The following is a 454,035-nucleotide window of genomic DNA, read 5'->3' on the forward strand; positions in this document are numbered from 1 at the left end:
GCCAGCGTGATCGTGATCGCGGCCGTCAGCGTCGTCTTGCCATGGTCAACGTGACCAATGGTGCCGATGTTGCAGTGCGGCTTAGTGCGTTCGAACTTTTCCTTGGCCATCTTCTTAGCTCCAGGACCCCAGAGGGGCCTTCATCAAAAACAGGTTGGACTTCTGGGGTTTGGCGAAAGGGGCTCCTTTGAACCCCTTTCAATCCTGCGTCTAGGCTTTTCCCGAAGGAGCGGCTTAGGCGTACTTCTTGATCACTTCGTCGGCGACGTGTTGCGGCACCGGATCGTAGTGGTCGTAGACCATGCTGAACTGGGCGCGGCCTTGCGACATGCCCCGCAGGGTGTTCACGTAGCCGAACATGTTGGCCAGCGGCACGAAGGCGTTCACGACCGTCGCGTTACCGCGCATGTCTTGACCCTGGATCATGCCGCGACGGCTGTTCAGGTCGCCGATGACCGAACCCAGATACTCTTCCGGGGTCACGACCTCGACCTTCATGATCGGCTCGAGCAGCTTCGGAGCGCCCTTTTCGCGCAGCTCCTTGAAGGCGGCGCGCGAGGCGATTTCGAAGGCCAGGACCGAGGAGTCGACGTCGTGGTACTTGCCGTCCGTCAGGGTCGCCTTGAAGTCGATCAGCGGGAAGCCGGCCAGCAGGCCGTTGTCCTTGACCGATTCCAGACCCTTCTGGACGCCGGGGATGTATTCCTTCGGCACGGCGCCGCCGACGATGGCGTTCTCGAAGATGAAGCCCGAACCCGGCTCGCCCGGTTCGAAGGTCAGCATGACGCGGGCGAACTGGCCCGTACCACCGGTCTGCTTCTTGTGGGTGTAGTCGATGTCGACCTTGCGGCCCAGCGATTCACGATAGGCAACCTGCGGCGCGCCGATGTTGGCTTCGACCTTGTAGGTCCGCTTCAGGATGTCGATCTTGATGTCCAGGTGCAGCTCGCCCATGCCCTTCAGGATCGTCTGGCCCGACTCGAAGTCGGTCGAGACGGTGAAGGACGGATCTTCGGCGGCCAGCTTCTGCAGGGCGACGCCCAGCTTCTCCTGGTCGGCCTTCGACTTGGGTTCGACGGCGATTTCGATAACCGGAGCCGGGAATTCCATGCGCTCCAGGATGACCGGCGACTTCAGCGGATCGCACAGGGTGTCGCCCGTGCGGGTTTCCTTCAGGCCAGCCAGAGCGACGATGTCGCCGGCATAGGCTTCCTTGATGTCTTCGCGGTTGTTCGAGTGCATGAGCAGCATGCGGCCGACGCGCTCGCGCTTGTCGCGCGTCGAGTTCAGCAGCGACATGCCGGTTTCCATCTTGCCCGAATAGATGCGGCAGAAGGTCAGCGAACCGACGAAGGGGTCGTCCATGATCTTGAACGCCAGAACCGACAGGGGCTCTTCGTCCGAGGCCTTGCGGGTGGTTTCTTCTTCGGTCTTGAAGTCGATGCCCTTGGTGGCCGGAATGTCGGTCGGCGACGGCAGGTAGTCGACGACGGCGTCCAGCAGGGGCTGCACGCCCTTGTTCTTGAAGGCCGAGCCGCAGAGGATCGGATAGAAGGCGCCGGTCAGCACGGCCTTACGGATGCACTTCTTGATGACCTCTTCCGAGGGCTCTTCGCCGCCCAGATAGGCTTCCATGGCGTCGTCGTCGAGTTCGACGGCGTTCTCGACCAGGTAGGCGCGGGCTTCCACGGCCTTGTCCAGCAGGTCGGCGGGGATTTCTTCGTCGCGGAACGACGCGCCCAGGCCGTCATTGTCCCAGACCACGGCCTTCATGCGGACCAGGTCGACCAGGCCCTTCAGGGCGCTTTCCGAACCGATCGGGAATTGGATCGGCACGGCCTTGGCGCCCAGACGGTCGCGGATCGACTCGACCGACTTGTCGAAGTCGGCGCCAATCTTGTCCATCTTGTTGACGAACACGATCCGCGGCACGCGATACTTGTCGGCCTGGCGCCAGACCGTCTCGGTCTGCGGCTCGACGCCGGCGTTGCCGTCCAGCACCGTCACGGCGCCGTCGAGGACGCGCAGCGAGCGTTCGACTTCGATGGTGAAGTCGACGTGCCCGGGGGTGTCGATGATGTTCAGGCGCTTGTCGTTCCAGAACGCGGTCGTCGCGGCCGACGTGATGGTGATGCCGCGCTCTTGCTCCTGCTCCATCCAGTCCATGGTCGCGGCGCCGTCGTGGACTTCGCCGATCTTGTGCGACTTACCGGTGTAATACAGGATCCGCTCGGTCGTCGTCGTCTTGCCCGCGTCGATGTGGGCCATGATGCCGAAGTTGCGGTAGTCTTCGATTTTATGCGTACGGGCCATAGCGAGAGCTCTGCAAGGCGGGCGTATCCTGACGGACGCGACCTGATTTAAACGTGCGGCGCGGGCGGTTTATCGCAAACCGCCCGCGCCTGAAAGAGTGCTGGTAAGAAAGCTTACCAGCGGTAGTGCGAGAACGCCCGGTTGGCTTCAGCCATCTTGTGGGTGTCTTCGCGCTTCTTCACCGCGGTGCCGCGGTTGTTCGAAGCGTCGAGCAGCTCACCGGCCAGCTTTTCGGTCATGGTGTTCTCACCGCGCTTGCGCGCAGCGGTCACCAGCCAGCGGATGGCCAGGGCGCGGCGACGGTCCGGACGGACTTCGACGGGCACCTGATAGGTGGCGCCGCCGACGCGGCGCGAACGGACTTCGATCGCCGGAGCGACGTTGTCCAGAGCGGAGTGGAAGGTTTCAAGCGGACCTTGGTCCTTACGCTTGGCTTCCAGGATGTCGAAAGCACCATAGATGATGTTTTCGGCGACGGCTTTTTTGCCCTCGTACATCACGTAGTTCATGAACTTCGTGACAATCAGGTCCCCAAACTTGGGGTCCGGCAGGACTTGGCGTTTCTCGGCGCGACGGCGGCGGGACATCTTCTTCTATTCCTTACTTCGGACGCTTCGCGCCGTAGAGCGAACGACGTTGCTTACGATCCTTGACACCTTGGGTGTCGAGGACGCCGCGCAGGATGTGGTAACGGACGCCGGGCAAATCCTTGACGCGGCCGCCGCGGATGAGCACCACCGAGTGCTCCTGCAGGTTGTGACCTTCGCCCGGGATGTAGCACACGGCTTCGATGCCGGTGGTCAGACGGACCTTGGCGACCTTACGGAGAGCCGAGTTCGGCTTCTTCGGGGTCGTGGTGTAGACGCGCGTGCAAACGCCGCGACGTTGGGGGCAGCCCTTCAGGGCCGGCACCTTGTTCCGCACCGGCTTCGGAGAGCGCGGCTTACGGATGAGCTGGTTAATGGTAGGCATTAAGTCTCTGCTCTGATGGAAGCGTGTGCCTTTCGGCCGGGGCGCTTCAGGTCCTTGTATTTTTTGTTCTTGGTTCAAGGCTCCGCTTGGAGACCCGATAAACACGAAACTCGCCGGGGCGCGGGAAGCACACCAGCGGGTTTTTCCTCCCGAAGGAAGAAAGCTCATCAGAACGCACGCGAACGCACGCCTCGAAAAAGAGCGCGGTATGTACTCGCGAAGCCGACAACAGTCAATCGCCTGTTCCTGCGTCGGTTAACGGGGGCTTAAGGCCCCTGAGGCGACAGGGCGCGGTCAAGTTTTCGCCACCGGAAGCTGTGCAGCTTTCGCCCACGGGAGCGTGTCTTGTCTATGCCGCCGGCCTCGCCATGTGGGAGACCGGCGCACCGTAGGCAAGTCGGCGCGGGAGGATGGGTGAGCGGCAGCGTGAGGATCGGCGGGCGTGATCGGCGGAAGGCGGCGATTCTCGTCGGCTCCCTGCTGCTGCACGTGGCCCTGCTGGCCTGGCTGGCCCTGCCGACCGTTCAACGCAACCTGATCGCCGACGAGCTGCCGACCATGATCGTCGAGCTGGACAGGCCCGAGCCGACGGAGCCGACGCCCACGCGTTCGGCCGCTTCCGCCGCGACGGCTGCGCCCTCCCCCGCCTTGCCCTTCCAGGTCCGTCCGCCGGCTCGCCCTGCGCCCGCCGGCGTGCCGACGCTGCAGGTGCCCGCCGCCGGGATCGCCCGCCCAGGCACGGCGATCCGTCCCGCGCCCCTGCCCGGTGAAGGCGCCGGCGATCTGCGCACGGCGCTGCGCGGCAGCTACGCCGGCTGCGTCAGCGCCGACGCCGTGGGCCTGAACCGTCGCGAGCGCGAGAAGTGCGACGAGCGCTTCGGCGCGGCCAAGGCCAAGGGCGATCCGCTGTCGGGCATGACCGCCCAGAAGCGCCAGGCCCTGGAAGCGCAGGGCGCGGCCCAACGGGCCTACAAGGACTATCTCGACGCGCCGATGGGCCCCGGCGTCGACCACCGCAGCAAAGACCAGCCCGGCACGATGAAGGAGATCCCCTTCGTCCTGGGCGCCCAGCAGGACGGCCTGGGCCGCGAGCGCAAGTCGGTCACCGACCAGATCCGCCGCGAGAAGGACTCGGCCGAACGCGCCCAGCGCTTCCTCGAACTGCAGAAGAAGGCCGGACAGCGCTGACCTTGCGGTTCGGGCGCCGCCGCCCCTAACCTCGCCCCAGGATGGCGCGCTTGCTCAAGGCGCGCTCGGGTAAGGAGGGAACACCCATGCGTTTTTCTGGCATGCGGTTTACGGCTGGCCTGTGTACGGCCCTGACCCTGGCGACGGCCGTGTCGTCGGTTCAGGCCCAGGACTATTCGCAATATTCCGACGCCGCGCTGGAGCGCGAGCTGGCCGAGAAGGCCGATGTCGACATGTACCAGATGGCCCCGATGCGCGACGGCGTGCGGCTGGCCACCAACGTCTACCGGCCCAAGGGCGCCAAGGGTCCGCTGCCGACCATCCTGATCAAGACCCCGTACAACGAACTGGCCTACAAGCCGCGCGCCGCCCGTGACGCCCTGAACGCCATCAAGCACGGCTACGCCCTGGTGCTGCAGAACGAGCGCGGCCGCTTCCACTCCGAGGGCGAGTGGGAGATCCTGGGCAAGCCCCAGACCGACGGCTACGACACCCTGACCTGGATCGCCAAGCAGACCTGGTCGAACGGCAAGGTCGGCACGCTGGGCTGCTCGTCCTCGGCGGAGTGGCAGCTGGCCCTGGCCGCCCAGAACCACCCGGCCCACGCGGCGATGATCCCGATGGCCTCGGGCGCGGGCATCGGCAAGGTCGGCGAGTTCGAGGAACAGGGCAACTGGTACACCGGCGGCGTGCCGCGCACGCTGTTCTTCATCTGGCTGTACGGCGTCGACAACCCGCTGCGCCCGCAGCTGCCCAAGAACCTCGACGCCAAGACCATCGCCCGCCTGGCCAAGTATGACGACCTGGCCCCTAAGAAGCCCGACGTGAACTGGACCAGCCAGGTCCGCAAGCTGCCGGTCGCCAACCTGCTGCAGGACCTGGGCGAGCCCAAGGGCACGTTCGAAGAGCTGATCAGCCGCAATGGCCCGGCCGATCCGGCCTGGCGCAAGGGTGGGCTCTATCACGACGACAAGGGCTGGGGCGTCCCGGCCCTGTGGTTCAACTCGTGGTACGACGTGTCGATCGGCCCGAACATGGCGCTGTTCAACCACGCCCGCACGGCGAACTCCGACAAGGAGGCCAGCGCCAATCAGTACGCCGTGGTCACGCCCGGGACCCACTGCACGTTCAACGCCAAGACCCTGCAGGCGCCCTACACCTCGGGCGACCGGTCGATGGGCACGGTCGATTTCGACGCCGACAAGGAGGTCTACGCCTTCTTCGACCGCTGGGTGAAGGGCGACAAGGCCGCCTTCCCCGCCAGCACCCCGCCGGTGCGCTACTACGCCATGGGCGAGAACGCCTGGAAGCAGTCGGCCCAGTGGCCGCCGGAAAGCGCCAAGCCGATGCGGCTCTATCTCCGCTCGGGCGGCAAGGCCAACAGCGCCGCCGGCGATGGTCGCCTGCTGACCGCGGCCCCGGCCGCCGGCGAACAGCCCGACCGCTACGCCTATGACCCCGCCAATCCGGTGCAGACCATCGGCGGCGGCGACTGCTGCAACGGCGGCCTGGTCACGGCCGGCGCCTTCGACCAGCGGGTGATCGAGGCCCGCGACGACGTCCTCGTCTACACCAGCGACCCGCTGACCGCGCCGCTGGACGTCAGCGGCTTCGTGCGCGCGGTGCTGAAGGTGTCGTCCGACGCCAAGGACACCGACTTCGCCGTCAAGCTGGTCGACGTCGCGCCGGACGGCACGGCCTACATCCTGGGCGACACCATCCTGCGGGCCCGTTATCGCGACGGCTTCGACAAGCCCAGGATGCTGACCGCGGGCGAGGTGGCGACTCTCAAGCCGACCCCGATCACCACCAGCAACACCTTCCTGCCGGGTCACCGCATCCGGGTGGAGGTCACCTCGTCGAACTTCCCGAAGTTCACCCGCAACCTGAACACCGGCGGCGACAACGAGAAGGACACGGCCTTCGTCACGGCCCGCAATGCGGTCCATCACGCCGCCGGCGAGGAATCGTACATCGAGCTGCCGGTGGTGGAGAAATAGCCATTTCTGATGCGACCGCCGCCCTTTTGCGCCAAGGGCGGCGGGACGCTGTTCGGCGAACGGAAAATCGGGTCACACTAATGCAGGCCTCAGGTTTTCTGGCGCCGCGACAAACCCCATTGCAACGATAGGGGATCGCGAAATTCCTGGGCGACGGCGATCGCCGCGAGGAGATCCCTATGTCCAAGTTCCCCGTCCTGACCCTGGTCCAGACCTGCGCGATCGCGGCGCTGGCCGGGCTGGGCCATCCGGCCGCCGCCCAGACCCCGCGCCAGACGCGTGAGGCCGTGCTGCCGCCCTCGGTCCTGACCTCCGACGATCCCCAGCGGATCCCGCGCCGCCCGGTCGCCGCGCGCCAGACCCAGACGGTGCTGAAGGGCGGACGGGTCTTCGATTCTCTCGGCGAGAAGGCCTATCCGGCGACCGTGGTCATCGAGGGCCGCACGATCAAGGCGGTGCTGCCGCCTGAGTCCACGGACTGGGCCGCCGACGCCCAGGTCATCGACGTGACCGGCAAGACGGTGATGCCGGGCCTGATCGACCTCCACGTCCACATGACCTATCCCGACCCCGACACCCCGATCGACGAGCAGGCGACGGAAGGGTCGGGCGTCCTGCGGGGCGCGCGCAATCTGCGTTACTTCCTGGAGTCGGGCTTCACCTCGGTGCGCGACCTGGGCGGGGTGCTGAACGCCCCGTTCCAGCTGGCCCAGTGGAGCGCCGCCGGCCAGATCCCCGCACCGCGCGTCTTCGCCGCCGGCCACATCATCACCGGCACCGGCGGCCACGCCACCGAGCGGCCGATCACCCCCAACCACGGCCCGGCCTATCAGTGGGAGCGCGACGGCGCCGACGCCTGGCGCGGCGCGGTGCGCGAGGCCTTCAAGCAGGGCGCCGCCGTCATCAAGATCGCCAGCCACTTCTCGGCCGACGAGGTCGCCGCCGCCGTCGACGAGGCCCACACCCTGGGCCTGCCGGTCACCTGCGACTGCGAGACTCTCTATATCGACCGCGCGGTCGCCGCCGGCGTCGACATCATCGAGCATCCCCTGCCCCGCACCGACGCGGTCATCACCGCCATGGGCCGCAAGAAGACGGCCTCGGTGCCGACGCTGCAGGTCTATCAGAACGTGCTGGACACCTCGGGCGGCTTCTACGGCTCGACCTCGCGCCGCTTCACCATGACCAGCCAGTCCAATTTCGACGTCTTCAAGAAGCTGAAGGCCGCCGGCGTGGTCATGGGCGTGGGCACCGACACCATCGGCCGCGTCAACACCATGACGCCCAACCCGTACATCGCCGAGCTGAAGTGGTTCGTCAAAGGCGGCTACACCGTCCCGCAGGCGCTGGTCGCCGCCACGCGCACCAACGCCCAGATCCTGGCCATGGACGACAAGCTGGGCGTGCTGCAGGCCGGCAAGCTGGCCGACGTCATCGTCGTCGACGGCCGCCCCGATGAAAACCTCGACGACCTGGCCCGCATCGACCGGGTGTTCAAGGACGGCCGCCCCTGGGTCCAGGACGGACAGGTCGTCATCCCCCGCCACGTCTCGGCGCCCCTGGCCAAGCCCTCGCCGCCCGCCGAGACGCGCTGACCTTCCTTTTTAGAATGCTTCGTTCAGAGATAGAGATGTCCAAAACCACCTTGCTGCTCTTCGCCAGCCTGGCGACCCTCGCCTCCGCCGCCCCCGCGCTCGCTCAAGAGACCAGCGACGTCTCCGAGGTCGTGGTCACCGGCAACCGCGGCCAAGCCCGCACCGTCGTCTCCAGCGTCGCGCCGATCGACGTGATCAGCGGCGAGCAGCTGGTGAAGATGGGCGGCGCGGCCCCGCTGCGCGACGCCCTGACCCAGCTGATCCCGTCGTTCCAGGCCCAGACCGTCGGTTCGTCGTCGTGGGACAGCCTGGCGCGTCCGGCCGGCCTGCGCGGCCTGGGCGGCGTCCACGTGCTGGTGCTGGTCGACGGCAAGCGCCGCCACAACAGCTCGCTGACCAACCTCAACACCGGCAACCTGTCGAACGGCGGCAACCCGGTCGACCTGGACCTGATCCCGACCAGCGCCATCGCCCGCATCGAGGTGCTGCGCGACGGCGCCGCGGCCCAGTACGGCTCGGACGCCATCGCCGGGGTGATCAACATCATCCTCAAGAAGAACACCGACGGCGGCCGCCTAAACGTCAACGCCGGCGAGCGCTACAGCTATAACGGCGTGTCGGACGGCGAGACCGTCCAGGCCGACCTGTGGCACGGCTTCAAGCTGGGCGAGGACGGCTATCTGACCGTAGCCCTAGACGCCAAGACCCAGAACGACGCCCTGCGCGGCAGCAACACGACCGGCCAGCTCTACTTCCCGCTGGCCAATGGCGCGGCCGACCCGCGCGAGCTGACCGCCAACCGCTACCAGCTCTATCGCGGCGGCCTGCCCAAGACCAAGTCGGCCAGCCTGTCGGCCAATGCCGGCCAGAGCTTCGGCGAGGTCGACGTCTATAGCGCCGCGACCCTGAGCTTCCGCGACGCCGTCGTCGGCCAGGGCTTCCGCCGTCCCAACAGCAACCAGAACCTGCTGCAGATCTATCCGGACGGCTTTGCGCCCAACTACACCCTGGACGAGGTCGACTATCAGACGACCGCCGGCGCCAAGTGGGTCGCTGCGGGCTGGAACCTCGACCTGTCGACCACCTACGGCCGCAACCGCGTCGAGCACGGCTCCAGCAACACGCTGAACGCCTCGCTGGGCCCGGCAAGCCCGACCAGCTTCCACACCTTCACCTCCAGCTTCGAGCAGTGGACCTCCAACCTGGACGTCAGCCGCCAGTTCCAGGTGCTGGGCGGCCGCGACCTGACCGTGGCGGCCGGCGGCGAATATCGCTGGGAGCGCTATCGCACCCGCGTCGGCGATATCGACGCCTACCGGGCGGGCGGCTATGTCTATCCGGCGGGTTACGGCAACCTGGCCGGCCGCGCCGCGACCGTCGGCGCGCAAGGGGCCGTGGTGCTGGATCCCTCGGACGAGGCCAACATCTCGCGCGCCAACTATGCGGCCTATCTCGATCTGAGCCTGGACGTGACCGACAAGTTCTTCGTGGCCGCCGCCGGCCGCTACGAGGACTATGACGACGCCGCCGGCGACGTGTGGAGCGGCAAGCTGTCGGCCCGCTACGAGTTCAGCGACGCGGTGGCCCTGCGCGCCACGGTCAGCAACGGCTTCCGCGCCCCGTCGCTGTCGCAGCAGGGCTACGCCCAGACCTCCAATCAGGCCAATATCGTCAACGGCGCCTTCACGTTCGTGGAGTCCAAGACGGTGCGGCCGGAGTCGGCCGTCGGCCAGGCCCTGGGCGCCAAGCCGCTGACGCCGGAAACCTCGACCAACTACAGCATCGGCCTGGCCCTGACGCCGCTGCCCGGCCTGTCGGTCACCCTGGACGGCTACCGCATCGAGCTGCGCGACCGCATCGCCCTGACCGGCCTGCTGTCGGGCACGGGCGTCAGCCAGATCCTGACCCGCAACGGCCTGCCGTCGAACCTGTCGGTGCGCTACTTCGCCAACGCCATCGACACCAACACCACCGGCATCGATCTGGTCAGCGCCTATGCGCGGGACCTGGGCGAGCTGGGCCGCGCCCGCTTCACCCTGGGCTTCAACTGGAACAAGACGCGGATCGCCGGCATCGCCGCCAATCCGACCCAGCTGGCGGGCCTGGGCCTGACCCTGTTCGACCGCCAGCAGCGCGGTTCGGTGACGGTGTCCACGCCGCGCACCAAACTCTTGCTCGGCGCGGAATGGACCAAGGACCGCTGGCGCGTGAACCTGCGCGAGAGCCGCTACGGCGCCTTCGACAGCCAGAACAACGTCGTCACCTCCGACCAGCACTATGGCGCCAAGTGGCTGACGGACCTGGAAGTCGGCTACACGGTCAACGACCGCGTCACCCTGGCGATCGGGGCCAACAACCTGTTCGACGTCTATCCGGACCGCAACACCGTCCCCGACACCAACGGCTTCGCCCCGTTCGGCGGCAACTCGCCGTTCGGCGTCTATGGCGGCTACTACTACGGCCGGGTCTCGGTCGACTTCTAAGGCGAGCCGACGCGGCGCCCCGACGGGCGCCGCGTCACCCTTGCAGAATGATCGCCGGGATCCGCGCCAGCGCCCGGCCGAACACCGCCGCGTCGCCCATGCCGCGGGCCACGACCAGCGCGCCCTGCAGTTCCACCAGCACCTGTTCGGCCCTTAGCCGCGCCTGAGCCTCATCGGCCCCGGCGTCGCGGGCGACCTGGCTCAGGGCGTCCAGCAGCCGCTGGAAGGTCGTGCTGATCGCCTCGCCGCAAGCCGTGGCCTCGCCCCGAGGCGGCAGCAGCATGTTCAGCAGGCACGACTGCCGCCCCCCGGCGTAGAAGCCGTCCATCACCGCGACGAACGCGCCGATCCGGCTGGCGGGCGAGGCGTCCGCGGCCAATTGCGGGAACACTTCGGCGTCCAGCACCCGGGCGGTCTGCGCCATCACCTCCTGGGCCATCTGCGCCTTCCCCTCCGGGAAGCGATGGTACAGGCTGGACTTCTTCAAGCCCGTGGCGTCCGACAGCGCCGCCAGCGACGCGCCCTCGTAGCCGACGTCCTTGAACGTCTGCGTCAGCTTCTCCAGCAGGACGTCGTCCCCGATCTTGCGCACTTGCGGCATGGCGGAACTCCTTCCCGCTCATTTATCCCGAACGATCGGTATATTTCAAGCTTGACGCCCGCGCCGACCTCATGGCCATATCGAATTGTACCGATCGTTCGGTATATTTCAAAAGCGAAGGAGCCCTCCGATGGCCCGTCTCAACGTCGTCACGCCAGAAACCGCCACCCCCGCCCAGCGCGAGATCCTCGACCAGACCGCCGGCAAGTTCGGCAAGCACCCCATCCTGCTGTCGGTGCTGACCAACTCGACCGCCGCCATGAACAGCTATCTGGCGCTGTTCCAGAACCTGACCGACGGCCGCTTCAGCAAGCCGTTGGCCCGCAAGATCGGCCTGGCCATCGGCGAGGAGAACGGCTGCGAGTACTGCATCTCGCTGCTGGCCGCGATCGCCAGGCTGCAGAAGCTGACCGACGCGGACATCGACCTGGCCCGCCGCGGCCGCTCGACCGATCCCAAGGAGCAGGCCTTGCTGGACTTCGTGCTGTTGCTGGTGCGCCACAAGGGCGACCTGACCGACGCCGAGGTCCAGGCCGTCAAGGACGCCGGCTGGGCCGACGAGGACGTGGTCGAGGTGTTCGGCCACCTCGTTCTCAACTTCATGACCAACTATCTCTGGAAGGTGTCGCGCAACGACGTCGACTTCCCGATCCTGCGCCTGTTCGACCAGAGCAAGATCGCCCGCGGCGGCCATCCGTTCGCGCAGGTGGCGTGATCCAGAGCATCTTTCGAGCGAAGCAGATCCGGTTCGCGTGAAGAAAAATGCGTCAAAACAGAAAACTAGAGCTCACGGACTGACGCAGTCAGTTCGGGAGCGGCTCTAGCTGGCGGCGCGCGCGGCTTCGATCACCGCATCCACCCGGTTGTCGAAGCGGTGGGCGGCCACGACCTTGCCCTGGGCGGACGCGCCCAGGCGCCAGGCGGCTTCGGCGTCCTCGGCCAGGGCGGCCAGGCGCGCAACGCCGGCGTCCAGGTCGGCCCAGCGATAGGACAGGAAGTCCTCGTCCTCGACGAAGCGGGCCCGCCACCAGCCGCCGTCGGTGGCGACGGCGGTCCCGGCCAGCATGGCGTTCAGCGGCCGCTCGTGGGAGCCGTAGCCGAAGTTGGCGTTGGCGTTCAGCACCACCCGCGACCGGCGCATCAGGGCCACGGCGTCGGCCAGGCCCATCGGCGGCCCCAGGCGGAAGCTCTTGTGGCGCTCGATCCAGCCCTCATAGCCCGAGCCTATGCAGAACACCGGCAAGCCGGCGCGCCCCGCGGCGTCCAGCAAGCCCTGCCGGCGCTTCTGGCGCACCTGCTCGTGCACCCACGAGGCGTACTGGCGCAGGCGGACATAGCGCGGATCGGCAGGGTTCTCGCCGAAGCTGCGCAGCGCCTGGTCCAGCGCCTCCAGGGCCGGTACGAACTCGGCGGCCAGGGCGATCTCCAGGGCTCGGTCGAAGACGGTGCGGATCCCCGCCCCCTCCTCGGCCCAGGGCGCGGGCTGCTCGCCATAGAACGAGCCGGCGAACAGAATCGGCACCGGCCGCTCGGCGGCATAGGCGTCCGGGTCGGCGTCCAGCGCCGCCGCCTCGCCCACCGCCGCGTGCGGACAGAAGGCCACGTGGGCGAACCGGTTCGCGCCCAGGGCCGAGTCCACCGCTTCGACATGGGTCGGGTCGACCGTCAGGATCGCGGTGTCGGCCGGCGTCGCCTCCAGCTGGGCCAGGTGGCTCAACGGATAGTCGACATGGTGCAGCACATGCGGCGCGCCGAAGATCTCGCGCAGGGACCGGCCGATCAGGGCCTTGGCGTCGCCCAGGCAGAAATAGGTGTGCACCAGGTCGGCCTGGCCCTCGGCCCCCACGCGGTCCAGGGCCGCGCCCAGGTCGTCATAAGCCAGGGCGTCGACCACGACCGCCTCATGCCCCCGCCGAGCGAAGGCAGCCGCCATCTCGTCAGAAAACAGACGGGTCGCGTCGTACTGCGACGGCCCCTTAATGAACACGGCGCGCATCGGTTTCTCCCGCTGGCTGCTGGCCGGGACCGTGGGCGAACGTGGTTAACGAAAGCCTTAGGGGGTGAGCGGAAATCCGATAAGCCGTGCGTCCTTCGAGGCCCGCTGCGCGGGCGCCTCAGGATGAGGACCGTTTGCTGAATCCCTCATCCTGAGGTGCGCGGCGCAGCCGGGCCTCGAAGGACGCACAGCCTCCGTCAGCGTCGCCTCTACGCCGCCCGACGCATTCCCGCGCCCTGCCCCACCTTGAAGCGCTGGATCAGCTGGGCCAGGCCGGTGGCCTCGTCGCGCAGGGACTGGCTGGAGGCGGCCGAGCGGCTGGCCATGGCGGTGTTGTGCTGGGTGGCCTGGTCCATCTGGTTGACGGCGATATTGACCTGCGACAGGCCCGCCGACTGCTCCTGGGCCGAGGCGGCGATCTCGGTGATCACCGAGCTGATGGCCCCGACCTGGCCGGCGATGCGCTGCAGGGTCTCGCCGGCCGCGCCGACCAGGGACACGCCCGAGCTGACCTGGCGCTCGGAGTCGCCGATATGGATCTTGATCTCCTTGGCGGCCTCGGCCGAGCGCTGGGCCAGGCCCCGCACTTCCTGGGCGACGACCGCGAAGCCGCGACCGGCCTCGCCCGCGCGGGCCGCCTCGACGCCGGCGTTCAGCGCCAGCAGGTTGGTCTGGAAGGCGATCTCGTCGATGACGCCGATGATCTGGGCGACCTGGCGAGACGAGGCTTCGATGCCGCCGATGGCCTCGACGGCCGCGGCGACCACCTCGCGCGAGCGACCGGCCTCGGCCTGGGCGTCGCTGACCGCGCGGTGGGCTTCCTTGGCGCCGTCGGCCGTCCTCCGGACCGTCGCGGTGATCTCGTCGAGAGCGGCAGCGGTCTCTTCCAGGCTGGCGGCCTGCTGCTCGCTGCGGCGCGACAGGTCGTCGGCAGCGGTGGCGATGCCGCCGGCCCCGGCGTTCAGGCCCGACACGGCCGAGATCACGGCGGCCATGGCCCCTTCCAGACGCTCGACGGCCTGGTTGAAGTCGGCGCGCAGGCCTTCGTAGTCCTGAGCGAACGGCTCGGACAGGCGCACGGTCAGATCGCCGGCCGATAGGCGGTCAAGACCCAGGGCCAGGCCCTGGACGACCTTGGCCTGTTCGGCGGCGCGGCGGGCGCCGGCGGCGCTGGCGGCGTCGCGCTCGGCCTCGGTGGCCTCACGATGCGCGGCGGCGTCGGCGGCGATGCGGTTCTTCTCCAGCGCCTCATCGCGGAAGCGGTGCACGGCGTCGGCCATCAGGCCGATGTCGTCGGCGCGGCCGGCGAACGGCAGGGCCACGGTCAGGTCGCCGCCCATCAGGCGGCCCATGGCGTTGCGCAGGGTCCCCAGCGGCGACAGCTGGCGACGGGTCATCAGCACCGAGGCGCCGCCGCCCGCCAGACCGACCAGCACGCAGGCGAGGCCCAGCAGCGCCAGCTGGTGATAGACGGGCTGGAAATAGTCGGCCTGCGGCACGCCCACATACATCACGCCGATCACCTCGCCGGCGGCGTTCTTGATCGGGTCGTAGGCGACGAAGAACGGCTTGCCCAGGATCTTGGCCTCGCCGCGATAGGGCTCGCCCCGACCCAGGACGGCGTCATAGACCGGGCCCTTGGCCAGAGGCGTGCCGACAGCGCGCGAGCCGTCCTCCTTGGTGACGTTGGTGGTCACCCGGGTGTCGCCCATGAACACGGTGGCGGTGCCGCCGACCAGGGTCTTGACCAGGTCGACGGCCTTGAAGTCGTCGTTCACCACGTGCTCGCCGACCATCAGCTTGTCGCCCTCGATCCGGAACGCCTGGCCGCGCTGGCCAATCACGTCCCAGGCCACCCGCATGCTGGATTCCTGCGCCGCCGTCGCCTGCTGGCGGGCGAAGTCGAGGGAGCTCTTGGCCACGATGCCCAGGACCGCGACGGTCAGGACCACGAAGGCGGCGGCGATGGTCAGGCAGACCTTGGTGGAGATGCTGGCGCGCATAGGTTTCCGCTTTTGATCTGGATCAAAAGTTTCCCTAACGGCACATAGTTAAAGCGCTGATTAATAACGCTGTTTTAAATGCGTATTTGTGGATAAGTTTTGCACGCGGAGCGATAGTCAATACTCAGAGTGGGCATTTACCACGGTTTTTGAAAGTCACTCGCGACTGCTGCCAACAGATTATCGATCCCATCTTGCGGATATTCACCGCCTGAAGATCGATTCCTCAGGATCATGATCAGCTCTTCCCGCGACGTTAGCGGCTATCGTCAAATAGCGGACTGGCGGTGCGGCGAGGCGAAAGTCGCCTCAACACTTCGTTCTCACCTTGAGGCTTAGTCACGGCGATAGAGGGAGACGCGTGTGAGCGACAACAACACCCCGAACGCGCGCGTCCTGACGCCCCTGGCGGTCGGTGTGGTCATGCTGGCCCTGATCCTGTTCGCGCCCCCGGTCCTGAACGACGGCGACAGCTATTGGCACCTGGCCACTGGCCAGTGGATCCTGGCCCACGGCCGCGTCCCGACCCACGATCCGTTCTCGTTCACCATCCCCGGCGCACCGTGGGTGGCGCATGAATGGCTGTCGGAACTGCTGATGGCGCTGGGCTACAGCCTGGCTGGCTGGAGCGGAACCCTCGCCCTGTTCGCCCTCGCCGTCGGGGCCGCCGCCTGGATGCTGGTGCGGCGGCTGTCGCTGGATCTGACCGGCCTGACCCTGGTCGCTGCGACGGCCATGGCCCTGGCCTGCATGAGCGAGAGCCTGCTGGCCCGCCCGCAGCTGTTCATGCTGCCGCTGATGACCGCCTGGACCGTCGAGATGCTGGCCGCCCGCGACGCCGACCGGCCGCCGCGCCTGGCCTTCGCCCTGCTGATGACCGCCTGGGCCAATCTGCACGGCAGCTATGTCCTGGCCTTCGTGGTCGCCGGCGCCTTCGGGCTGGAAGCCCTGACCGCCCCGGGAGCGGACCGGCTGAAGGTCATCCGCGGCTGGGGCCTGTTCGGCCTGGCCAGCATCGTCTGCGCCATGATCACCCCGCTGGGCCCGGCCGGGATCATCCACCCGTTCAGCCTGATGGGCATGAAGATCCTGCCGCATATCGTCGAGTGGCGGTCCGAGGACTTCTCGCAGCTGTCCGCCTTCGCCATCGCCCTGCTGGCGACGCTGTATGTCTGTCTGAGCCGCGGGGTGCGCGTACCGCCGGTGCGGCTGCTGCTGCTGCTGGCGATGTTCTACATGTCGCTGCAGCACGTGCGCCATCAGCTGGTGCTGGCGGTGCTGGCGCCTTTGATCCTAGCCGCCCCGGTCGGCCAGGCCCTGGGCCACGCCCGCGAGGCCGCCCGTCCCTCACGCGCCCTCCTGGCCGGGTTCGCCGTCGCCTGCGTCCTGCTGCTGGGCCTGCGCCTCGCCTTGCCGATCCAGCGCGTCGACGGCCCCACCAGCCCGGTCACCGCCCTCGCCCACGTGCCGGCGGACCTCGCTGCGCAGCCGGTGCTGAACGGCTACGGCCTGGGCGGCTATCTGATCGCCAAGGGCGTGCGCCCCTATATCGACGGCCGCGCCGACATGTACGGCGACGCCTTCACCGAGGCCTATTTCCAGGCGGTGGAGCCCGATCCCGCAAAGCTGAAGGCGCTGCTCGAGACGCATCGCATCGCCTGGACGATCTTCGGCCCCGAGGAAGGCGGCGTGAAACTGCTGGACGCCGATCCGAAGTGGCGGCGGATCTATGCGGACCGCTACGCCATCGTCCACCAGCGGGTGACGCAGGCCCCCTAGAGCTTTTCACGACCTGACTGTGTCAGGCCGCGAGCTCTAGTCTTTTTGTTTGGCGCATTTTTCTTCACGCGAACCGGAACCACTTCGCTCGAAAAATTGCTTTAGGCCCGCGCCGCCATGAACGCCTCGATCTCGTCGGTCGTGCGCGGCACCCCGACCGACAGCCGCTCGGCCCCGGTCTCGGTGGCCAGATAGAGATCCTCGATGCGGATGCCGTAATTGGCCGACTGCAGATAGATGCCCGGCTCCATGGTGATCACCGAGCCGGCCGGGATCGGCAGGGTGGTGTCGCCCGGATCATGGACGTCCAGCCCGACATAGTGTCCCAGGCCATGGGTGAACTCGTCGATGCGGCCGGCCTTGCGGAACACCGCCTTGGCCGCCTCGCTGAGATCTTCCAGATAGGCCCCGGCCTTGAGCTTGGACACGGCGGCCGTCTGGGCTTCCAGCACCAGATCGTAGAGGACCTTCTGCTCGGGCGTGAAGCGGCCCGACGCCGGGAAGGTGCGGGTGACGTCGCAGGCGTAGCCGCCGACCGAGGCGCCGGCGTCCAGCAGGACCAGCTCGCCGCCGTGCACCGTTCCAGTGGCCGAGGCGTAGTGCAGCGAGGCGGCGTTGCGGCCCGAGCCGACGATGCTGTCATAGGCCAGACCCGTGCCGCCAGCGGCCCGGAAGGCGCTCTCGACGATAAACCGCAGCTCGTTTTCCGGCATGCCGGGGCGCGCCTGGCGCATGGCCGCCAGATGGCCGGCGCGAGTGGCGTCCATCGCCTTGCGCATCAAAACGAGCTCGCGCGGCTCCTTCACGCAACGCAGGCGCGGCAGGACGGCGGTGTCGTCGCGCAGGGCGCAGCCGGGCACGCGCTGGGCGACCTTGCCATACAGCTCCAGCACCGGCGGGACCGGCGCATTGGCCGAGGCGATCGGGCCCAGGAACCGCAGCTCCTTCGACCGCGAGGCCAGGCTGGAGACCAACCCGCCCAGGGCCGAGGTGCGCATGACCCGCTGCACGCCCGTGCGCTGCTCGATCATCGACCCCAGCGGCACGCGCTCCTGGTTCCAGCGCTCGTTCTCGATGTCGCGCGAGGGCAGCAGCAGCCACTCCTTTACGGTCCGCTCGGTGGGGGCCAGGACCAGGATGGCGCCCGGCTCGTCGACGATGCCGGTCAGCCAGGCGAAGTCGCCGTTCTGGTAGAAGAGCGGCGAGACCGGCGCGCTGCTATCGACGGCATTGGCCCCGTAGATCACCGCCACGCCGGTCTTCAGCTGCTCCATCAGCCTGGCGCGGCGGGCGCGATAGACGTCGGGCGTGAACGGACTGGTCCCGGCCGGCGTGGCGTAGCCCGCGGGCGGCAGGACCTGGGCGCCGGCGGCGACGGCCAGGCCGCCGATCGCCACGGTGGCGCCGGCGCCCATGAACAGGCTGCGTCGATCGATCCGCATGCTTGCCTCCCCCTCTTTCACTGAAGGTTGGCACAGGCCCGCCCAACGAAAAAGGCCCGGGATTGCTCCCGGGCCTTTCCGTTAGTCACTCAGACCTGAACGCCTATTCGGCGTCCGCCACGGGCGTCCTGCGGACGCCCGCGTTTCCGAGAGTCTCGGACGCCTATTCGGCGTCCGCCACGGGCGTCCTGCGGACGCCCGCGTTTCCGAGAGTCTCGGACGCCTATTCGGCGTCCGAGAGCGCGATCTCGGCCGGCAGCGGCTCCATCGCTTCTTCGCGCTGCTGGGCCAGCTGCTCGTCGCGCTTGGCGGCGACGCGCTGCAGGCTGCGCAGGTAGGAACCCGTACCGGCGGGGATCAGGCGACCCACGATGACGTTTTCCTTCAGGCCTTCCAGGGTGTCGGTCTTGCCGTGCACCGAGGCTTCGGTCAGGACGCGCGTCGTCTCTTGGAACGATGCGGCCGAGATGAAGCTCTTGGTCTGCAGCGAGGCCTTGGTGATGCCCAGCAGGACCGGTTGGGTCACAGCCGGACGACCGCCACGGGCGACAGCCTTGTCCTGTTCCTTGTCGAAGTCCGGCTTATCAAGGTGGTCGCCCTTGATCAGGCCGGTGTCGCCGGGCTCGAGGATCTCGACCTTCTGCAGCATCTGACGAACGATCGTCTCGATGTGCTTGTCGTTGATCGGCACGCCCTGCAGACGATAGACCTCCTGGATCTCGTCGACGAGGAAGTTGGCCAGGGCCTCGACGCCCAGGATGCGCAGGATGTCGTGCGGATCCGGGTTGCCGTCGATGATGTACTCGCCCTTCGAGATGAAGTCCCCGTCGTGAACGGCAATGTGCTTGCCCTTCGGGATCAGGAACTCGACCGCTTCGGCCTGATTGCCATCGGCGTCGACGTCCGGCGTGATCTTGATCCGGCGCTTGTTCTTGTAATCCTTGCCGAATTCGACGCGGCCGTCCATTTCCGCGATGACCGCGCAGTCCTTCGGACGGCGGGCTTCGAAGAGTTCGGCGACGCGCGGCAGACCACCGGTGATGTCCCGGGTCTTGGCGCCTTCGGTCGGGATACGCGCGATCACTTCACCCGGCTTCACTTCGTCGCCATCGGCGACGGAGAGAATGGCGCCGGCCGACAGCAGATAGCGAGCCTCGCCGCCGTTCGACAGGCGCTTGTACGAGCCGTCGTCGGCCAGCACGCCCATGGCCGGACGCAGGTCCGAACCGCGGGCCGAGGTGCGCCAGTCGGCGATGACGCGCTGGGCGATACCCGTCGCTTCGTCGACTTCCTCGCGGATGGACAGGCCATCCACCAGGTCTTCGGCGCGGATCTTGCCGGCCACTTCGGTGATGATCGGGGTGGTGTAGGGGTCCCAATCGCCGAGGCGTTGGCCGCGCTTGACCAGGTCGCCGTCCTTGACCCGCAGGCGGGCGCCGTACGGCGGCTTGTAGGTCTCGCGCTCCTTGCCGTCGACCAGCACGCTGACCGAGGTGTTGCGGCTCATGATCACCAGAGCGCCGTCGGCGCCGATGACCGTCGGGCCGATGACCCGGACCGTACCCTCGTTCGAGGCTTCGAAGAACGACTGCTCGGCCACCTGGGCGGTGCCGCCGATGTGGAACGTACGCATGGTCAGCTGCGTGCCGGGCTCACCGATCGACTGGGCGGCGATGACGCCGACCGCTTCGCCGATGTTCACCGGGGTGCCGCGAGCCAGGTCGCGGCCGTAGCAGGCGCCGCAGACGCCGATCTTGGCTTCGCAGGTCAGGACCGAACGGACCTTCACCGACTGGACGACCGCCGCCTCGATGGCGTCGGCGATGTTCTCGTCGACATAGGTGTCGGCCGGAACGACCAGCTCGCCGGTGCTCGGGTTCTTGACGTCCTCGGCCGTGAAGCGGCCCAGGACGCGCAGGCCCAGCGAGACCAGCACGTCGCCGCCCTCGACGACGGCGCGCAGGGTGATGCCCTTCGTGGTGCCGCAGTCTTCCTCGACGATGATGCAGTCCTGCGCGACGTCGACCAGACGACGGGTCAGGTAACCCGAGTTGGCCGTCTTCAGCGCGGTGTCGGCCAGACCCTTACGGGCGCCGTGGGTGGAGTTGAAGTACTCCTGAACGGTCAGGCCTTCCTTGAAGTTCGAGACGATCGGGGTCTCGATGATCTCGCCCGAAGGCTTGGCCATCAGACCGCGCATGCCGCCCAGCTGCTTCATCTGGGCTTGCGAACCACGGGCGCCGGAGTGGGCCATCATGTAGATGGCGTTGATCTCGCGCTCGCGGCCGTTCTCGTCCTTATGCTTCATCTGAAGCTCGGCCATCATCTCGTCGGCGACGCGATCGGTAGCCTTGGCCCAGGCGTCGACGACCTTGTTGTACTTCTCACCCTTGGTGATCAGACCGTCGGCGTACTGTTGCTCGTACTCTTCGGCCAGCGAGCGGGTTTCGGCCACGATGGCCTCCTTCCGCTTCGGGATGATGATGTCGTCCTTGCCGAAGGAGATGCCGGCCTTGGCGGCCTCCTTGAAGCCCAGACCCATGACCTTGTCGGCGAAGATGACCGTCGCCTTCTGACCGCAGTGGCGGTAGACGATGTCGATCAGATTGCCGATTTCCTTCTTGGTCAGCGCCTTTTCGATCAGGCGGTGGCCAATCTGCGGGTGGTGCGGCAGCAGGGCGGCGATCTTCATCCGGCCCGGCGTGGTGTCGATCACCTTGCGCAGCAGAACGCCTTCCGGAGTCATCTCGGTGTGGCGCGCCTTGATCTTGGCGTGCAGCGAGATGACGCCCGCGTCCATGGCGGCTTCGATTTCACCCAGGTCGGCGAAGATCTTGCCTTCGCCCGGCTCACCCTCGCGGGCGACCGACAGGTAGTACAGGCCCAGGACGATGTCCTGCGACGGCACGATGATCGGGCGACCGTTGGCGGGCGACAGGATGTTGTTGGTCGACATCATCAGGACGCGCGCTTCCAGCTGAGCTTCCAGGCTCAGCGGGACGTGCACGGCCATCTGGTCGCCGTCGAAGTCGGCGTTGAACGCGGCGCAGACCAGCGGGTGCAGCTGGATGGCCTTGCCCTCGATCAGCTTCGGCTCGAACGCCTGGATGCCCAGACGGTGAAGCGTCGGCGCGCGGTTCAGCATGACCGGGTGTTCGCGGATCACCTCTTCGAGGATGTCCCACACCTGCGGCTGCTCGCGCTCGACCATGCGCTTGGACTGCTTGACGGTGCCCGACAGGCCCTTGGCGTCCAGGCGCGCATAGATGAACGGCTTGAACAGCTCCAGAGCCATCTTCTTGGGCAGGCCGCACTCGTGCAGCTTCAGCTCGGGACCGACCACGATGACCGAACGGCCCGAATAGTCGACGCGCTTGCCCAGCAGGTTCTGACGGAAGCGACCTTGCTTACCCTTCAGCATGTCGGCCAGCGACTTCAGCGGACGCTTGTTGGCGCCCGTGATGACGCGACCGCGACGGCCGTTGTCGAACAGGGCGTCGACCGACTCCTGCAGCATCCGCTTTTCGTTGCGGATGATGATGTCGGGCGCGCGCAGTTCGATCAGGCGCTTGAGGCGGTTGTTACGGTTGATGACCCGGCGATACAGGTCGTTCAGGTCCGAGGTCGCGAAGCGGCCGCCGTCCAGCGGCACCAGCGGACGCAGTTCCGGCGGGATGACCGGAACGACCGTCAGCACCATCCACTCGGGACGGTTGCCCGACTCCTGGAAGGCTTCCAGGATCTTCAGGCGCTTCGAATACTTCTTCTGCTTCATGTCCGACACGGTGCCGGCCAGTTCCTCGCGCAGACGCTCGGCCTCTTTCTCGAGGTCGATGGCCTTCAGCAGGTTCTGCACGGCCTCGGCGCCGATCTCGGCGGTGAAGCTGTCGTCGCCATACTCTTCCTGGGCGCGCATGTAGTCGTCTTCCGACAGCAGCTGGTGCTGCTTCAGCGGGGTCAGGCCCGGCTCGGTGACGATGTAGTATTCGAAGTACAGGACGCGCTCGATGTCCTTCAGCGGCATGTCGAGCATCATGGCGATACGCGACGGCAGCGACTTCAGGAACCAGATGTGGGCGACCGGCGAGGCCAGCTCGATGTGACCCATGCGCTCGCGACGGACGCGGGCCAGGGTGACTTCAACGCCGCACTTCTCGCAGATGATGCCCTTGTACTTCATGCGCTTGTACTTGCCGCACAGGCATTCGTAGTCCTTGGTCGGGCCAAAGATACGGGCGCAGAACAGGCCGTCACGCTCGGGCTTGAACGTGCGGTAGTTGATGGTTTCCGGCTTCTTGATCTCGCCGAACGACCACGAGCGGATCTTTTCCGGCGAGGCCAGCGAGATGCGGATCTGGTCGAAGGTCGGAGCGGCCTGGACCGGATTGAAGATGTTCAGGACTTCCTGGTTCATCTTGGTTCCTTCTGCGGGACTGCCCGCGAAAATTCAAAGTTGGAGAGCGGCAATCAGGGCCGCTCCCGCCATCAGGCGGGAGCGGTGATCCGGATCAGCTGTTCTCCAGCTCGACGTTCAGGCCGAGCGAGCGCATTTCCTTGACCAGCACGTTGAAGCTTTCCGGGATACCGGCTTCGAACGTGTCGTCGCCGCGGACGATCGACTCGTAGACCTTGGTCCGGCCGGCCACGTCGTCGGACTTCACCGTCAGCATTTCCTGCAGGGTGTAGGCCGCGCCGTAGGCTTCCAGAGCCCACACTTCCATTTCCCCGAAGCGCTGACCGCCGAACTGGGCCTTACCACCCAGCGGCTGTTGCGTGACGAGCGAGTACGGACCGATCGAACGGGCGTGGATCTTGTCGTCGACCAGGTGGTGCAGCTTCAGCATGTAGATGTAGCCGACCGTGACCGGACGCTTGAACTGCTCGCCGGTCAGACCGTCGAACAGGATCGACTGACCCGACTTGTTGACGCCGGCCATTTCGAGGTGACCCTCGATGTCGTCCATGCGCGCGCCGTCGAACACCGGGGTGGCGATCGGAACGCCCTTGCCCAGGTTCTTGGCCAGTTCGACCAGACCCTCTTCGGTGTCCGGCAGTTCTTCGTCCGGGCCGTAGATCTCTTGCAGGCGCTCGACGAGAGCCTGCTTCTGACCGCCGTGCTGCCAGTCTTCCAGCAGGTTGGTGATCTGCTTGCCGAGATTGGCGCAGGCCCAGCCCAGGTGGGTTTCGAAGATCTGACCGACGTTCATGCGCGAGGGCACGCCCAGCGGGTTCAGAACGACGTCGACGTGCGTCCCGTCGGCGAGGAACGGCATGTCCTCGATCGGCAGGATGCGCGAGATGACGCCCTTGTTGCCGTGACGGCCGGCCATCTTGTCGCCCGGCTGAAGCTTGCGCTTCACGGCCACGAAGACCTTGACCATCTTCATGACGCCCGGGGGCAGTTCGTCGCCGCGCTGCAGCTTGTCGACCTTGTCTTCGAAACGACGGTCGAGGCGCTTGCGGTTCTCGTCGAACAGGCGGCGCAGGCTTTCCAGTTCGCCCATCGCCTTCTCGTCTTCGAGGGCGATCTGCCACCACAGGCCCGAAGCGACCTGAGCCAGGCCTTCCGAGGTGATCTCGCCGCGCGACAGGCCCTTGGGACCCGACAGAGCGACCTTGCCGACCAGCAGTTCACGCAGGCGGCCCGAGATGTTGCGGTTCAGGATCGCGAACTCGTCGTCGCGGTCCTTGCCCAGACGGTCGATTTCCGAGCGTTCGATGGCCAGGGCGCGTTCGTCCTTGTCGACGCCGTGACGGTTGAACACGCGCACGTCGACGATCGTGCCGGCGACGCCCGGGGGCAGGCGCAGGCTGGTGTCGCGGACGTCCGAGGCCTTTTCACCGAAGATGGCGCGCAGGAGCTTTTCTTCCGGCGTCATCGGGCTTTCGCCCTTCGGGGTGACCTTGCCGACCAGGATGTCGCCCGGCTGGACTTCGGCGCCGATCGCCACGATGCCGGCTTCGTCGAGGTTGCGCAGGGCTTCCTCGCCGACGTTCGGGATGTCGCGGGTGATTTCTTCCGGGCCGAGCTTCGTGTCGCGGGCCATGACTTCGAATTCCTCGATGTGGATCGAGGTGAAGACGTCGTCGCGGACGATGCGTTCGGAGATCAGGATGGAGTCTTCGAAGTTGTAGCCGTTCCAGGGCATGAACGCGACGAGCGCGTTGCGGCCCAGGGCCAGTTCGCCCAGCTCGGTCGAGGGACCGTCGGCGATGATGTCGCCAGTGTTGATCCGGTCGCCCACCTTCACCAGCGGACGCTGGTTGATGCAGGTCGACTGGTTCGAACGCTGGAACTTCGACATCCGGTAGATGTCGACGCCCGAGCGGGCCGCGTCGGTTTCTTCGGTGGCGCGGATAACGATACGCGTACCGTCGATCTGCTCGACCACGCCCGTGCGCTTGGCGATGACGACTGCGCCCGAGTCACGGGCGACGACGGCTTCCATGCCGGTGCCGACCAGGGGGGCGTCCGACTGCACCAGCGGCACGGCCTGACGTTGCATGTTCGAACCCATGAGCGCGCGATTGGCGTCATCGTTTTCGAGGAACGGGATCAGGGCGGCCGCCACCGACACGACTTGGCGCGGCGACACGTCCATCAGGTCGACCGTCTCCTTTTGCAGGAGGGTCGGTTCGCCGTTGATGCGGCCCGGGACCAGGTCGTCGACGATCTCGCCTTCGGACACCGCGATGTTCGACTGGGCGATGACGTGCTTGGATTCCTCCATCGCCGACATGTAGACGACTTCGTCCTGCGGCTTGCCGTCCTTCACGCGACGGTACGGGCTCTCGATGAAGCCGTACTTGTTGACGCGCGCGTGGGTGGCCAGCGAGTTGATCAGACCGATGTTCGGGCCTTCCGGCGTTTCAATCGGGCAGATCCGGCCGTAGTGGGTCGGGTGAACGTCGCGAACTTCGAAGCCGGCGCGCTCACGGGTCAGACCGCCCGGGCCGAGGGCCGAGAGACGACGCTTATGGGTGATTTCCGACAGCGGGTTCGTCTGGTCCATGAACTGCGACAGCTGCGAGGAGCCGAAGAATTCGCGGACGGCGGCGGCGGCCGGCTTGGCGTTGATCAGGTCGTGCGGCATCACGGTGTCGATGTCGACGGACGACATGCGTTCCTTGATGGCGCGTTCCATGCGCAGCAGGCCGACGCGGTACTGGTTTTCCAGCAGCTCACCGACCGAGCGAACGCGACGGTTGCCCAGGTTGTCGATGTCGTCGATTTCGCCGCGACCGTCGCGCAGGCCCACCAGGACCTTCAGCACGGCCAGGACGTCTTCCTTGCGCAGGATGCGGACTTCGTCCGACACGTCCTGCTCCAGGCGCATGTTCATCTTCACGCGGCCCACCGACGACAGGTCGTAGCGCTCGGCGTCGAAGAACAACGACTTGAACATCGCCTCGGCCGCTTCCACGGTCGGCGGCTCGCCCGGACGCATGACGCGATAGATGTCGAACAGCGCGTCTTCACGGACGGCGTTCTTGTCCACGCGCAGGGTGTTGCGCATGTAGGCGCCGACCGTGACGTGGTCGATGTCCAGCACGTCGATGGTGTCGAAGCCTTGGTCGGCCAGGGCCTGGATCGCCGGAACGTCCAGCTCGTCGCCGGCTTCCGAATAGATCTCGCCGGTCTCGAAGTTGACGGCGTCGCGGGCCAGGTAGCGACCGGTCAGGGCTTCCGGGGCCAGCAGCAGGGTCTTCAGGCCGCCGTCGGCGAACTTCTTGGCCTGGCGGGCGGTGATCTTGGTGCCGGCCGGAGCGACTTCCTCACCCGTGTCGGCGTCGACCAGGGGGAACTCCGGCTTCACGCCGCGCCAGCGCTCGGGCTTGTACGGGGTGGCCCAGCCGCCCGCGCGCTTCTCGAACGGGACGACGTCGTAGAACGTGGTCAGGATCTCTTCGCCGTCCATGCCCAGGGCATAGAGGAAGGTCGTGGCCGGCAGCTTGCGGCGACGGTCGATGCGGACGTAGACGATGTCCTTGGCGTCGAACTCGAAGTCCAGCCACGAGCCGCGATACGGGATCACGCGGGCGGCGAACAGCAGCTTGCCCGAGGCGTGGGTCTTGCCCTTGTCGTGGTCGAAGAACACGCCCGGCGAGCGGTGCATCTGCGAAACGATGACGCGCTCGGTGCCGTTGACGATGAAGGTGCCCTTGTCCGTCATGAGCGGGATATCGCCCATGTAGACGTCCTGCTCCTTGATGTCCTTGACCGAGCGGGCGCCGGTTTCTTCTTCCGTTTCGAACACGATCAGGCGCAGCTTGACTTTCAGCGGCGCGGCGAAGGTCATGTCGCGCTGAATGCATTCTTCAACATCGTACTTGGGCTCTTCGAATTCGTACGAGACGTATTCGAGCACGGCGCGCTCGTTGAAGTCCTTGATCGGGAACACCGACTTGAAGACCGCTTCCACGCCCTCGTCGCGGCGCTGGCCCGGACGGACCTCGCGCTGCAGGAACTGTTCGTAGGAGGAGCGCTGAACCTCGATGAGGTTCGGCATCTGCACAGCCTCGGGGATGCGTCCGAACGACTTCCGGATACGCTTCTTGCCGGTGAAGGATTGCGCCATGTTTTTTCCCTGCGGCGCGGACGGAATCCGCGCGTGAATTCGAATGTCCGTAGCGTCCACCCTCGCCGCTCGCCTGCTAGAGGGAGCTGCGGACGCTGGAATTCCCCTGTCAGGCGACCGGGACCGGAAGCCTGAGGGCGCCCCTTCGCGCGATCGGAGGGCTATTGATCGCGCCTCGGGGCGTAATACGGACGCGCCAAAGCGCTCCGCCGAATATCTTCGTGAACGCGGGGATATAGGGGATGTGGATAAGGATGGGAAGAGGCAATTTGACGAAAGCCTAACGCGGGCCCGTCAGCCCCGTCGCCGCATAGAAGCGTTTCAGCGCGCCGGGATCGGGCAGCAACACCTTCGGCAGCTCCACCTTGTCGAACAGCGCCCGGTAGCGCTGGCGGCTGGGCGGGGTGGCCACAGTGATGTGGCGGATCATCGCCCATTTGACGCTGTCGCGCCCGCCCTCCAGCGCTCCATGGCGCTGTCGCTCGAACAGCGAGCGCCGCACGTAGCGCAGCAGGCTGGTCGCGGTCGAAGCGTCCAGCAGGATCAACCCCGTCGCCCGCGCCAGTCGCTGGGGGACGCAGCGCGAATAGTTGCCCTCCATCACCCAGCGGGGCCCCGCGATCGCCGCATCATGCAGGGCGATGAACTCGGCCTCCGGGCGCGGCCGCCAGTTGGTGTCGGGCAGATGATGCAGCTGGTCCAGATGCACGACGGGCAGGTCGCGCGCGCGCCCAATGGCGGCCGCCAGGGTCGACTTGCCGCTGCTCGACGGCCCCATGATGCAGATGCGTGGTCCGAGGGCGTTCAGGTCCATGCCCGAAACCCACCATCCCGCGCGGCAGACCGCAAGGGCTGCGGCGGCGCTAGGTCTTCTTGACCATCTTGACCACCAGGGAGACCCCGAAGGCGATCAGACAGACGAAGAACGCGACCTTGGTCAGCGCCCCGGCGACGTCGACGACGAAGCCAAGGACCCCGAACAGGATCATCAGGACGAGCAGGACACCAGCGAGCTTGAGCATGCGGGGGAAACGTAGCTTGAGCGGAAGGGTTCCAGTTCGCGGCTGCCTAAAAGAGAGGAGCTCGGAACGTCAGCTAAGGATGGAAAGCAGACGGCGCTCGTTCTAGCATCGGTTGTGATCGACGCATCCTCCGCCTTCATTGAATTGGAAACCTTCGAAGACGCGGAGTTTGCGACGCATGGGTACACTCCACGCTGGGTCTCGGCCTTTGATCACTGGCTTACTGAGGATGAAGCCAGCTCGTCGAAATTGATGTTCTACGACTTGGCGAAAGAGTCAGGTTCGATCGCGAGCTATCTCGAACAAGAGGAGCGTTTCGTGCGTTTCTACGCCGACTTGCTCACAGGCGAAGATTGGCTAGACGCCAGCAGTCCAGAGCTCTTGCGAAGCGGGTTGGACGAGCGCGCGCTTGAGCAGGTCGTTCGCCCTAGCATCCGGGAACAGAAGCTGATGGACATCTACGTCTGTGATCGCCGTTTGCGGATCATCGGTGGTTATGACCGAACAGACCTCCTGCTATTTCAGGATGATGCGATGATTGCCAACGCCAATGACATCGCGCGTAAGCGCGGGCTGTTCTTGCTCGCCTAGCGCCGCGCTTCCAAGCATCACCGAGCAGACGTCGCCAACTTCTCAGATGGGTCGCGAAGGGCCCTCAGCATCGCGCTGACAAACGGACCTTCAGATCGCCGCCGCGAGCTCAGGCGTCACGCCTTCCACAACCCGATCGTTCCGCCCGGACCGCACAGCACGCCCGCGCCCTTGCCCGTCAGCCGCACGCTGTTCATCGGCGCGGTCGAGACCTGCTGGAACGGCGCGCCCTTGTGGCTGACGATCGTGCCGGCCAGGCCCGTGGCCATGACGGTGCCGCCATGGATGTCCAGGCCTGAGAGATAACCGGCCGGCGCGGGCACGGCCTCGAAGGTGATCTGGCCCGGCGCCAGCCGCGCCAGGTTCACGCCTTCGGCAGTCGGGTTCTTGTAGTCGCCGCCGCAGACCCACAGCGTCCCGTCCTTGGCGAAGGCGCAGGCGAACGCGCCCTTGGACGGCGCATCGGCCAGGATCGGCGTGTCCAGCGCCACGAACACCCCGCCGCCGCCGCGCGACAGATAGACCCGCGCCTTGCCCGCGCCGCCGGTGCAGAACGCTGCTTGGCCATGCCGGCCGATGGCGAAGCAGCCGTTGCTGGCGGCGAAGGCGCCCTCCCCGTCGTCGGCCGGCGGCACGCCCTCGGGCTTCAGCCGGCTCCAGGTCTCGCCGCCGTCGGCGGCGTAGAGCACCGTGAACCGCCCCTGGGTCGGATCGCCCAGGATGAAGCCGCGCCGGCTGTCGACGAAGGCGATCGAGTCCCAGAAGCCTTCGGGATCCTGGTTGGTCGTCACCTGAACCCACGTCTTGCCGCCGTCGCGGGTGCGCCACAGCTGCGAGGCGTCGCCGGGCCCGGCGCTCATGGCCAGCACGTGGCTGTCGCTGAAGGCATGCAGGCCGCGGAAGTCCAGCGCTTCGGCCCCGACGATGCGCATGGCGTCCTGGCGCTCGCCCTTGCCCCGCACCAGCCAGCCCTTGGAGCCCGACGCCCAGTAGTCCTTGCCGCCGGTCGGCGACAGCCCCCGCAGTTCGCTGTCGCAGGCCGAGGCCGGGATGCGGATCCCGCCCAGGCCGTCGGCCGCCCCCTTCCCAAGCGCCAGGCTGGGCGTGGCGGTCAGCACGGCGGCGCCGGCGATGAAGGCTCTGCGGTTCAAGATGGGGCTCCGGCGAAACAGGGCCATGAGGCCGGCAAATCGCCGCCGGCGCAAGCGACCTGGCTATGTCGCAAACCCGCCATTTCAGGAGAAATTAACACTTGTCCTCGAAAGTCATCTCTACCCTGGGGCGAGGGAAAATCGAATGTCGGCGTATGACAGCCTCTATGCTGCAACGGCGCCGCGGGCGTCGACGCCGGCCTTCGACGGCGGGCGGCGTCCGATCGACATTCCGTTCTGGGCCTGCGTCTTTGCGACCCTGGCCTTCAGCCAGTTCTACGTCATGCTGGTCATGGGTCCCGGCAATGGCGGGGCCGAACCCTCGTCCAGCGCAGCCAACCCGATGTCGGCCGCGCTGCGCCTGGTGTTCTTTCCGGTCTATCTCGCGGTGTTCGCGGTCATCTGCATGCGCCCCTGGCGCTTCGCCAAGACCCTGGCCCGTTCCTGGCTGCTGGTCGCCCTGCTGACCGTGGCCGTGTGCTCGATCGTCTGGAGCCTGCAGCCGGGCGTCACCCAGCGCCGCCTGGTCGCGATCATCTTCACGACCCTGGCGGGCGTGCTGCTGGCCGAGCGGTTCGAATGGCCCAAGACGCTGGAGGTCGTGGCGACCTGCTATGCGGTCGTGGTGGCGATGTCCTTCATCTTCGGCGTGCTGATGCCGTCCTATGGGGTCATGTCGCAGGACTTCGTCGGCGCCTGGCGCGGGGTCTATGGCCAGAAGAACCAGCTGGGCGCGGCCATGTCGCTGGCCACCCCGACGTTCCTGGCCTGCGCCCTCGCCAATCCTGTGCGCCGCAAGCTGTGGCTGGGCTTCGCCGCCGCCGCCTTCGCCCTGCTGCTGCTGTCGACCTCGAAGACCGCCCTGCTGTCGTGCATGGCCGGCCTGTGCTTCGTTCCCATCATCGCCCTGTGCCGCCACAACGCCGCCCTGGGCACGCTGGCGGTGTTCGCCGCGGTGAGCTTCGTCACCCTGCTGGGCGCCGTCCTGGTGCTGGCCCCGGAGCTGGTGTTCAAGCTGATCGGACGCGACGCCACCCTGACCGGCCGCACGGTAATCTGGGAGGCCGTCCAGCGGCAGATCGACCTGAAACCCTGGACGGGCTACGGCTACGGCGCCGTCTGGGACGATCAGTCGGGACGCGGCCCCGTCGCCTGGATCTCCAAGGAGCAGGGCTTCACGATCTTTTCCGCCCACAACACGGTTCTGGGCCTCTGGATCGAGCTCGGCTATTTCGGCGTCGCCGCCTGGCTGGCGCTTCTGGGCGGATCCTGGCTCAAGGGGCTGATCAGGCTTTCGACGGCCCCGGCCTTCTTCTTCATGCCGTTTCTGACGGTCTTCACGCTGCACAGCCTGTCGGAGGCGGACGCGCTGCTCCAGAACGACCTGGGCTGGGTGATCTTCTCGATGACGGCGACCAAGCTGGCCATGCCCTGGCGGCCAGAGCGCCAAGCCAGCGACCCGCAAGCCTGAAACTCCCGCGCCGCGCGCGAGACCCCCAAAAGGAAAGCGGCCCCGGAGGTTTCCCTCCGAGGCCGCTCGGCAGTTCCAAAAGGAACCTGATCCCAGCTGACGCTGGGGCCAGATTACTTGATTTGGATCTTGGCGCCGGCTTCCGTGAGCTTCTTCGCGACTTCGTCGGCTTGGGCCTTCGAGACGTTTTCGACGACGTTCTGCGGAGCGCCTTCGACCAGGTCCTTGGCTTCCTTCAGGCCGAGGTCCGGACGGACGCCGCGAACTTCCTTGATCACGTTGATCTTCTTGTCGCCGCCGTCGACCAGGACAACGGTGAACTCGGTTTGCTCTTCAGCAGCTTCAGCCGGGGCGGCAGCGCCACCAGCAGCGGCGACGGCGACCGGAGCGGCGGCCGAAACGCCCCACTTTTCTTCCAGCAGCTTCGACAGTTCAGCGGCTTCCAGCACCGACAGGGTGGACAGTTCTTCGACCAGCTTTTCGAGCTTCGACATGTGTCAGTTCCTTAGAGAGATTGGGATAGATATGCGGGGATGACCGTTACGCGGCGTCTTTGGTCGCGTAGGCGTTGAAAACGCGAGCCAGCTGGGCAGCCGGGGCCTGCAGGACGCCAGCGATCTTGGTCGCCGGAGCCTGGATGAGGCCGATAAGCTTGCCACGCAGTTCGTCCAGCGACGGCAGCGTCGCCAGAGCACGCACGCCGGCTTCGTCGAGCACGTCAACGCGATCCAGGATGCCACCGACAATCTTGAGCTTGTCGTTTTCTTTGGCGAACTGAACCGCGATCTTCGCGGCCGAGACGGCGTCCGGGCCGTAGGCGATGGCGACAGGGCCAGTGAACAGGGCAGAACCCGGTTCACCAAGCGAGCCGTCCAGAGCCTTGAGGGCCAGGGTGTTCTTCACAACCTTGATCGCGGCGCCTTCCTTGCGGAGGCGAAGACGAAGGTCGGTCATTTCCGCAACGGTCAGACCCATGTAGTGGGTCACGACGACAGCGCCGGCATCGGCAAAGACGCTTTTCAGCGACTCGATCGATTCCTGCTTTTGAGCGCGGTCCATTGCGGTCTCCTACTCAATTACAGCGGCCGGACCATTCCGGCAGCCAAATGCGGTCCACACGCGGGATCGCTCCCGCAAGCGAGCTGCATCAGCCTGTTCCAAGGAAAGTCGGCCGCGTGTCTGTCCCGGACCAAGGGTCCTGGGGCAGGAGAGCGTCGGCGTCTCTATCCCTGTCTCCCGACGGCAAGGAAGGGCTCTTCCTCGATTATGGCGTTGGTGACCCCACGCCCCGTAGTTCTCAAACAGGTTCTCTGATGAACCAGAGTTCATCGGAGAAGGCGCGCCGTATAGACGATGTGGGGGAGGATATCAACAGGGCGCGAGATCAGCCGCTTTATGAAATAGCGCTATTTCCCCTGAGGGCGCTTTCTGGATCTATCGGCGGCGACATGGAACGGGGACGCCTCATGACTCGCAAGTTCATCGCCGGGGCCTGCGCCCTCGTTCTGGCCGCTCTCGCCGGTCCCGCCCTCGCCGAGCCCAAGGTCGCGCCGACGCCGCGCGCCGTGGTCGCCGACAACCCACGCGACAAGGACCATCCGGCCGACATGGCGGCCTTCCAGGTCGACATCCAGGGCTCGAAGGTCAACGCCATCCTCTACACGGCGGCGGGCGCGGGGCCGCATCCGACGCTGCTGTTCCTGCACGGCTTCCCGGGCAACGAGACCAATATCGACCTGCTGCAGGCCGTGCGCCGGGCGGGCTGGAACGCCATGCGGATCAACTATCGCGGCTCGTGGGGCAGCCAGGGCAAGTTCTCGTACGGAAACGCCCGCGTCGACGCCGCAGCGGCCGTGGCCTGGCTGGCCGACCCGGCCAACGCCGCCAAGTATCGCGTGGATGCGTCGCGCATCGTCGTCGCCGGGCACAGCCTGGGCGGCTTCATGACCGCCAGCGCCGCCGCCGCCGATCCGCGCGTGGCGGGGGCGGTGCTGATCGACGCCGCCGACATCGGCGCCCGCAAGGCGACCATCGTCGACGCCGCCAGCCGCCAGGCCGCCATCGACCGCCTGCGCCCCGACACCCCGCCGCTGGTCGCCACGCCTGAGGGCCTGGTCGCCGAGCTCGAGCGCGACGGCGACCAGCTGCGTCTGGCGCCGCTGCTGGCGAAACTGGGCCAGCGCCCCGCCCTGGTGATCGGCGCCGAACTGGCGCTGGGCCCGGCGAACCGCAAGGTCGTCGAGGCCGCCCGCGCCGCCGGGGCCAGCGCCGTCACCGAGACCTACCTGCCCACCGACCACAGCTTCTCGGACGCCCGCATCGCGCTGGAGAGCGAAGTGATCCGCTGGCTCGGCCAGTTCGATCCCAAGAGCGCGCCGCGCCCTCCCCTGCCGCTGACCGCCGCCTATGACCCGAGCAACATCTTCGCCAGGATCATTCGCGGCGAGGCGCCGGCCTACAAGGTCTACGAGGACAAGGACGTGCTGGCCTTCATGGACCGCGCCCCGATGGAGCCCGGCCACGTGCTGGTGATCTCCAAGACCTCCAAGGCCCGCAACATCCTGGACATAGACCCCGCCGACCTCGCCAAGGTCATGGCCGTGGTCCAGAAGGTCGGCCGCGCCGAGGTCCAGGCTCTCGGGCTGGAGGGCTTCATGGTCCTGCAGAACAATGGCGTCGGCCAGAGCGTGCCGCACCTGCACATGCACGTGATCCCCCGCGTGGCGGGCAAGCCGGCCTATCTGGCGGAGAACGCTGCGGCCGATCCGAAGGACCTGGAGGCGACGGCGGCGAAGATCCGGGCGGCGATGAAGTAGGCGCAGCTGAGCGCCCCCTCCGTCACGCGGCTACGCCGCGCGCCACCTCCCCCGTTTCACGGGTGAGGAATAGCTTCTCCTCCCCTGCGAAGCGGGGGAGGTGGATCGGCGCCGATAGGCGACGAGACGGAGGGGGCGCTAAGCCAACCGCCCCAGCGCCGCCTTCCCCGCCGCCACGCCCGTCGCGAAACAGGCCTGCAGCAGGTAGCCCCCGGTCGGGGCCTCCCAGTCCAGCATTTCGCCAGCCAGGATCACGTCCGGACGCGATTTCAGCGCCAGCCCGTCCAGCCCTTCGAACCGCACGCCGCCGGCTGCCGAGATCGCGCGCTCCAGCGGCTGGACGGCGGTCAGCGCGATCGGCGCGGCCTTGATCGCCGCCGCCAGGGCCGCCGGCTCGGTCGGCAGCTCCAGGCCGTGGGCCTCGCGAAGGATGTTCACCTCGACCGGCGACAGCTTGACGGCCTTGCGCAGGAAGTTGGCCAGGCTCTGCCCCCCGCGCGGCGACAGCAGGCGCCGCTCCAGGGTCTCGACCGGAATGTCGGGGCGCAGGTCGATCTCCACTACCGCCCGGCCCTCGGCCTCAATCGCGTCGCGCAGGGAGGCCGCCAGCGCATAGACCGCCCCGCCCTCCAGGCCGTAGCCGGCCACCATGGCGTCACCGCGCGCGATCGCCTCGCCATGCTTGAGGGCCACGTTCTTCAGCGGCTCCCCGGCGAACCGCTCGCGGAACAGATCGCTCCAGGCGACGTCGAAACCGCAGTTGGCGGCGCGGAACGGGGCGACCTCAGCGCCCTGCCCTTCCAGTGCCGGGATCCACGCGGCATCCGAGCCCAGCTTGGCCCAGGACGCGCCCCCCAGGGCCAGGATCACCGTCTTGGCCCGCACGACTTCATCGCCGTTGATCAGCACGCCGCCGTCGGGCGTCCAGCCGGTCCATTCGGCCCGGGTGCGCAAGGAGACGCCCAGCCCCTCCAGCCGCGCCAGCCAGGCCCGCAGCAGCGGCGAGGCCTTCATCGCCTTTGGGAACACCCGGCCGCTGGCGCCGACGAAGGTCGGCTGGCCCAGCCCCTCGGCCCAGGCGACCAGATCGGCCGGTGTGAACGCCTCCAGCAGCGGCCGCAGGGTTTGCGCCCGCGCGCCATAACGCTGCACGAACCGCTCGAAGTCTTCGGAATGGGTGAGGTTCAGCCCGCCGCGCCCAGCCATCAGGAACTTGCGCCCGAAGGTCGGCATCTTCTCGAACACGGCGACGCTCTTGCCAGCCGCGGCTGCCGTCTCGGCCGCCATCAACCCGGCCGGCCCGCCGCCGATCACGGCGACGTCCACGTTCTGCTCGATCACGTCAGGCGGCCTCGATATCGGTCAGGGCGAAGTCCTCGCCCTTGTACAACAAAGGGACGCCATGAGCCTTCGCGCAGGCATAGGCGAAACAGTCGCCCATGTTGAGCTTGGCGGGATGAACGCCCTTGCCGAAGCGGTGATGCGCCTCGACGGCGAATTGCCCTTCCAGAACACCGATCGAAACGACCCGCGCACCGGCGCTGGCCAGAAGCGCCGTCAGGCGCGCGCTCACAACCTCGACCGGATCCTTGGTCTCGCGCGTCACCGCCCGAACCGTCTCCCAGATCGCCATGGGCGACGTCAGGATGACTGACGCATCGGCCAGAGAGATACGAAACTGCTCGCGCTCCGGCTCTCGAAGGATGATGGCCACCCAGGCCGAGGCGTCGACGAACATCAGTCGCCGTTGATCATGTCCATGAAGGCCTTGTCGGCCTTCAAACCAGTACGCGGCGATTTATCGAACTCGGCGAGGATCGCATCGATCCGCGCCAACTTCTCTGCCCGCGCCTGCTCGCGTGTCGCCAGGGCCTCTGCAGCGGCCAGCTTCACCGCCTCGGTGATGCCGAGCTTGGTTTTGTCGGCCAGCTCTCGCACCAGGGCGTCGGTCTCGGGATCGCGGACGTGGAAGGCCATGGATCATCTCCGTCTAGCCAAAAGGTAACATCGTCTAGCCGAACCGCCAAACCACCAGCCCCAAACGCAAGACGGGCGCTGGATCGCTCCAGCGCCCGTCCAGGTAACTTGCTTCGAAAGGCGATTAGCCGACCGAGGCGACGTCCACCTTGAAGCCCGGACCCATCGTCGACGACAGGCCGATACGCTTCACGTAGATGCCCTTGGCGCCCGAAGGCTTCGAGCGGTTCAGAGCTTCGACCAGCGCCTTGACGTTGATGATCAGAGCTTCGTCGGTGAACGAGGCCTTGCCGATGCCGGCGTGGACGATACCCGCCTTCTCGACGCGGAACTCGACGGCGCCGCCCTTGGCGTCCTTGACGGCCTGACCGACGTTCGGCGTCACGGTGCCGACCTTCGGGTTCGGCATCAGGCCGCGCGGGCCCAGCACCTTACCGAGGCGACCGACCAGAGCCATCATGTCCGGCGACGCGATGACGCGATCGAAGTCCATGAAGCCGCCGGCGATCTTTTCGTACAGGTCTTCGGCGCCGACGTGTTCAGCGCCAGCCGCGGTCGCTTCGGCCGCCTTGGCGTCCTTGGCGAAGACGGCGACGCGGACGTCACGGCCGGTGCCCGAGGGCAGGTTCACGACGCCACGGACCTGTTGGTCGGCGTGACGCGGGTCGACGCCCAGGTTGACCGAGATTTCGATCGATTCGTCGAACTTGGCCTTGGCGTTGGCCTTCACCAGGGCGATGGCGGCTTCGACCGTGTGGGTCGCGTCGCGGTCGCCGGTCCAGGCTTGAATGCGCTTGGGTTGCTTAGCCATGTGATTAGGCCTCCACGATCTTCAGGCCCATGGCCTTGGCGGAGCCTTCGATGATCTTGGCCGCGGCCTCGATGTCGTTGGCGTTCAGGTCCTTCATCTTCTTTTCGGCGATCTCGCGCAGTTGCGTGCGCGTGACTTCACCGACGGTCTCGCGACCGGTCAGCTTCGCGCCCGACTTCAGGCCGGTGGCCTGCTTCAGGTAGTGCGTCGCCGGCGGCGTCTTGGTGATGAAGGTGAACGACTTGTCTTGGTAGACAGTGATCACGGTCGGCAGGGGCGTGCCCTTTTCGACGTTCTCGGTGCGCGCGTTGAACTCCTTACAGAAGCCCATGATGTTCACGCCGCGCTGACCCAGCGCCGGACCGATCGGGGGCGAAGGCGTGGCCGAGCCAGCCTTCACCTGGAGCTTGATGTAGCCCAGGATCTTCTTAGCCATAGTATCCTCACTTGTGAGCCGTGGTCCGGGCTTGGCGGCCCTCCCACGGATTTGACTTCGTCGCGTAACGACGAACGCGCCCCAGAACCGAGATCCTGGAGCGAGGCGCGGCGTGTAGCAGCCGCGTCCTGGAGAGTCAAAGGCTCTACGCCGCGTTCAGGCTCATCGCGCCGCCGATCCACTCGACCTGCGACTTGGCGCTGGCCTCTTGCGCCGCGGCCGCATTGCCCAGGGCCGCCTCGGCCCTGGACAGCACATAGTAGCTGTAGGGATCGCTGGGCCAGTCCTTCAGCAGGGCCTCGATCTTGGCCTTGGCCCCGGCGGCGTCGCCCGAGGCCAGCATGGCGGCGGCCAGGCTGCGGCGGGTGGGGTACCAGATCATCGGCGGATCGCCGCCTTCCGGATGCTTGGCCTGGATCGTCGCCGCCTCGCCATAGGCGACGCGGGCCGCGGCGAAGTCGCCGTCCAGCATGGCCGCCCGGCCTTCCAGCACCTTCTGGAACAGGTTGGCCACGTCCTTCTGGCGCGACAGCATCTCGCCGGAGAAGCGGTTCTCGGCGACCAGGGCGGCGATGGCCTTGGCTTCGGCGCGCACGGCGGCCGCGTCGCCCCGGCGAGCGGCCTCCTCGCCCCGGGCATAGCGCCAGCCCATCCGCATCAGCGGCCGGCCGGCATCGGGCTCGGCCAGGCCCGCCACCTGGGCGGTCGAGCCGAAGCGGCCGTACAGGGCGTAGGCGTCGGCGGCCATCACCTGGCGATAGACGATCATCTTGTCGTCGTCGCTTCCGGGCGCGCCGGCCAGGTGGGGATAGGTCTGCATGTACCAGTCGGCCAGGGCCAGGCCGTCCTTGGCCCCGCCGGCCATCAGCGCCCCGCCCATGCCGAAGTGGATGTTGTGGGCGTGCAGGCGCATGGCCTTGACGCCCCCCGGCGGCTCGGCCAGGCGCTCGTAGCGGCGATCCAGCGCCACGGCCTCGACATTGGACAGCATGGCGTCGCGATAGCGCCCCACCCGGTAGAAGGTGTGCGAGGGCATGTGCACCAGGTGGCTGGCGCCCGGGGCCAGCTTGGCCAGCCGCTCGCCATAGGCCAGGGCGCGGTGCGGGTCGTCCGACCATTCGGTCAGGTGGATATAGAGGTGGATGGCGCCGGGGTCGTCGCGCTGGACGGTCAGGGCGTGCTCCAGCAGGTCCATGGCCCGGGTCACGCCGGGGTCGGCGGCCTTGCCGTCTTTCCACCACTCGCCCTTGGTCTGCAGCATCCAGGCGTCGGCGGTGATGTTGGCCACGCCCACGTCGTCGGGATGGGCCACGGCGATGCGGTCCATGGCCTGGGCGAAGCGTTTGCCGCGGGTCTTCTCGGTTCCGGAATAGCGCTGGATCAAGGCGTCGATCAGCTGACGCTGCACCGGGGCGGCGTCGGCAGCCAGGACCTTGGCCTCTCGCGCCACGCGCAGGCCGGTGGCGACGGAGGCGGCGTCCTTGCCGCCGCCGTTCAGGTTCGGTCCGATCGCCCAGGCCTCGCCCCAGGCGCACATGCCGCACTGCGGATCCAGCTGCCGCGCCTTGCGGAAGGCCCGCACGGATTCGGAGTGCTCGAACGCCCAGCGCAGGCGCACGCCGTGGTCGAACCAGGCCTGGGCCTCGGGGTTAGCCGTATCGACCTTGAAGCCGCCGGTCCCAAACCCGTCGACCATCACCATGTTGGCGGTGGGCTGCACGTCGCCGACGGCGTCGACCCGACCGCAGATCTGCAGGGCGCTGAGCATCGCCATCGGCGTGGTGGCGTCGGCGACCGCGATCGGGGCAAGCAACGCCAGGGCCGTCGTCGCGGCCAGCATCCGTCCACGCATGGCGTCCATCCCCCCCTCGCCTGTTCGTGGCGCCAACTATCGCCCAGGCCGGGACGAGCGTCGACCTCCAGTCAGCGTCGTCCCAACTTCCGCAGCGCCGCGCGCATGGCGACCGCCTGGGCGGCGGCCGGCCTGGCGTCAGGCTCAGAAGCCTTGGTCGCCTTGTCCAGGCGGCCAACGACGCCCTCGATGACGTCCAGCGGCTGTTGAGATTTCGCCGCCTTGGGGGCGGGGACCATCGTCGCCACCTTGCGGACCGTGGCGGCTATCTGCCCGCAGGCCTTGGCTTTCTCGCGGGCCAGGGCGATCACGGCGGGATCGCTGCTGTTCTCGGCCAGGTCCCAGGCCGCGTCGAGGACGGCCATGATCTTGGCTTGCATCTCGGCGCACCATTGAACGGCGCAGCGGGCGGCGGGGGCTTGGGTCTGGCTCATGAGTAAAAGCATGAGGCCGCCCGGAGGCGCGGGGATAAGAAACGTGCGTTTTCTTGTAAGTAATTGATTTCGCTTAATCAAATCCAGAAAAGAGCGAGAATAACGCCCACCCTGTGGATAACTTTCTACCGCTTGCGACGCAGACCCAGCAAGACCAGCAACACCAAAGCCGCCGCCCCGCTCGCCAGCCCGCCCCAGCGCTCCTGCCACAGCACGCGACGCTCGACCTGGTAGACGCCCGGACGCCCCTCGAAGGTGATCAGCGGGCCGTGTGACGGGATCTCCTGGCCATCGCGAGTGACCCGCCAGATCGGAAAGGCCGCGCGGCCCAGGGTGACCGGCCCTGCGGCGTGGATCTCGATGCGCGCGCTCCGAGGCAGACGGTCGTAGGCCGAGACGTCCGCCGTGCGCTGCGTCCCCGATACTCCGGCCGCCGGCAGGCCGTGCGGCAGGTATTCCGGCGCCTCGCTGCGGATCGCCAGGACCGTGACGGCGTCGGGCTGGGCGCGCAGCGCCACGGCGGCCTGGGCGATCATCATGGCGACCGGCACGACCAGCACGATGCGTCCCGCCGACAGCGCCAGCCCTCTGGGCGGATGGGCCATGACGGCGGTGATGGCGGCGAACTCGACCACCACCAGCAGCCGCCAGGGAAACTGCGCCTTGGCCAGCAGCGGCAGGTCCCACAGGAACGGGATCAGCCCCAGGGCCGCCAGGGCCGCGACCAGCGTGACCCAAGACCAGAAGCTCCGCGACGGGACGGCCAGCAGCGTCCAGCCCAGGGCCGCCCCGGCGAACAGCGCCAGGTTCAGCAGCGACAGCCGCCACACGAACCAGCTGGCCGGCTGATAGTACGGGCTCCACAGCAGGTCGGTGGAGATGTGACCCTGCAAGGTCATGGCCGGCAGCCAGTAGATCGCGCTGAGCCCTGCGCCCAGCGCGGCGGCCGCGATCCCCGGCGCGACGATGGCCGGGGCCTTCGCCGCCCGCCAGATCGCCAACGGCAGGATAAGAAAGACGCAGGCCAGCAGCGCCGTGGGCAGGTGCGACAGGATCAGGCCGGCAAAGGCCATCGCCAGCAGCACGACGCCCTTGCGGCGCGGCAGCAGCTCGATCCCCAGGGCGATCAGCGGCAGCCAGATGAACCCCGCCGCCTCAGCCAGCGCGCCGCGCACATAGAGGTCGGCCAGGTGATAGGGCGCGGCCATGTAGAGGATGGCGCCCAGCAGCGGCAGGGTCCGCCGGAACCGCAGCCAGGCGTACATCGCCAGGCCCGAGCCCAGCAGCAGGCCGAACGACAGCAGTTGCACGGCGCGCTGGGTCGACAGGCCCAGAAACTCCAGCCCGCCGGCGATCCAGTGGGCGAACGGCGCATAGAAATAGAAGGTGGGACTGCCCAGCCCCGAGAAGCTTTCCGGGAACCAGCGCGGATAGAGCTCGCCGCGGCAAAAGCCCTCGGCGACCTGGTGGGTCCAGAGGATGTTGTAGATCCACGAATGCGACTCGCCCGGCCCCCACAGGAAGCCCGGCGCGCACAGGATCACCGCCGCCAGGACCAGAAGCCCCAGCTCACGACGCGTTCCGATCGGCTGTGTCCATCCCGGCAAGGAACCGCCCTTTTCGCCACCCGTCCGCAACTTGCGGCGACGACCTTAAGAATTCCCGCCCGACGGCGATCAGGGCGCCGAGGCGGCCACCCGCCGCTGGAGATCCGCCACGATGCGCACGCTCTCCTGCGACATCGCCTCGAGGTGCTGGATGTCCTGGGAGAAGACGGCCAGATCCTGGCTGGAGGCGAACCTGTACTGCCCGTTGCGCTCCTCCCAGTCGACGACGGCCAGCCGGGCCACGCACCGTTCGATCGTGTCGAAGGTGTCCAGCGAGAGGGCGTGAAGCCGCCGGCGCTGGGGCCCCAGCTCGGTCAGCAGCGTCTCGAGCGCCGTCCGGTAGTGCGCCTTCAGCGGCGGCGTGAGACTGCTCCTGGCGATCAGATCGAACATCGCCGCATCGTGCTGGCTGCGCAGACGCAGGCCGCGATCGGCCAGGGCGCGCGCACTGGCCAGGCGGCTTCGGGTCAGGGCGCCGTCCGCGTCACGCTTGCGAAACACCGGCGAGACCAGCTCAGGAAGGTTCAGCGCGGCCAGGTCTCGCGAGATGGCGGCCTCGGCGGCGTTGTTGACGGCCACCATGCGCTGCATCTGCTGCGCGACCTCGCCCACCTGGCGCTGCTGCGCCGGCGTCAGGTTCGAGAAATAGAGGTCGGACGCCGTCGGCTGCTGCGCCGGAACGGCGAAGGCCACAGCTGGCCAGGCCAGCAGACACAGCACGATCGCCTTGGCCGTCTTCACCATCGTCTCCCCCGAGCCCACGGCAGCGCTTCTAGCATCGGCGGCGGCGCCGTCCCAGCGGATCGGCTGAAGAGGCAAAGCAAAAGCCCCGCGCCTTGCGGGCGCGGGGCTTTCGAACTTCGATCGATCGAAAGACCGGTTAGGAGATCTTTTCGACCTGGGCGTATTCCAGCTCGACCGGCGTGGCGCGGCCGAAGATCGAGACGGTGACGCGCAGGCGGGCCTTCTCTTCGTCGACCTGCTCGACCGAGCCGTTGAAGCTGGCGAACGGGCCGTCGATGACGCGGACGTTCTCGCCGACTTCGTACAGGACGACGGTCTTGGGCTTCTCGACGCCTTCTTCGATGGCGCCGACGATGCGCTGGACTTCCTTTTCGGAGACCGGCATCGGCTTGGAGCCGCTACCCAGGAAGCCCGTGACCTTCGGGGTGTTCTTGATGAGGTGGTAGGCCTCGTCCGAGAGATTCATCTTCACCAGCACGTAGCCCGGGAAGAACTTGCGCTCGGCGTTGATCTTACGGCCGCGGCGGATCTCGACGACGTCTTCCGTCGGCACCAGGATCTCGGAGAAGTTCTCCTCCAGGCCCTGGTTCTTGGCCTGCTCGCGGATGCTCTCGGCCACCTTCTTCTCGAAGTTCGAGTAGGCGTGGACGATGTACCACTTGTGGTTCGGGTTGGACGCGGTTTCGGTGCTCATCGTCTCTATCTTATCCCGCGGTGGCCAGCTTCAGAAGCTGGTTGACGGCAAAGCCCAGGCCGCCGTCGACGGCCATGAAGAACACAGACGCGACGACCACCATGATGAAGACCATCACCGAGGTGATCCAGGTCTCCTTGCGGGTGGTCCAGGTGATCTTGCGGGCTTCAGCGCGGACTTCACGGAAGAACTGGACCGGGTTGGTCTTCTTCTTCGGGGCGGCGGGAGCGGCGGTCGTCGTCGCGCCGGCGCCCGCGGGCGCCATCGCCGCTGCCGTCTTCGCGGCGCGGTTCTTGATCGCGGACGGGCTGGATCCCGGTTTCCTGGCCATGCTCTTGAGGCTCACGACTTCCAAAAACGCGGGCCGGAGCGACCCGTTGGCAAAAACGCGGGCCGGAGCGACCCGTCGGAAACTTATATAGTGGCAGGAGTGGGGGGACTCGAACCCACGACTTTCGGTTTTGGAGACCGACGCTCTACCAGCTGAGCTACACTCCTGCAGACCGGCCGCCCTTTCGGGCCGACGGACATCCGGTGACAGCAAGAGCGCCGATAGGCCGTGAAGCCTCGGCGCGCCATGTCCTGTCGCCAGAGCCGCGCCATTTAGCAGGGTCGAATGCAGCGAGCAAGCGGCGTGCGATGGTTTGCGGGATTTGGTTGTGGAAGCGCCGTCGCAGCCTCGCCCAGCGCCCCCTCCGTCACGACGCGTATCCGCGCCGCGCCACCTCCCCCGTTGCACGGGTGAGGAGGAAGCCGCTCATCCTCCCTCGCATAGCGGGGGAGGTGGATCGCTGCGAATACGCAGCGAGACGGAGGGGACGCTCAGGCCCCTGTCACCCCGCCGGATCGGAACACCCAGCCGGCGCGTTATCGTGTCATGCCCACGACACCTTCGCCCACGCCAAGCTCCGCCCGCCCCTCGAATCGAGAGGTCGAGCACGAGAATCAGAAACCAGCGCCCAAGGACGGCCAGCCACCGCGCCCTGCGACCGAGCCGGCTGGCGCGGACGACAGCACCCGCTCGCCGAAAACCCGGACAGATCCGGGCTCCGGCGAGGGCTGAGGCGCAGTTCCTGAAGGCCGGCCTAGCCGGCCTTCTTGGCGTCCTTGCTGTCGGCCGAGGCGGAAGCCGCCGGCGGCGCGCCACACTGGATGCCCAGATAAGACCACTTCACGTCCGTCAGCTGGCGGCCGCATTCGGTGTTCTTGCCCATGTCCTTGCCGCGCAGCGAGACCGCCACGCCCTTGCTCAGATCCGGGGCCGGACTGGCCGTGCTGATGTCATAATATCCACCGCCCCGTCCCTTCATGACGAGGCATGAGGTGTTCTCGACGGGCCTTACACACCCAGACGCCGTGACCGGCGTCCCTTCGACAACAACCTGATTGGCCTGCGCGACTTTCGTCTTCGCGCCGCCGTCACTGCAACCAGCCAAACCAAACGCTAACAGACCGGCCGCCGCGGCGGCCCCTATGAACCTTACCCGCATACGTTCCTCCGTATCGTTGGCTCCGCGAACGAAGCAAGGGAACTCTGCGCCTGGATTCAGGGGCCGGCAATCACATTTTTGACAGATTCGAAAAACCCCTTCGCAAATTTTGACGAAGTCGGAAAAAACTTCTGCTTGGCCGCAGAACCGCAACAAAAATCGTCGACATCCCAAGAGCTGAGCGCCGGATGACAATCGGGGCGGCAGCGGCGAAGTCTCTCAGTTTTCCGCGCCTCGCTTTTAGACAACCGGCGTTGACTCGACGGGACCCAACTCGCATGAGACGCGCGTCGCCCCAGGGCCGCGGCGGCGACCGCCCTCCCCGCGCCACGCGCGCCAGATATCAAGAGTTCAGATGACGGCCACCGCCACCGCCGCTCCGGCTCCCGTCAAGGAAGCCCCGTACTTCACCGAGAAGGTGCTGTGGGTGAAGCACTGGACGGACCGCCTGTTCAGCTTCGCCATCACCCGCCCGGCCAGCTTCCGCTTCCGCTCGGGCGAGTTCGTGATGATCGGCCTGCCCCCGCGCGAAGAGCTGGGCGAGAAGAAGCCCGTCCTGCGCGCCTATTCGATCGGCTCGCCGCACTTCGCCGAAGAGCTGGAGTTCTTCTCGATCAAGGTTCCCGACGGTCCGCTGACCTCGCGCCTGCAACAGATCCAGGAAGGCGACGACATCCTCCTGGGCAAGAAGCCGACCGGCACCCTGGTGCTGGACGCGGTGCGCCCGGGCAAGCGCCTGTTCCTGTTCGGCACCGGCACCGGCCTGGCGCCCTGGCTTTCGGTCGCCCGCGACCCCGACGCCTATGCCCGCTTCGAGCAGGTGATCGTCGCCCATGGCGTGCGCGAGGTGCAGGAATTGGCCTATCGCGACCTGTTCACGTCCGAGATCCACGACGACCCGCTGGTCGGCGACGAGGCCAAGGCCCAGCTCGTCTACTATCCGACCGTGACCCGCGAGGCGTTCGAACGCCAGGGCCGCTTCACCGACCTGATCGAGAGCGGCAAGCTGTTCGCGGATCTGGGCCTGGAGCAGGTGAAGTTCGATCCCGAGCACGACCGCGCCATGCTGTGCGGCTCAATGGCTATGATCAAGGACACCGCCCACCTCCTGGAGGCCCACGGCCTGAAGGAAGGCTCCAACGCCGAACCCGGCGACTTCGTCATCGAGCGGGCGTTCGTGGGCTAACCTGGTGACCGAGCCCGCGCGCCTCCTCAAGAACCTCACGGTCGAAGAGGCGCGCGGCCGGATCCTGCAAGGCGCACAGCGCCTCGGCGTCGAGCGCATCGCCCTGGCCGACGCCATCGGCCGCACGCTCGCCGCCCCCATCGTCGCCAGCCGCGCCCAGCCGCCGTTCGACGCCTCGGCCATGGACGGCTGGGCGATCCGGCGGGCGGACTATGCGCCAGGCAAGGCCTTCGCGGTCGCCGGCGAGAGCGCCGCGGGCAAGGCCTATCCGCAGGCGATCCAGGCTGACCAGGCCATCCGCATCTTCACCGGCGCGCCCGTTCCGGCCGGCGCCGATCTCGTCATCCTGCAGGAAGAGGCCGTCCGCGAGGGCGACACGGTGCGGTTCGAGGCGGGCGACAACCCGCGCGCCAACATCCGCGCCGCCGGCGGCGACTTCCAGGCTGGCGACCTTCTGCTCGAGGCCGGCGTCGTCGATCCCTGGCGTCTGACCCTGGCCGCCTCGGCGGGCCTGGCCGAGGTTCCCGTGGCCCGCCGCCCCCGCGTGGCGATCCTGGCCACGGGCGACGAGCTTGTGCCCCCCGGCGGCGCGCCCCGTCCCGACCAGATCTTCGAGAGCGGCTCGTTCGCCCTGGCCGCCCTGATCCAGGCCTGGGGCGGCGAGGCCTTCCGCCTGACCGCCGCGGCCGATGACGCCGCCGCCATCGCCGCGACCGTGGCCCCGGCGGACGCCGACCTGATCGTCACCATCGGCGGGGCCTCGGTCGGCGACCACGACCTGGTCAAGCCGGCTCTGAAGACCCTGGGCCTGGACCTGACCGTCGAGACCGTCGCCGTGCGCCCGGGCAAGCCGACCTGGTTCGGAACCCTGGCCGACGGTCGGCGCGTGCTGGGCCTGCCCGGCAACCCGGCCTCGGCCCTGGTCTGCGCCGAACTCTTCCTGCGGCCGCTGCTGGCGGCGCTGTCGGGCGGCGATCGCGAGGTTCGGCTGGTCCCGGCGGTCCTGGCCCATCCCCTACCCGCCGGCGGCCCGCGCGAACACTGGATGCGCGCGGCCCTGAGCGTCGATCTCCAGGGGCGAACCGTCGCCACGCCTTTCCCCGATCAGGATTCTTCGCTGGTCGGCGTCTTCGCCCGGGCGGATGCTCTGCTCCGGCGCCGCCTGGAGACGCCTGCGACCGGGGCCGGAGAGGTCGTGGAGGTCCTGCCGCTACGTCGCGTGTGAGCTTTTCTGGCCTTTTGAAACTTCGACGGCGACGGATTGCCGTGCTAGGTACAGTTTTGACTCTACTCGGCCCCCGGACTTTCCCGGGGTCTGGCCCGACCCACAGGCGCAAGAGGTTCCCTTGATCGGACATGTCGGCAAGATCGCGACGCACGTCCTCCTGGCCATGCTGGCCCTGCTGGCCGGACGTTATCTCGTCATCGACATGCCGTTCACGCCCGACAGCCTGCTGCAGGCCGGGATGTACGCCTTCTCGGCCCTGGTCGTCGAACTGCTGTTCCGGGTCGAGCGCAGCCCCTGGCGCTTCGTGTCGGCCAGCGACCACCTGCGCCTGTTCCGCTCGGCGGTGCTGACGGCGGCGACCTTCATGGTGCTGACCCGCTTCCTGCACCCTGGCATCGACGGCGGCCTGCGGACCGTGGCCGGCGCGGCCCTGATCCAGGCCACCCTGCTGTCGGCCCTGCGCATCTTCCGTCGCAGCGTGCACGAGCGGATGCTGTTGGACTCGGTGCTGCGCCTGGGCCCGGCCTCGATGCTGCCGACCCTGCCGCGACTGCTGATCGTCGGCTCGACCAACGAGGCCGAGGCCTTCCTGCGCGCCCCGGCGGGCCTGGGCGAGCGCTATTCGCCCATCGGCGTCGTCTCGCCTGACGACCGCGAGACCGGCGACGAGCTGCGCGGCGTCTGCGTGCTGGGAGCCATCGCCCAGTTCGACACCGTGCTGGGCCGGCTGCGTGACAGCGGCCTGTCGCCGTCCGCCATCCTGTTCCTGACCGACAGCGCCATGAGCACGTTCGGCGCCGAGCGCCTGGGTCGCCTGAAGGCCGAGGGCGTGCGCCTGCTGCGCCGTCACGGCGTGGTCGAGATGGGCGCTGCGGCGGCTGCTCCCACCCTGCGCGAGATCAGCATCGAGGAGTTGCTGAGCCGTCCGCCCGTGCGCCTGGATCCCGAGCCCGTCCGCGCCCTGGTCGCGGGCCGCCGCGTGCTGGTCACCGGCGCCGGCGGCAGCATCGGCTCGGAGCTGTGCCGCCAGATCGCCGCCAGCGGCTGCTCGCACCTGACCATGGTCGACGCCTCGGAGTTCAACCTCTTCCACATCGAGCGCGAGATCGCCGAGCGCCACCCCGCCCTGCCGCGCCGCGAGATCCTGTGCGACGTCCGCGACGCGCCGCGCGTCACCCGCGTCTTCGCCGAGCTCAAGCCCGACATCATCTTCCACGCCGCGGCTCTGAAGCACGTCACCCTGGTGGAAAACCACCCCTGCGAGGGCGTGCGCACCAATGTCACCGGCACCCGCAACGTCGCCATGGCCGCCAAGGCCTGCGGCGCGGCGCACCTGGCCTTGATCTCGACCGACAAGGCCGTGGCCCCGACCAGCGTGATGGGCGCGGCCAAGCGCGTCGCCGAGGCCGTGGCCCGGCAGTATGGCGGCGGCGGCGACATGCGCGTCAGCATCGTGCGCTTCGGCAATGTGCTGGGCTCGGCTGGCTCGGTCGTGCCGATCTTCCAGCAGCAGATCGCCCGCGGCGGCCCGGTCACCCTGACCGACGCCGACGTCGAGCGCTACTTCATGACCATCCCCGAAGCCGTGCAGCTGGTGCTGCGCGCCGTGGCCCTGTCGATGATCGCCACCGACGCCGACGAGGCCGGGGTCCTGACCCTGGAGATGGGCGAGCCGGTCAAGATCATCGACCTGGCCAAGCGGATGATCGAGCTGCAGGGCCTGACCCCCGGCCGCGACATCGAGATCAAGATCACCGGCCTGCGTCCCGGCGAGAAGCTGACCGAGACCCTGGTCGACGTGAACGAGGTGGTCCGCGCCAAGGCGCCCGGCATCATGGAGGCCGTGCGCATGTCGCCCGCCCCGACCATCGCCGACGCCCGCCTGGAGACCCTGGACGCCCTGGCCGGCGACGGCGACGAGGCCGCCGTCCGCGCCGCCCTGTTCGACCTGGTCGAGGACCTGCGCCAGACCGGCCCGTCCAAGGTCGTGAAGATCCGGGCGTCCTGAAGATGACCATCGAGAACGAAGACCAGCTGGAGAAGCTGCGCACCGTCGGCAACCTGGTGGCGCGCACGCTGGAAGCCATGGGCAAGGCCCTGGAGCCGGGCATGACCACCCGCGAGCTGGACGACATCGGCCGCGCGATGCTGGAAGCCGAAGGCGCGCGCTCGGCGCCCGAGCTGACCTACAACTTCCCGGGCGCGACCTGCATCTCGGTCGGCCCTGACTGCGCGCACGGCATTCCGGGCGACACGGTGGTCAAGGCCGGCGACCTGATCAATATCGACGTCTCGGCCGAGCTGGACGGCTATTTCGGCGACACCGGCGCCAGCTTCTCGGTTCCGCCGACGACCAAGCGCATCGAGAAACTGTGCCGCGACGGCCGGCGGGCGATGTGGTCCGGCATCCGCGCGGTGCGCCCGGGCGGCAAGCTGAACGAGGTCGGCCGCTCGATCGAGCGCTTCGCCGACCAGCACGGCTACAGCCTGGTCCGCAACCTGGCCAGCCACGGCGTCGGCCTGTCGCTGCACGACGAGCCGCGCGAGATCCCCACCTGGCACGAACCCCGCGACCGCCGCACCATTCCCGAAGGCCTAGTCTTCACCATCGAGCCCTTCCTGTCGCTGGGCGCGAACCACGTCGAGGAACTGAACGACGGCTGGACCCTGCGCCCGCCAGGCAAGCAGCCGACGGTGCAGTACGAGCATACGCTGGTGGCCACGCGGAACGGGCCGTTGGTGCTGACGCTGGTTTAGGGCAAGCGCCCCCCCTCCGTCACGTCGCCTATCGGCGCCGCGCCACCTCCCCCGCAAGCGGGGCAGGAAAAGAGCGGCTTCCTCCTCACCCGTGAAACGGGGGAGGTGACGCGCGAAGCGCGACGGAGGGGGCGCTATCCATCCACCAACCTCAACAACCCCTGCAACGTCGGCGCGTCATCGTCCCGCCGCCAGGCCAAGCCGGTCTCCAGCACCGGCGCGTCCTCGAGATCCACATAGGCCACTCCCGCCCGCGCCAGGTTGCGCAGGGACGCGGGCACCAGCGCCACGCCCAGACCGGCCGAGACCAGGCTGATGATGGTCTGCATCTGGATCGCCTCCTGGACGATCCGCGCCGGTCGCCCCCGCGCCTCGAAATAGCCGGTCACAAGGTCGTGGAAGGCGGGCGCCACAGTGCGCGGGAACAGCACCAGCGGCGCGTCCAGCAAGGCCTCAGGCGCCAGCACGCCATCGCGCAACGACAGCCGGCCATCGGCGATCCAGGCGGCCGGAGCCGCTGCGACCAGGGGCTCGGCCACTAGCCGGCGATAGACCAGCGGCGGCGGAAGCTGGCGGTCGGGCGGCGGGATGACGATGCCGGCGTGGCGCTCGCCCGCGACCAGGGCCGGGATCTGCAGGTCGCTGGTGGCCTCGACCAGGCGGATTTCCACCCCGGGAAAGGCCTCGGCATAGCGGCGCACCAGGTCGGGCAGCACGCTGTAGTCGGCGGTGCTGACGAACGACAGGGTCAGGTAGCCGGTCTGGCCGTCGCGTAGCCGCCGGGCCGTCTCAGGCAGGGCGTCGAGCTGCGCCAGCGCCTCCAGCACGTGCGGCAGCCACTGCTCGCCCAGCGGGGTCAGGCGCACGCTGCGCTTGGTGCGGACGAACAGGGGCGCCCCCAGTTCCTTCTCCAGCGCCTGGATCGACTGGCTGAGCGGCGGCTGGGTCATGCGCAGCCGCTCGGCGGCCCGGCCGAAATGCAGGGTCTGGGCGACGGCGGCGAAATGGCGGAACTGGCGAACGTCCATTCTGTCGTTCTACGACCTAATCGGCGCGCACTAATATATTTTTCGATCGATAGCGCCTGGCGTAAAAGACCCCACAGCCGACATTGAGATTGACCGACATGCCTCCCTATCGCTCGCGCACCTCCACCCACGGCCGCAACATGGCCGGCGCCCGCGGCCTCTGGCGCGCCACCGGCATGAAGGACGAGGACTTCGGCAAGCCGATCATCGCCGTGGCCAACAGCTTCACCCAGTTCGTCCCGGGCCACGTGCACCTGAAGGACCTGGGCCAGTTGGTCGCCCGCGAGATCGAGGCCGCCGGCGGCGTCGCCAAGGAGTTCAACACCATCGCGGTCGACGACGGCATCGCCATGGGCCACGGCGGCATGCTGTACTCCTTGCCCAGCCGCGAGCTGATCGCCGACAGCGTCGAGTACATGGTCAACGCGCACTGCGCCGACGCCATCGTCTGCATCTCCAACTGCGACAAGATCACCCCCGGCATGCTGATGGCCGCCATGCGCCTGAACATCCCGGTCGTCTTCGTCTCGGGCGGGCCGATGGAGGCCGGCAAGGTGCAGATCAAGGGCGCGATCCGCTCGCTGGACCTGGTCGACGCCATGGTCGTGGCCGCCGACGACAAGTACACCGACGAGGAGGTCACCGCGATCGAGAAGGCCGCCTGCCCGACCTGCGGCTCGTGCTCGGGCATGTTCACCGCCAACTCCATGAACTGCCTGACCGAAGCCCTGGGCCTGTCTCTGCCCGGCAACGGCTCGGTGCTGGCCACCCACGCCGACCGCGAAGCCCTGTTCAAGGAAGCCGGCCGCCTGGTCGTTGATCTGTGCCAGCGCTGGTACGAGCAAGAAGACCCCACCGCCCTGCCGCGCGGCATCGCCACCCGGGCCGCGTTCGAGAACGCCATGAGCCTGGACATCGCCATGGGCGGCTCGACCAACACCGTGCTGCACCTGCTGGCCGCTGCCAGCGAGGGCGGGGTCGACTTCGGCATGGCCGACATCGACCGCCTGTCGCGGAAGGTCCCGTGCCTGTCCAAGGTCGCACCGGCCAAGGCTGACGTGCACATGGAGGACGTCCACCGCGCCGGCGGCGTCATGGCCATCCTGGGCGAGCTGGAACGCGGCGGCCTGATCGACGCTACGCAGCCCACCGTCCACGCCACGACCATGGCCGAAGCTCTGGCCCGCTGGGACATCGGCCGCACCAACAGCCAGACCGCCCGCGAGCTGTTCAGCGCCGCGCCAGGCGGCAAGCCGACCCAGATCGCCTTCAGCCAGGCCGCCCGCTGGGAAGAGCTGGACCTGGATCGCGAGAAGGGCGTCATCCGCTCGGTCGAGCACCCTTTCTCCAAGGACGGCGGCCTGGCCGTGCTGTTCGGCAACCTCGCTCCCGAGGGCTGCATCGTGAAGACGGCTGGGGTCGACGAGTCGATCCTGACCTTCAAGGGGAGCGCCCGCGTCTATGAGAGCCAGGAGACCGCCGTCAGCGGCATCCTGGGCGGCCAGGTCAAGGCCGGCGAGGTCGTGGTCATCCGCTACGAAGGCCCCAAGGGCGGCCCGGGCATGCAGGAGATGCTGTACCCGACCACCTATCTGAAATCGAAGGGCCTGGGCGCGGCCTGCGCCCTGATCACCGACGGCCGCTTCTCGGGCGGCACTTCGGGCCTGTCGATCGGCCACGTCTCGCCCGAAGCCGGCGAAGGCGGCCTGATCGCCCTGGTGGAGACCGGCGACTCGATCCTGATCGACATCCCCAACCGCGGCATCACGCTGGAAGTCTCCGACGCCGTCCTGGCCGAGCGCCGGGCCGCGCAAGAGGCTCGCGGCGCCGACGCCTGGAAGCCCCTGGACCGCAAGCGCGAGGTGTCGCCGGCCCTGCGCGCCTACGCCGCCATGACCACCAACGCCGCCAAGGGCGCGGTGCGGGACGTCAGCCAGGTGGAGCGCAAGTAGGCTCACCTCAAACTCCGGGCAGCGGCCCGCCGAACCGGGCCAGGCAATGCCAGGCCTGTTTCAGGGTCTGAAAGTCCAGCCCCGCCCCGCGCACCGCGCCCAGGTCGCGTGGGGTCAGGGGCTGGTCGCCCGGCAGCGCCGCCAGAAGTCCCGCCGCGTGTTCGCCCCTATAGGCCGCGCAGCGGGGCAGCTCGGAGCGGGGAAGCCGGAAACCCTCGTGCCATTCGACCCGGCAGGGCAGGCGCGCGGTGGCGGCTTCGACGCGGGTCCCGGCATGGCTGGGATCCAGCACGATGGCCTCGACATCCTCCTCGATCCGGATCGCGCCGTGCACATGGGCCTCGATATAGTCGTCGAGTATGTCCAGGCCGGCGGCGTTGCGTTCGGCCAGCGCGATCAACGCCATGCGGTCGCCGACCCCGAAATCCTCCGGCTCCAGATGGCTGTCGGGATAGCAGAAGGTGACGCGCGCCAACGCCGCCGGGCGCAGGCGGATATGGGCTGAGCCGAACCTCGGAGACCCGCCGACGTCCCAGCCGCGATAGTTCAACGCCCCGTACTTGGGACGCATCGCCGGCGGCTGCTGGTCATAGACGCCGCCGAAGATCCGGCTTTCCCAGCGCCAGCGATCGCCGCCGGCATGGGCCGTCAGTCCGCCGTTGCTGGACGCCGTCTCGAACTGCGAGCGATAGACGCCGTCGCGCGCCAGCGCGTCGATCATCAGCCCAGCCCCATGCGGAGCGTCCGGATGGAAGTTCAGCGTGACCGAACAGCCCTGGGGCGCGGGCGCGCCCAACGACCGGTCGGCGACGTGGCGAACGGCGAGCGTCCAGCAAGGTTCAACCATGGCCTCCCCCTTCGAGCGCCCGGCCTAAGGCGCCGGCTTTCGATCTGCCCGGACCTTGGCGCCGTGCCCCGTCAAGGTCAGCCCTCGCGTGTCGAAGGCGACGTCGAGATCGGCCGAGTAGGCGTAGAAACGGTTCGCGCCGTTCGGCATCAGATAGACTGACGGTTGGTCGTCAATCTGCGCCGCCAGCCAGTTTTCGAACCCCGGCTTGATCGTCAGGATGCGGCCATCAGGCAGGGCATAGACGCCGACATGACGGGCCAGATCGCCGGCCGACAATGGCGCGTACGGCAGGTCGACCGGCACGGTGGGCGGCAGCACGAAGCGGAAGCCGTCCAGCATCATGGCCGGATAGAACGAAAGATGGTTCTCGCCCGGATACGACCGGGCCTGCAGCGTCACGCCGGGGCCCGCTCTGAACGCAGCGGCCAGGGCGGCAAAGCCCTGTCCCATGTCGTGCTTCTCCGCGGTCGTGACATCCTCGGCCCCGCCCACGGCGAGAAAGACCCGCCGCCCCTGCGCCCCAACGGCGGCCTTGGCCACCCGGTCCGCCAGGCCGGGATCTCTCAAGGGCGGTACGCTGCCGATTATGTAGCCGGCGAAGGCGCCCGGATCGCCGGCGAAGATATTGGCGGCAAGCACCCCGCCCAGCGAATGGCCGAAGAGCACCGAGCCGGCGGGATCGGCCGGATACCGCGCCTCGATGAAGGGCTTCAGGTCCTGGCGCAGGAACGCCTCGAAGGCCGCCCCGCCGCCGCCGCGCGTGGCGCCGTCCACCGTGAAGGGATGGTGCGTGAAGTCCTGGTCCCGGGACGACGGCTGGCCGCGGATAAAGCCGATGCTGACGACGATCGCCGGCGCCATCATCGCGCGTCCGCCCAGGAAGACGCTGTTGGGCCCGGCCAGGCCGTAGCCGCCGTCCAGCGCATAGATCGTCGCCAGCTTCTGACCGGGCAGGACGACCTTGGCGCCGGGGAGCTGGACGGTGACCTCGTAGTCGCGGCCCAGGCGATCGGAGCGGACGACGAACCGCGTCGCGTTCTGCTGGGTGACGGAAGCTTCCGACACCACCGTCAGGGGATCGGCGATCGCCGGAGACCCCGACGACGTCATGAGCCCGATCGCCAGACATGCCGCTATAATCCGGTGCATAGCCCCTCCCGCATCCTCAGGTTAAGCTGGAGGGCGCAGATGTCCAAAAGGTGGCGCGGGAGAGGCGACGATGGGCGTGATGGCGATGACGATCACCTGGCTTCTGCTGGCGGTCGGAGCGGCTGCGCCGCCGCATGCCAAGCGGCAGATCATCCCCACGCCGCAGGTCGCGGTTCGAGCCTGCGTGGACCTCCTCGGGCTGAAGGCCGAATGCGGCGCTCGGTTTCCCGATCAGTCCTTCTGCTACGCGGCCGACGCGTTCGGCCGTTGCGATGGCGATCCAAGCTGTTTCGACCCGGACGGGACCCAGGTGCGCTGCGCCTTGCCGGTCCGGCAGATCGATCCATGCCCCGGGCGCCCCATCATCGCGCTGAACGACAAGGGCCTGGTGATCAGGATCGCGTCGCACATAACCCAGATGCGGCTCTGCCCGGCCGAGAAGACCCTGCCTTTCTAGGGCGTCCTCAGTGGAAGTCCCGGCTTCTCAACAGCCGTCCCGATACCTTCTGGCGGACGCGCGGAGCCGGCGCGCCGGGCTCGTCCCTTAGCGTCGAGAGGTGAGCCGACAGGTCAGTGAAGCCCTCGGCCACCACATGGATGACGCCCTCGGCCTTCTGCACCCGGCCGTGCACGACCAGGAACGAGGCGGTCATCACCACGCTGCGATCGGCCTCGAAACGGTCCTTCCAGACCACGGCGTTGGCCACGCCCGTCTCGTCCTCCAGGGTCACGAACACCACGCCCTTGGCCGTGCCCGGCCGCTGGCGGATCAGCACCAGGCCCGCCACCGACACCTTGCGGCCGTCCTTCACCTGCGTCAGCTGGTCGGCGGTAATCACCCCGCGCCGGGTCAGCATCGACCGGTAGAAGCCGACGGGATGAGCCTTCAAGGAGAGGCTGGTGGTGCGATAGTCCTCGGCCACCTGCTGCGGCGCGCCCATGGCCGGCAGGGCGACCTTGTCCTCGAACAGGGGTAGGCCTGCCAGCAACGGCGCCTGCACTGGCGCCTTGTGCTCCCCCTTCAGCCCCTTGACCGCCCACAGCGCCTCGCGGCGGGTGAGGCCGACGGAGGCGAAGGCGTCGGCCTCGGCCAACAGTTCGAGGGCGCGCTGCGGCACTCCGCCCTGTGCGAACTCGGCGGGGGTGCGGGCGCCTTCCTCCCTGGCCCGAAGCAATGGGGGGATGTCGCCTTTCTCCTTCAGGCCCTTGATCTGGCGGAAGCCCAGGCGGACGGCTTTCCAGTGAGGGCGGGTCTCCTGGCAGGCGATCTTGTCCTCGCGGTTTCTCGGCGCGCGGAAGCCGACCGTCATCGGCTCCAGGGTGCAATCCCAGTCGCTGGTCATGATGTCGGGCGGCAAGACCTCGACCCCATGCTCGCGCGCGTCCCGCACCAGCTGGGCCGGCTGGTAGAAGCCCATCGGCTGGGAGTTGATCAGCGCCGCGCAGAAGACGTTCGGCCAGGCCCATTTGATCCAGGCCGAGATGTAGACCAGCTTGGCGAACGACGCCGCGTGGCTCTCCGGGAAACCGTAGTGGCCGAAGCCCTCGATCTGCTTGAAGCACCGCTCGGCGAAGCCCCGATCGTAGCCGCGCCCCGCCATGCCCTCGACGAACTTGTCCCGGTACTCGGCCGGCGTGCCCAGGTTACGGAAGGTAGCCATCGCCTTGCGCAGGCCGTCGGCCTCGTCCGGCGTGAACTTGGCCGCCTCGATGGCCAGGCTCATGGCCTGCTCCTGGAACAGCGGCACGCCGAAGGTCTTGCCCAGGATGCCTTTCAGCTCGTCTTTGGGGCCGTGCTCCGGCGCCGGCGCCGGCCAGTCCACCGGCTCGATCCCGTTCTTCCGCTTCAGATAGGGGTGGACCATGTCGCCCTGGATCGGCCCCGGGCGAACGATCGCCACCTCGATGACCAGGTCGTAGAACTCCCGGGGCTTCAGGCGCGGCAGCATCGACATCTGCGCCCGGCTCTCGACCTGGAAGACCCCGATGCTGTCGGCCTTGCACAGCATGTCATAGACGCCGGGTAGCTCCTTGGGGACGTCGGCCAGGTCGACGATCGGCTGGCCGTGATCGTTGCGCAGCATGCCGAAGGCCCGCTGGATCGCCGTCAACATGCCCAGCGCCAGCACGTCGACCTTCATCAGCTTGAGGCTGTCGATGTCGTCCTTGTCCCACTCGATGAAGGTGCGGTCGTTCATGGCCGCATTGCCGATCGGGACGGTCTCGTCCAGCCGCCGCTTGGTCAGGACGAAGCCGCCGACATGCTGCGACAGGTGGCGCGGGAAGCCCATCAGCTCGGTGGCCAGCGCCACCGCGCGGGCGATCTCCGGCGCCGTCGGATCCAGGCCCGCATTGCGCAGGTGCTCCTCGGGCAGGCCGTCGCCCCAGCTGCCCCAGACGGTGTTGGCCAGCAGGCTGGTGACATCCTCGGTCAGCCCCAGGGCCTTGCCGACGTCGCGGATGGCGCTGCGCGGGCGGTAGTGGATCACCGTTCCGCAGATGGCCGCGTACTCCCGGCCGTAGCGCTCATAGACGTATTGCATCACCTCCTCGCGCCGCTCGTGCTCGAAGTCGACATCGATATCGGGCGGCTCGCCGCGGTTCTCGGAGATGAAGCGGGTGAACAGCAGGCGGTGCTCGGTCGGGTCGATCGCCGTCACGCCCAGGCAGTAGCAGACCGAGGAATTGGCGGCCGAGCCGCGCCCCTGGCACAGGATGCCCATCTCCCGCGCCTTCTGGACGATGTCGTGCACGGTGATGAAGTAGTTGGGGTAGTCCATCTTAGCGATCAGCCGCAGCTCTTCCTTGAGCTGGGCGACGACCTTGGGATCCACCCCGCCCGGATAGCGCCAGGCCGCGCCCTGCCAGGTCAGGTCGGTCAGGTGCTGCATCGCCGTCTTGCCGGGCGGGACCGGCTCGTCGGGATATTGCTCGTCGAGCTGCCCCAGGTCGAAGTCGATCCGCGCCACGATCTCCCCGGTCCGCTCGACCGCCCGCGGCCAGCGGTCGAACAGCCGGGCCATCTCGCCCGGGGCCTTGATATGGCGCTCGGCATTGGCCTCCAGATGGAAGCCGGCCTCCTGGATCGTGCAGTGCTGGCGAACGCAGGTGATGACGTCCTGCAGCGGCCGCCGCTCGGGGCCGTGATAGAGCACGTCGTTGGTCGCCACGATCGGCGCGCCGGCCGCGCGGCCCAGGTCGTCCAGCCGTGACAGGCGCTGGAGATCGCGCGCGGCGTAGCCTCGGCTGGCCGCCAGCCAGCTGCGGCCGCGCAGATCGCCGGCCATCCGGGCCAGGTCCCGCTCGAAGGTCTCGTCCAGCGTCGTGGGCGGCACGATCAGCCCCAGCTGGCCGTCGGAATGGTCCAGGAAATCCTGCCAGGACAGATGACACTCGCCCTTCTTCCCACGCCGCTGGCCCAAGGTCAGCAGTCGGGTCAGGCGGCCGAAGGCCTCCCGGTTGGTCGGGTAGCAGAGCAGGCTGGGCGCCCCTTCCATGAAGTCCAGACGGCAGCCGGTCAGCACCCGGACGTTGCGCGTCTTGGCCGCCGTCCAGCCACGCACGACGCCGGCCAGGGTGTTGCGATCGGTGATCCCGATGGCCGCGATCCCCAGAGCTTCGGCGGCGATCGCCAGCTCCTCCGCGTGCGACGCCCCGCGCAGGAAGGAGAAGTTGGTCGTGGTCTGGAGCTCGGCATAGGCGGTCATCCAAACAGCCCATGGATCCACCACTTCGGCGCTTCCTCGCCGTCATAGAAGCCCTGGCGATAGATCCAGAACCGGCCGCCGGCGTCGTCCTCCACGCGGTAATAGTCGCGGATCTTGCCGGGGCCGGTGTCAGTCTCGCCGACGCCGGCGCGCCACCATTCCTGGCCGATGCGTTCAGGGCCCTCGGCCCGACGGACGCGGTGCGGGCGGCCGCGCCAGGTGAACAGGCGCGGCGGGTAGTCGGGCAGTTCCGCGGCGATGGCGACGATCGCCTCGGGACGCCGGAACAGCCGCACCGGACGCGGGCGGTCGGGGTCCCACCGGACCGCGGCCGGCGGATCCAGCGGGGCGTTGCGGATGACCGAGCGCTCGGGGACGTGGCTCTCATAGGGATCGGCGCGCCAGACGCGGTTCTCGCCCAGGCGGTTGACCAGGCGATCCACCAGCGGGGCCAGGGTCTCGTCGAGGCTGGTCCCGGTTTCCGCATCCAGCCGGTCCTGGGCGGCGGCCAGGGGCTCGACGGCGTAGGCGTGGACGGTGACCACCTCGACGCCGAAACCGGGATCAACCTTGTCCAGCTTGGGGACGATCAGCTTGGTCAGCCGCCTGGCGTCGCGGCCAATACGGGCCAGGCCCGCGCGCACCGCATAGGCCTTGCCGTCCAGGCGGTGGAACACGACCTCGAAGCGCTTGGCCCCGCGGCCCTCGGCCTCCAGGCGCTGGCAGATCAGGGCCAGGGCGTCGCCAGCGACGCGGGCCAGATCCTCGGGCGCGCTGATCGGCTCGAAGAAGGCGATCCGGTCGGACCAGGGATTGGCCGGACGGCGGAACGTCAGGGCCTCGGCGGCCAGGCCCAGAGCCTGGTCCAGACGCAGGGTCGCCGCCAGGCCGAAGCGCTTGGCCAGCTGGGCGCGCGGCAGGGCGAAGAGCTGGCCGACATGGTGCAGCCCCAGGCGCGGCAGCTGGGCCTCGGCGGCGTCCTCCAGGCGCAGGGCCGCGACCGGCAGGGCCTCGATCGCCGCGCGCTGCTGGCCCGGCGGGGCGATGGCCAGGTCGTCGCCGTAGCGGGCCAGGGCCCAGGCCGCGCCTGCGGTGTCGGCGATCGCGGCCCGCGCCGGCACGCCCCAGCGCGCCAGCCGCGCGGCCAGGTCGACCAGCATCTCGCCCTCCCCGCCCCACAGGTGGTCGGTCCCGGTGATGTCCAGGAACAGGCCATCGGTCCCGTCGACCGCCACGGCCGGCGAGAAGCGGACCAGCCAGTCACTGAGCGCCTCCAGCGCGGCGCGGTCGGCGGCCGGATCGTGGTCGAAGGTGACCAGGGTCGGGACCAGGGCCAGGGCGTCGGCGGCCTTCTGGTCGGGATGAAGGCCCAGGGCGCGGGCGGTCTCGTCGACGGCGGCTAGGCGGCGGGTTCCGGCTTCGGTGGCCAGGAGGGCGAAGGGAGGGTCTGACTTGCCCCCTCCGGATGCTGCGCATCCTCCTCCCCCGGAGGGGGAAGACGGGGTACGGCGGTCGTCTTTCCCCTCCGGGGGAGGAGCGTCGAAGACGCGGAGGGGGCCCGTGTCAGCCGACCTGCCGCAGCCTGGGTTCCGCCGCCGCCACGTCGTGATCGGCCAGTTGGGACACCAGACGGAAAGGATGCGGGCCATGGCCGGCCTCCTGTTGTTCCAAGATCCAGGCGCCGGGACGTCCGCCCCGGCAGCGTTCGAGTTCGACCCGCCAGCGCGGCGGACCCAGGCCGATGTCGTCGGCGGGCGGCGGCGCGGGCGACGGGCCGATCCGCCAGCGGCTGAACGACGCCGAGCCCGAGGTCGTCCGCGCCTTGCCGCCGCCATACGGTCTTCGGTGCAGCACCACTCCGAAACTGCCCCGCCGCTCGCTGGCCAGCTGCAGGCGGCGACCGGCGGTCAGGTCGGGAGCCTCAGCCTCGCCGACCGCAGCGGCGACACCCTGAGTGGACAAGGCGTCCTCCAGCACCGACAGGGTCTCGGCCTCGTCACGAGTGCGGACCTGGATCAGCCGCTCGGCCGGAAAGCCGAGACCCGCCAGGCCGGGCGCGAACAGGTCGCTGCGCCGAGCCACCCAGACGATCGCGCCGGTCGTCACCAGCGGCCGCAGCAAGAGGCCGACGAAGGCCGCGGGCGCCGCGCTGGTCTCGTCCTCCAGCCCCGCCCCGGTCACCTCGTGCCAGCCGCCCAGCGGCAGGCCGCCGCCCGGGAAGCAGCCGTCGATAGCTGGATCGCCGAACGGCAGGACCGGAGTCGGAGTCCAAGTCCCCGCTTCGATCGCGGCGATCCGGCCTCTCAGGGCCGCAAGACGCGCCTCGCGCGATCCGGCCATTCCCAACTCCATTGTTCCTATTTTGTTCTGATCCTGCGCGCCGGGAGAGTCAAGGCCGGGGAATCGCGCCGCCCCGCGTGCGCTGGCGAGCTGAGCCAGTTGTGCGAGACTGCCGCACGCCCTGATTCTCCGGGCCCTGCATCGAGGAAGCCATGAACCCCGACGTCCTAGAAGGCTTGCGCTTCCAGGGTTATTCGCCCCGCACCCTGCTCGATGTCGGCGTCGATGCGGGCGCCTCCACCCAAGGCTTGCTGCAGACCTTTCCGGACTGCGTTCCTACCCTGATCGCGCCCGATCAGGCGGCTGGCCTGGACGACGCCTTCGCCGGTCATCGCTTCGACTTCGTCCGGATCGACGCTCAGGGCTCGGCGCTGGGCGTGCTGAATGGCGGCCAGGCCTTACTGCGCCAGGCCGACTATATCCTCATCCAGATCCCGCTGGCCGATACCGCCCAGGCCGAGCCGGTGCTGGCCCAACTGGCGGCGATGGGTTTCCGCACCGCGCAGGTCATCGACGTCCAGCGTCAGGACTTCCTGTTCGAGCGCGCCGTCCGCCGTCCGACCCAGAACTATCGCTACGGCCCGCTGCACGGCCATGGCCCGCTGATGGACTATCTGCGCGACCAGAAGGCCAAGTGTCCGGACTTCAGCGTCATCGATGTCGGGGCCGCCGCCAATCCGTGGTCGGGCGAGGTGCTGAACGCCACCTTCGACATGGGCGACTGCGCCGTGGCGCCCCTGCATTTCCGCGGCAATTTCAACGACAGCCGCAGCTGGGACGAGGTGCTGCGCCACGTGGCCAAGCACGGCCGCTTCTCCTACGCGATCTGCTCGCACACCCTGGAAGACCTGGCCTATCCGGCCATGGCGCTGGAGATGCTGCCGCGCATCGCCGACGCCGGCTATGTCTGCGTGCCGTCCCGCTACCTGGAATCCCTGCGCCCCGAGAGCCCCTATCGCGGCTTCATCCATCACCGCTGGGTGCTGGACAATGTCGGCCCTGACCTGATCCTGGCCCCGAAGATTCCGCTGGTCGAGTTCCTGACCATGGAGGCCGAGGCGGACTGGGGCGCTCAGACCGACCGCTTCGAATTCCAGATGCACTGGCGCGGGGCCATCGCCTTCAATCCGATGAACGGCGACTATCTGGGCCCGACCCGCGATGCGGTGATCGGCATGTACGGCCAGTTCTTCAACCGTCCCTGATCGGGCGCCCCTGATCCGGGCGCTTACGCCTCGTCCGCGTTCATCCAGCGGGTGACGATGATGGGGCCGAAGAAGAAGCCAATGCCCAGCACGTCGGCGACCACGTCGAAGACGTCGCAGTCGCGGCCCACGATCGGCAGGCCCTGGATGATCTCGATGGCGACACCGAAGGCCAGCAGCACCGCGCCGATCTTCCAGGGGCGGCTCTTGGGCAGGGCCATCGTCGCCAGGAAGGTCAGGCCGTAGAAGACGATGAAGTGCTTGGCCTTGTCCCACGGGATCAGGCCGGCGGTGTCATCGCCCGGCGCGACCGCCGCATAGAGCGTGAAGATCGTGGCGGCGACGAAGACCAGCAGGCCTGGCCAGCGGACCTTGCGAGGAATGAGCAGGGACATGGGATCCTGATACGAGAAGGGGGAGCTCCACTGGAGCTCCCCCTTTAAAGACATCGGATGACGGCGTCTTCCAGGCGAAGACGACGCTTTCCTTAGAAGGTCAGCGCGCGCGCTTCTTTCACGTGCGGCAGGGCCTGGATCTTGGCCAGCAGGTCGGCGGCCGGAGCCTGATCGACGCCGACCAGGGCGATCGCATCTTCATCCGCGGAGAGACGGCCCAGGTTGAAGGTGGCGATGTTGACGCCCGCCTCGCCCAGCAGCATGCCCAGCGCGCCGATGAAGCCCGGCTTGTCCAGGTTGTTGATGTACAGCATGGCCGGCGAGAAGCCCGCGTCCAGCTCCATGCCCTTGACCTCGACGATGCGCGGCGCGCCGGCGATCACCGTGCCGGCGAAGGCGCGCTTGCCCTTCTCGGTGGTGATGGTCACGCGCATCAGGCTGTCATAGGTGGGGCTGACTTCCTGGCGGCTTTCCGAGACGGTGATGCCGCGATCCTTGGCGACGGCCGGGGCCGAAACCATGTTGATCTCGGCCAGCATCGGCTTCAGCACGCCGGCCAGGGCGGCCGAGGTCATCGGCTTGACGTTCAGCTTCGAGGCTTCGCCCTCGAAGGCGATGTCGATGGCCTTGATGCCGAAGTCGACCATCTGGCCGGCCAGGGCGCCGATCTTCTCGGCCAGGGCCACGAACGGCTTCAGCTTGGGGGCTTCTTCGGCGGTGATCGACGGGCTGTTGAGGGCGTTGGTGACGGCGCCGGTCAGCAGGTAGTCGCTGACTTGCTCGGCGACCTGCAGGGCGACGTTCTCCTGCGCTTCCGACGTCGAGGCGCCCAGGTGCGGGGTGGCCACGACCTTGTCCGAACCGAACAGCGGGTTTTCCTTGGCCGGCTCGGTGACGAACACGTCGAAGGCCGCGCCGCCGACATGGCCGTCGTCCAGCAGCTTGCGCAGAGCGGCTTCGTCCACGAGACCGCCGCGGGCGCAGTTGACGATCAGCACGCCCTTCTTGGTCTTGGCCAGGTTCTCGGCCGACAGGATGTTGCGGGTCTTGTCGGTCAGCGGGGTGTGCAGGGTGATGACGTCGGCGCGGGCCAGCAGCTCTTCCAGCTCGACCTTCTCGACGCCGATTTCCACCGCGCGTTCCGGCGACAGGAAGGGGTCGTAAGCGACGACCTTCATCTTCAGGCCCAGGGCGCGGTCGGCGACGATGCCGCCGATGTTGCCGGCGCCGATCAGGCCCAGGGTCTTGGCGTACAGCTCAACACCCATGAAGCGGTTCTTCTCCCACTTGCCGGCCTGGGTGGAGGCGTCGGCGGCGGGCAGCTGGCGAGCCAGGGCGAACATCATGGCGATGGCGTGCTCGGCCGTGGTGATAGAGTTGCCGAAGGGCGTGTTCATCACGACGATGCCCTTGGCCGTGGCGGCCGGGATATCGACATTGTCAACGCCGATGCCGGCGCGAGCGATGACCTGCAGCTTGTTGGCGGCGGCGATCACGTCCTTGTCGAGCTTGGCGCCCGAGCGGATGGCGATGCCGTCATAGTCGCCGATCACGGCGATCAGTTCGTCTTTCGACAGGCCGACCTTGATGTCGAAGTCGACGCCGCGGTTCTTGAAGATGTCGACGGCGGCGGGGCTGAGCTTGTCGGCGATGAGGACGCGGGGAGCGGTCATGGGCGGGATTTCCTTGCGGAGAATGTCTGTGAAGGCCCCCTCCACCGCCATTCGGCGGTCCCCCTCCCCCAAGAGGGGGAGGAAAGTTCCACTCCGCCCCCGTCTGGGGGCGGACAGACCTGCGTCAGCAGGTCAGGTGGGGGCTAGTGCTGACTTTTAAGCGGCGGCCAGTTCGGCCGAGACGGTGGCGAAGGCCCAGTCGAGCCAGGGCGTCAGGGCTTCGAGATCCGAAGCCTCGACCGTGGCGCCGCACCAGATGCGCAGGCCGGCCGGGGCGTCGCGATAGCCGCCGATGTCGAGGGCTGCGCCCTCCTTCTCGAGCAGGCTGGCCAGCTTCTTAGCGAAGTCGGCCTGAGCGTCGTCCGGCAGGGCGGCGATCGTCGGATCGACGACCTTCAGGCACACCGAGGTGTTGGAGCGGATGTCCGGCGTCGCGGCCAGGAAGTCGACCCACTCGGTCTTGGCGACCCAGTCGGCCAGCACGGCCAGGTTCTGGTCGGCGCGGGCCTGCATGCCCTGCAGACCGCCGATCGAGGCGCCCCACTTCAGGGCGTCCAGGGCGTCTTCGACACAGAGCATCGACGGGGTGTTGATCGTCGCGCCTTCGAAGATGTCGGCGGCGATCTTACCGTTCTTGGTCATGCGGAACAGCTTCGGCATCGGCCAGGCCGGCGTGTAGCTTTCCAGGCGGGCCACGGCGCGCGGCGACAGGATCAGGATCCCGTGCGCGCCCTCGCCGCCCAGGGCCTTCTGCCAGGAGAAGGTCACGACATCGAGCTTGGCCCAGTCCAGGTCCTGGGCGAAGGCGGCGCTGGTGGCGTCGCAGATCACGATGCCTTCGCGGTCGGCCGAGATGAAGTCGGCGTTCGGGACGCGCACGCCCGAGGTCGTGCCGTTCCAGGTGAAGACCAGGTCCTTGGCCGGATCGACCTTGGTCGTGTCGGGCAGCTGGCCGTACGGGGCGCTCAGCACCTCGACGTCGGGCAGCTTCAGTTGCTTGGTGACGTCCGTGACCCAGTCCTTGCCGAAGGACTCGAAGGCCATCAGTTGCACGGGGCGGGCGCCGAGCATCGACCACAGGGCCATCTCGACGGCGCCGGTGTCCGAACCGGCGACGATGCCGATCAGGAAGTCGGCCGGCACTTCCAGCACTTCGCGCGTCTGGTCGATGGCGGCCTTCAGGCGCGACTTGCCCGGCTTGCTGCGGTGCGAGCGGCCGAGGACGGCGTTGTTCAGATTTTCGGGGGTCCAGCCGGGCCGTTTGGCGCAGGGGCCAGAAGAGAACTCGGGGCGCGCCGGGCGGATCGCCGGCTTGGCGAGGGTCGTAGTCATAGCGATGTCTCCCATCCTTACAGATGGACTGCACCCCGTTGGGGGGGTGTGGCCCGCCGGCGAAGAACCGCGTTTCGGCGACGATTGCAAGGAGAGATTTGTCGCGGCGAGCGCTCAAACCCTCCCCTCGCGGCAAAGGCTTGCCGAAAATGGGGATTTGCAAGTCGATCAAGGCATAGATCAGTCTTCGCCCGGCAAGCGAATTTCGCCGCGAAGTATTTCACAGGTTGCGGCCAATACGCTCACACACGTCTGGCGCGCAATATTAAATTTGCGACATAAGCGCGCACAAACCCGTTTCCGGTAGAGACAGTTTTTAACCATCTGTTAAGGTTAATGCGTTGTTAACCGGTCGGGGATGAGACCCATGGAAAACGTGTTTTTGGCTTCTGCCGCTCAAACCAAGCTGCACCGCCTGGAAGCGGCTCTCGAAGACGTGAAACTGCTGGCTGGCAGCCTTGAAGGCGACCTGGTCCAGCTGCGTCGCGAGCTGAACATCTCGGCCACGGTGGCCCAGAGCGTGATGAACCACATCCACGGCGCGCAAGCCGCCATGGGCGCGGCGCAAAAGGACATCGCCGCCAGCCACGTGAAGCTGGACGCCCTGCGCGACCGCTTCGCGATTCCGGTCACCGACACCGGCGTCTGGAAGGAAGACGACCTCAGCGCGCCCACGGGCAGCGCCGAAGTGGTCCCGATGACTCAAGTTGGCTGATTACTTGGGATTTACCATCGGCGCCCTATGAGGGCGTCGATGGGAGTTCCTGCCAACATTATCGCTCTGCTGCTGCTGCCGCTGACGGTGATCGTCGGCGGCGCAGCGATCTGGCAGGGGCGCACCGCCGAGCGCATGGCCGGCCTCGCCCTGCTGGGCACCCTCGTTCTCCAGATCATCGTCATGCTCGTTTCGCGCCGCCTGGGCGCGACGGTGCAGCAGGTCGCGCCCGTGCTGGACGTGGCGATCAGCCTGATCCTGGGCCTGGTGTTCCTGTGGGCCGCGCTCAAGCACAACAGCCGCTGGCTGGGCTTCGCCTTCTTCGTCCAGGGCGCCGAACTGACGATCTCGGCCTACTTCCTGGGCCCTGACGCCGCGCTGGCGCCGGGCGTCTATTATCGCCTGCTCAACATCATGACCCTGGCGACCGTCATCCTGCTGGCCATCGCCACGGGCCAGGCGATTCTCAACCGCCGCCGCGAACGTCCCCAAGAGCAGGCCTAGGTTCCAGGCGCGGCGCTATGCTGCAACCGCTGGAAGCAAAACGTTAGGAACATGGCGCTAGTCTAACGAAGACTTTTCTTCGGGCGCGTCCCTGTACGCGCTTCTGGACGCCATGACTCACAGTCGAAACCAGGCCGCGCCAACGCACGCGCCGCTCCAGGGGCGGATCGCGCAGGTCGCCCTGCTGACGACGGTCGTCGCCCTGGTCGCCGCCTGCATGTGCTTCATGTTGCAGCAATGGAGCGTGGCCCGTCAGGAAGCCCGCTCCAATCACGAGATCCTGGTCGAGATGGTCGCCTCCAGCGCCGTCGCGCCTCTGGCCGATCACAATCCGGTCGCCCTCTACCGCACCCTGGAATCCGCCGCCAAGGCCCGCGACGTCCGCGCCGTGCGCATCACCGACCAGCGCGGCCACGTGGTCGCCGCCCTGGGCGATGACCATGTCGACAAGGGCGGCGTCCTGACCCGGCCGATCAAGCTGGGCGCCGAGACGATCGGCCACCTGACGATCACCACCGCCCCGCCGGCGATCAGCCAGATCCTGGCCCGCGATCTTGCCTTGACCGGCGCTTTGTTCTTCGGCTCGGCGGGCCTGGCCATCCTGCTGGCCAACAGCCTGGCCCGTCGCATGGCCCGCCCGATGGAGCGCCTGTCGGCCGCCATGCACGAGACCGCCGTGGGCGGCCGCTTCCAGCCCGTGGAAGAGGCCAAGGGCGACGACGACGTCTTCCACAGCCTGACCGAAAGCTTCAACCACCTGGTGGGCCGCCTCGAGACCAACGACCAGGACCTGCGCGGCGCCATGGCCGAACTGGTCAAGGCCCGCGACGAGGCCAATGCCGCCAACGTCCTGAAGTCGCACTTCCTGGCCAATATGAGCCACGAGATCCGCACGCCCCTGAACGGCGTGCTGGCCATGGCCGAGGTCATGGCCATGGACGACCTGTCCTCGCCCCAGCGCGAGCGGCTGGCGGTGATCCGCGAGTCGGGCGCCATGCTGCTGGGCGTGCTGAACGACGTGCTGGACCTGTCCAAGATCGAGGCCGGCCGCCTGGAGATCCAGGATCGTCCGTTCGACATCGCCCAGCTGGCCCAGACCATCCGCGACACCTATGGCCCGCAAGCCCGCGACAAGGGTCTGGCCTTCGAGGTGACGGTCGTGTCCGAGGCCCAAGGCCTGTGGCGCGGCGACGTCGACCGCCTGCGCCAGATCCTGGGTAACCTGATCTCCAACGCCCTGAAGTTCACGCTGGAAGGCGCCGTCGCGGTTCGCTTCGCCTCGGCCGAGGACGGTTCTGGCCTGCGCATCGACGTGGCCGACACCGGCATCGGCATTCCGGCCGACATCCTGCCCAGCCTGTTCGACAAGTTCGTCCAGGCCGACAGCTCGACCACTCGCCGCTTCGGCGGCTCGGGTCTGGGTCTGTCGATCTGCCGCGAGGTGGCGGCGCTGATGAACGGCTCGATCAAGGTCCAGAGCCGCGAAGGCCGCGGCTCGACCTTCACCGTGCTGGTCGGCCTACCGCGCGAGGAAACGCCGGGCGAGGTTCACTATATCGACGACACCCAGGCGCCGCCCCCGCGCCCGCTGCCGGACCTGCCTGGACACACCCCCCGCCTGCGGGTGCTGGCCGCCGACGACAATCCGACCAACCAGAAGGTCATCGAGGCCGTGCTGGCCCCGCTGGACGCGGAGCTGGTGCTGGTCGGCGACGGCGAGGCCTGCGTCACGGCCTGGAAGGCGGCGACGTTCGACATCGTGCTGATGGATATCCACATGCCCGGCATGGACGGCGTCGAGGCCGCCCGCGCCATCCGCGCCCTGGAAGCCGAGACCGGCCGCCCCCGCACGCCGATCGTCGCGGTCACCGCCAACGCCCTGGCCCACCAGATCGAGGACTATCTGGCGGCGGGCATGGACGGCCACGTCGCCAAGCCCGTCGAGGTCACCAAGCTCTATTCGGCCATCGAAACCGCCATGGCCGCGGCCCGACTCGCGCACGCCGCCTGAGGGATCAGCAAGCAGGTCTCTGGCCCGCTGGACCGCTCCGAGATCACCGTGAAGATCCATCGCCGCGCCGCGACGCGGACGATCGGCGGCAGAACGCGCCGTTCCGTCCAATAACCCGCGTCCGGAACCCGGCAAGCTCCCGTCATCGCCAGACCGGAGCGGATCATGTCGGACCACCGTCTCACCCATGCCAGCGGCGCGCCCGTCGTCGACAACGTCAACATCCAGACGGCCGGCCTGCGCGGTCCCGCCCTGCTGCAGGACGTCTGGCTGATCGAGAAGCTGGCCCACTTCGACCGCGAGGTGATCCCCGAGCGGCGCATGCACGCCAAGGGCTCGGGCGCCTACGGGACCTTCATGGTGACCGGCGACATCAGCCGCCACACCCGCGCGGCGCTGTTCGCGCAGATCGGCAAGCAGACGCCGGTCTTCGTGCGCTTCTCGACCGTGGCCGGCGAGCGCGGCGCGGCCGACGCCGAGCGCGACATCCGTGGCTTCGCGATCAAGTTCTACACCGAAGAGGGCAACTGGGACCTGGTGGGCAACAACACCCCGGTGTTCTTCTTCCGCGATCCGCTGCGCTTCCCCGACCTGAACCACGCGGTCAAGCGCGACCCCCGCACCGGCATGCGCAGCGCCCAGAACAACTGGGACTTCTGGACCCTGCTGCCCGAAGCCCTGCACCAGGTGACCATCGTGATGAGCGACCGCGGCCTGCCGCGCGGCTATCGCCACATGCACGGCTTCGGCAGCCACACCTTCAGCTTCGTCAGCGCGCTGGGCGAGCGGAGCTGGGTCAAGTTCCACCTGCGCACCCACCAGGGCGTGGAAAACCTGACCGATGCGGAGGCCCAGGACCTGGTCGGCCAGGATCGCGAGAGCAGCCAGCGCGACCTGTTCGAGGCCATCGAGCAGGGCGACTATCCACGCTGGACGCTGTCGGTTCAGGTGATGACCGAGCTGGAGGCCCAGGCCTTCCCGTTCAATCCGTTCGACCTAACCAAGGTCTGGCCCAAGGGCGACTTCCCGTTGATCGAGGTGGGCGTCCTGGAGCTGAATCGTAATCCCGACAACGTCTTCGCCGAGGTCGAGCAGGCCGCCTTCACCCCGGCCAATGTCGTGCCGGGCGTCGGCTTCTCGCCCGACCGGATGCTGCAGGCGCGATTGTTCTCGTACGGCGACGCCCAGCGCTATCGGCTGGGGGTCAACTTCAATCACATCCCGGTCAACGCTCCGCGCTGCCCGGTCCATGCCTACCACCGCGACGGCGCCATGCGCACCGACGGCAATCTGGGGGCCACGCCGACCTACTGGCCCAACAGCCGCGGCGAATGGATCGACCGGCCCGAGCTGGCGGAGCCGCCTCTGGCCCTGGACGGCGCAACCGCCCACTGGGACCACCGCCTGGACGACGACCACTACCAGCAGCCGGGCGACCTCTTCCGGCTGATGAACCCGGCCCAGAGACAGGCCCTGTTCGACAACACCGCCCGTGCGATCGCCGGCGCCTCTCCTGAGGTCCAGCAACGCCACGTCGCCAACTGCGCCAAGGCCGATCCGGCCTATGGCGCGGGCGTGGCCGAAGCGATCACGCGCTTTTTCCCGCAACCCTGAAGGAGGCCGCCATGCCCCTGTCCGACATCGCCATCGGCCGACGCTGCGCCATGGGCGCCTTGCTGACCGCCACCCTCGCGCCCGCCCTGGCCAAAGCCGCAACCTCGAGCGGCCAATCCGTGAACGCCCCCACCCGCCATGCTGAGATCGGAGGCCGGCGACTAGCCTATCGCTCGATCGGGACCGGCCGCCCCATGGTGCTGTGCACCCGCTTTCGCGGCACGATCGACGACTGGGACCCCCTGTTCCTCGACAGCCTGGTCGCCCAAGGCTTCCGGGTCATCACCTTCGACTATTCGGGCCTGGGCCTGTCGACCGGCGAGAAATCCCTGAACCCGTTCGCCTGGGCCAAGGACGCCGACGACCTGATCACCGCCCTGAACCTGACTTCGGTGGTGCTCCTGGGCTGGTCGCTGGGCGGGATCGCCGCCCAGGCGGCGTTGGCGATCTTCCCGAACAAGATCAGCCATCTCGTCCTGATCGGCACGACGCCGCCAGGACCGGCCGCCAAGCTGGCCGAGCCGCTGTTCTACGAAGCCGCCGCCCGCCAGAACGACTTCGAGGACGAGGTGATCCTGTTCTTCGAGCCCCGTTCGCCGGCCAGCCGCGCGGCGGCCAAGGCCTCGCACGATCGCATCGCCGCCCGCACGGCCGAGCGCGCCCCGCCCGTCCCCTACCAATGGGCGGCGGCCAATCTCGGCGACGGGCCCAAGGCCGAGCCGTTTCCAGCCCCGCCGATCCTGGCGATCCTCAAGTCGACCACATCCCGATCCTGCACATCGGCGGCGATCACGACCTGATCTGCCCGATCGAGAACTGGTACGCGCTGAACGACCAGCTGCCGACCCTGCAGCTGCTGACCTACCCCAATGCCGGCCACGGTCCCCAGCACCAGCACCCCGTCTCCAGCGCCGCCCACATCGGGACCTTCGTCAAGGTCGCCGACTGATCTCCCTCGCCACTAGGAGTCCATCCATGCGTCGCCTCTCAACGCCGCTGATCCTGACCCTGAGCATCGCCGCCGCGCCCGCCTTGGCCCCGGCTCTCGCCCAGGAGATCACCTCGCCCAAGTCGCCCAAGGTCATGGCCGCCTTCGACATCGTCCGCACCTCGGTGAAGAGCGTCGGGCCCGAGATCGTCTTCCAGGTCCAGGTGGCCGGCAAGGCGGGCGAGCTGAAGCCCAAGGCCGTCGGCCAGTTCGCCGGCAGCGCGGTCTACAGCTATGTCTGGCCGACCTCGCTGGACAGCGGCGCGGTGGGCTTCGAGACCGCGCAAGGCATTCTCGCCCTGGCCGTGACCTTCCACCCCGACTTCGACGACGGCGCCGGCGGCGCGGTCAACCGTCACGTCTGGCACCCGCACTGGGTGGTGCTGGTCAAGGACGAAGCCTGCGGCGCCGGCGCCTTGAAAGTCCGCGACATTCCCGAGGGGACCAAGCCCAAGGTGCCGGCCACCTGGCCCGGCGTGCCGCTGCTGATCGACAGCCCGACCTACCCGACCGCGCTGGCCGCCGACACCGTCGAGGTCAAGGTCCCGGCCGAGGTCATCGGCGCGGTCGAGGGCGTGAAGTTCGACGGCGTCACCTCGGCCCTGAAGGTCAACGCCAACCTGCATGCGCCGCTGCTGTGCATCTCGGACGTCTTCGACGTGGCGTCCGGCGATCTCAGCCTGCCCGGCAAGGTGACCCGCTGATGGACGCCTTTCCGCCGATCACCGATGGCGCCTCGCGCCGCGGCGTCCTCACCAGCGGTTTCGGCATGGCCGTGCTGGCGATGACCTCCGCCTCCCCCGCCCAGGCCGCCGTCGCGGCGCAGACCTCCACAGGAGCCAAGACCATGAGCAGCGGTTTCGTCACCACCCAGGACGGCGTGCAGATCTTCTACAAGGACTGGGGTCCCAAGACCGCCCAGCCGATCGTGTTCCACCACGGCTGGCCGCTGTCGGCAGACGACTGGGACAACCAGATGCTGTTCTTCTACGCCCAGGGCTTCCGGGTGATCGCCCACGACCGCCGCGGCCATGGGCGCTCGACCCAGACCGACACCGGCAACGAGATGGACACCTACGCCGCCGACGTCGCGGCCCTGACCGACCATCTGGATCTCAAGAACGCTGTCCATATCGGCCACTCGACCGGCGGCGGCGAGGTCGCGCGCTATGTCGCCCGCGCCAAGCCCGGCCGCGTGGCCAAGGCCGTGCTGATCGGCGCGGTGCCGCCCATCATGGTCAAGTCCGCCCAGAACCCCGGCGGCCTGCCCATCGAAGTGTTCGACAGCTTCCGCGCCGCGCTCGTCGCCAACCGCGCCCAGTTCTACCACGACGTCCCCGCCGGCCCGTTCTACGGCTTCAACCGGCCGGGCGCGAAGGCCGACCAGGGCGTGATCTGGAATTGGTGGCGCCAGGGCATGATGGGCGGGGCCAAGGCCCATTACGACTGCATCAAGGCCTTCTCGGAAACCGACTTCACCGAGGATCTCAAGAAGATCGCCGTCCCGACCCTGGTCCTGCACGGCGACGACGACCAGATCGTGCCCTATGCCGACAGCGCCCCGCTCTCAGTCAAGCTGCTCAGGCACGGTCAGCTCAAGACCTACAAGGGCCTGGGCCACGGCGTCTGTACGATCAATCCGGACGTCGTGAACCCCGACCTGCTGGCCTTCATCAAGGCCTGAGCCATCCGGCCGCCTTCTGGGGGGCGCGGACCATTGCGCCCCCTCTCCTCCTCGTTCGATCCCGGAGCGGGCCATGACCCTGATGCCGAAACTCACCCTGGCCGAGGACACGGTCACCCACCCCGACGGACAGCAGATCTTCTTCCGGGCCTGGCGGCCGGTCTCGCCGCCCAAGGCCCAGGTGGTGATCTGCCACGGCCTCAATTCCCACAGCGGCCAGTATCGCTGGGTCGCCGAGCAGTTCGTCGCTCAAGGCCTGGCGGTCTATGCTGCGGATCTTCGCGGGCGCGGCCGTTCGGCCGGCGAGCGTTTCTATGTGGAGGCGGTCGAGGACTACGTCGCCGACCTGGCCATGATCATCGACCTCGCCAGGGCGCGCGACCCGCATCTGCCGACGTTCCTTCTAGGCCATAGCGTCGGCGGCGTGGTCGCCTGCACCTACGCGCTGGACCATCCGGGCGTGCTCGCGGGCCTGATCTGCGAGAGCTTCGCGCATCAGGCGCCGGTTCCCGACCTGGCCTTGACCCTGATCCGCGGCCTCAGCCACATCCTGCCGCGCCTGCCGGTGCTCAAGCTCAAGAACAGCGACTTCACACGTGATCCGGCTCTGCTCGCGGCGCTGGACGCCGATCCCTTGATCAAGGACGAGACACAGCCGGCCCGAACCGTCGCGGCTCTGGCGCGCGCGAACATCCGCCTCAAGCGCGACTTCCAAAAGATCACCCTGCCGGTGCTGATCCTGCACGGGACGGCCGATCGGGCGACCCTGGCCAGCGGCAGCCGGCTGTTCTTCGAGCGATCGCGGTCGTCCGACAAGACGCTCAAGCTCTATGAGGGACATGTCCACGACTTACTCGCCGACCTCGACAGGGCCGCGGTGATGGCCGACGTGAACGCCTGGATCGGCGCGCGCGCCTGAGCCGAAAAACATTGCTCTGCGAAATGAGCCCGTAGCCTACGGATTTCGCCCAAGCCCTGCGTGTTCACTGTCGAGGCCCTCGCCTCGGGGAGAACACCATGTCGGGAATGCTCGTCGAAACCTGCGCCACGCGGCGCGACACCGTCAGTTCACAGATCACTCTGGCCGGCAGCCAGGATCGCGACCGTCCGCCCCCTTCCCGAGCCCGGGCGATCGAGCGCTCCATCGAGGACAACATCAGCCTGCCGCTGACCGTCGCGCGGATCGCGGCCTTGTCGGGCATGGGCCCGCGGGACCTGGGCCGGGCCTGCAGAGAGATTTTCGGTCTGGGCCCCCGCGCGCTGATCGTCCACATGCGGCTGGCCCACGCCAAGCGCCTGATGGCCACCACGGAGGATCCTCTGAGCCAGATCGCCCTGGCCTGCGGCTTCGCCGATCAGCCCCACTTCCAGAACCGCTTCCGCCACGTGACGGGCCTCACGCCTAGCGCTTGGCGCCGGGCCCATCGGGCGAACTGAGGCTCCGGCCGCTCCGGACGCCCACCAGCTTCAGCCGCGCGGGGCCGTCGGGAACCGCGCGCAAGGGATAGAGCCGCACCAGGCCACGGGCGAACCGGGCATTGTCGCCGACGCGAAACTGCCCGGTGATCCGCAAGGCCGCGACCTGCGGATCGTCGATCACCAACTGCAGGACCGCATAGCGGTTCATCTCGACGATGACCTCGCTCAGAGGCTTGTCGTCGAACACCACACGCGTCTCGCGCCAGCGCTCGGTGGCCGCCTCGTCCGCCTGGCGGACCTGGGTCCGTCCCTGCGCGACGACCAGCGCCTGGCCTGGCCGCAGCACTACAGGATCGCCGCCGGACGCGGTCACCCGCACGCTGCCCTCCAGCAAGGTCACGCTCAGACCCTCGGCGTCGCTCGCCACGTCGAAACGCGTGCCCAGGACCGTGATCAGCCGGCCTCCGGCTTCGACCACGAACGGTCTGGATCCGTCATGCGCCACGTCGAAATAGGCGCGGCCGTGCGCCAGGCGCGCGCGCCGCTCGTTGCCCCCATAAGCCAGGTCGAGCGCGCCGCCCGCTCCCAGCACCGCCTTGCTGCCGTCGGGCAAGTCGAGCAGGCGCTGCTGGCCTGCAGCCTCATAGACGACGCGCTGGACCGCCGCCGGCGCCTCGGTCGCGCGTCGCCAGGGCGTCAGGACGAGTCCCAAGGCCAGCGCCGCGGCCACGCAGGCCGCCGCCGCCATCCACGGAACGGACGAGCGCCCGGCCCTCAACGCCCTGGCCCGCCGGCGCGGCAGGTCCAGAGGGCGATGGGCGTCAGCCGCGTCGAAACTGGCCCAGACATCCTGAGCGTCCAGCCAGGCTTGGCGGTGGGCCGGATCCTGGTCCAGCCACGCATCGAGGCGCGCGGCCTGGACCGGATCGGCCTCGTCCGTCTCCAGCAGCAGGCGAGCGGCCGCCTGTTCGGGCGTCAGTCCATCGAGGTCGCCGGGCATGCGGTCGCTCATCGCCAGGCCCTCGTCTGCGTCAGTATGTGTTCGAGCGCTCGAACCATGTGCTTCTCCACCGCGCTCGTCGAAAGCCCCAGCCTGGCGGCGACCTCGCGCACGGCCAGACCCTCGATGCGCCTCAGAATGAAGATCGCGCGCGTGCGCTCGGGCAGGTCGGCCAGCGCCAGCGTCGCCGCCCGCAAGGTTTCCCGCGCGTCCAGTTGCCGGACCAGGTCACGGTCGGCCGTGTCGTGCCGGTCGGGGTCGAACGAGACATGCTGATCGGCCTGGCGCGCCTGGCGGCGGCGATGCCGGTCGATCCAGACGCTGGCCGCCACCCGAAAGACGTAGGCCCGGGCGTGCTCTTCCTCGGCCAGGTTCAGTTGGTCGGCGGTGCGCAGAAAGACGTCCTGGACCAAATCCTCGATCTCGGCCTCGTTGCCGGGACCCAGGCGTCGCCGGAAGAACGCCGCGAGCGGCTTGGCCAGCAACGCCGCCATCGCGCCGCCGCGCGCGCTGGCGTGGCGGTTCTCACCGTCAGCCGACACGTCGACCGGTTCCCCCATGCGCTGTTCATGGGCCAATAGCATCGCAAACTCCAGCGCGGGCCTTCTAGGAAACACGCAGCCGGTAGGAAAATCCGCACCATCCCAGCCCGACGCGGCAACCGATGCTTGCCCACAGAACGACGTTCGTTCTATGGGCCTGCTTGCTCTTCCATGATCGGCGCAATGGGCGGACGACGTTCACTTTTAGGTTCCAGGGCAGGCGCCCCCTTGCGGCCCGCGGTCTTACGCGGCCGGCTGGCAGCCGCGGCGTGCGCCTGCTTGCTGGCGGCGCCGGCCTGGGCGGCCGAACGCGCCGTGGCCATCGCCCTGCCGGCCCTGCCGCTGGACGACGCGCTGGTGGAACTGAGCCGGCAGGCCGGCGTCGACATCCTGCTTTCGTCGGCAAGCGTCGGGGACCGGCGTGCGCCATCCCTTCGCGGTCGCTACACGCCCGGCCAGGCGTTGCAGCTGCTGCTCGCGGACTCGGGCCTGGAGTTCGAAAGCCTCGAGGGCCAGGGCTATGTCGTGCGGGCGCGACGCGCCGCCAGGATCGAGGCGCCGCCCGATCCCGTCGCCCTGCCCGAACTCCTGATCGTGGGCGTGCGCACCCAGAACGTCGACCAGAGACGCGATCCCGATGGCATACAGCCCTACCGCGTGTTCGAGCGCGCGACCCTGAGGGCCGCCCAGGGCCTTTCGGCCGATGACTTTCTGCAGACCTGGCTGACCAGCAACAGCGACACCCATGAGATCGTGCCCAGCCGCGGACGCGGCCTGCCGCCGTCACGATCCAACTTCAGCTTTCGCGATCCTTCGGCCTTGTCCAGCACCTTGGTGCTCGTGGACGGCCGACGCATGCCGGCGGTGCCGAGCCTGGCGCAGCTGGCTCAGGCCGATGTCGGCCCCATTCCCCTGGCGGCGATCGGGCGTATCGAAACCCTCGGAGCCAGCAGCGGCGCGCTCTATGGCCTGGGCGCGGTCAATGGCGTGGTCAATCTGGTGATCGATCGCGACTATCGCGGGGCCGAGGTCGCCGCCACGGTCGGCAGCGGCAAGCGCGGCGACGGCGGCTACGGCCGGCTGGACGCCCGGCTGGGCTACAGCGCCGCGGACGGCGCGACGGCCCTGATGGTGCGCTACGGTCAGAAGCGGTTCAACGGCGTCACCTTCGGCGATCGCAGCCAGGCGGCCGCGCCTCTGGACGGCGCGCTGCTGAGGCCGGGCCAGGCCTTCAACCGGCCAGCCGGAAACGGCGTCACCCTGTTTGGCGTCAATGGCCCCTTCACGGTCGGCGGCGTCGAGATGCTGAAGACCTACATCCCGGCCGACTACGACGGTTCGATACCGATCGAGACGGTGCTGATCGCCAATGCCGGCCGGTCTGCGCCCGGCCTGGCGCCGGCGCACCGAGACCGGCTGCTGACCACCGACAGCCGCACCGACGCGGTGCTGTTCAACCTCCGCCAGCGCCTGTGGCGCGGCGCCGAGGCCTATTTCGACCATATCTACCTGTCGAGTCACGACGCCGCCCCCCTCGCCTATGGCGCCCTCTCCACCCAGCTCACGCCGGGCCAGGGGATCGCGACGATTCTCTCGGGAAGCAGTCCGATCGAACTGGTCGCGCCCCTGCCCTATGTGTTCGGAACGTCCGACAGCCGATTGATCTCGCGCCGCACGACCGTCGGGCTGGTGTTCGATCTCCCGGCCCGTTGGCGCGGCGGCCTGGACTACGCGGTCGGCGACGCCCGCTTTCGCCAGGACACCCAGGAGGTTGGCTTCGACGAGCAGGCGCGTCCCAGCATCGCCAGCGGCGTCGCGCCCGCGGACGGGCGACGCGCGCCAGACCCCTTCGGCGACCAGGCCCGGTTTCTGGCGGACCTGGGTCGTTACCATGCCAACTGGTCGCCGCCCGCCCCCTACGGTTCCTCGCGCCTGGAAGACATTTCGCTGCGCGCTTCTGGCCCCCTGGCTCGGATCAAGGGCCGTGACGTGACGCTCTCGCTCACCGCGCAGCAGCTGTGGGAAAGCCTGCCCAACTTCGCAGGCGAGCCGAGAAACCACGTGTCGGTGCGCTCGCGCTCGTTGTTTGGCGAGCTGCGCGCGCCGCTGGAAGGGCTGACGGGGGTTCCAGGCCTGGAGCTGCAGGCCGCCGCGCGGCGGCAGGTCGGCCGCATCCGCATCTTCTACGGCGGTCCCGCCGGTCCGGTCGAGAAGACCGCCGACCTCTATCTGCTAGGCGCCAAGGCCGAGCCCATGCCGGGCGTCATCCTGCGCATGGCCTATGCATCGGGCGCGCAGCTTCCCGAGCCGGTCATGTTCCAGAGTGCGGTGGGCGCGGGCATCAGCAGCCTGATCGATCCCAAACGCAGCCTCAACCAGCCGATCTCGGCGGAGGGCTGGTTCCGCTATGCCTGGGGCGGCTCCCCCGATCTTCGGCCCGACCAGACGCGGACCTATTCGGCCGGGGCGGTGCTGACGTCGCGGCGGCTTCCCCGCTCCCGCCTGTCGGTCGACTATACCCGCATCGAAGGCCGCAACCTGCTGGTCGAGGTCTATCGCGGCTACGACTTCTACCTCCAGAACGAGGCTCGCTTTCCCGGAGCCGTCATTCGCGCGCCGCTCACCGAGGCCGACCGCGCGAAGGGCTACACGGCCGGCCGCATCCTGGAGGTGCGCGACCTCAACGAGAACAAGGGTTCGAGCCTGATCGAGGCGGTCGACCTGGCCGCGGATCACGATCTGGACCTGGGCGGCGGCCGGCTGGCGTTCAGCGCCGCCCTGACCTGGCAGCCGACCCTGCGCCGGCGCGCTCCGGCCGACAACATTCTGTCGAAACGCACGCCGGATGACGCGACCCCGGAATGGCGCGGCGCGCTCGGTGCGCGATGGTCGAACGACCGGCTCGCGGCGTCGGCGACGGTGCGCTACGTCGACGCCTACGCCGTGACATCCCTGCCGGCGCGCACGACCGTGGACCTCTCGTTCGCCTGGAAACTGCCCGCCCCTCTCGAGACTCCGCAGACCGAGCTTCGCCTGGGCGTGCGCAACCTGTTCGACCGATGGTCGCTCGAGGACCCGCTGCAGCGACGCCTGGAAGCGACGCTGATCGCGCGGTTCTAGACGTGGAGCAGGACCCCGCGACGGATCGAAAGGCGCGTCAGCCCTTCTTCGCCGCCTCGGCCACGAAAGCGACGGCTCGGACGATGTGGTCAGCGAAGCGGCGGCCGATCAGCAGGGTGTGGGTGGCGGCCTCGACATGGTCGACCAGGCCGTGCCGCGACGCCTTCGCCGGCGCGGCCTGCATGGCCTTGCGATCCTCACGGCCCGCCACCGGACCGGCAGTGACCACGGCCACCGGCCATTTCGGATCGAACTGCGGCTGCTTGGCGGCCTGGTCCGACGCCTGCGCCCATAGTCCCACCTCCTCGGCGGCGGTGCGATTGTGGCGGCCGTTGGCGAAGGCCCAGCGCTTCTCGGCCTTGGCGGCCGGCGGCAGGTCGATCTTGTCGCCCAGGCGCGTGTAGATCAGCGGCTTGTAGAGACCCAGCGAGGCCCCGCGCGCAGCCCACTTGGAGATGGACGCGAACTTGGTGACGAAGCCGCGCATCCGCGGATCCAGGGCGGCTTCCGGGGTGGCGGCGTCGACCAGCACCAGGCCCAGGATCTTGTCGGGATGGCGACCGGCATATTCGCGCATGCGCAGGCCGGCCATCGAGTGGCCCACCAGGATGAAGGGCCCCGGCTCGCCCGACAGGTCGACCAGCTTCTCGAAGTCCTCGACGATGGCTACGCCGTCTCGCGGGCTTGGCCCCTTGGGCGAGAAGCCCATGCCGGCGCGGTCATAGGCGCACGAGCGCCAGCCGGCGGCGGTCAGGGCTTCCTGCGTGCCGCCCCAGTCGGCGGCGAAGCCGAAGGCGCCGGCCTCCAGCCAGACTGTCGGGCGATCGCTCTTGGGCCCTTCGCAGACCAGCCGCAGAGACCGCCCCGGCTCGATCTCGACCATCTGGCCGCGCGGATGCGGCGCGCCGAACGCACTGACCACCCCGCCCACGGCGATATACGACACAAGAAGAAGCGCGAGGCCCGCGACGCCGCGACCGAGAAACTGGATCATGGCGTTCAATGTAGTGTCGCTTCGTGACGCGTCGAGACGGGAAGCGAGACGATCTCAAGCTTTATCCGACGACGACCGGAATCTGCGCACGGACGCGTCCCGACTTCGTGCGGGTGATCTTGACGCCGTCGGCGCCGGCCAGGCCTTTCGCGGCCCCTCCCTTCGCCATCTGGGCCTTGACCACGCTGTCGGGCCAGCGCGAGACGGTGGCGACGTGGACCTTGCGCGACACCTTGCCTGCGGCCTTCAGCGGCAGGTCGTCGGCGTCCGCAAAGCTGCGGCCCAGGAACAGGGTCGGGTTCAGGGCCTTGTCGCCCTTGCGCAGCTCGAAATGCAGGTGCGAACCGGTCGAGCGGCCTGAGTTGCCGACATAGGCCACCGTGGTCCCGCGCTTGAGATAGGCGCCGCGCTTGACGCCGGCCGCCGAGGCCTTGAGGTGGGCGTAGGTGGTGGTCAGCCCGCCCTTGTGCATGACCTCGACGAAGCGGCCGTACGAGCCGCTGACGCCCACAGCCTTGACCACGCCGTCGGCGGCGACCTTGACCGCGGCCCCGCCGGGGGCGGCGATGTCGACACCCTCGTGCAGGCGGCCATTCTCTTCCCAGGGCATCTGGCGCAGGCCGAACGGCGAGTTGATCACACGGCCGGGCAGAGGCGCGTCGAACTGGTAGGCGGGCGGCGGCGGCGGTTCAGCGACCTCGACCTTTGGCGCAGGCGGCGCGGCGGGCGGGGCAGCCGTCGTGGTTTCGGCGACCCAACTTCCCAGCGCCATCGCGCCGTTCAGGGCTCCGGCCATGGCCGCCACGCCCAGCATGGCGAAAAAGGCGACGCGCAAGTGCGGAGACTGAACAGCCAGGCTCTTGGAGATCAAAACCGCTTCCTCTCGGACTTCGGTCAATCAGGACCGGCCCCGCGCGGAGCCGCCTATCCCATGCTTGACCTTACGGGACGGTGAATGGCCCCGAAATGAAGGGCTGGCTCTATGACGCTGCTATGGGGCGGAAGAGGGGCAGCTTAACCATTCGCTAACCATGACGATCCGGCGACAAGAACATGAAGTATTGGACAGACATTACAGGACGTTCATTTAATGAACTCCAGGACATTCTCTAAATTACACGTCATGACTGAGACGTAACGGGACTTCGAGAACTCTGGGAAGTACACAGTATTCATCGGCGCACAACAAGAAGCGCCACACCAGAGGGACACTTCAAATGCGCAAGATCATCAGCAACATCGCCGCCGTCGCCACCCTGAGCCTGGCCATCGTGCCGGTCCTGGGCCTGACCCAAGCCGCCAACGCCGCCGAGCGCCAGACCTCGGCCACGGTCTCCTTCGCCGACCTCGACCTGAACAACCCCGCCCAGGCCGCGATCTTCAAGGCCCGCGTCGAGACCGCCGGCGAAACCCTGTGCCGCGCCAAGCTGCGCCAAGGCGACCTGCAAATGCCGCTGCGCCTGTGCGTCGCCGAAGCCCACCGCCAGGCCGACCGCCAACTGCCGGCCGCCCAGCGCAACGCCCTGGCCTACGCCTCGCACGTCAAGGCGGTGGAAATGGCCGCGAAGTGATCGCCAGCCCCGCTTCCCGATACCCCGCACCCCGCGACAGAGGCTCCAGGTAACCCTGGGGCCTTTGTTTCGTTCAGGCCCTGGCCATTTGCGGCGGGCTGGCGAGCGCGCCAAACTCGCGCGCCTTCCGGATCATCAGGTCTGCGAGGCCGTCGATCTGCGCGTCCGAATGCGCCGCCGAGATCGCGCAGCGCAGCAGGCTCTCGCCCGACGGCGTGGCGGGCGGCAGGCCGACATTGACGTAATAGCCGGCCTCGAGCAGCGCGCGCCACATCGCCAGGGTCAACGCCTCCGAGGGCAGGCAGGCCGCGACGATCGGGCTGGGCGTCGCGCCCAGCTGGAAGCCCGCCGCATCGAGAGCGCCGTACAGCCGATGGACATTGCTCCAGAGCTTGGCCCGAAGCTGCGGACGTTCGCGCACCGCCGCCAAAGCGGCCCGCACCGAGGCCACGGTCGCCGGCGGCAGCGAGGCGGTGAACATGTAGGGACGGCACGCCACGCGCAGGATGTCGAACTCGTCGTGGTTGGAGACGCAGTAGCCGCCGACCGCACCCAGGCTCTTGGAGAAGGTGCCGACGATGAAGTCGACCTGATCCAGCACCCCTTCCTGCTCGGCCAGGCCGCAGCCGCACTCGCCCAGCACGCCCATGGAGTGGGCCTCATCCACCAGGATGTAGGCGCCGTGGCGCTTGGCGACCTCGACCATCGCCTTCAGCGGGGCCATGTCGCCCAGCATCGAATAAATGCCCTCGACCACCACCAGCTTGTTGCCCGCCTCGCCCTTGAGGCGGCGCAAGCGCTTGTCCAGATCGGCGGGATCGTTGTGCTTGAAGCGGATGGCGCTGGCCTGGGTCTGCTTGCAGGCGTCGTAGATCGAGGCGTGGCTGTCGGCGTCCAGCAGCAGGAAGTCGCCCGCCCCCACCAGGGTCGAGATGATTCCGAGATTGGCCTGGTAGCCGGTCGAGAACACCATGGCGTGGCGCAGGCCGTGGAAGTCGGCCAGCTCGCGCTCCAGGGCCACATGGTCGGCGAACGAGCCGTTGGCGATCCGCGAGCCGCAGGTTCCGGTGCCGTCCGTACGCAGCGCGGCCGCCGCGGCCTCGATACAGACTTCGTCGAAGGCCAGGCCCAGATAGTTGTGCGTGCCGACCGTCACCGTCCGGCGGCCGTTGATGATGGCTTCGCTGGCCGACAACAGCCGGTCCATGACCACGCTGGTCGGCATCTGGCCAAGAGCGCGGGCGGCGTCGTAACGCGCCGCCAGGGCGGAGTGCGAGCTGAAGAGACCCAAGTGCGTGTTCCGAGTCGGCCTATAAAGGCGCGACTATCATCGCGCTTGAATTTGGAATACAATCTAAAAATAGATCTCACAATGAAAATGGAACCAAATCCAGCACCGGCGGACTCCCTGCGCGCACGCGGCAAGGCGCGGCGCTATGCCGACATCGTCGCGGCTGCGTCGGGCCTGTGGCGCGAGCATCGGTTCGAAAGCGTCTCGCTGAACCAGATCGCCGCGGCGGCGCAGGTGGCGCCCCAGACGATCTACAATCTGATCGGCGGGCTGGACGCGGTGGGCCTGGCGGTCATCAACGTCGCCCTGAACCGGGTGGAAGCCGCGCTGGCCGAGACGACCGCGACCGGCGTCGACCTGGCGCTGGAGGCCGCCCGCGTCTCGGCCCAGCTCTATATCGACGACGCGGGGCTTTATCGGCAGGTGCTGGTGCGGATTCCCCGCGTGCTGTTCGACGGCACCCATATCGGCCGCGACGCCGCCGACCCCGCCGTCCGCGCCATGATCCAGGCCCAGGCTGCCGGCCAGATCGCGCCGGCCGTCGATCCCGACCGGCTGGGCCGAGCGATCTATTCCAACTATCTGGGCGCGATCTACGACTGGGCCTGCGGCGACGCCAGCGACGCCGACTTCCTGCGGATCAGCGAGATCGGGGTTCTGGCCCCGGTGGTCGCCTGCGCGACGGCGACAACCCACGCGGCGCTTTCACCGCGCCTGATCGCCCTGCTGAGCTAGACGCAAGAAAAAGGCCCCGACATCACTGCCAGGGCCTTCGTCGTCTTCGGTGATGGAAAGCCCTAGAGCCCCTTCACGATGCCTTCGACCATCTTCTTGGCGTCGCCGAACAGCATCATCGTGTTGTCGCGGAAGAACAGTTCGTTCTCGACGCCGGCATAGCCCGAGGCCATGCCGCGCTTGATGAAGAGAACGGTGCGAGCCTTTTCGACGTCCAGGATCGGCATGCCGTAGATGGCGCTGGTCGGGTCGGTCTTGGCGGCCGGGTTGGTGACGTCGTTGGCGCCGATCACGAAGGCCACGTCGGCCGTCGAGAACTCGCTGTTGATGTCTTCCAGCTCGAACACCTCGTCATAGGGGACGTTGGCCTCGGCCAGCAGCACGTTCATGTGGCCCGGCATCCGGCCCGCGACGGGGTGGATGGCGTACTTCACCTCGACGCCCTCTTCCTTCAGCTTGTCGCACATCTCGCGAAGGATGTGCTGGGCCTGGGAGACGGCCATGCCGTAGCCGGGGACGATGATGACCTTGGACGCGTTCTTCATGATGAAGGCCGCGTCGTCGGCCGAGCCTTGCTTGACCGGACGGCTCTCGACCTTGCCGCCAGGGCCGGCGGCCGCAGCCGCGTCAGCGCCGAAGCCGCCCAGGATCACCGAGACGAACGAGCGGTTCATGCCCTTGCACATGATGTAGGACAGGATCGCGCCCGACGAACCGACCAGAGCGCCGGTGATGATCAGGGTGGTGTTTTCCAGCGTGAAGCCCAGGGCCGCCGCCGCCCAGCCGGAATAGCTGTTCAGCATCGACACCACGACGGGCATGTCCGCGCCGCCGATCGGGATGATCAGGGTTACGCCGATCAGCAGGCTCAGGGCGAAGATGCCCCAGAAGGCCCACTTGGCTTCGCCGCCCGAGATCACCAGCACCACGACCAGGGCCACGATGGCCAGGGCGATCAGGATGTTCAGCAGGTGACGGGCCGGCAGCAGGATCGGCGCGCCGCCCATGTTGCCGTTCAGCTTGGCGAAGGCGATGACCGAACCGGTGAAGGTGATCGCGCCGATGGCCAGACCCAAGGAAAGCTCGATCAGGCTGTTGAGATGCACCGCGCCGTCCTCGCCCACGATGCCATAGGCGGCGGGCGTGTAGATGGCGGCGACGGCGACCAGACAGGCGGCCATGCCGACCAGGCTGTGGAAGGCGGCGACCAGCTGCGGCATCGAGGTCATGGCGACCTTGCGGGCGATGATCGCGCCCACCGCGCCCCCGACGGCGACGCCGCCCAGGATCAGGCCCAGGGTGACGACGTCCAGCGCGCCCTGGCTCCACAGGGTGGCCAGGGTGGTGCCGACGGCGATGGCCATGCCGATCATGCCATTACGGTTGCCCGTCTGGCTGGTCACGGGGCTGGACAAGCCCCGCAGCGCGAGGATGAACAGCACCCCCGAAACGATGTAGAGAATGGCGGCGAGATTGGCGTTCATTGTTCTATTTCCCCCAGCTCTCGCGGCTTACTTCGACTTCTTCTTGTACATCGCCAGCATGCGCTGGGTGACAAGGAAGCCCCCGAAGATGTTGACCGCCGCGAAGGCCGCGGCGATCGCGCCGGCCCCCTTGGAGATCCAGGTCGAACCAGCGACGGCGCCGCCGGCCAGGTCGCTGTCGGCGCCATGCGCGGCGGCGGCCAGCAGGGCGCCGACGATGATCACCGACGAGATGGCGTTGGTCACGGCCATCAGCGGCGTGTGCAGCGCGGGCGTCACGCTCCAGACGACGTAGTAGCCGACGAAAATGGCGAGCACGAAGATCGCCAGACGGAACACGGTGGGGTCCACGGCTTCCATGGGAGCCTCCCTTTCAATGCTGGTGTTAGGCGGTCTTCAGGTTCGGATGCACGATCGCGCCGCCACGGGTGACGACAGCGGCCTGCAGGATCTCGTCCTCGAAGTTCGGCTCGAACGCGCCTTCCTTCGTGACGAACAGGGTCGCCAGGGCCACCAGGTTACGCGAGTAGAGCGCGCTGGCGTCGGCGGCGATGCGGCCCGGCAGGTTGGCGTGACCGAGGATCTTGGCGCCGTTGGCGGTGACCACGGTCTCGTTCAGCTTGGCGCCCTCGACATTGCCGCCCTGCTCGATGGCCAGGTCGACCAGGATCGAGCCCGGCTTCATCGACGCCACCTGGGCGGCGCTGACCAGCTTCGGAGCCGCGCGGCCCGGGATCAGGGCCGTGGTGATGACGATGTCCTGCTTGGCGATGTGCGCGGAAACCAGTTCGGCCTGCTTGGCCTGGTATTCCTTGGACATTTCCTTGGCGTAGCCGCCGGCGGTCTGGGCGTTCTTGAACTCTTCGTCCTCGACGGCCAGGAACTTGGCGCCCAGCGACTCGACCTGCTCCTTGGTGGCCGGACGCACGTCGGTGGCGGTGACCACCGCGCCCAGGCGGCGAGCGGTCGCGATGGCCTGCAGGCCAGCGACGCCCACGCCCATGATGAACACCTTAGCCGCGGCGACGGTGCCGGCGGCGGTCATCATCATCGGCAGGGCCTTGCCATAGGCCTCAGCGCCTTCGATCACCGAGCGATAGCCGGCGAGGTTGGCCTGCGAGGACAGCATGTCCATCACCTGCGCTCGCGTGATGCGCGGGATGAATTCCATGGCGATCGCGGTCGCGCCGGCCTTGGCCAGGGCGTCCAGCGTCTCTTTGTCCTGGTGCGGATTGAGGGCGGCGGCAACGATCGCGCCGCTCTTCAGGGCCGCGATCTCGGCGGCCTCAGGGCTGCGCACCTTGAACAGCACGTCGGCGTCCTTGAGGGCGTCCTTCGCGGTCTTCGCGATCTTCGCGCCAGCCGCCTCATAGTCGGCGTCGAGATAGGACGCGGCCGTCCCAGCCCCCGCCTGCACCACCACCGAGAAGCCGGCCGCGCCGAGCTTCTTGACGGTTTCAGGCGTGGCCGCGACCCGCGTTTCGTTCGCGCGGGTCTCTTTCGTGACGGCGATAACGGCCATCGGCATACCCCTCCCCAGAGCACTGTTCCCTCAACAGGATGAGGCGCTCTGTAGGGGATAGTCTTGCCTCTTGTCGAGGCAAGATCTCTGGATCAGAGAAAAATTATGCCGATGTCCACCGGTGTCAGTGGGCCGGAGCGGGCTTTTCGCGAAGGAAGAAGATCCCACCGGCCAGCAGCACCACGGCAGCGATAGCGCTACCAATGAAACTCGCCGGCGTGCAGAACAGCAGGGTGATGAACAGCAGGCCGACCGCAACGGCCAGCGAGCCCCACTTGGTCATCTTGCCGAACGCCACGTAGGTCGCGGTCTGCTCGTGAATGTCCATCTCACCGCGGTGATAGTCGCCGGCCATGTGTCGTCCTTGATGGATGATAAGAAAGGTCAGTCCGCCCGATACAACGCGGGGCGCGAAGGCTCAAGGGCGCGTATCGCCCCAGCCCTCCGCCAGGTAGCGCCCGCGCACGGCGTCGACGGCCTGATCGACCGTGATGTCGGCGATTCGCCCCGCCCCGCCGTCAAGGCGCGAGAGCCAGCGCGAATAGGCCGGTAGGGGCGCGGTGCCCATCAGCCCCACGCACGGCGTCCTCACCGCGGCGGCGACGTTCAGCGCGCCCGAGTCGTTGCCCAGGAAGCCCGCGCACAGCGAGATCAGCGCCGCCGACTGGTCCAGCGGCAGGTCGCAGGCCACGACATTGCCCGGCCGATCGCCGATCGCGGCCGTGGCGGCTGCGGCCTCGTGCGGACCACCAACCCAGAACACCGTCCCGAAGAGATCGGAGACGCGCTCCGCGACCTGCGCGAAACGTTCGGCCGGCCAGGTGCGGGCCGGCTCGCTGGCGCCGATTCCCAGAGCCAGCCAGGGACCGGGCGCGTCGGCGTAGCGGGCCTTCACCGCGCCCAGCGCCTGGGGATCCAGCTTCAGGTCCGGCTCGCGACTGGCCACGACCAGGCCATGGGCCTTCTCGAAGGCTTCCAGCTTGTCGATCCGGTGCGCGGGCCGCATGGCCTTGGGCAGGTAGGGTCCCGCGGTCAGGAAGGCCTCCTGGCCATGCCCCAGACCGAACCCGCGCCGGTCGGGGACGCCGGCCAGGAAGGCGGCGATGGCGGGCCGGTCGATCTTTTCCAGGATCCACACGGCGCGGGGCTTCTCCGCCTTGCACAGACGGTGGAAGTCCAGGGTCTCGCGCACGCCCTTCAGCTTGCCCTTGTAATGCGGGGCATACAGCACCCGCGCCACGGCGGGCTCGACGGCCAGCACCTCGGCCGCTCGGCTCGAGGGGCGCGCCACCAGCACCACCTGCTGTTCGAGCGTCGCCGCCGCGATCGCCCGGATCGTCGGCAGATGCCACATCAGATCCCCGATGCCGCGATCGGGGGCATAGACAAGGACGGGGCCGGGAGCAGTGGGCAAGATGGAGGTCACGCCAGCGGCTTAGCGGCTGCGCTGCCCGTTGTCATCGGGGCGCATCTTTGGCTTCAGCCCCACCCCGCCAACAATCCCCGCAGCCCCGCCACAAACGCCAGCGGCTGGTCGATCATGACGTGGTGGTCGGCGTCCGGCAGGGGCAGCAGCAGCACCTCGTCCGGCATCTGCTCCAGCATGTAGTCCAGCGTTTCCGGCCCCATCAGCCCCGAGCGCTCGCCCCACAGCATCGCCGCCGGGCAGGCGATCTGCGGCAACATCAGCCCCAGGTCCGGCATCCGGAAATTGTGCCACAGGTCGGGATCGAACTTCCACGTCCAGCCGCCCTCGACCTCCTTCAGCGACCGCCGGGCGATATAGTCGGCGATGTAGAGGTTCTCGCAGGGCTGCGGCGGGGCCAGGCGGAAGCGGGTCAGGGCCTCCTCCGGCGTCGCGTAGACTCGGTTGCCCTGGCCCGACCGTGGCGGCGGCCCCTTCCAGCGCTTGTGCGGCGGCTGGATGCTGGTGTCGGCCAGAACCACCCCGCGCAGGCGCTCGGGATGCCGCGCGGCGCAGTAGAGCGTGGGGAAACCGCCGAACGAGTGGCCGACCACGATCGGCTTCACGCCGCCGGCTTCCAGCTGGGCGGCGTCGACGGCGGCGAAGATCTCCTTCGCGAACAGTTCGGCGCTGTAGGCCTCGCGCCAGTCGCTGCCGCCCATGCCCGACCACGAGATCGCCGCCACGCGCCAGTCTTTCGCGAAGAACGGCGCGATGAAGCTCCACCAGTCTGCGTGGGCCCCGTTGCCGTGCAGGAACAGCAGGCCCGGCTTGCCGACCTCGCCCCAGGTCAGGAGCTCGATCTTCGCCCCCTCGACCGCGATGGTCGAGCGTTCGGGCTCCTGGGCGATGGTTGCGGCGAACCAGGCCGGCGCGGGCGGCGGCTGCCCCTCGAACGGCGCCAGAAGCGAAGCGGGTTGGGACTGATCGTCGGCCATGCTCAGCCCTCGTCCTTGTAGGCCAGCTCGCCGGGACGCGGCTTGCGGGGGCTCAGCGCCTTGAAGACGCCGGTGCCGGTGATCAGGGTGCGATCGCCGGCCCAGATACGGCCGCGCACGGTGAACAGCAGGTCCTCGTCGCCAATCAGCTCGCCCTCGCCTTCCACCCAGTCGCCCAGCTTGGCGCCCGACAGGAAGTCGCACATCAGCCGCACCGTGACCCAGCTGTAGGACTTCTGCAGCGAAATGATCCGGCCCCAGGCCATGTCGGCGAAGCTCATCAGCATGCCGCCGTGGCAATTGCCGAGCCCGTTGGTGTGGTGCTCCTCGACCCGGAAGGCTAGGCGCGCCTGACCGGGACCTTCGCGGTGCTCGAACAGGGGGCCGATCTGGCGGCCGAAGCCGCGCGACCAGTTCAGCTGGGAGAAACCCTCGGGGATGGCGGCGGTCTGGGCGTCGGTCAAATCGTCGGACATGCAACCAGACTAACAAGCGTTTGAAAAAAGCAAAGCCTTCCGTAAGGACGATGTCCCGGCCGGCATCTACCCTTTCGAACAGAGGGGGATCCATGCGCCGCATCGAGGACGACTTCGCCGACTGGCTGGAGCCGCATCTGCCGATGCTGCACCGGACGGCGCGGGCGTTCGCGGCCCCTGCCGATCAGCACGACCTGCTGCAGGAGCTGACCCTGGCGCTGTGGAAGGCGCGGCCAAGGGTCGGCGCAGCGCGGGTCGAGGCCGCCTTCGCCTACCGGGTGGCTCACAACGCGGCCCTGACCTGGCGGCGCGGCGAGACCCGTCGCCGACGCAGGGGCGTGGCGGTCGCGGCAGAGCTGGTCATCCGCGACGCTGGGAGCGATCCGCAGGAGGCGTTGCTGGAGCGGCTGTACGCGGCGATCCGCCGGCTGGCGCCGGTCGAGCGGTCGCTGATCCTGCTGTCGCTGGACGGCGTGTCCTACGGCGAGATCGCCCGGCTGCACGGCCTTTCCGAAACCAATGTCGGGGCGCGGCTGACGCGAATCCGCCAGCGCCTGACCCGCCTCATGGAGGGCGACCATGGACTTTGACCAGTTCCAAACCGCCTGGCGCTCGCCGGCCAACACCCCGGGCGACCGTGTCCGGGCTGCCCTGATGGAGGATGTCATGAACACCCTGAAGACCCGCCGCCGCCACGAGATCGCGCTCTTCGCCATGCCGACGGCGGCGATGGCGCTGTTCACCGCCATCGTGGTCCAGGCCATCGCCAATGGACGCATGGAGCCGGGCCGCGAGTGGGGCTCCCTGGCCATGCTGGGCGTCTGCTGGCTGATGTTGGCGGCGGTGCTGTTGGTCGGCTTCCGCCTGCGCCACCGCGGACGGGACAGCGATACGCCCATGCGCGACTCGATCGCCGCCCTGCTGGCCAGCAACCGCCGGGCTCGGGCCAATGTGGCGATCTTCTGGATGATGCTGCCGGTGTTCCTGGTCCCGATGCTGGTCGGCGTCGGCCAGCTGTGGGAGGTCGGCAAGGCGACTGAACGCAATACGTGGCAGATGCTGCTGGTGTTCGGCGTGGCGCTGACGGCCAGTGCGGGCTGGAACACGGCGCGGTACTTCTGGGTGATGAAGCCTGAGCAGCGGAAACTGGAAGGGTTGCTGGCGGAGTATGAGGAGTGAGCGCCGCAAGCGCCCCCTCCGGCCCTTCGGGCCACCTCCCCCGCTTCGCAGGGGAGGAGAAAGATCCTCCTCACCCCTGAACGGGGGAGGTGGCGCGATGCGGATACGCATCGTGACGGAGGGGGCGCTTACAGCCCCACCGCCCCCAGCGCCGCCTTCTGCCGCTCGGCCACCGCCTCTTCCGAGAACCCTTCCAGCGAGGCCTCGAACATCCGCCGCCAGTTGTGCCGCGCCCCCAGGTGCAGGAAGGCCGCTCCCAACCCGATCGCCGCCCGGTCCATGAACACGAACTCGCGCGGGATGGTCACGCCGCCGACCGCCTTCAGCGCCTGGCGCACCTTGAACGCCTCGCGCCGGCCGTACTCGCCCGGCGGAACGTCGTCGGCGACGGTGCGCTCGCGGTCGTCCAGCAGCGGGCCGTAGATGAAGCGGGCCCAGACGTTCAGCGCGTCGACCAACTCATCGGTCAGGCCGGTGAAACCCCAGGTCCGATAGGCCTCGATCTGGCCTTCGCGGTCGTCGCTGGACAGCGCCCGATAGAGCCGCACCACGCCCGCCACGAACTTGGGCGGGAACACCCGGATACAGCCGAAGTCCAGTAGGTTCAGGTGCGCCGCGCCCTCGCCGGCGAAGCTGTAGTTTCCCAGATGGGGGTCGCCGTGGATGACGCCCAGCGTCGTCATCGGGCTCCACCAGGCCTCGAACAGCAGGGCGGCGATGCGGTCGCGGACCTCTTGCGGGGCGCTCTTGAACGCCAGCAACCCCTGCCCGTCCAGCCAGGTCATCGACAGCAGGCGCCCCGTGGACAGCTCCGGAACCGGCGTCGGGGTGCGGATGTCCTCGCGGCCGGCGAAGAAGTTTCCATAGACCCGCATCAGCTGGGCCTCGCGGCCGTAATCCAGCTCCTCGCGCAGGCGGTCGCCGATCTCGACGATCATCTCCGACGGATCGATCGAGCCATCCATCCGCTTGAAAAGGCCGATCAGGGCGCGCAGCTGGCCAAGATCGCTTTCGACCGCGCTCTGCATGTCCGGATATTGCAGCTTCACGGCCAGGGCGCGGCCGTCGTGGGTCGTAGCGCGGTGGACCTGGCCCAGCGAGGCGGCCGCGGCAGCCTCGTGCTCGAAGCTGGCGAACTTGGATTGCCAGTCCGGACCTAGCTCGGCGGCCATGCGCCGGCGCACGAACGGCCAGCCCATGGCGGGCGCATTGGTCTGCAGCTCGCCAAGCTCCTTGGCGAACTCGGGCGGCAAGAGGTCCGGCACCGTGGCGAACATCTGGGCCGCCTTCATCAGCGGCCCTTTGAGCCCGCCCAGCGCCGCCTTCAGCGCCTTGGCGTTGCGCGCGTCGGCGTCGTCGCCGCCCCGGATACGGTTGGCGCCGTAGGACACCGCCGCGCCCGACAGGCCCGCCCCCACTTTGGCGAAGCGGGAGAGGCGGCCCGAGAGCCGGTCGCGCTCCGGGTCTTTGGCCGGGTCATTGCGATCGTCAGCCAACCAAAGCCTCGAACTCGTCCACCAGCCGCTCCAGCTGCGCGCAGCCGGCGGCCCAGAACGCCTTGTCCCTCGGGTTCAGGCCGAAGGGCTTCAAGGCCTCGACATAGGTGCGGGTGCCGCCAGCCGCCAGCAGGTCCTCGTACAGCGGCGCGAAGGCGGCCGGATCCTCGCGGCGCTTCTCCATCAGCCCGCGCACCAGCAGGTCGCCGAACGCGTAGGCGTAGACGTAGAACGGCGCGTGGCAGAAGTGGCTGACATAGGCCCAGTAGTGCTCGTAGCCGTCGTTAAGCCGCACGGCCGGGCCCAGGCTCTCGGCCATCACCTCCAGCCACAGGCCGCCGATCTGTTCGGCGGACAGCTCGCCTTCCTGACGGGCTTCGTGGAAGCGGCGCTCGAAGCGGTGGAAGGCGATCTGGCGGACCACGGTGTTGAGGCCGTCCTCGATCTTGCCGGCCAGCAGCCCCTTGCGGTCTTCGGGCGTGGCCTCGGCCAGCAGGCGGTCGAACACCAGGCCCTCGCCGAAGATCGAGGCCGTCTCGGCCAGGGTCAGGGGGGTGTCGGCCAGCAAGGTGCCCAGCGGCTGGCACAGGGTCTGGTGTACGGCGTGGCCCAGCTCGTGGGCCAGGGTCAGCACGTCGCGGCGCTCGCCCATATAGTTCATGAACACGAACGGGTGGCGGTCGGCGGTGACCGGGTGGGCGAAGGCGCCCGACTGCTTGCCGGCCCGCGGCGCGGCGTCGATCCACGGCTGGTCGAAGAACACCTGGGCGGTCTCGGCGAACTTGGGCGCCAGGTCCTGGAAGCTCTCCAGCACCATGCCCCGCGCCTCGGTCCAGGCGTAGGACTTGGGCGCGGCGGCGGTCAGCGGCGCGTTGCGGTCCCAGTAGTCGAGGGCCTCCAGACCCATGATCCTGGCCTTCAGCGCATAGTAGCGGTGCGACAGGCGCGGATAGGCCTCGACCACCGCCTGCTCCAGCGCGTCGACCGCGTCGGCGTCGACCTCGTTGGCCAGATGGCGCGACTGGGCCGGATGGTCGTAGCGGCGCCAGCGGTCCTCGACCTGCTTCTCGAAGGCCAGGGTGTTGAGCACCAGGGCCTGGGTGGAGCTGCGCTCCTCCAGCGCCTGGGCCAGGCCGTCGGCGGCGGCCTTGCGGCGCGCCGTGCTGGGGTCCGACAGGCGGTTGAGCGCCTCGGGCAGGGTCAGGGTCTCGTCGCCGACCTTCGCCGTCAGTTTAGCCAGGGTCTCGTCATAGAGCCGCACCCAGTTGGCGACGGCCGGGGCCTTGTCGACGATGAAGCGCTCCAGGTCCGGCGACAGCTCGTGCGGCCGCGACAGGCGCACCCGGCGCAACCACGGCGACCAGCGGGCGGCTTCGGGATGGGCCTTCAAGGCCGCCGCGATCTCGGTGTCTTCCAGCTGGTTCAGCTCCAGCGTGAAATAGAGGCTCTCGGCGGCGATCTGCGAGGAGCGGGCCCGCAGGTCGCCCTCGAACTTAGCCCAGGCCGGATCGTCGCGCGCCACCGACGCCGCCAGACCCGCATAGGCGCCCACGCCCCACAGGCCGTTGGTCGCCTGCTCGTACAGCGTGATCCCGCGATCCAGCAGCACGCCCAGGCGCTGCGGCTCCTTGCGGGCCTCCAGGAACATGCCCTCCAGCGAGGCCAGCTCGTCATTGGCGGCCTTGGCGGCGGCCAGATCGGTCTCGATCCTGGGATCGTCGCGACCGACATACAGGTCGGCCAGGTTCCATTGCGGCGGGGTGTCAGGTTTGAAGGGCGCGTTCATGGGTCAGCAGATAGGGGGTTGGGTCATCGCAACGCAATGCGCGAGACGCGTAAACCGCTCCCCCACCACTGCTCGCCGCCGCTTTCGCAAGGACAAGCGATTGCGCGGTGGCCGGATCGACGACCCAGCACCAACCCTCTGTTAACTATAAACTTTAATCTTCGCGACACGTCTGCGAAAGCCGATGTTTACCCACCACCTGTATCACTCTGAACCAACAAGAGCCTGCTCCATGTCGAGCAAGGCCGGTTCTGGTGGATGTGCCCTATGACCAAAACGGTCCTAGTCGTCGATGACGACCCGACACAACGTCGGCTGATCCAGGCGGTGCTCGAGCGCGACGGCTTCGCCGTGGCCCACGCCGAAGGCGGTGACGCGGCCATCGCGCACCTGACGTCCGGCGCGGTCGCCGACGTCATCCTGCTCGACCTGGTCATGCCCGGCCTGAACGGTCACGACACCCTGAAGGAAATGCGCGCCCGCGGCTTTACTCAGCCGGTGATCGTGCTGACCGCCAGCGGCGGCGTCGACACCGTGGTCAAGGCCATGCAGGCCGGAGCCAGCGACTTCTTCATCAAGCCGGCCAGCCCGGAACGCATCACCGTCTCGATCCGCAACGTCCTGTCGATGGGCGACCTGAAGGGCGAGGTCGAGCGCCTGACCAAGCGGGCCGGCGGCAAAACCACCTTCGCCGACCTGATCGGCGATTCGCCCGCCATGACTCTCGTCAAGCGCATCGGCGAGCGGGCGGCCAAGAGCGCCATCCCCGTGCTGATCACCGGCGAAAGCGGCGTCGGCAAGGAGCTGATCGCCCGCGCCGTGCACGGCTCGTCCGACCGCGCCGGCAAGCCGTTCGTGGCCGTCAACTGCGGCGCCATCCCCGAGAACCTCGTCGAGTCGATCCTGTTCGGCCACGAGAAGGGCTCGTTCACCGGCGCCTCGGACAAGCATCTGGGCAAGTTCAAGGAAGCCGACGGCGGCACCCTGTTCCTCGACGAGGTCGGGGAACTGCCGCTGGACGTCCAGGTCAAGCTGCTGCGCGCCCTGCAAGAGGGCGAGATCGACCCGATCGGCGCCAAGCGCTCGGTCAAGGTCGACGTCCGCATAGTCTCGGCCACCAATCGCGACCTGCAGCAGGCCGTCGCCGGCGGCGTGTTCCGCGAGGACCTCTATTATCGCCTGAACGTCTTCCCGGTTGAAGCTCCGTCCCTGCGCCAGCGTCGTCAGGACGTGCCGGCCCTGGTCGAGGCCTTTATCCGCCGCTTCAACGTGGAAGAAGGCAAGCGCGTCATCGGCGCCTCGCCCGAGACCCTGCAGCTGCTGACCAGCTTCGACTGGCCGGGCAATGTCCGCCAGCTGGAGAACACGGTCTATCGCGCCATCGTACTGGCCGACGCCCCGTACCTGCAGCCCTACGACTTCCCGGCCATCTCGGGCCTGGCCGCGCCGATCGAGGCGGTCTCGACCCCACCGGCCCCGCCGCCGGCCGCCCTTCTGCAGGCCGCCCACGCCGCCATGGCCGCCCCGAGCGTGGCCGAGGCGCCCGTGCGCATCCTCGACGACCGCGGCCACCTGCGGACGCTGGAGGAGATCGAGAAGGACCTGATCCAGCACGCCATCGACGTCTATGCCGGCCACATGAGCGAGGTGGCCCGCCGCCTCGGCATCGGCCGCTCGACCCTGTACCGCAAGGTGCGCGAGCAAGGCATCGACGTGGACCTGAAGGACGTGGGCTAGGGCTTTCCAGCACCGCCGCCTGCAACCCAACGGGTCATCCGTCCCTTATCGCTTCGCATTCCACGCAGCGAACCAGGGCGTTCGACCATGCAGCAGCAGATTTCGGTGATCACCCTGGGCGTGGCGGATATCGCGCGCTCCAGGCGGTTCTATGTCGAGGGCTTCGGCTGGGCGCCGGTGTTCGAGAACGACGAGATCGTCTTCTACCAGATGAACGGCCTGATGCTGGGGACCTGGCTGACGGGCGGGCTTGAGGACGACATGCAGCGTCCCGGCCTGGTGCGTCCCGGCGCCTTCGCCCTGGCCCATAACGTGCCCGAGCAGGCCGACGTACAGCCGGTGCTGGACCGGCTGGCCGCGCACGGCGGGCGCATTCTCCGTCAAGGCGACGCGCCCGTGCATGGCGGCTTTCGGGGCTATGTCGCCGATCCCGACGACCACGCCTGGGAGATCGCCTGGAACCCGGCCTGGAAGATCGACGAGCGTGGCCTCGTCACCTTTGGGCTGTAGCTACGGACCGCAGGTCCACAGGCCGGTATAGACCCGGCTAGCGCCGTCCGCCCGCTGATAGGTCAGGGTGGCCGGACGCGGCGGGCTCTCGCCGCCGCCGATCGCCGGACCGGTCAGGGCGATGACGATGGTCTTGCCTTGGCCGCTGAAGGTCCCGCCCTTGGTGAGGGCGTTGAACCCGCCCGGCTGGGCGATCCGCTCGACATAGTCGCCGACCTTTACGAGGCCGAAGGCCGCATCCTTGGTCCCGACATCGCCCTTGGCCAACAGCAGCGGCGGGGTCGCGCCGGCGCCGCCGAAGCTGCAGCCCAGCTCGCCCTGCACCGGATTGGCCTCGACATCGGCCGCGCTCAACGTGTTCAGCGTGATCTGTGAGCCGTCGCCGCCGACCGTCTCACCGCCCGAGGCCGGCACGGCGGGCGCCGGTTCCGGCGGCGGGGCGGCGGCCTCCGCGCCGGCCACGGCGCGGGTCTCGGCCGGAGCGGCAGGCTCGGCGGGCTTCTGCTCGGAGCAGGCGGCCGCGCCCAGGAGGGCGGCGAAGGCGGCGCTCAGCGCAAGATGGCGTGCTGCCATGGTCGAGGTCCTTCTCGTTGACGCAGAGGACTAAGCCCCGCGCCCGCCGGGGGTTCCAAGCCCTTTTTCTGAGCGACCTTAGGGAAGCTTCATTGATCTTGCGCAGCTTGGTCCCCTAGTCTGTACGCCAAGTTCTAGAGTTCGGAGGCGTTTTGGACACTGTCGTCACGATCCTGTTTCTTCTGTTCGCGGTTATTGTCAGCGGATCCCTGGCGCGGTTTTCGAGACTGCCCCTCCCTCTCGTCCAGATCGCCCTGGGCGCCCTGATCGCGATCTCCATCGTGCCGACGGTCGAGCTGAAGCCCGACCTGTTCTTCCTGCTCTTCCTGCCGCCGCTGCTGTTCCTGGACGGCTGGCGCATCCCGCGCGAAGACCTGCTGCGCGACCGCGCCATCGTGCTGGAGATGGCGCTGGGCCTGGTGGTGCTGACCGTGCTGGGCGTGGGCTGGCTGATCCACGTGATGATCCCGGCCATGCCGCTGCCGGTCGCCTTCGCCCTGGCCGCGATCGTCTCGCCGACCGACCCGATCGCGGTGTCGGCCATCGCCGCCCGCGCGCCGATCCCCAAGCGGATGATGCACATCCTCGAGGGCGAGAGCCTGCTGAACGACGCCTCGGGCCTGGTGTGCATGCGCTTTGCGGTGGCCGCCATGCTGACCGGCGTGTTCTCGATCCAGTCGGCGCTCTTGACCTTCGTATGGGTGGCGGTCGGGGGCCTTGTGATCGGCGTCGGCGTCACCTGGGCCGTGACCTGGGCCAAGCAGCAGGTCGGCCGCAAGCTGGGCGAGGACACCGGCTCGCAGATCCTGACCAGCCTGCTGATCCCGTTCGGCGCCTATCTGGTGGCCGAACACTTCCACTGCTCGGGCATCCTGGCCGCCGTCGCGGCGGGCGTGACCATGGGCTTCGTCGAGGGCTCGGGTAAGGCCCTGGCCGTCACCCGCGTGCGCCGCGCCGCCGTGTGGGACACCGTGCAATACGCCGCCAACGGCGTGATCTTCGTGCTGCTGGGCGAGCAGATGCCCGGCATCCTGAACGGCGCGGCCAACACCGTCCGCATGACCGGCCATCACGAAGTCTGGTGGCTGGCGATCTATGTCCTGGCGATCAGCGCGGCCCTGGGCCTGATGCGCTTTGCCTGGGTGTGGACCTCGCTGCGCCTGACCCTGTTCAAGGCCCGCCGCCGCGGCGAGCCGGCGCGCAAGGTCGACTGGCGGCTGGTGGCGGCCATGTCGTTCGCCGGCGTGCGCGGCGCCATCACCCTGGCCGGCGTGCTGACCCTGCCCCTGACCCTGACCGACGGCACGGCCTTCCCGGCCCGGGATCTCGCCATCTTCCTGGCCGCCGGGGTGATCGTGGTGTCCTTGATCGTCGCCAGCGTCGGCCTGCCGCGCGTGCTGCGGAACCTGGAGCTGCCGCCCGAGCCCTCGCACCAGGCCGAGATCGACCAGGCCCGCGTCACAGCCGCCCAGGCCGCCATCCAGGCGATCGAGACCGCCCAGCACGCTCTGGGCGAAGGCCGCGAGGACGCCGACCTTTATGTCGAGGCCTCGACCCGGGTCATGGAGCTGTACCGCGAGCGCATCGACGGTCGCCTGCACACGCCCGACGAGGCGGCGGTCAATCGCAAGCTCCAGGCGATCGAGCTGCAGCTGCGCGTGGTCGGCCTGACCGCCGAGCGCGACGCGATCTTCAAGCTGTCGCGCGAACGCACGCTGAGCAGCGAGTCGGCGCGCAAGATCGTGCGGGATATCGACCTGCTGGAAGCGCGGTATCGGGCCTGACGTAACGTCGGCTTGCCAACCGTCGCACCCCACCGCACAGTCCTCCCCAACAAGCGTTCGCCAAAGGAACGCTTAGGGGGAGGCGTAAGATGGGTGTCGTGGGTAAGGTCGCGCTGACGGCCGTGGGTCTGGTGCTGGTCGTCGCGGGCGTTGTCGCCGTGCGGACCGCCACGTTCAAGGCCCCGGCAGCGGTCGATCCCAAGGCGGCGAATCTGGCTTCGGCCCGTCCCGTCGACGTCGCCCGCGCCGCCGCCCGCCTGGGCGAGGCCGTCCGCTTCCAGACCATCAGCCACCAGGACCCCGCCGAGGACCAGCCGGCCGAGTGGGACAAGCTGCACGCCTGGCTGCAGAGCACCTATCCCGAGGCCCACAAGGTCATGACCCGCGAGGTCGTGGCCGGCCACACGCTGGTCTACACTTGGACTGGCTCGAACCCCGCCCTGCCGCCGATCGTGCTGATGGCCCACCAGGACGTGGTGCCGGTGACGCCAGGCAGCGAAGGCTCATGGACCCATCCGCCCTTCGACGGCGTGGTCGCCGGCGGTTCGGTCTGGGGCCGCGGGGCGATCGACGACAAGGGCTCGCTGGTCACCCTGTTCGAGGCGCTGGACGGCGTCGCCGCCAGCGGCTTCAAGCCCACGCGCACCGTCATCGTGGTCAGCGGCCACGACGAGGAGGTGCGCGGCGTCGGGGCCCGCGCCGCCGCGGCCCTGCTGAAGTCGCGCAACATCAAGGCCCAGTTCGTGCTGGACGAGGGCATGGTGGTGGTCGCCGACCACCCCGTCACCGGCCAGGCCGCCGCCATCATCGGCACGGCCGAGAAGGGCTACGCGACGATGAAAGTCGTGGCCCCGGCCGTCGGCGGCCACTCCTCGGCGCCGCCGAAGGACACCGGCGTCGCGACCCTGGCGCGGGCGATCCTGGCCATCACCGACAAGTCGTTCCCGATGAAGTTCCAGGGCCCGGGCGCGGACATGCTCAAGGCCATCGCCCCGCACGCCAAGCCGGTGGTCAAGGTGTTCGCAGCCAACACCTGGCTGTTCTCGCCGCTGCTGGTCGACGTCACCGCCAAGACCCCGGCCGGGGCGGCCATGCTGCACACCACCATCGCGCCGACCATGCTGAAGGGCTCGCCCAAGGAGAACGTCCTGCCGCAGGACGCCACGGCCTGGATCAACTACCGCATCGCGCCCGGCGACACCTCGGCCACGGTCATGGCGCGGGCCAAGGACGCGGTCGGCGATCTGCCCGTTCAGCTGTCCTGGACCAAGACCCCGGACGAGCCCTCGGCCGTGTCGTCCACCGAGTCCGACGCCTGGAAGACCATCGCCGGCCTCGCCGCCGACGAGAGCCGCGCCCCGGTCGTTCCGGGCCTGGTCACCGCCGGCACCGACAGCCGCTACATGGGCGGGGTCGCGACCGACGTCTATCGCTTCCAGCCGCTGGTGCTGAAGGTCGAGGACACCAAGATGATCCACGGCACCGACGAGCATGTCAGTCTGGCCAATGTGGAACGGATGGTGCGCTTTTATCAGCGCCTGGTTGAGACCGCCGCCTCGCGGTGACGTCTAAAGCTTGAGCAAGCCGCGAGTTCATGCGCGCTGGGGGCTTGCGAGACTGTCGCAATGTTCTGCGACATGAGACTCGAGTGACGGCGTTTTCCTCCAATCTCCATCCGAGCTCCCTCCACATGCCGCCCGCCGACGACGCCGCCGCGCTGATCAAACCTCGCCCGGCCCAAATCCGCTCAGGCAAGGCCCTGCCCGACAAGTTCGGCGAGGGTTTCTGCTGGGACGCCTGGTACGTGGCCTGCCTGTCGCCCGACCTGAAACCCGGCAAGGCCGAGAAACGCGAATATCTGGGCGAGCCCGTGCTGCTGGGCCGCACGCGGACCGGCCAGGTCTATGCGCTGCGCGACATCTGCCCCCACCGCGCCGCAGCCCTTTCGGCCGGCAAGGTCCACCGCGAGGCCGACGGGACCGACAGCGTCGAGTGCCCCTATCACGGCTGGCGTTTCGGGCCGGACGGGGCGTGCAAGTCGATCCCGTCCCTGACCGCCGACAGCGACTTCGACATCTCCAAGGTGCGGGTGCGCCGCTATCCGACGATCGAGAGCCAGGGCCTGGTGTGGATCTGGATGGCGTCCGATCCGCGCTTCGACGGCCAGCCGCCCGAGCCGCCGCCGACCATTCCCGGCGTGACCGGAACGCCCAAGCTGGTCGACCACCTGGACTACGACATCCATATCGACCACGCGGTGCTGGGCCTTATCGACCCCGCCCACGGCCCGTTCGTGCATCAGCAGTGGTGGTGGCGCACCAAGACCAGCCAGCACGAGAAGAAGAAGAGCTTCTGTCCGTCCGAAGCCGGCTTCACCATGGTGCGGCACGAGCCGTCCAAGAACTCCAAGGCCTACGCCATCCTCGGCGGCGAGCCGCTGACCGAGATCACCTTCCGCCTGCCGGGCCTGCGCTGGGAGCACGTCGTCGTCGGCGACAGGCAGGTGCTGGCCCTGTCGGCGATGACGCCGATCAACGCGGGCAAGACCCGCATGAACCAGATCATGTGGTCCGACCACTGGGCCTTCACCGCGTTCCACCCGGTGATCCGCGTGGCGGCGCGGGCGTTCCTGCGCCAGGACGGCAAGATCGTGCAGGCCCAGACCCCAGGGCTGCAGTGCAATCCCCCGCTGATGTGGGTGGGCGACGCCGACCAGCAGGCCCGCTGGTACCACCAGTGCAAGCGCGAATGGAACGCCAGCCGGCGCGAGGGCCGCGCGTTCGTCAATCCGGTGCGGGACCAGACCCTGCGGTGGCGGACTTAAACCACCGTCATCCCGCGCTTTATGCGCGGGACCCATTTGTCCGCCGCAGGTGCGGAGCCGAATGGCTCGCTCCCGTGTAAACTGACCCATGGGTCCCGCGCATAAAGCGCGGGATGACGATTGGGGGTAAGGCGCTGAGCTTGAAGATCTACGGCGAACGCCTCCTCACCAGCCTCACCACCCTGCCCACCCCGCGCGGCTGGGCGCTCTGCCTCGCCGTCTCGGCCGTCACCCTCGCGACCATGGCTGCCATCGGTTTCGGCACGGGCCTGTATCATCTGACGCCGACCCAGCCCGGCCTCCCCCTGCGGCTGCTGACCGTCATCCTCATCCCCGCCCTCGGCGAGGAGATCCCCTTTCGCGGCCTGCTGGTCCCCGGACCCGGCGAGAGCCGACGGCCCTGGCTGGCGATCGCCGCCTCCACGACGCTCTACACCCTGTGGCACGTGGTCGAGGCCCTGACCTTCCTGCCCGCCGCTGCGGCCACCTTCCTGCGCCTCGACTTCCTGACCTGCTGCGCGGTGCTGGGCCTGGGCTGCGCGGTCATGCGGCTGAAGACCGGCTCGCTGTGGCCGGCCGTCGGCCTGCACTGGCTGCTGGTCGTGGTCTGGCAGACCTGGCTGGGCGGCGTGAGCGCGCTGACCTGAGGCGCATGAAAAAGCCCGCCCGGTGGGGACCGGACGGGCTCTCTTCGAGGACACGGCCTGAGGGACGGATCGGCCGCGTCCCAAAGGTCAGGGCTTAGGCCCGGTAGACGTAGGCGCTCGAGACGTAACCGACGCCGACGCCGTCCTGGCCGACCAGGATCCACTTGCCGTCACCGGTGCGGCCCAGGGCCTGGAAGGTCGTGCCCGACTGCACCGAACCCAGGCGTTGGCCATAGGTCGAGGCGTCAGCCCGCAGGTTGACGGTCGAGCGGGTCACGTACTTGCCCTTGGTCTCGACCAGCGGCGCAGCGCGGACCGTCTGGGCGTAGCGGTAGCCGCCCGACTTGTAGATGCCGCCGACCTCCTTGGCCGCCTCGGTCTTCTGCATGCCGCAGCCGACCGCCGAACCGGCGCCGGCGCCGATCACCGCGCCAATGGCCGTGCCCGTACCGCGATCGCCCTTGCCGGCGATCTTGTTGCCGGCCAGGCCGCCCAGCAGGCCGCCCAGGACCGCGCCGACTTCCTGCTTGGAGCCCGAGGCCTTGCAGCCGACGACGCCGGCGTTGGCTTGGGGCGCAGCGGCCATGCTCAGAGCCGCAGCAGCAGCGCCGATGGTCAGGGTGATGGTCTTGATCTTCGTGGTGATGGTCATGGTCTTGTTCCTTCGTCCCTTGAATGTCTCCGGGGTCAGCAACCCCGTGAGACAGACCATGACAGGGCCAAGCTGAACGGCTGCGCGAACCGCTTCAGCAGGTTTCGTTCATGTCGAAAAAAGTTTGGCGCTAGGCCCCGAGCGCATACGGCCCGCTCTTGTCCAGCGCCGTCTTCCAGGCCGGACGGGCGTGCATGCGTTCGATCCAGGCGGCCATGTGCGGGTAGTCGGGCAGCTTGCCCATCGCCTTGGCGACCTCGGGCACGAAGCTCATCTGGATGTCGGCGCCGGTCAGCGCTTCGCCGACAAAGAAGTCGCGCCCAGCCAGGTGAGCGTCGACGAACGACAGGTGGTTGGCGATCTCGCCCTGGATGCGCGGGTGCAGCGGCGCACCGGCCTCGCCCAGGCGGCCGACATACATGTTGAGCATCAGCGGCAGCATGGCCGAGCCCTCGGCATAGTGCAGCCACTGCTGGTAGCGGTCGTAGTCGGCGTTGGCCGCCTCAGGGGCCAAACGACCCTCGCCGTGGCGGCGAATGACGTAGTCGATGATCGCGCCGGACTCGATGACGGTGAGGTCGCCATCAACAATCACCGGCGACTTGCCCAGCGGGTGGATCGCCAGCAGCGACGGCGGGGCCAGGCGGGTCTTGGGATCGCGGGTGTGCTGGACGATCTCGTAGGGAACGCCCAACTCCTCCAGCAGCCACAGGATCCGCTGCGAACGCGACTCGTTCAGGTGATGGACGGTTAGCATGTCTCTTCCCCTTTTGTGATTTTGCGCTGCACTGCGGCATTGCTCGCAGATGCGGAAAGCGCCAGGGTGAAAGAAAACAACCGTTCGGCTTAGGGGAGCAAGCATGACGCATACGGCAAGCCCGTCCGAGACCTTGATCCTGCCCGGTCTGATCGGCCTGCTGCGGGAAGCCGCCGACTCCGCCAGCCTGTTCGTCGCCGAGGCCAAGCCGCAGGTGCTGGCCCACATCTCCGGTGAGAATGGCAAGATCGACCGCAAGCTGGCCGACGCCCACCAGATGCGCGTCCACGGCTATGGCTGGTACGCAGCCTATGCCGAGCTGATGAACCAGGTCGCCGGCTGGGCCGAGCGGCTGCAGGGCGAGGGCCAGTTCGGCGAGATCGAGGCCCTGCTGGCCCAGCTGCTGTTTGCCGAATACGCCGCCCAGCTGATCGGCGGCGTGCCGATGAACCAGGGCGAGATCGTCCGCCCCGCACACCTCGTCGAGGACCGCGCGGTGATGAATCGCCTGTTCTCCAACGGCATCATGAAGCTGATGGTCGAGGGCGGCACGCAAGCGGTGAAAACCCGCATCGCTCAGCACCTGGCCGACGCGCGAGGCCGGCCGACGCTGGAACGGACGGGTCTGGACGAGACCTTCGAGATGATCCGCGACCAGTTCCACGCCTTCGCCGAGGAAAAGGTCACGCCCTTCGCCCACGACTGGCACCTGAAGGACCAGCTGATCCCGATCGAACTGGTCGAGGAACTGGGCGCCTTGGGCGTGTTCGGCCTGACCATCCCCGAGGAGTATGGCGGCAGCGGCATGGGCAAGACCGCCATGTGCGTGGTGTCGGAAGAGCTGTCGCGGGCCTGGATCGGCGTCGGCTCGCTGGCCACGCGCTCGGAGATCGCCGGCGAGTTGATCCTGACTGGCGGCACCGACGCCCAGAAGCAATACTGGCTGCCCAAGATCGCCAGCGCCGAGATCCTGCCGACCGCCGTCTTCACCGAGCCCAACACCGGCAGCGACCTGGGCGCGCTTCGCACCCGCGCCGCGCTGGAGGGCGACCACTACGTGGTGACCGGGAACAAGACCTGGATCACCCACGCCGCCCGCGCCGACGTGATGACCCTGCTGGTCCGCACCGACCCGGCCACCACCGACTATCGCGGCCTGTCCATGCTGCTGGCCCCCAAGCCGCGCGGCGTCGAGGGCGACGACTTCCCCGCCGACGGCATGAGCGGCGGCGAGATCGGGGTGATCGGCTATCGCGGCATGAAGGAGTACGAGCTCGCCTTCGACGGCTTTGCCGTGCCGGCCGAGAACCTGCTGGGCGGCGTGCCCGGCCAGGGCTTCAAGCAGCTGATGGCCACCTTCGAGAGCGCCCGCATCCAGACCGCCGCCCGCGCGGTCGGCGTGGCCCAGGCGGCGCTGGAGACCGGCCTGGCCTACGCCCTGGACCGCCAGCAATTCGGCCAGGCGATCTTCCACTTCCCGCGCGTGGCCAACAAGCTGGCCATGATGGCCGCCGAGATCATGGGCGTGCGCCAGCTGACCTATTACGCGGCCCGCCAGAAGGACGAGGGCAAGCGCTGCGACCTCGAGGCCGGCATGGCCAAGCTGATCGCCGCCCGCGTCGCTTGGGCCGCCGCCGACAACGCGCTGCAGATCCACGGCGGCAACGGCTTTGCGATGGAATACGCCGCCAGCCGCCTGCTGGCCGATGCGCGAATCCTCAACATCTTCGAGGGCGCCGGCGAGATCCAGGCGCAGGTCATCGCGCGGAGGCTGTTGGACGAAGGCAACTAGGCGACTCCGCCCTTGTCCGGCCACGGACGCTCGGCATAGCGTGCGACCTTAACTGTAAGGATCGCCCATGCTCGCCACCACTCGCCGCACCGCCCTTGTCTCGGCTCTCGCGACCACGGGTCTGGCGGCGTTCGGCGACCGGGCTTTCGCGCAAGACACCGGCTCGGTCGCCGGCGCGATCGACCAGTTCGCCCAGGAGGTCATGGCCGCCTTCCCCGGCCAGCCCGGCCTGGGGATCACCGTGGTCGAGCGCGGCAAGGTCACGCTGGCCAAGGGTTATGGCGTCAAGCGACTGGGGGGCCAGGAGCGCTGCGACGAGAACACCGTCTTCGGCATCGCCTCCAACACCAAGGCCATGACCGCCGCGTTGCTGGCCATGCTGGTCGAGGAGGGCAAGGTCGAGTGGGACGCGCCGGTCACCCGCTACCTGCCCGCCTTCCAGATGAGCGATCCGGTGATCACCAGGCTGATGACCGTGCGCGATCTGCTGGTCCATCGCAGCGGACTGACCCTGGGCGCGGGCGACCTGATGATCTGGCCGGCCCCGACCCACACCCGCGCCGACATCGTCGCGGGCCTGAAATACCTGCCGATCGGCGGCCAGTTCCGCGGCGGCTACGCCTATGACAACGTGCTCTATGTCGCCGCCGGGGCGGTGATCGAGGCCGTGACCGGCCAGACCTGGGAAGCGGTGATCAAGGCGCGAATCTTCGATCCGCTGGGCATGAGCAGCACCGTCTCCAGTCCGGCCCTGGTCGATCGCGCTCGCCGCGCCGAACCGCATGCGCGCCTGGGTCCGCCGATCCGCGGCATGGGTCCGCAGACCGTGCTGCCGTTCGACGCCAGCTTCGACGCGGCGGGCCCCGCCGGCGGCGTCAATTCCACGCCCAAGGACATCGCCCAGTGGATGCTGGTGCAACTGGGCCTGGGCATGCTGCCCAACGCCAAGCGCCTGTGGAGCGAGCCCTCCGCCCGCGAGATGTGGAAGCCGCAGACCCTCACCAGCTGGTCCGACGGCCCGACCGACGAGAACCCCGCCCGCCCGTCAATGCAGGCCTATGGCCTGGGCTGGTTCGTCCAGGACCACCGCGGCGAGCGCATGCTGTGGCACACCGGGGGCCTGGCCGGCTTCATCTCGTACACGGCGCTGCTGCCCGGCCGGAAATCGGGCGTGATGATCATGACCAACGCCGAAGAGACGCCCGTGCTGCGCTCGCTGCGCTACGGCGGCCCCGACCGGCTGCAGGGCCGCAACGACTTCGACTGGATCGCCTCAAGCCGTCGGGTGCAGGCCGAGAGCGAGGCCCAGGCGCTGAAGGACCATGCCGCCATGACCACGCCGACCAGCGGCGGCGCCAAGCCCAGCTTGCCGCCGGCCGCCTATGTCGGGGTCTATAGCGATCCCTGGTACGGCACGGTCACCGTCAGTCTCGACGGCCGCAAGAAGCAGGGCCTGAAGATCTCGTTCGACAAGACCCCCGCCCTGCGCGGCCGGCTGGACGCGTTCGACGGCGACACCTTCAAGACCTATTTCGACGACCGCACCCAAGAAGACGCCTTCATCACCTTCGACATCAAGGACGGCAAGGTCGTCTCGGCGGTGGCCAAGGCCGTCTCGCCGATGGCCGACTTCAGCTACGACTATCAGGACCTGCGGCTGACGCGGCGGCCCTGACGGCCCCCTCCTCTCTGGATCAGGCCTCCTGGATCAGGGCGCGGTGGGCGGCGACGCCCGCCATGACCCCGTCGGCCGAGGCGAAGGTGGCGTTGTGCATGCTGCGCGTGGCGTCGCCGGCCGCGAACACCCCCGGCGCGGTCGTGGCCTTCATCTCGTCGACGCGGATGACCGGGCCCAGCATGCCCTCGTCGATCGCGCAGCCCAGCTGAGCCGCCAGCGGGCTGGCCAGGGTCGTGCGCGGCGCGACGAACAGAGCCTGCGCCATCACGACCCGGCCGTCGGCCAGACGCACGGCGTCCATGACAGGGGCCGCGCCCAGCACCTCGACGATCGGCTGGCGTTCGACAGCCACGCCGCGCCGGGCCAGCACGGCAAGGGTCTCGGCGTCAGGCTCGAACTGGCCCTGGGTGTAGTAGGTGGTCGGCCCCCAGTCGGGCAGCATCTGCGCCTGATGCGGCGCCATCGGATGGTTGGCCAGCACGCCCAGCGCCCGGTCGCGCACCTCGTAGCCGTGGCAATAGGGGCAGTGCAGCACGGTCGCGCCCCAGCGCTCCTTCAGCCCCGGGATCTTAGGCAGATGGTCGACGATCCCGCCGGCCAGCACCAACTTGCGCGCCCGTTCCGTCCGGCCGTCGGCCAGAGCCACGATGAAGCCGTCGCCATCCTGGGCGGCGCTGGCCGCCTCGCCGTGGATAAACGCGACGGTGGGATAGGCCGCGACCTGGCGGGCGGCCTCGCGGAAGATCTCGGCCGGCGCCTTGCCGTCCTGGCCGAAGAAGCCGTGCGAGGCGTCGGCGAAGCGGTTGCGCGGCAGGCCAGCGTCGATGACCAGCACCCGCCGGCGGGCGCGGCCCAGTTGCATGGCGGCCGACAGACCAGCGAAACCGCCGCCCACGATGATGACGTCATGGCTCATGAGGATGCTCTCCTTTGGCGCGCGGGTCCGCCGCCCACAGGACGGCGACGTCCTTGGCGAGGTCGGCCAGCGACAGGCGTGACAGGCGTTCGTGCAGCAGGCGCTCGGCCTCGCGCATCGCCTCGTCCAGGGCGGCGTTGACCGCTCGCTCGACCAGACAGCCGGGGGTGTCTTCGATCAGGGCGTGGGTCAGCAGCCGCTCGTTCAGGGCCGCCTGGATGTCGCCCAGGCTGATGTCCGCGGGCGCACGGGCCAGCCGCCAGCCGCCGCCATGGCCCTTGGTCGAGGCGACGATCCCCGCCTCGCGCAAGCCGGCGAAGGTGCGACGGATGACCACCGGATTGGTGTCGGCCCATTCGGCCAGGCGCTCGGAGACGATCGGATCGTCCGGGCGCTCGGCCATGTGCAGCAGCAGGTGCAGGGCGACGGAAAGGCGACCGCTTCTTTTCATGTAATTCTATTTGTTACATGATGAGGCGCATTTCAAGGGGCCTTTCCGGCCTTTGCTCGGCTAGCGGGGCTTCCAGCCCTCGGCGATGATCGAGATCTGGCGATCCATGGCCGCCGACATCTGGGCGGCTTCCAGGTCGCCGCCTGCCGCCGCGGTCATGCGGTAGTTCCAGGCATAGGCGGCCTTGAGGGTGTCGACCACCAGCGGCAGGTCCAGGTCGCTGCGCACGTCGCCCTTGCGTACGCCCTCTTCCAGGACGTCCAGCAGCATCTGGTTCAGGCGCGGGTTGCGGCCGTAGGGCGTGACGCCCGGGTCGTTGGCCGGATTGTACGAGGCGGCGATGTGAGCCAGGAACAGCTTCACCCGCCGACATTCGAACTCGTAATGGATCGCGAAGATCGAACACAGCTTGTCGGCCGTGCTGCCGCGCAGGAACGGCGTGACCCGGTCCAGCTCCGCATACAGCGCCGTCAGGCGATGCGACATGACGTGGCTCAGCACCTCCGCCTTGGAGGCGAAGGTGGTGAACACGCTCCCGACGGAAACCCCCGCCCGCTCCGCGATGGCGCGGATGGTGGTTTCCTCGTAGCCGACCTCGTTGAAGAGGTCGCGAGCCGCCTCGAGAACCTTCTCCCGGGTGGCGGCCTTCTGATCAGTTCTTACGCCCACGCACGTCCCCCTCGAACACGCTAGCGTCGCTGTTCCAAAGGCGCTCCATTCCCCCTGAACGGAACACCCAAGTTAATTCGTCAGGCGCGAGCGCCTGCGAAGATGACCTTCAGTTGATCCGAAAGCCGCGCCAGCAGAGCATCGACCGACCAACCGTCGTAGACGGCGCGGCGATAGTTGGCGACATACACGTCCCAGCTGATTTCAGCCAAGAGCTTAGCGTCGACATCTTTCTTCAACTGGCCCTGGTCGACACCGCGCTGCAGCGCTTCGGCGATCAGGCGGAAGATGTGCTTGAGATCGTTGCGGGCGCGACGCTCGGCGGCTTCCGAACGGGTCCACGAAACAGCGATGCTGGCGCGCAGCAGCGGCAGTTGCTCGACGTGGAAGCCGTAGGCCACGGCGAACAGGCCCAGCAGGGCTTCGTCGATGGTCTTGGCGGTGCGCGAGGCCTGGGTCATCTGAGCATAGATGACTTCGTAGTCGGCGGTCAGGATCTCTTCGAACAGCTCCGACTTGTCGGCGAAGCTGGCGAACACGGCGCCGGTCGACATGCCGGCGGCCTGCGCGATGTCACGGATCGTGGCGCCTTCGTAGCCACGCTCGGTGAACAGGCGGCGGGCGGCGGCCAGGACGCGTTCACGAGTGCGCTGCTTGGCCAGCGCGCGACGGGTCAGCTTGACCGGCGTTTCGGCGCCGGACTCCATATTGACGGACACGAAGCTCATGCGGCGGCCTCCAGGCGGGCGAGAGCGGCTTCCGCGCGCTTCTCGAATTCAATGCAGTACTCGTCGACGACGTTCTGAAGGACGTCGGCGTAGCGGCGAGCCAGCTGGCGACCGTCCTGAGCGGCGTCGCGCAGGTCGGTGATCAGTTGACGGACTTCGGCCAGGGCTTCTTCGCGATCGTTCGCGATAGGGCCTGCGGCATTCGAGGCGTGAGCGCTCGAGGCCATGCGGTTATCTCCTACCCCCGCTGGGGTGAGTGAAAGCGTCGAACCGATCCGCGGTGGGGGAGGTTGATCATGTTCAACGAACGCGCACTGTAAAAATCGAAGCGGGGCCTCTAACGCCAAAAAAGCACCTTTGCAACCGCTAAACCGAACAAAAATCACTGAACAATGCGCGGATTGGGTAGATATGACACCGGTATCCAAGCGTCACTGCGACAAAACAGCTCATTGAACACATTCGGCGAACTCGATCGTCGGACGATGGTCGATGAGGATACCCGCTCACCGAGCGTCGCTATGGCGCGACCGCGCGCGAGGCCCTATTCTCAGCCCATGTCCCAAGTGTTCGATTTTCTCGTCCCCGTCGCGCTGCTGGCTGTCCTGCTGGCCCTGGCCGCCGGCCTCTACGCCCTGTTCCGCGGCGGCGACTTCGGTCGCTCCTATTCGAACAAGCTGATGCGCCTGCGCGTCGTGCTGCAGTTCGTGGCGATCATCGTGCTGGTCGGCGCGGCGTTCTGGTGGCGCAAGGGCTGACGGAGGCCTGCCTGTGGTCACGCTGAACAAGATCTACACTCGCACCGGCGACGCCGGCTCCACGCGCCTAGCCACAGGCGCGCCGGTCAGCAAGGCCTCCCTGCGAGTCGAGGCCTATGGCGGAGTCGACGAAACCAACGCCGCGATCGGCCAGGCGCGCCAGCACACCGCGGCCGACGCCGCGCTGGACGCCATGCTGGAGCGGATCCAGAACGACCTCTTCGACCTGGGCGCGGATCTCGCCACGCCCGAGCAGCACAGCAAGCCCGAATGGGAGCCGCTGCGGATCCTGGAAAATCAGGTGACGCGCCTGGAGCAGGAGATCGACCTGCTGAACGCCGAAATGCAGCCCCTGACCTCGTTCGTGCTCCCCGCCGGGTCGCCGGCAGCGGCGGCGCTGCACGTAGCGCGCACCGTCTGCCGTCGCGCCGAACGAACCTGCGTGGCCCTGGCCGCGACCGAGGGCGAGATCGTCGGCGCCCCGGCGATCAAGTATCTGAACCGCCTGTCGGACCTGTTGTTCGTCGCCGCTCGCTGGAGCAATGACAAGGGCGCGGCCGACGTGCTGTGGAAGCCCGGCGCGACGCGGAGCTGAAGCGCCTTAGGGGTTTTCTTCTGCGGCCGCCGGCGCAGCCTTGGTCGGCGCGGTGGCTGTCGGGCCATCGGCCTTCTGATTGTTGAGCGCCGGCGTGCCGGCCGGACGGCGCGTCCAGGTCTCGATCGGATAGACCGCGGCGCACTTCAGCCACTTGCCCGCCCAGGCCCCGCCATTGGCCTCGCAGCGATCCTTCGGCCACACCCAGGCTGCATGATACGCCAGGACGCTGGCGCTGCTGAGCAGGAACAGGCCCAGGAAGATGTACTTCAGGCGGGTGAGGGTCTTGGTCATGATCGCTCCCTAGCGAATTTCCGATCTCAAGGGAATTGGCCAAGCCGACGCGGCCTCGCGAACAAAAGTTCGGAAATCGTACAATTGTTTGAACCTGTACCCGCCGAATGCATTACGCTTACGCAAAGGGAAACTTGCATTGCGCCTGCGAAGCGCTAATTCGGTTGGCCAGCAGGAGAAAACGTAGCCTGGAGGCGATACGTCCCATGAAGGTCTTAGTCCCGGTCAAACGGGTGATCGATTATAACGTCAAGGCCCGCGTCAAAGCGGACCAGACCGGTGTCGACCTCGCCAACGTCAAGATGTCGATGAACCCCTTCTGCGAGATCGCGGTGGAAGAAGCCGTGCGCCTCAAGGAAAAGGGCGTGGCGACCGAAGTCGTCATCGTCAGCATCGGCCCGGCGCAAGCCCAGGAAACGATCCGCACGGCCCTGGCCATGGGCGGCGATCGCGGCGTGCTGATCACCACCGACGCCGATCCCGAGCCGCTGGCTGTCGCCAAGCTGCTGGCCGCCGTCGTGGCCGAAGAAAACCCCAACCTGGTCCTGATGGGCAAGCAGGCGATCGACGGCGACAACAACGCTGTCGGCCAGATGCTGTCGGCCCTGCTGGACTGGCCGCAAGCCACCTACGCCTCGGCCCTCGAGGTTTCGGGCGCGACCGCCAAGGTCACCCGCGAAGTCGACGGCGGTCTGCAGACCCTGGACGTCGACCTGCCGGCCATCGTCACCGCCGACCTGCGCCTGAACGAGCCGCGCTATGCGTCTCTGCCCAACATCATGAAGGCCAAGAAGAAGGAGATCGCCAGCAAGGCGGTCGCCGACTACGGCGTCGACATCGCGCCGCGCCTGAAGGTGATCAAGGTCACCGAGCCGGCCAAGCGCTCGGCCGGTATCAAGGTCGAAACCGCCGCTGATCTGGTTTCCAAGCTCAACACCGCGGGGGTGCTGTAATGGCTGTTCTCGTCGTCGCCGATAACGACAACGCGCACCTGCGCGACGGCACTCACAAGGTCGTCACCGCCGCCCTGAAGATCTCGGGCGACGTGGACGTTCTGGTCCTGGGCAAGGGCGCCAAGGGCGTCGCCGACCAAGCCGCCAAGATCGCCGGCGTCCGCAAGGTGCTGCTGGCAGAAAGCGACTCGCTGGGGCATGGCGTCGCCGAAGCCCAGGCTGACGCCGTGCTGGCGCTGGCCGGCAATTACGACGCGATCCTGGTCCCGGCCACGGCCGGCGGCAAGAACTTCGCCCCGCGCGTCGCCGCCAAGCTGGACGTCGCCCCGATCAGCGAGATCGTCGAGGTCGTCTCGGCCGACACATTCACGCGCCCGATCTATGCCGGCAACGCGCTGGAGACCGTCCAGTCGTCGGACGCCAAGAAGGTGATCACCGTCCGCCCCACCGCTTTCGCGGCGGCGGGTGAAGGCGGCTCGGCCTCGGTGGAAACCGTGGGCGGCGCCGACGCGGCCAAGACCCGCTTCGTCAGCGAAGAGATGGTCAAGTCGGACCGTCCGGAACTGGCTGCGGCCAAGATCGTCGTCTCGGGCGGTCGCGCCATGGGCTCGGCCGAAGAGTTCCAGCGCGTGATCGAACCGCTGGCCGACAAGCTGGGCGCCGCCGTCGGCGCCTCGCGCGCGGCCGTCGACGCCGGCTACGCCCCGAACGACTACCAGGTCGGTCAAACAGGCAAGGTCGTGGCGCCGTCGCTGTACGTCGCCATCGGCATCTCGGGCGCCATCCAACACCTGGCCGGCATGAAGGACTCCAAGGTGATCGTCGCGATCAACAAGGACGCCGACGCGCCGATCTTCCAGGTGGCCGACTTCGGTCTGGTCGCTGATTACAAGACGGCCGTCCCGGAACTGATGGACGCCCTGACGGCGGCGGGGAAGTAGTCCCTCACCGCTCTGTGAAATCGCGAAAGGCCCGGAGGCGACTCCGGGCCTTTTTGCTTACGCATCAGGCGAAGCGTTTGGCGCCGGCGACGCAAAGGACGATCACGACCGTCACGGCGATCATGCCGGGGGCTACGGGCTCGCGCAGCAGCAGGCCCGCCAGCGCCAGACCGAAGAACGGCTGGAAGAGCTGCAGCTGACCGATTTTGGCGATGCCGCCCAGCGCCAGGCCCCGATACCAGAACACAAAGCCCACCAGCATGCTGAAGACCGAGACATAGGCCAGGCCAAGCCACGCCGGCGCGCCGACGCCGCTCCAGGTCGCCGGCAGGGTGGCCAGCGCGATGACCGCCATGACAGGCAGCGCCAGGACCAGCGCCCAGCAGATTACCTGCCAGCCGCCCAACCGCCGCGACAGCACCGCCCCCTCCGCATAGCCCAGGCCGCAGACCACGATCGCCGCCACCATCAGCAGATCGCCCGTCAGCGATCCCCCTGCCCCGCGCAGGACGGCGAAACCGACGACGGACAGACTGCCCATCGTCGAGAAGATCCAGAACGCGGGCCTGGGCCGCTCGCCGCCCCGCAGGACGCCGAAGATCGCGGTCGCTAGCGGCAGCAAGCCGACGAAGACGATGGAGTGCGCCGAGGTGACATGCTGCAGCGCCAGCGCGGTCAGCAGCGGAAAGCCGATGACGACGCCCAGGGCCACGACCACCAACGGACCGATGTCGGCCAAGGCGGGCCGCTTCTGCTTCAGCACCAGCAGCAGGACCACGCCCAGAGCGGCCGCGATCACGGCCCGGGCGGAGGTGAGAAAGGCCGGTTCGAATGCTCCAACCGCAACCCGCGTGGCCGGCAACGAACCACTGAAGATGACCACGCCCACGAGGCCGCTGCCCCACCCCTTTGATGACCGTTCCATCCGCCCTCACCCGACACGAGGCGGCAGCTAGCAGGCGTTGCGCCCCGCGCCCCAGGTACAGCCGATGCGATTTCGATCGAACTGTATGTTATCGAAGGCAATACAGTTGGAGCAACGCCATGGGCAGGACAGCCAGTCGGACCGGCGAGGTTATGGACGCGATCCGCGACAGGATCGCCGGGCGTACGCTGACGCAAGGGGATCGGCTGCCCTCGATCCGCGCCATGGCCGGAATGCTGGGCGTGTCGCCGTCGACGGTGGTCGAGGCCTATGATCGCTTGGTAGCGCAGGGCGCCATCCTCTCGCGCCCAGGCTCGGGCTTCTATGTCTCGGCCGGCGTCGCCACCCCGCAGGTAAACGACCTGAGCCCCCAGGCGGACCGCGACATCGATCCGCTGTGGGTGTCGCGCCAGTCGCTGGACGCCGCCCTGGAGACCCTGAAACCCGGTTGCGGCTGGCTGCCGCCGGAGTGGATGCCCAATGCGATCCTGCGCCGCGCGATACGAGGCCTGGCGCGCGCCGACGACGCCGTGCTGGCCGACTACGGCAATTCGCGCGGCCTGCGAGACCTGCGCCAGCTTCTGGCGCGACGGTGCACCGGCGAGGGCCTGGACGTCGCGCCCGAGCAGGTGCTGCTGACCACGTCGGGCACCCAGGCGATCGACCTGATCTGCCGCTTTCTGCTCAAGCCCGGCGACACGGTGCTGGTCGACGATCCCTGCTACTTCAACTTCCGAGCCTTGCTGCGCGCCCATCAGGTCAGGACGGTTGGCGTGCCCTACACGCCGACAGGGCCGGATCTGGCGCGTTTCGGCGAGGCGCTCAGCCAGGAGCGGCCGCGCCTCTACATCACCAATTCGGCGATCCACAATCCGACGGGCGCGACCCTGTCGGCGCAGACCGCGCACAAGCTGCTGACGCTCGCCTCGGCGCACGGCCTGATCATCGTGGAAGACGACATCTTCGCCGAGTTTGAGCCGGAACTGTCGCCGCGCCTGGCGATTCTCGACGGCCTGGTCAACGTGATCCGGATCGGCAGCTTCTCAAAGACGCTCTCCGCATCCGTTCGCTGCGGCTATATCGCCGCCCGACCCGACTGGATCGAGGCGATGGTCGACCTGCAGGTCGCCACCCACTTCGGCGGCGCCAGCCCCGTGGCCGGACGGCTGGTCTTCGACAGCCTGATGGACAGCGGATACCGGCGACATGTCGAAGCGCTGAGGCGTCGACTGTCTGACGCCCGCCGCGACGCCGGCGCCAGGCTGGCCGACCTCGGCGTGCAGACCTGGGTGACGCCGCGAGGCGGCTTCTATCTCTGGACTCAGCTGCCGGACGATAGGGACGCCTCGGACGTCGCGAAGCGCGCGCTCGCCGAAGGCATGATCCTGGCGCCGGGCAACGTCTTCAGCGTCGCGCAGAAGGCCTCGAGTTTCATGCGCTTCAATGTCGGCCAGATGCGCGATCCCCGCACCTACGCGGTGCTGGCGCGCGCCTTGACCGCACGCTGACAAGCCAGCGGTCGGCCCTTCCAGGCCAGAAGCCAAAAAAAAGCCCGGCGAAACCGCCGGGCCAGTTCATTAGGGAGGAAACGCCCAGGAAGGGCAGAGGCGGCAGCGCCGCCTCACAGGAATGTTTATAGGGTGCGGCGCAAAATTGGGCAAGTGAAAAATTGGGCGGCAATGTCGATTTTTCTGAAGGGGATTGAAGCAACCCTTTGCACCACAAGGATTACGTAACGGCGCTATTTATAAATGCACAAATATTATGCATGCTGCACTGCACAATTTGTTGCGCTTGAAACGGTCTCGCTTGAGAACACCCCGCAAAGCCAATCTGCATAAGGCTTTGCGCATGACACCGGTTACCGTCGCTCAGTGTTTCGATAGGGTGGGGGTGGATAAATGCAGCGCAGTCGCGTAAAAGCCGCGCGCCTGACGCGTAAGCGTCATCCCCTATTCCTCCCGAAAGTCCGTCCGCTCCCATGTCCATGCGAAATATCGCCATCATCGCGCACGTCGATCATGGCAAGACCACTCTCGTCGATCAGCTGCTGGCCCAGTCGGGCGTCTTCCGCGCCAACGAGGCGACGACCGAACGCGCCATGGACTCCAACGACCAGGAGCGCGAACGCGGCATCACCATTCTGGCCAAGTGCACCAGCGTTCTGTGGAACGGTGAAGCCGGCGAGACCCGCATCAACATCATCGACACCCCCGGCCACGCCGACTTCGGCGGTGAAGTCGAGCGGATCCTGGGCATGGTGGACGGCTGCGTCCTGCTGATCGACGCCGAAGAAGGCGTCATGCCGCAGACCAAGTTCGTGCTGACCAAGGCGCTGAAGATGGGCATGCGCCCGATCCTCTGCATCAACAAGGTCGACCGCGCCCACGCCGATCCGGACCGCGTCCACAACGCCGCCTTCGACCTGTTCGCCGCCATCGGCGCCACGGACGAGCAGCTGGACTTCCCGCACATCTACGCTTCGGGCCGTTCGGGCTGGGCGACGCTGGACATGAACGTGCCGAGCGACAACCTCGCCCCGCTGTTCGACCTGATCGTCCGCCACGTGCCGGAACCCAAGCAGATCGCCAAGGTCGACCAGCCGTTCCAGATCCTGAACGTGCTGATCGAAAGCGACCCGTTCCTGGGCCGCCTGCTGACGGGCCGCATCGAGAGCGGCCGCGCCGTCCCCGGCATGGCCATCCACGCCCTGGACCGCGACGGCAAGGAAATCGAGCGCGGCCGCATCACCAAGGTGCTGGCCTTCCGCGGCCTGAAGCGTCAGCCGGTCGACGAGGGCGCCGAAGCGGGTGACATCGTCGCCATCGCCGGCATGTCCAAGGCGACCGTGGCCGACACCCTGTGCGCCCTGGAAGTCACCGACGCCCTGCCCTCGCAGCCGATCGACCCGCCGACCATCTCGATGACCGTCTCGGTCAACGACAGTCCGCTGGCCGGCCGTGAAGGCGACAAGGTCCAGTCGCGCGTCATCCGTGACCGCCTGCTGAAGGAAGCCGAATCGAACGTCGCCATCAAGGTGACCGAGACCAGCGAAGGCGACGCCTACGAAGTCTCGGGCCGCGGCGAACTGCAGCTGGGCGTCCTGATCGAAAACATGCGCCGCGAAGGCTTCGAGGTCTCGATCTCGCGTCCGCGCGTCGTGTTCCAGAACGATCCGGAAACCGGCAAGCGCCTTGAGCCGATGGAAGACGTCATGATCGACGTCGACGACGAGTTCTCGGGCATCGTCATCGAGAAGCTGTCGCTGCGTAAGGCCGAGCTGAAGGACATGGGTCCGTCGGGCGCCGGCAAGACCCGCATCCAGCTGACCGCTCCGTCGCGTTCGCTGATCGGCTATCAGGGCGAGTTCCTGACCGACACGCGCGGTTCGGGCGTGCTGAACCGCGTGTTCAGCCACTACGAGCCCTACAAGGGCGCGATCGACCAACAGCGCAAGGGCGTGCTGATCTCGAACTCGGACGGTGAGACCGCGGCCTACGCGCTGTGGAACCTGGAAGAGCGCGGCGTGATGTTCGTCGGCGCCGGCGAGAAGACCTATCTGGGCATGATCATCGGCGAGAACGCCCGTTCGGACGATCTCGACGTCAACCCGATGAAGGCCAAGCAGCTGACCAACGTCCGCGCCTCTGGCAAGGACGAGTCGATCCGCCTGACCCCGCCGCGCAAGATGACCCTCGAACAGGCCATCGCCTATATCGAGGAAGACGAGCTGGTCGAGGTGACGCCGAAGAACATCCGTCTGCGCAAGCAGGTTCTGAACCCGTCGTTCCGCAAGCGCCGCGTCAAGGAAGAGTAGACCCCTTCCGACTTACCTAAAGTCAATTGAAAGCCGCGGCTCGCAAGGGCCGCGGCTTTTTCCTTAAGGGCTGGGCTTAACTGAGAAACCACGCGACTTAACCGTGGGTTTACCGGCCAGGGCCATGGTTTCTACCGGGGATTTCACTCCGCTAGATCATGGAGATCGCGCCTTGAACGGTCGCGAATTGGGGCGTCGCATCTGGAGCGCCCTGGCTGATGGGTTGGCGATGGGGCCGAGCGCTCTCGTCGCCCGCTTCTCCCCGGCCGTCCCCGAAGCCATGGCGGGTCGCGTTCGCATGGAGCAGGTGCAGGCGATCCTGCGCCTGACGCCCGTGATGATGGGCGCCAACATCCTGATCGCATCCCTCGTCAGCTTGACCAGTATCGGCTCGGCCAACGCCCTGCCGCTGTCGGTCTGGGCGATGATCGTCAACGGCTACGCCCTGCTGGGCCTCTACGGCTGGTTCTCGGCCCGCCGCCGCAAGACCGGCAAGGCCAGCGTCTCGGCGCGCGGCGTCAATCGCCTGGTGCTGCAGGCTGGCCTGCTGGGCGTGATGTGGGGCGTGCTGCCGGCCCTGACCTTCCGCGAGAGCGGCAACGCCAACCCGATGCTGGTCGCCTCCGTCATCGCCGGCATGATCGGCTGCGGCGGCTTCGCCATGCTGACCCTGCCCGCGGCCGTGATCGCCTATTCGACCCCGATGGTCGTGGGCTCGCTGATCATGCTGGTCACCAGCCACGACCCCATTCTCCAGGCCCTGGCCGGCCTGCTGGTCTTCTGCCACCTGGTGGTCAGCGCCTCGTGCTTGTCCCACGCCCATATCTTCGTCGAACGCCTGGTGGCCTCGGACGAGCTGGAGAAGCAGAAGCAGGTAGTCAGCCTGCTGCTGTCGGACTTCGAGGAAGGCGCCAGCGACTGGCTGTGGGAAGTCGACGCCCATGGCGCCCTGACCTACGTCTCCGACCGCATGGCGGCCGCGGCGGGCGTCGACAAGGAGCTGCTGATCGGCCGGCCGATGTCGTCGCTGTGCGGGGCGGCCGAGGGCGGCCCCTCCGGCGCGGTCGCCGCCCTGTCAGCCCTGTTCGGCGAGCAGAAGACCTTCCGCGACATCGTGGTCTCCGTCCCGGTCGCGGGCGAGACCCACTGGTGGTCGCTGGCGGCCAAGCCGGTGCTGGACCTGGACGGCCATTTCATCGGCTTCCGCGGCGTCGGGGCCGACATCACTCGCGCCCGCGAGGACCAGGCCCGCATCTCGCGCCTGGCCCACTACGACGTGCTGACCCAGCTGCCCAATCGCCTGTCGTTCCTGCAGGCCCTGGGGCGCGCCTGGACCGAGCATGGCCAACCCAAGCCTGAAGGGGCGGGCGGCAAGGGCTGCGCCGTGCTGTGCCTGGACCTCGACCACTTCAAGGGCGTCAACGACAGCCTGGGCCACCCCATCGGCGATGAGCTGCTGATCCAGGCCTCAGCCCGCCTGAAGGCCTGCGTCGGCGAGGCCGGCCTGGTCTCGCGCCTGGGCGGCGACGAATTCGCCGTGGTGGTCGCCCCCTCGCCCGGCCATGCGGCCCTGGGAGAGCTCGCCCAGTCGATCGTCGCCACCCTGTCGCGGCCCTATGACGTCCGCGGCCACAACGTGCTGATCGGAGCCAGCATCGGCATCGCGGTGGCGCCGCTGCACGCCGATGATCCGGACGGCCTGCTGAAGAACGCCGACCTGGCGCTCTACGGCGCCAAGGGCGACGGCCGCGGGGCCTATCGCTTCTTCGAGACCGCTATGGACGTCTGGGCCCAGGAGCGCCGCGCCCTGGAAATGGACCTGCGCGACGCCTTGGCCAAGGACGAGTTGAAGCTGTTCTTCCAGCCGCTGATCGGCGCCAGCGAGAACGAGATCACCGGCTTCGAGGCCCTGCTACGCTGGCAGCATCCGCGCCGCGGCCTGGTCGCTCCGGCCGACTTCGTCGAGCATGCCGAGCAGTGGGGCCTGATCGGCAAGATCGGCGAGTGGGTGCTGATGGAGGCTTGCCGCACGGCCGCCACCTGGCCCGCCCACATGACCGTGGCCGTCAATCTGTCGCCCAACCAGTTCGCCTCGGGCCATCTGGTGGCTCAGGTGCGCAAGGCGCTGAAGTCCTCGGGCCTGGCGCCCGAGCGCCTGGAGCTGGAGATCACCGAGGGCCTGCTGCTGCACGACAGCGCCCGTACGCTGAAGCAACTGGCCGATCTGAAGGCCCTGGGCGTGAAGATCGCCATGGACGACTTCGGCACCGGCTATTCCAGCCTGGCCTATCTGTGGCGGTTCCCGTTCGACAAGATCAAGATCGACCGCTCGTTCGTGGCCGAGATGCAGGACAATGCGGCCATCGCCGACATCCTGCGCACCATCACCCTGCTGGGCCAGACCCTGAACCTCAAGGTCACCGCCGAGGGCGTGGAGACGCCATCGCAGGCCCGCCTGCTGGCCGACATGCGCTGCGACACCTTCCAGGGCTTCCTGTACGGGCGTCCGATGCCGGTCGGCGACATCCCCAGCTTCCTGATGTCGGACCTGGCCCGCCGCATGCGCCGCGTCGAGAGCGACGATGCGACGGCCGAGGCCGTGACAGGCGGCTAGCGCTTCATCAGGCCCAGCAGCCAGAGCAGCAGGATCGCGCCCAGGGTCGAGATGATCAGGCTGCCGAACCAGCCGAAGAAGTGAATGCCCAGCATGCTGGCCAGAAACGCGCCGATCAGCGCGCCGACCAGGCCGACGACCAGGTTGGTCAGCAGGCCGTGGTCCCGTTTCATGATCTTCTCGGCTAGCCAGCCGGCGAAGATGCCGATGATGATCGCTCCGATAAAGCCGACGCCGTTCATGCCCCATACTCCTCAAGCTGTTGAAGCTGCGCCGTAGAAATGCGCGAGGCCGCACCGGGTTTCAGGAAACCTGACCCGTGCTACTCAGAACCATGGTTCATCCCGTCTTCGACAACCTGCCCACCACGATCTTCGAGCGCATGAGCGGACTGGCCCGCCAGCACGGCGCGATCAATCTGGGCCAGGGCTTTCCCGACGACCAGGGCCCTCTGCCCGTCCGCGAAGCCGCGGCCCGGGCGCTGATCGAGGGGCTAAACCAGTATCCGCCGATGCGCGGCTTGCCGCAGCTGCGGGCCGCCGTCGCCGGTCACTACGCGCGGACCCAGGACCTTCAGCTCGATCCCGACAGCGAGATCGTCGTCACCTCCGGCGCGACTGAAGCCCTGGCGGCGGCGTTCACGGCGCTGATCTCGCCGGGCGACGAGGTCGTGCTGTTCCAGCCGCTGTACGACGCCTATCTGCCGCTGGTGCGCCGCGCGGGCGGGGTTCCTAAGCTCGTCACCCTCAAGCCCCCGCACTGGCGCTTCGATCGGGCGATGCTGGAAGAGGTCTTTTCCGACAACACCCGGATGGTGGTGCTGAACAGCCCGCTGAACCCAGCCGGGATCGTGACGCGCGACGAGGATCTGGCCCTGCTGGCCGAGTTCTGCGTGAAGCACGACGTCCTCGCCGTCTGCGACGAGGTCTGGGAGGCCGTGGTCTTCGACGGTCGCCGCCACCGCCCGCTGATGACCTTCCCTGGCATGCGCGCGCGGACGGTGAAGATCGGCTCGGCCGGCAAGCTGTTTGGCATGACCGGCTGGAAGGTCGGCTTCCTGATGGCCGCCCCGCCGCTGGCCAAGGCCCTGGCGGCCGCCCACCAGTTCCTGACCTTCACCACCCCGCCCAACCTGCAGGTCGGCGTCGCGTGGGGCCTCGACAACCACCGCGCCTGGTTCGACGAGATGCCGAAGGACCTGCAGCGCTCGCGCGACCGTTTGACCGCCGGCCTGCGCGCCGCCGACTATGTCGTGCTGGAAAGCCAGGGGACCTATTTCCTGAACGTCGACCTCGCCGCTTCGGGAATCGGCCTCGACGACGTGACCTTCTGCGAGCGCTGCGTGACCGAGCACGGCGTCGCGGCGATCCCGGTCTCGGCCTTCTATGCGCAAAGCCCGGTCACCACCGTGGTCCGCCTGTGCTTCGCCAAGGCCGACGCAACGCTGGACGAAGCGATCAAACGCCTGACGGCCGCGCGTGAGGCGATGGCCTAGCCGTCCTGCAGGACGGGCGTCGGCCGCATCATCGCTACGGACGGCGACGCACCGAGCCCCGCCACGAGGTCGCGGGCGTTGGCGCGGGCCATGCAGCGGTCCATGACCGACAGCAGGTTGCGCAGGTCGATCGGCTTGGCCACGTGGGCGTCGCAACCGGCGTCCAGGCAGGTCTTGATCTGGGCCGACATCACGTCGGCGGTCAGGGCGATGACCGGCAGGCGCGCCAGGCGCGGATCCTGGCGCAGCCGGCGCGTGGCCTCCAGACCGTCCATCACCGGCATGTTGACGTCCATCAGCACGATGTCGATCGGCTGCTGGTCAAGAACCTCCAGCGCGCGCTGGCCGTTCTCGGCCTCGACCAGCTCGCATTCGAACGGCTCGAGGAACAGACGGATGACCCGGCGATTGACCGGATGGTCGTCGACCACCAGCACCCGGCGTCCCGTCAGGGCGATGAAGCCCGTCTCGGCCTCGCCGGCCTCGTCCAGTTCGGGCGGCAGCTCGAGCGGCTCGGCGGTGTCGACCACCATCTCGATGGTGAAGACCGAGCCCACACCCTCGTTGCTTTCGACGGTGATCTCGCCGCGCATCATCTTGACCAGACGACGGGTGATGTTCAGCCCCAGCCCCGTGCCGCCGAAGTTGCGGGTGGTCGAGGCGTCGGCCTGGGTGAAGGCCCGGAACAGCTTGGCGATCGTCGCCTCGTTCATGCCGATGCCGGTGTCGGACACCCGCAGGCGCACCCGCACGCGGCCCCCCTCTTCGGTATTGGCGTCTTCAGGGTAACAGGCCAGCCCCACCTCGACCTTGCCGTGGGTGGTGAACTTCAGGGCGTTGGAGACGAGGTTGGTCAGGCACTGACGCACCCGAACACCGTCGAACATCAACGGGCCGGGCGCGGCGCTTTCAAGCCGGAAGGTCAGGTCGACGCCCTTCTCCAGCGCTGTCGGCTGATAGCCGCCGACCAGACGCGCGCAGGTCTGGACAAGATCGCCGGCCGTCGGAGCGATCTCCAGCTTGCCGGCCTCGATCTTGGAGAGGTCGAGAATGTCGTTCAGCAGGACCAGCAGGGTGTCGCCGCTGTCCAGGATCAGGTCGACCTGTTCGCGCTGCTCGTCGGTCAACTGGCCGCTGCGCAGCGCCTGGGCCAGACCCAGCATGCCGTTCAAGGGGGTGCGCAGTTCGTGGCTCATCACCGCCAGGAACGCGGACTTGGCCTGGCTGGCGGCTTCGGCGCGGGTCTGGGCGCCCTTCAGATTCCGCGACGTCCGGCGCTGGTGCAGCGCCCAGGCGACCCCGCCCGCCACCAGCACGCCCAGCAGCAAGGCGATGACCACCGAGGCCCGCGCCAGGCTGCGGGACAGGCGCACTTCCTGAGTCAGGCGGCGGCTTTCGTCGCGCTTGGCCTGCAGCTCGGCCTCGAGAGCCGATGACATCTCCGAGACGCTGCGGGCGTGTTCGCGATTGGTCTGCACGGTGTCGGTCTTGCGCCAGGCGTCCAGCTTGGCGAAGGCTTCCTGGCTGCGCCCTTCGGCCTGGTCGATATAGGCCTCGATCAAGCGTTCGACCTGCGGATCGCGGGGGCTGAGCACGGTCGACACGCCCCGCAGCCGCGCCAGATCCTGCCGCGCGCCGTCGGCCTGGCCCAGTTGCCCCAAGGCGGTCGCCCGCATGCCCAGCATGATGACCTGCAGCCGGCGGGTGGGCTTGTCGACGATCGCCTGAGCCGGCGCCAGGCACGCCAGCAGCTCGCGCGGCTGGTTGGAGAGTTGGGCGATCCGCGCGCACAGGAAGCGGTCCCAGGTCCCGTCCGATCCGCCGCCGTTGCGGGTCATCTGATGGTGCAAGGTCGCAAAGCGTCGGGCCGTGTCCAGGTCGCCCAGTTCGGCGGCGGTGAAGCCGATGTCGTAGATGCGCTCGACCTTGCGCAGATAGAAGGCGTCGCGCTCGTCCAGCGCCGCCGCCCGGGTCATGTGGTCCAGCGCCCCTTCCTTGTCGCCCATGTCCGACAGGGTGTAGCTGTGCACCTGGTGCAGCTCGGCCAGCAGCGGCTGGGCGATGTCGCCGCGACGCTCCAGGTCGGTCTTCAAGTCGGCGGCCAGGCGCGCAGCCTCGGCCCAGCGCCCCACCTGGCCCAGATGGCGAACCCGCTCGATGCTGGCCATCAGGCGGATGTCCGCCCCGGACTTGTCCAGGAACCGCTGCCAGTCGGCCTCGGTGAAGGCGCGATAGCCGTGGGTCTCGTGGCGATAGGCCAGGGTCTCCAGATCGACCAGCGCCAGCAGGGCGGTGTCATGATCGCGGCGGGCCGCCTCGCGCACCCGGGCCGCCCAGGCCCCGAACGGCGCGCCGACCTGACTGCTCTTGTAGGCGTACAGCACCCGCCACAGGCCGTAGAGTCGGGCCTCGCCCCGCGTCTCGATCGCCTTCTCGCCCGCCCGCTCGATATCCTCGTTGTCGCGCGGCGGTCGGCGCGCCTCCTGAGCGCCGATATCACGGCTCAACTGCTCCAGACGCTGGGCGAGCGGCGCATCGGCTCCAGGCGCATCGACTTGCGCGGCGACGGGCCCCGCCGCCAAGACGCAGATCAGGACAAGGAAGGTGAGAAGGCGCCGCAAGTCCGCTTTCCTGAGGTTCGCGGCCAGCCTTCAGGGCAACAGATGTAAGACCAGTTAAGCTTACCAGGGGTCAAGCGACTGATGTTCGCAGATCAACAGCTGCTTTTCAGGTCTAGATCGTGGCGCCGCCGTCGACCACCAGCGCTTGACCGGTCATGAAGCTGCCGGCCTTCGACGCCAGATAGACCGCCGCCCCGGCCAGCTCGTCGGGCTCGCCGATCCGGCGCAGCGGCACGCCCTTGGTCGAGCGCTCCAGGGTCTCGGGATTGTCCCAGAGCGCCTTGGCGAAGTCGGTCTTGATCAGGCCCGGCGCGATGCAGTTGACCCGCACGTTGTCGGGACCGAACTCGTGGGCCAAGTTGCGGGCCAGCTGGAAGTCGGCCGCCTTGGAGATGTTGTAAGCCCCGATGATGGCGTTGCCGCGCAGGCCGCCGATCGAGCTGACGATGATGATCGCCCCGTCCTTCCGCTCGCGCATTTCCGGCGCGACCATGCCGATCAGCCAGTGATTGCTGATGATGTTGTTGTCCAGGATCTTGCGGAACTGGTCGTCGGCGATGCCCGACAGTGGGCCGTAATAGGGATTGCTGGCAGCGTTGCAGACGCAGATGTCGACCTTGCCAAAGGCCTTTCGGGTCTCGTCGACCAGGTTTTGCAGGTCTTCCTTGGAGGCGATGTTGGCCGGAACCGCGATGGCCGTCCCCGCGCCGTGCTTGTCGTTGAGCGCCGCCGCCACCTCGTCGCAGGGCCCGGCCTTGCGTGAGGAGATCACCACCTTGGCGCCGTGCTCGGCCATCCGCTCGGCGATCGCCTTGCCGATCCCGCGCGAGGATCCGGTGATGATCGCCACCTTGCCGGACAGGTCGAAGAGGCTCATGGCGGGCTCCCTAAACATTTGTTTGAATTGCCGTCACACTGAAGCCGCTGGCGAGCGGGGTCAAGCATGGGAAAAATTTCGCGGAGAAATGTCGGGACGGTTGTTTCCGTCGCGTCCTTGCGGCGAGAGTTCAGACAAAGGAGACGCCCCGATGCTCAACGCCGACTTCCCCGCCGACCGCGAACTGGTCCTGGAACGCCTCATCGATGTGCCGGCCGAGAAGCTGTTCAAGCTGTGGACCATGCCCGAGCGCATGGGCGAGTGGTTCTGCCCCAAGCCCTGGCGCGTGACCGAGGCCCGCATGGACGTGCGCGCCGGCGGCGACAGCTACATCGTCATGGAAGGCCCCGAGGGCGAGGTCATGCCCAACCCCGGCGTCTATCTGGAAGTGATCCCGAACCAGAAGCTGGTCTTCACCGACGCCTTCACCAAGGCCTGGGAGCCGTCGGCAAAGCCGTTCATGGTCGGCATCATCACCTTCGAAGACTTGGGCGACGGCAAGACCCGCTACCGCGCCGTGGCCCGCCACTGGACCGTCGAGGACCGCCAGGCCCACGAGGCCATGGGCTTCCACGAAGGCTGGGGGATTGTCGCGGACCAGATGGCCGAGGTGGCGGCGATGTTGTAGAGCGCCCCCTCCGGCCCTCCGGGCCACCTCCCCCGCGAAGCGGGGGAGGAGAAACACCCTCCTCACCCGTGCAACGGGGGAGGTGGCGCGATGCGAAGCATCGTGACGGAGGGGGCGCTAGCCGGCCCTCACGCGCACTTGCTTCCCCCGCTCATGTCCAGGTGGAAGTGATCCCTGTGCTCGGCGTTGTAGTCGGGCCCAAGCGTCGTCAGGAAAACCCGGCAGGCCCCGTCCCGCACCCGGCGCAGGAACTGCCCGCGCGGGCCGGGGTCGGTCCAGTCGCTGGCGACGCTGATCGTCTGGCCGTCGGCCAGCTTGAAGCCGGCGATGTCGATGGCGTCGGCGCTGGCGTGCTCGCTGACCGGCCCGTCCGGCTGGCCGTACATGCGCCGACAGGCATAGCTGCCATAGTGCTGAAGGGAGGCGACATGCTGGCCCAGCAGTTCGTCGGCGGCCGGCTGCACGACCTGGCGCTCCCAGATCACCAGGGCCAGAGCTTCCTTGCAGACCATCGGCGCATCGACCGGCTCCAGCCGCGCCAGACCCGCCTCCAGCCGCACGGCGTCGCGCAACTGGCAGAACGCGCCCTCGGTGCGCTCGGGCACATCCACATAGGCCACGCCCGCCCGGCTCATGATGCCACGGCAGACCTTGGGATCCGCCCCTGCGCGCGCCGCCTTGACCCGGGTGGCCAGGCCCACCGGATCGACGACGCTGAGCGGCTTCCACGGCAGGTGCTGGTCGGCGATCTTCCGCCCGGCGATGAAGGCCATCAGGAGCACGATCAGCCATAGGATCACCAGCGCCGCATAGCGGGCCAGACGACTTCTATGGCGCACCTCGTGGTCGACGTGCGGATGTCGCGGAACGCGATAGCCGGCCATGCGGGAGAGAACGCCTTAATGAAGGTTAACGCCGCACCCAAGCACGACCATGACGACGGCTTCAACCGTGCTCAGCGGCAAAGGCTGTAGGGCGCCGGATTCAGATGCAGATGGTCCGCGTGGGCGGCGTTATAGTCGGGACCCAGCACCACGCCGAACACCCGACAGGCCCCGTCGCGCACCGTCCTCAGGAACCGCGCCTCGTCATCGTCGCCGCGGAAGTCCTTGAGCACCGTGATCCGACGCCCGTCGGCGAGGCGGAAGCCGGCGATGTCGAGCGCGTTAGCCTTGGCGTGCTCGCTGGGCCGGCCGCCCTTCGCGCCGCCAATGGTGCGGCAGGCATAGGTCCCCAGGTGTTCGACCCGGGTCACCGGCGAGGCCAGCATCCGACGCGCGGCCGGTTCGATCACCTGCCGCTCCCACAGGGCGTAGCCGAGAGCCACCGGACAGGTCATGACCGGCGCGGCCGGCGACAGGCGGCTCCTGGCCCGCACTGTGTCGCGGGTCGAGCAGAAGCCCGCCTCGCGAACCGGCTGGTCGACGGGGTCGACGCCACCCTCACGCAAGGCCGCGCGGCAAGCGGCCGGGTCGCCGCTGATCCGGGCCAGCTTGCCGGCCGTGGCCAGGCCGATCGGCTGGTCCAGCGAGAACGGCTTCCACAGCAGGTCCTGAGGCGGCGCCAGGCGGTCGACCAGCAGGAAGACCAGCATCCCCGCCAGGGCCAGGTCCAGCAGGACCGACCAGAGGGCCGCCAAATGGGCGGCGAGGGCGCGGGTCGAGGGGTTCACCAGGGTCACCCGGTTTCAACGCCATTGACCCCGCATCGGTCCCGGTCCAGGGGATCGACCATGACTTCCCCCGGTGACGCTCGCCTATTCGACAAGGCCCTGGCCCCTCGCTTCGCCCTGCTGTGCCTGGGCATCTGGCTGAACGCCGCCGACACCCTGGTAACAGCGACCATCATGCCCAGCGTCGCCCGCGACATCGGCGGCCACCAGTATTTCGGCTGGTCGGTCGCGGCCTATCTGACCGGCTCGATCGTCGCTGGGGCCTGCTCGGGCAAGCTGTCGATGGCGCTGGGCCTGCGCGCCGCGACGGCCCTTTCGGGAGCCATCTACGCCATCGGCTGCGCCATGGGTGCGCTGGCGCCGGAGTTCGTCACCTTCATCGTCGGTCGCCTGGTCCAGGGCCTGGGGGCTGGCGCCGTCGTCGCCCTCTGCTACGTCGCCATCACCGCCCTCTTCCCCGAGCGCCTGTGGCCGCGCGTCTATGGCGCCGTGGCCGGGGTCTGGGGCGCGGCGACGCTGCTAGGTCCGACGCTGGGCGGCGTGTTCGCCGCCGCCGGCTTCTGGCGCGGGACCTTCTGGCTGTTCGTGGTCCAGGCGATCATCTTCATCGGCGCAGTGATGGTCATGCTGCCGGCCGGCGGCGCCGACGCCGCTCGCAGCCGCATCCCCAGCCGCCAGCTGATCCTGCTGGTCCTGGGCGTCAGCCTGATCGGCGCGGCGGGAATCGTCGCCTCCCCCGTCCTCGCCGCCGCCTTGGCCATAGCGGGGATCGCCGGCATGATCGCCATGCTGGCCGTCAATCGCCGCACCGACGATCGCCTGCTGCCGGCCTCGGCCAGCGACCTGCGCACCGCCACGGGCCTGGGCCTGCTGACCGTCTTCGCCTGCGAGGCCGCCGTGATCGGCTTCACCGTCTATGGCCCCGCCTTCATCCAGGCCCGCCATGCCGCCTCGCCGCTTCTGGCCGGCTACGTCACCGGGGCCATCGCCGCCGGCTGGACCCTGTGCGCCCTGCTGGTCGGTCACGTCTCGGCCCAGAAGGACGGCTCCCTGGTCCGCCTCGGCGCCGGGATCATCGTGCTGGGCGCGGCCGCCAGCGCCTGGACCGTGGCAAGGGCCGACATGACCTGGACCGCCGCCGCTTTCGCCCTGCTGGGCGCGGGTTTCGGCCTCAGCCACGCCTTCATCGCCCGCCGCACCATCGCCGGCGCCCCGGCCGCCGAGCAAGCCATGGCCTCATCGGCGGTCCCAACCTCGCAGCTGATCGGCGGCGCCGTCGGCGCGGCGGGCGCCGGGGCCATGGCCAATGTCCTGGGCTTCAGCGAGGGCATCGACACCGCCCTGGCCCCCACCCACGGCCTGCTGTTGTTCGGCGCGTTCCTGCCGCTAGCCGTGGTGGGCTTCGCGGCGGCGTGGCGGCTGGGGCGGCGCGAGATCGCCGCGCTCTAGGCCTGCTCCAGCGCCGTCGCCTCGACCAGCCGCACCACGTCGCCCATGATCTCGGTGATGCGGAAGTCCTTCGGCGTATAGATCCGCGCCACGCCCATCTGCTTCAGCACCAAGGCGTCGGCTTCGGGGATGATGCCGCCGGCGACGATGGGGATGTGGCCCAGGCCCTCGGCGCGCATGATGCGGACAACCTCCTGCACCAGGTCGAGGTGCGAGCCCGACAGGATCGACAGACCCACCACGTGGGCGCGGCTTTCCTTGGCGCGACGGACGATCTCCTCGGGCGTCGAGCGGATGCCGTCATAGACCACCTCCATGCCGCAGGCGCGAGCGCGGGTGGCGATCTGCTCGGCGCCGTTGGAATGGCCGTCCAGGCCCGGCTTGCCCACGAGGTAGGTCAAGGCGCGCCCCAGCATCTGCGAGACCCGCTCGACCTCGCGCTTCACCGCCTCGACGTCCTCGGCTTCGCCGCTGGAGACGACCACCGCCACGCCCGTCGGGCCGCGATATTCGCCGAACACTTCCCGCAGGGCGCCGGCCCACTCGCCGGTCGTGACCCCGGCCTTGGCGGCGGCGATCGAAGGCTCCATGACGTTGCGCCCGTCGCGAGCCGCGGCTTGCAGGTCGGCCAGGGCGGCCTCGGCGGCGACCGGGTCACGGGCCTCGCGCCAGGCCTTGATGCGGGCGACGACGTCGGCCTCGAGCCTGGGATCGACCGTCTCGATCGCACCCTCGCCCGCCGACAGCGGCGAGGCTTCGGTGTCGGTCCAGCGGTTGACCCCGACGACAGTCATCTCGCCGGTCTCGACCGAGCGGACCCGCTTGGCGTTGGACGCGACCAGTTGCGCCTTCATGTAGTCGATGGCGCTGGACGCCCCGCCCATCTCGTCGATGAGGGCCAACTGCTCCAGCGCGCCCTTCGACAGCTCGGCGACCTTGGCCTCGACCACATGAGAGCCGTCGAACAGGTCCTCGTACTCCAGGAGGTCGGTCTCGTAGGCCAGGACCTGCTGCAGCCGCAGAGACCACTGCTGGTCCCACGGCCGCGGCAGGCCCAGGGCCTCGTTCCAGGCCGGCAGTTGCAGGGCCCGGCAGCGGGCGTCCTTGCTGAGCGTGACCGCCAAGGCCTCGATCAGGATGCGGTAGACGTTGTTCTCGGGCTGCGGCTCGGTCAGCCCCAGCGAGTTGACCTGCACCCCGTAGCGGAAACGCCGCGCCTTCTTGTCCTGCACGCCGTAGCGCTCCAGCAGGATCTGGTCCCACAGCTTGGTGAAGCTGCGCATCTTGCACAGCTCGGTCACGAACCGCACGCCGGCGTTGACGAAGAAGCTGATCCGCGAGGCGACGATCTCGAAGTCCTCGTCGGGGACCTGGCCGCCGGCCTTGACGGTGTCCAGCACCGAGATGGCGGTGGCCAGGGCGAAGGCCAGCTCCTGCTCCGGCGTCGCCCCGGCCTCCTGCAGGTGGTAGCTGCAGACGTTCATCGGGTTCCACTTCGGAACCTCGCGATAGCACCAGGCGATCATGTCGCCGATCAGGCGCAGGCTCGGCTCCGGCGGGAAGATGTAGGTGCCGCGCGACAGGTATTCCTTGATCAGGTCGTTCTGGGTGGTGCCTTGCAGCAAGCGCCGGTCCGCCCCCTGCTCGTCGGCCAGCGCCACGTACATCGCCAGCAGCCAGGCGGCCGGAGCGTTGATGGTCATGGAGGTGTTCATCTTCTCCAGCGGGATCTCGCTGAAGAGGGCGCGCATGTCGCCCAGATGGCTGACCGGCACCCCGACCTTGCCGACCTCGCCGCGCGCCAGGATGTGGTCGGGGTCGTAGCCGGTCTGGGTGGGCAGATCGAAGGCCACCGACAGGCCGGTCTGCCCCTTGGCCAGGTTGGCGCGATAGAGGGCGTTGGATTTCTCCGCCGTCGAGTGACCGGCATAGGTGCGGAAGATCCACGGCGGATCGGGCGCGTGCTGGTACGGCGTCGACGACATGGCGGGCTCCCGGGGCGGCTCTATCGGCCTTGCTTACCGCCGATCATGAGCCGGGATTTGCTGCGACGCAATATGAGGCTCGCGGGTGCGAGACTTCAGCCTTTCAGCCAGACCTTCACCCACCAGCCGGCGGAATGGTCGTGGAGGGCCGAGGTCGTCCAGGCCAGCACATCAGGGTGGGTCACCCAGAAGCCGAGCGGCGGCGCGTGGCCGGTGTTCTCGAAGCTGAGGTCGGCCTCGCGATCTTCGGGCGCCCCGCTGTTGGGCATGACCCACTGCTCTTCCGAAGGCACGCCGGCGTCGTCGCGAAAATGCAGGGCGGCCTCGATCAGCCCCGCCCTCGGCGTCGTCGTCACCTCGCGCGTGGCCGGATGACGTTCGAGAAAGGCGACACCCAGGGCGTCCGTCAGGACGATGGGTTTGAACGATGAAGGCGGGGGTGTGGTCATGGCGGGAAGCTAGGCGCCCTTTACCGCCCCGTAAACACCGCCGATCGCTTGGCGACGAAAGCCGCTCGCGCTTCGGCATGATCGGCCGTCGCGGCGAGGTCCGGGATTTCCGCTCCGGTCGCAGACACGCCCGACGCCACGCGCTTGGTCGCCTCTATGGCCAAGGGCGCGCGAGAGGCGATGGTCGCCGCCATGGTTAGGGCGGCGTCGAGCAGACCCTCGGCCGGATGCGCCTCCGCCACGATGCCGTCCGCCAGCGCCCGCGCGGCGTCGAAAGGCGCCCCGGTCAGGAGGTGCGGCTTGGCGCGGCTTTCACCGACCAGCCGGGTCAGGCGGTCGGCCGAGGCGGTCAGGCCCATCCGCACCGCCGAGCAGGCGAAGCTGGCGCGGTCGCTGGCCAGGCGGATGTCGGCGGCGAGGGCCAGTTCCAGGCCGCCGCCGATGCACCAGCCGTCGATGGCGGCGATGACCGGGACGCGGCAAGCGGCGATCCGATCGCACATGGCTAGGAAATGCAGGATCGCCGCGTTCTGGCTCGGCACGTCGCGCGACAGGGCCTCGGCCAGGTCGTCGCCGGTGCAGAAGGCGCCGTTGCGGCCCGTCAGGATCGCGACACGCACCGCTCTGTCAGCTTCGATCGTCGTGAAGGCCTCCAGCAGCCGGTCCCGTTCGGCCATGGCCAGGACGTTGGCCGGGGCGGTGTCCAGCTCGACGAGAGCGATGGCGGGCTGTGGGTGCGACAGATGGATCATGGCTCACCGTGGCCCGCGTCACCGAGGCGGGCAAGCTTCCGCGACGCCATGTTGCGGCGCACAAGATTCCCCTTGCCAGTTTCAAACACTTGTCTCAGCCTCCCCATCAAGGACCCGGCGAAGACCGGGCGCGGCAGGAGACGGGCAGACCGATGACCAGCACCAGCGCCACCGCCCCCAAGGACCTCTATGAGATCGGCGAGATCCCGCCGGCCTTCCACGTCCCCAAGACCATGTACGCCTGGAGCATCCGCAAGGAGCGCCACGGCAAGCCGTCGACGGCCATGCAGGTCGAGGTGGTTCCGACCTGGGAGATCGGCGAGGACGAGGTTCTGGTCCTCGTGATGGCTGCAGGGGTCAATTACAACGGCGTCTGGGCGGCCCTGGGCGAGCCGATCAGCCCGCTGGATGGCCACAAGCAGCCGTTCCACATCGCCGGCAGCGACGCCTCGGGCATCGTCTGGGCGGTCGGCAGCAAGGTGAAGCGCTGGAAGCTGGGCGACGAGGTCGTCATCCACTGCAATCAGGACGACGGCGACGACGAGGAGTGCAACGGCGGCGACCCGATGTACTCGTCCAGCCAGCGGATCTGGGGCTATGAGACCCCGGACGGCAGCTTCGCCCAGTTCTGCCGGGTGCAGTCGCGCCAGCTGCTGCCGCGCCCCCGGCACCTGACCTGGGAAGAAGCCGCCTGCTACACCCTGACCCTGGCCACCGCCTACCGCATGTTGTTCGGCCACAAGCCGCATGAGCTGAAACCCGGCCAGAACGTACTGGTCTGGGGCGCCTCAGGCGGTCTGGGGGTCTTCGCCGTACAGCTGGCCGCCGTCGCGGGGGCCAATGCGATCGGGGTTGTCAGCGACGACGACAAGCGCGAGTTCGTGCTGTCGATGGGCGCCAAGGCCGTGCTGAACCGCAAGGAATTCGACTGCTGGGGCCAGCTGCCCAAGGTCAACGGCCCTGAGTTCACCGACTACATGAAGGAGAGCCGCAAGTTCGGCAAAGCCATCTGGCAGATCACCGGCAACCGCGATGTGGATTTGGTCTTCGAGCACCCTGGCGAGTCGACGTTCCCCGTGTCGGTGTTCGTGGTCAAGCGTGGCGGCATGGTGGCCATCTGCGCGGGCACCAGCGGCTTCAACCTGACCATGGACGCCCGCTTCCTGTGGATGCGCCAGAAGCGGGTCCAGGGGTCGCACTTCGCCAACCTGATGCAGGCCTCGGCGGCCAACCAGCTGGTGGTCGATCGCCGCGTCGATCCGTGCCTTTCGGAAGTCTTCCCGTGGAAGGACATTCCGGCCGCGCATGAGAAGATGCTGGCCAACCAGCACTTGCCCGGCAACATGGCCGTGCTGGTCTGCGCTCAGCGGCCCGGCCTGCGCACCTTCGAAGAGGTGCAAGAGCTGGGCGGGGCCGCTTGAGGCTCTAGTGACCCGGGAGGGCCACGCTGAAGCTGGGATGCTCTTCGATCACCTCGGCCTGTTCGTCGAGGCGAATCCAGCCGGGGCCGGAACGCTTGGCCAGGCCTTCGACCTCCAGGGCCTCCAGCTCGCGTCCCACCTGAACGGGGGTCACGGGTCGGCTCCAGCGATGGTCCAGCTGACGGGCGATTTCCGCCTCGTTCAGGCCCGGGCCTTGCGCCAGAGTCATCAGGATCATGTCACGCGTCGAACGCCCGCGTCGGCCGCGCTTGCCCGGCGTGGGCGGCGCGAAGGGCGCCGGCTCGACGGCCGACAGCCGCTCGGCCAGACCCGCCTGTTTGAGCGCGTCCAGCGCCAGGATGATTGCGCGCAGTTCGCCTTCGAACGGAGCTTGCGCCCGTCTTTGCGCTTCGATCATGCGCGTTTCCAGCTCCGTCTTTCGACGCAGCAGGAGTTGATAGGTCGTCGCCATTTCCTTGGTCCCACACAACCGGAAGGTTCACCCGACGTCGATCCGGGTCTTGAGCCCGCGTACGTCAGTTCTGGGCCGCGGTGAGCAGCACGACCCAGGAACCCCACCACCAATTGACATTAACTTATTACATTTTTTCACATTTTCTCGCCGGAGCGTTACCAAGACCTTAACAGCAATGAGCGAACGTCAGTTTTTGGTAAGCCTTTGAGACAAAATCAGAAGTCGTAAGGCGCAAACATTCACTCCACCAAAAGGCGAGCTTGACTGTAAGGTCCAGCGCAGACGCGGACCGGCAAGAAGGTGATGTGAGCAGGCCGATGGAGCTTGAGAACAACGGCAGGATGATGGCGCCGCCCGGACACGCTTCGGCAGAGCGTCAGTCCTCGTCCGGCTCGGCTTCCGCCTCGGGACGGCCGCGCCGTTGGAAGCCCTTGCCGCGCTTCATCGGCTTGGCTTCGCCCTTCGCCTTGCGGGCGATCTCTTTCAGCTTGATGGCCTGGTTGCCCGACAGGGCCTGGCCCCGCGCGCCCTTTTCCGGGTCGGCGAAGGCCCGACCATAGGTCTCGACGCGCTGGGCGACGCTGGTCAGGAACTCGCCCTCCCAGTCGGAGAGCTCGACGCCCGACTTCTCGGCCGCGCGCTTGGCCCGCTTCAGGGCGTTCAGCGCGGCCTTCTTGGCCTGTTCCTTGGGGTCGGGCGGCTTGGCGCGCATCGTGCGAGGATTATCCCCGACCGCGCGCGCCAGAACACTATCTAAAAGATAGGCGCCCGTAAAAACTTAGATCTCGCCGATGGCCGAGAGGTAGAGGTCCAGGATCGCGTCTTCTTCCTGGCGCTTGGCGCGGTCCTGCTTGCGCAGGCGAACGACCTTCTTCAGCACCTTGACGTCGAAGCCGTTACCCTTGGCTTCGTTATAGACTTCCTTGATCTGCTCCATGATCTCGGCCTTCTCGACCTCGAGCCGCTCGACGCGGTCGACGATCGACTTCAGTTGGCCCTGAGCGGTGCTGTTCAGAACGTCGGCGTGGGGAACGGCGTCGTCGGCCATGCGGAAATCTCGCGAGAAGGCTGGAATTGGGAGGCGCGGAACCTAGTTCGAAGCCGCGCCCCTGGGAAGCGGGATTCAGCGCCCTTCCACACGTCCTCTAGCCACTTCGGCCAAAGCGGCCAGGTCGAGGTTCTTGTCGTCGCCGCCCAGCAGCGATTCCAGGCTGGCCTCGGCCAGGTCGGCCAGCGGCATCGACAGACCCTTCGCCTCGGCGGCGTCCAGAACCAGGCGCACGTCCTTCAGGCCCAGTTCGGCCGCGAAACCGGGCGGGCTGTAGCGACGCTCGGCGATCATGCCGCCATAGATCTTGTAGATCGGCGCCGAGAACAGGGTGCTCGACAGCATGTCCAGGAGTTCGGGAGCCTCGACGCCATAGGCTTCGCCGAGGGCCACCGCCTCGCCCATGCTCTCGATGGCCGAGACGATCATGAAATTGCCGGCCAGTTTCAGCGCGTTGGCGCGGACCGGGTCGTCGCCCAGCGGCCAGACCTTGGCGGCCAGCAGGTCCAGCACCGGCTGGGCCTTGGCGATCGCATCGGGCGCGCCTGCGGCCAGGACATTGAGCGCCCCGGCCTGGGCCACGGGCGGACGACCGAAGACCGGCGAGGCCACATAGCCCAGGCCCAGCTCGGCGTGCAGGGCCGAAAGCTCGGCGGCGAAGGCGGTGGAAATGGTGGCCAGGTTGACGTGGACCAGCCCCTTGGGCGCCTTGGACAACGCCGGCAGCAGCACGTCGCGGATCGCCTGGTCATGAGCCAGGATCGACAGCACCACGTCGGCCCCGAACACGTCTTCCAGATTGGCGGCGGGGGTCGCGCCTTCGGCGGCCAGTTCGTCGACGATGGCGCGCGAGCGGTTCCAGACCGTCACCGCCACGCCCTTGGCCAGCAGGTTGCGCACCATGGCCGCGCCCATCGCGCCCAGGCCGATGAAACCGACGTTCATGCGAGATCTCCCTGAAGGGAACTAGAGCAGGCCGTGCCGCTCGACGGCGGCGCGCAGGTGCGCCGGATCCGTGAAATGGTGGGCGTGGAAGCCCATGTCCATGGCCGCTTCGATATTGGCGATCGAGTCGTCGATGAACAGCAGGTCCGACGCCTGCAGGCCGGTGCGCTCCAGCACGATCTCGTAGATGCGGCGGTCCGGCTTGATGACCTTCTCGTCGCCCGAGACGATGGCGTCGCGGAAATGCGCGAAGTGGCCGGGCGAGATCGCCTGCACCGCCGGCCACTTGCTCTGAGGCATATTGGTCAGGGCGAATTGCGGGACGTCGCGCTCAGCCAGGGCGTCGATCACCGCCGCGGTTTCGGGAATCGGTCCCGACAGCATCTCGTGGAAACGCTCGTCCCAGGCGCGGATCTGGGCGGCATGCTCGGGGAAGCGTGCGATCAACGGCGCAGCGTTCTCCGCGAAGCCGACGCCCTTGTCGTGCTCGACGTGCCAGGGGATGGTGCAGACGTGCGAAAGGAACCAGTCGAGATCGGCTGGTTCCTTGAAGAGCTTCGCATACGGTGCGCGGGGATCCCAGCGCACGATGACGTTGCCGACATCCCAGAGAACGGCTCTGGGACGAGCAGCCGTCATTAGCCTTGCTTGGCTTTGAAGCGCGGGTCGGTCTTGTTGATGATGTAGATGACGCCCTTGCGGCGAACCATCTTGCAGTCGCGGTGGCGACCCTTCAGCGACTTCAGCGAGCTGCGAACCTTCATGACCGTCTCTGTACTTCAGCGGAGAGGTTCGGGCTCGCATAAGGCGGCCGGAACATCCGGGGTGTCTTGGAGGCGGTGCGTATAAGCAGGACGCGGGCTTGAGTCAATGTGCTGACGCCCTTATCCGCACGGCTTTCACGGATATATGCCGGCGCGGAACTTCACCGTCCTGTCGGGCTTGTGATTGAAGCTTTTACACGAACCCCGGTAGCTTGCCCGTATGGCCATGGATCGTCGCGTCTTTCTCGTCCTTCTTCTCGCCGGCTGCGCGGACACCTCTCCGCAGGGCCCGCTGACGGCGATCACCCCGCCCAGCCCCGCGCCGCGCCCGCAGGCGCCCGCCGCGCCAGCGCCTTCACCGACCACGCCCGTGCCCGCGGGCGAGCTGGCCTTCGACACCTGGCTGGCCGATTTCCGCGTCCGCGCCCAGGCCCAGGGCCTGTCGCCGCAGTTGCTGGACCGCGAACTGGCCGGCGTCACGCCCGATCCCAAGGTCATCAGCCTGGACGGCCGCCAGCCGGAATTCTCCAAGCCCGTCGGCGACTATATCAAGGGCGTGATCAGCGAGGACCGCGTCGCCGTGGGCCGCCGCAAGCGCGACGAGCTGGCCTTCCTGCCACAGCTGGAAAGCCGCTACGGCGTGCCGCGCGACATCCTGCTGGCCGTCTGGGCCATGGAATCGGCGTTCGGTCAGCTACAGGGCAATTTCGACGTCGTCCGCTCGATGGTCAGCCTGGCCGCCGATGGCCGCCGCCGCGCCTGGGCCGAGGGCGAACTGATCGCCGCCCTTCGCATCATCGATTCGGGCGAGGTCTCCCGCGCTCAGCTGAAGGGTTCGTGGGCCGGGGCCATGGGCCAGACCCAGTTCATCCCCACCAGCTATCGCAGCATGGCTGTGGACTTCGACGGCGACGGCCGTCGCGACATCTGGGGCTCGAACGCCGACGCCCTGGCCTCGGCCGCCAACCTCCTCGTGAAGGGCGGCTGGAAGCCCGGCGTGGGCTGGGCCAAGGAAGTGATCCTGCCGGCCGGCTTCGACTATTCGCTGGCCGAAGGTCCGCGCGAAGTTCCGTCGTGGTGGGAAGCCCGGGGCGTGCGTCGCGCCGACGGCCTGCCCTGGACCGCGGCCGACGCCGCTGCGCCGGCCGGCCTGATCTTGCCCGCGGGGGCGGCCGGTCCGGCCTTCCTGGCCCTGCCCAACCACTATGCGATCCGCAAGTACAACAACTCGACGTCCTACGCCCTGGGCATCGGTCTGTTGGCCGACCGCTTCGGCGGCGGCGAGCCGCCGATCACGGCCTGGCCCGTGGAGACGCCGCTGTCGCTGTCGGACCGCATGGCCGCCCAGATCGCCCTGGCGCGCCTGGGCTTCAACCCGGGTCCAGCCGACGGCGTCGTCGGCGCCGGCACCCGCAAGGCCCTGCGCGAATGGCAGCAGAGCCGCCAGCTGCCGGCCGACGGCTACATGTCCAGCGACATGGTCGCGAGGCTGAAGGCCCAAGCGGGGCTGCAGTAGCCCCTTACGCCGACCGCACGTCCATCCAGATGCTCCGGCTCTCGCCGGGCTGGAGCGTCGTCATGCCCGTCTCACCCTCGCCAAAGGGATTGGGACGGCTGGCGCAGGGTTCGACGCAATAGAAGTCCTGACCCGGCGGGATGTAGACGTGCAGCCAGCGGCTCTCGGCCGAGGCGGTGATCACCGTGTCCGGCGCGCCTGACGCGGCCAGCACGGCGCGCTGGTCCCAGCCGGTGAAGCAGTGGTCGATCAGGCCTCGCCCCTCGACCACCGCCCCGGCGGCCAGATCGACCTCCCAAGGCCCCGCATGGCGGACGGTCGGCAGCACGTCGGCGTCGATCATCCAGACCCCGTCATTGCCCGCCGTCAGCGTCTCGCCCGCCCGGCGCGGGAAATAGGGGTGGAAGCCCAGGCCCGCCGGCATGGCCGTCTCGCTGGTGTTGGTCACCGACAGCGTGACGCGGAAGCCGGTCTCGTCGACGGTGAAGATCTGCTCGGCGCGATAGGACCACGGCCAGGCGTCGGCGGCGTGGACATAGGACAGCACCGCGGTGTCGCCCTCGGCGCGCTCCACCGTCCAGACGCCGCGCCAGCCCTGACCGTGGATGGCGTGCGGATGGTCGCCGAGGTTCGGCGGCAACACGATCTCGCGGCCCGCGAAGGCGAAGCGTCCGTTCGGGATGCGATTGCAGAACGGAACGAGTGGAAAGCTGGCGGTGTCCAGGGCGTCGGTCGCCCCGGCTGGCGTAGGGCGCATGACCTCGCGGCCGGCGATCGTGAAGCCGGCGACCGCGCCGCCGGCCTCGGGGGCCAGGGTCAGGCGGGCCAAGCCCTTTTCGATGACGGTCATGCGGCGGTTTCCCTGATGTTAGCGCTCTCCCTGCCTTGCACGGAGGAGCGAGGCAAGCTCAACTCCCCGCATGGTCGAGACCCTTTCCGCCGTTGAGGCGCGGCACATCGCGCTGGCGGCGCAAGGCTTCGGCCGGGCCCGTCCGGCCAAGCCCGGCAAGCGCCACCTGCTGTCGACGATCGAGAACCTGGGCGTCGTGCAGATCGACTCGGTCAATGTCGTCTCGCGCTCGCACTACCTGCCGCTGTTCTCGCGTCTTGGGCCCTATGACCGTCAGCAGCTAGAGCAGCTGGCCTGGGGCCAGACGCCGGCCCTGGCCGAGTACTGGGCGCACGAGGCCTCGCTGACGCCGCTCTCGACCCACCCGCTGCTGCGCTGGCGGATGCAGGACGCGGCCGAGGGCGTCGGGGTCTGGAAGAACGTCTCGGGCTTCCTGCGCAGCCACGCCGAGTTCATCGACCAGGCGCTGGACGCGGTGCGCACGCGCGGTCCTCTGGCGGCCTCGGAGCTGGACCTGGGCGCCAAGGGCGAAGGCGGCTGGTGGGGCTGGAGCGAGGGCAAGCGGGCCATGGAGTGCCTGTTCTGGACCGGCCGCCTGACCACCGCCACGCGGCGCGGCAGTTTCGAGCGGGTCTATGACCTGCCCGAGCGCGTGCTGCCGCCGCGGATCCACGACGCCCCAACGCCCGGCCGCGCCGACGCCTGCCGCCAGCTGCTGACCATCGCCGCCCGCGCCATGGGCGTGGCCACCGAGCGCGACCTGCGCGACTATTTCCGTCTCGGGGTCGCCGATGCGCGCCAGGGCGTGGCCGACCTGGTCGAAGCCGGCGTCCTCGCGCCCGTCACCGTGAAGGGCTGGGACCAACCGGCCTATCTGTGGCCCGACGCGCGCCGGCCTCGTTCGGTGAAGGGGTCCGCCCTGCTCTCCCCGTTCGACAACCTGATCTGGTTTCGCGAGCGCACCGAGCGGATGTTCGGCGTCCGCGTGCGGTTGGAGATCTACACCCCGGCTCACAAGCGCACCCACGGCTACTATGTCCTGCCGTTCCTGCAGGACGAGGCGATCACCGCCCGCGTCGACCTCAAGGCCGATCGCAAGGCCGGCAAACTGCTGGTTCTGGCCGCCCACGCCGAGCCCGGCGCGAACGATCAGACACCGCACGCCCTGGTGGAGGAGCTGGAGGCCATGGCAAGATGGCTCGGCCTGGACGCAGTGGAGGTGCGACCGGTGGGAGACCTGCCCCCCAAACTGAGTCCATCCATCGGCGCCGCGACTTGATCCAGGTCACAAACGAGACTGTAAAGCATTGTAAAAACACCGTTCGAAGTCGAGCGAACCTGAGCCGGGCGATATAGACATGAAGAGCTGGTCGCCTGCTCGTCGCCCCACCGACAGCGAGCTTCCCGCGGCGCATCCCGCTCCCCCGCGGGATGCGCCACCTCCCCAGCATAAGTGAACGCATGAAAGTCGCCCTGCTCGACGACGATCAAAGCCACAACGCGCTTGTGGCCTCGGTGCTCGAACCGGCGGGCTTTACGTGTACGAGCTTTACCCAGCCGACGCGCCTGCTGGCGGAACTGCGCAAGCAGACCTTTGACCTGATCATCCTGGACTGGAACATGCCCGAGCTGTCGGGGGTCCAGACCCTCAAGCTTTTGCGCGAGGATCCGTCCACCGCGCCGCCCGTGCTGCTGCTGACCAGCCGCTCGGTCGAGGCCGACCTGGTCGAGGGGCTGAACGCCGGCGCCGACGACTACATCGTCAAGCCGCTGCAGCCGCAGGTGCTGCTGGCCCGGGTCAACGCCGTTGTGCGCCGCATCCATCGCGCGCCGATGTCGCCGCAGGTCGAGCACTACGGCCCCTACCGCCTGGACCCCGGCGCCCAGACCGCCAGCTGGGCTGGCCAGGTCGAAGCCTTGACGCCAAAGGAATTCCAGCTGGCGTCCCTGCTGTTCAACAATCTGTCGCGCCCGCTGTCGCGCGAGTATCTGCTGCGCCGCATCTGGGGCCAGCGCCCGGACCTGGAGACGCGCACCCTGGACGCGCACATCTCGCGCCTGCGAGCCAAGCTGCACCTGCGTCCCACCAACGGTTTCCGACTCAGCACCGTCTACGGTTTCGGGTATCGTCTGGAAGCCTGCGATCCCGAGACCGCGGGCGCGAGTAGCGGAGACTAGGCATGACCAAGGCTGCGGGGGCGAGCCTTCTGTTCCTTCTGGCGATGACCGGCCAGGCCCACGCTCAAGCCGGGGCCGAGCCGCCGGTGGCCTATGTGGTCAAGCCGGGCGACACGCTGATCGGCCTGGGCCGCGCTTACCTGAACCGTCCCGACGACTATCGGACGGTGCAGAAGACCAACCGCGTCAGCAAGCCCACGCGCCTCCAGCCTGGCTCGCGGCTGCACATCGACCCCAACCTGCTGAAGTCGGCCCCGATCGCCGCCAGCATCTCGGCTTTCAGCGGCCCGGTGCAGGTCGAGGCCAATGGCCAGCGCATCCCCGCCCGCGTCGGCATGCCCCTGGCCGAGGGCCAGGTGGTGATCACCGGCCCCGGCGCCTTCGCCACCTTCGAGATGGAAGACGGCTCGCGCGTCACCCTGCCGTCCAACACCCGTGTGCGGATCAACCGCCTGCGCCAGGTGCTGATCAACAACGCCCCCCAGCGGGTGTTTCAGCTGGACCAGGGTCGCGGCACGATCTCGGCGACCCCGGCGACCACGCCCGACGCCCGCTTCGAGGTCCGCACCCCCGTCTCGGTCTCGGCCGTGCGCGGCACCGAATTCCGGGTCGGCGCCGACGGCGACAAAGCCCAAACAGAAGTGCTGAAGGGCGCAGTCGGCGTCGATCTCGGCGCCCTGCCGAAGGGGTCCGCGCCAGTTCAGGCCGGCTTCGGCGTCAGCGCCACGCCCGGCGGCGTCGGCGGCCCGGTGGCCCTGCTCCCCGCCCCGAAGATGGGTCCTGGCGGCCAGACCCAGAGCGACGCGATCGTCCGATTCACCCTGCAGCCGGTGGAAGGCGCGCGCGCCTATCGCCTGCAGCTGGCCCGCGACGCCGGCTTCATCGACATCTTCTCCGAGGTGATGACCGACGCCACCAGCTTCGCCCCGACGGCGGACTTCGGCCAGGTCGCCAACGGCACCTATTTCGTTCGCCTGACCGCGCTGGACCAGGGAGGGCTGGAAGGCTTCCCGGCCGACTACAGCTTCGATCGCGACCTCAACACCCTGACCGCCGGCGCGCCCAGCGACACGCGCGAGGGCAAGCACCGCAAGTTCCTGTTCCGCTGGAGCGCGGCGGGCGAAGGCGTGCGCAACTATCGCTTCCAGATGTTCTCCGACGCCAACGACCAGGTGCCGGTGGTGGACCAGCCGGGCCTGACCGAGCCGCAGGTGACCGTGACCGACCTGCCGGCAGGCGCCTACCAGTGGCGGGTGATCGCCACGCGCTTCAAGGACGGCATCGTCAGCGAAAAGGCAGGCTCGCTGCAACCGCTGCAGATCGGTCAGCCGAAACAGACCGGCCCCTCCAAGCCATCGCGTAAGTGACGAAGATCGCCTCCCGAACCCGCACCAATCCGCCGCCCTCCGGCCGGCTTCTGTCGTGGCTGCTGCTGGCGACCCTGGCCAGCCTGGTCATGGCCGTGTTCGCCATCGCCCCTCCCAAGCGGGTGGACGACGTCCTGTACGACGTCTTGATCCGCGCCGATGGTCGCCCCGCCGATCCTTCGATCCTGATCATCGACATCGACGACCGCAGCCTGGCCCAGCTGGGCGCCTGGCCGTGGTCGCGCACGGTCCATGCCGACATGATCGATCAGCTGGACCAAGCCGGCGCCAAGGCCATCGTCTACGACATCCTGTTCAACCAGCCCGCCGCCGATCCGGCCCAGGACCAGGCGCTGGGCGCGGCTGTCGCCCGCTCAGGCAAGGTCTATCTGCCGCAGTTCCTGGCGGAGGGCGAAGGCGAGGCTCCCTCCCGCGTCATCGGCCCCGTCCCCAGCGTCGCCGCCGGCGCGGCCGGCGTCGGCCTGGCCCACGTCCGGTTCGACGACGACGGCGTGGTTCGCCGCATGGCGCCGTTCGAAGCCCATGGACCTGCGCTGAGCCCCGATCTCGTCACCGTCGTCCACCGCGCCACCCGGCCGCAGGACGGTCCCGATCCGACCCGCGGCGCCGAACAAACCCTGCTGGTGCCGTTCGCCGGACCGCCGTCGATCTACCGCCATGTCAGCTTCTCCAGCGTGCTGCAGGGCGAAGTGCCGGCCGAACTGATCGCCGGCCGCACGGTCTTCATCGGCATGACCGCGCCGGGCCTGGGCCCCGCCTTCCCCACCCCGGTGACCCCCGACGCGGCCAGCATGACCGGCGTGCAGCTGCAAGCCAGCGTCCTGGATGGCCTGCGCAGCGGCCAGATGATCACCCCGGTCGGTCCGTTCGGCCGGGTGGTCTTCACCTTGACCCTGCTATGGCTGCTGATGGCCGGCCTGCTGGTGCTGCCGCCGCGCGCCAACCTGGTGCTGACCATCGGCCTGTGCCTGGTGGGCCTGGCCTATTCGGCGGCGATGTTCTGGCTGGGCCGCATCTGGCTGTCGCCGATCGCCACCGTCATCGGCCTCAAGATCGTCGCCCTGGTCTGGGGCTGGACTCAGTTGGGCCGGGTCAACGATCTGCTCAGCCACGAACTGGCCCGCATCCGCACCATTGCTCGTGGCCGCAAGCCCGCCGCCCCGGTCGGCTTCGAGGGCGACGTCGTGGCCCGCCAGGCCTCCAGCCTGGGCGAGGCCATCAGCCATATCGACGACCTGCGCCGGTTCTCGGCCGACGCCCTGTTCAGCCTGCCCGACGCCACCCTGGTGGCCAACATCCGTGGCCGGGTGATCGCCGCCAACGCCGCCGCCGAGGCGCTGTTCAAGTCGTTGCCGCCGCAGGGCGCCTCACTGGCCGACCTGATCAACACCCTGGAGCCGCTGGGCCACCGCTTCGAGCTGGATTGGCCGCAGGCGACGGAGCGCCACGCCCCGATCGACCTGCACCTGGCCGACGGCCGGGCCTTCCACCTGCAGACCGTGTTCCGCCGCGACGCCCAAGGCGCGCCGGCCGGCTGGATCGTGCGGCTGGCCGACATCTCGATCCTCACCGCCGCCATGCGCCAGCGCGAACAGGCGCTGCAGCTGCTGACCCACGACATGCGCTCGCCGCAGACCTCGATCCTGGCCCTGCTGGCCACGACCCCGGACGTGCCGCCGGAGCTGGCCGAGCGGATCTCGGCCTATGCCCGCCGCACGCTGGCGCTGGCGGACGGCTTCGTGCAGCTGGCGCGCGCCGAGGTCACGCCGGTGTTCCTGGAGCCCGTCGACCTTTCCGACGTCGCCGTCGAGGCCATCGACGAGGTCTGGCCGCAGTCGGCTCAGCGCAAGATCCGCATCGAACAGGTCGGCGGCGACGCGCCGCTTATGGTTCTGGGCGATCGCAGCGTCCTGGCCCGCACCCTGGTCAATCTGCTGGGCAACGCCGTGAAGTACGGCCCCGAGGGCTCGGCCATCACCGTCGCCCTGTCCGAGCGCCCTTCCGACAGCGGCCCGACGGTCGAGGTGTCGGTCGCCGACCAGGGCCCGGGCTTCTCACGCGAAGAGGCCGCCACCGCCTTCCGCCCGTTCCAGCGCTTCGAGCGTCCGGGATCGGAGGCCGCCGGCGGCGCTGGCCTGGGCCTGGCCTTCGTGCACGCGGCCATCGCCCGCCATGGCGGGGAGGTCTCGTGCCGCAGCGAACCCGGCGTCGGCTCGGAATTCACCGTCAGCTTGCCCCGCCACGGAGTGGGCTAGGCGGCCTTCGCTGTCAGCCGCAGCGCCTTGACCAGCAAATCGGCGACGACGGCGGGCGTTTCCTTGCGTGCGCGCACCGAGGACCAGGCCAATGTCTTGCCCGTCTTGGCGTCCAGCACCGCCAGGGTGACGGCGCGGACGGGGCCCTTGCGATTCCAAGGCCGTATCGGCGGGATCGGGCTGCGCCAGGTGGGCGAGGCGTTCTCAGCCGCGGCCGTCGATACCCCCATCGTGCTGGGAGCCAGCGACACGCCGACCTGAATCAGGAAATCGGGCCTAGCGCCGACCTGCGCGCCCAGGCGGCTGATCGCCTCGGCCTGGACCGCCTGAGCGAAGGCGTCTTCCGCAGGGCTGGCCGGGGCGCCGACGGTCGCCCCCTGCAGGACGGTGACGTCGCCCTCGCCGATAGCGCGCGGCGAGGCGCAGGCGCTCAGGGCCAGCAAGCCGGCCGCAACCAGCATAGGCGTCCAGGTCCGCATGATCGGCCTCCCCAAAAGTTCCGACATGTGAACGATAACCCCAGCGCCTCGTCAGGTCACGCCAGCCACGCGCCCACGGTCACGCCGCCGAACACGATCAGCGCCCAGGCTGCGGCGGCGGCCAGGATCGCGAGAACGATCGGAGCATAGCGGCGACGTCTGCGCTGCGGCGGGCGCTGTGACACCGTCTGATGTCGCACGCCGCGGCGGATCTGGATGTCGATCGGGCTCATTCCGGGCCCTCCCTTAGCCGCAACCGTGGGAGGTTAACGACGCCCACGCCATTACGACCAGTCACGAGCCTGCTGTTTTTACAATGGATTACATTGCCGGCTTGCACAGCCTGCGGACGAATTAGACCGCACTCCGACCGAAGTCGTCAAAACATCCAGGCGGATAAAGACGTTATCGCCCCACGCAAGCCGCCGCGACATTTCGCCACATAAAGCCAAGTCCAGGCGCCCCCCTTCTCGACTCAGGGTTGGTGAAATCATGAGCTGGACAACAGAAACCGGGACATTCTCGTCAAAGGCCTTCGAATTGTCTGGTCAATGTCCTGAATGGTCCTCGACTGTCGCTCGAACTAACGATCGTCTTTCGATCAAAAAGATGGATAGTGCGGCGCCATTAGGGGCGGGCATCGGTGGATACGGGAGATTCTTTGAGCGTCACGGACTCGGACAAGGCCTTGCTGCTTGGCCTGTACGAGCAGAAGCGCGCCAATCTGGCGCGTTTCTACGCGGCGCGTCTGGGCTCCCGCGCCGAGGCTGAGGACCTGGTGCAGGATCTCTACATCCGCATCAGCGGCATGGAGCATGTCGGGCCGATCGACAATCCATCCGCCCTGCTGCACCGCATCGCCTCGAACCTGATGCTGGACCGGCTGCGCAGCCAGAAGCGCTCAGGCGCGCGCGACGCCGACTGGCGCGCGGTCAACACCGTCGCCATGGCCGGTCACGATGTCGCCGATGAGCCGACCGCCGAGGCCGTCGTCGAGAGCCGTCAGCGCCTGAAGGCCCTGGTCGACGCCGTCGAGGACCTGCCGGGCAAGACCAAGCAGGCCTTTCAACTGCACAAGCTGGAGGGCTTCAGCCACGCCGAAACCGCCCGTCGCATGGGCATCAGTATCAGCACCGTGGAAAAGCACATAAGCTCTGCCTTGAAGACCCTGACGAGGCGGCTCCGTTGATTTATGACATGTCGCATGGGGGATGGCGCAGAACGGCGACGTCTATGGGCCAGGGGATGATGGATCCTCGTGGGAGCACCACCGGATGAGCCGGTCAGCGCAACATCTGCAGGAGGCGGCCGATTGGCTGACCAGGCTGCAGCGGCCGGAGGTCGATGAGACCGACTGGCTGGCGTTCGACGCCTGGCTTTCCGAGCCCGGCGCGCAGGAGGCGTATGACGCCATCCAGGCCGTGGACGAAGAGATCTTCCACCGGGGTCCAGCCATGCGCTCAGCCCTGACCAAGCCCCGCACCGCGACCGCCAGGCAGCCGTTCGCTGTCGACTGGCGCTGGCTGGGCGGCCTGGGCGCGACCGCCGCCGCCCTCGCCGTCGCTGTGACGGTGGCCCCGTGGGGCGAGCTGTTGCCGCAACCCGACACCCTGTACACGACCGCCAAGGGCGAAAGTCGCGCGGTGCAGCTGGCCGACGGCAGCCACATCGACCTGAACACCGACTCGCACCTGTCCGTGCGCCTGGAGAAGGACGCCCGCCGCGTCACCGTCCACGATGGCCAGGCCCTGTTCGACGTAGCGCACGACGCCCATCGTCCCTTCCTGATCACGGCCGGCGACGAGACCGTGCGCGTGGTCGGCACCAAGTTCGACGTCCGCCGCCGCGACGGCCAGCTCAGCATCACCGTGCTGCGCGGCCTGGTCGAGGTCTCGACCGACGGTCAGGATGAGCCGGTGCGCCTGCGTCCCGGCCAGATGCTGGAGCACACCGAAGGCGCGGCCAGCATCACGGTCAGCAAGGTCGCCGCTGAGGACCAGGTCGGCTGGAAGTCGGGCCGACTGATCTATCGCGACCAGCCGCTGGGCCGTATCGTCAGCGACATCAACCGCTATTTCGACCGACCGCTTCGCCTCGAAGGCGAAAACACCGCAGACCTTCGGTTTACCGGCGTATTGATCGTGGATGGCCAGGATGCGATGGTCCGCCGCCTTTCTAGCTTGATGCCGATTTCGGCGACGCCGACCGATGATGCGATTGTCCTGCGCGGAAGGCCGTCCGCTTCACATTAGCGCTCCTGAGCGGGTCCGGCCCTGAGCCGGGCCTGCATCTTCTTGGCCGCCGCCATCCTGGCGACGAGCGGCCGCGCGGCGATCGCCGCGGACCAGCGCGTGCGCCTGGACATCCGAAAGCCCACCGCCGCCGAAACCCTGATCGAGCTGGGAATCCGCATGGGCGTCAGCCTGGGCGGCGTCGAAGCCTGCAAGGGCCCCGGCGTTCCCCTCATTGGCCCCTATACGCTGAAAGAGGCTCTGGACCGGCTGACCTCCGAGGGCGGGGGCTGCCGCTACGCGTTCATCGACGCGCGCACGGTGCGTTTCTGGCTGCCGCCCCCGCCAGCGCCGGCGCGGTTCAGGCCCCTTCCCCAGCCAGCGCTCGCACAGCCTGAAACGATCGCCCCCCTGGCCCCGCTGGTGATCAGCGCCGGCAAGCGCCCCGCGCGCCTGGGCAGTTTGCCCGGCGGGGTCAGCGTCATCGGCGCATCGCAGTTGCAGGACACCGGCGTCGGCGAAACGGCTTCGGTCTCCCGCCAGACCGCCGGCTTCATCACCACCAATCTGGGCGCGGCACGGAACAAGATCCTGCTGCGCGGCCTGTCAGACGGCACCTTCACGGGTCGCACCCAGTCGACGGTCGGGACCTATCTCGACGACCTGCCGGTCAACTACAACGCGCCCGATCCGGACCTGCGGCTGATCGATGTCGACCGGGTCGAGGTGATGCGTGGCCCGCAAGGCGCCCTGTACGGCGGCGGGTCCCTGAGCGGGGTCTACCGCATCGTCACCCGCACCCCGGAGCTGGGCGCCTGGTCAGCCTCGCTCGGCGCGACCACGGCCAGCACCCAATCCGGTTCGGACAGCTACCGCCTGGAAGGCGTCGTCAATGCGCCGACCAGCCAGAACTCGGCGCTGCGGGCAGCGGCCTACTACGATCTTGACGGCGGCTATCTGGACGACGTCGCCCTGCGCCTGTCCAACGTCGACAGCACAACTCGCCGAGGCGGCCGGGCGGTCTGGCGCGCCGATCTCGGCGACTGGCAGGTGCGATTGAGCGCGGCCGGCCAGACCATCTCGTCCAAGGACACCCAGTACGTCACTCTGGCCCCGACGGGTCCGCGCCGCGCCAACCAGGTACGCGAGACCCACCAGAATCGCCTGGGCCTGGCCTCGATGAAGATCACCGGGTCCGGCGACTGGGGCCGGCTTGAGGCCGTGACCGGCTATGTCACCCATCGCTTCGCCAGCCGCTACGACGCCACCCTGTCGCTCAGCCAGTTCTCCGAGCAGGCCATCGAGCTGGGCGTCTATGACGAGCGCTCCAAGGTGCGGATGGCCGTGCAGGACGTGCTCTACACCGGCCCAGAGCGCGGCCGGCTGCGCTGGCTGATCGGGGCCTTCACCGCCACCAGCATCGAGGAAAGCGACGCCGACCTGCGCGCCCGCACCGCCGCCATGACCCGCAGCGTCTATGACGAGGACCGCAAGGATCGACTGAACGAATACGCCCTCTATGGCGAGGCCAGCTATGACCTGGGCGGCGGCTGGCGGATCGCGGCCGGCGGCCGCAAGTTCAGGACCACCGTCCACACCCGCTCCTACGTCACCGCCCCAGCGCCGGGGCAGTCGCGCGACCTGGACCGCAAGGCCGGCTTCGAGGGCTTCTCGCCCAAGCTGTCCCTCCAGCGCGAGCTGCCGCACGGCGGCCTGATCTATCTGCTGACCTCGGAGGGCTATCGCGCTGGCGGGTTCAACTCCGGAGGCCTGGTCACGCCCAGCGAGACCCGCCGCGTCTTCCGCCCCGACCACCTGCGCAACTACGAAGCGGGGATGACGCTGAATCCCTGGAACGGGCGGATCAGCCTGCGTACGGCGGTGTTCTATGACGACTGGCGCAACATCCAGACCGACCAGTATTTCGCCTCGGGCCTGTCCTACACCGCCAACATCGGCGACGGCCGCAACCGCGGGGTCGAGGTCGAGACCGCCTGGCGCGCCACGCCGCGCCTGACCCTGTCGGCCAACGCCCTGTTCAACGATCCCCAGCTGACCCGCATCGCGCCCGGCTATGGCGTCACCGACAGCGCCCGCCTGCCCGGCGTGCCCGACGTCTCGTTCGGCAGCTTGGTGACCTATCATCGCCCCGTCACGACGCGCACCACGCTGATGCTGACCGCCGAAACCGGCTACATCGGCGAATCGCGGCTGACCTTCGACCCGCGCTATTCGCCGACCATGGGCGGCTACTACACCGGCAAGCTGTCGGCCCAGCTGCTGACCGACCGCTGGCGCGCGGCCCTGTTCGTCAGCAATCCCTGGAACAGCTCCAGCGACACCTTCGCCTACGGCAATCCGTTCAGCTTCGGCCAGGTGCGCCAGGTGACGCCGCAGCGCCCGCGGACCTGGAGCCTGGCGCTGAGCGCCAACTTCTAGGCGCATCCCCTTCGCAAACCCGTTGCACGGTCGCAACATTTCTCCGGCCGGGAGCGGGGGGCGGCCCGAACCGGCGACGTCATCACATCGAAGCGGTTGCGGGGGCGGCCGCTCACCGAGGATGTGAGTATGACCAAGCTTTCAGCCCTGATCTGCGTGCACAACGAGGAACAGCGCCTGCACGGCTGCCTGTCGGCGCTGTCGTTCTGCGACGAGATCGTGGTGGTGGCCGATCGCTGCAGCGACGGAACCGAGGCCATCGCCCGCCAGTACGGCGCCGTGGTCGTGTCCGGCATCTTCCCGGTCGAAGGCCCGCGCAAGCATGCCGGCATCGCTCGCTGCACCGGCGACTGGATTCTGGAGCTGGACGCCGACGAAGGCGTCACGCCCGCGTTCGGCGAGGAGATCCGCGCGACCATCGAGGGCGCGAACCCCGCCGACTGGTACCAGATCCCGGTCGACAACTACGTGGGCGACCAGCTGGTGCGTCACGGCTGGGGCGGCTCGTTCGGCACCTCGTCGGCCGCCCGCCTGTTCCGCCGCGGTCACAAGTCGTGGAAGAACGAGCGCGTCCACCCCGGCGCAAAGCTGCAAGGGACCTTTGGCGGCCGTCTCACCCAGCCGCTGAACCACATGGTCGACGAGGACATCGCCGACATGTTCGCGCGCCTTGGCCGCTACACCGCCCTGAAGGGCCAGGATCTGGCCGATAACGGCAAGATCAAGAGCCTGGCCGACGACGCTTTCCGCGGCGTGCGGCGGTTCTTCAAGTGCTACGTCTCGCGCAAGGGCTACAAGGAAGGCGATCTCGGCTTCCTGATCTCGCTGATGGCGGCCCTGTATCCGATCCTGTCGAACCTGCGGGCTCGCGAGATCATCCGCAACCGTGCCTGCGAAGCCAAGCCCGCCTACGCCGCGCCAGCCGCCGTGCCGCTGCGCCTGGCCGAGGCCGCCGGCCAGTAAGCCGGATGGCGCGTCTGTCCCTCGTCTTCCGGCTGGCGCTGGGCTCGGAGCTGAAACTCTGGGCCAAGGCCGGCCGTACGCCCGTACTGTGGTGGCGAGACGACGACGCGCGCTCGCCGACCGGAGCGCTGGAGCAGCTCCTGGCGCTGTCCCATCGCCATGACGCCCCCCTGACCCTCGCCTCGATCGCCGGTCCCAGCTTGCCGGCTCTGGTTCGCCGCCTGGAGGCCGAGCCGGGCATCGAGATCGCCGTTCATGGCTTCCGCCACATCAACCGCCAGCCCGACGGCCGCGGCTTTGGCGAGATCGTGGCGGAGGACGATGTCGACTGGGTTCGCGGCCAGCTGCTCACGGCGGTGACGACCTTTCACCGCGCCGGCGCCGCGCCGACCCTGTTCGTGCCGCCGTGGAACAACCTGGCGCCGCAGCTGCTGGCGGCCCTGCCCGACTCGTCGATCCTGGCGGTGTCGGGCTTCGACCAGCCCAATGCGGCAGGCCGCCTGGATACGCACCTGGACGTGCTGCGCTGGAAAGATGGCGCACGCTTCCGCGGCGCCTGGAAGTTCCTGTCGCGGATGCGGCGGCTACTGGCTCAGCGTCGCAGGGCCGCCCAGTGGGACGAGCCGATCGGCCTCCTGACCCATCACCTGGATCACGACCGCGACACTTGGCTGTTCCTGGAGCGGTTCCTGGCCGTCTTCCCGATCCGCGCGCGGCGGGAAATCATGGCTGAAACGGCGGGCGCGCCCCTGACCGAGGCGCTGTCCGCCTAGATCCGCTCTAGGCGGGTTCGCGGTTGTCGCGCAGGCACTCGCCGATGGCGCGAGCGCAGCCCGGCAGGCCCAGAGCGCCGACGAACGACATCGCCACGGCGCAAACCAGCATGATCGGTTGGAAGATACGCATGGGTCGGCTCCGCGCGGTTCTGTTCGCTGGCACTGTGCCGCAACTGTAAGACGGAACCTTGACGGTTGTTCCGGGCGCGAACAAAAAAATTCAGAACGCGGCTTTTTTGTTGTCCAGCTGGCCCAGCCCATAGGCTCGGCGCGCCTCCTCGATCCGGCCCAGCTTGGCATGCAGCGCCGCCCAGTCATCCTCGACGGCGATCGGCGCCCACAGCGATTCGACCTCCTCGATCAGCAGCTCTTCCGGCTCCGGACGCTGGAACACCGCTTCGTCCAGGCGCTCGGGCCGCTCCGGCGCATAGTCGCCCAGCAGACTGCGGAAAGCCCGGAACGTCTCGGCGCCGTAGAGCCCCGCACGCGGACCGGCCAGCGCCCGAGCCTCGGACGCCTCGCCACCGAACCAGTCGAAGAAGAACGGCTCCCAGCGCAGGGCGTCGCCGCCCTCGGCCAGGGCCCGGAAGGCGGCATTGACCAGCTCGACATCGTGGTCGGCATCACGCGCCTGCACGCCCAGCCGATCCAGCATCGCTGCGCGAAGGGCCAGGCGATAGGCGTCGGAAAAGCCATTCAGCGCCGCCAGCAACCCGGCCTGGTCGCCGACCAGGGTCAGGCACGCAGCCAGCTGCTGCAGGTTCCAGAACACCGCCTCGGGCTGACGTCCGAAGCTGTAGAGCCCCTGATGGTCGAAATAGGCGGCCACGAAGTTGGGATCGTTGCGGGGCAGGAACCGCCAGGGGCCATAATCGAAGCTCTCGCCCGTCACGACCATGTTGTCGGTGTTGAGCACGCCATGCACGAAGCCCGCCGCCATCCAGCGCGCCAGGAGACGAGCCGTGGCGGCGATCACCGCCTCCAGCAGCGCCGCCGGCCGGTCGGCCGCATCGGCCAGATGCGGATAGTAGGTCTCGACCACGTGGTCGACCAGGACGCCGATCTGGGCGCGCTGGTCGAAATAGGCCAGGCGCTGGAAGGTGCCGAAACGGATGTGGCTGTGCGACAGACGGGTCAGCACCGCCGAGCGCGTCGGGCTGGGCTCGTCGCCGCGGGTCAGGGCCTCGCCCGTCTCGACCAGCGAAAAGGCTCGCGAGGTCGGCACGCCCAGGGCTTCCAGCTGGCTGGCGGCCAGGATCTCGCGCACGCCGCCCTTCAGGGTCAGGCGACCGTCGCCCGACCGCGACCACGGCGTCTGGCCCGAGCCCTTGGTGGCCAGGTCCAGCAGGCGCCCCTTCTTATTGAGGGCCGTCCCCGTCTCGCGCAACTGGGCGAACAGGAAGCCGCGTCCATCGCCGAGGTCGGGATTGTAGCTGCGGAACTGATGGCCGTGATAGCGCATGGCCAGCGGCTGGACCTGATTGTCCGGCAGCGGATCAAAGCGCCCAAAGCGCCGAACCCACTCGGCGTCGTCCAAAGTCTCCAGCCCGACCGTCGCAGCGGCGCGGTCATTGCGGAACCGCAGGATCGTCTCGGGAAAGTCGGCCGGCGCCACCGGATCGGAAAACTCGCCCCCCAGGGCCTGGAAGCGCGGATCGGGACGGTAGGCGGGCGAGTACGGCATCGTCGCCAGATGAGGTCCGCGCGCGACGGCCGCAAGCCCTCATCGAATTTCCGTATTCGAATGTCGATGACGCTCGCCGAACGCTGTCGCTTCCGAGCAACAGCCGACGCAATCACCTTTAGATCACAGGGATTTTAGCTTGCCGAGACGGTAGGCGGCGCCTAACCCTTGGCTATTCATTCGAACAGTCGTTCGAGCGAACCAACGAAAAACAGGCTGGGGGCGGGCAAGCGCGCTTGGCTACAACAAACCGAGGTAGGAAATGCGCTTCAACCAGGTGCTTTGCGGCACTGCGTCCGCTGTTGTCCTGGCCGGCCTTGGCGCTACGAGCGCCGTCCAGGCTCAGGAAATCCAAACCGTCGACAGCATCGTCGTCACCGCTCAGAAGCGGGAACAGAACCTTCAGGACGTGCCGGTCGTGGTGACCGCCGTCGGCGCCAAGCTGCTGCAGGACACCGGCGTCCGCGACATCAAGGACCTGACGATCCTGACTCCCGGTCTGACCGTGACCTCGACCACGTCGGAAGCCTCGACCACCGCCCGCGTCCGCGGCATCGGCACCGTCGGCGACAATCCCGGCCTGGAAAGCTCGGTCGGCATCGTGATCGACGGCGTCTATCGCCCCCGCAACGGCGTCTCGTTCGGCGACCTGGGCGAGATGGACCGCATCGAAGTGCTGAAGGGCCCGCAAGGCACCCTGTTCGGCAAGAACACCTCGGCCGGCGTCATCAACATCGTGACCAAGGAGCCGTCCTTCGAGTTCGGCGGCGAGGCCGAGCTGGTCTATGGCAACTATGACGCCAAGGGCGCATCGCTGTCGGTGACCGGCCCGATCGCCGGCGACAAGATGGCTGGTCGTATCTATTTCGCCGCCCGCGAGCGCGACGGCTTCAACAAGGTCATCACGGGCAAGGGTCCCAGCGATCGCGACCAAGACGGCGATCAGGGCTTCTACACCGTGCGCGGCCAGCTGCTGTTCATTCCGGACGACCGCGCCACCTTCAAGATCATCGCCGACTACACCAAGCGCGACGAGAACTGCTGCGGCGCCGTGCAGATCCGCACCGGTCCGACCGCGGCCATCCTGAACCTGCTCAACGGCGGCCCGGCCCTGGCGACCACCGCCGATCCCTATGCCCGCGTGGCCTATTCGAACCGCGGCGCGCCGTCGTCGGTCGAGGACAAGGGTGTCTCGCTGGAAGGCAATATCGACTTCGACTGGGGCACCCTGACCTCGATCTCGGCCATTCGCGACTGGCGCACCGACAACGGCCAGGACGCCGACTTCTCGACCGCCGACATCACCTATCGCAACAAGGACGGCACGAACTATTCGAAGTTCCGGACCTACACCCAGGAGCTGCGCCTAGCGGGCAAGGCCGGCAAGCTGGATTGGCTGGTCGGCACCTTCCTGGCCGACGAACGCCTGGAGACCCGCGCCAACTTCCTGTTCGGCCGCGACTACGAACAGTATCTGGGCCGCCTGCTGTCGCGCTCGGCGACCAACCCGGCCGGCATCGCCAACTTCGTGTCGCTGCTGACCGGCCGCGCCCCGAACACGACCTTCACCCCGGGCCAGGGCCTGTACGACCGTTACAGCCAGCGTTCGACCACGATCTCGTTCTTCACCAACAACACCTACCAGTTCACCGAAGCCTTCGGCATCACGGCGGGCCTGCGCTACGGCGAAGAGAAGAAGGACCTCTTCACCTACCAGACCAACTCGGACGGCGGCATCGGCTGCGGCACGGCCCTGTCGCCGGCCGGCCAGGCCCGCATCGCCGGCATCGTCGGCGCGGCGGCCACCCCGACCGTCATCGGCAATCTGTGCCTGCCCTGGGCCAACCCGCTGTTCAACGGCCGCGGCACCGAGCAGACGCGCACGGACAAGGAATGGTCGGGCACGATCAAGGCCGCCTACCGCTTCTCGCCGGAAGTGATGACCTACGCCTCGTTCGCCCGCGGCTACAAGGGCGGCGGCTTCAACCTGGACCGCACCCAGTCGTCGAACGGCCTGCCCTCGGGCGGCAACGGCGTGACGCCGATCTACGACACCTCGTTCCCGGCCGAGTTCGTCGACAGCTATGAAATCGGCCTGAAGAACACCCTGTTCAATCGCACGGTGCTCTTCAACGTCACCGGCTTCTATCAGAAGTTCACCGACTTCCAGCTGAACACCTTCCTGGGCACCTCGTTCGCGGTCCGCTCGATCCCGGAAGTGACCTCGAAGGGTATCGACGCCGACTTCCTGTGGTTCACCCCGGTGCGTGGCCTGACCGTCCAGAGCGGCTTCACCTACGCCAAGACCGAGTATGGCAGCGACAAGGTGCCCAACGACCCGACCAACGCCCTGGCCCTGCTGCCCGGCAGCCGGATGTCGCTGGCCCCGCTGTATTCGGCCTCGGGTTCGGTGACCTACGAAACGCAGGTCGGCACGGGCATGAAGGCCCGCTTCAACCTGGGCGCCAAGTACTCGTCCAGCTACAACACCGGCTCGGACCTGTTCCCGCCCAAGATCCAGAAGGGCTTCACGGTCGTGAACGGCCGCGTGGGCCTGGGCGCCGACGACGACAAGTGGATGCTGGAGCTGTGGGCCCAGAACCTGCTCAACGAGAAGTACATGCAGGTGGGCTTCAACGGCCCGCTGCAAGGCTCCTCGGGCCTCAGCGCCACGCAGACGACCTACGTTCCCGCCAACGACACCAACACCTACGACGCGTTCCTGGGCGCGCCGCGGACCTACGGCGTCACCCTGCGCTCGAAGTTCTAGTCAAACCGGGAGGGGGAACCGGAGGCCCTTCGAGGTCCGCCGGCTTTCGGAAGAGGGAAAGGGGCGATCCGGGCGACCGGGTCGCCCCTTTTCTTTTGTCCCGCTTCATCCCCGCTTTTCTCCGGGTTCGGGGCTTTCGGATCGGGCCGCATCACCTCAGCATGGGCGTGGGGGACTTTCTCGACGTCGGAGACCGCGGCCCATGAAGACGATCCGCTTCCTCGGATTCTGGATCTGCCTCGTGATCGGCCTGGCGCTGGGCGCCTGGAGCCAGAGGCCGCCCGCCCCCGTCGCCGCCAATGCGCCGCCCACGGACTTCTCGGCGATGCGCGCCATGGCCGACGTCACCGCCATCGCCAGCGCCCCGCACCCCACTGGCTCGGCGCAGATCGCCAAGGTCCGCGACCATCTCCTGAGCCGCATGACCGAGCTGGGGCTGGAGGTTTCCGTCCGGGTCGGCGAAGGCTTCCTGCCCAATCCCAGCAACGACCGCGTCCTGAACGTGGCGGCGGTGCAGAACCTGATCGGCGTGCTGCCGGGCCAGGACCGCGCCCTGCCGGCCATCCTGGTGATGAGCCACTATGACTCGGTCCACAATTCGCCCGGGGCCGCCGACGATGCGGCCGGCGCGGCTGCAGCCCTGGAAATCGCCCGGGCGCTGAAGGCCGGCGCCCCGCCGGTGCGCGATGTCATCTTCCTGTTCACCGACGCCGAGGAAGCCGGCCTGCTGGGCGCCGACGCCTTCTTCAACCGTGACCCGACGCTGGAGCGGGTGGGGCTGGTCGTGAACATGGAGGCCCGCGGCGACGCCGGCCGCGCGGCCATGTTCCAGACCGGCCCGCAGAACGGCGGCCTGATACGCGTCTTCGCCCGGACGGCCAAGGGTCCGTCGGCCAACTCCATGGCCTCGACCGTCTACGAGAAGATGCCCAACGACACCGACTTCACCCACGCGGTGAAGCGTGGGCTGCCAGGGCTGAACCTGGCCTTCATCGACAATCAGCTGGCCTATCACACGCCGCTGGCCCGTCCCGACCACCTGGACAAGGGCAGCCTGCAGCACATGGGCGACCAGACCCTGCCGACCGTGCGCGCCCTGGCCGACGCCCGCGAGCTGCCGGCCAAGGCGCCGAACGCCATCTATTCCGACGTGCTGGGCCTGTTCCTGGTCAGCTATCCGCCGGTCGTCGGCTGGGGGCTGCTGATCCTCGCCGCCGGCCTGATCGGCTTCACCGCCTGGCGGGCGCTGGCCGGACGCGGCGCCAGCGGCTGGGAGATCGCTCGCGGCATGGCCGGCCTGCTGCTGATCGCGACCAGCGCGGCCCTGGTCCTGCACCTGGCGGGGCGGATGCTGATGGTCACCGACGTCCAGCGCTATTACGGCCTGCTGACCCGCTTCGATCAGTTGCTATGGGGCGCAGCGCTCACCGCGGTCGCCGCCGGCCTGGCCGTCGCCACCGCCCAGGCGCGAGGCGCGGCCCGGATGATCCCGACGATCATCGCCCTGGCCCTGGGCGGCGCGTGCAGCCTGGCTGGCGGCTTCGACCCGATCGGCCTCGGCCTTGGCGTCGCCACCGCCGTGCTGGTGGTCGCCGCCCTGGGCTTCCGGACCTATGTGCTGGGCGCCTGGATCGGCGGGATGATAACGCTGCTGATCCTCAGCGTCGTCGCCCAGGCCCTCGCCCCCGGTGCGACCGTGATGCTGACCTGGCCGCTGCTGATCGCCGCCCTGGGCGCGGCCCTGGTCATCGGCGTGGGCGGCACGCGCGACAAGCGGGTCGCCCTGGCCCTGACCTTCGCCGTTGGAGCGTTGGCAGTCCTCTCGACCGCCCAGCTCAGCGCCTGGGGCGCGTGGACCTTCGCCGGCCTCGGGCTGACCATGCCAGCGATCATGGCCGCCTTCGCCATGCTGGCCGCCCCGGCCCTGTCGCCCCTGGCTCACGACTTCGCCGCCACCCGCTGGGCCTGGCGCGCCGCCGGCGTCCTGGCCGTCGCCGGCCTGGCCCTGATCGCCAACGCCGCCCGCCTGGGCGGCGACGCCGAGCGGCCGGGCATCACCCAGGCCCTGCACCTGGCCGACCTGTCGACCGGCAAGGCCTGGCGTATCGCCGGCCAGCCGCGCCTGGACGCCTGGACCAAGGCGACCCTGCCCGACGACGGCGGCTCCAAGCCCGCCCAGCAGACCCTGGCCCCGTTCTGGAACAAGCCGGTCTGGATGTCCGAGACCCGCCCGGCCCCGGTCGAGGCGCCGCATCTGACCGTCGACCGCCTTGAAAACCGCCTGCTGGTCCGCCTGATCCCAACTGCCGGCGCCGAGCTGGTCAGCATCCGCCTGCGCCCCAGCAGCGCGCTGACCTCGCCGCGCCTGAACGGCCGCCCGATCACGCTGAAGACGGAAGGCGGTCAATGGTCGAGCCTGACCTACCACGCGCCTGATCCGAACGGCGTGACCCTCAGCTTCACCATCGAAGGCGAAGGCTCGGGGAAGGTCGAGATCGCCGCCCTCGAATATCACGAGGGCTGGCCCGACGAGGCCAAGGCCCCGCCTGCCAAGCCGCCCGAGCTGATGGCCTTCGACATGTCCGACAAGACCGCAGTGCTCGTGCGGAGCGGGATGAAGTGGTGACCCTCAGAGCCCGGGTCAGACCCCGAACACCCCCTCGCCCGGGTGCTTGGCGTGCAGCGCCTCGACCCGGTCAGCCCGCCGCTCCAGCGTCGCGCGCTGGTTGACGTAGCCCTTGTCGGTGATCTCGCCGGCGTCGATCGAGGGTGGTTCGGTCAGGATCGTGAACCGCCCCACCCGGCGCGACGAGCCGCCAGCCGCGGCATTGAAGGCCCCGAGCCGTTCGCGGACGATGGCCACCAGCTTCTCCAGGGGCGTCCCCGGGCCGTCATCGGCGACCAGCGCCGCCAGCCCGGCCGGCGAAGGCCACAGCATCGCGCCGATGAAGCCCTTGTCCTGGCCGGTGATCACCGCGTCGTGGATGTAAGGACTGCAGGCGGCGACGATGTCGGGCCGCAGCACGCCCACGCTGACCCAGGTGCCGCTGTCCAGCTTGAAGTCCTCGGTCACCCGGCCGTCGAACACCAGGCCCTTGGCCGGATCCTCCGGATCGACGAACCGCGCCGCGTCGCCCAGCTTGTAGAAGCCCTCCTCGTCGAAGGCGGCCGCGGTCTTCTCTGGATCCTTGTGATAGCCGGCCGCCACCGTCGGCCCTTTCACCCGCACCTCGTACTTCGAGCCGTTGGGGGCCAGCTTCAGCTGAATGCCCGGCAGCGGCAGGCCCACCAGCCCGACCCGCTCGGTGATCCAGTGGGTGACGGTGATGCCTTGGGTCTCGGTCGCGCCATACATGGTGGTCAGCGGGATGCGATGGCCGGTCTCGGCCACGGCCAAGGCCTGCAGTCGCTCATAGACGTCGTTGGACAGGGTCGCCCCGCCATAGCCCATGTAGCGCAGGTTCTTGAAGAACGAGGCGCGCAGGGTCGGGTCGTTCTCCATCGCCTCGGCCAGCATCGAGAAGGCGATCGGGGCCGAGCCGAACACGATCGGCGAGACCTCGTAGAGGTTCTTGATCGTGGTCTCGAACATGCCAGGCAGCGGCTTGCCCTCGTCGATATGCAGAGTGCCGCCGGCCCACAGCGTGCCGTTGAAGCTGATATTGCCGGCCGAGATATGGCTCCAGGGCATCCATTCCAGGCTCTGGGGGATCTCGCCGGTTTCGGGCTCGTCCAGCTTGAGGCCGTCCTGGCCGGCGATCACGCCCGCCATCATGCCGTGGGTCTGGGGCACGGCCTTGGGCATGCCCGTCGAGCCGGAAGTGAAGAGGTACTTGGCCACCGTCGCCGGGCCGACCGCCTCACGAGAGACCCCCACGGCCGCCGTCGGCTCGGTGTTGGCGATCTCAGAGAATGGAACGGCCCCCTCCCCGGTCCCGTCCACCGTGATCACCGCGATCGTCGGGTCGATGGCCTTCAGCGTCGCCAGGGCCTTGTCGAACAGCATACCGCTCTGGGCGAAGACGACGCGCGGCGCCACGCGCTCGAAGCAGTGCCTGAGCTTGGCGTGGTCGGTGGAGATCAGACTGTAGGCCGGACTGATCGGCGCGGCCGGGACGCCAGCGGTGTAGGCGCCCAGGGTCATCAGGGCGTGCTCGATCGAGTTGCCTGACAGGATCATCACGCTGTCATTGGCTTTCAGGCCGCGGTCCAGCAGCCATTGGGCCACGCCCTCGACCGCCCGCAGGGCCTCGCCGTAGCTGACGCCGCGCCAGGGGCCGTGGCCCGGTTCGCGCTGCTTGAGATAGGGCCGCTCCCCGTGCTCGCCGGCCTTCTGCGCCAGCAGATGGGCGATCGAGCGTGGCCCTTCGCCCGGCGGATGGTTGGACGTGATGACGATGGTCCCGTCGGCGCGCCGCTCGACGGTGACGTCCGGCCCCTTCATCGGCAGCGGCTTGAATGGGATGTTGGCGGTCGTTGAAGCAGCGTCGCGCGAGGGCGACGCGCCATCCGGCGGCGTCATGGTCTCACTCCCTCAGATTATCGTTGTTCTGTTGGAAGTGACGGTAGCGGAAACCTGACGCCCGGCAAGGTTGCCGTTCGGGGACCCTGACCTTTGGCGGCCTTGGCTTACGGCCCCTTGCGCTTACGCCGCGCCGCCTTGGCGGAGGCCTCGGCCGCGGTGACCTGGGCGCTGAAAGCCTCCAGATCGACGCCCGACCGTTCGCCACAGGCCGGGCAGTCGATCACCGGCAGCATGCGCACGGCCTCGATCGTCGCCCGCGCTCCCGCACCACATCGCGGGCAGGCAAACTCCAGCTCAACCTCGCCAACGTCCACGCTCGCCATCTGCGCCGCTCCACGTCTCCGACTCGCAAGAGACTATGCAAACGATGACAGACGCGACCGCGCGCGAAAATGACGGCGCGGTCTCAGCGCTTCTTGCCGAGCTCCGCGGCGATGTCCTTGGTCATCCGGCCGACCTTGCGGTGGGCGGCGGTGATCTGGTCGCGGGTGACGCCCCAGCGCTTCATCCAGTACTCGACAGCCTGACGCTCGGAGAGATCCAGACGATCCTTGTCGATGAAGCCGCGCTTGTCCTTGAGGCCGGCCATCAGCGGCTACCCCACGGACGCGAGTCGCCCGAGGCGGCGCGGTTGGCCTGCTGCCGCTGGAACTTGCCGCCGCGGGGGGCCTTGGGACGGGCATCCAGCGACGCCTGCTTCAGGCGCAGGGCTTTCTGCATGGGGGTCTCGGCGGGAGGCGTGTCGGCAGTCATGAATGACCTCATAGCACATCCTCTCCAGCCGTCAGATGCGGATGCGCGGGGACGAGCGCTAGCCCGAGATCTTCGCTTCCAGCTCGCTGATCCGCGCCCGCGTCGCGACGAGGTCCGGGCCGAAGCGGGCCGGGTCCGCGGCGGCGAGACGGCCGGCGATGTCGTAGCTTTCGCGATAGAGGTCCAGGGCCCGCATACGATGGCCCCGATCCTCGCGCAGGTCGGCCAGGCGCTCCAGATTCACCGACAGGGCGCGCTGGGCGCCCGGATCGCCGACTTCGCGGCCGCCGCGCGTGCGGCGCAGGGCCAAGGCTTCTTCGAAGGCCGACAGGGCCGCGTCCAGACGGCCTTCGGCCTCTGCCACATCGCCGACGCCGCACAGCGCGCCGGCCAGCAGTTCGATCGTGTCGTCGGTGGGCCGATCATGGCGCACCTGACGGGCGAAGGAGACCGCGTTCTCATAGGCGTCGGCGGCGTCGTCCATCCGCCCCTGGCCATGGGCGAAGTCACCCAAATCGCGATGGAACAGGGCCCGCTCCTCGTCGGTGGCGGCGGCGCTCTTCATCGCCATCAGAACGCGCGCGCCCTCGGCCCAGGCCTCGGTGCGAGCGGCCGTGACCAGGCGGGCGCGCAGTTCGGCGAAAGTCGGCGGCTTGGGCGGAGGTGGCGGCGCAGGCGCGGCGACCGGTGTCGCCGGGGGCGGAACAGGGGTGGGCGTGACGATGACTTGCGGCTCGGGCTGAGGCGGAATCGGCGGCTCTGCCGGCGGAACCGGCTGGCCATAGGGGATCCAACGTACTTCCGGCGCCTCGCCCAGCGCCAGAGGCTTTGAACGCGCTTTGCGCCTGGCCGGAAGCAGGGCGGCGATCACGAGCCCTCCGCCCGCGATCGCCGCCACTATCCCGACGATCGGGCGATGCGGCTCGAACGGTCCGAGATCGAGAGACGTGGCCCAGTTCCCCAGCGAGCCCCAGCCCGCCACCACGTATCCCGACGTCGCCAGGATCCCCCCCAAGACGATCCCAACCAATCGCGCCAACATCACGTCCCCCCAGACGTTGTCCCGAGTAAAAGAAAGACCCTCCCCAGGGCTCTCCTTCGCCAGGCCGCGCAGATCAGCGCACGGTCTGGTTTGCGTCGAGCCGTCTCAACCCGCAGGGGAAGGTCGCCGCGCCATTGACGCCTGTCTGGGCGCCTCGCGCGGCGATTGCCTCTAAATCAGCCAGGCGCGCGGGCGGGGATAGGCCTCGCCGCGCACCAGATACACGATGCCCATGATGCAGCGGACCACGAACCAGAGGCTGACCGCACCCATGATCAGGCCGCCGATCGCGATCATCGGGATGCCGATGGCCAGCACGATCAGCGGAATGCCGAAGGCCAGCAGGACGGCGCCGATCAGGAACCAGGCGATGGAAAGCCAGAAGGTGCGGATCGCGAAGGTGTAGTGGCTCTGGTTGATCGGTCCGGCGCTGTCGCGGTTCACATAGGCCACGATCAGGCCGATGACGAACGTAAGCCCATTGGTGAAGCCCAGCAGATAGAGACCGTAGACGACGGCCGGCAGGACCTTGTCCTCTTCGGCGCGCAGGTCGGTCGGCGGGGTGATGGCGGTATCGGTCATGGTCAGAGCATCCAGTTCTTCGGGGTTGGATAGGGCTGGCCCTTGAGAAGGTTCGAGAGGCCGACAACGCAGCGCACCACGACCCAGATCCCAACGGCCGGCAGCAGCACGACGCCGATGCCGACCGGGGTCAGCAGCAGAGCGACGACGCCAAACAGCAGAGCCAGCCAGAACGTGCGGATCTGGAACTCGTAGTGGCTGGCCAGCCATTCGGCGGCGTCCTTGCGGCTGACATAGGCGATAATCGCGCCGATCAGCGTAGTGAGGCCTCCAGTGACCAGTCCGGCGATGTGCAGACCATAGACGACGCCCGGCAGGGTCTTGTCGTCCTGCAGGCGCGGCGGCACGGCGGGGTCTAGGGTCGGGTCGGTCAAGTCGGGTCCTCTGTGGAACGGCGTTTGACCAATGCTCGCGCGGTTGGGCGCGGGATGCAAATGAAGGTGTTGTAATCGATTATCGATGAAGGATCGGTAATGCTCCGCCCATGCGTTGGGGGTCTACGGCAGCAGGTCGCCGGGCGGGTCATGCGGGTCGAAGTGGGCGCCGCGGCCCAGCCACGGCAGAGCGGCGACCATCAAGAGCAGGACGAAGCTCATCCGTGCGGCCATGTCGAGACCGACCCCCGCCATGCCGGCGGTCAGGGAAAACAGCAGCATCGCGACAGCGCCGAGCCCCAGCAGCCCCATGACCCAGGTCAGCGCGGTGCGGGCCTGCAGCCGTGCGACTCCGAAACTGGCGCGCGGCGACAGATCCGCGCCCACGGCGGCGATGGCGCGAGCCAGGGTCGAAAAGCCCGCCAGGCGGTCCTCGTAACGGCCAGGACCGGCATAGCTCTGCGAGGTCATCACCACCTTGGCGCGGCCGAAGATCAAGGTCAGGACGCGACGGTTGCCGCCGTCCTTTGCAGCTGCCAGTCGATAGCGGCTCAAGGCAGACAGCGGAAAGCGGCGGGTGATCTTGCCGCGGGTCTCGGTCAGCGCCCCGGCGTCCAGCGTCCAGACCGTCTCGGGCTGGAAGGGGGCGATCCGGGCGCTGTGCGAGACTTGCATGGCTAGGACCGGACGGCGGTGATCTCGACGCCGGCGGCGGCCGCGTGCGGGGCCAGGGCGGAGGGCTTTTCCACCCGCACCCGGGCGCGGGTGACGCGCGGGTCGAAGAAGCAGGCCTGGGCCAGGCGTTCGGCGAAGGTCTCGACCAGGCCGACATGGCCCTCGGCGGCGATGGCGCGGGCGGCCTCGCCGACCTTCTCGTAGTTGACCGTGTCGCTCAGGCGCTCGAAATGGCTGGCGGCCAGGTCCAGCTCGACATCGACGATCAACGACTGGAAGCGGCCATACTCGTGGTCGTAGACCCCGATCTCGGCGTCGACCTTCAGGCCGCGGACGAAGACCTTGGCCACGATGACCTTGGCGAGGCTTTGCGGCGCCAGGTCCTGGGGCTGGGTGTCGGCGAGGGGCGAAGCGGCCAAGGCGCGGCCTTTCTTACGGAGCAACGATATCGGGCGTCCGCCAGCCCAGGTGCTGGCCGCCGTCCACGGCGATCATCTGGCCCGTGACCGACCTTGCGTCAATCAGATAGCGCAGGGCCGCGGCGACCTCGTCGGGCGTGGCGCGGCGCCGCAACAGCACCCCCGCCGCCTCGGCTTCGAACTCGCCGGGGGCCTGATGCACCGAAGGGAGCGTAGGCCCCGGCCCGATGGCGTTGACCCGCACGCGCGGCGCCAGGGCCTGGGCCAGGGTCTGCGTCGCCCACCACAGGCCGGCCTTGGCCAGGGTGTAGCTGAAGAACTGAGGATTGGGCCGCCAGACGCGCTGGTCGACGATATTGACCACCAGACCCTCGCCCCCCTCCGGCAAGGCCATTGCAAAGGTCTCGGCCAGCACGATCGGCGCGCGCAGATTGGTTTCGAGGTGGAGGTCCCAGGTCTCGCGGGCGAGAGCGCCGACGCGGTCGTCCTGGAAGGCCGAGGCGCAATTGACCAGCAGGGTCACCGGACCGAGCGCGGCCGTCGCGGCGGGGATCAACGCCCGGACGGCGTCCTCGTCGGCAAGGTCGGCGGCGACCACGGCCGCGCGGCGGCCCAGCGCCTGGACCGCGTCTGCCGTCTCGTGCGCCTCGTCATGCGAGCCGCGAACGTGGACGGCGATGTCGTAGCCGGCGCGCGCGGCCTCCAGGGCCAGGGCCTGGCCGATCCGACGCCCCGCGCCGGTGACCAGGGCCGCGCCGCGCGCCGGGCTGGTCATTAGTCGATGCGGCCGAACTCGACGAGGTTCAGGGTCAGGATGACGCCCAGGAAAATGACGATGACACCGATGGCCAGCATGGCGCGGCTCCGAAGAGAGAGAACAGGTGTTGCGGCTTTAGCGTCCGTGGCCGCTGACCGCAAGCGCGAGGCGCGCTAGAACGGGCCATGCTCTGGCGCCGTCGCATCGAACCGTTCACTCGCCCGCTGGTCTATGCCTTCTTCCGCATGACGCGAGGGCTGACCCTGGGCGTGCGGGCGGTGGTCACCGACCAGGAGGGCAAGGTCCTTCTGATCCAGCACACCTACATCAAGGGCTGGTACCTGCCCGGCGGCGGGGTCGAGCGCGGCGAAACGGCCGAGACCGCCGTGGTTCGCGAACTGGCCGAGGAGGCCGGGGTCCGCGCGCTTTCAAGGCCAAGGTTGCTTTCGGCCCACAGCAACGAGGTGCTGCACCCCGGCGACCACGTGCTGGTCTACCGCATCGAAGCCTGGGAGCCGTGCCCCTCGGACGCGGCGGGCGAGATCCACGCGGTCGGCTGGTTCGACCCGGCGGACCTCCCCGAAGAGACCACCCCCGCCACCCGCCGTCGCATCGCCGAAGCCCTGGGCGGGACCGAACCCGATGCGATGTGGTGAACGAGCCCCCTAGCCACCTGAACGCCGATCACATTAAATGGCTGTTTGAAACCGCCCGCCATCTCTCCCAGTTTCATGGGGCCAACTAGAGCGGGTCCATCCATCCAAGGGCAGGAGCAGGTCATGCGCGAGTACACCAAGTTCTACATCGACGGCGCCTGGGTCGATCCCGCCCAGCCCAAGACTCTGGACGTCATCAACCCGGCCACCGAAGCCGTCGCCGGCGTGATCTCGCTGGGCTCGGAGGCCGACGTCGACAAGGCCGTCCGCGCCGCCCGCAAGGCGTTCGCCACCTTCAGCCAGACCAGCCGCGAAGAGCGTATCGACATCCTCGAGCGCATCATCGCCGAGTACCAGAAGCGCTTCGAGGACATGGCCAAGGCCATCACCGAAGAGATGGGCGCCCCCGCCTGGCTGGCCCAGCGCGCCCAGGCGGCCATGGGCATCGGCCACGTTCAAACCGCCGTCCAGGTGCTGAAGGACTACAAGTTCGAGGAAGACCGCGGCACGACCCGCATCGTCAAGGAGCCGATCGGCGTCTGCGGCTTCATCACGCCGTGGAACTGGCCGGTCAACCAGATCGCCTGCAAGGTCGGTCCCGCCATCGCCACCGGCTGCACCATGGTGCTGAAGCCCTCGGAAGTCGCGCCGTTCTCGGGGTATATCTGGACCGAGATCCTGCACGCCGCCGGCGTCCCGGCCGGGGTCTATAACCTGGTCAACGGTGACGGCCCGACGGTCGGCGCGGCCCTGTCCAGCCATCCGGAAGTCGACATGGTGTCGTTCACCGGCTCGACCCGCGCCGGCATCGAGGTGGCCAAGAACGCCGCCCCGACCGTCAAGCGCGTGCACCAGGAGCTGGGCGGCAAGAGCCCCAACATCATCCTCGACGACGCCGACTTCCAGCGCGCCGTCGGCGGCGGCGTGGCCTCGGTGATGATGAACTCGGGCCAGTCGTGCAACGCCCCGACCCGCATGCTGGTCCCCGGCCAGCGCATGGACGAGGTGATCGCCATCGCCAAGGCCGCCGCCGAGAGCCACACGGTCGGCGACCCGAACGGCAACCACAAGATGGGTCCGGTGGTCTCCGAGACGCAGTGGAACAAGATCCAGGGCCTGATCCAGGCCGGCATCGACGAGGGCGCCACCCTGGTCACCGGCGGCGTCGGCCGTCCCGAAGGTCTGGACAAGGGCTACTACGTCAAGCCGACCATCTTCGCCAACGTCACCAACGAGATGACCATCGCCAAGGAAGAGATCTTCGGCCCGGTCGTCTCGATCCTCGGCTACGACACGGTGGACGAGGCCGTCACCGTCGGCAACGACACCGAGTACGGCCTAGCGGCCTACATCTCGGGCGGCGATCAGGACAACGTCCGCAAGGTGGCCAGCCGCCTGCGCGCCGGCCAGGTCAACCTCAACGGCGCCAGCACCGACCTGATGGCTCCGTTCGGCGGCTACAAGATGAGCGGCAACGGTCGCGAGTGGGGCGATCACGCCTTCGGCGAGTTCCTCGAGACGAAGGCGATCCTGGGCTACGCCGCGAAGGAAGCTGCGGAATAGGCTCTAAGCCCGCCAACGCGGAGGCGGAGCCGAAAGGCTCCGCCGATCCCCTGACACGTTGCGATTGACTTCGATTATTACGATCGTAAACTTCATGACTTGAGCCACTGAGCCAGGCCATGTCATGCACCGTCGCCACTTGCTGCATCTGACGGCCAGCGCCTTGGCCGCCGCCCTGCCCCAAGCGGCCCTGGCCGGTGAACTCCAGATCCTGTCGCGACCATCGACCGTCCAGGATCTCACCCAGGCGCTGCTGGTCCGTTCGCCCCAACTGCAGCGCGACTTCCTTGTCCAGGTGACGACGCCGCCCGCCATCGCGCCCGGCGGCAAGGTTCCCGCTCTCTACGCTCTGGACGGCGGGCTGGGCGTCGTCGGCCCGATCGGTGGTTTTTTGGCCGCGAGCGGCGCCACATCGCCAATGATCGTCGTCTCGATCGGCTATCAGCCCAAGGACTATCGCTTCCGGAACGGCGACGTCCTGCACAAGCCCGTCAACCGGCGCGGCAATCTGGTCGGCGGCGGCGGCGCGGCGCTGGAAGCCTTCCTGAAAAACGATCTGCGCCCCTATATCGAGGCGAACTTCCCGGTCGATCCGACCCGGTCCTATCTGTTCGGTCACTCCTATGCGGGAGCCTTCGCCGCGAATGTGCTGGCTCATCAGCCCACGGCCTTCGCCGGCTTTCTGATCGCCAGCCCCAATCTTCCGGAAGATCCCGAACTGGCCGAAACCCTCGCTCACCTGGCTGGAAGCGGCCAGTCGATCCTGCTCGCCCGCGGTGAACACGACATCGCCGGGGTCGAGCCCAGCTTTCTGGCGCTGAAAGGCTGGCTCGCAAGATCGGGGTTTGCTGTGCGCGATCATGTCTACCCCGGCGCCAATCACGCCTCCTATCTTCCCGCCATGCTGCTCGACGCCCTCCCGCGCATCGCCCCGCTGAAATAGCTCGATTGAGAAGTTCCACATATTGGGACTCTATTTCATTATTTGATTGAAAGTGGTCTGACCAATCTGTAGGGTTCCGACATGAGCGCTTAAGCGCCGGCTTGGGAGGTTATGGATGATCCGCAATTCAATGCGCCTGCTGGCGGTGCTCGCAGCCTTGTCTGGCCCCGCCGCCGCGCTCGCCGAGGCGCCGCCTGCGCCACTCAACATGCGCGACGCGGCCAAGAACGCCGCCGCCGACGCCAGCTTCGACCGCCAGGACACCGAGCGCTTCACCCAGGAAGCCGGCCAGTTGCGCGAGCTGGGCGCGACCCAGATGAACATCACCAAGGGCCTGCCGATCGCCCGGTTCGAGATGGACCGCGACGACCCCTATCCCGGCTGGTTCACCCACCACATCGCCCTGTTCAAGGTGTTCCCGCCGGCTGCGCTGCAGCCCTACATGGACATGAACTACGCCAAGCGGCTGCAGAAGCTGATCGGCGCTCGCTGCCAGGCGATCGCCGGGAATGGCCTGACCGCCACCTGGACCGCCAACGAGCCGACCGTCCTGCCCGAGGACTTCTTCGTCGCCCATCCGGAGTATCGCGGGCCGCGCATCGACCAGATCACCCGTTCGCGGAAGATCTATTTCGCGCCGAACGTCGACCATCCCGACGTGCTGGCCATGTATCGCGAGGCGACCGGCAAGCTGCTGGACCTGTGTCCGCAGATCGACACCTTCATCTGGGTGACCACCGACGCCGGCTCGGGCTTCGCCTGGAACCCGGGCCTCTATCCCGGCGCCAACGGCAATTCGGACGGCTTCAAGAAGCCCCTGGCCGATCGCGTCGTCAGCTTCATGACCAACATCCAGCAAGCCGCCGCCGCCAAGGGCAAGTCGGTGCGGATCAACATCAACCAGATTGAACCGCGCCGTTGGATGATCCCGACCTTCGGTCCCGACACCGAGGCCAATATCGTTCGGCAACTGCCGCCCGGCCTGGCGGTCAACGGCAAGGAAGGCCCCGACGGCAAGCGCTTCGACACCGGCGTGCAGCGGCCCGGGGACGGTCCGTTCAGCCCGATCGCCGGCCTGGTCGTGCCCAGCTTCGCTCCGGTGAAGCCCAGCACGAGCCCTCGCAAGGGCTTCGACCTGGGCTCGCCGGAGGCCGCCGCCTTCAACTATCGCCTGGCCAGGTCGACCAAGGACCAGCCGATGGATGATCGCCTCAAGCGCCTGACCGCTCTGCACCGCTTCGCCGTCAGCGAAGTCGGCGAGGCCCAGGCCGGAAACCTGCTGGAAGCCTGGGAAGCGCTGGACCAGGTGGCCCTGCTGATGCAGCCCCTCGACTTCGGCGGCATGCTGAAGTTCGGCCACGTGCTGAACCGTTGGCTGGAGCGGCCGATGGTGCCCTACCCCGCCGAGCTGACCGAGGCCGAGACGGCGGCCTGGAAGCCCTACCTCTTCCAGGCGCGCGGCGAGAGCCAGGCGACCAACCTGGCCGACATCCAGGCCATGCGCATGTACGAGGGCTGGGGCGCGCGCCTGCTGTTCCAGCAAACCATCGACGTCGCCATCCCGCAGGCCGAGAAGGCCAAGGCGATCTTCGACGGCATCGCCGCCAGCCGCCCCGACGCCACCTCGCGCGCCGAGTGGGATCTGACCGCCAAGCGGACCCAGGCCCTGATCTATCTGCTGCGCTCGGCCGACAACATGGTCGAGTACCAGGCCCAGCTGGACCGGGTGACCGCCCTCGGCGCCAAGCCGGAAGACAACCCCGTGCTGGGCGTACAGGCCGACTGGGCCCGCGCCGACCTGATGAACCTGGCCCGCAGCGAGATCGACACCGCCGTGGCCATGGAGAAGCTCTTGGCCAGCACCGACGGCAAGATCCTGGAAGCCTCGCCGACCACGACCGAGGAATACGCCCTGCGCCTGGGCCCCAACGTGCGCGAAAACCTGCGACAGAAGATCAAGACCATGAACGCCCACTGGCGCGACTACGACCGGATGTTCACCATTCCCAACCCGTAACCACTCTACCGTCGGCGCCCCATTTGTTGCTACTCGCCGTCGACTTCATCTTGTTTGATTGCCGGGCGCTGCCGTTCCCCTCCTCGCGGGAACGGCAGCTGGAAATGCGTTGTTCCTCGGACAATCCTGACCATGGCGCCGTCGTCCGAACCCGGCCGATCGCGGACCTCAAGAGTCGGGGCCTACAGGGACATCACTCATGACTCATGCATTCAAGGCCGGGCTTCTGGCCAAAAGCCTTCTGGTGGGAAGCCTCCTTGCCGGCGCCATCGGCGGTGCGGCCCAGGCCCAGACCACCGACTGGAGCGGCCCCTATGTCGGCGCGGTGTTCGGCTACGCCAAGACCGACGCGACCAAGGGCGAGCAGTTCAAGTTCGACAAGAATCTGGACGGCCAGTTCAACGACACCGTCAACACCGCGACCGGCGCCAACGCCTTCTCGCCGGGCTTCTGCGACGGTTCGGCCCGGACCTCGCTGCCCAGCGACGGCTGCGTCGGCGATAACGACGAGAACTGGGAGCTGGGCGCCCGCGCCGGCTACGATATGCAGTTCGGCGCGTTCGTGGTCGGGGCCGTCGCAGAGCTGGAACGCGTGAGGATCCAGGATCGCGTCAGCGCCTTCTCGACCACGCCGGCCTTCTACACCCTGGACCGCAAGTTGAAGGCCATGGGCGCCGTGCGCCTGCGCGCCGGCTACGCCATGGGTCCCTATCTCGGCTACGTCACCGGCGGCGTCGCGCGCGGCCAGATCAAGCACGCCTTCACCACCAGCAACACCGCCAACACCTTCGTGCGCCGCGACAGCGACAACGCCAACGGGACTCAGTTTGGCCTGGGCGTCGAGCGGCAGTTGGACGGCCGCGTGCGACTGGGCCTGGAATATCTGCAGACCCGCCTCGACGACGACGGCTACACGGTCCGGGTCCAGGGCCCCGCGCCGGCCACCAATCCCTTCATCTTGACCAACGCCGCCGGCACCGACCTGCGCCGCACCGAGGATGAGATGAAGATCCACAGCGTGCGCCTGACCGCCAGCTATCGGTTCTGATCGAAGGCCTCCTCTCCCCTCAGGGGGAGGAGGCGACTTCGTCCGGCTCCGGCGCTATAGTTTCAATCTATTCCGTCCAGAAGATTTATCAATTTGCTCGATTGACCACCGCCCCTTAGAAGGGCGCATCCTTTCCAAACGGAGCGCTCCATGTCGCTGGTCAACACCGAGATCAAACCCTTTACCGCCGAAGCCTTCAAGGACGGCAAGTTCATCACGGTCACCGAGAGCGACGTGAAGGGCAAGTGGGGCATCTTCTTCTTCTACCCCGCCGACTTCACCTTCGTCTGCCCGACGGAACTGGAAGACCTGGCCGACAACTACGACACGTTCCAGAAGCTGGGCGTCGAAGTGTACTCGGTCTCGACCGACACCCACTTCTCGCACAAGGCTTGGCATGACTCGTCGCCGGCCATTGGCAAGATCAAGTACACGATGCTGGGCGACCCGTCGGGTCAGGTGACCAACAACTTCGAGATCATGCGTCCGGGCGTCGGCCTGGCCGATCGCGGCACCTTCCTGGTCGACCCGCAAGGCGTCATCCAGTTCACCGAAGTGACCGCCGAAGGCATCGGCCGTAACGCCGCCGAGCTGCTGCGCAAGGTCAAGGCCGCCCAATACGTGGCCTCGCACCCGGGCGAAGTCTGCCCGGCCAAGTGGGAAGAGGGTGAAAAGACCCTGGCCCCCTCGCTCGACCTCGTCGGCAAGATCTAAGCTTAAGCGTACCCGCGCCGCCGCCCGCCCCCGGAGCTTTCTTCCGGGCGCGGAACGGGCGGCGGCGCACCTCCGTTGAAATTTCCAAGCTCGCCACGCCCGGCCCTCGCCGGCGTTCGCCTTCTCACGCCTATTGGAGCCCCCATGTTGGACGCCGGCCTGAAGACCCAGCTGACCCAGTATCTGCAGAACCTGCGCCAACCGATCGAACTCGTCGCCTCGCTGGACGACAGCAAGGGTTCGACCGAGATGAAGGCCCTGCTGGAAGACATCGTCTCGACCTCGGACAAGGTCAGCGTCAATTTCGCCGGGACCGACGCGCGCAGGCCGTCGTTCACGGTCGAGCGCGCCGCGAAAGACGCCTCGGTGCGCTTCGCCGGCCTGCCGCTGGGCCACGAGTTCACCTCGCTGGTGCTGGCCCTGCTGCACGTGGGCGGCCACCCGCCGCGCCTGGACGCCGAGGTCATCGAGCGCATCAAGGGCCTGGAGGGCGACTACCGCTTCGAGACCTATTTCTCGCAGTCCTGCCAGAACTGCCCGGACGTGGTGCAGGCGCTGAACACCATGAGCGCCCTGAACCCGCGCATCAGCCACGTCGCCATCGACGGCGCGCTGTTCAAGGATGAGGTCGAAGCCCGCCAGGTGATGGCCGTGCCGACCATCCTGCTGAACGGCCAGCCGTTCGGCCAGGGCCGCATGGAGGTCGAGCAGATCCTGGCCAAGCTGGACACCGGCGCCGCCGACCGCATGGCCGAGAAGATCAAGAGCAAGGACGCCTTCGACGTTCTCGTTATCGGCGGGGGCCCCGCTGGGGCCGCCGCGGCGATCTACGCCGCCCGTAAGGGCATCCGCACGGGCGTCGCGGCCGAGCGCTTCGGCGGCCAGGTGCTGGACACCATGGCCATCGAGAACTTCATCTCGGTCACCCACACCGAAGGTCCCAAGCTGGCCACGGCGCTGGAGCAGCACGTCAAGGAATACGAAGTCGACGTGATGAACCTGCAGAAGGCGGCCGGCCTGGTCCCGGCCAAGACGGTCGGCGGCCTGCATGAGGTCAAGCTGGAGAACGGCGCGTCGCTGAAGGCTCGCACGGTCATCCTGTCGACCGGCGCGCGCTGGCGGAACGTCAATGTGCCCGGCGAGGCCGAGTACAAGAACAAGGGCGTGGCCTATTGCCCGCACTGCGACGGCCCGCTGTTCAAGGGCAAGCGCGTGGCGGTGATCGGCGGCGGCAACAGCGGCGTCGAGGCGGCCATCGACCTGGCCGGCATCGTGGCTCACGTGACCTTGATCGAGTTCGACAGCCAACTGCGCGCCGACGCGGTGCTGCAGCGCAAGTTGGCCAGCCTGCCGAACGTCAAGATCGTCACCTCGGCCATGACCACCGAGATCCACGGCGACGGCGGCAAGGTGTCGGGCCTGAGCTACAAGGACCGCAACAGCGACGCGACCCACCGCGTCGACCTGGAAGGCGTGTTCGTGCAGATCGGCCTGGTGCCCAACACCGAGTGGCTAAAGGACAGCGGCGTGGCGCTCAGCAACCGCGGCGAGATCGAAGTCGACTATCGCGGCGAGACCTCGATCCCCGGGGTCTTCGGCGCCGGCGACGCGACCACCACGCCGTACAAGCAGATCATCATCGCCATGGGCGAAGGCTCCAAGGCATCGCTCTCGGCGTTTGACTACCTGATCCGTCTGCCGGCGGAGGAGGCGGTGGCCGCCTAGCGCCCCCTCCGGCCCTTCGGGCCACCTCCCCCGTTTCACGGGGGAGGAAGGGGTCGTTCTCCTCCCCCGCATGCGGGGGAGGTGGCGCGGCGCTAGCGCCGTGACGGAGGGGGCGCTTCCTCCCCTTGACGTCAAACCTTCACACGGCGGAGCTAGCACCACCTCCTGTTTCCGGAGGTCCCCATGCTGCCCCTGTTCGCCGCCCTCGCCGTCGCCTCGACCTGCCCCGCCGGCGACGAGAGCGCGCCCTGCCTGCGCCAGCGGATGGACGCCCTGGCGATGACCGACATGCTGGTCGTCGGCACCCACAATTCCTACAAGCTGCCGATTCCGCCCGAGGAGATGGCCGCCATGGTCGCCGCCAAGGGCCAGGCTGCGCTCGGCGTCGACTATGGCCATCGCGTGCTGACCGAGCAGTTGGACGCCGGCGCCCGCCAGCTGGAGCTGGACGTCCTGTACGACCCCAAGGGCGGCCTCTACGCCAAGCCGACCACCGCCCTGGGCCAGGGAACGGTGCTGTCGCCGGCCACAGCGGCGGCGATGGCCAAGCCGGGCTTCAAGACCCTGCACATGCCTGATGTCGACTTCCGCAGCACCTGCGTGACCTTCGTGGCGTGCTTGAACATCGTGAAGGCCTGGTCGGACACCCATCCCGACCACGTGCCGCTGCTGATCATGCTGAACGCCAAGGAGGGCGCGTCCTTCCCCGGCGGCGTGGTCCCACCCAACTTCGACGAGGCCGCCTTTGACGCCCTGGACGCCGAGATCCGCTCGGTGTTCGGCCCGGACAAGCTGATCGACCCGGACCTGGTGCGCGGCAAGGCCAAGACCCTGCGCGAGGGCGTGCTCGCGGGCGGTTGGCCGAAGCTGGGCGCGGCGCGCGGCAAGGTCTTCTTCGCCCTCGACGAGGGCCCGGCCAAGGTCGCGATCTATCGCGGCAAGCGCGTCTCGCTGGAAGGCCGGGCGATGTTCGTCAACACCGACGAGACCTCGCCGGCCGCCGCCTACCTGACCCTGAACGATCCCGTCGCCCAGAAGGCCCGCATCGCCGCCGCCGTGAAGGCCGGCTTCATCGTGCGCACCCGCGCCGACGCCGACACCTGGGCGGCGCGCAAGAACGACGTGACCCAGCGCACCGCCGCCCTGACCAGCGGCGCCCAGTACGTCTCGACCGACTACATGTGGGCCGACCCGCGCTTCCCCGGGAACTACACGGTGCGCCTGGCCGGTGGCGAGGCGGCGACCTGCAATCCCGTCCGGGCCGCCAAGGCTTGCGACGGCCTGCCGATCGAGATGGCGTCCGGCGCGCCCGTGCGCGGCTATCTGGCGCCCGCCGACCGCCCGGACCTGACCAAGGTTCTGGCCGCCCCGCCCCAGCCGGGCTCGCCCCGGGCCCTGGCCGACGCGGCGATCTTCGACCAGTCACGCAGCCTGAAGGACACGCCGCGCTGGGCCCTGGCGACCGATGACGTCAACGGCTCGTTCTATCATCACTATGCGCAGGCTCTGGGCGTGGAGCTGACGCCTGAGCAGGCCCCGATCCTGACGGCGCTGCTGGAGCGCTCGGGCGCCGACCGCTCGGTCGTGGGCGTGGCCAAGACCCACTGGGGCACGCAGCGTCCTTACGTAGGCAAGGATTCGGCTCCGGTCTGCGAGGTGAAGCGCCCCGATCTGACGGCCAATCCCGACTATCCGTCAGGCCACTCGGCCCATGGCGAGCATGTGGCGATGATCCTGGCCGAGGTCGCCCCTTCGCGCGCCGACGCCCTCTACGCGCGCGGTCGTCAGTATGCGGAAAGTCGCTGGATCTGCGGCAGCCACACCGTCAGCGCCACCGAGGCCGGCCTGCAGGCCGGGGCGGTGATCTACGCCGCCGAGCATGCCTCGGAAGCCTTCCGCCGCGACATGGACATGGCCCGGGCGGAGGTCGCTGCGGCGCTGAAGGCTGCGGGGAAGTAGCCAACACCATCGTCATCCCGCGCCTTGTGCGTGGGACCCATGGTTCAGCTTTTGCGTGAGAGTTTAAGTCCACACTTCAACGCGGCGGACAGAGGGGTCCCGCGCACAAGGCGCGGGATGACGTTTAGGGTTCAACCGGCGCGAAGCTCGCCGGGTCCAGGCCTTCGGGGATGCCCTTCACATAGAGGCCGTCGGCATGGTGGTGGAAATCCTCCACTTCGTAGACCTGGCCGGAGAAGACGCCCAGGTGAGGCAGGTCGACGCCGGTGCGGAGAAGCATGTCGCCCTGGCGGAAAGTACGTTCGGTCATAGTCGGCCTCCTGCAATGCGGGGGACCCTGCGTCGGCGAGCCGCTCAAGTCCAACTCACGAATCCGTCAGCTCACGTTGCGGAACACCGGTCGCTCTACCGACGTTTGTCGATTGGGGCAGCAGGATCTGATCCATGACCGGGGTTCGCCACAAGACCATCGCCTTGGCCACGACGCTCGTGGCGCTGATCGCGGCGCATGGCGCGACCGCCTGCATGGCGTCGACGCGCGACGCGGTGGCGGGACCCGTCCTCGACGTGCCGTCCGATGGGGTGATCTGCGTGGCCCTGGGGCCGCGTCCCGAGCAGTGGGTCCGCGTGCGTCTGGCCGGGACCGAGGCGCTGGACCGCAAGCGCCTGATGGCGGCGGCCTTCTCCAAGCGCGTTGACTGCGCCCGCGACGCCCGCCACGGCTGGACCTGCCGGATGGGCGCGGACGACCTGGCCGCGGTGGCCGGATCGCCCGCTATCGGTTTGGCGTCCGCGAGCTGGAACTAGGCGGGCTGTAGAGCCTCGTTGCGCACCAGCGCCGCGTAGGTGTCCATCAGGTCCAGCGACAGCTTGGCCGGCGTGAACTTGAATTCGCCGATTTCTGACACCGGGGTGACCTCGGCGGCGGTGCCGACGATGAAGCACTCGGTGAAGCCAGCCAGCTCTTCCTTCTGGATATGGCGCTCGACGACCTCGATGCCCTTGTCCTTGGCCAGGCCGATCACCGTGCGGCGGGTGATGCCGTCCAGGAAACAGTCGGGCTTGGGCGTGTGCAGCACGCCGTCCTTGACGAAGAACACATTGGCGCCGGTCGCCTCGGCGACATAGCCGCGGTAGTCCAGCATCATCGCGTCGGCATAACCGTCCTTCTCGGCGGCGTGCTTGGAGATGGTGCAGATCATGTAGAGGCCGGCGGCCTTGGCCGCGACAGGGGCGGTCTTGGGATCCGGACGCTGGTACTTGGCCCAGGTCAGACGGATGCCCTTGGCCTTGGTCGCGGGGTCGAAATAGCTGGGCCAGTCCCACACGGCGATGGCCACGTGGATCTTGGTCTGCTGCGCCGAAACGCCGATCATTTCGCTGCCGCGCCAGGCGATGGGGCGAACGTAGCAATCTGTGAGGCCGTTCTTGGCCGCGGTCGCCTTGCAGGCCTCGTCGATCTCGGCCACCGTATAGGGGATCTCGAAATCGAGGATCTCTGCAGACTTGAACAGGCGCTCGGTGTGCTCGGTCAGCTTGAAAATCTCGCCGCCGTACATGCGCTCGCCCTCGAAGACCGACGACGCGTAGTGCAGGCCGTGGGTCAATACGTGGACCTTCGCTTCGCGCCAGGGAACGAACTGGCCGTCCAGCCAGATCCAACCATCACGATCGTCGAAGGGAACCAGAGACATCGGCCCGAGACCTCCTTATTGAGAACCCGGCCCTTAGACGCCCCGAGGGCGAACGCGTCAAATAAAATGGACTCCCCGCAATGATCGCCCCGTTTCAGCCCGGCTCGGACGACCCTCGTCTGATCCTCCGCGAGGAGGAGCTGGACGGCGGCCTGGAGTTGATCCTGCTGGCGGAAGCTTCGCTGTGGGCCACGGTCGATGCCGTGCTGGAGGCTGAAACCCTGGGCCTGGGCCGCTCGCACTGGCGCGCGGCCTTCCTGTTGCGTCGCCGGCCGGGCCTAGGCGTGCAGGACCTTTCCAAGCTGACCAGCCTGTCGAAACAGGCCGCCAGCCGCACCCTGGCCGACCTGCAGAAGGCCGGCCTGATCGAGCGCGGCTCGGGCGATCTGGACGGTCGCCGCCGTCCCGCAACCCTGACCCCCGAAGGCGTGGCCTTCGAACAGCGCACGGCCGAGCGCCTGCGCGCGCTGCTGGCCCGGGCCTATCGCACCGGCGGGCTGGACGGCGTGGCCGGCACGCGGCGTATCCTGGCGGCCCTGGCGGGGTCTCGCCAAGGCGCAGGTCGACGGAGCCCGACATGACGCCGGACGAACGCCGCGAGCGCCACATCCTGGTCGTCGACGACGACGACCGCCTGCGCAAGCTGATCAAGGAATTCCTCAGCCGGGCCGGCTTCCGGGTCACGGCCTCGTCCAGCGCCGCCGCCGCCGACCGCCTGTTCGAAGCCCTGGACTTCGACCTGATGGTGCTGGACGTGATGATGCCCGGCGAGGACGGCTACAGCTTCACCAAGCGCCTGCGGGCCAGGGGCGGCGAGGCCGGCCGCACTCCGATCCTGATGCTGACCGCCCGCGACCAGACGGCCGACCGTATCGAGGGCCTGTCCAGCGGCGTCGACGACTATCTGGGCAAGCCGTTCGAGCCGCAGGAACTCCTGCTGCGCATCGAGGCCATCCTGCGCCGCTCATCTGCCCGTCCGGCCGCGACCAAGGCTCTGAGCCTGGGGCTCTGCAGTTTCGAGTCCGATCGCGGCGAGCTGACCTGCGACGGCGAAGTGGTGCGGCTGACCGAGGCCGAGGTCACCTTGCTCCGCCGCCTGGCCCGCTCGGTCCACGAGCCGGTCGACCGCCTGGAACTGGCCCGCGACACCGCCGACGCGACCGGCCGCGCTGTCGACGTCCAGGTCACCCGCCTGCGCCGCAAGATCGAGCCGGACCCGAAGAACCCGCGCTATCTGCAGACCGTGCGAGGGGTGGGTTATCGGCTGGCGCCGGACTGATTGATGCGCCTGCGCACCCGGCTCTACATCCCTCGCCTGTTCAAGCGGCTGCTGCCGACCTCGCTGTTCGGGCGCAGTCTGCTGATCATCGTGCTGCCGATCGGGCTGATGCAGATCGCCGTCACCTGGGCCTTCTTCGACGCCCACTGGCAGTCGGTGACCAGCAAGCTGTCCGAGGGCCTGGCCGGCGACATCGCCTGGGCGGTGCAGTCCTATGAGGACGACCCCAGCCCCGCCGCCGTCGAGAAACTGGCCCAGCGGGCCGAAGACTCGATGTCGCTGTCGATCGCCTTCCAGAAGGGCCGCAAGCTGCCGACCAGCCACCGCCCCTCGCTGTTCGCGGCCCTGGACCGCTCGCTGCAGAAGGCGCTGGAGGACCGGCTGGACAACCCGGTCTGGTTCGACACCACCCGCTACACCGCCTATATCGACATCCGCGTGCAGGTGCCCGGCGGGGTGCTGCAGATCTACGCCCTGCGCGATCGGGCCTACGCCACGCAAGGCCACATCTTCATCCTGTGGATGGTGGTCGCGACCATGCTGCTGACCGGGGTAGCGATCCTGTTCATCCGCAATCAGGTCCGCGCCATCGAGCGCCTGGCCGACGCCGCCGACGCCTTCGGCCGCGGCGAGGATCACGACTTCAAGCCGCACGGGGCGCGCGAGGTGCGCCAGGCGGCGGCGGCCTTCATGGCCATGAAGGCCCGCATCGTCCGCCACATCGAGCAGCGCACGGCCCTGCTGGCCAGCGTCAGTCACGACCTGCGCACGCCCCTGACTCGGCTGAAGCTGGAAATGGCCATGTCCGAGCCCAGCGAACAGCTGGAGGCGATGAAGGGCGATCTGCGCGAAATGGAGCACATGATCGACGAGTACCTGGCCTTCGCCCGCGGCGAGGGCGGCGAGGCGGCGCAGGTGGTCGATCTGTCGGAGCTGGTCGAGAGCGTGATCGCCGACGCCGAGCGCGGCGGCGCCATGGTCGAGACCGAAATCGCCGCCGGGCTGGAGGCGCACCTGCGGCCGCTGGCTTTCCGCCGGGCCCTGACCAACCTGATCGACAACGGCGTGGCCCATGCGGATCGGGTGAAGGTCACCGTCGCCGAACGCCTCACCGGCGGGGTCGAGGTGGCGGTGGACGACGACGGCCCCGGCATTCCGGAAGACCGCTACGAGGAAGCCTTCAAGCCGTTCTCGCGCCTCGACGAGAGCCGGAACCAGAACGAAAAGGGCGTCGGCCTGGGCCTGGCCATCGCGCGGGACATGGCCCGCGGCCTGGGCGGGGATCTGGTGCTGTCGCGCTCGACGATGGGGGGCTTGAGAGCCTCGATCAAGCTGCCGGGCTAGAAGCCCGCGCCGAGCTTCGTCAGCCGTTCCGCCATCTGCTTCAGGCGCTTGTCCAGCTCGGCCATGGTGCGGTTCAGCACGCCTTCGTCGTCGCGCCAGACCTGGACCACGCGGGCCCAGACAGCGGTCATGGCCACCAGGCGCGGCGGGGTGGCAGGGACGCCAGCGGCCTCAAGAATGGCGCGGGCGATGCGCGGGAAGCGGGCGACCGAGACCAGCGGACCTTCGGACTTGGCGATCGCCAGCAGGGCGGCGCGGTGGGGCTCCATCGCCTCCAGCCGAGCCATGGCGGCGTCGAACAGGCGATCGTGGGCTTCGGAGCTCTCCGGATAGTCGACGGCGAGCGCGGCCTGGTCGAAGCGGGCCGACAGATGGGACAGCAGCGCGCGCTTGCTGTCGGCGCGGACGTAGAGCTCGCCGAACGGGACCTCGGCGCGCACGGCGATGTCGCGCAGGGAGACGGCCGGCCACGGCCGGTCAGCGGCGAGGGCCAGGGCGGCGTCGGCGGCGCGGTCGAGGATGTCGTCGGTCATGGGAGGAGAGATGGGGGTAGGACGGCCAGCTCAGCAAGCCCCCACCTGACCTGCTTCGCAGGTCGTCCGCCCCCAGAGGGGGCAGACGGAAGCGCCCCGTCTTCCCCCTCCGGGGGAGGAGCGCCGCAGGCGCGGAGGGGGCCAGTGTTAGCCGCCTAACTCCTCCGACCGCTTCACGCACGCCGCCAGCGCCTTCGGCAGCAGGTCCCCGAACCCGCCCTCGCCCATCAGCACGCCCAGCGCCGCCGCGGTCGTGCCGCCCGGCGAGGTCACCTGCTTGCGCAGTTCGGCGGGCTCCTCACCGCTCTGTTCCATGAGGGCGGCGGCGCCGATGATCGTGGCGCGGGCCAAGCGGGCGCTGTCTGCCGCATCCAGACCCTGGGCGGCGCCGGCGGCCTCCAGCGCCTCGACGAAGGCGTAGAGATAGGCCGGGGCCGAACCCGAGACGGCGGTGGCCGCGTGCATCAGGTCTTCGCTGGCCAGTTCGGCGACGGCGGCGACCGGCGCGAATAGGGCCTTGGCGCGAGCCAGGGCTTCGGGGTCCTCGGCATGGATCGAGGCGGCGCCGCGGCCGATCGAGACGGCCGTGGTCGGCATCACCCGGGCCACGCGCCGGCCGCAGAAGGCTTCGGAGATATCGGCGGCGCGCACGCCGGCGGCGATCGAGACGATGACGGCGTCGGGCGCCAGGTGCGGGACGACGTCCTTGACCGCCTCGCGCCAGATCTGCGGCTTCACCGCCAGCAACACGGTCTTGGCCGCGCCCAGCGCCTCCAGCGGCGGATTGATCCGCGCGCCCGCGAAGGCGGCCGGGTCGATGTGGGGATCTCGGATGATCAGGTCGGCGGCCGAGAAGGCGCCGGCGTCGCGCCAGCCTTGCGCCAAGGCCCCGCCCATGCGCCCAGCGCCGAGAAGAAGGATGGGGGTCATGCGACAGCTCCGACGATTGCGATCGTCGTCGGCTTAAGCCCCCAAGGAACCTTGGCCAAGAGCCAAGGTGGGGATCAGGCCTGGCCCACCGTCTCGAACATGCAGGCGGCCATCGCCTCGTCCGGGGTCTTGGCGCCTTGGATCAGGAATTCGAAGGCCGGGAAGAAGCGGTCGGCCGCCTCCACTGCCGCGTCGATCATCGAGGCGGCCTGGGCCATGGTCGGGCGCTCGCCGGCCGGCAGGGCCAGGGCGTGACGGAACACGACCTCGCCATCCTCGGTCCAGACCTCGAAATGACCCAGCCAGACGCGTTGGTTGATCAGGGCCAGCAGCTCGTAGGCCGACAGGCGCTTGGACTTCGGGGCGCGCAGGTCCAGCGACAGGCACAGCTGCAGGCAGTCGGCCTCGGGCCGCCACGCGAACCACAGCTCGTAGTCCTTCCAATCGCCCTTCAGAGCGAAGGCGAGGTCACCGTCCTCGGTGCGATCGAAGGTGAGATTCTCGGCCGACAGCACATGCTCGACCACCTCGAGAGGATCGAGGGCGAGCAGGACGTCGTCGTCTTCCGGTTGGGTGTCCATGAAAACCTATGTCCCCGCCGGCGAAGGCGGGGGTAAGCCCCGCCATGAATCGCTCACGTACTGGGGACACTAATCTGCTTCGTTGCGTTCGTCTCAACCCGCTTCACGTCGGAAGCGAGCGACGATTCGCCTATTCGGTAGCCGAGGCGGCCTTCTTGGCAGGAGCCTTTTTGGCTCCCTTCAGGGCCGCAACCTCTTCGCGCAGCGCTGCAACCTCGGCTTTCAGGGCCTCGAAATCGTCGCGACGGATCAGGTCGAACTCGGCGGCCAGACGGTCGGCCTGGCTCCGCATCGCGGTCTTCGCCTCCTCGCCGGCCGTCTGGGCGATGCCCATGGCCGCCTGGGTCAGTTTGGCGAATTCGTCGAGGAAGGGGTTCTGGCTGTGCATCGCGGTTCCGAACGGCCCGAAAATGGGCGACCGCTCTTATATGGGAAACAGGGGATGAAAGCGAACCCCGAACCCTATACAGGTGCGACGATCTGTCCTCAGCGGAGCTTTGCGGCGTGATATTTCCCGATATCGACCCGATCGTTCACATCGGTCCGTGGGCGCTGCAGTGGGGCCCGCTGGCTCTGCGCTGGTACGCGCTGGCCTATGTCGCCGGCATCCTGCTGGGCTGGCGCTTCGCCATCCGCATGACCCGCACCGAGAGCCTGTGGGGCGGCCGCAAGCCCACCGCCACGGCGCTGCAGATCGACGACCTGGTGCTCTGGATCACCCTCGGCATCATCGTCGGCGGCCGCCTGGGCTACATTCTCTTCTACATGCTGATGAACGACGACCAGCGCGCCTGGCTGCTGTCCCATCCGCTGGACCTGTTCAAGATCTGGGAAGGCGGCATGTCCTTCCATGGCGGCTTCCTGGGCGTGTGCGCGGCCATCGTGTTCTTCGCCCGCAAGAACGCCATCGACATTCTGAAGCTGGGCGATCTGGTGGCGCCGGTGGCCCCGATCGGCATCTTCTTCGGCCGCATCGCCAACTTCATCAACGCCGAGCTGTGGGGCCGCCAGACCGACCACCCGTGGGGCGTCATCTTCTGCAACGACACGATCAAGGCCGCTCACCCGCAGCACATCTGCCCGGCCGGTCCGTTCCCGCGCCATCCCAGCCAGCTCTATGAAGCCGGCCTGGAAGGCGTGCTGCTGTTCGCGATCCTGGCCTTCGCCGTCTACCGCCTGAAGTGGCTGCAACGCCGCGGCGCCATCGTGGCTACGTTCCTGCTGGCCTATGGCCTGTTCCGGCTGTCGCTGGAGAACGTGCGCAATCCCGACGTCGGCATGCCCGAGTTCCCGTTCGGCCTGACCATGGGGATGATGCTGTCGGTCCCGATGATCCTGGTCGGCGGCTGGCTGCTGTGGAAATCGCTGCGCGAGCCTGTCCAGATCGATGAGCCTGCTTGATCGTCTGAAGGCGCAGATCGCCCAGGACGGGCCGATCGGCGTCCCGGAGTTCTTCACCCGCTGCCTGCACGACCCGCGCGACGGCTACTACGCCATGCGTCCGGATCTGGGGGCCGGCGGCGACTTCGTCACCGCGCCGCTGGTCAGCCAGATGTTCGGCGAGCTGATCGGCCTGTGGGCGATCGAGACCTGGACCCGCCTGGGCCGCCCTGCGCCGTTCCGCCTGGTCGAAATGGGCCCGGGCGACGGGACGCTGATGAGCGACCTGCTGCGGGCGGGGAAGCTGGATCCGGAATTCCTGGCCGCCGCGCAGGTGTTGCTGGTCGAGGTGTCGGGCCCCTTGCGCGCCCGCCAGGCCGCGCGGCTGGGCGAAGGCCCCCGCTGGGTCGGCCGGCTGGACGAGGTCCCCGCCGGCGCGCCGATGATCCTGGTCGCCAACGAACTGCTGGACTGCCTGCCCGCCCGCCAGTTCGTGCGAACGGAAGACGGCTGGGCCGAGCGCGTGATCGGCCTGGGCGAGGACGGAGATCTGGCGTTCGGGCTGCGCAGCCTCGGCCAATCGCCAATCGACGCCGAGGCGCAAGCCGGGAGCTTGTGGGAATCCTCCCCCGCCCAGGCCGCTCTGGCCTCCGACATCGCCCATCGCCTGGTCGCCGACGGCGGCGCGGCGCTCTTGATCGACTATGGCCGCGCCCAGCCCGAGGCCGGCGACACGCTGCAGGCCCTGCAAGCCCACAAGAAGGTCGATCCGCTGAAGACTGCCGGCCAGGCCGACCTGACCGTCTGGGCCGACTTCCCGGCCGTAGTCGCCGCGGCGCGCGAAACCGGGGCCAAGGCCGGGCCGATCCTCACCCAGGCCGAGTTCCTGGTCGCGCTGGGCATTGAGCAGCGGGCTCAGGCCTTGGCGGCGGCGCGGCCCGATCGCGCCGAGCAACTGGCAAGACAGCTTGATCGCCTGGTCAACGCGGCGCAGATGGGAGATCTGTTCAAGGTCGCTTGCCTTTGCGCGCCCGACCTTTCGCCCCCCCTCTTCGAGGACGCGACCTGATGACCAAGACTCCAATGACCAAGACTCCAGGCCTGCCCACCATCCAGTCGCCGCTGCTGGCCAGCCTACCGGGCGTGCGCCACGCGTTCTTCACCCGCCAGGGCGGAGTTTCGCGCGGCATCTATGACAGCCTCAACGTCGGACGCGGCAGCAAGGACGAGCCGGCCGACGTGATCGAAAACCGCGCCCGGGCCGCGGCCTGGTTCGGCGGCGCGCCGGAAGACCTCAACACCTGCTTCCAGATCCACTCGACCATCGCCATCACCGCCGACGGCTCGTGGGGCGACGTCCGGCCCGAGGGCGATGCGGTCGTGACCAAGACCCCAGGCGTGATCTGCGGCGCCCTGGCGGCCGACTGCGCCCCAGTGCTGCTGGTCGATCCGGAGGCTCGCGTCGCCGCCGCCGCCCACGCCGGCTGGCGCGGCGCGCTGGACGGGATCGTGCAGGCCGCCGTCGATCGCATGGTCACGCTGGGCGCCAACCCCGAAAACATCACCGGGGTGGTCGGTCCCTGCATCGGGCCCCAGTCCTACGAGGTGGGCCTGGAGTTCCTGCACCGCTTCGAGGCCGACTGCCCCGGCTCGGGCCGGTTTTTCAAGCCGGGCGCGAGCGACGACAAGCGCTTCTTCGACCTGCCGTCGTTCGTGCTGGACCGCCTGGAAACCGCCGGCGTCGAGCGCCGCGAATGGGTTGGCCGCGACACGCGAGCGGAGGAGGAATGGTTCTTCTCCAACCGCCGCGCCTTCCTCAAGGGCGAGGGCGACTACGGGCGGCTGCTGTCGGCGATCACCCTCGAAGCGTGAGGCTTCTGGATCACGCGGGCGATCCTCCGCGTACGGAAGCGAAAAAGTGTGGCCGTTAACGCTTGTGCCTGGGGCGATCACTGCTAGAAGGCCCCGCATCGGCCGACCCCCACACCCGAGATCATCATGAAGCTGCTGTCCGGCAACTCGAACCGTCCGCTGTCGCAAGCGATCGCGGAATACCTCGACATGCCGCTGACCCGCGCCCAGGTGCGCCGGTTCGCTGACCTCGAAGTGTTCGTCACCATCGACGAGAACGTGCGGGGCGAGGACGTCTTCGTCATCCAGTCGACCAGCTACCCGGCCAACGACAACCTGATGGAGCTGCTGATCTGCATCGACGCCCTGAAGCGCGCGTCGGGCAAGCGGATCACCGCTGTGCTCCCCTACTTCGGCTACGCCCGCCAGGACCGCAAGACCGGCGGCCGCACGCCGATCTCGGCCAAGCTGGTCGCCAATCTGATCACCCGCTCGGGCGCCGACCGCGTCCTGACGATGGATCTGCACGCCGGCCAGATCCAGGGCTTCTTCGACATCCCGACCGACAACCTGCTGCCCTCGCGCCTGCTGGCCGACGACATCATCCGCAACTACTCGCTGGGCCCGGACCTGATGGTCGTGTCGCCCGACGTCGGCGGCGTGGTGCGCGCCCGCGCCCTGGCCAAGCGCCTGGACGACGCCGATCTGGCCATCGTCGACAAGCGCCGCTCGGGCCCGGGCCAGTCGGAAGTCATGAACATCATCGGCGATGTCTCTGGCCGCCGCTGCATCCTGTTCGACGACATCGCCGACTCGGCCGGCACGCTGTGCAACGCCGCCCAGGCTCTGATCAATCACGGCGCGACCTCGGTCAGCGCCTACGTGACCCACGGCGTCCTGTCGGGCGCGGCGGCCGACCGCGTCGCCAATTCGGTGCTGACCGAACTGGTGGTCACCGACTCGATCGAAGCCTCGGACCAGGCCAAGGCCTGCCCGAAGATCCGCTACGTCTCGTGCGCCCCGCTGATCGGTGAAGCCATCCGCCGCATCGCCAACGAGGAGTCGGTGTCGAAGCTGTTCGACTGACCGACGTTAAACATATCTCCGATCGCCGAAGACCCGGATCGGGCATGAGGCCAGGCCGTCTCCCGACGGTTTGGCGGCTGCGATCTTGTTGATTTTTCTGAATTAAGCGCGTTCTCTACCGCGTCGAGACACTCGGCTGGCGGGGGTATTGTCATATCCCTACTCGCCTCTCGCACGGCCCCGCTTGTAAAAGCTTGGTTAACGAGACGACAGTCACAATCTCGCCGACCCGGGCTGCTATCGGCGCCGCCAAGATCTGATGGGGAAGTTCCTACAATGCGCTCTTTTTCGCGTACGCGCGCCGTACTGACGACGACCGCCGTCGCGCTGGCCGCGCTCGTCGCCGCCTGTAGCGCGCCGGCGCCCCCGCCTGCGCCCGTCGTGCAGGCCCCGCCGCCGCCGCCGCCGATCACCCTGTCGGCCAGCGTCGTCGAACGCGCCAGCGCGTTCCGCGGCTACATGGCCCGCGCCGGCGCCGTCTCGCCGGCCTTCCAGAACGGCGAGCAGATCCAGGCTGCGCTGAAGCTGGGCGCGTCCTACGAATCCAAGTCGTTCATGAACGGCGCCGTGGCCTACGCCGCCGTCCTGGCCTTGCAGGATCCGACCTTCGTCGCCTCGGTGCGCGAAGTCGCGGCCAACCCGACCTCGCGCCAGGAGATGGTCAACAACATCTTCTCCAACCCGTCGTACGCCGCGGTGTTCAAGGGCAGCGACAGCGCCGCCGGCCTGATCATCGACCAGATCGGCGCCGATGGCCTGAAGGTCTACATGGCCGGCAAGGCCGTGAAGCAGGCCGCCTACGACGTCCAGAAGGCCTCGTGGTCCAAGAGCTCGGTGGTTGATCGCGACGGTCGCCTGGCCTCTGCCAAGAGCCTGTCGGCCACCCCGGCCCTGGCCGAGAGCGCCGACGTGGCCGTGCTGCAGAACGCTTCGACCGGCGGTCAGTCGCTGGGCTTCACCCCGCGCGCCGCTGTGGCGCCCTATCAGCCCGTGGTGATCCGCGGCTTGGCCGTGGCCGCTCTGGCCGCTCTGGGCGCGGCCGGCGACAACAACCTGACCTCGATCGACGCTCTCAGCGTCGACCCCGGCACCAACAGCTGCCTGAACATGGCCAAGCTGAACCTCTACCAATGCCTGGCCGTGGCCAAGCCGCACTACGAAGACATCTTCTGCCTGGGCCAGCACATCCTGATGGACACCGGCGCCTGCATCGCCAAGGCCTCGGGCGCGGCCCTGCCGCCCGAACCGCCCCCGCCGCCGAAGGCCACGCCGGTCTCGACCAAGAAGACCGTGGCCAAGAAGGCGCCCGCCAAGAAGCCGGTCGCCAAAAAGAGCTGATCCTTCTTCGAAATCCGACCGAAAGGGCCGGGCGTTGCGTCGCCCGGCCCTTTTGTGTATGTAGCGCGACCCCAAAACGACCGGGCGAGCGTGGCGATATGGCCATAGGCGCTGGGTCACAGCAGAGAGCATCCGGCTCTCCAGAAAGACACGACCATGGCTGAGATCATTCTGAACGTTGAAGTCCGTGACGGCGCCGGCACCGGCGCGGCCCGCGCCGTGCGTCGCGAAGGCAATGTCCCGGGCACCCTGTATGGCGGCGGCAAGGCTCCGGTGAACATCGCCGTGAAGATGAACGAATTCCGCAAGTCGCTGTACACCGGCAAGCTGCTGGGCCACCTGGTGACGCTGCAACACGGCGACGAAAAGCAATCGGTCATCGCCAAGTCGATCCAGTTCCACCCGGTCACCGACGAGCCGATCCACTTCGACCTGTTCCGCGTCTCGGAACACCAGCTGATTAAGATCGAAGTTCCGGTTCACTTCAAGAACCAGGAAACCTCGGTCGGCATGAAGAAGGGCGGCTCGCTGGAAGTGATCCGTCACACCGTCGAACTGGCCTGCCCGGCTGACAAGATCCCGGAAGAGCTGGTCATCGACCTGGCCAACCACGACATCGGCGACACCATCCGCATCTCGGAAGTGAAGCTGCCGGAAGGCGTGAAGACCGCCGTCGAGCGCGACTTCGTGATCGCGACCCTGAAGGCCTCGTCGGCCGCTCAGTCGGACGCCGGCGACACCACCGTCGAAGGCTAATCGACACTCGGCCTTCGGGTCGAACCGATTTAAGAGACGGGCGGGCCTTCGGGTCCGCCCGTTTTCGTTTGAGGCCGTGCGTCCTTCGAGGCGCGCTTGAAAGCGCGCACCTCAGGATGAGGGGTCAGTAGCAGCGTTCCTCATCCTGAGGCGCCCGCGCAGCGGGCCTCGAAGGACGCAGGGAGGCTCCACAAGGAACCAGACATGCTGATCCTAGCCGGCCTGGGCAATCCCGAGCCCAAGTACGAGAAGAACCGCCACAATGTCGGCTTCCTGGCTGTCGACGCCCTGGCGCGGAAATGGGGCACGGCTCCGTGGCGCGCGCGCTTCCAGGGCCTGGCCTGCGAGGGGCAGGTCTCGACGCCCGATGGCCCAGTCAAGCTGCTGCTGCTCAAGCCCAAGACCTATTACAACGAGAGCGGCCGCGCCGTCGGCGAGGCGATGAAGTTCTTCAAGCTGACCCCGGCCGACGTCATCGTCTTCCACGACGAGATCGACATGGCCCCGGGTCGCTTCCGCATGAAGGCCGGCGGCGGCGCGGCGGGCAACAACGGCATCCGCTCGGTGACCAGCCAGGTCGGCGACGCCTTCCGCCGGGGCCGCATTGGGGTGGGCCATCCGGGCCACAAGGATGCAGTGATGCACTACGTGCTGGGCGACTTCCACAAGATCGAACACCAGTGGCTGGATCCGATGCTGGACGCCCTGGCCGACGCCCTGCCCTTCGCCGCAGTCGGCGACGACGAGCGTTACCAAGCCGAGGTCATGCGCCTGGCCCCCGCGCCCAAGGCCGATCCCAGGAAGCCCACTTAGAGCAAGCCTACTTAGAGCAAGCCCGCCTAGAGCTGCGACGCCAAATTCGGTAGAGGTTCAGGCATGTCAGCCCTGTTCTCGCTTCCCCTGCCCCTGCTGGGCCTGTCGCTGCTGTTCTCGATCGCCCTGTGCGTGCACGTCGTGCGGACGCACCGCGAGATGTTCTGGCTGTGGATCATCCTGATCTTCCAGCCGCTGGGCGGAGTGGTCTATCTGGCCGCCGTGATCCTGCCCGAACTGCTGGGCGGCAAGACGGCCCGCACCGTCGGCAACGCCGCCCGCCAGGCCCTTGACCCGCAGCGTGAATATCGCGAAGCCGCCCGCGCGCTCGACGACGCCCCGACGGTGGCCAACCGCGTGCGCATGGCTGTGGCCGCCACGGAACTTGGCAAGCATGCCGAGGCCGAGACGCTCTACGCCGACAGCCTGACGGGCATGTACGCCGACGACGCCCAGCTGCTGCTGGGCCGGGCGAACGCTCTGCTCGAGCTGAACCGTCCGGCCGAAGCCCTGCCGCTGCTGGAGAAGCTGGGCGAGCAGCCCAACGCCGGCCGCACGCCCCACACCATGCTGGCTCTGGGCCGCGCCTATCAGGCTCTGGGCCGTGACGAGCAGGCCGACACGGCGCTCAGTTGGGCCGCCGACCATTATCCGGGCTTCGAGGGCATCGCCCGCTACACGGTGTTCCTGGTCCGCCAGGGCCGCAAGGACGAGGCCCGCGCCAAGCTGGCCGAGATCGATAAGCGCCTGTCCAAGACCCACAGCCACTTCCGCAAGGAAGCCAAGCGCTGGCGGGATTTCGCGGCGTCGGCGATCACGCTCTAGTCGAAGGGATCGTCGCCTCGACGCCAGGCGCGAAGCGCCAAGCCGAGGACCCATAGCGCCGCCAGGATCGCCGAGACGACCAGCGCGGCGTTAAAGCCGCGCTCCATCATCAGACGCGAGTCCACCGCCTTGATGGCGGGCAGGACTGGGCAGTCTCCGTCCTTGACCCTCGCTGGCGTCGGACGCCGGAGCGCCTCGCGGTAGGCTAGGCGCTCACTGGTGGCGGTGATTTCCACGCAGCGCGCCCAGTCGCCGCTCGGGCTGATGACGTAGAGCTTCAGCGGCGGATCGCGCAGGAGATCGACCACCGAGAAACCGATGGCGCCCACATACGCCGCCGCGCACAGCGCGATGAGACGGTTTCGGCTGATCACTCTAGGCCACGAGCACGGGGGCGAGCTCGACCGCCGTCGCGCGCTCGTTGGCGACCGCCTGAGCCCGCAGGCAGGCTTCCAGGATGTCGAGGATTTCCGCATCGACCTCGGCGTCGAACTTGCGCGCGAAGAGATTCGGGCTCGACGTCAGCGCATCCGCGTCGGCTGCCGTGTACGTGCGGGGACGCAGCTTGATGTCGCCGTCGGGCACCCAGTCGATCATCCGCTTGTCGTCGTTGATGACCTCGCCGTGCGCGGCGGTGTTCATCATCACGGTCTGGAAGAAGCCCTCATCGGCGATGAAGGTGTTGCGGTAGAAAGCCTTGTAGCGATCGACCGACGGGTCGTGGCAGACGAAGTCGCAGAACCGGCGGCTGACGATTTTCCACTGGTTGCCGATATAGGGCGTGGCGTCCTTCAGGAAGAGCCGCGTGACCAGGCTGTCGACAATGCGACCGCCCTGTTCGACCACGTGCTGCAGGACCCGGCCCATGGTCTCGGGCCGGATGCTGGCCTGGTCGAGGACCCGGATAAACTCCCGGCCTCGGTTGGCGCCCAGGAAGCCCCGGATTTGTTCCTGCGTCGTCAGGGGGAAGTCCTGGCCGCTGAGGTTGATGAAGTAGTCCCAGTGGGCGTCCATCTCGAGCAGCTTGGCCATGCCGCGCAGCTCGGCGTCGACCAGGCTGTAGCCGCCCCACAGGGCGCGCTTGCTCTCCAGGACGGCGGCGTTGGGATAGGCGGCGAGAAACCCGCGAAGGTCGCTCTCCAGTTCCGGGCCGGCGTTCTTGTCGACGTGGACGAGGTAGTGGTTGGCCGGGTCGTGGATCGCCTTGAACAGCCGCTTGAACTGTTCGGGATAGCGATGGACCAGGATCAGATAGGCGATGGTCGGCGGAGTCTGGCTCAAGACTTGGTGCCTCGCAGGGCGTTCGGGTCGATCGGCCGGGGCCGGGTGGGCTGGCTGCCCATCGAACGGGGATCGTTCAGGCTCTTGGGGCCCGAGGGACGGGTTCCGGGATAGGTCTTGATGGCGTGGCCTTTCGTCGAGCGCGCCGATCCGCGGCGCTCGGTCTGCTTGGAGCCGGTCGCTACTTCTTGCGCGGCGCCAGGGTCTGCGACAGCGCCGACGGCGCGGCGGCGATCACCTTGGGCTTTACCGCCTTGGGTTTTCGGACTTCACGATTGCCTTTGGACAAGGGGCGTTCCTTTCAGGGGAAGACGCGGACGGCGGCCATGGGCGTGCTCGGGCCAAGCCCGACCGCGGCGGTCGACCATGATGTTGCGGATGTCTCTAGAGACGTCTCTGGGCGCCCCGGCTTCGGGACCTTGGGACCGTCCGCTAAGGGGGACCGATCCGGATGGCGTGACTGCGCGCCTCGAGAAGACCCTAGCACGCGCACCCGCGCGGCGGGGAAATGATTACGTCGTGGGGAGCCATCCCCTTCGGATCGCGCTATCATCTCCGCGCCACGGATTACCTCGCGCCATGCGAGGCTCGTTGGCCTGAAAGGACGTCATGTCCGCCCCCTCGAACACTTCAGCCCCTGCGGCGCTTCGATGACCCCGTGGAGCGCCCTGCTGGCCGGCTTCAGCGCGCGCCAGGTTTCGGCTCGGGAGGTGCAAGCCGAAGCCTTCTTCCTAGGCAACCGCCACAAGGGCGAGATCCGGGAAGGCGCGGAAAGGGAACTGCTGGCGCCTGGCCTCAGTCCCAATCGCGCGGCCCTGCTGCGCGCGGTCATCCGCATGACGCCTCGGACGACCAGCCGAGGCGCGCGCTCATGACCGACGAAGACGCCCAGGCGATGCGCCGCGAGAACGCCTACCTCAAGAGCCGGAACGCCCAGCTGCAGGGCGACGTCACCAGCCTCAGCGGCCAGGTCGTACGCATGCAGCAGGAGCTGGAACGCCTGAGCGGCCGCCCTTTGGGCCGCTCACCCGATCCTCTCTTGACCGGCCAGTCATAAAGCCGGTCAGAACCGTCCGCGCTGGAAGTCCTCGAACGCCTGCACGATCTCCTCGCGGGAGTTCATCACGAACGGGCCGTGCCAGAACACCGGCTCTTGGATCGGACGGCCTGCCAGCAGCAGGACGCGGGCGTCGGTGACGGCTTCGACGCGGACGGTGTCGCCGGCTCCTAGGAACACGCCCGAGAGCGCGTCGATCGTCTTGTCGGCCACGCGGACCTGCCCCTCATAGACGGCCAGCATGGCGTTGCGGTCGTCGCCGACCGGCTCTTCAAACACCGTCCCGGCCGGCAGCACGACGTCGAAATAGAGCGCGTCCACGGCCCCGCCACCGATCGGGCCGGGCGTGCCGGCATCGGTCGCGCCGGAGATCACCTTGACCGTGACGCCGCCTTCGCGGGCCTCGACCGGAATGCTGTCGGCCTCGAACTCCTGGTAGCCCGGCGCGGTCATCTTCAACTTGGCGGGCAGGTTGACCCACAGCTGGAAGCCCCGCATCCGGCCTTCGTTCTGCTCGGGCATTTCGGAATGGACGATCCCCTTGCCGGCCCGCATCCACTGGATGCCGCCCGGTCCGATCACGCCCTCGCGGCCGGTATTGTCGCGGTGGCGCATCCGGCCTTCGAGCATGTAGGTCACGGTCTCGAAGCCGCGATGCGGGTGGTCGGGGAAGCCGCCCATGTAGTCGGACGCCTGGTCGTTATCGAAACAGTCCAGCATCAGGAACGGATCGAACATCTGAGCTTCGGGCGTGCCCAGCATGCGGGTCAGCCGCACGCCGTCGCCGTCCGAGGCGGGCATGCCCTTGACGATCTTCAGGACGGGTCGAACGCTCATGGGAAGCTCCTTTCGGCCATTGATATCAGAACTGGTTGCAGTTCATGCAAGGGGCGTGCGGTTCGCCTTTCGCGGTCATCCGTGGTAATCGCCCGCCCAACGAAATCCACGAGAGTTCCATGGCCCTTAAAGTCGCCATCGTCGGCCTGCCCAACGTCGGCAAGTCCACCCTGTTCAACGCCCTGACCCAGACGGCGTCGGCCCAGGCCGCCAACTATCCGTTCTGCACGATCGAGCCGAACACCGGCGAGGTCGCTGTGCCCGAGCCGCGCCTGGACGCCCTGGCCAAGATCGCCGGCTCCAAGGAAATCATCCCGGCCCGCATCACCTTCGTCGACATCGCCGGCCTGGTGCGCGGCGCGTCAAAGGGCGAAGGCCTGGGCAACCAGTTCCTGGCCAACATCCGCGACTGCGACGCCGTGGCCTTCGTGGCCCGCTGCTTCGAAGACGGCGACATCGTCCACGTCGAAGGCCGCATCGACCCGATCAGCGATCTCGAGATCATCGAGATGGAGCTGATGCTGGCCGACCTGGAAAGCCTGGAAAAGCGCGTTCCGGCCCTTGAGAAGCGCGCCAAGACCGGCGGCGATAAGGAAAGCGCCAACACTCTGCGCCTGGCCAACATCGCCCTGGCCCTGCTGCGCGAAGGCCGCCCGGCCCGCGCCGCCAAGATCGACGCCGACGACGAGAAGGCGTGGTACATGCTGCAGCTGCTGACGTCGCTGCCGGCGCTCTATGTCTGCAACGTCGACGAAGGCTCGGCGGACAAAGGCAACAAGTACAGCGACCTGGTCGCCGAACGCGCCGCCAAGGACAACGCCAAGAGCGTGGTCATCTCGGCCCAGATCGAGAGCGAGATCGCCCTGCTGGACTCTGAGGAGCGCACCGAGTTCCTCGAGACTCTGGGCCTGGAAGAGCCGGGCCTGAACCGCCTGATCCGCGAGGCCTACACCCTGCTGGACCTGCAGACCTACTTCACGGTCGGCCCCAAGGAAGCCCGCGCCTGGACCATTCACGTCGGCGACACCGGCCCGCAGGCGGCCGGCGTCATCCACACCGACTTCGAGAAGGGCTATATCCGCGCCGAGACCATCGCCTTCGAGGACTTCATCAAGCTGGGCGGCGAAGGCCCGGCCAAGGAAGCCGGCAAGATGCGCGCCGAAGGCAAGGAGTACGTCGTCAAGGACGGCGACGTGATGCACTTCCGCTTCAACGTCTGAGGCGCCACAGTATCGAACGGCCGGAGCGGAGACGCCCCGGCCGTTTTGCTTTGAGGATATCGCCATGGCCGAGACCATCACCCTGACCGCCACCCATGACGGCTTTGGCTTCACCGCCCTGCACGCCCAGCCCGAAGGCGTGCGCAAAGGCGGGGTGATCGTGATCCAGGAGATCTTCGGCCTGGATCGTTACGTCCAGGAGGACGTCGCCCGGTGGGCCGCGCGAGGCTTCGAGGTGATCGCGCCGTCGATGTTCGATCGCGGCGAGATGGGCTTTACCGCCTTTCACGACGAGGCCGGCTTCGCGCGCGGCCGCGAGTTGGCGGTAGCCAACGGGCCCGACAACGCCATGGGCGACATCCAGGCCTGCATCGACGCCCTGAAGGACCGCGGGCCGGTGTTCGTGGTCGGTTACTGCTACGGCGGAACCATGGCCTGGCTGGCGGCCGCGCGGCTGGAGGGCCTGTCGGCGGCGTCCAGCTACTATGGCGGTCAAGTCGCCGGCATGGCCAAGTTCGATCTCCAGGCCCCCGTCATTGTCCACCTGGGGGCCCAGGACCCGCACATCCCCGCCGAAGAAACAAAAGCCGCCATCTGGACCGCCCATCCGGAAGTTCCGGTCCATGTCTACGCAAACAGCGGCCATGGATTCAACAACGACGGTCGCCCCGACAGCGACCTCGCCGACGCGGAATTGGCGCGTGAACGGACGGTCGCTTTCTTCCTGGAAGCCCTCTGAACGCCTCCCTGCTGATCGCTCGACATGCGTTCCAGAGGTTGTAAGCTCCTCTGCAGGGAAAAGGGGAGCTACCATGAAAATCATTCTATCGACGCTGTTGATGGTCGGAGCGCTGGCCGCTGCCGGCGGCGCCCTGGCTCAGAAAGCCCCGGGCGCGCCGCTCAGTGAAACGTCGCTCACCATCGATCCGAACTTCGGTCAGAAGATCCTCAATGCCGAGTCCGCGGGCATCGGTTATCGCGAATCCGGCAATCCGCTGGTCGTCACCAAGGCGGGCCAATTGCTCGCCGAGACGGGCGTGACCTGCGACGTCAAGGATGCGGCGCTGATCACCGACTCCCGGAAGGGGACCACCTACGAGGTCGCCTGCCGCGACGACTTCGGCTGGATGGTCAACAAGACCCCCGCCGGACTGACCGCCTATGACTGCATCGCCATCCAGGCCTCGGCCAAGGGCGCACCCAAGGGCCTTGGCAAGGGCACCATGGCCACGTGCCGTCTGCGCGCCAATGTCGGCAACATGGCCGGCCCCCAGGCGTTGGTGAAGAAGGTCGGCGCCAAGTGCACGGTCTCGGACGCCACCTATCTGGGCGGCGGCGGGGCCCCGCCGATCGCTCGCTATGAGGTGGCCTGCAAGGAAGGTGGCGGCTTCGTCATCGACAAGCCGCAGCCCAAGTCGCAAGCGCGATTGCTGGCGGCGGCCTGCTCGGCCGATCCCAACAGCCGCCTGCCCTGCACCCTTCACGACAAGAAATCCTAGGAGATGACTTGACCGCCGACGCCAGCTTTTCGAGCCAAAGGATCACCCTGGCCTGCCGCGAGAACGGCGCTCCGTTCTCGGCCTGGCATGCTCCGGCGCGAGAAGCCCGGCGCGGCGGCATTGTCATGCTGCACGCCATCTGGGGCGTCACCCCGCACATCCGCGCCCTCTCGGACAGCCTGGCCGACCAGGGCTACGAGGTCATGGCCCCGGCCCTGCTGGACGCGGCCGACGCCGACTTCCCGATCGAAGACACCACGCCGGCGATCCTCGACGCGCGCATGGCCCTGGGCAAGGCGACCGGTTGGGGCGTCTCCACCCTGCCCCGCGTCCAGGCCTGCATCGAGGCGATGGAGGGCCCGGTCTTCGTGATGGGCTTCTGCTTCGGCGGCACCACGGCTTGGTTGGCGGCCTGCCGCTGCGACGGCGTGCGGGCCGTGTCGGCCTTCTATGGCGGCGACATCGTCGCCTACAAGGATGAGACGCCCAAGGTCCCGACCATCCTGCATTTCGGCAAGACCGACCCGATGATCCCCCTGGCCGACGTCGAGGCGATCCGGGACACGCATCCGGAACTGCCGATCCATCTCTACGAGGCCGGCCACGCCTTCGTGGCCCCCAGCGGCCACCACCCTGACAGCGCCAGGCTTTCCCTCCTGAGGACCCTGCAGCTGTTTCAGCGCTCGGGCGGCGGCAAGGCCGAAGCCTGATGGCCGGCCACCGCATCTACACGACCAGCCTCGCCAGCGTGTATCCGCTCTACGTGGCCAAGGCGGAAAAGAAGGGCCGGACCAAGGCCGAGGTCGACCAGATCCTGCTTTGGCTGACCGGTTTCAGCCAGGCCGAGCTGGACGACCAGATCGCGGCCAAGACCGACTTCGAGACTTTCTTCGCCCGGGCCCCGAAGCTCAATCCCGCCCGGGCCGAGATCAAGGGCCTGGTCTGCGGCGTGCGCGTGGAAGAGGTCGCCGAACCGCTGATGCGCGAGATCCGCTACCTGGACAAGCTGATCGACGAGTTGGCCAAGGGCAAGGCGATGGACAAGATCCTTCGGGGCTGAAGGCCTATTTCGGCCCCACTTCGCCCGCCGTGGGCCAGGCGCTGTCGCCCACGCGCTTGAGATTCATCTCGAAGAACTGCACCGGCGCCTGGCCGGGCGCGATCCGTTCTCCAATCTCGCGCCAAGCGCCGTCCTTCATCACGGCGGTGTAGCGAATGGTCATTGGCCCGGCCGGGATCTCCCAGATGTAGCCGTCGGCAGTCAGCCCCAGCTTGAAGTCGCCGGCCTGGCCCATGGCGTAGGAACGCATGCTGTACACGCCGGTCGCAGGCTCGAAGGAGATCACGCCCAGGGCGTTGAAGCCCGTCGAGCCGTCGGGATTGTAGCCGCGCCCCTCGACGACCTTGACCGAACCGCCCAGCAGCGGGCCGATCCGCTCGGCCTGGGTGATGTCGCGACGGCCGGCGGGCCCGATGTTCCAGGCTGGGCCGCGCCACGTCCCGTCCATCCACGAGAGCTTCTTCATCGCCTCGGCCTGGGCGGCGATGCGCGGACCGGGATCCGGCGGCATCTGAGCCTGGGCGGCGCCCGCGAAGGCGGCGACAGCAAGAGCGACAGGCAGCAGGCGACGCATGATGTTCCCTCAGAACAAGTTCAGAGAACTTTGTTACGCGGACTTCGACGCGTCAACGGGCCGGCGATGGAACAGCCATGCGCGCAGGCCGATCGCCGCGGGAATGAGCCAGTAGGCAAAGCCAGGCAGCCACGGAACCCTGGCGAAGGGGCCCAGGGTCAGAGCGGCCGACAGCAGGCCGGAGGCGGCGACGATCAGCCAGATCTCGTGGCTGGCCTGGATGTCGGCCCGACGCTCGAACGGCACCTCCAGCCGATCGGCGTGGCGCCGAGCATGGGCGTAGAGCGTCACGAACAGCCCCGCCAGGATGGCGAAGCCGACGCCATAGATACGGAAGAGATCTCGCAGATCGCCCAGCGTGCGGATGATCTCATTGCCCGGCAGCCAGCCGCGCGTGAACCAGTGGAAGCCCGACTCGACCAGCATCCGCAGCGGGAAGACATAGACCAGCACCGTGAAGACGATGGCCAGGGCGTTCAGCGTCGACAGGGTGTCGCGGCGCGGGACCAGACGGCCATACTCGCGATAGGCCATCCAGAACATGGCGATCAGGGTGAAGGCGACCAGCGAGGCCGGGATCTTGCCCAAGGCCCGCCATAGCGCCTCGAGGCTGGCCGTCGGCTCGGCGCCGGCGATGATCAGCAGGGTGATCGCAAAGGCGAATGCCGCGTCGACAAAGGCGTCCAGCCGTTTGCCGGTCTCCCGTTCCGGATCGTGCGCCATGGTCCCCCCCTTGCCCCAGGGACGGCAGCATGATGACGAAGAACGCCGTTTGTCGAGCGTCGCCATCGCGCGGGCTGCCTGGCTGCGCTAGGCTGCGCTGATGCGTCGTCGCACTGCCCCCATCGCCCTGGCGCTGTCCCTCTCCCTGACGGGCGCAGCCTGGGCCGGCGAGACCGCCTGCTGGTTCGAGAACGGCGCGGTCGTGGCGCCGGCAGTGATCGGCGACATGGCCGGCGACTATGTCATCGACCTTTCCGCGCCCCGCACCCTGCTACACGAGACCAAGGCCCAGATGGCCGGCATCGTCGAACCCGAGCTGACCCTGCCTGTCGAGGTGGCAGGCCTGAAGGCGCCGGCGGTCTCGGTGGCCGTCGCCGACCTCGATGCGCGCGGCGCCGGCTTTGTCACTCCGATCGCCGGGGTCATCGGCATGGACGTGCTGGCCGGCCACAGCATCGAGATCGACTTCTCCGCCTGCAAGGTGCGGATCGACCGGCCCTGGCGGGTGACGCGCCAGGCCGTGCTGCCGGTCGAGGTCGTCGACGGCCTGCCCACCGTCATCGCCAGCGTCAGCGACGGTCCCCGCGTGCTGCACGGAGCCTTCGCCATCGACACCGCCTCCAAGGCCATGGTGCGCCTGGCCAGCCGCGACGCAGCCGTCGCCGGCAAGCTGGACCCCAACGCCCGTCACAAGGCCCCTGCCCGCCTGCGGGCGTTGTCGCTGGGCGGGGTTCTGGCCGAGAACGTGCCCGCCACCCTGGCCGAGGAACTCCCCGAGGGCGTGACCGGGACCCTGGGCGTGGGTCTGTGGGCCCATCACCGCCTGCATCTGGCCGCCGACGCCCGCACCCTGTCGGTCGCCCCCTGATGCTGATCGAAGCAACCGCCGAACATTTCGCCGCCCTGCTGCGCGACGAGGCTCCTGGGGATCTAGCTCTGTGCGACAGCGCGCCGGCCCCAGCTGCCGTACTGGCCATGCTCGCCGAGCTGGCCGACAGGATCCGCCCGCTGTTCGCGCCGGCCGCCTGGATGATCGTCGAGGATGGCGAGGTCGTGGGCCTGCTGTCCCCCACCCGGCCGCTGGACGCCCGCGACCGCAGCCTGCACATCGGCTATGGCGTCGCACCGACCCGGCAGGGACGCGGCGTCGCCACCCGCGCAGTCGCGGACCTCGTCGCCTGGGCGCGCGAGGATGACCGCGTCCTGGCCCTGACCGCCGAGACCGCCGTCGACAACCCCGCCTCTCAGGCCGTGCTCTCGCGCAACGGCTTCAAGGTTGTGGGCGAGCGGGTCGACGACGAGGACGGACCGGTGATCGGCTGGCGACTGGACCTGTAGCGCCCAACGAAAAAGGCCCGGTGTCTCCACCGGGCCTTTCCGTAATTCTGTGTCTCAGACCTTAGTGCGACTCGTTGCGCCACACGGTCTTGTAGCTGGCGTAGAGCAGACCCGAGAGAATGATCAGGTACAGCAGGACGGCGAAGCCGGTCTGCTTGCGCTCTTCCAGCTTGGGCTCAGCGGCCCACATCAGGAACGCCGCGACGTCCTTGCCTTGCTGGTCGACGGTCGACTTGGTGCCGTCGTCGAAGGTGACCAGATCGGCTTTCAGCGGCGGGGCCATGGCGATGAAGCCACCGGCCGGGACGCTCTTGTGATCGCCGTGCCAGGCCGAGCTCAGGTCGCCCGGGAAGTACGGGTTGTAGTGACCGCCGGTCGGGACCGTCAGGCCCTTGGGAGCGTCCACATAGCCGGTCACCACCGAGTAGATGTGCGCCGGGCCTTCTTCGCGGGCCTTGGCCAGCAGCGACATGTCCGGCGGCAGGGCGCCGCCGTTCGAGGCGCGAGCCGCGGCTTCGTTGGCGAAGGGCGACGGGAAGTGATCGGCGCTGGTGGCCGGACGCTTGATGGCGTCGCCGGTCTCGCTGTCGATGTCGTTGACCTCGTAGTCCTTGGCGATCGCCTTGACCCACGGGTTGTCGTTCGAGTTCGGGTACTTCTCGCTGTAGAACGGACCACCGCGGTCGCCGAAGTTCCGGAACGAGACCAGCTTCAGCGAGTGGCAGGCGGCGCAGACTTCGCGATAGACCTTGAAGCCACGCTGCAGCTGAGCCTGGTCGTACGAGCCGAACGGGCCTTCGAAGGACCAGTGGACCTCCTTGGCCTTCAGCGCGCCGCCGTTGGCGAGGGCCGGGCCGGCGGCGCCGGCCACGAGGATGCCGACGGCCGCCGCGATAACGGAGAGTTTGCGGAGCATCGGGATCAACCCTTCTTGGCGTCGGCCGACAGGGCCGGCGAGGCGATCGAGTCCGGAACCGGCAGGGTCTTTTCGACGAGACCCAGGACGGGAAGAACGACCAGGAAGAAAGCGAAGTAGTAGAGCGAGGCCACGCGGCTGAGCCAGACGAAGCTGTTCAGGTCCGAGCCCATCAGCTGGAACGTGGTCAGGTGCGGGATCACCGGGTCGTCAGGCAGCTTGGCGCCGCAGAAGCCCAGGATGATGCAGACCACCAGGAAGAACACGAAGTAGATCTTCGCGGTCGGGCGGTAGCGCATCGAACGCACCTTCGAGGTGTCCAGCCACGGCAGGGCGAACAAGCAGGCGATGGCGCCGAACATGGCCAGCACGCCCATCAGCTTGTCCGGAACGGCGCGCAGGATCGCGTAGAACGGCAGGAAGTACCATTCCGGAACGATGTGCGACGGCGTCACCAGCGGGTTGGCCTCGACGTAGTTGTCGGCGTGGCCCAGAGCGTTGGGCATGTAGAAGACGAAGAAGGCGAAGAGGATCAGGAAGACGCTCATCGCAAAGCCGTCCTTCACCGTCGCGTACGGCGTGAAGGGGACCGTGTCGGCCTTCGACTTGGGGTCGACGCCGGTCGGGTTGTTCTGGCCAACCACGTGCAGCGCCCAGATGTGCAGGATCACGACGCCCGCGATCATGAAGGGCAGCAGGTAGTGCAGCGAGAAGAAGCGGTTCAGGGTCGGGTTGTCGACCGCGAAGCCGCCCCACAGCCAGGTGGTGATGCTTTCGCCCACCAGCGGCAGCGCGCCGAACAGGTTGGTGATGACGACGGCGCCGTGGAACGACATCTGGCCCCAGGGGAGGACGTAGCCCATGAAGGCGGTGGCCATCATCAGCAGATAGATGACGCAGCCCAGCAGCCACAGCACTTCGCGGGGCGCCTTGTAGGAGCCGTAGTACAGGCCGCGCAGCATGTGGATGTAGACGGCGATGAAGAACATCGACGCGCCGTTGGCGTGCATGTAGCGGATCAGCCAGCCGTAGTTCACGTCGCGCATGATGTGCTCGACGGAAGCGAAGGCGCCCTGAGCGCTCGGATTGTAGTGCATCACCAGGATGATGCCGGTGATCAGCTGGGAGGCCAGGCACAGCGACAGGATGCCGCCGAAAGTCCACCAGTAGTTCAGGTTGCGCGGCGTGGGGTAGTCGACGAACGAGTCATAGCCCAGGCGCACGATCGGCAGACGGGCGTCGAGCCAGCGCTCGATACCGGTCTTCGGTTGATAGGTCGAATGTCCGCTCATATCGCTTAGCCGATCTTGACCTTGGTGTCGGTGAGGAAGGCGTAATCCGGAACCACCAGGTTCGTGGGCGCGGGGCCCTTACGGATACGACCCGAGGTGTCATAGACCGAGCCGTGGCACGGGCAGAACCAGCCGCCATACTCGCCACCGCCGAACGTCGGCACGCAGCCCAGGTGGGTGCAGTTGCCACCGACGATCAGCCAGTTGTCCTTGCCCGGCTTCACGCGCGAGGCGTCCGTCGCCGGATCCTTCATCGCTGCGCTGTCGTCGGCCACGGCCTTGGCGATCTCGGCCTTCGTGCGGTTACGCACGAAGAGCGGCTTGCCCCGCCACTTGATCGTCACCTGCTGACCCTCGGCGACCTTGGTCAGGTCGAACTCGGTCGAGGCCAGGGCCCGCGTATCCGCGGACGGGTTCATCTGGTCGATGAACGGCCACACCAGGGCCGCACCGCCGCCAGCGGCGGCTGCGACGGCAGCGATGTGAATGAAGTCGCGCCGGGAGGGATCGCCCCCATGTTCCGGCTCGGTCGTTGCGCCCACGGCGGTGTCGGCCACCCAAGTCACCCTTCAATTCAGCCGGCCCGCGAACGGCCCCGCTAGGAGGAGCGTCTTGCGACGCTACATAATTGCTCGACCCGCAAGCGGATCTCCACCACAAGGCAGCGGTTGGCTCGACCTATCGGACGCGCGGACGAAGTCCGCAAGCCCTTTCGATTCGTGGCAAAGCCCCTGCTGCCTTTGTGGTTGGATCGCTTATTATGCGCATCGCACTTTTTCAACCAGGCATTCCCCAAAACGTCGGGGCCGCCATCCGTCTGTCGGCCTGTTTCGGGGTCGGGCTGGATGTGATCGAGCCCTGCAGTTTCCCGTTGGACGACAAAAGCTTGAAGCGCGCGGCCCTCGATTATGGGCCGCTTGCGCATCTTCAACGGCATGACAACTGGGAGACATTCCTTAAGGCGCCGGAACGGACCGAGGGCCGCCTGCTGCTGTTCACCACCCGCGGGGCCACGCCCTTCCACCGGTTTGAGTTTCAGGCGGGCGACACCCTGCTGTTCGGCAACGAGAGCCGCGGCGCGCCTGAGGAAGTGCATGAGGCCGTCCAGGGCCGGATCGTCATCCCGATCCGGGCCGACACGCGCTCGATGAACCTGGCGACCACGGCGGCCATGGCTCTGGGCGAGGCGCTGCGTCAGACGGGCGGGTTTCCGGAGTAGTCAGCAAGCGCCCCCTCCGGCCCTTCGGGCCACCTCCCCAGCTTCGCAGGGGAGGAGAGGTTTTCATCCTCCCCGTGCAACGGGGGAGGTGGATCGGCGCGGATACGCGACGAGACGGAGGGGGCGCTAAACCGTCCTCAGTGATCCCCGAAATCCACGTCCCGACGCGCGGCGACGATGGTCACGATGAAGCCGGCCAGGACGTCCAGCAGCACCATCAGGGTGACCAAGAAGAAGGTCGAGGTGGCGAAGGCCGGCAGCAGCAGGAATTCCACCAGGCAGATGATGAACAGCACCATCGACAGCGAGTGGTTGATGATGGCGATGCGGCGGCTGGTGGTCGATTTCAGCAACTCGACGAACAGCACCACCAGCGAGGCGGCCAGCAGCAAGTCGCCCAGGCTGACGGCCCATTCGGCCCGCGAGGTCATGTGGATGGTGAACAGCGTGTCGCCCATCCGCAGGCCCGCGTCGGCGGCCTTGAAGCCGCCCGCCAGCGTCAGGACGATCAGGTTGTAGATCAGCACCGGCAAGGCCAGCAGCGGAACCGCGGCGAACATCGAGCTTCCCCCTTGGCATGGCGCGAGACCTTCATGCCATGGTTAAGCCGTAGCGGGTATTTTCGTTGCGGTGAAGTCTGCTCGCGTGGCGCGCGCTACGCCTCGTCCACGCCCTGGGGATTGCGGGCCCGGGTCTGCAGCCACATCACGCCCATCAGGTCCGACACCGAGGCCTTCAGGCGGCCGAAGTTGGTGTATTTCGACACCCCGGTCTCGCGGTGGCGATGGTTCACCGGCTGGAAGGCCACGTCGTAGCCCTCGCGCAGCATCAGGGCCGGGATGTAGCGGTGGATGTGATCGAAGTACGGCAGGCGCAGGAACGCCTCGCGCTTGAAGGCCTTCAGCCCGCAGCCCGTGTCGTTGGCGGTGTCCTTCAGGAGACGCTTGCGCACGCCGTTGCCGAACTTGGACGCGAAGCGCTTGGCGTTGCTATCCTGGCGCTTGACCCGTTCGCCACCGACCAGGGCGAGGTTTTCGGGACCGGCCTGCAGAGCTTTCGCCAGGCGGGGCGCGTCGGCCGGGTCGTTCTGGCCGTCGCCGTCCAGGGTGACGACGATCGGCGCGCGGGCGGCCAGCACGCCGCTGCGTACGGCCCGGCTCTGGCCCGAGTTCTTGCGGTGGCCCAGCACGCGCAGCTGCGGGATCTCGGCCTTCAGCGCCACCAGCAGGGCCTTGGTGTCGTCGCGGCTGGCGTCGTCGATGAAGATCATCTCGTAGTTCTCGCCCGCGAAGGCGGTGGCGATCTCGCGCGCCAGGCTGGGCGCGGCGCCGCCTTCGTCGAAGACGGGCACGACGACGGAAAAATCGGGGGTGGCGGTCATCGCCCTCTCATAGCTGAAAAATCCCCACAAGAAAGGATCGTGCTAAAGCTGCCCTTATGACGCTTGAATCTCGCCTGGATGACTGGAGCCGCGGGTGGCGCGGCCCCCTGTTCGCCGCCTTGGTCGCCCTGATCGCCGGTTTGCCCGGCCTGATCGCCATGCCGCCGCTGGACCGCGACGAGTCCCGCTTCGCCCAAGCCACCTCGCAAATGCTGGAAACCGGCGACTACGTCGTCATCAAGTTCCAGGACCAGCCGCGCTTCAAGAAGCCGGTCGGCATCCACTGGATGCAGGCGGTGACGGTCAAGGCGTTCTCCGACGAGGAGGATCGGCGGATCTGGGCCTATCGCCTGCCCTCCCTGCTGGGCGCGATGCTGGCGGCCGCAGCGCTGGCCTGGGGCGCGGCGGCGCTGCTGGACCCGCGCACCGGGCTGATCGCCGGGTCGATCCTCGGCGCGACCTTCCTGCTGTCGACCGAAGCGCTGATCGCCAAGACCGACGCCATGCTGTGCGGCACGACCACCCTCGCCATGGCCGCCTTGGCGCGGGTCTATGCGGCCCAGCTGAAGGGCGAAGTCACCGGGAAATGGACCACGTTCGCCTTCTGGATCGGTCTGTCGCTGGCGGCGCTGATCAAGGGTCCGGTCGGCCTGCTGGTGGCGATCTTCGCGATGATCGCCCTGGCCGTCTGGGACCGCAAGGCGCGCTGGATGAAGGACCTGGGGTGGACCTGGGGCCTGATCCTGTTCGCGGCGATCACCCTGCCCTGGGCCATGATGATCACCGTGGCCACCGACGGCGCCTTCTGGGGCGCGGCGGTCGGCGCCGACCTGGCTCCAAAACTGGCCGGCGGCCAGGAGGGCCACTCGGGGCCGTTCGGCTATCACGCCCTGCTCTCGCCGCTGCTGTCGTTCCCGGCCACCCTGCTGCTGCCCGCCGCTCTGGTGCTGGGCTGGACCAAACGCCACGAGCCCGGCGTGCGCTTCGCCCTCTGCTGGCTGATCCCGACCTGGCTGATGTTCGAGATCCTGCCGACCAAGCTCGTGCACTACGCCCTGCCCGGTTACGGCGGTCTGGCGATGTTGATGGCGGCGGCCGTGCGTGAGCCGCTGGGTCCGCGCGTGCGCTGGATCGGGGCCGTCCTATCGGCCTTCATCGGCGCCCTGCTGGCCGCCGTCGCCGTCTACGGCCAAGTGAAGTTCGGTACGGGCGGCGACCTGATCTGGACCGTGCTGGCCGCCCTGCTGGCCCTGGCCGCGGGCGTTGCGGGCGCCGTGCTGCTGCTGAAGAAGGGCTCTGTCCGCGCCTTGGTCACCGCCGCCGCCTTAGGGATCGCCGCCCACATCGCCCTGACCGCCGGGCTGATCCCACACCTGGAACCGCTGTTCCTGTCCAAGGATATCACCCAGGCCCTGGACCAGACCCGCCTGTCGCCGCGGTCAGGCGCCGCCGGCCCCGTGGCGGTCACCGGCTATGCCGAGCCCAGCCTGATCTTCCAGCTGGGCACGGCCACCGAACTGACCACCGGCGAAGGCGCCGCCGACGCCGTTGCCGAGGGCCGCCCCGCCGTGGTCGAGGCCCGCGAGGACAAGCCGTTCCGCGACGCCCTGGCCGAGCTTGGCCTGACCCCGCGTCCGGTCGCCACCGTCGAAGGCCTGAACTATTCCGACGGCGACGAGGAAAAGCTGACCATCTATCGCGGCGAGCCCCACGCCTTGCCGCCCGAAGAGGCTGCTGAAGAAGAGGTCAACCGATGAGCCGCTTCATCGAGATCGTCGAGGTCGGGCCGCGCGACGGCCTGCAGAACGAAAGGGCCGTCCTGTCGGTCGACGAGAAGCTGGACCTGATCCGCAAGCTGGAAGCCGCCGGCGCCCGTCGCACCGAGGTCGTCTCGTTCGTCAATCCGGCCCGCGTGCCGCAGATGGCCGGGGCCGAGGACATCATGGCCGCCCTGCCACAGGACCCGCTGCGCTCGCGTATCGGCCTCGTCCTGAACATGCGCGGCTGGGACCGCTGCATCTCGACCGGCTGCGACGAGGCCAATGTCGTGGTCTGCGCCTCGGACGGCTTCGGCGTGAGGAACCAGGGCGCCACGGTGAGCCAGCAACTCGATACGCTGACCGCCATCGCCGAACGCCGCGCCGTGGAAGGCGGACCGCCGATCACCGCCACGATCTCGGTCGCGTTCGGCTGTCCGTTCAATGGCGAAGTGTCGGAAGACCAGGTCGTGGCCATCGTTCGCGAGGCCGCCGCCGTGGGCGTGGCCGAGATCGCCATCGCCGACACCATCGGGGTCGCCGATCCCTGGACGGTCCGCAAGCGCATCGAGGCCGCCAAGGCCGCCGCGCCGGGCGCCAAGCTGCGCATGCATTTCCACGACACCCGCAACACGGGCCTGGCCAACGCCTATGCCAGCGTCGAGGCGGGGATCGACGTGCTGGACGCCTCGGTCGGCGGCCTGGGCGGCTGTCCGTTCGCGCCCAACGCCACCGGCAACATCGGCACCGAGGATCTGGTCTACATGCTGGAACGGGCCGGCTTCGAGACCGGTTACGATCTGGCGGCCCTGATCGCCATCGGCCGCGAGATCAGCGACCGCCTGGGCAAGGCCCCCGCCTCGTCCCTGGCCCGCGCCGGAGCTTTCCCCGCATGATCCGTATCGCCGCCACGCTCCTGGTCCTGAGCCTCGCCGCCTGCGCGGCTGCGCCCGCCCCGGCGCCGGCGGGTTGCGACGTCACCATCAAGTTCGGCAGCTACGGCATGGGCATCGACCGCGACCTCGCCGATCGCGTGGCCACTGCTGTGAAAGACGACCGGGATGTGGCCCGCTCGGAACGCAGGCCCTGGGGCCGCGAGGGCGAGTACGATCTCTGCCTGTCCGCCAAGCCCGGCCGTGGCGCGGCGGTCTACGACCGCTACCGCGCGATGCTCCCGGTCCAGAGCCTGAAGGCCCCGACCTCGATCGAGGGACCGGATGGGCTGAGGTTCGAGTCGATCGGACCTATGTAGCGCCCCCTCCGTCCCTTCGGGCCACCTCCCCCGCTTCGCAGGGGAGGAGAGACGCGCTTCATCCTCCCCCGTGCAACGGGGGAGGTGGATCGACGCGCAGCGGCGAGACGGAGGGGGCGCTAAGCCCTAGATCGGCCGCCCGGTCAGCTTCCACAGCAGCGGGCGCGAGATCGACATCAGCACGATGGCCGGGGCCAGTAGGACCGCGGCGGCGAACAGCTGCAGGCTGTCGGCGCGCTTGATGAAGTAGCGGGTCAGGCCCACGCCCTTGTGGAACTCGACCTTCATCGGGTGCTCCAGGCTGGTGTGGCCCAGATGGATGACCTCGGCCTGCGGCTGGAACAGCACCTGCCCACCGGCCCGGCGGGCGCGCCAGCACAGGTCGATGTCCTCGACATGCAGGAAATAGCCCTCGTCGAAGCCCTGCAAGGCGTCGAAGTCGTCGCGGCGCATGGCGAAGCAGGCGCCGGAGATGGTCGGCATCGGCGCGGGACCGGCCGGCAGCGGCTCGTTCTCGCGATGAATCTCAAAGCCGGCCAGCTTGGGATAACGGCGGGTCAGTTGGCCAAAGCTCAGAACGGTGGTGACCGGGGTCACCTCGCCGCGTCGGCCGCCGCGCTGCTCGCTGCCGTCGACGTTCATCACCCGCGCGCCGACGATGGTCGGCGTCGGCTGGCCCTTGAAGGCCGTGACCAGCGCCGCCACGCAGCCGGGCTGCAGGTTGGCGTCGGGATTGAGGAAGACGATGTGCTCGCCGCCGGCCGTGATGGCGCCCAGGTTGGCCCCGCGGGCGAAACCGACATTGCCGTGGCCCTGGCGCAGCACCACGCGCGGCTCGGTCAGGGCCAGGGACCGCAGCATGTCGGCGTCTTCGGCTGAGGAGCCGTTGTCGACGATGACGAACTCATCGACCAGCGGCTCGTCCAGCACGTGCCGGATGCTCTGCGCCAGCGCTTCTCCCGTCCAGTAGACGACCATGACCACGGACACGTTCGGACGCGCCGGACGCGCCCCGGCGGTGAAGGTCGTCATGGACGGGAGAATGCTGTTCATCAGGCGCTCGCGGCCTCCGCCAGGTCCTCGGCGCGGGCGCGCTTGACGTCCGGCGGGGTGGCGTCGTCGGCGAGCACGCGCAGGGCGTCTTCCAGCGACAACACGCTCTGGCCTTCGCCACCCAGGCGACGCAGGGCCAGATGCCCCGTTTCAGCTTCCTTGCGTCCGATCACCGCGATCACAGGCACCTTGGCGAGGCTGTGCTCGCGAATCTTGTAGTTGATCTTCTCATTACGCAGATCAAGCTCCGCGCGCATACCCAACTTAGTCAACTTCTCGACGACTCCACGGGCATAATCGTCGGCGTCGGACGTGATGGTGGCCACGACCACCTGGGTCGGCGCCAGCCACACGGGCAGCGCGCCCGCGAAGTTTTCCAACAGGATGCCGATGAAACGCTCGAAGGACCCCAAGATCGCCCGGTGAAGCATCACAGGACGCTTCTTGGAACCGTCTTCCGAAACGTACTCGGCGTCCAGTCGTTCCGGCAGAACGAAATCAAGCTGCAGCGTGCCGCACTGCCAGACCCGGCCGATGGCGTCCTTCAGCGAAAACTCCAGCTTCGGACCGTAGAAGGCGCCCTCGCCCTCCTGCAGCACCAGGGTCTCGCCGGCGGCTTCGGCGGCGGCCGACAGCGCCTGCTCGGCCTTGTCCCAGACCTCGTCCGTGCCGGCCCGCAGGTCCGGGCGCGTCGAGAACTTGGTGTCGGCCAGCTGCATGCCCAGGTCGTCATAGACGCTGCGCAGCAGCTCGATGAAACGGGCCGACTCTTCGGTCACCTGCTCTTCGCGGCAGAAGATGTGGGCGTCGTCCTGGGTGAAGGCCCGCACGCGCATGATGCCGTGCATGGCGCCTGACGGCTCGTAGCGGTGGCAGGCGCCGAACTCGGCCATGCGCAGCGGCAGCTCACGATAGCTCTTCTGGCCGACATTGAAGATCTGGATGTGGCCCGGGCAGTTCATCGGCTTGACCGCCAGGATCTCGCCCTCGGCGCTTTCGCACATGAACATCGCGTGGCCGAACTTCTCGGCATGGCCCGACTTCTCCCACAGGCTGCGATCCAGGATCTGCGGGGTCTTCACTTCCTTGTAGCCGGCCGCGTCCAGGCGACGGCGCATGTAGTCCTCGAGTACGCGATACAGGGCCCAGCCCTTGGCGTGCCAGAACACCATGCCCTTGCCCTCTTCCTGGATGTGGAAGAGGTCCATCGAGCGACCCAGCTTGCGGTGATCGCGCTTCTCGGCTTCCTCGATGCGCTTCAGGTGCGCTTCCAGGTCGGCTTCCGAAGCCCAGCTCGTGCCGTAGATGCGCTGCAGCTGGGCGTTGTTCTGGTCGCCGCGCCAGTAGGCGCCGGCCAGCTTGGTCAGCTTGAAGGCCTTGCCGACGTGCTTGGTCGACGGCAGGTGCGGCCCACGGCACAGATCCTTCCAGTTGCCCTGGCGATAGACCGTGATGGTGTCCGTGCCCGGCAGGTCGCGGATGATCTGGGCCTTGTACTGCTCGCCGATGCCGTCGAAGTGGGCGATGGCCTCTTCGCGGTCCCAGACCTCGCGCGTGATCTTCTCGTCGCGGTCGACGATCTCCTTCATGCGCTTTTCGATCTTTTCTAGGTCGTCCAGGCTGAACGGCTCGTCGCGGGCGAAGTCGTAATAGAAGCCGTCCTCGACGTTCGGGCCGATCGTCACCTGGGTGCCGGGGAACAGCTCCTGCACGGCCTCGGCCAGCACGTGGGCCGTGTCGTGGCGGATGGTCTCGAGCGCCTCGGGGGCGTCGCGCGTCAGGATCTCGAACTTGCGCTCGCCGGCCAGCAGGTCAGGCGTCAGGGCGCGGTCCAGGTCCAGCACCTGGCCGTCCAGCTTGATCAGCAGGGCCTTCTTTTCCAGCGACTTGGAGATGGCCGCGGCGACATCGCGTCCCGTCGAGCCGTCCGGATACTGGCGGGCGGAGCCGTCGGGGAAAACCAGATCGATCATTCTTCACATATCCACTTACGTGGCGAGCTTCGCGGCGGTGGGGGGTCGTAGCCCGAACCACCAAACGGATTGCATCGGCAGATCCGTCGCAAAGCCAACCAGGAACCCTTGAGCGGGCCATGATCCTTGAGGGCGGCCGCCGCGTACTCCGAACAGCTCGGCGCGAAGCGGCACTGACGCCCGATGAGAGGCGAGAGCGTCGTCTTGTAGGCCCGAAGGCCCAGGTCGACGGTGCGTTCGTAGAGAGTCATGCCGGCGCGCGACTGTTTGTTGCAGTGCGGTTACACCACCCCGGAGGGGGCAGGATCAAGCCGCGCCGGCGGTGCTAGTTCGCGTTTGGGGCGCCGCTGTGGCCTTCCGGACAGCCTCCACCGTCGCTTCGAACGCCAGCAGCGTCGAGGCGTGACGAGCGGGATAGTCCTTGACCGGCTCCAGCACGGCGAGCTCCGCAAACCGGCCCGCGGGAGGCGAACCGTTCGACTTCAGCATAGCGGCAAGCGAGTCGCGCGCCAACTCGATGTCGGAAAGACCTGCGCCGATGACGTTGGCGCCCAGTACGGCGGCGGCCGCCTGGCCCAAGGCGCAGGCTGCAACATCCTGGGCGAAGTCGGCGACCTTGCCCTCGGAGTCCAACATCACATCCACGACGATCGTGCTGCCGCACAGCTTGGCGGTCTTCTCGGCGCTGGCGTCAGGCGCAGCCAGGCGCCCGGCCCGCGGCATGTTGGCCACGAGCGTCAGGATCTTGGCGCTGTAGAGGTCGTCGATCATCGCAAATCTAAGATGGGGTGCTCTGGCGCTCGGTCCAGAGCGCCTCGGCCCGGTCGCGCACGGCCTCGCCCATCTCCGTGAAGGCGGCCCTCAGCTTGCGGCGATCGTCGCGACTGACGAAACGTAGCAAGAGGCCCATGAACAGCTCGCCGTTCGAGAAGGTCGAGTTGGTCGGCCCCATGTTCTCGATCTCGAGATAGCGGATCGCGGTCACAAACCCGCCCAGCCGCTTGGAGCGCCAATGCAGCTGTTCGTAGGGCACCCAGTCCTGGACGATCGGCGCGATGACGATCGGCGTCTCGCCGGGCAGATGCTGCTCCAGCGTCAACGCCGTGCCGATCTTCAACTGCCCCTCGGCCTTCTTGTAGAGCGGGTTCCACTGGTGCCAGGTCTCGAAGTCCGAGACGATCTCCCAGACGATCTCGGCGGGAGCCTGGACCCCGATACGATGTTCGACGGCGCGTTGCATGACTCGTACTTAGTCTCTCACCAGCCCGCCATCCACCACCAGGTTCTGACCCGTCACCGCCCGGCTCCAGGGCGAGGCGAAGAACAGGACGGCGTCGGCGAATTCGGCAGGGGTGGTGACCTGGCGCAGGGGCGTGCTCTGGGCGATCAGGTCGAAGATGGCGTCCGGCGTCGCGGCACTGGCGTCGGTGACGCGCAGCAGGCCGCCCGAGACCATGTTCACCGTGACGCCGTTGGGACCCAGGTCGGCGGCGGCCGTCCGGGTCAGCGACAGCAGCGCGGCCTTGGCGGCGGTGTAGTCGTGATACGGCACCACCGGGTTCTGGAAAAGATTGGTGCCGACATTGACGATGCGGCCATAGCCGGCCGCTTCCATGGCGGGCGCGGCGGCCTGGATCAGGTTCAGCGCCCCACGCAGGGCCACGTCGATCTGGCCGGCGAAGTCGTCCCAGCCGATCGTCTGGATTTTCTCGCGCGCGTCGCCGTTGAAGCTGAAGTCGCCGATGGCGTTATTGATCACCGTGGTGACGTGGTGGCCGAAGTGCTCGGCCGCCGCATTGACCAGCCGGCGGGCCTGGATCGGGTCGGCGACGTCGGCCTGGATGGCCACGGCGCGCTGGCCCAGTTCCTCGACCAGCGCTTTCGCCTTCTCCTCGCTGCGACGGTAGTTGACCACCACCTGGGCGCCGTTCTCGACGAAGGCCCGGGCGATCGCCGCGCCCAGGCCCCGGCCCGCGCCGGAGACCAGGACGACCTGCTGTTCGAACGTCATGGCGATCAGTCCTTCATGCGCCAAGTGGCGCCGGCGGGACCGTCCATGACGACCACGCCCAGAGCGTCCAGTTCGGCGCGGATGCCGTCGGCGGCGCCCCAGTCCTTGGCGGCGCGGGCGGCGACACGGCGGGCCAGCAGATCCTCGACCTGGGCCTTCAGCTCGTCGGAGGCGTCGCCCTCGAACCAGGCGTCCGGATCGGCCTGCAGGAAGCCCAGCAGGGCGCCGGCCTCGATCAGGCGGGCCTTGTTGGCGGCGATGGCGGCCGTGTCACCCGCGGTGACGGCCTTTTCGATCAGGCTCGACACCTCGAACAGGGTCGAGGTCGCCAGCGGCGTGTTGAGGTCGTCCATCAGGGCCGCGATCGTGTCGGCCGGAGCCTCCATCGCCTGGTCCATCGGCACGTCCTTGGCGCGACGCAAGGCGCCGTACAGGCGGTCCAGCGACTTGCGACTCTGCTCGATCAGCTCAGGCGTCCAGTCCAGCGGCTGGCGATAGTGGGCCGACAGCAGCGCCCAGCGGATCACCTCGCCCGGCGTGGTCTTCAAGAGCTCGTGCGGGATGATGACGTTGCCCAGGCTCTTGGACATCTTCTCCCCGCCCATGTCGAGGAAGCCGTTGTGCAGCCAGTAGTTCGCGAGCACCGGCGCATCGTGGGCGCAGCGGCTCTGGGCCACTTCATTCTCGTGGTGCGGGAAGGTCAGGTCGATGCCGCCGGCGTGGATGTCGATGGTCTGGCCCAGGGTCTTGTCGATCATGGCCGAGCACTCGATGTGCCAGCCCGGACGGCCCGCGCCCCAGGGGCTTTGCCACTCGGGCTCGTTTTCCTTCGACGGCTTCCACAGCACGAAGTCGGCCGGGTGGCGCTTGTAGGGCGCGACCTCGACGCGGGCCCCGGCGATCATCTCGTCCAGGTCGCGGCCCGACAGCTGGCCGTAATCGGCGAAGCTCTGGGTGTCGAACAGCACGTGGCCCTCGGCGGCATAGGCCTTGCCGTTGTCGACCAGCTTGCCGATCATCTCGACGATGGCGTCGATGTGATCCGTGGCCTTGGGCTCGAGATCGGGACGCAAAGCGCCCAGCGCATCGGCGTCCTCGTGATAGGCGGCCAGGTAGCGGTCGGTGATGACCTTGATGTCGACGCCCTCGTCGGCCGCCTTCTTGTTGATCTTGTCGTCGACGTCGGTGACGTTGCGGGCATAGACCACCGCGTCCTCGCCATAGAGGTGGCGCAGCACGCGATACAGGACGTCGAACGCCACGACCGGCCGGAAATTGCCGATATGGGCGTAGTTGTAGACCGTGGGTCCGCAGACATACATCGTCACGCGATCGCGGTCGGCGGGGACGAAGTCGCGCTTCTCGCGCGCCATGGTGTCGTGGAGCTTCAGGGTCATTGGGTCGCGGCAACCTGACGTAGGGTAGTGGTTGCTCCGGATGGAGCACGGCCCCATATATCTAGGACGCGCCCGGACGACCACTTGTTTGGTCTCAAGGTGGCGCGACGGGTGGCACGCGTCATTCCGGAGCGACAGGCGCTCCGGCGCAACTCAGCCCGGGAAGACCCCCTCAAAACATGGACGCACTGACCCGCGAGCGAACCCTGATCGGTACTGAGAACCAGACCGGTCTTGATCTTGAACCCGCCCAGCGCCCCACCAAGGACGAGGCCATGGCCGCGGTGCGGACCCTGCTGGCCTGGGCCGGCGACAATCCCGACCGCGAAGGCCTGCTGGACACCCCCGAGCGCGTCGTCGAGGCCTATGGCGAGTGGTTCGCCGGCTATCACGGCGATCCGGCCAAGGAGCTCTCGCGCACCTTCGAGGACGTGCAGGGCTATGACGACATGGTCATGCTGCGCGGCATCGACGTGCAGAGCCACTGCGAACACCACATGGCGCCGTTCCTGGGCAAGGCCTGGATCGCGTACATGCCGACCGGCAAGGTCGTCGGCCTGTCGAAGCTGGCCCGCCTGGTCGAGATCTACGCCAAGCGTCTCCAGACCCAGGAGACCATGACCATGCAGATCGCCGACGCCATCGAGGACCACCTCTCGGCCGCCGGCGTGGCCGTGCTGATCGACGCCGAGCACCAGTGCATGAGCACCCGCGGCGTGAAGCATCACGACGTCTCGACGATCACCACCCAGTTCCGCGGCGTGTTCAAGACCGACAAGGTCCTGCAGCAGCGGTTCATGGATCTGGTGCGGAAGTAGGCCGCACAGGCCCCCACCTGACCCGCTCCGCGGGTCTGTCCGCCCCCAGCCGGGGGCGGATAAATCTCTCCTCTCCCTTTTAGGGGAGGGGGACCGGCGAAGCCGGTGGAGGGGCCAGCGCCGACCTAAGCCGCCCGCCAGATCCCCTCGCGCAGCCGCGCCACGCACGCATCCACCGGCCGGTGCACCAGCGTCACCAGCACGAAGCTGATCAGCATCAGCAAGTACCAGGCGCCCATCTTCTCGAACGGCACCATGTGCCAGCCATCCGTCTGGCTGGGATAGATCCAGGCCCCGGCGAAGGTGCCCAGGTTCTCGGCGAACCAGATGAACAGCGACACCAGCACCATGCCCATCAGCATCGGCATCCGCCGGGCCGTCTGATCGGGGGTGAACACGAACCAGCTGCGCCCGAACAGCACCGCCGAGAGGGCGAACAGACCCACCCGGATGTCGATCATGTAGTGGTGGGTGAAGAAGTTGGCGTAGATCAGCACCGCCAGGATGTGGGTGCTCCAGAATGGCGGATAGCGGATGAAGGTGATGTCGAACAACCGCCAGATCCGCGCGATATAGCTGCCGACGCAGGCGTACATGAAACCGGTGAACAGCGGCACGTCGCCGATCCGCAGGATGCTCTCTTCCGGATAGATCCATGAGCCGTGAGCGGTCTTGAACAGCTCCATCACCGTACCGACCACGTGGAAGATGAAGATCACCAGCGCCTCGTCCCAGCGCTCCAGCTTCAGCGCCAGCAGGGACGCCTGGATCGCGATCGCGGCGACGACCAGGAAGTCGTAACGCGCCAGCGGCGCGTTCTCCGGCCAGAACAGATGCGTGCCGACCAGCAGGGCCAGCATCAGGCCGCCGAACAGGCAGGCCCAGGCCTGTTTCAGCCCGAACAGCAGGAACTCATAGGCATAGCCGTTCCAGCGCGACTGGCGCGCCCAGGGCCGCGCCCAGACGTCCAGCGCCGCCACGGCGCCCTTGATGCGATCTTTAAGGTTCATCTCTTCCCCGCGCAGCGCGCGAGCGCGCTCCGGCTTCCCCCAAAGACAAGGCCTGCTAATGCAGGCCTTGAAGTGGCGGGAACCTAGCGCAAGACCCCCCTCCTGCGCCATATGTGGCCCATGAGCACCGCCCTGTTCCCCAAAGCCCACGACAAGCACGACCTGGAGCGCGGCAGCGTTCTATCGCCGCGCTTCAACGCCGACGGCCTAGTCGTGGCCATCGCCCAGCACGCCGACAGCGGCGAAATCCTGATGCTGGCCTGGATGAACGCCGAAGCCCTGAAGCTGACGGTCGAGACGAAGATCGCCCACTATTTCAGCCGCTCGCGGAACGAGCTCTGGAAGAAGGGCGACACCAGCGGCCAACTGCAGGACGTGATCGAGCTGCGGGTCGACTGCGACCAGGACGCGGTGCTGATCAAGGTGCGCCCGCGCGGCGATGGCGGGGCCTGCCACGTCGGGTTCCGCTCATGCTTCTATCGCGTTCTCGAAGACGGCAAGCTCGTCGAACAGGAAGCGCCGATCCATCATGACCACGCCTGAAGCCCTGATCGCCTTCACCTTGGCCGCCGGCCTCCTGACCCTGACGCCCGGCCTGGACACCGCCCTGGTGATCCGCACCGCCGCGGCCGAGGGCCCGCGCAGGGCTGCAGGCGCGGCGATCGGCATCGGCCTGGGCTGCTTCATCTGGGGCGCGGCCGCCGCCTTCGGGGTCGGGGCGCTGCTGACCGCCTCGGAGATGGCCTACACGGTGCTAAAGTGGACCGGCGCGCTGTTCCTGGCCTGGACCGGGATCCGAATGATCCTGAAGCCCCGCGACCAGTTCGAGCCCGGCGAGATGAAGGCCATCGACGCCGGACCGGTCGCGGCCCTTCGCCGGGGCCTCTTGACCAATCTGCTCAATCCCAAGGTCGGGATCTTCTACGTCTCGTTCCTGCCCCAGTTCATGCCGGCGGGCGTGGATCCCGCCCGCTTCGGCCTTTTGCTGGCGGGGATCCACGTCTTGCTGGGCCTGACCTGGTTCGCCGCCCTGATCGCCGCCACAGTGCCCATCGCCGGCCTGCTGCGCGTGCCGGTCGTGGTGCAGTGGCTGGACCGCGTGACGGGGTGCGTGTTCGTGGCGTTCGGGCTGAAGCTCGCGCTGGAGCGGCGCTGAACTAGACCTCCTTCAGCGCCTCGACCCCGCCGTCCGTCGCGGGCGTCACCACGAAGCGCTTGAGCACGCTGGTCGTGTAGGTCGGCTCGTAGATTGTCGAGACGGCCATCATCTCGCCCGTGGCCTTGCCGTGCTCGAGCGTCAGCAACAGGAAGCCCTTGGCGCTGGCGTGGGCGTATTTCACTTCCTTGTTGCGCTGGATCAGCGCCTCGGCGACCGGCACGCCTGGCAGGGCGTCGCCATAGCCGGGCGAGGTGATCGAGGTGGCGCCGAATTCGGCCGCCACGCGGGTCTTGCCGGCGTCGTCCCACAGCTCGTTGGCCCAGAACATGTGGCTGTCGCCGGCCAGCACGATCGGCCGCGCCTTGGCGGCGGTGAAGATGTCGTAGACCCGCTGACGATCGGCCGGATAACCGTCCCAGGCGTCCAGGTTCGAGGGGACATCGTAGGCCGAGATGGCGACGGCCTGCAGCACGGCCTTGCGGGCGTAGTCGTTCAGCTTGCTCAGCAGGACGTTGAAATTGGCCTCGCCCATCGTGGCCTTCAGGTTCGGCGCAGCGACGCGGGCCATGACCACCTGGTTACCCAGCACCTGCCAGGCGGTGTTGTTCTTGACCGAAGCGCCGATCTGGCTGGCCAGCCACTTCTGCTGATCCTGGCCCATCATCCGCTGATCGGGCGACTTCCACTTGGCCACGAAGCCCGCGACGTCCGGTTTGCCATCCACGATCGCCAGGTCGGCGTCATAGGTCAGCTCCTGGGTGCGGCCCGACAGGCGCGTCTCGACCATCAGCAGGCTGGCCACGTCGCCGAACTGGAAATCGCGCCAGGCGGCTTCCGGCAGGCTGCCGTGCGCGTCGCGGATCGGCATCCACTCGTAATAGGCCTTCAGAGCGGCGGCCTTGCGCACGGCCCAGTCGCCTTCGGTCTTGGGGTCGTGGTTCTCGGCCCCGCCGACCCAGCTGTCGTTGGCGGTCTCGTGGTCGTCCCAGACCACGATCCACGGCGCGCGGGCGTGGGCGGCCTGCAGACCGGGGTCGGACTTGTACTGGGCGTGGCGGCGGCGATAGTCGTCCAGCGACAGGATTTCGGTCGCCGGCTGGGGCGCGCGCGCCTTCGAGGTCGGCGAGCTCATGCCGTAGTCGTCGGCCGCGCCGCCGTACTCGTAGATGTAGTCGCCCAGGTGCAGCACCGCGTCGACGCGCGGCAGCTTGGCGATGGCGTCGTAGGCGTTGAAGTAGCCGTTCGGATACAGGGCGCACGAGGCGACCGCCAGGACGACGTCCTTGGTCTTGCCGACCGGCAGGGTGCGGGTGCGGCCGACCGGCGAGATCACGCCATTGGCCTTGAAGCGGTACCAGTAGTCGGTGGCGGGCTTGAGGCCGTCACCGTCGATGTCGTGCTTGACCGTCCAGTCGCGGCTGGCCCGCGCGCGCAGGCCGGAGGTCTTGGTGACCAGGGTCTTGAAGTCGGGATCGGCGGCGATCTCCAGCTCGACGGCGATCTCGCCGGTCGCAGCGTCCTTGGGGGTCACGCGGGTCCAGAAGATCGCGGCCGTCGGCGAGGGATCACCGCTGGCGACGCCGTGCTCGAAGGCCACCGGGCCCTTGTAATAGCTGGTCGCCTGAGCGGCCGCCTCGCCGGCGGCGACGCTGGTGAGACCCAGCAGGCCGAGCACCTTACGTCGATCAATGGCCATTGTTCGTTCCCCTGCATGGCGCCGCTTCGGCGTCCTGTGCGTTAGCGCTTCGACACAACAGGAAGATGACGCTTCCAGGAGCCGAGATGTCGAGCGAAGAACTGCACGTCCCCCGCGAAAAGCTGAGCAAGCGCACACTGAATCAGCACTACGCCATCACCTCGCTGATCGAGGAGATGGAAGCTGTCGATTGGTATCGTCAGCGTGCGGATGACTGCGACGATCCGGAGCTGAAGAAGATCCTGCTGCACAACGCCCGCGAGGAGCTGGAGCACGCCGCCATGGTGCTGGAGTGGCTGCGCCGCAGCGATCCCGAGACCGACGAACAGCTGCGGGAATACCTGTTCAAGGAAGGGTCGATCACCGGCCACGAGGAAGAGGCGACCAAGTAAATCCGATCTTCCCGGCGAAAGCCGGGACCCAGATCTCGGAGCGCCCGGGCTGACGGGAGGAGCGCTGAGTGCGTAGAACCCGCCTCAGCGCTCCTCCATCTGGGCCCCGGCTTTCGCCGGGGAAACGGAACTAAGGCCTACCGGCGGACCGTGAAGCCGATGCCCATGAAGCGCGGCTTGCCGGCGATGAAGGTCGGGATGCCGAAGCTGTCACCGGTGTTGCCCGCGTCCTTCAGGTAGCTGACGTCGCCCACGTTCTCGACGAAGGCTTCGATGCGCCAGCGATCGTCCACCGCACCAAAGCCCAGACGGACGTTGAGCAGGCCGTAGCCATTCTGGAACTCGTCGACCTTGGTGTCGGGGAACAGGCCCGACGACTGCAGGTCCGAGCGGTCGTTGTCGTCGTCGAAGAACATCTTCGAACGCCAGGTGTAGGTCGGCGTGAAGCTGACCTTGCCGCCGAGGGCCTCGCGGCTAAAGGCGGCGCCGACCGAGACGGCGTGGTCGGGCGACAGACGGAAGCTGTTGCCGTCGCGCAGGCCGGTGCTCAGGCGGGCGTGGTTGTAGGCGTAGGTCGAGAACAGGGTCCAGTACTCGCCGGCCTGCAGGCGGGCCTCGCCTTCAAAGCCGTAGGCCTTGGCCTTGCCGGCGTTCAGGGTCACGACCTGGGCGCCCTGGCGGAAGCTGGTGGCGAAGTTGTCGTAGTCGTACCGGAACACTGCGCCGGCCAGGAACAGGCGGCCATCAAACAGCTTGCCCTTGGCGCCGGCTTCGTAGCTGTCGACCGTTTCGGCGTCGACGACGTTCAGGCGCGCTGCGCCCAGCGGCGCGGCCGGGCCGCTGGCCGAGATCACGTCCGGGCGACGACCGCGGGCGTACGAGGCGTAGAACGACAGGTTGTCGGCGGCGGCGTAGCGGCCGACCAGGCGCCAGGTGAGGCCGTTGTCCTTGATCTCGCGACCGAAGGTCTGACCGTTACCGGTGGTCGGCTGGGCGATCAGACCCACCGACGGCAGCAGCGGGTTGTTCACCGCGTTCGGCTGCGAGGCCAAGAAGATGTTCGTCGCGGTCGGCGCAGCCAGCAGCAGGCCCAGGATCGAACGGCCGTTGTCAACGTGCGAGCTGTACCCCGCCCAGCGCTCTTCGCTGGTGTAGCGGATGCCGGCCGTGATCTCGAACTTGTCCGTCAGCTTCAGCGTACCGTCGGCATAGACGTCGTAGGCCGTATTCTCGCTGGAGTTGGCGAAGGTCTCGCGGTGCACCGGCTTGAGGTTGGCGGCCAGGCCCGGCGCCAGGGCGGCGGGGACGCCGAAGCCCAGGTTCAGCACTTGGGCCAGGTAGGCCGGGTTGGTCAGATAGGCCAGCGGCTGCGGGTTCGGACGGCTGATGCCCAGCGGCGACGTGCCGGCCAGCAGGGCCAGGACCAGACGCTCGTCGAACTGGCCCGGGATGCGCCACGAGCCGGTCTCATGGAAGTAGTTGGCGCCGACGAAGCCGGTGAAGCGGCCGCCGTTATCGTAGTTCAGGCGCAGTTCCTGGCTCTGCTGACGACCTTGCGCGTCCTCGGCGAAGGTCAGGATCGGCAGGCTCGTGCCATCCGGGTCGAACACTTCCACCGAGTGGAAGCGGCGGCCGGCGGTGATCGACGACAGGGTCAGGCTGTCGCTGAGCTTGAACTCGGCCAGGGCGGTGACGCCGTAGACCTTACGCTCCAGGCCCAGCGGCGCGCCGCCTTCGAAGCCGGCGCCGGCCGACAAGGTGGCGCCCGACGACACGCCGGTGTCGCCCAGCACCGCGCCGGTGATGGGGTTGGTCGGGTTGAAGGTGTGGCTCTTGAACGAGGTGCCGGTGGTGCTGTCTTCCTGATAGTTGCCGATCAGGTCCAGCTTGAAGCGTTCGCCCAGCTCGATGTGGTAGGCGGCGCGGAAGGCTTCGGTGTCGGTCGAGTTGAAGGGGTCGCCGCCGGCGAGGTCCTTGACGTAGCCGTCGTTCTGACGAACGCGGACCGCCAGGCGCAGGGCGCTGGTGTCGCTCATGGCGAAGTTCACCATGCCTTCGCCGACCGTGTAGCCGCGCGTGCCGAGCTCGGCCTTCAGCATCCAGTCGTTGCCGACCGGGTCAGCCTTGTTCTGCACCAGGTTCACGGCGCCGATCAGCGCGCCGCGGCCGAACAGGGTCGACTGCGGCCCCTTGGCGACTTCGACGCGCTCCATGTCGAACAGCTCGACATAAGAGCCGCGCGAGCGCGAGATCGGCACGCCGTCCTGATAGATCGAGACGCGGGTTTCATCCGTGGCCGAACCGGAGTCCGAGGTGATGCCGCGCATCACGAAGCCGGAGTTGTTGTTCGACTGGTTCTGCACCAGGAAGCCGGGGGTGAAGGCCGACAGCTCGTCGAACGCCTTGACGCCGATGGCTTCCAGGAACTCGCCCGAATAGGCGGTCACCGAGATCGGCACGTCGACCGGATCCTGGGCGCGCTTCTGGGCGGTGATGACCAGCTCGCCCAGGGTGGCGGCGCCGGTGTTGCCGGCCCCTACGTTACCGGCTTGGGGCTCGTCGGCCGCCATGGCCGGAGCCGCAGCGACCAGGGCCAGAAGGCTGGCGGTCAACAGCGTGGTGGTGCGGAAAGCGCGCATGGACTATCCCCTCAGACAAATACTCGACCTGCGCCGTAGGCATGGCCCGTGTCGATGACGCGACGAGTGTGTGACGGAGCAGTGAAACCCCCAGTGGATGGCGTGGAAGACACAGTGGATGGTTTGGGGGATGATGACGCCCTGGACACCGGCGCCTCCCGCGAGGGCGACGGCGAGACCCTGACCGCCGATCTACCGGACAGCCTCGCCGGCCAACGGCTGGACAAGGTGCTGGCGCCGCTGTTTCCCGACCTTTCCCGCGCCCGCCTGCAGGCCCTGATCGGCGAGGGCCGCCTGTCCCTCGACGGCCAACTGATCACCGACGCCTCGCGCAAGGCCAAGACCGGGACCTACGCCCTACAGGTGCCTCCGCCAGCCCCGGCCGAGCCCGAACCCCAGGCCCTGCCGCTCTCCATCCTCTACGAGGACGAGCACCTGATCGTGGTCGACAAGGCCGCCGGCATGGCCGTTCACCCTGCTCCCGGCACGCCCGACGGCACCCTGGTCAACGCCCTGCTGCACCACTGCGGCGACAGCCTGTCGGGCGTGGGCGGCGTGGCCCGCCCCGGCATCGTCCACCGACTGGACAAGGACACTTCGGGCGTCATGGTCGCGGCCAAGAGCGATGTGGCGCACCAGGGCCTGTCCAAGCTGTTCGCCACGCACGATATCGACCGCCTGTACGTGGCCCTGGTCCGCGGCGCGCCCAGCCCTCTGTCCGGTACGATCGAAACCCAGCTCGGCCGCTCCGCCAGCGACCGCAAGAAGATGGCCGTGCTGAAGTCCGGCGGCCGGACGGCGATCACGCATTATAAGGTGGAGGCGACGTTCGGCCCCCAAGATCGCCCTGTGGCCGCGCGCGTGGCCTGCCGACTCGAGACTGGCCGCACGCATCAGATCCGCGTCCACATGGCCAGCAAGGGCTCGCCCTGCCTGGCCGACGCCGTCTACGGCGCCAGCCAGCCGGCCCAGGCGGTGCGCGAGCGGATCGCGGCGGCGGGCCTGACGCGCCAGGCGCTGCATGCGGCAGTGCTGGGCTTCGCCCACCCCGTGACCGGCGAGACGCTGCGCTTCGAGACCCCCCTGCCCGCCGACATGGCGGCGCTGGAAGCCGGCCTGGCGACGCTCTGACTCCCGCCAGTCGGCCAAGCTTGCGCGGCCGCAACAAAAGCGCCCTAATTGCGCTGGCCTGACGGTCTACTATCTCCGTCTGGTCACCCTGGAGCGTATCATGCGGCCCTCTCTCGCGATCCTCGCCCTCGGCGCCGCTACCGTTCTGGCCACGCCCGTTCTGGCGATGCCCCTGCTGACGATGAACGCTGACGACGAGGCCATCAGCACCGCCCAGGCAAAGTCCAGCGTCCAGGCCCTGACCGCCACCGCTCCTGCGACGCCCGTCGTCACGACACCGTCGGCGCCGATGACCACCCAGGAACAGATCGACGCCTTTCTGGGCCCTGCGCGAGCCGCCGATGCGCAACGGCGCGGCCTGCTGCCGCCCAATCATGATTTCGACGCTTACGGTCCGGGCGCCTATGCCTCGGACGACCGCGACGCCGACGGCAAGCGCAAGATCCACGGCGAGATGAGCGTGTCGGTCGGCACCGGCGGCTATCGCAGCGCCTCGGCCTCGGCCCTGATCCCGGTGGGCGAAAGCACTACGGTCGGCATCGCCGTCTCCAAGACCGACTTTGGCCGCAACGGGGCCTGGGCCTATGGCGACGGGTACGGATATGGCGGCGCCTATGGTTATGGCGGCTACCCCAGACGCATGCGCGGCGGCGAAAGCCAGTCGCTGGCCGTGTCGGTGATGAGCGGCGTCGGCCGCCGCGGCAGCGCCGTGCCCGAGGGCTGCGCGCCCGGCTTCCGTGACGGCGGCCGCTATGTCGAACCGGTGTGGGTCGGCGAGATGCGCGACGGCGCCCACCCGTGTTCGGCCGCGGATCGCTAAAACTCACATTGAGTTCAACCTGGAAGTTGCGCTGGATCCAAGCGCCGCTGTTCGCCGATGTTTAACGGCTTGCGCTCATGGTGCCCCGCATCGGGGACTGAGGCAGATTGATGCAGCCGGAAATCATCGCGTACCGCCATCCGTCGACCGGAACGATCACCTATCTGATTGTCGACCCCGCCACCTTCCTGTGCGCGATCGTTGACCCCGTCCTGGATTTCGATCCGGTCACCGAGGCCGTCGACACCAGCTTCATGAACCGCATCATCGCCGAGATCCGCGCCCGCGACCTCGGCCCCACCTGGATCCTCGAGACCGGCCTGCACACCGGCCACATCTCGGCCGCCGGCCATGTGAAATACGAGACCGGCGCCTCGGTCTGCATCGGCGCAGGCGTGGTCGAGAGCCTCAAGCGCCTGGCCCCCGTGCTGGGCGAGGACGGCGTCGACCTGGACGGCTGGGACTTCGACAAGCTGGCCCAGGACGGCGAGGCTCTGCCCATGGGCGGCCTCGAGATCACCGCCATCGCCCTTGAGGGCCGCCTGCCGGGCGCCCTGGCCTACCAGCTGGGCGACGCGGTGTTCACCGGCGACCTCGTGCTGAGCCCGGCCGAGGGCGCAGGCCGCTGCGACGTGCCCGGCGCCGACGCCGGCAAGGCCTGGGACGACGCCCGCAAGCTCTTGGGCCTGCCGCCCCAGACCAGGGTGCTGCCCGGCTCGTGCGCCGGCGAGCCCTGCGAGTCGACCATCGCCGACGAGCAGACCTCCAATATCCAGCTAAAGGCCGACATCGACCGCGACGGCTTCATCGCCCTGCGCGCCGCCGCCGACGCCTCGCTGCCAGAACCGACCCTGGCGCCGGCCGCCCTGCGCGTCGCCATCCGCGCCGGCAAGCTGCCGCCGGAAGTCGAGGCCGGCCGCCGCTTCGCCCCGGTCGACCTGCGCGCCCTCACTTAATTTCTTTTCGAAACGCACTTGCCCGTCTCAGGGCTCGCCCCTTATGGTTCGCACGCGAAACATAGGGAGTAAGCCTGCATGGCCGAGGATTTCAGCGCCGCCCTCACCGCCGGCCAGGCCGGGTCCCTGCCCGATCTCCTGGGCCTGCAATGGACCCACGCCGAGCCCGGTCTGGTGCGCGGCCGCTTCGACGTCGACAAGCGCCACATGGCCCCCAACGGCTTCCTGCACGCCGCCAGCGTCATCGCTCTGGCCGACTCCGCCGCCGGCTATGGCTGCGTCATCTCCCTGCCCGAGGGCGGGACCGGCTTCACCACCATCGAGTTGAAGTCCAACTTCCTGGGCACGGCCCGCGAAGGCGGCGTGGCGGTAGAGGCCAAGCTGACCCATGGCGGCGGCAGCACCCAGGTCTGGGACGCCGTGGTGACCAACGAAACCACCGGCAAGACCATCGCGCTTTTCCGCTGCACGCAGATGATTTTGCGCCCCAGGGCCTGACCGAAAAGAAAGCTGAAGAGAGGGCTTGCGTCCCGGCGGCGACGCCGCTAGTTATCCCGCCCTCGACCTCGGGGGCCCAAAAAGCCTTCGGAAAAACACCTGTGGAGAGGTGGCAGAGTGGTCGAATGTACCGCACTCGAAATGCGGCGTGCCTGGAAGGGCACCGTGGGTTCGAATCCCACCCTCTCCGCCACCACCCCATCCCAGTCAGTGCCAGACCGCCCCCGGGCGTCCCGCAAATCCCTGAACCATAAGGGATAATCGCGAAAACGTGTTTCGACACGTCTCACGCGATCCAACACGCTCCGAGTCTCATTTGTGGGACGAAGTGTGGGACAAAATGGCCCGACTTTGGGAACGCCTCACGGCGCTGCAGGTCAAAAGGACGACGCGACCGGGAATGCACCCGGACGGCGGCGGTCTCTACCTGATGGTCCAGAAGGGCGGCGGTAAGTCCTGGGTCTATCGCTACATGCTCCAGGGCCGCGCCCGTGAGATGGGGCTAGGCCCGGCCCATACGATCAGCTTGTCGGAAGCGCGCGCGATGGCGCGAGACGCCCGCCGCCTCAAGTTCGACGGCATCGACCCGATCGAGCAACGGCAACTGGCTCGCACACGCACCACGCTGGAGGCCGCCAAGGGCTTCACGTTCAAGCAGGCGTCGTCCGCGTATATCCGCGCGAACAAGGCTGGCTGGCGCAATGAAAAGCACGCCCAGCAATGGGAGAGCACGCTGACAACCTACGCTGACCCGATCTTCGGAAGTCGCGGCGTCTCGGATATCGACACCGGAATGATCCTGGCCGTCCTGGAGCCGATCTGGTCCACCAAGCCCGAGACCGCCAGCCGCGTGCGAGGGCGCGTTGAGGCGGTGCTCGATTGGGCGACCGCCAGAGGGCTGCGCGAAGGCGAGAACCCGGCTCGCTGGAAGGGGCACCTTGAAAAGCTGCTGCCGGCGAAGTCGCGCGTCCATAAGGTCGAGCATCACGCCGCCCTGCCCTACGCCGAGTTGAGCGCATTTATGGCTGCGCTGAAGGACCAACCAGGCGCCGGGGCGCGGGCTCTTGAGTTCACAATCCTCACAGCCGCCCGCACCGGAGAGGTCATCGGCGCCGAATGGAACGAGATTGATCTCGCCGGCCGCGTCTGGATTATCCCGGCCGACCGAATGAAGGGGCGCAAGGAACACCGCGTTCCACTCACGGCGCCCTTGATAGATATCCTTGAAGGGCGGAAGGCGGACTACGCCGCCGTGATCCGGCGCGTTCTCGAATCCAAAAGGCAGCCCATTCCAGACGATATACCACCCGTCGGCCCCCTCTTCTGGGGCACGCTGTTTGGCAAGAAGCTGAGCAACATGGCGATGCTGGCGGTGCTGAAGCGAATGAAGCGCGAAGACCTTACCGCCCATGGCTTTCGCAGCACGTTCCGCGATTGGGCGGCCGAGACCACGGAGTATCGAAGCGAGATTGTCGAGATGGCCCTCGCCCACACGATCGGGAATAAGGTCGAAGCCGCTTACCGGCGCGGCGACCTATTCGAAAAGCGTAAGCTGCTCATGGAGGACTGGGCAGTCGCCGCAGGTGTCGCGGAGCGGGCAACAACGCCTGCTGCATAGATCGGGCTGGACCCCAACCGGCTTTCGTTCGTTTCGTTTATTGCGTTTAATTCGATTAAGGCGTACAACCCGCCCTCAACCGGGAGCATCAAAATGACCATGCCTGCATTCGCCAAGGAGCTTGGCGATAGGCTTCCGTCTGCCGATGAGCGCGCCGCAGCCAACCAACTTCGCAAGATCCTGGCTGCGCAAGCGACCGGCGAAGCCGAATCCAAGCTACGTCTTCTCCAAGAAGACAAGACGACCTCTGAGGTCGTGCTCACTCCGGCGCTTTCGCGTCTTCTGATGGAGGTGCTTCGTCACGTCGGGCGTGGCGATGCGGTGACGCTCGTGCCCGTCAGCCAGATGCTGACGACGCAACAGGCCGCTGACATCTTGAATGTGTCGCGCCCCTACCTTGTCAGCCTTTTAGACAAGGGCGAGATCGCCCATTCCCTCGTTGGACGGCATCGCCGGATCAAGGCCGAGCATCTCTTCGATTACAAGCAAGGGCGCGACGGAAAACGAGCTGCGGCGCTGTCGGAGTTGGCTGCTCTGGATGCGGAGCTTCTGTAGTCCGTGTTTGCCAACCGCTTCACCGCACTTGTCGACGCATGCTGTTTGGCAGGCACGCTAAAGCGGAATCTCTTACTCACTCTTGCCGAATCGGACTTCTTCCGGCTGCGCTGGTCGCAAGCCATTCTCGACGAAACGGAAAGAGCGATCGAGCGCATTCTCGTCGGTCGGGGCGTGGTGGACGCGGCGGGGCGCGCGCGCCGTGCTCGCGACGCGATGGAAACCGCATTCGAGGAAGCCGACGTCGGTGACTACCAGAGCATGCTCTGCGCTTGCGATACCCTACCGGACCCAGGCGACGCCCACGTTCTTGCCGCCGCGCTCAAGACGCGCGCGGCGATCATCGTCACCGATAACCTGAAAGACTTTCCGGCCGACATTCTGGCGCCATTGAATCTTGAGGCGCGCTCAGCCGACGATTTTATCGCCGATACGATCGCGCTTGATCCCGGTCGTGCTGTGGCCGCAGTGCGTAAGATGCGCGAGCGCTTCAAGCGACCGGAGAAGACCGCCGAGGTCTTGCTCCTGGACATGGAGGCCGAGGGCCCGACCGAAACCGTCGATGTACTTCGACCCCATGCCGCCTCGCTTTAACGGCGTGGCCGGGCCGCGCCATTGCCCGTCAACCGGATCAGGATTTTCGCGCGCGCCGCGTGCAGGCGCCGCCCGCCTTGAGCCGCCGGATCGCCCAGCGCATGGTGTGCGCGCCTAGCGGTTCCCTCTCGGCGCGACGGCAGGCTTTGGCGACGATCCGAACGAGCGATGCGATGACGCGCGAAGAACTTCATCAGAAGGTCTGGACCGAGCCGATGAGGACCCTGGCCAAGTCCATGGGCATATCCGACGTTGCATTGGCTAAACGCTGCCGCATCGCGGACATACCGGTTCCGCCGAGAGGCTGGTGGGCTCGAAAGGAAGCCGGCAAAGCGGTGAAGATCACGCCCTTGCCCAAGCCGCGAGCGACCTTCGCCAACTATTTCCCGGCCCGAGAACCCGACAACGCGTCCGAGTCTAAAGACGGCGATCCTATGCCGCCCCGGTTTCGCGACCTAGCCGCAGTCCAGGACGAGATCCGGGCGATGGTGAAGACGATCAAGGTTCCGTCGACCCTGGAAAGCCCGCACCCGACCGTCGCGCGCCTTCTGAAGCAGGACGCCGAACGAAAGCCGACCGCTTCGCCCAGCCGCTTTCTTCCCGACCGCAACGGACCCAAGTTCGCCACAGCGATTCAGCAGCGGCGCCTGCGCATCCTATCGGCCATCCTCACCGAGCTTGTCCGCCTAGGCTGCAAGATCGACGGCCACACCCACGCCGGAGAGCGCTTCAACGTCCAGGTCGGCGGGTACTGGACCTACATCTTCTTCGGCGTCGAGGGCGGCGCGTGGCCCAGCTACTTCAACAATGACGGCCGACGCTATAAGGCCCCGGACCGCCCGCAGCTGCGCTTCGACATCACCGAACATGGTGAGCGCTCCCCGCCCAAGCGCACCTGGCGGGAAGACGACGGGCCGCTCGAAAAGCAGGCGGCCGAGATCGTGCGCGGACTTCTTCTTCAAGCCGAGGAAGACACGCGGGAGCTGGCGCTCATGCACTTCAAGTGGACCCGTGAAGACAACGAGCGCAGGGCCAGGGAAGCCAAGCGTGCCGCTGAACAGGCCGAGGCCAATCGGATCGCCCGGGAAAAGGCGCAAGCGGCAGCCCGCATCGACTCCTTGCTCGGCGGCGCCGACGCGCTGGAACGCGCCGTCCGGATCAGGCGGTATGTGGCCGCAGTCCGCGCCGCCCGGCTCGACGGCGCGACTCCGGTCCCACGCGAGGCCGTCGAAGAATGGGCGCTATGGGCCCTGGCGCAGGCCGATGCCATCGACCCGGTGCTATCGGGACAATTCGCGTCGAGCCTGGACATCTAACGTGCCCGAGTCGGGACGCGGCGAGAGGAGAGCTTAGCTGGCCTCATGTCGATATCCAGCCGGGTCAGAGATCCAACGATTGATCGACGACTCCCGCCAACCCGCGCCGTGCGCGCTGATCGGGACCTGTTTCGGGAACGAACCTTCGCTGATCTTTCGATAGAGGGTAGATCGGCTCAGGCCCGTGCGCGCGAGCACGGTCTTGAGGCGGACTATCCGGTCGAGGTTGGCCATCGTTGCAAGCTCCACAGACTGGGATCTCAAGGCATTCGATGAGCCAGAATTGGATTGCCAGCCGCCAGCGGCAAGGCCTCGCAGGGCCAGATCGTACTATGGGAAACAAAGACAGGCTCCCGGCGTCAAAAGAGTAGGCTGGCGCGCCAGGCAGCGGCGGCAGCGTGCCTTGATGGGCTTGCCTGCGGTTGGTTGCGGCGCGAGCTACTTCTTCAGACGGACGCCTGGCCCGCCGATGTCGTCAGCCGACAGAAACATTACGCCAGCGTTCTCCAACGACTGTCGAACAGCATCGACATTTGAGGCAGAGCTTCGGCCAGGTCCGACCGAACTTTCCATACGCACGATGGTCGGCAACGAGACGCCTGAGGCCGCAACCAGTTGCGGCTGGCTCCAGCCCAAAAGAGCGCGAGCGGCCTTGATCTGCTCCGCCGTAATCATTGGGCGATAATTTTATTATCGTACATGATCATTTTATAATTGACCTCTCGCCGGTGACGGGTGATAATAAAATCGTCACTCATGATTATAGAGCAGAGGCCATGGAGTCACGTCGAAAGGCGGGGCGCGCGCCTGCGCGCGTGGATGAACCGTCCAGGCGAGCAATGATGGTTGGCGGCACCGTCACCTGTGGGGTTGCGGCTATGCCCGCGCCCCAGGTCGTAGCGGACCCGTCTGTCGCCACCTGCCGCCGCTGGCTCACCATCGACGCCGAACAACGGCGGCTCCAGCTTGAGTGGGGGACGCTCGAAGGCCGGCTGATGACCAAGCACAACTGGTATCAGCTGTCACAGGACCAGCAGGCCGCGATCCCCGAAGGCGCCAGGCTTGCCGAGATCGACGCCAGGCTCGATGTGCTGGAGGTCGAGGGGCACGCCCTCCTGAAAGCCATGCGGCCGAAGCCGGCGAAGAGCATCGAGGCGGTCGTCGCCAACCTGTCGGTGGCGGCCCGCCTGATCTTCGTGGAAGACCACCCCGAAGCTCACGGCCTGAGCACCCGTGCGGTCCGCGACCTCGCCGCATTCTCCGGTGGAAAGTGACCAGCCGGGTTGCTCGGCGACGCGACGGCGCCGACCGCCCGCTGGCGGCGACGTTCCGCCGTAACGCGGCCGGCTTCTACGAAGCGGCCGAGGCGGCGCTACCGCAACATCCCGAGGCCACCCGCTATTTCCTCGCCATCGCGATCGAACTGGCGCTGAAGGCGCACCTCCTGCACCGAGGGATCAGCGACGACTGGAACCGTGTCTATCTCCGACACGATCTCAGCAAGGCCCTGAGGTTCGCGCGGCGCGCCGGGTTCAACGGCGCTCCAGCAGCCCTTCCCGAACTGGCCGCGCTCCTTGGCCCCTACTATCAAGTCCATGCCATCTCGCGGATGCCGCCAAAGGCCGTCGCATCGGTCTGTTGGTCGCAGGCCTGCATGACGGTTCGGGATCTGATCGACGCCGTCGTCGAGGCGGCCGCGCGCGAGGCTTCCGATCATGAAGGCGTCGCGTGATGACGGGCTTGCGCAGGCCTTGGCCGCTTGTGGCCAGCCAGCGGTGGCGCTGGCGGCATCCCCGGCTCTGGCGCGGGCGTGTCTTCGATCCGCACGACACTCAGCAGGTCATGTCCTACGCCGTGCTCCGCCTTCGGCGGGAGACGCGGGACGTGTTGGTGCTCAACCAGATTGAAGCGCTCGATTACGCGCTGATCGCTCGCCACCTGAGGCTTTCCATCGCCGAGGTCCAGGCGCGCCTGGCCGATGCGCTTTGCGAGCTTTCCCGCACGGTCGATCTGATCGAGCGCGTCCGCCCCAAGCCCATCAACCTTTCCAACGCGGAGCATCCCGATGTCTGACGAGAAGGAGCCCTTCGCCGTTTCCCGACGCGTCGTCATTGGCGCCGCCAGCGCGGCGCCAGTTATTGCCGGGGCCGGTGGCGCCACAGTCCCGGACGCGGCCGTTGCCCGCTGCGCTGAGTGGTTGGCGCTCGACGCGGAGATCGACCGTCTGGGTCTGCGCTGGTCGGATCTGGAGACCATCCTCGTGCGCCAGAAGCGATGGGAGCGCATGACGCCAGAGGAGCGTGGGGAATTGTTGCCCTCCGAAGAGATGGACGCCATCGACGAGCAGTTGAAGCCGCTGTTCGACCAACGGGAGGCATGGCTCGAAGCCCTGCCCAAGGTTCGCGCGCGCGACCTGCACGGTGTCGTCGCCAAGCTGGAAGTGGCGCTACAGGTCATGGTCCATCAGCAGGGCGACGGGTACGACCTCTTCAACGCGACGATGGAGGAGCTGCGCACCGCGCGCTGTCCGAACTGCGGCGCGCCCGTTTGCAAGCGCTAGACGCGCCGCCCACAGCAACCGCCTTGCCTATCCCAACCTGCGGGAGCCAGGACCGGAACGGTCGGTGCCCGCCCTGGAGCGCTTGGAGAGCCTCTGCCGGGCGGGATGGTGCGGGTCAAGGGCGGCTTCGCCGTCGCTCCGCGATGCGCCCGCAGGGCGCACCCTTGACGCGCGCCAGCCCGTCCGGCCCTTGTTCCACCAAGCGATCCAGGGCGTCTTGTCTCCGAGCGAAGGTCGGCGGCGGCTGTCTGCTTTCGCAATGACGACAATCCGTTTTGAATTTTGGCGCCGTTTCCGAACCTCAGTCACCAGCCGAAAGGCGACCCTCAAATGTTTGCTCAGATCCGAGGGCGGGCCGCTTTCTCCAATCGTCAGCTAGGGTCCAGCCGCCCTTCTCCTGAATGTGCCAGTCATTCCAGCCATTACGGTTCGTCTCGGTAACTGCTCGAGAGGCGGCAGAGAAGGAGTTGAATCGACCTTCGATCCCATCGATCACAAGCGCGCCGCCCTCGATCCGCCCAGCATAGGACTTACCAAAATAGGTAAACCGGCAGGCGGTGCTATCGGCGGGCAAACCTGAACGCTGAGCGGCTATGTCGGCCCACGCTGGAGATATTGGATTGATGCCATCCTGTCGGTCGGGAGCCTGCCAAATCTCACGGGCGGTCTTAAAGAGCGCGGAGCCCCTCGCGGCGATTTGTTCCTCATTCCATGCCTCATACCCGTTTAGCTCCCGGTTGAGCGCCAAGCTGGAATGCGAACGAACGGCGGGCATCTTGACCGAATAAGGTCCGTTGGAGACCGAAGAGTTGAGCGCCCCGGTGAGGAGGGTGAGGTTGCCAAGCTTATTGATCGCCCCCGTTCGCTCCATGTCGCGAGCAAGGCGTTCGGGATCCAGATCATCCAGATGATCGAGCCCAACTACGGGCCACGAGCTATGCCAGCCCTGCGGCATGATGTGTTCAACCGTTAGCGCCGACTTGATTTCGATGTCCTCATTTAGAGCTGAGCGCTTCGCCTGCTCTATCGCTTGGAACAAGAAACGCAGCCTTGGCTGGCGAGCCCCCTTGTACTGATCCCGCCCAAGCCAACCTTGACGCCATTCCGCGTCATCCGGCCATCGATCCGTGTCAGAGTGTCGACTGGAAAGATAGGCGATGAGGGCATCAACCCGATTGCCTTCCGCCGCCCGAAGTCGGTCGATAATTCCGATGAAAAGACGGTTATAGTTCTTCGTCGTCAAACCACAGATGTCACGCCGGAGGATGTAGCTTTCCAGCACGGCAAGCGCGCGTGAAAGTTCGCCGGCGCTCTCCGCGCTTGTCGCGAGATAGACGACAAGCGGCATCGCGGTAGAGACGTCGAACGCGTCAGCGAACCGGCCGAAATCGCCAAGAGGATCACCTCTGACCTGTTCGAATAGGCGCTTCTCTACCGCCGCCGTTGCGGTGATGGATTCGAGTTCCGAAATGACCGTCGGAAACGGCGTCTCGTTCAGGATCCATCGCCGGTAGCCTTCAAACAGCGTTTCCACTGACACCAGGTTGCCTATGTGCATCGACAGGTGATCGGTCAGCATCCAATCGAGGCGCTGGCGGGATTGCCGGCCCCGGGAATCCACTTGGCTCCAAAACGCGCGATCCAGCGGCAACCAGTGCTTTTCGTACAGCTTGTCGACCACCAGCGATCCCTCGCTTTGTCCCATGCCTTTCGCGCGCTGAAAGATGAAGTTGCGCATGAGGTCGCCGGGGGTCAATTCGACGCCGCGACTGTTGAGTGTCTCGAAGATTGTCTGGGGATCGTCACCACGCTCAAGCTCGATCGAGACGATGGCTAGGCCCTCTTTCAACGCCTCAAACAACGTCTCTAGGCGGTGCTCCTCGAACACACCCTCAACCTGAACGTGACCCTCAATCTGCGCTTTGAAGTATGCGTGGGCGGCGACAGCGCGCCGGACAAATCCATCTTCGTCAGCCGGCCTTGGCGTTATTGCATCCAGATCGGTGGTGGGGTCCACCAGCCCAACGAAAGCGCGACGATCCGTCAGCGATGGCCAAAGCTTGAAACGCTCAGCTTCGGCGTTCTCCATCACACCGTCGTTGAGCAAATACTTTTGAAGCTCGTCGGCATATTTCGATCCGTTCGCCGCTGCTACGTCACGTATCGCCGACAGCAGAAGCTGAAAGGTGGTGAGGCGTTGCTGGCCATCGATGATTTCGAAGGCCTGGACCTGCTTTCCAAAAGTCTTCATCTGCGCAATCACAATCGCGCCCATGAAATGCGGGGTGAGCGAGGCACGATCGGTGTTCACTCGATTAACCGCCCGCTCGATATCTTCCCAAAGCAGTTCGAGTTGCGGCTCGACCTTCCAAGCGTATTGCCGCTGATACAGAGGAATAAGGTAGCGCTTTTTTCCGTCGAACAGCTCGATGATCGATCGCGTATACGGCTTCATGCGCCTCCCCCAAATTCAGACTTCAGGCGGAGATTATTCGCTAGGTCGCTAGTCACAACCATTTTCGGTTGAGCCGCGTGGCGGCCTTGATCCATCAACATCAAACTGGCGAGCGGGCGCAGGCAACCTTCCCTGAGCAACGGTAACGCATGGTTCCCGCTGCTTCGTCGATGGACAGTATTCAAAATGACTCTGCTTCAGTTTTGATGGAGCGACCCGTTGAGGTCTCCGCCTCGAACGCCCGCTTCCCACCCCGCCGCCAGAGGGCCAGGGTGTATTCGCGGTCCTCGCCCTGGAGCATCATCGCCAGCGTCAGGAGCGCGCCATAGAGCGCGGCGCGATCGTCACCGGTCAGGTCGACGAGCCCGGCCTTCTGCACCAGGCCGCCCAGTTCGATCATGTGATGGGTTCGCTCCCGCCGCTGCATCACCCAGGCCCGCGTGTCTGTCCTGGCCCGCCGCGCCTCAAGCCGATGTCGCGCCACCGTGGTTCGCCGGATCGCATCATTGGTCGCTGTCAGCAGCGCGCAGAGATTCTGCCTTCCCGCTGCGAAAGAACCCCGCGCCGCGTTTGCGCCACTCCGCCTTGCGGGTCGCGTCCTTCGTCTCGACCAGACCCAGCAGTCCGCCCGCCAAGGTCTCGACGTCCAGAGCGTCGGCCCCGGTGGCGATCACCAGTTCGCCGAGCTGTTTGATCTTCCGATCCTTCAGCGTCCTGGCCTTGTCTTCCAGCGTCTTCAGTTCAGCGTCAAAGTCCCTGGGTTTACGCATCGTAGTCTCCATGATGGCGAGATGCGACCAGGATAAAACAATGGCGACCGGAAGGCTGTAAGGTCGGCGGAACACACTGGGACAGTCCGGTCCCTCCCGAGATTTTAATCTTGGAGGGCGCGCTTATACGTCGTGCCGACGTGCACTCAGAGTAGTAGGTGGTCTGTCGCCATGGCGATCTACCACTTCTCCGTCAAAGTCATCAGCCGCGCCACCGGGGCCAGCGCCGTGGCCTCGGCCGCCTATCGCTCGGCCTCGCGGCTGCACGACGAGCGGCTGGATCGCGACCACGACTTCACGGGCAAGAGCGGCGTCGTCCATTCCGAAGTGCTGCTGCCGGACGGCACGCCCGAGCACTTGGCCGATCGCGCGACGCTGTGGAACACCGTCGAGGGCGGCGAGAAGCGCAAGGACGCCCAGGTTTCCCGCGAGGTCGAGTTCGCCATCCCCCGCGAGATGGACCAGGCCCAAGGCATCGAGCTGGCCCGCGACTTCGTCCAGCGCGAAATGGTCGATCGCGGCATGGTCGCCGATCTCAATGTGCATTGGGATATCGGCGCCGACGGCCTGGCCAAGCCCCACGCCCACATCATGTTGTCGATGCGCGAGGTTGGCGAGGACGGGTTCGGCGCCAAGGTCCGGGACTGGAACCGCACCGAGCTGGTCGAGCATTGGCGCGAGGCTTGGGCCGACCACGTCAATGAACGGCTGGCGCAGCTCGACATCGACGCGCGGATCGATCACCGAAGCCTGGAAGACCAAGGCATCGACCTGGAGCCGCAGAACAAGATCGGCCCCGCCGCCGGCCGCAGAGCCGACGAGGGCTTGGAGGCCGATCGGCTCGACGAACACCATGAGATCGCGCGAGCCAATGGCGAGCGGATCATCGCCGATCCGCGCATCGCTTTGGACGCCATCACCAAGCAGCAGGCGACCTTCACTCGCCACGATCTGGCGATGTTCATTCACCGCCATTCGGATGGGAAGAAGCAGTTCGACCGCGCCATGGGCGCGGTGCAGGCTTCGCCCGAACTCGTCGCCTTGGGCCAGGATGGGCGCGGCCAGGACCGGTTCACCAGCCGCGAGATGATCGCTGTCGAAGATCGCCTGCACCGGGCCAGCGAACCGATGGCGCAGCGCCGGGCGCACCGGGTCAGTGAACTCGATCAGCGCCGCGCCCTGGCGCGCGCCGAGCAGCGAGGTCTTGTCCTGTCCGGCGAGCAGAAGGCGGCGTTCCAGCACGTCACCGCGACGCGGGATCTGGGCGTAGTGGTCGGCTATGCGGGCACGGGCAAGTCGGCGCTGCTAGGTGTGGCGCGGGAGGCCTGGGAGGACGCCGGCTATCGCGTCCAGGGCTTGGCGCTGTCGGGCATCGCCGCCGAGAACCTGGAGGGCGGTTCGGGCATCGCCTCGCGCACGATCGCCAGTCTGGAGCACCAGTGGAGCCAGGGCCGCGAGCTGCTGGACGCCCGCGACGTGCTGGTCATCGACGAGGCCGGTATGATCGGCTCGCGGCAGATGGAGCGCTTGCTGTCGGCCGCCGAAAAGGCCGGGACCAAGGTGGTGCTGGTTGGCGATCCCGAACAGCTCCAGGCGATCGAGGCCGGGGCGGCGTTTCGGTCGATCGCCGAGCGTCATAACCACGTCGAGATCACTCAGGTTCGCCGGCAGCATGAGGACTGGCAGCGCGACGCTACCCGGCAGTTGGCTACGGGGCGAACGGGTGAGGCCCTGGCGTCCTACGAGGCGCGCGGGATGGTCCACGCGGCCGAGACCCGCGACCAGGCGCGCGAGGATCTGGTCGAGCGCTGGGATCGGGATCGAATCGCTGAGCCGGGCAAGAGCCGGATCATCCTGACCCACACCAATGACGAGGTGCGCGATCTCAATCTGACGGCGCGGGATCGGCTGCGCGGGGGCGGCGCCTTGGGCGACGACGTGACGGTCAAGGCCGAGCGCGGCGAACGCGCCTTCGCGGCCGGCGATCGGCTGATGTTCCTGAAGAACGATCGCGGGCTGGGGGTGAAGAACGGCATGCTCGGCGAGATCGAGCAGGTCTCGCCGACCCGGATGACCGTGCGGCTCGACGCCGGGCGTCTCGACGCGGGGCGATCGGTCGCCTTCGACCTGAAGGACTACGCCCAGGTCGATCACGGCTATGCGGCCACCATCCATAAGAGCCAGGGCGTCACCGTGGATCGAACCCATGTGCTGGCGACGCCGGGCATGGACCGCCACGGCGCCTATGTCGCCCTGTCGCGACACCGTGACAGCGTGCAGCTCCATTACGGCCGTGACGAGTTCGAGGATCTCGGCAAGCTGACGCGCGTGCTGTCGCGCGAGCGGGCCAAGGACATGGCCAGCGACTTTGCCGAACGACGCGACATTCATGTGCCGGCGTCGATGCGGCCCAAGGAGCCGCGATCGCGCGAGCGCGGGATGTTCGCCGGGTTCCGGCCGGCCAGTCCCGCGCATCAGCCGGCGGTGCCGGCGCGTGATGATGACCAGCTCGCTCGACGCGCCGCGATCGAGCGCCACGCCCGCGCCGCGGCCGACGTCATGCGCATGAACGACCGCGGTTTGCCGGTGCTCGCCCATCAGCGCCGGGCGCTGGAGGAGGCGCGCGAGGCCGTGGGGAAGATCGGTCCGCACGCCGCCAAGGATCTGGAGCGGGCCTATGTGCGCGATCCAGCCTTGGCCGGCGAGACGGCCTCGGGTCGCACCCAGCGGGCGATCCGCGTCCTTCAGCTTGAGGCCGAGGTCAGGGCCGATCCACGTCTGCGCGCCGATCGGTTCGTCGAGCGCTGGCAGGGTCTGGACCGTCAACGTTCGGCCCTGCAACGCGCGGGCGACATGACCGGCGCCGGCCAGGTCAAGGATCGCATGGGCGCGATGGCCAAGAGCCTGGAGCGCGATCCGCAAGTGGAGTCGCTGCTTCGCGTCCGCCGGCCCGAGCTTGGGCTTTCCGCCGAGTTGGGGCGCAGCGTCGGGCAGGGCCTTTCTGACTATCTCGGCATCGGTCGTGGTCGGGGACTTGGCTTGTAGGAGGATGGGATGGATCAAGACATCGGATCAGAGACGCCTGGCGATCCGGCGGCGGCGGCGTTCGAGGCGTTGCGGCGGGAAGTCGCGTTGCTGAACGTCGCCGTCGCCGGGCTGGCCGCCGAACGGGCGTCGGGTCCTGACTATAGCGAGACCCTGGGTGAGATCGCCCAAGGTGTAAGGGGCGCGGTTGGGCGGCTAGGGAAGCTGGCGACGAGTCCGGCGTTGGCGGCTACGCCCGCTGAGATCGCGCAGCAGATCACGGCGGCCGGTGATGAGGCCCGGCGGCAGGACCGCGCGACGTTGCATCAGGCCCAGGAGATGCTTCAACGGGCGGCCGGCGATCTTCGCGGCTGGGTCGATACGGCGCGTTTGGCCAGCGCGCAGAACTGGCGGCTTTTGCAAGCGGCGTTGGCCGGTATGGTCGGCGGGGCGGTTCTCGGTGCGAGCTTTCCGGTCATCGTTGCGCAGGCGGCTCCAGAACAGTGGGCTTGGCCCGAGAGGAGGGCGGCACGGGTGCTTCACCTCGATATGTGGCCGGCCGGTGAGCGACTGCTGGCTGTTGCTGACCCGCAGCGTTGGCGGGAGATGCAGACCGCGCGGCGGATCTTCGAGCAAAGCCGCGATGTGTTGGCTCGGTGCGTAACGGCAGCTCAGAAGGCCAAGGGCGCAAAGCGCTGCTAACTCATATCAGGCTCTAGAGCACCCGTTCGTGAGGCGGCGTTTCAAATTACTTCGGCTGGATGGGCACAGCCGTGACAAGTTTGGGCGGCTTTCCGTCGAGGTGGTCGTTCCACACAGACCGGATGCAGTAGGGCGTCCCTGCCGGTGTCTCCATGAAGCACTCAACTATTGTCTTCACGCCATATGGATGCTCGACGATCTGAACAATCTTGTTATTCGCCGCATGGTGGCGGAAGGCTTCGACCATCTCATCGGTCGCTTCCTCCGAAAAGCCCACCGCTCTGAAGAACTTCGCCTTCCCGTGCCCCTCTGCATGGTCGAGATTTAGAAGGTAGTCAGTGATCTTGCTTAACTCGACCCGGAGCATATGCGGGTCGGGCATCCACGTCTCCGCTCGCGTCGGTTCAAGGGCGCTCATTCACTGCCTCCAGAGCTTCCCGTTCCGTCGTGATGACCAACCCAGGCTCTATCGAGAACTCGATCTCGTAAGCACTGCCATCGCCATAAACATCAACCACCGTTCCGAGCGAGCCGGCGGGAACTACCGCATTCCCTTGGCGAAGCGGCGAGCGCGCCCGCACCAGTTGGTGCTCCGTGAACACGGAAGGGGTCGCAACGGCCGCTTCCTTTATCGCCACCACAGTGTCGTAGCCCCCCACCCGCTCAAGGTCAGGGTGGCTGTCGATCCCGGTGTAGCTGAGTGAGGCGTTCTCGTAGCGGCGGAACGCGAAGACCGCTTCATTCATTCGCTCAGTGTTGAAGACGCGTAGGTCTACCAGCATCTGGAAGTCTGCGACGGTCAGGCCGGTCACCGTTTGGAACAGGCCTGGCTCGATCAGTGTGATGACCTCTTTCAGGTTGTTCTCGCGAAAGTCGGTCAAATACATGAAGGCAGGGATGCGGGTCGCGAACTTGATCAGCTTCTCCTGAACTTTCCTTCGCAGCGACTTGTATTCCTTTTCCTCGGCGGTCAGCTCCCGCTTTTCCTTGTCCGACAGCTCGCCGTCACGCGCCTTTTTCTTGAGGTCTTTGATCGCTTCCGATTTGGCAATAATAGTCTCGATGATGTGGTCGCCCAAGTTGCGCCAGCCCTCAATGCGCTCGACCGCCGCCATGGCCTCCTCGCTATCGAGAACTCGGCGCAGGGTGTCATTGTCGACATTGACCAGCAGCGCCGACTCCCACTTGCGGGCCAACAGCGTGCCGGTGGTCCCCGCCATGGCGATGTCGAGAATCTCGCCGGCATCCACGGGCTTCATTACCGCGCCGTCAAAGGCCAGCACCGGCAGGAAAGAGATCAGGTCCGCGACCGCTTTTTCCGGGTTTGCTTCACCCGGCGACAGGCCGATGCCGTAGGAAGACAGCTGGCGCAGCGCCCGCGTCGGCGCGAAATCAAAGACGAAGCACACCGGCTTGACGACCTGTTCGCGATTGGGGTCGTCGCCCTCCGGGTTCTTGATTGACCATGGCGACTGCACGCGGAACGCGGCCTGAAAATAAGTCTCGGGCGATTTGAGGTTCCGCAGCATCAGGATCGACGACCATTGGGGAATGGTGACGCCGGTCGTCAGCTTGCCGCACGACAGCGTGATGGTCTGGGTCTTGAAGCCCTCGCCAATGGCCGCGCGCACGGGTGGCACGGCATCCAGCCCGAGGCCCGCGCGTGGCCCCGCAGCAACGATGATTTTGTAGTTCTGCCAGAACCGGTTCTGAGGTTCGTCCAACAGGTTCCGCATCGCCTCGCAGGCGGCGACGTTGGGAAGGAACCAGAAGGCGTGGTTCAACCAGGGCAACAGCTGGCTGTCAGCATAGGGCCAGGGCGGTCGCGATCCGGCCTTCAGGGATTCGCCGGGCGCATGCTCGCCGCGAATGACCTGTAGCCACTTCTGCACGTCGCCTTTGTGGATAAAGGTCGCAGCCTCGCCGGCTCCCGTGGCGGCGAAGAAGGCGTTCAGATCGAACTCGTCGAACTCTCCCCCGCTGGCGATGGCCAGCAACTCGGCCGGCATCTGATAGGTCAGCAGCCGCATCTCGGGCAGAGCAGCATAAGGATTGCGAGTCCCCGGGTGCGCCACGTCATACTCGGCCTTGGCGCGCTGTTCGTCGGTGTATGTCCAGTTGAAGATTTGTTCCTCGATGAACTCGCCGTTTGCCAGGGCCTTGAACGGCGTGCCCGACAGATAGAGGAACGCGCGGGCGTTGATAGGCAGGAACTCCGCCTCGTTCTCCAGCGGCTGCTGCAAGTCCGCGACCCGTTCGGCGAGCGCCTCGGCGGCAGCTTTTGTTTCATCCGCCTTCTTCAGGAACGTTTCTTTTCGGGCGACGGCCTCTTCGTCGTCCTCGAACAGCTCGCGCGCGGATTCGCGCCAGGCGCCGAAATGGTATTCGTCGAGAACGACCAGATCCCAGGTTTCGTCATGTAGCCAGGCGTTTTCCGGCTTGATGCGAATGGTGCCCGTCGCGCTGTCGCGGCGAAGTAAATCCTGGAATGACCCGAAATAGACGATGGGCTGGTCGGCCGCGATCTGGGTCGGGTCACGGTCCGAGTTGCGCGACATATAGCGCCAGCCCTCGAAATCCACATGGCTTTCGAGATCGGTCTGCCAGGCGTCCTCGACGGCCGGTTTGAAGGTGACGACCAGAACGCGCTTGGCACCCATCCGCTTGGCCAGCTGATAGGTGGTGAAGGTCTTTCCGAACCGCATCTTGGCGTTCCACAGAAAGCGCGGGGCGGCGTTGGGCCGGTCAGTTCGGTAGGACTGGAAGTAGGCGTGGGTGCGCTCCACTGCTGTGAGTTGTTCAGCGCGGGGCGGAAACTTCTGGTCGCGGACACCATCGATAGTCCGGCCCATGCGAAGCGCGTTCAGGGCCGCGCGCACATCTGCGACGGTGCAGCGCATCCACTCCAGCTGGACTCGTTCATGCCCCTTGGCCTTCAACGCGTCGCGTAAGGCATGGTCCGAAATGATCGATCCGTCGTCGCGTGTGGCTGGTTCGTCCAACTCGATGCGGGGGGTGATACCTGCCGTCTTGGTCTGTTCGGCGATCCGCTGCTTCACATCACGCGTGGTTTGGCCGATCTTCAGCAGACCCTCGTGCGAGGGCGCGTCGATGGCGTAGGCGTAGAGGCGCGGATTGACCTCTGGCCTTGCCGGCAGGATGTCGTCGAGGGAGCGGCTCAACCGGCCGACTCCATCGGGCGGATCATGCTCTCGATGTACGCCTGTTCTTCAGCCGTGATACCGTATTTTTCGTATAGCGCAGCGTCGGTCCAGATGCGGTCCCAAGGCTGTTGGGGAACCCACTGGTAGACGCCTCTCATGGCATCTTGACTAATCTTCCGAAGCGACACGATGAAGCGCAGAAGGCGTGTCTGGAGATAGCTGACTACGCTATTTGCGGCCTCTTCGGATTCGAGCGGCCCCACGACAATCCAAGTCTGCGTGCATACCGTGTTCGGTTCGGCCGTACTCGGCTTGCTGAGCACGATATCCGGAATGACATGGCCGCCGCTGCTTCCCGGCCCGGCTTTGGGCGCGAGGACCTTCCAGCTGTCGATGAGGTGCGTGTTCTTCGTTATTGCAGAGCGCAGCATCGAGCCGCTTCGGCGGCCGGTGTTGGAACTCGCATAGACCTTGACCTCGCCATTCTCGGGTTCACCCTTGCGGAAGCCAGAGAAGTTGGTGGCGAGCCCAAAGGGCGTGTCACCGGTCAGCAGGTCCGCGAAACTCGGCTCACTACGAGCAAGCACCTTTTTCAAGATCGCCGCAGCACGCTCGTCCCGGATGAACACGTCATGTTCGTCGAGCCTCCGGTTGGTCGGCCCGATGACCTCGTCCCGAATGAGTGTGACGGAACAGTCGCCCTCATAATCCCGGCCGCGCAAGAAGAAGCAAACACCGCTCTTGAGATCCACGCCTGGAAAGACCTGACCTGAGTTCGGGTAGTCGACCAGGTGGCTGATGTGACGGTCCGCTAGCATCGTCCGGCGAAAATCCTCCATACCGCGTCCGCCGGCCATCCAACGCGAGGGAATGACCATACTGAGGAAGCGTGGCTCAAGCTTGACCGCCTGTTCGACGAACAGGTGGTAAATCGCGGAGTCGTTGGTTCCGCCGCCGCCGCCCGCCATCTGATACGGCGGATTGCCGATGATCACGTCGAACTGCATTTCGGCTCCGAACATTTCGGCTAGACGAACCTCGGGGTCGTCGGTGTGGATAAAGGGGTAGGCGTAGGATTCACGATGATCGCCACGATCCAGCGAGGTTTTCGGCGCGCCACAAAACCGGCATTTGTTGCCCTGCCAATCGTGCTCTATTCGCTCGAACCAGATGTGACCGGACTCGTCGTCGAAGCCGCGCGCCACTGAGTGCGCGCCATTGGCCCACTTGGAGCAATACAGGCTGCGGCGGGCCAGCAGCGCGGTCAGGCTGGAGGTGCCGATACCGAACAGCTGCCGGGTCAGGATGTGATCGACGCGGGCCCGCAGGTCGGGGATTTCGTTCAGAAGCCCGTCGATCAGCCGCTTGGCGATCTCGCGGAGGAAGACCCCCGACTTGGCGCAAGGGTCCAGGAAAGTGACCGAACTGTCGGCCCAAAGGTTCGCGCCGCCGTTGGCCGCCGCCCACCCTTCGGCCAAGGTGTCCAGCATCCGCGCGGCAAACTCGGGCGGCGTGAAGACCTCGTCGTTCGACAGATTGGCGATACAGGTCAGGACGTCGGGGTTGCGCTTTAAAAGGGCGAACGGCATGGCGTCGGTCATGCAGCAGCGCCCTCGGGCGTTTGACTCAGTGCCGCCAGATCGCGCACCGTCATCGGTGGCCAGGTCTTCACCGGCTGGAAGACCTCATGCTTGCCGAGATGCTGGAACAGCATGCCCTCCTCCCGCAGACCGGCAGATTGGGTCATGCGGTCGAGGCGGAAGTCGCGGCGTTGAAACTTGCCGTTGCCGATATAACCCCATTCCACGAAGGTGATCGGCCCGCCGTCGGCGGCCAGCATCGAAAGGGCATCGCCGTGGATCAGGTTCAGGGACAGGATGTTTGAGGCCGCATGCAACACCTCATCCTCAAGTGTAACCGACATGTACTCGCTGAATAGCGCCAACATATTGGCGCGGCATTCGGCGATGTTGTCGGCCAGAAGTTCGATACCGTAGCAGGATGCCACCGCCACGAGGCTGTAGATGTGTTTATCGAACTTCGAGCGGCCGTACTTCAGCTCAACCGTGTCGAGCTTGCGCGCCAAGATGCGAACCAGGAAGTTGCCGCTGCCGCAGGCCGGTTCCAAAAACCGCGAGTCGATCCGCTCGCTTTCGCCCTTCACCAGATCGAGCATGCGCTCGACCAACCATGGCGGGGTAAAGACCTCTCCGTGATCGGCGACCCGTTTCTTTGACTTGATAAGACTCATTGGGGCGCCAGCCTGCTATCGGGAAGGTGACTTTAGCCCGTTCTTGTGGAGCAATGCCATCGCTGAGGTCCTGTGATCAAGCGACGACGCTTGTGCGGGAGCGGGGTAATTGAAGGTCCGGTTGCCGACGGGAGGGTGAGTTCCGCTCCTCGGCGCACAGTGGACTGTTCCCTGCCCTAAAGTGAGCGGCCCCTAAGGGCGGCCATCCCGTCATGGTGCCTCCCTGAACTCTGGCCTCTCGGTTCACTTTCACCAGAATCATCGATTCAACGCGCACTGAAAACGGCACATTCGGTGAAACTTCTATTCGAGGCGCTACCCTCCATTTTTATGAGGATTGCTCATATTTTCGCAGTTTGCGGATCGATTTGTGGGACAGAATCCCATCAAAAATCAGATAACACTTTGTAAAATTGAAGAACTTTTGAAAGTTGAATGTCCACCCTCTCCGCCACTCCCCTCGTTCATCGCCATCTAGAGACGCTCGCCAACAACCGGCGAAGACGTTGATTGGTAATGGGAAATTCGAGAAAGATTGCAGATCTCTGTCGTTGATGAACGGCTGATGCGCAGCCGGCTGCGCTGTCGTTGGATATCCGACACGATCCGAAATCCAAAGAAGAGCGCTCCCGTTTCAGGCGGCGAGGGCAGACCCTCTCGATGACCGCCCCACTAGGCCAATCAGAAATCCATCAAGCCACGGGAACTCTCGCAGTTGCGACGCGTTTGTGACTGCGCGCGCGGGGGTGTGCGTGTGGGGCGGCGCTTATGGTCACGGGTATCTGGATTCCTCCGCTCAGCGGTGAGCCGGCGAAGCTCGGTTGCGACAGGCCAGGCCCGCAGCGCCTCTCTCCTATCTCTTCTTTGAGGGCCTAGGCTTTCAAGGCAAAGCTCCTGTCGTCATCGTTCGCTTCCGAGCCGCCGCCGGCGTTCTCGACATTGAGTTGTCCATGTCCCAGACCAAATCCGCCAACTCGACCTTCAATCGGCCGGGAGCCGAACTGTGGACGGCGCTGGGCCTGGGGCTGACCCTGGCCTTCTTCCTGGCCAGCGGGATCGTTGCGTATCGCAACATCGAAGCGCTGCGGGCCAACAACCAGAAGATCCTGCATTCGACCAACGTGCTGATCTCGCTCGACGAGCTGCTGACGACGGCGCAGGACGCCGAAACCGGTCAACGCGGCTATCTGCTGACCGGCAACGATCGCTATCTGGAGCCCTATCAAACCGCGGTCGCGGCCGTCGGCTCGCGCCTGGAGACGACTGCGGCCCTGACACGGGACAACCCGAACCAGCAAACCAACATCGGCCTGCTGCGCAAGCATATCGACGCCAAGCTGGGCGAACTGGAAGAGACCATCACCATTCGCCGCGGCCAGGGCGCTCAGGCGGCGCTGTCGGTGGTGACCACCGACCGCGGCAAGGTCGAGATGGACGAGATCCGCAAGCAGCTCGACGTCATGCGACAGGAGGAGCATCGCCTCCGCCAGATCCGCCTGACGGAAATGGAGGCCGCCTACAGGACCGCCACGGTCAGCGGCGTCCTGTCGGGCATTCTCGGCGCAGCGCTGACCCTGGCGATCTTCGCGCTGATCCGGCGGGCTTCGCGCGCCAGGGCGAGGGAAGAATGGCTGCAAGCCGGCCAGGTCGGCCTGGCCAACGTGATGATGGGCGACAAGTCAGTCACCGAGCTCGCCGACGACATCCTGTCGTTCCTGGCCGGCTATCTCGGCTTCCAGGCCGGGGCGCTCTTCAAGGGCGAGGCAGGACACTTCTACCGCGCCGCGGCCCTGGGCATCCCGGCCGACGCCAAGACGCCCATGAGCTTCAACCTCAAGGAAGGCCTTCTGGGCAAGGTCGCGGCCGACGGCGCGCCGACTCTCATCCGCGACGTTCCCGAAGGCTATATGACCATCGGCTCGGCGCTGGGCCAGGACAAGCCGCGGCACCTGATGCTGGTGCCGACCCATGCCGACGAGACGGTGAACGCCGTCATCGAACTTGGCTTCCTGCATCCGGTCCACGACCAGGCGGTGGAGCTGCTGACCCAGGCCTCGACCTCGATCGGCATCGCCCTGCGCTCGGCCCGCTACCGTTCGGCCTTGCAAAGCGCCTTGGAGGAAACCCAGCGCCAAGCCGAGGAGCTTCAGGTCCAGAGCGAGGAACTGCGGGTCTCCAACGAAGAGCTCGAAGAACAAGGCCGCGCCCTCAAGGAATCCCAGACCCGCCTGGAGCAGCAGCAGGTCGAGCTGGAGCAGACCAACAGCCAGCTGGAAGAGCAGGCCCAGACCCTGGAGACCCAGCGCGACGAGCTGGAGCGCAGCACGGTCGCGGTGACCCTCAAGGCCCGCGAACTGGAACAGGCCAGCCAGTATAAGTCCGACTTCCTGGCCAACATGTCCCACGAACTGCGCACGCCGCTCAACTCGCTGCTGATCCTGTCCAAGCTGCTCAGCGACAATCCGAGCGACAACCTGACGGCCGAGCAAGTCCGTTTCGCCCAGACCATCGAAGCCTCGGGCAACGACCTGCTGACCTTGATCAACGACATCCTGGACCTGTCGAAGATCGAGGCTGGTCATATCGAGGTCCGTCCCGAGACGCTTGCGCTCAAGCGCATGACCGACGATCTGCGCCGACTGTTCCAGCCCGTCGCCGACGACCGCAAGCTGGGCTTCGAGGTCAAGGTCGCCAAGGATCTTCCGGCGCTGATCGAGACCGACCGCCAGCGCCTGGAGCAGATCCTCAAGAACCTGCTGTCCAACGCCTTCAAGTTCACCGAACAGGGCAAGGTCAAGCTGAGCATCGCGCGGTCGGGCGCCAGCGATATCGCCTTCTCGGTCACCGATACCGGCATCGGCGTGCCCCTGGACCAGCAGCAGAGCATCTTCGAGGCCTTCCGTCAGGCCGACGGCACCATCAGCCGCCGCTACGGCGGCACCGGCCTTGGCCTGTCGATCTCGCGTGAGCTCTCGCGCCTGCTTGGCGGTTCGATCGTCCTGGAGAGCCAGGCCGGCGAAGGCAGCACCTTCACCGTCACCATCCCGATTGCCTACGACGCGGCTCGGATCGCGCCCCGCGAACAGACTGCTTCCACCGAGCCGGCAAAAGCGCCCGCGTCCGAAGCGCGCGCCCCCCGCGCGCTGTTGGCGCTCCGCACCGTCGAGGACGACCGTGAAAACATCGCCGGCGCGCGCCGCGTCCTGCTGATCATCGAGGACGACGACCGCTTCGCCGCCATCGTCCGCGATCTGTCCCGCGAGATGGGCTTCCAGTGTCTGGTGGCCGCCACAGCCGAGGAAGCCCTGAAGCTGGCGCGCCAGTTCAAGCCCAGCGCCGTGGTTCTGGACGTCGGCCTGCCCGACGAGTCCGGCCTGATGGTCCTGGACCGCCTCAAGCGCGACGACACCACCCGGCACATACCGATCCACGTGATCTCGGCCAACGACCATAGCCAGACCGCCCTGTCGCTGGGCGCGATCGGCTACATGGTCAAGCCCGTCAAACGCGAGGTCCTGGCCGACGTGCTCAAGACCCTGGAAGCGAAGTTGACCAGCAGCGTGCGCCGCGTCCTGATCGTCGAGGACGACCCCGTCCAACGCGAGGCGGTCGGCAGGCTGCTGTCGTCGGGCGACGTCGAGACAGTCGGCGTCGGCACGGCGGCCGAGTGCCTGGCCATGCTCAAGCAGCAAACCTTCGACTGCATGGTGCTGGATCTGTCGCTGCCCGACGCCTCGGGCTTTACGCTGCTGGAAACGCTGAGCCAGGACGGCGACCATCCGTTCCCGCCGGTGATCGTCTATACCGGGCACGATCTCTCGGCCGACGACGAGCAGCGACTGCGCCGCTACTCCAGTTCGATCATCATCAAGGGCGCCAAATCGCCCGAGCGCCTGCTGGACGAGGTCTCGCTGTTCCTGCACCAGGTGGTCGCCGAGCTGCCGCCCGAGCAGCAGAAGATGATCCAGAAGGCGCGCAACCGCGATGCCGTGCTGGAAGGCCGCCGGGTGCTGATCGTCGAGGACGATATCCGCAACGTCTACTCGCTGACCAACGTCCTGGAGCCGCGCGGCGCCGTGGTCGACATCGCCCGCAACGGCCAGGAGGCGATCGACGCCCTGAACCGCTCGGCCGAGGATCCCGCCAAGGCCATCGATCTGGTGCTGATGGACGTGATGATGCCGGTGATGGACGGCCTGACCGCGGCCCGCAAGATCCGCGACGACGCCCGCTGGGGCAAGCTGCCGATCCTGATGCTGACCGCCAAGGCGATGCCTGATGACCAGGAGCGCTGCATCGAGGCCGGCGCCAACGACTACATGGCCAAGCCCATCGATGTGGACAAGCTGCTGTCGCTGGTCCGCGTCTGGATGCCGAGGTAGGCGTGGCCGAAGCGGTCGAAGACCTGGAGATCCAGCTGCTGCTGGAAGCGCTGTTTCAGCGCTATCACTATGACTTCCGCCACTACGCGCGGGCGTCGATCAAGCGGCGGCTGATCCAGGCCCGCATCCAACTGGGCTTTTCGACGATCTCGTCGATGCAGGACCGCGTGTTGCACGATCCGGCCATGCTGCCGCGCCTGCTCGACTATCTGACGGTCCAGGTCAGCGAGATGTTCCGAGACCCGTCCTATTTCCGGGCGCTGCGCGAGAAGGTCCTGCCACATCTGAGCACCTATCCGTCGCTCAAGGTCTGGATCGCCGGCAGCAGCACAGGCGAAGAGGTCTATTCCCTGGCCATCCTGTTCAAGGAGGAGGGCCTCTACGACCGGACGATCTTCTACGCGACCGATATCAATCCCGAGGCGCTGGCGGCTGCGCAGGCTGGCGTCTATGCGCTGGACCGGATCCGCAAGTTCACCGAGAACCACCAGAAGTCCGGCGGCCGGTCCTCGCTCTCAGACTACTACACCGCCGCCTATGGCCGGGCGGTGTTCGACAAGAGCCTGAAGGAGAATGTGGTCTTCTCCGACCACAGCCTGGTGACCGACGCCGTCTTCGCCGAGATGCACCTGATCTCGTGCCGCAACGTGATGATCTATTTCGACCGCCCGCTGCAGGATCGCGCCATCGGCCTCTTCCGCGACTCCTTGGCCCGCAAGGGGTTCCTGGGCCTGGGATCCAAGGAAAGCCTGCGCTTTTCCAGTCACGCAAAGGGCTTCTCCGAGTTCGTCGGCGGCGAGAAGATCTACCAGAGGCGCGAGGCATGACCGCGCCGTCTCCCTCAAGACCCCATACGGCCGTGGTGATTGGAGCTTCGGCGGGCGCCGTCCAGGCGCTGCTCGCCACCCTGCCCGCCCTTCCGGCCGACTTCAGCCTGCCGATCCTGGTGGTCGTCCACGTGCCGCCTGACCGCGACAACGCCCTAGCCTCTCTGCTGCAGGCCAAGTGCGCGCTGACCGTGAAGGAGGCCGAGGACAAGGAGCCTATCGCCGCGGGGACCATCTACTTCGCGCCAGCGGACTATCACCTGCTGGTCGAGGCCGGAGGCACCTTGGCGCTGTCCACCGATGAGCCGGTCAACTACTCGCGACCGTCGATCGACGTCTTGCTGGAAAGCGCCGCCGACGCCTACGGCGACGGACTGGTCGGTCTCGTCCTGACCGGCGCCAATCATGACGGCGCGGCAGGCTTGAAAGCTATCCACGACGCCGGCGGGATCGCCATTGTTCAGGACCCGACGGACGCCTACGCCGCCGTCATGCCACAAGCCGCGCTGGATGCATGCCCCGCCGCCACAACCATGAATCTCGATGCCATCGCATCGTACCTGTCGAGTTTGGGAAGCGCATGACGCCCGCGGACAAGCCGATCAACTTCCTCCTGGTCGACGATCTCGAGGAGAACCTGCTGGCCCTGGAAGCGCTGCTCCAGCGCGACGGCCTGACCTGCCTGAAGGCCCGGTCCGGCGAAGAAGCCCTGGAACTCTTGCTGGTGCACGAGGTGGCCCTGGCGCTGCTGGACGTCCAGATGCCGGGCATGGACGGCTTTGAACTGGCCGAGTTCATGCGGGGCAGCGAGCGCGCGCGCCACATCCCGATCATTTTCGTGACCGCTGGCGCAGCCAGCCCGCAGCGGCGTTTCCGCGGCTATGAGGCCGGCGCGGTCGACTTCATCCAGAAACCGATCGAGACCCATATCCTGCGCAGCAAGGCCAATGTGTTCTTCGATCTCTATCAGCAGCGCCAGCAGATCGAGACCCAGCGCGACGACCTGGAGGCGGCCGCCCACGCGCTGCGTCTAGCGGACCGACACAAGGACAACTTCCTGGCCGTGCTGGCCCATGAGCTTCGCAACCCCGTCGCGGCGCTGGCCGGCGGACTGCATCTGCTGAACAAGGACATCCCGCCAGAGCGCTCACAAGATATCCGCATGCGGATGGACCGCATGCTCGACCATCTGAGCCATCTGGTGGACGACCTGTTGGATGTCTCGCGCGTGAGCCAGGGCAAGATCGCGCTGAAGAAGACGCGCGTGGCGCTGGCCGAAGTGTTGCGGTCGGCGACCGAGGCCAGTCAGCACAATCTGGAAGCCGCCAGCCACACGTTCATCGCTGACATTCCCGAGACGCCGATCTGGCTGGACGCCGACCACACTCGCCTGGCGCAGATCGTCGCCAATCTGCTCAACAACGCCGCCAAGTACACGCCGCCGGGCGGCACCGTGTCGCTGAACGCTGCCGTGTCCGACGACGTGGTGGAGATCAGGGTGAGCGACAACGGCGTCGGCATCCCGCCCGAAATGCAGCCGAAGATCTTCGAGATCTTCGCCCAGGTCGAGGATCACCTGGGCAAGGCGCAAGGCGGCCTCGGCATCGGCCTGGCGCTGGTCAAGCAGTTGGTCGCGCTGCACGGCGGCGCCATTGCGGTGGACAGTTCGGGTGAAGGCCTGGGCAGCACGTTCACGGTGCGCCTGCCGATCACGCCGTAAGCGAGCCTGGCCGGCGACCTTTCCTGCGATTTCAGTCTGTGGAATAGGTGTCCGCATATTGAATAATGACACCGGTTGCACCGGCGTCGCGTGGAGGATTTCGCCCTTGTCTCGAGCCCCCTCCAGCCTCTCTCTGATCGCGCTTCTACTGGCCGGGGCCGCGATCACGGCCACCGCGCCTGCGCTCGCGGCTCCCGCCTCCCGGCCGATTGCGGCGACGTCCCAGATCCCGGCTCCCGAGACCGTGCTAGCCCGCCTCGTGCGCGCCAACGCCGCCCAGATGGCGGCCATGCGCGCCGAGCCGATCCCGGTAACCACCGGCGGCGCGGTGCGCGAGATGTCGTCCAACTGGGTCTCGGCCACCTACTATGTCGGCGCCGCGCGCCTGGCCCGCGTGACCCAGGACCAGGACACCCTGAAGTTCCTGACCGACGCGGCCGAGCACTACAACTACGCCCTGCGCGGCGCGAAATCCGGCAAGACCATGTTGAACGCCGACGAGATGGCGATCGGCGCGCTGTATCAAGAGCTCTATGCCCGTCGCGGGCAGGAGGGCGTGATCATGCCGCTACGGCAGCGCCTGGACTGGGCCCTGCCGCATCTGGCCCGCCTGCCCATCCCCGAGCATCTGGTCTGGTGGTGGAGCGACTCGCTCTTCATGGCCCCGCCGGTTCTGGCGCGGATGAGCGTGCTGGACGGCGACCGCAAGTACCTGGACGCCATGGACAAGCAGTGGTGGCGCACCTTCGCCCGCCTCTATGATCCGGACGAGAGCCTCTACTATCGCGACGAGCGCTTCATCGAGCGCCGCGACGAACAGGGCCGCAAGCTCTTCTGGTCGCGCGGCAACGGATGGGTGATGGGCGGCATGGCCCGCGTGCTGGAAGCGATGCCGGCCGACTACATCCAGCGCCCGCGCTATCTGATGGTCTTCCAGACCATGGCCAAACGGGTCGCGGGCCTGCAGCGCGCCGACGGCCTGTGGGCGTCCAGCCTGATGCAGCCGGAGAGTTTCCCGGAACCCGAGACCTCCGGTTCGGCCTTCTTCGTCTACGCCCTGGCCTGGGGGATCAATCACGGCGTCCTCGACCGCGCCACCTACCTGCCGGTGGTCCTCAAGGGCTGGAAGGGTCTGGAAGCCCAGGTGCTGCCCGACGGCATGATCGGCGCGGTGCAGAAAACCGGCGACCAGCCCGTGGCCACCGCCGCCGCGGACATCGGTCCGTACGGCACGGGCGCCTTCCTGCTGGCGGGCCTGGAGGTCATGAACCTCTCCAAGCCGGTCGCCGCCCTGCCCCTGGCCGAGCCGCCGCGAGACACGCCGGCATTCATCGCCGCCACGACTCCGACCCCGGCCCTGCCCCGCACCGTGCGCGGTCCCGAGGAAGAGATCCGCCACGCCACCGAGATGAAGGCCGTGGCCGCTCTGGCCTATGACCCGCTGATCGAGGGCCCAGGCCTGGCGCCGGCCAGGGCTCCAGCCGCCGCGCCGGGCCAGCCGACGCCGCCGAAGATGATCTTCCGCATGGCGCCGCCGCCCCCCGGCCAGGACCAGCCGCGCGCCACGGTCCGCTACGCCCCCGAGCGCTACGACGACATCCTGTGGGAGAACGACCGCACGGCCCACCGCATCTACGGCCCGGCCTTGGAGCAGTACGAGCCGCCCTCGACCTCGGGCATCGACGCCTGGGGCAAGAGCGTGCGCTACCCGTTCATGACCCGCCAGCTGCGCACCGGCGACCAGCACGCCTATCACGGCGAGGGCATCGACTATTACAACGTCAAGACCTGGCGCGGCGCCGGCGGCCTCGGCGTCTGGGACGACGGCAAGCTGTGGGTGTCGCGCAACTGGAAGGACTACAAGATCCTGAAGGACGGCCCCGACGTGGCCTCGTTCAAGGTCGACTACGCGCCCTGGAAAGTCGGTGAAAAGCGCGAGGTCTGGGAAAGCCGGACCGTCGCCCTGCCGATGGGCACGAACTTCACCCGGATGGTCTCGACCTTCGGCTCGAACGCCAAAGGCCCGATCACCGTGGCGATCGGCATCACCAAGAAGCCGACCGCCGATCGGCCCGGCGACTTCCAGGCCGACAAGGCCAAGGGCGCCTTCACGTTCTGGGACGTCACCGATCCCGACAAGGGCACAATGGGCCTGGCCCTGCTGGTCGACCCGCGCCAAATCGTCGACGTGGTCGAGACCGACAGCGACTGGCTGGTGCTGGTCAAGGTCACGCCCGGCAAGCCGTTCGTCTACTACATGGGCGCGGCCTGGGACAAAGGGTTGGACTTCCACGATCGCGGCGAGTGGGAAACCTACGTCCAGGCCCAGACGCCCGACTTCAATCCGGCGAGGAAGTAGCCATGGACCGTCGCGCCCTCTTCCAGCTCGGCCTTGCAGTCGTGTCCGCGCCGAGCCTGGCCCTGGCGGCCGGCAAGGCGATCCAGGCCAACGCCCACGGGGCGCGCGGCGACGGCAAGACGCTGAATACCAAGTCCATCCAGGCCGCCATCGACGCGGCGGCCAACGCCGGCGGTGTGGTGGCCTTCCAGCCGGGCGTCTATCTGACTGGGGCCCTCTTCCTGAAGTCGGGCGTCACCCTGCGGCTGGACAAGGGGGTGACCTTGCTGGGCTCGCAGAACCTGGCCGACTACCCCGAGCTGCCCACCCGCGTGGCCGGCATCGAGCTGACCTGGCCGGCGGCCCTGATCAATGTCTACAAGCAGAAGAACGTCCGCATCGTCGGCGACGGGACCATCGACGGCGATGGCAAGGTGTTCTGGGACAGCTACTGGGCGCTGCGCCGCAAGTACGATCCCAAGGGCCTGCGCTGGGCCGCCGACTACGACTGCAAGCGCCCGCGCCTGATCCAGGTGTTCGAGAGCGAGCAGGTCGAGCTGGCCGGACCGCGCCTGCGCCGCGCTGGCTTCTGGACGGTGCATGTCTGCTACTCGCACGACGTCCGCATCACCGACATCGAGATCCGCAACAACGAGGGCGGCCGCGGCCCGTCGACCGACGGCGTCGACATCGACTCCTCGCACGACGTGCTGGTCGAGCGGATCGACGTGGCCTGCAACGACGACGCCCTGTGCCTGAAGGCCGGCCGCGACGCCGACGGCCTGCGCGTGGCGCGACCGACCTACAACGTCGTCATCCGCGACTGCGTGGTCCGAGACGCCTCGGCCGGGATCACCTTTGGCAGTGAGACTTCCGGCGGCTTCCACGACATCAAGGTGTCGGGTCTGAAGGTCCACCACCCCACGCCCGTGGGCATCCTGTTCAAGTCGGCCCATACGCGCGGCGGGACAGTCTCGAACATCGACATCGCCGACATGCATCTGCAGGACGTCTTCACGGTGTTCCGCGTCAACCTGAACTGGAACCCGACCTACAGCTACGCCGAGATCCCGGCCGGCATGACCGACGTGCCGCCCTACTGGCGAGTGATGACGCAGGTCGTGCCGCCGGATCAGGGCCGCTGCCGCCTGCGCGATGTGCGGATCAAGGACATCAAGGCCATCGGCGCCAAGACCGCCTTCGAGGTCGCCGCCTTCTCCGACCTGCCGCTGGAGCGCTTCAGCTTCGACAACCTGGATCTGGACAGCCAGACCGGCGGCCGCATCGCCAACGCCCGCGACTGGCGCTTCACGCGCACGAAGATCGACACCCTGGACGGCAAGCCGCCCGAGGTTCTGGACTCCTCGGGCGTGACGGGCCTCTAAGCCGGCCTCAGGTCTTGGCGAGCTCGACCGCATAGACGTGGTTGGCGCCATGCATGTTCGAGGTGAAAACGATCCACTTCTGGTCCGGCGTGAAGGTCAGGTTGGGCTCCAGCCGGTAGTCGTGGGCCGACATGTCGACCAGCTTCTCGCTGGCCATCTTGTCCACGGTGATCAGTTCGTCCGTGTAGTACTGGGTGGCCGCGTCGCGAATGGTCTCGGGGCGGAAGGCGTAGATCCACTTGCCGTCCTTGGCGTGGGCGACCATGTCCTCGTCGCCGCCGTCGCCAGCGAACAGCAGCCCGTCCGGCGCGACGTTGTAGTGCACCGACCACTCGTTCTGCTCGACCCGGCGATACAGCTTCTTGCCCGTGGCCAACTCATGGCCGGCGATCCAGAACACCTGGCCGCGCGGGGTCTGCAGATCGTACCAGATCCACTTGCCGTCGGCCGAGAAGAACTCGTGACCGGCGATCTCGAAGTTCATGGTTCGGGTGTGGATCTTGGTCAGACCCGAACCATCGGACCGCACCGTCCAGATGCGGTCGACGCGGTGCCAGGGTCCCTCGTGGCAGAACATCACCAGCCCCGGATCGGTCGGCGAGAACTGGATGTGGCCCAGCCAGCGCACCGACTTGTGGACCACGGTGCGGACGCCGCTCTTCAGGTCGATGACGAAGATCTCGGCCGGCACATCGGTCTCGAAGCGCTCGGTCATCCGCACGCCCTTGGCCTTGGCGAAGGAGAGCGGCTTGCCGTCGGGACCGTTGGCCGCGTACTCGGCCTGGCCGAAGCGCTTGCGGTCGTCTTCGGTCTGGGGCTGCAGCGGCTTGGCGCCATACGACACGGAGCCGGCCAGCAGCGTGCCGTCGGCGTTGATCGAGTTGATCGCCCCGGCTGGGATCTGGGCGATCTTGCGGACCTTGCGAGTGTCGACGTCGATGGCCCAGATGGCCTTGGGACGGTCCGCGGCCAGCCCTTCGCCGGGCGCAGTGACCGAATAGAGCACGTCGCGCGAGTGGCGGGTGGTGAACAGCAGGTCCACGTCCGGCCCCTTGACCAGCAGGCTGACCTTGAAGGTCTTCAGATCGCACAGCCAGATGCCGGCGGCGCTCTTGAAGACCAGCTGGTCGCCCTGCGGCGTGTAGCCGTTCTGATGGAAATAGAGGCTTTGTGTCCCCGGCTGGGGCGACAGCCGCACGATGCGGTGGCCGGTCTTGGGATCGACCCAGTCGCGCGGCGGCTCAGCGCCCTTCTCCGCCGTCGACGCGGCCTGCCCGGAGGCCAGGGCCGGCGCGGTCATCGCCGTCGCCAGCGCCAGGGCGCCGCCGCCCAGGAAGTGACGCCGATGGGTCGAGGTCGTTGGGTTTCGCATGGAACGCATTCTACGATATGGGACCGGTACCCACATATTTTAACGGCGAGCGCGAATCTGCAACTCTGCGCCTCAGCAGCCGTCAGCGCTGGGGCGAGGAAAACGATGACGACGTGGCCAAGAACGCTGGTGCTCGCCGGACTGCTCTCCGGCCTTTCAGCCTCGGCCTTGGCCGAGACCGGCAGGACGCTGGCCTTCCCAGGCGCGGACGGCTTTGGCCGTTTCGCGGAGGGCGGTCGGGGCGGCAGGGTCATCAAGGTGACCAACCTCAATGACGCCGGCCCGGGCTCGCTGCGCGCGGCGGTCGAGGCGCATGGGCCGCGCATCGTGGTCTTCGAAGTCGGCGGCGTGATCCGCCTCAAGAGCGACCTGACGATCGCCAACGACCGCATCACCATCGCCGGTCAGACCGCGCCGGGCTATGGGATCACCCTGCGCGACGGCCAGTTCCTGATCGACGCCGACCACGTGATCGTGCGCTACCTGCGCTCACGGGTCGGCGACGAGGCCGGCAAGGAGCACGACTCGATCTCGATCGGCGGCGGTTCGGACATCATCCTCGACCACGTCTCGTCGGGCTGGTCGATCGACGAAAGCCTGTCGGTCACCCAGAAAGTCACGCCGCAGATCAAGCACCTGACCAACGTCACGGTGCAGTGGTCGCTGATCGCCGAGAGCCTGAACCACTCGATCCACGAGAAGGGCGACCACGGCTATGGCAGCCTGCTGCAGGGCTCGTACGGCGCCCGCTACAGCTTCCACCACAATCTCTGGGCCCATCACGAGGCGCGAATGCCGCGCATCGGCAACTACGCCAAGGCCGCCGACGATCCCGACGGCGTCACCTTGGATTTCCGCAACAACGTCTTCTACAACTGGGGCCCCGGGGCCACGACGGACTTCTACAATTGGGAGCCGGGCTTCAGCCAGGGCTGGGCGATGGACCCGTTCTACGGCCGCCCGGACAACGCCTCCCGGTTCGCCGCCGGCGAGGACCTGAACACCAACTCGACCACCCACTCAAACTTCGTGGCCAACTACTACATCCAGGGCGCCGACACCGGCGGTCCCCTGGCCCTCTACATTCGCAACAAGAGCGGCCTGGCCCACTTCGACGGCAACTGGATGGACGACAAGCTGGTCGCCGACCAGAAGAGCCTGGTCCTGGCCTCGCCCGCCGCCCCGGGCGAGCACGTCGTCGACCAGCCCTTCCCGTTCGGCGATGTCGCGACCCAGACCGCCCCCGACGCCTACAGGGCCGTGCTGGACAAGTCCGGCGCCTCGCGCAAGCGCGACCCGATCGACGCCCGGGTGGTCCAGAGCGTCATCGACCGCAAGGGCAGGATCATCAACAGCCAGAAGGATGTCGGCGGCTGGTTCCCGGCCGCCTCGTCCGCCGCGCCCAAGGACAGCGACGGCGACGGCATGCCCGACGGCTGGGAGAAGGCCCATGGCCTGAACCCGAAGGATCCCGCCGACGCCGCTTGGGACCGGGACGGCGACGGCTACACCAACATCGAAGAGTACGTGAACAGTCTGGCGTCCTAGACCCGGGCCTCTAAGGCAGCGGCTTGAAACCCTCGGCCTTCACCACCCACTTGCCGTCCTTGGGGAAGCCCGGCGCCGGACCGATCGAGCCGTCCCAGCCGCCGGCCATCATCGCCACCGCCGCCAGCAGGGAACCGTTCGACGGGAAATAGGTCTCGGCCGCGCGGGTGTAGCCGGGCCCGTCGGGACCGACCGTCTGCCCGGCTCCCGCCGTCGGGACGAAGGCCTCGGCGTGCGCATCCAGATGCACGCGGGGCGTCATGCCGCTGACCCCGAATTTGTTGTTCTTGGCGTCGTAGAACAGCCAGTCGATCGCCTTGTCGGGCTCGCCCAGGCGGGCGGCGGTCATGGCCGCCATCGGATAGTCCCAGCCCCAGGTCTGGCGAAGGTCCCAGTCGTTCTCGACCGCTCGCAGCGTGCGCCGCATGGTCTCCGGATCGACGCCCTTCCCAGCGATCAGGCCGTAGGCCATCAGGAACGATGGGTGGTCGCGGTTCACGCACTGCGGTTCGACGGCGTGCTTTGAGCAGGCCGGGCTGCGCGCCGCGTCCCAGAAGTCCGGCGCGGACTCGGCCGGCAGATAGAGCCCATCCTTGATGGCCAGCGGGGCCAGACCCTGGATCACCGCGTCCCATTCGGGCTTGCGCGCCAGCCCGGTCCGGACCCGCCACTGCTGCGCGGTCTCCAGGCCCCAGCGGTAGTAGGCCAGCTCGAAGGCCGGATTGACCGTGGTCAAGGGATCGTAGTTCTCCTGCACCGGGATGATCGGCGGCCCCAGCACGAAGCGCCCCTTGTCGTCCTTGTGCGGAAAACTGGCCAGCAGCTCGGCCGTCTCGGAGACCAGAGGGCCGTACTTGGCCAGGGTCGTCTTGGTCGGCCTGTCACGCCAGACCAGCTCGGACATCCAGATCGGGTGCGGCTGCTGCCACATGATGAAGGGCGACACCTTCGAGGGACTGTCGACGCCGTCGGGACCGACCATCTTGGGCCACCAGGCGCCCTTCAGGCCGTGGCTGGCGGCGCGAGCCTGGGCGTCCTTCAGGTGGCCGACATACCAGGGCAGGCTGCGCTCCAGCTGCTCGGGCCGGTTCCACAGCGCGAACTGCCCGGCGTGCCAGGCGTGCATCTCGAGATGGAACTTGCCGTTCCAGCTGTTGGAGAACAGCCCCTCCTCCTGCGGCGGAACCTCGCCGGCGCCGTTCAGCGACATCAGGTACTGCGACAGCACCACCCGACGCTCCAGCTCGGCGGCGCGCGGATCGGTGCTGCCCGCGAAGTCGACGGCCGCGCCCTGGGTCCAGTAGGACTTCCAGTGGGCCCGAGCGGCCTGGTCGGCGACCGTCACGCTGGGCAGCGCCCTGGGCAGGGCCGTGCGCGAGAAGGCGACCTCCAGCCCCAGCGTCCGTCCCTTGGCCCTGGGCGCGATGATGTAGCCATGCGGCCCGGCGGCCGTGAAGTCGACGCCGCGATCCGCCTGCAAAGCCGCGAAGTACCGGGTGGCGTCCAGCTGACGCGTGACGTCGAGACGGCTCGCTCCCTCGCCGGTCACCTTGGTCTTGTGCAGCTCCGGATGGGTCCAGTCGGATGGGTCGGGATTTAGGTTCCTGGAGACGCCCGGAAACTTCACCGACAGCTTCAGCCGGCCCTGCTCGACCAAGCTGGACTCCACGTCGACAACGATCATGTCCAGGGTCGGGTGCACGCGGGTGCGGACGGTCACCGCCTCGCCGTCGTAGGTGAAGCGACTGGTCAGCACGCCGCTCCACAGGTCCAGGGTCTGCTCGGTCCCCGTCAGGTCCTCGAACCGAGCGGGCTTGCCGGTCTTGTCGCGCAGGTCCAGGGCCACGCGGCCCAACGAGAAGCGGTGCGGGTTCTCGCGCAGATAGGCCAGGGCCGGACGGGTCTGAGCCTCATTCCAGTCCTTCATGTAGGCATAGGGCTGCTTGGTCCCCCGCACGTCGATCGGCGTGGTCCCGTCCGCATAGGTGTAGTTGTTCGGATTGGGAAAGGCGTGCCAGGCCCACTGGGCCTCGGTCAGCAGCGGCGCGAGCTTGGAATAGGCCTCCGGGAAGGTCTGCAGGCCGGTGATGTCGGCCGTGAAACCGATCTGGCCGTTGCCGACCATCAGCGGCGCGGACGGATCCACCTTTGTGAGGCGCACGTCGTGCCGGCTGACCAGGGCGTGGCGGTCGATGGGCTGGGCCTGAGCCAGCGCGCCCAGGTTCACGAGCACCGCGCCGAACGGGATGAGGCTGGCCAGAAGCGCGCGTCGCATCTCGTCGTTTCCCTGGATTATCGCTCCGGAGCGAAGCTGTTCATTTCATCCTATAGGACAGCCTTCTCACATCGTGGAGCCCTTAGCGGCAGGCTCAAGTGAGGCTGCTTTGCACCGAGCGCTCGAAACGATGCTTTTGTTCGAGGGCCTTTTGCTGCAGTTGCGCGATGGCCGCGCCCTCCTCGGCCGCCAACATCGCCTCGAAGAGGCGGCTGAAATGCCGCCGCATGGCCAGGCGCGCCGCATGCGGATCGCGCGCGCGTATCGCATCCAGCACGGCCCGGTGCTCCTGGATTCTATCCTCGAAGCCGCTCTTGCAGACTTGGCTATAGACCTGAACGACCCGGGGCGCTTCGTTACGTGTCCGCCAGAGGGTGCGCACAAAGGCCTCCAGGATCGGGCTTCCACTGCTTTCGGCGATGATCAGATGAAAGCGTTCGTCCGCCGCCTCGGCAGCTTCGCCCTGCCCCGACATGACCTGCAAGGCGTCGTCCAAGAGCGCCAGGGCGTCTGGCGTCATGTTGAGCGCCGCCAGAGCAGCGGCTTCGGCCTCGATCAAGGCCCGCACCGTCGTCAGCTCGAAGGCGTCGACCTCGGACAGCGAAGCCTGATCGCTCGGCAGTCGAGACCGCACATAGACGCCCGAGCCCGTCTTGACCGCGATGTAGCCTTGCGCCTCCAACGCAATGCTGGCCTCGCGGACAGCCAGCCGCGACACGCCCAGCTGCTCGGCGAGCTCCCGCTCGCCGGGAAGACGGGCGCCAGGCGGGAACTGGCCGGACTTGATCAGCGCAATGATCTGCCGGGCGACGCGTTGGTACCGCCTGTCCATGCCCTTCTGCCGCTGCCCCCGTTCCATGTCTGGATCTTGAGAAGGGTTATCCGACTTTGCCAGACCGGGGGCGAACCGAAATGGCTCGCCCCCTCTGGATCGTCAGTGCCGGAAACGGATGCCAACCGTGAATTGGCGCCCGGGCGAGCCGTAGAGAGCCGCGACCGGATTGTCGGCGTAGTAGTAGCGGCTGGTGGCTTGGTTGGTCAGGTTCAGCCCCTCGATCGAGAAGGACAGCTGATCCGACAGCTTGTAGCTGAAGGCGAAGTCGACGTTCAGCGTGTCCTTGGAGCCGCCGAAATCGTTGATCAGCGGCGTGTCGCACGCCACGCCGGCGACGACGCCCGGCGCGCACGGCCCGGCCACCAGAGGATAGGTGGTGTAGTAGCCGTCACGTTGGGCCAGCGACACGCGGGTGTTGATCCGCTTGTCCTCGTAATAGACCGTCATGTTGACGGCGTTAGGCGAGGCGCCGAGCCAAGGTCCCTTGCCCAGGACCGGCGCGCTGGTTTCCGAGCCGGGATCGAGGATGTAGGTCAGCTCCGACTTGATGTGCGTCGCGTTGAGCTGGATCCCGGTGTTCTTGAGCAGCCCCGGCAGGAAGGTGAAGGCCTGCTGATAGTTGATCTCCCAGCCCTGCAGCGAGCCGCCGGGCGCATCGCGGAACTGGCGCGCGGTGGCGTCGTAGTCGGCCCGGATATAGGCCGCCTGGTCACTGGTCGTGCCGAACTGCTCGATCAGGCTTTGCAGGCCCGCCTCGTCCAGGAATGACGACAGCGGCCCGGAGAAGCGCACGGTCTGCGGATAGGAACCGATCTTCTTCTTGAACAGAGCCACCGAGATCAGGCCGCCCTCGGCGTAGTACCACTCGACCGCGGCGTCGAAATTGTTGGCGCGGAACGGCGAGAGCTTGGGATTGCCGATGGTCAGGGTGGCGCCCGAGTTCACGCCGCCATCGGGGATGCTCAGCTGAGTGATGGTCGGCGCCAGCTGCTGCAGGGTCGGGCGCGACATCGTCTTGGCGGCGCCGAAGCGGAAGTAGAGATCCTCGCGCGGCCGGATGGCGATGTTGAACGACGGCAGGACGTCGGAATAGGAATTCTCGCCCGCGACCGTACGTCCGCCCGTCGAGCGGCCGGTGGAGTCGATGTCGGTCGTGGCGTAGCGGACGCCCAGGTTGCCGAAGGTGTTCCAGCCGTCGAAGAAGTCGTAGTTGAAATTGACCTGGCCATAGACGCCGCCGGTCTGCTCACGCACGGCGAAGGTCTCCCGACCCTGCTGGCGGAACTGGGTCAGGCGCCAGTCGCCCCACTTGTTGATACAGTTGCAGGTGAAGCCGAACAGGGCGTCGAACTTGTCGATGTCCGGACCGAACCAGGACGTCGTCGTGCCCGCTGGCACATCCAGGCCCTGGCCAAACTCGATGACCTTGCCAAGGCTGGCGATCGAAACGCCCGCCTCCTTCTCGGTCGGATTGATCTGGACGTTCTGGCGCTCCATCTGCGACGTCGAGAACTTGTAGTCGCGCCGGGTGCCGCCGAACTTGAACGTCAGGTTGTCGTTGAGCATCCAGGTGAAGTCGGCCTTCCACGAGCCGTACTTATTCTCGACGTTCTTCTTGTGGTAGCGCAGGAACGAGACCCCCTTGAGGATGGTCCACTGGCTGGGATCGGCGGCATTGAAGCCCGCATCGAACATCGGCATGTCGCCGCCGCCGCGCTCGTCATAGGTGAAGGTGGCCGGCTGATCGAACTGACCCCACTCGGCCATCTTGCCGTAGGACTTCAGCTTCGAGCTCGACGCGCCATAAGTGAAGTCGGCCTTCAGGCGGTCGCTGAACTCGTGGGTCAGGTTGAACGAGAGTTGCTGGAAAGTGGTGTCGTAGCTGCCCTGGTCGGCGCGCGCGCCCCAGTCGACATTGCGCAGTTGCAGGTAGTCGGCGACGCCGTTGGTGACGTTGGCGGCGAGCACGTCGGTCGCGGGGCGGCCGATCTGCTGGGCGCGCATGGCCAGACCGTCCGCAGACGCGACATAGCCGGGCGAGCCGGCCCAGTTGTAGTAGTCGTAGACGTCCAGATTGTTGGGATTGTACGAGAAGCTGCTGCCCGCCACGAGCGCGCCGCCATAGGTCGCCTGGCCGCAGTCGATCGGCGAGGCGTAGGCGCCGCCGGCGGTGTAGTTGCAGGTCCCGGGATAGAGGCCGCGCTTGGAATTGAGCGCGGTCGAGGCATTGGCGGTGGCGAAGGTCGCGTTGGTGTTGTTGCGGTTCAGGCCGAACGGCAACAGCTGGTTCAGGGTCGAGGTGCTCTTCTGGTTCGAATAAAGCCCATCGACGGTCAGCCGTGTCCGCGACGAGATTTCCCACTGATAGGATGAGGTGAGCCCCAGGCGCTTCTGGCTCAGGTCCTGCTGCTCGGGGCCGGCCAGCGCCGGGAAGATCACCTGCGAGCCGTCCAGCGACGGGTGCAGCAGCGCGTAGGCGGCCAGGTTCGAGCCGGTCACGGCGGCGATATAGGCCGGATTGGTGATAGCCGCGGTCGACGACACCGTGCCGCCGGGATTGGCCGCGGTCGGATTGGTGACCCGGTCGCCGAACGTCGTGCCGACCGGGGCCGAGAAGCCCGCGCGTCGCGGGTTCTCCAGGGTCGCCCAGGTGGCCGAGCGGTAGACGTACTCGCCCGTCACGATCTGCCGGCGATACTGGTCGGTTTCGGTGTCCTTTTCCGAATAGGCGACCGAGGCCAGGAAGCCCATCTTGCCGTCGGCCCAGCGCTTGGAGAACAGGCCGGCGATGCGCGGATTGTGATGACCGCCATTTTCGTAATAGGCGTCCTCGACGGACAGGGCCAAGCGATCCTTGCGATAGTCGAACGGCCGGCCGGTCTGCAGATCGACCGTGGCGCCCAGGGAGCCCTCATCGGTCTCGGCCGAGGCCGTCTTACGCACCTTTAGGCTGTTGAACAGCTCCGAGGCGAAGACGTTGAAGTCGAACGTCCGCGTGGTGTTCATCGCAGTCGAGTTGGTGTCGTTCGTCCCCGCCGTCGACAGCGCTTCCAGGTTGTTGATGCGCACCCGGGTGAAGTCGCCGCCCAGGCCGCGGACGGTGATGGTGCGGCCCTCGCCATTGTCCCGGTCGATCGAGATGCCGGGAATGCGCTGCAGCGACTCGGCGAGATTGGCGTCAGGGAAATCGGCGATGTCTTCGGCGTTGATGGCGTCGACCATGACGTCGGACTGGCGCTTGACGTTCAGCGCGCTCTGCAAGGAGGCGCGGTAGCCGGTGACGACCACGGCCTCGACCGCCTGATCGTCCAAGACTTCGTCATTCTTGGGCGCCGTCGTCTGCGCCGCCGCCTGGCTCAGGCCCAGCCCGATGATGAAAGCCGTCGACGCCAGCAGCATCGCGCGCGCACTTGGGCGCCCTGGACGGTTGTCCATTCCTCATTCCCTCCCACAACCAATTATCTTTATTTGGCTTACCTATTTGGTTGATCACTTAGCGCCGAATGTCAACGGTCGCCGTTCGATCAAGTTGGTCATCCCGGCCCAGGCAAGCCGGTTATGAGGAAGGTGCATCCGCTCTCATTCAGCTACCGCGCGCTCATCAACGGTACAATTGGCGGAAATTGCGTACTGGTCTTTATATTGGTTGACCAATTATGGGAACACAGGTCCAGAAATCTGCCATTGGACTCGTAAGCCCGACCTGCTAGATCGGAGCGCAAACTTGGCGCCATGACCAGGATCGCAGCGCGCCTTCTGGCGCTCGCTGCCAAGACATTGCTGATGGGAGAGACGCGATGATCGCCAAGACCGTTGCCGCCGCGCTGCTGCTCGGCGCCGCGCCCGCAGCCGCCCAAACCTGGAACGACCCAGCCCAATGGGCCCAGGTCGCGGAGCCGGCGGCGACCAAGGACGTGGTCTATCTCCAGGCCAGCGGCCAAGATCTGCATCTGGACGTCTATCGCAACACAGCCTTCGCCGGACCACGACCGGTGCTGGTCTATATCCATGGCGGCGCCTGGTGGAAGGGCGAGAAGCCGGCCAGCTGGGGCGGCTTTCGAGCCTATCTGGCTGCTGGCTTCTCGGTCGTCACCGTCCAGTATCGCCTGTCTGACACGGCCCGGGCGCCCGCAGCGGTGCAGGACGTTCGTTGCGCCCTGTCATGGGTGAAGGCCAACGCTCGCGCCTACGGCTTCGCCCCCAAGCGGGTCGTGCCCTACGGGACTTCGGCCGGCGGTCACTTGGCGCTGATGGCCGGCATGCTGCCCAAGGGCAACGCCATCGACCTGCCGGCGTGCCGCGACCAACCCAAGGTTCCCGCTATCCTCGACTTCTACGGCCCCTATCACCTGAAGCCGGCCGACCCGGGCGCGTTCAAGAGCCCGTCGACAGCACGATGGATCGGCGATGGCCCGGACGCCTTGTGGACGACGATGTCGCCGGCCGCCTATGTGCGCAAGGCCCAGCCGCCCGTGTTCATCGTCCATGGCGATGCGGACCCGACCGTTCCCTTCGAGGCTTCGACGACGCTGAAGACCGATCTGGACAAGGCCGGGGTCACCAACCGCTTCCACCCCGTGGCCGGCGGCGCGCATGGCAAGTTTTCGAAGGAGGACCAGGTCAAGGTCGAGCAGGACGCCCTGCAATTCCTCGCAGACCTTGGCGTCGTAAAGTAGTCGTCAGAAGCCGGGCGCGTCGCCTTCCTTCCCGCCCCCGCCGGCTGCGACGACCGCCTCTATGCGCCGGCAGCGGCGCGCATAGTTCAGTCGTCCAGATTGGCGAGCGCCGATACGGCGCGGTCGCAGCGGCGATTTGGCGCCTGCAGTTCGCATAGATTATTCCCGCCGCCTCGTTGAGGCTTGGGGTACGTCGCCGACACCGCACGGCGGCGCTCTCGCCCAGCGGAATTTCATCGATGACCCTATCTCCTCGCGCTCCGCTTCAGCCCTGTCTGCGGGGTCTCGCTGCGAGCCTGCTCGCCGCCGGCGTCCTGGCGTCCGGGTCGGCCTTGGCCCAGTCGGCCACGACGCCCGCGCCTGCGCCATCCTCGCCCTTCCCGATGTCGCGCCCGACCACGCCTGGTCCGGTCGAGGTTCCGGAGGTCAGGCGGTTCGTGACCAGGCACGCTCTGAAGATCAACGGCGCGAGCCTGGCCTATACGGCGGTCGCCGGTGAGACCCATCTCTTCAACCGCGCCGGCGATCCGATCGGCTCGATCTTCTCGTTTTCATACCTGGCCGACACCAAGGACCCGCATCGGCCGGTGATGTTCGTGTTCAACGGCGGCCCCGGCTCGTCGTCGATCTGGCTGCACATGGGCGTGGTGGGACCGCGGCGCACCCAGCTGGACCGCGAGGTCAATCCCTCGAACACTCCGCCATTCGGGCTGATCGACAATCCGCTGACCCTGCTGGACGTGGCCGACCTGGTGTTCATCGATCCGGTCGGGACGGGCTGGTCGCGGGTGATCGGCAAGGGCGTGAACGCCGACTTCTGGGGCGTCGACGAGGACGCCGACAGCGTCGCCCAGTTCATCGAGGCCTGGCTGACCGAGCACAAGCGCTGGAACGCGCCCAAATACGTCATGGGCGAGAGCTACGGCTCGACCCGGGCGGCGCTGCTGCCGCGCGCTCTGCTGGGCGGTCCGATGTATGTGGGCCTGATGCGCGGCATCACCCTGGACGGCATCGTCCTGCTGGGCACGACGCTGAACGGCTCGGCGCCGCCGGCTACCCCCGAGGCCCAGGCCCTGCGCCAGGCCCTGCAGCTGCCCGCACTGGCCGACACAGCCTGGTATCACCAGCGCATCGACCGGCGCGGCCGGGCGCTGGAGGCCTATCACCAGGAGGCCCTGGCCTATGCCAAGGGCCCCTATCTCCAGGCCCTCACCAAAGAGGCCGCCGGAACCCTGCCGCCCGACGAGCGGACGGCCGTCGTCACGCAGCTGGCGGCCTTCACCGGCCTGGCCCCGACAGCCTTCGCCAAGAGCCTGCAGCTCCGGGAAGCGGGCTTTGATCGTCAGTTGCTCGCCGACCAAGGCCTGCAGGTTGGCGCCTATGACAGCCGCTACACCCTGCCCGTGGCCAATTCGGGCGGCGACCCGGTCGCTGACGACCCGGCCATGACCCTGTACACACCGGGCTTCCGGGCGACCTTCGAGCAGATGGCGGCCGAGGATCTGAAGATCCGCATGGACCGTCCCTATGGCGCCATCGTCTGGAAGGACCTGCTGGCCAGCTGGAACTTCAAGCGCAACGCGCCGCCTGAGCAGAGCTTCGCCGTCGACCTGGCCACCGCCATGCGTCGCACGCCCCGCCTGCGGGTGCTGGTCGCCTCGGGCTACTATGACCTGGCCACCCATTCGGCCGCCGCCGAGGCTGCGGTCGAGGCGGCCAACATGCCGGCTGATCGGCTGCAGCTGCGCCGCTATCCATCGGGCCACATGCTGTATGTCGGCGAGACGGCGGCGGCCTTCGCCAATGACGTCCGGGCTTTTGTTCGCGCCGGCGCGGCGCCGCGTTAGGACGTCGCCATGCGCCGGGTCGTCCCCTCTTCCCTGTCAACGCCGGCCGGCCTGGCGGCCGTTCTCGACGCTGCCATCGCCTGCCGGGGCGACATGGACGCCATGCGCGCCCGCCTGAGGATCGGCGCGGCGACCTTCCAGCAGCACCTGTCGCGGCTGCGCACGCGCAAGTTCGCGGAGGTCGTCACCGCGATCGCCCCCAGCCTGACCGGCCCGGTCGAAGCGCGCGCCCTGATCAGGCTCACTCTCACCGAGCCCGAGACGATCACGGCCTTCGAGGCCTCGATCCTCGCCGATCCGGCGATCCTGAAGGCCGACCGCCTGTCGGGCGACTACGACTATCGGCTCTGGGTGGCGCACGAGGATTTTCACGCCGCCCAGCACTGGGTTCGCGCCTGGCGCGCCCGGCCCGAGGTCCTGGCCTGCCGCTACGAGGAGCTCGAGCGCCAGTTCGGCCACGAGGCGCAAGGGGTCATCCTGCATTCCAAAATCAGAAGGCGCTCCAAGTCGAAGCGCCCCTGATAAAATGAAAAGGGCGGAGCCTCGCAGCTCCGCCCTTTCGCGTTTCGGATCTCGGCGACCTAGTGGTCGTGGTCCAGGTCCAAGTCTTCACCGAAGCCGGGGTCGCCACCGTCCGCCTGCGGATCCGCGGGCGCAGCCGCCTTCAACGACGGCGGGGTGGTGAACGGCTTGACGCCCAGGGCTGCGTGGATCTCCGAGGGGAAGTAGACGACCCCGCCCCGCATCACCATACGCGGCTGGCGGATGGCGGAGATGTCCTGGGTCGGATCGCCGGGGACCAGCACCAGATCGGCCAGCTTGCCCCGCTCGATGACGCCCAGGCGGTCGGTGCGCTTGAGGAACTCCTCGCTGCCCAGGGTGCCGGCGCGCAGGGCCTGGGCCGGGGTCATGCCGGCCTGGACGTAGAGCTCCAGCTCGCGCAGCGCCGAGAAGCCCGTGCCCTCGTCGGTGCCCGGCAGCAGGGTCACGCCTGCCTTGTGAAGCATGCCGATCGTCTCGAGGGTCTTGGCGAAGCCCTTCTGATAGGCCTGATCGTCGGCCGGGCTCTTGATCTGCACGAACGAGCGCTTGCGATAGCGCTGGAAGCCGATCGGCATGTGCGAAAGGAAGTCGCGCTGCCCCACCTGCACCTCGCCCGCGCGGCTCAGCATCAGTTGTTCCAGGAGGCCGACGGTGGTGTCCAACGCCACCTTGTGGCTCTGCATCAGCCGCACGGTCTTCTGGACGCGTTCGGACTTGAGGTCGAGGTCGGCGCCGCGCGCCATCGCCGTCAGGCGCAGCGGCGTGCGGGTGTCTTCCTTCGGATCCAGGATCCAGCCCAGCATCAGTTGGTTGATGTGGGCGATGGCGTCGTAGCCGTCCTCGATCACTCGGTCGGGCGTGTCGAAGGCCGGCACGTGGCCCGACACCCCCAGGCCCAGGCGATGAGCCTCGGCGGCCATCGGCTTGACCCAGTCGGGGTTCATCGAGTTGTAGATCTTGATCTCGGCATAGCCGCGATCGGCGTACCAGCGAACGTCCTTGAGCGCTTCGTCCAGGGTCTCGGGGATGAAGCCGTTGCGAGCCGAATAAGGGCTGCGGCCCTCCAGGAAGCCGGCGGGGACCACGCGCGGCCCGGCGATCTCGCCGCTGTCCAGGCGCGGCAGCAGGTCCAGCAGGAAGCTGTTGTTATTGCCCATGTCGCGGGCGCTGGTGACCCCGGCGGCCAGATAGTAGAGGCCCGACTCCAGGCTCATGTGGGCGTGCATGTCGTGAAGGCCCGGATAGACCGTCCCCCCCTCGCCCTCGATGACCGTCTGGTCGGCCGGCGGCGGTCCCCCATCGCCGGGCAGCACCTGGGTGACGACGTCGCGCATGACGACCACGGTCGACAGCGGTGACAACGCGCCCGTGCGCGGGTCGAAGACGCGGACATTGCGGATCCGCACCGGCGTGTCGAACCGATGGGCCAGCGCCTTGCCGAGGTCGCGCACGCGCTGGCCTTCAAGCTCCGAGCCCAGCTTGCGCAACTGGCCAGCGGCGGCCTCGTAGCCCGCGCGGATGGCGATGCCGCCGTCGCCGAAGCTGGCGAAGTACCCGCCCTTGCGGTCCAACATCACGTAGCTGGGGCGCAGCTGCACGCCGGTGACCCGCATGATCTTCACCGGCACGGCGGCCTTGCCCTCGCCGATGGTCATCTCGCGCACGGGCGTGACGCTGATCTCGCCGCCCGGCAGTACGGCGACCCGACCGCCGGGCTTGGCCATCGCCACGCGGGCGTAGACGTAGTTGGCCCAGGGGTTCTCGTCGTTGACCACGTACAGCGGCGGCGTGGCGCTGGAGATCTCGCCGGCGTCGGCCTGGCTCTTCCAGCGCGCCTTGCCGTCGGCGAAGACGTAGCTTTCCTCGACCGCGCCGCCCATCAGCGACGTGCCCTTGATCGACCACGAGACCGGCACGCCGCCGGGTCCGTTGACGATCTCGACGTGATGCTTGGGGCCGCGGCCGTTGTTGTCGACGCGGTAGTCGAGCGCGGTCTTGCCGTTCTCGGTCACCGCCTCGATCGAGCCGACGATCTCGCCGTTCGAGACGATCGACAGGCGTTCGGTGGCGGCGGCCCACAGCGCCGTGGGGCTGGCGGCGAGCAGGAGGGCGCTGAGCCCCAGGATGCTGGACTTCATCTCTGACCTCTAGGCGGGCGAGCGTTGGAGGAGATAGGCGGCGGCCGCCAGGTCCTGGGCGACATGGCCCAGGGACTTGTAGATCGTGATCTGGTCAGGGCTCTGGCGACCGTCCAGACGACCGGCGAACACCGCGCCGATCTCGCCCACGACATGGTCATCGGTGACGAGGCCCGCCTCGCGCGCCACCGCCAGTTCGGAAGCCTGGGCCAGCACCGACGGGCGGTAGTCGGCGAAGTAGCGGCCGGCCGCGACCAGGGCGCTGTCGACCTCGACCGGCCCCAGATAGCTGGAGCCGACCAGATTGACGTGCACGCCCGACTTCAGCCACGCGCCCAGCACGATCGGTTCAGGCGCGCCGGAGACGGTGCAGATCACATCAGCCTGGCTCGCTGCGGCGCGCGCGTCCGAAACCGGCGTGATCGGCAACGACAGGGCCGCGGCCAGCTCGGCGGCGCGAGCCCCAGTCTTGGCCGCATCGCGGCCCCATAGCAGGATCGACGAGAACGGCCGCACCAGGGTCAGCGCCCGCAGGTGAGCCTCGGCCTGAGCGCCCAGGCCGAAGACCGCCAGCACCTCCGCGTCGGGCCGCGCCAGGGCGTCAGTGGCCGCCGCGGTGGCGCTGCCGGTGCGGATGCGGGTGACGCTCTCGGCGTCGGCGATGCAGGCGACCGCCCCGGTCTCGGCGTCGAACGCGACCACCACGCCCTGGTGACGGGCGCGGCCGCTGTGGCCGACCTCGGGAAACACGCTGACCAGCTTGGCGCCGAACACGCCAGTGGTGCTCAGCGAGCCGGGCATCAGACCGAACATGGCCTTCGGCCGCACCTGCAGGATTTGCCGCAACGGCTGGGCCGCGTCGTCGGCCGACAGCGCGGTCATGGCCGAGCGCATGGCGGCGACACAGCCCGGATAGTCGAGCAGACGCTCGACGGCCGCCCCGTCGAAGAAGGCCGGGCTCACGGCTTGGCGATCCAGGTCCGCAGATCGTCGGCGATGCCCTTGGCGGTGGCGTCCACGGAATAGCCCATGTGGCCGCCGTCATAGTATTTCAGCGTCACCCGGGCCGGGTCCCAGCCCGACTGGGTCGTCAGCAGCTCGGCCGCGCCCATGGTGGTCTGGGTGTCGTAGTAGCCGTTGCCGACGAAGACCCGGAACTTCGGGTTCAACTTCAGCATCTTGCCGACGCCCTGATAGTAGGGCCAGTCGGCGAACGGGCTGGTCCCCTCGCCCCAGCCCCAGTCGTTCAGTCCTTTCAGCGGCGCAGCGCCGACATAGGGTTCGGGCCAGGTCACCTTCAGCGCATCGCGGCGATAGGCGGCGAAGAAGTCGACGATCGCCTTCGACAGCACGTCCGAGGCGTCGACGGCGCCGCCCTTTTCCGTGAGCGGGGCGGTGTAGCGGGCGTCGGCCCGGCCCAGCACCAGCTTCTGGTCCTTCAGCAGCTCGACCCGATAGCGCTCCTTGGAGATCTTCAGATCGTTGGCCAGATACCAGGCGGCCGAAAGACCGGTATAGGCCTCAAGCTCGGCGGCGATCTTCTGACGCTCCGCCTCTCCCAACGCGGAGCCCTGGTACAGCGCCGACAGATAGGGCCCCTTGGCCCAGGCGTTGGCGTCGGCCAGGAACGCTTGCAGCGTGCGACCATCGCGCTTGGCCTTGCCATGGTACCAGCCGATCGCCGCCAGGGTCGGCAGAGAGGCGACGTAGCTGGTGACGTTGGCCGGGCGCTGGACGTACTCGATGATGTTGACGGCCTGACCGTACAGCATGACCCCCGCCAGCGGCAGGGGCGCATCGCCCTCGGCCAGCAGGCCGGCGACCTCGGCCGCGCGGTTGGTGCCGTAGCTCTCGCCCATGACATAGATCGGCGCGCCCTCGCGGCCATTGGCCTTGATCCACTGGCGGATGAAGCCGGCCACCTGCTGGGCGTCAGCCTTGACGGAGTAGAAGGCCCGCGGGTCCACGCCCGGCAGCGCACGGCTGAAACCGGTGGAGGCCGGGTCGACGAACACGAGGTCGGCGGCGTCGAGCGGCGAATAGGTGTTGTCGATCAGCTTGAAGCTGGACGGCGGCGCGGAAATGTCGTCCGGGAACGAGATCCGCTTGGGACCCAGGCCGCCCAGATGCAGGTACATCGACGGCACGATCGGCCCGCCGTTGAACAGGAACAGCACCGGACGCTTGGCCGGGTCTGCGCCGTCACGGGTGTAGGCGAAGCTGACCAGCCGGGCGCCGGCCTTGGGGTCCTCGGCGTTCACCAGAGTCGGGGCGACGGTGGCGGTGTAAGCCAGCTTCTGACCGTTGAAGACGCCCACATGACGGGTGACGACGGCCGGATGGTCGACCGGCTGGAGAATGGCCTCGGCGGGCGCCGCCTGGGCCAGCGCGCTGGCGGCCGGCAGGGTCAGGATCGAGACGGCGAGAGCGCTCGCCAGCAGCCTGGATTTCACGATGGTCGCTCCCCTTGTCGGCGCGCCATCACCCCGGCGCAGACCACGATCTTAAGCGTCGTTTCCGAGGCTTCGTTATGCGTTTGCGCCGTGGGCGAGCGCGAAGATGAATAGACGATGCGCGGGGGCGGCCCCGAGCGACTTATCCGATTTGCCCTGAACGCGTCCGCCCCCGCGACGCGCTTCCACGTCGCGGGGGGTCCTGTTTCTACAGCTTGCAGCGCGCTGCATCGGCTCCCGGCGCCTTGCTCCAGGCCAGACCGTCGACCGCCTCGCCGCGGGGCAGGAAGGTCAGGGTCTGCTCGGCGCCGTCGCGCTTGATGGTCAGGGCCAGCGTCGCCGTCTCAGTCTTGCGCGCCTCGACCATGCCCTTGTCGGCGATGATCTGGTCGCCCTCGCGCAGCCCCGCTTGGGCGGCCTGCGAGCCCGGCTTCAAGTCACGGATCAGGCGGTCGGCGCTGCTCAGCGAACCGCGCGAGAAGCCCAGGTCGAAAACCCGCATCGGCTTGGGCGTCGCCACCAGGCAGCCATCGAAGCGACCGCCGGGCGTCAGCACCTGTCCCGCCGCCATCGCCTCATAGGCCGCCTTGGCCTGGTCCGCGCCGATCTCGCGGCCCACCAATTCAAGCCAGGTGGCGGCGGCATAGGGCTGACCGGCCTTCTGGCGGCGGTACATCTCGGTGATGATGTCATCGACGCTACGCTTGCCGCCCGACTGGGCGCGGATCGCCGAGTCCGTGGCGATCAAGTACAGAAGCCCACGGCCATAGGGCACCGTCTGGGCGGTCGGATCCGACCAGAAGATCTTGCCCGCCTCCAGGTTGCTCAGGCGCAGGTAGGGGTTGGTGTAGTAGGCGGCGAACTTGTCGTTCAGGTCCTTGACGAACTGGTCCAGCGGCAGGATCCCCGCGCGATAGGACAGCAGCATCGAATAGTATTCGGCCGCGCCCTCGCTGTACCAGGCGGTGTCGCCGTGCTCGCCCTGCATCGAAGGCCAACCATGGGCCATCTCGTGCGAGACCAGGCTCTGCAGCGAGTCCAGGGTCGGCTGGTCGCTGAGCCGGTAGCCGAACATGAACGACTGCGGCAGCGCCGTGCCGCCGGTGCCAGCATAGGGGTTCTGGCGCACGAACACCCGGTAGGGCGTCATCGGGTCGCCGAAGAAGGCCGACATCGCCTCGCGCAGCGTCTTGACCCGGGCGCCCAGGACCTCGGCGGCGAACGGCGGCGGGCTCAGCCAGTAGAGATTGACCTGCGGCTTGCCCGGCAGGCTGTGCAAGGGGCCGGCGGCGTAGAAGGCGAAGGCCAGCCGGTCGGCCGGGCCCATGAAGGTGGCGTCGCCGTCGCCGAACGACGACACGCCGCTGGCTTGGGCCGGCGCCTGCGACAGATCCCAGGCCAGCGAGAAATTGTAGACCTGATCCTTGGCCGGCGTGGCCAGGAAGGTGACGCCAGCGCCGGCGAAACCGCCCGCCTCCTCACGCAGGTCGAACAGCGGACCGTTGTTGGTTGCGGCGGTCACCTTGCGCGGCGCAGCCCGATAGCTGACGACGACGTCGCCGACGGTCGCACGGCCCACCGTCCAGCGGCGGTACTGGCCCTGCGGCGTCGGCGCCTCGAGGTCTTGAGTCAGGGCCAGCGGGCCCGATGCGTCGTGCGCCGTCAGCCCCTCGCCCAGCAGCTCTGCGCCAGGGATGCCGACCATGCGGCTGGGCAGCCGCACCAGGGCCTGGCCGGCCGTCAGGCTGGGCGCGCTCAGCACCTCACGCACGCCCATATAGCTGTCGCCGCCGGCGCCGGCATGCGGCGTCAGGCGGACCTCGACCTTGGGCGGCGGTCCGGACTGGGCGCTGGCTGCGCCAGCCGCCAGAGCCAACAGGACGGCCGCGCAGGCGGCCTTTCCGACACGGTGCATGGAACCCCCTCCGATGATCAGGTGAACAGAGCCTCGACGAGCGCGTCGATGTCGTCCCGGTCGTTGAACAGGCTGGGCGCGACGCGCATGCGGTCGTCGTAGACGGTGGCGAAGACCTTGGCCCGGCTCAGGCGCTCGGCGGCGTCCTCAGGCGGGGCGAAAGCCAGGATCGGCGTGCCCTGGCTATTGGGCGTCAGGATGCGTACGCCACGGTCGCGCAGCTGCTCGCTCAGGCGTTCCAGCAGCGCGTCCCGGTGCGTGGCCAGCGCTTCCACCCCCGTGTCGAGGATGGCGCCCAGCGAATGGCGCAGCTGGGCCACGGCGGCGTCGGCCATCGTGCCCATGCCGAACGCGCCGGTCGCGTCGGGCCGGGCTCGCCAGAGCACCGGCGGATCGGCCTCGGGCTGGGCGACGATCTCGCTGACCTGGCGATAGCCGAAGGCGATCGGGTCCAGACGGTCCAGTCGGTCGGCGCGGGCGTAGAGGAAGCCGACGCCAAAGTCGCCCATCAGCCACTTGTAGGTGGCGCAGGCGCAGAAATCGACGCCGGACGCCTGCACGTCGAAGGCGACCGCCCCCGCAGCCTGGATGATGTCGGCATAAACCAGGGCGCCGGCCTTATGGGCCAGGGCGCAGACCGCCTCGAGGTCGTGGCGGAAGCCGTTGTAATTGGAGACCAGCGAGATCGCGACCAGGTCGGTCGGCGTCTCCAGGGCGCGCGCCAGGTCGGCCAAGTCGATCCGCCCCTGCCGCGCGGGCAGCACCTCAACATCCAGGCCATGCACGGCCAAACGGTCGTAGAGATAGAGCGATCCGGAGAAATGCAGGGCGTCAGTGACCACCCTGCCCTTGCCGCCGCTCAGGCCCAGGGCCGAGAGCACCGCGTTCTCGCCGGCCATCGTGCTGGGCACGAAGGCGATCTCGGCCGGCGAGGCGCCGATCAGCGTCGCGAACATGCGCTGCACGGTCTCGCGAATGGCGCCGTCGTCGTGCGCCAGGGTCGTGCGCCCGCCCATCCGGTAGTCGGCGTAGCGGTCGAGCGCATGGCGGGCGCCAAGGCTCATCGGATGCATGTACGCCGAGTCCAGATGGATGACGTCCATCGGCGCGAAGTCACCGCGGCGCGCCGCGCCCAGGATCGGCGCGGTCATCCGTCGACCTTGGCGCTGACGTGGCGGCCGCGGCGCAGGCGGTAGTAGACGAGGCCGATCGTCAGCCAGACCAGCAACAGGATGTAGGGCCGCCAGTCGGCGCCCAGTCCCAGGGCCGCGATGACGATGGCCAGCACCATGCCGACGATGGCCAGGCCTTGCGCCAGGCGCGGGCTGAAGGCCAGGCGCGCCTGGGCGTGCAGGTCGGGGTGACGCCGGGCCATGTTGAAGGCCGCCAGGCACGAGCCGGCGTACTTCATCATGGTCGGAATGTTCACCGCCAGCAGCAGGAACAGCAGGCTGGAGGGCAGCAGCACGCAGGCGCAGGTCAGGACGAAGGCGACGATGGTGGCCACGTGCGGCGTGCCAAAGCGCGGATGGATCTTGCCCAGCGCGGCGGGCAGCTCGCCCTCGCGGCCCATGGCGTAGAGAAACCGGGTGAAGACCAGGAAGATGGCGTTCATCGACTTGGTCAGGGCCAGCACCGCGGCGCCGACGATCACCGGCGTGGCCCACGGCCCCAGCGAAACCGTCGCCGCGTCCAGCAGCGGCGCCTTGCTGCTCGCCAGGGTCTCGGGCCCCACCAGGCTCAGGGCGGTGAAGGCGATGGAGACATAGACGACGACGGTCAGCAGCAGCGCCAGGAACACGCCCAGCGGCACGGTGGTCTTTGGGTTAGCCACCTCCTCGCCGACCTCGGTGGCGGTCTCGATGCCCAGGAACAGCTGGATCATCAGCGGTATGGCGGCCAGGATCGGCGCCCAGCCTCCGGCGACGGCTTCCTGCAGCAGCTGCGGGCGGAAATGACTGGCGCCGGACGCCACGAAGACGGCGAACACGGCCAGCAGCAGGATCATCATCACCGTCTGGGCCCGCGCGGCGATCTTCACCCCGACGAAGTTGATGGCGAAGATCAGGGTGAACAGGCCCAGCACCGTCGGCACGGGCGGCACGTCGATCACCTTGGAGAGATAGCTGATCAGCACCCGTCCCAGCACGATCATCACCACCGCATTGCTCAGGATGCGCATCCACACCACCGCGAACGCGATCGTCGGCGTGGTCAGCTGACGCTGCCACACATACGAGGCGGCGGTCTTGGGCAGGGCCGAGGCCATATAGGCGTAGACGATGGCGAAGATGACCATCGGGACCGCCGCCAAGCCGGTAGCGATCAGGATGCCCGAGCCGCCCAGCGCGGTGGCCGGTCCCAGCACCGAGAAGATCGCCGCGCCGATCGCGGTTCCCGAGCCCAGCATGACCAGGTCGATCAGGCCGACACCGTGCTTGAGCGTGGTCGGCGGGGTTTGAGGCTCGGACATGCTAGGAAACGCGCTCCAGACACGGTTTTGACCACCGCGACGAATTTCCGGCGAGCATAGGTTCGGCTCGCCGCATCAACTATTCGAACTCGACGAAAGCCGCGCTCGCACGGGCAGATTTATGCAGCCGCCGGGCGAACATCGGCAAAACCATCTCGCTGTACGCCCTACCAGCGCTGGCAGGTCTTGTCGGGGACGCTGGCCACCCGCTGCCAGGCGTAGCCGGCGACCGCCCTGCCCTCGACCTGATAGGTCTTGGCGACGCGGGTGAAGCAGGGTCCGTAGGCGTCGGCCACCGGGGTCCAGGGCTTGCCTTCCAGGATGCGGTCCTCGAACTCGACGGCCGCCTGTGGGCCCAGCTCCTTGACGACCATGGCCTTCCAGGCGGCGTGGTCGAACCGGACGCCCTTTTCACGACTGACGAACATCGGCGCCAGGACGTCGTCCAGCTTGCGCTTGCCCTTGGTCTTGGCTCGGACGCGGGCGTCGATGTCGGCGAAGTAGAGCGCGCTGCGCAGGTACGGCACGTGGCGGATGTCCTCCGAGCCAAAGCCGTGCTCGGCGATCTTGGCCGCCGTCCAGTTCGCCGCCGTCGAGCCCTGATAGCCGCTGGCGATGCGGTTGATCTCGGTCGTGTATGCGTCGACGGTCGTGAACCCTCCCCGCATCGGCAGCAGGGCCGTGTAGAAGGTGGTCAGCCCCTCGCTGAACCAGCTGCTGACGCCATCGGGCGCCGCGACCCCGCCCGTCCATTGGTGGATCATCTCGTGAGCCAGGGTCTCACGCGGCCCTTCCGCCTTGGGGTCGAACGGCGCCGACGCGCGCGACAGCATGAACGACTTGGGCTGGGCGGTGCCGCCGCCCACCGGCGGAGTGTCCAGGAACCGCATGAACACGCGATACTCCGGCTCGGGGCCGAGATAGCCGAACGCCTTGGCCAGATAGGCGTAGAGCTTGGCGCTATAGGCCAGCTCCTTGGCTGGGTCGAACGGCGACGTCCCCAGCCAGAAGCCGGTGAAGCCGTGCCCTTCCCCCGTCGCCGGGTAGCGGCCGGCCGGACCGGCCAGGTACCAGGACTGGGCGATGGTCGAGATCGGCCCCTTCAGCTTGGCGTCGCCGATCGCATAGGATGTGGCCGCCACCGAACCGGGCGCGAGGTCGGACAGGTCCCAGGTCAGCGATAGGTCAGCGGGCTGGCTGCTCTGCGGCATCACCATGAAGCCCGCGCCCAGGCCGCTGACCCCGCCGGCCGCCGGCCGAATGCCGAACGGCGGGCCGTTGCGGTCGCCGACCGGCTGCACCGCCGCAGTGTACTGGATCGTCACCGGATAGGTGACGGCGCGCGTGGGCGTCCAGCGGCGATAGTAGGGAAAGCCGCCCGGCTGCGGCGCGTCGTCCTTGGCCTCCAGCGGCACGGGGCCTTGGGCGTCCAGGACGCTCATGCCCTGGATGCGATCGGCCACCCGCCAGGCGCCCGGGTAGATGATCGGGGCCTGCAGCATCAGCGGCTGGCCGTCGGCGGCTTCGAGCCTGGCGGTCACGGCGATGGCCGACACCTCGGCCTGGCCGGCGCGGATCGGCTTGAGCGTGGTCGAGAAGCGATCCGCGGCGAAGGCCTGGGCGCAGACGCCCGCCAGCAGCAGGGCCAGGCTGGCGCCGCCAAGGACGCGGGCAGGTTTGAGGGTGCGCATGTCAGACCTTCGCGAGCTGGAAACTTCCACCGAATAGTCCGCAAGCCCGGCTTGGCATTCTATGCGAACTTCACGCCCGGCTGACGATCATGCGCATAGTTCATGCAGATTTCGCGGCTCAGGCGTTGCGATGCTGGCGGTAGAGCCACGCGGTCACCGCCAGGTCCTGCGCCGCGTGACCCAGCGACTTGTAGACCGTGACCTGATCGGGAGCCTGCCGCCCCTCGACCTGGCCCACCAGCACCGCGCCGATCTCGGCGGCGATGTGGTCGTCGCCCACCGCGCCCTCGGCCCGGGCGCGGACGAACTCGCCGCCATGGACCAGCACGTGCTCGCGATGGTCGACGATGAAGCGGCTGCGCAGGACCAGGGCGGTGTCGACTTCGGCGGCGCTGGGTCCGCTGGAGCCGACGACATTGACGTGCGCGCCCGGCGCCAGCCAGGCGCCGTTGAGAATAGGATCGACGGCGGTCGTCACCGTGCAGACGATCGAGGTGCCTTCGACGGCCGCCCTTGCGCTCGCCGCCGCCCGCGCCGGCAGACCGGTCCGGGCCGTCACCGCCTCGGCGAAGTCCTGGGTCCGCCGCGGCTCGCGCCCCCAGACCACGACCTCGCGCAGCGACCGAACCAGGGCGATCGCCTCGATATGGGCCATGGCTTGGCGTCCCGTGCCCAGCACCGCCAAGGTGGCGGCGGAAGCAAGAGCCAGGGCGTCGGTGGCCACCGCGCTGGCCGCGGCGGTGCGGATGGCGGTGACCTCGCCGGCGTCGGCGACGCAGACCGGCGCGCCCTTGCCGTCGAACAAGACGACCAGACCCTCGTGCGCCTTGCGGCCGTCGGCCTGCGCCATCACCGAGACCAGCTTGGCCCCGAACACCTGCTCGTCCATCAGGGCGGCGGGCATGATGGCGAAGGTCTGGCCGGGCCCCAAGCTGATGAAGCTGCGCAGCAACTGCCGGACCGCATCGCTGGAAAGCGCCACCATCGCCTGGCGCACCGGCGCCAGCGCCTGCTGAAGCGTCAGGCGCTGCCGGACTTCTTCCGCGCCAAACACCACCAGAGCCGACTGTTCACTCACCAAGGCCGCACCCTCCGTTATGCCTGGCAGCTTAGCGTCGCGGACCAGGCGGTTTGTTTCGATCTGACGTCTCAGCGTGCGAGCCCGACATAGTCTATGCGCCGAGCACGGCCTTCGCGCATGGACCTTGCGCCAAGGCTGCTGCGCATGGCTGCGCCGCCCGTCAGCCGAGCGACCGGCGCCGGAAAGCCAGGCAAATTGAACAATTCACCTTTTGCTCAAGCCTTGGATTGGGGCTTGCGGTTCCGAGCGCCAGCATGAATGCTCTATCCAATAATAAGACGTGGGAGGAACAATCTATGCAGAAGCTGGACGCGATCGATCTCAAGATCCTCGACGTCATGCAGCGCGACGCCTCGCTGTCGTCGGCCGAGCTGGCCGACCGCGTAGGACTGTCCCAATCGCCCTGCTGGCGCCGGCTGCAGCGCTTGCGCGACGAGGGCTACATCAAGGGCGTCGGGGCCCGGCTCGACCTCGAGAAGCTTGGCTTCAAGATGCAGATCTTCGCCCAGGTGAAGATGACGACGCTCAGCGACGAGGACCGCGAGAAGTTTCACCGCTCCGTGCGCAACACGCCCGAGATCCTCGAGTGCTGGACCGTCTTCGGCGAGATGGACTGCATGCTCAAGATCGTCGCGCCCGACGTGCAGTGGTACCAGGACTTCATCTTCCACGTCCTGCTGAAGCTGCCCGGCGTGGTCGACGTCCGATCCATCGTCACCCTGACCGAGACCAAGAACACCACGGCCGCACCGCTGGTCGTGCGAGGGTTTCGCTAGGCGCATTGGGTCATGCGCCAGGATCGCGCTCGCCGGATAAGCTATCCACGCGACCGCGTCGGCGCGCCCGAGAAAGACGCGCTTATGTCCAGGCGCGGCGCTAGGCTGTCGCCTTCGAGCCGGCCCTTCGAAGGTGTCACATGAGCCTTACGCGACGCACGCTGTTCACCGCCGCCGCTGCGGCGCCCGCGCTGGCGGGCGCGTCTGACGCTTTGGCTCAGGGCGCCACCGCGCTGGCGCCAGCCGCGACTCTTCCGGCCAGGAGCGCGTTCGCCCGGATGCCGACGACCTATCTGGATTCCGGCTCCACCCATCCGATGCCCTTGGGCGCCCGCGCCGCGCTCGAGGAGTATCTGCGCTACAAGACCCGCGACGGCAGCACGCCCGACTACAGCATGTCGGCCAAGGAGAAGCTGGTTCGCGAGACCTTCGCCGAGCTGGTCGGCGCCACGCCCGACGAGTTGTGCGTCATCCAGTCGACCACCATGGGCGAGAACCTGGTCCTGAAGGCCCTGGGCTATCCGCAGGAACGCGGCCGCATCGTCACCGACGCCCTGCACTTCTTCGGCTCGTTCTACACCTATGGCGAGCTCAGCAAGGCCGGCGTCGACGTGGTCACCCTGCGCATGACCAAGGACGGCCGCATCGACATGGACCAGATGGCCGCGGCGGTGAACGATAAGACCAAGCTGATCGCGCTGAGCCTGGTGTCCACGGTCAACGGCTTCGAGCACGACCTGAAGGCCGTCTGCGACCTAGCCCATGCGCACGGGGCCTATGTCTATGCCGACATCGTCCATGCCGCCGGCGTGGTGCCGGTGAACCTGCGCGAGACCGGCGTCGATTTCGCCGCCACCTCTTCCTACAAGTGGCTGATGGGCGACTTTGGCCTGGGCTTCCTCTATGTGCGCAAGGAGATCCAGGAGCAGATCCCGCGTCCCTGGTGGGGCTACGAGCAGGTGGTACGCTTCCAGTCCCACGTACTGCCGTACGATCCGCCCGGCGCCACCGTGGCAGACGCCGAAGGCGGGGCCTCTGCCACTGGCCGCTTCGCCATGGGCACCACGTCCTGGACCGGGATGGTTCAGCTGGCCTACTCGCTGCCCTGGATCAAGGCCGTGGGCGTCGAGCAGTTGGTCGCCCACCGCCGGCCTTTGGCCCAGACCATTCAGACCGAACTGCGCCAACGCGGCTATGAGCCGCTGACGCCGCTCGACAATCGCTCGGCCCTCGTCGCCTTCGCGCTCAAGGACGCTCGCGCCAAGCTGGCCGAGCCCCTGAAGAAGGCCAATGTCACCCTGACCGTATCGGCCAATCGCTTCCGGGTTTCCCTGGCGGCGTTCAACGACGCCAACGACATCGACCGCCTGCTGAGCGCCCTGCCGAAGGCCCCGCCGGCCTAGGCCCAGGCCGCCGCATAAGTCATGCCGCCCTGAGCGGTTCGGCGCATAAGCTTCATCGCCAGGCTCGCCTTTGGCGTTCAGTTCGCAAAGAAACTCGCGCCCGAGCGCTTAGGCTTTGAACCCACGGATGGCAGACGCGCCGCCCGGCCCTGGGACAATCAATTTGCAAGCGTCCGACGCCCTCAAGTCCGTCGATCTTCCCCAGCGGGCGAAGCGCCTCTTCTCCGCGGAAACCTACTCCGACTTCGTGCGCGAAAGCCTGCGTCTGCTGGCCGAGCGCCCTCAGACCGCCCTGCTCTACGACAGCACCATCGACGAACCCGTCGCCGCGCTGATGGACACGATGCGGGCCGCGTTCTCGCTGAGCGTATCGCCACGCTATGTCAGCGTCTTCGCCGACGGCAATCCCTACGCGGTCCAGGCCCTGTCGCAGCGCTTCGACGTGTCGCCACGGCAGATCCTGACGACCACCGGCGCCACCAGCGGCCTGACCCAGCTTCTCAAGGCGCTCCTGGTTCGCGGCGACCGCGTGCTGGTGGAAAACCCCGGCTTCGACCTGCTCATCCAGACCGCGCGCGATATCGGCGCCGTCGTAGAGACCTTCGAGCGCCCGGCGCCGAGCTTCGCGGTCGATCTGGAGGATCTGGAGCGCAAGCTGGCCACGGGTCCCAAGGCCGTCATCCTCACCAACCTGCACAACCCTTCCGGCGTGCTGACCTCGGAGGCGGCGCTGAGGCGGATCGCCACCGCCGCCGCGCGGGTCGGCGCCTATGTGATCGTCGACGAGGTCTATGCCGAGTTCGCCACCGAGGGCGCACCGCTCTGCGCGGCGCGACTGGCCGAGAACCTCATCTCCGTCTCCAGCCTCAGCAAGGTGTTTGGCCTGTTCGCCCTGAAGTTCGGCTGGATCATCGGCTCTGACACCGTCATCGACCGGGTGCGAACCGCCATGCCCGAGGGCGACATCGGCGTCTCGAAGCTGGCGCACGCCGTGGCCGCCCACGTGCTCGAGGAGCGCGAGGTCTACGAACTCCATTGGAAGCGGATCCTGGCCAGCACCCGCCCGGTCGCCGAGCGGCATGTGGCGCGCATGAAGGCCGAGGGCCTGCTGGACGGCGAGATCCCGCCCCATGGCAACATGGCCTTCCTGCGCACGCCCGGGTTCGACGACACCCTCGCCCTGGCGCGCGCGCTGTTGCTGGATCACGACCTGTTGGTGGCGCCCGGAGAGTATTTCGGCCGACCGGGCTTCATCCGCCTGGGCTTCGGTTCGGAGCCGGCCGAACTCGATCGTCGCCTGGCGCGCTTGCACCAGGGCCTGAAGAGCCTCGTGCGCTAGGCGTGCATAATCCATGCGCGATCACCGGCAGCCCTCGCCAATCCGAATGAACCTTTCCCGACCTCGAAACTAGACTCGCCCCTAGGAGCGGCCGCCGGCGGCCGCGGTTGGGAGCTCGCCCGTGGCCCGCAAGGTTTCGCGTTCGTCTAAGGCCTTGCCGTCGGAGGGGGCGATCGCCGAGCAGCCGCGCATGCGACAGCTCTATGCGGCCGTACTGCGCGAAGGCGGCTATCTGCCGGCGGTGCTCTCGTCCCTGCACATCTCGGCCGGGGTGCTGGCCCGACAGCTATCGCTGCTGCGGACGGCCGGCGTCGCGCGCACCATCACGGTCTGCAACCCGCTTCTCGGCGGCGCGCCGGCCCAATCCATTCACTGGATCAAGCTGGTCCTGCTGCATCCGGACGATATCGAGCGCTTCGAGACCTTCCTGCTGGAGGACACCGCGGTGACCTCGGCCCAGAAGGTGACGGGCGACGCCGACTATCGCGTCGTGTCCTTCCATCCCAGCTGGATGCAGGCCCTGGCCTGGGCCAGAGCCGTGCGTTGTCGCCCCGAGGTGGCCAGTCTGCGACAGCACACCATGCGCCACCTGTTTGGCCATGAACTGGACGGCTTCGTTCTGCACGGCCAGGGCCTGGACGACAGGATATAGGCGCAAGAAAAAGGGCCCCCGCCGACGGCGGGGGCCCTGCAGTTTCCGAGGCTGGCCGCGCGCTAGAAGCGCGCGTTCAGGCCGACGAAGAACTGGCGACCGGCGATGTCGCCATAGCCGCGGTTCGGGAACGAGGTCATCTCGTCGGTCAGGTCGGTGACGCCTGCCCGCACGGTGTACTTGTCGAACTTGTAGGCCGCCGACAGGTTGTGACGGATGTTGGCCTTCAGCACCGGGAACTCGGTGTTCTCGATCGTCGACGTGCGCAGGACGTTGGTCTCCGGCAGATAGTCGATCGAATAGTACAGGCTGAACGGGCCACGCGAATAACGCGCGTCGAAGCGGCCGCGCCATTCGGGCATCGAGGCCGTGTCGTCGGTCCGATTGAAGTCGGAGCCGGTGACCGAGGTCTCGAAGAAGCGGTTGTGCGTGGCCTCCACGCCCAGTTCCAGATTGCCGACATTATGGTTCGGGAACAGGCTGGAGAGCGGCACGCGGTAGTTGATGTTGAAGACGTCGCCGCGATAGCGGATCTGGCCGGCGTTGAAGGTGGTCGAGACCGCCGTCACGATGTGGCCTTGGGCGTTGCGGGTGACCGTGTTGCAGACCTCCGGCGAAGGCGACGTGGAGTCGAAGCAGGTCGCCAGGAAGTCCATCGGCGTGAACGGCGACAGACCGTTGGTCAGGTCGATCTTGATCCGGTCGGCGATGATCGTCAGACCCGGGATGAACCGCGGCTGCAGCACGAAGCCGAAGGTGACCGTATCGGAGATCTCGTTCTTCAGATTCGCGTTGCCGCCGGTCGTGACCAGGGCGTTGTTGAAGTTCTCGGACGGATCCTGGAACGTGGCCAGATCGCCGTAGCCGGGATTGGCCGTGAACAGCGCCCGGCAGTTGGCCAGGCGCGTAGCCGGCGAGGGTCCGGTGGCGATGCGGTCGCTGTCGCAGGGGTTTTGCAGGATCGCGGCCAAGGCCGTCCGCGAGGGTGCGAACAGCTGGTCCAGGGTCGGCGCGCGGAAGTTGCGGCTCTTGGAAGCGCGCAGCGTGACGCCGTCGACGACGTCCCATTGCAGGCCCGCGCCCCAGACGCGTTCCGTCCCGGCGATCGAGTGATCGACGAAGCGATACGAGCCGTCGAACTCAAGGCGCTGGACGCCCGGCAGGGTGAAGTCCCCCCCGATGATCGGCACCAGCAACTCGCCCGAGAACTCGTGGGTGTGGAACTTGCCCGAGGTGGCGACCACCGGCACGCCCGCGCCCACCAGCCCTTGCAGGTCGGCGTCGAACGGCGTGAAGCGCACCCACTCGTGGCGGTACTCGTAAGCCGCGCTGAACTTGGCCTTGCCGGCCGGCAGGCTGATCAGGTCGCCGCCGAGGGTGGCCAGCAGGTCATCCTGGGTGTTCCAGTAGTCCTGACCGGTCAGCGAGGCGACGTAGTTGCGGGCCTCGGGGCTGACATTGCCCGAGCCGAAGATGTTCAGCGGCGCGCAGGCCAGGTCGTCATTGGCGGCCGAGGCGTCGGCGTTGACCCCGCAGACGATCTGGCCGGCCGTGTTCCGCACGGCCGCGGCGGCGCGGTAGAGGCGCGTGGTGTTCACGCCCCAGGCCGACTGGGTCCCCTTGGTGGCGCCATGGCTGAACGACAGCGACCAGTAGAAGTCGCGATCGAACTTGTTGAAGTCGCCCTCCAGCGCACCCAGAGCGCGCCAGGTGTCGGTCGTGTACTTGACCTCGCGGCTGGGCAGCAGGTCGGACCAGGCCTTGGACAGGAACAGCGGACCGCCGGCAGCGAAGGTCGGATTGGCCGCCGACAGCGTCGAGAGGGTCGCCGCGCTCAGATACGGATTGGTGCGGTTGAAGGTGATGTAGCCCGCGCCCGTCGCCTGGCCGTTCAGAACCGTGTTCGAAGCCAGCGAACCCAGGGGGTCGCGGCCGATGGTCTGGGCGTACAGGAACTCGCCCGAGAACCGGACGTGGTCGTTGAAGTCGTAGTGCGAGATCAGATTGACCGTCTTGCGCTCGACGCCCGTGCGCAGCGCGGCCAGCTCCGAGTACGGCATGCCGTCGCCGCCCACCGAGAACGGGATCTGCAGGAACGTGCCCGGGTTGTAGGCGGTCAGCTCGCCCGCCGCGTTGAACGCCTGCGGAACGCCGCCGCTGCGCAGGATGAAGTTCGGCGGCGGCGCCGGCGTGGAGAAGATCACGCCGTTGAAGTTGAACGGATAGAAGCGTCCGCCAATGCCCGCCACGGTGGCCGGGATTCCGTCGTTCGGACCGGTGTTGGCGGGGTTGGTGTAGCCGACGCGCCCCTGGGCCGAGAGCGGCCGGTCGCGGTCGAACAGCGGGTCGGCCCGGGAATATTCGGCGGCGAGCGCGACGTTGCCGCGGCCGTCGGCGAAGTTCTTGCCGAACGTGGCGCGCAGCGCGGTCTTCTTGTTGTCGTCGCGCGACGAGACGCCGTACTGGGCGTCAAGCTCGACGCCCTCGAAATTGCGCTTCAGCACGTAGTTGATGACGCCGGCGATGGCGTCCGAGCCGTAGACGGCCGCGCCGCCGGCCTGGACGATGTCGATACGCTCGATCAGACCGACCGGAATGACGCTGGTGTCGACGACCCGATCGCCCAGACCGCTGGAGGTCGTCACCGTCCGACGACCGTTGATCAGGGTCAGGGTGCGCCCAGCGCCAAGGCTGAAGAGGTTCGGAAACTGCTGGCCCGAACCGGATTCGTTGCCGGTGCCGTCGGCCTGGGCGAAGGTCGGGGCGATCGACGTCACCTGGTTCAGCGCTTCACCAGCCTGCACGAAGCCGCGTTCGGTGATGGCCTCCTGACCCAGGACGGTCACCGGCGCCGGCGTCGTGGTCTCGGCGCGGCGGATCCGCGAGCCGGTGACGACGATCTCGGTCACGACGGCGTCGCCATCCTGAGCTTGGGCCTGCGCCATGGCAGGCGACAGCGACGCCACCAGCGCCCCGCCGATAATGGTCGAGGCGAAAAGCCGCCCTCGCATCGATGTCTTTCGCATTTGATCCCCTCGTGAAGTATCCGCCGCCATCCCCGATGCGGCGCTGCTTTGGCCGGCTGGTCCCGAAGGCTTTCCGGCTACGTCTCCACGAAAAAGGCTAGGACGAAGGAGGCGAGTTTGTTCTTTCGTTCTTCGCCCCGTTACGGGCCTGTCATACATGGATTATGCAGCGCGCCACGGTCCTGCGCATCGTCTATGTGACAATGGTCACCAAGGCCGGCCATCCAATCCAAGCCGCCGAAGGACCGAAGAGGGCCCTGGAGCGCCGTGTTTCGGGCGTTCCGCGGCGCTTTTGGCCAGGACCGTACGCGGCCGGCGAGGATCCGCCGCCTTGCATAGATGATGCGTCGCCAGCGGACTGACGCATTAGAACCCGCGCCGAGACCGGTCGCCGGCCGACGGAACGCAATGATTATCCGAACACCATTCCATAGCTTGAAGTCCGCGCCGGGCAGACGGCGATCGAGACCCTGGGGAGATGCAATGCGCGCGCTGACGTCCGGAACACTTGCGGCGGTCTCCTTGATCCTCGCGCCCACCGTAGTCGCCGCCCAGGCGCAACCCGCTGCGCCGGTCGCTCAGGTCGCGCCTCTGGCTCTCCGCGTCGCCAAGACCGCGCAACAAGGCCAGTTCAACGGCCAGACCGTCGCCTACACGGCCACGGTCGCGGAGTACGCCGTCGCAGCCGAGCCCTCCGCCCAGCCCGGCGCCAATATCGTCACCATCGCCTACACGCGGAACGTCAAGGACCGCACCAAGCGTCCCGTGCTGTTCATCTACAACGGCGGCCCGGGCGCCTCGTCGTCACCGCTACATCTTTCGGCGCTGGGACCGCTGCGCAATCCGCCCAAGGAGGCCGGCCCCGAGGCTGGACTGCGCCCCAATCCGCTCAGCCCCCTCGACGCCATCGACCTGGTGTTCATCGACCCGGTGGGCACGGGCTTCAGCCGCCCCTATCCGGGCGTCGATCCCAAGGACTTCTATTCGCGGACCGGCGACGCCGTCGCGGTCGGCTCGGCGATCCGTCAGTGGCTGAAGGCCAACGGCCGCGAGGCCTCTCCGCGCTTCATGATCGGCGAAAGTTACGGCACGACGCGCGCGGCGATGGTGCTCAAGGCGGTTCCGGACCTGAAGTTCGACGGCGTAGCCCTGGTGGCGCTGGTCGGCGATACCGACGGTCGTGAGATGCCATATGTGGCGTCGCTGCCGACCATGGCCGCGGGCGCTTGGTATCACGAGAAGATCGATCGCCGCGGCCGGACGGTTCAGCAGCATTTCGACGACGCCCTGGCCTTCGCACGCGGCGACTACGTCTCGGCGCTGATCCAGGGCGCCAGCCTGCCCGCCGATCAGCGCCGGCGCGTGGCCGAACGCCTGTCGCAGTTGGTCGGCCTGCCCGTCGAACTCATCGAGTCGAAGAACCTGCGCCTGTCCAAGAACGACTTCATGTTCAACCTGCTGAAGGACCAGACCCTGCGCACGGGTCTTCTGGACGTGCGCGTGACCGCGCCGCTGGAGCCGGGCCAGGACGGAGCCATCGACGACCCGGCGCTGGGCGTCGTGCCCAAGCGCTCGGGCCCCGCACCGGCCGGCGGCGCCAAGCCGCCCTCGCCCGCCAGCCTGGGCGTGATCCCCAACGCCCGCCTGACCCGCTACCTGACCCAGGATCTGAAATTCCCCGCCGAGGGCGCCTACGCCTCGCTCAGCTTCCTGGTCAATGCGGCCTGGAACCACGAAGGCGGCAAGGACGCCAACGTCTATGTCGGCGAGGCCATGCAGGCCGATCCCAAGCTACGCCTGTTCTGGGCCGCCGGCCTCTACGACCTGACGACGCCGGCCTATACCGGGCGCTACACCCTGGATCAGGACGGCATTCCGGCCGATCGCCTGACGGCGATCTATTTCGATGGACCGCACGGCGTCTATGATGGCGACGCCAATCTCGAGAAGTTCAACGCGGCTCTGCGGGCGTTCATCCAACACCCGTGACGACCTCTCGCCTGGCCTGATCTACAGCCGCAGGTCCGGCGCCCCCGGCGCGGCGTCGTCCCAGCCGGCCATCGCCGCGCGGGCCTCGGCGCGGTCGAGGGCGATGGTCAGCTTTTCGCGGAACGCAGCAGGATCGATCGTGAAGGGCTGGTTGGACTGGGGCTCGATCGTGAACAGGCGCGCCTGGCCGTCGGTGGGCATCAGGTAGCCAATGTCGTGGCGGCGGAAGTTGGCGATCCGCGACTGCACCTCGACCACCCAGTTCAACGACATGACCTGGCAGCCCTCGGGCGACAGCAGGGCGTTGTGCAGGCCCGATCCGAACTCCCCGGCCACAACCCGGGCGCGGGAGAAGATGCGAGCCTGCTCGGTCCAGGACAGGGTCTCGGGACGCAGCAGCGTCAGGCCCAGGTCCTGGGCGATGCCCTCGATCTCGGCCTCGTTCTCCATCTCGCGGAAGGCCTGGGCGGTGCGCACGCCGCCGCGGCTGACGAAGATCCTGTCAGGCCCGCCAGCGCGCGGCCAGGCCAGGGCCTGGTCCTCCAGACTCCAGCGCAGGAGATCGTGGAAGACGTAGTTGTCCTGCAGCATATGCGGCAGCAGGGCCACTCCGATCTCCACCGCCTCGTCGCGCGGGTCGTAGGTGACGATCTCCTGGTCCGGCAGCAGTTCGTGGACGATGCGCGTCACATAGCCCGGCGCGGTGCGCGGCAGGACCAGCGGCGCGACGATCCCCGCCCGGTTCAGCGCCCGGATCAGAAAGAGCTTCGGATACATCTCGGTCAGCCAATGACCCCAGACGTAGTTGAAATGGGTGATCACGAACGCCCGGTCCAGGCGGATCCGAACGGGCGCGTCGAAGGCCCAGGCTTCCGGCGTCACGCCATGTTCCAGCCAATGGCGGACATAGTAGGGATAGGCGCCGGCGGCGTAGACCATTTGGTCGTCCAGCTTCAGATGCGCGCCCCGGCCGCCAGCGACGACGCGGCGGGCCACCAGCAGATCGATGTCCGGCGCGAAGAGGTCGCCCAGAGCGTGCTGGTCGTTCAGCTTCTGGCCCTGACACTCCCACAGCATCGGACGCGGCGGGACCCAGCCGCTGCTCTTGATCAGCAGCGCCCGCGCCGCGCGCGCGGAACCTTCCAGGGCCTGCTTTAGCGGGACGAGCTCGGCGCCGGACAGATCGACGATCTCGGCCATCAGCCCTCCCCGTCCAGGAAGGCCAGAAAGGCCGGCAAATCCAAGCGCCAACCAAAGGCCGAAGCCGGGCGCAGGTCGACCTCCAGCAGGACCTCGGCCGCCTGGGCCAGTTCCTCGCCGGCGTAAGATTTCCAGGACAGGCCGGCGTGGCGGGCCAGACCCTCGACCCAGGCGCTGGCCTCGCCAGGCGGTCGCAGCTCGATGACCTGGGTTCCCGGCGCGCAGAACAGCAGGTTGGCCATCAGGGCGCCGGTCTGAGCCACCACGCGCTCGGCGTCGCGGAAGGCGGCGATCAGCTCGTGCGGCGAACTCGTCTCGGGACGGAGGATCCGGTAGCCGCGGGCCTCCATGATCGTTTCCAGCGTCAGCGCGTCGTCCAGCACGGCCTTCAGCGCGCCGCGGCCGCTGACATAGATCCGGCGCGGCGCGGCGGCGGGCGTCGCCAGCGCCGACAGGATCGCCGTGCGCATCCCGTCCAGGTGCGGACCGGGCGTCAGCGAAGGGGCGGCCGGCGCCAAGGTCAGCTGCTCGGCCCGGACCAGCGGCGCAGCGAGTTCGATCGGCGGCTGCGCGCCGGCCAGGGCGATCAGGTCGGCCTGCCAGCGCGTCAGCGGCGGAGCCAGCACGGCCAACGGCTCCGTCGCCAGCAGGGTCGGCAGAGCGTCCAGCAGGAAGTGGGCATAGCTTCGGGTCGCACGGCCATCCATGAACAGCACGCCCCTGGCCAAGACCGGCGCGTCGGTTGGCATTGGGAACCGGATGTCCTCGCCAGAGCGCCAGGCGCCGGGCGCCCGGGCCAGATCCGCGCTCGCGCCGAACACCCGTCCCTGCGCGTCGACCGCCAGACCCAGGGCCGGAGCGGCCCAGACATTTTGAAGTTCGCGAGCCGCGCCGCCTGGGGTCAAGGTCAGGCTGGGCTTCGGCTTCTCCCGTCGCTCCAGCAGCCTCAGCAGCCGGCGCGCGAGGCCGGCCAGGGGCCTCACAGGTCGAAACCCATGCGATAGCCAGCCCGCTCGACGATCGCCGCCGTCAGACGCTCGATCGCATGAGCAGCGGCGCCGTCGACACGCCCCGTTTCCGGCTCAAAACCAATCTCGTCGTCGGTCAGGTCGGCCAGCGGCGCGAAAGCGGCCACACGCCCCCAGAACATCGAGCCGGCCGCGAACGGCGTCTCGGGCTGAGGCTTCAGGCGCATGCGCGCCGACAGGCGTTCGACGTGCGGCCAGTTGTTGTCCATCACGCCCGGGTCGCCCATCTGCATCCGCGCATCCGAAGCCGCCAGCAGGCCCAGTTTCGGATCGCCGGAGAAGGCGATCAGCGCCGCAGTCGTCGCCTCGGGACCGGCCAGCCCGTCGACCAGCCGCGTGCGCCACAGGTCGCCCTTGGCCTGGTCGGGCGAGCGCTTGGAGTGCAACTTGCAGAAGACGTCGTAGCCGAGCGTGCGCGCCCGACGCAGAGCCTCGACGAATGGCCGGATGTCGCGGCCTCGGTTCTCGGCCACGAAGACGTAGGCCTTGGGGAACGCCTTGCGCAGCGCCGCCAGATCCTCGTCGCTCCAGGTCTCGGACACCGAGACCTGCAGGTCGGCCTTCTCGGACAGCGGAGCGAGGCGCTCGGCGAACCAGTCCGTCAGTTCGGGATAGTAGAGGTGCAGCAGCACCGCCGTGTCGGACCGCTTCTGGAACCCGGCCTGCGCCTCCACGATCAGCGGATGGTCATCGGCGATCTTGGGGGCATAGGCGCTCATCGCCGTACGGGTGGCGTGCAGATAGCCGTGGCCGTACCAGCGGTCGGGCTCGAGATAGGCGCCCTCGGCCCACTCGTTCCAGGCGTTGACGAACACCACCGCTTCGCCCGGCGGATGGCGTTTCTCGCTGTGGCTCAGCGCGCCCGACAGCCAGCGCAGGTACGATGGCGGCGTCGCGTCGTGGAAGGCGTGGCCGCTCCACGGCTTGCGGGCGTGGTTGTCCCAGCCGGGCATGACGCCGGGCACGAAGGCCGTATCGACGTCGCGCAGCTGCTCCAGCTTGCGCTCGACCACACGCGGGAAGTCGAAGACCTTGCCGGTGAACTCAGCGTGCAGCGGGGTCACTTTGTCGGTGATCTCGTCGGTGTCGATGGCGTGCGGCGGGAAGTCGATGATCCCGTCGAAGCCGTGGCTCTCATAGTCCGAGAACCCGAACGCCGTCGTGCACAGCAGGCGGATCTCGCCCAGACCCAGCTCGCGGGCCAGAACGCGCCAACGTTGCGTCGTGGCCTTGGCCTCGGGGAACAGCTCGGGGCGATAGACCACCAGCACCGGCTTGCCGCCGATCTTCAGGTAGCGCGGATCGACCATGTGTCGGGCCAGATCGCGGAAGACGGCCAGGTCGTCTTCCGGCGAGTGCTGCTGGGCGATCAGGATGTCCTGCTCCTGGCCATCCCAGCGCCGCGACCAGTTCTCGTTGGCCCAGCACAGGCAGAACGGCAGATCCAGCGTCGGATCGGCCAGATAGAGCTCGATCGGCGTCTCCATCAGGCGCTTGCCGGCGAACCAGTAGTAATGGAAGCAGAAGGCTGAGATCCCCGCGCGTTTGGCCAGCTCGACCTGCTGGGCGATCGGGGCGCGGTGGCGCAGGTCGTAGAAGCCCAGGTCCGCCGGCAAGCGCGGCTGGTAGTGGCCGACGAACTGCGGCTGGGCCTTGGAGACGTTGGTCCACTCGGTAAAGCCCTTGCCCCACCAGGCTTCGTTCTCCGGGAACGGATGGAACTGCGGCAGGTAGAAAGCCACCAGCTTGGGGGCGTCCGCCTTCAGCCGGATCTGATCGGCGATCGGCGCGCCGTAGTGGACGCTGCGCAGGTTGCGAGCCACGGCGTTGGCGTGAAGATAGGTCTCGCGCCAGGCCCCGCCGCCGCGCGGCGTGCGCGGACCTTTCGGCTTGGAGCCCAGGCCGCGAAGCTTGCGGTAGGCGGCGGCGACCGGTTCGCGCAGCGGGCCCAGCACCGGCTTCAGCGCGTCGATCAGCGGCCCGGCCGCGCCGCGCGGGTCCGCGCCCAAGGCGCCCGAGACCGAGACCTCGAAACGGGTGACCGTCAGCTGGCAGGCGGTGTCGGACGGGTCCAGGCGCAGGCGTAGAAGCTGGCGACCACGCGCTGGCAGAACGGCGAACAGGCCGTTGGGACCGTCCTTCAGCGCGGCGCGCGAAATCCCGGAAAAGCCCTCGCCCCAGTCGGCCCAGACCGTCGGGTTGGTCGGCGCGCCGGCCTGCAGGTCGAACGCGACCTCGACGCGGGCCGAGCGGGCGCCGCGGAAGGCCTGGCGCTGAGCCTTGGTCGGGGTCCAGATCAGCTGGCCGCCTGGCTGTACGGCCAGGACGCCGCCCTCGGCGACGATCCCCTGCTCAGGCTGCAGCTGGGCCGCGCTCACCGGCGCCCTCGCAGCAGCCGCGTCCAGAAGCCGGCGGGCCGCGCGACGCGCTTGCGGACCACGACGGCCGCCTGGGAAAAGCGCCCGGGACCGACATAGCGGATCACCTCGCCGTCGTGCGGCGCGGCGGCGCGAGCCACGGCCTTGGCCCCCAGGACCGGGTCGGTCATCAGCACGATCAGCCCGCCCGGGGCCAGCACCCGCAGCAGCTCGGCCATCCAGAGACCGAGGACGTCCGGGCAGGCGTCGGCCAAGGCGGACGGGGCGGTGATCAGGCGGAATTCCGCATCCTCGAACGGCAGCGGCTTGCCGATCGTCGCGACCTCGAACTGACCGGGCAGGTCGCCGCTCCGGCAGAAGGCGACGCGCTCGGGATCCAGATCCATGCCGACCATGTCGCCGGCCGGGAAGTCCCGCAGGAAGAACCGCCCCACTTCGCCCCAGCCGCAACCGAAGTCGAGGTAGCCGCGCCCCTGGCACTCGCGCCAGTCGCGACCGTCCATGCTTTCGTGCGCGAAACGGTAAACCTCGGCCGCCTGCTCCAGGCCGCTGGGGCTGGGCGGCAGGCGGGGAAACAGCAGGCCGCTCTGGACCCGCTGGGCCACCGAGTGCTGCAGGCGCGCGATCCAGGCGTCGGAGGCTACGCTCCGGACATCGTCATGGTCGACGCGTCGGGCGGCGGCGTTCATGCAGGAAGCGCCGCCTGAGCCTGGGCGGCCAGGGCCTGGTTGCGCTCGAGCCATTCCTCGGTCGTGCCCAGGAAGACGATGTGGCCGCCCTGCAGCTCGCACACCCGGTTGCAAACCCGGCTGACCAGGTCGTGGTCGTGGGTGGCGATGACCACGATCTTGGCGTCCTGCACCATCTGGTGCATGCGCTGGGCGGCTTTCTGCACGAAGGCGGCGTCGCCGGCGCTGAGCCACTCGTCCAGCACCAGGATGTCGGCCTCGAACTCGGTGGCGACTGCGAACATCAGGCGCGCCAGCATGCCGGCCGAATAGGTGCGCACCGGCAGGTGCAGGAAGTCGCCCAGGCCGGAGAATTCGGCGATCGCGCCCACGCGGCTGTCGATCACCTTGCGCGACAGGCGGCGCATCAAACCCAGCTTGTGAATGTTGCGAAGGCCCGTGGCCTCCATGTCGATGCCGGCGTTGATGGCGATCATCGAGGTGATGTCGCCGTCGATCGTCAGCTCGCCGCGCGTCGGCGAGTAGATGCCGGCGATCACCTTCAAGAGCGTGGTCTTGCCCGAGCCGTTGTGGCCGACCAGCGCAATGCGGTCGCCCTCGTTGATCTCGAGATTGATGCCCGACAGCGCCTTCACCGCGGCGACGTCGCCGGCGGCCTTGTACATCTTGCCGCCGACCGCGAGGTTGAACATGGCGCTGCGCAGCGACTGCGAACGCAGGCTGTAGACGAAATAGTCGAGATCGACGTCGGTCAGCTTGATCTGGTGCGTCATCGCTCGCTCCTACAGCCAGAAGACCACGCGCTTGCCGAACTTGGCCAGCAGCAGGAGGGCGATCAGGGCGAAGACGCCGGTAGTGCCGAGCGTCCACCACCAGTCCATGAGCAGCGGCGCCTTGCCCGTCAGGGGCGCGCGCAGCAGCTCGATCTGGTGGGCCAGCGGGTTGAAATCGGCCACCCAGCGTCGCTTCTCGCTCATCTGCTCGCGCAGCCAGAACACCGGGGTGATGTAGAAGATCATCTGGACCAGGAAGCCCATCATGTAGCCGATGTCGCGGAAGCGCGTCGACGGAATGGCGATGATGAAGCCCAGGAAGCAGACATTCAGCAGGATCAGGGCCACGCCCGGCAACAGCGTCCAGTGCGGCAGGGTGAACCGCCCCAGCACCAGCATCATCGCCCAGAAGGCCAGCATCTGGGTCACGAAGTTGGTGATCGCCTTCAAGCCGTGCAGGAAGACGTAGAAGCTGAGCGGCAGCCGCTGGCTCTGCATCAGGCCGGCGTTGAACAGGAAGATCGCCTGGGCGTCGGCGATGGTCACGCCGACCAGCGACCAGGCCAGCAGGCCCGCGACCACCTGCGGATAGCTCTTGGACAGGTCCACGCCCATCAGGCCGCCGACGATGAAGGCCAGGGCGAAGGCGACGACCAGCAGGTTACAAGCCATCCAGAAGGGGCCCAGGATCGACCGCTGGAAACGCGAGGTCGTCTGGTCCAGGCCGAGCCGCCACCACAGGGGCGCGAGACGGATGCCGTCTCCCACGTCCTTGAACGCCGCCTTCAGGGAACTCGGCATGAGGTCTTTCTCTTGGCGCCTTTCGGCGGTCAGCAAGGCGCCTCCATACAGAGCCAAGCCGTTCGAAACAAATGATTTGCAGCCGCCGGGGGCGTGGAACCGGGGATATGTTGCGTAAAAACTTTAGTCAGCGAGCGAACCATCTCGCGGAGGTCGATCGCCTCAAGCTTTTCCATCGGGAGCTTTACGCCAAATTCGCACATCTGGGTTGATCATGGCGTCGTCATTATCGTGTCACGAGTTCCATGGCCTCTTCGCCCCTGGCTTTCTCCGCCCCCTCCTCCGCATCGCCGAGCGCCGGCGACGTCGGCGCACGCCTGGAAGCCGCGCGCGGCGCGATCGAGGGCCGCTTCCTGGAGGTCGGCGACGTTCTGTCGACGGTGGTCGACGGCATGAACGCCTTGATCTCGGCTCTGGATCGCATGCGCGACGGGATCAGCGGCGGCGAGGTCGCGGCCGCCACCCGCCAGCTAGGCGAAGCGTCTTCCACCCTGAAATCCCTGCCCGACATGCTGCGCGAACGGCGCGGCCGCCTGGGTGAGCTGGTCAAGGTCGGCGACGCCCTGTCCGAGCGCATCGACGAGATGCGCCAGCACCTGGCCTACCTCCGGGTCTTCGGGGTCAACATCAAGATCACCTCGGGCGGCATCGTCGCCGCCGGGCCGGAGTTCGCGATCTTCGCCCAGGAGATCTGCGACTGCATCGAGCTGGGCCGTGGCCAGCTGGACACCTTCCGCACCGATCTCTCGGGCCTCGACACCGCCCTGCGCGGCGCGCTCAGCCAAGAGGACGCCCTGGGCCGCCGCTGCGAGGACCTGCTGCCGGCCGTGCCCGACGCCCTCAGCGGCCAGGCCGAGGCCATTGCCGCCCATCAGGCCCGGATCGCCGTGATCACTGAGCAGGTCGCCGGCCTGGCCCGCGAAGTCCGCAAGAAGATCGGCGCCGCCCTGGCCGCCCTGCAGATCGGCGACATCACTCGCCAGCGCATCGAACACGTACAGCTGGGCCTGCGCCTGCTGGCCTCACCGCAGGTCGCCGCCCTGCCGGCCCAGGCGCGCGATCGCCTGTCGGGCTTCATGAACCGCCTGCTGGCCGCCCAGCTGTCGGCGACCATCGAGGACTTCCACCGCGACGTCTCGCGGATCGGCGACAATGTCGGGGCCATCGCGCTCGACGCTGGCGAGATCCTGAAGCTGCGCGACCACGCCCAAGGCCGCTCGGCCGACGGTGACGCCAGCTTCCTGCGCGGCCTGGAGGCCAGCGTCGGCCAGGCCTTCGCCCTGGTGGACGATATCGACGCCGGGGAACGCCAGGCCGAACACGTCGGCCAGGCCGCCGCCCAGTCCGCTCAAGAGCTGTCGGCCCAGATCGCCGCCATCCAGAACATGCGCGCCGACGTGCAGATGATGGCCCTGAACACCACGCTGAAATGCTCGCGCATCGGCGAGACCGGCAAGCCGCTGGGCGTCATCGCCATCGAGCTGCGCCAGCACGCCACCCATCTGGAAACCTCGGCCGCCCGCACCCTGACGGCGCTGGAATCGCTCGCCGCTTCCGCCGAGGGCCAGGCCGCCCAAGCCCGCGGGGCCGGCGGCGCGGCCCAAGCCTCGGCCGCCCTCCGCGACGCCGTCGACCGCATCCGCACGACAGGCGACGCGGTCGAGGGCGACCTGGCCGACGCCGCCCGTCAAGGCGGCGAGGTCGTGGATATGCTGCGCCGCGCCGCCGCCCGCTTCGACTTCCAGCGCCAGATCGGCGTCTTCCTCGACCAGAGCGCCGACGCCCTGGCGCGCGAGGCGGGCCCCGAGGATGCGCGTCTGGACGACGTGATGACCGTGCTGTCGCCGATGCTGGCGGACATGGCCCGCGCCTACACCATGGCCCAAGAACGCGAGGTCCATGCCGCGCTGACGGCGGAGTTGGGTGAGGTGCTGGTCGAGACGGTGGTCAAGGCCGTCGAGGACGACGACGTCTTCTTCTGAGGTAACAAGCACCGCCTTCCTAGGCGCAAGGCCTCAGCGCGTCGCCGCGCGCATGATCTCGGCTGTCAGCGAACCCAGCGGCGCGACCCGGTCCACACAGCCGCGGGCGATGGCTTCCTTGGGCATGCCGAACACCACCGAGGTCGCCTCGTCCTGGGCGATGGTGAAGGCGCCGGCCTGTTTCATCTCTTCCAGACCGCGCGCGCCGTCGTCGCCCATGCCGGTCATGATCACGCCCACCGCGTTGGAGCCGGCCGAGCGCGCGGCCGAGCGGAACAGCACGTCCACAGACGGCCGGTGCCGGGTGACCAACGGCCCGTCCTTAACGGTGACATAGTAGCGGGCGCCGCTGCGCTCCAGGATCGTGTGCTTGTTGCCCGGCGCGATCAGCACCCGGCCACGCAGCACGGTGTCGCCGTCCTCGGCCTCCTTGACCGAGACCGCGCACAGGCTGTCCAGCCGCTTGGCGAACGAGGCGGTGAACTTCTCGGGCATGTGCTGGACGATGACGATGCCGGGCGAGTCCGGCCGCAGGCCCTCCAGCACGGTGCGCAAAGCCTCGGTGCCGCCAGTCGAGGCGCCGATGCAGACGATGGTTTCGGTCGTGCGCGCCATCGCGGACTTGACTGGCGGCGGCAGCATGGCGTCGGCGGTCAGCTTCTTCTCGGGCTCGTGGATCGGGCGGTTCACGGCGACCGGTGGGCGGCGCGCACCCGACACCCGGGCGCTGGCGGCGGCCTTCACGGCGTCGCAGATGCGGATCCGCGACTCCATCAGGTGCTCGGCCACGCCCATGCGGGGCTTGACCACGATGTCGACGGCGCCGGCCTCCAGGGCCTGCAGCAGGGTCTCCGAGCCGGCCTCGACCAGCGACGAGCACATGACCACCGGCACCGGATGTTGGGCCATAAGCTTGCGCAGGAAGGTGACGCCGTCCATGCGCGGCATCTCGACATCCAGGGTGATGACGTCGGGGATTTCCTCGCGGATCCGGCGGGCGGCCTGGAAAGGATCCGAAGCCACGCCGATCACCTCGATCTGTGGATCGGACTCCAGCACCGCCGCCAGCGTCTGGCGCACGGTCGCGGAGTCATCAACGATCAGTACACGGATCTTACGGGTCAAGATGGCGACCTCAAGACTTCTGGAACACCGTATTGGCGACCTGGCGCACGGGCAAATCGACGCCGGCGGCCGATTCCGAATGGCCCAGGAACAGATAGCCGCCCGGTCGCAGATGGTTGCAAAGACTCTGCAGCACCTTGGCCTGGGTCGGCTTGTCGAAATAGATCAGGATGTTGCGGCAGAACACAACGTCCATGTCGCGATCCACCGGATAGGTCGCATCCATCAGATTCAACCGCGCGAACGCCACCTTGCTGCGCAGGGCCGGCGCTATACGCACCTCGCGCGAGGCGGGATTGCGGGCGCTCATCACGTACCGCCGGCGCTGCTCCATCGACACCGGTTCAATCATCGCCTCGGGAAACCGGCCGGCCACGGCCTGGTCCAGAACCTCGGTGCAGATGTCGGTGGCCAGGATCGAATAGTCGAGGCTGCGCCGCCCTTCGCAGAAGTCGTCCAGCACCATGGCCAGGGTGTAGGGCTCGGCCCCGGTCGAGCAGGCCGCGCTCCACAGCTTGATGCGGTTGCGCCCCGTGCTGGCCAACTTCGGCAGCAGCGTCTCGCGCAGGACATCGAAGTGGACAGGCTCTCGGAAGAAGTCGGTCTTGTTGGTCGTCACCGCGTCGATCAGGTTGACGGCCTCGCCGTCCAGGCCGCCGTCCTCGAACAGGTAGCGGCAGTACTCGTTGACGTCGGAGAAGCCGTGGGCCCGCATGCGGCGGCGCAGGCGCCCCTCCAGCATGGTGCGCTTGGCGGCCGGCATCTTGATGCCGCTGTAGGCATGGATGAACTCGGACAGCCGGCCGAAGTTGCGGACGCTGAGCGGATCGCCCAGCGGCGACGAGGGCTGGGCGGCGAGAGCGGCTGACGACACGGAGAAGATCCCTTCTGGATCGAAGCCCGTCTTGATGGGGCTTAGGCGGCCAGTCCTTAGGCAGCCTGGGCGAGGAAGGCGGCGTCCTGGCTGGTCAGCAGCCGGGCCAGGTCGAAGATGACCACGAAGCTGCCAACCCCAGAAGACGAGTCGCGCCGCACGACGCCGCGGATATATTCCGAGCGCCAGGGCACGCCGATGTCGGGCGCATCCTCGATCTGCGCCTCGGCGAAGGCGGCCACCTCGATGACCCGATCGGCGACCAGGCCCAGCGACAGCGTGCGACCGTCGGCGGGCACGTCGACCACCAGGATCCGGGTGGCCGGACCGGGCTCGACCGCCGGCAGGCCCAGCTTGCGACGCAGGTCCAGGGTCGGGGTGCCGCGCCCGCGCACGTCCGTCAGCCCCAGCAGATAGGCGGGGCCCTCGGGGATGGCGAACGGCTCGGCGTAGTCGAGGATTTCCCGGACATAGGCCACCGGGACCGCGAACACCTCGGCCCCGAGGCCGAGGGTCACGAACTGGCCTTCAGCCTGGCTCAAGAGCCGTAGGCCTTGAAGTCGGCGTCGTCGGCGTCCGGGCCGCCGCTGGTCAGGTCCAGGGCGAAGCCAGCCGCGCGAGCTTGCTGAGCGGCGACACCGCCCGAGCGAGCGGCCGGCTTGGCCGGGGCCTTGCGGGCCGGCGTGCTGACCGAAGCCGAGGGACGCTTCGCGGCCGGACGGGCGGCCGGACGCGAGCGATGACCGCCATCGTCGGTGCGGAAGTAGGCGATCGAGGCCTGCAGCTCTTCGGCCTGAGCCGCCAGCTCTTCAGACGTCGCCGACATCTCTTCCGAGGCGCTGGCGTTCTGCTGGGTGACCTTGTCCAGTTGCTGGATGGCTTCGTTGATCTGCGAGGAGCCGATGTCCTGCTCGCGGCAGGCGGCGCTGATCTCGGCGACCAGTTCGGCGGTCTTGCGGATGTCCGGCACCAGGCTGGTCAGCATCTCGCCGGCCGACTGGGCGGCCTTGACGGTGTCGGTCGAGACCGCGCTGATCTCGGCGGCGGCCGTCTGGCTGCGTTCGGCCAGCTTGCGCACTTCCGAGGCGACCACGGCGAAGCCGCGGCCATGCTCGCCGGCCCGGGCGGCCTCGACGGCTGCGTTCAGGGCCAGCAGATCGGTCTGGCGCGCGATCTCCTGCACGATGGTGATCTTCTCGGCAATGGTCTGCATCGCGTCGACGGCCTTGGCCACGGCCTTGCCGGAGGTTTCCGCGTCGATCGCCGACTGGCGGGCGATCTTCTCGGTCTGGGTGGCGTTGTCGGCGTTCTGCTTGATGTTGGCGGCCATCTCTTCCATCGAGGCGGAGGCCTGTTCGGCGGCCGAGGCTTGCTCGGTGGCGCCCTGGCTCATCTGCTCGGCGGTGGCCGAGAGCTCCTGGCTGCCGGCCGAGACGTTCTCCGAGGCCGAGATGGCGTCGGCGACCACGCCGCGCAGGCGCTCGATCATGATGTTGACGTGACCCAGCAGGTCGCCGATCTCGTCGTTGGTGGTGATGGCCACCGACTTGGTCAGATCGCCCTCGGCGACGGTCTTCACCGCGTCTTGAGCGCGGTTCAGGCCCTTGCTGACGGTCAGCGAGATGTAGATGGCGGCGACGGCGGCGCCCAGCAGCGACACGACCGACAGGCCGATCAACAGGTTGCGGGTGGCGGCGTAGTCGGCGTCGCCCTTGGCGGTGGCGGCGTCCAGTTGGGCCTTCGACAGGTCCACCAGTTCCTGGGCGCGTTCACCCGCCTCGATGACGGACTTGCGGCCTTCGGTCATCGACAGCGCGCCCGCGCCGGCGGCGTTGCCCGCCCGCGTTAGGGCCAGCACCCGGCCGTGGACTTCCACCAGTTGATCGAAGGACGCGCCCAGGGCCTGCCACTTCGGCTTGCCTTCGGCTGTCGCCATGCCCTCGGCCTTGGCCAGCAGGGTCTCGAACGCCTGGCGTTCCTTCTGGACGGTGGCTTCAAACTTCTCGACCTCGGCCGGCGCGCCGACCAGGATCATGTTCTTCTCGGAGCGCACGACGTTCAGCAGGTGAATGTTCAGCTGCTGGGCCATTTCCAGGCGGGCGGCCGGCCCGTTGGCCATCTCGTTCATGGCCTTGTTGGTGTTGGAGAGGCTGCTGATGCCGAACGCGTTGCCGATCATCATCAGGACGATGACGACGCCGAACGCCAGGGCAAGCTGAAGCTTGATGGTCAGTCGCATGGGGAAACTCCGGCCGCTCAACGGTTCGGCGAAAGGGGTGTGACCGAGGCCGTGCGGCCGCGGGCGGTGAAGATCTGGTCGAGGTCGGGCAGGACGATTACGTCGCCGTCCCGCCGAACCAGGCGTCGGATGAAGTCGGTGCGCCAGCGAAGGCCGACCCGCGGCGCGTCCTCGGTGTCGTTGGCGGCGATGTCGGTGACCTCGTGAACCTTGTCGGCGCGCAGACCGATCAGGGCCGCCTCGCCGTCCAGCGGATGCTCGATGACCACGATGCGGCTGTCGATGCCCGGCGCCGACGGCTCCATGTCGAAGGCCAGGTGCAGGTCGACCAGCGGGATCACGCGGCCGCGAAAGTTGATGACCGCCGCCACGAACGGCGGCGCGCCAGGCACAGCGGTCTCCGGCAGCAGGTCCAGGACCTCGCGCACGAGACCGGCCTCCAGCGCGAAGGTCTCGCCTTGCAGATCAAACGTCAGGGCCTGAATGGTTTGGGCTTGGATAGTGCTCATGATGCTCCCCCTCACCCGGCCGCGCGCAGCAGCGCGTCCTGGCGTTGGCCCAGGCCGACCAAGCTGGCGATATCGAGGATCAGGGCCACGCCGCCATCGCCCAGGATCGTCGCGCCCGAGAAGGCCCCGACATCGGCATGGAAGCTGGACAGCGGCTTGATGACCGTCTGGTGGTCGCCCAGGATCTGGTCGACGACGAGGCCGACACGCTCGTGACCGGTCGAGACCACGACGATCTTCTGGTGCGGATCGGGGGTCGTGCCGGTGGCGAATTCCTCGCGCAGCCGGATGAACGGCACCAACTCGTCGCGCAGGGTGATCAGGTTGCGGCCTGTCGAGCGCAGGTCCTGGGCCGTCGTCAGCTCGACGCATTCCTCGACCGACGACAGCGGCAGCACGTAGCGGCCGGCCCCGACCCGGACCAGCAGACCGTCGATGATGGCCAGGGTCAGCGGGATGCGCAGCGAGATCACCGAACCCGCGCCAGGCGTGCTGGCGATGTCCAGCGAGCCGCGCAGGCCCTCGATGGTCTTCTTGACGACATCCATGCCGACGCCGCGACCCGACAGGTTGGTGATCGCCGCCGCGGTCGAGAAGCCGGGCGCGAAGATCAGTTGCAGCAGCTCGCTGTCGGTCAGGTCTTGGCCCGGAGCGATCAGGCCGTTCTCCTCAGCCTTGGCGCGCACACGGTCGCGATCCACGCCGCGGCCGTCGTCGGTGATGGTGATCACGACCTCGGCGCCCGACTGACGCGCGGCTAGGTGGATGCGGCCGGCCTCGCTCTTGCCGGCGGCGACGCGCTGCTCGGGCGCCTCCAGGCCATGGTCGGCGGCGTTGCGGATCAGATGAATCAGCGGATCGGCCAGGCGCTCGATCACCGTCTTGTCCAGCTCGGTGCTCTCGCCCTCGGTCGTCATCTCGATGCGCTTGCCGGTGTCGCGCTCCAGGTCGTGGACCAGACGGCGGAAGCGACCGAACAGTTGCTGGATCGGCACCATGCGCACGACCATCATGGTGTCGCGCATCTCCGACGCCAGGCGTTCGATCTCCTCGGCCACGGCGCGCAGGGCCATGTCGGTGCTGGCGCCGGCCAATTGCTTCAGGCGCGACTGGGCGATCACCAGTTCGCCGACGCGGTCCATCATGCTGTCCAGGCGCTCGGCCGGGACGCGCACGGTGTCGCCGCTCTTGGCGCGGGTCTCGTTCGCGGGCTCGGGGGCGGCCTCGACAGCCGGGACGTCGATCACGGTTTCGACCGCGGCCTCGGCGACCGCGGTCAGGTCCTCGACCTCCAGAGTCATCTCGTCGATGACGAAGATGAAGACGTCGTCGATGGCGTCGCGGCCGTGCTTGGTGGTCAGCAGGACTTCCCAGGCCAGGTGGCACTCGGTCGGGACGAGCTCGGCCAGCGAGGGCACGGTGTCAGTAATTGCACGCACCCGGGCCTCGCCCAAGTCGCGCAGTTCGTCCAGCAACGGCAGCGGCCGCGCGCCATTGACCAGAGCGTCGGCCGGCAGGCTGAAGCGGATCTTGAAGGTGTTGAGCGCTGGCTCAGCCGCGACGACGGGAGCCGGCGCGCCGTCGACGGCGGCCTGCAGGTCGGCCAGCAGGGCCTCGCCCGCACCGGCGGCGACGGGACGCCCCTCGGCCAGAGCGCGCATGTGGTCCTGAGCGGCCAGCACGGCGGCGACCAGGGCTGGGGAGGCCGGAACCTCGCCCTTGCGCACGCGGTCGAAGGCGGTCTCGCAGTGATGGGTGAAGGCGGCCAGGGCGTCGAAGCCGAACATGGCGCCCGAGCCCTTCAGGGTGTGCAGGCCGCGAAAGACGGCGTCGACCAGGGTCCGATCCCCCGGACGCCGCGCCAGGTCCAGCAGGCCCTGCTCGACCTGCTCCAGCAGATCCTGGGCCTCCTGGCGGAACGTCTCGACGGGATCGAGGCCGCTCATTTGGCGAGGACTTTCGCGACGACCCGCACCAGCTGGTCGGGCTCGAACGGCTTTGTCAGCCAGCCGGTAGCGCCCGCGGCCTTGGCCTGGGCTTTCACGTCAGCGTCGGATTCGGTGGTCAGGAACAGGATCGGCACGCCGGCGCCGGCCGGGCGCTGACGCAGGGCGCGGATCATGTCCAAGCCGTCCATGACCGGCATGTTCAGGTCGGTGATGATCAGGTCGAAGCCGCCGGCCGAGGCCTTGTCCAGGCCCTCGGCGCCGTTGGCCGCTTCGATGACGGCGTAGCCTTCACCGCTCAGGGCGATCTTGATGGCGGCGCGGATGCTGGCCGAGTCGTCGACGGTGAGGATCGCGGTCATTGTACGCTGGTCCCTTGAAGCCAGAAATCCGAGCGTTCCTGATCCTCGGGATCCAGGAAGCCGCCCCTTTGCAGAACTTGCAGCAGCGCGCCCTGCGCCGGCGTCCGCAGCCGGATCGTCCGGCCACGCTCCGCCGCCGCGCGACGCGCCGACTCGATGAGTTGTACGAAAGTCAGATCCACCTCGGATAACGACGATACGTCGATCGCCACATCCTCATTGTGGGCAATAGTAGAAGCTATGATTTCATAGGTAACGGCGATATTCGATATAGTCGCGTTCTCAAGCACGAGAACTTCGCTATCGAGGATCGAACTCACGACTAATCTCCCCCACAGAACATGAGTTTTAAAATCTAAACCTCGTGTTCTTGCGCATAAGGCTGAGGGATCGTCCTTAAATTTGGGTAAAAATGGCAACCCAAGGGGATGCGACATTCTGTCCACCACCGGGAAGGTTGTTGCAGCCAAGATAGCGCGCCAAAGCCGACACCCGTTATCCGGGAAGGGATTGAACGGCCCAGCTCTCGACATCGCCATGAGACGAAAGGGCGCACCGGTACGCGGCTCACGAGAGCTGCGTAGATCACGATGCGCGCGATTGCGAAGCGCGGGAGAAGCCCGCTAGTCTCGGGCCAACCGAGATCGCCGAGAGACGCCATGACGACCGCAGAGCCGCTTCCTGGCGTCGAGATCTGGCGTGGTGGCGTGAACACCTGGGACTGCGACGAGATGGGGCACATGAACGTGCGCCACTACGTTGTCCGCGCCATGGAAGGGTTGATCGGCATGGCCGCGGAGCTGGGCCTGCCCAACGCCTTCTCGCCGCACGCCAACGCCACCCTGCTGGTCCGCGAGCACCACATCCGCTTTCTGCGCGAGGCCCACGCCGGCGCGCCGCTGCACATGCTGGGCGGGGTGATCGCGATTGGCGAGAGCGACGCGCGCATCCTTCAGCTGCTGGTCCACTCCAACACCGGCGAGCTGGCCGCCACCTTCCAGACCACGGTGGTCCACGCCACCCCGCGCGAAGGTCAGGTGTTTCCGTGGTCGCAGGCCGTGCGCGACCGCGCCGAAACCCTGAAGGTCATTATTCCGGACAACGCGCAGGCCCGCGGCCTGACGCTCTCGACGTTCGAACCCACCGCCAGCATGGCGCGCGCCGAAGACATGAATCTCAGCCGCATCGGCCTGGGCGGCCTCCTGCCATCCGATTGCGACGTATACGGACGAATGCGCGCAGAGCAGTTCATCGGTCGGGTCTCGGACGGCATCGGCGCCTTCATTCACCCGTTCCGCGACGTGGTGGTCGAGCATGCCGACCACAAGCCCCAGCGCATGGGCGGAGCCGTGCTGGAATACCGGATCGCCTATCTGGCGTGGCCCTGCGCCGGTGATCGCGTCGACATCCGCTCAGGCTTGCTGGCGACCGACGCCCGCACCATGCGCGTGGTCCACTGGATGCTGGACCCCGCGACCGGCCAGCCCTGGGGCACGTCGGAAGCGGTGGCGATCACCTTCGACCTCGACGCGCGCAAGGTCGTGCCGGTCAGCGACGCGGCGCGGACGGCCTTGGCGAAGTACGAGGTTGAGGGGTTGGCGCTCTAGCCTGTCGCCATGTCGAACAGCGCGTCGCGGACCACGTCCGGACGCTCCATCGGCAGGAAGTGGGTCGTGCCCTCGATCGTCTCGATCTTCACGTCCCGACCCCGTCGCGCGAAGCTGTCGCCGGTCCGGCAGGTGGAGTGTTTCTCGGCCTTCAGGATCCGCACCGGCGCCTTGACCTGACGCACCGCGCGCCACGGATCATGAGCCTGGGCGGCGTAGTTCGAGGCTTCCCAGGCCGGCGCGCAGGCCAGCTCGACCTTGCCGCCCTTCTGCTCCACGAAGCCGCCGGCGACATAGTCGGCCAGCATGGTCTCAGGCCAGGTCTTGAAGGCCCCACGGCCCTTGTAGCCGGCGAAGGCGGCCTCTCGGCTGTCGAACACCGCCCGGCGACGCAGAGCCGACTGCACCAGGGGCATCCGCTTCCACAGATGGCCGGAAGTCCACGGCGCCTTGGCGTAGAGGGTGGCCAGCCACGGCATGATCACCGGATCCAGCAGGACCAGACCCTTGACCCGCTCGGGCCGCGCCGCCGCGGCCAGCAGGCTGACCGTGCCGCCCATCGAGTGACCGGCCAGCACCGCCGGCGGGCCGTCCAGGGCGTCCAGCAAATTGGTCAGGTCATCGCGCAGGTCGCGCCACGAGCGGCGACCGTCCGGCTGGGCCGGCAGGGTGGTGCCGCCATGGCCGCGCTGGTCGATGGCCAGGATGCGCAGGCCCGCCGCCAGCGGCGACAGCAGCACGCGGTAGGTCTGGGCGTTGAAGCCGTTGGCATGGACGAAAACGATATCGATCGGCCGGTCCTGCGGCCCGAACTCCAGGCCCGCGATCTCGCCGCCAGGAACGGCCACGGCGCGCTTGCGGGGTTCGCGAAAGACGGCCGCGTCCATGGCTTGAGGCTCCCTGGAGATCATCGGGCGTTAAGGTAGGCTCGCGCGGACGCCGCGTCCATGGAGCTCAAGGAAATGAATAGGCTGGCCACGATCGGCTACGAGACCGACACCCAAGGCGGCATGATCGGCCGGCTGAAGGCCGCCGACGTGCAGATGGTGGTGGATGTCCGCGCGGTGGCGTCCTCGCGCAAGGCCGGTTTTTCCAAGACCCTGCTGGGAAACAGCCTGAAGGCCGAGGGCATCGACTATGCGCACCTGCGGCCGCTGGGCACGCCCAAGGCCGGCCGCGACGCCGCCCGGGCGGGGCGGGTCGACGAGATGCGCGAAATCTTCAACGCGCATCTCGAAGAACCCGAGGCCCAGCTGGCCTTGGCGCAGGCCATCGATCTGGCAAAGGGCAGGCGCATCGCCCTCCTCTGCTACGAGGACGACGCCAATTGCTGCCACCGCCAGATCGTCGCCGATCGCATCCGCGAGCGGCTGAAGTGCGAGGTGGTGGACCTCTAGGCCGCTAGGCCTGAGTGACCTGCCACTCGCCGCGATTGTCCTTGCAGGCGCTGTAGCGCTGGCTGGTGGCGCGCTGGCCGCCGCCGGCGACCGAGGCGTCGATTACCCGGCAGCTGGCGACCTGTTGGCCGTAGGGGCGCACCAGCGAGGCGGCGGCGTAGCCGATCGCCTGACCGCCGCGACCGACCAGCACCCAGCCGCCGGCCGGGGCCAGGCCGATCGCGTCGAAGCTTTCGCCCGAAGCCAGCTTGCCGACGACGGCCGCCTTGGTCGACGGACCCGCGCGCAGGTTGGTCGTCGAGCCCGCGACATAGGCGCCGCCGGCCGCTTCGTAGCTGGGCAGGCTCTGGACGCCGCGCGCGTAGTTGACGCTGCGGCCGTCGATCGGCGGGCCATAGCTGGACGACAGCACGCTGATACGGCCCGAATTGCCGGTGCGGCTGTTGGACCAGGTCTGAGCCTCACCGGTTTCCAGGGCCTTCTTGGTCGCCTGCTCGGCCAGGTTGGCGTCGGTCGACTGCATGCGGCAGCCGATATAGCCGCCCGCCGCCGCGCCGGCGGCTGCGCCGACCAGGGTGCCAAGCGTCTTGTTCTTGCCGCCGACCTTGTTGCCGAGCAGGGCGCCGGCGGCTGCGCCGATCAGGGCTCCGCCTTCCTGCTTGCCGCCAGAGCCCTCGCAGGCGAACAGGCCGCCCAGGCCGCGCGACTGCGCCAGGCTCGGCGCCGGCGCGGCGGCCAGGGTCGTGGCGGTGACGGCGGCGATCGCAAGCGCCGCAGAGATCTTGCTGGTCATGTCTTCACCCTCTTCCGTCGGGTCAGTGTTGTGGTCTTACGCCGCCCATCGGATAGTTCTCCCTTAAAAACAAGGGAGCCTCGGGATGAGCCAGTCGGACTATAGCTGTTTCAAGGTCGAGATCGACGCCGGGGTGGCGCACATCCAGTTGAAGCGGCCCGAAGCCATGAACACTATGACACGGCCGTTCTGGAACGAGCTTCCCGCAATTGTGAAACATATTGACGACAACGCCCTGGCGCGCTGCATCGTCATCTCCTCGACCGGCAAGCACTTCAGCGCTGGCATGGACCTGTCGGTCTTTACCGACGATGAGGGCGTCACCGCCCGCGCCGACGCCGACCGCTGGGTGGCCGCCGAGAGCTTCCGCCGCTTCGTCCATCACCTCCAGGACACCTTCACCTGCCTGGACAGGGCGCGGATGCCGGTGATCGTCGCCATCCATGGCGGCTGCATCGGCGGGGCGGTCGACTTCATCAGCGCCTGCGACATCCGCTACGCCAGCGCCGATGCCTTCTTCACGATCCAGGAAATCCATCTGGGCATGACCGCCGACGTCGGCACCTTCCCGCGCCTGTGCAAGCTGATCCCCGAGGGCTGGGTGCGCGAGCTGGCCTATACCGGTCGCCGCCTGCCGGCCGCACGGGCCCGCGAGATTGGCCTGGTCAACGAGGTGTTCGACAGCCACGAGGCCGTGGTCGAGCACGCCCTGGCCACCGCCCGCGAGATCGCCGAGAAGTCGCCGCTGGCCGTGGCGGGCAGCAAGGTGATGATCAACTACGCCCGCGATCATACGATCACCGACAGCCTGGACTATATCGCCACCTGGCAGACGGGGATGTTCTCAGGCCCGCACATGGCGGAGTCGTTCAAGGCCAAGGCCGAGAAGCGCGCCGCCGAATATCCCGACCTGCTGCCGCTGAAGACCAAGATGTAGACTTGGACTCCGATCTCCCCGGCCTTCGCCGGGGAGACGGATTACGGTCAGGCCGCCTCGTAGCCCAGTCGGGCCGGCAGGGGCAGCAGCACCGGCGGCGAGTCGGGCGTCACCAGACTGGCCACGGTCGCGGCCGAGCGCAGCTTCAGGGCGCGGTCCAGAAGGCGGGGCGGCCGGCGGATTTCCGGGGTCAGCAGCAGGCCGATGTCGCCTGCGTCTTCCGCCGTCCAGGCCGAGACCAGGAAGGCGAAGGTCAGGGCCAGGGCCGGCAGGGCGATCCAGATGAACGCCCCCGGCGCGAACACCAGGCCGACGATCACCAAAGCCAGGCCGAAGATCGCTTCGGTGCGGTGGGCGCGCAGGGCCTCGCCGATCGACAGTTTGTCCAGGTCGCGGCGCTGCGTGGCCCAGCCGCAGTCGCGCCCCGTGAGGATCTCGATCACCGAACGGGTCTGGGCGAACAGCACGATCGGCGCGATCAGGCTGGAGACCAGGGTCTCGAGACCGACGCCGACCAGGGCTCGGCCCGCGCCGCCGAACGACGAGGCCTGGCCGCTGCGCAGCACCAGCGCCCAGGCCATCAGCTTGGGGGCCAATAGCAAAGCCAGTGATGCGCCCAGCACCCAGCCCATCGGCGCCTCGGCCATCACCGAGGCCTCGTGCGCGGCGCTGCCGGCCAAGGTCGGGAAGGCCGCCAGCAGCAGGCCCACGGTCAGCAGACCCAGCCAGAGCGGCGCGGTCAGATAGGTCGAGAAGCCACGCAGCAGGTGAAAGCGGCTCAGCGGATGCAGGCCCTGCGCGGCGATGACGGCGATGTGTTGCAGGTTGCCCTGGCACCAGCGACGGTCGCGGACGATCTGGTCGATCAGGCTGGGCGGGCTCTCCTCGTAGCTGCCCGACAGCTCCGGCGCCAAGCGCACTTCCCAGCCGGCGCGACGCATAAGGGCGGCCTCGACGAAGTCGTGGCTCATGATCGCGCCGCCGAACGGCTTGGGACCGCGCAGATGCGGCAGGCCGGCCTGCTCAGCGAAGGCGCGCACGCGGATGATGGCGTTGTGGCCCCAGTAGCTGGACTCCGCCCCGCTCCACCATTCCAGGCCCCGTGCGAACATCGGGCCATAGAGGCGGCTGGCGAACTGCTCGAGGCGCGCAAACAGGGTGCGAGCGTTGACGATCACCGGCACGGTCTGGATCAGGCCCACGCCGGGCGCAGCCTCCATGGCCCCGGCCAGGCGGACCAGCGACTCGCCGGTCATCAGGCTGTCGGCGTCCAGCACCACCATGTGGTCGTAGGCGCTACCCCAGCGGCGGACCCACTCGGCGATGTTGCCGGCCTTGCGGTCGATATTGTCGACGCGGCGGCGATAGTAGAGACGGGCCACGCCGCCGAACCGGGCGCAAAGACGGTCATAGGCCTCGCGCTCTTCGACGGCGACGTCGGCGTCGCGGGTGTCGCTGAGCACGAAGACGTCGAAACGGTCCAGGGCCTGGACGGTCTGCAACGACTCCAGCATCGCCGTCAGGCGCGCGAAGACCGGAGCCGGCGCCTCGTTGTACACGGGCAGCAGAACGGCGTTGCGGCTCTCCACCATCGGCAGCGGACCGCCGTTTTCGCGGTGACGCCCCTCGCGCCACATGGCCACGAAGCCGGCGGCCGATGAAGCGCACGAAAACGCCGTCCAAGCGAACAGGCTCGCGAACAGCGGCAGGGCGATCATTTCCAGGATCATGAACCGGTCGGCCGCGAAGGCCATGGCCATGACCATGGTCGCGGCCAGGCTGGTCACGACCGTGAAGGCGATCAACGCCGCGCGCCGCCGTAAAAGGCGGTCGGCGATCGGCTTGGGATCCAGAACAGGACGAGGGGGCGCGGCCCCCAGCTCTTGGGTCGGCATGGCTATCGGCGATTCCATCGGAACCGCGTCGGCCGGCCAGGAAACGGTTCGCATCACAGAACGCCTAACTCACTCAAGCCCCCCGGCCCGACCTTTCCGCAATGCGGAGAAAGCCCGGCCGTAAGGTTTTGGATCGGGGTTTAGTTCCCGGTCGGGGCCGGAAAAACGAGCGCCGTCCAGGTTTCGCTCAGCGCGCGACCTTTCTGCCGCAGCACCACGCGGACATCGGCGGGTTCCGCGCCATCGGGCGCGACGTCGAAGGTCACCCGCCACAGCGTGTCGGTTTCCGCCTCGTGCTGAGCGGCGGGATAGTGCGACAGACCCTGGATCTTCCCGTTGCGGGCCGTGACGTCCGCCTCGATATCGATGGCCTTGCGCAGGGCTCCCAAACCCCCGCCGCGAAACTCGATGGCGATCCGGCGCCCCTCCGCGACGGCGGCTTGTCCCGGCTGGCCGGCTCGTCCCGTGCGAGTGGCGACCACGCGAGCCAGGTCCGGCGCCGGCGGCGCATCGTCGGCCCAGTGCAGGCGATAGCTCAGGTCGATGGCGCTGCCCGCCGTCACCGGCGCATCGGGAGTCCAGAAGGCCACGATGTTGTCGTCGGTCTCGCTGCGGGTCGGGATCTCGACCAGACGCACCGAGCCCTTGCCCCAGGCCCCGACCGGCTCGACCCACACACTGGGCCGGCGCTCGTAGCGCGCCTGGTCGTCGTGATAGTCGTCGAAGTCACGGTCGCGCTGAACGAGGCCGAAGCCCTTGGGATTCTCGTCGCTGAAGACGCTTGTCACCACGCGGGAGGGATTGGACAGCGGCCGCCAGATGCGCTCGCCAGCGCCCGTCCAGATCGCCAGGCCATCACTGTCGTGGATCTCGGGCCGCCAGTCCGGCGAAGCCTGGGCGCGATCCTCGCCGTACCAGAACATGCTGGTCAGCGGCGCCATGCCCATCTGGTCGAAGGCGCGGCGGAAGAAGACCGCGGCCTCGACGGTCTGGGTCAGGGCGAGGCCATCGCGTTCGTTGACGAAGCGATAGGCCCCGACGATACCGGCGCTCTCCATCAGGGCGTGAATGACCAGGCGTCCTTGCGAGTCCTTCTCCAACCAGACCTCGCGCCAGTCGGGAAACTCCTCGGGCTGGACGGCGTAGGTGTCGGCGGCGATGGCCCGGGCCGACAGGCCGTACTGGCCGAACGGGGCCGGCGAGCGGAAATAGGAGGCGCCGTGGAACACCAGCCACTCGCCGCGCTCGTCGCGGCTCATGGCCCGGAAGCCGGCGAAGCCCGCCGAGGGCGGCAGGTTGCGCAGCGGGCTGTCGGCCCGCATCGAGAACATGCTGGGGTCATAGCCCAGCGGCCGGGCGACGCCGTTCTCGACGAGGTGGATGGTCACCGTCTTGGGCACGCCGCGGCTCAAGGGGAACAGCTCGATCCCCCAGTCGTCGCCCCACAGCGGGATCTTCTCGCGGTAGAAGCCCACCGCCTGGGCCGCGTCATAGTCCATGGTCTGGACCTGCGGCGGCGGGGGCGGCGGCGCGACATAGGCCTTGGCCGCCAGCGCCTTGGCGCGCGCCTTGGCGCGCGCCTTGACGCTCTCGAACGAGAAGGCGCGGGCCTCACCCAGGGCCAGGCCCGGCGTGGCGGCCGCTCCGGCCATCAGCAGCAGGGCGGCTCGGCGATCAAGGGTCTTCAAGAATTCCTCGCAGGGCGTCGGCGATAGGGCGGCGCTGCTACAAGGCATTCATGGCGGAAATGGTTCAGCTACATTGCTGAAATCTATTCGTACGTAAACGACATCGGCGTGTCGGCGGCCGGCAGGCAGCTGCGATCCGCCGGCTTGGTCGGGTCCTGGAAGAAGGCCCGGATCATCTTGCGCGCGCAGGGGCTGCCGCGCGAAACGCCGTGGGTGGCGTTGGTGACGATGACCACCTGCGAGCCCTGATAGCCCTTGGCCGCGGCACGGGTCAGTTCCGGCGGACAGCCCGGATCGATCTCGGCGGCCAGGAACAGGGTCGGGATCGCGGTCTTGACCGGTTCCTGCTCGGCCTTGGAGATCGGGCCAACGTCGATGGCCTTGCAGACGTCGTGGATGCGTTGCATCGACACCACCATCAGACGGGCGACCGCATCGTTCTCCGTGCCCTTGGCCACGTCGGCCCGGGCCTCGAACGGGATCTCCTCCTTGCACAGGTGGGTCATGAACTGGCCCTCGCTGTAGTAGTCGCGGCTCTCGACGAACTCGGCCACCGGCGAGACGTCGCCCTCAATGATCTTCCAGAGATCGCGCGGCAGCACGCCGGCAGTGAAGTAGCTGGCGTCCATCAGGTAGCCGCCCAGGTCGTCGGCGACATAGGTCTTGCCGCCAATGGTCTGCGGCCCGGCCAGCCAGCGCTCGGCGACGGTCGCCAACCGGGCCTTCAGGTCGGGATAGCGCTTGGCGCAGTCGGCCACGACCGCGCACTTGGCCATGACGATGTCGATAGAGCTGGAGACCATGGCCGGACCGCCGACGGTCCAGTCGGCCTCAGGCGGCCAGGGCGAGTCCTGCACCACCGCCCGCACGCCCTGCGGCGCGTGGGTCTGGATCGCCGCCTCGATACGGGTGCCATACGAGCCGCCGAACAGGTCGATCAGCGGCAGTTTCAGCACCTTGCGCAGGTCCTGGACATCCTGGGCCACTTCCACGGCGTTGTAGCGCGACAGATTCACGCCTTGCTTCTGGAAGGTTTTGAGGCAGGAGACGATGCCGTCGGCGTCCTTCTGCGAGGGCGGACCGGCGTCGGTCAGGTTGGTCCCCGGACAGTCCAGGTTGGGCTTGGATTGCCCGCCGCCGCGCTGGTCGATGAAGATCCAGTCCTGATCGGCGGCGATGAACTCGCGCGAGGCCTTGCTGTTCAGCATGCGCGGCAGGTTACTCAAGGCCGAGCCGCCCGGCCCGCCGTGCAGATAGACCACCGGCGGCAGGCCTTTCGGTTCGGCGGCGCGGACAATGGCCACCGCCACACTGATCCGCCGGCTCTTGGGATCGCCGCGCGTCTCGTCGACGATCAGGTCGCCGCAGTCGACCTTCAGGCCGGTGTCCTTGTAGTCGGCGGCGCAGGCGGTCTTCTTGAACTGCGCAGGCGCGGCATGGGCGGCCCCGGCCAGCGCACAGACAGCTGCGGCGCCAGCGGCGATCCAAGCAAGACGGGACATCGGCGACTCCAAAATCTGGGTCGCCATCAACACGGACTTGCGGCCTCGCCGCAAGGACCTTTGCTAAAACCGGTACGCCGCCGAGACGAACACCGCCGGCTGGGTCGGATCGGCGACGATCGGGCTGTCCTTGGCGTCGCCCTGAAGGCTGCTGAGGCTGGCCGTCGCGCCCAGGGTGACGCGATCATTGAGACGGTACATCGCGCCCAGCGAGGCCGAGACGTCCTTGATCCCGCCACCAGCCGAATAGACCGGCAGGCCCGACGCCAAGGCCTGGGCCGGGGTGACACCGAAATAGCGGTCGTTGTACTGGCGGTCGGCCCAGGTCGCCGACAGTCCGGGCATCAGGGTCAGGCGCGGGGAGAGCCGGATCGGCCAGGCCAGGCCGGCGTCGATCAGGGCGCCGTCGACGCCGCCGGAGATCACCTTGGTCGCGCACAGGCTGGCCAGGACCATGCCGGTTCGGACCTCGGCCGACACCCGCGCGCCGGCGCCGTTCTTCAGCCGGCCGATACCCGTCGGCGCGTCGCGACGGCGATAGCCGGGGACGAAGGTCATCCCCGCCCCGACCGAGACCTTGTCGCCGTCCACCAACGACCAGCCCACGCCCCGGCGCGCATTGGCGTAGAAGCGGCCGCGCTTGATGTCGATCACCGGGAACGGCAGCGTCCGATACTTGTCGGAACCCTGGTAGGCCGGAGTATGGATCCCGGCCAGACCGACGACCGTGCGGTTACGGTCCTGGGCAACGGCCGTCTCGGCGGTTCCCGCGGCCAGCGCCACGATCCCGCAAGCCATCCGCCGGGCAGTGAAGAGCGCCAGTGTCATCGCCGTGGTCCGTTCCAGGATCGCGCCGGAACACTTCCGGTCACCCTCTGAATACGCAACCTCCGCGACATCGGATGCATGGCGCGCCGACGAAGCGGTGACTTTCAGCCGCCGACGCCGGCTGGCAGCTCCGCGCCCGTGAAGTCAGCGCCGTCCAGCTTGGCGCGGGCCATGTCGGCCTCGATGAAGCGCGCGCGGGGGGCGCTGACGCCCTTCAGGTTGGCGCCCCGCAAGACAGCTCGGGTCAGGTCGGTGCGGATCACCCGGTCTTCGCCGATCTTCAGCGGCCCCAGCTTGGCGCCAGTCAGGTCGGCCCGGGCCAGCTGGGCGTCGACCAGCCGTGCGCCCCGCAGGTCGGCCCCGCGCAGCTTCGCCCCGCGCAGGTCCGCGCCCGAAAGGTTGGCGCCCTGCATCTGCACGCCGTCCAGGTCCATGCCGAAGAACACCGCCTTGGGGGCCGACAAGCCGCTCAGGCGGCGACCTTTCAGGCGCTTCAGCGGCCGAAAGTCGACATCGGCCAACTTGCCCACCGCGCCATCCGCGCCGTCGCTCTGGCAGAACAGTTCGTGGGCCTCCAACACCTCGTGCAGGGGCAGATCGTCGACATAGATGATCGGCGGCGGCGCGCGCAGCACCTCGGTCATGTCGGCGTCGCTGAGATCCGCGCCACTGATGTCGACCCCGACCATCACGGCCCGGCGCAGCGAGACATGCGCCATCTCGGCGTTGTGCAGGTTAGCGCCGGAAAGGTTCGCCCCGTCCATGCAGGCATTGGTCAGCTTGGCGCCCTGCAAGGTGACGTTCGACAGGTCGGCGTCGGTGAAGTCAGCTTTGCGGGCGAAGGCCCCCGACATCTGCGCGCCCGACAGGTTGGCGCCCTGCAGCATGGCGTAGTCCAGCTCGCCTGGCCGCTTGGAATGTTCGAGAATCCGCAGGCCCTTCTCGCCATCCTGCACGGCGGTGACGCCCTCGCGCAGGTCGCAACTGGCCAGGTTGGCCCCGCCCAGATTGGCCCCGCGCAGGCAGGCTCCGCGCATGTCGCAGCGTGACAGGTCGGCGTCGCGCAAGTCCGAGTCGCGCAGGTCCGCGCCGTACAGGATCGCGCCCTTCAGATTGGCCCCGCGCAGCGACGCGCCGCCCAGCAGCGTCCCGGTCAGGTCGGCCTCAGACAGGTCGACCCCGTCCAGCTCGTAATTGTTCAGATTCACGTAGGACAGCATGGCCCGGCGTCCGCCCGGCAGGCCCTTCCTGTAGCGCGCATGCGCCTCGACAGCCTCTCGCACCGCCGTGGCGTGGAGGGTTCGGATCAGGCTCGGTCGTGACGACGCGGCGGGCGGCATCCCCCCATCCTGCCGCAGCAGCTTTAAGCCATCGTTTAGACCGTGGCGGAAAGTCGCAACGACCTACAGCCAGCCCTTCTTCTTGAACCACAGGATGGGAGCGCCAGCGGCCATGATCATCATCGCCACGGCCATCGGATAGCCCTCGATCCAGCGCAGCTCGGGCATGTGCTCGAAGTTCATGCCGTAGATCCCCGCGATCAGGGTCGGCGGCAGGAAGATCACCGAGAACACCGAGAACACCTTGAAGATGGCGTTCTGCTCGATGTTGATCAGGCCCAGGGCCGCATCCAGCAGGAAGGTGATGTTGCCGGCCAGGTAGCTGGAATGGTCGGTGATCGATTGGACGTCACGCTGCAGCGATTTCAGGTGATCGCGCAGGTCCTTCTCGCCATCGAACTGCTCGGCCAGGGCCGCGAAGCTGATCAGACGCGCCAGGCTGACCAGGCTGTCGCGGGCCTTGGAATTGACGTTCTGCGCCCGGCCCAGCTTGTTGAGGATCAGCTCGAAGGCCGCGCCGCGCGGGCGGCTGAAGATGGCGCGCGACTGCACCTCGACCTCGGCGGCGGTGCGCTCGAGGATGTCGGCAGTGCGGTCGACGATGGCGTCCAGCAGACCCAGGAACGTCTGCAGGCCGTTGGGACACAGGCTGGGCTGGCGCTCGGCTTGAGCGGCGAACACCGAGAACGACTTGGGCTCAACATAGCGGATGGTGATCAGCCGATTGCCCGCCAGCACGAACGTCACCGGCGCGGCGGTCGGCAGGTCGCCGTCGGCGTTGACCAGCACCGTGGCGGTCATGAACGTGCCGCCGTCTTCCTGGTAGAGGCGCGAGGAGGCCTCGATCTCGGCCATCTCTTCGCGGGTGGGCAGCAACAGGCCGATCGACTGCTCGACCGCGACCTCTTCAGAGCGTGTGGGATTGACCAGTTCGATCCAGACCGTGTCGCCGGGCACGCGCCAGTCGGGCGTCTCACCGCCGGACTCGAAGCCTGGCGCGCCGTGACGGAGGATTCTCAGCATGGTCGCGTCCTAGCTACCGGCCGGGTGTGCCCCGGCCAGAGCCTGGCGTCAACGCGCTCCCGATTAGCGGGGGGCGTTCTGCTTGCTGGTGTCGTTGGACGACGAACCGCCACCGCCAGCGGCCTCGAGCAGAGCCGCGATGCGGTCGGTCGAGTCGGCGGCTTGGCCAATGATGTCCAGCGGCGAAGCGCGAACCGAAGCAGCGACTTGGTTGGCGGCCTGCTTGGCGGCAGAGACCACGGCGTTCTGGGCCATGGCGATCTTGCTGGTCGCGACGGCGATCTTGGTCGCCTGGGCGTCCTGATAGATGAAGCCGTTGGTAGGATAGACGCTGGTGCCGAGGTCGCGGATCGGATCGTACCAGACCTTGACCTGCGACCAGTCGCCGTTGGGCGAGACGTCGACGACGGTGACGTCCTTTTCGATCTGGCCGCGATCGCCTTCGATGATCGACCAGTTGGCGTGGGTCACCTGGATGACCCGGTCGGTGAGCACCTGGCTCACGAAGGCCACGTGGCCAAGGTTCATGCGGGCGGTGGGCTTGAACGAGAGAACGGAGCCGATTTTCGGAACCGCGCCGGTGTCGTACTTGCCGGCGGCCTGCGACCACCACGTCCGGGCGTCGCCGAAGATCTGGATGCCCGACATGAGTCGCGCGAAGGGCACGCACTGCCAATAGCCGTCAGCGCTCGCCGTCACCGGCGCGAAGCTGATCATGGCGGCAGCGGCCAGGGAACCCAGCAGGGCCCTCGTCCGTTTCGTCATGCTGTGGGTACTCCCCCGCGTCACTGGGTTAAGGGATAACCCTGCCAGCGACTGGTGAAAAGAGTGTTTATGCCGCACCTGCGAGGGCCAAGCGGCGCTGTTTCCACCCGGAGGCCCAGGTCTTCATCCGCTCTCGGCACGGATTTTCTATGATGTGGTAGGAGATTGCGGAGAGCGGGATAAGCGCTGCCACAATCACGATCCAGACCAGAAGCGGCAACTTGTCGCCCTCGATACCCAATAGCTTGGCCGCTGCATTGATCCCGAGAATCTTCCACGGGATGCAGATCATGTAGGTCGAGTAGCTGATCTCGCCGAGATAGACGAAGACTGACTGTCCAGCAAACTCGAAACCGGTCTTGGCGAGGCTTGCGAGCATGAAAATAAGCCCCCCCAAAAGCATCACAATGACCGGATCTGGGGACCCGAACTGCACAGCCGCAAGCGTGGCCATGCCCAGGAAAGCGGCGCCGTAGCCGCTGAGTCGGCTTGGGAATCGGTCCGAACGCCACAACGCATGAAGGGCGCAGCCATAGGCGAAGCACGGCACGATCCGCAGCGCGCCCCACTGAATGGTCGCCTCGGTCAGCGAGAAACCGGCCAGGGCCTGGAAAGCCGGATACAGCACGGCGATCACCGCCAGCGCGCCCAGCACCGCCGCCACCGGTCGCGCCCGCAGCTTCCAGGCGGCGAAGGCGAAGGCGGGGAAGGTCAGATAGGCGAACCATTCGGCCGAGATCGACCACGAGGCGTGGTTCCAGCCCGACACGGGGGCGAAACCCCAGGCATGGACCAGCAGCAGATTGGCCGGCAGGGCCTTCCAAGCCAGGATGTTGGCGTCGATGGCCATGCCCGCGACCGTGGCCGCGACCGCCATCAACCCGACGCCCAGCAGGGTGACCAGATGCAGCGGATACACCCGCGCCAGGCGGTTCCACAGGAAGTCGCCGTAGCGGAACCGGCCCTCGCCGAAACCACTGAGATAAACGTGACAAAGTATGAAGCCGGATAGGACGAAGAAGGCCTCGACGCCCAGATACCCCTTGGTGGCGGCGACCGGCGTGAAACCCACGGCCAGGTTGGGCCAATAGTGGAACATCACGACCCAGAAGGCGGCGAAGAACCGCAAGGCGGTCAGCGACTTGATGTGGGCGGCGTCCGGCATCACGACATCCTCGACAGCAGCCCTTCCCTCCCCCACGGTAGAAAGACCGGCTTTGGTGGCCTATCTCGCCCAGGACTCCGGTCGTGGGCTGATACGGCTTATCCGGACTATCCTTAGAGAGGACCGATGAACGAACTCCTTCAACTGGCCGCAGACCCCGCGGCCTGGGCCGCCCTGGTCACCCTCGTGGTGATGGAGGTGGTGCTGGGGATCGACAACCTGGTCTTCATCTCGATCCTGTCGAACAAGCTGCCGCCCGAGCACCGCCAGCGCGTGCGCCGCATCGGCATCTCGCTGGCGCTGATCATGCGCCTCGTCCTGCTGTCGACCATCGCCTTCATCGTCGGCCTGACCGCACCGGTCTTCGACCTGGGCATCGCCGGCCCCGTCGGTTCGCATGGCGAACCCGGCTTCGAGACCGCCTTCTCGTGGCGCGACCTGATCCTGATCGCCGGCGGCGTCTTCCTGATCTGGAAGGCGACCAAGGAGATCCACCACACGGTCGACCCGGGCGTCAGCGATGACGTCCTGGAGAAGGACAAGGCCACGGTCGTCATCTCCAACGTCGGCGCGGCCATCTTCCAGATCATCCTGCTGGACCTGGTGTTCTCGATCGACTCGATCCTGACCGCCGTCGGCATGACCGATCACCTGCCGATCATGATCATCGCCGTGATCATCGCCGTCACCGTGATGCTGCTGGCCGCCGACCCGCTGGCCAACTTCATCAACAACAACCCGACCGTGGTCATGCTGGCCCTGGGCTTCCTGCTGATGATCGGCACCGTGCTGATCGCCGAGGGCTTCGGCGCCCACGTGCCCAAGGGCTACATCTATACGGCCATGGCCTTCTCGGGCGGGGTCGAGGGACTGAACATGATGGCGCGCAAGCGGAACGCGAAGAAGCTCGCCGAAAAGCACGACGAATAGGTCGAGCCCAAGTTCAGGAATGACGACCCAGACCTTCACCGATGCAGAGCGCCGCCTGACCCTGGCGGCGCTCATGATCGTCTTCCTGCTCAGCGCGCTGGACCAGACGATCGTCTCCACGGCCATGCCGCGGATCATCTCCGAGCTGAACGGGCTGAACCTCTATTCGTGGGTGACCACGGCCTATCTGCTCAGCTCGACGGTGATGGTGCCGATCTGGGGCAAGCTGGGCGACATCTTCGGCCGCAAGCCGGTGCTGATCGTCGGCATCTCGATCTTTCTCGCGGGCTCCTGGCTGTCGGGCCTGTCGGGCGAGTTCGGAACCGTGCTGGGCGTGCCCGGCATGGTGCAGCTGATCGTCTTCCGCGCCCTGCAGGGGATCGGCGGCGGGGCGCTGTTCACCACGGCCTTCGCCATTATCGCCGACCTCTATCCGCCGCGCGAACGGGGCAAGTTCGCCGGGATCTTCGGCTCGGTGTTCGGCCTGGCCAGCGTGCTGGGCCCGATCATCGGCGGCTATTTCACCGACCACGGCACGGTGCAGATCGGGACCCACACGGTCGCCGGCTGGCGCTGGGTGTTCTACGTCAACCTGCCCCTCTCCTTGCTCTCGCTGTTCATGGTCATCGTGAAGATGCCCAAGCTGGAGCACCGCCGGGCCGGCCGCATCGACTTCCTGGGCGCAGCCCTGCTGATCGCAGCCTTCGTGCCGCTGCTCCTGGCGCTCAGCCTGGCGGGCCACGACTTCGCCTGGACGTCGCCGCAGAGCCTGGGCCTGTTTGGCCTCTCGATCGCCGCCCTCATCACGTTCGTGATCGTCGAGACCAAGGTCTCCAACCCGATCGTGCCGATGCACCTCTTCCGCAACCGGGTGTTCGTCACCGCCAACCTGGCCGGCTTCCTGATCTCCATGGCCTTCATGGGCGTGGTGATGTTCCTGCCGCTGTATCTGCAACTGGGGCGCGGCGTGTCGGCGACCTTGAGCGGCATGGCCATGCTGCCGCTGATGGCCGGCCTGATCGCGGGCAGCACCATCGCCGGCCAGCTGGTCACCAGGACCGGCCGGTACAAGCCCTACATGATCACCGGCGCCAGCGTGCTGTTGGTGGCGGTGTTTCTGCTGCACGACCTGTCGAAGATCGGCCACCTCGGGCATCTGGCTCTGCTGTTGGCCTTCGTGGGCTTGGGCCTGGGTCCAGGCCAGAGCCTGTTCAACATCGCCACCCAGAACGCCGTCGACCCGCGCGACTTAGGGGTGGCGACGAGCTCCAACCAGTTCTTCCGCCAGATCGGCTCGACCGTTGGGGCCGCCCTGGCCGGGGCCCTGCTGACCGCGCGCCTGGCCGGTCTGCCCGGCGGCCTGAACCTGGGGGCGCTGGAGGGCATGGCGATCAAGGCGGCGGCCGAAGGCGGCTCGGCTCAGGCCGGTCCAGCCCTGCAGGCGGCGCTGATCCACGCGGTCAGCGGCGTGATGGTCGCGGCGGTGTTCGTGGTCGCCGCGGGCCTCGTCGCCATCCTGATGATCCCCGCCCTACCGCTGAAGTCGCGCCAGCCGGCAGCCGGCGCGCCGGTGCTCGAAAAGGCCGAACCGACGAACTAGCTAGAGGAAGCTGTACGGGTCGATGTCGATCACCACCCGCACCGAGTTCGGAACCTTGGCCCGCGCCCGCCAGGCGGCCATGAAGCCTTGCAGGTCGACATTACGCTCGGCGCGGACCAGGAACCGCTTGCGGCGGCGGCCGCGCACCGTGGCCAGCGGGGCGTCGGCGGGACCGAACACCTCGACGCCCTCCGCATTGGGAATCACGGCCGCCAAGGCCTCGACATAGGCCTCCAGCGCCGCGCCGTCGGGGCCCGAGGCGATCACCGCCGCCAGCCGGCCGAACGGCGGCAAGCCGGCGTCCTGGCGCATGCCCATCTCGGCCTCGATGAAGGCGTCACGGTCCTGGGCCTTCAAGGCCTGCATCACCGCGTGATCGGGCGAGTAGGTCTGCAGCAGCGCCCGTCCTGGCTTCTCGTGACGCCCAGCGCGGCCAGCCGCCTGGGCCAGCAGCTGGAAGGTCCGCTCCCCGGCGCGCAGGTCGCCCCCCCGCAAGGACAGGTCGGCGTCGACCACCCCCACCAGGGTCAGGTTCGGGAAGTTGTGCCCCTTGGCGGCGGCCTGGGTGGCCACCAGGATATCGATCTCGCCCGCGACCATGGTCGCCACCAGCGCCTTGGCCGCCTCGGCGTCCATCACCGTATCGGACGAGAACACCGCCACCCGCGCATCGGGGAACAGGTATCGCGCCTCCTCCTCGACCCGCTCGACGCCGGGACCGATCGACACCAGCGAGTCCTTGGCCCCGCAGTGCGGGCAGGCCTCGGGCTTCTTCATCGAGAAGCCCGTCAGGTGACAGACCAGACGGCCGGTATAGCGGTGCTCGACCAGCCAGCTGTCGCTGTCGGGCGACTTCATCTTCTCGCCGCAGGCCTTGCACAGAACGAGCGGCGCATAGCCCCGGCGGTTCAGGAACAGCATGGCCTGCTCGCCGCGATGCAGGGTCACGGCCATGGCCTTGATCAGCGGCGGCGACAACCAGCGACCAGGCTCGGGCGGCGTCTCGCGCATGTCCACCAGGCCGATGTCCGGCAGTTGCGCCGCGCCGTGGCGGGCCGACAGTCGCAGCCAGCGGTAACGACCGGCCTGGGCGTTGAACAGACTCTCCAGCGACGGCGTCGCCGAGGCCAGCAGCACGGATGCCCCCTCGATCTTGGCCCGCGCCACGGCCAGATCGCGGGCTTGGTAGATAAAGCCCTCTTCCTGCTTGAACGAGCTGTCGTGCTCCTCGTCGACCACGATGAGACGCAACTTCTTGAAGGGCAGGAACAGGGCCGAACGCGCGCCGACCACGATGCGGGCGTTGCCGCTGGCCACGGTCTCCCACACCTGCCGGCGGCGTGGCGGGGAAACGCCCGAATGCCACTCGGCCGGTCGCGCCGCGAACCGTTGCTCGAAGCGCGCCAGCACCGCCTGGGTCAGGGCGATCTCGGGCAACAGGATCAGCACCTGGGCCTCGGGGTCCTGCAGAGCGGCGGCGACCGCCTCCAGATAGACCTCGGTCTTGCCCGAGCCGGTGACGCCGTCTAGCAGCGCGGCCTGGAAGCCGCCGGCGCCCAGCATCTCTTTCATGACCTCGACGCAGGCGGCCTGTCCGGGGTTGAGGTCGCGTGGCGGCAGGGACAGGTCCGGCTGCGGCAGGCCGCGATCGGGCTCGACGAAATCGACCGCCAGCACGCCCTCGTCGACCAGGCCCTTCACGACCCCGGCCGAAACGCCCGCCGCCGAGGCCAGGGCCGCGCTGGACAGAGCCACGCCCTCGGCGGCGGCCAGCACCTTCAGTCTGGCCGGCGTCACGCGGGCCGGCTGGGTTCCGGTCAGGACCAACACCTTGTCGGGCTTGGGCGGCGGGTGGCGCAGGCCGCGCAGGGCCATGGCGAGCGGGAAACCCGGCAGGTCGACCGAATAGCGCGCCGCCCATTCGACGAAGGCCAGCACGCCCGGCGGCAGCGGCGGGTCGTCGACCCGGCCCTGGATGACCTTCAGCGGTCGATTGCCGCCCGTCCCGTCGCGCAGGGCCATGACCACCCCGCGAATCACCCGCGGCCCCAGCGGCACGGCGACATGGTCGCCGACGGCTAGCTCCAGCCCTTCAGGCTCGGCGTAGTCGAAGGCCTCCGGCAACGGCATCGGCAGCAGGACGGAAGCGATACGGGACATGGCCGGATGCTTTTGCCGCCAAACCATCCCCAGGTCGAGAGGCGCCACAGTGTAGATCGTCAAGCCGGCGTTAACCGAGATGCGGCTTCATCAGGGTCGTCAGTTTACGAACGGTGGGGCAGACGATGAGCGACGCGACTGGTGCAGCCTTGAAGGCGACCGTCGATCCGGACAGCGTGCGCGATTTCCTGCGCATCGATCCCGGCTTCCTGCTGCGCGACGAAAGCCTGCTGGACGAGCTGGGCCTGAAGGTCGACGGCGGCAATGTCATCGACTTCGGTCCCGCCGCCCTGGCCAAGGCCGCCGCCGCCCACCGCCGCGAGGCCAGCGTCCGCCAGGCCATCGAGGACAACGCCCGCGCCAACTATTCGGCCCAGGCCCAGACCCATGCCGCGGTCATCGACCTGCTGGACGCCCGCAACCACTCGGACCTCGCCCGCCGCGTCGACGACATGGCCATGCTGCGCTTCGGCCTGGCCGCCGGGGTCATGGCCCTGGAAGGCCCCAACCGCGTGCCCGCCGGGTGGCATGCCTTGGCCGAAGGCCAGGTCGACATGATCCTGGGCGACGCGCCCATCGCCCGGATGGGCTTCTTCGCCCCCGCCCTGCCGTTGTTCGGCGAGCGGGCAGAAACCATCCGCAGCATGGCCCTGGTTCGCATGGCCATCTGGGAACCGCGCCGCGAAGCCCTGATCGCCTTCGCCTCCACCGATCCGGAAGGCTTCGCGCCCGATATGGGCACCGAACTGGTCAATTTCCTCGCCCGCGTCGTAGAGCGCACCGCCGAACGCTGGCCCGTCCTGTGAGCGCTCGCCAGGCCTGGACCGCCTGGCTGGACTACCTGACGCTGGAGCGCCGGGCCTCGCCGCGCACGGTGCGGGCCTATGGCGACAACGTTCTGGCCTATCTGAACTTCCTGGAGCGGCACCGAGGCGAAAGCCTCGGCCTGTCGGCGATGGGCGAAATCACCGCCGCCGACCTGCGCGGCTACCTGGCCTTCCGCCGGCAGGGTGAAGACGCCCTGGCCCCGCGTTCGGTCGCCCAGGCCCTGTCGTCGATCCGCGCCTTCCATCGCTATCTCGACCAGCGCCATGGCGTGGCCAACGCCGCCGTCGGCTTGGTGCGCGGCCCACGCCTCAAGGTCGGTCTGCCGCGTCCCGTGTCCGAGGATCAGGCCCGCGACCTGCTGGCCGAGGCGGCCGGCGACACAGAACGCGATCCCTGGGAGACCGCTCGCGACGAAGCCGTGCTGACCCTGCTCTGGGGCTGCGGCCTGCGGATTAGCGAAGCGCTGTCACTGACCTGGAGCGCAATCCCGCTGGGCCAGTCGCTGCGCATCATTGGCAAGGGCGGCAAGACTCGGATCGTGCCGGTGCTGGACGCCGTGCGCGAGGCGATGGACGTCTATCTGAACGAACTGCCGTTCGTGCTGAGCACCGACGAGCCGCTGTTCCGCGCCAAGCGCGGCGGGCCGTTGTCGCCACGTCACGTCCAAGGCCTGGTGCAGAACCTGCGCGGTCGCCTGGGCCTGTCGGACCGGGTGACGCCGCACGCCTTCCGCCACGCCTTCGCCACCCATCTACTGGGCGCGGGGGCGGATCTGCGGGCGATCCAGGACCTGCTGGGTCACGCCTCGCTGTCGACCACCCAGCGTTACACCCAGGTCGATGCGGCGGGCTTGCTGGCCGCCTATCAGGCCGCCCATCCCAAGGCCTGAGCCGAGGCCAAGAAAGACCTCCGTACACTTGTCATTAAGGCTGCGCTTTAACCCTGATTTTACACGGTTGTGCGCCTTCTACTCAAAATGAGCGTGCGTCCCGCGTCGGGCAGCGTTCGCCCGCGTGAGGCTCCGATGAAGTTCGACGACCTGAAGATTTCGACCAAGGTGGCCCTGCCGGCCATCGTCCTGACCGTGGTCGCCCTGGTGATCGTCGCCATGGGCGCGATCCAGTCCAAGCGCGTCGAGGCCAGCACCAAGGTTCTCGTCGAGCAACGCGCTCCAGCAGAGCTGGACGCCGCCCGCTTCAACCGCCGGGTCGCCACCATCGGCTACGCCGTCTATCGCACCATGTCCTACGAGGGCGGTTCGGAGCAGAGCAAGGCCGCCAGCAGCGAACTGGACGCCGCCTACAAGGAAGCCAAGGAGCGTCTGGCCGCCGTCAAGGCCGCGGACCCCTCGACCGCCAAGACGGTGGCCGGCTTCGCCTCGCGTCTGGACAAGATCTACGCCGACGCCCGCAACGGCGCGGACATGGGCATGCAGGACATGAACGACGCGGCCAAGATGATGATGGTCGGCATCGATCCCGACATCACCAGTCTGACCAAGGACGTCAACGCCTTCATCGAAAGCCACACCGCCGAGACCAAGGCGATGGTCGCCAAGGCCTCGAAGGAGGCCGATATGGGCACCATACTGGCCACGGTGTTCGGCGTGATCTCGGCTGGTCTGGCCATGATGTTCGCGCTGTGGATCGGCTCGAAGAAGATCGGCGCGCCGCTGGCCGGCACCGCCAAGACCATGGAAATCCTGGCCCAGGGTTCGGTCGACGTCGAAGTGAAGGGCGCCGAGCGCAAGGACGAGGTCGGCGCCATGGCCCGCTCGGTCCAGGTGTTCAAGGACAACGCCCTGGCCCTGCGCACCGCCGAAGCCGCCCAACAGCGCGCCAGCGCCGAGGCCGACGCCGAGCGCCGCCGCAACCAGGACGCCGCCGACGCCGCCGCCAAGGAACAAGCCTTCGTGATGGAAGCCATCGCCTCGGGCCTGAACCATCTGGCCGAAGGCGACTTGACCTTCCGCGTCGACGCCCAGTTCCCGCCCGCCTACAAGCGCCTGCAGGACGACTTCAACGGCGCCATCAGCCGCCTGGAAGAGGCGATGGGCACCATCGTCCACGCCGCCAACGGCATCGGCGCCGGTTCGGACGAGATCGCCTCGGCCGCCGACGACCTGTCGCGCCGCAGCGAACAGCAGGCCGCCAGCCTGGAAGAAACCGCCGCCGCCCTGGACGAGATCACCGCCACGGTGAAGCGTTCGTCGGCCGGCGCCCAGGAAGCCTCGCGCGTGGTCGGCTCGACCCGTTCGGACGCCGAACGCTCCAGCGTCGTGGTCCGCAACGCCGTCGACGCCATGAACCAGATCGAAAAGTCGTCGCAGTCGATCAGCCAGATCATCGGCGTCATCGACGAGATCGCCTTCCAGACCAACCTGCTGGCCCTGAACGCCGGCGTCGAGGCCGCCCGTGCGGGTGAAGCCGGCCGCGGCTTCGCCGTCGTCGCTCAGGAAGTGCGCGCCCTGGCGCAGCGCTCGGCCGACGCCGCCAAGGAGATCAAGACCCTGATCTCGACCTCGTCGCAGCAGGTCAATCAAGGCGTCAGCATGGTCGGTCAGACCGGCGAGGCCCTGCAGGCCATCGTCAGCAAGGTCAGCGAGATCGACGCCCTCGTGTCGGAAATCGCCGCCTCGGGCCAGGAGCAGGCCACTGGCCTCAACCAGGTCAACGCCGCGGTCAACCAGATGGACCAGACCGTCCAGCAGAACGCCGCCATGGTCGAGCAGTCGACCGCCGCCAGCCATTCGCTGAAGAGCGAGGCCACCGGCCTGCTGCAGATGATCGGTCGCTTCCGCGTCGGCGGCGCGTCCAACGCCATCGCCGCCAGCGGTGGCGGTCGCACCACCTCGCGCCCATCTGCGCCGCCGCCGGCCCCGCGCGCTTCGGCCCCGGTCGCCCGTCCGGCCGTGGCTCCGGCCACCGCCGCCAGCCGCCCGGGTCTGAACCCGGTCGCCGCGGCCCAGGCCAAGCTCGCCAGCTTCGCCCAGAAGAGCTCGGCTCAGCCGGTCTCGGACGACTGGGAAGAATTCTGATTTTCAGTACGCGTAGCGCCCGCTGAGCGGCGGGCGTTTTCTCCCCTCGACGATCTGGGCCTCGCCTCCTCTAGGGCGAGGCCTTTTTCGTTCAGGCTACGCGGCTGAAGACCGCCTTTAGAAGGTTGGACGGACCTGCACGACCGGCGTGGAGACCGGGCAGCCATCGACCGTACGCATCACGGCCCGTTCGCCGTGGGCGACAGGCATCTCGCCCAACCTGTTGGTCTTGGCGGACGAGCCGCGGGCCAAGGCTTCGAGCGAAGCGGCGGGTTCGGATGGCGCGCCTTGGGCCTGCTGCAGACCGAACCGGTTACACTTGGCGAGCCGATCCATCCGCTCTTGCCAAGCCGCGAGCTGCCTGGCGCCTCGCGTCGGCTTGGCGATGCGCGGCGGGGGAAGCTGGACGAGCGGCGCTGGCGGGATCTCGACCAATGGCGCGGCTTGCAGCATCGCGGCGAAGGTCAATGCAGACAAAAGCATGGCGGGGCTCCGTTCCCGAAACCCCGCCACTCTACGTCCGATTGATCGAACGTGGATATTAAATTTTGGGCAGGTTCTCCCCGCCCCAGGCCCTTAGGCCTGCATCGTCCAGCCTTCGACGCCCATAGCCGCCTGACGGATGGCTTCCGAGCGGGTGGGGTGCGGGTGGCAGGTGCGGGCGATGTCTTCCGACGCGCCGCCGAACTCCATGGCCACGCAAACTTCGGCGATCATGTCGCCGACGTTCGGGCCCACGGCGTGGGCGCCCAGGATGCGGTCGGTCTTGGCGTCAGCCAGGATCTTCACGAAGCCATCGCCCTCGTGGTTGATCTTGGCGCGGCTGTTGGCCAGGAACGGGAACTTGCCGACCTTGTAGGCGACGCCCGCGGCCTTCAGGTCTTCCTCGGTCTTGCCGACCGTGGCGACTTCCGGCTTGGTGTAGATGACGCCCGGAATGATGTCGTAGTTCATGTGACCGGCCTTGCCCGCGATCAGCTCGATGCAGGCCACGGCCTCGTCCTCGGCCTTGTGCGCCAGCATCGGACCCGAGGTCACGTCGCCGATCACCCACACACCGTCGACGCCGGTCTTGTAGTGGTCGTTGGCGATGACGCCACGCTTGTCGGGCGTGATGCCGACCGATTCCAGGCCCAGGCCTTGGGTGAACGGACGGCGGCCGATGGCGACCAGCACGTAGTCGGCCTCGATCGTCACGGCGTCGCCGCCGGCGACCGGCTCATGCGTCAGCTTCACGCCCTTGGCGCCGGCTTCCGCGCCCGTGACCTTGGCGCCCAGCTGGAACTTGAAGCCCTGCTTGGTCAGGATCTTCTGGAAGGCGTTGGCCACTTCCAGGTCGGTGCCCGGGAGGATGCGGTCCAGATATTCGACAACGGTGACTTCGGCGCCCAGGCGCTTCCAGACCGAGCCCAGCTCCAGGCCGATGACGCCGGCGCCGACCACGACCAGCGACTTGGGCACTTCCGGCAGCGACAGGGCGCCGGTCGAGTCGATGATGCGGCTGTTGTCGATCGTCACGCCCGGCAGCGGGGTCGGCTCCGAGCCGGTGGCGATGACGATGTTCTTGGTCTCGAGGGTCTTTTCCGAGCCGTCTTCGGCCTTGACCACGACCTTGCCGGCGCCGTCGATGCGGCCCCAGCCCTTCACGTACTCGACCTTGTTCTTCTTCATCAGGAACTCGACGCCCTTGGTCAGGGCTTCGACGCTCTCGGCCTTCTGGGCCATCATCTGGGGCAGGTTCAGCTTCGGCTTGACCTCGATGCCCAGCTTGGCGAACTCGCCGCCGGCGGCCGCTTCATAGTATTCCGAGGCGTGCAGCAGGGCCTTCGAGGGCATGCAGCCGACGTTCAGGCAGGTGCCGCCCAGCTTGCCGCGGCCTTCGACGATCGCGGTCTTCAGACCCAGCTGGCCGGCGCGGATAGCCGCGTTGTAGCCACCGGGACCACCACCGATGATGACGACGTCGTACTGAGCCATGGGTCTACCGCCTAGAGGACGCGCCGAAAGCGGCGCCGGACAAATATGGGGCCTCGCCGGCCTTATTGTCAGACCTCTGGAGGCACGAGTTCCTTAGAGGCGCCAGCGTGAAAACGGAACCCTTTTCCACGGCTCCGGCCTTGAAAATCAAGGGAAATGGCCGGCGCGACAATCCGTCGCCGGCGATGGCCCGGAGAGCGCCACATCTCGGCGACGTCATACGGTCATGAGCCTGCGCAACCCGCTGATCGCCGCCGTCGCCGTCCTGCTGCTCACCGCCGGAGCGGCCGCCCCCGCGCCGGCCGACGTCGAGATCCCGTTCGCGGCCCGGACGGCCGGCGACACCCTGGCGGTGCTCTATTCCGGCGACGGCGGCTGGCGGGCCCTCGACCAGAAGGTGGCGCGCCACTTGGCCGACAACGGCGTGCCGACAATCGGCGTCGACTCCCTGAACTACTTCCATGTCCGACGCTCGCCGGAGACCGCGGCCGCCGACCTGGCGACGGCCCTGCGCCGCTACGAGCAGCAGTGGGGACGCTCGAAGGTGGCGCTGATCGGCTATTCGTTCGGAGCCGACGCCTTGCCGGCGATCATTCCGCACCTGCCGGCCGATCTGCGCGCCCATGTCGACCGCCTGGTGCTGATCGGGACCGGCCCCATGGGCGACCTGCAGTTCCATCCGGTCAGCTGGCTGGACATCGCCGCCTCCGACGCCTTCCCGGTCGCTCCGGCGATCGCGGCGCTGCAAGGGCTGAAGATCACCTGCGTCTATGGCGACAAGGAAAAGCACGACATCTGCCCCACCCTGCCCGACGCCCGGGTGGCCAAGGTTCGCCTGTCGGGCGACCACCACTTCGATCACGACTACTCGGCCCTGGGCGCGGCGGTGCTGACCGCCAGCCGCTAGAGCGGCGCGGCCAGCTCGTAGCGCGCCGCCAGCCAGCGGGTGATCGGGCGGGCGTCCGAGAGGAAGCTGAGACCGTTGGCGGACTGGATTTCGCCATGCGGGCCGGCGTCGGGAGCAGCCTGCGCCAGGATCAGGGTCGGAGCGTTCTGATGCTCCTCGCCCAGGCGCTCGACCAGGGGCGCGCGCGGACGGGCATAGTCGACATAGACGATGTCCAGCGCCTCACGCAGGTGCGGATAGGTCGCCAGATAGCCTTCCATCATCGCGCAGTCGGGGCAGAAGCGGCCTTGGCCTTCCTTCTCGAAGAAGGGGTTCAGCAGGTAGAGCGTGTCCTTGGCCATCGCGCGCATCCTTCCAGAAAAGCAAACGGCCCCGGCGGTAACACCGGGGCCGGATACGAAGAAGCCCGCCTGTGAGGGCGGGCTTCTCGTGGTCGCTTAGAGGTCCAGCAGCAGGCGCTGCGGATCTTCCAGGGCTTCCTTGACCTTCACCAGGAAGGTCACGGCGCCCGCGCCGTCGACGACGCGGTGGTCGTACGACAGGGCCAGGTACATCATCGGGCGGATCTCGATCTTGCCGTTGACGACCATGGCGCGTTCCTTGATCGCGTGCATGCCCAGGATGCCCGACTGCGGCGCGTTCAGGATCGGGGTCGACATCAGCGAGCCATAGATGCCGCCGTTGGTGATCGTGAAGGTGCCGCCCTGCATGTCCTCGATGGCCAGGCCGCCGCTGCGGGCCTTCTTGCCGAGGTCGCCGATGGTCTTTTCGATCTCGGCCAGGTTCAGGGTGTCGGCGTCACGGACAACCGGAACCACCAGGCCCTTGTCGGTGCCGACGGCGACGCCGATGTCGTAGTGGTTCTTGTAGACGACGTCGGTGCCGTCGATCTCGGCGTTGACGTCCGGGATCGCCTTCAGCGCAGCCACGACGGCCTTGGTGAAGAACGACATGAAGCCGAGCTTCACGCCGTGGCGCTTTTCAAAGACGTCCTTGTACTGAGCGCGCAGGGCCATCACCGCGGTCATGTCGACCTCGTTGAAGGTCGTCAGCATGGCGGCGGTGTTCTGGGCTTCCTTCAGGCGACGGGCGATCGTCTGACGCAGGCGCGTCATCTTCACGCGCTCTTCGCGCTCGTGCAGGGCGCGCGGAGCCGAAGCGGTCGGGGCCGGAGCCGGGGCGTTGGCGCGGGCTTCCAGAGCGGCCAGGGCGTCGCCCTTGGTCACGCGGCCGTCCTTGCCGGTGCCCGCGACCTTCGACAGGTCGAGGTTGTTCTCGGCGGCGACGCGGGCCGGAGCCGGGCTGACCGGAGCGGCCGACGGCGCAGCAGCGGCGACCGGGGCCGGAGCAGCGGCGGGAGCCGGCGCGGCCTTCGGGGCTTCAGCAGCCTTCGGCGCGGCGGCGGCCGGAGCGGCCGAGGCGGTCGCGCCTTCGGTCACGATACCCAGGACCGTGCCCGGAACGACCGTCGCGCCTTCCTCGGCGCCGATGGCCGAGAGCACGCCGTCGGCGGGCGAGGCCACTTCCAGCGAAACCTTGTCGGTTTCCAGCTCGACGAGGATCTCGTCCTTCTTCACGGCTTCCCCGACCTTCTTGGTCCAGCGGGCGACCGTCGCTTCGGTGACGGACTCGCCGAGGGCGGGCGTATTGATGTCGGCCATGGGGCTTTCCAGGTCTCTCTTGTTCGGTCCGGCGGGTTTCAGGTCTGTCCGAGGAGTCCGCTTACGCGAACGCCTCGTTCAGGAAGGTCTCGAGTTCTTTCAGGTGGCGGCTCATCAGGCCCGCGGCCGTCGAGGCCGAGGCCGGACGACCGACATAGCGGGCGCGCTTGGCCTTGATGTCCAGCTTGTCCAGCGTCAGCTCCATCCACGGATCGACGAAGGTCCAGCCGCCCATGTTCTTGGGCTCTTCCTGGCACCAGACCAGGTCGGCGTTCTTGAAGCGGCCCAGCACGTTCATCAGCGACTTCATCGGCCACGGATAGAACTGCTCCAGACGCAGCAGATAGATGTCGTCGCGGCCGGTCTTGGCGCGGTGATCGACCAGGTCGAAGTAGACCTTGCCCGAGCAGACGATGACGCGCTTGATCTGATCGTCGCTCTTCAGCGTGATCCCGCCGACGTCGCAACCGGCCTCGGCGCCGTCCACCATCACGCGGTGGAAGGTCGAGCCCTCGGCGAAGTCGGCGATGTTCGAGACGGCGCGCTTGTGGCGCAGCAGGCTCTTGGGGGCCATCACGATCAGCGGCTTGCGGAACTCGCGGTGCATCTGGCGACGCAGGGCGTGGAAGTAATTGGCCGGCGTCGTGCAGTTGACGACCTGCATGTTGTCTTCCGCACACGACTGCAGGAAGCGCTCGAGGCGCGCCGAGCTGTGCTCGGGGCCCTGGCCTTCATAGCCGTGCGGCAGGAGCATCACGAGACCGCTCATCCGCAGCCACTTGCGTTCGCCCGAGCTGATGAACTGGTCGATGACCACCTGGGCGCCGTTCACGAAGTCGCCGAACTGGCCTTCCCACAGGGTCAGGGTGTTCGGGTCGGCCAGCGAGAAGCCGTATTCGAAGCCCAGAACCGCCTCTTCCGACAGGGCCGAGTCGATGACTTCGTAGTTGGCCTGACCGGGACGGATGTTGTTGAGCATCGTGTAGTGCTCTTCGGTCGTCTGATCGATGACGTCCGAGTGGCGTTGGGTGAACGTGCCGCGCACCGAGTCCTGACCCGACAGGCGGACCGGCAGGCCCTCGTCGAGCAGGGTGGCGAAGGCCAGGTGTTCGGCCGCGCCCCAGTCGATGCCTTCACCCTTGGCGAACGCGTCGCGACGGTTCTCGATCGCGCGGCGCACGGTCTTGTGGGCGTTGATCCGTTCCGGGATCGTCGTGATCTGACGACCCAGTTCCTGCAGGCGGGTCAGCGGGAAGGCCGTCTTGCCGCGGCGATCTTCGTCGCCCGGCAGGGTCAGGCCGGCCCACTTGCCGTCCAGCCAGTCGGCCTTGTTGGCCTTGTAGCTCTTGCCGGCGTCGAATTCCTTGTCGAGGAAGGTCTCGAACTCGGTGACCCAGCTATCCGACTCGGCCTGGCTGATCACGCCTTCGCCCATCAGGCGATTGGCGTAGAGTTCACGCGTCGGCGGGTGGCCCTTGATCTTGGCGTACATGACCGGCGAGGTCATGGTCGGATCATCGCCTTCGTTGTGGCCGAAGCGGCGATAGCAGACCATGTCGATGACCACGTCCTTGCCGAACATCTGGCGATATTCGGTCGCGACCTTGGCCGCGAAGACGACAGCTTCGGGGTCGTCGCCGTTCACGTGGAAGATCGGGGCCTCGACCATCAGCGCCATGTCGCTGGGGTATGGCGACGAGCGCGAGTAACGCGGGCTGGTCGTGAAGCCGATCTGGTTGTTGACGATGAAGTGGATGGTGCCGCCCGTGCGGTAGCCCTTCAGGCCCGACAGGGTGAAGCACTCAGCCACCACGCCCTGGCCCGCGAAGGCCGCATCGCCGTGCAGCAGCAGCGGCAGCACGTGGCCGCGGCCGGCGTCCGGCTGTTCGCGCAGGGTGAAGGCCTGCTTGGCCCGGGCCTTGCCGATCACGACCGGGTTGACGATTTCCAGGTGCGACGGGTTGGCGGTCAGCGACAGGTGGACCTTGTTGTCGTCGAACTCACGGTCCGACGAGGCGCCCATGTGATACTTCACGTCGCCCGAACCCTCGACGTCCGAGGGGACCGACGAGCCGCCCTGGAACTCGTGGAAGATGACGTGGTAGGGCTTGCCCATCACCGCGGCCAGCACGTTCAGGCGGCCACGGTGCGGCATGCCCAGGACGATGTCCTTCACGCCCAGCGCGCCGCCGCGCTTGATGATCTGCTCCATGGCCGGGACCATGGATTCGCCGCCGTCCAGGCCGAAACGCTTGGTGCCGGGGAAGCGCTTGTGCAGGAACTTCTCGAAGCCTTCGGTCTCGATCAGCTTCTTCAGGATGGCGACCTTGCCCTCCTTGGAGAACACGATCTCCTTGTCGCGACCTTCGATGCGCTCCTGCAGCCAGGCCTTCTCGGCCGGGTCGGAGATGTGCATGTACTGGACGCCGACATTGCCGCAGTAGGTGCGGCGCAGGATCGTCAGGATCTCGCGGATCGTGGCGGTCTCCAGACCCAGCACGAAGTCCAGGAAGATCGGACGGTCGTAGTCGGCCTCGGCGAAGCCGTAGGTGGCCGGATCCAGCTCGCTGGCGTCCTTGGGCGGATCAAGGCCCAGCGGGTCGAGGTTGGCGGCCAGGTGACCGCGCATCCGGTAGGCCCGGATCATCATGATGGCGCGCAGGCTGTCCAACGTGGCGGCGCGGACGGCTTCGGCCGAAGCGCCCGGGGCCTTGCCCTCGACAGCTTTGGCGATCTTGGCTTCGACGGCGGGAGCAACGCTGGCCCATTGGCCGTCCAGGGCCGACAGCCAGTCGGGACGGGCGCTCGGCACCTTCTTGGGGGTCCAGGCCGGGTCCTGCGCGGCGCGCTTAACCTGGTCGGTCTGCTCGGCGAGGGTCGAGAAGAAGGCGTTCCACGAGGGATCGACCGATCCGGGGCTCTCCGCCCACTGGGCGTAGAGGTCTTCCACGAAGGCCGCATTGGCCCCGTAAAGGAAGCTGGTCTCGGTCAAGACCTGGTTGAGGATGCCTGCGTCGTCCGCCATTGTTGTTCGCCTTAGATCCGCTTGCTTACGGGAGCGCTACCGCAAGCCCGTAAATATAGTCTCTCAATCGCCCGGGCGCCCGTCGATAGGCGGGGCCCAGGTGATTTTTTCGGATCGTCGACTGGCGGTCGCAAAAAACCTGGGCCCCGCGCGGGGCGGGGTTTCGGTGTTAGTTTAGCCTTTGAGCACTTCCAGCAGGGTCTCGCCCAGCTTGGCCGGCGAAGGCGAGACGCGGATGCCCGCTTCTTCCATCGCCGCGATCTTGTCCTCAGCGCCGCCCTTGCCGCCCGACACGATGGCGCCGGCGTGGCCCATGTGACGACCGGGAGGAGCCGTACGGCCAGCGATGAAGCCGACCATGGGCTTCTTGCGACCGCGCTTGGCTTCGTCCTTCAGGAACTGCGCCGCTTCTTCTTCGGCCGAGCCGCCGATTTCACCGATCATGACGATCGACTTGGTGGCTTCGTCGGCCAGGAACAGTTCCAGCACGTCGATGAACTCGGTGCCCTTGACCGGGTCGCCGCCGATGCCGACAGCCGTCGTCTGGCCGAGGCCCGCGTTGGTCGTCTGGAACACGGCTTCGTACGTCAGGGTGCCCGAACGCGACACGACGCCGACCGAGCCTTCCGAGAAGATGCCGCCCGGCATGATGCCGATCTTGCACTGGTTCGGCGTCAGGACGCCGGGGCAGTTCGGGCCGATCAGGCGCGAGCGCGAGCCGGCCAGAGCCTTCTTCACCTTGACCATGTCCAGCACCGGGATGCCTTCGGTGATGCAGATGATCAGCGGGATTTCCGCGTCGATGGCTTCCAGGATCGAGTCGGCCGCGAAGGGCGGCGGGACGTAGATAACCGAGGCGTCGGCGCCGGTGCGGTCCTTGGCTTCGGCGACGGTGTTGAACACCGGCAGGCCGATGTGGGTCTGGCCGCCCTTACCGGGCGTGACGCCGCCGACCATCTTGGTGCCGTAGGCGATGGCCTGTTCCGAGTGGAAGGTGCCTTGGGCGCCGGTGATGCCCTGGCAGATGACCTTGGTTTGCGAACCGATCAGAACCGACATTTAGCGGGCGCCCTTCACAGCAGCGACGATCTTCTCGGCGCCGTCAGACAGATCGTTGGCGGCGATGACGTTCAGGCCGCTTTCCGAGATGATTTTCTTGCCGAGTTCGACGTTGGTGCCTTCCAGACGGACGACCAGCGGAACTTGGAGACCGACTTCCTTCACGGCGGCGATGACGCCTTCCGCGATGATGTCGCAGCGCATGATGCCGCCGAAGATGTTGACCAGGATGCCCTTCACGGCCGGATCGGCGGTGATGATCTTGAAGGCCGCGGTGACCTTCTCCTTCGACGCGCCGCCGCCGACATCCAGGAAGTTGGCCGGCTCGGCGCCGTACAGCTTGATGATGTCCATGGTGGCCATGGCCAGGCCCGCGCCGTTGACCATGCAGCCGATTTCGCCGTCGAGGGCGATATAGGCCAGGTCGTACTTCGAGGCTTCGATTTCCTTGGGGTCTTCTTCGCTCTCGTCGCGCAGTTCCTTGATGTCCGGGTGACGGAACAGCGAGTTGCCGTCGAACGACAGCTTGGCGTCGAGAACCTTCAGGTGATCATCCGCGGTCACGATCAGCGGGTTGATTTCCAGCATGGCCATGTCCTTGGCCATGAACGCCGTATACAGCTGGTTCAGCAGCGAGGCGGCTTCCTTGGCCAGACCGCCGGTCAGGCCCAGGGCGTTGGCCAGGGCGCGGGTGTGGGTCGGCCACACGCCGGTCGCCGGGTCGATGGTGAAGGTGTGGATCTTCTCGGGCGTCGAGTGGGCGACGTCCTCGATGTCCATGCCGCCTTCGGTCGAAGCGACCACCGAGACCTTGCTCGAGGCGCGGTCAACCAGCAGCGACAGGTAGAATTCCTTGGCGATCGCGGCGCCTTCCTCGATGTAGAGGCGGTTCACCTGCTTGCCCTTGGGGCCGGTCTGGTGGGTCACCAGCACGCGGCCGAGCATTTCCTCGGCGTTGGTGCGGACTTCCTCGACCGACTTGACGACGCGCACGCCGCCCTTGGCGTCGGGGCCCAGGCCCTCGAACTTGCCCTTGCCACGGCCACCGGCGTGGATCTGGCTCTTCACGACGAAGACCGACGTGCCCAGCTTTTCAGCGGCGGCGGCGGCTTCGTCCGGCGTGAAGGCGGCAAAGCCGCGCGGCACGGGGGCGCCGAACTCGGCGAGTACGGCTTTGGCTTGATGTTCGTGAATGTTCATGAGGGCCCGGTCTCGACGACGGCTTTCTGAAATGTGGCCGGGTTATAGGAGCGCTGTTTCTCAGGCGCAACCGCACGAAGGCGATAAGGTGAGGCCTTGCGGGCTTCTTCTGGCCGAAAGGACATTCCCCGCGCCGGCCTGCACGCCCTGGGCACAAGCGTGCGCTGGGCGCGCCTACTGTTACCGGTCACAAAATCGACCTCCGACAGCGCCAAAAAATGGGCTGGATCAGCCGTTGTCGGATCCGGGAAACAGCTGACGGATCAGATTTGCTGATACCCGGACACTGGCGCCTCAGCCGTCGGGGGTCACCGATACCGTCGCGCGCCGCTCAAGCTTGCCCCAGCCGACCCGGCCGCCGCGAATGGCCATGACCACCGACTTGACCACGACATAGTACATCAGCTGGCGATAGCCGAACCGCTGGACGGGCAGGAACGGCAGGTCCGACCACGGCGCGCGCTTCTCCAACGCCATGCCCAGAGCGCCGGCCGAGAGGTCCACCGCGATGAAGATCGCCCAGTAGGCCAAACCCAGCAGCATGTCGTCGGGCCGCCACTCCACCGGATGGGCGATCGCGCCATACAGACCCGCGATCAGGCTCCAGACCACCGCCAGGTCGACCAGCGGCGCGGCCACGGCCAGGATGATCTGGAACAGCCAGATCTGCGGCAGCGCCACGAAGCCCAGGACCGGGGTCTTCGTGCTGAACATCGCCCGGCGGTGCTTCCAAACGCACTGCAGCGTACCGAACGACCAGCGAAAGCGCTGCTTGAGAAGACCGCCGACGGTGTCGGGCGCCTCGGTATAGGCGCGGGCCTCGGGGTCGAAGGCCACCTTCCAGCCGGCGCGCTGGCAAGCGATGGTCAGGTCCTGATCCTCAGCCAGGGTGTCGGACGGATAGCCGCCCAGGGCGTCGAGCACGCTCTTGCGCCACGCGCCCACCGCCCCCGGCACCACGGTGACCGCGCCCAGGGCCGACAGCGCGCGGCGTTCCAGGTTCTGGGCGGTGACATATTCCAGGGCCTGCCAGCGGGTGACGATGTTCAGGCGATTGCCGACGATGGCGTTGCCCGCCACCGCCCCGACGTCCGGATCCTGGAACCAGCGGGCCAGGCGGCCGATGGTCTCGGGCGGGAACAGGGTGTCGGCGTCCAGGGCCACCACATACTCGCCCCGCGCCACGGCCAGACCCTTGTTGACCGCTCTCGCCTTGCCGCCGTTCTCGAAGCTCAGCAGCGTCACGCGCGGATCATCGGCAAAGTGGTCGCGCACCTCGTCGGCCGTGCGGTCCTTGGAGCCGTCATCCAAGACCAGCACCTCCAGGTTCTTCCAGTCGCTCTCCAGGATCCGCGCGATCGAGGCGGCGATCACCTTCTCCTCGTTGAAGCAGGGGATCAGCACGCTGACCAGCGGACCGTCGGCGCCGTCCAAGTCGGCCGGTTCCTCGTGGGTCCAGAAGCGGTGGACCAGGGCCAGGCTGGCCAGGAACACCAGCCGCGCGACGCCGAGGAAGATCGCGGTGATGAATAGGAAGGTCATCGCCGCCTGGGTCCAGCGGAAGAAGTCGAAGCCCAGGCGGTCCAGCGCCAGGTCCACGGCGGTGCGCGAGGTCGGCGGCATCACCTGCTGAGGGGTCATGCCGGCCAGATCGCCGACCGTGACCAGCCGATAGCCGCGGGCGCGGATCTGGTCGATCAGCCCCGGCAGCGCCGCGATCGTCCGGCTGCGGTCTCCGCCAGCATCGTGCAGCAGCACCACCTGCCCCGGCCGGTCGCCCGGATTGTCCAGGCGGTCCAGGGTACGGTCGATGATCTGGTGCGGCGTCGGCTTCTGCCAGTCGTCGGGGTCGATGCGCAGGCCCACGGTCATGTAGCCCAGGGTCTGGGCGATCACGAGCGGCGCCACCTCACGCGGGGTCGAGGGCTCGGCGTCGCCGAAGAACGGCGGCCGGAACAGGCGCATCGAGCGGCCCGTCAGCACCTCGAACAGGCGCTGGGTGGCGTTCAGCTCGACCTGCACCTGCGGCAGCGGCGTCTCGCCGATATTGGGATGGGTCCAGCTGTGGCCGCCGACGTCGTGGCCCTCTCGGACCTCGCGCATCACCAGCTCGGGATGCTTCTGCATGTTCTGGCCGATGACGAAGAAGGTCGCCGGCGCCTGCTTGGCCTTCAGGATATCCAGGATCTTGGGCGTCCAGCGCGGATCGGGGCCGTCGTCGAAGGTCAGGGCCACGACGCCCTTCTTCTGGCCGTAGCGATCGATGACGTAACCGCTGGGGATGGCGTCATAGGTCTCGCCGGAAACGAGGCCGGTGTCGGGGTCGAACTCCAGGGTGCGCTTGCCGGGCGTCGGCAGCTGGGCGACCCGTAGCACCTCGCCGCCGCCGTCGAAGTCGACCCCCTGCCCGTTGGCCAGCGCCGTCAAGCCCGCCGCCGAGGCCTGGCCATAAGGCTTGCCCAGCAGCGACCAGACGTCGGGATCCTCCATGCCCATCCGCCACAGGGCGTAGCCGCGCGGCTTCCAGGCGTCGGTGACCTTGACCTGGTTGAACAGGGTGACCGCGTCCAGGAACCAGACAACGTGATCGTCGCCGTTGTCGTCGGTGTAGCCGTAGGTCGGATTGAGGGCGTCGTCGTCCATCCGGATCTTGGCGCCCGAATCCTGGGCGTTGCGCATGGCCTCGTGGAAGGTCGCCGGCGCCCCCGAGGCGTGACTGCCATCCTTGTTCAGCGTCCAGTCGTAGCCATAGGCGCCCAGGGCCATGATCGTGCGAGACGGATCCAGGCTGGAGAAGCGTTTCTCCAGTTCGGCCTCGTACCAGTCCTGGCCGGCATTGGGGCCAGGATCACCCAGGGCGTAGTGCTGGTCGTAGGCCATCAGCACCAGAGTGTCGGACGCCTGCTGCAGCCGCTTCAGCGGCCAGCCCTCCTCGTCGAACGGGGCGGTGACCCAGACCTCGCGGCCGGCGGGCTTCAGGACCGCGCGCGCCTCGTCCAGGAACTGCGGATAGGCCGCCAGCCCCTTGGCGGACAGGGCCTCGAAGTCGAAGACATAGCCGCCGTAGCCCTTGCGCTGGGCCAGGGCGGACAGGTTGTCGATCAGCTTGCGGCGGGCCAACGGGTCGGCCAGCAGGGCGTCAGCCAGCGGCCCGTCGAAGGCGGCGTTGGCCGAGTTGTGGACCAGGGGCAGCACCGCCGGATGGTTGGCGGCGGCGGCGATCCGCGCCGCGCCTTGCGGGTCGTCGACCAGGCTGAGATCGCCCTTGCTGCCCTCGATCGCCACCCACTGCGGCGAGACCACGTCCAGCTTGTCGATGTTGCGTCGCAGGGACTCGCGGCTGTCTTCGTCCCACGAGACGTAGAAGCCCACCGACAGCGGCCGCACAGCCGTCCCGTTGGGCGCGGCCTTCGGTCGGGGCACGCGTCGCCAAGCCTCGGCCGCCTTGGCCTTCTTGTGCGGCGTTTCCTGATGCAGGGCGGTCAGGACCCGCGGATCCCGCAGCGGCGCATCGGGCAGACGCGGCGCGAAGGCCAGGGTGGCGACGAAGCCGGCCACGAGGGCGGCGACGACCGAGGCGATGACGCCCAGGACCAACTTGGCCCGCCGCTCGCGCTTGCCCGACGGGTCGTGGAAGATGGGGCGGTCTTCTGGGCTCATGACGGCGCTCGTGGTTTGAGCTTCGCTTGATCCCCGATCATGACCGAACGGTGGCGCTTATGGCTAGCGCTCAGCGACGTCTCGCCGCACCCTACTCCACCCAGTCCTTGTCCAGGCGGCGCGAGGCCAGGAAGAACAGCAGGGCCGCCAGCAGGTAGAAGCCCAGGCCGGTATAGATCGACCAGCGCAGCGACTCCTCGCCGAAGGTCGGGCGCAGCAGATCCGAGACGGCGCCGAAATAGTAGATGCCGACAGCGATCCCCAAGAGGTTGTTGATCAACAGGAACAGGGCCGAGGCCGTGGTCCGCATTGGCGCGGGCGCCAAGTGCTGGACGGCGGCGGTGATCGGTCCCAGCCAGGCAAGGTTCAGGCCCGTGGGGATCAGGAAGATCAGGAAGGCCACGGTCAGGGACGCCGTCCCGCCCAGGCCGCCGACCAGCGATCCGCTGTTCATGGCCAGCAGGAAGCACGGCACCGAGATCAGGAAGGCCACGGCGGGCGTCAGCGGATAGCCGGCCTTGGACTTGGCGCCCAGGCGGTCGGCGACGGCGCCGCCCATCCAGATGCCGACGATGCCACCCAGGAAGGCGATGCCCGAATAGTACCAGGCGGTCTGTCCCAGGGTGAGGCCCAGGCTGCGCATGAAGAACGACGGCAGCCAGGCCGCGACGCCATAGCCGCAGACTGAGGACGAGGCCGCGCCCAACGACAGCAGCCAGAAGCTAGGCTTGGCCGCCAGCAGACGGAATACCTCGCCGACCGGCGCGGCGGGCTCCGGCGCGACCGGCGGCGCATCGGGCGCGCGATCGGCGCCGCCGCGCGGCGGATCGCGCACGACCAGACGGAAGATCGGGGCCAGCAAAACGCCCAAGAGGCCGACGACGATGAAGGCCGTGCGCCAGCCGTAGTTCACCGCCAGCAAGCCGCCGACCAAGGTGCCGGCCGCCGTGCCCAGCGGGATGCCGAAGGCATAGGCCGCCAGGGCCCGGGCGCGCTGATGCTTGGGGAAGTAGTCGGCGATCAGCGAATAGGCGGGAGCCACGCCGCCCGCCTCGCCGATGCCCACGCCCATCCGGGCCAGAAACAACTGGCCGAAGCTGCCGACCAGGCCGCACATGGCGGTGAAGCCGCTCCACAGGGTCAGGGCGGCGGTCATGATCCAGACGCGGCTGAAGCGGTCGGCCAGCCAGGCGATCGGAATGGCCAGGGTCGTGTAGAGCAACGCGAAGGCCAGCCCGCCCATCAGGCCGAACTGGGCGTCGGTCAGGCCGAACTCGTCCTTGATCGGCTTGGCCAGGATGCCCAGGATTTGCCGGTCCAGGAAGTTGAAGGTGTAGGCGATGATCAGCATCGCCAGCACGACGTAGCGATAGCCGCTCTTGGCCGGCGCCGTCTCAGTCGGTTGATCGCTCATCATCTGCCCCCGTTTACGCTGACGCTTACATAAAGAAAGGGCGGGACCTGTTGCAGCAAGTCCCGCCCAGCTTAGTCGCCTAGAATAATTAGAACGCCACCTCGATCGAGCCGGCGACGGTGCGCGGCGGACCGTAGAAGCCGATCACCGAGTTGTTGTAGGTCGCCCCGGCGAAGTTGTAGCCGCCCGTGCGATAGCGCTCGTTGGTCAGGTTCTTGCCGGTCAGGGCCAGCTTGTAGCGGCCGCCCGGAGCGGTCCAGATCGCCGTCATGTCCACCAGGGTGAAGGCCTTCTGGTCGAGGGCCGGCAGCGGCTGCTCGAACTGCTGATAGCTGTCGCGATAGCTGACCATCGGGGTGATCGCCAGGCTACCGCCCGCCACGTCGCCGCGCCAGGTCAGGCTGACATTGCCCGTCCATTCCGGGGTGTTCTGGAAGCCGTAGAGATCGGCGACGTTGATCACCTGGCCCGTCGCCAGCGTGGTGGACGGGTTCAGCGGATTGGGTGCGCCGGCCGGCACGAAGCGGCTGAAGCTGTCGTACTTGGCGTGGATGTAGCCGACGGAGACATTGCCCGACAGGCTCTGGGTCAGCTTGGCGTTGGCCTCGAACTCGGCGCCGTACAGCGTCGAGGAGCCAGCGTTGTCGACCGAGCTGGCGATGCCCGACGGCACCACGACCTGGGTCGTGACCTGCTGGTCGGTGTACTTGGACAGGAACACCGCCGACGAGAACGAGACCCGGCGATCGAGCATGTAGCCCTTCAGGCCGGCCTCGTAGGTCTTGACCACCTCGGGCTTGTAGCCGTTGACGGTCTGCGGGGTGATCAAGGCGTCGCCGCGCATGTCCCAGCCGCCCGACTTGAAGCCTTTCGAGAACGAGGCGTAGGTCGTCAGGTCGTCGCTCAGGTCGTACGAGACCGAGACCCGAGGCGTGAACTGCGAGAAGGTCTTCTCGGCGCTGTAGTTGGTGCGCGTCTGCAGGATCGGACGCTGGGCGCCGCCCTGGTACGGCGACGGCGTCGCGCCCAGATAGAACAGGCGGAAGACGTTCGAGCGCTTGGCGTCGCGCGTGGCGCGGGCGCCCAGCGAGACCTTCAGGCGGTCGGTCAGGTTAGCGCTGAAGTCGAAGAAGGCTGCGAAGCTCTGGGTGCTGACCTTGCCGCCATCGGCGATCGAGACGCCCAGGTTGCCGGCGATGGTGTCGAACTCGCCCGAGGCCTGGCTGTTCATGTAGTACAGGCCGAACACGCCCTGGACGTTCTCGTCCGAATAGACGGCCTGCAGTTCCTGCGAGAACGAGCGGTCGTCATAGGTGGCCGGCACGTCCAGCGTCGGCAGCGGGGTGCCGTCGAAGTCGATCAGGGTCTGGGTGTGGCCCTTGCGGTCGGCGGTGATCGACTTGAAGGTCAGGTTCTCGGTCGCGTTCCACTCGGCCGTCAGCGACAGACCCTCGGTCTTGACGTGGTTCTTGTCGCCCAGGCCCGCGCGGGTGTCGTAGACGCTCTTGAGCAGCGGGTAGTTGCCGGCGGTCGGCAGGGTTTCGCGATAGCCGTGACGCGGGTTGCTGTCGTCCTCGACCCGGTCATAGGCCAGGCGGAAGAACAGGGTGTCGGTCGGCTTGTATTCGGCGCTCAGGCGGATGGCCTGGACGTCCTTGTTGTAGTGCTCCGCGCCCGTGGTCAGGTTCTCGCCGTAGCCGTCGCGCTTGTAGAGGGCGTAGGCGCCGCCGATCGACAGGCCCGAGCCGCCGATCGGGGTCTGGGCCGAGACCAGCAGGTCGGTCTGATTGTAGCTGCCGTAGGTGGCTCTAACTTTGGCGCTGGCGTCGTCGCCCAGACGTTTGGTCACGTACTTGATGGCGCCGCCGATGGTGTTGCGGCCGTACAGCGTGCCCTGCGGGCCGCGCAGAACTTCGATGCGCTCGATGTCGAACACGTCCAGCACCGCGCCCTGCGGGCGGTAGATATAGACGTCGTCGACATAGAGGCCGACGCCCGGCTCATAGCCCCACAGCGGATCCTGCTGGCCCACGCCGCGGATGTAGCTGATCAGGGTCGAGTTCGAACCACGGGCGGTCTGGACGGTGATGTTCGGGACGGTCTGCGACAGGACGGTGATGTCCGCCGCGCCCTGCTGTTCCAGCTTGGCGGCCGAGAAGGCGGTGACGGCGACCGGGACGTCCTTGAGGCTTTCCTCGCGACGGCGGGCGGTGACGACGACTTCGTCGACCGACAGGCCCTCCGCGGCCATGCCTTGCTGGACTTGGGCCTCCTGCGCCACGGCAAAGCCGGCGATCGCACTCCAAGCCGCACCGGCCAGCAATGCGGTTTTCCACATAGACGTCATGGGGTGCTCCCCTCCCTGGTTTCCGCCCTGCCGAACCGGATCCGTCTTTTTGCGGACGCGCGCGCGGCGATCGCCATTTCATCGAATGGCGAATTGCAGACACCATCACTCGAACCGGCGCCGGACGCCAGTCTTTTTTCATCAAGTGATGAAAAGGAAAGTCAGGGGGCGGAGGAAGCCTTGGCGATCACGGCTTCGAAGCCCGCCGCGCAATAAGAGAACAGCCGTCGCCGCACGGCTTCCAGGTCGCTGGAATGGCATTCGCCTTCCGACAGCGAGTCGATGCGCCCCGTCTCCGACAGGGTCAGCATCATCGATCCGGTCAGGAACTGATAGCACCAGTAGAGGTCGCGATACTCGGCCTGAGGACGGACCGACTTCAGGGTCTCGACCAGACGATGGACCACGGGGTCAAAGAACCGAGCCATGGTCTCGCCGCCCCAGGCCGGGGTGTTGTTCACCTGAGCGACCAAGGCGAAGTAGCTCTTCCAGCCTGGCCCGCCGTCCTGGGAGATGCGCAGCAACGGCTCGATGAAGGCCTCGATCACCCCCTCGACGGTCATCTCCGCGGCGGGAACGGCCTTCACATAGGCGTCCATCGAGGCCTCGCGGGCCTGGTTCAGGATCTCGGCCCGGCGCAGGAACACCGCGTCGAACAGCTCACGCTTGGCGCCGAAATAGTAGTGGATCAGGGCGGTGTCGACGCCGGCCTCGGACGCCACCTGGCGGGTCGTCACGCCGTAGAAGCCATGGCGCGCGAACAGGCCCTCGGCCGCGTCGAGGATGGTTTCCTTCAGGTCCAGGCCCTTGGCCTTGGACGGTCGGCCGCGTCCGCCGGAACGAGGTCCAGCGTCCGGCAAGGTCTTGGCTGCGGTCATCGAAAAGGGGCCCGCCGTGATTGCGCTCCGTCCTCGGATAGGCGCAACCCAGCGGGCCTGGCAAGAATGACCCTTACGTCAAGCTGGCACGAAGACCCCGTGGAAGGTCACCGGCAGGGCCGCAGGCGCGCGCCAGGCGGTGATTGGCCCCCTGTCCACATGGCGCGCGTCGAACACGTGAAGCTCGGTGGCCTTGGCGTCGAGATTCAGGGTCGTGCCGACCAGCCAGCCATCCAGCTCCTCCGAGGATCCGGGGCGCGGGACAAACACCGCCTCTTCGACCAGATGACGCGAGCCGAAGTCGAACACCTGGTCGCGATCGCGCGTCCAGTCGCGCACCGCCAGCCCCTGGAACAGCGGACGTTCGGCGCGCTGGTTGGTGACGTGCACGGAATAGCGACGGGCCAGTCCGGCGAAGCGGGCGTCGCCGCGTGGGAACTCGGCGCTGACCATCTCCTTGGCCAGTTCGCCCCGGCCGTCGGCGCGCAGGGTGATTAGGGCCCGGCGCGGAGGGGTCGCCCGCAGCTGTTCGCCACGCAGGATCGCCCCGCCGTTGGCGGCCGTGCCCGACGGGTCCTCGTCGATGCAGGCGTCGAAGCGGATGGTCCCGTCGCGCTCCTCCCAGCCGTCACCCAGGTGAAAGAAGAAGAACGGCGGCAGTTCGAAGATCCGGCGGCTGGACAGGTCGTCCTTGTCGATGACCAGCACCTGGGTCCCCAGCTCCGGCTTCCAGGCCATGGCGTCGACCACCGGCATGGTCAGCCGCTGCTGCACCCACGGCTGCAGCACGATCACCAGATGGCGGGCCGTGGCGGTGAAGTCGTGCATATAGGCGCTGCGCGGCAGGGTGATCATCTCGGCCTTCTGAAGCGCGCCGTCAGGGGCCAGCTTCCAGATCAGCGCATGCTGGCCCGCCAGGCCCAGATTCCAGACCGTACCGTCCGGCTGCACGCGGGGATGGGCCAGGAACGGCATGCCCTTCAGATCCGGCCGGAGGGTCTTGAGACCACGCGTTTCCAGGGTGACCGGGTCCAGCACCGTGGGCGAGCCGCCCTCCCACAGCGCCCAAAGCTCGCCGCCGGCCATCATCACCGAGGTGTTGGCAGGGTTGGCGTCGTCGGGACCGGACAGCTTGGCGCCGGGGCCCGCCACGGTGCCGTAGCCCGGGGTGATGGCGGCCCCCGCCGCCGTATCGCGCCGGCGCTTTGCGGTATCGACGAAGCGGGCGCTCATTCGCGCCTGGCCGTCGGCGATCTGGAACTTGCGGACCAGCCCGTCGCCGTCGAACCAGTGGCCGACGCTACCGCCCGGACGGCGGAACCTGGCAGGGCCATTGCGGAACAGCGTGCCCTTCAGCTGGGCCGGCGCGCGACCATGCAAGCGGGTCAGGGCGGTGGGCGCGATGTCGCTTTCGACATCCGCCACGCCCAGGGTCCAGTCATTCGCCGCCGCAGCCCAGACGGCCTCGGGGGTCAGCAGGGAAGCGCCGCCCAGCAGGGCCGCAGCGCTCAGGATCTCGCGGCGGTTCATGATCGCGGCTCCGCTCAGTTCAGGTGAATGGCTTGGGCGACACTGCCCTTGAGCGGGAAGACGGCGGCTTCGAAGGCGGGCGGGCCCATCACAGGCGGCGCGTCGTTCGAGAAGCCGTAGGGCTCGGTGGGGATGCCAAAGGGGTTGCGGCCCATCTTGCCGTCGCCGTCGACGTCGTGGACGGCGCGCACCGCATAGGTCCCATCCGGCAGGCCCTCCAGCTTGGCGGTCGGCAGGTCGGCGGCGGCCGAGGCTGTCGCGGCCCGCGTCGGCTTGCCCGAAGCCCAGCTCTCGGGGCTGTCATAGACGGCGATCAGCACGGTCCCGGTCCTGGCCTTCAGGCCTGGGAAGGTCAGGGTCAGGTCGGCGGCGTGGGCGGCGGGCGCGATGACGGCGCAAAGGGCGAGAGCGGCGATCAGGGTCTTCATGGTGTTTGTCCTTCGAGAATGGATTTCGGCGTGGAGGCGGCTCAGCCCAGGAACACGGTCCAGAGCAGGCGGCCGGGGAGGAAGGTGAAGAGACCGGCGATCAGCAGACCGCCGACGAACATGCCGGTCATGGCGCGGCGGTGGGCGGCGACCTTGCCGCGCTTGATGGCGTAGACGGCGCCGGGCAGGCCCACGATCGTCCAGCCCGACAGCAGGTGGATGAAGCTGAAGTGGCCGGGATTGATCGTCTGGATGAACAGCGAGCTGACCGCCGTCGTCCCCATGGCGATCACCCAGGTCCAGCCCAGCAGCTTGTGCAGGGTCGTGCCCTTGACCCGCAGCATCAGCACCGCGCCGATGCAAAGGGCCGTCAGCGCGGCGGTCAGGTGGATCTGGATGACCGGAGGAGCGGCGGCGATCTTCGAGAAGTCCGGGGCGTGGACGCGCTCGACCAGAGCAAAGGCCTGGGGCGATGCCAGGGCTGCGATCAGAACCGCGGCGCCAACGCCGACAGCGGCGGTGCGCAGCACCTGAACTTGCGAAATTGTCTTGCCGTCCGCGGCCATTGTCCTGCACTCCCGGTCGTGGCGGGGCGTCGTATCGCCTCGCCGTCGAGAGCCTTGGTGGAGTGGCTGGTCCTGTGTCTCAATCGTCGTTGCGCCAGTCGCCGGCCTCGCTTCGTGAACGGCTGGGCGGCGCCATTCACGCTTCGCGAACGGCGGTGACCGGCAGGGACTCCCGGCGCGGCTTTGCCGTGTCGGCCGCGGCCGGCGTGTTCCTGGCGCTGTTCGGAACCTTCGGCACCCACGCCGTGCCGTTCGGGATCCGCCTGGTCTATTGGGTGGGCCTATGCGTGGCCGGCGCAGTCGTCGGCACCCTGGTCAGCCGGCTGATCGGCCGCGAGGGTCGGGCCGACGCCAAGCCCTGGCTCTATGGCTCCATGACTGTGATTGGCGTCACCCTGCCCTTCACGGCGGTGGTCTGGCTGGTCAGCGAACTGGTCTTCCAGCGCGGATTGCGGCCGCAAGCCCTGCCGCTGTACCTGGCCCCGGTGCTGATCGTCACCACCGCCATGACGGCGCTGAACTTTCTGGTCCAGCGTCGCCCGGAGCAGACCCATGCCGCCCCCGCCGGCGCGCCGGCCCCGCGCTTCATCGAGCGCCTGCCACCCAAGCTGCGCGGCGGCGAGCTCTATGCCGTCGAGGCGCAGGACCATTATCTGCGCCTGCACACCTCGCGCGGCCAGGACTTGATCCTGATGCGACTGTCCGACGCCGTCGCCGAACTCGACGGCATCGAAGGCGCTCAGACCCACCGCTCGTGGTGGGTCGCGAAAGCCGCGGTGCAGGACGCCCGGCGCGGCGACGGCCGGGCCACCCTGCAGCTGAAGGGCGACATCGAAGCGCCCGTCAGTCGCGCCTACGCCAAGGCGTTGCGCGAGGCGGGCTGGTTCTAGGCCGACCAGCCACCGCCGAGCGCCTTGTAGATCGCCACCACGTTGGTGTTGACGCCGGTCTCGGCCACGGTCAGGGCGTCCTCGGCGGCCAGCAGGGTGCGTTCGGCGTCGAGCAGCACCAGGAAGTCGATGCCGCCCTCCTTGTACTGCACGCGGGCCAGCTCGGCCGCGCGGCGCGAGGCGGCCGCCTGGTCGGTCAGGCTGCGCAGCTGGGCCTGCTGCTGGCTGTAGGCGACCAGGGCATTCTCCAGGTCCTCCAGAGCGCGCAACACGGTCTGGTCGTAGCTGGCCAGGGCCGCGTCGTCGCGAGCCCGCGCCGCTCGCAGGCGGGCGTGGGCGCTGCCCAGGTCGAGGGCTGGCCAGCTGATCGTCGGAGCCACCGACCAGGCCTGGCTGGCGCTATTGCCGAAGCCCGTGGCCGTGCCCGACAGGAAGCCGACGAAGCCGGTCACCGACACCCGCGGGAAGAGGTCTGCCGTGGCCACCCCGACCCGCGCCGTCGACGCCGCCAGACGACGCTCGGCCGCCTGCACGTCCGGGCGACGGCGCAGCAGATCGCCGGCCTCGCCGATCGGCAGGGCGGTGATGAGCGGCTGAACGTCGTTGGCGCGCGCCACCAGCAGCGTATCCAGCGCGCCGGGCCGCTGGCCGGTCAGCACCGCCAGGCGATGGTTGGCGCGCTTCTCGGCCGTGATCAGGGCTGGGATCACCGACTCGGTGGCGTTGAGGCGGGCTTGAGCGCTCGCCACGTCGATCGGGCTGCCGGCCCCGGCGTCGAACCGCACCTTGGTCAGGCGCACGGTCTCGCGCTGGGTCTCCAGGTTGCGCTGGGCGACCTTCAGCCGGGCCTGGGCGCCGCGCAGTTCGAGGTAGTTGCGCGCCACCTCGGCGGCGACCGTGACCTGGGCGTCGCGCAGGTCGGCCTGGACAGCGCCCGCCTCCGCGCCGGCCGCCTGGACACCGCGCCGGACGCGGCCGAACAGGTCGATCTCCCAGCGGGCGTCGAAGCCGGCCTGGTAGCTCTCGATCTCGGCCCGCTCGGTCGTGAAGCCGGGCTGCTGCTGGTCACGCTTGGCGTAGGTCCCGTTGGCGGTGACGTGCGGCAGCTGGTCCAGTCTCTGCTCGGTGAACAGGGCCCGGGCCTCGCCGACGCGGGCGACCGCGATGCGCAGATCCAGGTTCCCGCCCAGGGCCTGGCCGACCAGCTGGTCCAGCACCGGATCGCCAAACGCCTTCCACCACTGGGCTTCGGGATTGGCGGCGGTGAAGACGGCCGGGTCGGCGTTCTGGAAGGCCGCCGGCGGGGTCACCGGCGCCGTGTAGTTCGGCCCCACCGCGCAGGCGGCGGCCGTCAGGGAGACGCCGGCGATCAGCGCGGCGCGCAGGGTGTTGATGACAGACATCAGTGAGCCTCCGCGGCCGGAGCCGCCGTGGTCGTCACCGTCTTGGTCGCGGCTTTGCGGGCCGTGAAGCGGCGGATGACGTAGTAGAAGACGGGGGTCAGGATCAGGCCGAAGATCGTCACGCCCAGCATGCCGGAGAACACCGCCACGCCCATGGCCCGGCGCATTTCAGCGCCCGCGCCGTGCGACACCACCAGGGGATAGACCCCCATGATGAAGGCGATCGAGGTCATCAGGATCGGCCGCAGGCGCAGGCGGCAGGCCTCCAGCACCGCTTGCAGCGGGCTGTCGCCGTGTTCCTCGCGTTCCTTGGCGAACTCGACGATCAGGATGGCGTTCTTGCACGCCAGCCCCACCAGCACGATCAGGCCGATCTGGGTGAAGATGTTGTTGTCGCCCTTGCTGATCCAGACGCCGGCCAGGGCCGACAGCAGGGTCATCGGAACGATCAGGATCACGACCAGCGGCAGGCTCCAGCTTTCGTACTGGGCGACCAGCACCAGGAAGGCCAGCAGCACGCAGAGCGGGAAGACGAAGACCGCCGTGTTGCCCGCCAGGATCTGCTGGTAGGTCAGTTCGGTCCACTCGTAGCCCATGCCGTTGGGCAGCTCCTTCTTGGCCAGGTCTTCCAGGGCCTTCTGGGCCTGGCCGGTCGAGAAGCCGGCGCCAGGGCCGCCGTTGATCTCGGCCGTGAGCATGCCGTTGTAGTGGCTCTCGCGGTCGGGACCGGTGGCTTCGTTGAAGCTGACGAAGGCGCCCAGCGGGATCATCTGGCCGTCGCCGTTGCGGGTCTGCAGGCGCAGCATCTGCTCGGGCTGCAGGCGGAAGCTCTGGTCGGCCTGCACGTTGACCTCGTAGGTCCGCCCGAAGCGGTTGAAGTCGTTGACGTACAGCGAGCCCAGATAGACCTGCATCGTCTCGAACAGGTCGGTCAGGGACACGCCCTGGGCCCGGGCCTTCTCGCGATCGATGTCGGCCTGGATCTTAGGCACACTCACCTGGTAGCTGGAGAACACGCCGGCCAGGGCGGGGTCCTGCCGCGCCTTGTCCATCAGGTTCTGGGTCGCCTTGTAGAGCTCATCCGAACCCAGGCCCGCCTTGTCGACGATCTGCATGCGGAAGCCGCCGATGGTGCCCAGGCCCTGGACGGCCGGAGGCGGGAAGACGGCGATCTGGGCGTCGGCGATGGCGCCGAACTTCTGGTTCAGGGCGCCGACGATGGCGCCGGCCTGGGTTTCCTTGCTCTCACGGTCCTTGAAATCGTCCAGGGCGTAGAACACCGCGGCCGAGTTGGGGCTGTTGATCAGGCCATTCACCGACAGGCCGGGGAAGGCCACCGAGTGCTTGACGCCCGGAATGGTCTTGGCGATCTCGCCCATCTGGCGGACCACCGCTTCCGTACGATCCAGCGAGGCGGCGTCGGGCAGCTGCACGACGGCGACCACATAGGCCTTGTCCTGCTGCGGCACGAAGCCGGTCGGGGTGCGCGAGAAGGCGAAGATGGTCAGCACCAGCAGCACGCCGTAGACTACCAGGCCCGCGGTGGAGCGGCCCAGGGTCTTGGCCACGCCGTTGACGTAGCCGTTCGAGGCCTTGGCGAAGAAGCGGTTGAACGGGTTGAACAGCCAGCTCAGCGAGGCGTCGATCAGCTTCTGGAAGCGGTCCTTGGGCGCGTCGTGCGACTTCAGGAGCACCGCGGCCAGGGCCGGCGACAGGGTCAGGGAGTTGATGGCCGAGATCACCGTCGAGATGGCGATAGTCAGGGCGAACTGACGGTAGAACTGGCCCGACAGGCCGCTGATGAAGGCGGTGGGAATGAACACCGCGCACAGCACCAGCGCGGTCGAGATGATCGGTCCGGTCACCTCGCCCATCGCCTTGCGGGTGGCGTCGGCGGGTTCGAGGCCGAGCGCGATATTCCGCTCGACATTCTCGACCACGACGATGGCGTCATCGACGACGATGCCGATGGCCAGCACCAGGCCAAACAGGGTCAGGGCGTTGAGGCCGAAACCCAGCATCAGCATGATCGCGAAGGTGCCGATCAGCGAGACGGGCACGGCGATCAGCGGAATGATCGAGGCGCGCCAGCCTTGCAGGAACAGCACCACCACCAGCACGACCAGGATGATGGCCTCGATCAGGGTGTGGACCACCGAGTCGATGCTTTCCTGCACGAAGGCCGTGGTGTCGTAGACGATCTCGTAGTCGACGCCTTCCGGGAATTCCTTCTTCAGCTCGGCCATCGTCTTCTTGATGTTGGCCGCCATCTCCAGGGCATTGGAGCCCGGGCGCTGGAAGATCGGCATGGCCACGGCCGGCTTGTTGTCCAGCAACGAGCGCAGGGCGTAGTTGTTGGCGCCCAGCTCGACGCGGGCCACGTCGCCCAGGCGGGTGATCTGGCCGTCGCCGCCCGAGCGGACGATGACCTGGCGGAATTGCTCCTCGTCGGTCAGGCGACCGGGGGCGTTGATCGACAGCTGGAAATCGGCGCCCGACCCGGCGTTGGGCGGGGCGCCCAGTTGGCCGGCGGCGACCTGGACGTTCTGTTCGCGCAAGGCGCGGACGACGTCGCCAGCGGTCATCGACAGAGCGGCCAGCTTCTCGGGATCCAGCCAGACGCGCATCGAGTACGAGCCCGCGCCGAAGATCTGCACGTCGCCAACGCCGTCGATGCGCTTCAGCCGGTCGCGCACGTTCAGCTGCGCGTAGTTGCTGAGGTACAGCATGTCGTAGCGATTGTTCGGCGAGGTCATGTGCACGACCAGGGTCAGGTCGGGCGAGGCCTTGTCGGTCGTCACCCCGATCCGTTGCACCTCCTGGGGCAGTTTGGGCAGGGCCTGGGCGACGCGGTTCTGGACCTGCACCTGGGCCTTATCCAGGTCGGTGCCGAGCGCGAAGGTCACGGTCAGCACCATGGCCCCGTCGGCGGCCGACTGGGACGACTGGTAGATCATGCCCTCGACGCCGTTGATCGCCTGCTCCAGCGGAGCGGCGACGGTCTGGCCGATGACGGACGGGTTGGCGCCCGGATAGGCGGCGCGCACGACCACGGTCGGCGGCACGACTTCCGGATATTCGCTGATCGGCAGCTGGGGCAGCGCCACCAGGCCGGCGAGGAAGATGACGATGGAGAGCACGGCCGCGAAGCGCGGCCGGTTCACGAAGAACTTCGAGAAGGACATGGCAGTCTTTCCGGGGGAGGAGCGGAAACGAGTACGCGCCAAAAAGGCGTGGTGGGGGCGCAAGCGGTCCCTCCCCGCCAATCGGCGAGCCAAAGGAACCGTTCGAAACCCTGGAAAAAGACGCCCGGCTCAGACACTCGAGCCGGGCGCTACGCTTAGTTCTGGCGGGTGTTCGTCTCGAGCGCCGCCAGCTGGGCCAGGTCGGCGACGTCGGTCTTGACCTTGACCGGCGCGACGGTGTCGCCCGGCTTGACCTTCTGCAGGCCGCCGACGATCACCCGGTCGCCGGGCTTCAGGCCCTGGCGGATGATGCGCAGGTTGCCGGCCAGCGGACCGATCTCGACCGGGCGATACTCGGCCTTGTTGTCCTTGCTGACCACGACGACGTAGCGCTTGCCCAGATCGGTGGCGACGGCGCGATCGGGGGCCAGAGCCACCGTCTGAGCCTCGGCGCTGACCATGCGGATGCGGGCGAACAGGCCCGGCGTGAAGCGGCCGTCGGCATTGGCGAAGATCGCCCGGCCGTTGATCGTGCCGCTCTTGGCGTCCATGGCGTTGTCGATGAAGGCCAGCTTGCCGACATGCGGATAACCGTCCTCGGTCATCAGGCCCATATAGACGGGGCTCTGCTTGCCGCGTTCGTTGGCGGCGTACTTCAGGAAGGTCTGCTCGTCGGCGTTGAAGGCCGCGTAGATCGGGGTGTCGGACACCACGGTCGTGAGCAGGCTGGCCTGGGTGACCAGGTTGCCACGGGTGATGATCGCCTTGGAGACCCGGCCGTCGATCGGCGAGGTGACCTTGGTCCATTCCAGGTTCAGGCGGGCGGTCTGCAGGGCGGCCTGGGCCGAGGCGACATTGGCCTGGGCGGCGCGCTCTTCGGAGGCGACGCGGTCGAATTCACTGCGGGCCAGGGCGTTCTGTTCCAACAGGCGCTCGCCGCGCTGGCGGTTCACGATCGCCAGGTCCAGCTGGGCCTTGGCGCGGGCCACCTCGGCGGCGGCGCGGTCGGCCTCGGCCTTGTAGGGGCGCGGGTCGATCTGGAAGAGGACCTGACCCTTGCGGATGCGGGCGCCTTCCGAGAATTGCGCGCCGTCAATGAAACCGGAGACGCGCGGGCGGATCTCGACGGTGTCGATCGGCTCGAGACGACCGGTGAAGTCGTCCCACTGGCGCAGGGACTTGAAGGCCACGTCGGTCACGGTGACCTGGGCCGGCGGCGGGGCGGCGGCTTCCTGCTTGGCTTGAGCCGAGCAGGCAGCCAGCACGGCGACGGCGGCGAGGCCGGCGAACGAAGTGACAATGGGTCGAAGGCGAGCGGGGGGTTGAAGGCGCATGGGGAGATGCCTGTCGGACAAAGAGTTGATGCGGGGGTTCTTGTTGTTCTGGCTATTCGTGCAGGAAGAACGGGCGGGCCTGGGCGGCCTCGGCCTCTTCCATGGTCTCGATCCAGCGCGGAAGCGCCGTGGCCTTGCAGATCATGAAGGCCAGCAAACCCTTGCACGGCGCGGCGTCGGCGGCGGGGGCGAAGTCGGTCGCTTGAGGCGGCATGGCGTGCGCTCCGTTTTTAGGGTCTAAGAGAATGAAATGTCGCAGGGCCTGTTACTTGACCTGAGCGACCCGAAGGACGATTTAGGATGTGACGGGACCGTTCGGTATCATCGCCACGTGGCGGAGAGATACTGACCGGTAACTCGCACGTCAAGGAGAGGCCTGCCGAAATGGCGACAAGAAATTCTGGGGACGATGTCGGGGGCGACACGGAAGCAGCGGCGGCGGTGTGCGCGCCCGCGTCCAAACGACCCGCGCGGGACCGGATCTTCGAGACCGCCCGCGAGCTCTTCTACCAGCACGGCATCCGGGCCGTCGGCGTCGAAACGATCGCCGCCGAGGCCGACGCCACCAAGATGACGCTGTACCGCAACTTCCCGTCCAAGGACGAGCTGGTCGCCGCGGTGCTGCGCGAGCAGGAGCGCGAGTACTGGGCCTGGTGGGAAGAGGTCACGTCCTACTGCTGCACCGAGCCGCGCGCCCAGCTGGAGGTGATCTTCGACGCCTTCGAGACCAAGGCCTGCAAGCAGGACATCCACGGCTGCCCGCTGTCGAACGCCGCCATCGAGCTGCACGAGGAGAACCACCCGGCCCAGGTAGTGTCGGTCAACTACAAGAAAGAGCTGCACCGGCGGCTGATCGACCTGTCCCATCGCGCCGGAGCCAAGGACGATGACCTCGCCGACGCCCTGATGCTCTTGATGGAGGGCGCCGCCACCGCCCGTGTCACCCTGGGCGCCGACGGCCCCGTCCGCGCGGTGGCTCGTTCGGCCCGGGCGCTGATCCGGTGTCACCTGGACTAAAGAAAATCCGCTCATTCCCGCGAAAGCGGGGGATGAGCGATGTGGGGGATGGGCTTAAACCGCTCCCCCGCCCCCGATATAGCCCAGCCCCGTGGCGCGGTGGATGGCTTGCGCCCGCCCCGCGACGCGTAGCTTCAGCGCCGCGTTCTGGACGTGGAACCGCACCGTGGGTCCGGCGATGCCGATGATCTGGGCGATGTCGGCGTCGGTCTTGCCGGCCGCGGCCCATTTCAGGCACTGGATCTCGCGCTTGGTCAGGCGCACCGGCGGGGCGTCATCGCCCAGGCCGTCGCGATAGGCGCAGACCAGCCGCAGCGCCGCGCCATGCAGCTCGTCCGATCGCGCTGCGTATAGAGCCGGCAGGTCGGCCACGGGTTCGGACGACGCCCAGACCACCGCCCCGATCACCCCGCCGGTCAGGTAGGTCGGTGCGATGATCGCCGCCTGGACGCCGAAGTCATGCGCCGCCTCGGCCACCTCAATCGTCTCCAGCCTGGGCAACGGCCGCCAGCTGGAAAACCGTCCCAGGTGATAGAAGAACGGCTCGGCCGTGTAGCGCGAGGCCAGGATGAACGGCGCCCGCAGCGCGAAGGCCCGGTCGCGCCAGTAGCGCAGCGAACTGTCCAGCCACTCGAAGGTGCTCTCGGCCAACGGCCGGCCGTCTTGGCCCAGCATCGGCTCGGGGCTCGAGATGTCGGCGCTGGCGGCGACATAGGGCAGGCCGATGCTGCGGCCCAGGTCGCGCACCCGCTCGGCCTGGACCGTGACCCGGGCCAGGCGTTCGCCGTCGTCCGCCGTGCTCGCCATCTGGGGCGCCGCCTTCCCTATCGTTTCCGATAGCTTGCGCGCCTCCCCCGCCCTTCCGCAAGTTTCCCCGACGATGCCGAAGTGAAGGAACGCGCGGGTGGATTTGGAACTCTCGGCCGAGGACCTGGCCTTTCGCGACGACGTGCGCGCCTTCCTCAACGCCGAACTGACGCCAGACCTGCGCGAGGCCGGGCGGCGGATGACCAGCGTGTTCTGCGACAAGGTCCACAGCCTGGCCTGGCAGAGGATCCTGCACGCCCGCGGCTGGGCCGCCCCGACCTGGCCGGTCGAGTACGGCGGGCCGGGCTGGAGCGAGATCCAGCGCCACGTCTTCTTCGCCGAATGCGCCCGGGCCGGCGCGCCGAACCTGGCGCCGATGGGCCTGCGGATGGTGGCGCCGGCGATCATGGCGTTCGGCACGCCCGAGCAGAAGGCCCGCTACCTGCCGCGCATCCTCTCGGGCGAGGACTACTGGTGCCAGGGCTATTCGGAGCCGGGCTCAGGCTCGGACCTGGCCAGCTTGCAGATGCGCGCGGCGCCAGACGGCGACGACTACGTGCTGAACGGCTCGAAGATCTGGACCACCCACGCCCAGTGGGCGACGCACATGTTCTGCCTGGTCCGCACCACCACCGAGGGCAAGCCGCAGGCCGGCATCACCTTCCTGCTGATCGCGATGGACCGGCCGGGGATCAATGTCGACCCGATCATCACCCTGGCCGGCGAGCACGAGGTCAATCAGGTGTTCTTCGACGACGTCCGCACGCCCGCCGCTGACCGCTTAGGTAATGAGAACCAGGGCTGGACGGTGGCCAAGCACCTCTTGGAATTCGAGCGCGGCGGCGGCTACGCGGCCGGGCTAGACGCGGCACTCGCGCGGCTGCGAAGTATGGCGGAGGCCGAGGAGGTCCTCGACGATCCCCACTATCGCCGCCGCTTGGCCGAGGCCGAGATCGGCGCGCTGGCCATCGACATCACCGAACGCCGGGTGCTGAGCGCCCTGGCCGCGGGCGGCAAGCCCGGGCCGGCCTCGTCGATCCTGAAACTCCAGGGCTCCGAACAGCTTCAACGGCTGGACGAACTGGGCGTCGAGGCCCTGGCCTCCTACGTCGCCCCGCACCAGCCCAAGGCCCGCGAGGCCGGCTCCAACGAGACCCCCGTCGGTCCCGAGCACGGCCTGACGACCATGGCCCGCTACCTAAACAACCGCGCCGCCTCGATCTATGGCGGCTCCAACGAGATCCAGCGCGACATCATCGCGAAGTTAGTGCTCGGGTTGTAACGGCGCCTCACCTATCAATTCCGATAGCTTGTTACGCGAGAGACCCAAACGCACGCTCCCCTCAGAGCTGACGCCCAATGCAGGCGCGGCCAAAGGGAGGTAGACGAATGCCAGGACCTACGCGCCTGACCTTGAGCCTGAGCGTGTCGGCGCTCGCCCTGCTGATGGCGGCCCCAGCGCTCGCCCAGACGCCGGCAGCGCCCAAGCAAGACGACACCCTGACGATCGACACACTGGTGGTCACGGCCCAGCGCCGCGAGGAGACCGCCAACAGCATCGGCATGCCGATCCAGGCGTTCAGCGGCGCGGCCCTGCAGCAACTTCGGGTCACCGATCCCAAGGACCTGACCACGGTCGCCCCCAGCTTCACCGTCAGTCAGAGCTATCAGGGCGTGCCGACCTACACGCTGCGCGGCATCGGCTTCAACACCATCAACCTGTCGGCCACCTCGACCGTCGGCACCTATTGGGACGAGGTCGCCTACGCCTATCCGTTCATGAACACCGGGCCGGTGTTCGACCTGGAGCGCGTCGAAGTCCTGAAGGGGCCGCAGGGCACGCTGTACGGCCGCAACACCACCGCCGGCCTGATCGACTTCGTGACAGCCAAGCCGACCGAAGAGTTCGAGGGTTCGCTGACCGCCGAGGCCGGCAACTACAAGACCTATAATCTCGAGGGCTTCGTCAGCGGCGCCCTGGGCCCGCGCGTCCAAGGCCGCATCGCCTTCCGCTCGGAGGAAAGCGACAAGGGCTGGCAGGTCAGCAACAGCCGCGGCGAGCGCCTGGGCAAGGTCGACCGCGACGGCTGGCGCATCTCGCTGGCCATGCAGCCCACCGACACCGTCGAGGTCGAGGCCTCGTACTCGGGCTGGCGCAACAAGTCCGACACCGTCGCGGCCCAGGCCATCGGCTTCACGCCGGCCACCGCCGCCAGCCCGTTCAACGCCCCGGGCTTGCCCGCCTACATCGCCGCCAACCCGCCGACCAAGGCCACCCAGGCCGACTGGGCGCCGCTGGCCGTGCGCGGCGCCGACGCAGGCCCTGGTCTGGGGATCAGCGATCCGCTGCGCGAGAACGACCAGTTCCACGCCGGCAAGCTGCGGGTGTCCTGGAACGTCAGCGAAAAGGTGACGATGGTCTCGCTGACCAGCTTCAACCGTCTGTCGCGCAAGGCCGTATTCGACTGGAGCGGCGCGCCCTACGAGATCCTGGTCCAGAAGGCCCACGGCGACATCAAGTCGTTCGCCGAGGAGCTGCATTTCGAGGGCGTCACCGACAAGGGCTCGTGGCTGGTCGGCGGCTATGTCGCCCGCGACACCATCTACGACAGCAACCGCACCCTGCTAGGCCAGAACGCCAATGTCGGCACGATCCGCTTCGTCGGCTCGACCCTGCTGGCCACCCCGTTCAACAGCTTCGGCTACACGCCGCTGCAGATGAGCCAGGCGTTCCGCACCTATGAGGACGTCGGCAACATCAAGACCAACACCTGGAGCCTGTTCGCCAACGCCGACCATCGCCTGACCGAAACCCTGAAGCTGACAGCGGGCATCCGCTACAGCCAGGACAAGCAGGACTATGTCGGCTGCTCGCGCGACTTCGGCGGCTCGATGCTGGTCAATGTCAACGTGGTCAACCGGGCGCTGTTCGCCGGCGCCTACGGGCTGGTCGCCCCGATCACCCAGGGCGGCTGCAACACCTTCGACCCGGCGACCAAGGCGTTCGGCTTCGTGAAGTCCAAGCTGGACGAGGACAACATCGCCTGGCGCGTGGCCCTGGACTGGCAGGCCGCCGAGGACGTGCTGGTGTTCGGCTCGGTGTCGCGCGGGGCCAAGGCCGGCGCCACGCCGATCAACGCCGCCAACATCTCGACCCAGAACGCGCCGGCCACCCAGGAACTGCTGACCGCCTACGAGCTGGGCGTGAAGGCCGGCCTGTTCGGCCGCCGGGTGCAGGCGAACGTGAGCGGCTTCTACTACGACTACACCGACAAGCAGCTATCGGTGTACTTCGCCGACCCGATCTACACGGCGCTGTCGCGCCTGGCCAACGTGCCCAATGGCGAGGCCTATGGCGTCGATGGCGACATCACCTGGCGCGCCAGCCGCGCGCTGACCTTCATCGCCTCGGCCACCTGGCTGCACACCGAGGTCAAGGGCTACACCGGCATCAACGCCGCGGGCAAACCCCAGAGCTTCGACGGCCGGCCGTTCCTCTACAGCCCGAAGTTCCAGGGCGGTCTGACGGCGCTGTTCGACCACGACCTGGACAACGGCCTGAAGCTGCAGGCGGCCCTGAACGGCCGTTGGCAGGACAAGTCCTCGGCCGATCTGGAGGGCAACCCGCTGTTCCAGATCGACGGCTACGGCATGCTGAACGCCAGTGTCGGCATCGGCTCGCCGGAGAAGGGCTGGGAGCTCTCGATCTGGGGCCGCAACATCACCGACGAATATTACTGGAGCGCGGTCAGCAGCAACGCCAACACCGTGGTCCGCTTCCCGGGCAAGCCCACCACCTACGGCGCGGCCCTGACCTGGAAGTTCTGACGGGCGACTTTCTCGATCTCGGTAACTTGGAGCGCGGCGGCGACGTCGCGCTCCTTTTCTTTATCCCTCGCGCGTCCGCAACAGCACCTTGGATCGCGCCTCGATCGCCAGCAGGGTCAGCAGCACCACGAGGGCAAAGCCCAGCAGCATCAACGATAGGCGATGAGCCTGCCCCCACTCCAGCGACTCGACCAGGCGGTAGATCTCGGTCGACAGCACCATGGTCTCGCCGGGGATGGCGCCACCCAGCATCATCACCACCCCGAACTCGCCAACCGTATGGGCGAAGACCAGGATGGCGGCGGCGACATAGCCCGGCAGCGCCAGCGGCAGCGCCACCCGCCAGAACCGCGCCCAGGGCGAGGCGCCCAGGGTGGCGGCGGCCTCCAGCGGCTCGTCGCCGATCGACAGGAAGGCGTTGCGCAGCGGCTGCACCGCGAACGGCAGCGAATAGATCAGCGATCCGATCACCAGCCCCTCGAAGGTGAAGGCCAGGGTTCGAACCCCAAACGGCTGCAGCAGCGCCATCAGCGGACTCTTCGGCCCCAGGGCGATCAGCAGATAGAAGCCCAGCACCGTCGGCGGCAGCACGATCGGCAGGGCCACCAGGGCCGTGACCGGCGTCCGCCAGCCCGAGCGCCCGCGCGCCAGCCACCACGACAGCGGCGTGGCCAGGACCAGCAGCAGGATCGTAGTGATCCCCGCCAACCGCGCCGTCAGGCCCAGCACCTCGACCACGGTCAGCGGACCTCGTAGCCGTAGCGCTTGATGATCGCCTTGGCCTCGCCGGTCTTCAGGAACGCCAGGAAGGCCTTGGCCGCGACGCTGTCAGCGCCGGTCTTCAGCAACACGGCCTGCTGGTCGATCGGGGTGTGGTCGGCGGCCGGCACGACCCAGCGCGAGCCGCCTTTCTCGTCGATCACCTGCGACAGCGCCACGAAGCCCAGCTCGGCCGCGCCGGTCTGGACGTACTGGAAGGCCTGGGTGATCGAGGACCCCTGCACGATCTTCGGCTTCAGGGCGTCGTACAGCTTCAGCCTGGTCAGGGTCTCGACCGCCGCCTGGCCATAGGGCGCGGCCTTGGGGTCGGCGATCGACAGCTTGTCGAACTTGCCCTTGGCCAGCACCGCGCCTTTCCCATCCACCAGACCCGGCGTCTTGCTGAACAGCACCAGCCGCCCGGTGGCGTAGGTGAAGCGCGAACCGGCGACCGCCAGGCCTTCGCCCTCGGCCTTCAGCGGCCGCTCGACATCGGCCGACAGGAAAACCTCGTACGGCGCGCCATTGGCGATCTGGGTATAGAACTGGCCCGACGAGCCGAAGCTCAAGGTCGCGTCATGGCCGGTCCTGGCCTTGAAGCGCGCGGCGATCGCCTTGGCTGGCTCGGTGAAGTTGGCGGCAACGGCCACCTTGGTCTCGGCCGCCAGCGCCGAGCCGCCCATAAACGAGAGGGCGAGCGCGGCGATCAGCATCGGACGGCGGGCGATCATCTGGTAGTCCTGACGGGCGGGCTGCGGTTATGCAGCACCTCTACATAACGGCGACAGCGGGACAAGACGCGTGGCGAACGACGACGATTTCAGCGCCTCCCTGATCCTGCGGCGTGGCGGCCTGGCCCGGGTGGGGCTGGAGCGCATCGCACTGCTGGAAGCTGTCGCTCGCCTGGGCTCGATCAGCGGCGCGGCCAAGGCGGTCGGCCTCTCGTACAAGGGCGCCTGGGACGGCGTGCAGGCGCTGAACAACCTGTTCGACCAGCCGCTGGTCAGCGCCGCGCCGGGCGGCCGCAGCGGCGGGACGGCGGAGGTCACGCCGCGCGGCGCGGCGGTGATCCGCGCCTTCCGCGCCGCCGAGCGCGAGGTCGGGGCCGCCTTCGCGCGGCTGGAAGCGGATCTCTCGGGCGACCTGCTGTGGAGCCTCGGCCTGCGGACCAGCGCCCGCAACGCCCTGCGTGGCGTGGTGGCCAGCGTCGAGGGCGACGGCGTCACCGCGACCGTGAGCCTGGCGCTGGGCGAGGCCCTGTCGCTTCGCGCCTCGATCACCCGCCGCAGCGTCGAGGACCTCGACCTGGCGCCCGGCCGACCGGCCATCGCCTTGATCAAGTCCAGCTTCGTGCATCTCGACGCGGGAGACGGTGACAACCGCCTGTCGGGCGAGATCGTCGATCGCGAAGCGAGCGAAGCCTCGGCCGAGGTCACCATCGCCCTCCCCGCCGGCAAGAGCCTGGTCGCGACCTTGCGGCCGGACGACCCGGCTTGGGATCTGGCGATCGGCGCGAAGGTCGAGGCGCGGATCGCGGCCTCGGACGTGATCCTGGCGGTGGACTAGAACAGACCGCGCGCGCCGTCGAAGACCAGCTTGCCGCCGACCGCGACCAGCAGGATGTAGATGACCTTGTAGAAGCCCTCGGCCGGCACGCGGCGCACGACCCAGACACCGGCCCAGGTCGAGGCCACGGCCAGCGGCAGCAGCACCCCGGCGGTGGCCAGCACCTTGGGCGTGAACTGGCCCAGGGCAATATAGGCCGGCACCTTCATCCAGTTTACGACCGCGAAGAAGATGGCGCTGGTGCCGATGAACACGTCGCGCGGCAGGCGGCGCGGCAGGACGTAGATCTGGAACGGCGGACCGCCGGCATGGGCGATCTGGCTGGTGAAGCCAGCGGCGATGCCGCACAGCACGCCCAGCCACGGCCGCGCCGGAGAGGCCTCGACGCCGGCCGCCGCCTTGACCGCCCGCTCGGCCCACAGGCGTTGCAGGGCGAACAGCATGGCCACCAGACCCACGGCCAGCTCGACCGCCGACTCGTCGACGAAGGCCGCCAGGGCCCAGCCCAGGGCGATGCCGCCCGCCGCGGCCGGCAGCATCAGCTTCAGCAGGCCCTTGTCCCAGCTCTTCCGGAAGGCCCAGACGCTGACCACGTCCTGGACCAGCAGGATCGGCAGGGTGATCGAGGCGGCCATGACCGGCGACACCGCCAGGGCCATCATCGGCACCGCCACCACCCCGATGCCGGCGAACCCGCCCTTGGCCAGGCCCAGCAGGATCACGGCCGGGATGGCGACGGCATAGAAGAACGGGTCGGTCAGCATGAAGCCGAGCCTTAGGCCTTTCGCCCCCGCTAGACCAGCGGCGGGTTCAGCGTCTTGAAGCCGCCTTCGCGCCAATAGGGGAAGTAGGGATAGGGCGGCGTCACGGCGCTGGCGGCGTCGAGGCGCGCGACCTGCTCCGGCGTAAGGCTCCAGCCGACCGCGCCCAAGTTCTGGCGCAGTTGCTCTTCGGTGCGAGCGCCGATGATGACGCTAGACACCGTGGGCCGCTGCAGCAGCCAGTTGAGCGCGACCTGCGGGACAGTCTTCTCGGTCTCGGCGGCGATGGCGTCCAAGGCGTCGACCACCCGGTACAGGCGCTCGTCGTCCACCGGCGGGCCAGCATCGGCAGCATCATGCAGCCGGCTTATTTGCGGCAGCGGCTGGCCGCGGCGGATCTTGCCGGTCAGGCGGCCCCAGCCTAGCGGGCTCCAGACCATGGCCCCGACGCCCTGGTCGGCGGCCAGCGGCATCAGCTCCCACTCGTAGTCGCGACCGACCAGCGAGTAATAGGCCTGGTGCGCCACATGGCGCGGCCAGCCGTGGCGGTCGGCGGCGGCCAGCGACTTCATCAGCTGCCAGCCGGAGAAGTTGGAGGCGCCGACATAGAGCACCTTGCCGGCCCGGACGAGATCGTCCAGCGCCGACAGGGTCTCCTCGACCGGCGTCCCCGCGTCGAAGGCGTGCAGTTGCAGCAGGTCGATGCGGTCGGTGCGCAGGCGCTTCAGCGCGGCCTCTACGCCTTCGATCACAGACTTGCGCGAGGTCCCGCCGTTCAAACCGAGCTTGGTCGAGATCAGCGCCTGGTCGCGGCGGCCTTCCAGCGCCGCGCCCAGGATCTCTTCCGACTCGCCGTTCGAATAGACGTCGGCGGTGTCGAACAGGGTGACGCCCGCCTCCAGGCAAATGTCGACGATGCGGCGGGCGCCGGCGACGTCGGTGTCGCCCCAGGCGCTGAACAGCGACCCCTGGCCGCCGAACGTGCCGGCGCCGAACGACAGGGCAGGAACCTTGAGGCCGGAACGGCCCAGCGAGCGGTAGTCCATGGGGATCTCTCCTTTAGGCGACGGCCGGATTACGGCGTTCGAGGCTGAGCGAAAAAGCGGCCAAAGCCAGGGCCGACAGCGGCACGGCGGCGGCGATCAGGGGCACGGCGGCCAGGCCCGGGCCGTGGTCGATCACCGCCCCGCCCAGCCACGCGCCGAAGGCGTTGCCGAGGTTGAAGGCGGCGATGTTCAGGCTCGACGCCAGGCCTTGCCCCGCGCCGCCGGCCTGGCTCAGCACCCGCATCTGCAGCGGGGCGACGGTGGCGAAGGCGGCCGCGCCCAGCAGGAAGGCGGCGATCACCGCCCCGACCGCGCTGTGGAACGCGAATGCCGACGCGCCCATGACCAGGGTCAGCAGGACGAGCGTGCCGACCAGGGCCGCGTTCAGCCCCTTGTCGGCCCAGCGGCCGCCGGCGAGATTCCCGGCCACCAGGCCCGCACCGAACACCAGCAGGATCGGCGAGACGGCTTCCTTCGAGAAACCGGCCAGCTCGGTCAGGATCGGCTGGATATAGGTGAAGACCGCGAACACGCCGCCAAAGCCCAGCACAGTCATGGCCAGGCCCAGCTGCACCTGCGGGCGGGCCAGGACGGCGAACTCCTCGCGCAGCGGCGCGGGTTCGACTTTCTCCTGAGCACTGGGGACCAAGACAGCCAGCACCACCAGGGCGACGGCGCCGACGGCGCCCACGGCCCAGAACGCCGCGCGCCAACCGAAGGCCAGGCCCAGCCAGGCGCCGAACGGCACGCCCAGCAGGGTCGCCAGGGTCAGGCCGGTGAACATGATCGAGATCGCCGAGGCCTTGCGCTCGGGCGCGACCAGGCTGACAGCGACCAGCGACCCGACGCCGAAGAAGGTGCCGTGGGCCAGGGCCGTGACCAACCGCGCGCCCATCAGGATCCCGTAAGTCGGGGCCAGGGCGGCCAGGACGTTGCCCAGGGTGAAGATCGCCATCAGCACCAGCAGGGTGGTCTTCTTGGGAAGACGGCGAGTGGCCAGGGTCAGGATTGGCGCGCCGACGAAGACGCCCAGGGCGTAGCCGGTCATCAGGAGACCGGCGGCCGAGATCGACACGCCGAGGTCGGCGGAGACCTGGATCAGCAGGCCCATAATGATGAATTCGGTGACGCCGATGCCGAAGGCGCCGACGGTCAGGGCATAGAGGGCGAGGGGCATGACGGCCGGCTCCGAGAACAGGAAGCCGACAGATAGCGCGCCCGCGTTCGATGAATTAGATTGCCGCCAGGAACTTCACCTGTGACTTGAGGGCAAGAATGGCGCGCCAGGAGATCAACCGCTCCGGAGAGATGGAGGTCTTCGCCCGCGTCGTCGAGGAGGGCGGCTTCACCTCCGCCGCCAAGGCGATGTCGATGACCCCGTCGGCGGTCAGCAAGCTGGTGGCGCGGCTGGAGGCCCGGCTGGGCTCGCGGCTGGTCGTTCGCTCGACCCGCAAGCTGCAGCTGACCGCCGAGGGCCTGACCTTCCACGAGCGGTCCTTACGGGTGCTGGCCGACCTGGACGAGGCCGAGCGTTCGGTCGCCGCCTGCGCGGTCCCCAAGGGCCGGCTGCGGATCAATTCCAATGTCGGGTTCGGCATCCACTATCTGTTGCCGCTGGTCCCGAAGTTCACGGCCCTGCATCCGCAAGTGCTGGTCGACGTCACCCTGACCGACCAAGTGATCGACCTGCTGGACGAGCGGGCCGAGCTGGCCATCCGCGTGGGGCCGCTGCGGCCCTCGCAGCTGGTGGCCAAGAAGCTGGGCGACAGCCGCACCGTCCTGGTCGCCTCGCCCGACTATCTGGCGCGGCGCGGGGTCCCGCAGCATCCCGACGACCTGGCCGCCCACGACCTGATCACCTTCAACTTCACCCGCCATTGCGACGAGTGGCCGTTTCAGATCGCCGGCGAGCGGGTGTGCTACCCCGCCCACGGTCGGGCCATGGTCGGCGACGGCGAGAGCGCGGCGCAGCTGACCAAGGCCGGACAGGGGATCACCCGGGTCGGCATCTTCCACGTCGCCGCCGACATCGCCGCCGGTCGCCTGGTCCCAGTGCTGGAGGACTTCAATTCCGGCGACCTGGAAACGATCAGCGCCGTCTATGTCGGCCACGCCGGCCCGCTGCCCGCGCGGGTGCGGGCCTTCATCGACTTCCTGGCGGCGGACGCGGATGTGGACTGGCCGATGGGGCGGGTGGTTTAGCGCCCCTCCGTCTCGCTGCGTATCCGCAGCGATCCACCTCCCCCGCTTCGCAGGGGAGGAAGACGTTCTCCTCCCCCGTGCAACGGGGGAGGTGGCCCGGAGGGCCGGAGGGGGCGCTCAGCGGCCTTACGCGTCCAGCATCACTTCGGCGATCTGCACCGCGTTCAGGGCCGCGCCCTTGCGCAGGTTGTCGCCGACCACGAACAGGGCCAGGCCATGCGCCACGGTCGGATCCGGACGGATGCGACCGACGAACACCGGGTCCTGACCGGTGGCGGCCAAGGGGTTGGGCACATCTTCAAGCACCACGCCGGGCGCATCGCCCAGCAGGGCCACGGCTTCGGCCACCGACAGCGGCTGCTCGAACTCGGCGTTGATCGACAGCGAGTGGCCGGTGAACACCGGCACGCGCACGCAGGTGCCCGAGACCGGCAGGCCCGGCAGCTCCAGGATCTTGCGGCTCTCGTCGCGCAGCTTCAGCTCTTCCTCGGTGTAGCCGTCCTCGCCCACGACATAGTTCAGCGGCACGACATTATAGGCCAGCGGCACGGCCCACTTGACCGGCGCAGGCAACGGCGCGGCCTCAGGCGAGCGCGCCAGGCCGTCCAGGTCGCCTTCCGCGCCCGCACGCAGCTGGCCCGACAGCACCTGGATGCCCTCGACCCCGCCGCCCGAGGCGGCCTGGTAGGTGCTGACGGTCAGGCGCTTCAGGACCGCCTTGTCATGCAAGGGCTTCAGCACCGGCATGGCGGCCATGGTGGTGCAGTTAGGGTTGGCGACGATGCCCTTGGGAATGTTGTTGAGGGCATGCGGATTGACCTCGGCCACCACCAGCGGGACGTCCGGGTCCGAGCGCCAGGCCGAGCTGTTGTCGATCACCACGGCCCCGGCCGCAGCGGCCTTCGGCGCCAGCACGCGCGAGGTGTCGCCGCCGGCCGAGAAGAACACGATGTCCAGGCCGGCGAAGTCGGCGGTCGCGGCGTCCTCGACCACGACCTCTTGGCCGTTGAACGCGACCTTGGTCCCGGCCGAGCGGGCCGAGGCGAAGAGGCGCAGGCCGCTAAGCGGGAAGTTCCGCTCGGCCAGCAGCTCGCGCATCATGCCGCCCACCAGACCGGTGGCGCCGACGACGCCGACGCGCGGCGGATTGGATCGGGAAAACTTGAAGCTCATGGTTTGCGTCTCCTGGGTGTTCGGAGCGCGGGGAGCTGTCAGATCTCGTTGATTGAGAGCCGGCCCCGCGCTTGGCGGGGCTGGTTCGAGGATGCCGCTTAGATCGCGCGCATACCCGCCGCCCCACCGAAGCGGGTCGTTTTGCGGGTAATAATTTTAGTCGCGGCGAATGACATCGGCGGCGCTTCTAGCGAGGAAGCGGCGCCGCGTAAAGTGTCGGAACGTCGGTCGCTCGCACGTCCTTGCGATATCAGCAGCTTGGAGGTCCCCCATGAACCCCGTCATCACCGCCTTCAAGGCCTCGCCCGATCGCGGCCGGGGCCTGGCGCGCGACATGCAGGTGCGCTGGGCGCTGGAAGAGGTCGGCCAGCCCTACGACGTGCGCCTGGTCACCTTCGCGGAAATGAAGCAGCCCGCGCACCGGGCCGTCCACCCGTTCGGCCAGATTCCGACTTATCAGGACGGTGACCTGGCCCTGTTCGAGTCCGGCGCGATCGTGCTGCGCCTCGCCGAGCGTCATCCGGGCCTGCTGCCGGCCGACCCCGACGCCCGCTCGCGCGCCATCATGTGGATGTTCGCCGCTCAGGCCACGCTGCAGCCGCCGATCGTCGAGTTCGGCATGGCTGCGATCCTGGAACGCGACAAGCCCTGGTTCGAGGCCCGCCAGCCGATGCTGGAACAGCGCGTTCGCGACCGTCTGGGCGAACTCTCCGACCGCCTGGGCGACGCCGACTGGCTGGACGGCGCCTTCAGCGCTGGCGACCTGATGATGGTGACGGTGCTGCGGCGGCTGGGGTCGTCGGGGCTGGTCGAGGATTACCCCAACCTCGCCGCCTATGTGGCCCGCCCCGAAGCTCGGCCGGCCTGGAAGCGGGCGTTCGCGGACCAGCTGGCGGTGTTCGAGGCGTCGGGCGGCTAAGCGCCCCCTCCGGCCCTCCGGGCCACCTCCCCCGCAGGCGGGGGAGGAGAAGAGCGGCTTCCTCCTCACCCGTGAAACGGGGGAGGTGGCGCGATGCGGATACGCAGCGCGACGGAGGGGGCGTCACCCCGCTTGCTGCCCCAGCCGCTCCCAGCCGTCGAAGAACGGGAAGCGCTTGGGCCAGAAGTCGGCCAGCCTCGGGTCGGCGTCCACGCGCTTCACCACCTCCGCCATCTTCGGCGCGGCCTCGTAGAACCGCACCCGCCGCGGCCCCCACCTGCTGACGACCGTGACGTAGAGGTCGAGCACCGAGAGCTCGTCGCCGAGGAGGTACCGCCCCGGCGAGATCTGGCTCTCCATCATCGCCCAGCAGTCCAGGATCCGCTCGGCGGTGGCGGCCTTGATCCTGGCCTGGACCTCCGGATCCGGCCCGCCCAGTCGTAATGGATCGTCCCGCACCCAGAACAGCGAATAGATCGAGGCTGGGATGAAGGTCATCCAGCGCAGGAACTGGGCGCGGGCGGGATCGTCGATCGTCGGTCCCAGCCGCGCCGCCGGATAGCGGTCGGCCAGCCAGATCAGAATGGCGGCGCTTTCGGTGATCGTCTCGCCCTCAGGCGTGACCAGAGCCGGAATCTGCTTAAGGGGATTGATCGCAGCGACCTTGGCCTGTTGCGCCTCGCCTTCCCAGGTCGGGGCCTCGACGATCTCATAGGGCAGGCCGATCAAGGACATAGCCGCCTCGACCGGTACGCCGCCCGATCCCAGGGCGCTGAAAACCGTGAACCGCTTTTCCACAGGATATCCCCTATGTTGTGGAAGGCGACGCTTTGCCACACAAGATGTAGTGGACAGACAGGGCGCGCTTCTGGCTTACTCTATCCTAGCCCACCCATTCGATTCCCGCTGCCCGAGGCTCTGCCATGTCCGCTCCGTCGTCGCTGATCCTGCCTGGCCTGATGACCCCTTCGGGCGGCTACAAGCCGTTCCGCTATCCCTGGGCCTATGACTTCTGGAAGAAGCAGCAGCAGGTCCACTGGATGCCGGAAGAGGTGCCGCTGGGCGAGGACCTCAAGGATTGGGCCGTCAAGCTGAACGACAAGGAGCGCAATCTGCTGACGCAGATCTTCCGCTTCTTCACGCAGTCCGACGTCGAGGTGCAGGACAACTACATGGAGCGCTACGGTCGGGTGTTCAAACCGACCGAAGTGAAGATGATGCTGGCCTCGTTCGCGAACATGGAGACCATCCATATCGCGGCCTACGCCCTGCTGCTCGAGACCATCGGCATGCCCGAGACCGAGTTCTCGGCGTTCATGGAATACGAGGCCATGAAGGACAAGCATGACTACATGCAGACCTTCGGCGTCGACTCCAACGCCGACATCTGCCGCACCCTGGCGATGTTCGGGGGCTTCACCGAAGGCCTGCAGCTCTTCGCCTCGTTCGCGATGCTGATGAACTTCCCGCGCTTCAACAAGATGAAGGGCATGGGCCAGATCGTCTCGTGGTCGATCCGCGACGAAAGCCTGCATTGCGACGGCATCATCAAGCTGTACCACGCCTTCAACAAGGAGACGGGCGCAGTGACCAAGGCCGTGGCCGACGACATCGTCGACTGCTGCAAGACCGTGGTGAAGATGGAGGACGCCTTCATCGACCTGGCCTTCGAGGCCGGCGACATCCAAGGCATGACCCCCGACGACATCAAGTCGTACATCCGCTTCATCGCCGACTGGCGCCTGCGCCAGCTGCAGCTGCCGGAAGTGTACGGCGTCAAGGAAAACCCGCTGCCCTGGCTGCAGTCGCTGCTGTCGGGCGTCGAGCACGCCAACTTCTTCGAGGCCCGCGCCACCGAGTACTCCAAGGCCGCGACCAAGGGTCAGTGGCACGGCTCGGAAGGCGTGTGGACCAGCTTCGACGAGATGATGAAAAAGCGCACGGACGTTCCGGCGCTCTAACAAGTCCTCACACGCCAAGCCTTACACGGGGGTGTCGAGAAGGGCGGGATCGGCGGAGCCGGGTCCCGCCCTTCTTCGTTCAGGCTCCCAAGCTGTGACCTTTCCGGCCTTGTTGCGGCCCCGCTTCCGACACAACTGAAAGCGCAGCTTCTGCATCCCTGGGTAGGCCCCCGGGGCGAGGGGCGAGGATGCGGGGTTCTGGACGGCGAAGACTGGGAGTCGTCGCGACACTGTCGCTGATGCTGCACGCCCTGGTGTTGGGCTGGCTGGCCTGGCCCCGGCCGTCAGGGTTCGTGGCGGCGGGACCGGACCTTCCCCTGATGTCCGCCCAGTTGGTCAGTCCGCTCGTCGCCTCGCGGCCGGCGACGATAAAACCGTCCGCCCGCCCTCCGATCCAGACCCATGCCGAAGCCCTGCCTACGCCGGCGATCGCCCCACAGGTCTCGGCGCCCGCGCCCGTCGCCGCCGCTCCTGCGGGACCTGCCGGCCCTTCCGAAGGTCTTCGCGCCGCACTCCGGGCCACGGCCGGCTGCACGCGCGCCAGGACCCTGGAAGAGCGCGAGGCCTGTGAAGAAAAACTGGGCCGCATGAGCCCTTCGACGCCGCGCTACGGACTGCACATGGATCCGGGCAAACGCGCCTATTATGACGAGCTCGCGGCGGCCGGGCCTTCGGGCCGCGGTTATGGCGACGACCAGCCTGCGGGGGTGACGCCGGGCGGGGCGGCCTATTTCCGAGGGGTGAACTGCTCGATCAAGTTCGGCGTCGGCAAGAAGCCCAAGGGGCGGCAGGGCGAGCTGCGCCTGGGTCGCACGCCATGCTCGATTCCCTTGCAGGGCAGCTTCTTCACGCCCGAAGCCAGCATCCACAAGCGCTAGACGTCCAGGACCGAACGCCTAGCCCCCCGCGACCACGGCCTCGCGCAGCACCTGATGCCTGGGAACCTGGCCAGCCTCGATCTCCGCCAGGCTGCCCAGCGTGGTCTGCGCGATCGCGCCCAGAGCCTCCTCGGTCAGGAAGGCCTGGTGGCCGGTGACCAGCACGTTGGGGAAGGTCAGCAGGCGTTGGAAGACGTCATCCTGGATGATCTCGTTGGACAGGTCCTCGAAGAACAGGTCGGCCTCCTGTTCATACACGTCCAGCGCCACGCCGCCGACCTTGCGGCTCTTCAGCCCCTCGATCAGGGCCGTGGTGTCGATCAGCGCGCCGCGGCTGGTGTTGACGATCATCACGCCGTCGCGGGCCTGGGCAATGGCGGTCGCGTCGATCAGGTGGCGGGTCTCTGGCGTCAGCGGACAGTGCAGCGAAACGAGATCGGCCTCACGCAGCAGGGTCTCGACGGGGACGTAGCGCACGCCGGCGGCGACTAGGGCCTCGTCCTGGAAGACATCCGAAGCCAGCACCTCGCAGCCGAAACCCAGCCGCAGCATCCGGGCGACCAGCGCCCCGATCCGGCCGGTGCCGACAACCCCGGCGACGCGGCCCGACAGATTGCGGCCGATCAGGCCGTCCAAGGCGAAGTTGTTCTCACGCACTCGATTGCAGGCCCGGGGGATATTGCGGTCCAGGGCCAGGATCAGGCCGAGGGTGAACTCGGCGACCGCCTCGGGCGAATAGGCAGGTACACGGACGACCGTGATCCCCAGCCGCTCGGCCGCAGCCAAGTCGACATTGTTGTAGCCCGCGCAGCGTAGGGCTACCGCCTTGACGCCGACGCTCGCCAGCGCCTCGAGCACGCCGGCGTCCAGGCGATCGTTGACGAAGACGCAGACCGCCGGGCGTCCGGCCGCAAGGGCGGCGGTGGAGGCGTCCAGCCGAGCCTCGAGATAGTCCAGCTCATGGCCGAAGGCGGCGTTGGCCGCGTCCAGGAACCGTCGGTCATAGGCCTTGGCCGAGAACACCGCCACGCGCATGGGTCGCTCCGGGAACCGTCGCGACCTTTCCGCGACCTCCCGGTTCTTTAGTGGGCCCCGTCGTCCGCGCAAGCGGGCGATTATCCTTAAGACCTCTCCGTGGCGTCGCGCTTGATCTTCTTGGCCAGGCTCCATTTGTGGACCTCGGTCGGCCCGTCATAGATGCGGAAGGCCCTGACCTCGCGGAACACCTGCTCGACAATGGTGTCGCCGGTGACGCCGGTCCCGCCCATCACCTGCACGCAGCGGTCGGCGATGCGCATCAGGGCCTCGCTGACCGCGACCTTGGCCATCGAGCTTTCGGTCGTGCCCAGGGCACCGCTGTCCAGCACGTCGGCGCACCAGTCGATCATCAGCTCGGCCTGCTTCAGCTCGATCAGGTTCTCGGCCAGCATGAAGCCGACGCCTTCATGGTCGATCAGCGGCTTGCCGAACGCGTGGCGCTTGACGGCGTAGGCGGTGGCGATCTCGTTGGCGCGGATGCAGGCGCCCAGCCAGCGCATGCAGTGGGTCAGGCGGGCCGGCGCCAGGCGCACCTGGGCCAGCTTGAAGCCGTCGCCCGGCTGGCCCAGCACTTGGTCGGCCGAGACGCGTAGGCCCTCGATCGCCACCACCGCGTGGCCGCCCGGCATGGAGCTGTCGATGGTGTCCAGCACCCGCTCGATGCGGATGGCGGGATCGGGCAGGTCAACCAGGAACAACGTCGCGCCGGCTTCGGCCTTGGCCATGACGATGCCGACCTTGGCGCCCTCGGCCCCGGTGATGAACGCCTTGCGACCGTCGATCACCCAATGATTGCCGTCCTGGCGGGCCGTGGTCATCAGCATCGACGGATCCGAGCCCGCCCCGCCGTCGACCGCCGGCTCGGTCATGAAGAAGGCCGAGCGCGCGGTCCCCGCCACCAGCGGATCCAGGAACCGCGCCTTCTGCTCGGGCGAAGCCGCGCGGCCCAGCAGGAACATGTTACCCTCGTCCGGCGCCGCGACATTGACCGCTTGCGGCCCCAAGGTCGACAGGCCGGCGGCGCGCAGCACCAGGGCCGTCTCGCGGTGCGAGATGTGGTCGCCGTCGGCCAGGATGTGCGGCGTCAGCACGCCGGCCGCGCGGGCCTTGTCGCGTAGTTCATCGATCAGCGCGTCGGACGGACCATGGGCGCCGCACCGGGGGTCGCGCTCGTACGGCGCCACGACCTCACGCACGAAGGCCTCGACCTTGCAGGCGATCGCCGCGCCACGTTCGGCATCGTAGGCGCTCACAGCGATTGTCCGTCGTCGATGGTGAAGTCGGCGCCGGTGACGCCCTTGCTCTCGTCGGACAGCAGATACAGCAGCATGGGGTCCAGCGCGTCCTCATCCAGGATCCGCCGGCGCGGCCATTTGCTCATCTGCTTGGCCCCGCCCTCGGTGTCGAACCAGTCGCCGGCCAGCTCCGACTTGATGTAGCCAGGGCAAAGGTTGTTGACGTTGGGACCGGTGCGCGCCCACTCGCGGGCCAGCAGTCGACCCATGTGGCTGACGGCGGCCTTGGACGCGCTGTAGGTCACCACGCCCGGCGTGATCATCTTGGCCGTGATCGAAGAGATCAGCACGATGCGGCCCCTCTCGGCGATCCCGGCCGCCCGCATCCGCTTGGCGCCCTCACGGGCGGTCAGGAAGACGCCGCGCACATTGACCGCGAACACCTGGTCGAAATCCTCGACCGAAAGCTCCGTCGCCAGGCCCTCGACCTGGATGCCGGCATTGGCCACCACCCCGTCAACCGGCCCGAAGGCGGCCTCGGCGGCGTCATAGGCGGCGATGGTCGAGGCCTCGTCGGCGACGTCCAGCGCGACGGCCAGGGCCTTGCCGCCATCGGCGACGATGGCCTCGCGCAGGGCCTCCAGCCGGTCGACGCGGCGCGCGCCGATCACCACCGCCGCGCCTTCGGCGGCGACGATGCGGGCGAAGCGCGCGCCGATGCCCGACGAGGCGCCGGTGATCAGGACCGTGCGGCCGGCCAGGCGTTTTCCGTCAGTCATGGATCAGCGCGGGGCCATGCGGATGCCGCCGTCCAGACGCACGTCCTCGCCGTTGAAGTAGCCGTTGGTGATCATCGTCACCGCCAGCTGGGCGTATTCTTCCGGCAGACCCAGGCGCTTGGGGAAGGGCACGCTGGCGGCAAGGCCCGCCTTCACCGCTTCCGGCGCGCCGTTCATCAGCGGGGTATTGAAGATGCCCGGCAGGATGGTGTTGACGCGGATGCCCTCGCCCATCAGGTCGCGAGCGATCGGCAGGGTCATGCCCACCACGCCGCCCTTCGACGCCGAATAGGCCGCCTGGCCCATCTGGCCGTCCTCGGCCGCGACGCTGGCGGTGTTGACGATCGCGCCGCGCTCGCCGTCTGCCAACGGCTCCAGGTCCAGCATGCCCTTGGCCGATTTGGCGATGCAGCGGAAGGTGCCGACCAGGTTGATCTGGATGATGCGGTCGAAGGCGTCGAGCGGGAAGTGCTTGGTCTCGCCGGTGGTCTTGTCGCGGCTGGCGGTCTTGGCCGCATTGCCGGTGCCGGCGCAGTTGACCAGGATCCGCTCCTGGCCGTGGGCGGCGCGGGCCTTCTCGAAGCCGGCGTCGACATCGGCGTCCGAGGTGACGTTGACCTTGCAGAAGACGCCGCCGATGTCCTGGGCGACCTGCTGACCGCGCTCCTCGTTCATGTCGAACAGGGCGACCTTGACGCCCTGGGCGGCCAGGGCGCGGGCGGTGGCTTCGCCGAGGCCAGAGGCGCCGCCCGTGACGACGGCGGCGACGGTGTTGTCGAGTTTCATGGATCAGTCCTCTAGGCTTACAGACGTTCGATGATGATGGCCGGGGCCATGCCGCCGGCGGCGCACATGGTCACCAGGCCGTAGCGGCCGCCGGTACGTTCCAGCTCATCCAGCACGGTGCCGATCAGGATAGCGCCGGTGGCGCCGATCGGGTGGCCCAGGGCGATGGCGCCGCCGTTGACGTTGACCTTGGAGCGATCCAGCTTGAGGTCGCGGATGAACTTCTCGGCGACGACGGCAAAGGCCTCGTTGATCTCCCACAGGTCGATGTCCTCGACCTTGAGGCCCGCCTTGGCCAGCACCTTGCGGGCGGCCGGCACGGGGGCGTTCAGCATCAGGGTCGGGTCGTCGCCGATATTGGCCATGGCCACAACGCGGGCCCGGGCCTTCAGCCCATGTTTCTCCGCATAGTCGCGCGACGCCAGCAGCACCGCCGCGGCGCCATCGACCACGCCTGACGAATTGCCCGCATGGTGCTTGGCCTCGATCTGCAGGTCCGGATAGCGGCGATTGATCTGCCCACGGAATGTCGTGCCCTTGGCGTCGTAGGGGAAGTCGGCCAAGGCGGCGAAGGCCGGCTTCAGCGAGGCCAGGCCCTCGGCCGTGGTCTCGGGACGGGGATATTCGTCACGGTCCAGGGCGACTTGGCCGTCGTCGTTCAGCACCGGCACGATCGACTTGGCAAAGCGGCCTTCGGCGATGGCCTGGGCGGCGCGGCGCTGGCTCTCCAGGCCCAGGGCGTCCAGGTCCTCGCGGCTGATGCCTTCCAGAGTGGCGATGGCGTCGCCGCAGACCCCCTGGTGCGATTGCGGGTGCAGCACGTCCAGATGCGCGTTGCCCGAGCCCATCAGGCCCGGCGGGAAGCCGGCGGCCTGCTCCTGGGCGGCCATGGCCGCGGTCAGGCTCATCATCTCGACGCCGCCGGCGACCACCAGGTCTTCCATGCCGCTCATGATCTGGGCTGCGGCCAGGTTCACCGTGGTGATGCCCCCGCCGCAGAAGCGGTCCAGCGTCATGCCCGAGGCCTTGATGTCGTAGCCGGCGTCCAGCGCGGCCATCCGGCCCAGGTCCCCGCCCTGCTTGCCCTTCTGCGTCGAGGTCGACCAGATCACGTCGTCGACGTCAGCGGTGTCGAGCTTGTTGCGCTCGGCGATGGCCTTCAGCACCGTCGCGGCCAGATGCTGCGGATGCAGGTGGGCCAGCGCCCCCTTGCCGACCTTGCCCACGCCGCGCGGCGTGCGGACGGCGTCGATGATCAATGCCTCGGCCATGACGGCTCCTCCCTTATCCTTGTTCAGTTACAAGGAGTGGACGGCCGCTAACGTGGCGGAACACAAGCCCGTTTCGTGAAGAAGCTTCAGGCCGGCAATTGGCAGCGCAGGGCCGCGCCGATCCGCTCGGCCTCGGGACCCAGCACGACGTGGACCGCGTGGGCGCCGACCCGCACGACGCCGCGCACGCCAACAGCCCGCAGCGCCGCCTCGTCCACCGCATCCTGGTCGCGTACCACCACGCGCAGGCGGCTGGAGCAGGTTCCAACCTCGCGCAGGTTGGCCGTGCCGCCCAAGGCGGCGGCCAGTTGCTCGGCCTTGCGGTCGTCTTCGATAGAGGGCGTGGCGACCTTGCTGACGACAGGCGCGCTCGCGACCGGCGCCGGAGCCCCCATGGCGGCGCGGATCTCGCCGGCGACGCCGTCGGCGATCGGACCCAGCACGACCTGCAGCGCCTTGTCGGACGGCTTGACGATCCCGCGCGCGCCCAGCGCCTTCAGGGCCGGCTCGCTGACCGCGCCTTGGTCGGCGACGATCAGCCGAAGACGGGTGGTGCAGGCGTCGACGCTGACGAGGTTGCTCGCGCCACCCAGCGCCTGGACGAAGTCCGCCCCGCGTCCGCCGCCAGTGGCGACGATCGGCGCGGCCGAAGCATCGTCGGGCTCACGGCCAGGCGTCTTCAGGTCGAACTTCTGGATGAAGAACCGGAACAAGCCGTAATAGACCGCGCCGTACACAAGGCCGATCGGGACCAGCAGCAACGGATGGGTCGCCTTGCCGAAGTTCAGCACGTAGTCGAACAGGCCCGCCGAGAAGGTGAAGCCCAGCTTGATGTTCAGCAGGTTCATCAGCGCCATCGCGACGCCGGTCAACACCGCGTGTACCGCGTAGAGCACCGGGGCCAGGAACATGAAGCTGAACTCGATCGGCTCGGTCACCCCGGTCAGGAACGAGGTCAAGGCCAGCGAGAACAGCATGCCGCCGACGGCCTTTTTCTTCTCCGGCCGGGCGGTGTGATACATGGCCAGACAGGCGGCGGGCAGGCCGAACATCATGACCGGGAAGAAGCCGCTCATGAACGCCCCGGCGGTCGGGTCGTCGGCGAAGAAGCGGCGCAGATCCCCGGTCGCGCCGTGATAGTCGCCGACCACGAACCAGGCGATATTGTTCAGCACATGGTGCAGACCGGTGACGATCAGGATCCGGTTCAGGAAGCCAAAGACCAGCAGGCCCAGCTCGCCCGAGCCGACCACCGCTCGGCTGGCGGCGTCCACCGCGCCGTTGACCCCGTCATAGCCCACGCCCAGAAGGCCGGCGATGACCAGGCCCGCCAGCCCCGAGACCATAGGCACGAAGCGGCGGCCGCTGAAGAACGCCAGGTATTCAGGCAGTTTGAAGGTCGAGAAGCGGTTGTAGAACAGCCCGCCGATGACGCCGGAAATGATGCCGATCGGCGCGCTGAGCTTGGCCAGGGCTTTCGCCTTATAAGCCGCCGTCGCCAGGTCGGCGTGGGCCTTGACCAGGCCCGCCGTGACATCGGCCGGCACGTGCAGCAGGACCTTGGCGCCCTCGGTGGCGATCAGGAAACAGACGACGCCTGCCAGACCGGCCGCGCCGTTGTTTTCCTTGGCCAGACCGACCGCGACGCCGATCGCGAACAGCAAACCGAGGTTGGAGAAGATCGCATCGCCAGCGGCCGCCATGAAGCCGATGTTCAAGAGGTCGGGCTGGCCCAGACGCAGCAGCAGGCCCGCCACCGGCAGCACCGCGATCGGCAGCATCAGGGCTCGGCCCAGGGGCTGGAGGATCTCGAGCGGAGACTTCATCGGCGTCAGGCTCCGAAAGACTTGGACAAGGCTCGGACCGCTTCGGGCGAGGTCTGATCGAGGGCTCGAGCCGCCAGATCGCGGCAGGCGTCGAGCGACAGGCTACGGACCCGCGCCTTGACCTCCGGCGTGATGCTGGCGGTGCAGGACAGTTCGGTGACGCCCAGGCCCAGCAGGATCGGGGTGGCGGCGAGATCCGAGGCCAAGCCGCCGCAGACGCCGACCCAGCGATGGTGCCTGGCCGCGCCCTTGCAGGTCTGATCGATCATCCGCAGCACCGCCGGGTGCAGGGCGTCGATGCGGGCGGCCAACTCGGGATTGCCCCGGTCCATGGCCAGCACATACTGGGTCAGGTCGTTGGTGCCGATCGACAGGAAGTCGGCCTCGGCGGCGATCAGGTCGGCGGTGACGGCGGCGGCCGGCGTCTCGATCATCACGCCCAGCTCGACGCGCTCGACGATCCCCATCTCGCGCTTGACCTCTTCCAGCATCGCGCGGACGGCGCGCAGCTCGTCCAGGCTGGCGACCATCGGGACCATGATCTTGCATTGGCCCAAAGGTTTGACCCGCAGGATGGCGCGCAGCTGGGTCTTTAAGAGATGCGGCCGCCACAGGCTGACGCGGACGCCGCGCAGACCCAGGGCCGGGTTTTCCTCGGCCGGGATCGGCAGGTAGGGCGCGGCCTTGTCGCCGCCGACGTCCAGGGTGCGGATGATCAGCGGCTTGCCGTCCAGGGCCGAGGCGATGGCCTGGTACTGGCGGGCCTGCTCGTCCTCGTCGGGCGGGGTCTCACGGTCCAGGAACAGGAACTCGGTGCGCAATAGGCCCGAGCCTTCCGCGCCATTGGTCACGGCGGCCAGGGCGTCGCCGATCGAGCCGGTGTTGGCGAACACCTCGATGCGGACGCCGTCCTTCGTCACGCACGGATCGTGGGCGGCGGCCTGGGCGGCGGCCTTGCGTTGCTGGCGCTGGGCCAGGGCGGTCTGGGCGGCTTCCAGGGCTGGGGCGTCCGGCGCCACGCGCAAGGTCCCGCTGTCGGCGTCCAGGATCAGGGTCGCGCCGTCCTTGACCTTCAGCAGGGCGCCGCCGACCGCGACCAAAGCCGGAATGCCCATGGCGGCGGCCAGGATCGCCACGTGCGAGGTCGGCCCGCCGCGCGCGGTGGCGAAGCCGGCTACGGCGGCGGGATCCACACCCATCAGTTGCGAGGGCAGCAGTTCATCGGCCAGCAGGATCGAGCCGGGCGGCAGGGCCGCGCCCTCGTCTTCCTCGCCCGTCAGCGCGCGCAGCACCTGACGCTCCAGGTCCACGAGATCGTCGACCCGCTCGGCCAGCCGGCGATCGCCCAGGCCGCGCAGGGCCTCGACATAGCCGCCGACCGCCTTGCGCCAGGCGAAGCCCGCGCTCTTGCCCTCGCCGATCAGACGGCGCGCGCCAGCGGCCAGTTCGGGATCTTCCAGGAAGGCCAGGTGGGCGCCGAGGATGGCTTTGCGGGCCTTGTCGCCCTTGGCGGCGTTGCGCTCGATCCGCTGACGGACGATCTCGATGGCGGCGAGTAGCGCCGCCTCCTCATGGGCGACGCCCTGCCCCTCCTCGCGCACGACGATGTCGGCCGAGGCCAGCCGCACGGCCTTGCCGATGGCCAGGCCCGGCGCGGCCAGAACGCCCTTCAGCACACCGTCACGCGGCAGTTCGGCGGGTGCCGGGGGTTCGACGGTCACGGCGAGCGCCTGGACGGCGACCGGCGCCCCCTCGCCCATGCCGCCTTCGATCAGTTCGCTAATCGCCGCGATCGCCGCCTCGGCGTCGACGCCCGAGGCCACGACCTGGATCGTGTCGCCATGGCGTATGGCCAGGGACATCACCCCAACCGGGCTCTTGGCGCTGGCGCGACGGTTGACGGCGGCCAGGGCGATCTCGGCGACGAACTTGCGGGCGGTCTCGGCGATGCGGGCGGCCGGACGGGCGTGGATGCCGTGGGCCAGTGGAACAACCACCGCACGGCCGATCTCGCCCTCGGCGGTCGAACCCGCCATCTCAGCGCCGCCGATCCGCGACAGCTCCATCAGGAAGTCACCGACGCCGAGTTCGCGATCCTGGTCGCGGCGGATGATCTCGAAGGCGTCCAGATTGGTCACCACGACCGGGGTGATCAGGCTGCGAGCCTTCTGGGCCAGGAGGTCCAGGTCAAAGCCGAGCAGGCGATCACCAGCCTTCACGGTTTGGCCTTCCTTGACGAAGACGCTGAAGCCCTCGCCGTTCAGGGCCACGGTCTCCAGGCCCACATGCATCAGGATTTCGGCCCCATTGGCGGCGCGCAGGGTCACCGCGTGGCGGGCGCGATGCACGGTGGTGACCACCGCGTCGCAGGGCGCATGCAGCGTCGAGTCCAGTGGATCGATCGCCAGGCCGTCGCCCAGCATCCGCTCGGCGAACACCGCGTCGGGGGTCTCGTCGAGCGGCGCGATCCAGCCCTTGAGCGGGGCGGTGAGAACGAGATTGGACACGGACTCAAACTCTCTTCGAACTTAAGGCGTCAAGGTCACGCGCTCGATGACCCAGAAGGGATCGACGCTCTTGGCCGTGAAGGTCAGGCAAAGATCGACCTTGCCGGCCCGGGCGGGCAAGCGGCCGGTGATCGTGGACAGGCCCGGATTGTCCGACGCCTTGCCCAGCGGCAGCACGGCCAGCTTTTCGCCTTCGCAGCCTGCACGGATCTCCAGCTCGCCGCCCGGGGTGGCGGGCGCGCGCAGCGGTATCCTGTCGCGATCGGCGCCGACCTGGAAGTTGAACGGGATCTGGCTGATCCGAGCGCTGAACGCCGCGCCCTTCTCCAGATCCGCGCCTTGCCAGATCCAGCAGGGATTGAGCACGTCGACGAACATCATCGGCCGCTTGGCCAAGTCCGCCGGGGCGTCGTCGATCATGGTCAGCGGCACCTTGTCGGTGCACAGCTTCAGCTGGCTGCTGAGACGGGTGCGCAGCATGGCCGGATCGATCGTCCAGCCGCGCTCACGGCCCAGGGCCTGGCCGTCGACAAAGGTCTGCGCCTTGACCACCACGCCCGTCGCCAGGTCCAAGGGCCCGACATAGGCGGGCGAGGTCGCGGTCGGCGCCTTGCCGTCGGTGGTGTAGCGGATCTCGCCGATCCCGAGACCGGTCGACAGCGCCAGGGTCGTCTTGCCGCCATCACCCGCCGACAGGGCCGGCTGCGGCTCGAACGGCACGGTGTTGGCGGTGACGCCCAGCACCTTCAGGCGGGCCATCTCGGCGGGCATGCGGCGGGCGAAGTCGTCCCAGCCGACCGCCGCCTCCGGCGACCAGGCGCGCTCGGCCAGAGCCACGGCGCGGGGGAAGGCCATCTGCTGCATGCGGATGTCGGTCTGCATGTGCTCGGTCCAGACATTGGCCTGGACGCCCAGGATGTGTCGCCGCTGGTCCGGCGTCAGCTGGGCCGGCGCGGGATCGAAGGCGTAGACGTCCTTCAGGGTCGACAGCACGCCGCGGCCGGTCGGCTCTTCAGGTGAACGACTCTGGCGATGGTCGAGATAAAGCACTGGATGTGGCGACAGCACGGTGTCGTGTCCGGCCTTGGCTGCGGCGATCGCGCCGTCCAGCCCGCGCCAGGACATGACGGTGGCGTTGGGCGCCAGGCCACCTTCCAGGATCTCGTCCCAGCCGATCAGGCGACGGCCGCGCTTGTCCAACGACTGGCCGACCCGCTGGATGAACCAGCTCTGCAGTTCGTGCTCGTCCTTGATCCCGAGTTCTTTCATCCGGGCCTGGATCTTGGGATTGGCCTTCCACTGGTCCTTGATCGCCTCGTCGCCGCCGACGTGGATGAAGGTCGACGGGAAGATGTCCATCACCTCGTTCAGCACGTCATCGAGGAAGGCGAAGGTGCTGTCGTCGATGTTGTAGAGCCAGGGGAAGACGCCCCAGTCGCCCATCTTGGACGCATCCGGCGCGGCCGAGCCCAGCTGCGGATAGGCCACGATCGGCGCCAGGGCGTGGCCGGGGGTCTCGATCTCGGGCACGACGGTGATGTTGCGGGCAGCGGCGTAGGCGACGAGATCGCGGGCCTGGTCCTGGGTGTAGACGCCGCCGTACTTCGGATATTTCCGCGCCGCGCCGGGGTCGTGCCGCCAGGCGGCGACCTGGGTCAGCTTCGGATACTTCTTGATCTCCAGCCGCCAGCCCTGGTCGTCCACCAGATGCCAGTGGAAGGTGTTGAGCTTGTGCGCCGCCATGGCGTCGATCACCGCCTTCAGCGTGTCGATCGACTGGAAGTGGCGGGCGCTGTCGACCATCAGGCCGCGCCAGACGAAGCGCGGCGCGTCCTCGATCGTGGCGGCGGGAATGGCCACTGGCCCCTTGGCGTCATCCGGCGTCGCCAGCTGCCACAGCGACATAGCGCCGTAGAACAGGCCCGCCCGCTTGGCGGCGGAAATGGTCACGACCGTCGGCGAGATATCGAGCTTGTAGGCCTCGCCGGCCGGTCCCTCGCGGGTCAGGTCGATGGCGTCCGCAACGGGCGCGCCCTCGACCACCGCAGGCCGGAAGCCGCGCGACCGCTGGATCAGGTCCGCCAGCTGCAGGGCCACGCCCTTGGCCTCGACATCGCCATTGGCGACGTGGATGCGGGTGGCGGCGGAAAGCTTGAAAGATCCCTCGGCGCGAACCGCCTTGGCCGGCGCGGGGGTCAGGGTGAGGCCGTCGGCCTGGGCGGCCGTCGCCAGCATCAGGGCGATCGCGGAAACAGCGGCGATGCGAAAGGTCATGCAGCCTCGCGGCAAAAAGCGGGCGGGATAGCCAGGCTATCCCGCCCCAGCTCCATGCTTGCAGTCAGGAGGGGTTCAATCAATGGGCGTGGCGGGAAGCGTGAAGCCTCCCGCCAGCCGGCCGTCAGAAGTTGACGTTCAGCGTCGCCATCAGCTTTCGGCCCGTGCGGTAGACGCCGCGCGGCAGGGCCGGGGTGTTGGCATAGGCGTAGTACTCGCTGTCCAGCAGGTTCTGGCCGGCGACCGACACCGAGATGTTCTGGTTCACGGTATAGCCGAGGGTCGCGTCCAGGTTCTTCGAGGCGCGGACGAACATGTCGTCGCCACGATCGACGCCGGTGAAGTACTTCGAGCGCCAGGTGTAGGTGACCCGGGCCGAGAACGGGCCGTTCTCATAGAACGGGCTGACATTGACCTGGTGCTTGGAGTTGTAGGGCAGCGGCGCGCCTTTCTGACCCTCACCATCGGCATAGGTGTAGTTGGCCAGCAGACCCAGGCCGTAGGCGAAGTTCTGCTGATAGGCCACCGCCAGGCCCTTGACCTCAGCCGAGCCCGCATTGAACGGACGGCTGATCTGGTAGGTCGTCACCCGGCCCTGCGACTGGTTGAAATAGGCTTCCGGCTGGGTCTGGGACAGGATGTAGTTGGAGATGTCCTTGTAGAACACTTCCGCCGACAGGATGGCCTGGGGCTGGAAGTACCACTCGGCCGAGGCGTTGAAGTTGCTCGACTTGTAGGGCTCCAGCGCCGGGTTGCCGCCGCCGCCGGTCAGGATGCCGTCCGACAACCAGAAGTAGTTGGTCATGTCCGCATAGTTGGGCCTCGCGATCACCTGGGCGGCCGCGAAGCGGAACACCAGGTCCTCGCGCGCGTCGACGATGATGTTCACGCTGGGCAGGACGTTGTCGTAGCTCTTCTTGGTGACATTCCAGGTCCAGTCGGCCTGGGCGTTGCAGGCTGCGCCGGGCTTGCAGACGTAACCGGCGCTATCGACCGAGGTCTTCACGTAACGGACGCCGAAATTGCCGCGGATGTTGTCGGCCTTGAAGCTGGCCTGAGCGTAGGCCGCGTCGATGTTCTCTTCGATGTTCCAGTTGCCGGCCGTGAACTCGGCGGCGGCGAAGATCGAGGGCTTGGGCATTGCAGCGCCTGAGGCCAGCCACTTGCCGCTCTCGACGTACGAGACCATCGATTGGCCATCGATGCGGAAGCGGGTCTTCATCTCGTCGCCAACGCCGTCGAAGCCCTTCAGATAGTTGCCCGGCGCCTGGCTGGGGTTGAACAGCGTGGCGGGGGCGGCGACGCCGGTGATGGCGATACCGGCATATTGCTGGCCGGTGGCGTGCTCACGACGCTTGTACCCGACCTGGATGCGCTGGATGACGCCGTCGAAGTCCTTGCCGAAGTCGATCTGGGCGTACTTCTCCTCGTCCGAGGTCGGCTTGGTGACCAGGTTGCCGCTCCAGCCCGGGTCGGTCGCGAAGGCGGCCGGGTTGCCCATCACATTGGTCGTGTAGGTCAGGCTGCCGGGGCTCTTGGGCGCGCCGCTGATGTCGACGGTGTAGTTGGCCCAGTTCAGGAACTCGAGGAACACCTGGCGCTTGGTGCCGCCGTCGGCGGTGGACTTGCCGATCTCGCCGCTGACGTCCCAGCCGTCGCCCTTGTACGCACCCTTCAGGTGGTAGGTGTCGGAACTGAGTCCGGCTTCGCGATACTGCACGTCCAGAACGCTCAGCGCGTTATTGAACGACGCCTTGCTGACGACGCCGTCGTTCACCGTCAGGCCGGTCAGGGCGCCGAGGCTGTTCCAGGTGTTGCCCTGGAAGGCGTACATCGACTGGTTGGTGTTGTCGTAGGTGGCCTTGATCTTCAGCCAGTTGAAGTCGAACGACAGGGCGTCGGTCGGCTTCCACTGCAGGGCCGTGGTGTAGGTGGTGCGCTTGCGGCCCTGCTCGAAGTACGACGAGCCGAACGCATTGAGGCTGCGGGCCGTCAGGTTCGAGGTCAGGGTCGTGGCGCACGAGCCGGTGCAGCCGCGGGTGCGCGAGTCGACCGGATTGTCGGCATTGCCGCCGGCCCACTGGTTGGCGGCCATGGTGCCGTAGCTTTCCAGGCCGTCGCGACGCAGCTGGTCTTCCGCGCGCTGAACCGAAAAGCTGGCGCCGAAGGTGTCGGCATTGTTCTTCCAGCTGACCAGCAGCGAACCCTGGACATCGCCCTTCTTGGAGCGGTCGTTGTGCAGATAGCTCACGGCGCCGGCGACGAGGCCCGACTTCAGGTCCAGAGGCTTGCGGGTGTTGACGATGACGGTGCCGCCGATGCTGCCTTCGTCGATGCGCGCTTCGGGCGACTTGAAGACTTCGACCTTGCCGACGATCTGCGGGGCCAGCAGCGCATAGTTGAAGGTGCGGCCCGGAGAGTCGAGGATGAACCAGTCGGCAGAGGCGACGGTCTGGCCGTTCAGCAGGGTGCGGTTCAGCGCCGGGTCGGTGCCCAGGATGCTGACCTTTTCGCCCTGGCCGAAGGCGCGGTCGACGGTGACGCCCGGTACGATCGTCAGAGCCTCGGCGACGTTGCTGCTCGGGAACTTGCCGACATCCTCGGCGGTGACGACGTCGACGATGGCGTCGGCGCGGCGCTTGGATTCGATGGATTGCAGCAGCGAGGCGCGGATGCCGGTGACGACCACCTCTTCCACGGCGCTGCTATTGTCTTGCGCTAGAACCGGCGCGGCGGCCATGACGGCCATGGCGCTGACCGAGGCGGCCAGCACGGACTTCCTGAAGGTATTCATAACTCGGCTTCTCCCCATTATGCCGGGCCGATTGGACCCGGAGCCGAACCCCAAAGCCCAATATGATACCAATCTCCTGGGAGGATCCGCAGAAAGTGGTACTTCTCAGGCCTCGGACGGGAACTGTGACGGAAATTTTTCAGATGACAAGGCCAAAAAGAAACCAATTGCAGACCACGTTCTTATTGGTATGAAAATGGTCATATGGTATCGAAACGGCGCCGCGGATTTGCGCGACCCACAGCCTGTCGGGGCTTTTCGAGGGAGGGCTGGACATGACGTTTGCTGAGCGTATCGGACGGCTCGACGCCCAGGGCGAACACGCACCGCTCTATAAGCAACTGCAGCGCGCGCTGCGCGAGGCTATCCAGAAGAAGGTGCTGTCGCCGGACGACGCCCTGCCGGCCGAACGCGACCTGGCCGACGAATTCAGCATCTCGCGCATCACTGTGCGCAAGGCGCTGGACGGTCTGGTCAGCGAGGGCCTGCTGACCCGCCGCCAGGGCGCGGGCACCTTCGTCGCCGCCCGGGTGGAAAAGAGCTTCTCGAAGTTGTCGTCGTTCACCGAGGACATGATCTCGCGCGGCCGCGTGCCGCGCAGCGAGTGGATCAGCCGCGCCGAGGGTCAGGTGACTCCCGAGGAGTCGCTCATCCTGGGCCTGTCGCCCGGCACGCCGGTCTATCGCTTCGCCCGCATCCGCTATGCCGACGGCGCGCCGATGGCCGTGGAATACACCACCATCGCCGCCTTCGCCCTCCCCTCCACCGAGGTGGTCGGCGTCTCGCTCTACGAGGCGCTGGAGACCACCGGCCATCGCCCGGTGCGCGCCCTGCAGCGCCTGAGGGCGATCCTGTTCAACGCCGAACAGGCCGACCTTCTGGGCGTTCCGGTCAAGGACGCGGGGCTGCTGATCGAGCGCCGGGGTTTCCTGCGCGACGGCCGGGCGGTGGAAGTCACCCAATCCTATTATCGCGGCGATGCGTACGACTTCGTCGCCGAATTGAATTCCCTATCCTAGGAGTCCGAAGCTTGGAGGCGACCGTCTTGATCCGTCCAGAGACCACCAAGATGTTCCTGGAGGCCGGCCAGGCCTCGCAGGTCGCCGCCACGCAACTGGCCGCCAACGCCGAGAAGATCCAGGCCCTGGCGGCGCGCCTGCGCGCCAACCCGCCCCGCGTGGTGGTGACCTGCGCACGCGGCAGCAGCGACCACGCCGCCACCTTCGCCCGCTACCTGATCGAGACCAAGGCCGGCGTGCTGACCTCATCGGCGGGCCTGTCGGTCAGCTCCGTCTATGACGCTTCGCCCAATCTGGAGGGGGCGCTCTATCTGGCCATTTCACAGTCGGGCAAGAGCCCTGATCTCCTGGCGGCGGTGAAGACGGCCAAGGCCGCCGGCGCCTATGCAGTGGCCCTGGTCAATGTGGTCGACTCGCCGCTGGCGGACCTCGCCGACGAGGTCATTCCGCTGCACGCCGGCCCCGAGCTGAGCGTCGCGGCGACCAAGTCCTACATCGCCGCCCTCGTGGCCATCACCCAGCTGATCGCCGCCTGGACCGAGGATGCGGACCTGACGGACGCGCTGGCGACCCTTCCGGCTGCTCTGGAAACGGCCTGGACGCTGGACTGGTCTTCAGCCGTCGACCGCCTGAAGACCGCCCGTAACCTCTATGTCCTGGGTCGCGGCGTCGGTTTCGGCGTGGCGCTGGAAGCCGCCCTGAAGTTCAAGGAGACCTGCGGCCTGCACGCCGAGGCCTTCAGCGCCGCCGAGGTGCTGCACGGCCCGATGGCTCTGGTGAAGGATGGCTTTCCGGCCCTGGTCTTCGCCCAGAACGACGAAAGCCGCACCAGCGTCGACGCCATGGCCCAGGGCCTGCGCGAACGCGGCGCCGACGTGCTGATGGCGGGACCGGGCGAGACCGCGCCGGGCGCCCTGCCCTGCCTGGCCGCCCACCCGGTGCTGGAGCCGATCCTGATGATCCAGAGCTTCTACCGAATGGCCAATGCGCTTTCGGTCGCGCGCGGCTACGATCCTGACAGCCCCCCTCACCTCAACAAGGTCACCGAAACCGTCTGATGCTGGCTGCTCTGGTAAATGGCCGTGTCCTGACGGAAGCCGGCGTCGTCGACGGCAAGGCCGTGCTGATCGAAGGCGGCCTGATCGCCGGCGTCGTCGACGCGCGCGAGATCCCGGCCCACGCCCAGCGCCGCGACCTGGACGGCGGCCTGCTGGTCCCCGGCTTCATCGACACCCAGGTCAATGGCGGCGGCGGCGTGCTGTTCAATGACCAGCCGACGCCTGAGGCCATCGCCGCCATCGGCGCGGCCCATCGCCCGTTCGGCACGACGGGCTTCCTGCCGACCCTGATCAGCGACGACCTGGCCGTCGTCGACCAGGCCATGCGCGCCACAGAGGCCGCGATCGAACAAGGCGCGCCCGGCGTGCTGGGCATCCACATCGAGGGTCCATTCCTCAACCCCAAGCGCAAGGGCATCCACGACGAGGGCAAGTTCCGGGTCATCGACGACGAGGCCCTGGCCCTGCTGACCTCGCTGAAGGTCGGCAAGACCCTGGTCACCCTGGCCCCCGAGCGCACCACGCCGGAGATGATCCGACGCCTGGCCAACGCCGGGGTGATCGTCGCCGCCGGCCATACCAATGCGCACTACAAGACCATGCGTCAGGCGCTAGACCACGGCCTGACCGGCTTCACCCACCTCTTCAACGCCATGTCGCCGCTGACCAGCCGCGAGCCCGGCGCGGTGGGCGCGGCGCTGGAGAGCCTGACCGCCTGGTGCGGCCTGATCGTCGACGGCCGCCATGTGGATCCCGTGACCCTGAAGCTGGCCCTGCGCACCCGACCGCTGGACCGGTTCATGCTGGTGACCGACGCCATGCCGACCGTAGGCATGACCGACAAGTCCTTCGACCTGCAGGGCCGCCACATCCGCGTGGTCGACGGCGTCTGCGTCGACGACAAGGGCACGCTGGCGGGCTCGGACCTGGACATGGCCACGGCCGTCCGCAACGCCGTCGCCCTGCTGGACGTATCGCTGGCCGACGCGGTGACCATGGCCGCCGCTGCGCCCGCCGCCTTCCTGGGATTGGAAAATATCCGCGGGCGGATCGACGTCGGCCATGCGGCCGATTTCTGCCTGCTGGACGACCAGCTGAACGTCGCCAACACCTGGATCGACGGCGTTCCCGCGCACTGACCGCGCGCGCAGGGCAAGAAAAAGGGCGCCGGCCTCACGGCCAGCGCCCTTCTCATGTCAACTCAGGGATCGGTGGAAGGCTAGAACTTCCACTTCACGCCCAGATAGTACTGCCGACCGAAGTGAACGTACTCTTCGGAAATCATCCGGGTGGAGTCGATGACCTTGCTGTCCTGCTCGTCCGTCAGGTTGATGCCTTCCAGCGTGATCGTGAAGTTCTTGAAATTGTAGCTGATCTGGCTGTCGATGTTCAGGGTCTTCTCCTTGATCCGAACATCGTTGTTGTTGGTCGCCGACGGCGCCACCTGGATCAGGTACGGGTCGCGGTACGAGGCCGAGACGCGCGCCTTGAAGTTGCTCTTCTCGTAATAGAGCGTGGCGTTGAAAGCGTCCGGCGACAGGTTGACCAGCGGCTGGGTGATCAGCACGGCCGGGGCCGTTTGAACCCGCGGCGTACCGGCATAGGTCGGGTTGCGGATCACGTACTGAATGTCGCTGGTGACGTGCGTGTAGTTCACGATGCCGCCGAAGCCGTCGAACGGCGCCGGCAGGAAGCTGAACGGACGCTGCAGCGAGACCTCGAAGCCCTTCAGCTTGCCGCCGGGGGTGTTGATCTGAGTCGTGACCGTGAACAGCGTGTCCGGCGTATTGCCGTTGGAGAGCAGGCTCGTAGGCAGTTCGGTCTCGGCCCACGGCATGGTGACCGCCGAGCTCTGGATGTAGGACTTGATGTCCTTCTGGAAGAAGCCGACCGAGAACAGCGTCTCCTTGTCAGGATACCATTCGAAGCTGAGGTCCAGATTGTTGGCCAGCATCGGGTTCAGCTCGGGATTGCCGCGCGTCAGCGTCTGGTTCTGCTGGCTGATCGAGGTGTAGCCCGGGGTCAGGTTCTGCAGCTGCGGACGCGTCATCACCTTGGCGGCGGCGAAGCGGACATAGAAGTTGTCGAACGGCTGGGCCGAGACGTTCAGCGACGGCAGGGTGTTGGTGTACTCGCGCGAGGTCGTCTGGACGCCTGCGGTCGGAACGGTCGTCGAGATCGTGCCGAACGGCGTGGCGACCGGCGTGGTCACGCTGCCGGTGTTGTAGTTGCCCAGCGCATTCTGCTCGGTCTTCACCCAGCGCACGCCGAAGTTGCCGCGCACGGGGATGTTGAACAGGTCGTAGTCGAAGTCGCCTTGCAGATAGAAGGCGATGTCCTTCTCGTTGATCGCCCGCATCGCGCCCAATTGGTTAATCGTGCTGAGGCGGAAGTCGCCGTTGGCGTTGATACAGTTGCAGTTATAGCCCAGCGCCGTTTCCAGCTTGCCCAGGTCGGGGGCCAGCCACGAGGTCGGCACGCCCGAGGGCAGGTCCAGGCCACGGCCGAAGCCGCTGATTAGGCGCGAAACATTGGCGATCGTGGTCCCCGCCGGCAGGCCGAAGGCGGCCTCGGCGGTGAAGGTCGTGCCGGTGCTCGCCAGATTGCGCGAATAGAGGCGCTTTTCCCACGAGCTGAAGCCGTACTTCTTGTAGTTGCCGCCGTAACGCAGCTTGAAGCCGTCGACGATCTCGTAGTCGACGTCAGCCCGGAACGTCTTGAAGGTGTTGACCGCCTTGCTGGGACGCATGCGCAGCAGCGAAGCGTCGCCCAGGGCGTTGCTGGCGCTGTACTGGTAGCTGGCCGGGTTGGTCGGATCGAAGCCGTAGTTGAAGTTCGGCAGTTTGTCGTTCTGCGAATAGTCGTAGCTGTAGCCGTCGCTGTCGTAGCGATCGAACGAGAAGGTCGTCTGGACCGGATTGTCCTGGATCGAGCGCGACTGGCCGTAGGTGGCGACGAAGTGACCGCGGTCACCGAACTTGGTGTCGTAGGTCAGGGCCAGCTGGTTGAACTCGGTCTTCAGGTCGTCGTGGCGATATTCGACCCGGGCGTCGACGTCGTCGAACGTGCCCTTGATCAGATTGCCCTTGGAGTCGGCCTGGAAGTTGACCACGTCGGTCTGCGGCAGGCCTGCGCCGGCGCGGCTGAACGAGATGATTTCCAGATAGGTCTCGTCGCGATTGTTGGTGAACTTGGCCAGCAGCGCGTCGAGGGTCAGGGTCGAGCGATCGTTCGGCCGCCACTGCAGCGAACCGGTCACGCCAAGACGCTTCTGATCATAGTCCAGGCGGCCATAGCGCGGGATCCGCGGGTGCCACAGGTTGTTGGCGGTGCCGGCGGCGGCCGTCGTCGTCGGCGAGGTGCCGCCCACGACCGTACCGATCTGGGCGCAGCTCAGCGGCGGCCCGCTGACGGGATTGTAGGCCGCGCCCGAGCATGGGAAGGCGGTCGACGAATTGAACTGGACCGACGGGTTTTCCCAGCGGCCGGTCGAGGAGCCCTCTTCGCGGGTCTGCCGGGTCGCATAGGCCACCGACAGCAGGGCGCCGAACTCACCGACATTGGTGTCCCAGCGATTGCTGACCAGGAAGGTGTAGCGCGGGTCGCTCTTTCGCGAGAGATCGTTCCAGCCGATCTTGCCGCTGGCGCTCAGGGTGAACTTGCTGAAGTCGAACGGACGCGCGGCCTGCAGGTCGACGATGGCGCCCAGCGAGCCCTCTTCGTTGCTGGCCGAGGTCGACTTGCGCACGGTGACGCTGTTGAACAGCTCCGAGGCGAAGATCGAGAAGTCGAACTGACGGCTGCGGTTGGCGCCGCCCGAACCGTCCTTGCCGCCGGTGGTGGCCAGGGCTTCCAGGCCGTTCAGCCGAACGACCGTGAAATCGGCGCTCAGACCACGGACGGTGATGGTGCGGCCTTCGCCGCCGTCGCGGTCGATCGACACGCCCGGCACGCGCTGCAGCGATTCCGCCAGGTTCAGGTCAGGGAAATCGGCGATGTCCTGAGCCTTGATGACATCGACGAGGTCGTTCTCACGACGCTTGATGTCCAGGGCGTTCGCCAGAGAGGCGCGGAAGCCGGTGACGACGACGGCGTCGACTTCATCGGTGGCCTGAGCGGGCGCTGCGTTCTGGGCGGCTGCGCCGCCGGCTGCCAGGATCGCCAGAGTCATCGCGCCTGCGGACACGCCGCTGCGCAGAGCGCGCACGCGCCCCGTGGTAGTCTTCAACATTGAACTTCCTCCCGTGTCGACCAGTGAGGACAGCGCTGTCGCGCCATCCTGGCCTTCGTCTCGATCTCACGTCCTTCCCGCGAGACCGGCTCCAGCCTTGTTTGTCTTAGTTTTTGACACCGGTATCAGAAACGAACCTTGGTTTTTGACACCGGTGGCAGAGTGCTAACAAAGCCAATGACCGGCGGCAAGGGCCACAAAGGGGCCATAGTCGAAGACTCGCGTCGGCGTTGCGTTTCCGACACAGATCGACGTTATCCCAAGGGAAGGTGGGAGGCGCGCTCAGGCCTCGTCAGGGCGGTAGTGGCTGACCTGGTAAAGGCCCTGCAGCATGGCGTCGCGTTGAGCGGCGGGCAGTTCGGCGCCGACGGCGCGCAGCAGTTTCAAAGCGTTCAGGTGGACGTCTACCGCGTCCCAGCGCCAGGCGCCGGCCTCGGCGCAGCTGTCGGCCAGGCCGCACAGCGACATCGCCGCCTTGTCGATGCCCGCGTCTGTGACGAACAGGCTGACGTCGATGACCTTCGAGGCCAGGTGGTACAGGACCTCGAACGGCTCGGCGGCGCGATCGGCGGCCGACTTGCCGAACCGCCGCTCGATCTCGGCCAGGCTCTCGTCCAGCGCAGCCATCGACGACTCACGCAGGCTCTCGACCCCGACCTCGGCGGCGGCGATGGCGTCCTGCGCCAGGATCCCGCCCTTGTCCTTGATCAGGCTGGCGAGACGGTTCGGCGGACGGAACTTGCGGACGGTCATATCTGCACCTTGGCTGGGCGCATCATGTTGGCGATTTCGTCATCCGACATGTTGGGTGTCTGCGCATCACCCACCTCCGCCGGAAGATCGTCTTTCCGCCGGCCATCGGTGCCAGGCGGCGGTCCCTCGTGCTTGAAGCGCCGGTCGGGGCCGATGTAGCTGTCGCACTCGATGAACGCCCGCTCCTCGCGCGCCACCCAGAAGATGCGCTCCAGCAGCACCTTGGGCGTCAGCGGCTTGGCGACGACATAGTTGGAGCCCGCGTCACGCAGCTTGAAGATCTGCGAAGTGCGGGTGTGGCCCGTCAGCAGGATGACGGGGATGTAGCGATTGGCCTCACCGCCATCCTTGCGCAGCCATTCAAGGAACTCGATGCCGTCGGTGACCGGCATCTGCACGTCGCTGATGATCACGTCGAAGGTCTTGGTGCGGATCAGCGCCTGGGCGTCCATGACGCTCTCGGCGCGAAACAGCTGCTTGACCCCGAAGCCGGAGACGACCTGCGAGAGGATGTCCAGCGACGGACCGTTGTCGTCCAGCACGAGCACCGTGGCCCGTTCCAGGTTGATCCGCGTAGAAGGGAGGAGCGCGTCCGCCATCGGCTTCTAGAAGAAGTCCAGCTCGCCGGCTTCGGCCTTGCGGCCCTCCTGCTCGCCCAGCTTTTCATCGGCGCGCAGGCGTTGAGCCATGTCGGCCAGGCCCAGGCCGCTGAGGACCGGAGCGATCGACATGCTCCATTCGCCGGACGCGTGCTGGCCGATGCGCGAGAGTACTTCGGACAGGCCGTGCAGGCGCTGGCTCAGCTCGTCCAGCGCCTGCAGACGCGAGAGGTTCTCCAGCGTGGCGCCGCCGGTGGCCAGGTCGCCGGCCAGATGCTCGCAGTCCCGGCAGATGGCCGCGGCCGAGGCCAGCTCCGCCGCCAGGCGACGCGACAGCTCTCCGACCGGAAGATGCTCTTCCGGGGAGGCGATCGGCGACGACGGCAGCGGCAAGGCGGTCATGGGCGTCAGAACAGATCCACATCGCCGCTGGAGGCGGCGGGCATCGGGGGAGGCGTGGGACGACGGACATCCTGCGGCGCGTTGTCGACGGCCACGAGACGCTGGCGCACCCGGCCCGAGGTCGGCCAGAACTCGACGCGACGGGCCGAGACCCCGCCGGTGCTGGACGACACGATCGGAATGCCTTCGTCGCGCAGAAAACGCTCGGCGAAGGCGGCGTTGCTGGCGCCGACGTCCGAGAGGCCGTCGAACAGCTTGGCCCCGCCGAAGATCTTGGCTTCCAGCCGCTCGCGGCGAGCGCCGCGCTTCAGCAGGTCGTTGATCAGCAGTTCCATGGCGTAGGCGCCGTAGCGCACGGCGTCGCCGCCGGTGCCCCGACCGTCGCCGGCGTCCGGCAGCAGGAAGTGGTTCATCCCGCCCACGCCCGCCTGCGGGTCGCGGATGCACGCGGCGATGCAGGAGCCCAGCACGGTGGTCATCACCACCTGCGGGTCGGTCGACACATGGCTTTCGCCCTGCGTGACGTGCACCTTTACCGCGCGTTCGGGATCGTCGTGGTGGGAGAATGGCTTCATGTCAGGGGCCCGAACACCTGTTCGATCTTCTCTTTCAAGCCTTGGACGGTGAACGGCTTGACGCAGTAGTTGTTGACGCCGAACTGCACGGCGCGCTGGACCAGCTCACGGTCGGCGCGGCCCGTCAGCATGACGAACGCGGTCTGGCGGATCGGCGGGTGCGAGCGCACCGCGCGGAGCAGCGCCAGGCCATCCATCTTCGGCATGTTGAAGTCCGAGATGACGAGGTTGGCCGGCTTGGCCAGGAGGTTCTTGAGAGCCTCCTCGCCATCGGGCGCCTCGCGGATGTCCTTGAAGCCGATCTGCTGCAGCGCGTTTCGGATCAGCGCCCGCATGGTCAGCTGGTCGTCGACGACCAGAACGGAGATGGTGCTTGCTTGGGGCATGGGTTCAGCGCCTCGCCGAGGCCAAATCGAGGATGGATTGGCCCATGTGGGACAGGGAAACCTGCTTCTCCACAGCGCCGAGTTCGAAAGCTGCGCGCGGCATGCCGTAGACGACGCACGAGGCTTCGTCCTGACCCAGCGTCTTGGCGCCGGCCTTGCGCATCGCCAGGAGGCCCTGGGCGCCGTCGCGACCCATGCCGGTCAGGATCGCCCCGACCGCCTTGTCGCCGACGGCCTGGGCCACCGAGTTGAACAGCACGTCCACCGACGGGCGGTGGCCGCTGACGGGGTCGCCCTGGACCAGGCGGCAACGCAGGCCGGCCGAGCGAACGACCTCCAGGTGCGTGGCGCCGCCAGGGGCGACATAGACCTTGCCAGGCTCCAGCAGGGCGCCGTCGACGGCCTCCTGCACCTTGGCCCCGCTGGCGCGATCCAGGCGCGCGGCGAAGCTGGCGGTGAAGGTGGCGGGCATGTGCTGGGTGATGACGGTCGGCGGGCAGGTCTCGGGGAACAGCGTCAGGATCGACAGCAGGGCTTCCACCCCGCCCGTCGACGAGCCGATGGCCACAACGTCGCCCGAGGGCATGAAGTCCTTGCGGCGCGGCGCGGCGGCCGGCGGCGCGGCGCCGGCGTTGGTGCGGACCGAGGCGCGGGCGGCGATCTTCACCTTGGTGACGATGTCGGCCAGGGCTTCCTGGGTGCCGGTGGCGTCGGCAGGCTTGCCCACGCAGTCGACCGCGCCCAGCTCCAGCGCCCGCAGCGTCATCTCGGCGCCGGCCTGGGTCAGGGTCGAGACCATGACCACCGGCATCGGCCGCAGGCGCATGATCTTCTCGAGGAACTCGATGCCGTTCATGTTCGGCATCTCGATGTCGAGCGTGACGACGTCGGGGTTCAGCGTCTTGATCATGCCGCGAGCCTCGAACGGGTCGCCGGCGCCGCCGACCACCTCGATCTCGGGATCACGATTGAGGGCCGCCGTGATCAGACTCCGCATCGTGGCGGAGTCGTCGACGACGAGAACGCGAATCTTGGGCATCAGCGACCGGCCTTCCTGTAGGCGGTCAGACCGCAGCTCTCGAACGCAGTGACCGAAGCGCCGACGCGCTCGGAGTGGCCGACATACAGGCGGCCGCCAGGCGCCAGGAGCGGCGCGAAGCGGCTCCAGACGCGTTCCTGGGTGGGTTCATCGAAATAGATCACGACATTCCGGCAGAAGATGGCGTCGAACGGCCCCTTCATGGGCCAGGACGGACCGTTGAGATTGAGTTCACGGAACGCGACCAGGCTGCGCGCAGCCTCGCAGACGCGCCAGTTGCGGCGATCGCCAGGGTCGCGCTCGAAGTACTGACCACGCACATTGGCGGGGATGCCTTCCAGCAGGCTCTCGTCGTACGAGGCGGCCCGGCCGGTCGCCAGCACGTTGGTGTCGATGTCCGTGCCCAGGATGCGGATGTCCAGCTCGGCCGCATTGGGCCATACCGACAGCACCGTGAAGGCCATCGAATAGGGCTCCTGGCCCGACGAGCTGGCCGCGGACCACAGGCGCAGGCGGCGGCCGGCGCGCACCTGGTCGGCGATCGGCTCCAGCACGTTGGCGCGCAGGTCGTCGAAGTGGTGCGGCTCGCGGAAGAAGCGCGTGACGTTGGTGGTCAGCGCCCGCAGCATTTCCTGGCTTTCGTCGTGCCCCTGGTCGCTGGCCACGAAGGCGCAGTACTCGGTGAACGAGCGCAGGCCCAGATTGCGCAGGCGCTTGGCCAGGCGGGAATAGACCAGCGTCGCCTTGCTGTCGGGCAGGCTGATGCCGGCCAGGTCGTACAGCAGCGCGGCGATGCGCTTGAAGTCCTGGGTCGTGAACGCGAACTCGCCATCGACGATGGCTTCGCGGCGGTCCGAAACGGAAGCGGAAGAGGTCGACATTAAGCGGCCACAGCCTCCCGTTCGGGCAAAATACGGTCCAACGAGATCTCGCTGATCATGCGGCCTTCGATCGAGACGATGCCGCGCACGAAGTTACGGACGGTGTCGCAGGCCATGTCCGGGGTCGGCTGCACCATGTCGTCATTGATCGACAGGATGTCCGACACCGCGTCGACCAGCAGGCCGACAGTGCGATCGCCGGCGGCGACCACGATGAAGACGCTGCGGACGGTCGGTTCGATCACCGGCATGCCCAGGCGGCAGGCCAGATCCATGATCGGCAGCACCGCGCCGCGCAGGTTGATGACACCGCGCATGAAGCCGGGGGTCTGCGGCAGCACGGTCGCCGGGCTCCAGCCGCGGATCTCGCGGACGGCCATGATGTCGACGCAGTACTCCTGCTCGCCCACGCGGAAGGAGATCAGTTCGCGGCGATCAGCGCCGGTGGCGGTGGCAAGGTCGGTCATGACTTACTCCGCGGCGATGAGGCTGGGTTCGGTGGGACGCGGCGCCCCGCCTTCACGGCGGCGCATCGCGATGGTGGCGTCGACATCGAGGATCAGCGCGACGCGGCCGTCGCCCAGGATCGTCGCAGCGGCGACGCCCTCGACCTGCTGGTAGTTCTGCTCCAGCGACTTGATGACCACCTGGCGCTGGCCGTGGATGGCGTCGGCCACAAGGGCGGCGCGCGAGCCGTCCTCGCCCTCGACCAGCAGCACGACGCCGTCGGTCGGGTGCGGGCTCTGGTCGCGGTAGCCCAGGGTCAGGCCGACGTCGATCAGCGGCACGAAGCTGTCGCGGACGGCCAGCACCGAGCCCACCGGGCCCAGCGGACGAACCTCTTCCGGCTTCGGACGCAGGCTCTCGACGATGGCGGCCAACGGCACGACCAGGGTCTCGCCGGCGACATCGACCACCATGCCGTCCAGGACGGCCAGGGTCAGCGGCAGGCTGAGCGTGAAGGTCGAGCCCAGGCCCGGACGCGAGGCGATCGAGATGCGGCCGCCCAGGGCCTGCACCGAGCGCTTGACCACGTCCATGCCGACGCCGCGACCCGACACGTCCGAGATCTTGTCGGCGGTCGAGAAGCCGGGAAGGAAGATCAGGTTGTCGATCTCTTCGTCGGTCAGCTGGGTGTCGGCGGCGATCAGGCCCTTCTTCACGGCGATCGAGAAGACCCGCTCGCGGTTGATGCCCTTGCCGTCGTCGGAGACCTCGATGACGATCCGGCCGCTGCGGTGCAGGGCGGCCAGGCGCACGACGCCTTCCGGATTCTTGCCGGCCGCCTTGCGCTCCTCGGGGCTTTCCAGCCCGTGGTCGATGGCGTTGCGCAGCATGTGGGTGATCGGGTCGGACAGACGCTCGATGACCGTCTTGTCGACCTCGGTGTTCTCGCCGTCCATGACCAGGCGAGCCTGCTTGTGGGTCATGTTGGCGACTTCGCGAACCAGGCGCGGCATGCGCTGGAACACCGACTTCACCGGCTGGGCGCGGATGGCCATGACGCTGTCCTGGATCTCGCGCGTCAGCTGTTCCAGCTCGTCGAGGCCCATGGCCAGGTTGGACGACGGGGCGATGCCATATTCGCCGACGCGCTGCGCCAGCATGGCCTGGTTGATGACCAGCTCGCCGACCAGATCGATCAGGCGGTCGATGCGTTCAGGATCGACACGGATGACCGATTGGCCCGGACCGGGCACTTCGACCGGAGTGGCCTTCTGGGCAGGGGCGGCCGGAGCGGCGGGAGCCGCAGCGACCGGCGCCGGAGCCGGTGCGACGGGCGCAGCTTCGACGACCGGCGGCGGAGCAACCGCCTCGACCACGGCCGGCGCCGGAGCGCCCAGCTCCACGACGATCGGCGCATCGGCGACCGTCAGCAGCGAGGCCATGGGGTCGGCGACGGGGCCGGCGCCACGGGTGATTTCCAGTTCGCAGTCGCCATCGACGAACTCGAAGACTTCGCGGATCGCGGCCTCGTCCTGGTCGGTGTCGACCGTGACGGTCCAGGTGACGTAGGCGGCTTCCGGGTCCAGGTCTTCCAGGGCCGGCAGGGCGCTGTCGTCCAGCGTCGCCTTGATCGGACCCAGCCGGTTCAGTTCGCGCAGCAGCAGGGCTGTCTCATTGGCCTTGCGGTAGAGATCCGACTTCGGACGGATCGACACCGTCCAGGTGTTGGAGCTCTCCAGCTCGGCGTCAGCGGCCTGCGCCTCGACCGTGATGGTCTGCGGCACGAAGATGAAGCCGAGATCGTCATCGTCCATCGCGTCGTCGGCAGCCACCACGGCGGGCGCCGGGGCGAAGTCTTCGACGACCGGAGCGGCGGCGACAGGCGCCGGCGCCGAGGATGGGTCGGTGCAGTGGGCCAGCTCGACGGCCATGGCGGCCGAGGCGGCCATGTCGACATCGCCCAGGCCGCGAGCGGCGCTGACGTGGTCGGCCAGGATGTCGGACGCCCGCAGGAGAACGGCGGCCAGATCGGTCGTGTTCGGCACCGAACCGCCGCGAACGGCGTCCAGCAGGGTCTCGAACACGTGGGCGAAGCGCACCAGCGGCTCGAGGCCGAAGGCGCCGGCGCCGCCCTTGATCGAGTGGACGGCGCGGAACACGGCGTTGACCGTCTCGAGGTCGCCGGCCCCTTCCTGCATGGCCAGGAGACCGCCTTCGAGGTCGGCGAGGAGTTCCTCGCATTCCTGGAAGAAGGTGACCTTGATGGCCTCTAGCTCGTCCATTTCCCGTACGTCCTAATTCGCGTCTAGCAACGGGTGCTCAAACAAAGCGGCACTGAGTTCTTTGACCTGGATCAGTTCCAGGCCGGGTATCCGTCAGGCGGCGACGCGGCGGATGGCGTCGACCAGCTTTTCCGGATTGAACGGCTTGACGATCCAGCCCGTCGCGCCGGCTTCGCGAGCCCGCTGCTTCTTGGCCGGGTCGCTTTCCGTGGTCAGGACCAGGATCGGGATGGCGCGATAGTCGTCGTCGACCCGCACCGCCTCGATGAAGCCGAAGCCGTCCAGCTTGGGCATGTTGATGTCGGTGATGATGATGTCCGGGCGATGGGCGGAGAGAACCTCCAGGCCATGCTCGCCGTCGACAGCCTCGACGACGTTGAAGCCGGCGCCGACCAGGGCCATGCGCAGCATGTCCCTCATCGTGCGAGAGTCATCGACCGTGAGAATCGTACGCGTCACGATTCAGCTCCTTGGAATTCCGCCGAGAGGAGCACCCCTGCGGCGCCGAAAAGACGGGTGGTTTCGACAAAGGCCTCGGAAGGCCCCTTGATGGAAAAGTCTTGGCCGTCGCGGCTCCAGGCCTTGCGGGCCGCGAGCAGCACCTGCAGGCACAGACCGCCCAGGCGACGAACTTCGTCGGCCTGGATCTCGATCGGCGCGCCGCGGTGGGCGATCAAAGCGGCCTTCAGAGGCGCGGCGGCCTTGAGGTCCAGATTTTCGGGCAGCGCGATGGCGGCCATCAGAACTCCTCCCAGCTATCCGACGCAGGGGCCTGGGCGACAGCCGCCGAACCGCTGCTCCGGCCCGGGCGGGCGAAGGCGTTCAGGCGAGCCTGCTGTTCGGCCACCGGATTGCGCGCCGGGGCATGATGCGTCGTGTCGGCCACCGCCGGACGGGCGTAGGCGCTCGAGGAACCGCCGACCTGGAACCGGGCCATCAGGCGAACCAGCTCAGCGGTTTCGCCCTTCAGCGAGTGCGTCGCAGCGGTCGATTGCTCGACCATGGCGGCGTTCTGCTGGGTGACCTGATCCATCTGGTTCACGGCCGTGTTGACTTCGTTCAGACCGGTCGCCTGCTCGGCGGCCGAGGCCGCGATCTCGGTGACCAGGGCGTCGATCTCGCCGACCTTCGCCACGATCCGCTGCAGCGCCTCGCCCGTCTGGCCGACCAGGCTGACGCCTTGGCTGACCTGCTGGGTCGAGCTGGAGATCAGGGTCTTGATCTCCTTGGCCGCTTCGGCCGAACGCTGGGCCAGGGCCCGGACTTCCTGAGCGACCACCGCGAAGCCGCGGCCCGCCTCGCCCGCTCGCGCGGCTTCGACGCCGGCGTTCAGGGCCAGGAGGTTGGTCTGGAAGGCGATCTCGTCGATCACGCCGATGATCTGGCTGATCTGGCCCGAGCTCTTCTCGATCTCGCCCATCGCGGACACTGCCTGATGGACGACCTGACCGGAATGCGTCGCTTCGCCACGCGTCGTCGAGACCACGTCCGAAGCCTGGCGGGCGCCCGAGGCCGTGCGGCGCACGGTGGCGGTCAGCTCGTCCAGGGCCGCGGCGGTCTCTTCCAGGCTGGCGGCCTGTTGCTCGGTGCGGCGCGACAGGTCGTCCGAGGCGTGGGCGATCTCGTCAGCGCCGGTGCGCAGGCCGTCGGTCGAGGCGGCGATGACCTTCATCGTCTCCTGCAGCGAGCCCATGGCGCCGTTGAAGTCGTTCTTCAGCTTGGCGTAGTCGCCGGGGAAGTCGGCGGTGACGCGGAAGGTCAGGTCGCCCTGGGCCAGACGCTCCAGGCCTTCGGCGAGGCTGCTGACCACCAGGGCGCTTTCCTTGGCCGTGGCGGCCGAGGCGGCCTCCTTGGCGCGGCGTTCGTCGGCCGTGAGGGCGGCCGTCTTTTCCTGCTCGGCGCGCAGCTGGTCGAGATGCAGCTGGTTGTCTCGGAAGACCTTCAGAGCCGAGACGATGGCGCCCAGCTCGTCGCCGCGCGTCAGGCGCTCCAGGTCGATGCTGTTGTCGCCCTTCGAAAGCTTGTCGGTGGCGCCGGCGATGTCGTTGATCGACTTGCGGGTCGTCATGACGGTGAACCAGGCCAGACCGCCGACGGCGGCCAGGGTGATCAGCGACAGGATGATCGTGACGCTCATCGCGGCGGCGGCTTCGGCCTGACGCTTGGCGGCTTCGTCTTCGATGCGCTTGTTGGCGGTGGCGACGACCTGGTCCAGCAGGCCAGTCATCTTCGCGTACTGTTCCTCGAACGGCGCGATGAAGCCGACGGCCATGTTGAAGTCGACGCCGATCATGCCGCTGACCGTGTCGATGGCGCTGCGGCACTCTTCCAGCGACTTGATCAGGTCGTTGATCTTGGGTTGCTCGGCGGCGGGGAGCTTGGCCTTGAGCGCGGCCAGGTCCTTCTTCACCGCATCGGTCTCGGTCAGGATCGCCGCCATGCGGGCGTCGTTCTTGTCCACGTCGATGTTGCCGGCCTTGTGGGTCATCACGGTGTAGAGCTCACCGTTGATGTTCGAGATGCGCTTGGAGACCTTCTGGATCTCCATGTTCTGGCGCATGTCGGCTTCCACGACCTGCTTGAGCGCGGCCGATTGATTGTTCTGCACGACGATTGAGCCAGCCGCCATCATGGCCAGCATCAGCAGTGCGAACGCCGGCGCGAAGCCGATCTTTATGATCAACGGCAAATCGACGAGACGAATCCGTTTCATCGCGAGGTCCCCTCCAACCAGCGCTCCGTGCACACGGCTCGCCAACATGAAGCGGGATAATCCCGATAGATTCCTAACAACCTCTGACTTGGTTAAAGGGAATTCGAGATAAGTCGTCGGGGCGCCGCGAAGGCAGTCGTTTGGCCGCAGCGCGCCTCGCCTGGAGTCTATAAAGAGCGCCGCCTCGCGAAGTCCGAAAATTAATGAATTAGTATGGTTATTTGAAAGTAAATACCGAATATTCTTCGCTGACTCAGGATATCTTAACTGGCTTCGCCGAGATTGCCCATGCGTCCGATTGGCGCGTCGTCCACCGGACGGGACAACTTTACTGGGAGCAGCGGGATGAAATATCCGATCGCTATTGCCGCGGGAATCGCTGGCAGCTTGTTCGTCGCTCAGGCCGCTTCGGCCGCCGGCGGTTTTGAAGACCAAATGGGCCGTTGCCTGCAGCAGTTCGCGAATACTCGCGACGCCGCGCAAGTGATGCTCGAGTGCAACGCCGACGCCGGCAAGCTGTCGGGCTGCAAGGTCGTCGACAACAGCGCCGCGGGCAAGGGCTTCGACAAGGCGGCCATGTGCATCGCCGAGAAGCTGCCGATGGGCGCCAAGACCGGCACCGTGAAGGTCCCGTTCCGCTTCCCGGGCGGCGCGTAAGCTTCTCCTCCTTTCAGGGGGAACATAACGCCCTCGCCGACTCGGTCGGCGGGGGCGTTCTGCTGTCTGGAGGACGGCGAGCATGGTCATGGTTCTTCGCTAGACCTGACTATCCCTAGAACTCTTCCCACTCGTCCTTGGCCACGGCGAGATTGCCGCGCGAGATCGGGGCCGAGACGCCAGGGCGGCTAGCCGGACGAACGGCCTGCTGGGCCGGCGCGCGCGCGGGTTCAGGTCGGGCGACCGGCGTGCGAACAGGCGTTGCGCGGCTGGTGGTGGTGACCCGGAAGGTCGACACCTGCTTGATCAACTCCGACGCCTGGCCCTTGAGCGAGTGCGTCGCGGCGGTCGTCTCTTCGACCATGGCGGCGTTCTGCTGGGTGACCTGATCCATCTGGTTTACGGCCGTATTGACCTGGTTCAGACCGGTGGCCTGCTCCTGGGCCGAGGACGAGATCTGGGCAATCAGCTCATCGATCTCGGCGACCTTGCCGACGATGCCGCGCAAAGCTTCGCCGGTCTGACCCACAAGACCCACGCCGCGATCGACCTGGGCGGTCGAGTTGGCGATCAGCGTCTTGATTTCCTTGGCCGCGTCGGCCGAGCGCTGGGCGAGAGCCCGGACTTCCTGGGCGACAACCGCGAAACCACGACCCGCCTCCCCAGCCCGCGCCGCCTCGACGCCGGCGTTCAGCGCCAGCAGGTTGGTCTGGAAGGCGATCTCGTCGATCACCCCGATGATGTTGCCGATCGAGCGCGAACTGGTTTCGATCTCGCCCATGGCCGCGACGGCCTGGTCGACGACGACCCCAGACTTCTCGGCCTCGGCCTTGGCCCCGGCGACGACATCCTGGGCCTGCTTGGCCCCGGCGGCCGAACGGCGGACGGTAGAGGTGATCTCGTCCAGGGCCGCGGCGGTCTCTTCCAGGCTGGCGGCCTGCTGCTCGGTGCGGCGCGACAGGTCGTCGGCGGCGACGCCGATCTCGTCCGTGCCCGAGCGGATGCCGTCGGTGGCCTCGGCCACGCGGCTCATCGCCTGCTCCAGAATGCCGACGGCGTTGTTGAAATCGTCCTTCAGCTTCTGGAATTCCGGCGTCACGTCGCTGCTCATACGGCCGACCAAGTCACCCTGGGCCAGGCGGTCCAGCGCGTCGCCCAGCGCCTGGACGACGGCCATCTGCGCCTGCTCGTTGGCCAGGCGGGTGGCTTCCAGGCGCTGGCGCTCGGCTTCGATGGTCTCCAGATAGATCGAGATGGCGAAGTCCATGTCCAGCATGACCGCCTTCATCAGCGCGCTCAGGCTGTCGCCGGCCTTGGCCGGATCGCCCTTGGCCATGAAGCCCTTGGGCCAGACTTCGTCGATGGCGGCCCGGATCAGGTGTTCGGTGACGATGGCGTAGCCGCCGATGTACCAGCGCGGCTCCAGGCCGATGCGGGCGTGGGTCTGGCCGATGGTGCGCACGGCCTGGACATAGCTCTGGTCGAACTCGGCGCTGGAGATCAGGTCCCAGTGCGACTGCTGCCGGCCCGAGGCGGACTGCATGTGGCTGTCGCTGCCGAAGAACTTGCGGGTCTCGGGGGTGGCCCGGACCTTGGCGTAGAAAGCGTCCAGCGCGGGGCCGATATTCTTGCGGATGACGGGCTGCAGGTCGCGCAAGGTGCCGCGCGCCTTGTCGTCCAAACCCATGAACGCCACTCGTTCGCTGATCGCGTGATCCTGGCTCATAGCCGCCCCCGTTGATGTCGGACGCAAGGCTCGAGGATCGTGCTTAATGCGGACTTGAAATATTCACCCGGACGACGCGGCGGTTCGACGCAACACTTTCGGCGTGCATTGGCGCAACCGACGAACGCGGTTGCGCTGAAAACCTTTGCACAACAACGGCTGGCGCAAGCCCGGCTGTGTCGGGGGCCCGTCACGACCACAGCTCGGCCGTGACGAACCGTCGCACCCCTAGCCCCCGCGTTTGAGGGTCTCGCGAGCGATGACCAATTGCTGGATCTGGCTGGTGCCCTCGTAGATCCGGAAGATCCGGACGTCGCGGTACAGGCGCTCGATTCCATAGTCGGCGACATAGCCGGCACCGCCGAACACCTGCACAGCCCGGTCCGCGACCCGGCCGACCATCTCCGAGGCGAACAGTTTCGAGGCCGCTGCCTCCAGCACGATACTCGCCCCGCCGTCGCGCTTGCGGGCGGTGTCCATGACCAGGGCCTTGGCCGCCAGGGCCTCGGTCTTGCTGTCGGCGATCATCGCTTGGATCAGCTGGAAGCTGGCGATCGGCTGGCCGAACTGTTTGCGCTCGCTGGCATAGGCCACGCAGTCGGCGATCAGCCGCTCGGCCACGCCCACGCAGACCGCGGCGATGTGCAGGCGGCCGCGGTCCAGCACCTGCATGGCGACCTTGAAGCCCTCGCCCTCCTCGCCCAGGCGGTTCTCGACCGGGACCCGGACATTGTCGAAGGTGACGTCGTGGATGTGGGCGCCCTGCTGGCCCATCTTCTTGTCGGGCTTGCTGACCGACAGCCCCGGCAGGTCGCGCGGCACCAGGAAGGCCGAGACCCCGCCGCCACCCTTCACGTCCGGATTGGTGCGAGCCATGACCGTGAAGAGCGAGGCCTTGCCGGCGTTGGTGATGAAGCGCTTGCCGCCGTTCAGGACATAGGCGTCGCCATCCAGGGTCGCCCGGGTCTGCACCGCGGCGCTATCGGAGCCGGCCTCGGGCTCGGTCAGGGCGAAGGAGGTGATCACCTCGCCCGAGGCGATGCCGGGCAGCCACTTGGCCTTCTGCTCGTCGGAACCGAACATCACCAGGCCCTGACTGCCGATGCCGACATTGGTGCCGAACACCGAGCGGAAGGCCGGCGAGGCGCGGCCCAGCTCGATGGCCACCAGCGCCTCTTCCTCCATGTTGAGGCCCAGGCCGCCGAAGTCTTCGGGGATGGAGAGGCCGAAGAGCCCCAGGCCCTTCATCTCCTCGATCACCTCGGCGGGGACGGCGTCGTCCTCGGCGACCTTGGCTTCGATCGGGCGCAGCCGCTCGGCCACGAAGCGCGCCACCGTCTCGAGCAATTGCTCGCGGGTTTCCAGATCGAGGGCCATGCGCTTCTCCCGTTATCAAACACTTGTTTTGACGCGGACTGTAGCGATGGCCCTCAAGAATGGAAGAGCCCTACTGAGCGGCCTTCTCGGCCTGGGCTAGCACGCTCTTGCGCTTGCCATAGGCGAAGTAGATCACCGCCCCGATGATGTGGGCGTACAGGAAGTAGAGCTGGGTCTTGGCCGGCAGGCTGGAGAACAGATAGAGGCACCCCAGCACCCCGGCCGGAGCCACCACCTGCCACAGCGGGGTCGAGAACACCCGCGGGCGGTTGGGCTCACGCCGGCGCAGCACGATCACCGAGACGCCGACGGCGATGAAGGCCGCCAGCGTGCCGGCGTTGGCCAGCTCGGCGATGTCCTTCAGCGACAGGAAGCCCGAGATCACCGCCGACAGGGCGCCGGTCAGCAGGGTCATCAGCACCGGCGTGCCGGTCTTGGCGTTGACCTTCGACAGGGCGCGCGGCAGCAGGCCGTCGCGGGCCATGACGAAGAAGATCCGGCTCTGGCCGTACATGAAGGCCAGGATCACGGTCGGCAGGGCGATGACGGCGGCCAGGGCCACGAAGCCGGCGACCTTGCCCTGGTTCAGAGTCTCCAGGATGAAGACCAGCGGTGCCTCGCTCTTGGAGAAGACCTCGGCGCGCGAGGCCCCGATCGCGACGGCGGCGACGATCATGTAGATCGCCGTGCAGGCGGCCATCGAGCCGACGATGCCGATGGTCAGGTCGCGCTTGGGGTTCTTGGTCTCCTCGGCGGCCGTCGACACTGCGTCGAAGCCGTAGAAGGCGAAGAAGATCAAGCTGGCGGCGGCCATCACCCCGATCTTGGCGGCGTCGGCCGGGGCCCCGGCGGGCACATGGGCCTGGAAGCCATTGGGCATGAACGGGGTGAAGTGGCTGGCGTTGAAGACCGGCAGGCACAGGGCCACGAACACCACGAGGGCGACGATCTTCACGAAAACGAGGACCATGTTGACCGTGGCGCTCTCGCGGGTGCCCAGGGCCAGCAGACCCGCCACCGCCATCGAGATGATCACGGCCGGCAGGTTGACGAGACCGCGCCCGCCGCCGGCCAGTTCGACGTGCGGTCCGGCCAGCAGATAGTCCGGAAAGCCCGCCGCCGCGAACAGGCCCGTGGCGTGGGCCGACCAGCCGACGGCTACGGCCGCGCAGACCAGGGTGTATTCCAGGATCAGGCTCCAGCCGACCGCCCAGGCGATCGGCTCGCCCATGGCCGCATAGCTGTAGGTGTAGGCGCTGCCCGCCGCCGGCATCATGGTCGACAGCTCGGCGTAGCACAGCGCGGCGCAGGCGCAGACCGCTCCGGCGATCAGGAACGACAGGATGACGCCCGGCCCGGCCAGGCCCGCCCCGACGCCGGTCAGGGTGTAGATGCCGGTGCCGACGATGGCCCCGACCCCGAGGGCGACCAGATGGTACCAGCTCAAGGTCTTCTTCAGTTGATGGGCGCCGTCGTGCCCGGCGGTGATGGTGTCGATCGCCTTGCGGCGCGTCCAGAAGCTCAAGTCTTAGTCCCTCCGACTCTCGAGCGGGACCATGAAGGCGCTTTTCGCCCCCGCCAATCCCTTCTGGTTAGAAGAATATTCTCGCCAGGGCATAAGCCAGGACCGCGACGGCGACTGTGACCGTTCCCAACATCATCGCCAGGCGCGGCTTGACCTGCATCAGGGCCTGCGGCCCCAGCTTGGCCGAGATGGCGCCGACGCCGGCCAGCAGCAGGAAGCTGGAGCAGACGGCCAGGATCTCGACCAGGCCCGGCGGGATCAGGTTCAGACCGCGGGCGGCGGCCAGGGCGGCGAAGCCCAGCACGAACAGCGGCGGGGCCTTCAGGCCGGAGACGACACCGCCCTCCTTGGAGCGGCTCAGCAGCAGGCCGATCAGCACCACCGCCGGGCCCAGCCAGACGATGCGGGCCAGCTTGGCCAGGGCCGCGGTGCTGGCCGTCTCGGGCGAGACCGAAGCCCCGGCGCCGGCGACCTGGGCGACATCGTGGATGGAAAGGCCGAAGAACACCCCCGCCTGATGGGCGGAAAGGCCCAGCGCTTGCGCCAGCGGCGGATAGGCCAGCATGGCCACGGTCGAGAGCAGGTTCACCCCGACGATGACCAGGGCCGTCGTGCGCTGGTTGGCGGGGCTGGCCGGCGCGGCCTGCGATGCGGCCAGGGCGGCCGACGCGCCGCAGATCGAGCAGGCGGCGGCCGCGATCAGGGCCTCAGCGAACGGCAGGCCCAGGGCCAGGCCGGCGGCCGCGCCGATCGCCAGGCCGCCCAGCACGACGACGCCGCTGGCCAGGATGGCCGGACCGCCCAGGGCGGCGAACTCGGCCCAGCTGATCTGGGCGCCCATCATGGCCACGCCCAGCCGCAGGCCCGGCTTGGCGAAGATGTCGAGGCCGGCGGAAAGCTGCGCCTGAAGGTTCAGCGCGCCCAGCATCATGCCCAGCACCACCGCGATCAGCGGAGCGGGGGCGTGCAGGCTCTGCGACAGGAGCTTGGCCAGGATCGCCAGCAGCAGGCCGGTAATCAGACCCGGCCCCAGCTTGCCGGCTTCCAGACGAAGCGCGGCGGCAGTCATCCTCGGACGGTTTCGCCAGAAATCGAGGACTGGGCGAAGTGCTTGTCGGCGCGCGCCGTGCGGTTCGACAACCGCTCGTTCAGGCGGCGGACCGTCTGGCTGCCCGTGCGCTCGAAGGCGAACGGCAGGATGCCGTGGACGATGCAGGCCAAGCCCGCGCCCAGCAGGGTGAAGCCGAAGCTCCAGGCCACGCCCATGTGCTCGCCATAGCTTTCGCCGACGGACTTCGGATGACGGGTGAATGACCCAAGCATGGCGGCCTCGCTGAATTGCCAGGCCGCATAGAATGGCGAGGTTTCGAGGAAAGGCATTACTGGATTGCCCGCCGATCCGGGCGTAGAGAGAATTCCATTCTCGCACAGGGACATGGCGGAGATGATTGATCTTGATCATATCGATCGGCGCCTGCTGGCGATTCTGCAGGAGGACTCCACGGTCGCGATCGCCGATCTGGCCGAGCGGGTGGGCCTGACCCAGACGCCCTGCTGGAAACGGGTCAAGCGCCTGCAGGACAGCGGCGTCATCACCGCCCGTGTCGCTCTGCTCAGTCGCGAGGCCCTGGACCTGGGGCTGACGGTGTTCGTGGCGGTCAAGACCGGTCGTCACGACGAGGACTGGCTGACGACCTTCGCGGCCGGGGCTCGCGCCTTGCCCGAGGTCGTCGAGTTCTACCGGATGAGCGGCGACGTCGACTATCTGCTCAAGGTCGTGGTCCGCGACATCGCCGCCTATGACCGCTTCTACAAGCGGCTGATCGCCACCGCGCCGCTCACCGACGTGTCGTCCAGCTTCGCGATGGAGCAGATCAAGTTCACGACAGCCCTGCCGATCCAGACGTCTTGAAGCTGTCACCGAGCCGCCCTCAACTGGATCGGCGCGGAGGGCGGACCATGGACACGACACGACGGGGACTTCTGATCGGCGGCGCGGCGGTCGCACCGGGACTGGCGATGGCGGCCGAAACACCCGCGCCGGCGATCCGCGCCCATCTGGGCGTCACCGAGAACCCGTTCGGTCCCTCGCCCGCCGCTCGCCAGGCCGCCGTCACGGCGATGGCCGACCTGCCCTATTACGGCTGGGAGCTGGAACCGCCGCTGGTCAAGCTGATCGCCCAGCGCGACGGCCTCCAGCCCGAACAGGTGGGCCTGTGCAACGGCTCGCTGGAAGCGCTGTCGCTGCTGTCGACCGCCTTCTCGAAGACCGGCCCAATCGTCTCGGCCCAGCCCAGCTACGCCACGCCCCTGTCCTATGCCGAGCGCCAGGGCGCGAAGCTGGAATGGGTCCCGCTCGCCGCCGACCAGCAGATCGACCTGCCGGCCCTGGCCCAGCGCGCCAAGGCGACGAAGGCGGGCGCGGTCTATGTCTGCAATCCCAACAACCCGACCGGCCTGCTGCTGGACGCCGACGCCTTGCGGGCCTTCTGCATCGAGATGGCCAGGACCTGCCCGGTGATCATCGACGAGGCCTATATCGAGATCAGCCCCGATCCGGTCCGCAACTCGATGATGGACCTGGTCGCCGCCGGCCACGACGTGATCGTCGCCCGCACCTTCTCCAAGGTCTACGGCCTGGCGTCCCTGCGCGTCGGTTTCGTCGCCGCCCGTCCCGAACGGGTCGCCACGCTGAAGAGCATGATCCCGACCCACAAGGGCCGTCCGGGCCTCGCGGCGGCCGCGGCCTGCTATGGCGATCCGACCTATCTGGCCGGCGCCAAGGCCTATCTCGAAAGCTGCCGGAAGAAGATCTACGCGATCTGCGACGCCAACGGCCTGAAGTCCCTGCCCTCGCATGGGACCTATGTCTTCGTCGACTGCGGCAAGCCCAACCTGGCTTTCCAGAAGACCCTGGCGTCGATGGGCGTCGAGGTCCGCGTGTTCGACAGCCCCCGCCACCCGACCTGGATCCGCGTCGGCACCGCCAGCCCGGCCGAGCTGGACTATTTCGCCAGCGTGCTGCCGAAGGCGCTCAAGGCCTAGACCAACGCTTTGCGTCCTTCGAGGCTCGCCTTCGGCTCGCACCTCAGGATGAGGAAGTTTGTACATCGCTCCTCATCCTGAGGCGCCCGTGCAACGGGCCTCGAAGGACGCACGGCGTCTCGGCCTCACGCGGCTTCGCCGCTGAAGTTTGCTGGGGAGGCGACGGAGCGGCCGGGCGAACCCGGAGACCGTAAGTGGTTTGTGTGTTTCGGCTCGCTTACCGCTCCGCCAGGCTGTTCTTGCCCGTGAGGAAGGGGGGCGTGGGCCTTATCGGCCCGGGACCCCAAGAGCCCCCGGACGGGCGCGGACCAACTGGATCGGCTACATCCGTCTCCAGCCCGACAGTCCACGATAGGCGGCTTTGAACGTTCGCCGCCCTGTCGCTCCGCGCTCGACGATCGCTCGGCCTTCGGACGGTCCCGGATCTATCCACGAACAGACCACCACCCGAACCGAGACGAGGTCCACGCGGCCCCGCTCAACCTATCCACCGTCGCCGCTTTGGGCCGGATCCAAGCGCCCTCCCCTTGCGACGGGGACCCCATGATTATGCGGCCGCGCTGAACGCGGATCATTCAGCGGGGTGTAAAATCGACAAGCGATTGATTTTATTGGGCTCGAGATCGAGAACGCCGAGCGTTCAGGCGCTCCAATCCCCGTACTTGCCCCCTCCGCGCCTGCGGCGCTCCTCCCCCGGAGGGGGAAGACGGATCACCGTCTGCCCCCTCCGGGGGCGGACGACCGCGCGCTGGCGCGCGGTCAGGTGGGGGCCAGCTGCAGTGCTACTCCGGCCACAAGTCCTGCACGTCGCCCTTGCGGTTCAGCATGTGCGTCGCCCGCTTGATCACCGCCAGCAGACGCTCTTTCCGGCCGTCCTTGTCGTAGGTCAGGGTCGAGCGGGCCAGGCCTTCCAGCATGAAGCGGGCGAGGTCGCGGCTGGCCTGGAAGCGCGGGCCGGCGCCGGCTTGCAGGATCTTGAAGGTGGTGTGGTCGCCGGCCTGGGCGCGGTCGAACTCGGCCTGGGCCGGAGCCAGCAGCGCCTGGATGGCCGGATCGGCGCGACCTGCGGCCTCCAGCTCGGCGAAGGCCTGGAACGGCACGCTGTGCAGCAGGTCCCAATAGCTGTCGATCGCGTGCTCGGTGACGTCGGCCCCGGCCGGGATGCTGTCGGCGGCGGCGCGGAACAGGGTCGAGCGCTCGGCCTGGATATGGGCCACGGCGGCCTCGACCAGGGCTTCGCGGGTCGGGAAGTGATAGAGCATCGCGCCCCGGGTCAGGCCGGCGGCGTCGGCGATCGCCGGGTTGGAGGCGGCATGATAGCCGACCTCGGCGATCAGGCGCATGGCCTGGTCCAGAATACGCGCGCGCGTCTTCTGCGACTTGGGGGTGTCCTTGGCGATGCGGGCGACGTCCATGGGGGTGATCTAGTGCGAGCGATATTGCACCGCAACAGCTAGCCAACCCCAAGCAGCAAAAGGGATTGCGATTGCGTCCAGTTTTTTGACGTTTCCGCCGAAACTGCGCGTTTCGTAGGCTCACGCCATGGCAGGCAACAGCTGTGGCCCAGCTAAGCCAGACCTTACGGCTTCATTAAAGCGACACGCAATCAGCTTAATCGCCAGCCGTTGGCCGCCATCGCACCGATCCGGGGACGGAGCGAACAGGCGGGTTCAAAACGGGGGTTCGACCATGAGCGCCGACGTCGCCGTCCGCCGCTACCGTTCCGTCTTCATCAGCGACCTGCATCTGGGCACGCGAGGGTGCCAGGCCGAGCTGCTGCTGGACTTCATCCGCCATATCGAGTGCGACAAGCTCTATCTGGTCGGCGACATCATCGACGGCTGGAAGCTGCGCAGCGGCTGGTACTGGCCCCAGGCCCACAACGACGTGGTCCAGAAGATCCTGCGCATGGCCCGCAAGGGCACCGAGGTGATCTACGTGCCCGGCAACCACGACGACCGCATCCGCGATTTCTGCGGCGTGCACTTCGGCGGCGTGATCGTGGCCCGCGACGTGATCCACGAGGCCGCCGACGGCAAGCGCTACCTGGTTGTCCACGGCGACGAGTTCGACGGCGTCGTCCAGCACGCCAAGTGGCTCGCCTTCCTCGGGGATTGGTCCTATAGAACCATCCTCATGCTGAACACTCTGGTGAATCGCCTTCGGCGTCGCCTGGGGTTCGGCTACTGGAGTCTCTCGGCGTATCTGAAGGTCAAGGTGAAGAACGCTTTGCATTTCATCGAGAACTTCGAAGCCGCCGTGGCCGACGAGGCCCGACGTCGCGGCGTCGACGGCGTGATCTGTGGCCACATCCACAAGGCCGAGATGCGCGACATCGACGGCATCAAATATATCAACGACGGCGACTGGGTCGAAAGCTGCACGGCGCTGGCCGAGCATGCCGACGGTCACCTCGAGATCCTGGAATGGGCCAAGCTGCGCTCGTGGTCGGTGATCGACCGCACGACCGCCCAGCCCTCGCCCGCCGGTGACGTCGCCGACGAACCGTTGCCGGAGCCGGCCGCCGCCTGATGCGAATTCTGCTTGCTACCGACGCCTGGGAACCGCAGGTCAATGGGGTGGTCCGCACCCTGAGCCGCGTGACCCAGGAACTGCGCGCCATGGGCCACATCGTCGATGTGGTCAGCCCGGACCAGTTCCCGACCTTCCCGCTGCCGACCTATCCTGAGATCAAGCTGGCCATCGGCGCCTACGAGCCGGTGCAGGAGCGCTTCAAGTCGTTCGAACCCGAGGCGATCCACATCGCCACCGAGGGCCCGATCGGCCTGGCCGCGCGCCGGATCTGCCTGGAATGGAAGCTGCCGTTCACGACCAGCTACCACACCAAGTTCCCGGAATACGTCTCGGCCCGCCTGCCGCTGCCGCTGGCGGCCGGCTACACCTACATGCGCTGGTTCCACAAGCCGTCGGGCCGCCTGATGGTGGCCACGCCGACCATGCGCGACGAGCTGGCCAAGCACGGCTTCCGCAACCTGTCGCCGTGGTCGCGAGGCGTGGACACCGACATCTTCAAGCCGCGCGAGCCGGGCGATCCCGACATCTTCGAGGGCTTGGCGCGGCCGATCTATCTCAATGTCGGCCGGGTGGCCGTCGAGAAGAACATCGAGGCCTTCGCCAGCCTTGACCTGCCCGGCACCAAGGTGGTGATCGGCGATGGTCCTCAGCGCGAAGAGCTGGCCGAGAAATATCCCGAGGTGAAGTTCCTGGGCGCCAAGTTCGGCGACGAGCTGGCCCGCTACTTCGCCGGCGCCGACGTCTTCTGCTTCCCGTCCCTGACCGACACCTTCGGCCTGGTGATCCTGGAAGCCATGGCCGCCGGCGTGCCGGTGGCGGCGTTCTCGGCCCCGGGGCCGGTGGACATCATCCCCGGCTCCAACGCCGGCGTCCTGGCCCCGGGCCAGACCGACGGTCTGAAGGAAGCCTGCCTGGCCTGCCTCGACATCGACCGCGTCGTGACCCGCAAGTTCGCCGAGAAGTTCTCGTGGCGCTCCTGCGCCGAGGAATTCTATCGCAATCTCCAGCCCTATCCGGAGCCGGAGAAGACCCGCTTCTGGCGGCGCCTGCGCCGACTGGCGCGCCTGCGCAAGAAGACGGCGGCCTAGGCCGAACGGACCGCCGACCGAAGACGGCGGTCCGCGATAGCTTATGCTTTGCGCGTCGCCAGGCGCTTCACCAGGGCGTGCGCGACCGCCTCGCTGCTGGCAGGGTTCTGGCCGGTGACTAGATCGCCGTCCTCGACGATGTACGGCGCCCAGTCGGGCCCCTTCTCATAGAGCCCGCCATTCGCCTGGAGCATGTCCTCGACCAGGAACGGCACGATGTCGGTGAGTTCGACGGCCTCTTCCTCGCCATTGGTGAAGCCGGTGACCTTGCGCCCGCTGACCAGCGGGAGGCCGCTCGCCGCCTTGGTGTGACGCAGGGCGCCCGGCGCATGGCAGACCAGGCCCAGCGGCTTGCCGGCCCGGTCGAACGCTTCGATCAGGCCGATGGAGACCGGCGATTCCGCCAGGTCCCACAGCGGACCATGGCCGCCCGGATAGAACACCGCGTCGAAGTCGGCCGGGTCGACGGTTTCCAGCGCCGCGGTCTGCGCCAGCGCCTTCAGCGCCTCGGCGTCGGCCTGGAAGCGTCGGGTCATGTCGGTCTGGAACTCGGGCAGGTCGCTCTTGGGGTCCAGCGGCGGCTGGCCGCCCCGGGGCGAGGCCAGCACCATCTGCGCGCCAGCGTCCTTGAAGACGTAGTAGGGGGCGGCCAGTTCCTCCAGCCAGAAGCCGGTCTTCTTGCCGGTGTCGCCGAGGGCGTCGTGCGAGGTGAGGACGATCAGGATGTTCATGGCTCGGATCTCTGCTGCAAAGGGGTTTCAGACCAGGGCGGCGCGAAGCGCGTCGATCTTGTCGGCATAGGGAGCGCGAAGGCGCAGGCCGGCGCCGCCGTCGAGCGCCTGGGTCACGACCGGGCGGGCATGACTGAAACGCTCGAAACCGTGCTTGCCGTGATAGGCGCCCATGCCCGAGGCGCCGACCCCGCCGAAGGGTAACGTCTCGATCGAGACATGGGTCATGACGTCGTCGAAGACCAGGGCGCCCGAGGTGGTGCGCGCGGCGAAATCGGCGCGCAGATCGGGGTCCTCGCCGAAGTAGTAGGCCGCCAGAGGCTTGGGATGGGCGTTGATATAGCCGATCGCCTCATCCAGATCGGCATAGGCGCGGATCGGCAGAAGCGGACCGAAGATCTCCTCCTGCATGACCCGCATCGCGTCGGTCGCGCCGAGGATCAGCGTGGGGCCGATCTTGCGCGTCTTCGGATCCAGAGCCGGCTCGCCCGTGGGCGACAGGGGCGCGATCTGGGCCCCCTTCTCCCGCGCGTCGTCGATCAGGGCCGTCAGCCGCTCGTAGTGGCGCGGGCTGACGATCGCCGTGTAGTCGGGGTTGGCCTGGATCGTCGGCAGGGCGCGCGCGACGAACGACCGGGCCGCGGCGGCGAAGGCGTCGATCCGTGCGGCCGACATCATCACATAGTCGGGCGACACGCAGATCTGGCCGGCGTTGAAGGTCTTGACCGTCATCGTCCGCTCGGCGGCGACGACGATATCGGCGTCGGGCGCGACGACCACCGGGCTCTTGCCGCCCAGCTCCAGGGTGACCGGCACGAGATTGGCCGACGCGGCGCGCATGACGTGGCGACCGACCGCGGAGCTGCCGGTGAAGACCAGATGGTCGAACGGCAACGCGGAGAAGGCCGCGCCGACCTCGGCGTCGCCCAGCACCACGCCCAGCTCCATCGGCGAGAAGTACCGCCCGACCAGCTCGGCCAGCAGCTGCGAGGTCCGCGGCGTCAGTTCGGACGGCTTGAGCAGGGCGACATTGCCGGCGGCGAACACGCCGGCCAGCGGCCCGAAGGCGAGGTTGATCGGGAAATTCCAAGGCGAGATGACGCCAACGACGCCCAACGCCTGGCGTTGGATTTCGGTCGTCATCCCGCTCAGCGGCGGCTCGACCGTCTCCGGCGACATCCATCCCGCGAGATGATCGATGGCGTAGCGCAGCGATTTGACGGTCGTGGCGACGTCGGCGACCAGCGACTGATAGGCGCTGCGATGGCCGAAGTCGTCGCTCATCGCCGAGGCCAGCGCCTGATGATTGTCCAGGATCAGGCGCACGGCGCGCTCCAGCCGGTCGCGGCGCAGCGCAGCGTCGGCCGGACCGGCGTCGCGGTGCGCCTGCTGCATGGAGCGGACGATCGAGGTGAGGGTGGCGATGTCGTTGTGGGAAGACATGACGGCTCTTCGTGTCGATGGGATGCGCAGGGTCTATCCCCGCGGGCCGCGAGCCGCCTCGAAGAGGAATGGCGGCCACCCATAATATTGCTTATGGATGCCTTATGTCCGTTCAGCGCCTGCGCACCTTCGTCGAGGTCTATCGCCAGCGGTCGATCAGCGGCGCGGCCCGATCGTTGGGCCTGACGCAGCCCGCCGTGTCGCAGCACATCGCCGCGCTGGAGGCCGCGGTAGGCCATCCCCTGTTCGAGCGCGAAAGCCGCGGCGTCCTGCCGACCGCCGCGGCCCGGGAGTTGGCGGCCGATCTGGGCGACACCCTGGACGTGGCCGAGGCCGCCCTGGCCTCCGCCCGGGCGCGGTCGGCGGACATGTCGGGCGTCATCCAGATCGCCGGAAATGGCGACTTCTTGTCGGAAGTGGTCGCGCCACGTCTGATCCCGCTGCTGGAGATCGGCATGCGCGTGCGGCTGCAGGCCGGCGACCGAGCTCAAGTCGAGGACATGCTGGTCGGCGGGGCCTGCGACCTGGGGATCTTTGCCTATCCGGTCGAGGACCAGCGGCTGCGAAGCGAGAAGATCCGCGACGAGGCCATGTCGGCCGTCGCCGCTCCAGCCGTGGCGGCGCGGATTGCTGCAGCGGCCGACCTGAGCGACGGCCTGGCCGCCGAGGCGATGCTGACCTACAGCCTGGAGCGCCCGCTGCTGAACGACTGGCTGGAGCATAACGGATTGACGGCCAGCGCCCGGTCGCCGGCGGTCATCGGCCAGGACTTGCGGGGACTGTGCAGCCTGCTGCGGGCCGGCGTAGGCTGGTCGGTGCTGCCGCGCTACCTCTCCAGCCCGTTCATCGCGCGCGGGGAGCTGGCGGAGATCCCCTCCCCCAACGGCGCGATCCTCCGGCCGTACTTCCTGGTCTGGGCGCCCAGCGCCCTGCGTCAGCCCCGGATCGCCCACGCGCGCCAGACGCTTCTGTGGGGCCTGTCAAAGGGCGATGCGGTCTCGCCCTAGAACACCCTGGCCTGCAGCCACAGGATCGCCGGATAGGTCGCCAGCCAGGTCCAGAAGAAGCGGTTGAGGCCAAACAGGCAGGCATTGGCCAGATGGAAGGTCGCGGCGATGACCAGGCCCGCATAGAGGGCCGGCGGCCATAGCAAGGTCAGCGGGAAGGCCAGCTCGAAGCCCATCACCGCCCAGGACATGGCCCTGAGCAGCTGCGGGCGATCGGCGAAGGCGCGCAAGCTCTCGGCGACGGGATAGGCCGAAAACTGGAATACGTCGCGCAGGGCGCGTCCGGTCCGCCAATCGGGATTGATGATCTTCACCCAGCCGGAGATGAAGTAGGACAGCACCAGCTGCGCGCCCAGATAGCCGAAGGCCAGCTCCTTCAGGGCCGGCGTGGGCAGGAGGTGCGACAGGGTCAGGCACCACAGGGCCAGCAGGCCCATGCGGTCGCTGCCACCGTTGTAAGGGCCCTGGAAGCGCTGGAGGATCAGCAGCGACAGTCCGGCCAGGGCGACGAGCGGCCAGGGCATGGCCACACCCGCGACGACCAGTCCGCACAGCACGATCCGGACGCCGAACAACACCTTCTCGTCGCGGAAGCCGCGCAGGTGCTCCAGGCTCTGCTGGATCAGCGCCAGGGCCAGAAGCACCTCGGTGTAGCGGAGTGCGGTCTCGAGGGTCATCGCGTCACGATGTCGGCCAGCAGGCGCGGATAGGGCTGGAACAGCACCTCTTGCTCGACGCCCGCATCGCCGCGACTGACGAACACCAGGCGGAAGCAAAGCCAGGGCCGGTCCTCATCCAGCGGCTCTCGCTTCAGGTCGGCGGCGATGCGCTTGAAGAGCTCATCCTCGCTGTGCTGGGGCGTGCGGTCTTCCGCCAGGCGCTCGGCGCAGCTGGCCACGAACAGGGTCTGGTTCCAGCGCGGGTTCCAGACCAGGCGGGCCAGCATCGTCCCGATCGGCGCGTGCGTCGGCTTGGGTCGGAACTCCCGCCAGTCGTCGGCGACATGACCGCGCGTCGGCAGCAAGGCGTACTCGACCCGCGGCGAGGGCGCGATCACGTCGAAGAAGTTCCACGACGGGATCAGCGCCGGCGCCAGCAGCTTCAGCGGGCCGAGCAACACGGGCTAGTCCTCGGCGTCGTCGGTCTTCCGCTTGCCGTGCTTGAGGATGATCTTGTCGATCCGCGAGCCGTCCATGTCGACGATCTCCAGGTCGAAGGCGCCGATCTCGACGTGCTCGCCCTCGGTCGGCAGACGACCCAGCTGGTCCAGGATCAGTCCGGCCACGGTGTGATAGCCGCCCTCGGCCTCGAAGTTCTCGCCCAGGTGATCGTTCAGTTCCTGGATGTCCAGGCGCGCGTCGATCAGCCAGCTGCCGTCGTCGCGACGCAGGATGCGCTTCTCGTCGTCGGCGTGATCCTCGGGGAAGTCGCCAGCGATCATTTCCAGCAGGTCCAGAGGCGTGATCGCGCCCTGCAGCGAGCCGAACTCGTCGACGACCAGGGCCATGTGCAGGCTGGTCGACTTGAAGACCGCCAGGGCCTTCAGCAACGACATGGTCTCGGGAATGGCCACCGGCTGCTGCACGTGGGCCTTCAGGTCCAGCGGCTCGGCGCCCAGGCAGGCGTCCAGCAGGTCCTTCTTGGAGACGACGCCGATGTCGCCGTCGAGGTCGCCCTCGGTGGCCACCAGGATGCGCGAGTGGGCGCTGGCGCGGATCTCGGCCAGCACCGTCTCGGGGCTGTCGGCCAGCGACACCCAGAAGAGGTCGCGGCGCGGGGTCATGGCCACGCGGACCGGGCGATCGCCCAAGCGCAGCACTTCCTGGATCATCGAGCGCTCTTCGGGCTCGATCAGGCCGGACTCGGCGCCTTCGGCCAGCACCGCTTCCACCTCTTCGGTGGTGACGCTGTTATTGCGCTCGTCGCGCACGCCCATCAGCTTCAGCACCGCGGCGGTGGACACCGTCAGCAAGGTCACGAACGGACGCAGCACCGTGGCGACGACCGACAGGAACGGGGCCATGCGGCGGGCGATGGCGTCAGGGAACATCAGGGCCAGGCGCTTGGGCACCAGTTCGCCCAGGATCACCGAGACATAGGTCAGGCCGATGACGACGATGCCCGTCGCGATGGCCTCGGAATATTTGGCGACGACCGGGAAGCCTTCCAGCCAGTGGTCGAGCGCGCCGGCGATGGTGGCCTGGCCGTAGGCGCCGGCGAAGATGCCGATCAGGGTGATGCCGACCTGCACGGCCGAGAGGAACCGAGTCGGGTGCTCAGCCATGTCGAGGGCCAGCTTGGCCCCTTTGTCACCCTTTTCGGCGAGGCCTTGCAGGCGAGCCTTCCGAGCCGAGACGACGGCCAGTTCGGACATGGCGAAAACCCCGTTCAGCAGAACGAGGAGGAAAACGACGGCGAGCGCGACGAGTATCATGGCCCTTCAGGGTCAAGGACGCGTCGCCGGACGGCGACCGCGGCGCGGGCAAGCAGGGGATCCCGGCCCGGTTACTATACAAAGAAAAACGCCGCGGCCTATAGAGCCACGGCGTTTGATGTTCTTTGACGCGAATAGCCGCCGAACTGAACTAAAGCAGGCGCGTCCGGATCACTTGCGACAGCAGGTCGATCAGCGACACGGCCACCACGATGACCAGCACGATGCAGCCGGTCTGGTCGTACTGAAACGCATTGACCGAATCGAGCAGCACCTGGCCCACGCCGCCGGCCCCGATCAGGCCCAGCACGGTGGCCGCGCGGCTCGAGGATTCGAAGCGGTAGAGGGCGTAGCTGGTCCACAGCGGGGCCACCTGCGGGATCACGCCCCAGACGATCTCCTGCAGCTTGACGGCGCCGGTGGCGCGCACGCCCTCGACCGGCCCCTTGTCGATCGACTCGACGGCTTCGGCGAACAGCTTGGCCAGCACGCCGCCGGTGTTGAACATCAGCGCCATCACCCCGGCGAACGGCCCCAGGCCCACGGCGGTGATGAAGATCAGGGCCACGACCAGATCGGGGATCGAGCGGATCAGGTCCAGCAGGCGGCGAACCGGTTGCTGGATCCACACCGGAGTGATGTTGCTGGCGCCCAGCAGGCCCAGCGGGATAGCCACGATGATCGCCAGGAAGGTGCCCCACAGCGCCATCTGGATCGTCTGCCACATCTTGCCGACGTACAGCGACCAGTCGGCGGCCATGAACGCCGCGGGATCGGTGAACGGCGAGAAGAAGCCCTCGGCGAACTCCCGCATCCGCCCCGCTTCCGTGAACAGCTGCGGGAACTTGTCGATCTCAGCCGGTTTGAAGCTGACGATCAGCAGGGCCGCCACGCCGCCCCAGATCAGGACGTCGAAGATCATCGCCGTAGACGAGCGTTTCGGAGCGGCTGGCGGGGCCGCGGCCGGAAGGGTCTCGCTCATCGAGGCTCTCAGTCGGCGGCCGGGGCGGGCAGGCCGGCCTTGCCCTCGGCGGCGACGCGCTCGGCCTTGACGCCGTCGAGGGTCTTCTGGGCGGCGGCGATCTTGGCCTGGTCGCCGGTCTCGCGGGCAAGGCCCAGTTGCTCGAGGGCCTCCATCTCGCGCACCACCAGCAGGTGGGTGTTGTCGGCCGGCTTGAAGCCGCCCATCGACAGGCGCGCCAGATGCTCGCGCTGCAGGGCCGCTTCCGGCGTGTCGCCCTGGCCGTAGGTCAGGAAGAACTGGCGCAGCTTTTCCTTCACGACGGGATCGAGATCCTTGCGCCAGACGATCGGATCCTCGGGCAGGGTCGGCGATTCCCAGATCACCTTGACCTTCGAGGTCTTGTTGTCGCTGCGCTCGGCGTTCAGGCGCAGGGCGGTCGAGTTGTTGGTCGAGGCGTCCAGCTTGTGGTTGGCCACGGCCGCCAGATTGGCGTCATGGCTGGCGCTGAGCACGGTCTTGAAGCAGGTCTCGGGCTTCTTGCCGGCCGGGATGAACACGTAGGTCATCGGCGCCAGGGTGCCCGAGGTCGACTTCTTGTCGCCGATGCCGAAGTTCAGCGTCTTGTCGCACTTGAGCAGACCTTCCAGGGTCAGCTTGCTGTCGGCCGGGACGATGATCACCGACTTGTAGCCGTCGGTGCCCGACGGGTCGAAGGTGCGGGCGAACACCTCGCCGCCCGAGCGGCGAACAGCCTCCAGGCCCGAAGCGTTCGAGAACCAGCCCAGGTCGGTCTGCTTGGCGCCCATGGCCACGATCAGCGACGAATAGTTCGACGAGAAGAACGGCTTCACCTTGAGGCCGGTCTGCTTCTCCATGTCGGCCAGGATCGGCTTCCAGTAGCTCTCCATGTTCTGGGCCGACTCGGTCGACAGGATGGAGAACGTCACCGTGTCCTTGGCGGACGTGGTCGCGGCCTTCTGGCCGCACGAGGCCAGGGCCAGAGCCGAGAAACCGGCGGCGATAGCGATGGCCGAGCGGCGGCTGATCATTGCGGGGCTCCTTCCCAGAACACGTCCTCGAATTCCGGGCCGTAGATGTCGATGAGTTTGTCACGCTTCAGGTCGGCGGCCGGGCCGTCATAGACCTTCTTGCCGGCCTTCAGGGCCACGACCCGGTCGCAGTAGCGCAGGGCGTAGTCCACCTGGTGCAGGGTTACGACGACCGTCAGGCCATCGGTTTGATTGAGATCACGCAGGATCTCCATGACCTTGCGGGCCGAAACCGGATCCAGCGAGGCGACGGGCTCGTCGGCCAGGATGATCTTGGCCTTCTGGACCAGGGCCCGGGCGATGGCGCCGCGCTGCTGCTGGCCGCCCGACAGGGTGTTGGCGCGCTGGGCGGCGTAGTCGGAGACGCCCACCCGGTGCAAAGCCGCCATGGCCGCCTCGCGGGTTTCCTTCGGCCAGCGGCCGAACAGCCCTTGCAGGAAAGAAATGCGACCCAGCGAGCCCAGGGCGACATTGCTGAATAGCGACAGGCGGCCGACCAGGTTGAACTGCTGGGCGATGAAGCCGATGCGGATGCGCGCCTTGCGCACTTCGCCCGACACCTTGCCCTTGGCCTGGACGGGCCCGCCGAAGGCGGTGATGGCGCCCTCGCCCCCATTCTCGCTTGGGGCGTCGATGGTCTGCAGGCCGTCGATCGAGCGCAGAAGCGTGGATTTTCCAGAGCCCGACGGGCCGATGAGCGCGATCATCTCTCCCCGCGCGACGTCGAGGGAGACTTGGTCCAGCGCGCGCCTGGACCCGAAGGTCTTGGACGCGCCGCGGATCGAGAGAACTGGGTCCGACGTCATGGTCGGGGCGAATCCTTAACGTGGTTTCGGGACTTGGGAAATGCGATCTCCGGTTTGGGGGGCGTTCGCAATGAATTTGTGACTTTGGGTGGAGCAATTCACCCCGAAACGGCGCCGCAAAAGGGTCTTTACATCCCAGTCCAATGACCCTATTTCGCTCGCTCCGGCGGACCCGAAGTCCTCTAAAACGCTGCTAACGCCGGCCTGGGTTTAACTTCCAACAGGGGGTTACGTGAATTGCGCACGTACCAAATGCCCCTGGACCTGGTCCGTGAGCGGTCACCGGAACGTCCTGTCGCACTCGTGCGGCCTGACGCGGTTTCCGTAGCTGCGCGCTGGTTCCAGTCTGAATTTAAAGGCGACGTCTTTTATGCGGTGAAGGCCAATCCTTCGCCGTGGGTGATCCGTGAGCTGGCCCAGGCCGGCGTGCGGTCGTTCGACGTCGCATCGCTGAACGAGATCGAGCTGGTGGCCCAGGAGGCCCCGGGTTCGCGCATGGCCTTCATGCACCCGGTCAAGAGCCGCAAGGCGATCTCGGCCGCGTACTTCGACCATGGCGTGAAGACCTTCTCGTTCGACACCCACGAAGAGCTGGCCAAGATCCTGGACGCCACGGGCAACGCCAAGGACCTGAACCTGATCGTCCGCATGGGCGTCCAGGCCGAAGGCGCGGCCTACAGCCTGTCGGGCAAGTTCGGCGTCGAGCCGCACAACGCCCCGGCCCTGCTGCTGGCCGCCCGTCGCGCCACCCAGGACCTGATGGGCGTGTCCTTCCACGTCGGCAGCCAGTGCATGCGCCCGACGGCGTACCAAGCCGCGATGGCCCAGGCCTCGCGCGCCCTGGTCCGCGCTGGCGTGCTGGCCGATGTCGTCGACGTCGGCGGCGGCTTCCCGTCGATCTATCCGGGCATGGTCCCGCCGGACCTCTCCGAATATCTGGCGGCCATCGATCGCGGCTTCGCCGAGATGATGGTCCACGAGACCACCGAGCTGTGGTGCGAACCCGGCCGCGCCCTGGTCGCCGAGGCCTCGTCTCTGCTGGTCAAGGTCGAGCTGAAGAAGGGCGACGCGCTCTATCTGAACGACGGCTCGTACGGCTCGCTGTTCGACGCCGCCCACATGAAGTGGCCGTTCCCCGTGAAGGCCTATCGCAAGACGGGCGAGATGGTGGAAGAAGGCCTCAAGCCCTTCCGCTTCTACGGCCCGACCTGCGACAGCGTCGACCACATGCCCGGCCCGTTCTACCTGCCGGAAAGCGTGGACGAGGGCGACTATATCGAGATCGGCATGCTGGGCGCCTATGGCGTGGCCATGTCGACCCGCTTCAACGGCTTCGGCGAGACCGACACCGTGGAAGTGCAGGACGCCCCGATGGCCTCGATGTACGGCCTGGCCAAGCGCTCGATCCCGGCGGTCCGCCAGGAGAACGAAGAGCGCAAGATCGTGCGCTTCTCGCGTCCCAAGGGCGCGGCCGGCAAGCGCAAGCGCCGCCGCTGATCACGCCGCCTGTCGGTGAGCTCAAAAGGACCGAAGCGCCCCGCGTTTCGGTCCTTTTTCTTTCCACCGCCGACACTTTCGCCTAAGGCGCATTCAACCGGAGGGGCACGTGGAATTTCTGACCAAGAAGAAACTCGGCTGGACGTTCGCCCTGGCGGTGCTGGTGCTGCTGAGCTTCGTCCTGCTGCGCAAGCCGCTGCTGCAGGGCACGGGCTGGAACCATAGCTACTTCTTCAACTCGGCCTGGATCCTGGAGTTCGACGACGCCCTCAAGCGCGGGATCTTCCCGCCGCGCTGGCTGCATGGCGCCTTCGGGGGCATGGGCGCGCCATCGTTCTATTACTACCCGCCGCTGGCCTTCTACATCACCGCGGTCGTGGCCTTCTTCTCGGAGTCGAAGCTGGCCTATGCGCACATCGCCGCGTGGGGCGGGTTCTACATGACCCTGGCCTCGGGCCTGACCATGTTCGCCTGGCTGCGCCGGCAGACAGGCGAGATCCTGGCCCTGGCCGCGGCCGTCGCCTACATCCTCGCGCCCTATCATCAGGTCGACTATTTCGTGCGCGGCTCGATGGGCGAGACCGTGGCCTACATCGTGCTGCCGTTGCTGGCCCTGTGCCTGCAGGGCGCAGCGGCGACGCCGCGCTCGACCGCCAGCGCCCGCGTCTGGATCGCGGGCCTGGCCGTGACCTACGCCCTGCTGATCCTGTCGCATCTGACCACCCTGCTGCTGGTCTCGATCACCCTGCTGCCGATCTACGGCCTGAACCTGGTGTTCCAGGCCCCGGTCGGCGAGCGCAAGGCCGCCTTCCTGCGCTGCGTCGCCGGCGGCGCCCTCGGCATCGCCCTGGCCGCCAGCTACCTGGGACCAGCGGCCTTCATGCAGAAGTACGCCTCGCTGGAGTGGATGTCGGTCGGGGTCTATGAGCCCCATCGCTGGACCCTGTTCCAGTGGTCGCTGTGGCCCAGCCCGGACTTCGCCCTGTCGATGGCCCTCCTCGGCTGGGGGACCGGCGCCCTGGCCTTGGCGGCGATGCTGGCCGTGGCCGGCAAGGACCTGTCGCCGCGCATGAAGGACGCCCTGGCCCTGGGCGCCTCGGTGCTGCTGGCCGTGCTCTTCTACGCCCTGCCCTGGGTCTGGCAGGGGCCGCTGGGCAAGGTCCAGTTCCCGTTCCGCCTGCTGGTCGGCATGGAGTTCGCCGCGATCGCCGCGGTATTCCTGGCCTTGGCCTCAGGCCGCTGGCTGCGCCTGCTGGTCCTGGTCCCGCTGGCCCTGATCCCGATCGAGCGCGGCTATCGCCTGCAGGTCCCCGGCATCGTCATGCACGAAGCCCAGTCGGGCGAGATCGACGCCAATGTCGTCACCCGCATCGCCATCCGCCGCGCGCCCGACGAGCACCTGCCGGCCGGCTTCGATCCCGCCACGCCGCGCTTCACGGCCGATTCCATCGGCTTTTCGAGCCTGCTGGCCATGCCGCTGGCCACCCCGCTGGGCCCGGCGAAGATCGGCCCCGCCGACACGTTCCCGGACGGCAGCATGGCGGTCCAGGTCGACACCGCCCAACCGACCCGCATCGTGCTGCGCAGGTTCTATTTCCCCACCTGGGAGGTCGGCCGCGTGCAGGATGGCCCCGATCCGAAGGTCGCCTCCGAAGCCTATGGACCCGAGCGTCTGCTGTCGTTCGTGGCCGAGCCTGGCGTCCACACCTATCGGATCCGCATCGTCCGCTCGACGTTGGAGAAGGCAGCCGACACGATCTCGATCCTGGCTCTGCTGCTGGTCCTCTGGCTTGTGATCCCGGCTCTCGTGGAAGCGCTTAAAAAAATTCGCAAACCGGCTATATAGCCGCCGCAACGAACCAAATCCCTTCGCCGGTCGCTCCGTCCCGGCGTGTTTTCGGGTCACGACGGGCGCTCACCCTCAGAGGATACTCTGTCATGAACGCTCCCGTTCCGAACAACCAGAAGGCCGAGCTGCTGCAGAACGTGGTCGAGCACATCGACATCACGTCGTTCGACGCCCGCCCGATCATCGACTCGATGCGCAAGATGTCGTTCAGCTCGCGCGACACCGCCCGCGCCGCCGACATCTTCAACATGGCCCTGGCCGACAAGGCCTGCTCGCCGTGGCTGATCCTGGCCGGCTCGACCTCGGCCGGCGGCTGCATGCACGTGTACCGGGACATGGTGAAGAACGGCATGATCGACGCCGTGGTCGCCACCGGCGCCAGCATCGTCGACATGGATTTCTTCGAGGCCCTGGGCTTCAAGCACTATCAGGCCGCCGGCCCGGTCGACGACAACGTGCTGCGCGACAACTATATCGACCGCATCTACGACACCTATATCGACGAGGAAGAGCTCCAGAACTGCGATCACACGATCCTGGAGATCTGCAACCGCCTGGAGCCGCGCGCCTATTCCTCGCGCGAGTTCATCTGGGAGATGGGCAAGTGGCTGAGCGAGGGCAACGCCAAGAAGCCCGGCTCGCTGATCCAGACGGCCTATGAAGAAGGCGTGCCGATCTTCTGCCCGGCCTTCGTCGACAGCTCGGCGGGTTTCGGCCTGGTCAAGCACCAGAAGGAACGCATCGCCGCCAAGCAGCCCTATCTGATGATCGACGCGGTCGCCGACTTCCGCGAACTGACCGACATCAAGATCGCGGCCGGCACCACGGGCCTGTTCATGGTCGGCGGCGGCGTTCCCAAGAACTTCGCTCAAGACACCGTCGTCTGCGCCGAGATCCTCGGCGTCGAGGCCGACATGCACAAGTATGCCGTCCAGATCACGGTCGCCGACGTGCGCGACGGCGCCTGCTCGTCGTCGACGCTGAAGGAAGCCGCCTCTTGGGGCAAGGTCGACACCACCTTCGAACAGATGGTCTTCGCCGAAGCCACCACCGTGGTGCCGCTGATCGCCTCGGACGCCTATCACCGCGAAGCCTGGAAGGGCCGCGAGAAGCCGCGCTGGAACAAGCTGTTCGGCAAGTAAGCTTGAACGTTCACGCTTGAAAATGCAGGGTCCCCGGACGCGAGTTCGGGGACCTTTTTCATGCGTGCGATCTGGATCGGCCTGACGGCCCTGGCGCTCTCCAGCTGCGCCACCGCGCCTCATGGTATCCAGGCCGAGCGCGGCCGCTACCTGGCCAAGGGCGCCTATGACGCCAAGGCCCTGTTGCCCGCCCCGCCCGCCAAGGGCACGCCGCTGGCGGAGCGCGACCGCGAGATCTTCCACGCCACTCGCGCCCTGAAGGACACCCCGCGCTGGTCGCTGGCCCAGGCCGACAATGTCGAGGAGAACATCCTCACCGGCTATGCCTGCGCCCTGGGCGCCACCCCGACGCTGGAGGCCAATCCCAAGCTGGCCGCGCTGCTGCTGCGGATGAGCCGCGACGTGCGCCCCGCCGTCAGCGGTCCCAAACTGAAATACCGCCGCCCGCGCCCCTATCTGGCCGAAGGGGGCCCAATCTGCATCAAGCGCAGCCTGGGCCTGTCGATCGCCCCCGACTATCCGTCAGGCCACTCGACCTGGGGCTGGAGCGTCGGCCTGCTGCTAGCCGAGATCGCGCCCGACCGCGCTGACGCCATCCTGGCCCGCGCCAAGGCGTTCGGCGAAAGCCGCGTGGTGTGCGGCGTGCACAACATGAGCTCGGTCGAGGCCGGCGCCCAGAACGCCCGCAACCTGTTCGCCACCCTCAAGGCCTCGCCGACCTTCCAGGCCGACCTCGCCGCCGCCCGCGCGGAACTGGAAGCCGCCCGCGCCAGAGGCCCCACCCCGGACGCGGCGCGCTGCGAGGCCGACGCGGCGGTGCTGGCCCGGCCTCTCCTCTAGCTTGCGCCGGAACGCTCGGCCCTCTACCTCTTGGCCATGGCTCACGGCGAAACCTCCTGCGGACACGACCACCACCATCACGGCGTCGCCGGCGCGGCCCTGGCCGCTGAACTGGCCGCGGCCGAGGCCCGCTGCGTCGCCGCCGAGCAGCGCCTGACCGCCCCGCGCCGCCGGGTGCTGGAACAGCTGCTGCAGGCTGGCCAGCCGGTGAAGGCCTATGACCTGATCTCGACCTTCGGCGGCGAAGGCCCTCCCGCCAAGCCGCCGACCGTCTATCGCGCCCTCGACTTCCTGGAGAAGCAGGGCTTCGCGCACCGGATCGAGAGCCTCAACGCCTATGTCGCCTGCCGCAAGGAAGCCGACGGCCACGCCGCGGCGTTCCTGATCTGCGACTGCTGCGGCGCGACCCGCGAGATCGAGCCCGCCGCCAGCGCCGACATCATCACGGCCGGCGCCGCGGCCGGCTACGCCCTGACCGGCGTGACGATCGAAGCCCACGGCCTCTGCGCCGACTGCCGGGGCGCCTGACTTAAATCCATATGCGAAAAAGCCGCCGACGCAGGATGCGACGGCGGCTTTGACGTGTTCGGCAGGACCGCATCGTCTTGTGACGACGCGGTCCCGGTACCCGATCAATACTTCAGGCTGACTTCCAGGCCGAAGGTGCGCGGCTCGTTGAAGTTGGCGTAGTCGCCGATCGCGTTGGTGCCCGAGCGACCTTCCGTCGAGCGACGGTAGATGTAGTCGGCGTTGAGCAGGTTGCGCGACCAGACCGACAGGGTGATGTCCTGGCCGTCAGCCACGCGCCAGTTGGCGAGCGACGCGCGACCGTTGACCACGAAGGCGTCGTCCGTCTTCTGGTCCGACTGCTCGAAGCTCTGCGTGCCGGTCGAGAAGTTGGCGTCCAGGTGGAAGCGCAGGTCCGCAAAGCCCATCGGGTAGGTGTAGTCGACCGAGCCGCTCAGGGCGTGCTTGGGCGTGTAGATGATATAGACCGGCTGGATCGTGCCGCAGGTCGGGCAGTTGGCCGACGCCGGGAAGGGGTTGCGGGCCGCCGGGACGTTGGTCTCGGTATAGGCGTAGGCGAACGATGCGCGAAGGCCGTCGGCCAGGCGCGCGTTCATGTCGAACTCGACGCCGCGGATGTCCGTCGTGCCCGGAGCGTTGACGGTTTCCACGGTGTTGCGGGTGTTGCCCGTGACGGGGTCCGGCGCGACCAGCGTGAATTCGATCTGGGTGTTCGTGCGGTCCATGTCGAACACGGCCAGGTTCACGTTCACGCGGTCGAACAGGAACGCCTTCAGGCCCAGCTCGAAGCTCTTGACCTCTTCCGACGCGAACGGCGCGTACGACAGCGAGCGCGAATTGGCGCCGCCGGCGCGATAGCCGGTCGAGTAGGTGCCGTACACGTTGACGCTGGGGGTCAGGTCATAGGCCACGGTGGCGACCGGGTCGAAGCGGTCTTCCTTCAGCTTGAAGCCGAAGTTACGGGCCGTGTTGCTGACCTTGTAGAGCGTGCCTTCCTTGTTGTCCCAGGTCTGACGGCCACCCAGGGTCAGCTTCAGCTGGTCGTTCAGGATCGGCGGCGTGTAGACGGTGTGGACGAAGATGCCCTTGCTTTCCGACTCGGCGACGCTGCCGCGGTCGATGGCGCGGAAGCCGCGGGTGATGCCGGCGGTGCGCGGGTCACGGACGACATAGGCGCCGTTCGAGCCGACATAGGTCAGCGAGCTAGGCGTCGCCGCCTCTTCCCAGGCCTTTTCGTAGAAGTAGTAGAGGCCGACCACGTAGTCGAAGCGGCCTTCCAGGGCCGAGCCGACGAACTGGAATTCCTGGCTGCGCTGGAACTGGGCCATGTCCGACAGGCTGTAGCGCGAGAAGTTGCGCGCGGCGTTGCCTTCCGGAGCATTGGGCTGGAACACCGGCGGACGGTTCGGGCCGCCAGCGTTGTCGTACTGCTCGACCCACACGTCGCGATAGGCGGTGATCGACCGGATATCCAGGTTCGGGTTCACTTCCCAGTTGATGTGCAGCGAGTGACCCGAGATCTCGTCGATGCTGTTCTGCTGCGGCACGCCGACGTCGGCGACCTTCTGGCGCTTGGTGTGGACGCCCACGCCGGGCGGCAGCGGCGAGATGGTGCCGCTGGGACGCGGGAACGCCGTCGAGACGGGCAGGTTCAGCGGGTTGTAGCTGACCAGCTGGCTGATGAACGGCGTGCTTTCGCTGTAGCCGCTGTCATAGGCGTAGAGGGCCGAGACGTTCGAGGTCGGCTTCCACAGGGCCGAGACGCGGATGCCGCGACGGTTCAGGTAGTTCCAGCCTTGCTGGCCCTGCATCGGGTTCTTGGTGGTGGCGTCGTGGCGCTGCAGGGCGCCGTCGATCTTGACGCTGAAACCGGCCACTTCGGGCAGGTCCAGGTGGCCATCGAAGTTGTAGCCGTTGAAGTTGCTGACGCCAGCGGTGGCGCGCAGGCCGTATTCGCCGGTCGGGCGACGGGTGACGAGGCTGACGGCGCCGCCTTCGGTGTTACGGCCAAACAGCGTGCCTTGCGGACCGCGCAGCACTTCGACGCGCTCGATGTCCAGCATGCCGGCGTTCAGGCCCTGCTGGCGGCCAAGGTACACACCGTCCAGATAGATGCCGACGCCCTGTTCGCGGGCGGGCTGGTTGGCGTCGTTGGGCACGATGCCGCGGATGCCGACGGTCAGGGCGGTCGAGCGCGACTCGAAGGTGGTCATGCGCAGGGTCGGGACGCTGCTGGCGATGTCGAGCAGCGACTGGACCTGGCCGTTCTTCAGCGTCTCGGCGTCGACGACGGCGATGGCGATCGGCGTGTCGCGCAGCTTGGTCTCGCGCTTGGTGGCCGTGACGATGACGCCGTCGATGTTGGTGTCGAGGTCAGCCTCGTTCTCGGCGAAGGCCGCGCCCGGCAGAGCGATCAGAGCCACGCCGGCGAGAATGCTGCGACGGAAATTGGAATGGAATTTCATCGGTTATCCCCTGTTATTGGGGACGACAGCTAAAGAGCCTTCATGCCAGAACCGACACGATTGCAAGAAGGTTAGACTTCAGTTTCAAGAAGAACGACGTCACTGCACTTGGCGCGCAAGTACATTGAAACTCCAGTCTTTCTCCAAAATTCCCTCACCGCAAGATTACGCTCGACTATGGCCGAGCTTTTAGGGCGAGACTATGGCTTGAGAGTCTTCAGGCGCGGCGATCAGGCCGCTTGCGGGTCCAGGCGATAGCCGCGGGCGCGCACATTGGCCAGCACGCCAGGCGCGCCGGCGTTCTCCAGCTTCTTGCGCAGATGGGCCAGGTGGCTGAGCACCGTGCTCTCCTTGGCGCCGCCACGCAGGCCGCACAGCGGGGCGAGGTCGGCGATCGAGAACACATGCAGCGGCTGGCGGGCCATATGGGCCAGCAGATGGAACTCGGTCACGGTCAGCTCGATGCGCTGACGTCCGCGCGGCGCATCCAGCGTGACGATATAGTGCTCGGGATTGATCTCCAGCGGCCCGACCCGGAGGTAGGACGATCCCAGACCGACCTTGCAGCGGCGCAGGATCGACTGCGTTCGCGCGGTCAGCTCGGCCGGCGAAGTCGGCCCGACCACGCAGTCGTCAGCCCCGATCCGCAGCGCCTGCAGATTGTCGCCTGCCCGGCCGCCGTCCAGAACCATGATGATCGGGGTGTCGCCCCGGCGGCGCAGCGCGCCCAGCACCTGCCACGCATCCTGACCCGCAATGCGGCTGTCCAGCACGACCAGGTCCGGGCGCAACGCCTCGTCCAGATCCAGCGCCTCGCGTCCCTCGACCGCCACGGCGGTGCGGAAGCCTTCACGGCGGAAGGCCTCGTCCAGCCCATCGGCGGCGGAACTGTCGGTCGCAAGAAGAACGAGCGCGCTCATGGGCCCGACCTCTAGGAAGCGAACCTGAGTCGAAGCTGAGACAGCTGTCACGAATTCGGGCTAGATCGCTTTCCATGCGCCTGCTGCTTGTCGAAGACGATCCGCACCTGGGGCCGGCGATGCGGCGGGCCCTCGAAGCCGACCGCTACGCCGTCGACCTGGCCGCCACCGCCGAGGACGCTTCGGCCATGGCGCGGGTGCATGACTATGGCGTTGTGCTGCTGGATCTTGGCCTGCCGGACGGCTCGGGCCTGGAGGTGCTGCGCGACATCCGCAATCGCTCGCGCACCCTGCCCGTCATCGTCGTCACCGCCCAGGATCGCGTCGCCCAGCGCATCGCCGGCCTGGACATGGGGGCCGATGACTATCTGGTGAAGCCGGTCGACATCGACGAACTGCTGGCCCGTGTGCGCGCCCAGCTGCGCCGCACCGAAGGCCGGGCCGACCAGCACCTGACAGCCCGCAACGTCAGCCTGGACCTGGCTGGCCGCGTGGCCTTCAGGGACGATCAGCCCGTAGCCCTGACCGCCAAGGAGTTCAAGCTGGCCGCCCTGCTGCTGCGCCGGGCCGGCGGCTTTGTCAGCAAGGAGGAGATCGACACGGCCCTCCACGCCGATGACACCGTGGTCAGCGCCAACGCCATCGAGGTCACCGTCTCCTCGATCCGTCGCAAGCTGGGAGCCGACTTCGTGATCACCGCGCGCGGCCTGGGCTACATGGCGCCGCGATGAGGCTGCGAGCGCGCTCCCTGTCGTTGCGGCTGTTCGCGCAGCTTTCGGTCCTGCTGGCCCTGGCGGGCCTGTCGATGGTCGTGCTGACCGTGGCGGTGATCCAGAAACAGGTCGAGGCCGTGGCCGATCGGGATCTCGCCGTCGCCGCCAAGACTCTGGTCGTGCTGATGCACGAGGAGATCGACAGCCAGGCCCACCGTCGCCGCGCCGCCGCCCTCCTCAGCCGCGAGGACGTCGCGGCCTTCAAGACCGCCTCCGACTGGCGCGAGTTCGCCATTCTTCGCAACGGAACGGTCGCCTTCAAGTCCGCCCGACCGATCGCCGACTCCGCCTTGGCGCAGAGCAGCGGTTTCCACGACTTCCGGGTCGACGGCGCGCGCTGGCGCAGCTTCACCCGCGCCGCGCCCGAGCATGGGCTCAGCATCGTCGTCGCCGAGCCGATGTCGGTGCGGACGGTGGTCATCCGGCGGATCCTGTCGCGCCTGGCCCTGCCCATGATCGGCCTCCTGATCGGGGCCTGGATCTGCCTGTGGCTGGCGCTGAAGCACGGCCTGCGGGACCTGAGCCTGTTGAGCTCCGTCGTATCGCGGCGCAGCGCCCAGGACCTGGAGCCGCTGGCGCCGACGCCGTGGGCCCACGAGCTGCATGGCCTGATCGCGGCGCTGAACCGCCTGTTCGAGCGGGTGAAGGCGGCGTTCGAGCACGAGCAGATGTTCACCGCCATGGCCGCCCACCAGTTGCGCACGCCGCTGGCCACCCTGCGGGTCCAGGCTCAGCTCCTAGGCAAGGCCGCGCCGGACGCGCTCGGGGGCGAGTGCGACGACCTCCTGCACAGCATCGATCGGGCCTCGTCCTCGGTGAACCAGATGCTGCGCCTGTCGCGCCTGCAGGCCACATCGCTGTCCTACGGCCGCGTCGACCTTCGCGACCTGATCGGCCGCGCTGTCGGCGACCACGCCCTGACTGCCGCCCAGGGCGGCATCGACATCGCCCTGGACGTCGGCCCCCACGCCCGCTGGCTGGTCACCGACGGCGAGGTGCTGCACCTGGCCCTGAGCAATCTGATCGAGAACGCCATCCGCCACGCCGCATCCGGCGGCGAGCTGCGCATCGCCACCCGCACGGTCGGCCGCCGGCTGGCTATAGACGTCCTGGACCGCGGCCCCGGCATCCCCATCGCCCAGCGCGTCCGCGCCCTGGAGCCCTACCAGACCCTGGGCTCACAGACCGGCCGCAGCGGCCTGGGCCTGGCCATCGTCACCCGCGCCGTCGCCATCCTGGGCGGAACCGTCACCCTGGACGCCCGCACCGACGGCCCTGGCCTGGCCGTGACCCTGATCCTGAGCACGGCGACCCGCGAGGCGCCGTCCGTCTGATCTGAATTCTGAAAGAAAACCCCGCGCGCAGCGCCAAATCCGCTGTCGCCAACAGGCCTCAAAGGGCCCGAATGATGTCAGGAGAAAATGGCGCGCCCGGAACGATTCGAACGTCCGACCCTCAGATTCGTAGTATCGCCAACTATTAGCGCCACCTTTACGCTATAGTACGCCACATCGCGAAAGTTATTGTTCTTTCTATATATTCCCATTCACGGGTCGAACGTGTTAGTATAGCTGCGAAGGTCAGAATTTAGACTTTTATGGACATCTCCCCTGATTAGCGCCCGTACTAAATCCGGCCACAAGCAACGCAGCTGACCCTTAGATTTTGGACATGAGCAGCCAAACGTTTTCGTTCTCGGACCGAGCGCTCGCCCAACTCCCCCTGGCGAGCAAGGGCCAGTACATGGTTCGCGATAGCGACCTTCGCGGCTTCTTCGTCGTCGTGGGCGCCCGCAAGAAGACATACGTCGTCCAGGCCGAGTTCTGGCAGGACGGCCAGCGCAAAGGAAAGCGCCTGGCGATCGGCAACGTTGACGAGATGCCCTTGCGCGAGGCCAGGGTCGCCGCCAGGGGTACTCTGGCCAGAATCCTCAGCGGCGCCCTTCACCGCGAGGAGGCGGAGGCCAAGGCGGCTGCGGAAGCAGCGGCGGCCTCCGCCATCGGGACTGCCGAAGACGGCAAAGGCGTCACCTTGAGGCAGGCGTGGGCGCGCTACCGGACTTCGCATATGGAGCGGAAGGGGCGGAGCGAGGCCACCATTGAGGGATACGGCGACCACGTCGAGCGCCTGTTCTCCGACTGGCTCGACAAGCCGCTAAGCGAGTTGGGCGAGGCTCCGGGGATCGTCGCCGACCGCCATGACAAGATCACACGCGACAATGGGCCCGGTATCGCCAATGGCGCGATGCGGACGTTGCGGGCGATCTACAACCATGCCCGCAAGCGCAACCGGGATCTGCCGCCCGAGAACCCGACGCTCGCTGTCGACTGGAACGTGGTCAAACGGCGGGATACGGCCATGGGTGTCGAGGACCTGCCGGGGTGGTTTGAACAGGCCAAGCGCCTTCGCCATCCGATCCGGCGAGAATTCCACCTGTTCACGCTGCTGTCGGGCAGCCGGCCAGCTGCTCTTCTCAGGGCCCGCGTAGAGCACCTGAACCTTCGTGAACGGGTGCTGCACATCCCGCGCCCCAAGGGTGGCGAGGACCGCGCGTTCGATATCCCGCTGTCGCGCGCGATGATCCGCTGCCTCATCCGCGCGATGCGCGCCAGTCGCTTCATGCTTCCCGACCAGGCCGCGACCTGGATTTTCGCTGGCGAAAGCCGCGAGGGACACATGACCGTGCACCGCGAGGAGCGCCAGGTCCTCTGCAAGTTCGGCAATGACCTTCGCCAGACCTATCGCACCGTCGGGCAGGCAGCCGGTCTTTCCGAGCTCGACTGCCACCTGCTGATGAACCACAGCTTGCCCGGCGTGAACGCTGGCTACATCACCCGCGCCAAGCTTCTCGTGGGCCACTTGCGCAAGGCCCAGGAGGAGGTTTCCCAACTCGTGATCTCCCGGTCGGGTAGCGACGGGACGCGCTGGCCGAAGCTGCCGTCGAGGAAGATCGGCGATCCTCTGCGCGACCCGACGCCGCCAGACCGGCGGACCAAAGCTTATTGCCACGCGAACCCCCTCACGGTGGAAGGAAAGCCCCGCCGGCGCGTCGGCCGGCCGCCGACCAGAGCAGCACCAGCGCCAACCTCCTCGTCGACACCGCGCACGCCAGGGGGGACTGCGCACGCCTCGGGCTGAGCCGATCCTGCCAGACCTCAGCGGCTTGCGAAGGTCGCCTGGGCGCGGGCTCGACGACGCGTGCGCCGCGCCTCATCCTTGATCTCCGAAACCGCGTACTGGATGTCGCGGATCGTGTCGGCCCAGGAGAACGGCGGCCGCTCGCGTATCCAGCCCAGGACTTCAGTAGCGGTGGGTTCATGGAAGCGGGCAGGCATCCGAGCAACTACAGCAGTCGATGGTTCCGAGCCCGACACCTGACCGGACGTCTTCCAATCGCGCAAGGGAGGGTTCCAGGAAACCGTCGTCGAACCACTCCTGTTCGTCGGCGGTCGGCTCGGCGGCTGGCCGCGAGATGCGCGCGGCAAGGACTGCGTTGTCCGCCAGCCGAGCGAAGCCCGCCGGCGAAAGCGGATCGATCGCCTCGGCGTGGCCCCTGGCCCAATCCGCCCACCTGGCCAGAGCGCCGTTCGGTGGCGCCGTCCGCTCAAGCGCGCGGGGCGAAGGCCTGGCGGCCGTCATCACGCTCCTAGGCGCGTGGATGGCCAGAGGCGGAATTCAGGATCGTCGTGACGGGCGGACATAGCAGCCGCTGACCGGCGCGTTCTCGGTCGAAGGCTTCGGCGCCGATGACCAAACGTCGAGCGATCGCTCGCTCCCGCTTCATGCAGGATCAGTATTCCAACTATAGAGGTGGGGATTCGCAGCCAGGAAGTCGCGGCGCATGGCGCGCGCCTCCGCCATCCGGGGCGTGGCGGCTTCCCATGCCTCAACGGCAGCGATCAAGGCCCCGGCCCGATTCAGACAGGCGTCAGCGTGCTTGATGACGACAAGGTTGGGCGTGGCTTGAGGGCGAATGCTCAGGAGCGCCTCGATGGCGGCGTGTTCACGGCCGGCCCCGAGCCGATCGGCCAGGACGGCCAAGGCCACCGCCGCCGATCGACCAACGCCGTGACGACAGTGGATGAGCAGCGAGCCCGCCGCATTGGCGCGGCCAAAGGCGATTGCCTGGCCAACCTGCTCAAGCTCAGCCACCCTGACGCCAAGGCTATCGTCATCGACATCCTCGAACGCCAGGACGAGGTGGGGCGGCTTGGGGGCCCGATGGAACCGGAGCTTGTCAGCAGGACGGCATGCCGGATCTTCCAAGGTGATGACGGCCTCGAAACGTCGCTTGTGACGCCAAGCTTGGCTAAGGCTTGTGACAGCAATCGATCCAGGATCAGCCATTGGGCCCATTGAACGCCTTCCGTACTGGCGATCGGAAATCCTTATCGCCTTCAGGCAGACGTCAACGCCTCACCGCCCGAAAGCCGGGCAAGGTCGGCCTCGTCCAGGAAAGTGAGGCTCGCACCGGCCGTCGCATCGAACTGATGCAGGCTACCAACAAGCTCGTCCAACTCGATCTTCAAGCGTCGCCACCAGTCGCCATCGGACTTGGCAAGCGTGGCCAACGGCGGCGCCGAAATCGTGGCCAAGGCCGCATCCAGCTTCAATCCGATCTCGATGACACTGATCATCAGGCCTTCGCTCTCGCCCGGCGCTTTGTCGATCAGGCGATGCACGTAGCTCTGGGCCGTGCGCAAAGAAGACAGCGTAGAGAGCTGGCCGCCAGCCTCGAATTCGTCCAGGCGCGTGGCGATATGATTGCGAACCGCGAACATGCCGGTCAGCAGGGCGCGCTCGCGGCGCTGCATGCCGGCCTCGTCGTTGCGCTGCTTGCGCCGATCGGCGAGCCAGGCCCCCAGCAGGGCGAAGCCGCCGCCGACAAGCGCGCCGAGTAGCGGCCCGATCACCGCCAGGACCTTGCCTAAAGTCTCCATGCCCCACCCGTCATCATGCCGCCTGTCGGCTAGTCCAGTTGCTTGAAGGCCCACAAGTGGCCGTAGAGCGCCGCCAGATCCTCGGCCTTTTGGGCCGAAAAGCCATGTCGCGACAACATCGCGCGCAGGGCCGGTTCGGGGATCTCCTGGCGCCCTTCCTTCACCAGGCGGTAGAACCGCTGCCAATCGAGCGGATGCAGGGATGCCGTGTCGGCCTGGACCCCGAAGCGTTCTACGAGCTCGCGCGTCCTGGCGGTCGCCTGCCAGCGGCCGGCCCCGCGACGCTCGATCCGCAGGCGGTAGCGGGTTCCGCTGGCCGTGTTCCAGGCCGACAGCAACGGCTTGATCATCACCTGCGCGGCCTCGGCATAGGCGTCATAGGTCGGCGGTTCGGGCGCCCAACGGTGGGCGGTCAGCTCGACTCGGATCGTCGCTGGCCGGTCGGGCGGCGAGAGGAGCGCGAAGTTCAGGTCCTGGTGGGCGCTGGCTTCGAGCAACTCGAAGGTCGCGGCCTCGTATCCGGCCTCGCCCAGGGCGTTTGAAACGCGTTCGGCCTTGAAGCGTCCCGAAGCTTGGCCGAGCGCGACCATTCCGTCGAGAAAGTCGGTGCGGTCGCCCGAAATGGCGATGTCGATATCCGGCAGGGGCATGGGGTCCTCGAATGACAGCCCCAGCCTATACGGTGCTCGCCGCCAAAAACGGTCGTAGGTGAAGCGCCGGCTCCTTCCGCGCCCTTCGCCGCTTGGGAGGGCGGACCCGCTCCCCCGCGCTACGGCGCGCCAGCCCGAGAGGAGATCGTCCTGGCGGCGCGCCCTCACCCGAGAAGACGGATGAGCGCGCTTCGGAAGCCCGTGTTCAATGACATGCGGCCATCGCCCGGCGCGATGGGACCGCCCCCATGAACCCGATCCAGGAACATCACCATGACGAAGATCACCACCGCCTCGGACGTCGTCCCAGTCGCGGACGCCCACGGCGCGGCGTCCGTCCTCGCAGGTCTCGCCGACGCGGCCCTGACGATCAAGATCGACCAGTTCGAGCCGGCCTTCGACCGTCACGGCGAAGCAGAAGAGCGCTGCATCGCGGCGTGCAGGGCCCTGGAAACCAGGCCGCTGCCGCAAGTGCTTGTCGTCGCGCCCAAGGACCGGACGCTGGTGGGCGTAACCATGACCTACAGCGACGGCGCGACCGAGAGCCGTCCGATCCCGGTGGATCCGGTCCGGCTGGATACCGCCCAAGCCATGCTCGACTATTGCGAGGGCGACGCCGCGCGCGCCGCGCCCTACCTGGCGGCGCTGGAGCCCTGGCTGGCGGCCACCCTGCCGCTTCGCCGCCGCCTGGATCGGGCCAGACAGGCGGCGCGCCGGACCGAGGCGAGGCAGTTGGCCGCCACGAACGCGATGCAGGCGGCCGCCATGGCCATCCTGGCGGCGCCGGCGCTATCGATCGGCGACATGCTCGCCAAGATCGACGGCTATGTCCGAGTCCATTGCGACAGCGGCAAGCTGGAGGATCTGGACGCGTTCGACGCCGCGCCCCTGACCTTGGCCCTGGCCAAGGACCTTGCCGGGCTGGCGCGGACGACGCTGGCCCCGCCAGGATCGGATTGGGCGCTGGCGTTCGAACGCCTCCAGGCCGCCGAGCAGCGCTACCGGGCGCTTTGCGCCGAGGACGATGACGCCACCGACCGGCTGCACCTTGGCCTTGATCCGGCCTGCCGCGCGCCAGGGCTGCACCAGCGCGAGTCGATCCGCTGGCTGTCGATCGAGGCCTTCGACAGCGACGTCCTGCTGACGCCCCAAGCCAAGGCGCTGCTGCGCCCCCGGGCGGAGGCGGCGATCAAACAGCGCGACGGTTTCTTCCGCCGCGTCGAGGACCCTGAGCGCAACCGCCGCAGCGCCGAACTCGAACGGCTGTGCGACGAGAAGGACATCGCGATCGACGAGCTGCTGGCGCTGCCGCCCCCGAGCGTCTCGGCCCTCCTCTATGCGATGGAGCAGCGGATTGGGTGGATGGACGACGACAAGGTCGGCCTCGCCGATCCCGGCTACGTGGCCTTCTGCCTGAACACCTATCTCGATGCGGCCTACCCGGTTCAGAGCTATATCGACCTGCTGCATCTCGCCGGGCGCACCTACGCCGTCCCCGAGGCGCTGAACTTCAATCCCCGGGCCTGGATCGACGCCTATGAGGCGGTGGACGGGAAGGTGGGCGAGGTCGGCCAAGGCCTCATCATCGCCTATCCTGAGCACGACACCCTGCAAGCCCGGCGACTGCGGGTCGCCCTGGCCCAGGCGCCGTGGAAGTACCGCGCGGTCCATCTGGCCGCCGAGCAGCGCCGCGAGCAAGGCGGCGACCCGTTCCGCGACGCTCAGGGCCTGGCGGGCAAGTGCGACCAGCGCCACGCCGCGCGCCGCTTCGACGGGTTCGTCCGCCGGGCCGACCACGTCGTCTTCACGCGCGATCCGGTGACGGGCGCGGCGAGCCCGCACATCGAGCATATCGACAACGCCGTCGCGCCCTACATCCCGGCGGGGTTCGGCGTGCCCGCGCCCGATCCGCTGATCCTGGCGGCCGAATAGCCACGCCCTGTGGTCGCCGGCCCTGGGTGAGGGGCCGGCGACGTTTTCATCGCAGAGCCTAGCGCGTCCAGAACACGTGGACCTCGTCGTGGGCGGTCTCCACGGTAAAGACCTCCCCGCCGAGTTCGGCATCACGGGCCATGGCGTGATAGTCGATATAGCGGCGAAGGGCCTCGGGGATCACCATGGTCTCTTCGGTCAGCTCGGCGAAGTAGTCCGACAGCCGGGGATAGACGCCGCGATACTCGTCGAAGGCCCCGCGCGCCGCCTCCAGGTCGCCGCCGACATGGGCCAGCACCAAGGCCCCGAGACTCCCGCGTTCGCGCAGGAATTCGGCGATCTCCACCACCGCCTCCAGGGGCATGGACTCGCCGACCTCCACCCCGCCGAAGTCGTCGTGGTCGTGGATGGCGTATTCCTCCGCGCCCGGCGCGGGCGAGGCGGCCAGCACGGCGGCGACCGCCGCGCGCACGTCCTCGACGTCGTCGCCGACCTCGATCCAGGCGCCATGCAGGCGGCCCTCGTTGTAGGCGGCCAGGCACGCGACATAGATGCGCGGCTCCAGGTTTCCAGCGCCCTTTCCCATGGTTCCAACCTCGCTTCAGGGGTTCAGCATGAACCCTTGCCCGTCGGCGAGACCGGGGGTGCAAGCGGAGGCGCCGACTTCGCGGGGACCCGGCTGCAGCCCGGCCAAAGGCTGGGCGAAGCTGGGCGGAAGTCGGTCCGAAGCGCGCTGGGGGCGGCGCCCCAAGCGTCCTTTCCCGGCCGGATCGCCGACGTCCACCGGGACAATGGCGTGCTGGCGCGTCTGTTGAGGTTTGACCTTCAGGACATCCCTATGAGCATCGATCCGACCGCCCCCGCGCTGTTCAAGGCCGCGCAGTACCTGCGCATGTCGACCGAGAACCAGCGCTATTCGCTTGGCGCCCAGGCCGAAGCGATCGCCGACTATGCAAGGATGCGTGGCCTGGAGGTGGTCCGAACCTACGCCGACGCCGGCAAAAGCGGCCTGTCTCTAAAGGGACGGGAGGGCCTTCGCGAGCTGCTGGCCGATGTGGCCAGCGGCGGGGCGGAATTCACCGACATCCTGGTGCTCGACGTCAGTCGGTGGGGCCGCTTCCAGGATCCGGACGAGGCGGGACACTACGAGTACCTCTGCCGCGCCGCCGGCTTCCGGGTGCATTACTGCGCCGAGGAGTTCGGCGACGCCGACAGTATCGCCGGCTCGATCGTCAAGCACGTCAAGCGCGTCATGGCGCGCGAATATGTCCGCGAGTTGTCTGCGCGCATCAAGCTCGCCAAGCGTCGGCGCGCCCAGATGGGACACAGGGTCGGCGGCTGCGTCGGCTTTGGCCTGCGCCGCCAGGCGACCCACCACAGCGGGGTCGCGCGCGCGGTGATGGAGGCAGGAGAGCGCAAGGCGATCACCTCGGACCACACGAGCGTGGTGCATGGCCCGCCCGAGGAGATCGCCACGGTCAAGCGCATCTTCCAGCTCTATGTCCGGCGCGGGGGCGGCATCGCCCAGATCGCCAGACGACTGAACGCCGAAGGATGCTCCGGCCCCGGCGGCATGAGGTGGACGCGCAACCGCGTGCGTAGCGTTCTGGCCTACGAGCCCTATACCGGGCAGATCTTCTACGGAAAGAGCACCCAGTTCCTGAAGGCCGATGTCCGCCCGGTGCCTCGGGAACACTGGATCCGGTCCCAGACGCTTGAGCCGATCATCAGCCGCGCGACGTTCCGGCGGGCTGCGGCGATGCTGGACGACATCCCCGCCCATCTGAACGACGAGGAGGTCATCGCCGGCCTGCGCCAGCTTTTGGCCAAGAAGGGTAAGCTCACCATGCGGCTGATCGACGAGTGTCGCCATCTTCCGTCCGCCACCACGCTGCTCAAGCGCTTCGGCGGCCGGGCCGGCGACATCTACGCACTGGTCGACTACGCGCCGCCGCCACGCACGCCGATCCGGGTGAGAACCTCGCGGCGTCCTGATCTGGTCGAACGCCTACGAGCCATCCATGCGCAGCATGGCTATGTGTCGGCCGCGATGATCGAGGCCGATCCCAACCTGCCCTCGGCCCATACGGTGGCCGCCAATTTCGGGAGCCTGGCAAACGCCTACATCGCCGCTGGCCTGCCCTATCGCCCACGCACCCTCGAGGCCAGGGCGCCGGACCAGCGTTTCAGCAAGACACGGCCACGCCGCAAGATCCCGATCATCCGCAACGACGACGGCTCGCCTTTCACCGACGCCCAGTTGGTCGCCGGCCTGAAGACCCTGCTTTCCAGGCACGGTTTCCTCAGCGAGCAGTTGATCGCCGAGCAACCCGACCTGCCGACGGCGAGCTTCTACCGGCTGCGGTTCGGAAGCCTCCTGGAAGCCTATGCGGCGGCTGGCTACACAGCCGAGCGAGGCGCGCTCCTGAAGGAGACCTTCGCCCGACGGCCGATGCGCGGCACATGGCGCGCCCAGGCCGCGGCTTCTGGCCAACTCAGGTCGGAATTGCCAGAGGTCACCGACCTGGCGGGTCGCGCGGCGCATCTCGGGGCCTAGCGGCGGCGCGCGCGCAGCGCCGCCTCAAGGAGAGGCCCCGACCCGAGGACCTACAATCGCCACGGCGATCTGGTCATCAAGCTCGAGACCGAACGCGGATTCACGGAGTGGACCGCCTATGCCGACAGCGACAGCGACGGCCTGTGGTCCAAGCTGGCCTCGGGCTATGGAGCGCCCGATCTGCCTGGCCTCACGACCCTCCTGAAGTCCACAGCCCAAGCCGTCCAACCGCAGAGCGAACCCTCCGGCGCCTTGGGGGAGGATGACGACAATGATGATGGCGAGAACGACTTCTAGGCCGATGCTTGGCACGGCCTGGGCCACGACGACGACAGCTCACTGGATCACGACGATGATGATGGGATCGGGCGCGGGTCAGATTCTGACCAGTATGTCTTCACCTTTGGCGCCGATGGCGCGATGACCTCGGTGGTGGAAATCAAGGAGAACGGCCAGTTGAAGTTCGAGGCGATCGAGCGTGATGAGGGCTACGCGCGGGTCGGCGCCTTCGTCGTCAAGACCGAATGGGACGCTGGACGTCCGGAATGGACGGTCTACGCCGACGGCAATGGCGATAGCCGATGGACAGAGGTCGCCGAGGTTTACGGTGTTGTGAACCTTGCAGGCGTGATCAGCCAGATCGAACCTGGATACCTCGGCCTGACCTGAGCGTCGCGGTCGCCCCAGGCCTCGGCTCTTCGAGGTTTGGGGCGGTAGCCATTTCTCACCTCCGAGCGCGCCCGTCCAATATCTCGGGGGAAGATCAGACGGGCCAACCGGGTCGTCGGCCCGCCAGGCGCTAACCCTGGCTCACCTCCAGAAACTGAACGTTCAGCGCGCGTGTTGAGAAGGCCTCTTCCGCCCCATAACCGCAGAAGCGCGCAGCCCCTCTATTTCGGCACCTTCCGCGAGGAAAGGAAGCGCGGTGGCTAGGACCGCCGCCGTAGCTAGCTTTCTCATAATGGCGTCCTGGAGCGACTCCACCATGAAGTTTAAGCTGCTGAGGTTCAGCTTTCCACCCTTCCTGCCGATCTCTGAGCCCGCTTAGCCGGCCAGGGGCGTGCCAATAGCCGCCATTGGCTCGTCACCAAGAAGCGCCATGGACTCATTTCACGAGCCCCTTTCAGAGTCGAATTCCGTTCAGATCGCCTTCGCTGTCGGGAAATCAGATGGAGAAATGGGGACGACGCTGGACTGAAGCCCAGCGTCGTTTTCAGCTATGATGGCGCGGTCTTGTTGGCGAGACCTAGCACTTGGTCTGGTTGGTGCAGCCGGTGTTCGACGAACCCGAGCAGTCGCCTTGGTTGATACAACCATCGTTGAGTTCGTTTTGATTATCGTCGCCGCCGGCGGTCGTTGCGTCGTAGAGCCCCTCCATGGCGATGAGCTCTTCATCGTTCAGGACGACTCGACCGTTGACGTGACCCCCTGAAACTCCTCCAGAAATAATTAGAGTCCGCCCCAGGAAAGGGACGGACGAATGAAGCGATCACGGTTCACGGAAGAACAGATCATCGGGATCCTGCGCGAGCAGGAGGCGGGCGTGCCGGTGGCGGACCTGTGCCGTAAGCACGGGCTCAGCTCGCCGACCTTCTACAAGTGGAAGGCCAAGTACGGTGGCCTGGACGTGTCGGAGGCGCGGCGGCTCAAAGCGCTGGAGGACGAGAACGCCAAGCTCAAGCGGATGCTGGCCGACGCCATGCTCGACAATGTCGCGCTGAAAGACCTTCTGGGAAAAAAGTGGTGACGCCCGCCGCGCATCGGGAGGCTGCAGCCTATCTGCAGTCGGCCTACGAGATGAGCGAGCGGCGGGCGTGCCGGGTGCTGGGCGTGGATCGGACGAGCGTGCGCTACCAGGCCACGCGGCCCGATGACGGCGTCTTGCGCGAGCGGCTGAAGGCCTTGGCCCAGGAGCGACGCCGGTTCGGCTATCGCCGGCTGCACGTGCTGCTTAGGCGCGAGGGTCACGCGGTCAACAAGAAGCGGATTCAGCGGCTCTATCGCGAGGAGAAGCTAACCGTCCGCCGTCGCGGCGGGCGCAAGCGGGCGATCGGCACGCGGCGGCCCCTGGAGGTCCCGCTGGCGCCGAACCAGCGCTGGAGCCTGGACTTCGTGTCCGACCAGATGACCGACGGTCGCCGCTTTCGGATCCTGACGGTGATCGACAACTGCACGCGCGAATGCCTGGCCCTGGTGGCCGACACCTCGCTGTCGGGCCGGCGGGTTGCGCGCGAACTGGACGCCATCATCGCCCAGCGTGGCCGGCGGCCCGACACCATCGTCAGCGACAACGGCACGGAGTACACCTCCAACGCCATCCTGGCCTGGACCGACGACAGCGGCGTGGGCTGGCACTACATCGCGCCGGGCAAGCCCCAGCAGAACGGCTACAACGAGAGCTTCAACGGCCGGCTGCGCGACGAACTGCTCAACGAGACCCTGTTCCGATCCTTGCCGCACGCCCGCGCCGTGCTGGAAACCTGGCGGCGCGACTACAACGAGCGGCGGCCGCACTCCAAGCTCGGCTGGATGACACCCAGGGAGTACGCCAGCGCCTTCTGCGGAGAGGCCGGCCGGCACGCTGCGCAGGCTGATAGCTCCGCGCACCGGCCTCTTGCCACCCACCAACACCAAGGCTCAAATCAACCCAGGACTCTCGTTATGGCTGGATGAGAAATGGGGGTCACGTCACCGGCTTCTACCTTGAGCTTGGCAATCGGCGACCATCGTACGACCCGTCGCGCTGAGTCTGTGGCGAAACGAAGCGCCGTAACGAAGTGCTACGTCGGCTCTGTCCCCGGCGCTCAACTGCGCCAAGCGCCTGAAGGCCCTGCGATGGCGAACGCTCTACCAAGTCATCTGCGAGGCCTGGACCAAGACCCCCTCAATCTTCAAGATCAATCCGCGCCATCTCGTTGCGGGGCCACACACCTAAGACGCTGAGCTCTCCCGCGCCAAGGGCGTAAAGAGAATTTCGATGACGCGACGGCGCCCGCCTTGGCGCGATAGCTGCACGAAGACGTCGACAACGCCCATGACGTATTCAACGACTTCGAAGCGGCCCAGCCCCACGCCGGCCTGCAACGCCATCAGGGCGATCTGATCGCGCGCGCCCGCCGGCGTGTCGGCATGGACGGTCGTAATCGAGCCTGGGTGACCTGAATTGACGGCGCGGAGAAACTGAAACGCCTCTTTGCCTCGCAATTCGCCCATGATGATCCGGTCGGGTCGCAGGCGAAGCGCCGCTTGCAGCAGTTCCTCTGGTCCCACCGCGCTCTCGCCCAGGGCGCCACGCACGGCGACCAAGCCTACGGCGTTGGGATGAACAAGGCGCACTTCCGGCGTGTCCTCAATGACGATGAGCCGCTCGTCCCGCGGCGCTTCCTGCAGCAAGGCGTTCAAGAAGGTCGTCTTGCCGGTCGATGTGCCGCCGGAAACGACGATCGTCTTGCGGGCCCGCACCGCGCCCCGCAGAAAGTCAGCCACCTTGTGAGCGTCGAGCAACGCCTGAAGGGCGACGTCGACAGCGCTGGCCTCGTTCAACCCGACCTGTTGAGCGCCCTCGAAAGCCCCGGCCGCTTCATAGTCGTCCAGCATCATATCGGCGACGGCATGCTTGCGGATCGCCAGCGCAATCGGTCCGCGCGTGCAAGGCGGAGCGCAAACCTGAACCCGCGAGCCGTCCGGCAGCACGGCGGCCAACAACGGATGCTCGCGGCTGACGCCCTGGTGGCTCTGAGAAGCGATTTGCCGCGACAAGCGCCACAGCAGGCCCTCATCCAGGGCCGGAACCTCGACCCGCTCCGCAGGCTTGCCGATCGCCTCGACCCAGAGCTCCCCCGGCCGATTGATCATGATGTCGGTGACATCGTCTCGTTCCAGCCAGCCCGCGATGGGCTCAAGATAGGTCTTGAGATAGCTCACGGGACGGACATTCCGCCAAAGTCGAGATCGCGCATGACGAAAACGGTGATGGCCGCGCCCTTCTTTACGCGCACCGAAGGCTTGAATTCGCTTTGGGGGGCCAGAACCTGTCCGATGTTGCCCAGAGCTTGGCCGGGATTGCTGACGACCACCGCGCCGTTGCGCGGCTGCGAAGCCAAGGTGGCGCCGATCTGAAAGGCGGTCTGCAGGGCGATGCCGGAGACCCTCGCCAGGGTATGGTTGTCCACCACCCCCGCAGCGCCGGCTGAACCGACAGCGTCTGTGGCGGGCGCATTGATGCTGATGGAGACGCCATCGGGCCGAACCAGGCGGCTCCAGTTGATCACCGCACGTCCGCCGGCGGCGCCTTCGCGCACCTCGCCGATGATCCGGCTGCCTTTGGGAATGAGCACGCGCGTTCCGTCAAATCCGCGAATATCTTCAGAGACGACCGCCCGGACAGGACCCATGCGCGCGCTGTTGATCGGGGTCTCGAGGACGGCCGGAATGGTCGCGCCTTGCGGCACCGTGGCGCTTCGGCTTCGAAGCTTGGCGGCGCGCACCGGGCTTTCGACGGGGCCGTTCTCGACCAGATCGACCACAAGCGCCGGTTCCGAGAGCCGCCCCATGGAGACTGAACGCTCCGGGCCTGGCGGCGCGGGCCGCTCGACGTAGCGGATTTCCGGGGGCGGCGCCGGCTGGGTCACGTAGCGGATTTCAGGCGCGGGCGGCGGAGGCGGCGGGGGCGGCGGCGGCGGGGGCGCGACGGGAAGGCGAAGGCGCGGCGCCGGCGCGATCGGCGCGGTCGACGCCACCTCACGCGGTTCTGGATTTCGCCGCCCCTCCAAGAACAGAAACAGTCCGATCGCCAGGACCAAAAGGCCGATCAGAACGGCGATGGGAGCGCCCGCGCTCGGCAGCGGGACCTGCGGCGCGGCGCCCTGGTCGCGCTCGGCGACGGGTTCGTCGCCGCCGCGCTTCATGGGCGGCGGACCTTTTTGAGGCGGCGGGACAATCGCGCCTCCTGGGCGCCGCGCCGCAGGACGTACTGCTGCGCGACACCCTCGATCATCAGAGCCCCCTCGCGCATGGCGCCGTTGATCAAACGCTCCTGCCCGTCGGGGCCGATCGCATAGACCGCCGGCAGAGGTGTGGCCTCGCTCCAAACAAGCGTGGTGGTCTTGCCGTCATCAGACGCCGTGACCGGACGAAGGCTGCGCGCGCCGCGAAAGGCGTAGAGGGCGCCTTGCGCCTCGTCGGTCGCCAGCATGGTCGCCACGGGCGCGGGCGGCAGAATCCTGACCAGATAGGGCGTCGTCGCAGGCGCCATGGCCGGATGCAGATCGAAGACATAGGTGCGCGCATCGGTCACCACCGTCAGGTTGGTGTCTGCCGCGCCTTGCATGGGCTTGATGAACAGCCGGTCGGCCGTCTTGTTGGGCGTGGCTTGCCAAAGCGCGGCGTTGCCGACCGCCACGCTCTGAATCCGGTCGTCGGTCGCAAATTCGAGCGTCAACTGAAAGCCGAGCGCAACCGTCAGACTGACAACCTGCTCGGTGTCGTAAATCACTGACTGAATGCGGGGATCGCCGGGGCCGGGACGAGGCGTGACACCAGCCTGGGTCGGGCCAACGGTCACCAGCACAATCATCCAAATGCAGACCGGCCTGATCATGGGATTTGCGCCTGGTCTTCTTCCGCTGTTTCGCTCAGCGGGGCGGTTTCGGGATCGCGGCGGTAACGCACGACCTGGAACCCAAGGGGATTGATCAGTCGGTCTTCGAAAGTCATCGGCGCGTCGCTGAACCGATAGGAGACGATGGAAACCCAGGCCTGAGGCTTTTGCGCCATGCCGTCGGCGTCGCGGCGGTAGGTCTCGAACCGGACAAGCACCTTCTGATGGCCAATGGGCGAGAGGCTCTTGATCCGGGCCTCGACGACGGCCGTCGACGGATAGGCGTTGGCCGGGTTGTTCGGATTGTTCGGCTGCATGAGCGCCACGTATTCCTGGCGCGCGCTTTCGGCCGACCACAGAGAGACGCGTTTGTAAGCCGCCGCGACATCCGCCAGATCAAAGTGCTCGCGATCGGTCACATACCGAGCGATGAAGGCGCGGGTCAGGGCGTCATTGGGCGCGATGTCACGCCGTCCATCCGCATTAAGCACCTCGACATAGCCGGTCTGGCGATCGACGAGGATCGGAACGGCGCTGGAGGACTTGAGAGGCGCAAGCGCGAGCAACGCCAAGGCCTCGAGGATGGCGATCACCAACGCGCCGATCGCGAACATGCGCGTCAGCCGCAGGGTCGAGCGCAGGGCCGCGTGCTGTTCGACGGCCCAGCTCGTCGCCTGCGGGTAGTAGGAGGCTCGCTCCTTGCTCATGATCTTTTTCCGAGTCGAGACGGAACGCGGCGCGACCGTGTTTTGATCGAACGGCGCGTTCCAAGCGTGTCGGCGTGCGCGGCGCGCTCGGTGGCGGTCGCGAAAGCGGAGCCGTTGAAATGCGCCGCTCTGGGGACGGGGGGATCGCTTGTCCGATCGCGCCGGACTTGGGCGAGCATCGCCTGGGCCACCTGTTGCGCCCGCCCATGCTCGGTCAGCATGGCGCTGTCCGGATGAGCGCCACCTCGCCCCTCGGGGCCAGCAGAGACACGGCTTTCGTGGGCAAGCGCCAGCTGTGGAAGCCTAAAGCGGGCGAAACGGAAACAGCACGCGACCCCGACCATGGCCGCTGGCGCGATCCAGCCCACCAGGCCAAACACCGGCGCAGTCGATGCGAAGTCCGCGCCGACGTCCCGCGCCATCTCAGCCTTGATGAAATCATATTCCAGGGTGGTGATGATCAGCACCGCCGCCGAACCCAAGAGAACGCCCACAAGGCTCCGCGCCCAGCCCTCGACCAAGCCCAAGGTCGTATCAAAAAGGGCCAAGGGGATCAGAAGGGGGCCAAGGCCCAGAAGGACTCCGGCGATCAGCCGCAGCGCCAGCCACGCGGTGGTGGTCGATGGGCGCAGCTCGCCGGCGCCGCGCGGAGCTGAACCCGACGCTTGCGGAGGGCTAGACACGTTGGTGACGCGCTCGGCGGCACGGTCATCGCGCAACGCCTTCGCCGCTTGGGCCGGCGTGAGCGGCTTCAGCCCGGCGGGCCCCAAGACCGCTGCGGCGATCTCGGGCGGCCCCCGTAGCACGAGCGCCTGAACCATGGACTGGTAGCTGGCCCAACTCGACGCCAAGGCGATGACGAGGCCCACGCGCGCAGCCGCCAAGACGGCGGCCCGCGCATCGTGGGTCTGACCCAACATCATGCGATAGCCGATCAGCGCGACATAGAGCAGAAGACATCCGCTCAGCAGCCCCGTCGCCAAGGCGCCGCCCTGGGCTTCGAAGCCCGCGCGGCTGGCGGCGTCGGCGTGGCATTCGACATAGTCGCTGAGCCGCCCCAAGAGGGAGGGGTCTGGACTGTGGCACGCGCTGGTCATGCGACGGCCAGCAGTTCGCGCATCCAGGCCTCGGGCGCATCGCCCGTTCTGGTGCGGATTTCATCCAGGAGACGCACCGTGCGCTCGCGCCCCGACAGGATGGTGAGCATCTCCCCCTCCCCTTCGAGATCCAGGCGAACGACGGCGCTCTTGCCGCCTTGCTTGATCAGGAAGCAACGGGCCTCCGAAGGCAGCGCCCGCACCAGATCAAACTCGTAGGGCGTCAGCCCAAATCCGCCGACATAGTCGCGGCTCTGCCCCTTGGGATTGGGCATGAAGATCTGCGTGGCCGCCTGCTCCACGATGTCTGCGGCGATCTCGCTCTTGAGCGCGTCCTCGGCGCTTTGGGTCACAAAGCCGATCAGCCCGTTGCGCTTGCGAATGGTCTTTTCCCAATCGCGGATCCGGCTGCGGAAGGCCGGATCGTCCAGGGCTTTCCAGGCTTCTTCGATCACGATGATGGCCGGCGCCCCGTCCAAGCGCTCTTCGACCCGGTGGAACAGATACATCATCGCCGGCGAGCGCAGGCTCGGGTCGTCCAAGACCCGGGTCATGTCGAAGCCGAGAATGCGGGCGTTCGGATCGATGGCGTCCACGGCGTTGTCGAAGAGCCAGGCGTGCTCGCCCTTTCCGAACCAGGGGCGCAGCCGCGCATGGAGATCCCGGCCATGCGGGCGCTCACCGCCGCGCAGAAGGTCGGCGAAGGCGCCGAGCCGGCGCAGATGCGGCGGGGCGGCGAAGTTGGCGGCGACCGCGTCTTCGATCCGGGCGACATCTTCGGGATCGAGCGCGCCGCCGTCCGCCACCAGCGCCGCGATCCAGCTGGTCAGAAAGCGCCGGTCTCGCGCCGTATCGGGGAGGGCCAGCGGATTGAGCCCGGAAGGCTCCCCGGGCCGCAGCACATTGTAGCGACCGCCGATCGCGCGGAGGAACAGCTCCGCCCCCCGATCCTTGTCGAAAAACATGATCTGGGGATCAAACCGCCGAGCCTGGGCCAGCAGGAAGTTCAGCACCACCGTCTTGCCCGAGCCCGACGGCCCAATGACGGTGAAATTGCCCAGATCGCCGTGGTGGAAGTTGAAGAGATAGGGGCTGGCGGCCGTGGTCTCCAGCACGCTGACCGGCGCGGCCCAATGCAGGCCGTCGCGCCGCCCCATCGAGAAGTTGTGACTGGACGCCAGGCCCGCGAAGTTGCGGGTCGAGATCAGGGCGCGTCGCGTGATATAGCTGGTGTTGCCGGGGAACTGGGCCCAGAAGGCCGGCTCCAGGCCGATGTCCTCGCGCACGGCGATCATGCCCAGATCGGCCAAGGCGGCCTGGACCTCGGCCACGGCCTCGTCCAGGCGAGGAAGGCTGTCAGCGCGGATCGTGATCGTTAAGTGGTGCTCGCCGAAGGCCGCGCGACCGGCGGCCAGATCGTCCCTGGCGATCGCCAGTTCGTCGCGCAGGCTGAGCGCCTCATCGTCGGCGGCGCGCATCCGGCGAAGGGTGGTGTTGACGCGATCCGACGCGGTCGCCCGATCGACGAAGGCGAAACTCTGGCTCAGCGCCATCTCGACCGGCAGGCGTAGCAGCTCGTCGAGCATTCCGGGCGTCGAAGCGCCAGGATAGTCCTTCAGGGATATCACCGCGGCGAAGGTGCGCTCGCCGCCGACGCCGGGCGAGAACTCCAGGGCCTGACGCCCGACATGCAGCCGGCGATAGGCCAGGTGGTCGCCGATATCGCCCGACGGCAGCTTCACGGGACGCTGCTCGCCGTTGAGCAGAAGGAAGAGGAATTCCAGGATTTCCGACTGCGGGCCACCCGGCGCGTCGTAGGCGCCGAGCGCGCGGGCGCCGTAGGCGGAGAGGCTGGCGATCAGCGCGTCGCGCGCGGCCGACAACGCCTTGACCTCGGTGGCAAGCGTCGCCTGGGCGGTGATGTCGGCGCCCAGCAACGGCGCGGCCAGCCACTGGGCCCAGCGGCCGCGCCCCCGCAGGGGTCGCCGGACGATGGAGATGAAGAGGTCGTTCTGAAAGCGCGGGCGCCCGTTCATCCTCTGCGTCCAGGCCGTATCCAGGGCCTGACTGAACGGATCGGGAAAGACTCCGGGCTGGACGGGATCGGCCGGGCGCCGGACGACATGATGGTGGATCGCAAACCGCGAAGACGCCAGAGCGCGCAGGGTCGCGTCGCGCAGCTGTTTGCTATGGTTGAGATCGTCGCTGTCGGAGGTCTCGAAAGGCAGGCCGTCCAGACGGATGACCTGCATCAGGCCGCCGTCGCGCAGCATCAGCGTCGTATCGTCGATCTGCGCCAGATAGGGCAGATGACCGCCGATCGTCGGCTCTCGCCGCCAGAGAGAGAGGCCAGAGCTCATGGTCGGTAGGAATTGCAGCCCCAGAGGGACCAGGTCGGACTACGCGGGCACTTGGTCGCGCGGATGCGCCAGATCTCGAAGATGCGAGGCTCGCGCAGGCAAGCGGCCAAGCCCAGCAGATGGAAGAGGCCGGACGCCACAAGAGCCCAGGGCGACTTGAACAGGATGAAGAGCTCGGTGGTCACGATCAGGT

At 67.7% G+C, this 454,035-nt stretch carries 405 protein-coding genes, 2 tRNA genes and 15 pseudogenes (1 of these 422 only partly in view); 177 read left to right on the top strand and 245 right to left on the bottom strand.

Features of this window, described 5'->3' with window-relative positions:
• From E1H18_RS14415 to rpsL, 4 genes are all read right to left on the bottom strand, one after another.
• Nucleotides 1-110, bottom strand: a 110-nt coding sequence (locus E1H18_RS14415; RefSeq protein WP_172262485.1) for a GTP-binding protein, incomplete at its 3' end; no start/stop codon positions are given.
• A 124-nt stretch (nt 111-234) separates the two neighbouring features.
• Complete coding sequence (gene fusA, locus E1H18_RS14420; RefSeq protein ID WP_172269601.1) at nt 235-2,313, bottom strand: elongation factor G; 2,079 nt, start codon at nt 2,311-2,313, stop codon at nt 235-237.
• Nucleotides 2,314-2,426: 113 nt separating this feature from the next.
• A complete protein-coding gene (rpsG, locus tag E1H18_RS14425; protein WP_058350130.1) occupies nt 2,427-2,900 on the bottom strand; it encodes a 30S ribosomal protein S7 in 474 nt (157 codons plus the stop codon).
• 13 nt (nt 2,901-2,913) lie between these two features.
• Nucleotides 2,914-3,285, bottom strand: coding sequence for a 30S ribosomal protein S12 (rpsL, locus tag E1H18_RS14430; RefSeq protein WP_004624021.1), 372 nt, complete (start codon nt 3,283-3,285; stop codon nt 2,914-2,916).
• Nucleotides 3,286-3,308: 23 nt separating this feature from the next.
• Here rpsL and E1H18_RS27325 point away from each other — a divergent pair.
• The 5 genes and pseudogenes from E1H18_RS27325 to E1H18_RS14450 all read left to right on the top strand — a co-directional run bounded on the left by E1H18_RS27325 (nt 3,309) and on the right by E1H18_RS14450 (nt 10,551).
• Nucleotides 3,309-3,555: pseudogene (locus tag E1H18_RS27325) on the top strand (hypothetical protein).
• Nucleotides 3,556-3,699: 144 nt separating this feature from the next.
• Nucleotides 3,700-4,473: a hypothetical protein gene (locus tag E1H18_RS14435; RefSeq protein WP_370526518.1), complete on the top strand. Its 774-nt coding sequence runs from the start codon at nt 3,700-3,702 to the stop codon at nt 4,471-4,473.
• Between the two features lie 101 nt (nt 4,474-4,574).
• Complete coding sequence (locus tag E1H18_RS14440) at nt 4,575-6,473, top strand: CocE/NonD family hydrolase (protein WP_172270360.1); 1,899 nt, start codon at nt 4,575-4,577, stop codon at nt 6,471-6,473.
• A 179-nt stretch (nt 6,474-6,652) separates the two neighbouring features.
• Complete coding sequence (locus E1H18_RS14445) at nt 6,653-8,068, top strand: amidohydrolase family protein (protein WP_172269603.1); 1,416 nt, start codon at nt 6,653-6,655, stop codon at nt 8,066-8,068.
• Nucleotides 8,069-8,103: 35 nt separating this feature from the next.
• The gene (locus E1H18_RS14450; RefSeq protein ID WP_172269605.1) at nt 8,104-10,551 is read left to right on the top strand and encodes a TonB-dependent siderophore receptor; all 2,448 of its coding nucleotides are present in this window, start codon (nt 8,104-8,106) and stop codon (nt 10,549-10,551) included.
• A 34-nt stretch (nt 10,552-10,585) separates the two neighbouring features.
• On the opposite strand, the gene E1H18_RS14455 is transcribed toward E1H18_RS14450, so the two are convergent.
• Nucleotides 10,586-11,152 carry a TetR/AcrR family transcriptional regulator gene (locus E1H18_RS14455; protein ID WP_172269608.1) on the bottom strand — a complete coding sequence of 189 codons (567 nt, stop codon included), beginning with the start codon at nt 11,150-11,152 and terminating at the stop codon, nt 10,586-10,588.
• A 130-nt stretch (nt 11,153-11,282) separates the two neighbouring features.
• Here E1H18_RS14455 and E1H18_RS14460 point away from each other — a divergent pair, with 130 nt between their 5' ends.
• Nucleotides 11,283-11,867: a carboxymuconolactone decarboxylase family protein gene (locus tag E1H18_RS14460; protein WP_172269610.1), complete on the top strand. Its 585-nt coding sequence runs from the start codon at nt 11,283-11,285 to the stop codon at nt 11,865-11,867.
• Nucleotides 11,868-11,972: 105 nt separating this feature from the next.
• Here the strand turns inward: E1H18_RS14460 and E1H18_RS14465 are convergent, their stop codons facing one another.
• From E1H18_RS14465 to E1H18_RS14470, 3 genes and pseudogenes are all read right to left on the bottom strand, one after another.
• Complete coding sequence (locus E1H18_RS14465) at nt 11,973-13,148, bottom strand: glycosyltransferase (RefSeq protein WP_172269612.1); 1,176 nt, start codon at nt 13,146-13,148, stop codon at nt 11,973-11,975.
• Nucleotides 13,149-13,205: 57 nt separating this feature from the next.
• Nucleotides 13,206-13,317, bottom strand: a pseudogene (locus E1H18_RS26785) (hypothetical protein).
• 40 nt (nt 13,318-13,357) lie between these two features.
• Nucleotides 13,358-15,151, bottom strand: coding sequence for a methyl-accepting chemotaxis protein (locus tag E1H18_RS14470; protein WP_172269614.1), 1,794 nt, complete (start codon nt 15,149-15,151; stop codon nt 13,358-13,360).
• A gap of 363 nt (nt 15,152-15,514) precedes the next feature.
• Between E1H18_RS14470 and E1H18_RS14475 the strand changes: the two genes are divergently transcribed.
• On the top strand, nt 15,515-16,930 hold the full coding sequence (locus tag E1H18_RS14475) for a hypothetical protein (protein WP_172269616.1): 1,416 nt from the start codon (nt 15,515-15,517) through the stop codon (nt 16,928-16,930).
• Nucleotides 16,931-17,031: 101 nt separating this feature from the next.
• On the opposite strand, the gene E1H18_RS14480 is transcribed toward E1H18_RS14475, so the two are convergent.
• The 5 genes from E1H18_RS14480 to E1H18_RS14500 all read right to left on the bottom strand — a co-directional run bounded on the left by E1H18_RS14480 (nt 17,032) and on the right by E1H18_RS14500 (nt 27,973).
• Nucleotides 17,032-18,372 carry a Xaa-Pro peptidase family protein gene (locus tag E1H18_RS14480; RefSeq protein ID WP_172269618.1) on the bottom strand — a complete coding sequence of 447 codons (1,341 nt, stop codon included), beginning with the start codon at nt 18,370-18,372 and terminating at the stop codon, nt 17,032-17,034.
• Between the two features lie 223 nt (nt 18,373-18,595).
• Nucleotides 18,596-22,786 carry a DNA-directed RNA polymerase subunit beta' gene (gene rpoC / locus E1H18_RS14485; RefSeq protein WP_172269620.1) on the bottom strand — a complete coding sequence of 1,397 codons (4,191 nt, stop codon included), beginning with the start codon at nt 22,784-22,786 and terminating at the stop codon, nt 18,596-18,598.
• Nucleotides 22,787-22,880: 94 nt separating this feature from the next.
• Nucleotides 22,881-26,951 (bottom strand): DNA-directed RNA polymerase subunit beta, encoded by a 4,071-nt coding sequence (gene rpoB, locus E1H18_RS14490; RefSeq protein WP_172269622.1) that lies wholly within the window; start codon nt 26,949-26,951, stop codon nt 22,881-22,883.
• A gap of 280 nt (nt 26,952-27,231) precedes the next feature.
• Nucleotides 27,232-27,765, bottom strand: coding sequence for an AAA family ATPase (locus E1H18_RS14495; protein WP_172269624.1), 534 nt, complete (start codon nt 27,763-27,765; stop codon nt 27,232-27,234).
• Between the two features lie 49 nt (nt 27,766-27,814).
• On the bottom strand, nt 27,815-27,973 hold the full coding sequence (locus tag E1H18_RS14500; protein WP_172269626.1) for a hypothetical protein: 159 nt from the start codon (nt 27,971-27,973) through the stop codon (nt 27,815-27,817).
• A 114-nt stretch (nt 27,974-28,087) separates the two neighbouring features.
• Between E1H18_RS14500 and E1H18_RS14505 the strand changes: the two genes are divergently transcribed.
• A complete protein-coding gene (locus E1H18_RS14505; RefSeq protein WP_172269628.1) occupies nt 28,088-28,564 on the top strand; it encodes a hypothetical protein in 477 nt (158 codons plus the stop codon).
• A gap of 116 nt (nt 28,565-28,680) precedes the next feature.
• On the opposite strand, the gene E1H18_RS14510 is transcribed toward E1H18_RS14505, so the two are convergent.
• On the bottom strand, nt 28,681-29,715 hold the full coding sequence (locus tag E1H18_RS14510; protein WP_241736036.1) for a photosystem II stability/assembly factor-like protein: 1,035 nt from the start codon (nt 29,713-29,715) through the stop codon (nt 28,681-28,683).
• A 145-nt stretch (nt 29,716-29,860) separates the two neighbouring features.
• On the opposite strand from E1H18_RS14510, the gene E1H18_RS14515 reads away from it, so the two are divergent.
• Nucleotides 29,861-31,186, top strand: coding sequence for an O-antigen ligase (locus E1H18_RS14515; RefSeq protein ID WP_172269632.1), 1,326 nt, complete (start codon nt 29,861-29,863; stop codon nt 31,184-31,186).
• Nucleotides 31,187-31,299: 113 nt separating this feature from the next.
• Here the strand turns inward: E1H18_RS14515 and rplL are convergent, their stop codons facing one another.
• On the bottom strand, nt 31,300-31,680 hold the full coding sequence (rplL, locus tag E1H18_RS14520; protein WP_172269634.1) for a 50S ribosomal protein L7/L12: 381 nt from the start codon (nt 31,678-31,680) through the stop codon (nt 31,300-31,302).
• A 46-nt stretch (nt 31,681-31,726) separates the two neighbouring features.
• Entirely contained in the window at nt 31,727-32,245 is a 519-nt protein-coding gene (rplJ, locus tag E1H18_RS14525) for a 50S ribosomal protein L10 (RefSeq protein WP_172269636.1), read from the bottom strand.
• 407 nt (nt 32,246-32,652) lie between these two features.
• Here rplJ and E1H18_RS14530 point away from each other — a divergent pair, with 407 nt between their 5' ends.
• Nucleotides 32,653-34,002, top strand: a complete 1,350-nt coding sequence (locus E1H18_RS14530; RefSeq protein WP_172269638.1) for an alpha/beta fold hydrolase — start codon at nt 32,653-32,655, stop codon at nt 34,000-34,002.
• Between the two features lie 138 nt (nt 34,003-34,140).
• Here E1H18_RS14530 and E1H18_RS14535 read toward each other — a convergent pair whose 3' ends face one another.
• From E1H18_RS14535 to E1H18_RS14590, 12 genes are all read right to left on the bottom strand, one after another.
• On the bottom strand, nt 34,141-35,361 hold the full coding sequence (locus E1H18_RS14535; protein WP_172270362.1) for a TIGR03862 family flavoprotein: 1,221 nt from the start codon (nt 35,359-35,361) through the stop codon (nt 34,141-34,143).
• Nucleotides 35,345-35,740: a type II toxin-antitoxin system VapC family toxin gene (locus E1H18_RS14540; protein ID WP_172269640.1), complete on the bottom strand. Its 396-nt coding sequence runs from the start codon at nt 35,738-35,740 to the stop codon at nt 35,345-35,347. The genes E1H18_RS14535 and E1H18_RS14540 overlap by 17 nt, the downstream gene beginning before the upstream one ends.
• Nucleotides 35,740-35,979 (bottom strand): type II toxin-antitoxin system VapB family antitoxin, encoded by a 240-nt coding sequence (locus tag E1H18_RS14545; RefSeq protein ID WP_172269642.1) that lies wholly within the window; start codon nt 35,977-35,979, stop codon nt 35,740-35,742. The genes E1H18_RS14540 and E1H18_RS14545 overlap by 1 nt, the downstream gene beginning before the upstream one ends.
• A 124-nt stretch (nt 35,980-36,103) precedes the next feature.
• Nucleotides 36,104-36,790, bottom strand: coding sequence for a 50S ribosomal protein L1 (rplA, locus tag E1H18_RS14550; RefSeq protein WP_172269644.1), 687 nt, complete (start codon nt 36,788-36,790; stop codon nt 36,104-36,106).
• A gap of 4 nt (nt 36,791-36,794) precedes the next feature.
• Nucleotides 36,795-37,226: a 50S ribosomal protein L11 gene (gene rplK, locus E1H18_RS14555; RefSeq protein WP_172269646.1), complete on the bottom strand. Its 432-nt coding sequence runs from the start codon at nt 37,224-37,226 to the stop codon at nt 36,795-36,797.
• A gap of 145 nt (nt 37,227-37,371) precedes the next feature.
• Nucleotides 37,372-39,078, bottom strand: a complete 1,707-nt coding sequence (locus tag E1H18_RS14560) for a hypothetical protein (RefSeq protein WP_172269648.1) — start codon at nt 39,076-39,078, stop codon at nt 37,372-37,374.
• A gap of 71 nt (nt 39,079-39,149) precedes the next feature.
• On the bottom strand, nt 39,150-39,512 hold the full coding sequence (locus E1H18_RS14565; protein WP_172269650.1) for a hypothetical protein: 363 nt from the start codon (nt 39,510-39,512) through the stop codon (nt 39,150-39,152).
• A 125-nt stretch (nt 39,513-39,637) separates the two neighbouring features.
• Nucleotides 39,638-41,119 (bottom strand): integral membrane-like protein, encoded by a 1,482-nt coding sequence (locus E1H18_RS14570; RefSeq protein ID WP_172269652.1) that lies wholly within the window; start codon nt 41,117-41,119, stop codon nt 39,638-39,640.
• Nucleotides 41,120-41,188: 69 nt separating this feature from the next.
• Complete coding sequence (locus E1H18_RS14575; RefSeq protein ID WP_206679069.1) at nt 41,189-41,863, bottom strand: hypothetical protein; 675 nt, start codon at nt 41,861-41,863, stop codon at nt 41,189-41,191.
• A gap of 136 nt (nt 41,864-41,999) precedes the next feature.
• Nucleotides 42,000-42,557 (bottom strand): transcription termination/antitermination protein NusG, encoded by a 558-nt coding sequence (gene nusG, locus E1H18_RS14580; RefSeq protein WP_172269657.1) that lies wholly within the window; start codon nt 42,555-42,557, stop codon nt 42,000-42,002.
• A gap of 10 nt (nt 42,558-42,567) precedes the next feature.
• Complete coding sequence (gene secE, locus E1H18_RS14585) at nt 42,568-42,888, bottom strand: preprotein translocase subunit SecE (RefSeq protein WP_172269659.1); 321 nt, start codon at nt 42,886-42,888, stop codon at nt 42,568-42,570.
• A 91-nt stretch (nt 42,889-42,979) separates the two neighbouring features.
• A tRNA-Trp gene (locus E1H18_RS14590) sits at nt 42,980-43,055 on the bottom strand.
• Between the two features lie 177 nt (nt 43,056-43,232).
• Between E1H18_RS14590 and E1H18_RS26790 the strand changes: the two are divergent.
• Nucleotides 43,233-43,304: pseudogene (locus tag E1H18_RS26790) on the top strand (hypothetical protein); the annotation flags it as partial.
• 338 nt (nt 43,305-43,642) lie between these two features.
• Here E1H18_RS26790 and E1H18_RS14595 read toward each other — a convergent pair.
• Nucleotides 43,643-44,047, bottom strand: a complete 405-nt coding sequence (locus E1H18_RS14595) for a hypothetical protein (protein WP_172269661.1) — start codon at nt 44,045-44,047, stop codon at nt 43,643-43,645.
• A 355-nt stretch (nt 44,048-44,402) separates the two neighbouring features.
• On the opposite strand from E1H18_RS14595, the gene E1H18_RS14600 reads away from it, so the two are divergent.
• From E1H18_RS14600 to E1H18_RS27330, 5 genes and pseudogenes are all read left to right on the top strand, one after another.
• Entirely contained in the window at nt 44,403-45,233 is an 831-nt protein-coding gene (locus E1H18_RS14600) for a ferredoxin--NADP reductase (RefSeq protein WP_172269663.1), read from the top strand.
• A gap of 4 nt (nt 45,234-45,237) precedes the next feature.
• Entirely contained in the window at nt 45,238-46,458 is a 1,221-nt protein-coding gene (gene glp, locus E1H18_RS14605; RefSeq protein ID WP_370526520.1) for a gephyrin-like molybdotransferase Glp, read from the top strand.
• Between the two features lie 124 nt (nt 46,459-46,582).
• Nucleotides 46,583-48,469, top strand: a complete 1,887-nt coding sequence (locus E1H18_RS14610; protein WP_172270366.1) for a polysaccharide biosynthesis protein — start codon at nt 46,583-46,585, stop codon at nt 48,467-48,469.
• Between the two features lie 2 nt (nt 48,470-48,471).
• Nucleotides 48,472-49,218 carry a type I methionyl aminopeptidase gene (map, locus tag E1H18_RS14615; RefSeq protein WP_172269665.1) on the top strand — a complete coding sequence of 249 codons (747 nt, stop codon included), beginning with the start codon at nt 48,472-48,474 and terminating at the stop codon, nt 49,216-49,218.
• A gap of 12 nt (nt 49,219-49,230) precedes the next feature.
• Nucleotides 49,231-49,327, top strand: a pseudogene (locus E1H18_RS27330) (hypothetical protein); the annotation flags it as partial.
• Nucleotides 49,328-49,352: 25 nt separating this feature from the next.
• Here the strand turns inward: E1H18_RS27330 and E1H18_RS14620 are convergent.
• The gene (locus E1H18_RS14620; RefSeq protein WP_172269667.1) at nt 49,353-50,246 is read right to left on the bottom strand and encodes a LysR family transcriptional regulator; all 894 of its coding nucleotides are present in this window, start codon (nt 50,244-50,246) and stop codon (nt 49,353-49,355) included.
• 98 nt (nt 50,247-50,344) lie between these two features.
• Between E1H18_RS14620 and ilvD the strand changes: the two genes are divergently transcribed.
• Nucleotides 50,345-52,198 (top strand): dihydroxy-acid dehydratase, encoded by a 1,854-nt coding sequence (gene ilvD / locus E1H18_RS14625; protein ID WP_172270368.1) that lies wholly within the window; start codon nt 50,345-50,347, stop codon nt 52,196-52,198.
• 7 nt (nt 52,199-52,205) lie between these two features.
• Here the strand turns inward: ilvD and E1H18_RS14630 are convergent, their stop codons facing one another.
• Together E1H18_RS14630 and E1H18_RS14635 are read right to left on the bottom strand one after the other, a co-directional pair.
• Entirely contained in the window at nt 52,206-53,045 is an 840-nt protein-coding gene (locus E1H18_RS14630) for a DUF3626 domain-containing protein (protein ID WP_172269669.1), read from the bottom strand.
• Between the two features lie 24 nt (nt 53,046-53,069).
• Complete coding sequence (locus tag E1H18_RS14635; RefSeq protein WP_172269671.1) at nt 53,070-54,158, bottom strand: alpha/beta hydrolase; 1,089 nt, start codon at nt 54,156-54,158, stop codon at nt 53,070-53,072.
• Between the two features lie 118 nt (nt 54,159-54,276).
• Here E1H18_RS14635 and E1H18_RS14640 point away from each other — a divergent pair, with 118 nt between their 5' ends.
• Nucleotides 54,277-54,654, top strand: coding sequence for a hypothetical protein (locus tag E1H18_RS14640; RefSeq protein ID WP_206679070.1), 378 nt, complete (start codon nt 54,277-54,279; stop codon nt 54,652-54,654).
• A 7-nt stretch (nt 54,655-54,661) separates the two neighbouring features.
• Here the strand turns inward: E1H18_RS14640 and E1H18_RS14645 are convergent, their stop codons facing one another.
• From E1H18_RS14645 to E1H18_RS14655, 3 genes are read right to left on the bottom strand one after another with little or no spacing between them, the layout of a single operon-like run.
• On the bottom strand, nt 54,662-57,904 hold the full coding sequence (locus E1H18_RS14645; protein WP_172269675.1) for an error-prone DNA polymerase: 3,243 nt from the start codon (nt 57,902-57,904) through the stop codon (nt 54,662-54,664).
• The gene (locus E1H18_RS14650) at nt 57,901-59,553 is read right to left on the bottom strand and encodes a DNA polymerase Y family protein (protein ID WP_241736038.1); all 1,653 of its coding nucleotides are present in this window, start codon (nt 59,551-59,553) and stop codon (nt 57,901-57,903) included. The genes E1H18_RS14645 and E1H18_RS14650 overlap by 4 nt, the downstream gene beginning before the upstream one ends.
• Nucleotides 59,468-60,256: an ImuA family protein gene (locus tag E1H18_RS14655; protein ID WP_172269677.1), complete on the bottom strand. Its 789-nt coding sequence runs from the start codon at nt 60,254-60,256 to the stop codon at nt 59,468-59,470. Before E1H18_RS14655 ends, E1H18_RS14650 begins: the two co-directional genes overlap by 86 nt.
• 140 nt (nt 60,257-60,396) lie before the next feature.
• Here E1H18_RS14655 and E1H18_RS14660 point away from each other — a divergent pair, with 140 nt between their 5' ends.
• On the top strand, nt 60,397-61,449 hold the full coding sequence (locus E1H18_RS14660; RefSeq protein ID WP_172269679.1) for an FkbM family methyltransferase: 1,053 nt from the start codon (nt 60,397-60,399) through the stop codon (nt 61,447-61,449).
• A 23-nt stretch (nt 61,450-61,472) separates the two neighbouring features.
• Here E1H18_RS14660 and E1H18_RS14665 read toward each other — a convergent pair whose 3' ends face one another.
• From E1H18_RS14665 to E1H18_RS14675, 3 genes are all read right to left on the bottom strand, one after another.
• Nucleotides 61,473-61,844, bottom strand: coding sequence for a VanZ family protein (locus E1H18_RS14665; RefSeq protein WP_172269681.1), 372 nt, complete (start codon nt 61,842-61,844; stop codon nt 61,473-61,475).
• A gap of 92 nt (nt 61,845-61,936) precedes the next feature.
• Entirely contained in the window at nt 61,937-63,517 is a 1,581-nt protein-coding gene (gene serA, locus E1H18_RS14670; RefSeq protein ID WP_172269683.1) for a phosphoglycerate dehydrogenase, read from the bottom strand.
• Between the two features lie 156 nt (nt 63,518-63,673).
• A complete protein-coding gene (locus E1H18_RS14675) occupies nt 63,674-64,849 on the bottom strand; it encodes a phosphoserine transaminase (protein ID WP_172269685.1) in 1,176 nt (391 codons plus the stop codon).
• A 367-nt stretch (nt 64,850-65,216) separates the two neighbouring features.
• Between E1H18_RS14675 and E1H18_RS14680 the strand changes: the two genes are divergently transcribed.
• The 9 genes from E1H18_RS14680 to E1H18_RS14720 all read left to right on the top strand — a co-directional run bounded on the left by E1H18_RS14680 (nt 65,217) and on the right by E1H18_RS14720 (nt 73,802).
• Nucleotides 65,217-65,564, top strand: a complete 348-nt coding sequence (locus E1H18_RS14680; RefSeq protein ID WP_172269687.1) for a hypothetical protein — start codon at nt 65,217-65,219, stop codon at nt 65,562-65,564.
• A 39-nt stretch (nt 65,565-65,603) separates the two neighbouring features.
• Nucleotides 65,604-66,068 carry a hypothetical protein gene (locus E1H18_RS14685; RefSeq protein ID WP_172269689.1) on the top strand — a complete coding sequence of 155 codons (465 nt, stop codon included), beginning with the start codon at nt 65,604-65,606 and terminating at the stop codon, nt 66,066-66,068.
• Between the two features lie 112 nt (nt 66,069-66,180).
• Complete coding sequence (locus E1H18_RS14690) at nt 66,181-68,079, top strand: ATP-binding protein (protein ID WP_172269691.1); 1,899 nt, start codon at nt 66,181-66,183, stop codon at nt 68,077-68,079.
• Between the two features lie 165 nt (nt 68,080-68,244).
• A complete protein-coding gene (locus tag E1H18_RS14695; protein ID WP_172269693.1) occupies nt 68,245-69,693 on the top strand; it encodes a catalase in 1,449 nt (482 codons plus the stop codon).
• An 11-nt stretch (nt 69,694-69,704) separates the two neighbouring features.
• On the top strand, nt 69,705-70,493 hold the full coding sequence (locus E1H18_RS14700; protein ID WP_206679071.1) for an alpha/beta fold hydrolase: 789 nt from the start codon (nt 69,705-69,707) through the stop codon (nt 70,491-70,493).
• A 175-nt stretch (nt 70,494-70,668) separates the two neighbouring features.
• Entirely contained in the window at nt 70,669-71,385 is a 717-nt protein-coding gene (locus tag E1H18_RS14705; protein WP_206679072.1) for a hypothetical protein, read from the top strand.
• A 143-nt stretch (nt 71,386-71,528) separates the two neighbouring features.
• The gene (locus tag E1H18_RS14710) at nt 71,529-72,365 is read left to right on the top strand and encodes an alpha/beta fold hydrolase (protein ID WP_206679078.1); all 837 of its coding nucleotides are present in this window, start codon (nt 71,529-71,531) and stop codon (nt 72,363-72,365) included.
• Nucleotides 72,366-72,438: 73 nt separating this feature from the next.
• Complete coding sequence (locus E1H18_RS14715; protein ID WP_206679073.1) at nt 72,439-73,284, top strand: alpha/beta hydrolase; 846 nt, start codon at nt 72,439-72,441, stop codon at nt 73,282-73,284.
• 98 nt (nt 73,285-73,382) lie between these two features.
• Nucleotides 73,383-73,802, top strand: coding sequence for a helix-turn-helix domain-containing protein (locus E1H18_RS14720; protein WP_172269697.1), 420 nt, complete (start codon nt 73,383-73,385; stop codon nt 73,800-73,802).
• Here E1H18_RS14720 and E1H18_RS14725 read toward each other — a convergent pair.
• Together E1H18_RS14725 and E1H18_RS14730 are read right to left on the bottom strand one after the other, a co-directional pair.
• Entirely contained in the window at nt 73,768-74,796 is a 1,029-nt protein-coding gene (locus E1H18_RS14725) for a FecR domain-containing protein (RefSeq protein ID WP_172269699.1), read from the bottom strand. The two genes, E1H18_RS14720 and E1H18_RS14725, sit on opposite strands and share 35 nt — an antisense overlap.
• Nucleotides 74,793-75,362 carry an RNA polymerase sigma factor gene (locus E1H18_RS14730; protein WP_172269701.1) on the bottom strand — a complete coding sequence of 190 codons (570 nt, stop codon included), beginning with the start codon at nt 75,360-75,362 and terminating at the stop codon, nt 74,793-74,795. Before E1H18_RS14730 ends, E1H18_RS14725 begins: the two co-directional genes overlap by 4 nt.
• A gap of 192 nt (nt 75,363-75,554) precedes the next feature.
• Between E1H18_RS14730 and E1H18_RS14735 the strand changes: the two genes are divergently transcribed.
• Complete coding sequence (locus E1H18_RS14735) at nt 75,555-78,446, top strand: TonB-dependent receptor (protein WP_206679074.1); 2,892 nt, start codon at nt 75,555-75,557, stop codon at nt 78,444-78,446.
• A 37-nt stretch (nt 78,447-78,483) separates the two neighbouring features.
• Here the strand turns inward: E1H18_RS14735 and E1H18_RS14740 are convergent, their stop codons facing one another.
• Together E1H18_RS14740 and E1H18_RS14745 are read right to left on the bottom strand one after the other, a co-directional pair.
• Nucleotides 78,484-79,440 (bottom strand): alpha/beta fold hydrolase, encoded by a 957-nt coding sequence (locus tag E1H18_RS14740; protein WP_172269705.1) that lies wholly within the window; start codon nt 79,438-79,440, stop codon nt 78,484-78,486.
• A 61-nt stretch (nt 79,441-79,501) separates the two neighbouring features.
• Nucleotides 79,502-80,311, bottom strand: coding sequence for a M23 family metallopeptidase (locus tag E1H18_RS14745; protein WP_241736039.1), 810 nt, complete (start codon nt 80,309-80,311; stop codon nt 79,502-79,504).
• A gap of 346 nt (nt 80,312-80,657) precedes the next feature.
• Here E1H18_RS14745 and E1H18_RS14750 point away from each other — a divergent pair, with 346 nt between their 5' ends.
• On the top strand, nt 80,658-81,011 hold the full coding sequence (locus E1H18_RS14750; protein WP_172269707.1) for a UrcA family protein: 354 nt from the start codon (nt 80,658-80,660) through the stop codon (nt 81,009-81,011).
• Between the two features lie 73 nt (nt 81,012-81,084).
• Here E1H18_RS14750 and E1H18_RS14755 read toward each other — a convergent pair whose 3' ends face one another.
• Nucleotides 81,085-82,302: an aminotransferase class I/II-fold pyridoxal phosphate-dependent enzyme gene (locus tag E1H18_RS14755; protein ID WP_241736040.1), complete on the bottom strand. Its 1,218-nt coding sequence runs from the start codon at nt 82,300-82,302 to the stop codon at nt 81,085-81,087.
• Between the two features lie 81 nt (nt 82,303-82,383).
• Here E1H18_RS14755 and E1H18_RS14760 point away from each other — a divergent pair, with 81 nt between their 5' ends.
• Nucleotides 82,384-83,037 carry a TetR/AcrR family transcriptional regulator gene (locus E1H18_RS14760; RefSeq protein WP_241736041.1) on the top strand — a complete coding sequence of 218 codons (654 nt, stop codon included), beginning with the start codon at nt 82,384-82,386 and terminating at the stop codon, nt 83,035-83,037.
• Between the two features lie 62 nt (nt 83,038-83,099).
• Here the strand turns inward: E1H18_RS14760 and E1H18_RS14765 are convergent, their stop codons facing one another.
• The 7 genes from E1H18_RS14765 to E1H18_RS14795 form a co-directional block, all read right to left on the bottom strand.
• Entirely contained in the window at nt 83,100-84,521 is a 1,422-nt protein-coding gene (locus E1H18_RS14765; RefSeq protein WP_172269709.1) for an NAD(P)(+) transhydrogenase (Re/Si-specific) subunit beta, read from the bottom strand.
• 27 nt (nt 84,522-84,548) lie between these two features.
• On the bottom strand, nt 84,549-84,881 hold the full coding sequence (locus tag E1H18_RS14770; protein ID WP_172269711.1) for a proton-translocating transhydrogenase family protein: 333 nt from the start codon (nt 84,879-84,881) through the stop codon (nt 84,549-84,551).
• Nucleotides 84,882-84,906: 25 nt separating this feature from the next.
• Nucleotides 84,907-86,049 (bottom strand): Re/Si-specific NAD(P)(+) transhydrogenase subunit alpha, encoded by a 1,143-nt coding sequence (locus E1H18_RS14775; RefSeq protein WP_172269713.1) that lies wholly within the window; start codon nt 86,047-86,049, stop codon nt 84,907-84,909.
• Nucleotides 86,050-86,167: 118 nt separating this feature from the next.
• Nucleotides 86,168-86,398 (bottom strand): aa3-type cytochrome c oxidase subunit IV, encoded by a 231-nt coding sequence (locus E1H18_RS14780; RefSeq protein WP_172269715.1) that lies wholly within the window; start codon nt 86,396-86,398, stop codon nt 86,168-86,170.
• Between the two features lie 63 nt (nt 86,399-86,461).
• Complete coding sequence (locus tag E1H18_RS14785) at nt 86,462-87,397, bottom strand: glycosyltransferase family 9 protein (RefSeq protein WP_172270382.1); 936 nt, start codon at nt 87,395-87,397, stop codon at nt 86,462-86,464.
• A gap of 125 nt (nt 87,398-87,522) precedes the next feature.
• Nucleotides 87,523-88,446: an alpha/beta fold hydrolase gene (locus E1H18_RS14790; protein ID WP_172269717.1), complete on the bottom strand. Its 924-nt coding sequence runs from the start codon at nt 88,444-88,446 to the stop codon at nt 87,523-87,525.
• Nucleotides 88,447-88,448: 2 nt separating this feature from the next.
• Nucleotides 88,449-88,922 carry a PaaI family thioesterase gene (locus E1H18_RS14795; protein ID WP_172269719.1) on the bottom strand — a complete coding sequence of 158 codons (474 nt, stop codon included), beginning with the start codon at nt 88,920-88,922 and terminating at the stop codon, nt 88,449-88,451.
• 92 nt (nt 88,923-89,014) lie between these two features.
• Here E1H18_RS14795 and E1H18_RS14800 point away from each other — a divergent pair, with 92 nt between their 5' ends.
• Together E1H18_RS14800 and E1H18_RS14805 are read left to right on the top strand one after the other, a co-directional pair.
• Nucleotides 89,015-89,512 carry an RNA polymerase sigma factor gene (locus E1H18_RS14800; protein WP_172269721.1) on the top strand — a complete coding sequence of 166 codons (498 nt, stop codon included), beginning with the start codon at nt 89,015-89,017 and terminating at the stop codon, nt 89,510-89,512.
• Nucleotides 89,502-90,101: a hypothetical protein gene (locus E1H18_RS14805; protein WP_172269723.1), complete on the top strand. Its 600-nt coding sequence runs from the start codon at nt 89,502-89,504 to the stop codon at nt 90,099-90,101. Before E1H18_RS14800 ends, E1H18_RS14805 begins: the two co-directional genes overlap by 11 nt.
• Nucleotides 90,102-90,229: 128 nt before the next feature.
• On the opposite strand, the gene E1H18_RS14810 is transcribed toward E1H18_RS14805, so the two are convergent.
• Both E1H18_RS14810 and E1H18_RS14815 read right to left on the bottom strand, forming a co-directional pair.
• Nucleotides 90,230-91,597 carry an AarF/ABC1/UbiB kinase family protein gene (locus E1H18_RS14810; RefSeq protein WP_172269725.1) on the bottom strand — a complete coding sequence of 456 codons (1,368 nt, stop codon included), beginning with the start codon at nt 91,595-91,597 and terminating at the stop codon, nt 90,230-90,232.
• The gene (locus E1H18_RS14815) at nt 91,590-93,383 is read right to left on the bottom strand and encodes a M3 family oligoendopeptidase (RefSeq protein ID WP_172269727.1); all 1,794 of its coding nucleotides are present in this window, start codon (nt 93,381-93,383) and stop codon (nt 91,590-91,592) included. The genes E1H18_RS14810 and E1H18_RS14815 overlap by 8 nt, the downstream gene beginning before the upstream one ends.
• A gap of 267 nt (nt 93,384-93,650) precedes the next feature.
• On the opposite strand from E1H18_RS14815, the gene E1H18_RS14820 reads away from it, so the two are divergent.
• Together E1H18_RS14820 and E1H18_RS14825 are read left to right on the top strand one after the other, a co-directional pair.
• On the top strand, nt 93,651-95,120 hold the full coding sequence (locus E1H18_RS14820) for a sigma-54 dependent transcriptional regulator (RefSeq protein ID WP_172269729.1): 1,470 nt from the start codon (nt 93,651-93,653) through the stop codon (nt 95,118-95,120).
• 87 nt (nt 95,121-95,207) lie between these two features.
• Nucleotides 95,208-95,630, top strand: coding sequence for a VOC family protein (locus E1H18_RS14825; RefSeq protein ID WP_172269731.1), 423 nt, complete (start codon nt 95,208-95,210; stop codon nt 95,628-95,630).
• Here the strand turns inward: E1H18_RS14825 and E1H18_RS14830 are convergent, their stop codons facing one another.
• A complete protein-coding gene (locus E1H18_RS14830; RefSeq protein ID WP_172269733.1) occupies nt 95,631-96,203 on the bottom strand; it encodes a hypothetical protein in 573 nt (190 codons plus the stop codon).
• 152 nt (nt 96,204-96,355) lie between these two features.
• On the opposite strand from E1H18_RS14830, the gene E1H18_RS14835 reads away from it, so the two are divergent.
• From E1H18_RS14835 to E1H18_RS14850, 4 genes are all read left to right on the top strand, one after another.
• The gene (locus E1H18_RS14835; protein ID WP_172269735.1) at nt 96,356-97,987 is read left to right on the top strand and encodes a Na+/H+ antiporter; all 1,632 of its coding nucleotides are present in this window, start codon (nt 96,356-96,358) and stop codon (nt 97,985-97,987) included.
• A gap of 89 nt (nt 97,988-98,076) precedes the next feature.
• Complete coding sequence (locus E1H18_RS14840; RefSeq protein WP_172269737.1) at nt 98,077-99,552, top strand: M20 family peptidase; 1,476 nt, start codon at nt 98,077-98,079, stop codon at nt 99,550-99,552.
• A 125-nt stretch (nt 99,553-99,677) separates the two neighbouring features.
• Nucleotides 99,678-100,811 (top strand): aromatic ring-hydroxylating dioxygenase subunit alpha, encoded by a 1,134-nt coding sequence (locus E1H18_RS14845; protein ID WP_172269739.1) that lies wholly within the window; start codon nt 99,678-99,680, stop codon nt 100,809-100,811.
• A 113-nt stretch (nt 100,812-100,924) separates the two neighbouring features.
• The gene (locus E1H18_RS14850) at nt 100,925-101,458 is read left to right on the top strand and encodes a type II CAAX prenyl endopeptidase Rce1 family protein (protein ID WP_172269741.1); all 534 of its coding nucleotides are present in this window, start codon (nt 100,925-100,927) and stop codon (nt 101,456-101,458) included.
• A 94-nt stretch (nt 101,459-101,552) separates the two neighbouring features.
• Here E1H18_RS14850 and E1H18_RS14855 read toward each other — a convergent pair whose 3' ends face one another.
• Nucleotides 101,553-102,170 carry an SH3 domain-containing protein gene (locus E1H18_RS14855; RefSeq protein WP_172269743.1) on the bottom strand — a complete coding sequence of 206 codons (618 nt, stop codon included), beginning with the start codon at nt 102,168-102,170 and terminating at the stop codon, nt 101,553-101,555.
• A 70-nt stretch (nt 102,171-102,240) separates the two neighbouring features.
• The gene (locus E1H18_RS14860; RefSeq protein WP_172269745.1) at nt 102,241-102,867 is read right to left on the bottom strand and encodes a glutathione S-transferase family protein; all 627 of its coding nucleotides are present in this window, start codon (nt 102,865-102,867) and stop codon (nt 102,241-102,243) included.
• A 103-nt stretch (nt 102,868-102,970) separates the two neighbouring features.
• Here E1H18_RS14860 and E1H18_RS14865 point away from each other — a divergent pair, with 103 nt between their 5' ends.
• Nucleotides 102,971-104,659, top strand: coding sequence for an acyl-CoA dehydrogenase family protein (locus E1H18_RS14865; RefSeq protein WP_172269747.1), 1,689 nt, complete (start codon nt 102,971-102,973; stop codon nt 104,657-104,659).
• Between the two features lie 67 nt (nt 104,660-104,726).
• Nucleotides 104,727-106,334, top strand: a complete 1,608-nt coding sequence (locus E1H18_RS14870) for a serine hydrolase (protein WP_172269749.1) — start codon at nt 104,727-104,729, stop codon at nt 106,332-106,334.
• 19 nt (nt 106,335-106,353) lie between these two features.
• On the opposite strand, the gene E1H18_RS14875 is transcribed toward E1H18_RS14870, so the two are convergent.
• The 5 genes from E1H18_RS14875 to E1H18_RS14895 all read right to left on the bottom strand — a co-directional run bounded on the left by E1H18_RS14875 (nt 106,354) and on the right by E1H18_RS14895 (nt 109,328).
• Nucleotides 106,354-107,253: an NAD(P)/FAD-dependent oxidoreductase gene (locus tag E1H18_RS14875; RefSeq protein WP_172269751.1), complete on the bottom strand. Its 900-nt coding sequence runs from the start codon at nt 107,251-107,253 to the stop codon at nt 106,354-106,356.
• The gene (locus E1H18_RS14880) at nt 107,243-107,704 is read right to left on the bottom strand and encodes an Rrf2 family transcriptional regulator (protein WP_172269753.1); all 462 of its coding nucleotides are present in this window, start codon (nt 107,702-107,704) and stop codon (nt 107,243-107,245) included. The genes E1H18_RS14875 and E1H18_RS14880 overlap by 11 nt, the downstream gene beginning before the upstream one ends.
• A gap of 60 nt (nt 107,705-107,764) precedes the next feature.
• Nucleotides 107,765-108,373 carry a TetR family transcriptional regulator gene (locus E1H18_RS14885; RefSeq protein ID WP_172269755.1) on the bottom strand — a complete coding sequence of 203 codons (609 nt, stop codon included), beginning with the start codon at nt 108,371-108,373 and terminating at the stop codon, nt 107,765-107,767.
• Between the two features lie 80 nt (nt 108,374-108,453).
• Nucleotides 108,454-109,101 carry a TetR/AcrR family transcriptional regulator gene (locus E1H18_RS14890; RefSeq protein WP_172269757.1) on the bottom strand — a complete coding sequence of 216 codons (648 nt, stop codon included), beginning with the start codon at nt 109,099-109,101 and terminating at the stop codon, nt 108,454-108,456.
• The gene (locus E1H18_RS14895; RefSeq protein WP_172269759.1) at nt 109,098-109,328 is read right to left on the bottom strand and encodes a hypothetical protein; all 231 of its coding nucleotides are present in this window, start codon (nt 109,326-109,328) and stop codon (nt 109,098-109,100) included. The genes E1H18_RS14890 and E1H18_RS14895 overlap by 4 nt, the downstream gene beginning before the upstream one ends.
• Before the next feature lie 330 nt (nt 109,329-109,658).
• On the opposite strand from E1H18_RS14895, the gene E1H18_RS14900 reads away from it, so the two are divergent.
• A complete protein-coding gene (locus E1H18_RS14900) occupies nt 109,659-109,859 on the top strand; it encodes a twin transmembrane helix small protein (RefSeq protein WP_172269761.1) in 201 nt (66 codons plus the stop codon).
• A 13-nt stretch (nt 109,860-109,872) separates the two neighbouring features.
• A complete protein-coding gene (locus tag E1H18_RS14905) occupies nt 109,873-110,454 on the top strand; it encodes a cob(I)yrinic acid a,c-diamide adenosyltransferase (protein ID WP_172269763.1) in 582 nt (193 codons plus the stop codon).
• Nucleotides 110,455-110,460: 6 nt separating this feature from the next.
• On the opposite strand, the gene E1H18_RS14910 is transcribed toward E1H18_RS14905, so the two are convergent.
• On the bottom strand, nt 110,461-110,748 hold the full coding sequence (locus E1H18_RS14910; RefSeq protein WP_194248032.1) for a hypothetical protein: 288 nt from the start codon (nt 110,746-110,748) through the stop codon (nt 110,461-110,463).
• Between the two features lie 206 nt (nt 110,749-110,954).
• Between E1H18_RS14910 and E1H18_RS14915 the strand changes: the two genes are divergently transcribed.
• Both E1H18_RS14915 and E1H18_RS14920 read left to right on the top strand, forming a co-directional pair.
• Nucleotides 110,955-111,701, top strand: a complete 747-nt coding sequence (locus E1H18_RS14915) for an electron transfer flavoprotein subunit beta/FixA family protein (RefSeq protein ID WP_172269765.1) — start codon at nt 110,955-110,957, stop codon at nt 111,699-111,701.
• Entirely contained in the window at nt 111,701-112,642 is a 942-nt protein-coding gene (locus E1H18_RS14920; RefSeq protein ID WP_172269767.1) for an electron transfer flavoprotein subunit alpha/FixB family protein, read from the top strand. The genes E1H18_RS14915 and E1H18_RS14920 overlap by 1 nt, the downstream gene beginning before the upstream one ends.
• A gap of 64 nt (nt 112,643-112,706) precedes the next feature.
• Here E1H18_RS14920 and E1H18_RS14925 read toward each other — a convergent pair whose 3' ends face one another.
• On the bottom strand, nt 112,707-113,567 hold the full coding sequence (locus E1H18_RS14925; protein WP_172269769.1) for a DMT family transporter: 861 nt from the start codon (nt 113,565-113,567) through the stop codon (nt 112,707-112,709).
• Nucleotides 113,568-113,686: 119 nt separating this feature from the next.
• Between E1H18_RS14925 and E1H18_RS14930 the strand changes: the two genes are divergently transcribed.
• The 3 genes from E1H18_RS14930 (at nt 113,687) to E1H18_RS14940 (ending at nt 119,998) form a co-directional block, all read left to right on the top strand.
• Entirely contained in the window at nt 113,687-115,075 is a 1,389-nt protein-coding gene (locus E1H18_RS14930; RefSeq protein WP_172269771.1) for a PLP-dependent aminotransferase family protein, read from the top strand.
• 473 nt (nt 115,076-115,548) lie between these two features.
• A complete protein-coding gene (gene typA, locus E1H18_RS14935) occupies nt 115,549-117,384 on the top strand; it encodes a translational GTPase TypA (protein ID WP_172269773.1) in 1,836 nt (611 codons plus the stop codon).
• 229 nt (nt 117,385-117,613) lie between these two features.
• Nucleotides 117,614-119,998, top strand: coding sequence for a bifunctional diguanylate cyclase/phosphodiesterase (locus tag E1H18_RS14940; RefSeq protein WP_241736054.1), 2,385 nt, complete (start codon nt 117,614-117,616; stop codon nt 119,996-119,998).
• Here the strand turns inward: E1H18_RS14940 and E1H18_RS14945 are convergent.
• Complete coding sequence (locus tag E1H18_RS14945; protein WP_172269777.1) at nt 119,995-120,240, bottom strand: GlsB/YeaQ/YmgE family stress response membrane protein; 246 nt, start codon at nt 120,238-120,240, stop codon at nt 119,995-119,997. The genes E1H18_RS14940 and E1H18_RS14945 overlap by 4 nt on opposite strands.
• A gap of 92 nt (nt 120,241-120,332) precedes the next feature.
• Between E1H18_RS14945 and E1H18_RS14950 the strand changes: the two genes are divergently transcribed.
• Complete coding sequence (locus E1H18_RS14950; RefSeq protein WP_172269779.1) at nt 120,333-121,493, top strand: aminotransferase; 1,161 nt, start codon at nt 120,333-120,335, stop codon at nt 121,491-121,493.
• Here E1H18_RS14950 and E1H18_RS14955 read toward each other — a convergent pair.
• Both E1H18_RS14955 and E1H18_RS14960 read right to left on the bottom strand, forming a co-directional pair.
• Complete coding sequence (locus tag E1H18_RS14955; protein ID WP_172269781.1) at nt 121,490-124,114, bottom strand: response regulator; 2,625 nt, start codon at nt 124,112-124,114, stop codon at nt 121,490-121,492. The two genes, E1H18_RS14950 and E1H18_RS14955, sit on opposite strands and share 4 nt — an antisense overlap.
• Before the next feature lie 112 nt (nt 124,115-124,226).
• Nucleotides 124,227-124,991 (bottom strand): SDR family oxidoreductase, encoded by a 765-nt coding sequence (locus E1H18_RS14960; protein WP_172269782.1) that lies wholly within the window; start codon nt 124,989-124,991, stop codon nt 124,227-124,229.
• A 151-nt stretch (nt 124,992-125,142) separates the two neighbouring features.
• On the opposite strand from E1H18_RS14960, the gene E1H18_RS14965 reads away from it, so the two are divergent.
• Both E1H18_RS14965 and E1H18_RS26800 read left to right on the top strand, forming a co-directional pair.
• Nucleotides 125,143-125,619, top strand: coding sequence for an SRPBCC family protein (locus tag E1H18_RS14965; RefSeq protein ID WP_172269784.1), 477 nt, complete (start codon nt 125,143-125,145; stop codon nt 125,617-125,619).
• A gap of 23 nt (nt 125,620-125,642) precedes the next feature.
• Nucleotides 125,643-125,738 (top strand): annotated as a pseudogene (locus E1H18_RS26800) (hypothetical protein); the annotation flags it as partial.
• Nucleotides 125,739-125,747: 9 nt separating this feature from the next.
• On the opposite strand, the gene E1H18_RS14970 reads toward E1H18_RS26800, so the two are convergent.
• Together E1H18_RS14970 and E1H18_RS14975 are read right to left on the bottom strand one after the other, a co-directional pair.
• On the bottom strand, nt 125,748-126,503 hold the full coding sequence (locus tag E1H18_RS14970; RefSeq protein WP_172269786.1) for an extensin family protein: 756 nt from the start codon (nt 126,501-126,503) through the stop codon (nt 125,748-125,750).
• Between the two features lie 71 nt (nt 126,504-126,574).
• Nucleotides 126,575-127,300, bottom strand: a complete 726-nt coding sequence (locus E1H18_RS14975; protein ID WP_370526522.1) for an extensin family protein — start codon at nt 127,298-127,300, stop codon at nt 126,575-126,577.
• A 51-nt stretch (nt 127,301-127,351) separates the two neighbouring features.
• On the opposite strand from E1H18_RS14975, the gene E1H18_RS14980 reads away from it, so the two are divergent.
• On the top strand, nt 127,352-128,740 hold the full coding sequence (locus tag E1H18_RS14980) for an MFS transporter (RefSeq protein ID WP_172269788.1): 1,389 nt from the start codon (nt 127,352-127,354) through the stop codon (nt 128,738-128,740).
• Here E1H18_RS14980 and E1H18_RS14985 read toward each other — a convergent pair.
• The 3 genes from E1H18_RS14985 to E1H18_RS14995 form a co-directional block, all read right to left on the bottom strand.
• Nucleotides 128,737-130,725: a protein meaA gene (locus E1H18_RS14985; RefSeq protein ID WP_172269790.1), complete on the bottom strand. Its 1,989-nt coding sequence runs from the start codon at nt 130,723-130,725 to the stop codon at nt 128,737-128,739. The two genes, E1H18_RS14980 and E1H18_RS14985, sit on opposite strands and share 4 nt — an antisense overlap.
• A 95-nt stretch (nt 130,726-130,820) precedes the next feature.
• Nucleotides 130,821-131,174 (bottom strand): hypothetical protein, encoded by a 354-nt coding sequence (locus E1H18_RS14990; protein ID WP_172269792.1) that lies wholly within the window; start codon nt 131,172-131,174, stop codon nt 130,821-130,823.
• Nucleotides 131,175-131,194: 20 nt separating this feature from the next.
• Complete coding sequence (locus E1H18_RS14995; protein WP_172269794.1) at nt 131,195-131,926, bottom strand: enoyl-CoA hydratase/isomerase family protein; 732 nt, start codon at nt 131,924-131,926, stop codon at nt 131,195-131,197.
• A gap of 152 nt (nt 131,927-132,078) precedes the next feature.
• On the opposite strand from E1H18_RS14995, the gene ccrA reads away from it, so the two are divergent.
• Nucleotides 132,079-133,347 (top strand): crotonyl-CoA carboxylase/reductase, encoded by a 1,269-nt coding sequence (gene ccrA / locus E1H18_RS15000; RefSeq protein WP_172269796.1) that lies wholly within the window; start codon nt 132,079-132,081, stop codon nt 133,345-133,347.
• Between the two features lie 4 nt (nt 133,348-133,351).
• On the opposite strand, the gene E1H18_RS15005 is transcribed toward ccrA, so the two are convergent.
• The 6 genes from E1H18_RS15005 to ykgO form a co-directional block, all read right to left on the bottom strand.
• The gene (locus E1H18_RS15005; RefSeq protein WP_172269798.1) at nt 133,352-133,819 is read right to left on the bottom strand and encodes a hypothetical protein; all 468 of its coding nucleotides are present in this window, start codon (nt 133,817-133,819) and stop codon (nt 133,352-133,354) included.
• Between the two features lie 379 nt (nt 133,820-134,198).
• Complete coding sequence (locus E1H18_RS15010; RefSeq protein ID WP_172269800.1) at nt 134,199-134,534, bottom strand: hypothetical protein; 336 nt, start codon at nt 134,532-134,534, stop codon at nt 134,199-134,201.
• Between the two features lie 66 nt (nt 134,535-134,600).
• Nucleotides 134,601-134,870 (bottom strand): DUF2312 domain-containing protein, encoded by a 270-nt coding sequence (locus E1H18_RS15015; protein WP_172269802.1) that lies wholly within the window; start codon nt 134,868-134,870, stop codon nt 134,601-134,603.
• Nucleotides 134,871-134,945: 75 nt separating this feature from the next.
• Entirely contained in the window at nt 134,946-135,815 is an 870-nt protein-coding gene (locus E1H18_RS15020) for an NAD(P)-dependent oxidoreductase (RefSeq protein WP_172269804.1), read from the bottom strand.
• A gap of 21 nt (nt 135,816-135,836) precedes the next feature.
• Complete coding sequence (locus E1H18_RS15025) at nt 135,837-136,454, bottom strand: HAD family phosphatase (RefSeq protein ID WP_172269806.1); 618 nt, start codon at nt 136,452-136,454, stop codon at nt 135,837-135,839.
• Entirely contained in the window at nt 136,454-136,579 is a 126-nt protein-coding gene (gene ykgO / locus E1H18_RS15030; protein ID WP_004616427.1) for a type B 50S ribosomal protein L36, read from the bottom strand. Before ykgO ends, E1H18_RS15025 begins: the two co-directional genes overlap by 1 nt.
• A 220-nt stretch (nt 136,580-136,799) precedes the next feature.
• Between ykgO and E1H18_RS15035 the strand changes: the two genes are divergently transcribed.
• Nucleotides 136,800-138,095 (top strand): lytic murein transglycosylase, encoded by a 1,296-nt coding sequence (locus E1H18_RS15035; protein ID WP_172269808.1) that lies wholly within the window; start codon nt 136,800-136,802, stop codon nt 138,093-138,095.
• A 4-nt stretch (nt 138,096-138,099) separates the two neighbouring features.
• Here E1H18_RS15035 and E1H18_RS15040 read toward each other — a convergent pair whose 3' ends face one another.
• Nucleotides 138,100-138,945 carry an aldose 1-epimerase gene (locus E1H18_RS15040; protein ID WP_172269810.1) on the bottom strand — a complete coding sequence of 282 codons (846 nt, stop codon included), beginning with the start codon at nt 138,943-138,945 and terminating at the stop codon, nt 138,100-138,102.
• A gap of 70 nt (nt 138,946-139,015) precedes the next feature.
• Here E1H18_RS15040 and E1H18_RS15045 point away from each other — a divergent pair, with 70 nt between their 5' ends.
• The 4 genes and pseudogenes from E1H18_RS15045 (at nt 139,016) to E1H18_RS15060 (ending at nt 144,766) form a co-directional block, all read left to right on the top strand.
• Nucleotides 139,016-140,224 carry a winged helix-turn-helix domain-containing protein gene (locus E1H18_RS15045; protein WP_172269813.1) on the top strand — a complete coding sequence of 403 codons (1,209 nt, stop codon included), beginning with the start codon at nt 139,016-139,018 and terminating at the stop codon, nt 140,222-140,224.
• A 79-nt stretch (nt 140,225-140,303) separates the two neighbouring features.
• Nucleotides 140,304-141,123, top strand: a pseudogene (locus tag E1H18_RS15050) (response regulator transcription factor).
• A gap of 2 nt (nt 141,124-141,125) precedes the next feature.
• A complete protein-coding gene (locus E1H18_RS15055) occupies nt 141,126-142,490 on the top strand; it encodes a FecR domain-containing protein (RefSeq protein WP_172269817.1) in 1,365 nt (454 codons plus the stop codon).
• A gap of 5 nt (nt 142,491-142,495) precedes the next feature.
• Entirely contained in the window at nt 142,496-144,766 is a 2,271-nt protein-coding gene (locus E1H18_RS15060; protein ID WP_370526536.1) for a CHASE2 domain-containing protein, read from the top strand.
• Here the strand turns inward: E1H18_RS15060 and E1H18_RS15065 are convergent.
• Nucleotides 144,763-145,245 carry a hypothetical protein gene (locus E1H18_RS15065; RefSeq protein WP_241736042.1) on the bottom strand — a complete coding sequence of 161 codons (483 nt, stop codon included), beginning with the start codon at nt 145,243-145,245 and terminating at the stop codon, nt 144,763-144,765. The genes E1H18_RS15060 and E1H18_RS15065 overlap by 4 nt on opposite strands.
• Nucleotides 145,246-145,301: 56 nt before the next feature.
• Nucleotides 145,302-145,478: a hypothetical protein gene (locus E1H18_RS15070; RefSeq protein WP_172269819.1), complete on the bottom strand. Its 177-nt coding sequence runs from the start codon at nt 145,476-145,478 to the stop codon at nt 145,302-145,304.
• Between the two features lie 428 nt (nt 145,479-145,906).
• On the opposite strand from E1H18_RS15070, the gene E1H18_RS15075 reads away from it, so the two are divergent.
• From E1H18_RS15075 to E1H18_RS15095, 5 genes are all read left to right on the top strand, one after another.
• Nucleotides 145,907-146,434 (top strand): RNA polymerase sigma factor, encoded by a 528-nt coding sequence (locus E1H18_RS15075; protein WP_172269820.1) that lies wholly within the window; start codon nt 145,907-145,909, stop codon nt 146,432-146,434.
• A gap of 85 nt (nt 146,435-146,519) precedes the next feature.
• On the top strand, nt 146,520-147,497 hold the full coding sequence (locus tag E1H18_RS15080; RefSeq protein ID WP_172269822.1) for a FecR domain-containing protein: 978 nt from the start codon (nt 146,520-146,522) through the stop codon (nt 147,495-147,497).
• Nucleotides 147,498-147,539: 42 nt separating this feature from the next.
• Nucleotides 147,540-149,915 carry a TonB-dependent receptor gene (locus E1H18_RS15085; RefSeq protein WP_241736043.1) on the top strand — a complete coding sequence of 792 codons (2,376 nt, stop codon included), beginning with the start codon at nt 147,540-147,542 and terminating at the stop codon, nt 149,913-149,915.
• 129 nt (nt 149,916-150,044) lie between these two features.
• Nucleotides 150,045-150,878 carry a glycosyltransferase family 2 protein gene (locus E1H18_RS15090; protein ID WP_172269824.1) on the top strand — a complete coding sequence of 278 codons (834 nt, stop codon included), beginning with the start codon at nt 150,045-150,047 and terminating at the stop codon, nt 150,876-150,878.
• A gap of 5 nt (nt 150,879-150,883) precedes the next feature.
• Nucleotides 150,884-151,651, top strand: coding sequence for a polysaccharide deacetylase family protein (locus E1H18_RS15095; protein WP_172269826.1), 768 nt, complete (start codon nt 150,884-150,886; stop codon nt 151,649-151,651).
• Between the two features lie 7 nt (nt 151,652-151,658).
• Here the strand turns inward: E1H18_RS15095 and E1H18_RS15100 are convergent, their stop codons facing one another.
• Both E1H18_RS15100 and E1H18_RS15105 read right to left on the bottom strand, forming a co-directional pair.
• Nucleotides 151,659-151,784, bottom strand: a complete 126-nt coding sequence (locus E1H18_RS15100) for a hypothetical protein (RefSeq protein ID WP_172269828.1) — start codon at nt 151,782-151,784, stop codon at nt 151,659-151,661.
• A 90-nt stretch (nt 151,785-151,874) separates the two neighbouring features.
• Nucleotides 151,875-153,338, bottom strand: a complete 1,464-nt coding sequence (locus tag E1H18_RS15105; RefSeq protein WP_370526523.1) for a protein adenylyltransferase SelO — start codon at nt 153,336-153,338, stop codon at nt 151,875-151,877.
• Between the two features lie 262 nt (nt 153,339-153,600).
• On the opposite strand from E1H18_RS15105, the gene E1H18_RS15110 reads away from it, so the two are divergent.
• Both E1H18_RS15110 and E1H18_RS15115 read left to right on the top strand, forming a co-directional pair.
• Nucleotides 153,601-156,108: a TonB-dependent receptor gene (locus E1H18_RS15110; RefSeq protein WP_172269830.1), complete on the top strand. Its 2,508-nt coding sequence runs from the start codon at nt 153,601-153,603 to the stop codon at nt 156,106-156,108.
• A 202-nt stretch (nt 156,109-156,310) separates the two neighbouring features.
• Nucleotides 156,311-158,734, top strand: a complete 2,424-nt coding sequence (locus E1H18_RS15115; RefSeq protein WP_172269832.1) for a M20/M25/M40 family metallo-hydrolase — start codon at nt 156,311-156,313, stop codon at nt 158,732-158,734.
• Nucleotides 158,735-158,749: 15 nt separating this feature from the next.
• Here the strand turns inward: E1H18_RS15115 and E1H18_RS15120 are convergent, their stop codons facing one another.
• The 11 genes from E1H18_RS15120 to E1H18_RS15170 all read right to left on the bottom strand — a co-directional run bounded on the left by E1H18_RS15120 (nt 158,750) and on the right by E1H18_RS15170 (nt 165,396).
• Nucleotides 158,750-160,630: an AMP-binding protein gene (locus E1H18_RS15120; RefSeq protein WP_172269834.1), complete on the bottom strand. Its 1,881-nt coding sequence runs from the start codon at nt 160,628-160,630 to the stop codon at nt 158,750-158,752.
• A 107-nt stretch (nt 160,631-160,737) separates the two neighbouring features.
• On the bottom strand, nt 160,738-160,956 hold the full coding sequence (locus E1H18_RS15125; RefSeq protein ID WP_172269836.1) for a hypothetical protein: 219 nt from the start codon (nt 160,954-160,956) through the stop codon (nt 160,738-160,740).
• 83 nt (nt 160,957-161,039) lie between these two features.
• Nucleotides 161,040-161,222 (bottom strand): DUF3606 domain-containing protein, encoded by a 183-nt coding sequence (locus tag E1H18_RS15130; protein ID WP_047413801.1) that lies wholly within the window; start codon nt 161,220-161,222, stop codon nt 161,040-161,042.
• Nucleotides 161,222-161,386: a hypothetical protein gene (locus E1H18_RS15135; RefSeq protein ID WP_172269838.1), complete on the bottom strand. Its 165-nt coding sequence runs from the start codon at nt 161,384-161,386 to the stop codon at nt 161,222-161,224. Before E1H18_RS15135 ends, E1H18_RS15130 begins: the two co-directional genes overlap by 1 nt.
• Nucleotides 161,387-161,444: 58 nt before the next feature.
• On the bottom strand, nt 161,445-162,428 hold the full coding sequence (locus tag E1H18_RS15140; protein ID WP_172269840.1) for a tetratricopeptide repeat protein: 984 nt from the start codon (nt 162,426-162,428) through the stop codon (nt 161,445-161,447).
• Nucleotides 162,429-162,599: 171 nt separating this feature from the next.
• On the bottom strand, nt 162,600-163,010 hold the full coding sequence (locus E1H18_RS15145) for a hypothetical protein (protein WP_172269842.1): 411 nt from the start codon (nt 163,008-163,010) through the stop codon (nt 162,600-162,602).
• A 2-nt stretch (nt 163,011-163,012) separates the two neighbouring features.
• On the bottom strand, nt 163,013-163,384 hold the full coding sequence (locus tag E1H18_RS15150) for a DUF4870 family protein (RefSeq protein WP_172269844.1): 372 nt from the start codon (nt 163,382-163,384) through the stop codon (nt 163,013-163,015).
• 123 nt (nt 163,385-163,507) lie between these two features.
• Nucleotides 163,508-164,059 carry a hypothetical protein gene (locus tag E1H18_RS15155; RefSeq protein WP_172269846.1) on the bottom strand — a complete coding sequence of 184 codons (552 nt, stop codon included), beginning with the start codon at nt 164,057-164,059 and terminating at the stop codon, nt 163,508-163,510.
• Nucleotides 164,060-164,061: 2 nt separating this feature from the next.
• Nucleotides 164,062-164,478, bottom strand: coding sequence for a dihydroneopterin aldolase (gene folB, locus E1H18_RS15160; RefSeq protein ID WP_370526524.1), 417 nt, complete (start codon nt 164,476-164,478; stop codon nt 164,062-164,064).
• Between the two features lie 13 nt (nt 164,479-164,491).
• The gene (locus E1H18_RS15165; protein ID WP_172269848.1) at nt 164,492-165,253 is read right to left on the bottom strand and encodes an SDR family oxidoreductase; all 762 of its coding nucleotides are present in this window, start codon (nt 165,251-165,253) and stop codon (nt 164,492-164,494) included.
• On the bottom strand, nt 165,253-165,396 hold the full coding sequence (locus E1H18_RS15170; RefSeq protein WP_172269599.1) for a hypothetical protein: 144 nt from the start codon (nt 165,394-165,396) through the stop codon (nt 165,253-165,255). The genes E1H18_RS15165 and E1H18_RS15170 overlap by 1 nt, the downstream gene beginning before the upstream one ends.
• A gap of 24 nt (nt 165,397-165,420) precedes the next feature.
• Between E1H18_RS15170 and E1H18_RS15175 the strand changes: the two genes are divergently transcribed.
• The 9 genes and pseudogenes from E1H18_RS15175 (at nt 165,421) to E1H18_RS26810 (ending at nt 175,860) form a co-directional block, all read left to right on the top strand.
• Complete coding sequence (locus tag E1H18_RS15175; protein ID WP_172269850.1) at nt 165,421-165,891, top strand: NUDIX domain-containing protein; 471 nt, start codon at nt 165,421-165,423, stop codon at nt 165,889-165,891.
• A gap of 123 nt (nt 165,892-166,014) precedes the next feature.
• Nucleotides 166,015-167,454 (top strand): aldehyde dehydrogenase family protein, encoded by a 1,440-nt coding sequence (locus E1H18_RS15180; protein ID WP_172269852.1) that lies wholly within the window; start codon nt 166,015-166,017, stop codon nt 167,452-167,454.
• A 124-nt stretch (nt 167,455-167,578) separates the two neighbouring features.
• Nucleotides 167,579-168,397, top strand: coding sequence for an alpha/beta hydrolase (locus E1H18_RS15185; RefSeq protein WP_172269854.1), 819 nt, complete (start codon nt 167,579-167,581; stop codon nt 168,395-168,397).
• A gap of 115 nt (nt 168,398-168,512) precedes the next feature.
• The gene (locus E1H18_RS15190) at nt 168,513-170,414 is read left to right on the top strand and encodes a hypothetical protein (protein ID WP_172269856.1); all 1,902 of its coding nucleotides are present in this window, start codon (nt 168,513-168,515) and stop codon (nt 170,412-170,414) included.
• Nucleotides 170,415-170,613: 199 nt separating this feature from the next.
• On the top strand, nt 170,614-171,462 hold the full coding sequence (locus tag E1H18_RS15195) for an outer membrane protein (protein WP_172269858.1): 849 nt from the start codon (nt 170,614-170,616) through the stop codon (nt 171,460-171,462).
• A 150-nt stretch (nt 171,463-171,612) separates the two neighbouring features.
• The gene (gene ahpC, locus E1H18_RS15200) at nt 171,613-172,176 is read left to right on the top strand and encodes an alkyl hydroperoxide reductase subunit C (protein WP_172269860.1); all 564 of its coding nucleotides are present in this window, start codon (nt 171,613-171,615) and stop codon (nt 172,174-172,176) included.
• Between the two features lie 144 nt (nt 172,177-172,320).
• On the top strand, nt 172,321-173,901 hold the full coding sequence (gene ahpF, locus E1H18_RS15205) for an alkyl hydroperoxide reductase subunit F (protein ID WP_172269862.1): 1,581 nt from the start codon (nt 172,321-172,323) through the stop codon (nt 173,899-173,901).
• Between the two features lie 183 nt (nt 173,902-174,084).
• Nucleotides 174,085-175,194: pseudogene (locus tag E1H18_RS26805) on the top strand (phosphatidylinositol-specific phospholipase C1-like protein); the annotation flags it as partial.
• Nucleotides 175,195-175,860, top strand: coding sequence for a phosphatase PAP2 family protein (locus E1H18_RS26810; protein WP_241736057.1), 666 nt, complete (start codon nt 175,195-175,197; stop codon nt 175,858-175,860).
• A gap of 124 nt (nt 175,861-175,984) precedes the next feature.
• Here E1H18_RS26810 and E1H18_RS15215 read toward each other — a convergent pair whose 3' ends face one another.
• The gene (locus E1H18_RS15215) at nt 175,985-176,170 is read right to left on the bottom strand and encodes a hypothetical protein (RefSeq protein ID WP_172269866.1); all 186 of its coding nucleotides are present in this window, start codon (nt 176,168-176,170) and stop codon (nt 175,985-175,987) included.
• A 134-nt stretch (nt 176,171-176,304) separates the two neighbouring features.
• Between E1H18_RS15215 and E1H18_RS15220 the strand changes: the two genes are divergently transcribed.
• Complete coding sequence (locus E1H18_RS15220) at nt 176,305-176,667, top strand: hypothetical protein (protein ID WP_172269868.1); 363 nt, start codon at nt 176,305-176,307, stop codon at nt 176,665-176,667.
• Here the strand turns inward: E1H18_RS15220 and E1H18_RS15225 are convergent.
• Nucleotides 176,664-177,554, bottom strand: a complete 891-nt coding sequence (locus tag E1H18_RS15225; RefSeq protein ID WP_172269870.1) for a branched-chain amino acid aminotransferase — start codon at nt 177,552-177,554, stop codon at nt 176,664-176,666. The genes E1H18_RS15220 and E1H18_RS15225 overlap by 4 nt on opposite strands.
• Before the next feature lie 80 nt (nt 177,555-177,634).
• On the opposite strand from E1H18_RS15225, the gene E1H18_RS15230 reads away from it, so the two are divergent.
• The 3 genes from E1H18_RS15230 to E1H18_RS15240 are packed head-to-tail and all read left to right on the top strand — an operon-like array spanning nt 177,635 to nt 180,177.
• Nucleotides 177,635-178,135 carry a MarR family winged helix-turn-helix transcriptional regulator gene (locus E1H18_RS15230; RefSeq protein WP_172269872.1) on the top strand — a complete coding sequence of 167 codons (501 nt, stop codon included), beginning with the start codon at nt 177,635-177,637 and terminating at the stop codon, nt 178,133-178,135.
• A complete protein-coding gene (locus E1H18_RS15235) occupies nt 178,132-178,833 on the top strand; it encodes a response regulator (RefSeq protein WP_172269874.1) in 702 nt (233 codons plus the stop codon). Before E1H18_RS15230 ends, E1H18_RS15235 begins: the two co-directional genes overlap by 4 nt.
• 3 nt (nt 178,834-178,836) lie before the next feature.
• Complete coding sequence (locus E1H18_RS15240; RefSeq protein ID WP_172269876.1) at nt 178,837-180,177, top strand: ATP-binding protein; 1,341 nt, start codon at nt 178,837-178,839, stop codon at nt 180,175-180,177.
• Here E1H18_RS15240 and E1H18_RS15245 read toward each other — a convergent pair.
• The 4 genes from E1H18_RS15245 to E1H18_RS15260 form a co-directional block, all read right to left on the bottom strand.
• Nucleotides 180,174-180,710 (bottom strand): TetR family transcriptional regulator, encoded by a 537-nt coding sequence (locus E1H18_RS15245; protein ID WP_172269878.1) that lies wholly within the window; start codon nt 180,708-180,710, stop codon nt 180,174-180,176. The two genes, E1H18_RS15240 and E1H18_RS15245, sit on opposite strands and share 4 nt — an antisense overlap.
• 147 nt (nt 180,711-180,857) lie before the next feature.
• The gene (proC, locus tag E1H18_RS15250; RefSeq protein ID WP_172269880.1) at nt 180,858-181,640 is read right to left on the bottom strand and encodes a pyrroline-5-carboxylate reductase; all 783 of its coding nucleotides are present in this window, start codon (nt 181,638-181,640) and stop codon (nt 180,858-180,860) included.
• A gap of 74 nt (nt 181,641-181,714) precedes the next feature.
• Complete coding sequence (locus tag E1H18_RS15255) at nt 181,715-182,221, bottom strand: YbjN domain-containing protein (protein ID WP_172269882.1); 507 nt, start codon at nt 182,219-182,221, stop codon at nt 181,715-181,717.
• Nucleotides 182,222-182,351: 130 nt separating this feature from the next.
• A complete protein-coding gene (locus E1H18_RS15260) occupies nt 182,352-182,609 on the bottom strand; it encodes an accessory factor UbiK family protein (protein ID WP_172269884.1) in 258 nt (85 codons plus the stop codon).
• Nucleotides 182,610-182,725: 116 nt separating this feature from the next.
• On the opposite strand from E1H18_RS15260, the gene lgt reads away from it, so the two are divergent.
• From lgt to E1H18_RS15300, 9 genes and pseudogenes are all read left to right on the top strand, one after another.
• Nucleotides 182,726-183,622, top strand: a complete 897-nt coding sequence (lgt, locus tag E1H18_RS15265; RefSeq protein ID WP_172269886.1) for a prolipoprotein diacylglyceryl transferase — start codon at nt 182,726-182,728, stop codon at nt 183,620-183,622.
• Nucleotides 183,609-184,670: a class I SAM-dependent methyltransferase gene (locus E1H18_RS15270; protein WP_172269889.1), complete on the top strand. Its 1,062-nt coding sequence runs from the start codon at nt 183,609-183,611 to the stop codon at nt 184,668-184,670. The genes lgt and E1H18_RS15270 overlap by 14 nt, the downstream gene beginning before the upstream one ends.
• A gap of 14 nt (nt 184,671-184,684) precedes the next feature.
• Nucleotides 184,685-185,473, top strand: a complete 789-nt coding sequence (pgeF, locus tag E1H18_RS15275; protein ID WP_172270398.1) for a peptidoglycan editing factor PgeF — start codon at nt 184,685-184,687, stop codon at nt 185,471-185,473.
• A gap of 126 nt (nt 185,474-185,599) precedes the next feature.
• On the top strand, nt 185,600-186,538 hold the full coding sequence (locus E1H18_RS15280) for a ribose-phosphate pyrophosphokinase (protein WP_172269891.1): 939 nt from the start codon (nt 185,600-185,602) through the stop codon (nt 186,536-186,538).
• 276 nt (nt 186,539-186,814) lie between these two features.
• On the top strand, nt 186,815-187,876 hold the full coding sequence (locus E1H18_RS15285) for a hypothetical protein (RefSeq protein ID WP_172269893.1): 1,062 nt from the start codon (nt 186,815-186,817) through the stop codon (nt 187,874-187,876).
• Between the two features lie 156 nt (nt 187,877-188,032).
• Nucleotides 188,033-188,632: a 50S ribosomal protein L25/general stress protein Ctc gene (locus tag E1H18_RS15290; protein ID WP_172269895.1), complete on the top strand. Its 600-nt coding sequence runs from the start codon at nt 188,033-188,035 to the stop codon at nt 188,630-188,632.
• 96 nt (nt 188,633-188,728) lie between these two features.
• Nucleotides 188,729-188,821: pseudogene (locus E1H18_RS27335) on the top strand (hypothetical protein); the annotation flags it as partial.
• A gap of 15 nt (nt 188,822-188,836) precedes the next feature.
• Complete coding sequence (gene pth, locus E1H18_RS15295; protein WP_172269897.1) at nt 188,837-189,445, top strand: aminoacyl-tRNA hydrolase; 609 nt, start codon at nt 188,837-188,839, stop codon at nt 189,443-189,445.
• Between the two features lie 72 nt (nt 189,446-189,517).
• Complete coding sequence (locus E1H18_RS15300) at nt 189,518-190,270, top strand: tetratricopeptide repeat protein (RefSeq protein ID WP_172270400.1); 753 nt, start codon at nt 189,518-189,520, stop codon at nt 190,268-190,270.
• On the opposite strand, the gene E1H18_RS15305 is transcribed toward E1H18_RS15300, so the two are convergent.
• From E1H18_RS15305 to E1H18_RS15315, 3 genes are read right to left on the bottom strand one after another with little or no spacing between them, the layout of a single operon-like run.
• Nucleotides 190,267-190,644 carry a hypothetical protein gene (locus E1H18_RS15305; RefSeq protein ID WP_172269900.1) on the bottom strand — a complete coding sequence of 126 codons (378 nt, stop codon included), beginning with the start codon at nt 190,642-190,644 and terminating at the stop codon, nt 190,267-190,269. The genes E1H18_RS15300 and E1H18_RS15305 overlap by 4 nt on opposite strands.
• 1 nt (nt 190,645) lies before the next feature.
• The gene (locus E1H18_RS15310) at nt 190,646-191,551 is read right to left on the bottom strand and encodes a beta-1,6-N-acetylglucosaminyltransferase (protein ID WP_172269902.1); all 906 of its coding nucleotides are present in this window, start codon (nt 191,549-191,551) and stop codon (nt 190,646-190,648) included.
• Nucleotides 191,548-191,673: a hypothetical protein gene (locus E1H18_RS15315; RefSeq protein ID WP_172270402.1), complete on the bottom strand. Its 126-nt coding sequence runs from the start codon at nt 191,671-191,673 to the stop codon at nt 191,548-191,550. Before E1H18_RS15315 ends, E1H18_RS15310 begins: the two co-directional genes overlap by 4 nt.
• 528 nt (nt 191,674-192,201) lie before the next feature.
• On the opposite strand from E1H18_RS15315, the gene E1H18_RS15320 reads away from it, so the two are divergent.
• Together E1H18_RS15320 and E1H18_RS15325 are read left to right on the top strand one after the other, a co-directional pair.
• Nucleotides 192,202-192,426: a hypothetical protein gene (locus E1H18_RS15320; protein WP_172269904.1), complete on the top strand. Its 225-nt coding sequence runs from the start codon at nt 192,202-192,204 to the stop codon at nt 192,424-192,426.
• The gene (locus E1H18_RS15325; RefSeq protein WP_172269906.1) at nt 192,423-192,608 is read left to right on the top strand and encodes a hypothetical protein; all 186 of its coding nucleotides are present in this window, start codon (nt 192,423-192,425) and stop codon (nt 192,606-192,608) included. The genes E1H18_RS15320 and E1H18_RS15325 overlap by 4 nt, the downstream gene beginning before the upstream one ends.
• A 6-nt stretch (nt 192,609-192,614) precedes the next feature.
• Here E1H18_RS15325 and E1H18_RS15330 read toward each other — a convergent pair whose 3' ends face one another.
• Nucleotides 192,615-193,445: a pirin family protein gene (locus E1H18_RS15330; protein WP_172269908.1), complete on the bottom strand. Its 831-nt coding sequence runs from the start codon at nt 193,443-193,445 to the stop codon at nt 192,615-192,617.
• A gap of 119 nt (nt 193,446-193,564) precedes the next feature.
• Here E1H18_RS15330 and ychF point away from each other — a divergent pair, with 119 nt between their 5' ends.
• From ychF to E1H18_RS15355, 5 genes are all read left to right on the top strand, one after another.
• Nucleotides 193,565-194,665 (top strand): redox-regulated ATPase YchF, encoded by a 1,101-nt coding sequence (ychF, locus tag E1H18_RS15335; protein WP_172269910.1) that lies wholly within the window; start codon nt 193,565-193,567, stop codon nt 194,663-194,665.
• Between the two features lie 64 nt (nt 194,666-194,729).
• A complete protein-coding gene (locus E1H18_RS15340) occupies nt 194,730-195,404 on the top strand; it encodes a dienelactone hydrolase family protein (RefSeq protein WP_172269912.1) in 675 nt (224 codons plus the stop codon).
• A 73-nt stretch (nt 195,405-195,477) separates the two neighbouring features.
• On the top strand, nt 195,478-196,164 hold the full coding sequence (locus E1H18_RS15345) for a hypothetical protein (protein ID WP_172269914.1): 687 nt from the start codon (nt 195,478-195,480) through the stop codon (nt 196,162-196,164).
• A gap of 8 nt (nt 196,165-196,172) precedes the next feature.
• On the top strand, nt 196,173-196,874 hold the full coding sequence (locus tag E1H18_RS15350; RefSeq protein ID WP_172269916.1) for a dienelactone hydrolase family protein: 702 nt from the start codon (nt 196,173-196,175) through the stop codon (nt 196,872-196,874).
• Complete coding sequence (locus tag E1H18_RS15355; protein ID WP_172269918.1) at nt 196,874-197,224, top strand: DUF2200 domain-containing protein; 351 nt, start codon at nt 196,874-196,876, stop codon at nt 197,222-197,224. Before E1H18_RS15350 ends, E1H18_RS15355 begins: the two co-directional genes overlap by 1 nt.
• 4 nt (nt 197,225-197,228) lie before the next feature.
• Here the strand turns inward: E1H18_RS15355 and E1H18_RS15360 are convergent, their stop codons facing one another.
• Nucleotides 197,229-197,798 (bottom strand): DUF1579 domain-containing protein, encoded by a 570-nt coding sequence (locus E1H18_RS15360; protein ID WP_172269920.1) that lies wholly within the window; start codon nt 197,796-197,798, stop codon nt 197,229-197,231.
• A 33-nt stretch (nt 197,799-197,831) separates the two neighbouring features.
• Nucleotides 197,832-198,521: a TMEM175 family protein gene (locus E1H18_RS15365; RefSeq protein ID WP_172269922.1), complete on the bottom strand. Its 690-nt coding sequence runs from the start codon at nt 198,519-198,521 to the stop codon at nt 197,832-197,834.
• Between the two features lie 100 nt (nt 198,522-198,621).
• Here E1H18_RS15365 and E1H18_RS15370 point away from each other — a divergent pair, with 100 nt between their 5' ends.
• Nucleotides 198,622-199,389 (top strand): hypothetical protein, encoded by a 768-nt coding sequence (locus tag E1H18_RS15370; RefSeq protein ID WP_172269924.1) that lies wholly within the window; start codon nt 198,622-198,624, stop codon nt 199,387-199,389.
• Nucleotides 199,389-199,859 (top strand): GNAT family N-acetyltransferase, encoded by a 471-nt coding sequence (locus E1H18_RS15375; RefSeq protein WP_172269926.1) that lies wholly within the window; start codon nt 199,389-199,391, stop codon nt 199,857-199,859. Before E1H18_RS15370 ends, E1H18_RS15375 begins: the two co-directional genes overlap by 1 nt.
• 61 nt (nt 199,860-199,920) lie before the next feature.
• On the opposite strand, the gene E1H18_RS15380 is transcribed toward E1H18_RS15375, so the two are convergent.
• Genes E1H18_RS15380 through petA form a run of 3 tightly spaced genes read right to left on the bottom strand, consistent with a single transcriptional unit; the run spans nt 199,921 to nt 202,624 of the window.
• Nucleotides 199,921-200,775 carry a cytochrome c1 gene (locus E1H18_RS15380; RefSeq protein WP_172269928.1) on the bottom strand — a complete coding sequence of 285 codons (855 nt, stop codon included), beginning with the start codon at nt 200,773-200,775 and terminating at the stop codon, nt 199,921-199,923.
• A 5-nt stretch (nt 200,776-200,780) separates the two neighbouring features.
• Nucleotides 200,781-202,067, bottom strand: coding sequence for a cytochrome b/b6 (locus E1H18_RS15385; RefSeq protein WP_172269930.1), 1,287 nt, complete (start codon nt 202,065-202,067; stop codon nt 200,781-200,783).
• A gap of 5 nt (nt 202,068-202,072) precedes the next feature.
• Nucleotides 202,073-202,624: a ubiquinol-cytochrome c reductase iron-sulfur subunit gene (petA, locus tag E1H18_RS15390; RefSeq protein WP_172269932.1), complete on the bottom strand. Its 552-nt coding sequence runs from the start codon at nt 202,622-202,624 to the stop codon at nt 202,073-202,075.
• 203 nt (nt 202,625-202,827) lie between these two features.
• Between petA and E1H18_RS15395 the strand changes: the two genes are divergently transcribed.
• The gene (locus E1H18_RS15395; RefSeq protein ID WP_172270404.1) at nt 202,828-203,286 is read left to right on the top strand and encodes a tRNA (cytidine(34)-2'-O)-methyltransferase; all 459 of its coding nucleotides are present in this window, start codon (nt 202,828-202,830) and stop codon (nt 203,284-203,286) included.
• On the opposite strand, the pseudogene E1H18_RS27340 reads toward E1H18_RS15395, so the two are convergent.
• From E1H18_RS27340 to E1H18_RS15405, 3 genes and pseudogenes are all read right to left on the bottom strand, one after another.
• Nucleotides 203,262-203,414 (bottom strand): annotated as a pseudogene (locus E1H18_RS27340) (hypothetical protein); the annotation flags it as partial. The gene E1H18_RS15395 and the pseudogene E1H18_RS27340 overlap by 25 nt on opposite strands.
• A gap of 9 nt (nt 203,415-203,423) precedes the next feature.
• Nucleotides 203,424-203,846 (bottom strand): hypothetical protein, encoded by a 423-nt coding sequence (locus E1H18_RS15400; protein WP_172269934.1) that lies wholly within the window; start codon nt 203,844-203,846, stop codon nt 203,424-203,426.
• Between the two features lie 95 nt (nt 203,847-203,941).
• On the bottom strand, nt 203,942-204,667 hold the full coding sequence (locus tag E1H18_RS15405) for a glycosyltransferase family 2 protein (RefSeq protein ID WP_172269936.1): 726 nt from the start codon (nt 204,665-204,667) through the stop codon (nt 203,942-203,944).
• 56 nt (nt 204,668-204,723) lie between these two features.
• On the opposite strand from E1H18_RS15405, the gene E1H18_RS15410 reads away from it, so the two are divergent.
• The 3 genes from E1H18_RS15410 to E1H18_RS15420 are packed head-to-tail and all read left to right on the top strand — an operon-like array spanning nt 204,724 to nt 207,676.
• Nucleotides 204,724-206,424 (top strand): glycosyltransferase family 39 protein, encoded by a 1,701-nt coding sequence (locus tag E1H18_RS15410; protein WP_172269938.1) that lies wholly within the window; start codon nt 204,724-204,726, stop codon nt 206,422-206,424.
• Nucleotides 206,421-207,320, top strand: coding sequence for a hydroxymethylglutaryl-CoA lyase (locus E1H18_RS15415; protein ID WP_172269940.1), 900 nt, complete (start codon nt 206,421-206,423; stop codon nt 207,318-207,320). Before E1H18_RS15410 ends, E1H18_RS15415 begins: the two co-directional genes overlap by 4 nt.
• Entirely contained in the window at nt 207,317-207,676 is a 360-nt protein-coding gene (locus E1H18_RS15420; protein WP_172269942.1) for a hypothetical protein, read from the top strand. The genes E1H18_RS15415 and E1H18_RS15420 overlap by 4 nt, the downstream gene beginning before the upstream one ends.
• A gap of 126 nt (nt 207,677-207,802) precedes the next feature.
• On the opposite strand, the gene E1H18_RS15425 is transcribed toward E1H18_RS15420, so the two are convergent.
• The 7 genes from E1H18_RS15425 to cysS are packed head-to-tail and all read right to left on the bottom strand — an operon-like array spanning nt 207,803 to nt 214,110.
• Nucleotides 207,803-208,729, bottom strand: coding sequence for a glycosyltransferase family 2 protein (locus E1H18_RS15425; RefSeq protein WP_172269944.1), 927 nt, complete (start codon nt 208,727-208,729; stop codon nt 207,803-207,805).
• Nucleotides 208,729-210,702 (bottom strand): threonine--tRNA ligase, encoded by a 1,974-nt coding sequence (gene thrS, locus E1H18_RS15430; RefSeq protein ID WP_172269946.1) that lies wholly within the window; start codon nt 210,700-210,702, stop codon nt 208,729-208,731. Before thrS ends, E1H18_RS15425 begins: the two co-directional genes overlap by 1 nt.
• The gene (gene yidD / locus E1H18_RS15435; protein ID WP_172269948.1) at nt 210,699-210,953 is read right to left on the bottom strand and encodes a membrane protein insertion efficiency factor YidD; all 255 of its coding nucleotides are present in this window, start codon (nt 210,951-210,953) and stop codon (nt 210,699-210,701) included. Before yidD ends, thrS begins: the two co-directional genes overlap by 4 nt.
• Nucleotides 210,954-211,008: 55 nt before the next feature.
• Nucleotides 211,009-211,473 carry an iron-sulfur cluster assembly scaffold protein gene (locus E1H18_RS15440; protein WP_172269950.1) on the bottom strand — a complete coding sequence of 155 codons (465 nt, stop codon included), beginning with the start codon at nt 211,471-211,473 and terminating at the stop codon, nt 211,009-211,011.
• Between the two features lie 7 nt (nt 211,474-211,480).
• A complete protein-coding gene (locus E1H18_RS15445; RefSeq protein ID WP_172269952.1) occupies nt 211,481-211,942 on the bottom strand; it encodes an SRPBCC domain-containing protein in 462 nt (153 codons plus the stop codon).
• A 9-nt stretch (nt 211,943-211,951) separates the two neighbouring features.
• Nucleotides 211,952-212,713 carry a 3-oxoacyl-ACP reductase gene (locus E1H18_RS15450; protein WP_172269954.1) on the bottom strand — a complete coding sequence of 254 codons (762 nt, stop codon included), beginning with the start codon at nt 212,711-212,713 and terminating at the stop codon, nt 211,952-211,954.
• Between the two features lie 5 nt (nt 212,714-212,718).
• Nucleotides 212,719-214,110, bottom strand: a complete 1,392-nt coding sequence (gene cysS / locus E1H18_RS15455) for a cysteine--tRNA ligase (RefSeq protein WP_172269956.1) — start codon at nt 214,108-214,110, stop codon at nt 212,719-212,721.
• 179 nt (nt 214,111-214,289) lie between these two features.
• Here cysS and folE point away from each other — a divergent pair, with 179 nt between their 5' ends.
• A complete protein-coding gene (gene folE, locus E1H18_RS15460) occupies nt 214,290-214,928 on the top strand; it encodes a GTP cyclohydrolase I FolE (RefSeq protein WP_172269958.1) in 639 nt (212 codons plus the stop codon).
• A 125-nt stretch (nt 214,929-215,053) separates the two neighbouring features.
• Here the strand turns inward: folE and E1H18_RS15465 are convergent, their stop codons facing one another.
• Nucleotides 215,054-215,938, bottom strand: coding sequence for a DUF817 domain-containing protein (locus E1H18_RS15465; RefSeq protein ID WP_172269960.1), 885 nt, complete (start codon nt 215,936-215,938; stop codon nt 215,054-215,056).
• A gap of 120 nt (nt 215,939-216,058) precedes the next feature.
• On the opposite strand from E1H18_RS15465, the gene hisI reads away from it, so the two are divergent.
• Together hisI and E1H18_RS15475 are read left to right on the top strand one after the other, a co-directional pair.
• Nucleotides 216,059-216,481 (top strand): phosphoribosyl-AMP cyclohydrolase, encoded by a 423-nt coding sequence (hisI, locus tag E1H18_RS15470; protein ID WP_172269962.1) that lies wholly within the window; start codon nt 216,059-216,061, stop codon nt 216,479-216,481.
• Nucleotides 216,468-217,094, top strand: a complete 627-nt coding sequence (locus E1H18_RS15475; RefSeq protein ID WP_172269964.1) for a LysE family translocator — start codon at nt 216,468-216,470, stop codon at nt 217,092-217,094. The genes hisI and E1H18_RS15475 overlap by 14 nt, the downstream gene beginning before the upstream one ends.
• 1 nt (nt 217,095) lies before the next feature.
• On the opposite strand, the gene E1H18_RS15480 is transcribed toward E1H18_RS15475, so the two are convergent.
• Nucleotides 217,096-218,793, bottom strand: coding sequence for an alkaline phosphatase (locus tag E1H18_RS15480; RefSeq protein WP_172269966.1), 1,698 nt, complete (start codon nt 218,791-218,793; stop codon nt 217,096-217,098).
• Between the two features lie 86 nt (nt 218,794-218,879).
• Here E1H18_RS15480 and E1H18_RS15485 point away from each other — a divergent pair, with 86 nt between their 5' ends.
• On the top strand, nt 218,880-219,185 hold the full coding sequence (locus E1H18_RS15485; protein ID WP_172269968.1) for a ferritin family protein: 306 nt from the start codon (nt 218,880-218,882) through the stop codon (nt 219,183-219,185).
• Nucleotides 219,186-219,322: 137 nt separating this feature from the next.
• On the opposite strand, the gene E1H18_RS15490 is transcribed toward E1H18_RS15485, so the two are convergent.
• Nucleotides 219,323-221,824 carry a TonB-dependent receptor gene (locus E1H18_RS15490; protein ID WP_172269970.1) on the bottom strand — a complete coding sequence of 834 codons (2,502 nt, stop codon included), beginning with the start codon at nt 221,822-221,824 and terminating at the stop codon, nt 219,323-219,325.
• A gap of 54 nt (nt 221,825-221,878) precedes the next feature.
• Here E1H18_RS15490 and E1H18_RS15495 point away from each other — a divergent pair, with 54 nt between their 5' ends.
• The 9 genes from E1H18_RS15495 (at nt 221,879) to E1H18_RS15535 (ending at nt 229,312) form a co-directional block, all read left to right on the top strand.
• Nucleotides 221,879-222,955, top strand: coding sequence for an RluA family pseudouridine synthase (locus E1H18_RS15495; protein ID WP_172269972.1), 1,077 nt, complete (start codon nt 221,879-221,881; stop codon nt 222,953-222,955).
• 100 nt (nt 222,956-223,055) lie between these two features.
• Nucleotides 223,056-223,775: a hypothetical protein gene (locus E1H18_RS15500; protein ID WP_172269974.1), complete on the top strand. Its 720-nt coding sequence runs from the start codon at nt 223,056-223,058 to the stop codon at nt 223,773-223,775.
• A gap of 107 nt (nt 223,776-223,882) precedes the next feature.
• Nucleotides 223,883-224,731: an MBL fold metallo-hydrolase gene (locus E1H18_RS15505; RefSeq protein WP_172269976.1), complete on the top strand. Its 849-nt coding sequence runs from the start codon at nt 223,883-223,885 to the stop codon at nt 224,729-224,731.
• A 78-nt stretch (nt 224,732-224,809) separates the two neighbouring features.
• Nucleotides 224,810-225,229 carry a PaaI family thioesterase gene (locus E1H18_RS15510; protein ID WP_172269978.1) on the top strand — a complete coding sequence of 140 codons (420 nt, stop codon included), beginning with the start codon at nt 224,810-224,812 and terminating at the stop codon, nt 225,227-225,229.
• Between the two features lie 103 nt (nt 225,230-225,332).
• Nucleotides 225,333-225,422 (top strand) — tRNA-Ser (locus E1H18_RS15515).
• A gap of 147 nt (nt 225,423-225,569) precedes the next feature.
• Nucleotides 225,570-226,847, top strand: coding sequence for a site-specific integrase (locus E1H18_RS15520; protein ID WP_172269980.1), 1,278 nt, complete (start codon nt 225,570-225,572; stop codon nt 226,845-226,847).
• Nucleotides 226,848-226,940: 93 nt separating this feature from the next.
• Entirely contained in the window at nt 226,941-227,402 is a 462-nt protein-coding gene (locus tag E1H18_RS15525) for a helix-turn-helix domain-containing protein (RefSeq protein WP_172269982.1), read from the top strand.
• A gap of 3 nt (nt 227,403-227,405) precedes the next feature.
• Nucleotides 227,406-227,996, top strand: coding sequence for a PIN domain-containing protein (locus E1H18_RS15530; protein ID WP_172269984.1), 591 nt, complete (start codon nt 227,406-227,408; stop codon nt 227,994-227,996).
• Between the two features lie 77 nt (nt 227,997-228,073).
• A complete protein-coding gene (locus E1H18_RS15535; protein WP_172269986.1) occupies nt 228,074-229,312 on the top strand; it encodes a hypothetical protein in 1,239 nt (412 codons plus the stop codon).
• Between the two features lie 33 nt (nt 229,313-229,345).
• Here E1H18_RS15535 and E1H18_RS15540 read toward each other — a convergent pair whose 3' ends face one another.
• Entirely contained in the window at nt 229,346-229,546 is a 201-nt protein-coding gene (locus tag E1H18_RS15540; protein ID WP_172269988.1) for an AlpA family transcriptional regulator, read from the bottom strand.
• A 644-nt stretch (nt 229,547-230,190) separates the two neighbouring features.
• Here E1H18_RS15540 and E1H18_RS15545 point away from each other — a divergent pair.
• Genes E1H18_RS15545 through E1H18_RS15560 form a run of 4 tightly spaced genes read left to right on the top strand, consistent with a single transcriptional unit; the run spans nt 230,191 to nt 231,872 of the window.
• Nucleotides 230,191-230,586, top strand: a complete 396-nt coding sequence (locus E1H18_RS15545; protein WP_241736044.1) for a hypothetical protein — start codon at nt 230,191-230,193, stop codon at nt 230,584-230,586.
• Nucleotides 230,583-231,044, top strand: coding sequence for a hypothetical protein (locus E1H18_RS15550; RefSeq protein WP_172269992.1), 462 nt, complete (start codon nt 230,583-230,585; stop codon nt 231,042-231,044). The genes E1H18_RS15545 and E1H18_RS15550 overlap by 4 nt, the downstream gene beginning before the upstream one ends.
• Nucleotides 231,044-231,385: an RNA polymerase subunit sigma-24 gene (locus E1H18_RS15555; protein WP_172269994.1), complete on the top strand. Its 342-nt coding sequence runs from the start codon at nt 231,044-231,046 to the stop codon at nt 231,383-231,385. Before E1H18_RS15550 ends, E1H18_RS15555 begins: the two co-directional genes overlap by 1 nt.
• Entirely contained in the window at nt 231,378-231,872 is a 495-nt protein-coding gene (locus tag E1H18_RS15560; protein WP_172269996.1) for a hypothetical protein, read from the top strand. Before E1H18_RS15555 ends, E1H18_RS15560 begins: the two co-directional genes overlap by 8 nt.
• Before the next feature lie 301 nt (nt 231,873-232,173).
• On the opposite strand, the gene E1H18_RS15565 is transcribed toward E1H18_RS15560, so the two are convergent.
• The 3 genes from E1H18_RS15565 to E1H18_RS15575 all read right to left on the bottom strand — a co-directional run bounded on the left by E1H18_RS15565 (nt 232,174) and on the right by E1H18_RS15575 (nt 235,097).
• A complete protein-coding gene (locus tag E1H18_RS15565; RefSeq protein WP_172269998.1) occupies nt 232,174-234,327 on the bottom strand; it encodes a DUF262 domain-containing protein in 2,154 nt (717 codons plus the stop codon).
• Nucleotides 234,328-234,508: 181 nt separating this feature from the next.
• Nucleotides 234,509-234,754, bottom strand: a complete 246-nt coding sequence (locus E1H18_RS15570; RefSeq protein ID WP_194248033.1) for a conjugal transfer protein TraD — start codon at nt 234,752-234,754, stop codon at nt 234,509-234,511.
• A gap of 76 nt (nt 234,755-234,830) precedes the next feature.
• Nucleotides 234,831-235,097 (bottom strand): conjugal transfer protein TraD, encoded by a 267-nt coding sequence (locus E1H18_RS15575; RefSeq protein ID WP_172270000.1) that lies wholly within the window; start codon nt 235,095-235,097, stop codon nt 234,831-234,833.
• 171 nt (nt 235,098-235,268) lie between these two features.
• Here E1H18_RS15575 and traA point away from each other — a divergent pair, with 171 nt between their 5' ends.
• Both traA and E1H18_RS15585 read left to right on the top strand, forming a co-directional pair.
• Nucleotides 235,269-238,142 carry a Ti-type conjugative transfer relaxase TraA gene (traA, locus tag E1H18_RS15580; protein WP_172270002.1) on the top strand — a complete coding sequence of 958 codons (2,874 nt, stop codon included), beginning with the start codon at nt 235,269-235,271 and terminating at the stop codon, nt 238,140-238,142.
• A 9-nt stretch (nt 238,143-238,151) separates the two neighbouring features.
• A complete protein-coding gene (locus E1H18_RS15585) occupies nt 238,152-238,823 on the top strand; it encodes a DUF6118 family protein (RefSeq protein WP_172270004.1) in 672 nt (223 codons plus the stop codon).
• A 46-nt stretch (nt 238,824-238,869) separates the two neighbouring features.
• Here E1H18_RS15585 and E1H18_RS15590 read toward each other — a convergent pair whose 3' ends face one another.
• The 4 genes from E1H18_RS15590 to E1H18_RS15605 are packed head-to-tail and all read right to left on the bottom strand — an operon-like array spanning nt 238,870 to nt 244,238.
• Nucleotides 238,870-239,241 (bottom strand): DUF6883 domain-containing protein, encoded by a 372-nt coding sequence (locus E1H18_RS15590; RefSeq protein WP_172270006.1) that lies wholly within the window; start codon nt 239,239-239,241, stop codon nt 238,870-238,872.
• The gene (locus E1H18_RS15595; protein WP_172270008.1) at nt 239,228-242,005 is read right to left on the bottom strand and encodes a GIY-YIG nuclease family protein; all 2,778 of its coding nucleotides are present in this window, start codon (nt 242,003-242,005) and stop codon (nt 239,228-239,230) included. Before E1H18_RS15595 ends, E1H18_RS15590 begins: the two co-directional genes overlap by 14 nt.
• Nucleotides 242,002-243,588, bottom strand: a complete 1,587-nt coding sequence (locus E1H18_RS15600; protein ID WP_172270010.1) for an Eco57I restriction-modification methylase domain-containing protein — start codon at nt 243,586-243,588, stop codon at nt 242,002-242,004. The genes E1H18_RS15595 and E1H18_RS15600 overlap by 4 nt, the downstream gene beginning before the upstream one ends.
• The gene (locus E1H18_RS15605; RefSeq protein WP_172270012.1) at nt 243,585-244,238 is read right to left on the bottom strand and encodes a DNA methyltransferase; all 654 of its coding nucleotides are present in this window, start codon (nt 244,236-244,238) and stop codon (nt 243,585-243,587) included. Before E1H18_RS15605 ends, E1H18_RS15600 begins: the two co-directional genes overlap by 4 nt.
• A gap of 950 nt (nt 244,239-245,188) precedes the next feature.
• On the opposite strand from E1H18_RS15605, the gene E1H18_RS15610 reads away from it, so the two are divergent.
• From E1H18_RS15610 to E1H18_RS15635, 6 genes are all read left to right on the top strand, one after another.
• Nucleotides 245,189-248,620 carry a response regulator gene (locus E1H18_RS15610; RefSeq protein ID WP_172270014.1) on the top strand — a complete coding sequence of 1,144 codons (3,432 nt, stop codon included), beginning with the start codon at nt 245,189-245,191 and terminating at the stop codon, nt 248,618-248,620.
• 2 nt (nt 248,621-248,622) lie between these two features.
• Nucleotides 248,623-249,447 (top strand): protein-glutamate O-methyltransferase CheR, encoded by an 825-nt coding sequence (locus E1H18_RS15615; RefSeq protein WP_172270016.1) that lies wholly within the window; start codon nt 248,623-248,625, stop codon nt 249,445-249,447.
• On the top strand, nt 249,444-250,031 hold the full coding sequence (locus E1H18_RS15620; RefSeq protein WP_172270018.1) for a chemotaxis protein CheB: 588 nt from the start codon (nt 249,444-249,446) through the stop codon (nt 250,029-250,031). Before E1H18_RS15615 ends, E1H18_RS15620 begins: the two co-directional genes overlap by 4 nt.
• Nucleotides 250,028-251,167: a hybrid sensor histidine kinase/response regulator gene (locus E1H18_RS15625; protein ID WP_172270020.1), complete on the top strand. Its 1,140-nt coding sequence runs from the start codon at nt 250,028-250,030 to the stop codon at nt 251,165-251,167. Before E1H18_RS15620 ends, E1H18_RS15625 begins: the two co-directional genes overlap by 4 nt.
• A gap of 106 nt (nt 251,168-251,273) precedes the next feature.
• Nucleotides 251,274-253,526: a glycoside hydrolase family 88 protein gene (locus E1H18_RS15630; protein ID WP_194248034.1), complete on the top strand. Its 2,253-nt coding sequence runs from the start codon at nt 251,274-251,276 to the stop codon at nt 253,524-253,526.
• Nucleotides 253,527-253,528: 2 nt separating this feature from the next.
• Nucleotides 253,529-254,890: a glycoside hydrolase family 28 protein gene (locus E1H18_RS15635; RefSeq protein WP_172270022.1), complete on the top strand. Its 1,362-nt coding sequence runs from the start codon at nt 253,529-253,531 to the stop codon at nt 254,888-254,890.
• Between the two features lie 7 nt (nt 254,891-254,897).
• Here E1H18_RS15635 and E1H18_RS15640 read toward each other — a convergent pair whose 3' ends face one another.
• Nucleotides 254,898-256,262, bottom strand: coding sequence for an oligogalacturonate lyase family protein (locus E1H18_RS15640; RefSeq protein ID WP_241736046.1), 1,365 nt, complete (start codon nt 256,260-256,262; stop codon nt 254,898-254,900).
• Between the two features lie 129 nt (nt 256,263-256,391).
• Between E1H18_RS15640 and E1H18_RS15645 the strand changes: the two genes are divergently transcribed.
• Nucleotides 256,392-257,810 carry a pectate lyase gene (locus tag E1H18_RS15645; protein ID WP_370526528.1) on the top strand — a complete coding sequence of 473 codons (1,419 nt, stop codon included), beginning with the start codon at nt 256,392-256,394 and terminating at the stop codon, nt 257,808-257,810.
• A 10-nt stretch (nt 257,811-257,820) separates the two neighbouring features.
• Here E1H18_RS15645 and E1H18_RS15650 read toward each other — a convergent pair whose 3' ends face one another.
• The 3 genes from E1H18_RS15650 to E1H18_RS15660 all read right to left on the bottom strand — a co-directional run bounded on the left by E1H18_RS15650 (nt 257,821) and on the right by E1H18_RS15660 (nt 264,319).
• On the bottom strand, nt 257,821-260,085 hold the full coding sequence (locus tag E1H18_RS15650) for a hypothetical protein (RefSeq protein WP_172270026.1): 2,265 nt from the start codon (nt 260,083-260,085) through the stop codon (nt 257,821-257,823).
• 94 nt (nt 260,086-260,179) lie between these two features.
• Complete coding sequence (locus tag E1H18_RS15655; RefSeq protein ID WP_241736047.1) at nt 260,180-260,944, bottom strand: FadR/GntR family transcriptional regulator; 765 nt, start codon at nt 260,942-260,944, stop codon at nt 260,180-260,182.
• 75 nt (nt 260,945-261,019) lie between these two features.
• Nucleotides 261,020-264,319, bottom strand: coding sequence for a TonB-dependent receptor domain-containing protein (locus tag E1H18_RS15660; protein WP_241736048.1), 3,300 nt, complete (start codon nt 264,317-264,319; stop codon nt 261,020-261,022).
• A 398-nt stretch (nt 264,320-264,717) separates the two neighbouring features.
• On the opposite strand from E1H18_RS15660, the gene E1H18_RS15665 reads away from it, so the two are divergent.
• The 3 genes from E1H18_RS15665 to E1H18_RS15675 all read left to right on the top strand — a co-directional run bounded on the left by E1H18_RS15665 (nt 264,718) and on the right by E1H18_RS15675 (nt 267,965).
• Nucleotides 264,718-265,596, top strand: a complete 879-nt coding sequence (locus tag E1H18_RS15665; RefSeq protein ID WP_172270030.1) for an alpha/beta hydrolase — start codon at nt 264,718-264,720, stop codon at nt 265,594-265,596.
• 239 nt (nt 265,597-265,835) lie between these two features.
• A complete protein-coding gene (locus E1H18_RS15670) occupies nt 265,836-267,443 on the top strand; it encodes a S10 family peptidase (RefSeq protein WP_172270032.1) in 1,608 nt (535 codons plus the stop codon).
• A gap of 9 nt (nt 267,444-267,452) precedes the next feature.
• Complete coding sequence (locus E1H18_RS15675) at nt 267,453-267,965, top strand: hypothetical protein (protein WP_172270034.1); 513 nt, start codon at nt 267,453-267,455, stop codon at nt 267,963-267,965.
• Between the two features lie 59 nt (nt 267,966-268,024).
• Here E1H18_RS15675 and E1H18_RS15680 read toward each other — a convergent pair whose 3' ends face one another.
• The 8 genes and pseudogenes from E1H18_RS15680 to E1H18_RS15715 form a co-directional block, all read right to left on the bottom strand.
• The gene (locus E1H18_RS15680) at nt 268,025-270,124 is read right to left on the bottom strand and encodes an amidohydrolase family protein (protein WP_172270036.1); all 2,100 of its coding nucleotides are present in this window, start codon (nt 270,122-270,124) and stop codon (nt 268,025-268,027) included.
• Nucleotides 270,125-270,133: 9 nt separating this feature from the next.
• Nucleotides 270,134-271,087 (bottom strand): ornithine cyclodeaminase family protein, encoded by a 954-nt coding sequence (locus tag E1H18_RS15685; RefSeq protein ID WP_172270038.1) that lies wholly within the window; start codon nt 271,085-271,087, stop codon nt 270,134-270,136.
• Between the two features lie 875 nt (nt 271,088-271,962).
• Nucleotides 271,963-272,577, bottom strand: a pseudogene (locus E1H18_RS27345) (peptidase S10); the annotation flags it as partial.
• Between the two features lie 208 nt (nt 272,578-272,785).
• Complete coding sequence (locus E1H18_RS15695) at nt 272,786-274,492, bottom strand: hypothetical protein (protein ID WP_172270040.1); 1,707 nt, start codon at nt 274,490-274,492, stop codon at nt 272,786-272,788.
• A gap of 17 nt (nt 274,493-274,509) precedes the next feature.
• A complete protein-coding gene (locus tag E1H18_RS15700; protein ID WP_172270042.1) occupies nt 274,510-275,643 on the bottom strand; it encodes an aminotransferase class V-fold PLP-dependent enzyme in 1,134 nt (377 codons plus the stop codon).
• Nucleotides 275,640-276,965 carry an APC family permease gene (locus E1H18_RS15705; RefSeq protein ID WP_172270044.1) on the bottom strand — a complete coding sequence of 442 codons (1,326 nt, stop codon included), beginning with the start codon at nt 276,963-276,965 and terminating at the stop codon, nt 275,640-275,642. Before E1H18_RS15705 ends, E1H18_RS15700 begins: the two co-directional genes overlap by 4 nt.
• A gap of 167 nt (nt 276,966-277,132) precedes the next feature.
• A complete protein-coding gene (locus tag E1H18_RS15710) occupies nt 277,133-278,656 on the bottom strand; it encodes a hypothetical protein (protein WP_172270046.1) in 1,524 nt (507 codons plus the stop codon).
• Between the two features lie 118 nt (nt 278,657-278,774).
• Nucleotides 278,775-279,734, bottom strand: a complete 960-nt coding sequence (locus tag E1H18_RS15715) for an ornithine cyclodeaminase family protein (RefSeq protein ID WP_206679076.1) — start codon at nt 279,732-279,734, stop codon at nt 278,775-278,777.
• Between the two features lie 299 nt (nt 279,735-280,033).
• On the opposite strand from E1H18_RS15715, the gene E1H18_RS15720 reads away from it, so the two are divergent.
• The 4 genes from E1H18_RS15720 (at nt 280,034) to E1H18_RS15735 (ending at nt 283,907) form a co-directional block, all read left to right on the top strand.
• Nucleotides 280,034-280,513 carry an Lrp/AsnC family transcriptional regulator gene (locus E1H18_RS15720; RefSeq protein ID WP_172270048.1) on the top strand — a complete coding sequence of 160 codons (480 nt, stop codon included), beginning with the start codon at nt 280,034-280,036 and terminating at the stop codon, nt 280,511-280,513.
• A 140-nt stretch (nt 280,514-280,653) separates the two neighbouring features.
• The gene (locus E1H18_RS15725) at nt 280,654-281,916 is read left to right on the top strand and encodes an aminotransferase class V-fold PLP-dependent enzyme (RefSeq protein WP_206679077.1); all 1,263 of its coding nucleotides are present in this window, start codon (nt 280,654-280,656) and stop codon (nt 281,914-281,916) included.
• A gap of 163 nt (nt 281,917-282,079) precedes the next feature.
• The gene (locus tag E1H18_RS15730) at nt 282,080-283,255 is read left to right on the top strand and encodes a pyridoxal phosphate-dependent aminotransferase (protein ID WP_172270050.1); all 1,176 of its coding nucleotides are present in this window, start codon (nt 282,080-282,082) and stop codon (nt 283,253-283,255) included.
• A 121-nt stretch (nt 283,256-283,376) separates the two neighbouring features.
• Nucleotides 283,377-283,907, top strand: a complete 531-nt coding sequence (locus tag E1H18_RS15735; protein ID WP_172270052.1) for a hypothetical protein — start codon at nt 283,377-283,379, stop codon at nt 283,905-283,907.
• A gap of 62 nt (nt 283,908-283,969) precedes the next feature.
• Here the strand turns inward: E1H18_RS15735 and E1H18_RS15740 are convergent, their stop codons facing one another.
• Nucleotides 283,970-286,933 carry a TonB-dependent receptor domain-containing protein gene (locus E1H18_RS15740; RefSeq protein ID WP_172270054.1) on the bottom strand — a complete coding sequence of 988 codons (2,964 nt, stop codon included), beginning with the start codon at nt 286,931-286,933 and terminating at the stop codon, nt 283,970-283,972.
• A 522-nt stretch (nt 286,934-287,455) separates the two neighbouring features.
• Between E1H18_RS15740 and E1H18_RS15745 the strand changes: the two genes are divergently transcribed.
• Nucleotides 287,456-288,922 carry a peptidase S10 gene (locus E1H18_RS15745; protein ID WP_172270056.1) on the top strand — a complete coding sequence of 489 codons (1,467 nt, stop codon included), beginning with the start codon at nt 287,456-287,458 and terminating at the stop codon, nt 288,920-288,922.
• Between the two features lie 21 nt (nt 288,923-288,943).
• Here E1H18_RS15745 and E1H18_RS15750 read toward each other — a convergent pair whose 3' ends face one another.
• The 6 genes from E1H18_RS15750 to E1H18_RS15775 are packed head-to-tail and all read right to left on the bottom strand — an operon-like array spanning nt 288,944 to nt 295,791.
• A complete protein-coding gene (locus E1H18_RS15750) occupies nt 288,944-290,122 on the bottom strand; it encodes a DUF563 domain-containing protein (protein WP_172270058.1) in 1,179 nt (392 codons plus the stop codon).
• Nucleotides 290,122-291,105, bottom strand: coding sequence for a glycosyltransferase 61 family protein (locus E1H18_RS15755; protein ID WP_172270060.1), 984 nt, complete (start codon nt 291,103-291,105; stop codon nt 290,122-290,124). The genes E1H18_RS15750 and E1H18_RS15755 overlap by 1 nt, the downstream gene beginning before the upstream one ends.
• Nucleotides 291,102-293,528: a glycoside hydrolase family 99-like domain-containing protein gene (locus E1H18_RS15760; protein ID WP_370526529.1), complete on the bottom strand. Its 2,427-nt coding sequence runs from the start codon at nt 293,526-293,528 to the stop codon at nt 291,102-291,104. Before E1H18_RS15760 ends, E1H18_RS15755 begins: the two co-directional genes overlap by 4 nt.
• Nucleotides 293,525-294,217: a class I SAM-dependent methyltransferase gene (locus E1H18_RS15765; RefSeq protein WP_172270062.1), complete on the bottom strand. Its 693-nt coding sequence runs from the start codon at nt 294,215-294,217 to the stop codon at nt 293,525-293,527. Before E1H18_RS15765 ends, E1H18_RS15760 begins: the two co-directional genes overlap by 4 nt.
• Nucleotides 294,214-294,990 (bottom strand): ABC transporter ATP-binding protein, encoded by a 777-nt coding sequence (locus E1H18_RS15770; protein WP_172270064.1) that lies wholly within the window; start codon nt 294,988-294,990, stop codon nt 294,214-294,216. Before E1H18_RS15770 ends, E1H18_RS15765 begins: the two co-directional genes overlap by 4 nt.
• Before the next feature lie 9 nt (nt 294,991-294,999).
• Nucleotides 295,000-295,791, bottom strand: coding sequence for an ABC transporter permease (locus tag E1H18_RS15775; protein WP_172270066.1), 792 nt, complete (start codon nt 295,789-295,791; stop codon nt 295,000-295,002).
• A 245-nt stretch (nt 295,792-296,036) separates the two neighbouring features.
• Between E1H18_RS15775 and E1H18_RS15780 the strand changes: the two genes are divergently transcribed.
• On the top strand, nt 296,037-297,773 hold the full coding sequence (locus tag E1H18_RS15780) for a hypothetical protein (RefSeq protein WP_172270068.1): 1,737 nt from the start codon (nt 296,037-296,039) through the stop codon (nt 297,771-297,773).
• Between the two features lie 33 nt (nt 297,774-297,806).
• Here E1H18_RS15780 and E1H18_RS15785 read toward each other — a convergent pair whose 3' ends face one another.
• The 8 genes from E1H18_RS15785 to E1H18_RS15820 are packed head-to-tail and all read right to left on the bottom strand — an operon-like array spanning nt 297,807 to nt 305,148.
• On the bottom strand, nt 297,807-298,898 hold the full coding sequence (locus E1H18_RS15785; protein ID WP_172270070.1) for a chemotaxis response regulator protein-glutamate methylesterase: 1,092 nt from the start codon (nt 298,896-298,898) through the stop codon (nt 297,807-297,809).
• Nucleotides 298,899-298,908: 10 nt separating this feature from the next.
• Nucleotides 298,909-299,772 (bottom strand): protein-glutamate O-methyltransferase CheR, encoded by an 864-nt coding sequence (locus tag E1H18_RS15790; RefSeq protein WP_370526530.1) that lies wholly within the window; start codon nt 299,770-299,772, stop codon nt 298,909-298,911.
• Between the two features lie 56 nt (nt 299,773-299,828).
• Nucleotides 299,829-300,314, bottom strand: a complete 486-nt coding sequence (locus E1H18_RS15795; RefSeq protein WP_172270072.1) for a chemotaxis protein CheW — start codon at nt 300,312-300,314, stop codon at nt 299,829-299,831.
• Nucleotides 300,311-302,011 (bottom strand): methyl-accepting chemotaxis protein, encoded by a 1,701-nt coding sequence (locus tag E1H18_RS15800; RefSeq protein WP_172270074.1) that lies wholly within the window; start codon nt 302,009-302,011, stop codon nt 300,311-300,313. The genes E1H18_RS15795 and E1H18_RS15800 overlap by 4 nt, the downstream gene beginning before the upstream one ends.
• Before the next feature lie 17 nt (nt 302,012-302,028).
• On the bottom strand, nt 302,029-302,520 hold the full coding sequence (locus tag E1H18_RS15805; protein WP_172270076.1) for a chemotaxis protein CheW: 492 nt from the start codon (nt 302,518-302,520) through the stop codon (nt 302,029-302,031).
• Between the two features lie 11 nt (nt 302,521-302,531).
• Nucleotides 302,532-304,466: a chemotaxis protein CheA gene (locus E1H18_RS15810; RefSeq protein WP_172270078.1), complete on the bottom strand. Its 1,935-nt coding sequence runs from the start codon at nt 304,464-304,466 to the stop codon at nt 302,532-302,534.
• Nucleotides 304,463-304,828 carry a response regulator gene (locus E1H18_RS15815; RefSeq protein WP_172270080.1) on the bottom strand — a complete coding sequence of 122 codons (366 nt, stop codon included), beginning with the start codon at nt 304,826-304,828 and terminating at the stop codon, nt 304,463-304,465. Before E1H18_RS15815 ends, E1H18_RS15810 begins: the two co-directional genes overlap by 4 nt.
• Nucleotides 304,825-305,148 carry an STAS domain-containing protein gene (locus tag E1H18_RS15820; RefSeq protein WP_172270082.1) on the bottom strand — a complete coding sequence of 108 codons (324 nt, stop codon included), beginning with the start codon at nt 305,146-305,148 and terminating at the stop codon, nt 304,825-304,827. Before E1H18_RS15820 ends, E1H18_RS15815 begins: the two co-directional genes overlap by 4 nt.
• Nucleotides 305,149-305,487: 339 nt before the next feature.
• Between E1H18_RS15820 and E1H18_RS15825 the strand changes: the two genes are divergently transcribed.
• Nucleotides 305,488-306,435 carry a thioesterase family protein gene (locus tag E1H18_RS15825; protein WP_172270084.1) on the top strand — a complete coding sequence of 316 codons (948 nt, stop codon included), beginning with the start codon at nt 305,488-305,490 and terminating at the stop codon, nt 306,433-306,435.
• Here E1H18_RS15825 and E1H18_RS15830 read toward each other — a convergent pair.
• Entirely contained in the window at nt 306,432-307,322 is an 891-nt protein-coding gene (locus tag E1H18_RS15830; RefSeq protein ID WP_172270086.1) for an alpha/beta fold hydrolase, read from the bottom strand. The genes E1H18_RS15825 and E1H18_RS15830 overlap by 4 nt on opposite strands.
• 75 nt (nt 307,323-307,397) lie before the next feature.
• Here E1H18_RS15830 and E1H18_RS15835 point away from each other — a divergent pair, with 75 nt between their 5' ends.
• Nucleotides 307,398-307,832 (top strand): DUF488 family protein, encoded by a 435-nt coding sequence (locus E1H18_RS15835; protein WP_172270088.1) that lies wholly within the window; start codon nt 307,398-307,400, stop codon nt 307,830-307,832.
• A 4-nt stretch (nt 307,833-307,836) separates the two neighbouring features.
• Here E1H18_RS15835 and E1H18_RS15840 read toward each other — a convergent pair whose 3' ends face one another.
• Entirely contained in the window at nt 307,837-308,625 is a 789-nt protein-coding gene (locus E1H18_RS15840; protein ID WP_172270090.1) for an SH3 domain-containing protein, read from the bottom strand.
• 85 nt (nt 308,626-308,710) lie between these two features.
• Between E1H18_RS15840 and E1H18_RS15845 the strand changes: the two genes are divergently transcribed.
• Nucleotides 308,711-309,562, top strand: coding sequence for a crotonase/enoyl-CoA hydratase family protein (locus E1H18_RS15845; RefSeq protein ID WP_172270092.1), 852 nt, complete (start codon nt 308,711-308,713; stop codon nt 309,560-309,562).
• Between the two features lie 47 nt (nt 309,563-309,609).
• Here the strand turns inward: E1H18_RS15845 and mdoH are convergent, their stop codons facing one another.
• The 8 genes from mdoH to E1H18_RS15885 form a co-directional block, all read right to left on the bottom strand.
• Complete coding sequence (mdoH, locus tag E1H18_RS15850) at nt 309,610-311,511, bottom strand: glucans biosynthesis glucosyltransferase MdoH (protein ID WP_255500976.1); 1,902 nt, start codon at nt 311,509-311,511, stop codon at nt 309,610-309,612.
• A gap of 86 nt (nt 311,512-311,597) precedes the next feature.
• On the bottom strand, nt 311,598-313,145 hold the full coding sequence (locus E1H18_RS15855; RefSeq protein WP_172270096.1) for a glucan biosynthesis protein: 1,548 nt from the start codon (nt 313,143-313,145) through the stop codon (nt 311,598-311,600).
• Nucleotides 313,146-313,228: 83 nt separating this feature from the next.
• Complete coding sequence (locus tag E1H18_RS15860; RefSeq protein WP_172270098.1) at nt 313,229-314,647, bottom strand: alpha/beta hydrolase; 1,419 nt, start codon at nt 314,645-314,647, stop codon at nt 313,229-313,231.
• 63 nt (nt 314,648-314,710) lie between these two features.
• The gene (locus tag E1H18_RS15865; RefSeq protein WP_172270100.1) at nt 314,711-315,475 is read right to left on the bottom strand and encodes a MipA/OmpV family protein; all 765 of its coding nucleotides are present in this window, start codon (nt 315,473-315,475) and stop codon (nt 314,711-314,713) included.
• A gap of 104 nt (nt 315,476-315,579) precedes the next feature.
• Nucleotides 315,580-316,815 carry a pentapeptide repeat-containing protein gene (locus E1H18_RS15870; protein WP_172270102.1) on the bottom strand — a complete coding sequence of 412 codons (1,236 nt, stop codon included), beginning with the start codon at nt 316,813-316,815 and terminating at the stop codon, nt 315,580-315,582.
• Nucleotides 316,816-316,878: 63 nt separating this feature from the next.
• Nucleotides 316,879-317,838, bottom strand: coding sequence for a magnesium transporter CorA family protein (locus tag E1H18_RS15875; protein ID WP_172270104.1), 960 nt, complete (start codon nt 317,836-317,838; stop codon nt 316,879-316,881).
• Between the two features lie 63 nt (nt 317,839-317,901).
• The gene (locus E1H18_RS15880; RefSeq protein WP_172270106.1) at nt 317,902-318,603 is read right to left on the bottom strand and encodes a CHAP domain-containing protein; all 702 of its coding nucleotides are present in this window, start codon (nt 318,601-318,603) and stop codon (nt 317,902-317,904) included.
• A 67-nt stretch (nt 318,604-318,670) separates the two neighbouring features.
• Entirely contained in the window at nt 318,671-319,768 is a 1,098-nt protein-coding gene (locus tag E1H18_RS15885) for an acyltransferase (protein ID WP_172270108.1), read from the bottom strand.
• Between the two features lie 126 nt (nt 319,769-319,894).
• Here E1H18_RS15885 and E1H18_RS15890 point away from each other — a divergent pair, with 126 nt between their 5' ends.
• Both E1H18_RS15890 and E1H18_RS15895 read left to right on the top strand, forming a co-directional pair.
• Nucleotides 319,895-320,698: a TerC family protein gene (locus E1H18_RS15890; RefSeq protein ID WP_172270110.1), complete on the top strand. Its 804-nt coding sequence runs from the start codon at nt 319,895-319,897 to the stop codon at nt 320,696-320,698.
• A 19-nt stretch (nt 320,699-320,717) separates the two neighbouring features.
• Complete coding sequence (locus E1H18_RS15895) at nt 320,718-322,298, top strand: MDR family MFS transporter (protein WP_172270112.1); 1,581 nt, start codon at nt 320,718-320,720, stop codon at nt 322,296-322,298.
• Here the strand turns inward: E1H18_RS15895 and E1H18_RS15900 are convergent, their stop codons facing one another.
• Nucleotides 322,299-324,458 carry a primosomal protein N' gene (locus E1H18_RS15900; RefSeq protein ID WP_172270114.1) on the bottom strand — a complete coding sequence of 720 codons (2,160 nt, stop codon included), beginning with the start codon at nt 324,456-324,458 and terminating at the stop codon, nt 322,299-322,301.
• 125 nt (nt 324,459-324,583) lie between these two features.
• On the opposite strand from E1H18_RS15900, the gene E1H18_RS15905 reads away from it, so the two are divergent.
• The 3 genes from E1H18_RS15905 to E1H18_RS15915 all read left to right on the top strand — a co-directional run bounded on the left by E1H18_RS15905 (nt 324,584) and on the right by E1H18_RS15915 (nt 328,323).
• Nucleotides 324,584-325,264 carry a DUF484 family protein gene (locus E1H18_RS15905; RefSeq protein WP_172270116.1) on the top strand — a complete coding sequence of 227 codons (681 nt, stop codon included), beginning with the start codon at nt 324,584-324,586 and terminating at the stop codon, nt 325,262-325,264.
• Nucleotides 325,261-326,175 (top strand): tyrosine-type recombinase/integrase, encoded by a 915-nt coding sequence (locus tag E1H18_RS15910; protein WP_172270118.1) that lies wholly within the window; start codon nt 325,261-325,263, stop codon nt 326,173-326,175. The genes E1H18_RS15905 and E1H18_RS15910 overlap by 4 nt, the downstream gene beginning before the upstream one ends.
• 135 nt (nt 326,176-326,310) lie before the next feature.
• Nucleotides 326,311-328,323 (top strand): methyl-accepting chemotaxis protein, encoded by a 2,013-nt coding sequence (locus tag E1H18_RS15915; protein WP_172270120.1) that lies wholly within the window; start codon nt 326,311-326,313, stop codon nt 328,321-328,323.
• A 117-nt stretch (nt 328,324-328,440) separates the two neighbouring features.
• Here E1H18_RS15915 and E1H18_RS15920 read toward each other — a convergent pair whose 3' ends face one another.
• Nucleotides 328,441-328,806, bottom strand: coding sequence for a hypothetical protein (locus tag E1H18_RS15920; protein ID WP_172270122.1), 366 nt, complete (start codon nt 328,804-328,806; stop codon nt 328,441-328,443).
• 93 nt (nt 328,807-328,899) lie between these two features.
• Nucleotides 328,900-330,300, bottom strand: a complete 1,401-nt coding sequence (gene lpdA / locus E1H18_RS15925) for a dihydrolipoyl dehydrogenase (RefSeq protein WP_172270124.1) — start codon at nt 330,298-330,300, stop codon at nt 328,900-328,902.
• 226 nt (nt 330,301-330,526) lie between these two features.
• Here lpdA and E1H18_RS15930 point away from each other — a divergent pair, with 226 nt between their 5' ends.
• Complete coding sequence (locus E1H18_RS15930) at nt 330,527-331,207, top strand: AcvB/VirJ family lysyl-phosphatidylglycerol hydrolase (RefSeq protein ID WP_172270126.1); 681 nt, start codon at nt 330,527-330,529, stop codon at nt 331,205-331,207.
• Here the strand turns inward: E1H18_RS15930 and E1H18_RS15935 are convergent.
• From E1H18_RS15935 to E1H18_RS15990, 12 genes are all read right to left on the bottom strand, one after another.
• Nucleotides 331,204-331,548, bottom strand: coding sequence for a DUF3088 family protein (locus E1H18_RS15935; RefSeq protein WP_172270128.1), 345 nt, complete (start codon nt 331,546-331,548; stop codon nt 331,204-331,206). The genes E1H18_RS15930 and E1H18_RS15935 overlap by 4 nt on opposite strands.
• Nucleotides 331,549-331,644: 96 nt before the next feature.
• Complete coding sequence (gene odhB, locus E1H18_RS15940) at nt 331,645-332,868, bottom strand: 2-oxoglutarate dehydrogenase complex dihydrolipoyllysine-residue succinyltransferase (protein ID WP_172270130.1); 1,224 nt, start codon at nt 332,866-332,868, stop codon at nt 331,645-331,647.
• 61 nt (nt 332,869-332,929) lie between these two features.
• Nucleotides 332,930-335,893, bottom strand: coding sequence for a 2-oxoglutarate dehydrogenase E1 component (locus E1H18_RS15945; protein ID WP_172270132.1), 2,964 nt, complete (start codon nt 335,891-335,893; stop codon nt 332,930-332,932).
• 174 nt (nt 335,894-336,067) lie between these two features.
• Nucleotides 336,068-336,952, bottom strand: coding sequence for a succinate--CoA ligase subunit alpha (gene sucD, locus E1H18_RS15950; protein WP_172270134.1), 885 nt, complete (start codon nt 336,950-336,952; stop codon nt 336,068-336,070).
• Nucleotides 336,953-338,152, bottom strand: coding sequence for an ADP-forming succinate--CoA ligase subunit beta (gene sucC, locus E1H18_RS15955; protein ID WP_172270136.1), 1,200 nt, complete (start codon nt 338,150-338,152; stop codon nt 336,953-336,955).
• 294 nt (nt 338,153-338,446) lie between these two features.
• Nucleotides 338,447-341,812, bottom strand: coding sequence for a glycosyltransferase (locus tag E1H18_RS15960; protein WP_172270138.1), 3,366 nt, complete (start codon nt 341,810-341,812; stop codon nt 338,447-338,449).
• Between the two features lie 91 nt (nt 341,813-341,903).
• Nucleotides 341,904-343,226 carry an MFS transporter gene (locus tag E1H18_RS15965; RefSeq protein ID WP_172270140.1) on the bottom strand — a complete coding sequence of 441 codons (1,323 nt, stop codon included), beginning with the start codon at nt 343,224-343,226 and terminating at the stop codon, nt 341,904-341,906.
• 88 nt (nt 343,227-343,314) lie between these two features.
• Nucleotides 343,315-345,573, bottom strand: a complete 2,259-nt coding sequence (locus E1H18_RS15970; RefSeq protein ID WP_172270142.1) for a TonB-dependent receptor — start codon at nt 345,571-345,573, stop codon at nt 343,315-343,317.
• A 161-nt stretch (nt 345,574-345,734) separates the two neighbouring features.
• Nucleotides 345,735-346,451, bottom strand: a complete 717-nt coding sequence (locus tag E1H18_RS15975) for a TetR/AcrR family transcriptional regulator (RefSeq protein WP_172270144.1) — start codon at nt 346,449-346,451, stop codon at nt 345,735-345,737.
• Nucleotides 346,452-346,529: 78 nt separating this feature from the next.
• The gene (locus E1H18_RS15980; protein WP_172270146.1) at nt 346,530-347,981 is read right to left on the bottom strand and encodes a carotenoid oxygenase family protein; all 1,452 of its coding nucleotides are present in this window, start codon (nt 347,979-347,981) and stop codon (nt 346,530-346,532) included.
• A gap of 14 nt (nt 347,982-347,995) precedes the next feature.
• Nucleotides 347,996-348,409, bottom strand: a complete 414-nt coding sequence (locus E1H18_RS15985) for a DUF2141 domain-containing protein (RefSeq protein ID WP_172270148.1) — start codon at nt 348,407-348,409, stop codon at nt 347,996-347,998.
• Nucleotides 348,410-348,450: 41 nt separating this feature from the next.
• Nucleotides 348,451-348,975 carry a DUF2306 domain-containing protein gene (locus tag E1H18_RS15990; RefSeq protein ID WP_172270150.1) on the bottom strand — a complete coding sequence of 175 codons (525 nt, stop codon included), beginning with the start codon at nt 348,973-348,975 and terminating at the stop codon, nt 348,451-348,453.
• A gap of 62 nt (nt 348,976-349,037) precedes the next feature.
• Here E1H18_RS15990 and E1H18_RS15995 point away from each other — a divergent pair, with 62 nt between their 5' ends.
• Nucleotides 349,038-349,865, top strand: a complete 828-nt coding sequence (locus tag E1H18_RS15995) for a LytTR family transcriptional regulator DNA-binding domain-containing protein (protein ID WP_172270152.1) — start codon at nt 349,038-349,040, stop codon at nt 349,863-349,865.
• Here the strand turns inward: E1H18_RS15995 and E1H18_RS16000 are convergent.
• From E1H18_RS16000 to E1H18_RS16015, 4 genes are all read right to left on the bottom strand, one after another.
• Nucleotides 349,862-351,268: an efflux transporter outer membrane subunit gene (locus E1H18_RS16000; protein ID WP_172270154.1), complete on the bottom strand. Its 1,407-nt coding sequence runs from the start codon at nt 351,266-351,268 to the stop codon at nt 349,862-349,864. The genes E1H18_RS15995 and E1H18_RS16000 overlap by 4 nt on opposite strands.
• Nucleotides 351,268-354,453 (bottom strand): efflux RND transporter permease subunit, encoded by a 3,186-nt coding sequence (locus E1H18_RS16005; RefSeq protein ID WP_172270156.1) that lies wholly within the window; start codon nt 354,451-354,453, stop codon nt 351,268-351,270. Before E1H18_RS16005 ends, E1H18_RS16000 begins: the two co-directional genes overlap by 1 nt.
• Nucleotides 354,454-354,608: 155 nt before the next feature.
• The gene (locus tag E1H18_RS16010) at nt 354,609-355,787 is read right to left on the bottom strand and encodes an efflux RND transporter periplasmic adaptor subunit (RefSeq protein ID WP_172270158.1); all 1,179 of its coding nucleotides are present in this window, start codon (nt 355,785-355,787) and stop codon (nt 354,609-354,611) included.
• A gap of 52 nt (nt 355,788-355,839) precedes the next feature.
• Nucleotides 355,840-356,001 (bottom strand): hypothetical protein, encoded by a 162-nt coding sequence (locus E1H18_RS16015; RefSeq protein WP_172270160.1) that lies wholly within the window; start codon nt 355,999-356,001, stop codon nt 355,840-355,842.
• A 170-nt stretch (nt 356,002-356,171) separates the two neighbouring features.
• Here E1H18_RS16015 and E1H18_RS16020 point away from each other — a divergent pair, with 170 nt between their 5' ends.
• A complete protein-coding gene (locus E1H18_RS16020; RefSeq protein WP_172270162.1) occupies nt 356,172-356,804 on the top strand; it encodes a TetR/AcrR family transcriptional regulator in 633 nt (210 codons plus the stop codon).
• 54 nt (nt 356,805-356,858) lie between these two features.
• Here E1H18_RS16020 and E1H18_RS16025 read toward each other — a convergent pair whose 3' ends face one another.
• On the bottom strand, nt 356,859-357,611 hold the full coding sequence (locus E1H18_RS16025) for a LuxR C-terminal-related transcriptional regulator (protein WP_172270164.1): 753 nt from the start codon (nt 357,609-357,611) through the stop codon (nt 356,859-356,861).
• A gap of 97 nt (nt 357,612-357,708) precedes the next feature.
• Between E1H18_RS16025 and E1H18_RS16030 the strand changes: the two genes are divergently transcribed.
• Together E1H18_RS16030 and E1H18_RS16035 are read left to right on the top strand one after the other, a co-directional pair.
• Nucleotides 357,709-358,893, top strand: a complete 1,185-nt coding sequence (locus E1H18_RS16030; protein WP_172270166.1) for an acyl-CoA dehydrogenase family protein — start codon at nt 357,709-357,711, stop codon at nt 358,891-358,893.
• A gap of 107 nt (nt 358,894-359,000) precedes the next feature.
• On the top strand, nt 359,001-361,439 hold the full coding sequence (locus E1H18_RS16035) for a TonB-dependent receptor (RefSeq protein ID WP_172270168.1): 2,439 nt from the start codon (nt 359,001-359,003) through the stop codon (nt 361,437-361,439).
• A 60-nt stretch (nt 361,440-361,499) separates the two neighbouring features.
• Here the strand turns inward: E1H18_RS16035 and modB are convergent, their stop codons facing one another.
• Together modB and modA are read right to left on the bottom strand one after the other, a co-directional pair.
• Nucleotides 361,500-362,177, bottom strand: coding sequence for a molybdate ABC transporter permease subunit (gene modB / locus E1H18_RS16040; protein ID WP_172270178.1), 678 nt, complete (start codon nt 362,175-362,177; stop codon nt 361,500-361,502).
• Nucleotides 362,178-362,179: 2 nt separating this feature from the next.
• The gene (modA, locus tag E1H18_RS16045; protein ID WP_172270180.1) at nt 362,180-362,929 is read right to left on the bottom strand and encodes a molybdate ABC transporter substrate-binding protein; all 750 of its coding nucleotides are present in this window, start codon (nt 362,927-362,929) and stop codon (nt 362,180-362,182) included.
• A gap of 70 nt (nt 362,930-362,999) precedes the next feature.
• On the opposite strand from modA, the gene E1H18_RS16050 reads away from it, so the two are divergent.
• Nucleotides 363,000-363,764, top strand: a complete 765-nt coding sequence (locus E1H18_RS16050) for a TOBE domain-containing protein (RefSeq protein ID WP_172270182.1) — start codon at nt 363,000-363,002, stop codon at nt 363,762-363,764.
• Here E1H18_RS16050 and E1H18_RS16055 read toward each other — a convergent pair.
• From E1H18_RS16055 to E1H18_RS16065, 3 genes are read right to left on the bottom strand one after another with little or no spacing between them, the layout of a single operon-like run.
• The gene (locus E1H18_RS16055) at nt 363,761-364,528 is read right to left on the bottom strand and encodes a sulfite exporter TauE/SafE family protein (protein WP_172270184.1); all 768 of its coding nucleotides are present in this window, start codon (nt 364,526-364,528) and stop codon (nt 363,761-363,763) included. The two genes, E1H18_RS16050 and E1H18_RS16055, sit on opposite strands and share 4 nt — an antisense overlap.
• Before the next feature lie 29 nt (nt 364,529-364,557).
• On the bottom strand, nt 364,558-365,571 hold the full coding sequence (locus E1H18_RS16060) for an aldo/keto reductase (RefSeq protein ID WP_172270186.1): 1,014 nt from the start codon (nt 365,569-365,571) through the stop codon (nt 364,558-364,560).
• A 13-nt stretch (nt 365,572-365,584) separates the two neighbouring features.
• Nucleotides 365,585-366,748, bottom strand: a complete 1,164-nt coding sequence (locus E1H18_RS16065) for an MFS transporter (protein ID WP_172270188.1) — start codon at nt 366,746-366,748, stop codon at nt 365,585-365,587.
• 98 nt (nt 366,749-366,846) lie between these two features.
• Here E1H18_RS16065 and E1H18_RS16070 point away from each other — a divergent pair, with 98 nt between their 5' ends.
• Complete coding sequence (locus tag E1H18_RS16070) at nt 366,847-367,773, top strand: LysR family transcriptional regulator (protein WP_172270190.1); 927 nt, start codon at nt 366,847-366,849, stop codon at nt 367,771-367,773.
• 3 nt (nt 367,774-367,776) lie between these two features.
• Nucleotides 367,777-367,870, top strand: a pseudogene (locus E1H18_RS27350) (hypothetical protein); the annotation flags it as partial.
• Between the two features lie 29 nt (nt 367,871-367,899).
• Here E1H18_RS27350 and E1H18_RS16075 read toward each other — a convergent pair.
• Together E1H18_RS16075 and E1H18_RS16080 are read right to left on the bottom strand one after the other, a co-directional pair.
• Nucleotides 367,900-368,946: an aspartate-semialdehyde dehydrogenase gene (locus E1H18_RS16075; protein ID WP_172270200.1), complete on the bottom strand. Its 1,047-nt coding sequence runs from the start codon at nt 368,944-368,946 to the stop codon at nt 367,900-367,902.
• Nucleotides 368,947-369,044: 98 nt separating this feature from the next.
• Nucleotides 369,045-369,122, bottom strand: a complete 78-nt coding sequence (locus E1H18_RS16080) for a hypothetical protein (protein WP_172270424.1) — start codon at nt 369,120-369,122, stop codon at nt 369,045-369,047.
• Between the two features lie 95 nt (nt 369,123-369,217).
• On the opposite strand from E1H18_RS16080, the gene E1H18_RS16085 reads away from it, so the two are divergent.
• Nucleotides 369,218-369,865 carry a glutathione S-transferase family protein gene (locus E1H18_RS16085; protein WP_172270202.1) on the top strand — a complete coding sequence of 216 codons (648 nt, stop codon included), beginning with the start codon at nt 369,218-369,220 and terminating at the stop codon, nt 369,863-369,865.
• Here E1H18_RS16085 and E1H18_RS27355 read toward each other — a convergent pair.
• Nucleotides 369,862-369,988 (bottom strand): annotated as a pseudogene (locus E1H18_RS27355) (hypothetical protein); the annotation flags it as partial. The gene E1H18_RS16085 and the pseudogene E1H18_RS27355 overlap by 4 nt on opposite strands.
• A complete protein-coding gene (locus E1H18_RS16090) occupies nt 369,989-370,663 on the bottom strand; it encodes a glutathione S-transferase N-terminal domain-containing protein (RefSeq protein WP_172270204.1) in 675 nt (224 codons plus the stop codon).
• A 125-nt stretch (nt 370,664-370,788) separates the two neighbouring features.
• On the opposite strand from E1H18_RS16090, the gene E1H18_RS16095 reads away from it, so the two are divergent.
• Nucleotides 370,789-371,826 carry a ribonucleotide-diphosphate reductase subunit beta gene (locus tag E1H18_RS16095; RefSeq protein WP_172270206.1) on the top strand — a complete coding sequence of 346 codons (1,038 nt, stop codon included), beginning with the start codon at nt 370,789-370,791 and terminating at the stop codon, nt 371,824-371,826.
• A gap of 239 nt (nt 371,827-372,065) precedes the next feature.
• The gene (locus E1H18_RS16100) at nt 372,066-372,704 is read left to right on the top strand and encodes a hypothetical protein (protein WP_172270208.1); all 639 of its coding nucleotides are present in this window, start codon (nt 372,066-372,068) and stop codon (nt 372,702-372,704) included.
• 18 nt (nt 372,705-372,722) lie between these two features.
• Here E1H18_RS16100 and E1H18_RS16105 read toward each other — a convergent pair whose 3' ends face one another.
• The 9 genes from E1H18_RS16105 to E1H18_RS16145 all read right to left on the bottom strand — a co-directional run bounded on the left by E1H18_RS16105 (nt 372,723) and on the right by E1H18_RS16145 (nt 387,214).
• On the bottom strand, nt 372,723-373,739 hold the full coding sequence (locus tag E1H18_RS16105; protein WP_172270210.1) for a 2-hydroxyacid dehydrogenase: 1,017 nt from the start codon (nt 373,737-373,739) through the stop codon (nt 372,723-372,725).
• A gap of 86 nt (nt 373,740-373,825) precedes the next feature.
• Nucleotides 373,826-374,995, bottom strand: a complete 1,170-nt coding sequence (locus E1H18_RS26815) for an acyl-CoA dehydrogenase family protein (RefSeq protein ID WP_172270212.1) — start codon at nt 374,993-374,995, stop codon at nt 373,826-373,828.
• Nucleotides 374,992-375,756, bottom strand: a complete 765-nt coding sequence (locus E1H18_RS16115; RefSeq protein WP_172270214.1) for an SDR family NAD(P)-dependent oxidoreductase — start codon at nt 375,754-375,756, stop codon at nt 374,992-374,994. The genes E1H18_RS26815 and E1H18_RS16115 overlap by 4 nt, the downstream gene beginning before the upstream one ends.
• A gap of 3 nt (nt 375,757-375,759) precedes the next feature.
• Complete coding sequence (locus E1H18_RS16120) at nt 375,760-376,542, bottom strand: SDR family NAD(P)-dependent oxidoreductase (RefSeq protein ID WP_172266387.1); 783 nt, start codon at nt 376,540-376,542, stop codon at nt 375,760-375,762.
• 17 nt (nt 376,543-376,559) lie between these two features.
• Complete coding sequence (locus E1H18_RS16125; RefSeq protein WP_172270216.1) at nt 376,560-377,813, bottom strand: acetyl-CoA C-acetyltransferase; 1,254 nt, start codon at nt 377,811-377,813, stop codon at nt 376,560-376,562.
• A gap of 86 nt (nt 377,814-377,899) precedes the next feature.
• Entirely contained in the window at nt 377,900-379,639 is a 1,740-nt protein-coding gene (gene nagE, locus E1H18_RS16130) for an N-acetylglucosamine-specific PTS transporter subunit IIBC (RefSeq protein ID WP_172270218.1), read from the bottom strand.
• A gap of 5 nt (nt 379,640-379,644) precedes the next feature.
• Nucleotides 379,645-382,146 (bottom strand): phosphoenolpyruvate--protein phosphotransferase, encoded by a 2,502-nt coding sequence (ptsP, locus tag E1H18_RS16135; RefSeq protein WP_172270220.1) that lies wholly within the window; start codon nt 382,144-382,146, stop codon nt 379,645-379,647.
• 21 nt (nt 382,147-382,167) lie between these two features.
• Complete coding sequence (locus E1H18_RS16140) at nt 382,168-384,420, bottom strand: family 20 glycosylhydrolase (RefSeq protein ID WP_172270222.1); 2,253 nt, start codon at nt 384,418-384,420, stop codon at nt 382,168-382,170.
• Between the two features lie 124 nt (nt 384,421-384,544).
• Nucleotides 384,545-387,214, bottom strand: coding sequence for a TonB-dependent receptor (locus E1H18_RS16145; RefSeq protein WP_172270224.1), 2,670 nt, complete (start codon nt 387,212-387,214; stop codon nt 384,545-384,547).
• A 275-nt stretch (nt 387,215-387,489) separates the two neighbouring features.
• On the opposite strand from E1H18_RS16145, the gene E1H18_RS16150 reads away from it, so the two are divergent.
• From E1H18_RS16150 to nagA, 3 genes are read left to right on the top strand one after another with little or no spacing between them, the layout of a single operon-like run.
• Nucleotides 387,490-388,233, top strand: coding sequence for a GntR family transcriptional regulator (locus E1H18_RS16150; protein ID WP_172270226.1), 744 nt, complete (start codon nt 387,490-387,492; stop codon nt 388,231-388,233).
• Nucleotides 388,234-388,244: 11 nt separating this feature from the next.
• Entirely contained in the window at nt 388,245-389,291 is a 1,047-nt protein-coding gene (locus E1H18_RS16155) for an SIS domain-containing protein (RefSeq protein ID WP_370526531.1), read from the top strand.
• A complete protein-coding gene (gene nagA / locus E1H18_RS16160; protein ID WP_172270228.1) occupies nt 389,291-390,430 on the top strand; it encodes an N-acetylglucosamine-6-phosphate deacetylase in 1,140 nt (379 codons plus the stop codon). Before E1H18_RS16155 ends, nagA begins: the two co-directional genes overlap by 1 nt.
• Before the next feature lie 80 nt (nt 390,431-390,510).
• On the opposite strand, the gene E1H18_RS16165 is transcribed toward nagA, so the two are convergent.
• From E1H18_RS16165 to E1H18_RS16225, 13 genes are all read right to left on the bottom strand, one after another.
• Entirely contained in the window at nt 390,511-393,522 is a 3,012-nt protein-coding gene (locus tag E1H18_RS16165) for a TonB-dependent receptor (protein ID WP_172270230.1), read from the bottom strand.
• A 282-nt stretch (nt 393,523-393,804) separates the two neighbouring features.
• Entirely contained in the window at nt 393,805-394,275 is a 471-nt protein-coding gene (locus tag E1H18_RS16170) for a chemotaxis protein CheE (RefSeq protein ID WP_172270232.1), read from the bottom strand.
• A complete protein-coding gene (locus tag E1H18_RS16175; protein ID WP_172270233.1) occupies nt 394,272-394,874 on the bottom strand; it encodes a response regulator in 603 nt (200 codons plus the stop codon). The genes E1H18_RS16170 and E1H18_RS16175 overlap by 4 nt, the downstream gene beginning before the upstream one ends.
• A 6-nt stretch (nt 394,875-394,880) precedes the next feature.
• Nucleotides 394,881-395,276 (bottom strand): chemotaxis protein CheU, encoded by a 396-nt coding sequence (locus E1H18_RS16180; protein ID WP_172270235.1) that lies wholly within the window; start codon nt 395,274-395,276, stop codon nt 394,881-394,883.
• Nucleotides 395,277-395,281: 5 nt separating this feature from the next.
• A complete protein-coding gene (locus E1H18_RS16185; protein WP_172270237.1) occupies nt 395,282-395,851 on the bottom strand; it encodes a chemotaxis protein CheD in 570 nt (189 codons plus the stop codon).
• Entirely contained in the window at nt 395,848-396,237 is a 390-nt protein-coding gene (locus E1H18_RS16190) for a response regulator (protein WP_172270239.1), read from the bottom strand. The genes E1H18_RS16185 and E1H18_RS16190 overlap by 4 nt, the downstream gene beginning before the upstream one ends.
• Before the next feature lie 4 nt (nt 396,238-396,241).
• Complete coding sequence (locus E1H18_RS16195; protein WP_172270241.1) at nt 396,242-397,276, bottom strand: chemotaxis response regulator protein-glutamate methylesterase; 1,035 nt, start codon at nt 397,274-397,276, stop codon at nt 396,242-396,244.
• A complete protein-coding gene (locus E1H18_RS16200) occupies nt 397,276-398,157 on the bottom strand; it encodes a protein-glutamate O-methyltransferase CheR (RefSeq protein ID WP_172270243.1) in 882 nt (293 codons plus the stop codon). Before E1H18_RS16200 ends, E1H18_RS16195 begins: the two co-directional genes overlap by 1 nt.
• Nucleotides 398,157-398,624, bottom strand: coding sequence for a chemotaxis protein CheW (locus E1H18_RS16205; RefSeq protein WP_172270245.1), 468 nt, complete (start codon nt 398,622-398,624; stop codon nt 398,157-398,159). The genes E1H18_RS16200 and E1H18_RS16205 overlap by 1 nt, the downstream gene beginning before the upstream one ends.
• 3 nt (nt 398,625-398,627) lie before the next feature.
• Nucleotides 398,628-400,886: a chemotaxis protein CheA gene (locus E1H18_RS16210; protein WP_172270247.1), complete on the bottom strand. Its 2,259-nt coding sequence runs from the start codon at nt 400,884-400,886 to the stop codon at nt 398,628-398,630.
• 93 nt (nt 400,887-400,979) lie between these two features.
• Nucleotides 400,980-401,345: a response regulator gene (locus E1H18_RS16215; protein ID WP_172270249.1), complete on the bottom strand. Its 366-nt coding sequence runs from the start codon at nt 401,343-401,345 to the stop codon at nt 400,980-400,982.
• A complete protein-coding gene (locus E1H18_RS16220; protein WP_172270428.1) occupies nt 401,342-401,629 on the bottom strand; it encodes an STAS domain-containing protein in 288 nt (95 codons plus the stop codon). Before E1H18_RS16220 ends, E1H18_RS16215 begins: the two co-directional genes overlap by 4 nt.
• Nucleotides 401,626-403,647 carry a methyl-accepting chemotaxis protein gene (locus E1H18_RS16225; RefSeq protein WP_172270251.1) on the bottom strand — a complete coding sequence of 674 codons (2,022 nt, stop codon included), beginning with the start codon at nt 403,645-403,647 and terminating at the stop codon, nt 401,626-401,628. Before E1H18_RS16225 ends, E1H18_RS16220 begins: the two co-directional genes overlap by 4 nt.
• A gap of 297 nt (nt 403,648-403,944) precedes the next feature.
• Between E1H18_RS16225 and E1H18_RS16230 the strand changes: the two genes are divergently transcribed.
• Nucleotides 403,945-404,256 carry a hypothetical protein gene (locus tag E1H18_RS16230; RefSeq protein ID WP_172270253.1) on the top strand — a complete coding sequence of 104 codons (312 nt, stop codon included), beginning with the start codon at nt 403,945-403,947 and terminating at the stop codon, nt 404,254-404,256.
• Nucleotides 404,257-404,371: 115 nt separating this feature from the next.
• Here the strand turns inward: E1H18_RS16230 and E1H18_RS16235 are convergent, their stop codons facing one another.
• The 5 genes and pseudogenes from E1H18_RS16235 to E1H18_RS16255 all read right to left on the bottom strand — a co-directional run bounded on the left by E1H18_RS16235 (nt 404,372) and on the right by E1H18_RS16255 (nt 410,207).
• The gene (locus E1H18_RS16235; RefSeq protein WP_172270255.1) at nt 404,372-405,982 is read right to left on the bottom strand and encodes a globin-coupled sensor protein; all 1,611 of its coding nucleotides are present in this window, start codon (nt 405,980-405,982) and stop codon (nt 404,372-404,374) included.
• 228 nt (nt 405,983-406,210) lie between these two features.
• The gene (locus E1H18_RS16240; RefSeq protein ID WP_172270257.1) at nt 406,211-407,359 is read right to left on the bottom strand and encodes an acyl-CoA dehydrogenase family protein; all 1,149 of its coding nucleotides are present in this window, start codon (nt 407,357-407,359) and stop codon (nt 406,211-406,213) included.
• A 70-nt stretch (nt 407,360-407,429) separates the two neighbouring features.
• Nucleotides 407,430-408,961 (bottom strand): annotated as a pseudogene (locus E1H18_RS16245) (amino acid permease).
• Nucleotides 408,952-409,953 carry a putative sulfate exporter family transporter gene (locus tag E1H18_RS16250; protein ID WP_172270261.1) on the bottom strand — a complete coding sequence of 334 codons (1,002 nt, stop codon included), beginning with the start codon at nt 409,951-409,953 and terminating at the stop codon, nt 408,952-408,954. Before E1H18_RS16250 ends, E1H18_RS16245 begins: the two are co-directional and overlap by 10 nt.
• Complete coding sequence (locus E1H18_RS16255) at nt 409,950-410,207, bottom strand: DUF6356 family protein (RefSeq protein ID WP_172270430.1); 258 nt, start codon at nt 410,205-410,207, stop codon at nt 409,950-409,952. The genes E1H18_RS16250 and E1H18_RS16255 overlap by 4 nt, the downstream gene beginning before the upstream one ends.
• 112 nt (nt 410,208-410,319) lie before the next feature.
• Here E1H18_RS16255 and E1H18_RS16260 point away from each other — a divergent pair, with 112 nt between their 5' ends.
• Together E1H18_RS16260 and E1H18_RS16265 are read left to right on the top strand one after the other, a co-directional pair.
• The gene (locus E1H18_RS16260) at nt 410,320-410,796 is read left to right on the top strand and encodes an Lrp/AsnC family transcriptional regulator (protein WP_172270263.1); all 477 of its coding nucleotides are present in this window, start codon (nt 410,320-410,322) and stop codon (nt 410,794-410,796) included.
• Nucleotides 410,797-410,843: 47 nt separating this feature from the next.
• Nucleotides 410,844-411,929, top strand: coding sequence for a histidinol-phosphate transaminase (locus tag E1H18_RS16265; RefSeq protein ID WP_172270265.1), 1,086 nt, complete (start codon nt 410,844-410,846; stop codon nt 411,927-411,929).
• A 782-nt stretch (nt 411,930-412,711) separates the two neighbouring features.
• On the opposite strand, the gene E1H18_RS16270 is transcribed toward E1H18_RS16265, so the two are convergent.
• Nucleotides 412,712-413,344, bottom strand: coding sequence for a TetR/AcrR family transcriptional regulator (locus tag E1H18_RS16270; RefSeq protein ID WP_172270267.1), 633 nt, complete (start codon nt 413,342-413,344; stop codon nt 412,712-412,714).
• 274 nt (nt 413,345-413,618) lie between these two features.
• Here E1H18_RS16270 and E1H18_RS16275 point away from each other — a divergent pair, with 274 nt between their 5' ends.
• Nucleotides 413,619-414,461 carry a UDP-2,3-diacylglucosamine diphosphatase gene (locus E1H18_RS16275; RefSeq protein WP_172270269.1) on the top strand — a complete coding sequence of 281 codons (843 nt, stop codon included), beginning with the start codon at nt 413,619-413,621 and terminating at the stop codon, nt 414,459-414,461.
• Nucleotides 414,461-415,552 (top strand): glycosyltransferase family 1 protein, encoded by a 1,092-nt coding sequence (locus E1H18_RS16280; protein WP_172270271.1) that lies wholly within the window; start codon nt 414,461-414,463, stop codon nt 415,550-415,552. Before E1H18_RS16275 ends, E1H18_RS16280 begins: the two co-directional genes overlap by 1 nt.
• 41 nt (nt 415,553-415,593) lie before the next feature.
• On the opposite strand, the gene E1H18_RS16285 is transcribed toward E1H18_RS16280, so the two are convergent.
• A complete protein-coding gene (locus tag E1H18_RS16285) occupies nt 415,594-416,283 on the bottom strand; it encodes a type 1 glutamine amidotransferase domain-containing protein (protein WP_172270273.1) in 690 nt (229 codons plus the stop codon).
• A 27-nt stretch (nt 416,284-416,310) separates the two neighbouring features.
• Nucleotides 416,311-417,726 (bottom strand): coniferyl aldehyde dehydrogenase, encoded by a 1,416-nt coding sequence (locus E1H18_RS16290; RefSeq protein ID WP_172270275.1) that lies wholly within the window; start codon nt 417,724-417,726, stop codon nt 416,311-416,313.
• A 104-nt stretch (nt 417,727-417,830) separates the two neighbouring features.
• Between E1H18_RS16290 and E1H18_RS16295 the strand changes: the two genes are divergently transcribed.
• Nucleotides 417,831-418,733, top strand: coding sequence for a LysR family transcriptional regulator (locus tag E1H18_RS16295; RefSeq protein ID WP_172270277.1), 903 nt, complete (start codon nt 417,831-417,833; stop codon nt 418,731-418,733).
• Here E1H18_RS16295 and E1H18_RS16300 read toward each other — a convergent pair.
• The 6 genes from E1H18_RS16300 to phnC form a co-directional block, all read right to left on the bottom strand.
• Nucleotides 418,730-419,509, bottom strand: a complete 780-nt coding sequence (locus tag E1H18_RS16300; protein ID WP_370526532.1) for an HTTM domain-containing protein — start codon at nt 419,507-419,509, stop codon at nt 418,730-418,732. The two genes, E1H18_RS16295 and E1H18_RS16300, sit on opposite strands and share 4 nt — an antisense overlap.
• Complete coding sequence (locus E1H18_RS16305; RefSeq protein ID WP_370526533.1) at nt 419,407-419,853, bottom strand: hypothetical protein; 447 nt, start codon at nt 419,851-419,853, stop codon at nt 419,407-419,409. The genes E1H18_RS16300 and E1H18_RS16305 overlap by 103 nt, the downstream gene beginning before the upstream one ends.
• Before the next feature lie 3 nt (nt 419,854-419,856).
• Nucleotides 419,857-421,167 carry a hemolysin family protein gene (locus tag E1H18_RS16310; RefSeq protein WP_172270281.1) on the bottom strand — a complete coding sequence of 437 codons (1,311 nt, stop codon included), beginning with the start codon at nt 421,165-421,167 and terminating at the stop codon, nt 419,857-419,859.
• 151 nt (nt 421,168-421,318) lie between these two features.
• Nucleotides 421,319-422,149 (bottom strand): phosphonate ABC transporter, permease protein PhnE, encoded by an 831-nt coding sequence (phnE, locus tag E1H18_RS16315; RefSeq protein WP_172270282.1) that lies wholly within the window; start codon nt 422,147-422,149, stop codon nt 421,319-421,321.
• Nucleotides 422,150-422,157: 8 nt separating this feature from the next.
• Nucleotides 422,158-423,180: a phosphate/phosphite/phosphonate ABC transporter substrate-binding protein gene (gene phnD, locus E1H18_RS16320; RefSeq protein WP_172270283.1), complete on the bottom strand. Its 1,023-nt coding sequence runs from the start codon at nt 423,178-423,180 to the stop codon at nt 422,158-422,160.
• On the bottom strand, nt 423,177-423,986 hold the full coding sequence (gene phnC / locus E1H18_RS16325; RefSeq protein ID WP_172270284.1) for a phosphonate ABC transporter ATP-binding protein: 810 nt from the start codon (nt 423,984-423,986) through the stop codon (nt 423,177-423,179). Before phnC ends, phnD begins: the two co-directional genes overlap by 4 nt.
• A gap of 237 nt (nt 423,987-424,223) precedes the next feature.
• Here phnC and E1H18_RS16330 point away from each other — a divergent pair, with 237 nt between their 5' ends.
• The 5 genes from E1H18_RS16330 to E1H18_RS16350 all read left to right on the top strand — a co-directional run bounded on the left by E1H18_RS16330 (nt 424,224) and on the right by E1H18_RS16350 (nt 429,842).
• The gene (locus E1H18_RS16330; protein WP_172270285.1) at nt 424,224-425,483 is read left to right on the top strand and encodes a type III PLP-dependent enzyme; all 1,260 of its coding nucleotides are present in this window, start codon (nt 424,224-424,226) and stop codon (nt 425,481-425,483) included.
• 109 nt (nt 425,484-425,592) lie between these two features.
• Nucleotides 425,593-427,329: a 6-pyruvoyl-tetrahydropterin synthase-related protein gene (locus tag E1H18_RS16335; protein ID WP_172270286.1), complete on the top strand. Its 1,737-nt coding sequence runs from the start codon at nt 425,593-425,595 to the stop codon at nt 427,327-427,329.
• Nucleotides 427,330-427,421: 92 nt separating this feature from the next.
• Complete coding sequence (locus E1H18_RS16340) at nt 427,422-428,474, top strand: deoxyhypusine synthase (protein WP_172270287.1); 1,053 nt, start codon at nt 427,422-427,424, stop codon at nt 428,472-428,474.
• A 60-nt stretch (nt 428,475-428,534) separates the two neighbouring features.
• Nucleotides 428,535-429,314: a phosphatase PAP2 family protein gene (locus E1H18_RS16345; RefSeq protein ID WP_172270288.1), complete on the top strand. Its 780-nt coding sequence runs from the start codon at nt 428,535-428,537 to the stop codon at nt 429,312-429,314.
• A 36-nt stretch (nt 429,315-429,350) separates the two neighbouring features.
• Nucleotides 429,351-429,842 carry a Fur family transcriptional regulator gene (locus E1H18_RS16350; RefSeq protein ID WP_172270289.1) on the top strand — a complete coding sequence of 164 codons (492 nt, stop codon included), beginning with the start codon at nt 429,351-429,353 and terminating at the stop codon, nt 429,840-429,842.
• A gap of 104 nt (nt 429,843-429,946) precedes the next feature.
• On the opposite strand, the gene E1H18_RS16355 is transcribed toward E1H18_RS16350, so the two are convergent.
• Both E1H18_RS16355 and E1H18_RS16360 read right to left on the bottom strand, forming a co-directional pair.
• Nucleotides 429,947-432,307, bottom strand: a complete 2,361-nt coding sequence (locus E1H18_RS16355) for a TonB-dependent receptor (protein WP_172270290.1) — start codon at nt 432,305-432,307, stop codon at nt 429,947-429,949.
• Between the two features lie 230 nt (nt 432,308-432,537).
• Complete coding sequence (locus tag E1H18_RS16360) at nt 432,538-433,227, bottom strand: response regulator transcription factor (protein ID WP_172270291.1); 690 nt, start codon at nt 433,225-433,227, stop codon at nt 432,538-432,540.
• Nucleotides 433,228-433,301: 74 nt separating this feature from the next.
• Between E1H18_RS16360 and E1H18_RS16365 the strand changes: the two genes are divergently transcribed.
• The 3 genes from E1H18_RS16365 to E1H18_RS16375 all read left to right on the top strand — a co-directional run bounded on the left by E1H18_RS16365 (nt 433,302) and on the right by E1H18_RS16375 (nt 437,138).
• Nucleotides 433,302-433,958, top strand: coding sequence for a response regulator transcription factor (locus E1H18_RS16365; protein ID WP_172270292.1), 657 nt, complete (start codon nt 433,302-433,304; stop codon nt 433,956-433,958).
• Nucleotides 433,955-435,334 carry a HAMP domain-containing sensor histidine kinase gene (locus E1H18_RS16370; protein ID WP_172270294.1) on the top strand — a complete coding sequence of 460 codons (1,380 nt, stop codon included), beginning with the start codon at nt 433,955-433,957 and terminating at the stop codon, nt 435,332-435,334. Before E1H18_RS16365 ends, E1H18_RS16370 begins: the two co-directional genes overlap by 4 nt.
• A gap of 337 nt (nt 435,335-435,671) precedes the next feature.
• Entirely contained in the window at nt 435,672-437,138 is a 1,467-nt protein-coding gene (locus E1H18_RS16375) for an integrase arm-type DNA-binding domain-containing protein (protein ID WP_194248036.1), read from the top strand.
• 17 nt (nt 437,139-437,155) lie between these two features.
• Here the strand turns inward: E1H18_RS16375 and E1H18_RS16380 are convergent, their stop codons facing one another.
• Nucleotides 437,156-437,335, bottom strand: coding sequence for a hypothetical protein (locus E1H18_RS16380; RefSeq protein WP_172270296.1), 180 nt, complete (start codon nt 437,333-437,335; stop codon nt 437,156-437,158).
• A gap of 598 nt (nt 437,336-437,933) precedes the next feature.
• Here E1H18_RS16380 and E1H18_RS26825 point away from each other — a divergent pair.
• Nucleotides 437,934-438,359 (top strand): hypothetical protein, encoded by a 426-nt coding sequence (locus E1H18_RS26825; RefSeq protein WP_241736050.1) that lies wholly within the window; start codon nt 437,934-437,936, stop codon nt 438,357-438,359.
• A 38-nt stretch (nt 438,360-438,397) separates the two neighbouring features.
• Here the strand turns inward: E1H18_RS26825 and E1H18_RS16390 are convergent, their stop codons facing one another.
• The gene (locus E1H18_RS16390) at nt 438,398-438,913 is read right to left on the bottom strand and encodes a hypothetical protein (RefSeq protein ID WP_172270300.1); all 516 of its coding nucleotides are present in this window, start codon (nt 438,911-438,913) and stop codon (nt 438,398-438,400) included.
• A 56-nt stretch (nt 438,914-438,969) separates the two neighbouring features.
• Nucleotides 438,970-439,590, bottom strand: coding sequence for a hypothetical protein (locus E1H18_RS16395; protein WP_172270302.1), 621 nt, complete (start codon nt 439,588-439,590; stop codon nt 438,970-438,972).
• A gap of 273 nt (nt 439,591-439,863) precedes the next feature.
• Here E1H18_RS16395 and E1H18_RS16400 point away from each other — a divergent pair, with 273 nt between their 5' ends.
• Nucleotides 439,864-441,522, top strand: a complete 1,659-nt coding sequence (locus tag E1H18_RS16400) for a hypothetical protein (RefSeq protein ID WP_172270304.1) — start codon at nt 439,864-439,866, stop codon at nt 441,520-441,522.
• 58 nt (nt 441,523-441,580) lie between these two features.
• On the opposite strand, the gene E1H18_RS16405 is transcribed toward E1H18_RS16400, so the two are convergent.
• Nucleotides 441,581-442,108 carry an antirestriction protein ArdA gene (locus E1H18_RS16405; RefSeq protein ID WP_172270306.1) on the bottom strand — a complete coding sequence of 176 codons (528 nt, stop codon included), beginning with the start codon at nt 442,106-442,108 and terminating at the stop codon, nt 441,581-441,583.
• A 252-nt stretch (nt 442,109-442,360) separates the two neighbouring features.
• On the opposite strand from E1H18_RS16405, the gene E1H18_RS16410 reads away from it, so the two are divergent.
• Together E1H18_RS16410 and E1H18_RS16415 are read left to right on the top strand one after the other, a co-directional pair.
• Nucleotides 442,361-444,079 carry a recombinase family protein gene (locus tag E1H18_RS16410; RefSeq protein WP_172270308.1) on the top strand — a complete coding sequence of 573 codons (1,719 nt, stop codon included), beginning with the start codon at nt 442,361-442,363 and terminating at the stop codon, nt 444,077-444,079.
• A 420-nt stretch (nt 444,080-444,499) separates the two neighbouring features.
• On the top strand, nt 444,500-444,748 hold the full coding sequence (locus E1H18_RS16415; protein WP_172270310.1) for a hypothetical protein: 249 nt from the start codon (nt 444,500-444,502) through the stop codon (nt 444,746-444,748).
• A gap of 196 nt (nt 444,749-444,944) precedes the next feature.
• Here E1H18_RS16415 and E1H18_RS26830 read toward each other — a convergent pair.
• Both E1H18_RS26830 and E1H18_RS27125 read right to left on the bottom strand, forming a co-directional pair.
• Nucleotides 444,945-445,039 (bottom strand): annotated as a pseudogene (locus E1H18_RS26830) (hypothetical protein); the annotation flags it as partial.
• 286 nt (nt 445,040-445,325) lie between these two features.
• Nucleotides 445,326-445,457 carry a hypothetical protein gene (locus E1H18_RS27125; protein WP_255500977.1) on the bottom strand — a complete coding sequence of 44 codons (132 nt, stop codon included), beginning with the start codon at nt 445,455-445,457 and terminating at the stop codon, nt 445,326-445,328.
• A 102-nt stretch (nt 445,458-445,559) separates the two neighbouring features.
• On the opposite strand from E1H18_RS27125, the gene E1H18_RS26835 reads away from it, so the two are divergent.
• Together E1H18_RS26835 and E1H18_RS16420 are read left to right on the top strand one after the other, a co-directional pair.
• A complete protein-coding gene (locus E1H18_RS26835) occupies nt 445,560-445,826 on the top strand; it encodes a transposase (protein ID WP_062096469.1) in 267 nt (88 codons plus the stop codon).
• Nucleotides 445,811-446,752, top strand: a pseudogene (locus E1H18_RS16420) (IS3 family transposase); the annotation flags it as partial. The gene E1H18_RS26835 and the pseudogene E1H18_RS16420, both read left to right, overlap by 16 nt.
• Nucleotides 446,753-447,010: 258 nt before the next feature.
• Here the strand turns inward: E1H18_RS16420 and virB11 are convergent.
• The 7 genes in view from virB11 to E1H18_RS26845 are tightly spaced (each overlapping or abutting the next) and all read right to left on the bottom strand, a layout consistent with a single transcriptional unit that may run on beyond the window.
• The gene (gene virB11 / locus E1H18_RS16425) at nt 447,011-448,003 is read right to left on the bottom strand and encodes a P-type DNA transfer ATPase VirB11 (RefSeq protein ID WP_370526534.1); all 993 of its coding nucleotides are present in this window, start codon (nt 448,001-448,003) and stop codon (nt 447,011-447,013) included.
• Nucleotides 448,000-448,986, bottom strand: coding sequence for a TrbI/VirB10 family protein (locus E1H18_RS16430; protein WP_172270312.1), 987 nt, complete (start codon nt 448,984-448,986; stop codon nt 448,000-448,002). Before E1H18_RS16430 ends, virB11 begins: the two co-directional genes overlap by 4 nt.
• Nucleotides 448,983-449,678, bottom strand: coding sequence for a TrbG/VirB9 family P-type conjugative transfer protein (locus tag E1H18_RS16435; protein ID WP_172270314.1), 696 nt, complete (start codon nt 449,676-449,678; stop codon nt 448,983-448,985). The genes E1H18_RS16430 and E1H18_RS16435 overlap by 4 nt, the downstream gene beginning before the upstream one ends.
• Nucleotides 449,675-450,385 carry a virB8 family protein gene (locus E1H18_RS16440; protein ID WP_172270316.1) on the bottom strand — a complete coding sequence of 237 codons (711 nt, stop codon included), beginning with the start codon at nt 450,383-450,385 and terminating at the stop codon, nt 449,675-449,677. Before E1H18_RS16440 ends, E1H18_RS16435 begins: the two co-directional genes overlap by 4 nt.
• Nucleotides 450,382-451,482 (bottom strand): type IV secretion system protein, encoded by a 1,101-nt coding sequence (locus tag E1H18_RS16445; protein ID WP_172270318.1) that lies wholly within the window; start codon nt 451,480-451,482, stop codon nt 450,382-450,384. The genes E1H18_RS16440 and E1H18_RS16445 overlap by 4 nt, the downstream gene beginning before the upstream one ends.
• The gene (locus E1H18_RS16450) at nt 451,479-453,842 is read right to left on the bottom strand and encodes a VirB4 family type IV secretion/conjugal transfer ATPase (protein ID WP_172270320.1); all 2,364 of its coding nucleotides are present in this window, start codon (nt 453,840-453,842) and stop codon (nt 451,479-451,481) included. Before E1H18_RS16450 ends, E1H18_RS16445 begins: the two co-directional genes overlap by 4 nt.
• Nucleotides 453,839-454,035 carry the 3' portion of a type IV secretion system protein VirB3 gene (locus E1H18_RS26845; protein ID WP_370526535.1) on the bottom strand. The gene runs 67 nt beyond the window's last position, so only the last 197 of its 264 coding nucleotides appear in the window; its start codon lies beyond the right edge, outside the window — the gene reads right to left on this strand; it ends in the stop codon at nt 453,839-453,841. Before E1H18_RS26845 ends, E1H18_RS16450 begins: the two co-directional genes overlap by 4 nt.

It is taken from the genome of Caulobacter sp. RHG1, from assembly GCF_013181195.1.
Lineage (GTDB): Bacteria > Pseudomonadota > Alphaproteobacteria > Caulobacterales > Caulobacteraceae > Caulobacter.

Bases quoted from the DNA above. Each gene is read 5' to 3' on its own strand.
- E1H18_RS15355 (WP_172269918.1), top strand. From the start codon at position 196,874: ATGGCCGGCCACCGCATCTACACGACCAGCCTCGCCAGCGTGTATCCG.
- E1H18_RS16225 (WP_172270251.1), bottom strand. From the start codon at position 403,647: ATGTTGGCGAGCCGTGTGCACGGAGCGCTGGTTGGAGGGGACCTCGCG.
- E1H18_RS15930 (WP_172270126.1), top strand. From the start codon at position 330,527: ATGAGCCTGCGCAACCCGCTGATCGCCGCCGTCGCCGTCCTGCTGCTC.
- E1H18_RS16170 (WP_172270232.1), bottom strand. From the start codon at position 394,275: ATGACCGTCCGCAAGTTCCGTCCGCCGAACCGTCTCGCCAGCCTGATC.
- E1H18_RS14990 (WP_172269792.1), bottom strand. From the start codon at position 131,174: ATGACCACACCCCCGCCTTCATCGTTCAAACCCATCGTCCTGACGGAC.
- phnC (WP_172270284.1), bottom strand. From the start codon at position 423,986: ATGACGTCGGACCCAGTTCTCTCGATCCGCGGCGCGTCCAAGACCTTC.
- E1H18_RS15625 (WP_172270020.1), top strand. From the start codon at position 250,028: ATGACGCCCGCGGACAAGCCGATCAACTTCCTCCTGGTCGACGATCTC.
- E1H18_RS27125 (WP_255500977.1), bottom strand. From the start codon at position 445,457: ATGGAGGGGCTCTACGACGCAACGACCGCCGGCGGCGACGATAATCAA.
- typA (WP_172269773.1), top strand. From the start codon at position 115,549: ATGTCCATGCGAAATATCGCCATCATCGCGCACGTCGATCATGGCAAG.
- E1H18_RS14920 (WP_172269767.1), top strand. From the start codon at position 111,701: ATGGCTGTTCTCGTCGTCGCCGATAACGACAACGCGCACCTGCGCGAC.
- E1H18_RS16450 (WP_172270320.1), bottom strand. From the start codon at position 453,842: ATGAGCTCTGGCCTCTCTCTCTGGCGGCGAGAGCCGACGATCGGCGGT.
- E1H18_RS16115 (WP_172270214.1), bottom strand. From the start codon at position 375,756: ATGACTGACGGAAAACGCCTGGCCGGCCGCACGGTCCTGATCACCGGC.
- E1H18_RS15695 (WP_172270040.1), bottom strand. From the start codon at position 274,492: ATGCACCGTGTCGGAAAGGCCGCCTGCGCGGCCGTCCTGTTGGCTCTG.
- E1H18_RS15890 (WP_172270110.1), top strand. From the start codon at position 319,895: ATGAACGAACTCCTTCAACTGGCCGCAGACCCCGCGGCCTGGGCCGCC.
- E1H18_RS14880 (WP_172269753.1), bottom strand. From the start codon at position 107,704: ATGAAAAGAAGCGGTCGCCTTTCCGTCGCCCTGCACCTGCTGCTGCAC.
- E1H18_RS15225 (WP_172269870.1), bottom strand. From the start codon at position 177,554: ATGTCTCTGGTTCCCTTCGACGATCGTGATGGTTGGATCTGGCTGGAC.
- E1H18_RS15985 (WP_172270148.1), bottom strand. From the start codon at position 348,409: ATGAAGACCCTGATCGCCGCTCTCGCCCTTTGCGCCGTCATCGCGCCC.
- E1H18_RS14495 (WP_172269624.1), bottom strand. From the start codon at position 27,765: ATGGACCTGAACGCCCTCGGACCACGCATCTGCATCATGGGGCCGTCG.
- E1H18_RS15165 (WP_172269848.1), bottom strand. From the start codon at position 165,253: ATGACCAGCCCGGCGCGCGGCGCGGCCCTGGTCACCGGCGCGGGGCGT.
- E1H18_RS14640 (WP_206679070.1), top strand. From the start codon at position 54,277: ATGGCGATGACGATCACCTGGCTTCTGCTGGCGGTCGGAGCGGCTGCG.
- E1H18_RS15175 (WP_172269850.1), top strand. From the start codon at position 165,421: ATGCTCTGGCGCCGTCGCATCGAACCGTTCACTCGCCCGCTGGTCTAT.
- E1H18_RS15775 (WP_172270066.1), bottom strand. From the start codon at position 295,791: ATGCCGAGTTCCCTGAAGGCGGCGTTCAAGGACGTGGGAGACGGCATC.
- E1H18_RS15110 (WP_172269830.1), top strand. From the start codon at position 153,601: ATGCGCTTCAACCAGGTGCTTTGCGGCACTGCGTCCGCTGTTGTCCTG.
- E1H18_RS15145 (WP_172269842.1), bottom strand. From the start codon at position 163,010: ATGACCGATACCGCCATCACCCCGCCGACCGACCTGCGCGCCGAAGAG.
- E1H18_RS16415 (WP_172270310.1), top strand. From the start codon at position 444,500: ATGACCTCGGTGGTGGAAATCAAGGAGAACGGCCAGTTGAAGTTCGAG.
- E1H18_RS14545 (WP_172269642.1), bottom strand. From the start codon at position 35,979: ATGGCCTTCCACGTCCGCGATCCCGAGACCGACGCCCTGGTGCGAGAG.
- E1H18_RS15590 (WP_172270006.1), bottom strand. From the start codon at position 239,241: ATGAGCGCCCTTGAACCGACGCGAGCGGAGACGTGGATGCCCGACCCG.
- E1H18_RS15980 (WP_172270146.1), bottom strand. From the start codon at position 347,981: ATGAACCGCCGCGAGATCCTGAGCGCTGCGGCCCTGCTGGGCGGCGCT.
- E1H18_RS14655 (WP_172269677.1), bottom strand. From the start codon at position 60,256: ATGGAGTTGGGAATGGCCGGATCGCGCGAGGCGCGTCTTGCGGCCCTG.
- E1H18_RS15440 (WP_172269950.1), bottom strand. From the start codon at position 211,473: ATGATCGACGACCTCTACAGCGCCAAGATCCTGACGCTCGTGGCCAAC.
- E1H18_RS14440 (WP_172270360.1), top strand. From the start codon at position 4,575: ATGCGGTTTACGGCTGGCCTGTGTACGGCCCTGACCCTGGCGACGGCC.
- E1H18_RS15140 (WP_172269840.1), bottom strand. From the start codon at position 162,428: ATGTTGGCGCGATTGGTTGGGATCGTCTTGGGGGGGATCCTGGCGACG.
- serA (WP_172269683.1), bottom strand. From the start codon at position 63,517: ATGACCGCTCCCCGCGTCCTCATCGCCGACAAGCTCAGCCCCGCCGCC.
- E1H18_RS14565 (WP_172269650.1), bottom strand. From the start codon at position 39,512: ATGAGCCAGACCCAAGCCCCCGCCGCCCGCTGCGCCGTTCAATGGTGC.
- E1H18_RS15130 (WP_047413801.1), bottom strand. From the start codon at position 161,222: ATGGCCGGCCTCAAGGACAAGCGCGGCTTCATCGACAAGGATCGTCTG.
- E1H18_RS14785 (WP_172270382.1), bottom strand. From the start codon at position 87,397: ATGTGGCATCTGCCGACGATCCGGGCGATCGCGGCGGCGACGCTCGAA.
- E1H18_RS16265 (WP_172270265.1), top strand. From the start codon at position 410,844: ATGGACACGACACGACGGGGACTTCTGATCGGCGGCGCGGCGGTCGCA.
- nagA (WP_172270228.1), top strand. From the start codon at position 389,291: ATGCTGGCTGCTCTGGTAAATGGCCGTGTCCTGACGGAAGCCGGCGTC.
- E1H18_RS16140 (WP_172270222.1), bottom strand. From the start codon at position 384,420: ATGACCTTTCGCATCGCCGCTGTTTCCGCGATCGCCCTGATGCTGGCG.
- E1H18_RS15345 (WP_172269914.1), top strand. From the start codon at position 195,478: ATGAAAATCATTCTATCGACGCTGTTGATGGTCGGAGCGCTGGCCGCT.
- E1H18_RS15965 (WP_172270140.1), bottom strand. From the start codon at position 343,226: ATGAGCGATCAACCGACTGAGACGGCGCCGGCCAAGAGCGGCTATCGC.
- E1H18_RS16430 (WP_172270312.1), bottom strand. From the start codon at position 448,986: ATGAAGCGCGGCGGCGACGAACCCGTCGCCGAGCGCGACCAGGGCGCC.
- E1H18_RS16145 (WP_172270224.1), bottom strand. From the start codon at position 387,214: ATGAATACCTTCAGGAAGTCCGTGCTGGCCGCCTCGGTCAGCGCCATG.
- E1H18_RS16195 (WP_172270241.1), bottom strand. From the start codon at position 397,276: ATGCCCAAGATTCGCGTTCTCGTCGTCGACGACTCCGCCACGATGCGG.
- E1H18_RS15620 (WP_172270018.1), top strand. From the start codon at position 249,444: ATGACCGCGCCGTCTCCCTCAAGACCCCATACGGCCGTGGTGATTGGA.
- E1H18_RS16190 (WP_172270239.1), bottom strand. From the start codon at position 396,237: ATGCCCCAAGCAAGCACCATCTCCGTTCTGGTCGTCGACGACCAGCTG.
- thrS (WP_172269946.1), bottom strand. From the start codon at position 210,702: ATGATCGATCTGGTTTTCCCCGACGGCTCCGCCCGCCAGTATCCGGAC.
- E1H18_RS16075 (WP_172270200.1), bottom strand. From the start codon at position 368,946: ATGAGCTTCAAGTTTTCCCGATCCAATCCGCCGCGCGTCGGCGTCGTC.
- E1H18_RS15015 (WP_172269802.1), bottom strand. From the start codon at position 134,870: ATGGCCGACGACGCCGTTCCCCACGCCGACGTTCTGAACAGCACCGCT.
- E1H18_RS15800 (WP_172270074.1), bottom strand. From the start codon at position 302,011: ATGCGACTGACCATCAAGCTTCAGCTTGCCCTGGCGTTCGGCGTCGTC.
- E1H18_RS15245 (WP_172269878.1), bottom strand. From the start codon at position 180,710: ATGACCGACGACATCCTCGACCGCGCCGCCGACGCCGCCCTGGCCCTC.
- E1H18_RS15660 (WP_241736048.1), bottom strand. From the start codon at position 264,319: ATGCTGCTGGCGTCGACGGCTTTCATCATCGGGCTGGGCCTGAGCCAG.
- E1H18_RS15710 (WP_172270046.1), bottom strand. From the start codon at position 278,656: ATGCGCACCCTCAAACCTGCCCGCGTCCTTGGCGGCGCCAGCCTGGCC.
- E1H18_RS15570 (WP_194248033.1), bottom strand. From the start codon at position 234,754: ATGCAGCGGCGGGAGCGAACCCATCACATGATCGAACTGGGCGGCCTG.
- E1H18_RS16005 (WP_172270156.1), bottom strand. From the start codon at position 354,453: ATGTCCTTCTCGAAGTTCTTCGTGAACCGGCCGCGCTTCGCGGCCGTG.
- E1H18_RS15555 (WP_172269994.1), top strand. From the start codon at position 231,044: ATGACGGGCTTGCGCAGGCCTTGGCCGCTTGTGGCCAGCCAGCGGTGG.
- E1H18_RS16085 (WP_172270202.1), top strand. From the start codon at position 369,218: ATGAACCCCGTCATCACCGCCTTCAAGGCCTCGCCCGATCGCGGCCGG.
- E1H18_RS14950 (WP_172269779.1), top strand. From the start codon at position 120,333: ATGGTTCATCCCGTCTTCGACAACCTGCCCACCACGATCTTCGAGCGC.
- E1H18_RS15070 (WP_172269819.1), bottom strand. From the start codon at position 145,478: ATGAGCCCGATCGACATCCAGATCCGCCGCGGCGTGCGACATCAGACG.
- rpoC (WP_172269620.1), bottom strand. From the start codon at position 22,786: ATGAACCAGGAAGTCCTGAACATCTTCAATCCGGTCCAGGCCGCTCCG.
- E1H18_RS15520 (WP_172269980.1), top strand. From the start codon at position 225,570: ATGGCCCGACTTTGGGAACGCCTCACGGCGCTGCAGGTCAAAAGGACG.
- E1H18_RS15815 (WP_172270080.1), bottom strand. From the start codon at position 304,828: ATGACCGCGATCCTCACCGTCGACGACTCGGCCAGCATCCGCGCCGCC.
- odhB (WP_172270130.1), bottom strand. From the start codon at position 332,868: ATGGCCGACATCAATACGCCCGCCCTCGGCGAGTCCGTCACCGAAGCG.
- E1H18_RS14645 (WP_172269675.1), bottom strand. From the start codon at position 57,904: ATGACCGCCTATGCCGAGCTCCAGACCACGACCAACTTCTCCTTCCTG.
- E1H18_RS14985 (WP_172269790.1), bottom strand. From the start codon at position 130,725: ATGTCGTCGACGCCGTACCAGCACGCGCCCGATCCGCCGTGGATCTTC.
- E1H18_RS14795 (WP_172269719.1), bottom strand. From the start codon at position 88,922: ATGTCCGACGATTTGACCGACGCCCAGACCGCCGCCATCCCCGAGGGT.
- E1H18_RS14750 (WP_172269707.1), top strand. From the start codon at position 80,658: ATGCGCAAGATCATCAGCAACATCGCCGCCGTCGCCACCCTGAGCCTG.
- E1H18_RS15480 (WP_172269966.1), bottom strand. From the start codon at position 218,793: ATGGCCATTGATCGACGTAAGGTGCTCGGCCTGCTGGGTCTCACCAGC.
- E1H18_RS14805 (WP_172269723.1), top strand. From the start codon at position 89,502: ATGGACTTTGACCAGTTCCAAACCGCCTGGCGCTCGCCGGCCAACACC.
- E1H18_RS15445 (WP_172269952.1), bottom strand. From the start codon at position 211,942: ATGCAACGCGCCGTCGAACATCGTATCGGGGTCCAGGCTCCCGCCGAG.
- E1H18_RS16070 (WP_172270190.1), top strand. From the start codon at position 366,847: ATGGCGCGCCAGGAGATCAACCGCTCCGGAGAGATGGAGGTCTTCGCC.
- E1H18_RS15500 (WP_172269974.1), top strand. From the start codon at position 223,056: ATGCGGCCCTCTCTCGCGATCCTCGCCCTCGGCGCCGCTACCGTTCTG.
- sucD (WP_172270134.1), bottom strand. From the start codon at position 336,952: ATGTCGGTTCTGATCGGTTCGCAAACCAAGGTCATCTGCCAGGGCATC.
- E1H18_RS15600 (WP_172270010.1), bottom strand. From the start codon at position 243,588: ATGACCGACGCCATGCCGTTCGCCCTTTTAAAGCGCAACCCCGACGTC.
- E1H18_RS15360 (WP_172269920.1), bottom strand. From the start codon at position 197,798: ATGCGTCGCCTGCTGCCTGTCGCTCTTGCTGTCGCCGCCTTCGCGGGC.
- E1H18_RS15975 (WP_172270144.1), bottom strand. From the start codon at position 346,451: ATGACCGCAGCCAAGACCTTGCCGGACGCTGGACCTCGTTCCGGCGGA.
- E1H18_RS15405 (WP_172269936.1), bottom strand. From the start codon at position 204,667: ATGACCGCCACCCCCGATTTTTCCGTCGTCGTGCCCGTCTTCGACGAA.
- E1H18_RS15280 (WP_172269891.1), top strand. From the start codon at position 185,600: ATGAAGCTGCTGTCCGGCAACTCGAACCGTCCGCTGTCGCAAGCGATC.
- E1H18_RS15830 (WP_172270086.1), bottom strand. From the start codon at position 307,322: ATGGACGCGGCCGTCTTTCGCGAACCCCGCAAGCGCGCCGTGGCCGTT.
- E1H18_RS14770 (WP_172269711.1), bottom strand. From the start codon at position 84,881: ATGGAAGCCGTGGACCCCACCGTGTTCCGTCTGGCGATCTTCGTGCTC.
- E1H18_RS15365 (WP_172269922.1), bottom strand. From the start codon at position 198,521: ATGGCGCACGATCCGGAACGGGAGACCGGCAAACGGCTGGACGCCTTT.
- lpdA (WP_172270124.1), bottom strand. From the start codon at position 330,300: ATGGCTCAGTACGACGTCGTCATCATCGGTGGTGGTCCCGGTGGCTAC.
- E1H18_RS14870 (WP_172269749.1), top strand. From the start codon at position 104,727: ATGCTCGCCACCACTCGCCGCACCGCCCTTGTCTCGGCTCTCGCGACC.
- E1H18_RS15375 (WP_172269926.1), top strand. From the start codon at position 199,389: ATGCTGATCGAAGCAACCGCCGAACATTTCGCCGCCCTGCTGCGCGAC.
- E1H18_RS14865 (WP_172269747.1), top strand. From the start codon at position 102,971: ATGACGCATACGGCAAGCCCGTCCGAGACCTTGATCCTGCCCGGTCTG.
- E1H18_RS15010 (WP_172269800.1), bottom strand. From the start codon at position 134,534: ATGCGCGCCAAGCCGCCCGACCCCAAGGAACAGGCCAAGAAGGCCGCG.
- E1H18_RS14915 (WP_172269765.1), top strand. From the start codon at position 110,955: ATGAAGGTCTTAGTCCCGGTCAAACGGGTGATCGATTATAACGTCAAG.
- E1H18_RS15840 (WP_172270090.1), bottom strand. From the start codon at position 308,625: ATGACCAGCAAGATCTCTGCGGCGCTTGCGATCGCCGCCGTCACCGCC.
- E1H18_RS15220 (WP_172269868.1), top strand. From the start codon at position 176,305: ATGACCGGGGTTCGCCACAAGACCATCGCCTTGGCCACGACGCTCGTG.
- E1H18_RS14980 (WP_172269788.1), top strand. From the start codon at position 127,352: ATGACTTCCCCCGGTGACGCTCGCCTATTCGACAAGGCCCTGGCCCCT.
- E1H18_RS15115 (WP_172269832.1), top strand. From the start codon at position 156,311: ATGAAGACGATCCGCTTCCTCGGATTCTGGATCTGCCTCGTGATCGGC.
- E1H18_RS14575 (WP_206679069.1), bottom strand. From the start codon at position 41,863: ATGGTGAAGACGGCCAAGGCGATCGTGCTGTGTCTGCTGGCCTGGCCA.
- rpsL (WP_004624021.1), bottom strand. From the start codon at position 3,285: ATGCCTACCATTAACCAGCTCATCCGTAAGCCGCGCTCTCCGAAGCCG.
- E1H18_RS14960 (WP_172269782.1), bottom strand. From the start codon at position 124,991: ATGAGCCTCTTCGACCTGTCCGGCAAGGTGGCGATCATCACCGGATCC.
- E1H18_RS16060 (WP_172270186.1), bottom strand. From the start codon at position 365,571: ATGGACTACCGCTCGCTGGGCCGTTCCGGCCTCAAGGTTCCTGCCCTG.
- E1H18_RS14710 (WP_206679078.1), top strand. From the start codon at position 71,529: ATGAGCAGCGGTTTCGTCACCACCCAGGACGGCGTGCAGATCTTCTAC.
- E1H18_RS15915 (WP_172270120.1), top strand. From the start codon at position 326,311: ATGAAGTTCGACGACCTGAAGATTTCGACCAAGGTGGCCCTGCCGGCC.
- E1H18_RS15575 (WP_172270000.1), bottom strand. From the start codon at position 235,097: ATGCGTAAACCCAGGGACTTTGACGCTGAACTGAAGACGCTGGAAGAC.
- E1H18_RS15720 (WP_172270048.1), top strand. From the start codon at position 280,034: ATGCAGAAGCTGGACGCGATCGATCTCAAGATCCTCGACGTCATGCAG.
- E1H18_RS16235 (WP_172270255.1), bottom strand. From the start codon at position 405,982: ATGAGCCAGGATCACGCGATCAGCGAACGAGTGGCGTTCATGGGTTTG.
- E1H18_RS14685 (WP_172269689.1), top strand. From the start codon at position 65,604: ATGGGAGTTCCTGCCAACATTATCGCTCTGCTGCTGCTGCCGCTGACG.
- E1H18_RS14460 (WP_172269610.1), top strand. From the start codon at position 11,283: ATGGCCCGTCTCAACGTCGTCACGCCAGAAACCGCCACCCCCGCCCAG.
- E1H18_RS14540 (WP_172269640.1), bottom strand. From the start codon at position 35,740: ATGTTCGTCGACGCCTCGGCCTGGGTGGCCATCATCCTTCGAGAGCCG.
- ychF (WP_172269910.1), top strand. From the start codon at position 193,565: ATGGCCCTTAAAGTCGCCATCGTCGGCCTGCCCAACGTCGGCAAGTCC.
- E1H18_RS15425 (WP_172269944.1), bottom strand. From the start codon at position 208,729: ATGAACAGCATTCTCCCGTCCATGACGACCTTCACCGCCGGGGCGCGT.
- E1H18_RS16435 (WP_172270314.1), bottom strand. From the start codon at position 449,678: ATGATCAGGCCGGTCTGCATTTGGATGATTGTGCTGGTGACCGTTGGC.
- rpoB (WP_172269622.1), bottom strand. From the start codon at position 26,951: ATGGCGCAATCCTTCACCGGCAAGAAGCGTATCCGGAAGTCGTTCGGA.
- E1H18_RS16340 (WP_172270287.1), top strand. From the start codon at position 427,422: ATGAACGCTCCCGTTCCGAACAACCAGAAGGCCGAGCTGCTGCAGAAC.
- sucC (WP_172270136.1), bottom strand. From the start codon at position 338,152: ATGAACATTCACGAACATCAAGCCAAAGCCGTACTCGCCGAGTTCGGC.
- E1H18_RS14995 (WP_172269794.1), bottom strand. From the start codon at position 131,926: ATGATCCATCTGTCGCACCCACAGCCCGCCATCGCTCTCGTCGAGCTG.
- E1H18_RS14480 (WP_172269618.1), bottom strand. From the start codon at position 18,372: ATGCGGATCGATCGACGCAGCCTGTTCATGGGCGCCGGCGCCACCGTG.
- map (WP_172269665.1), top strand. From the start codon at position 48,472: ATGACCATCGAGAACGAAGACCAGCTGGAGAAGCTGCGCACCGTCGGC.
- E1H18_RS15750 (WP_172270058.1), bottom strand. From the start codon at position 290,122: ATGGCCGAGATCGTCGATCTGTCCGGCGCCGAGCTCGTCCCGCTAAAG.
- E1H18_RS16180 (WP_172270235.1), bottom strand. From the start codon at position 395,276: ATGACCGCCTTGCCGCTGCCGTCGTCGCCGATCGCCTCCCCGGAAGAG.
- E1H18_RS16380 (WP_172270296.1), bottom strand. From the start codon at position 437,335: ATGCCTGCCCGCTTCCATGAACCCACCGCTACTGAAGTCCTGGGCTGG.
- E1H18_RS15860 (WP_172270098.1), bottom strand. From the start codon at position 314,647: ATGTCCCGTCTTGCTTGGATCGCCGCTGGCGCCGCAGCTGTCTGTGCG.
- E1H18_RS15420 (WP_172269942.1), top strand. From the start codon at position 207,317: ATGATCCGTATCGCCGCCACGCTCCTGGTCCTGAGCCTCGCCGCCTGC.
- E1H18_RS15490 (WP_172269970.1), bottom strand. From the start codon at position 221,824: ATGCGCGCTTTCCGCACCACCACGCTGTTGACCGCCAGCCTTCTGGCC.
- E1H18_RS15725 (WP_206679077.1), top strand. From the start codon at position 280,654: ATGAGCCTTACGCGACGCACGCTGTTCACCGCCGCCGCTGCGGCGCCC.
- E1H18_RS14725 (WP_172269699.1), bottom strand. From the start codon at position 74,796: ATGAGCGACCGCATGCCCGGCGACCTCGATGGACTGACGCCCGAACAG.
- E1H18_RS14910 (WP_194248032.1), bottom strand. From the start codon at position 110,748: ATGACCAAGACCCTCACCCGCCTGAAGTACATCTTCCTGGGCCTGTTC.
- E1H18_RS15230 (WP_172269872.1), top strand. From the start codon at position 177,635: ATGATCGCCCCGTTTCAGCCCGGCTCGGACGACCCTCGTCTGATCCTC.
- E1H18_RS16000 (WP_172270154.1), bottom strand. From the start codon at position 351,268: ATGTCTGTCATCAACACCCTGCGCGCCGCGCTGATCGCCGGCGTCTCC.
- E1H18_RS14970 (WP_172269786.1), bottom strand. From the start codon at position 126,503: ATGGCCGGCTATCGCGTTCCGCGACATCCGCACGTCGACCACGAGGTG.
- E1H18_RS16445 (WP_172270318.1), bottom strand. From the start codon at position 451,482: ATGACCAGCGCGTGCCACAGTCCAGACCCCTCCCTCTTGGGGCGGCTC.
- E1H18_RS14830 (WP_172269733.1), bottom strand. From the start codon at position 96,203: ATGGCAGCACGCCATCTTGCGCTGAGCGCCGCCTTCGCCGCCCTCCTG.
- E1H18_RS15025 (WP_172269806.1), bottom strand. From the start codon at position 136,454: ATGACGGCTGCTCGTCCCAGAGCCGTTCTCTGGGATGTCGGCAACGTC.
- E1H18_RS15260 (WP_172269884.1), bottom strand. From the start codon at position 182,609: ATGCACAGCCAGAACCCCTTCCTCGACGAATTCGCCAAACTGACCCAG.
- E1H18_RS15125 (WP_172269836.1), bottom strand. From the start codon at position 160,956: ATGGCGAGCGTGGACGTTGGCGAGGTTGAGCTGGAGTTTGCCTGCCCG.
- E1H18_RS14675 (WP_172269685.1), bottom strand. From the start codon at position 64,849: ATGACTACGACCCTCGCCAAGCCGGCGATCCGCCCGGCGCGCCCCGAG.
- E1H18_RS15510 (WP_172269978.1), top strand. From the start codon at position 224,810: ATGGCCGAGGATTTCAGCGCCGCCCTCACCGCCGGCCAGGCCGGGTCC.
- E1H18_RS15020 (WP_172269804.1), bottom strand. From the start codon at position 135,815: ATGAACGTCGGTTTCATCGGCCTGGGCGCGATGGGCGCGGCCATGGTG.
- E1H18_RS16440 (WP_172270316.1), bottom strand. From the start codon at position 450,385: ATGAGCAAGGAGCGAGCCTCCTACTACCCGCAGGCGACGAGCTGGGCC.
- E1H18_RS15885 (WP_172270108.1), bottom strand. From the start codon at position 319,768: ATGCCGGACGCCGCCCACATCAAGTCGCTGACCGCCTTGCGGTTCTTC.
- E1H18_RS15495 (WP_172269972.1), top strand. From the start codon at position 221,879: ATGACGCGACGAGTGTGTGACGGAGCAGTGAAACCCCCAGTGGATGGC.
- ilvD (WP_172270368.1), top strand. From the start codon at position 50,345: ATGCCTCCCTATCGCTCGCGCACCTCCACCCACGGCCGCAACATGGCC.
- E1H18_RS14875 (WP_172269751.1), bottom strand. From the start codon at position 107,253: ATGAGCCATGACGTCATCATCGTGGGCGGCGGTTTCGCTGGTCTGTCG.
- E1H18_RS14450 (WP_172269605.1), top strand. From the start codon at position 8,104: ATGTCCAAAACCACCTTGCTGCTCTTCGCCAGCCTGGCGACCCTCGCC.
- E1H18_RS15675 (WP_172270034.1), top strand. From the start codon at position 267,453: ATGCGCCGGGTCGTCCCCTCTTCCCTGTCAACGCCGGCCGGCCTGGCG.
- nagE (WP_172270218.1), bottom strand. From the start codon at position 379,639: ATGAAGTCTCCGCTCGAGATCCTCCAGCCCCTGGGCCGAGCCCTGATG.
- E1H18_RS15270 (WP_172269889.1), top strand. From the start codon at position 183,609: ATGAGCCTGCTTGATCGTCTGAAGGCGCAGATCGCCCAGGACGGGCCG.
- secE (WP_172269659.1), bottom strand. From the start codon at position 42,888: ATGGCCAGGAAACCGGGATCCAGCCCGTCCGCGATCAAGAACCGCGCC.
- E1H18_RS15680 (WP_172270036.1), bottom strand. From the start codon at position 270,124: ATGAAGTCCAGCATCCTGGGGCTCAGCGCCCTCCTGCTCGCCGCCAGC.
- E1H18_RS14965 (WP_172269784.1), top strand. From the start codon at position 125,143: ATGCTCAACGCCGACTTCCCCGCCGACCGCGAACTGGTCCTGGAACGC.
- E1H18_RS16410 (WP_172270308.1), top strand. From the start codon at position 442,361: ATGAGCATCGATCCGACCGCCCCCGCGCTGTTCAAGGCCGCGCAGTAC.
- ccrA (WP_172269796.1), top strand. From the start codon at position 132,079: ATGACCAGCACCAGCGCCACCGCCCCCAAGGACCTCTATGAGATCGGC.
- E1H18_RS15740 (WP_172270054.1), bottom strand. From the start codon at position 286,933: ATGCGAAAGACATCGATGCGAGGGCGGCTTTTCGCCTCGACCATTATC.
- E1H18_RS15340 (WP_172269912.1), top strand. From the start codon at position 194,730: ATGGCCGAGACCATCACCCTGACCGCCACCCATGACGGCTTTGGCTTC.
- E1H18_RS14595 (WP_172269661.1), bottom strand. From the start codon at position 44,047: ATGCGGGTAAGGTTCATAGGGGCCGCCGCGGCGGCCGGTCTGTTAGCG.
- E1H18_RS15255 (WP_172269882.1), bottom strand. From the start codon at position 182,221: ATGGACACCCAACCGGAAGACGACGACGTCCTGCTCGCCCTCGATCCT.
- E1H18_RS14530 (WP_172269638.1), top strand. From the start codon at position 32,653: ATGACTCGCAAGTTCATCGCCGGGGCCTGCGCCCTCGTTCTGGCCGCT.
- E1H18_RS15385 (WP_172269930.1), bottom strand. From the start codon at position 202,067: ATGAGCGGACATTCGACCTATCAACCGAAGACCGGTATCGAGCGCTGG.
- E1H18_RS15935 (WP_172270128.1), bottom strand. From the start codon at position 331,548: ATGGCCAAGGACACGCTCTACCTGCTGAACCCCTTCTTCGAGAAGGAA.
- E1H18_RS15080 (WP_172269822.1), top strand. From the start codon at position 146,520: ATGAGCCGGTCAGCGCAACATCTGCAGGAGGCGGCCGATTGGCTGACC.
- rplK (WP_172269646.1), bottom strand. From the start codon at position 37,226: ATGGCTAAGAAGATCCTGGGCTACATCAAGCTCCAGGTGAAGGCTGGC.
- E1H18_RS16290 (WP_172270275.1), bottom strand. From the start codon at position 417,726: ATGTCTTCCCACAACGACATCGCCACCCTCACCTCGATCGTCCGCTCC.
- E1H18_RS15485 (WP_172269968.1), top strand. From the start codon at position 218,880: ATGTCGAGCGAAGAACTGCACGTCCCCCGCGAAAAGCTGAGCAAGCGC.
- E1H18_RS14680 (WP_172269687.1), top strand. From the start codon at position 65,217: ATGGAAAACGTGTTTTTGGCTTCTGCCGCTCAAACCAAGCTGCACCGC.
- E1H18_RS14515 (WP_172269632.1), top strand. From the start codon at position 29,861: ATGTCGGCGTATGACAGCCTCTATGCTGCAACGGCGCCGCGGGCGTCG.
- E1H18_RS16250 (WP_172270261.1), bottom strand. From the start codon at position 409,953: ATGACTGCCGCCGCGCTTCGTCTGGAAGCCGGCAAGCTGGGGCCGGGT.
- E1H18_RS15780 (WP_172270068.1), top strand. From the start codon at position 296,037: ATGGCCTCTTCGCCCCTGGCTTTCTCCGCCCCCTCCTCCGCATCGCCG.
- E1H18_RS16240 (WP_172270257.1), bottom strand. From the start codon at position 407,359: ATGGCCCTCGATCTGGAAACCCGCGAGCAATTGCTCGAGACGGTGGCG.
- E1H18_RS15900 (WP_172270114.1), bottom strand. From the start codon at position 324,458: ATGTCCCGTATCGCTTCCGTCCTGCTGCCGATGCCGTTGCCGGAGGCC.
- E1H18_RS14700 (WP_206679071.1), top strand. From the start codon at position 69,705: ATGCCCCTGTCCGACATCGCCATCGGCCGACGCTGCGCCATGGGCGCC.
- folE (WP_172269958.1), top strand. From the start codon at position 214,290: ATGGACGCACTGACCCGCGAGCGAACCCTGATCGGTACTGAGAACCAG.
- E1H18_RS15670 (WP_172270032.1), top strand. From the start codon at position 265,836: ATGACCCTATCTCCTCGCGCTCCGCTTCAGCCCTGTCTGCGGGGTCTC.
- E1H18_RS15240 (WP_172269876.1), top strand. From the start codon at position 178,837: ATGCGCCTGCGCACCCGGCTCTACATCCCTCGCCTGTTCAAGCGGCTG.
- E1H18_RS14780 (WP_172269715.1), bottom strand. From the start codon at position 86,398: ATGGCCGGCGACTATCACCGCGGTGAGATGGACATTCACGAGCAGACC.
- E1H18_RS15960 (WP_172270138.1), bottom strand. From the start codon at position 341,812: ATGAGCCCAGAAGACCGCCCCATCTTCCACGACCCGTCGGGCAAGCGC.
- E1H18_RS15835 (WP_172270088.1), top strand. From the start codon at position 307,398: ATGAATAGGCTGGCCACGATCGGCTACGAGACCGACACCCAAGGCGGC.
- E1H18_RS15045 (WP_172269813.1), top strand. From the start codon at position 139,016: ATGGTCGAGACCCTTTCCGCCGTTGAGGCGCGGCACATCGCGCTGGCG.
- E1H18_RS14660 (WP_172269679.1), top strand. From the start codon at position 60,397: ATGAACCCCGACGTCCTAGAAGGCTTGCGCTTCCAGGGTTATTCGCCC.
- E1H18_RS15185 (WP_172269854.1), top strand. From the start codon at position 167,579: ATGCACCGTCGCCACTTGCTGCATCTGACGGCCAGCGCCTTGGCCGCC.
- E1H18_RS15560 (WP_172269996.1), top strand. From the start codon at position 231,378: ATGTCTGACGAGAAGGAGCCCTTCGCCGTTTCCCGACGCGTCGTCATT.
- E1H18_RS14895 (WP_172269759.1), bottom strand. From the start codon at position 109,328: ATGGCCTCGAGCGCTCACGCCTCGAATGCCGCAGGCCCTATCGCGAAC.
- E1H18_RS16210 (WP_172270247.1), bottom strand. From the start codon at position 400,886: ATGGACGAGCTAGAGGCCATCAAGGTCACCTTCTTCCAGGAATGCGAG.
- E1H18_RS15640 (WP_241736046.1), bottom strand. From the start codon at position 256,262: ATGCGAAACCCAACGACCTCGACCCATCGGCGTCACTTCCTGGGCGGC.
- E1H18_RS15525 (WP_172269982.1), top strand. From the start codon at position 226,941: ATGACCATGCCTGCATTCGCCAAGGAGCTTGGCGATAGGCTTCCGTCT.
- E1H18_RS15065 (WP_241736042.1), bottom strand. From the start codon at position 145,245: ATGCGGACCTGGACGCCTATGCTGGTTGCGGCCGGCTTGCTGGCCCTG.
- E1H18_RS15540 (WP_172269988.1), bottom strand. From the start codon at position 229,546: ATGGCCAACCTCGACCGGATAGTCCGCCTCAAGACCGTGCTCGCGCGC.
- E1H18_RS15920 (WP_172270122.1), bottom strand. From the start codon at position 328,806: ATGCTTTTGTCTGCATTGACCTTCGCCGCGATGCTGCAAGCCGCGCCA.
- E1H18_RS15825 (WP_172270084.1), top strand. From the start codon at position 305,488: ATGACGACCGCAGAGCCGCTTCCTGGCGTCGAGATCTGGCGTGGTGGC.
- E1H18_RS15970 (WP_172270142.1), bottom strand. From the start codon at position 345,573: ATGACGTCTATGTGGAAAACCGCATTGCTGGCCGGTGCGGCTTGGAGT.
- E1H18_RS16405 (WP_172270306.1), bottom strand. From the start codon at position 442,108: ATGGGAAAGGGCGCTGGAAACCTGGAGCCGCGCATCTATGTCGCGTGC.
- E1H18_RS16100 (WP_172270208.1), top strand. From the start codon at position 372,066: ATGCTGCACGCCCTGGTGTTGGGCTGGCTGGCCTGGCCCCGGCCGTCA.
- E1H18_RS16275 (WP_172270269.1), top strand. From the start codon at position 413,619: ATGAGCGCCGACGTCGCCGTCCGCCGCTACCGTTCCGTCTTCATCAGC.
- E1H18_RS16285 (WP_172270273.1), bottom strand. From the start codon at position 416,283: ATGAACATCCTGATCGTCCTCACCTCGCACGACGCCCTCGGCGACACC.
- E1H18_RS15090 (WP_172269824.1), top strand. From the start codon at position 150,045: ATGACCAAGCTTTCAGCCCTGATCTGCGTGCACAACGAGGAACAGCGC.
- E1H18_RS14500 (WP_172269626.1), bottom strand. From the start codon at position 27,973: ATGCTCAAGCTCGCTGGTGTCCTGCTCGTCCTGATGATCCTGTTCGGG.
- E1H18_RS15235 (WP_172269874.1), top strand. From the start codon at position 178,132: ATGACGCCGGACGAACGCCGCGAGCGCCACATCCTGGTCGTCGACGAC.
- E1H18_RS16260 (WP_172270263.1), top strand. From the start codon at position 410,320: ATGGCGGAGATGATTGATCTTGATCATATCGATCGGCGCCTGCTGGCG.
- E1H18_RS15450 (WP_172269954.1), bottom strand. From the start codon at position 212,713: ATGACGTTCGAACAGCAGGTCGTCCTGGTCTCCGGCGCGGGCCGGGGC.
- E1H18_RS16025 (WP_172270164.1), bottom strand. From the start codon at position 357,611: ATGGCGAGCACGGCGGACGACGGCGAACGCCTGGCCCGGGTCACGGTC.
- E1H18_RS15665 (WP_172270030.1), top strand. From the start codon at position 264,718: ATGATCGCCAAGACCGTTGCCGCCGCGCTGCTGCTCGGCGCCGCGCCC.
- E1H18_RS15845 (WP_172270092.1), top strand. From the start codon at position 308,711: ATGAGCCAGTCGGACTATAGCTGTTTCAAGGTCGAGATCGACGCCGGG.
- E1H18_RS14720 (WP_172269697.1), top strand. From the start codon at position 73,383: ATGTCGGGAATGCTCGTCGAAACCTGCGCCACGCGGCGCGACACCGTC.
- E1H18_RS26835 (WP_062096469.1), top strand. From the start codon at position 445,560: ATGAAGCGATCACGGTTCACGGAAGAACAGATCATCGGGATCCTGCGC.
- E1H18_RS14850 (WP_172269741.1), top strand. From the start codon at position 100,925: ATGACGATTGGGGGTAAGGCGCTGAGCTTGAAGATCTACGGCGAACGC.
- modA (WP_172270180.1), bottom strand. From the start codon at position 362,929: ATGATCGCCCGCCGTCCGATGCTGATCGCCGCGCTCGCCCTCTCGTTT.
- ahpF (WP_172269862.1), top strand. From the start codon at position 172,321: ATGTTGGACGCCGGCCTGAAGACCCAGCTGACCCAGTATCTGCAGAAC.
- E1H18_RS16395 (WP_172270302.1), bottom strand. From the start codon at position 439,590: ATGCCCCTGCCGGATATCGACATCGCCATTTCGGGCGACCGCACCGAC.
- E1H18_RS15765 (WP_172270062.1), bottom strand. From the start codon at position 294,217: ATGAACGCCGCCGCCCGACGCGTCGACCATGACGATGTCCGGAGCGTA.
- E1H18_RS14620 (WP_172269667.1), bottom strand. From the start codon at position 50,246: ATGGACGTTCGCCAGTTCCGCCATTTCGCCGCCGTCGCCCAGACCCTG.
- E1H18_RS15870 (WP_172270102.1), bottom strand. From the start codon at position 316,815: ATGCCGCCCGCCGCGTCGTCACGACCGAGCCTGATCCGAACCCTCCAC.
- E1H18_RS15005 (WP_172269798.1), bottom strand. From the start codon at position 133,819: ATGGCGACGACCTATCAACTCCTGCTGCGTCGAAAGACGGAGCTGGAA.
- E1H18_RS16230 (WP_172270253.1), top strand. From the start codon at position 403,945: ATGAAATATCCGATCGCTATTGCCGCGGGAATCGCTGGCAGCTTGTTC.
- E1H18_RS16185 (WP_172270237.1), bottom strand. From the start codon at position 395,851: ATGAAGCCATTCTCCCACCACGACGATCCCGAACGCGCGGTAAAGGTG.
- E1H18_RS14470 (WP_172269614.1), bottom strand. From the start codon at position 15,151: ATGCGCGCCAGCATCTCCACCAAGGTCTGCCTGACCATCGCCGCCGCC.
- E1H18_RS15285 (WP_172269893.1), top strand. From the start codon at position 186,815: ATGCGCTCTTTTTCGCGTACGCGCGCCGTACTGACGACGACCGCCGTC.
- E1H18_RS15875 (WP_172270104.1), bottom strand. From the start codon at position 317,838: ATGCTGAGAATCCTCCGTCACGGCGCGCCAGGCTTCGAGTCCGGCGGT.
- nusG (WP_172269657.1), bottom strand. From the start codon at position 42,557: ATGAGCACCGAAACCGCGTCCAACCCGAACCACAAGTGGTACATCGTC.
- E1H18_RS16165 (WP_172270230.1), bottom strand. From the start codon at position 393,522: ATGTTGAAGACTACCACGGGGCGCGTGCGCGCTCTGCGCAGCGGCGTG.
- E1H18_RS15325 (WP_172269906.1), top strand. From the start codon at position 192,423: ATGACCGACGAAGACGCCCAGGCGATGCGCCGCGAGAACGCCTACCTC.
- ykgO (WP_004616427.1), bottom strand. From the start codon at position 136,579: ATGAAGGTTCGCAGCTCGCTGAAGTCGCTGAAGGGTCGCCACCGCGAC.
- E1H18_RS15155 (WP_172269846.1), bottom strand. From the start codon at position 164,059: ATGCAAGTCTCGCACAGCGCCCGGATCGCCCCCTTCCAGCCCGAGACG.
- E1H18_RS15180 (WP_172269852.1), top strand. From the start codon at position 166,015: ATGCGCGAGTACACCAAGTTCTACATCGACGGCGCCTGGGTCGATCCC.
- rplL (WP_172269634.1), bottom strand. From the start codon at position 31,680: ATGTCGAAGCTCGAAAAGCTGGTCGAAGAACTGTCCACCCTGTCGGTG.
- E1H18_RS15705 (WP_172270044.1), bottom strand. From the start codon at position 276,965: ATGTCCGAGCCTCAAACCCCGCCGACCACGCTCAAGCACGGTGTCGGC.
- E1H18_RS15565 (WP_172269998.1), bottom strand. From the start codon at position 234,327: ATGAAGCCGTATACGCGATCGATCATCGAGCTGTTCGACGGAAAAAAG.
- E1H18_RS15055 (WP_172269817.1), top strand. From the start codon at position 141,126: ATGACCAAGGCTGCGGGGGCGAGCCTTCTGTTCCTTCTGGCGATGACC.
- E1H18_RS15880 (WP_172270106.1), bottom strand. From the start codon at position 318,603: ATGACGAAACGGACGAGGGCCCTGCTGGGTTCCCTGGCCGCTGCCGCC.
- traA (WP_172270002.1), top strand. From the start codon at position 235,269: ATGGCGATCTACCACTTCTCCGTCAAAGTCATCAGCCGCGCCACCGGG.
- E1H18_RS14890 (WP_172269757.1), bottom strand. From the start codon at position 109,101: ATGAGCTTCGTGTCCGTCAATATGGAGTCCGGCGCCGAAACGCCGGTC.
- E1H18_RS14855 (WP_172269743.1), bottom strand. From the start codon at position 102,170: ATGGTCTGTCTCACGGGGTTGCTGACCCCGGAGACATTCAAGGGACGA.
- E1H18_RS15770 (WP_172270064.1), bottom strand. From the start codon at position 294,990: ATGACGCACCAGATCAAGCTGACCGACGTCGATCTCGACTATTTCGTC.
- fusA (WP_172269601.1), bottom strand. From the start codon at position 2,313: ATGGCCCGTACGCATAAAATCGAAGACTACCGCAACTTCGGCATCATG.
- E1H18_RS16310 (WP_172270281.1), bottom strand. From the start codon at position 421,167: ATGATACTCGTCGCGCTCGCCGTCGTTTTCCTCCTCGTTCTGCTGAAC.
- E1H18_RS15400 (WP_172269934.1), bottom strand. From the start codon at position 203,846: ATGTTCGCCGCGGTTCCGCTGCTGGCCTTGCCGGTGCTGATCTACAAC.
- E1H18_RS15040 (WP_172269810.1), bottom strand. From the start codon at position 138,945: ATGACCGTCATCGAAAAGGGCTTGGCCCGCCTGACCCTGGCCCCCGAG.
- E1H18_RS16370 (WP_172270294.1), top strand. From the start codon at position 433,955: ATGAGGCTGCGAGCGCGCTCCCTGTCGTTGCGGCTGTTCGCGCAGCTT.
- E1H18_RS16355 (WP_172270290.1), bottom strand. From the start codon at position 432,307: ATGAAATTCCATTCCAATTTCCGTCGCAGCATTCTCGCCGGCGTGGCT.
- E1H18_RS15135 (WP_172269838.1), bottom strand. From the start codon at position 161,386: ATGACTGCCGACACGCCTCCCGCCGAGACCCCCATGCAGAAAGCCCTG.
- E1H18_RS15990 (WP_172270150.1), bottom strand. From the start codon at position 348,975: ATGGCCGCGGACGGCAAGACAATTTCGCAAGTTCAGGTGCTGCGCACC.
- E1H18_RS15610 (WP_172270014.1), top strand. From the start codon at position 245,189: ATGTCCCAGACCAAATCCGCCAACTCGACCTTCAATCGGCCGGGAGCC.
- E1H18_RS15095 (WP_172269826.1), top strand. From the start codon at position 150,884: ATGGCGCGTCTGTCCCTCGTCTTCCGGCTGGCGCTGGGCTCGGAGCTG.
- E1H18_RS14775 (WP_172269713.1), bottom strand. From the start codon at position 86,049: ATGCCGATGGCCGTTATCGCCGTCACGAAAGAGACCCGCGCGAACGAA.
- mdoH (WP_255500976.1), bottom strand. From the start codon at position 311,511: ATGCGAACCGTTTCCTGGCCGGCCGACGCGGTTCCGATGGAATCGCCG.
- E1H18_RS16105 (WP_172270210.1), bottom strand. From the start codon at position 373,739: ATGCGCGTGGCGGTGTTCTCGGCCAAGGCCTATGACCGACGGTTCCTG.
- E1H18_RS15635 (WP_172270022.1), top strand. From the start codon at position 253,529: ATGGACCGTCGCGCCCTCTTCCAGCTCGGCCTTGCAGTCGTGTCCGCG.
- E1H18_RS14455 (WP_172269608.1), bottom strand. From the start codon at position 11,152: ATGCCGCAAGTGCGCAAGATCGGGGACGACGTCCTGCTGGAGAAGCTG.
- E1H18_RS15905 (WP_172270116.1), top strand. From the start codon at position 324,584: ATGAGCGACGCGACTGGTGCAGCCTTGAAGGCGACCGTCGATCCGGAC.
- E1H18_RS15035 (WP_172269808.1), top strand. From the start codon at position 136,800: ATGGCCATGGATCGTCGCGTCTTTCTCGTCCTTCTTCTCGCCGGCTGC.
- E1H18_RS14815 (WP_172269727.1), bottom strand. From the start codon at position 93,383: ATGAACGCGCCCTTCAAACCTGACACCCCGCCGCAATGGAACCTGGCC.
- E1H18_RS15395 (WP_172270404.1), top strand. From the start codon at position 202,828: ATGCGCATCGCACTTTTTCAACCAGGCATTCCCCAAAACGTCGGGGCC.
- E1H18_RS15700 (WP_172270042.1), bottom strand. From the start codon at position 275,643: ATGACCGCGCCGATCCTGGGCGCGGCGCGCCGCGGTGACTTCGCGCCG.
- E1H18_RS16015 (WP_172270160.1), bottom strand. From the start codon at position 356,001: ATGCCGCCTCAAGCGACCGACTTCGCCCCCGCCGCCGACGCCGCGCCG.
- E1H18_RS14560 (WP_172269648.1), bottom strand. From the start codon at position 39,078: ATGCGTGGACGGATGCTGGCCGCGACGACGGCCCTGGCGTTGCTTGCC.
- E1H18_RS14705 (WP_206679072.1), top strand. From the start codon at position 70,669: ATGCGTCGCCTCTCAACGCCGCTGATCCTGACCCTGAGCATCGCCGCC.
- E1H18_RS16375 (WP_194248036.1), top strand. From the start codon at position 435,672: ATGAGCAGCCAAACGTTTTCGTTCTCGGACCGAGCGCTCGCCCAACTC.
- E1H18_RS15545 (WP_241736044.1), top strand. From the start codon at position 230,191: ATGCCCGCGCCCCAGGTCGTAGCGGACCCGTCTGTCGCCACCTGCCGC.
- E1H18_RS14695 (WP_172269693.1), top strand. From the start codon at position 68,245: ATGTCGGACCACCGTCTCACCCATGCCAGCGGCGCGCCCGTCGTCGAC.
- E1H18_RS16035 (WP_172270168.1), top strand. From the start codon at position 359,001: ATGCCAGGACCTACGCGCCTGACCTTGAGCCTGAGCGTGTCGGCGCTC.
- E1H18_RS16360 (WP_172270291.1), bottom strand. From the start codon at position 433,227: ATGAGCGCGCTCGTTCTTCTTGCGACCGACAGTTCCGCCGCCGATGGG.
- E1H18_RS16200 (WP_172270243.1), bottom strand. From the start codon at position 398,157: ATGTCGACCTCTTCCGCTTCCGTTTCGGACCGCCGCGAAGCCATCGTC.
- E1H18_RS16120 (WP_172266387.1), bottom strand. From the start codon at position 376,542: ATGAAACTCGACAACACCGTCGCCGCCGTCGTCACGGGCGGCGCCTCT.
- E1H18_RS14445 (WP_172269603.1), top strand. From the start codon at position 6,653: ATGTCCAAGTTCCCCGTCCTGACCCTGGTCCAGACCTGCGCGATCGCG.
- E1H18_RS14760 (WP_241736041.1), top strand. From the start codon at position 82,384: ATGAAAATGGAACCAAATCCAGCACCGGCGGACTCCCTGCGCGCACGC.
- E1H18_RS15320 (WP_172269904.1), top strand. From the start codon at position 192,202: ATGACCCCGTGGAGCGCCCTGCTGGCCGGCTTCAGCGCGCGCCAGGTT.
- E1H18_RS16280 (WP_172270271.1), top strand. From the start codon at position 414,461: ATGCGAATTCTGCTTGCTACCGACGCCTGGGAACCGCAGGTCAATGGG.
- proC (WP_172269880.1), bottom strand. From the start codon at position 181,640: ATGACCCCCATCCTTCTTCTCGGCGCTGGGCGCATGGGCGGGGCCTTG.
- E1H18_RS16020 (WP_172270162.1), top strand. From the start codon at position 356,172: ATGGCGACAAGAAATTCTGGGGACGATGTCGGGGGCGACACGGAAGCA.
- E1H18_RS14800 (WP_172269721.1), top strand. From the start codon at position 89,015: ATGCGCCGCATCGAGGACGACTTCGCCGACTGGCTGGAGCCGCATCTG.
- E1H18_RS14765 (WP_172269709.1), bottom strand. From the start codon at position 84,521: ATGAACGCCAATCTCGCCGCCATTCTCTACATCGTTTCGGGGGTGCTG.
- E1H18_RS16350 (WP_172270289.1), top strand. From the start codon at position 429,351: ATGGCTCACGGCGAAACCTCCTGCGGACACGACCACCACCATCACGGC.
- E1H18_RS15215 (WP_172269866.1), bottom strand. From the start codon at position 176,170: ATGACCGAACGTACTTTCCGCCAGGGCGACATGCTTCTCCGCACCGGC.
- E1H18_RS14925 (WP_172269769.1), bottom strand. From the start codon at position 113,567: ATGGAACGGTCATCAAAGGGGTGGGGCAGCGGCCTCGTGGGCGTGGTC.
- E1H18_RS16270 (WP_172270267.1), bottom strand. From the start codon at position 413,344: ATGGACGTCGCCCGCATCGCCAAGGACACCCCCAAGTCGCAGAAGACG.
- E1H18_RS15415 (WP_172269940.1), top strand. From the start codon at position 206,421: ATGAGCCGCTTCATCGAGATCGTCGAGGTCGGGCCGCGCGACGGCCTG.
- E1H18_RS14715 (WP_206679073.1), top strand. From the start codon at position 72,439: ATGACCCTGATGCCGAAACTCACCCTGGCCGAGGACACGGTCACCCAC.
- E1H18_RS14635 (WP_172269671.1), bottom strand. From the start codon at position 54,158: ATGACGTCGTCGGGGTCTCCGGCGATCGCCGATCCCCTGACGGTGGTG.
- E1H18_RS16095 (WP_172270206.1), top strand. From the start codon at position 370,789: ATGTCCGCTCCGTCGTCGCTGATCCTGCCTGGCCTGATGACCCCTTCG.
- E1H18_RS14820 (WP_172269729.1), top strand. From the start codon at position 93,651: ATGACCAAAACGGTCCTAGTCGTCGATGACGACCCGACACAACGTCGG.
- E1H18_RS15895 (WP_172270112.1), top strand. From the start codon at position 320,718: ATGACGACCCAGACCTTCACCGATGCAGAGCGCCGCCTGACCCTGGCG.
- phnD (WP_172270283.1), bottom strand. From the start codon at position 423,180: ATGATCAGCCGCCGCTCGGCCATCGCTATCGCCGCCGGTTTCTCGGCT.
- E1H18_RS16205 (WP_172270245.1), bottom strand. From the start codon at position 398,624: ATGACCGACCTTGCCACCGCCACCGGCGCTGATCGCCGCGAACTGATC.
- E1H18_RS26810 (WP_241736057.1), top strand. From the start codon at position 175,195: ATGGCGTCCGGCGCGCCCGTGCGCGGCTATCTGGCGCCCGCCGACCGC.
- E1H18_RS15105 (WP_370526523.1), bottom strand. From the start codon at position 153,338: ATGCCGTACTCGCCCGCCTACCGTCCCGATCCGCGCTTCCAGGCCCTG.
- E1H18_RS16125 (WP_172270216.1), bottom strand. From the start codon at position 377,813: ATGGCCGAGGCATTGATCATCGACGCCGTCCGCACGCCGCGCGGCGTG.
- E1H18_RS16295 (WP_172270277.1), top strand. From the start codon at position 417,831: ATGTCCGTTCAGCGCCTGCGCACCTTCGTCGAGGTCTATCGCCAGCGG.
- E1H18_RS15465 (WP_172269960.1), bottom strand. From the start codon at position 215,938: ATGAACCTTAAAGATCGCATCAAGGGCGCCGTGGCGGCGCTGGACGTC.
- E1H18_RS15195 (WP_172269858.1), top strand. From the start codon at position 170,614: ATGACTCATGCATTCAAGGCCGGGCTTCTGGCCAAAAGCCTTCTGGTG.
- rplJ (WP_172269636.1), bottom strand. From the start codon at position 32,245: ATGGACCGCGCTCAAAAGCAGGAATCGATCGAGTCGCTGAAAAGCGTC.
- E1H18_RS15650 (WP_172270026.1), bottom strand. From the start codon at position 260,085: ATGCGACGCGCGCTTCTGGCCAGCCTCATCCCGTTCGGCGCGGTGCTC.
- E1H18_RS16150 (WP_172270226.1), top strand. From the start codon at position 387,490: ATGACGTTTGCTGAGCGTATCGGACGGCTCGACGCCCAGGGCGAACAC.
- hisI (WP_172269962.1), top strand. From the start codon at position 216,059: ATGAGCACCGCCCTGTTCCCCAAAGCCCACGACAAGCACGACCTGGAG.
- E1H18_RS14825 (WP_172269731.1), top strand. From the start codon at position 95,208: ATGCAGCAGCAGATTTCGGTGATCACCCTGGGCGTGGCGGATATCGCG.
- E1H18_RS14930 (WP_172269771.1), top strand. From the start codon at position 113,687: ATGGGCAGGACAGCCAGTCGGACCGGCGAGGTTATGGACGCGATCCGC.
- E1H18_RS15190 (WP_172269856.1), top strand. From the start codon at position 168,513: ATGATCCGCAATTCAATGCGCCTGCTGGCGGTGCTCGCAGCCTTGTCT.
- E1H18_RS16080 (WP_172270424.1), bottom strand. From the start codon at position 369,122: ATGTCATTCGCCGCGACTAAAATTATTACCCGCAAAACGACCCGCTTC.
- E1H18_RS16365 (WP_172270292.1), top strand. From the start codon at position 433,302: ATGCGCCTGCTGCTTGTCGAAGACGATCCGCACCTGGGGCCGGCGATG.
- E1H18_RS16400 (WP_172270304.1), top strand. From the start codon at position 439,864: ATGACGAAGATCACCACCGCCTCGGACGTCGTCCCAGTCGCGGACGCC.
- E1H18_RS15380 (WP_172269928.1), bottom strand. From the start codon at position 200,775: ATGCTCCGCAAACTCTCCGTTATCGCGGCGGCCGTCGGCATCCTCGTG.
- E1H18_RS15475 (WP_172269964.1), top strand. From the start codon at position 216,468: ATGACCACGCCTGAAGCCCTGATCGCCTTCACCTTGGCCGCCGGCCTC.
- E1H18_RS16010 (WP_172270158.1), bottom strand. From the start codon at position 355,787: ATGCGCCTTCAACCCCCCGCTCGCCTTCGACCCATTGTCACTTCGTTC.
- E1H18_RS15945 (WP_172270132.1), bottom strand. From the start codon at position 335,893: ATGGCGGACGACGCAGGCATCCTCAACCAGGTCTTGACCGAGACCAGC.
- E1H18_RS16255 (WP_172270430.1), bottom strand. From the start codon at position 410,207: ATGCTTGGGTCATTCACCCGTCATCCGAAGTCCGTCGGCGAAAGCTAT.
- E1H18_RS14630 (WP_172269669.1), bottom strand. From the start codon at position 53,045: ATGGTTGAACCTTGCTGGACGCTCGCCGTTCGCCACGTCGCCGACCGG.
- E1H18_RS15100 (WP_172269828.1), bottom strand. From the start codon at position 151,784: ATGCGTATCTTCCAACCGATCATGCTGGTTTGCGCCGTGGCGATGTCG.
- phnE (WP_172270282.1), bottom strand. From the start codon at position 422,149: ATGAGCGAGACCCTTCCGGCCGCGGCCCCGCCAGCCGCTCCGAAACGC.
- E1H18_RS14790 (WP_172269717.1), bottom strand. From the start codon at position 88,446: ATGGCCGACGATCAGTCCCAACCCGCTTCGCTTCTGGCGCCGTTCGAG.
- E1H18_RS14845 (WP_172269739.1), top strand. From the start codon at position 99,678: ATGCCGCCCGCCGACGACGCCGCCGCGCTGATCAAACCTCGCCCGGCC.
- E1H18_RS15120 (WP_172269834.1), bottom strand. From the start codon at position 160,630: ATGACGCCGCCGGATGGCGCGTCGCCCTCGCGCGACGCTGCTTCAACG.
- E1H18_RS15605 (WP_172270012.1), bottom strand. From the start codon at position 244,238: ATGAGTCTTATCAAGTCAAAGAAACGGGTCGCCGATCACGGAGAGGTC.
- E1H18_RS15805 (WP_172270076.1), bottom strand. From the start codon at position 302,520: ATGAGCACTATCCAAGCCCAAACCATTCAGGCCCTGACGTTTGATCTG.
- E1H18_RS14740 (WP_172269705.1), bottom strand. From the start codon at position 79,440: ATGATCCAGTTTCTCGGTCGCGGCGTCGCGGGCCTCGCGCTTCTTCTT.
- E1H18_RS15585 (WP_172270004.1), top strand. From the start codon at position 238,152: ATGGATCAAGACATCGGATCAGAGACGCCTGGCGATCCGGCGGCGGCG.
- E1H18_RS14840 (WP_172269737.1), top strand. From the start codon at position 98,077: ATGGGTGTCGTGGGTAAGGTCGCGCTGACGGCCGTGGGTCTGGTGCTG.
- ahpC (WP_172269860.1), top strand. From the start codon at position 171,613: ATGTCGCTGGTCAACACCGAGATCAAACCCTTTACCGCCGAAGCCTTC.
- E1H18_RS14945 (WP_172269777.1), bottom strand. From the start codon at position 120,240: ATGAACGGCGTCGGCTTTATCGGAGCGATCATCATCGGCATCTTCGCC.
- E1H18_RS16055 (WP_172270184.1), bottom strand. From the start codon at position 364,528: ATGCTGACCGACCCGTTCTTCTATGCCGTCGCCATCCCGGCCGTGATC.
- E1H18_RS15370 (WP_172269924.1), top strand. From the start codon at position 198,622: ATGCGTCGTCGCACTGCCCCCATCGCCCTGGCGCTGTCCCTCTCCCTG.
- E1H18_RS14650 (WP_241736038.1), bottom strand. From the start codon at position 59,553: ATGGCCCGCATCCTTTCCGTCTGGTGTCCCAACTGGCCGATCACGACG.
- rplA (WP_172269644.1), bottom strand. From the start codon at position 36,790: ATGGCTAAGCAACCCAAGCGCATTCAAGCCTGGACCGGCGACCGCGAC.
- E1H18_RS14900 (WP_172269761.1), top strand. From the start codon at position 109,659: ATGTCCCAAGTGTTCGATTTTCTCGTCCCCGTCGCGCTGCTGGCTGTC.
- pgeF (WP_172270398.1), top strand. From the start codon at position 184,685: ATGACCAAGACTCCAGGCCTGCCCACCATCCAGTCGCCGCTGCTGGCC.
- E1H18_RS14665 (WP_172269681.1), bottom strand. From the start codon at position 61,844: ATGTCCCTGCTCATTCCTCGCAAGGTCCGCTGGCCAGGCCTGCTGGTC.
- E1H18_RS14860 (WP_172269745.1), bottom strand. From the start codon at position 102,867: ATGCTAACCGTCCATCACCTGAACGAGTCGCGTTCGCAGCGGATCCTG.
- E1H18_RS16065 (WP_172270188.1), bottom strand. From the start codon at position 366,748: ATGCCCCTCGCCCTCTATGCCCTGACCGTCGGCGCCTTCGGCATCGGC.
- pth (WP_172269897.1), top strand. From the start codon at position 188,837: ATGCTGATCCTAGCCGGCCTGGGCAATCCCGAGCCCAAGTACGAGAAG.
- E1H18_RS15655 (WP_241736047.1), bottom strand. From the start codon at position 260,944: ATGGAACGGGGGCAGCGGCAGAAGGGCATGGACAGGCGGTACCAACGC.
- E1H18_RS15865 (WP_172270100.1), bottom strand. From the start codon at position 315,475: ATGACACTGGCGCTCTTCACTGCCCGGCGGATGGCTTGCGGGATCGTG.
- yidD (WP_172269948.1), bottom strand. From the start codon at position 210,953: ATGACTCTCTACGAACGCACCGTCGACCTGGGCCTTCGGGCCTACAAG.
- E1H18_RS14690 (WP_172269691.1), top strand. From the start codon at position 66,181: ATGACTCACAGTCGAAACCAGGCCGCGCCAACGCACGCGCCGCTCCAG.
- E1H18_RS15330 (WP_172269908.1), bottom strand. From the start codon at position 193,445: ATGAGCGTTCGACCCGTCCTGAAGATCGTCAAGGGCATGCCCGCCTCG.
- E1H18_RS15810 (WP_172270078.1), bottom strand. From the start codon at position 304,466: ATGAGCGGCCTCGATCCCGTCGAGACGTTCCGCCAGGAGGCCCAGGAT.
- E1H18_RS15290 (WP_172269895.1), top strand. From the start codon at position 188,033: ATGGCTGAGATCATTCTGAACGTTGAAGTCCGTGACGGCGCCGGCACC.
- E1H18_RS14465 (WP_172269612.1), bottom strand. From the start codon at position 13,148: ATGCGCGCCGTGTTCATTAAGGGGCCGTCGCAGTACGACGCGACCCGT.
- E1H18_RS16345 (WP_172270288.1), top strand. From the start codon at position 428,535: ATGCGTGCGATCTGGATCGGCCTGACGGCCCTGGCGCTCTCCAGCTGC.
- E1H18_RS14600 (WP_172269663.1), top strand. From the start codon at position 44,403: ATGACGGCCACCGCCACCGCCGCTCCGGCTCCCGTCAAGGAAGCCCCG.
- cysS (WP_172269956.1), bottom strand. From the start codon at position 214,110: ATGACCCTGAAGCTCCACGACACCATGGCGCGCGAGAAGCGCGACTTC.
- E1H18_RS14940 (WP_241736054.1), top strand. From the start codon at position 117,614: ATGGGGCCGAGCGCTCTCGTCGCCCGCTTCTCCCCGGCCGTCCCCGAA.
- E1H18_RS15410 (WP_172269938.1), top strand. From the start codon at position 204,724: ATGACGCTTGAATCTCGCCTGGATGACTGGAGCCGCGGGTGGCGCGGC.
- rpsG (WP_058350130.1), bottom strand. From the start codon at position 2,900: ATGTCCCGCCGCCGTCGCGCCGAGAAACGCCAAGTCCTGCCGGACCCC.
- E1H18_RS16175 (WP_172270233.1), bottom strand. From the start codon at position 394,874: ATGGCGGACGCGCTCCTCCCTTCTACGCGGATCAACCTGGAACGGGCC.